The sequence below is a fragment of the Comamonas fluminis genome (assembly GCF_019186805.1).
Lineage (GTDB): Bacteria > Pseudomonadota > Gammaproteobacteria > Burkholderiales > Burkholderiaceae_C > Comamonas > Comamonas fluminis.
Map to the genome: position 1 here is coordinate 2,696,569 of NZ_CP066783.1, position 461,373 is coordinate 3,157,941.

Below are 461,373 nucleotides of genomic sequence, written 5' to 3' on the forward strand. Positions count from 1 at the left end.
GCGAGATTGCGGCCAAGCCGCCCATCGCCATCTGGGGCAGCAAGCAGGCTATCAACTACGCCCGCGACCACAGCGTGCAGGACTCCTTGCAGCAAATGGGCTGGCTGCAAAGCGGCATCTGGAGCAACCGCCATGTGATGGAGGCCGTCAGCGCCATGCAGGCCAGGCGCGCTGGCGACTTTGCGCCGCTGGAGCCACTGCGCGAGTTCGTTCCCGCCCCGGAATCAGACCAGCCCCGCTGATTTCATCGCGGCCAGAGCGCTGCCGCATCCTTTGCTACTTGCCTGCAAACAGGCTGCCAAGATGGAGACCCCCTTCGTTGCAAGTGCGACTGGCAAACCACAGTGGCAACGAAAAAGCCCCGACCGTTTCCGGTCGGGGCTTTGCTAAACCGGGCGCAGCTTACTTCTTGCCAGCGTCTGCGATGGCTTCCTTCAGATCGCCAACCTTCTTTTGCGCAGTGCCTTCAACCTGCTTTGCAATGCCCTTGGCTTCCTGCTCCGGGCTGTCGATCAGCTCGCCAAACTTTTCCTGCACCTTACCGGCTGCGTCCTTGAGAGTGCCCTTGACTTGATCCGTATTCATATTGAACTCCTAGCGTGCTGAACCGCGAAATGCGGCGGTGCAACAACGATAAGCCCGGGCCTCAGGCCAGCTCGTCAGTGTCGATAGCAGTTCATTGTGGTTCGCGCTCTTACACATTAGCAATTGCTAACCCGAAGATACAAAAAATCAAAAGCAGGCGGGAACATGAGCTGCGGCCCTGCACGCCCCATCTGACCCGCTTGCCGGGGCGCCGTTATCATGGTTTCAGTCTCTACCCCAGCCTGTACTGCCATGAGCACTTCCAACACCTCCCTGCCCACATATGACGATGTTGCGGCTGCGGCCCGGCGCCTGCAAGGCGTGGCCCACCGCACGCCCGTGCTGACCAGCCGCACCATGGACGACCAACTGGGCGCGCGCCTGTTTTTCAAGTGCGAAAACCTGCAGCGCATTGGCGCCTTCAAGTTTCGCGGCGCCTATAACGCTCTGTCCCAGTTCAGTGCAGAGCAGCGCCAGGGCGGCGCGCTGGCGTTTTCTTCAGGCAACCACGCGCAGGCCGTGGCACTGGCGGCGCAACTGCTGGATATGCCTGCTCTGATCGTCATGCCCGAAGACGCACCCGCCGCCAAAATGGCCGCCACACGCGGCTACGGCGCGCAAGTGGTGACCTACAACCGCTTTACCGAAGACCGCGAGGCCATTGCCCGCAAACTGGCAGCCGAGCGCGGCATGACGCTGATTCCGCCCTACAACCACCCCGATGTGATTGCCGGTCAGGGCACGGCGGCGATGGAGCTGCTGCAGGACCATCCTGATCTGGACTATCTGTTTGTCTGCGTGGGCGGCGGCGGCCTGCTCTCGGGCAGCCTGCTGGCAGCCCAGACGCTGGCGCCCAGCTGCAAGGTCATTGGCGTGGAGCCCGAGGCTGGCAACGATGTGCAGCTGTCGCTGCGCGCCGGCCATATCGTCAAGATCGACACGCCGCGCACCATTGCCGATGGCGCGCAGACCCAGGCGCCCGGTGATCTGACCTTTGCCATCATTGCGCAGCAGGTGAGCGAAGTAGTCACCGTCAGCGATGAACAATTGGTCAGCGCCATGCGCTTTTATGCCGAGCGTATGAAAATCGTGGTCGAGCCCACTGGCGCGCTGTCCCTGGCGGCTGCCATTGACAGCAACCTGCCCCTCAAAGGCAAGCGCGTGGGAATTGTGATCAGCGGCGGCAATGTGGATTTACAGCGTTTTTCCAGCCTTCTGGCCGAGTGAGGGCGAAAATACGCACTGTTGCGGCTGAATCCGCCGTCGTTTTATTGATTTTTGCAAACAGGCTGCAGCCACAAGCGGGCCTGTTTCTTTCAACACCAAGACCAAGAACATGAGCACTTTGCATCTGATCGACCACCCTCTGGTCCAGCACAAACTCACCCTGATGCGCCGCAAGGAAGCCAGCACCAACAGCTTTCGCCGCATGCTGGGCGAGCTGTCCACACTGATGGCCTATGAGCTGACACGCGACTTCCCGCTGCAGGACATCGAGATCGAAACCCCCATGGAAAAGATGACCGGCAAGGTCATCGACGGCAAGAAGCTGGCGCTGGTCTCCATCCTGCGTGCGGGTAACGGTTTCCTGGACGGCATGCTCAACGTGGTGCCCGGCGCGCGCATCGGCCACATCGGTCTGTTCCGCGACCCCGAGACGCTCAAGCCCGTCGAGTACTACTACAAGATGCCCGAAGACATGGGCGAGCGTGATGTGATCGTCGTGGACCCCATGCTGGCCACCGGCAACTCCGCCGTTGCCGCCGTGCAGCAGCTCAAGCAAAAGAGCAAGCCCAAGTCTATCAAGTTCATGTGCCTGCTGGCCGCCCCCGAAGGCGTGAAGACCATGCAGGCCGCCCACCCCGATGTGGACATCTACACCGCCGCTGTGGACCGCGAACTCAACGACCACGGCTACATCCTGCCCGGTCTGGGTGATGCAGGCGACCGTATCTTCGGCACCAAGTAAGCGCCGCACTCGCTTCCCCAACAAAAAGCCCCGAGGTTTGCACCCCGGGGCTTTTTTATGCATTGAAAATGCCTGCAGCGCTTATCTATCAAGCGCTTACAGCTATCAAACTCATAGAAGCTTGAGCCACTCCACCAGCGCATCAATCTCCTCGGCATTCAGCTCCAGCGGCTTGATGTGCACAGACTTGGTGGGCACATAGGTGTCCGTGGCCGGGTCGCCCGCCACCACGCCCATGCCGGCGTTGTACAAACGCAGAAGGCCCGGCAGATCGGCAAACAGGCCGTTATGCATCCACGGCCCCGCATGGCTTACGCCGCGCAGGCTGGGCGTGCGGAACTTCCCCAGATCGGCCTTGTCGCGCGTGGCTTCAAAACGGCCCAAATCCTGATTGCGGCGGCTGTAGAAAGACAGACCCAGGTCATGGAACTCGTTATCCGTCAGCAGCGGGCCGCTGTGGCAATTCATGCAGCGTGCCTTGGTACGAAACAGATGCAGGCCCAGGCGCTGCTGGTCGCTGAGCTGGACGGCCTCCCCGGCAATCACCGCGTCTGCCTTGGTGGTTGGTGGGCGAATGGTGCGCACAAAGGTCGAGATGGCGGTCACCATGTCCTCCACCGTCAAGCGGCTGTGGCCCCAGGCCTGCTGCGCCAGCTTGCGGTAATGCGGCTGAGAATTCACATGGGCCACTGCGGCGGCCAGCGTGTTGTTCATCTCGAAAGGGTTGGTGATGGAGCCCTTGGCCTGCTCTTCCAGCGAAGCGGCCCGCCCATCCCAGAACAGATGCGAGGCAAACGGCGCGGCGAACAGCGTCTGGGCACGGCGGCGGCCCATGAGCTTGTCTTCGCCCACCGCCTGAGCGCGCCCGTCGCTGAAAGATTTGCCCGATTGGTGACAGCTGGCGCAAGACACCCCGCCCTTGCGCGACAGCCCGGCATCAAAGAACAGGGCCGTGCCCAGTTGCAGCCGGGCCTGCTCCTTCGTTCCCATGGCGGGTTTGGCGGCAGGCACCGCCGACATTTCCACCCACTGCTTGCCCGCATCAATGACCGGGCGCGGCCACTGCGCGGGCAGGCCTTGATAGCGCTGCTGCAGGCAAGCGGCGTCCCAGCCATCGGCTGTGCCGCATTCAAAAGCGCTGTTATTGGCGGGCTGCAGCAGCCGCCCGACGGCACTATCGGGCGCACGGCCCTGTGCCAGCCGGGTGGTGGCGTTGGTTTCAATGAAACTAGAGGTAAGGGCGGCGGGGTTGGTTTGCGCCATGGCGCCAGACAGGCCCAGCAGCATGAAGCCGCTGGCAAGCAGTCTGTTGGCTAGACGTTTTTTCATCGTATAAAGACTTGATTCTTGTAATTTTGATAGCTTCCAGCGCTTACCTAGTAAGCGCTAGCAGCCTATTTGACTTAAAACTCGTAACCGGCGGTCAGCCAGATCTCGCGGCCTGTTTGCCAGCGCGCATTGTTCACGGCGCTCGCCGTTGTTACCGCCAGCGGCACACGCTTGTTCAGCACATTGAGGATGTCCAAGCTCAAGGTCACGCCCTTGGCCCAGCCGGGTTGATAGCTGATGGAGGAATCCCAGGTCAGATACGAAGCCAGCCGCTTGCTGTTGAACTGCTGAACGCCTTTGACGGTTCCCGCATAACCAATACCGGTGCGTGCGCTGTTCCAGTTCAGACGGTTGCCCCAGGTCACGCCCGCCTGTGCCCAGCGGCCATTGAGTGTGGCGCTGAACCGGCGCGGCACATGGAAGCCACTGGCAGGCTTGTCCTTGCGCTGCATCTGCACACCGTTGACGCTGATAATTTCGTCCGGTGCTTCGTCTTCGGTCTCCCAGCCCTCCGTGACATCATGGTTGCGCTTCACACTTTGCCAGCTGAAGTCAACGCGCCCTGTCCACTGTCCGGCCGCTGCCTTCCAGGGGCGCAGAGTGCGCAGGCTGACGGTTGCCGTCTCCGCCTTGGCCGTCGCGCCGTTGGCGTAGTAGTAGCCTGCGGCGGAGCTGCCGTTTCGCGTCAGCCCATCACGGCTGGCACGGCGCACATAGCTAAAGCCGGCCTCCAGATCGGGCGAGAGCTGCTGGCTGGCCGTGAAGGCCCATTCATCCGAATGCGGGGTTTTCAGGCTGTCAAACTGGTTGTATTCGATGGTGCCTGGCTTGTTGACTTCCACGCCCTTTTGAATCTGATAGGTCAGCAGCTCACTTTTGCCCTGACGCAGCGCATAGCCCAGCAAGTCCTGACCAAAGTAGCGCGACCAGCCCAGGCCCAGCTGCGTACGGCCATCACCCAGCACATCCCAGTCTAGGCGGGCACGCGGGGCCAGATTGGTATTTTTCAAAAAGTCATCGCGCTCCAGCCGCGCTGCCGCCGTCAGCGCCCAGTTGCCCCACTGCATGGTGTCAGACAGGAACAAGCCCAGACTGTTGTAGTCCACGCCCACGTTGCCTGCTCTGTACTGATTGCGGGTTGTGATTTTCTGCGTGCCATCGGTCTGCAAGGTTTGCACCAGACTGTAAGCATCCTGTGCACGCACAAAACTGGCATCCGTGCTTTGCAGTTGTGCACCGGCATAAACCTTGTGCTGCACACTGCCCGTGCTGAACGGGTCCCAGTCCATGCGCAGCTTGCCGGTGTACTGGCGCTGCTCCAGCGATTCGATACCAAAACCACCGGAGGTGTAGCTGCTCAGGCTCTTGTCGGCAAACTGCTGAATCACAAACACATTGGAGCTATCTTCACGCGAGGCGTTGAGCTGATCCACCCCAAAGGTCGCAGTCATCTTGCCACTGGCCAGTTGCTGGTTCAGATCGAAGGCCAGACCCATGGCCTTCTGGCGGTTGATCCATGAAGTATCGGCATAGGTATTGGAGGCCAGATTCTCCTGACGGTCTGAATACTTGAGAAGCAGATTCGTCGAGGTGCCGCCACCCCAGTTCGTGTGCAGCTTGGCCATCAGGTTGTCCACCTGGTCTTTGGAGTCGCGCATCTCCAGCGTACTGTTCTTGCCATTGAGAATAGGCGTCGAGTGGTCAAGCACCTTGGCCTGACGCTGAATCTGCGACTCGCGGCGTGAGAGCGAAATCAGCGCCGTGGTGTCTTCGGTCAGGCGAAAGTCGCCATTCATGCTGGTGAAATGCTTTTTCCAGACCGAGGAATAGCCGGGCTCGCCATTGCGCCACTCCTCCTCATCCACATTGGGTACTTGCTGCTGCGTCAGGTTCGAGCTGTTGAAGCTGCGCTTGATGGAAATCTTGTTGCTGCCCGTGGGCGTCTTGATGCGGGCATCCACCACCCCGCCCTGAAACTTGCCAAACTCTACCGGCACGCGGCTGTCGTACACCTGCACCTGGTCAATCAGGTCGGTATCAATGTTGTAGGCCTGCGCAAAACCCGGCACACGCCCCGCCTGCAAGCCTGTTTGAGTCTCCTGAGGGTTGATGGAGTTGGTGCCACTGATGCCGTCGATCAAGTACTGGTTCTGAAACGGGCTCTCTCCATGCACCGAAAACGCCTCGGGCGCGAGGGAGCCACGATTGCCGCTATTGCTCATGCTGGGGTCCAGCCGCACAGCGGGGTGATTGCTGATGAGAGAAGTCAAATCCCGGTTGCCCTCGGGCGTGGCATCCATCTCGGCGCGGTCATAGACGCGGGCTTCGATGCGTTCGCCCTGCACATGCACGGTGGGCATTTCGCTTTCTGGCGCTGCGCCCTCTGCGGGCTGGCTCTGGGCCTGCGCGCCTTGCATGGCCAGCATGCAGGCCACGGCCCATGCCAGGTGATTGCGTGAAAAACGGGGGCTGGCTTGAAAAGCGAGAGTGGGGGCTGGCTGAGCGCAAAACGAGACGGAAGCAGCGGCGGCGCGGAAGCGAGAGTGATGGGAAGCCATGAGCGAGAGCAAAAAGAACAGCTGCCACGAAACAATGATTCGTAACAAGAATTACTCTCATTCTAATTTGTATCGATAGTGATTCTCATTCGTTAATGAAAAAATCCCACTTCAGCGACAGGCCGAAATGGGATCAATGGCGGCAGAAAGCTATCCTATTGATAGCATCAGGCGCTTTATATATCTTGACTTATCTCAGATTTCATCAAAACTCAGTGCAACGCCATATTGTTGAGCTTGTCCAGCCGCACAGGCCAGCTGCCCTGCTCTGCCGACTGCAGCAGAATGCGCGCCCAGGCCATCCAGGCGTCCCACTGCACGCGCTTGTCCCAGGCATTGCCCCAGCAGCTAAAGCACTGCAGCGCGCTCTGAGCCGCAGCGGCGGCTTCCGCATTGCGGCCTGCGCTTAAGTACAGCTGGGCCAGCACCAACTGCGGCTCACCCACCCAGGGGTTGAGGGCGACGGCTTGCTCCAGCGTGGCGGTGGCGGCATCCAGATCAACCAAGGGCTGGTCCAGCTGAATCACCGACCAGTACAGCGCCACCGCAGCGGCTTCGTTGCCTGCGCTGAGCAACTGGCTGCAGCTGGCAAAAACGGGCGGCAGCGGCAGCTGGTTTTTCAGCGCTGCATGCTGCAGCGCATGGCCCAAACCACTGATCTGACTGAGCATGCGGCTGCTGGGGCGCATGGGACCGGGCCACAGCGATGCCGCCCAGTACACGGTTTGCTGGCGGCTGCTGTCCACAGCGGGAAAGCGCGAGTAAATGTCTTCCTGCCAGCTGAACCACTGCTCCATGCTGTCGGCCATGCTGACCACGGCAAACGCGGCCACCTCATAGGCCGTCAGCGTGATGGTCTCGCGTGGCTCGGGGCCGTTGCGTTCGATCTGCATACTGCCGTCAGCGGCGATATCGCCCGCCAGCAGTTTTTGCACGAACTGCGTGCGGCTCATGGTGCAAAACAGATAGACCAGATGCTCGGCCTGCTCTCCCACCAGCGATTTCAGATGCTCGCGCTCATTGCTGGCGTCGAACTTGACCAGATCGACAAAGGCATTGCCATACACGCTGTGCAGCAGGCCCAGCAAGCGCACCTCTTTAGGCTGCTGCCACAGCGCCAGCGAGCGCGCCACGCCCACCAGATGGTGGCGAAACGTGCCCGCCTTGTGCCAGTCCTGGCCCACGCCACGGGCCAGCACCACAGGCAGCAGCGGCGCCAGATCGGCATCGCGGCTCAGCCATTCCTCATCCAGCAAGGCCTTGGCCCGCTCGAACAGGTCGGCCTGCAATGCATTGAAAGGCAAAGTCATGGGCATCACCACGCGGTTGTGTAAGCGCCCTTGAAGGTCTTGTCCACAAAGGCTTTGACCTCGGGCGACTGGTAGGCCTTCACAAAGGCTTGCAGGCCCTTGTCCTGCTCGTGACCGGCACGCGTGACGATGAGCACGGTCACATAAGGCGTGTTCACATCCTCCAGCGCCAGCGAATCGGCCTGGGGCGACAGGCCTGCGGCCACGGCATAGCTGCTGTTCACCGCTGCGGCATCCAGATCATCCAGCGCACGGGCCAGCTGGGCGGCTTCCAGCTCAATGAACTTGAGCTTCTTGGGGTTGGCCGTAATGTCCAGCACCGAAGCGCGTGCGCCAGCATTGGCCTTGAGCGTAATCAGCCCCTGCTTGGCCAGCACCATCAAGGCGCGCGAGCCATTGGTCGGGTCGTTGGGAATACCGACGCGGGCGCCGCTCTTGAGGTCAGCCAGCTTTTTGATCTTTTTGGAATACACGCCCATTTGCTGATTCACCGCCTTGGCCACAGGCACCAGCTTGTAGCCACGGTCCTTGTTCTGGGCATCAAGGAAGGGCTGGTGCTGGTAGATATTGGCGTCGATATCGCCAGTGGCCAGCGCCGCATTGGGCTGGATGAAGTCGCCAAACTCCACCAGCTTGACCTTCAGGCCCTGCTTGGCCACTTCGGCAATCTGAGCGTGGGGGCCAGCGGTCACGCCGATGGTGACTTTCAAATCCTGAGCCTGAACCAGAGAAGCGGCAGGCAACAAAGCCGCAGCGGCGAACGCCGCAATCAAAGAACGCTTGTGCACGATGGGCACCTTTCAAGACATATCCAACAAAAACCGGGGAGCGCCCTCACAAAACAACGAGCGGCGGCCCCAGCCCCCAAAGCATGCGCACACTCTGGGACAGTGCCTTGAAACTTAACGTATAAAACAGGCGGTGATGGGCAAATTCAGACGCCCGGCCCTCACAAAGCATGATGGCCGCCGCCTTGTGTCAGGGGATGTTGAGCGTTGAGTGATGTTACTGAGCGTTCTGGGGTTTACATCAAAATGGTCTCAAGCGCATACCTATCAATTGTTTACCGCTATCAAGTCAGGAGCTTTGCGGTGTACTGAGCTGGGCGTAAACAGCCCCAAATGGCTTGGCTCGGACTGGCAGGTTAATGAAAGTCTCAGAGCGGCCAGGAGCTGCCTTTGATGGAATCAAGAAGCAGACATTCAACACTCCAGTTAGCTGGTGCAGGAGCAAAAAGTGCGGAGGGCACCGCTACAGACCATAAAAATGCCGAAGCCATGGGTTGTAGCGGCGTCCGCGTTGAATGCACAGTTAGGCTGGTGCGTGTGGTCACGGTGTCGTACTCGCACTTTTAAACTGAAATATTGGTGTTGTATTGTTTTTTTGGAGAGTCGTTTTGATCAATGGGCAAGCCGGGTATCGGATTGCATAGCGCCAAGAATGCTTCGCAGGCAATCTTGCCAACCTTGGCCGCAACTCTGTAGAAGTTCACGATGCTGGATGGCGGAATTGCTACTGGTTCCCCCTTTTGGGCCTGATCGCCAGACTGGGAAAGATACTTTTCATCCACAATACCGCGCCTATGAACAATTAGGTGGCGCTGCAAATTTAATAGCCGTATTTCGCGGCTCTCTAGGATGTTGAAGAGATCGCCTTTTCCCCAGATAGCTCCGACCGCAGCTTTCAGTGTAAGCAAGTCGCTGGCATCGCGTTGCCGAACTAGTAGGTCACCCATGCAGTTTTGGAAGTTGAACTTCCGTTCTTCCAGTTCATCGAAAGTCAATTTCGGCAGTTCAAATCTTTTTTTTGCAACTTCATCTGTGATGAGTCGCTTTGCTAGCTCTGGCTTCCAGTTGATGATTTCTATCAGTTGATCTTTGAGTAGCACTTCGATAGAGGACCAAATGGCAACGGCTGTTTGATATCTCAACTCCTTGGCTGCTTGCACAGTGCTCTGCTGGAATGGGTCGAATAGCAGCGCTTCGATAGATTGCCGAAATACACGATTGAACCTTGCTTCCGACTGTGTGATTGTTCGCATCTCTTCGTCGGCTGCGGCGTGCGCTTGTTTAATTACGCGATCAGACGCTTCTTCTTGGCTTTCATTTGGAAGCAAGCCCTTTCCGTTAATTGTGTGGATTGCATGGAGCAGGACTCTTGATCGCTCGTTCTCCCATGCAAGGCCAAAGGAGATGCGATTTGGTAGGCAAGCGGCATCGCTGATGGCCGTGAGGGCAGATAGAAATGACTGAGGCGCCGCCTGCAAGTGCTCTGGCAATCTTTGAATTAGGTCGGAAATCTCTTTAGTGTGTCGTGAACTTAGTTCAAAAGAAACAATAAATTGCTCTTTGACTCGATCCGATAATGCACGTACCTCTGGGGCGATAGTTGTCGTTGATTCAAAGGGATTGGTGACGTCTTCTTGAGTCATTGAGGAATTGTGTAAGCGAACGAAAAGCCTAATATTTGAAATGAGAGGTGGCGACCGGCTTGCCTGGCGACATCCTCTCGATGAATGGATTAGGAACCACTCGGCACTAACTGTGTGAGACCGCAGATGAGAGCGTTGTTTGCATGCTCGAAGTTGCTGCGCTGTCCTTGAATGCCGTAGGCCCACTTCACGCCGTGGAATAGATTGTTTCTCAAACGGTAGATGACGATAAGCAACGCGGCTACGGAATCTGCCGGATCGCTGTTGCTTGCGCTTAGAACCTGCTTCACCAACGCTGGGTTGTCATTGTTCCGAAGGTTTAGGCCATTGAAGTGGTCAGTGAACTGCCCATCAACGAAATATCTCTGCTGAAAATAGGCCAAGCTAGACTGAAAAGCTGCTGCATCAAGACGTCCTTCTGCCTTTCGCTCGTGGACAAGTGCCAAGATGGCTTGCGCTGATGCGCGTGTTTGCAGCCCCTTGGCCTCAAAAAGGCTCCACAGGAGGGCAAAGTGAAGAATCGCCCAACGATCTTCTTCAGGAAGATCTCTGAAACCGGGGACTGTCTGCTCAAGCCACTCAATGGGATTCATCGCGCCCAACGTAATGTAGATGGCTCCACACCGCAGGCCCTGTCTGGCGCTTGCAGTCTAAATTGGCACAAAAAAACGCGGCAAGGGGCTTGTAGCCTAGCTTGAAGATGGATGTGCAGCATGAAAGTACTGTACTAAATTCGGCCATGAACTCCGTCTCCCCTCCTGTATTGCGCGCCACACGGTCGGCTGAACTTGGTCCGTGAGCGAATTCGCTATTAACACTATAGCCAGTCCACCGAGTAAGCCTAAGTGCAATGCGTGTGCTTGCTTGTTAACTGGAACGGTTTATGACATCTGCGAGACAGAGATAGCAGGAAATAGAATTTTTTCTGCCTATGCTGACCAATGAGTGACGGTTTTCGAGCTTCTAACTGGATGGCGGCTCAGGGTCGATAAGCGACAGTCGAAAATTAGCCTGAATGGCTTGTTTCTTACCCAAGTCAAAAAAGCCCTGAAGTCAATTCGGAGTTCAGCGCTTTTTATTTGGCGCCTTACGCTAATCCGCTACCTCACCCATCTTTTTCTCGCGTCCCAACAGCGGAATTTACGCAATCACACGCTGAGCATGGCCCGCTCAGTCAAGACCCTGCGCTTTGGCCTCAATTTCGGCCATCAGCGCCATCAGCGCCAGCAGTTATTGGACTTCAGCCCGTCCAAACACATGCTCCCTCATTGGCCGTCACCCGCTACGCACAAGAGCTGGCATTGATTGCCGAAGAGCCTCAGAAAAATCAATTTCAAGCCCTTATCCAATATACGCTACCAGCTATCAAATAATGAGTATTGAATCGCCCCGGATTCCCTAGACACTTTTAAGCCGTTGGGAATGGCGTTTCTCGAACTCTATCGGAGAAATATCTCCTGCAGTGCCGTGACGCCTTTTTGGGTTGTAGAACATCTCGATGTAGTTGAAGATATCTGCCCTTGCGTCCTCGCGCGACGTGTAGATCTGGCGACGAATTCGCTCGCGCTTGAGCAACTGGAAGAAGCTCTCGGCCACTGCGTTGTCATGACAGTTACCGCGGCGACTCATGCTGGAGACTAGGTTGTGATCTCGTAGGAAGTCCTGCCAGTCATGCCCGGTGAACTGACTTCCCTGATCCGAATGCACCATGACCGCCTGATCAGGTCGACGACGCCACAGAGCCATCAGTAGTGCATCGAGTACCAAGTCGGTATCGATGCGGCTGCCCATGGACCAGCCCACGACCAGACGGGAGAACAGATCAACCACCACTGCCAGGTACAGCCATCCCTCGTGAGTGCGGATGTACGTGATGTCGGTCACCCACGATTGATTGGGCTCATCCACAGCGAAGCGGCGCTGCAGGTGGTTAGGGGCAACTATGGCGGGCTTGCCTCCGCGCATCCCAGGGCGGCGCCGGTATCCCGTTTGCGAACGCAGCCCTTGGAGCTTGAGCAAACGGGCCACGCGGTGTTTACCGCAGCGCTCTCCCAGATCCCGCATGTCCAGTGTGAGCTTGCGGTAGCCGTACACACCACCACTTTCAAGCCAGGCTTGTTTGAGCAAACCTTGCAGTCGCAGATCATCCCGAGCCCGTGGGCTGACGGGTTCAGCTTTCCAAGCGTAATACCCGCTGGGATGTACCACCATGACTTTGCACATGCTACGAATGCTGTATTCGTGCTCATGTTTCTGAATAAATGCGTACTTCACCCGAGCTGCTTGGCAAAGTACGCTGCGGCCTTTTTTAGGATGTCACGCTCCTCGGTCACACGCTTGAGCTCGGACTTTAGTCTGCGCAACTCTTCTGTCTGCGTAAGTTGAGCTTGTCGCTCTGCGGGAGGCCCTGAATGCGTCTTCAGCCACTGATACAGGCTATGTTGACTAACGCCAAGGCGCTGTGACACGTCAGCGACCTTGTGGCCTCGTTGTGTGATCTGCTTGATGGCTTCGATCTTGAATTCGTCTGGATATTTAGGCTTACTCATGGCACCTCCTATTGGGCCTCGGGATTGAGGCTCAGAAGTGTCTAGAAAACCCGGGGCGATTCATATTTCATTCACCAGTTCAACGCCTTGGCCAGTTGTTCCGCCTGGGCTTGTTCGCCTGCTGTCGCTATGGAAGCACGCAATATGGAGCGGGTGCTGGCTTGATCCACGATCCAGAAGATCACCTGCTTGACCAGCTTCACCTCTTTCTTGCCAGTCTTGCTCTGCTGCGCGGTGACTTCAAAGGCCCACTGTCGCCCCACAGGCTTGCGGTCACTGGCCCGGGTCTGGGCTGCGAAGCTGCTTTTTTTCAAAGCTCCCAGCGTCAGGCCAAACTGCTTTTCCACCGCCGTGCGCAGCAGTTTTTCCTGCGCATCGTCGGTCTCGGGAATCTTCAGCCCCGTGGTCAGGCCCATTTGCTGCTCGGTCATCAGGTCGCGGTACAGCATGCGCTGCGAATCCAGCGGCTCCTGCAGATGAAAGCCTGCCGCACGCATGGGCAGCACCATGCCGGTGCGGCGGTTTTCCAGCTCGGCCACCTGCGGGTCTTTGGCCTGTACCCAGATGTTCTGCAGCCCGCCCGCGTTGCGCAGGTACTGGCGCATCAGCGCGGCGGCATCGGCGTTGCGGCCCTGCTGCGCTGCCAGCTCGGCCCCGTATTGCTGGGTTTGATCGACCAGCTCAGACTCCAGCCTGAACAGGCTGACATAGGGCCAGGCTTGCAGGGCCTGATCCAGATAGCGCCCAGCTTCGGCTTGCTGCCCCGCCTTGAAGGCCGAGATGCCCGCCACGGAGTTCAGGCGCGCCAGCTCGGCGGGGTACTGGGCATCTGGCAAGGCGGCACGGGCCAGTTGGCCTGCCTTGGGCCAGTCTTTGTCAACTTGCCAGGCCATTGTCACTTCACGCTCCTGGCGCGGCAGTTGCGGGGGCAGCTCTGGGGCGTTGGGCCATTGCATGGCCTGCCAGAGCTGGGGCAGTTGCTGCAGTGCAGTGTCACGCTCGCTGTCCAGTTGCTCGGCCTGCAGGCTCAGGCTCCAGTTGCCGCGCACCAGCGCCCAGTCCAGATGCAGGATGTCGGGCCGCCCGCCGCTTCGCTTTTCGCGGCTGGCCTGCTGGGTTTGCACACCATCGGTAAAAGGCAGCGCGGGCAGCTTGATGGACGGCTCTGGCGTTTGCTCGCTGGCCAGAGTGCTGCGCTCTTCCTGCAGCCATTTCTGCCGAGCCACGACGTCCATATCTTTCAGACGCTCTTCATAGCTGATCTGCACACGGGCCAGCAGGCGTTTTCCATCCGGTTTCAGATAGACGTACTGCAGACTGGCAGCATCCTTGCGGTCTTTGGCGGGCTCCAGCTGAAACAGCACCCAGCGCCCCTGCACCAGCGGCACGCTGAATTGCGCAGCCTGATAGCCCAGCTGGTTGCGCTGCGCATCCCACTGCCACAGCGGCGCAAAAGGCTTGGCCTCCTGCTTGAGGGCCTGCAGATAGCGGGCCAGCGCGGCCTTGTCATCGGCCATGACCGCTGCCATTAGCCCCCGCTGAACCAGCGCCTGCATCTGGCCGTTGACCGGCCCCATGTCATCCGTCGCTGCCAGTTGCATCATCTGGTCGGTCTGCAAGACAGCCTGCGCATATTGCCCCTGCTGATAGAGCAAGGTGTAGAGCAGTTCTGAAGCATCGAGCTGCTCGTAAGGGTTGCCTTGCGGCTGGGTCATGTCCACCAGCTTGCGCGCCTGGGCAATGGCATCGTCCCAGCGGCTGGCCTTGGCAGCGTCAACCACCGCACGGCGCTGCTTGAAAAAAGGCGAGTTCTGCTCGGCAGACTGCTCGGCGGCTTGCTCAGCCCGCTTGGCAGCAGGCTGGGTGCCCTTTTCTCTGGGTTCTGCCGCATGCAGCACCCCGGGGGCGACCAGCAATGCAGACAAAGCGATGACAGGCAGGCGAGCAAATACCGGAAGGCGGGGCAAACAAGGCATGAGGCGGCAGACAAAAGCAGTTCGATAGCCTTGCAGTATAGAAAGCTGCCACCTCGCGAAGAATCCCCGAAAAATTCAGGCAAAAAAAGAGCGACCATCTGGCCGCCCTCTTCTCTTGGATACCACTGCTGGGGGTTCAGTCCACCAGACCGGCATAGACGTGCTGCACGTCGTCGTCGTTTTCCAGGCCCGCCAGGAAGTCTTGCACTTCTTCCTGCTGCTCGGCAGACAGGCTAGACATGCTGACGGGGTTCTTGGCCTTGTAGCCCAGCTTGACCGACAGTACCTTGATGCCTTGAGCAGGCAGCGCCTTGCTGACAGCATCCAGATCGGCGATCTCAGTAATGAACAGGGTCACGCCCTCTTCGTCGCCGGGCTCGAAATCTTGAGCGCCTGCTTCAATGGCTGCCATTTCCACATCGGCGCCGTTTTCGGGTTCGCCTTCGATCATGCCCACATGGTCAAAGTCCCATGCCACGGCGCTCATCTGGCCCTTGCGGAAGCACACGCGCATATTGGGCGCAGTGCGGTTGGGGTTGTCGGTCAGGCATTCCACCATCACGGGCACGCGATGGGGGGCATAGCCTTCAAACAGCACGCTGGAGTAGTTCACAGCGTCGGCGCCAACGCCAGCGCCCTTCTTGATGGCGCGGTCCAGCGTGTCCTTGGGCATGGATGCCTTGCGGGCCGCTTCCACTGCCATGCGCAGGCGAGAATTGGCGGCAGGGTCGCCGCCGCCCAGACGGGCTGCGACCATGATTTCCTTGACCAGCTTGCCAAACAGCTTGCCCTTGGCATCAGCGACCAGCGCCTTGCCCTTTGCTTTCCATTGCGCGCCCATGGGTGCGATTCCTTGTTGATTGGTGAGGGACAGACGCACAGCGCGCCCATCCGCAGAAAAACTCGAACCGCAATTTATACACCCGCCAAGCCGCCAAGGTCGGAACGCCGCCAATTTCTTGACATGGCTTCGTGCCAAAAGCGGGTGACACCGGCCACCTCATCCGGTCAACGCAGCCAGTGTCTGGAGCGCAGAATGTTCAGATAAAACCAGGGCAGCACAGTCAAAGCCAGACCAACCAGGCCCAATTGCCAGGCATCAGGCTCTGCGAATCTCCAGCCCCGCAGCCAATAGTTTGTCAAAGTGGACGACACCCACAGCAGCACCAAAAAGCCATAAGAATGCACGGCATAGCGGCTGCGCCGTGCGCAAAACCAGGCGCAAAGCAGGAACAAGGGGCCGTAGAGCCCGGCCAGCCCAAACGTCAGCCAGACATCCGGCGACATCTCCAAAACCACAGGGCCCGCCACGCTCCACCCAATGACCGTCTGGTACAGCGAAGCCAGCCCGCACAGGGCAAACAGCGCGGTCAGCCCCCTGATCCCCCAGACATGCCCCGCAGGCGGCTGCGGTGCAGCGCTTTCCCCATCTGCCATTTCTTCCCTTCCCATCATCAAGCGCCCCAGCAGGCTTGTGGCAAAAGCATAATCGACGCCAGTTCAGGACTCAGGTCGATTTTTTATGCTCAATGCCTTGTGGCTGGGTTTCTTTCTGGTGGCAGCCGTGGCCGCGCTGGCGCAATGGCTGATTGGTGGTCAGGCCGAGGTTTTCTCGGCTATGGTGCAGGCCCTGTTTGCCATGGCCAAGCTCTCGGTCGAGGTGATGGTGCTGCTGTTTGGCACGCTCACGCTGTGGCTGGGTTTTTTGCGCATTGCTGAAAAAGCCGGTGTGGTGGAGTGGCTGGCCAGAATGCTAGGCCCGCTGTTTGCCAAGCTGATGCCCGAGGTGCCACGCGGCCACCCTGCGCTTGGCCTGATCACGCTGAACTTTGCTGCCAACGGCCTGGGGCTGGACAATGCGGCCACGCCCATGGGCCTCAAAGCCATGCGTGCGCTGCAGGAGCTGAACCGGCGCCCGGACACTGCGACGAACGCACAGATTCTGTTTCTGGTGCTCAACGCCTCATCGCTGACGCTGCTGCCCGTCACCATCTTCATGTACCGCATGCAACAAGGTGCGGCAGACCCGACGCTGGTGTTCCTGCCCATCTTGCTGGCCACATCGGCCTCTACGCTGGTGGGTTTGCTCAGCGTGGCCATCGTTCAGCGCCTTCCCATCTTCAGCCCCGTGGTGCTGGCCTATCTGCTGCCGGTAGCGCTGGCGCTGGGCGCGTTCATGGCGTTCTTGACCACACTCAGCGCGGCTGCGCTGGCCCATCTGTCATCGCTCATGGGCAATCTCACGCTGTTTGCACTGATCGTGCTGTTCGTGGGTCTGGGGGCCTGGAAAAAGGTCGCCGTGTACGACAGCTTTATTGAAGGCGCCAAGGAAGGCTTTGACGTGGCCAAGGGTCTGCTGCCCTATCTGGTAGCCATGCTTTGCGCCGTGGGCGTGTTCCGCGCCTCGGGGGCGCTGGAATATGTGCTGTCTGCCATTCGCTGGATCGTTGACGCCGTGGGCATGGATGCCCGCTTTGTGGATGCGCTGCCTACCGCACTGGTCAAACCGTTTTCAGGCAGTGCGGCCCGCGCCATGCTGATTGAGACCATGCAAAGCCAGGGCGTGGACAGCTTTGCCGCGCTAACTGCAGCCACGGTTCAGGGCAGCACCGAAACTACTTTTTATGTGCTGGCCGTGTACTTTGGCGCCGTTGGTATTCAGCGTGCCCGCCATGCCGTGCCCTGCGCACTCATCGCAGAGCTGGCCGGTGTGGTCGCGGCTATTGTGGTTTGCTATCAATTTTTTGGATAACTGCATTAATCGGCGCTGACTTCAGGCCGATTTCTTGCAAAAAAATGAAACCGGGTGCTGCCATGAGCTCCAACGATCTCGCACAGTTTCAAGCCTCCTGGCAGCAAGCCTGGGCAGGCCTGCAACTGCGACCGCCCCAAAGTTTGCAGCAGCAACTGCTGACCGCTTACGCCGAGCCGCAGCGCCACTATCACACCCAGCAGCATCTGGCGGAGTGCCTGACACATTTGGCATCGGCACGGCACCTGGCCCAGTACCCCGCCGAAGTAGAACTGGCCCTGTGGTTTCACGACGCTGTCTATGACGTCAAAGGCAAAGACAACGAACTGCGCAGCGCGCAATGGGCCAGCAGCGCCCTGCAGCACGCCGGAGCCAGCGATGCCATGTGCCAGCGGGTGCACGACCTCATCATGGCCACTTGCCACACGGCCAAGCCCGTGGAGGCGGATGCGGATGCGCAATTACTGGTCGATATTGACCTGGCCATTCTGGGCGCCAGCCCCGGGCGCTTTGCCGAATACGACCAGCAAGTGCGCGCCGAATATAGCTGGGTGCCTGCGCTGATCTATGGCTTCAAGCGCAAACAGGTGCTGCAAAGCTTTTTGCAGCGCCCGCAGATTTATGCCACCGCTTTTTTCCAGGAACGGCTGGAGCAGCAAGCCCGAGACAATCTGCGCCAAGTCGCATGAATCAGAACGCAGGGCCGCAGCAAGCCCCGTCATAAGCCTACAGAAACTGTCACCGTCCCGACCCCAAGCGCGACCTGCATGCGCTCACACAATGTGAAACCGGGCCTGAGCGAGTAAGCGCGAATCAGCAATTTGAGCGAGCCCGATACCGCAACGCGCAAGGAGCAACTCCAACGCTCACCGCGCACAACTGCTGGAGGTGGGAGTCATGCAATCATCGGAACGAAATCCCGGGCAGGCAGGGGGCTGGTTTACCACCCTGTTCGCCTTGGTGCTGGCATTGATCGGCCTGGTACTGCTGGGCATGGGCGTGCAACTGGCCATGCTGGGCGGCTCCTGGTACTACGTCGTGGCTGGCGCCTTGCTGCTGGTTTCGGGCGTGCTGCTGTGGCGGCGCAATACAGCGGCATTCAGCGTTTTTGCCGTCGCCTTTGTCGGCACCCTGATCTGGGCCTACTGGGAGGTCGGCGCCGCCTTCTGGCCTCTGATGCCGAGGCTTGCACCCTGGGTGGTGCTGGGCTTTGTGCTGGCACTGATTGCCGCTGCGCTGCACCCCATGCGCCGTGGGCCTGCTTACGGCGCGGCACTGGTGTTGCTGATTGCCATGGTCTGGGGCGGTATTGCCATGTTCCAGGAGCATGGCGTGATCCGCAACGCTGCCAATATGACGGCAGCACCAGCTATGGATACCGCCCAGGCCCAACAGCAGCGCTGGGAATACTACGGCCGTACACCGGGCGGCACGCGCTATGCGCCGTTTCAGCAGATCACGGCCAAAAACGTGGACCAGCTCAAAGTGGCCTGGACTTTCCGCACCGGTGATATTGCGGGCAAAGGCGCCGAAGACCAGAGCACACCCACACAGATTGGCGACACGCTCTACATCTGCACACCCTATGCAAAAGTCATAGCACTTGACGCTGACAGCGGCAAGGAGAAGTGGCGTTTTGACTCCAAGTCTGCCGACAGCAAGCTGTGGAACCGCTGCCGTGGTGTGGCCCATTACGATGCCACGGCCTACAGCCAGCGCCATCCCGAAGACGCCTTGGCCAAAACCTCGGCAGCCACAAGCAGTTGCGCACGCCGCGTTTTCATCGGCACGCCCGATGCGCGCCTGATCGCTGTGGACGCCGACAATGGCCAGCCCTGCGCGGGCTTTGGCAACAACGGCGAGGTGGACCTGAAAGTCGGCATGGGCCTTGTCCAGCCGTTTTATTACATGCCCACCTCCATGCCCACGGTGATGGGCAACCGCATCGTGCTGGGCGGCTGGGTGCAAGATGGCGCCTCCACCGACGAGCCCTCGGGCGTGGTACGCGCCTTCAGTGCCGACACTGGCGAGCTGCTCTGGGCCTGGGACCCTGACAATCCCGAAATCACCAAGCTGCCGCCGCCCGGCCAGACCTATTCGCGCACGACACCCAATGTCTGGGCACCGCCCTCGTTTGACGAAAAGCTGGGCCTGGTCTATCTGCCCACGGGCAACCAGACGCCCGACTTCTGGGGCGGACACCGCAGGCCGCTGAGCGACAAGTACAGCTCCTCCGTCGTAGCACTGGATGTGAACTCCGGCACCGTGAAATGGCATTTCCAGACCACGCGCCATGACCTGTGGGACTACGACGTGCCGTCCCAGCCAGCGCTGGTCGATTTGCCTGATGACAAGGGCGCAACGGTTCCGGCGCTGGTGCAACTGACCAAGCGCGGCCAGATCTTTGTGCTCAACCGCGCTACGGGCGAGCCCATTGCCAAGGTGGAAGACAAGCCCGTGCCGACCAATGTGGCCAAGGGCGACCGCGCATCGCCCACCCAGCCCTATTCCACGGGCATGCCAGCCATTGGCGCCGAGCCTTTGACCGAGGCCTCGATGTGGGGCGCCACCTTCTTTGACCAGCTGGCCTGCCGCATCGCCTTCAAGAAAATGCGCTACGAGGGCGACTTCACCCTGCCCAATGAGGATGGACGCTCGCTGCAGTTCCCCGGCAACTACGGCGGCTTCAACTGGGGCAGCGCAGCGATTGACGAGCACAACGGCATCCTCTACGCCAACAGCATGCGCATGCCGATGTGGATTCAGTTCATCCCCCGCGCTCAGGCCGACGACCCCAATGCCCCCGGCGGCCACGACGGTCTGCATGTGCAGGCAGGCACGCCCTATGGCGCGATCAAGGGCACGTTCATGTCGCCCCTGGGCATTCCCTGCCACGCACCGCCTTATGGGGAAATCTCGGCCATCGACCTGCGCAGCAAGAGCATCGTCTGGAAAAAGCCGCTGGGCACGGTGCAGGACACCGAGCTGCCGCTGGGCGTCAAGGGCACATTGCCCATCCCCATTGGTGTGCCCGTGATGGGCGGCCCCATGGTGACCGCTGGCGGCGTGGTGTTTGTGGGCGGCAGCTATGACTACTATCTGCGTGCGCTGGATGCCACCAGCGGCAAGGAGCTGTGGAAGGCCCGCCTGCCCGTGGGCGGCCAGGCCACGCCCATGACTTTTGTCTCGCCCAAGAGCGGCAAGCAGATGGTGGTTCTGGCCGCAGGTGGCCAGCGCAACTCGCCTGACCGAGGTGACTACATCATTGCTTACGCACTGCCAGACAAGTAAGCAGCAGCTACAAAGAAAGAAGCCCGGTTCAACCGGGCTTCTTTATGGGCAGCGTGGAGCCTCAAACCTCGGGCACGATGCCATCGGCATAGTCATACAGCTCGCCCAGAATTTCCTCGGCGCGCTCGTCGGCGGTTTCAGACAGGGCATCAATCATGGCAAACATCTGCTCTGCCGTGCGGGCGCCGCCAGCGCCTTCAATCAGGCAGGCGGCGCGGTGGTCCTGCCAGCGCTGCTGCTCGTCGGCGCTCAGCGTCATGGGGAAATTGCGCGCGCGGTAGCGCCAGACCAGCTCGGTCAGGCGGGCATCGTCAAAGCCGGTCTTGTCCAGCGCCAGCTCCTGGGGTGAGAGGCGTTTGACGCGCTCCAGGCGGCGGCGGTCTTCGTTGCCGACAAAGCCGCCGTACAGGTCCTGATCGGCATCCAGCGGCGCACCGGCTTCGCGGGTGAACACGGCCTTCCACTGCGCGCTCATATCCGGCAGGTCGCGGGCAATGGCGGCGTGCTGCAGGCATTGCTCCATGTTCACGCCCCATTTTTCGGCCATGGCGGGGCTCAGCGTCTTGAGACTGCCCACCACCATGGGCGATTTGTTGACGTGAATATTCTTGACCGGCAGGCGCGTGACGCCTTCGGGCATATCTGCCTGACGGGTAAACAGGCGCAGGCGCAGGTCTTCGATGCTGATGCCTGCCAGCTCGGACGGGTCTGCCGCCAGATCCCAGCAGATGACTTCGTTCTTGTTGGTCGGGTGCGTGGCCAGCGGCCACATCACGGCCAGGCAGCCACGTGCAGGGTTAATCATGCCGGTGACATGCAGAAACGGGCGCGCATGCTCCTGCGTGGTCGGCAGGCCCATTTCGCGCAGGGCCCCGTCTTTCTTGTGCAGGCCAAAGGCAAAGTCAAACAGCCGGGGCTGCTTGCTGCGAATCAGCCGCGCCAGCCCGATGGTGGCGCGCACGTCGCTGAGGGCATCGTGGGCCTGCTCGTGCAGCAGGCCGTTGGCGCGGGCCAGGTCTTCCAGCTTGAAGCTGGGGGAGCCGTCTTCCTTGACGGGCCAGTTGATGCCATCCGGGCGCAGCGCATAGACCATGCGCACGACATCGAGCAAATCCCAGCGGCCACAGCCGTTCTGCCACTCACGGGCATAGGGGTCAGTGAGGTTGCGCCAGAGCATGAAGCGCGTGACCTCGTCGTCAAAGCGAATGGTGTTGTAGCCCACGCCCACAGTGCCAGCCTGGGCCAGTTCCGCTTCAATCAGGGCTGCGAACTCATGCTCGGGCACGCCTTCCTGCAGCGCACGCTGAGGCGTAATGCCGGTAATCAGGCAGGCCTGCGGGTCAGGCAGGTAGTCATTGGCGGGCTGGCAGTACCACATGACGGGCTCGCCAATCTCGTTGAGCTCGGCATCCGTGCGTATGCCCGCAAACTGCGCCGGGCGGTCATAGCGCGGCTGGGCGCCAAAGGTTTCGTAGTCGTGCCAGAAGAAGGTATGAGCCATGGGCTGGAAGTATGCCTGCGAAGACCGCCCCATCTGAAATAGTCAGCAAATCAGCCTCTACCCCAATGCCAAATTGCGCTTGCAGCTATCAAAACAGGGGCAGCTGGCACATCTATGCTGCTGCAGCCAGCGCCATCAGCGTCTGCCCCACATCGGCTTCGACCTTGAACTCCAGCAGCGCATCGGCCCGCGTCACGCCCTGGTTGATGGCCGCAATGCTTTTGCCCTGCTCTTGTGCCGCCAGCGCAAAGCGGTAGCCCGAGTACACCATCAGCGATGAGCCAACAATCAGCAAAGCTTCAGCACGGCCCATGGCCTCCATGCAGCGCTGCACCCGCTCACGCGGCACAGATTCGCCATAGAACACCACATCGGGCTTGAGCACGCCAGTGCTGCAGTGCGGGCAGCTTGGCACCTGAAACGCGCTGAAATCGCGCCCTTCCAGATCGGCATCGCCATCCGGCGCGGGGGCTGCGTAGAGCTGCGCCCATGCGGGGTTGAGTGCCAGCAGTTGCTGCTGCAGATCAGCCCGCGCCAGGGTGTGGCCGCAAGCCATGCAGCGCACGGTGTCGATGCGGCCATGCAAATCCACCACGCTCTGACTGCCTGCTGCGCTGTGCAGGCCGTCCACGTTCTGGGTTATCAGCAATTCCAGCCAACCGCCCTGCTCCAGCAGCGCCAGCGCCCGGTGGGCCGTGCCGGGCTGGGCCTGACCCATGACCCGCCAACCCAGCATGGAGCGCGCCCAGTAGCGCTGGCGCACCAGCGCGTCACCCATGAAGGCCTGATAGGTGACGGGCTGGGGCCGCTTCCACTGCCCGCTGGCGTCGCGGTAGTCGGGAATGCCGACTTCCGTGCTGCAGCCAGCACCGGTGATGACGACGACCCGCGGGTGTTCGTGCAGCCAGTCCGCGAGGCGCTGGCCCTGAAGTGATTCGGAAAGCTTCATCAAAGCAAGGGGGATGTGAGGCGGGCCGCAGAGTCAAAGACGCGGCGAAAAAAGCGCTTTTCGCTCTTGTAGGGCACGGCCAGGGAGTTTTTCAGATCGGCCAGAAACTGCTGGGCCAGCGCCTGGTTCAGATCAGGCCCATAGCCCATGACGCAGACTTCGTAATTGAGAAAGAAGCTGCGGTAGTCAAAATTGGCTGTGCCGATGATGGCCAGATTGTCATCCACTGCCAGCGTCTTGGAGTGCAGCATGCTGGCCTCGTATTCATAAACGCGCACACCGCAGCGAATCAGCTCATCAAAATAGGAGCGCGCAGCGGCCGTCACCAGTGCGGAATCGGACTTTTTGGGCACCAGAATGCGCACATCCACACCGCGCAGCGAGGCATTGGTGAGCGCGGCCAGCGCAGCCTCGGTGGGCACAAAGTATGGCGTTGTGAGCCAGATGCGCTTTTCCGCCGCGTTGATGGCAGCCAGATAGGCGCGATAAATGGCATCCAGCCGGTTGTCCGGCCCGGACGTCACCACCTGCATCAGCTTGTTGCCGTCATCGCAGTCCGGCAACCATTCCTCCAGCTTTTCTGGCAACTGGCGCGGGTTGTGGTCGTTGGCATAGGCCCAGTCTTCCATGAACACCGTCTGCAGCCAGCCCACAATGGCGCCTTCCATCTGCAGGTGCACATCGTGATAAGCATCCGCGCAGATGCGTTCGTTTTCCTCATCGGTCACATTCACGCCACCGGTAAAGCCCACCTTGCCATCGCAGACCAGAATCTTGCGGTGGGTGCGAAAGTTGATCACGGGGCGCAGGCGGCGGCCAATCTTGGCATCGTGAAAGCGGGCCACCTCGGCCCCGGCATCCAGCAAGGGCTTGAGAAACTTGCGCCCCAGTTTTTTGGAGCCCAGCGCATCCACCAGCAGGCGCACCTGCACGCCCTGTCGGGCTTTCTCGGCCAGCAGGTCGCGCAGCGCCGTGCCGGTCACATCCGGCTCATAGATGTAGTACTCCAGGTGCACATGGTGAGTGGCGGCACGCACAGCCTCGGTGATGGCGTCAAAGGTCGCAGCCCCGCCCACCAGCAGGCGCATGCCGGTGGCGCTGCAGACGGGGAACTCGCTGGCCGCTGCGACGAGTTGCGCCACCTGATGCAGACGCACATAGTCCTGCGGCAGGCGCTCTCTGATGCGCTGGGTGCTGGCACGCAGGCGCGAACGCTTTCTTGAACGCAGGCGCTTGATGCGCTGGCGCTTCATGCGCTGCGGCCCGAAGTAGTAATAGACCACCAGCCCCACCACAGGCAGCGCAGCCATGGACAGCAGCCAGCTCAGGGTAGCCACGGGCTGGCTGCGCTGCAGCAAAATCCAGACGCTGACCACGACGATGTACACCGACCATCCGATGGACAGCCAGAGCTTTACATGCTCCTGATCGAGCTGGCTTGCAATCCAATCCAATTTCCACCTCCTGCGGCATCCGTTCGACGCCACGCCATCATGCCCAAACCGTGTGGATGCTGCATGGCAGAGGCCATCGCGGAACCTATGCGGCACCACAAGGCATAAATGCTAACAAACATACTCATATTGATTAAAAAGAGTATATTTAGAAGCATGGATTCAGATCTCATCAGTACCCTCGCCCAAGCGCGCAAGGCCGCCCGCATCACCCAGGCCGATCTGGCTGCCCGCGCCGGTCTGTCGCGCATGGCCGTGCAGCGCACGGAAACCGGCGATGTGGACCCCCGTTTTTCCACCTTGCAGGAAATGGCACGCGTGCTGGAAATGGACTTGATTGCCGTACCGTCTGCACTGCGTGCCGAGCTACAGGCCTTCATCCAGTCCGGCGGCAAATTTCTGGCCCAGCCCGAGGGCGCGGACGCCCCACCCTCGATTGTTGACAAGCTCTAAGCTTCCACCATGAGCACCGCCATCCGCTACCTGCGCCTTTTCATGCACCGCCCTGCATCGCAAGGCGGCGGGCGGCGGGGCATTGGCTACCTCTCTCAATATGGCGACATTCTGCGGCTGTCTTTTGATCCAGACTACATCGAAGACGCACAGCGCCCCACCCTGTCGCTGAGCTACACGGGCGAAAACGAAGCCGCGACGCGGCAGATTCTGGCTTCCATGCGCGATGCGCGGCTGGTGCGCACCGATGGTCGCTGGCCCACCTACTTTCAAAACCTGCTGCCCGAGGGCCATAACCGTGACCGCCTGGCAGCCGAGCGCGGCTGCGCACCCGATGACGAATTCGAACTGCTGGCCGCCGCTGGCCGCGACCTGATGGGCGCGCTGGAAGTGGAACCCGTGCCACTGCAGCAAGGCATTCCAGACACCGTGCGCCACTGGCACACCACACAAGGGCTGGATGTGCTGGAGCCCGGCTTTGTGGAATATCCGGTCGAAGACGCCGCATCCCTGCCCGGCGTGGTGACCAAGTTCAGCGCCGTGCACAACGGCCGCCGCTACACCATTCACCGCCAGGGCCAGGCAGGCAGCACCATTCTGAAGCTGCCCACCATCGCCCACCCCGATCTGGTGGCCAACGAATTCATGGGCTACCAGCTATGCCAGGCATTGCAGCTGAACTGCGCCAGCGCCCGCATCATCAGCCGCGCCGAGGCAGAGCTGCCCGGGCACATCCCGTTTGAGCAAATCCTGGCCGTGGACCGTTTTGACCACCTTGCAGGCGGCGAACGGGTGCACATGGAAGAGTTCAACCAGGTGCTGGGCTATGCACCCCGGCACAAATACGGCCAGCGCAACCCCGCCCGCCCCCTGCAGGACTGGGCCACCATGCTGCGCGTGCTCAACCGCCTGAGCACCCAGCCCGTGCAGGACACGCGGGAGTTTTTGGCCCGCATGCTGGCCTTCACCCTGATGGGCAACACCGACGCCCACCTCAAGAACTGGGCACTGATCTACCCCGATGGCCGCCACCCGCAACTCGCCCCGGTGTACGACCCGGTGTGCATTGCCGCCTTTTTGCAAAATGCCCCGGCTGGGCAGTACGCCGTCAACCGCGCCATTGATGCCCAGCTCAGCCGCCTGAGCTGGGACGATATGCGCGCCCTGATGCAAGCGGCCGGGCTGCTGCGCATTCCGCGCCACATCAGCCTGCTGCGCGATCTGGTCAAGCAAGCCAAAGCGGCCTGGCCTGCCCTGCTTCAGGATGCGCCGCCTGCCATGCGCAGCGCCATTGAAGGCAGATTGCAGGGCTCGGTGCTGCTGGCGAACTAAGCTAATTCAAAAACACGTTCTTACGGATATTTAATACTCTGACACCTTTTGTTCAGAGACAATCAGGCCAGATTGTTGAAAGGCAGACAGGGGATAGAGCGATGGCAATTCACACTTGGGATTACGAGCCGCAAGCGCTGGAGGTCAATGTCAGCGAACTGCTGCTGGCCACCGCCGATCAGAGCGATGATCTGATTGACGAGAACGTGCGCCAGGTCCTCCATGACCTTCGTGAACATCTGGGCATGGAGGTGATTTTTGTCTCGGAAATCCGTGATGGCCAACGCATGTTCAAGCATGTGGACACGGCACCCGGCAAGGAGCTGATAGCCACGGGTGGCGGCAGCTCGCTGGAAGAGTCTTTTTGCCAGTGTGTGCTTGATGGCCGCCTGCCCCGCCTGGTTCAGGATGCCGCAACCCACCCCGCATTCACCCAGTTGCCAGCTACCCCGTTCAGGGTAGGCGCACACCTGAGCACGCCCATTGTGCTGGCCAATGGCAAGGTCTATGGCACGCTGTGCTGCTTTAGCCAGACCGGCGATGAAAGCCTGACCGAACGTGATCTGCACAAGCTCGAATGCGTGGCCAAAATCACCGCCAAGCGCATCGACATCAAGCAAGCGCGCGAGCTGCAGGAGCAGCTCGCAAAATGGGAACTGCAGCCCATGGACGAGAAAAAACCGCTGCCTGCCGGCTTTTCCTCGCACATCAAACGCTGACACCTACGGCCACGCAGGCCGGGCTCAGACCGCTACACAGACCTGGCGCTGCTCTCCCAGCCCATCGGCGCCAAGGCGCATCACATCACCTGGCTTGAGAAAGATGGGCGCTGGCTTCTGACCCAGGCCAACACCTGCGGGCGTGCCGGTCAGAATCACATCGCCCGGCTCCAGCGTCATGAACTGGCTGATATAGCTGACCACTGTGGGCACGCCAAAGATGAAGTTGCTGGTGTTGCCGCTCTGCATGCGCTGGCCATTGACTTCCAGCCACAGTGCAATGCGGTGCGGATCGGGCACTTCATCGGCCGTCACCAGCCAGGGGCCAAGGGGCGCGAACGTGTCGTGGCTCTTGCCCTTGTCCCAGGTGCCGCCGCGCTCCATCTGCCAGGCACGCTCGCTCACATCATTGGCCAGCACATAGCCCGCCACATGGGCCAGCGCATCGGCTTCGCTCACCCGCGTGGCACGCTCGCCAATGACGATGCCCAGCTCCACTTCCCAATCCACCTTGCTGGAGCCCGGTGGAATCTGCACTGCATCGCAGGGGCCGCTGATGGCAGTGACCGCCTTCATGAACAGCACAGGCTCGGCTGGCGTAGCCGCTCCCGTCTCTGCGGCGTGGTCGGCATAGTTCAGCCCCACACAGACGATCTTGCCCACCGCCGCCAAAGGGCAACCCAGGCGGGGGGCTCCTTCCACCACCGGCAGGCTGTCCAGGTTCTGCTTGCGCAGTTGCTGCAGCTTTTGCGTGCTCAATGCGCGCCCTGTCCAGTCGGGCACCAGTCTTGATGCATCGCGCAGCACGCCCTGCGGGTCCAGCAAACCCGGCTTTTCTTCTCCTGCAACTCCGTAGCGAACCAGCTTCATCCATGTCTCCTTGTGTTTTGAGGAAGGCCCAGCCATCACCGCCACTCATGCAGCTATGAGTTCCAGCGATGGCTGATATGGCGTTTCAGCCATATCCAGCACTTGTTAATCAATTCATAATTTATAGCAGCTTGCGCACCATTCAAGCGCATATCCGCTTATTCGATGCATGAAACCCGCTCCTGACTTGCCGATGCCGCAAACCCGCCCACGCCCACGTCACCTGCGCGAGCTTTTCTGGTCGCTGACTTTTCTGGCGCTGCAGGGCTTTGGCGGTGTGCTGGCCGTGGTTCAAAGAGAGCTGGTGGAAAAACGCCAGTGGCTGAGCAATGAGGAATTCATGGAGGACTGGGCCGTCGCCCAGATCATGCCCGGCCCCAATGTGGTGAACCTGTCCATCATGCTGGGCGAGCGCTATTTCGGCTGGCGCGGCGCCATCGTGGGGCTGTGCGGCATGCTGGCTTTTCCCATGCTGGTGGTCATCAGTCTCACGCTGGTGTATTCGCAGTTTGCCGGCAACCCCGCCGTAGCAGGCGCACTGCGCGGCATGGGCGCCGTGGCGGCAGGGCTGGTCGCCGGCATGGGGCTGAAGCTGGCGCAATCGCTGCGCAAGCACCCGCTGGGCAAGTGGTATTGCGCAGGCCTTGCCATTGCAGCCTTTGTGCTGGTGGCCGTGCTGCGCCTGCCTCTGTTCTGGGCCCTGCTGCTGGTGGGCGGCACAGGCTGCGTGCTGACCTACCGGAGGCTGGCCGCATGAACACGCTGCTGATTGATCTGCAGGCCCTGGACTGGCTGCACCTGTTTGCCTACTTTCTTTCCCTGTCCCTGATGGCCGTGGGCGGCGCCATTGCCACCGCGCCCGATATGCACCGCTTTCTGGTGGACGGCCAGCACTGGCTGACTGATGCCCAGTTCACCAGCTCCATCGCCATTGCTCAGGCTGCGCCCGGCCCGAACGTGCTTTTTATCGCCCTGCTGGGCTGGAATGTGGGCTTGAACGCTGGCGGCGGCAGCGGCCCCATGGCCTGGTCTCTGGGTGCGCTGGGCGTTGCCGCATGCATGGTGGGTATTTTGCTGCCCAGCTCACTGCTGACCTGGCAGGCCGCCCGCTGGGGCCAGCGCAATCGTGACAAACGCGGCGTGCGCGCCTTCAAGCAGGGCATGGCACCGCTGGTCATTGGCCTGCTGCTGGCCACGGGCTGGCTGCTGGGCAGCGCCAGCGGCAATCCGGCCAGGGACTGGCGCCTGTGGCTGCTCAGTCTGATTTGCGCCATGCTGGTGTGGCGCACCCGCATTCATCTGCTGTGGCTGCTGGGCGCTGGCGCTTTGCTGGGAGCACTGGGCTGGGTTTGATCAGGCGTGAGCCTGCCTTGGACAGACATCCATCATTTGGGCCATGGCTTGCGGTATAAAAACGCATCCGTATCAAGGAGAGCAAGATGTCCGAAGCCAGCACCACATCTGCCGCCGTGGGAAGCCATAAGCATGACCTGCTCATCACCCGCTTGATTCCCGTCAACCCCGCAACGCTCTACCGCTGCTGGACGGAGGCCGAGCTGCTCAAGCAATGGTTTGTACCCCGCCCCTGGACAGTGGCACGGGCCGAGCTCGATGTCCGCCCTGGCGGCCAGTGCCTGGTCGTCATGCAAGACCCCGATGGCCAGGAGTTTCCTAACCCCGGCGTCTATCTGGAAGTGGTTGCCAATCGGCGGCTGGTGTTTACCGATGCCTATACCGCCGGGTGGAATCCCGCAGCCAAGCCCTTTATGACGGCCATCATCAGCTTCGAGCCTGAGGCCGGACAGACGCGCTATACCGCTTGCGCCAGACACTGGAGCCAGGAAGCCCGCGAGCAGCATCTGGCCATGGGATTTGAAAGCGGCTGGAACACCTGTGCCGACCAGCTCCAGGCACTGGCTGCCACATTGCCTGCATGACAGCCGTGTGCGAAATCATTGAAAGCCATCAAAAAAGATAGCTTTCAGCGCTTATGCATCAAGGACTACAGGCCATTATTCCTGCAATTCATGCCTGCATAATCTGCGGCAAAGCCAGAGCCGAAGGCTGCTGAATGAGGCAGTCCGCCACTGCATCCAGCTCAGTGGCCTGCGGGTTGATGATGACCACCCGGGCCCCGGCACGACGCGCCAGCTTCGCCAAGCCTGCCGCAGGATAGACGGCCCCCGAGGTTCCCACCACCAGCATCAGGCTGCAATGTTCGGCCGCCTCCTCCGCCTGCGCCCAGACACCCATGGGAAGTGACTCGCCAAACCACACCACCGCCGGACGCAGCAAATTGCCGCAGGCAGGGCAAAAAGGTGGCTCCCCCGCAGAAGGCCGCGCAAGGTCGCAGTCTGCGCAGCGGCGGTTAAGCCAGCGGTTTTTCATCAGCTCGCCATGCAGATTCAGCACGCCTGCGCTACCAGCCCGCTCATGCAGTCCATCCACATTCTGGGTCACCAGGGTCATGCGCTGTGCATGACGGGCTGACCACTGTGCCAGCGCCCTATGCCCGGCGTTGGGATCAACCTGTGCAACACGCTCGCGCCGGTGCTGGTACCAGCGCCAGACATGGGCCGGGTCGCGGCGGTAGCCGGCTTCGCTGGCCATGTCTTCGGGCTTGAATTGCGCCCAGTAGCCCGATGCATCATCACGAAACGTGGGAATGCCGGACTCGGCACTCACCCCGGCGCCCGTCAGCACGCACACACGACTGGCCTGATCCACCCACTGCCTTACTCGTTCCAGCTCTTGTTCCATCTGCTGCATTCAACGCTGCCTGTCTCTTCAATGACTCAATATATTTTTCGGAGAACCCTGCCGACCAATTTTTCACCCGCCCGCAATACCCCTACACTGTTGTCAGCAGCAATGCTTTGACGCAACTCATAACTCTTTTCGACATGACCGTCTCGGACCTGACGCAGAACATGGGGGCCGCCGCACTGCCTTGGGGCCTGATTGGCCTGGAGCAGTGGCAACTGGACTTTGCCAATCCTGCACTGCAAACCTATCTGCGTCAGCAACTGATGCCACACAAGCTGACTTTGCCGCTGCATGAGCCTTTGATGCAGGCCGCCGAGCAATGTCTGAAAAGCCATCAGGAAGTCACAGCCAGCCTGCCCGGCAGCGGTGATGTCTGGCATTTCAGCCCGGTATTGAGCCACGGCACCACCACCGCATTGCAATGCTATGTGCTGCGCGGCAACCCGCCAGCCCCATCCACTGCCGCCGTGAGCCACACGGACCGGTTCGAGGTTTTTCTGGATCACCTGCCCTACCACGTCTGGATTGCCACGCCTCATGGCGAGCTGACATGGCTGAACCGCGCCCTGACCCAATATGCCTACAACCATGCGCAGCACCTGGATCTGAGTGAAGGTGTCTGGATCGATCTGATCCACCCGGATGACATGGGCACGCTCAATGCCAGCCTGACCAAGGCGCTGATTACCGAGCAGCCCACTGGCTACCGATTGCGCATCAAGCAGCATCAGGGCCAGTATCACTGGTTCTTTGCCACCATGGCACCCGTAAAAAGTGCGCAGGGCCAGACGCTGTACTGGGTAGGCTCGAACACGAATATCGATACCGTCAAACAGTCCGAAGACCGGCTGCGTGAAGAAATGAGCCAGCTGCAGCAGGAGCTGCAGCGCAGCCACAACCAGCTGGAACAGGCGCAGAGCCATCTGGCGCAGTTGCAGAAGCTGGACATCGTCACCCAGCTTTCGGCCGGCGTTGCCCACGATATGAACAATCTGCTGTTCATCACGGGCTTGCATGCAGGCCTGCTGGAAAAAAAGCTGGTGGAGCCTGCCCACCGCGAGCATCTGGAAGTCATTCACGACACCATCCGCAAGGCGGGCAAGCTGGCCTCTCAGCTCACCGGGTTCAGCAGCCGCAAGCCCATGGCTCCCAGCACCATCGATCCCGGCCGGCTGATAGGCGAGATGGAGCTGCTGCTGAACAAGGCCGTGGGCAAAGAGGTGGATCTGCAGATTCAGCTGGCCGCCGATCTGTGGCCCATTCATGTGGACCGCATGTATTTCGAGAACTCGCTGCTCAATCTGTGCATCAACGCGCGCGATGCCACAAATGGTCAGGGCCTGATCGTTCTGAGGGCAGAAAACGTCGTGCTGCAGCGCGGCGACCATGTTCTGATCAGCGTGACCGATGACGGCTGCGGCATGGATGACAGCACGCTGGCGCGCATTTTCGAGATGTTCTTTACCACCAAAGCGCCCGGCAAAGGCGCAGGGCTGGGCCTGCCTATGGTGAAAAATTTTCTCAACCATGCTGGCGGCCTGCTGGAAGTGAGCTCCACACCAGGTGAAGGCAGTTGCTTTCGCCTGTACTTTCCCCGCTCAGGCGCAAGCGCTGAAAGCGAGCCTGTCGAGCAGGAACTGGCCACTGGCGCCGCCGACGAGACCATCTTGCTCATCGAGCATGACCTGGAAGTTCGCAACGCCATGGCACAGGTGCTGTATGAGCTGGGCTATCAAGTCACCACCGCCTACCGCCCGGAAGTAGCGCTGCGCTATCTCAGCAGCGGGCTCAAGGCCGACCTCATCATCTCCACTGCGCGCATGCCCGGCGCACTGTCAGTTCAGGAGATGGACCTGCGGCTTCAGGCCGAGGGAAGGCATATCCCCATCCTGCTGACCAGCAGCCAAAGCAGCGACCCGCAAAGTGACCTGGCCCAAAGCCCCTACCCCCTGCTGTTCAAGCCTGTTTCCATGCCCGACCTGGCCCAGGCTGTACGCCGGGTGCTTGATGCAGTGACGCACTAGAGTCTGTTGAGAATTGAGCAAGGTCGCGAAGGATTCTGGCCTAAATCTCAACAGACCCTAGCTCTTCGCAGTCACCGCCGTATTCCATGAACTGGCCCGCTGCTCCCAGGTTTCTGGCGTCTGGGGCTTGACAAACAGCGCCAGCACATCGGGCGCGGTTTTGCGCACTGCCGCCTCAATGCGCTCTATGCACTGCTCAATTTCGGGCACCGTCATGCTGTCATCAAATTCGGCGCTCAATGTGGCCAGCACCTCGTGCGGGCCCAGTTGCGTGGTCAGAACGCCGTTGACGGCCAGAATTCCGGGCTCATCATAGGCCGCCCGCACAATGGCGCGGCGCACCGACAGGGTGGCGGCTTCGCCCATCAGCAGGCCCTTGGTTTCACGGGCCAGCAAAAAGGCGGTGCCCGCCAGTACCAGGCCAATCAGTATCGAGGCCAGCCCATCAAGCTGGGGCATGTCAAAGAACTGGCTTCCAGCCACGCCCAGCAGCGCAATCAGCAGACCGATCAGCGCAGCACTGTCTTCAAACAGCACGACAAAGGTCGTCGGGTCCTTGCTGTCACGCACCGCTTTCATGGTTTCCGTCATGCCCTTGGCGTGTTTGAACTCGCGCCATGCCACCCGCCACGACAGGCCCTCAAACAGCATGGACGCAACCAGCACGATGTAGTTGACCATGGGCTTTTCCATGGGTTCGGGGTGGCGCAAATGGTGCACGCCCTGATAGATGGAAACGCAGGCGCCCAGCGCAAACACCAGCAAGGCCACGATAAAGCACCAGAAGTACAGCTCGCGCCCGTAGCCAAAGGGGTGCGATTCATCACGCGGGCGGCTGGCGCGTTTCATGCCGTAGAGCAGCAGCACTTCGTTGCCGGTATCCACCAGCGAGTGAACGCCTTCGCTGAGCATGGCGGAACTACCCGTGATGAACGCCGCAATGAACTTGACCACGGCCACGGCCAGATTGCCGGCCAGCGCGGCATAGACCACGGTGCGGGATGATTCGATGTTTTTGCTTGCCATAAAAAAAGGCGCCTCCTGCCTTTGCAGTTGCGCCTTCTAGGCTAGGTCAGAAAATCAGGCCTTGACCGAGGCAGTCGCCGCCAAACGCTGACGGAGAGCTTCGTACAAGCACACGCCGCTGGCCACAGACACGTTCAGGCTTTCCACCGCGCCCTGCATGGGGATGCTGACCAGCGCATCGCAGGTCTTGCGGGTGAGCTGGCGCATGCCGTCGCCCTCGGCGCCCAGCACCAGGGCAGTAGGGCCGGTCAAATCCATCTGATAAAGATGCTTGTCGGCGTCGCCGCTGGTACCAATGATCCAGATGCCACGGTCCTTGAGTTCCTTGAGCGTGCGCGCCAGGTTGGTGACCATGAAGTAAGGCACGGTCTCTGCGGCGCCGCTGGCCACCTTGGCCACGGTGGCGTTGATGCCGGCCGCATGGTCCTTGGGGGCGATCACGGCGTGCACGCCAGCGCCATCGGCCACACGCAGACAGGCGCCCAGGTTGTGGGGATCGGTCACACCGTCCAGCACCAGCAGCAGCGGAGACTTGACGCCAGATTCCTCCAGATCGTCCAGCAGCTCATCGAGTGTGCGGGTGTCCTTGACCTCTTCCACACGTGCAGCCACGCCCTGGTGACCGTGAGAGCCCGCCAGCTTGGCGATGCGCATGGCATCGGCTTCAATCAGGCGAACTCCGGCCTCCTTGGCACGCTCAATGAACTGGCGCATGCGCGCATCGCGGCGCGTAGCCTCGAAATAGACTTCGACGATGGATTGGGGGGCGGTCTTCAGACGCACGCCGACGGCGTGAAAGCCGAAAAGAACTTTGGGGGACGACATGGGGCGACATTATCCCGGCCTTTTGCGCCGCCTTGCTGCGCCTGGGGCCATGTCTGGGCTGGCGACTGTGTTTTTACCAAGCCGCTAAACTGCCCGTCCTTCGGGGCGCAGTCATCGTGCCAGTGCTGCCTCGATCAGGCAGCCTTGCGCCCGCCTGGTCGCCCGATGCTGCTGGTGCCCTCCAACTAACCCGGATCCTGCACCTGCAATGAACGCAATGCCTGGCTTACCCAGCCGGGCATCTCATTAGCACTTACCGGTTCCCTGCATGTTCAAAGCCCTGCTTGATTGGTTCAACCGCACCAGCCTGGTGCTGCAGATTATTGTCGCCCTGGTTCTGGGCGGCCTTGTCGCCTGGCTGCTGCCTTCTGCGGCCCCCTCCGTATCCCTGCTGGGCACGCTGTTCATCGCGGCCCTCAAGGCCGTTGCGCCTCTGCTGGTGTTTCTGCTGGTCATGGCGGCCATCGGCAGCCACCGCCCGGGCCAGGAAACCCAGATCAAGCCAGTGCTGGCCCTGTACGTGATCGGCACCCTGGCCGCTGCCTGCGTGGCAGTGGCCGCCAGCGCGCTGTTTCCCTCGGTCATTCACTTCAAGGAAGCGCCCAATGTGCAAAGCGTGCCCGGCGAGATCAGCCAGGTGCTGGTTTCCGTGCTCAAAAGCGCTTTTGACAACCCCGTCAATGCACTGATGAATGCCAACTACATCGGCATTTTGGTCTGGGCGATTGCGCTGGGCGTGGCGCTGCGCCATGCCAGCCCCACCACCCGCACCATGGTGGAAGACTTCGGTCAGGCTATCACCCTGGTCATTCAGTTCGTGATTCGCCTTGCGCCGCTGGGCATTTTTGGCCTGGTGGTAGCCACCTTCTCCACGGGCGGTCTGGATGCCCTCAAGGACTATGCGCACCTGCTGGCCGTGCTGGTAGGCTGCATGGTGTTTGTGGCGCTGGTGGTCAACCCCATCATTGTCTGGACACAGACCCGCCGCAACCCCTACCCGCTGGTACTGACCTGCCTGCGCGAGAGTGCGGTCACGGCCTTCTTCACCCGCAGCTCGGGCGCGAACATTCCCGTGAACCTGGCACTGGCCCAGAAGCTCAAGCTCGACGAGAACACCTACAGCATCTCCATCCCGCTGGGCGCCACCATCAATATGGCAGGCGCGGCCATCACCATCAGCGTGCTGACACTGGCTGCGGCCCACACGCTGAACATCTCGGTGGACATTCCCACCGCCATCCTGCTGTGCGTGGTGTCTTCCGTCTGTGCCTGCGGCGCTTCGGGCGTGCCCGGCGGCTCGCTGCTGCTGATTCCGCTGGCCTGCAGCCTGTTCAACATTCCCAACGATGTCGCCATGCAGGTGGTGGGCGTGGGCTATGTGATTGGCGTGATTCAGGACTCGACCGAAACCGCCCTCAACTCCTCCACCGACGTGCTGTTCACCGCCGCAGCCTGCCGCGCTGCCGAGCGCAAGGCGGGGCTGGAAGTGCCTCGCGTCTGAAGAAACTCTTGTTTTTATAGCTGCAAGCGCTTATTCAATAAGCGCTTGAACCCAAAAAGGCCTGTCATTTTTACAGGCCTTTTTTTATTTCAGATGGCTCGCCCTGCTTCGATGGTGATGCTTCGGTCGCACTGGGCCGCAATGCTGCGGTCATGGGTCACCAGAATCAGGGTGGTGCCGCGCTCGCGGTTCAGGGCGAACATCAAATCCATGATGGTCTGGCCCGTCGCAAAGTCCAGACTGCCCGTGGGCTCGTCGGCCAGCAGCACCGCAGGCTCCACCACAAAGGCACGGGCCAGCGCCACGCGCTGCTGCTCGCCCCCCGACATCAGCTTGGGATAGTGGTTCAGGCGCTGGCCCAGGCCTACGCGCTCCATCATCTGCGTGGCGCGGGCACGTGCATCGCGTGCGCCGGCCAGCTCCAGCGGCAGCATCACGTTCTCCAGTGCTGTGAGGTTGCCCAGCAGCTGAAAGCTCTGGAACACAAAACCCATCTTCTGCGCCCGCAGTGCGGCGCGGTCGTCTTCGCTCAGGGCAAACAAGTCCTGCCCCTGCAATCGCACCGTGCCACGACTGGGCGTATCCAGCCCCGCCAGTATGGACAGCAGCGTGCTTTTGCCAGAGCCAGACGCGCCCACAATCGCCACGGTTTCCCCTTCCCGGAATTGCAAGTCAATATCTCGCAAAATATCCAGCACGCCCGTGGAGTCCTGAACGGATTTGGCGAGGCTCTCAACGGTGATCAAAAAGGGGGTGGAAGTGTCTGGCATGAATCAATCGAGCAACGCAAAGATGGGAAAAGACCGCCGCCACTTTATCGCGCTTGCCCTGGCGCTGGGAATTTCGGGGCCTTGGGGCGCTGTCAATGCGCAGAACAAGACGGGGCCAGTGCTGGTGCTGGGTGACTCGCTGAGCGCCGAATACGGCCTGAACCGTGGCAAAGGCTGGGTCAAGCTGCTGGAGCAACGCCTGCAGGAGCAAAAGAATCCGCGCGCCGTGGTCAATGCCAGCATCAGCGGCGACACCACCTCGGGCGGACGCGCTCGCCTGCCTGCGCTGCTGAGCCAGCACAAGCCATCCATCGTGATTCTGGAGCTGGGCGGCAATGACGCCCTGCGCGGCCTGCCGCTGCAAAGCTCTCAGAGCAATATGGAAGCCATGGTCAAGGCCAGCCGCGATGCAGGCGCCAAAGTGATGCTGGTGGGCATGCAGGTGCCACCCAACTACGGCGCCAGCTATACCGAGCAGTTTGCGCAGATGTTTCAGAGCATCGCCAGCCAGAACAAGCTGCCCCTGCTGCCCTTTTTACTGGCCGGGTTTGGCGACAGCCCCGACGCCATGCAGTGGTTTCAGGCCGATCGCATACACCCCAATGCCCAGGCCCAGCCCAGAATGCTGGAAAACGTCTGGCCCAAACTCAAACCCATGCTGAACTGAGAAAACGGGGCAAGGCGCATCAGTCGCTGCCCCCGTCACCACCGCCTCCGCTGTCTCCGCCACTGTCCCCACTGCTGTCAGAACTGCTGGAGTCGTCCCCGCAGTCTTCGCTAGCCCAGCCAGAATCGCGGCCATCGTCGCCCGGCACGCTACGGGTGTCACGCCAAGACGAGCCGGAATCGGAAGTACGCCCCGCCGCATCCGGGCGCGGAGTCAAAAATTTTTTAAGCCATTCCCACACAGCGTTCCTTTTTACGGGCCTTTTTGAAGGCTTGTCTGCAGGCCCTGTCGATTGTCCGGACGCCTATTTCAGGCCTCTGCTGCATTGTCTTCCACGGTGAAGACACTGGCCCTGTAGGCATGCCAGCTGGCACAACCCAGAACCGGCCCCACCACCACCAGCCCCGCGCCATAGAGCAGCATGGAGGCTGCCACCAGCGCCGTGATGATGACAGCCCACCACAGCATGACGCCCATATTGAGCCCCACCACGCGCATGCTGGTGATGCAGGCGGTCAAAGCGTCCGAATCCCTGTCCAGAATTGTGGGCAGGGCTACGACGGTGAAGCCAAAGACCAGCGCCGCAAACACACCGCCAACCAGAGTGTAGATCAGCAGAAATTCCCAGTTTTCAGGCCGCATTACCGTTTGCAGAATGCTCGCCGTGGTGGGCATGCCTGTATCAAATGAGATAGCAAACACCACCATGGCTGCGCGGCCCCAGAGCATTTCCAGCACCATCAGCACCATGACCAGCATGCCCATGCTTTGCAGATGCCCGCTCCAGCAGTCCAGCGACGCGCCCAGCTGCGGCTGCTGCCCTTGTTCCAGCCTGTGGCTGACTTCATACAAACCCATGGCCAGAAATGGACCGACCAGCAAACAGCCGCTGGCCATGGACATCACATATTCAGGGCTGGCGCGAAACACCCAGCCCAACAGCAGCGCCATGCCCCAGAAACACAGGCCATAAAACAGTGCAATCCACGGTGCCCGCATCACATCACGCGTACCCAGCACCAGCCACTGCCAGGGCTGCGCCCAGCGCAGGTGGCGAACATGCAGTGCCGCAGGGTCTGCGGGGGTGTTGTTGTCGGAAACAGGGGAAGCTTGCATGCGGAGCCCTTCATGTTTGCCGGGCCCCATCCGGGATGGCAGTGCGGGCCTGTGCACACAAGTTACCGCTCAGGCCAAGGCTTGGCATTGCGGAAAGCCCGCAAGTGCCAACCCTGATGCACTATCGATTCATGAGCAGCCTGCGCATGCTATTCATGGACATTCAATAGATATACCCATGAAATTGATGAATATCAATCGCAGCCAGCTATTGAATCAAGAGCGATCTTGCACCCTCAGGCAAACGCTTTTTGCAGCGCCTGCGCCAGATCGGCCTGCAAGTCGGCCGCATCTTCCAGACCAATGGCAAAGCGCACCACCGTGCCTGCTTTGATATGCGGCGTAGCGCGACTGCGCATCTCGGCCAGTTCGTAAGGCACGACCAGACTGACAGGACCGCCCCAGCTGTAGCCAAGCTTGAAGAGCTGCAGGCTGTCGCAGAATCGGTCCACAGCGGCCTGATCAAAGCGCTCATCAATCACCACGCTGAACAGGCCTGCTGCCACACCTTCGCTGTTTCCTCCTTGAGCGCACAGCTGCTTCCAGTGCGCATGGCCGGGGGCATCGGGCATGGCGGGGTGCAGCACCTGCACCACGGCGCTTTGCGTGGCCAGCCACTGCGCCAGCTGGCGCGCAGCCTTGTCCTGTGCGTGGTAGCGCAGGCCAATGCTGGGCAGGCTGCGCAGCACGGCTTCGGCATCATTGCCGCTCACGCCCAGACCCATGCGCATATGCGAGAGCTTGATGCGCATATGCAGCGGCTGATTGCGCGTGATGATGCTGCCCATCAGCACATCGCCGCCACCGCTCGGATATTTGGTCAACGCATGGGCCGTGACATCCACGCCCAGACTGCCGCCATCCCCCAGCAAATCGAAAGGCTTGAATGCCAGCCCCGCACCCCAGGTGTTGTCCAGCACCGTGGTAATGCCTTTTTCGCGGCACAGGCGCACCTGCGCGATCAGATCGGGGAATTCCATGGTGACCGAGCCAGGGGCTTCGAGCCAGACCAGCCGGGTGGCAGGCGTGATCCTGGCGGCCAGATCTTCCACACTGGTGGGGTCGTAATACTGGTGCGTGACGCCGAAGTGGGCCAGCTCGCCCTCGGTAATCGTCTTGTTGGGGCCATAGACGTTATCGGGCACCAGCACCTCATCGCCAGTCTTGAGCAGCGCCAGCGAGGTGGTGGCAATGGCCGCCAGCCCGCTGGGCACCAGCAGGCATTGCAAGCCGCCTTCCAGCGTGGCCAGGCGCTCCTCCAGCGTGTATGTGGTGGGCGTGCCATGCAGTCCGTAGGTGTAGCTGCTTTTGTCCAGCCAGCGGCGATCGCGCATGGCCTGCACGTTCTCGAAGAACACGGTCGATGCCTTGTGCACCGCAGGCACCGGCGCAGCAAAATCGGCAGGCGCCTGATACGGATGGTGAATCAGATGGGTGGAGAGCTTGATTGCGGCTTGGTCTTTGGCTTGGGTCATGGGGGAATATTAGAGCCTGTTGACACTGCCCCCGCCGTTACCGAACGCAAATGGCACTTGGCGCACCACGGCATCCGCACCTGCAGACGTAAAAAAGCCAGAGGGCTTGCGCGCTCTGGCTTTGAGGTGATGGTCGCTGATGAAAAAGAATCAGCTGGCCTTCACGGTCAGGTTGTTGGTCACCGAGGTCACGCCCTTGGCAGCCTTGGCAATGTCGCCAGCCTGGGTCTTGACGGATTCGGAAGGAACCGTGCCGTTCAGAGTGACCACGCCACCCTTGGTGTCCACATCAATTTGCAGAGCACTGATTTCAGGAGCCTTGATCAGCTCGGTCTTCACGCCAGCGGTGATGCCTGCGTCGTCCAGAGCTGCGCCCACGGAAGCAGCGCCTGCTTCAACCTTCTGGCCTGCGGTGTCAGCAGCACCGGCGATCTTGTCGCCAGCCTTGTCCAGTGCGTTGGAAGTTGCGTCGCCAGCCTTGGCTGCGCCATCTTCAATCTTGTTGCCTGCGTTCTGGGCAGCTTGCTCAGTCTGCGAAATGGCGGAATCCAGCTTTTGACCGGCAGTCTTGTTGTCGTCAGACTTGCCGCAGGCGGCCAGACCAAAGGCCAGAGCTGTCACAGCCAGAATGTGGACGGAACGCTTGAATACGATAGATGCCATTTTTGGTTCTCCCTTAATGCCTAAACAAAATTGAAGGCTTAATGTATGCAGTCCCTGCAGACCAACACATGCGAACAGCCCTCAGTTGTTTGTAGGACAAATTTGGAAGCAGGTTCTGTGGCCCTATCACAGTTACGTGCCAAATCATTTCGTTACCCTGACAATATGCCCCATGCATTCCCTGGCTCGCTGGCTTCCTTTCCTCAACTGGCCCAAACCCACTGCATCGCTGCTGCGCGGTGAATTCTGGGCGGGCCTCACCGTCGGGCTGATGCTGCTGCCCCAGGGCGTGGCCTATGCGGCACTGGCCGGCATGCCACTGATTACAGGCATCTACGCCTCCATCATTCCGGCAGCCGTGGCTATTTTGTTCAGCCCATCGCCACGTCTGGGGGTGGGCCCCACGGCGCTGAGTGCCTTGCTGATTGGCGCCTCGCTCACCGGCATGGCCGAGCCGGGCTCGGCGCAGTGGGTGGTGCTGGCAGCGTGGATGGCGATTCTGTCCGGTCTGGTGCAGGCCGTGCTGGGCATGGTGCGGGCGGGCTGGCTGCTCAATCTGGTCACATCGCCTGTGCTGGCAGGCTTTACGCAGGCCGCTGCTGTTCTGATTCTTGCCTCGCAACTGCCTACGCTGCTGGGCATGCGTGCGGACTGGGCCACGGTCTGGCACTCACCGTCCATCTATCTGTTTGACTGGCATTCCATCGCCTACGGGCTGGCCAGCATGGCACTGCTGATGCTGGCCAAAAAGTGGCGTCCCGCCTTCCCCTCGGCCATTTTCATCATCGCGCTGACAGGAATCATCAGCTGGGCTACGGGGTTTGCTGATTCCGGCGGCGCTGTTGTGGGCCACTTGCCTGCGGGACTGCCCTATTTCCAGTGGCCCGGCATGCTGGACTGGGAGCAATTCGGCGCGCTGGTCATGCCAGTGCTGGTGCTGTCCCTGGTGAGCTTTCTGGAGACGGCCTCCAGCGCTCAGGTCGAGCATCAGCAGGCTGGCACGCGCTGGAACGAAAATCAGGATCTGGTGGCACAGGGCCTGTCCAAGGTCAGCGCCGGTCTGTTCGGCAGCTTTGCCACCAGCGCCTCGTTTTCGCGCTCCGCCGTCAACCTGCTGGCCGGTGCCAAGACGGGCTATGCCAATGTGTTCTCCATCCTGCTGGTCGTGGTGGTGGTGCTGTGGTTTATTCCATGGCTCTACCACGTACCTCAGGCAGCGCTTGCGGCGATTGTGATTACCGCGGTGCTCAATCTGATCAAGCCGCAACAGATTCTGGGCCTGTTCAAAGTCTCGCGCGTCGAGGCCTGCATCAGCGTCACCACACTGGCGCTCACAATTTTGACAGCGCCGCGCATGTACTGGGGCGTGCTTGCGGGCATTGCACTGACGCAGGCCTATTTTCTGTACCAGCATCTGCACCCGCGCATCATTGAAGTGGGTCTGCACGCCGATGGCAGTCTGCGCAGCCGCCAGCTATGGCAGCTGCCGCCTCTGGCGCCCAAGGTCATGGCGCTGCGTATGGATGCCGATCTGGACTTTGCCACCGCCTCTGCGCTGGAGCGGTATGCCACCGAGGCCCTGCAGCAAAACCCCGGCTGCACCGACATGGCCCTGCTCATGGAGTCCATCAACAGCATCGACATCACCGGTGTCGAGACTTTTGCTCGCCTGGAACGCATGGTGGCAAAGCGCGGCGGCACACTGCATGTGGTGGGCTTGAAGCTGCCAGCGCAAAAGCGGCTGGAGCGCGCAGGCCTGCTGCAGCGGCAAGGCAGCATCATTGCGCTGTACCGCACCAGCAGCGAGTTTCTGGCCCGCCTGAGCAGCACTGCCCAGAGCGCATCTTTGCCCTGAGACATAAATGGACACCCGCATGCGCAGCCGCTGCTGCGACTGCTACACTTGATTGAAATTTCGTAGCAAGTCGTGACTTCTCCCGCCTCTCATCAATCCGTGTTTCTGCGCGAACTGCGTCTGGCCACCGCTCACAACCTGGTGACACGGGCTGGCGGTCAGGAGATGCGCCTGCCCACGGATACGCCCACGCAATACCTCCAGGCGCTGATTGACGGTCTGTGCGCGCTCTCACTGCGCGACACGCTTACCGGCCTTGCCAACCGCCGCCACTTTCGCACCGTGATCGAGCGTGAAATTGACCGCGTGGCACGCTCTGGTGAAACCGCCTTGCTGCTGATGCTGGACATCGACCACTTCAAGCAGATCAACGACGAGCACGGCCATATTGCTGGCGACATGGTGCTGCAATCCGTCGCCCAGTCGCTGGCATCCGGCATACGCCCCATGGATACGCTGGCCCGCTACGGCGGCGAGGAATTTGCCATCGTGCTGCCTGTGTGCCCTGTGCACTTTGGCCATTCAGTGGCTGAGCGGCTGCGCCAAGCCATCCAGAACACTCCGGTGCAAGTCAACCCCAGCACCACCATCCATGTCACCGTCAGCATCGGTGGCGTCTATGCCCTGCAGTGGATTCGCAGCACGGCGCAGCTGTGGACGGAGCGCGCCGACCGTCAGCTGTATCTGGCCAAATCATCCGGGCGCAACTGCGTGCGCCTTGAAGAGCCGCCCGACAGTACCGTGAGTGCCGAGGAAAAAAGCATGCTTTTCAGCCCTTTAGCCGTCGATGTCATCGTGGAAAATGGCTTGGAAAATAACTCAGCCCAACACGACGTAAGTACCGACGCCCCAAGCCAGGTCATAACGCCTTGAGACGATGGACACCTTGGCCCCACACCCTACCCTGCCCGCCTACATCTCCATGGAAGATGCCCTGCGCGCACCCGGCCGCACCAAGCAGGCCCACATCATTGCCGTCACCAGCGGCAAGGGCGGCGTGGGCAAGACTTTTGTTTCCGCCAACCTGGCCGCTGCACTCACCCGCCACGGCTTCAACGTGCTGGTGCTGGATGCGGACCTGGGCCTGGCCAATCTGGATGTGGTGCTGAACCTCTACCCCAAGGTCACGCTGCACGACGTATTCACCGGCCGCGCCACCCTGGAAGAGGCCATTCTTCCTGCGCCCGGCGGTTACTCCGTGCTGCTGGCAGGCTCAGGCATGATCGAATACTCGCGCCTGACACCCGAGATTCGCAGCCAGTTCATGCAGACCATCGACACGCTGCGCCCGCGCTACGACATCATCCTGCTGGACACCGGCGCGGGCATTTCCGATGTGGTGCTGTTCTCTGTCTCCATGGCAACCGAAGTGCTGGTCGTGGCCACGCCCGAGCCTACTTCGCTGACCGATGCCTACGCCGCCATCAAGGTGCTGGCCACGCAGCAAAAGCGCCAGCAGATTCGCCTGGTCATCAACCAGGCCCTGCGCCCTGGTGACGGCCGCGCCATCACTGGCCAGCTGCAGCAGGTGCTCAACCGTTTTGTCACCACCGAGTCTGGCCAGCCGCTTCAGCTGACCTACTGGGGGGATATTCCGCTCGATTCCTCGGTGCGCGATGCCGTAATGCGCCGCCAGCTGCTGCTGCAATCCATGCCCGGAGCGCCCGCTTCGCTGGCAGTGGCACAGCTGTCCAATAAAATCAAGGCTGCGCTGACGGCCCCGGCCTAAGCTCTGCCACCGTCGGCCGAGCTGCCGAGTGGTCGCCGCCCGGATATCGACGTGGCCGACATACTCAACATCTCCTGCTACAAATTCACGCCCCTGCCCGACGCCGATGAGCTGCGCGAAACCCTGCGGGCGCGCGCTCTGGAACTGGACCTCAAAGGCACAGTGCTGCTGGCCGAAGAAGGCATCAACTTCTTTCTGGCTGGCCCCGGCGAAGCCGTGCACCGCTTTATCGACCTGCTCAAGCAAGACCCGCGCTTTGCCGACCTGAACCCCAAGGAAAGCTGGTCCAGCCATGTGCCGTTTCGCAAGATGCTGGTCAAGGTCAAGCGTGAAATCATCCGCATGGACCACCCCTCCATTCGCCCCGCCAATGGCCGCGCACCCTCCGTCGCGCCAGCCACGCTGCGCCGCTGGCTGGAGCAAGGCCATGACGACGAGGGCCGTGAAGTCGTCACACTGGACACCCGCAACGACTACGAAGTGGACGAAGGCGCATTTGCCGGAACCATTGACTGGCGCCTGACCAAGTTCACCGAATTCCCGCCCGCCCTGCGCGAGCACAAGGCCGAGTTCGAAGGCAAAACCGTGGTCAGCTACTGCACCGGCGGCATACGCTGCGAAAAAGCCGCCATCCTGATGCGGGAAGAAGGCATTGAAAATGTCTACCAGCTTGAAGGCGGCATCCTCAAATACTTTGAGGAAACCGACGGCAAGTTCTATGACGGCGGCTGCTTCGTCTTCGACGGGCGTGACTCGCTGGGAACAGACCTGGAGCGCACACCGCTGGTGCACCCACGGCCTATCAAGAAGCATTTGCTGTAATTGCTCTTAAAAACAAAGCGCCTGGCGCTTTCTGCTCAAAGATTTCAGGCGTTTTTTAGCCCGAATTCAAGAGACAGAGAGCGCCAGGCGCTTCTATTTTCAGAGCCGTTATTAAGCGAGGCGCTTGGCAGTCTGAGCCACGCGCTCGCCAAACTGGCGTGCGGTTTCCAGGTCACCAGCAAACATCTCTGCAGCAGAAGAGTCCGAAGGCGACTGCGCCATGGCACCGCTGAAGCTGCCCATCCAGTTCACATCATTGCGCTGCGCAGCCTTGGTGTTCGAGGGCAGCAGGCCCAGACCCACCCACAGGCCACCGTGCTGCATGGCCAGGTGGTAGAAATAATCCAGCGTCACTTGCTTGTCGCCCTGAACACTGGCGCTGTTGGTGAAGCCTGCAAACAGCTTGTCTTTCCAGCTTTGAGAGAACCAGGCTTTGGAGGAGGCATCCGCAAATTTCTTGAACTGCCAGCTGGGTGCGCCCATGTAGGTAGGGGCACCGAAGATGATGGCATCGGCTGCGGCCAGTTGTTCCCAGCCGCCTTCAGGCACATTGCCGTCTGCATCAATGGCCAGCAACTGTGCGCCCGCGCCCTGGGCAACGGATTGGGCCATGCGCTGGGTGTGACCATAGCCGGAGTGATAGACAACAACGATATTGCTCATGATGGTTTTCCTGAAGGAGCCTGCGCAGACAGCTACTGCCGCTGTGCAGACAAAAAGCCCGCCGAATATTCGCCCGGCGGGCTGGGGTTAAGACTGCGCAAGCCTATCAAATTTATAGCAGCTTGCGCAGTTTGGCATGTGCCCTGGCCTGCTTCAGGCCTTAGTTCTTGCGGGCATCCACGCTCCAGGCGCCCACACCATGTGCGGCGTAGCCCAGCAGACCGCCAACTACGGCGATATTCTTCCAGAACAGCAGCTGCTGCACACCGGCGGCCTCTGCGGGCACACCCCAGAAGTTGTGGAAGAAGAAACTGGCCACCAGGGTGAAGAAGCCCAGGATCAGCGCAGCCCAGCGTGTCTGCCAGCCCAGCAAAATGGCCAGACCACCCACAATTTCAATGACCAGGCCAATCGCCACGGCCACCTGCGGCATGGGCATGCCAGCCCCGGCTGCGTAGCCCACGGTTCCGGCAAAGCCGGTGATTTTCTGAATGCCTGCTGGTAAAAACAGCAGCGCAATCAGTACGCGGCCCAGCAGATCCAGAGGATTTTTCAGTTGATTCAGCATTTTTTACTCCCTTGAGAAGATGAGTTTTCCGCTCGCTTTGTCGAAGCTCAAGGCTCCAGATCGAACACCAGCACTTCGGCGCCCTTGCCCTGGCTCAGATTGAGGCGCGCTTCATTTTCGATAAGCGCAGCATCACCGGCTGTCAGCTTTTGCCCATTCACATCAAGCTCGCCCTTGACCAGATGCACATAGGTCTTGCGACCTGCGGGCAGTGCCATTTCGGCAGCTTCATCGCCGTCAAACAGGCCGGCAAACAGGTGCGCATTGGCATTCATGGTCACCGAGCCCTGGGCACCGTCTGGCGAAGCCACCAGGCGCAGCTTGCCGCGCTTTTCAGCTTCGGGGAACGCCTTCTGGGCGTAGCCAGGCTCGATGCCGGTGCGTGCTGGCAGCAGCCAAATCTGCAGAAAGTGCGTGGTTTCGCCTTCGGCATGGTTGTGCTCGCTGTGCACCACGCCGGAGCCTGCGCTCATGCGCTGCACTTCGCCGGGCACAATCGTTTGCTCGTTGCCCATGCTGTCCTTGTGGGACAAGCCGCCCTCCATCACATAGCTGATGATTTCCATGTCACGGTGGCCGTGGGCGCCAAAGCCGGTGCCGGGGGCAATGCGGTCTTCATTGATCACGCGCAGATTGCCGAAGCCCATGTGGCGGGGGTCGTAATAGCCTGCAAAAGAAAAGCTGTGGAAGGACTTGAGCCAGCCGTGATCGGCATAGCCACGTTCCTGGGATTTGCGCAGAGTCATCATGGTGAGGTCCTTTGGTTCAAAGTTGTCTGTCTCGATGGGTCTACTGTAGAAGCTCCCCCCTCGAAGGTGGCTGAATGCCATTGATGGCATCATTCAAACTGTTTGAATATTCAAAGCCCTCCATCCCATGCCCAGCTCCCGCGACGTGCTTACCCCCGACAGCCTGGCCATGCTGCAGGCCATTGCCGAAACTGGCAGCTTCGCCGCTGCGGCACGCTCTCTGGGTCTGGTGCCCAGCGCGCTGACCTATCGCGTGCGCCAGATTGAGGATGCGCTGGATGTGCTGCTGTTTGACCGCAGCTCGCGCCACGCGCAAGCAACTGAGGCCGGGCAGGCGCTGCTGCACGAAGGCGCGCGCCTGCTGCAGGAAATTGATGCCGTAGCCCACCGCGTCAAACGTGTGGCGACTGGGTGGGAGCCTCAGCTGACCATCGTGGTCGATGGCGCGATTGCCCGCACCCCGATATTCGAACTGATTGAAGCCTTCTACGCACTCAAGCCGCCTACCGCGCTAAAGATCAAGGACGGCATTCTGAGCGGCACGCTGGAGGCGCTGACCAGCGGACAGGCAGATCTGGCCATTGGCATTGCCGTCAACGCCAGCAATGCCGCCGAGCTGCAGACCCGCGAAATTGGCGAGATGGATTTCATCTTTGCCGTGGCACCCCACCACCCGCTGGCCAAGGTCGAAGAACCGATTTCCGACGAAGTGCTGCTGCAGCACCGCCTGATTGCGGTGGCGGACTCGGGCGTGCGCAGCAACATCAGCTTTGGCCTGGTCAGCGGACAGGATGTGCTGACGGTGGACAGCATGCAGGCCAAGGTCGAGGCCCAGATTCGCGGCATTGGCGGCGGCTTTTTGCCCCGTGGCATGGTGCAGGCGCACCTGGATGCAGGCGTTCTGGTCACCCGCCAGGTGCAGCGCGCCGGCCGAAATCTGCGCCTGCACTATGGCTGGCCTGGCCCGGCTCACCGCACGCCAGGCCGGGCGCTGCAATGGTGGCTGGAGCAGCTGGAGAGCCCTGCCACACGCCACGCCCTCATGGAAAACCATCACCGTCAATAACGCTGTGCAGCGCTCCGTCGTCACACGCCGGGTGTAGAGTGATCTGCACAAGAACGGCTTGTCAGCAAATGATGCTTGCTCTCTTTTAGATAGCTGCTACGCTGCGAATCAACGGTGTTGAAAAAGGCTTTTCATGAATGCTTCCCGTGCACGAGTGACTCCGGCAAGCGCCAAGGCTGGCGCTTCTTCCCCCTCCCGTATTGCCGTCATTGGCGCAGGCATTGCAGGCATTGCCTGCGCCCGCACGCTGATGCAGGCTGGCCATGATGTCCATGTCTATGAGCGTCTGACTCAGGCTGGCGGCCGCATGCGATCGGTCAACGGCCCTTACGGCAGCTTTGATATTGGCGCGCAATATTTCACAGTGCGTGACCCGCGCTTTCAGCAGGCGCTGGATACCGTACCCCAGAGCCTGCGGAGCTGGAGCCTCAACAGCATCCAGACCCGCAACGCCCAGGGCCGCAAGACGAGTGACCCCAGCACTCAGCGCGAAACCCACTGGGTGGGCATGCCTGATATGCAGGCCCTGCCACTGGCGTGGGCTGCACCGCTGTGGGAATCGGGCCGCCTGCACCTGGGCCAGTCCGTGCGGGCCATCAATCACCATATCGTTGGTGGCAGCAGCCACAACAGCCATCAGTGGACGCTGATGCTGGACACCGAAGACCATGGCGCCCAGACGGCCAGCGGCTTTGATACCGTCATCCTGGCCCTGCCAGCGCCACTGGCCCTGCAGTTGCTGCAGACAGCCCCTCAGGGCATGGAACTGGCCAAGACACTGTCGTCCGTTGAAATGGCGCCCTGCTGGGCCATGACGCTTTCCTACCCCATGGCGGCGCAGGCGGGCCTGACCACGCTGGGCCCGCAGTGGAATGCCGCACGCACCACCCATGACCGCATTGCCTGGGTGGCCCGCGAGTCCTCCAAACCCGGCCGCGCCCAGACCGAGCGCTGGACAGTGCATGCCAACCCGCTGTGGTCCAACGAGCACCGCAACGACGACCCCACCCGCGTGCTGCCCAAGCTGCAAAAAGCCTTTGGCGAAATCACCGGCATCCGCGTGGCGCCACGCCATGCCAGCGTTTACCTCTGGCAGCATGCACAGACACTGGCGCCGCTCGGCCAGCCCTTCGTGCATGAGCGCTCTTCGGGTCTGGGCCTGTGCGGTGACTGGTGCATTGGTCGCCGGGTAGAAGACGCTTTTGTCTCGGGCCTGGAAATGGCTCTGGCGATTGCCTGAGGCTGAAGCCAGGGCCTGACCTGCACACCGGCCCCAGGCCCGGCACCCAGTAGGCCAGCGGGCCAGCGGGCCAGGTTCTGCCACTTTGCCAGCCAGCGGCGTAAGATGGCGGCCCTCATGACACAGGCCACAGCCGTCCCCCTCTTGCCCGCATCTTGCAGCGCCCGCTATGTCGGGCGCTTTGCCCCTTCCCCTACCGGCCCGCTGCACGCAGGCTCGCTGGTCGCAGCCCTGGCCAGTTGGCTCGATGCCCGTGCCCATGGCGGGCAGTGGCTGGTGCGCATCGAAGATATCGATCCGCCGCGCTGCCAGAATGGTGCCGACCAGGAAATCCTGCGCCAGCTTGCTGCCTGCGGTCTGCACTCGGATGCCCCCGTGGTCTGGCAATCTCAGCGCCACGCGCTGTATGAGGCCGCCTTGCAGCAGCTGCAAAGCCAGCATCTGTGCTACCCCTGCGGCTGCACGCGCAAGGACATCGAAGCCGCCTGGCAGGCCCAGGGGCTGGTGCACGAGCGCCATGTAGAACGCCCCTACCCCGGCACCTGCCGTGAAGGCCTGCATGGAAAACCTGCCCGCGCCTGGCGCTTCGCACTGCAGCAGCAGGTCGAAGATTTACAAAGAAATTGCGCTCAAGCCCCTACCATTCATGTGCAAGCAGCTATTCAAAACATAGCAATTAGCGACAGCCTGCTGGAGTGCGCCACGCCTGTGCTGCACTGGCAGGACAGAATGCTGGGCGCGCAGCAACAGGATTTACTGGCCAGCGTGGGCGACTTTGTGCTGCGCCGCGCTGATGGCCTCTGGGCCTATCAGCTAGCGGTGGTGGTCGATGACGCTGCGCAAGGCATTAGCTATGTGGTGCGCGGAGAAGACCTGGCCGACAACACGCCGCGCCAGATCCTGCTGCAGCAGGCGCTGGGCCTGAGCCAGCCGCACTATCTGCACACGCCGCTGGTGCGCATGGATAGCGGGGAAAAGCTCTCCAAACAGCATGGTGCGCCAGCTATCAACACCAGCACTGCGGCCAGCAGCTTTAAGGCCTTGCAGCAAGCCGCGCAGTTTCTGGGTCTGGGCGAAGCGCAGAGCCTGACGCAGGAAGCGGCACTGGCCCAATGGACAGTCCAATGGGCGCAGCGCCTGCAGGCCACTACATGAAGTTGCGCGTGTGCAGCGACGCCAGCTTCTCAGCATGGGCTTTGTCAAAGCCCAGCCGCACCAGTTTGGTGTAACGGCCATCGGCCATATCCTGCATCAGTTGCTGCACGCGCTGCGTGCCACGCGCCAGTGCAGCGGGACTCAGCTCGCCTGCCGCCACCAGAATCAGCGAATCAAACACCTCTTCGTTCAAACCCGAAGTACCCGCCAGCGCATCGTGGCGGGACTCCACCGCCTGCGCCAGCCGGTGCCTGAAATCAGGCTCCTGCTTCAAGCGATAGAGCAAGTGGGACATGCCCAGCGCCACATGCCGCGCCTCGTCGCGCGCTGCCAGCCGGCAGATCTGGCGCGTCAAGGGGTCGGGGGCATCGGTCTGCAGAAACTGCAGCAGGTTCACAAACGAGCCTTCACCCAGCACGGACAGCAAAAAGCCGGCGACGGAAAAATCCTTTTCCTCCAGCAAGCTCTGCAGCGAAGCCTGACCGCCCGCCGTTGACAGCGCAGGCTCGCGCCCATGGCGCCGAATGCGGCGCGTAAACACATCGATATGCCTGGCCTCGTCCGCCACCTGAATGGCCAGCGCGGCCTGCAGCTCGCGGTAATGCGGATGCAGCTCGCCCAGAAAGCGTGCCGGCACCACCAGCGCGGCGTTCTCGTTCTCGACCATATAGGTCATGATCTGCACGATGGCGTCTTCTATGGGTGCAGGCGGCTCTGGCGCGTCATTCCAGTCGATGTCCTTCTCGGCGCTCCACTGCGCTGCCGCCGCCTGGGCGTACAGATCACCGGCGTTATCGCTCCAGAAATCGGCTTTTTCATTAAGCCGAAACGCAAATGCAGGCGCCCCCTGCTCCACCGAAGCGCCACGCGCAGCCAGCCCCCAGAAGGGCTCGGCGCGCTCTGCAACCGCACCATTGGCACTGGCATCGCTATGGCCCGTCTGGGCTGCACCACGCCAGCGCCCCATGTGTGCATCGCCTTTGCGCACCTGCAACTGGGGCAGCTCCGTCCAGCCTGCCGGCATCTGCAGCTCATGGCCCTGAGCACGGCACCATGCGGCCAGCTGCGCATGCCAGCCGGGTGCCTGCCCCTGTACCTGAACCAAGCCGCCTGCGGGCACACCTGCCAGCGCATGCTTGACCAGCAGATGCGCACCCGCGTCAAAGCCCAGTTGCTGCAGATCCACCAGCGGCAAAGTCACTGGCTCGTTCATGCCAGTGGCATGCCGCACAGCGCACGCCCGATGAAGTCGTACAGCACATCCGAAGTGGGGCCCATCACGGATGCTGCACGCGAATCACGGAACAGGCGCTCCACCCCCAGGTCCTTGCGGAAAGCCGCGCCACCGCAGATGCGCATGGCAGCATCCGTCACTTCCAGCGCCGCCTCACCCGCGCTGGCCTTGACTTCCAGCACACGCAGCATGGCATCGGGACGGCCCGCAGCCAGTGCCGCCAGGGTGTCATCGCGCAGGCAGCGTGCCTGGTCTGCACGGATGCGTGCACGCGCAAGATAGGCGCGGATGGTGGGCAGATCGGCCAGACCGGAGCTGTTCTCAGCAAACTGGGTGGCGGTAATGTGCTGGGTGGCGCGCTCCAGCACGCCGTCCATCAGCCCAAGGGATGCGGTTCCAATCAAGGTGCAGAACACGGGCAGTTCATCACCATTCATGATGTCGCCACCTGCGCCATCCGCACCCAGACGGGCAGTCAGTGGCACCCGAACCTTCTCGGCCTTGACGGGTGCCGACGCATTGCCGCGCAGGCCCATGCCATCGAAAGCCTGAGGTGCAGAAAGGCCGGGCAGCTTGCTGTCCACCAGCCACAGCGTGGATGGGCCCTCAGCCGCCACCGGGCGCGACGACCAGACGTAAGAGTCTGCCTGCTGCGCCGACGTGACCATGCTCTTGCGGGCATCCAGCAGCACATGCTCAGCCCCATCGGCCACTGCCGTGCTGACCGGTGCCCAGAAGTGGCTGCGAGAGCCTGCTTCAGACCAGGCCAGCGTGGTGACATGGCGCCCCGCTGCAATCGCGCGGCGAACGTCTTCCTGCCCGTATTTTTCGATGAGCACCGTGCCCGCATAGTGCATGGTGAGGACCATGGCTGTAGAAGGACAGTCGCGTGCAATGCGCTCAACCACCTGCACAGCCTCGGCCAGCCCCAGGCCCAGCCCCCCGATGTCTTTGCTGCTGACCAGCCCCAGCAGGCCGGCTGCACCCAGCGCATCCAGCGCCTGGCGGGGGTAGCGTGCTTCACGGTCGGTATCGGCAGCCTGCGGTGCAATCGTGCGCGTAACGATGTTTTCCAGCAATTCAAGGTAATTGGACATGGTGACAGTTCTGTTGAAGGGGTTGGATTGGAAAGTTGCGCGTTTCGGCAGTCATCAATACTGATAGCCCTGCACCGTGATGCGGCCTGCGGCGTCATAGAACTGCTCGTCCGTGACTGCGCGCTCCAGCAGTGCATAGCCGGTGGTGCGGCCCGGGTGCCAGACCTTGAGCCCTTCCAGCTCCAGCAGCGGGCGCACATGGGCGTCATCCCAGGACATGCCCAGCAGCAGGTCACGGAAACGATCCGAGTCTTGCTGCGTAATGCTGGGCCCGGCGGTCATATTGCAGTGGTCATACAGGCCCGTGGTGGCCAGCACCCTCGTCTTGCCCACCGGCAGCGTGCCCTCTGCGGCAAAGGCCTGGTAGTTCTGCGCAATCATCCAGGAGGCAGCCACCTCGCCCCCCAGCATGGCCACCGCCGCATCACGCTCGCCACCAATATGGTCGCCATGCTTGCCGCCCAGCACATCAAAGCGGTGCGCCGTGTAGTCCTTGCCGGCTACCAGACCTGCCTGGCGCAGATGATCGAGCGGAATCAAGGTGGCCTGCGGCGAATCAATCGCCCCGAAGCCCACGGTCTTGCCGCGCAGATCGCTCAGGCTCTGAATAGCACTATCGGCAGGTACGACCAGCACCGATTGCAGGTCCAGATCGGTATCGCGCATGGCGATGGAAGCAACCTTCTGGCCTGCCGCATGGGCCATGCGTTCGGCACGCACATAGGCCAGCGGGGAGTTCCATGCCAGTTGAACCTCACCCGACATCAACGCTTCGGTCAGGGTTTCGTAGTTGGAATACAGCACGTAGTCAAAATACATGCCGCGCTGGGTGAAATAGGCTTTGAAGCCTTCCCAGATCGTCACGACCTTGGGGGCGTAGGCCACTGCGCCAAGCTTGAGAACCTGGTAGGGAGCTGTCATGGTTTACCTTTCACGTTGTAGCGAGTTGGAGATAGAGAAGATCAAAGATGTACATACCCAGGCAGATTCGATGCATGAGTCATCAAATGCAGGCAACTGCGGTGTGCGAGATGTGTTGCGGCAGCGCCTTCAGTCAGTGAGGTATCGGTCACTGCCTGCATGCCCCAAGTTCAGTGAAGCAAAGACGTGACAGCATCGCCGGGCAGCAAGCCGGGCTGCAAAGGCGCTGCACACGAAACTGAATAGATCACCAGATGATGGGGAAAGCTGGAAGGCGAAAGCGCCTGAAGATGGGAGCAGCCGCCGACAGACGCAGTCGGCGGATAAGAAGCAGGATCAAAAACGCACCCAAAGTCCATGGAATCTCCAATCGGTGGCGCAGATCAATCCATGAGGGCGGAGACTTTCCGGCGGCTAATGGGCACGGAGCCCTGGCATCTGGTGGCGCTGCTGCCACTGGCCCGGCTTGTCTCCTGACGCACACAGACCTGTGATCGCGGCAGATATACATTGATTGAAAATCATTATAGACAGCGCTTTGTGCATGCTGGCTTTTCCCTGTCTTGTCTTGCAGCAGCGGGAAAAATCTACAATAGCGGCTTTTCATGCGGCCCTGCCCCGTCTTTCGTGGCAACTGCCCGCCGCCCACGCAGCGCCATGGCCTGCCCGGCCCCAACAATGACCATGCAAGAATCTTCCACGCCACAGGCGAACCCCTCCGCCAGCGAGGCTTCCCAGCCCATCATCACCAACGCGGCAGATGCCGGCAGTGCTCCCGGCCATGCGCCCGAGGGTGTTGCCTACCCCAAGACCATCCGCTCCTATGTGCGTCGCGCAGGCCGCACGACCACGGGTCAGGCCAAGGCATTCGAAGAGTTTGGTGACAAATATGTGCTCGAATACACCGGCAAGCCGCTCAATGCCGCTGCCGCCTATGGCCGCGAAGGCAAGCTGATTCTGGAAATCGGCTTTGGCATGGGAGAAGCCACTGCGCATATCGCCCGCGTGCGCCCTGATGACAACTTCCTGTGCTGCGAAGTGCACGAACCCGGCGTGGGTGCGCTGCTCAAGCGCATTGGTGAGCAGGACATCAAGAACATCCGCATCTTCCAGCACGATGCCGTGGAAGTCATTGACAACATGCTGCCCGAAGCCTCGATTGACGGCGTGCACATCTTCTTTCCCGACCCCTGGCACAAGAAAAAGCACAACAAGCGCCGCCTGATTCAGAGCCCGCTGATCGCCAAGCTGGCAGCACGCATCAAGCCCGGTGGCTATATCCACTGCGCCACCGACTGGGAGCCCTATGCCGTGCAGATTCTGGAAGTGCTCAGTGCCGAGCCTAGCCTGCAGAACACAGCCGAGAACTACGCCGAAAAGCCCGAGTACCGCCCGCTGACCAAGTTTGAAAACCGTGGTATTCGCCTGGGTCATGGCGTGTGGGATCTGGTGTTCCAGCGCAAGGCCTGATCCTTACCGGATTTCACAATAGCTAAAAAGCGCTGGCAGCCTGATCGCAGGCTCCAGCGCTTTTTTCATGACTCAAAATCAGAGCGCCGAAACACGTGCGCAATTGCGCCCTGCGGCCTTGGCTTCATAGAGCGCTGCATCGGCTCTGCTCAGCAGCTCGTCCATCGTTTCATTGCCGTGCAGCTGGGCAATGCCAAAGCTGGCAGTCACCGACAGATGCAGCCCGTCCACATCGATGGACTGATCGCGAATGACCCGCCCCAGCCTCTGCGCCAGCTGGCTGGCCTGCGCCACGCCGGACTCTGGCAGCACCACCAGAAACTCTTCACCGCCATAGCGGGCCAGCCAGTCCACCTGCGTGCGCAGCTCGCGCTGGCAGCGCCAGGCAACTTCCCGCAGCACGGCATCGCCTGTGGCATGGCCATGTTCGTCGTTGACGCGCTTGAAGCGGTCCAGGTCCAGGAACACAACACTCAAGGGACGACTATAGCGCTGGCTGCGCTCTACCTCAGCCAGCAGGCGCTCGTCCAGCGCACGGCGGTTCAGGCAGCCCGTCAGTGCGTCCGTCAGCGACAGACGCTTGACCTCGTCCACCATCTGCTGCAACTGGGAAGTGCGCTCTGCCACCAGCAAATCCAGATGTGCAATATGGCTTTGCAGATCGCTTTGCAGTTGCATGAAGCCCTTGGCTACCAGGTCAATTTCATCAACATAGTCCCGGCCCGGGCGGTTCAACACCAGCGTTTGCGGCAATCCGTTCGGTTTGAGGTTTCTGGCAAAAATGGCGATTTGCCGCAGCGGCTCCTGCAATTGCCTGCGCATCACCAGCATGACCGCCACGCAGACCATGACCGTGAACAGCACATAGCCCAGCACCATGCCCAAAATCGCGTTGCGCATTTGCTCTGCGTAATAGCTGCTGCTTTTCCAGACCTCCAGGGTGCCCAGGGGAATCTTCGCCTCACCCAGCACACCCACCGGGGCGGGAATCTCCATCTTGAGCGTCGCTTCCCGGCCTTCGGGTGCCGACAGGCCTTCCTCGAACAGCTCACCAGAAATGGCCGCCTGCACACGGACATAGCCCACTTGCGGCAAGCGACTCAGGCCATGAACCTGCTGGCGCAGCACCTGAGGATCGATATCCCACAGCGCATGCGACAAGGGCAGCAGGCTGGCATTGGCATGCTGCTCCATGATGGTCTTGAAGCTGCTCTTGCCCGACTCATACTCCCAGATGCCCAGCAGCCCCACAAACAGGCTCATGCCCACAATCGCCAGCAGCACGATGCGAGAGATCAGATGAGATGCAATGGAGCGGAAACGGATCTCTTGCATGGCTTTCAGCGCAGCAGCTTGTTGATTTCAAAGCCATAGGTCTTCAGCCTTGGGTTCAGGGCCTTGCTGTAATGGCGAAAATTCAGCGGGCTCTGCGCTGCACTGAACCGCTTTTCAAACCGGTCTATGACAGGTGGATCAAACAGGATGAACATGGGCTGTGTCAGCTCCAGCCCTTCGGAGGCGAAGTCCACGCCATGCGCGTAATCGTAGAGCATGACCAAGGCCCAGGCCCCAGCCATGAAGTGGCCTCCGGCCAGTGCAGACAGCTCCCCCGTGCGCATTGCAGTCAGCGCCGCCGCCGAGGTATTGATGGCGCTGAAAAAACCATCCCGCCCCGGCACACCGCCTTTGGCACGCCAGGCATCCATGGCGCCAAAAGCCATCTCATCATTACCGGCCCAGACCGTGCGTGCCGCGGGATAGCGCTGCATCAGCACCCGCATTTGCTCAGCGGCACGCTCACGGCTCCACTCGCCATACACCTCCTGCAGCACCACCGCGTCCTTTGATTCAGCCACAGCCCTTCGCATACCTGCGTTACGCGCTATGGAACTAGGAGTAGAACGATCCCCTGCTATGGCCAGCAACTGCAGCTTATCGTCCGTCATGGCGACACTGGATGCTTTGGCCGCATCAATCAGTGCTCTGGCCGTCAGATAACCGGCATCTTCTGCACGGGGCTCCAGGCTGCCCAGCCAGTACTTGTACTTCTCTCTGGGGCTACCAAGTGAGCTGCGCGCAGCATCATGCAAGCCACTGAAGGCCATGAAGTTGTCGATCTGTGCGGCTTCCAGCGTTCGCAGCACTTCGGGCGCAATTCCGCTTTCGTTGGCAAACACCACAAAGCGCGGCCGGGCGCTCTTCGGGCGCGCAGCCACTTCACGCGCGATGGTGATCGCCTGCAGCGGGTTTCTCTCTGCATAGCGAACCTCCAGCTGCATTTTCAGGCTGCCCGCCGCCACTTCCATGGCTTCGGCAGCTGTTCGCCAATAGGTCTCGTTGCTGCGGCCTGGATTGATAAACACCACGCTTTGCGCCCGGCAGCACTGAGGCAGCAAAATAGCCAGCGCCAACAGCAAAGCTGCCCATCCTTGCTGGATAAGGCCACGCGCGCTGCGATTGATGGCAGACGCTGCTGATGAAGAAAGCCATGCGTTGAAAATGTGCTCCCGTTTTAGATGCTGCTTTTATTATCGATAACCAGTTATCTGTCACCACCTGTAAATATCAAGCGATATTAACAAAACACCCCGACGCGTCGGGGTGTTTACTGATTATGAGGGGCAGATGCCTGCCCCTTGTCGCAGTCGTTTACAGTCGCTCGGCAACCCAGGCCTGCACAGAGGCCAGTGCTGCTGGCACGCCAGCAGCATCCGTGCCACCGGCCATGGCCATATCGGGCTTGCCGCCGCCCTTGCCGCCCACTTGCTGGGCCACAAAGTTCACCAGCTCACCAGCCTTGACCTTGGCGGTTTCGGCCTTGGTCACGCCCGCAGCCAGTTGTACCTTGTCGCCGTCCACAGCGGCCAGCACGATCACGGCCGCGCCCAGCTTGTCCTTGAGCTTGTCCATGGTGTCGCGCAGGGTCTTGGCATCAGCGCCTTCCAGCTTGGCTGCCAGCACCTTCACGCCCTTGACGTCGGCAGCGGTGGTCGCCAGCTCGTCGCCTTGGCTGGAGGCCAGCTTGCCCTTCAGAGCAGCGATTTCCTTTTCCAGCGCCTTGATCTGGTCCAGCGCACCGCCAATGCGGTTGTTCAGCTCTGCTGTGGGGGCCTTGAAGGCTGCAGCAGCTTCGCCCACGGTGGATTCCAGCGACTGCAGATAGGCCAGCGCGTTCTCGCCAGTGATAGCTTCAATACGGCGCACGCCAGCGGCCACGCCGGATTCACCCACCACCTTGAACAGGCCAATGTCACCCGTGCGGTGCACGTGGGTGCCGCCGCACAGCTCGCGGCTGGTGCCGATGTCCAGCACGCGCACAGTTTCACCGTATTTTTCGCCGAACAGCATCATGGCGCCGGTCTTCTGGGCGCTTTCGATGTCCATCACGCGGGCGTCGGTGGCGGTGTTGGCCAGCACTTCGGCGTTGACGCGGGCTTCGATCTCGCGGATCTGCTCTGCAGTGACAGGTGCGTTGTGCGCAAAGTCAAAACGGGTGCGCTCGGCGTTCACCAGCGAGCCCTTTTGCTGCACGTGGGCGCCCAGCACTTCGCGCAGCGCCTTGTGCATGATGTGGGTGACCGAGTGGTTGCGCATGGTGGCAGCGCGCACAGCAGTGTCCACCTGTGCTTCAACGGCATCGCCTACCTTCAGGCTGCCGGATTCCAGCTGGCCGTGGTGACCGAAAACGTCTGCCTTGATCTTGAGCGTGTCTTCCACCACAAAGCGGTTGCTGCCTGCGGCGATCACGCCCTGGTCGCCCACCTGGCCACCGGATTCGGCGTAGAAAGGCGTGACATCCAGCACCACTACGCCGTTTTGACCGGCTTTTAGCTCGGAAGTCGAGACGCCGTCCACATAGATTGCTACGATTTTTGCAGTCTCGCTCAGCTTTTCGTAGCCCACGAAAGTGTTGCCAGCGCCCGTGTATTCCAGTGCGCGGTCCATCTTGAACTTGCCAGCAGCGCGGGCGGTTTCCTTCTGGTGCTGCATGGCGGCGTTGAAACCTGCTTCATCCACCGTCACGCCACGCTCACGCGCTACGTCGTTGGACAGGTCCAGCGGGAAGCCGTAGGTGTCGTGCAGCTTGAAGGCCACATCGCCGGGCAGAACCTTGACGTCATTGGCCAGGGCGCTGTCCAGAATTTCCATGCCGTGGGCCAGGGTCTCGAAAAAGCGCTCTTCCTCGGCCTTGAGCACGCTGGTGATATGCGCTTCCTGCTCCTTGAGCTTGGGGTAGGCATCGCCCATCTGCACCACCAGATCAGCCACCAGCTTGTGGAAGAAGGGAGTCTTCTGGCCCAGCTTGTAGCCGTGGCGGATGGCGCGGCGGATGATGCGGCGCTGCACGTAGCCACGGCCTTCGTTGGAAGGAATCACGCCGTCCGACACCAGGAAGGATGTGGCACGAATGTGGTCCGCAATCACCTTCAGCGAAGGCGTGTTCAGGTCAGCCGTATGGGTTTCGCGGCCAGCAGCCTTGATCAGCGCCTGGAACAGGTCGATCTCGTAGTTGCTGTGCACATGCTGCAGGATGGCGGCCAGGCGCTCCAGGCCCATGCCGGTATCCACGCAAGGTGCAGGCAGCTTCACCACGGAGCCGTCTTCCTTCATGTCGAACTGCATGAACACGTGGTTCCAGATCTCGATGAAGCGGTCACCGTCTTCATCCGGCGAGCCGGGAGGGCCACCAGCAATGTGTTCGCCGTGGTCGTAGAAAATTTCCGAGCAAGGGCCACAGGGGCCGGTGTCGGCCATCATCCAGAAGTTGTCGCTCTTGTACTTGCCGCCCTTGTTGTCGCCAATGCGGATGATGCGCTCGGCAGGCAGGCCGATGACGTTCTTCCAGATGTCATAGGCTTCGTCGTCTTCGTGATAGACGGTAGCCAGCAGCTTTTCAGCGGGCAGGCCGAAAACCTTGGTCAGCAGCTCCCAGCCCCATTCGATCGACTCCTTCTTGAAGTAATCGCCGAAAGACCAGTTGCCCAGCATTTCAAAGAAGGTGTGGTGGCGCGCGGTGTAACCCACGTTTTCCAGGTCGTTGTGCTTGCCGCCCGCACGCAGGCAGGCCTGCACCGATGTGGCGCGGTTGTAGGGGCGCTTGTCCGTGCCCAGGAACACGTCCTTGAACTGCACCATGCCGGAGTTGGTGAACATCAGCGTGGGGTCGTTGCCGGGAACCAGCGAACTGGATGCGACGACGGTGTGGCCCTTGGAAGCGTAAAAATCCAGGAACGTCTTGCGGATGCCCGCAACGGAAAAAGTGGGTGTACTCATGGTGTTTGATATGAAGACGCCTGCGCGACGCCTGCGATCATTACGGCCAGGCCCGGCTTTGCAGTAAAAACGGGCACCAAGGCAAATCAGTCAAACATTATAGGTTTGCGACCACAGGCCCGCGCGGCGCTGTGGCGTTGATGCCGATCATGCATTTTCATGAGCTTCATTAACTTCGCCTTCATTCGCATCCGGATAATGGCTGCCTGTTATGAAGCCCACACCCTCTTTAGAAGACAGCAGCGCTGCTGTCGCCCCCAAGAAAAGCCGCATTGCCGCATGGCTGATAGCCCTGCCCGTGCTTATCTTTGCCGCACTGATGCTGATCGGCAAGTTCATGGATGACCCGCAGCGCGAACAGCGCTGGGTGGAAAGCGAAACCATCAAAATCTGCTGGAAACAGATTGCCAAGCCCGAGGCCGAGCGCAAAACCCAAGAATTTCACTCGCAGGAAGACTGCGACCGGCTGGAGCTGGCCTTCAAGCAGAAGTACAACGAAAACCCCTGAGCCGCACGCGATGGAGCCAGCCAAGGCAGGCCCTCAGTCTTCCTCTACCTCGCTCTCATCGTCTGCCAGATGGGCAAGCGCCAGCATGCGGTCAAACGTTGCGACCAGCGTGGCGCGGCGCTCACGCTTGTAGTCTGGCGAGGGCTCCAGCTCGTCAATGCTGCCATCCCAGGCCTGCAGAAAAATCTGCTTCCACTGGGCCAGCATTTGCACATCGGGCCAACGGGGCGGCATGCCTTTTTCGGCCATGGCGCACAGCAGCTCAATACGGCAGGGCACCAGGTCGGCGTCCAGCTCGTCGGCTTCCAGCAGCTCTGGCGACTCCATCACCTCGGCAATTTCATCGAGCAATTGCCCCGTGATGTCGTCGAGCCAGTCCAGCGCCGTGTCGTTGTCGAAGTTACCGTGTGCCCAAACTCCCATGGCATGCCTCCTTGAAATTGCTGTCCGCCAACATAGCGGACTTTGACGTCAATTCCGTGACAAAGCCGTGTCCGGGCACACGCAGGTGCCCCGGCGCTCAGCGATTGCGGCTTTTCAGTGCCCGTTCAACCTCACGCTTGCCTTCACGGTCCTTGATGACATCGCGCTTGTCATGCTCAGCCTTGCCCTTGGCCAGGGCAATATCGCACTTCACATAGCCATTTTTCCAGTGCAGGTTGATGGGCACCAGGGTGTAGCCTTTTTGCTCGACCTTGCCGACCAGTCGCTTGATCTCGTCCTTTTTCAGCAGCAGCTTCTTGATGCGCGCCGAATCGGGGCTGACGTGGGTGGAGGCGGTCTTGAGCGGGTTGATCTGGCAGCCCAGCAGGAACAGCTCGCCATCCTTGATGATGACGTAGCCGTCCGTCAGTTGCACCTTGCCACTGCGCAGCGCCTTGACTTCCCAGCCGTGCAGCACCATGCCGGCCTCGTGACGTTCCTCGAAGAAATAATTGAATGCAGCTTTTTTATTGTCGGCAATGCGCGACGAAGTTTCTGGTTTCTTGGCCATGGAGTATTAGTTGCAGCGCAGACCGGAGATAAAAGCTCTCCCTACAATACAAGGTTGCCGTCTCGCCTCTGAGTGGCGATTTTAGTTATGCATGACGGTCAGTGAAAGTTTGGCCTTTGCCAAGATCCCATTGTCGCGCCATGCGGATTGCTCTTTGTCCATGAAAAACGTCAACAAGTCCGTCCTGATCTGGTATAGCCCCGAAGAAATGTTTGCCCTCGTGACGGACGTGGCCCACTATGCCGACTTTCTGCCCTGGTGCGATCATGCCAAGGTGCTGGAGCAGGACGAAACCAGCATGACTGCCGAAGTCGGCATCGCTTTTAGCGGATTGCGCAAATCTTTTGTCACGCGCAATACCAACAGCACCATGGACAACGGTGGCAAGCAAGTCAGCATGCGCCTGGTCAAGGGCCCATTCTCGCGCCTGGAAGGCCACTGGCGCTTTCACCCCGTGGGCGACGGCAAGCAGCGCGCCTGCAAGGTAGAGCTGCAACTGGACTACGGCTTTGAAAGCGGCGCGGTCGGCGCCATCATCGGCCCCGTTTTTGACCGCATTGCAGGCTCCATGGTGGATGCCTTCATCAAGCGCGCCGAGCAGATCTATGGCTGAGCTGACGCTGAGCTTGTGCATCTCGCCCGCTGCTGGCGTGGTTCATGAGGCATCGCTGACACTGCCCTCTGGCAGCACCATCGCGCAGGCCCTGGCTGCGGCAGCCGCTGAACACCCCGACCTAGCAGAGACCCTCCGTAAGGCTACCCCCGACATGATGGGCGTCTGGGGCAAAACCGCACAGCCCGGGCAGGTGCTGGAGAACGGAGACCGGCTTGAAATCTACCGCCCCCTGACCGTGGACCCCAAAATCTCCAGACGCGAGCGCTTTGCCCGCCAGGGTGCTCGCAGCACCGGCCTTTTCAAGCGCCAGCGGCCTGGAGCCAAGGCAGGATATTAGGCAGCAGCTCTCAAAAAAGAAGCACCTCAGGGTGCTTCTCTGCTTTCCAGACTGCCTGAGGCTTACTGCGCCGGCTCCTGCATGGGCCCGCAATCCGAAGCGATCACCGAGTCAGCACGCTTGACTTCTGCCTCTCGTGTTGCCTCGTCCATAAAGCCCCGCTCTCCCTTGGCATTGACGCTGGAGAGCATGCGCCCCGATGCCAGCGTTGTCTTGGCCTGCTTGGCGCGGTTGCAATTTTCCTGGCGCTGCTGTTCGCGGCGGGCCTTGTCTGCCTGCGCTTTTTCGGCCTCCTGCGCTTCCTGCTTGCGCTTTTGTTCCTGCAGGCCTTTATCGACGCCCTGCTCTGCGGATGCCTTCACCGGTGCAGCAACCGGCGCAGGTGCTGCGTCTGGCACTGCTGTCGCACCTTTGCCAGAGCCCGAGCCACCCGGCTGCCTGAGAATATTTTTGTTGGGAATATCCGGCGGCGGCGCACGGTCGCTGAAAACCTTGTGCCCCTGTCCATCAATCCACTGCCACTGCGCCATGGCGGGGATAGAGCAACAGGCAATAGCTGCAATCAGGGCGTACTTGATGGTGTTCATAGGATTCAAGAGTCAGTTTCAGACCGTGGGGGTTCTGGGATGCAAGCCCACATTGTGGTCCAAGTCACAGGTACAATCCTTCTTTTGGAGCCTTCACAATGCGCCTTCTCGGAAAAGCACTGACCTTTGACGACGTTCTGCTCGTTCCCGCCTACTCCGAAGTCCTGCCCAAGGACGTTTCCCTCGCCACCCAATTCACCCGCAATATTCGCCTGAATCTGCCTCTGGTGTCCGCTGCCATGGACACGGTGACAGAAGCTCGCCTGGCCATCGCCATTGCACAAGAAGGCGGTATCGGCGTGATCCACAAGAACATGACAGCCGAGCAACAAGCGGCTGAAGTGTCCAAGGTCAAGCGCCACGAATCCGGTGTGGTGCACGACCCCGTGGTCATCACCCCCGAGCACACCGTGCTGCAAGTGCTGCAGCTGTCGGAAGAGCGCGGCATTTCGGGCTTTCCCGTGTGCGACGGCGGCAAGGTGGTCGGCATTGTGACCAGCCGCGATCTGCGCTTTGAAACGCGCTACGACGTCAAGGTCAGCCAGATCATGACGCCCCGCGAAAAGCTGATTACCGTCAATGAAAAAGACGGCACCAGCCCTGCGGAAGCCAAGGCGCTGCTGAATAAGCACAAGCTCGAACGAATCTTGGTCGTGAACGATGCCTTTGAACTCAAGGGCCTGATTACCGTCAAGGACATCAACAAGCAAACAACGTTCCCCAATGCTGCTCGCGACTCCGCTGGCCGTCTGCGCGTAGCCGCTGCCGTGGGCGTGGGTGCAGGCACCGAGGAACGCGTGGAGCTGCTGGTCAAGGCCGGTGTGGACGCTCTGGTAGTGGACACTGCCCACGGCCACAGCCGCGGCGTGATCGAGCGCGTGCGCTGGGTCAAGCAAAACTACCCTCAAGTGGAGGTCATCGGCGGCAATATCGCCACCGGCGCTGCCGCTCTGGCACTGGTTGAAGCTGGCGCTGATGCTGTCAAGGTCGGCATCGGCCCTGGCTCCATCTGCACCACCCGTATCGTGGCCGGTGTGGGTGTGCCCCAGATCATGGCGATTGACAGCGTGGCCCAGGCCCTGAAGGGCACTGGCGTGCCTCTGATCGCTGACGGCGGCATCCGCTTCTCTGGCGACATCGCCAAGGCTCTGGCCGCTGGCGCATCCACCATCATGATGGGCGGCATGTTTGCGGGCACCGAAGAAGCTCCCGGCGAAGTGATCCTGTACCAGGGCCGCTCGTACAAGAGCTACCGCGGCATGGGCTCCATCGGTGCCATGCAGCAAGGCTCGGCCGACCGTTACTTCCAGGAATCCTCCACCGGCAACCCTAATGCCGACAAGCTGGTTCCCGAAGGCATTGAAGGCCGCGTGCCCTACAAGGGCTCCATGGTTTCCATCGTCTACCAAATGGCTGGCGGCGTGCGTGCCTCCATGGGCTACTGCGGTTGCGCCACGATCAGCGAGATGAACGAGAAGGCCGAGTTTGTGGAAATCACCGCAGCCGGTATCCGTGAGTCTCACGTGCACGACGTGCAGATCACCAAGGAAGCGCCCAACTACCGCGCTGACTGATTGATCGACTGACCGGTCACAAGCAGGGTGGGCGCAATGTCTGCCCTGCTTTTTCTTTTTTCAGGAGCCCCCATGAAACTGGCTGAAGCCCTGCTGCTCAGAGCCGATCTGAAGAAAAAGCTGCTTTCTCTGCGCGAGCGCATTGGCCGCAACGCCATGGTTCAAGAGGGTGAAGCGCCCAAGGAAAAAGTGGAAGACCTGCTGGCCGAAGCCACTTCTGCATTGCAAGAACAGCAAGCGCTGGTGCGCCGTATCAACGCCGCCAACGAAACCGCAAAACTGAGCGATGGCCGCCTGCTGGCCGATGTACTGGCCCAACGCGAAACACTGGTGGCCCAGCATTCTTTGCTGACCAGCACCATCGCCGCCACGCACAAGGATGTGGACCGCTACAGCCAACGTGAAATCAAATGGGTGCCGCAAATTCAGGTATCCAGCCTGCAGAAACAGGCCGATGACCTGTTACGAAAGATTCGTGAGGTGAATGTGACCATTCAGGCTGCCAACTGGCAGATCGATATCTAAGCGACATCCAGGTTTTTCGAGCGCTGCGGGCGAGTGCAAAGACCCCAATGAGCAACGGGGGGTTGAAAACATACTGGGGCTTACTTGGCAGCGCGGCGGGCAGCGCACCGTGTCACAACACACTGACAACGTAGCCCTTCACCCTGAACCACGTACCTTTGAAAACGCACACCGCACTACCTTGCACTGACGCAGCGCTCCCCCTCTTCTCTTCTTCCATACCCATAGACTTCTGACCAGATTTAAAATTTCTAGTCAGAATGATAAAATCCGGTCCGAACTTAAACATTCAGACGGATTGCCCCACACCCCATGCACAGCGTCGGTATCTACGAAGCCAAAAGCCGCTTTTCTGCCCTGGTCGAACTGGTCGAGCAGGGCGAGGAAGTGCGCATCACGCGCCACGGCAAGGAAGTCGTGCGCATGCTGCCGGTGCGCCGCAAGCCTGTGATCACCGACGAGCAGATTGCTCGCGAGTTGGAGCAAATTCAGGCGCTGCAGCAGACAGTGCGCGCTCAAGCACCTACGGATTCCGTAGCAAGCCTGCGCCAGAATGGACGCAGCCAAGCATGACGGCCACTGCTTTTACCGCTTTTGTGCTCGACGCCTCCGTCACGGCCGCCTGGCTGTTGCCCGACGACGCCAGCGAGCACACCCAGCGCCTCTATACCCGCATCCGCCGTGATGAGGTCGACCCCCATGCCCCCAACCTCTGGCAGTGGGAATGCGGCAACCTCATTGCCTCGGGCGTGAATCATGGGCGCATTCCGCACACCAGTGTGGAAGGCCTGTGGGGCGTGCTCGAAGCCATTCGCCACCGTGTGGAACTGCACGATCTGGCGCCCGCACAGCACAAAGCCGTGCTGGATGTGGCGCTGGACACGGGCCTGCCCACCTACGACGCCGCATATCTGTGGCTGGCGCAGTCGCTGCGCTTGCCACTGGCCACATTCGATGCTGCCCAGATCGCCGCCGCCCGCAAAAGCGGCGTCAAGCTCTTGGCACCCGAAGATTTCTAACCCCTGTTTCCTCATCTTCTTTTCTCCACCTTCTAGCCCTTGAAGACCATGCAACACGACAAGATCCTCATTCTGGACTTTGGCTCCCAGGTCACGCAGCTGATCGCCCGCCGCGTGCGCGAAGCCCATGTTTACTGCGAAGTCCACCCCTGCGATGTGAGCAGCGACTGGGTGCGCGAGTTCGCCGCCGACGGCAAGCTCAAGGGCGTGATCCTGTCCGGCAGCCACGCATCCGTCTACGAAGTGGACGACCGCGCCCCTGACGCCGTGTTCGAGCTGAACGTGCCCGTGCTGGGCATCTGCTACGGCATGCAGACCATGGCCACCCAGCTGGGCGGCAAGGTCGAAGGCAGCAACAGCCGCGAATTCGGCTACGCCGAAGTGCGCGCCCATGGCCACACCGAACTGCTCAAGGGCATCGAAGACTTCGTCACGCCCGAAGGCCACGGCATGCTCAAGGTCTGGATGAGCCACGGCGACAAGGTCACCGAGCTGCCCCCAGGCTTCAAGGTCATGGCCTCCACGCCTTCCTGCCCCATCGCCGGCATGGCTGACGAAGCACGCCGCTACTACGCCGTGCAGTTCCACCCCGAAGTCACGCACACCGTACAAGGCCAGGCACTGCTCAACCGCTTTGTGCTGGACATCTGCGGCACGCAAGCCGACTGGATCATGGGCGACTACATCGAAGAAGCCGTGGCCAAGATCCGCGAGCAAGTGGGCGATGAAGAAGTGATTCTGGGCCTGTCCGGCGGCGTGGATTCGTCCGTGGCTGCGGCCCTGATCCACCGCGCCATCGGCGACCAGCTGACCTGCGTGTTCGTCGATCACGGCCTGCTGCGCCTGAACGAAGGCGATATGGTCATGGAGATGTTCGAAGGCAAACTCAACGCCAAGGTCATCCGCGTGGACGCCTCCGATCTGTTCCTAGGCAAGCTGGCCGGCGTGTCCGAACCTGAGGCCAAGCGCAAGATCATCGGCGGCCTGTTCGTCGATGTGTTCAAGTCCGAAGCCTCCAAGCTCAAGGCAGCCAACGCTGGCAGCAAGGGCGCGACCTTCTTGGCCCAAGGCACGATTTACCCCGACGTGATCGAGTCCGGCGGCGCCAAGAGCAAGAAGGCCGTCACCATCAAGAGCCACCACAATGTAGGCGGCTTGCCTGAGCAACTGGGCCTGAAGCTGCTAGAGCCGCTGCGCGACCTGTTCAAGGACGAAGTGCGCGAACTGGGTGTGGCCCTGGGCCTGCCCCGCGGCATGGTGTACCGCCATCCCTTCCCCGGCCCCGGCCTGGGCGTGCGCATTCTGGGTGAAGTGAAGAAGGAATACGCCGACCTGCTGCGCCGCGCCGACGCCATCTTCATCGAAGAGCTGAACAACTGGATCGATGAAGCCACCGGCAAGAGCTGGTACGACCTGACCAGCCAGGCTTTTACCGTCTTCCTGCCCGTCAAGAGCGTGGGCGTGATGGGCGACGGCCGCACCTACGACTACGTCGTAGCCCTACGCGCCGTGATCACCAGCGACTTCATGACTGCCGAGTGGGCCGAGCTGCCTTATGGCCTGTTGAAGAAGGTCTCCAGCCGCATCATCAACGAAGTGCGCGGCATCAACCGCGTGACCTATGACGTGAGCACCAAGCCACCAGCAACCATCGAGTGGGAATAATTTAAAGTTTCCAGCAACGTATGGCAACGTTCTGGAAGCTATTGATTCTATTGAAAGAATCGTGGGTTGTCCGTCCAAGGACAACCCACAGCATGCCACACAAGCCGCAAATTCATGCGGTACACCTGACGGTAAAGCTGTAACATTTCGGAACGTTGCTTTCCCATACCGACACCCCTAATGACGGTATCAACGAAAGCCCACCCTGAAATGATCACTGACACCGAACTGCGCAGACTGCGCCCTCAAGAAAAAGCCTACAAAGTCACGGATCGCGATGGCATGTATGTCATGGTGACAACCGCTGGCACCAAGTCATTTCGCTATGACTATCGCCTCAATGGCAGGCGCGAAACCCTCACCATTGGCAAGTACGACAACACTGCGGGCGCTAAACACCCAAGAAACCCAGAGCAACTTGAATTTGGCATGACGGTATCGTTGGCTGAAGCTAGGTCGCTACTGACGGTAGCGCGACGGTATGTTGAACGTGGACAGTCGCCAGCGAAAACTAAGGCGGTTACAAAGCTAGAAGCCGCAAATGCTTTGACTTTTGGATCATGGGCTGAACGCTATTTCGAGGACAAAGCAGACCCGGAAAACGGCGCGAGACTTGCGGATTCAACGCTCGCAATGCGACGTTCTGTCTACAACCGCTACTTAGCGAGTACGTTCGGCAAGCTGAAGCTCGATGAGATCACTCCTGCGCTGTTGATGCAGTTGTGTGAAAAGATCAAAAAAAATGGCGCACCTGCCCCAGCAGTTCAAGTGCGAGAGATTGTTTTGCTTGTTTATAGATATGCATTATCTAAAGACAAAAATCTTCAATTAAAGAATCCTGCAATCGAAATCAGGCCAAGCGATATAGCAAGCTTTAAACCTCGTGACCGTGCTTTAACCCCCAGTGAGATAAAGATATTTTTTGCAAGCCTCGAGAAAATTGGAACCACGCCAACACTGCGTCTAGCAATTAAGTTTCTTCTTTTGACGATGGTAAGAAAGGGAGAGTTCTTAAATGCCACTTGGGATGAGGTGGATTTTGAGAATGCAACCTGGATAATTCCCAAGGAAAGAATGAAAGCATCGAGGGCACATATAGTTTACTTGAGTAATCAAACCTTGGATATTTTGGTTAGCTTTAAAGCTTGCTTCTCTGCTTCAAAATATTTGCACCCAGGTAGATATGACTCTAACAACCCACTGAGCAATGCCACTTTAAATAGAGTCATTGATGCCGCTGTGAAGAAGGCAAAAGATGATGGCTTTGATTTGGAAAGCTTTACCGTTCATGATTTACGAAGAACGGCCTCATCGCTGCTAAATGAATACGGCTTCAATAGAGACTGGATTGAGAAGTGTTTGGCTCATGAGGAAAATAGTGTGCGTAGCATCTACAACAAAGCAGAATACTCATTTCAACGAAAGGTTATGCTGCAAGCATGGGCGGACATGGTCAATTGCTTTATTGATTCACGTGATCCATGGCTGGTTGTAAAAAACGCAAAACTAAATTTATTGAATATTGTTGAATCAATTTAAAAGCTGATTATTATATATTATGCAAAATGATTTTTCCAACTACGACTCCTCTATTGATGGAATTGAAAATCAAGTGACTGCTGATGCTGATGCTGATGCTGATGCTGATGCTGATGCTGATGCTGATGCTGATGCTGATGCTGATGCTGATGCTGATGCTGATGCTGATGCTGATGCTGAAATTGCCCCAGTTAGATTGGAGAACTTACAGCTAACTGAGGCACAATGGAAGATGTGGAGTGAGGGGCGTAATGCTGAATATTGGCAAGCAGCAATGCTATCCTTGAAGCTACAACCATCACGCTTAAATAAATATAAATTAAGGCGTTATTTTCCAGATTTATATCAAAATTATTTGATGCGTTATGACGTATTAAAACGTAGAGCCAGCACGCGATCTATAATAAAACCAATCAGAAATCTTTTGGGGAAATCATCGGAAAAACTTGTTTCTTTACCAGGAGTAGCGAAAATTGCCGTGGAGTGCGATTGGGAATACTGCGAAGAATTTCAGGTAAAAATATCTCTTCCCAGAAAAATTAAAACCATTGATGGAAGCTACATTAACAGTTTTGATGATGAAGATGAACTGAGTAATGGCGATTTAAATACTAGAGTAAGATATGCAGCACTAGTAGAAATAATTCGCATGTTTCTTTCGAGATCAAATGATTTTAATGAATTTCATAAAAACGTATTCAAAAGATCTACAGTTTCAAATCAAGAGCTAGGTGAAGCTGTAGAGAGAGTCATTGCAAAAATGGCAAAAGACAATAATCTAAAATCAATATATGGATTTGCTAAAGAAAAAAATGCAAAAGAAATTGGTGAAATAGATAAAATTGCAAAAAATTTTTTCACAAGCAAGTAATTTATTTGGTTTTTTTATCTAAGAGCCACCAACTTTCGTATCTGGATTGATACGCATGTTATTGACAAATAAATCTGACACTTTTTCTTCAATTTTTGCATACTTGCATCTGGGCTTCGTGGCCAAGCGCCTATTATGGGCGTTGGTGATTTCACAGTCACGCAAGCCGGTGCAGGTTTTTTTCAAGCCCTAATCGCTGTTGGCGTGATGTGAGCGCAGCACTTGGCTGAGCCTGCTATTGAAACGCTCGACCATGCCGTTCGCTTACGGTACCTTGGGCTTGGTCAAACGGTGCTCCATGCCCAATACCAAGCACAACTGAAAACTCATGCTCGCCCATCGCTGGCAACTCCCAAATAATTTGTTTGTGAACTCTTTGCCATTGCCCGTGAAGGTGGTAAAGGTCTTGAACGGCGCAGCCTTGCGCACGGCTGCGAGGAAGGCTCTAGCAGACGCAGCCGCCTTATGTTGCTTGGTAGCGATGGACACCAGCGTGTCGCCCGCTCGATGGCCACGAACACGTAGCGGCGCTGGGCTTCAGCCTGCATCTGCGGCAGGTACTTCACATCTACGTGCACGTAGCCAGGCTCATACGCCTTGAAGGGTTTGTGCTCGTCGTCTGGCTTGGATGACGCAGGCAATCTGAAGTGGCCACGCATGCGCCGCAACCTGTCGAGCACAGAGCGGCTCATAGCGGGCTCAAGGAACTACCACACTAACTAACACCACAAGCGGCAGCAACAAGTGCTAGCCCCCGGCTCTTCCTGCGCAGCATTGAGGGGGGTGGCGACAGTAGCAGTCTATGACAGGTACACGATATCCATCTCACTGCCGTACTACTGAACCAATTATCGGTCAGTGTCGTTGGCTTGCTGCAGCGCCAAGCATGTAGCTGGTGTAGCTGTTGCGTTCTTGTGCAGAGTGAAAGCACCGCAACTCCTGCGCAAAGGCTCGCCAAAGCGCCTACAGGGCCTCTTGGCCACGGAGCAAGAGGATCTTGTTTTAAGACCCCCCTCGATCCGACCGGTACCGAGCAACGATCGCTGACAACTGGAACTGTTCAGCTCAATTCCTTAGCACGCAGCTCAGTGGCGTTCATAGACTCCGCCATTTTTATGCCAGCAACCTCATGCAGAAGCTGGAAAGCAGACTTCTGTTTCTGGAAACTTTCATACTTTTTTTAGAAAATTTTAGAAAAGCAGGAAAGTTTTTGCACGTCATTTTAATTTGAAGACATAGTTATATCCATCGCGATACAGATGAAAGCAAGCAGGGACGCCTGGCCTTCATCAAAGCTTGGAAAAACTGAATTTGATGGAAAATTTGAATGCAAGAAAATATTGATAACCTGCAGAAGAGCGTTAAATATGAAATTCTGCTGCGTAAACCAGAAGTACTTCGTATGATTGGTTTATCTAATAGTTCTTTCTACCAACTCATTAAGGATGGAAAAGTTCCTCGTGGGGTTCCTATCGGCATTCGCTCTCGTGCTTGGCCCGCCAGTGAAATTAATGCATATATTGAAAAATGCATTGCTCAACGCGATGGAGAAAAAGTATGAAAATAAAATCTCTGGTTACAAGCACAGAAACTTTTTTGTCGATGCAAGCTATTAAATCTGCTAACGGAGATGATAAACAGCACTTTGAGTTTTTTGGTGTAAATAGATATGGACAATTCCGCGTAAAGGTGTTTGGAACAAAATTTTTGGTTGATGGAGCAATCTATATTTGCAAGGAGATGATTGACCATCAGGGAAAGACGAAAGTGGAGAAATTTTTGCTCGAAGTAAGCCCAGGTTTTAAGTTGAGTGCGGACCAAGATCTTTACAAGATGACTTGCTCCGAAACTGGTCAACCAATGTTGGTTACAGGTAATTTCACTCTGATCACGGAAAAAATCAAGCAATAAAGCAAAAACGAGATGCAGGGCGATGGCGATGAAAACGCTTTTGAGCTGCACTTTAATCACCATTTATTGCCTGTTGTAACCACAAGGCTTAGGCAAGCATCCTCAATGCTATTGGCAATACCTGTAAACACTTTGTAGCAAGGGGAAATTTGCAGTTTTTTGTGTGTTCAGAGGGGGCAGGTCATGCTCACTTCCCTAGTAATGCCACTGCCTCTCGCCACAACGTAAACACCACTTGCTCATTGTCCAGGCTTCACTGTCATTCGCAACTGTAGCCAAGCCAATAGCAATCAACACTAATTTAAGACAAACAAAATGGCAGACTCAGTCGTTGTTACCTGCTCTATCGAGCATATTGATTTCGATAACTTTCCAATGGACATCAATCAAAGTACTGATGAAAATGGAGTTATTGGAAAGCGTTCTAGCAGCACTACAAAGTTTAAGTCCCCACTGACTGGTGCTATTTCTGAAATAACACCCTTTTGCAAAGAAGAAAATGGCATTTATAAGGTAAAGGCATATAAGGTTAGTCTTAATGTTCCAGCTAGCGTCGTGAGCTTTAATGGATTATTGCTTAACGATGTTTATCACTCATGCCTTTTTGTCCTCTTCTTTCTTCAGCTGTGGTTTCTGCAACGAGGTGTGCCTGCTGAAGTGGTTAAGCAGATTAGCTTGAAACATGTAAAAATTGAAAGCATTGACCTGACGTACCTAGTTAATAAAAAGGTATGGGAGTTTGCAAACGACGGCATCAAGCAAATCGCTCAGCGCGGATCAGCCTTGTTTAATGGTGATGTGATTAAGCAGAACAAGCGTGTTGCGGCTGTTAATTATTGGGAGTCAGATGGAAATAGCTATACCAAAATTCGTAAAGGAAATAAAACAGATTTGATTGCCTATGTGAAGTCTGGAAAAACAAAAAAGGGATTTTGTGAGTTGCCCAATGATGTCGCTGAGCAGATTTTTGCTATTACCAAAAAACATGTACGCTTTGAGGTTCAGCTCAAAAAATCATGGTTTACGACCGCTGATGCAAATTTTGGTGCTGCAGAAGGTTCGGATCCACCTACTTCCTGGTCATCGCCATTGAGCTGGAAAGGCAAGGCGGGTGAGGCCATGTATGCGCAAGTGTTTGATGAGGCACGAGAGCTTTTGCGCTTAAATGAAAAATTCAATCAACGCCGTCACCGTTCGGACTTCATGGAGACCTTGAGCGATGAGCATCGGAACATTCTTGAACATCACTATGTTGGCACCCCTTTTAATGACTTGCCTTTCAAAAGCGAGGATCCCAAGTACCGCAGTAAAGTGAAGCGTGCTATTCAAATTCGTTGTGGAGTGGACTTGTACATGACGTGGGAGGAGCAGCAAGCGATGCCAACCCTTGATTGGTTGCTGTACCCCGGCATGTTCAAGTTGAAAAAGTCACAGAAGCACTTGGAGCCTTATGCGTTTATTCGTCCGACGATTAAGCAAAAGCTGCAGGCGATGAAGGTGTTGTTGCTCAACTTTGCCACTCAACAGAAGTTAGGGCTTGATCAAGAACTCGACCTTGATCACGAGTCAGACTTGTCTGAGACAGGGGGTACTGAACATGGTGCCCCCTTCCCTAAGGAATCAGACAAGCAAGAGGCAGGGGAGACTGCTGATGGGACGAGCGGCGACTTAACAGCGGGCATGTAAGGAAGGGGGCTAGACGCCCCCTTTTTGCTCTTTATGCAGCCTGAAGTTGCGACCTGATGCCTGTGACTGCAATTACATGATTTCCTTATTGCTGAGTCGCCATATTTTATTGCGTCATTTTTTTGACGCAATTTCCATATTGCGTCATAATCCACATCATGAATAGCGTCAAACCACAGCAAGAACTCGACTTGTTGGCCAACATCATTGAGCGTCACCCTGAAGGGATGAGCGCTGAAGAAGTGCTGCAGGAATCAGGGCTGACATTGCAGCGCCGTAGCCTTCAGCGCCGATTGGCCGTACTGGTTGAACAAGGGCGCATTCGGGTCCAGGGGCAAGCAAGGGCTGTGCGCTACTTCCCAGTTTTGCAAGATGAAAGTGCAAGTGGCGTAGCTTCTTCAGGCACAGCGGCTGAGATCGAGCCATATGTTCCCGTCAGCGCTCAAGGCGAAGCCATCAAGGCGTATGTGCGTCAGCCCCGGCACCTGCGCAAACCTGTGGTCTATCGCACAGAATTTTTAGAACAGTATCACCCCAACCACACCGCGTACCTGCCTTTGAAGCTGCGTGAGCAGCTACATGCCTTGGGGCGCTCACCTGCGGAGCAAACACCCGCAGGCACATTTGCCAGGGACATTCTCAACCGCCTTCTGATCGACCTTTCTTGGGCATCATCACAGTTGGAAGGCAATACCTATAGCCGCCTTGATACCGAGCGACTGATCGAGTTTGGCCAAGCGGCAGAGGGTAAGGATGCCTTTGAGACGCAGATGATCCTGAACCACAAGCAGGCCATCGAATTTTTGGTGCATTCGCCTGAGCAAGCTGTGGTGTCGCAAGACACCATCGTGGCCTTGCATGCTTTGCTTTCCGATGGCTTGATGGCTGACCCCGCCATGTGTGGCCGCATTCGCAGCCGCGCCGTAGAAATTGGTGGCAGCGTTTACCTGCCAGTGGCTTTGCCGCAGCGCCTGGAAGAGCTGTTCGGCATCGTGGTGGGCATGGCCGCAGAAATCGAAGATCCGTTTGAGCAGGCGTTTTTCCTGATGGTGCACTTGCCTTACTTGCAGCCCTTTGAGGATGTAAATAAGCGTGTGTCGCGTCTGGCAGCCAACATTCCCTTCATCCGCCACAACCTGTGCCCGCTGTCATTCATTGATGCGCCCCGGCAAGCCTATGTGGACGCCATGATTGGTTTGTACGAACTCAACCAGGTGGATCTGCTGCGGGATGTCTTTGTGTGGGCTTACGAGCGCTCATGCCAGCAGTACGTGGCTGTGCAGCAAAGTCTAGTGCCGCCTGACATCTTGCGCTTGCGCTACCGGCAAGTGTTAGGTGACGTGATTGCAGCTGTTGTTCGCAGCGGCCAGCCCGTGAATAAGGCGAGCGTCAACGCCATGCTTCCTGGAAGTGTGCAGCCTGAAGACCGTGAGCACTTCACACAGCTCGTGCTCAAGGAATTGGCTGGCTTGCATGCTGGGAATGCCGTGCGGTTTGGGCTGCGGCCGCTCGATTTGCTTGGCTGGAACCATAAATAGCCTTTAGGACGTCGAGTAGTAATTGTCCAAGGCACCCCTTGAATCGACTGAATCGACCTGCATTTCCTAGATAGCTTTCAGCCTCTCGGAATTTGGGGGATTCCCCTTTAACCAAGGTAGAGCCCGCTCAAGTGGCTCTACCCGACGGTTATGCCTTCACTTCAAACCGCAAGAAGTCGGTAAGTCGTTCCGACTCTTTGATTTGATCGTGTGGTACCAGCAAGTAGCGCCATTGCTTACCGCCAACAGTTGCTGCATGGTTGGAAGCGTGTGTGCACCATTTGGCGGCAGCCGCTGCCTTGGCTTTCACTTCGTCCGAATTCAGATCGTCACGCTTCTTGGTTTCCACCATGAAGATCATTGAATCGGTTTCGGCCACAAAGTCAGGGATGTACTCAGGCTGCTCACTGCCCAGCTTGTAGTAAATCTGGAACTGGCCTTTGGCGGGCTTAAACCATTTCAACGCGTCACGCTCCAGGATGACCGAGAAGCGTCGCTCGGTGTCAGAGTCAAACTTTTGCAGTGGGTACAAGCAACGTGAGAAGCCGCCAAAAAGCATTTGCTTAATTTTGCTCAGCTCATTGACCGTATCGCGATAGCTCTGCGGAGTTTGCCCGGCAACCACCGTGTAGTTGCAGGGCTTGAGTTCGGTAAACCCTCGGCTCACCTGAACCTCGTAGTCCGTAGCTTCTTCCCAGAAGTGCTTCATCATTTCCGCATGGATCAAGCGTGCCAGCTCAGCGCCATAGGTGTCGAGCACTTCGTGCAGCTCGTTGTCGGAGTAGTTCTGCGCTTGATAGTGAGCCACTGCTTGACCGGCCAAGTCGTACAGCAACTCGGCCTGTGTGAAGTAATCCACGTCGTCAAAGTCGATCAGCTTTTTGACAATGTAGTCCTCAAAGCGTTGTTCCCTGATGCCCGTTTCGCGGCTCATGGTGAACTGATCGTTGGTGCGCAACTCTTGGCCAACGATTTCGCGTTGTCCAGGCTGGAAGTTAGGCAGCATTCCCAGCTTAAAAGAATGGAAGCCACTGGTGACTTCACCCTTGGGCACCACTGCAATGCGCGGAATGTCAATGGTTTGCTGGACGACGATTTCCGTCGTCTTCGCCACCACTGCAGACACATCAAGAGCAGCTTGGGCATCATCCGCGTTAGCCAGTAAGTTGCCCTGTGCTGGTTTTACTCGTTCCTTCACTTCCGCCACGATGGCAGATTGAACCTCTGGGTTCAGCAGCGCGTTGCTTGTGGGTACAAGTTTACGCTTAGCCTCAAACTGGCGGATCACATCTACGACCACCTGAGCCATTTCTAGTTCGCGCTCCGTAGTGAAAACGGGCGCTGTTGTAGTGGCAGGCGTCGTAGCTGATGCACCAGTCGTGGTGGTAGCTGTGCCGCTTGTATTGACTGCCCCTGCAGGCGTTTGGGCCAGGCCAAGTCGTGTCATGACGCCAGAGCTGACCTGTACGCTCACCTTCTTGTCATCTGCGCTTGGCGCTTCCAAAATGACTTGCTTGAGCCGGATGGGTGAGTCGCCACGGTTTGCTTCGTCAATGATCTCTTGGAACTTGTCGTGCGCAACGATGTTCAGTCGGTCAACGGCTGCCACACCTGTTCGCTTTCCGTAGGGCAAGCGCAAGCCTCGGCCAATTGATTGTTCAATCAGTGTGCGAGCATTGGCTGCCCGCAAGGGCACGATGGTGTAGAGGTTGGTAACGTCCCAGCCTTCTTTGAGCATGTTGACGTGGATGACGACTTCTGTCGGCTCATCCACACTCTCTACGGCCAACAGCTTGGCGATCATCTCTTCTTCTTCAGCACCGGAGCGGCTGGAGTCCACTTGGATGACCTTACCCGCATAGCGACCCTCATAGAAGGCTGAAGATTCAATCAGTGCTTTAAGTTGCGAGGCGTGCGTGGTGTCTCTTGCAATCACCAACATGAATGGCTTGACCACCTTCGCATTGTTTTCTCGTGCATAGGTCAGTAGCTCAACCTTGGTGCTTTCGTGCAGACGGATACCGTCTTCCAGCTTGATCTTTTCCAGGTCCTCAGCAGAGTATGCCTTGGGGTCAAAACCGCGCTGGGTCACGGCGGCAGGCTCTTTGACGAAGCCGTCTTCCATGGCCCGTGCCAATGGGTAGTCCATCACCACGTTCTTGAACGGAACAGGGCCACGCGTTGTTTCCACAAACGGCGTAGCGGTCACTTCCAAGCCAAACAATGGGTTCAACTCATTGATAGCACGTACCCCCGCACTGGCGCGGTAGCGGTGCGATTCGTCCATCAGCAGCACAAGGTCGGGCAAGTTGGCCAAGTGATTGAAGTAGCTGTCGCCCAGCACCTCGCGCATGCGCTTGATGCGCGGCTCCTTACCGCCGCGAACTTCCGAGTTGATCTTGGAGATATTGAAAATATTGATGCGAATCTCACCAAACAATTCTCCGCCAGTGATATTCTGCTGATCGTAGTTATCACCGGTAATAATTCGAGGTAGATTAATTGCTAGCTCACCTATCCCTTTAAAAACATACTTTGCAGTATTAGGCGTGAAGTCATCAATTAGCTTGTTATAGATAGTCAGGTTCGGCGCGAGCACGAAGAAGTTGTTAATGCCATGTGCTAAGTGCAAATAGGCAATGAATGCGCCCATCAAACGTGTCTTACCTACGCCCGTTGCCAAGGCAAAGCACAGCGAAGGAAATTCGCGTTCAAAGTCTTCCAACGTGGGGAACTCTGCTTTTAAGGTGGCAAGGGCTGCGGCTACATCGCGATTCTCGTGCCTTAGAAGCCCCGGTACCGCTTCAATAGCGCGTGTAAGTTTTTCCAGAGATTGAGCTTGCGGCGGGCGCAGAGACAATCGGCCAGTAACAGCGTTCAGGACGCGTGCATTCATTCTTCGTTCTCCCCAAACAGACCGCTTTGCACATCATTGGTGGCTGCGGACTTCTTAGATTTGCGTGTAGCACCGCTAGTAGCGGGCATGGGTTCTTCTATTGGCTCAGCTTTCTCCGCAATCGGCAGGTTGGCAACGTTCAGGCTGTAGTCGTCATGCCCCCATTCACAACGCGACAGCACCATCTTCGGAATTTTCTTGAGCGTCAGATTGGGCCAACGCTCAGATGCTTTGGCTGTAGTCACCCCATGAAAAGCAGCGCAGCAAACCAACAAACTTTGGTCGCTACCGACTTCTTCGGACAGTGCTTGCAACTGTTCTGCAGACAGGTTCTGGGTCGTGACGTAAATGTAATCCCGCTCGCTGGAATTTCCGTGCTGCCACCAAGTCGACTCGGATGGTGCATACGTAAACCCTTCCAGCTTGGCGATAGCTTCGGCCAACTGCGCTGCGTTGTACTCGGGGTTGATGACTGGATTACCCCAGCGGTCGTTAACAATCAGGCTGGGGGCAATTTTGTAATAGCGGAAGCCGCCGCCACCTTGCCAGTTCACGGATTTTGAAATACCGCCCTGATCATTGCCATCAATGACTTTTTGAAGGCGCGGGATGACATGGGTATGGCAATGTTCACCTAGCTCGACCATGATCCAGCGGCGCCTCATTTTTTGCGCTACAGCACCGGTTGTTCCTGAGCCTGCAAAAGAATCGAGCACTAGATCGCCTGGTCGAGTCGCTATTTCTAAAACACGTTTTAGTAGTCGTTCAGGCTTAGGCGTGCTAAAAACATCATCGTTATTAAACGCGCGTACTTCAAGCTTAGCCTCATGGTTATGTCCAACTTCTTCGTTGGGCCAAAATGTCGCTGGAGGACGAGTTGGGCTTTCCTCAAGATACTGCTTTACATAAATTTCCCAACGCCCATCTTTTTGAACAAAGTCTAGCTGGTCAAAATTTAAGATTACGTTTTCTTTTTTCCATCGCCAGCGGCCCTCAGTGCCATCAGGCTTAATAGGGAAGATATCTGTACCGTCAGGAGCCGAGATCGCATACCACATAGATGGTCGATCCTGTCTAAGAGACTCCGAGCCTTCTTTTCTTAGTGAGCGTCGACGGTAGTATTTATTATTTTCTTTATCAAAGAATCCGAACTGAGCTGCATTCTGATCCTTTGGCAACTGAAAAGGGACAAAGGCATTTGTTTTTTGATAGACAAGTAGATGATCATGAGAAACACTGAAACCTCGTGCATCCATTCGCTCGCTATAGACCTTTTGCCATAGACAGTTGGCAACAAAGTTCGCTCTGCCAAAAATTTCATCACAAAGAATTTTCAGATAGTGTGCTTCGTTATCATCAATTGTGATCCACAGAGAGCCATCTTCTGCTAACAAATGTCTAATGATCTCCAGTCGATCACGCATCAGCCCGAGCCAAATCGAGTGCTCTAGTCCATCGTCGTAATGCGTAAATGCGCTACCAGTGTTGTATGGAGGATCAATGAAAACGCATTTAACCTTCCCAGAAAACTCCTGTTCCAGTGCCTTTAACGCGAGCAAGTTATCACCAAAGATCAAACGGTTATCGAAGATATCGTTCTCAGTTTTACGCTGCTTGGCGTGGTATGAATTTGACGGATCTTCCAGCAGGATGCGCGGCTCCAGCTTGGGCCGCTTTTCCTTACCTATCCAAGTCAGTTCCAGTTTTTGTTTGCTCATTGCTTCAATCCCATCGTTGCGGAGCAGCATTCGCTAAGCGCCCCGCCAAATACCAGTGGTGCATTGTCTGTGTAGACATGAAGAATGCACCTGCTGAAAATCAGTACTGTCATCCCCATCATCTCCTTATCGTTCTTGTGGTGCAGATGCCGTGGTGGCTAGCTGTCAGGTCCCGGATGATTACGCACGTTCTTGACGAATAAATCAGGTGCTTTCATCTTCCATTTTTTGAGTGCTTGGACTGGGGCTTCATGCCCCAGTGCCTTTTGTGGCAAGTGGTGGTTGTACAGCCAGACAAACCTGTGCAGTGTCTTCTCCAAATCCTCTGCGCTGTTGAAGTGATGCGAGCGCAGCACCTGGCTCAGGCGGCCATTGAAGCGCTCAACCATGCCGTTGGTTTGCGGCGTCTTTGGCTTGGTCAGCCGATGCTCTATCCCCAATGCTTGGCATAACTGGTCGAATTCGTGCTCGCCTGAGGGCTGACGTGTGCGGCTTCCAAACAATCGGTCTGTGAACTCTTTGCCGTTGTCGGTGAGGATGGTGTGGATCTTGAACGCTGCAGCTTTGCGTACGGCAGCCAAGAAGGCTTTGGCGGATGCTGCCGTCTTGTGCTGCTTGATATCAATGAACACCCAGCGTGTAGCTCGATCGATGGCAACAAAAACATAGCGGCGCTTGTCCTCATCGTGCATCTGGGGCAGGTACTTCACATCTACATGTACATAGCCAGGCTCATACGCCTTGAAGGGTTTGTGCTCGCCCTCAGGCTTGGGCTGTATGGGCAATCTGGAGTGGCCTCGTCTGCGCAGCAAGCGATCCAGCGCAGAACGGCTCATGGCAGGCTCAATAAACTCCCGCACCACTGCCAGCAAATCATCGAGCGGCAGCAGCAGTTGGGTGCGCAGATAGACCACCAATTCTTCCTGTGCCGCATTGAGCGTGGTCTGCAATCGGTGCGGCGTATGACTGGCATCGTGCACCGTAGTGCGATGACGCCACTTGCGCACCGTGTCCAGGCCAATGCCGTATTGCTGGGCCAACTCCCGGTCCGTGCCACTGGCTTGCTGCAATGCACGTCGTGTAGCAGGCGTGGTCGTTGCGTTCTTGTGTAGAGCAATCAACATAGCGGCTCCTTGAAAGACGATTGCCATGTTGCCACAACAGCCTGCAGCACTTGTCTGCTATGGAGCAACGGGCGCTTGGTTGTAAGCAGCCAATCATCCGGGACCTGACAGCTAGCTTAAAGTCCATGAAACGGTGAACAGGGTTTGCTCTTGCACCTTTTGCTGGAGCTGCGATTCCAATTGATCAATCAGCGCATTGCGCTCCGACTCAATTGCGTCTTGGCGCATGAAAAGTTCGCGGCGAAGTTTGGTTCGCTTGGCCTCCAGCTCCCTTTGTTGCTTTTGCAAGGATAGCTTTTCTTCCAGTGTGGGGGCGCTTGCCGCAGTGCGGCGCACGTCTTTGATTTGACGATCAATCTCTTTGATTTCCTGCTCTATGCCTAGCTTCAAGTCATCAGCCCATGCATCAAGTTTTTGGACCTCCTGCTCAAAGTAGCCCATATTGCGCTGGTTGATTTCACGCAGCACCGAAGAGATGCGTGTTGTCACGTCTTCTTGCAGTGCATTGGTTGCCGAATCTTGCTCTTCGGCGGGGTCCATGTGTGCAGGTAACCGCAGCAGTTTTTCAGGATCGTCTTCTGCCAGGATTTGCCCGTCTGCGGTCATCGCTGCAACTACCAGGCGCTGTTCTTCATCGCCCAGAGCTTCAACAGAAACAAGCTTCAGCGTCAGCCACCCAGACTTGCCGCGATAGGGTTTGAGGGTGCTGACCTGGGTGCCATAAGCCTCGTAGTTAAACACAAGACGATTGCCTGCAAGCGCATGGCTTTTTGCCTTCTCAGTGACCCACTCTGCCAGCGGATGGCCGATGCGGTACACGTGGGCATCCTCAGAGTTGCGAGGTAACTCATAGCGGCCAAGTTCAACCCCATGCAGGGTATTAGCAGGAAGTCGTTGAAGCACAAAGCCTGCCTCATCAAACTGTGCACAGTCACCCAGCTCAGCGCGGGTAATGGCCATTAGCATGGCTTGATATTTGTTGCGTGCAGCACGGCTGTCTTCGGCGCGAAGGCGTAACTTTTCCTGTACTTCCTCGTCAAAGTTATCCAGCAAGAGTTGCCGCGTCTTGACCATGGCCTCGTTGATCTCGCCAGACAATTCGCGCTGCAACTGCTCAAAGCAGGCTTTGATCTCTTCAGGGTCGCGGCAGTTTTGGTAGATGTCGGCAATTCGACGCTCAAAGTCTACGCCGGAGCCGATAGCACCAAGCACCTCGTCACTGGCTCCAAAAACGCCTTCAAAGAGCTGGAATTTTTGATCCAGCAATTCATAGACTCGGGCATCGGCTTCATTGCTGCGGTCTACAAAGTTCACGACCACCACATCAAACTTTTGGCCGTAGCGGTGGCAGCGGCCAATGCGCTGCTCGATACGTTGGGGGTTCCATGGCAAGTCATAGTTGATGACCAGCGAGCAGAACTGCAGGTTGATACCTTCAGCACCTGCTTCTGTGGCGATCATCACGGTGCCGCGTTCTTTGAAGTGCTCGACCAGTGCAGCGCGTGTGTCTGCCGTTTTGGAGCCTGTGATGCGGTCGGTACCTGCATGGCGTTTTATCCAATCGGCATACACGGCTTGCGCCCGTGTATCGGTGTTGGTGCCATTGAACAGGACGATACCCTCACCATAGGGCGTATCTGCCAGCAGTGAAAGCAGGTATTCCTGGGTGCGCTTGGACTCCGTGAAGATGATGGCCTTTTTGGCGGCCCCCAGGCGTTCCAGCTCTGCAAATGCCTTGTCCAAGGCGGTCAGCAGTGCCTTGCCCTTGGCGTTCTCACGAATGTTGGTTGCGAGTGTTTTGAAATACTGCAGCTCGGCAATTTCTTCGGCAATTGCATCGCGCTGATCGGGTTCGACTGATGCAGCAGCATTTTCTTGGCCTTCCCACTCTTCCGATGTTTCGTCCAGCGATTCGTAATCGTCGTCGAGCACCTCTGCAAGGTCGGGGATGTCGGATGACTTATCGAGTTCGCCCTGAAGGCGCTTGGCCATGGTATCCAATGCACCTGCGATGGCATGGGTGGATGAAGCCAGTAGCTTCCACAGCACCAACGAAATCAGTTGTCGCTGGCCTTCTGGCAGTGCCTTGAGGTTAGGGCGGCGCAAATAATCAGCAACAAGGTTGGAGAGCTCACGTTCCTCGGGAGAAGGGATGAACTCTTCAACAATGGCGCGACGTGCGGTGTACGGCACGTACTGCTGAACTTGGCGGCGCAGTGTGCGCTTGCAGATCGTGGCGAGACGGTCGCGCAATGCGGTGAATGCCTGCTCACGCGGTTGTGCTGTGAACTGGGCACGAAAGCTGTCGATGTCACCGAACACTCGGTCATCAATCATGCTGACGAGGCCATAAAGCTCTAGCAACGAATTCTGCAGCGGTGTAGCAGTCAGCAACACCTTGGAGTAAACGTGTGCAAGCGCTTCCTTGAGCGTCTTGGCAATGACGTTGCTGGTCTTGTAGACATTGCGCAGGCGGTGGGCTTCATCGAGCACCACCAAATCCCAGTCCATGGCCTTGATGTCAGCAGCCTTCGCTTTGGCGAATTGGTAAGAACAAATGACTGGGCCAGACGAGGCTTGAAATGGATTCTTCAGCCCTTGCTTGCGAATGGCGTTGTAGCTTTTAGCTTCAAGGAGCACGCTTTGCAAGTTGAATTTGTCTTGCAGTTCTTGGTGCCACTGCTTGCGCAAGTTCGCTGGCACGATGATCAGTGTGCGGCGGCGGCGTTCGGCCCAGCGCTGAGAGATAACCAGTCCTGCCTCAATCGTCTTGCCCAGACCTACTTCATCGGCAAGGATGACGCCATGTGACAAGGGATTGGCGCAAGCAAAGAGTGCCGCCTCTACTTGGTGAGGATTGAGGTCTACCTGGGAATCAACGAGTGTTGAGGCCAGGGACTCGATGTTGTCACCGCTGGTGCGTTTAGTCAGTTGCCAAGCGTGGTAGAGACTTTGATGTGGCGTTAGAAGCTGCATTACTTATATTCCCCTAGCTTCAACACATCCACTCCATTCCTTGAAGCCTTAAAAGTTAGAACGACTGACTTTTTCCTAGCATGACGACCAAAAAACTTTCTCACGTTGAAGAAGAAGTGAGTGAGCGCTTTTTAAAAGTCAATATCAACGGAAGGTGGCTACTAAAAATAGCATGTTTAGACAAAAAAGCTTCGATTCTAAGCGACGTCTAAACAGGCAATGCCTGCTACGCAGCTCCGCGCAGAAGTTGCTGAAGTACATAAAGATGCTTAGCTTTTCTAGCGCTGCACTCTACAGAAACTTATGGGGTGAAATAGCTATCAAGACTGGCCAAAGCAGTTTGTACTTGCAAGCGTAGATCGCTGTCAGCCTTACCGTACCTGAACAACAGCTCGGCAATTTCATCGTCCGTGTCGGCGTAAAAAAACGCCATCGGCACCTTCAGCACCTGAGCCAACTTGCGCACAGTCAGCAAGTCTGGCTTGTGGATGCCAAGCTCATAGCGATTGATGCGCGTGCTGGCCACGAACGCATCGATTCCAGCTTCAATCCCCAACATCTTTTGCGACAGCCCCGCAGCCAAGCGGGCCTGCTTGAGCCTCGCGCCCCATTGTTCGTCCGCGTCTGACATCTCGCACCTTCAAAAGGCTACGAGATTCGTAGTTATGCTTTATTCTCGATACTACGAGTTACGTAGTTTTCTGAGGCGCGAACCAGCTGCCCAGCTCAATAAGAAGGACAAAGCATGACGGTGAACGAGGGGATGCGTTGGTGCATAGCGTTGGGGGTGTTGAGTTTGACTATGGGGGCATGGGCGCAGCCAGTAAGTGTTCGCGAAGGTACCCAGCTGGCCCCGAAGGTGCACGATTACTACGCGGAGTGCCGTAACCCAGACACTGAGCTATGTACGGTGCAAAGTCCAGACTCATCGCTGTACATGTACACGGTGCTCACGCCCGATATTCCCTTTGATGACCTGGGTGCTCACTGGGTGTTCGATTTGCGCAAATTCCCAGCCGCTAAGGGTGCCATCAAGGTGCTTCGTGTGGCAACCAGCACAGGCGAAGTGCACGCCATTCGTTTGAAGCTGCTTTACGGGGCCACGCCAGTGCGGAGCAGCGCAGGAACCAAGGTGCTGACTGTGCCGACTGAAGCCAAGCCTGCCGCTGGATCAATGCCACCGACTGCACCTCCCCCGCAGTCCAATGCGTCGATGACTGGCAAGCCGCCTTCCACCGTTATGCCTGTTTCTGCGACACAGCCTTCACCCTCTGGCACAGCGCCCTCCGCTTTGCCACCAAGCCGTGGCACTGAGGCCAAGCAGTCAGAGCGCAGTACTAAGCCTACGCCTTCGACTTCTGATGTGATGGCATCTGCCGAAGTGCTCTGCTTGGATGGCATATGCCTGGGGGCTTCCATTCAGACGCTCAAGGCGCCGTTTGAGCCTGTATTCACCGTCGAGCAACAGTTGCGTGCAGGGCTGCAGGTCAATGCTCATCGGTTTCCAGACTTGGACAAGCGGGTCAAGCAGCTTGGCGCCTTGTTCAAGCAAGGCGATATGGAAGGGTTTGCACAGGCTGGAGAGGAATGGCTCAAGGCCAGCAGCAAGGAACGCCAGCTGCAAACCAACCTGTTTCACCTCAAGCAAGCCTATGAACTGGCTCAGAAGGCTTTGGGCGGCAAGCGCAATGCCGATACAGCAGCTTTGGCGCTGTACTTTATGCCGCAGCCTTCGCCCAAAGCATTGAAGGACGGGACTGGGATTTCAGGTGCGTTGAATGTGGGGGCTGACCCTTTGCTTTTCGCAGTACGCACAGAGCTGCAATTCGATGCTGGCTTCGCTTCTTTGATCAAAAAAAACAAGCCCGTGTTTTGCGGGGTGTACCAGCTGCAAGGGCACTTCACCAGCCCCTCGGGCTATGGCACCACCGTTACCGTGCGCTCTGATGCGGATGGTGATTTCAAGGTAGCCAATGTTCGCAGGGTGTTCACCGCTGATTCTCATGACAGCCTCAAACAGCTGGCACAGCAGTTGACACAGCGCTATGACCTAGCAATCAAGGCACAGGTGGCAAGTATCGATTTGCGGTCGCAGTCGATGTCACTGGAGTTGCGTCACCCCCTGGCCGTGCAGCTTGTGGGCGCACCACAGAAGCTGGTGCTGCAGCGCGATGCTTTATGGCAGCAAGGCTGGGTTGACTTTAAGGGCAAAGAGCTGGGGGTAATCAAAGCCATGCAAGCCCTGGTGAGCCACCAACAAGCCAGCATACCTGTGTGCAAACCAAAAGCCCTGCCGCTGAGTTGAGGAAGGGCTGCTCGTGGTCACAATCAACACTAACTTGCAATCGCTGACAGCACAGCGTCACCTGAGCGCTTCGCAGCTGAGCTTGACTACTACCATGCAGCGCCTGTCTTCGGGCCTGCGTGTCAACAGTGCCAAGGACGACGCTGCAGGCTTGGCCATCAGCGAGCGCATGAACACCCAGGTGCGGGGTATGGCCGTAGCCAGCCGCAACGCCAACGACGGGATCTCTCTGTCCCAAGTGGCCGAAGGTGCGATGCAAAAGCTCACGGACATTTTGCAACGCAGCCGTGAACTGGCCGTGCAAGCGGCCAACGGAACCAATTCCAGCAGCGACCGCCAAGCTTTGGACAGTGAACGTGCGCAGTTGCTGCAGGAGTTTGCGCGAATCGCCAGCACCAGCAATTTCAATGGGCAAAAGTTGATTGACGGCAGCTTTATGGCACAGAGCTTTCAGGTGGGAGCGAATGCTGGGGAAGTGATCGGCGTGAACTTGCCTTCATTGCAAGCACCGAACCTTGGTGCCTATGGCTGGCCGCTACAGCAAAGCCCCAGTACCAACAGCTATGCGATTGCCCGAGGTAATGACGAAATGGTGCCCGCTGGCGACTTGGTGCTGCGCGACAAACCTATTGCTATTGAGCGCAATGAAAGCATGGCATCGATTGCGCAGAAGATCAACGATGCCGGGTTTGATCCCAAAATTTACGCCCAGGCCAGCACCAGTGTTTTGCTGGCAATCAACACGACGCTGCCACCTTCCACTCCACCCGTTACTGTCACGCTGAAGCTGGTAGCGGGTGATGACTTGGCCAAAGCGCAGTCAGTTTCTTTCACCTGGGATCATGCCAACCCTGATGTCGCAGGCATCAAGCAAGCGATTAACGCTGTCAGCGCTCAAACCGGCGTGCGGGCAGAGGATGGGCGGCCTTACACGGATAACGTGCGCCTGGTCAACGACGCAGGGGAAACGATCCGGGTACTCAACGATTCAGCACCTGGCGTAAGCATGTTCATTCGTCACAACCTAGGTGCAGGCAATGGGTGGACCAATGGTGTGACAGTGCCAGGCGCCAATGGTGCGGGCGTCTTAGGCGCAGGTGCCCATGACATTCAAGTGCAGGGCAACTTGGCGATGATGTCCGAAGACCCGTTCGATATGGATGGCGGGGATTACGATTTGGACGGCGATCCCACTGGGCCATTTCCAGCCATGCAGTGGACAGTGCAAAAGTTCAAGCTGACAGATGCTCGCTTGGATACGGCGGAACACGCCAGGCAAGCCCTGACCATCTACGACGCGGCCCTCAGGCAAGTGACCAGCGCTCGTGCTGCCGTGGGGGCGGTGCAGTCGCGCTTTGAATCAGTCATTGCCAATATCGACATCGCTTCAGAAAACATGGCGGCATCGCGAAGCCGCATTGTGGATGCTTACTATGCAGTGGAAACAGCCAAGCTGGCTCAGCAGCAAATCCTGCAGGATGCCGGTACCGCCATGCTAGCCCAGGCGCATTCGGTCGTGGCTGAGCAAGCGTTGGCATTACTCAAAGACGTGTAGGTTTAGATGGTGGCTTGCACTGCATCACAGGTCTGACTGCGGGTTTGATGGTTCATTTGGCGCTGTAGATGGCGCTATTGGCTGCCGGTACTCAACTTCAGCTTCGATGCAATCGAAGGGCATGCTCAAGCGACACATGCTGTCGCTATCGACACCTAAAGTTTGAGCTCCCTTCAGCTTTTTGTATTGGAAGAGCCTCCATGCCAGCTAGCGATACTGAGATACGAGACCTCTACGCACAATTAAAAGGATTGCAGGTGCGTGAGTGCGAACTGGATCTTCACTTGTCCCAAGAAATATCAAAAGCACTTGCGCACTTCGGCCCCAGTATCCTGGCACTTGATGACGCAGATCCTCTGGATGGGGATTTCATCGCTTTGTACTACCAGTTAGCACTGCGTCGCATCGGGCAGTTCAAGCAAAGAATTTCAGAACGTACTTCCTATTTGAATAGCTCCAAGGCTGTGCAAGACACGTTGCGCCTAATGGGTGTGCGTACGGCATTGCAATGCGATTTGGGTGGTGCACTCGACCACGATAACGCTTGCAAAAAAGAGGCGTTGGCGCAGCAGATCAGTATGGCATTGCTTCATTTGATGGTTTGCAGCAACTCGCTGCAGCATCAACTGACTGAGCTAGTTAGCGCCTTAGAGGCATGGATGAATGCCGAAGCTATGAGTGCTGAACAGGTAGTGAGCCACAACCCACTTGATTCACGCAAGCCAGCTTGGCGTATTGCAACTCTAGGTGCGACACAACCTGTCTCAAAAGCCACTTATAGTTACATTCATTGAATTACTTCCCAGCTCTTGAATGTCTGCTTCAACCTCGGCTAGCTCAGCATCAAAAGGCGAAAAACTTGCACAGCGCTTGTCTCAAATTCTTGCGCGCCTGCACCAAGGTGATGCAGTTGACAAGCACCAACTTGCACAAGATTTTCAAGTGGATGTGCGCACCATTGAACGCGACCTTGGCGAGCGCCTATGCGGGATCGTTGAGCGAAGTGCCAATGGTCAATGGCAACTGACGCGCACTGCGCGAAGCAGTATCCCAGCCAAGCACTTGCATGGCTATGCACGTATGTCGGGGACGGAGCACTTGTTCCCGGATAACAGCTTGCGCTATCTGTTGGAGCAACTTCATACCCCTGAACAGCAGCGCACAATGCATGTGCAGGCCATCGCACATGAAGACTTGCGTCCGCGTACCCAAGAGTTTGTGCAACTACAAACTGCTATCGAGCAAAAGCATCCATGCAGTTTTAGTTACAAGGGCAAACAGCGCAACGTTCAGCCGTACAAGCTCATTCACAAAAGCGGTGTGTGGTATCTGGCAGCGGAAGAAGTTGCAAAGCTGAAAAATTTCAGCATTGGCTTGATCGAAAACTTGCTGGTAGATCAAAGCAGTTTCTTTGCACCTAAGCGTAGCCACAAGGAATACATCGATGCCAAGGACGACGTTTGGTTTACTGAAGACGTCACGGAGGTCTTGCTTCGTGTAGCTCCAGAAGCAGCGCACTACTTTATTCGTCGCCCATTGCTACCCCAGCAGCAGCAACGACAAGACAGTGACGGTTCGCTACTCGTCACCACACATATCAATCACATCGACCAACTGCTGCCTGTGGTGCGGTATTGGCTACCGAATGTACGAATCGTTCAGCCTGTTGAGTGGCATCAGGAACTTTTGGTTGGCTTGCGGGGTGCACTCAGTCAATGGGAATCCTGAATACCCCATCAGCCTCACTCAGCGGCATCACTATGCCACGTCAGCCTCTCTAGACCAAGGCTTCGCTTTACTCGTTCAATAACCTCAGATAAACACGTATGTCCAATACTCACAAGATGAGTCAGCTCTATGACCAAGTGACGGCTTTTGTTGATCAGTCGCTTGAAGCAGTTCTTCAGAAAAGTTCATCAAGGACAGGCTACATCGATCTGGAAAGTGCGGTTGCGAGTTCAAGGACACTACTCGAAAAATTCAGAGACAAGACCCATGACGATGTCCGTGAGTTACGCGAGCTCTCTGAATGGGAGACGTTCACCATTGCGTTCTATGGTGAGACAAATGCTGGCAAGTCGACCTTGATTGAGACACTTCGTATCCTCTTGGGCGACAGCGAAAAACTCGCTACGCAGCAAAAATTCCAAACCTTAGTTAAGGAATTGCACATTGATGCTGAAAGCCTCACTGCACTTGAAAAGTCGGTTCAGCAGTTGCAGGCTCAACTTACAGAGAGTCAGCGTCATGCTGACTCGCTCACGAAGCAGCTATTGAATGAAGAGAGCCAGCAGCATGCTCACCTCACCGCGCTGATCGCAAGCATCGCGAACAAGCGAAAAAACCTGAGTATTTGGCAGAAATTGCTGCACTTATTCAAAAAGCTGGATGAGGAAAAGGCACTTCCTGCACAGGAGCAGGCATTGGTGCAACTCAAGATAAGCCAAAAGGCGAAGCTTGAATCGATCGCCTCTGAGCCACTTCAAATTCAGACCAGACTTGACGCTTGTAAGAGCGATCTGGCCAAAGTGGAAAGCACGTTCGAGCAACTGCTTCCCCTACAGGATGGCTGCATCATCGGCAATGGCCGCTCGGACTTCACACTTCAATCACATGCCTACCACTTCACTGCTGGAGGGCAGAAATTCCAACTGGTCGACGTGCCTGGCATCGAAGGCGATGAAAAGCAGGTGATGAGCGCTATCGATGCATCCGTCAAGAAAGCCCACGCAGTGTTCTATGTGACGCGCAATGCCACCCCACCTGGCTCTGGTAGCGATGGGCAAGAAGGCACGATCGACAAGATCAAACGCCAGTTGGGGAGGCAGACTGAAGTGTGGGCTATCTTCAACAAAAGCGCGACGAACCCACAGGTCTTACAAGGCCAGACACTGATAAATCAGAACGATGCTGTCGGCCTTGCCGAAATGGACAAGTCACTGATTGCGTCGCTTGGCACCGAAACCTACAAGGGGCATCTGTGCGTAAGCGGTATGCCTGCGTTTTTGGCTTCGGCTTCATGCTTTGTTCCCAATAATCCACACATCAGAAATCGGGAAAAATTCCTCTTGGCCATGGGCGCCGATGAAATCTTGCAACGCAGTGGCATGAACGCCTTTCTGCAGTTCCTACGTTCAGACCTCTGCCAGAACTTTCAGGTCAAGATCCGCGACGCAAACCTGAAGAAGGTTCGCAGTTGCCTACAGGAAGGCATTGTTCACCTGAACCAGGCCCGCGACAACTTCGCCAATGCAGCGCAAAAGCTTGAAGCTCAGCAGAAATCTGCTTCCTCCCAAATCGATGGATTACTTGCCGGCACATCGCAAAAACTCAAAAGTGAATGCCATGACGAGTTGAACAGCAAGAAGACTTCCATGCGCACGGCAATCTACGATTACATCGATAGCGACCCTAGCAACGATGACTTCAAGGAACATCTAACTGGAGAAATCGAGGAGCTCAAGACGAGCGTGGGAGTAGATCTGGAGGTACGCTTTGCAACGGTGTTCAAGTCCTTCACGAATGAGGCAGAGGCCATCATTCAAAAAAATCAAAAAAACGTCAGCGAAATCCTGCACTACACGATCGATGACCCATTCTCGTCGTTGAAGCTCAGCTTCAACACTGACTTCAAGATGGACAACGGCATCAACGTGATTGCACTCATCTCGTCATTAGGCGGCGCTGCAGCTTTGGTCTGGGCATCGTTTCTTGCCTCGAATCCGGTTGGTTGGAGCACTGCCGCAGTTCTAGGTGCAGTGGGTCTCGTCTTTAGCTTTTACAAGGCCGTCCGCAGCTTCTTCAGCAGTGAATACAAAAAAGAGCAGCAGCGAAAATCCGCTGACGAGAATCTCGACAAGGTGTTTGAAAAACTCACAGAAATGCTCGATAGCAACCTCGACTCAGCAAGTGCCAAGATCAACGAGGCATTGCTGGAGACTAAGACGAAGATGCGCATCCCCTATGAGCAAAGTATCAACACCAAGGTCGCCCTAGAGGACATCGCCAGCAAGATGGCCGTGCTGCGCGAAAAACTCATCCCCAAGCAATCCACTAACGTAGCAGCTCGCACATCGACGCCTGCTACAGCACCAGCTATCGTTTAATTTCTGGAGCGAAATATATGACCAGCGCAATTCAATCGTTTGAGCAGCAGAAGCAGCAAGCACTCGGTATTCTGTCCAGCCTATCTGCTTTCGTTCAGGAAGGCAGCAAACTGGGGATTCATATCCACCCAGATCTGGTAGAGAAGCTCCAAAAATCGGTTCAGAGTGCCAGTGAAGAGAAGCTCAAGGTTGCCTTGATAGGGGGCTTCTCCGAAGGCAAGACATCAATCGCTGCAGCTTGGTTGGAAGAGCTTGACCGGCGTAGCATGAATATTAGCCAAGCAGAATCCTCCAACGAGGTCCAGATTTACGAATACAAGGATCAACTGCAGATCATCGACACGCCCGGTCTATTTGGTTTCAAGGAAAAGACCAACGCAACCAGCCAGGAAATTGAGAGATATAAGGACATCACCAAGCACTATGTGAGCGAGGCTCATCTTGTGCTTTATGTGATGAACTCGGCCAACCCGGTCAAGGAGAGTCACACAGACGATCTGAAATGGTTGTTCCGCACACTTAATCTGTTGCCTCGTACGGTGTTCGTGCTTAGCCGTTTCGACGAGGTCGCAGACGTATCGGAAGACGCAGACTATCAGGATAAATTCTCAGTCAAAAAGAGTTCTGTCCTGAAGCGCCTCAACGACGTGCTTGCACTAACGCCACAGGAACAGAGCGATCTTTCCATCGTCGCGGTTTCTGCCAATCCCTTTGATATGGGCGTGGAACACTGGCTGAGTAATCTTGCTGAATTTCGTAACCTCTCACGCATAGGTCTTCTGCAACGCGCGACTCAGCAGAAAATTAAGCGCAATGGTGGACTGCTCGCCCTTGCGCACGAAACCCAAAAGTCCATCATCTCAGACGTTATCACCCAACAATTGCCTGCAGCCAAAGAGGCCTATGCATTGCTGGCTGATGAAGCGCAACGCCTCACGGAGATCAAGCAAAGCCAAGGACTAGAGTTACAGAAGGCTCATGCCAATATTGGAAATGCGCAGGTGCGCTTGCGCGGTCGTCTTTTGCGCTACTTCGAGGATTTACAACTGCAGACGCGCAACGTCGGCATCTCCACTTTCAACGACTTCATGCACAGGGAAGTTGGTAACGAGGGTTGCTTAGTTCAGCAACGTATTCAGGAAATCTTCAGCGACGAAATTGGCGGCATCAATACCGATCTGTACCGGATTCAGATGAACGTCAACAACGAGTTGATGCACTATGACGATGTCCTGAATGCGATGAGCAAGAAAGGAGTTCAATTCCTGTCTAAGCCAGGCGTGATCACCAATGGCAGCGTGCTCGCGGTACGTGACGGCATCAATACAGCGACCAAATTGGTCGGCCTTGACATCAGCAAGTACCTCAAGTTCAAACCCTGGGGAGCCACCAAATTGGCAAATGGTCTCGGTAGCGCACTGGCAGTGGTAGGTATCGCGCTGGAGGCGTGGGACAGCTACAAGGAGCAGGAGCGCCAGGCTCAATTCGCCGAGACCATCAGAAGCATGATCTCTAACTTCCAGATGCAGTCTAAGGAGGTTATTCAACTGATCGACGCACCAGAATTTGCAGACCGCTTCTTCCCGGCTTTTGCGACTCTCAAACAGCAGCTTTCTGCAATTGATGATGAGATGAACACGTTGCAAGAACGTCAGGTGCGCTTCAAGAAGTGGTACGGCACCGGCACAGCCATCGACGCAGAGTTTCGCGAAATCAACAGTACCAGCGGCAGTTACCAGGAAGCTTGGGAAGAAGTGCCCGATATCGTGCTTGATACCACGCCCATTATCGAGACGGTTGCGCAGAAATCCGCTACGGCCTCACATCAGTCTGCACAGGTACCAGCAAAAACCTCGCTTTGGTCAAAACTATTCTCGTGATTCAGCCAAGAGCTGCTCGGGACATCAGAGTCGGCCAAGAAGGTTTTGAGTTCAAGACCTTCTTGGCTTGTGTATGGCGCGCTGCTTCGCTTCAGTGCTGCAAATAGAGAAGCAATTTGCTGTTCCGGTGACAACGTTCCGGCCAGCGTGCTGAAGATTCACATTGACGGGGTGGGTGCGAATCTGACGGAAGCTGCGAATAAATATCAGCGTGACATGAGGCACACGGGGAGGCCGATAAGCCACCGCAAGCTCATTAGCACAACGCTGTTGGTGAAGGGGTTGGAGTACGACCATGCAGTCATCCTTGACGTTGACGCGCTGGACGCCAAGGATCTGTATGTCGCCATGACCCGTAGCTTTATGGCTGGGCTTTTTTACTACAGTTGAGGCAAGTCACTATGCTCATCTTCAAAAATCAATACAGCCGTTAATGCTGTTACATTTGATCCATCTTTCTCTGTGGCTGTATTAAGAGGGCCTACATGGCGACTGTAGAAGCGGAGCATCAGCGCTTTATAGAACACCTTGCGGCAACAAATTCACCAGCTAACGTGCAGCGGTTTGCTGAGTTGGTTCACCAAAATTTGGATGCGCTAGCTGATGTTGGCATAGCTCGCAGAGCAAGGTCTGTCAAACTCGCCCCGATCGTTATTGACGGTATGCGGCTTCCGCTGCAAGTCAAACCGGTAGTTCGTCCCATAGGGCAAGCGATCCAGCAGACTTTTAAGCTCACGGAACTTCAAGTTGGGCCATTTCGCGGATTCATGGCACAAGAAACGTTTGACCTTAGTCGAGACATCACACTCGTATATGGTCCCAACGGAAGCGGTAAGACCAGCTTTTGCGAAGCGCTTGAGTTCGCCATGCTTGGCAGCGTTGGTGAGGCTAAGGCAAAGCGAATAGACCAGAAGATTTATTGCAATAACGCCCACGTCAGAAATCACCTCCCTCCACAGCTGACTGGTGTGTTGCCCCATGGAGGTGCGTTTCGTATTCAGCCCAACGAAGCTGATTTTCGATTCTGCTTCATCGAGAAAAACCGCCTCGATGACTTTGCTCGAATTGCAGCGAAGACGCCCGGTGACCAAAAGCTTCTTATCGCCACGCTATTCGGGGTTGAGCAATTCGCAAACTTTGTAAAGGGATTCAACACAGAACTGGACGGAAATCTAATGCTCTTGGGTCCAAAGGCTCAAGAACTTGCTCAGAAAAAGCTCGCCCTCACTGCGTCGAATCAAGTCATTGAGCAGTTTGAGTTAAGAAAGGCTGCACTGAATGAGGAAGCGATTCAAGTGGCGGCAGCCTTCGATAAAACAAAATCTTTCGCAGAGCTCCGTGCTTGGCTTCGGGGAACTGCGGAGCAGCCTGGTCGGCTTGCTGAGGTTACGAAGGCTCTAGACAAGCCTAGGGCCAAAATTTTTGATATTACCGAAGCTGCCTTGCAAGCCTTTTTTGGCGCTGTGAGAAGCACAGGAGTTCAATTGGGGCAGATTCGCACTACGTTGCAACAACGCACGGGAGAAGTGTCGTTTAGTCAGCTCTACAAAGCCGTGAGCGAACTAGCCAAAAATGCGGCTGAATGTCCAGCTTGTCGCACTCCGCTTGACCGAGTAACCGTCAATCCGTTTGTGCGTGCCGAGCATGGCATAGCACAGCTAAAGGAGCTCAGTGACCTACAAGATAAAGCGGCAGAGCTAAAAGAACAGCTTGCTGACCATGCTCATAGGTTGTTGAATGCAATGCATGCAGCAGTCATTGCTGCCAAGGATGTGGCACCAGAGGATTTTGCCGCCGCGGCTCTACCAGAGTTGCCAGCCGAAAGTACCGGAAAGTGGATGACTGCTTGGACTAATGACGATAGTCGCGCCTTCAATGCACTCCTTAAGTTGCTTGGTCTCGTTGAAACCTCTAGCCAAGCAGCAAGGGATGAAGAAGCGAAGCGAGCACGTTTAGTTCAAGAGAGAGAGTGCTTACTGGACCTAGAAAGGACAATTGCGAGACTTGAGTGGAGCTTTGAGGGGCTAAAAAAGGACCTTGCAACAGCTCAAGTTTCGATTGCAGCTTTCAATGAACAAAACAAGGAACTCCTTGAAGAAGTCGAGACTGAAAAGCTAGAAGTCAAGCACCATTGGGATGTTAAGACGGCTTATGACGTCTATCTCTCCAAGCTCAAAGAGTATCTCGCCGAGCTACCTGCGCAGCTCGTAATGGGGCTAGGAGCAAAGGCGATGGAGCTTTACAACGCATTTAACCGAGGAGACCACCCGAACGATCAGCTCGTGGCATTGACTCTCCCCTTGACGGAGAACGACAAGATCCTTGTTGAACTCGCTGGCTCTCCAGGTCAAAGGTTTGATGCGCTGCACATCTTCAGTGAAGGGCATATCCGCTGCTTGGGCTTGGCCATACTCTTGGCTAAAAACCTTGAGCAGGGTTGTCAGGTCGTCATATTTGATGACGTAGTAAACGCGATTGACGACGAGCACCGCGATGGCATCTGGCGCACCTTTCTTGGTGAAGGGCGCCTCGACGGCAAGCAAGTCATCCTAACGTCTCATGCCGAGGAATTTCTGATGCGAATCCAGCAGGAGCTGGGTGCAAAAATGGCCTCTGAGATAAGCCGCTATCACTTTCTCCCTCATTTAGGTGAGTATGAGCTTCGAGTCGACACAACCCCTCCCAGCAAGAACTATGTACTGCTTGCGCACGAGGCTGTAGCTAATCATCAAAAGCGAGATGCACTGCGTAACGCCAGAGCTGCACTTGAAAGCTTGACCGACCGCATTTGGAAATGGCTTGGCAAAGCTGGAGATGGTTTGCTTGATTTGAAGATGGACAGGCCAGGTGCTCCTGTTGAGCTTTACAACAAATGCACAAAGCTTGTCGCTGCATTGAAAAAGCAGCAGCTTGCGGCAACACACACGGCAGCGGAAGAAATGATTAACGGCCTGTCCAGGCTGTTGGGCATTAGTGGACAGTCAATTGAATGGTACTACCTAAACGCTGGAACCCATGATTCAACTCGCGACCATGATTTCGACATCGCGACTGTAAGGACCATTGTTGAGTGCTTGAACACTCTAGACGCGTCACTTCAGAGGCCCGCTAAGCCCGACAAACAGGTAACCAAGGTCTAGGTCCTAGAAGTGACTTTAGATCAAGTGCTCGCCCTAAAAAGCTACCAAATCCAGTGACCAGTGGACGCTGCTTCTGATCTAGCTGTTGCAGGGAAGGGGTCTTTCTCCGATAATTCTAATGGGGATGGGTTGTGTGTGGCGGTGTGCTTGCATGCCCTCGCCTAGTACGCTATCTAGCCATGCGACTTCGCATGTGCCGATTTTAGACATTAGCTATGTCATTTCCGGCAGAGCATTGAAGCAAGTGCTAGCAGCCTATCTCCACCTTATATATTTTTTAGATATGCAGAGCGCAAAACGATGCGCCTCGAAACGAGTTGGGAAAGCATCACATTGGATTCCCAATTTGTTGGATATTTTATCTCTTCTATTACCCGAATATGCGCAGTTGCTTGCTCTAGTTCTTTCGTTGGATCGCTTTGGACTTTTACTTTGTCAAATTTCAAAAGGTGGTCGCAAATTCGGTGTGTATAACCATTTGCCTCAAATTTTTTGTGTTCAGTGATTGCATGTGATGAGGGCGATTGTTCGAGAATCCTTTTCAGATAAGGAATAAGATCGAGGCTCGAAGATTTGTTTCCTTTTCCTCGACTTTTTCTGAACATATGACGCCAGCCAAGCCTTGTAAGTTCTATATGCCCTAATGCTGGGCAAAATAGCTTGTTGAAGTCTCTATACGTTTCTTTAACAATTATTCGCCTTGTTTTAATAGCTGAGCTCCGCTTGCGAATAATTACCCCTTTTCCTCCGCTTTTTCCGGTGCGTTTCAATCCAGCGCATCGTGCTAAATCGTAAAGCATTGGGGGAGCTACCTCGTGGTATGCGCCGTACTCTTGAGGGCGCGTAGTCGTTGTTGGGTGCACGTAAGCCCAAAATATGCGATTTTTGTCTCTATCAACCCACGCAACACAGACGCCATGATTAGTTCTAATGGCGGCACCTTTTGCTGCACCCGTTAACTTGAAGCCGCTAGCCAGCGTCGATCCATAGGTTGACCCAGATTTAACCTGCGCCAACACCACTAAACGTTCTCCTTTGTGCCAAGGGTGAGGTGCCGAGAAGAACATATCAACCTTTGAATTGTCCTCTTCTCTTGAGCCCCAGTGTCCCTCACCACGACAGGCCAAGATAATCTTGGCCATTGCATAGGATTCTGAGTCGCTTCCATTTATAGGATTCTGCTGACGCCCTTGAAGTGGCAGCGGCGTTGGCGCTGAGAGTAACGAGAAAAGCATACCCCTTGGATTCCCTTTATAGGTTACATCTTAATTTCAACTTGTTGAAAAAGATGTTTCTTCTGGATCGACGCGGACCACTGGCGTGCAGTACGCCTTTCATAAAGTTGGTGTGTCCAACCGTACAATCCGACTCCCGGTTTTCGATGGTACAGCGGCTGTTCATAACAGGCAGCACTCGACTGCTGGTGTCTGCTGGAGCAACCGTTCAGGCTCATGACCATGAATGAATCAGATCCGAGGGAACGTCGCGGCCTGACGCAGCTATTTATCCTGCCTCCCACTGTACAACAGTTGCTTTTAAGTATCCATTTAAATATATCAAATATATTTGATATGCAAATATTTGCATTGTTTAAAATGGCTGAGCCTTGTGTTGCACAGCGCAATTGGCCGCTCGATCATTGATCAGCTGCTTCTCTCGCTCGACGTCCTGAGCTTCCCTTCCCCACCCGTTTTGTGCGCCTGAATTGATCAGGTAGTTTGCTCGCGCATGCGTTTTGAACGCTTGCGCGGCGTAGCCGTGCCTGTCAATTTGAGGTCGTGAGCCTTGGGGGAAGTGTTGGGCAGCACAGGGCACTTCTTTCCCACTTTTCCCTTTTGGAGTTTTCTATGACTGATACAGGTCAGGCCGCCGCATGCCCGAACGATTCTTCTCCTGCTGCTCATGACAAGGCTGCTGCTGGTACGCCCTTGTTTGCCTTGGGCCAGTTATTAGCGACACCTGGGGCATTGGAACTGCTGCAAACCCATCAACTGACAGCACTGCCGTTTGTGCTGCGCCATGTGTCGGGTGATTGGGGCGATATTTGTGCAGAAGATCGGCAAAGTAATGCTGATGCTTTGCAGTACGGCTACAGGCTGATGTCGGTGTATGTGATTTCCAAGTCAGAACGCTTATGGATCATCACGGAGGCTGACCGTAGCAGCACCACGCTGTTGTTGCCTGAGGAGTACTGATGCTGGGGCGGCACTTTGTGGTGCACTCGCAGCTGAGTGTGGGCCGCTCAGGTGCAATGGCCTATCAAAACAAGCTGCTGCTGCGCCAGGGTGAGAATGACATGGCTTGCGGGCACCACTGTGTGTTGATGGCTTTGATGCTGTTGGGCCAGGTGTCACGCGATGCCCTATATGAAAGCGACCTTGACGCACGCCTGATGGAAGTGAGCGCCATCGGCCAAGCTCTGTACTTCAGCGGCTGTAGCAGCGCAGCCATCAGAGAGCAGTTTGCCCCGTTTTCTGAGCAACTGCAGTGCCGCCAGCTGCGCCGCAATGTTGAGGCCCGCACGGTGGCCGCGCTGGAATCTGACCATGTGTGCCTGGTGCGTTTCACTTCACCCAGCTACAGCCATTGGGTGCTGGCTGTGGGCGTAATGTATGCCGATGGCAAGCCACATTCCCTGCTGGTGCTCGATCCCTTGATGGATGGAGTGCCGCTCACTCCCTGGAATGCTTTGCTGGAGCATTGGGGCAGCAAAAAGCTGCGCAACACCAATGCCCGCTGGTCAGAAAAAGCCACCTTGGACAAGGTGGTGCAAGTCGGTTTGCGCAGCCGCCGTGGCACGGCCATTGAACTGGCTTGAGTTTCAGTTTCTCGCTCTCTTTTTCCTGATTTCCCTTGTGCACGTTGTGCGCCTGGTGCTTGGCTTTTGAGGCTGCACTCAGGTGGCGTTGCGGCGTGCCTGTTTTGAAAGTTTGACCATGCACCCTTATCACTTGAGGTGGTACCGCTACCGGCGTTTGTTGGCGGCGGTGATGACCTTGCCTGCACTGGATACCTCAACGCCTGTTCCGCATGAATTCAGCGGCCAGTGGCCGTGCTGTTTCAATGGCTGCGCTGAAGCTGGCCGCTATGTGCATGCTTCAAAGCCATGCATGGAGCCGCAATCGGCCATGGTGCTCGAATTGGTTGATGCTGCTTTGCAGGCGATTGAGCCAATCAGCCAGCGCACCGCAGCCTGGCAGGCATTTGCGCAGTGTGCGGTGCCCCAGTTGGGCTTGGGCAGCTTGGCACGGCTGGTGGCACTGCTGCAGCAATACGAGTCTGATGACGATGCCGAACTGGCCCTTTTGCTGTGGCAAGGTGAAATCACCCAACCAGTAGCTGCACTCAAGGCCGTGCAGCGTTTACGCCGCCTGGTCGCATTCTTGCAAAGCCAGGGCATCACGGATGCAGCCAACTGGCTGCAGTGGTGGGATTCGGCAGATGCGCAAGCGGTTGTGCACGGTGCACCGCATCAAGCGCCAGACACGATCAACGCTTTGCTGTGGCACTTGGACAGCGGGCGCTGTGATGTACCTTGGGTGCTGACGTTTGCAAGGCGGGTGCTCGGTCAGGCTCCTGCGTATGGTCACGCCATGCTGGCTATTCAAGAAATGGCCGAAGCCATGAACCTGAGTGCCAAGGCTTTAGCCAGGCGCATTGCGTGGCATGAACGGTTGTTTCAAGCATTGGGCGATGTGCCCGAGCTTCGACTGGCGTGGTGGCGGTGCGTGAAGCGCACTCTGCAAGCCCAACTGACCAACGCTACAGCGGTCAAACTGCAAGTGCAGGGAGTCAAAGAGCCTTTGCCGCTGTCGCTGGGCTTGCACCTGCGCCAGGGTCAACCCATGCTGACGATTCAGCTTCCCCGTGCATTTGGCGCAGCACCAGCATGGCCCAACTTGACCATGGTGCAACTGCGGCAAGACGGCTGGGGGCCTGGGCTGAGGCTACGCTTGCTGCTGCAAGGCGAAGGAGTGTTACCAGCTCAGCTGCAGCTGGACATCGCAAAACGCTGGAAAGCGGCACAGCTGCAGCCACCAGTGTTTGAGCGCATCAGTGCCACCAAGTGGGAAATCAGCTGCTGTTGGTGTGATGGACTGTGGAATCCTTCCGGTATGAGTCTGGCTGATGTGGCCGACTGGGCCACGGACACAGCGCTGCAAGTGACGGAATATGTGCAGTTGCTCAAAGGTATGCTCAGGCGTGAAGCCATCAAATAAAGGCTACAGTATTGATGAGCATGCCCACGCCATGAGTGCAGCACCATGCGACTACAGCCAATTCCTTTGACGGTAGAAGTGACGGTACTGCTCTACTCAGTTAGCCCCAGTACCTGTACAGCACCGTGCTGTAGCATTCGAGAAAGGCTCAATTTTTTAGCTATTGACAATTGAGTGGGAATAAAGAAGCGCCTCGGCAACGAGCACTCTTAGGTTCTCTTCATCAAAGCCCGTGATTTCACGGGCTTTTTTGTTTTCTACGACTACCGCCAAGGAACTGATGCCTAGCGCTTCGCCAAGCCAAAGAAACCTGGTCCATCGAGAGCTCAGCCCCCTGTTGCTCAAGCGGTACAAATTTCTCATGAAACTGATTAAATTAACAGTACTGTTTTAATTTACAGTATTATTCACACTATTCACTGCTGGCCGAAGAAGTGCATCAGACCCAAAGTCCACCGACTCGCTCGCACTCTTCAACCGGCTCGCGCAACCTGCCCCCTCATACCAAGGAGCGTCTATGTTCTACCGTGAGATTTCTCAACCCGTTGATGACGACCTCGTGCAGCGACTGCGTGAGAAGGGAGGCCTGTGAAATGGCCGCACATCCCCACGCTGCTTCTGACTCTGTGTCTGGCGCTGTTGCTGCTGCTGGCAAGCACACTGGAACAACGCTTCTAAGCACTGCAGGTGCAAACCGCCAAGCATTCAAAAGTGATAGCTGTATCCGCTTTTCCAACAAGCGTCAGACTGGAAATATGATGAAGAAAACCATTGAGTGCTTAGTCCTCATCTCCGCCATTTTCATGGGAGCACTTTGGCTGGCCACGCCAAGTGCACAAGCCAACGAGCCTGCAACCCTCACCAAGTCCGCACGCGACGAGTTTGCCTGCCCTGGCATGCATGCCCAATGGCTTGATGAGCACACAGTCCAATGTCTGCGCGAGCTTCCCTGAGCCAATGCCGTTCAGCACTCGATTTTCAGCACATGCCATCGAAAACAGACGCTACCCCGGGTTCCCCACATCAAAAGCAGCATGCTTTCAATGACTCAATCGCTTCCCAGGGCCCCAATGGCATCATTTTTTGCAGAAATTGATGCCATTGGGGCCATTGAAGAAATTTTCACCTCAGAACTAGATTATATTTATGGCTTCGGAGCGTAGCGCAGCCTGGTAGCGCATCTGCTTTGGGAGCAGAGGGTCGCGAGTTCGAATCCCGCCGCTCCGACCATATGATTCAAGGGCTTGGCTGAGAAATCGGCTAAGCCCTTTAGTCTTTCTGGGGCCAAGGGGTAAACAGCAAGCAGCCCATTCCCCGCTTTGATACCTTACCCCGTACCGCAGGCTTGCTGCAGTCGCGGCAGAAAAAGCCTCCCTGCCGCCTGCCCATCAGGCAACACTGCCAGCAGCTACCAATGCGGGCACACCAGCACTGGTAGCCGTGCCTCCAATGATTTTCCCTAGCCCTGCCACAGAGCCGAGGAGTTATTCGCCTGTCGAGGTCATCGCATTCTTGGCGTGCAGCAGGCGTGCGGTCTTTGCATTGACCGTGTCTGTTACCACCAGTTGAATGCCTAAGCCAGCAGCCGTCTCGGTCATGGCCTGCAGCAGATAGGATGCACCTGGGCTTTGCCATGCCAGCTCCGTAAATTCACCGCCCAGCTTCACGTAGCGCAAAGGCATTTTGTGCAGTTGCGTCAACGCCTGCGGCTGCTGATCCAGGCGCCGCAACCCAACCCCGACGCCAAAGGTTTGCATCGTCTGGCAGAACTTGAGAACTTCTTCGGGATAGGCGATCAAGCCGTGCGCATCCAGCTCAAGGCAGAGTTTGGATACATGGTCTTCCCATTCCCGATCCTGCAATTGCTCGGTCAGGCGCAGCAGGAATTCGGGCTGAGTCAATGACGGCAAAGAGACGCGCAGCACCAGTTCAGACTCAGGCTGACGCTGCAGCCAGGCCAGCCCCAGGGCCACCGCACGCAAATCAAAGTCGGCCGAGAGCCCCAGCCTCACGGCGACTGGCAGGAACAGCGCGCCACCCAGCATTTCACCAGAGACGGCTCGCAGGTTCAACGAGGCCTCAAACCGCTTTTGCACACCTGTCGCACCATTGAGGAGCATGGGCTGCACGGAAAGCGACAACACACCGGGCGTTTCCAGAGAGGAAATCAGCATCTGGCGCCAAAGTGTCTCCCCCGCCATATTGGAGACAACTTCGTCATCTCCATAGGCCACATATTCCACCTCGGCCTGCCCCGAGCTTTCGGCGCGCATCAGCCCGTAGTCCAGGCGCGAAAGCACGCCTGTTACAGAACTTGAAGGGGAATAGTCTGTCAGGGCGAAGCTCCAGCGGCACCAGTGGCCTCCGGTCAGCGTCACCCGCATGGACAGAAGAACCTGCTGAATCTGCTGCACCAGAGTCATTGCCTGAGGCCCGGCGAGTGCGGGCATGAGCACCACGAAGTCCGAGCCATTGAGGCGCGCCAGTTGCGCCGCCTTGCTGCCGGATTGCGCCTGCAGCACCTCATTGACATGCTGCCCCACCGAGGTCAGCCAGCCATCTGCACTCGCGCGCGACATCTGGGCATTCAATGCCAGCAAGTCACGCTGGCGAAACAGCATGACAAAGCCATGTGCAGCCGCACCATCGCTGCCGGTCAGCGCACGGCGCAGTTCGTTGACGAAGTATTTGCGATTGGGCAACTGGGTCACCGGATCACGATTGACTTCAAGCTCCAGCGACTCAATCCGCGCAATCTGCTCCAGCGACGTGGCCTGTACACGCTCACGTGTGTCTGCAATCGCACTCAGAACCGGCAGCAGTTCCGCCACCATGGCACGATTGCCCAGTACATGGGGCGTGCCAACATCTGCAAGGTCTGTATGGTGACCAATGGCCTGCACCTGCGCGGAAATTTCTTGCTGCAGCAATTTTCTGAACCATTTGATGAGCAGCACCACAAAAAGCGCCCATGCCAGGCCGGCGGCCATGACCAGCGCGGCCATTCGCACGCTGCTGCCCCATAGCGCCTGGCGGGCATAAGCGTCATCGACTTCCAGCGTCAACTGCCCTACCTGCTTCCAGCCGTCACTGATAAAGCGCTGCGCGCTGGGCGCATTCAAGGGCAGCAGGTCGCTGAACCATTGCGGCGCAGCATCACTGCCTGGTCGGACACTTGCCCTTCCATTGACTGCAATGCGATCCTGAGCGCGGCGCTCGAACAAGGTCTGACCTTGTGGCGATGTGAGGCGAATCAGCTTGAACTGGCCACCATCAAACAAGGCCATCATCAAAAGCTCTTGCGTCACCGCATCCTGGTTGGCAGGCTGGGAAAGTGACAGCGCAAGCGAAGACGCCGCATTCTCACTCTCTGACTGCAACTGACCATCAAGGTATTGGCGCGCGGCACCAATGCTGAAAGCCAGGGTGCCCGCCAGAATCGCCAAAATGGCAACTGTCACGCTCAACAAAAGCTGCTTCAGCAAAGACATTGCACCACCCCACTCAAACCATGCAATACGCGATTCATGGCAAAAATCCTTCCTGTTTCATACGCGCCAGCAAGTCCCGCCAACGCGTGATGCGATCTACCGACGCAGGCTGAGCTCCGGCCACATAAACACCTTGCGCATTGAAGCTGAACACGGGTGTCAGGTCCTTACGCTGGCTGGACGGCATGATGTTGTCCAGCATGCTGTCCAGCACCAGAGGCTCGGCCACTGGGGTCTCGTAATAGCCCAGCACCATATGGGCAATGCTCAGATTGCTGCCAGCGCCGCCCATGCGCGCTCGCACATAGATCAGCCGCAGCCTATCGCCCGGCACCCCCAGCCGCAGCAACGAAAAATACTTGCCGATCACATAGTCCTCGCAGTCCCCTGCTCCTTTGCCCAAGGTCTCCAGCGGCGTGGCCCAGTAATCAGGCTGCGACCAAAGCATGCTGTCCTCCGTCTGTACCACAGCACGGTTCCAGAACTCATTGATCGAGGACAACTGCTGCTGAAGCGGCTTGTTCTTTTGCCCATCCAGCATGGCCAGCCAGGCGTTCAAGGCCTTTGCACCCGGCGCACCATAGCGTGACTGCATGCTGGCATGCATGCGACTGGCATCAAAGTCCAATGCCAGCGCATTCAGGCCCGGCCGCAAAGCCGAGGCCGTCAGCACAGCCAGCCCGCCCCAAAGCACAGCTCTACGCGACAGACGCGGCCGTTGCCCCTCATGGACGGGGAAAGACAGATGGGGCTGAGAACTCAAGTGAGTGACAGATCAAAGAAAGCGTCAGAGAAATAAGGCTCTGGCGCTTACTGGTATTACGGGAACAGCTATGTTTTTTGAAGACTGATGCCGCCTGGCACCAAGACTCAAAGCATAACTGTAACCATTTGCACAATTCACGTGAACTGCACTGCCTCATCAGGGGCAGGACTGAGTCCTCCCCCTGATGATTAAAGGCGCCTTAGCTTTGATCGATCTTGAGCTTTCCGTCAGTGATCATTTTCTGGATCATCGCGTTTTGATCATTCCCTGCCCCCAGTAAATCAACCCCTTCGAGCACGATCTTCTGGTTGAAGCCACTACCATCCGCCGCCAACCCACCGGTTGACGAAACCTTGATAACAGTGTCCACCACACCATTGGATTCCGTTTGGGTCTCCAAGTGCAGGAATTTGCTCAGGTCGCCACTTTTCTCTTCGCCCTGCAGCAGATCATTGAGCACCAGCACATCATTTCCGGCCTTACCGAAATTACGGACCACATCCGCTCCCGGAATCTGGCTTGAGCCATGATCGCTGCTGGTCCAGATAAACCAGTCATCCTGCTCAGTACCCAGCAACGTGTCACCAGCAGGTGTGCCATAGACCTCATGCACCGTATCTGCGGTTGCACTTCCTGTAGTCACCGTCGGACCCGAGGCATTAAGAGTCACCGTCAGTTGTGCCTCCGCGTGACTGCCGTCCGCTGCAAGAATCTTGTAGGTGAATACATCCTGCTGTGATTGATAGATGACACCCGCGGAAGGGGTCGACGGCGTATAGACATAGTCACCATTGCTGCTGATATGCAAGCTGCCGTAGTCACCCTGAATGTCGATACCAGCACTGGTAGCGACCTTCCAACTCATCCCGTGATCCACAGACACCGACAGGCTGTTACCGCTTCCCGCATGGTCATTGGTCAGGATATTACCTGTGGCCGTGCCAGGCGTCCAAGCCACAGAGTCTGCTGCGGACACCGTGAAATTATCGAGCGTCACAGCCAGTGTCTTGCTATCTTTCGAATCGCTATCGTACGACTCGTCGTTTGCGCTGATGTGTATTCGGTAGTTTGTATTCGCATCCAATGCTTCGGTCGTAAACGTTCTCATCGCAGTGATGGAATGCGTCTCCGCAACGGACCAGCTTCCATTGGCATTTTGCTTGTAAAGCGTCCAGGTGATGACGTCACTGGATGAGTAGTTCGCCAGCTTGGTCACATCAAAAGACAGAACATTACCGGCTTTGTTACCCGTTAGGTAAACAGGAGTCAGCAATTGTGCGTCTATATCACTGCTTGAACTTGTATCTTTCAATACCAGCGCCGATGAGCTTCTCGTTACGTCATAACTTGTGGACTTTCCGGACTTTGTGGAAGTGGATACCCAGCCAGCCTGATTTAGCGCCGAATTCAGATCAAAACCCTTTGGGCTATTCCCATTCGTTGCGGGCGTGGAAAACGCCCAAGTCTCCGAAGTCGTGAAATTGGCGGCCAGGGGTTTGGTTTCCCCCTTCACCGTCTCGGCACTCAGACTTGCGGTCGCTGCATCATTGGTGGCCAACACAGAACCTGTGGATGCGGATGCGGAGTTTGTGTCCGCTCCATCCACCACTGTACCGGTCACTGTAATGCCGGCAGAAGTCACATTGTCAGGCACCGTCATGCTCAGACCAGTGATGGTCACTGCCTTGGTAACACTATCTATTTGGACCACATAGCTGCCATTGCTCACCAAAGGCAGTTCCCAGTGCGTTGCATCACGCTGCGTACCTGCGGACAGCGTCACCCCCTCGGCAACTTCCACAGTGATACTCTTGACGGATTCCGAATAGTCAATATCCGTTGGAGCAACAGTGATCGTGACAGGATAGGTGATCGCCGTCGTGTAGGTCACCTGGTGAATCAGATAATCGTCGCCAGCCCGTGCAGCATCGAACACAATCTTGCTGATGGTGCTTCCAACAGGAACACTGAGCGAAAATGCCGTCTCTACGGTGTCACCGCCACCCTTCACGAAACCGTATAAGCCACTCACCTTATTTACCGAACCATCAGCATTGAATCCAAGAACCACTGCGTTTCCAGCTTCATCAAACATCTGATAACGCGCCCACTCTGTCGAAGCCAGCCATGCAAACTGCACAGAAATTGTGGTGACCGGGGTATTAAAAGCAATCGTCAACGACTCGCTCTTGCTCCCGTTGCCCGCAATCTCTCCGGTATCGGCAGCCGTATTGCCAGTCACAACACCCGTCACTCCAAAACCATCGTGAAGGCTGCCCTTAAAGGTGCTGATATCAGCGGCATTCCCATTCATATCCTTAGCGGTAACTGTGTATCCGGAGTTCTTGCTCAAGACCGTTGTTGCATCAATCGATGTGGTCACAGGAATTGAGCCAGCCCCAAGAACTACGCTCACGACGGGAATATCGGCAACCGGTGTGACTTTGATATCCAGCGTGCTGGATGTTCCGCTGTTGCTCGTATAGGTGATGGTTGGAACAGATCCGCTCCAGTCTTTGGTCGGAGTGAAAGTGTACTCACCGTTAACCTCCAGCTTAATACTACCTATCACCTTGCCGGAGGTATCGCTCACATTGACTGCCCCACTGCCTGCTACGTAAGAGTGACCGTTCACAGAAAAGCTCGTCACCAGCATGACTCCTGCCTTATAGCCCTCATCATTGCTTAGAACATTGCCGGATACCGATGTGTCCTCCCGTGTTGTTTCTTCGTCTGGCTTGGCGTCGTTGGTACCCTTGATCGAGAAGCTGACAATGTTGCCCTGAGTATCGCCATCCTTGTCCGTCAGGCTGTAGTCGACCTTCACGGTGATGGTTTCACCATCCTTGAGCGCCTGAGTGGCTGACTTGCTGTTGTCCAGGGTAAAGCTCCAGCTGCCGTCGGCATTGGACTTGAAGACGCCGTAGTCGCTGAGGGTGACGCTTTGGCCGCCCAAGGTGGCTGTGACCGTGCCCCAGGTTATGGCGCCCTGGCTAGCTGCACCGTCTGCACCGAAGCTGTTCCCATTGTCGATGGCCACATTGCCACTAAGAGTCTCGACAGCACCATCTTCTGTCAGAGATCCCTTATTAATCGGGGTTGCAGTGGGCATGTCGTCCACGATGCTGACCTTCACTTGCAGCGTCAGGTCGTTGCCCTGGGCATCCTTGACCTGCACGGTGACGGTGTCCGCTGCAGCAGCAGTGCCTGCTCCCTGGCCGTCGCTGTGGCCATAGGCCTTGTCCAGCACGTAGCTCCATTGGCCATCCACCAGCTTGACTTCGCCGTAGCTGCCCTTGCCGCCACCGGTGATGGTGTAGCCCGCAGGGGCGCTGACGCTGGCTTGTTCGCTGTGGTCGACTGGGTTGTTCAGTCCCTTTTCATTCACGGTGACGGTAACGGGCTCACCAGGGTTGGCGGCCGCTGTGATGCTCACGCTCAAGGTCGCATCGACCTTGTCGCCGTCGGCGTCGATGATCTCGAACGTGAAGTTTTCGCTCTTGCCACCCGTGTTGGCATGGGCCTGGTAGCTGTAGCTGCCGTCGGCGTTGACGCTCAGTGTGCCGTAGGTGCCGGTGATGACCGTGGACTGGCCCGCTGTGGGCACGTTAAACGTCTTGCCGTTGACGGTGAAGGTTTGAACGCCATCGGCACCAAACGCATACGACAAGCTGCCTGCTGCTGCGCCTGCGCTGTTGCCCGAGGTGGCGCTGATGGGTTGGCCCACGCTGATGCTGGGCATGTCGTCGACGATGCTGACCTTCACTTGCAGCGTCAGGTCGTTGCCCTGGGCATCCTTGACCTGCACGGTGACGGTGTCCGCTGCAGCAGCAGTGCCTGCTCCCTGGCCATCGCTGTGGCCATAGGCCTTGTCCAGCACGTAGCTCCATTGGCCATCCACCAGCTTGACTTCGCCGTAGCTGCCCTTGCCGCCACCGGTGATGGTGTAGCCCGCAGGGGCGCTGACGCTGGCTTGTTCGCTGTGGTCGACTGGGTTGTTCAGTCCCTTTTCATTCACGGTGACGGTAACGGGCTCACCAGGGTTGGCGGCCGCTGTGATGCTCACGCTCAAGGTCGCATCGACCTTGTCGCCGTCGGCGTCGATGATCTCGAACGTGAAGTTTTCGCTCTTGCCACCCGTGTTGGCATGGGCCTGGTAGCTGTAGCTGCCGTCGGCGTTGACGCTCAGTGTGCCGTAGGTGCCGGTGATGACCGTGGACTGGCCCGCTGTGGGCACGTTAAACGTCTTGCCGTTGACGGTGAAGGTTTGAACGCCATCGGCACCAAACGCATACGACAAGCTGCCTGCTGCTGCGCCTGCGCTGTTGCCCGAGGTGGCGCTGATGGGTTGGCCCACGCTGATGCTGGGCATGTCGTCGACGATGCTGACCTTCACTTGCAGCGTCAGGTCGTTGCCCTGGGCATCCTTGACCTGCACGGTGACGGTGTCCGCTGCAGCAGCAGTGCCTGCTCCCTGGCCGTCGCTGTGGCCATAGGCCTTGTCCAGCACGTAGCTCCATTGGCCATCCACCAGCTTGACTTCGCCGTAGCTGCCCTTGCCGCCACCGGTGATGGTGTAGCCCGCAGGGGCGCTGACGCTGGCTTGTTCGCTGTGGTCGACTGGGTTGTTCAGTCCCTTTTCATTCACGGTGACGGTAACGGGCTCACCAGGGTTGGCGGCCGCTGTGATGCTCACGCTCAAGGTCGCATCGACCTTGTCGCCGTCGGCGTCGATGATCTCGAACGTGAAGTTTTCGCTCTTGCCACCCGTGTTGGCATGGGCCTGGTAGCTGTAGCTGCCGTCGGCGTTGACGCTCAGTGTGCCGTAGGTGCCGGTGATGACCGTGGACTGGCCCGCTGTGGGCACGTTAAACGTCTTGCCGTTGACGGTGAAGGTTTGAACGCCATCGGCACCAAACGCATACGACAAGCTGCCTGCTGCTGCGCCTGCGCTGTTGCCCGAGGTGGCGCTGATGGGTTGGCCCACGCTGATGCTGGGCATGTCGTCGACGATGCTGACCTTCACTTGCAGCGTCAGGTCGTTGCCCTGGGCATCCTTGACCTGCACGGTGACGGTGTCCGCTGCAGCAGCAGTGCCTGCTCCCTGGCCGTCGCTGTGGCCATAGGCCTTGTCCAGCACGTAGCTCCATTGGCCATCCACCAGCTTGACTTCGCCGTAGCTGCCCTTGCCGCCACCGGTGATGGTGTAGCCCGCAGGGGCGCTGACGCTGGCTTGTTCGCTGTGGTCGACTGGGTTGTTCAGTCCCTTTTCATTCACGGTGACGGTAACGGGCTCACCAGGGTTGGCGGCCGCTGTGATGCTCACGCTCAAGGTCGCATCGACCTTGTCGCCGTCAGCGTCGATGATCTCGAACGTGAAGTTTTCGCTCTTGCCACCCGTGTTGGCATGGGCCTGGTAGCTGTAGCTGCCGTCGGCGTTGACGCTCAGTGTGCCGTAGGTGCCGGTGATGACCGTGGACTGGCCCGCTGTGGGCACGTTAAACGTCTTGCCGTTGACGGTGAAGGTTTGAACGCCATCGGCACCAAACGCATACGACAAGCTGCCTGCTGCTGCGCCTGCGCTGTTGCCCGAGGTGGCGCTGATGGGTTGGCCCACGCTGATGCTGGGCATGTCGTCGACGATGCTGACCTTCACTTGCAGCGTCAGGTCGTTGCCCTGGGCATCCTTGACCTGCACGGTGACGGTGTCCGCTGCAGCAGCAGTGCCTGCTCCCTGGCCATCGCTGTGGCCATAGGCCTTGTCCAGCACGTAGCTCCATTGGCCATCCACCAGCTTGACTTCGCCGTAGCTGCCCTTGCCGCCACCGGTGATGGTGTAGCCCGCAGGGGCGCTGACGCTGGCTTGTTCGCTGTGGTCGACTGGGTTGTTCAGTCCCTTTTCATTCACGGTGACGGTAACGGGCTCACCAGGGTTGGCGGCCGCTGTGATGCTCACGCTCAAGGTCGCATCGACCTTGTCGCCGTCGGCGTCGATGATCTCGAACGTGAAGTTTTCGCTCTTGCCACCCGTGTTGGCATGGGCCTGGTAGCTGTAGCTGCCGTCGGCGTTGACGCTCAGTGTGCCGTAGGTGCCGGTGATGACCGTGGACTGGCCCGCTGTGGGCACGTTAAACGTCTTGCCGTTGACGGTGAAGGTTTGAACGCCATCGGCACCAAACGCATACGACAAGCTGCCTGCTGCTGCGCCTGCGCTGTTGCCCGAGGTGGCGCTGATGGGTTGGCCCACGCTGATGCTGGGCATGTCGTCGACGATGCTGACCTTCACTTGCAGCGTCAGGTCGTTGCCCTGGGCATCCTTGACCTGCACGGTGACGGTGTCCGCTGCAGCAGCAGTGCCTGCTCCCTGGCCATCGCTGTGGCCATAGGCCTTGTCCAGCACGTAGCTCCATTGGCCATCCACCAGCTTGACTTCGCCGTAGCTGCCCTTGCCGCCACCGGTGATGGTGTAGCCCGCAGGGGCGCTGACGCTGGCTTGTTCGCTGTGGTCGACTGGGTTGTTCAGTCCCTTTTCATTCACGGTGACGGTAACGGGCTCACCAGGGTTGGCGGCCGCTGTGATGCTCACGCTCAAGGTCGCATCGACCTTGTCGCCGTCGGCGTCGATGATCTCGAACGTGAAGTTTTCGCTCTTGCCACCCGTGTTGGCATGGGCCTGGTAGCTGTAGCTGCCGTCGGCGTTGACGCTCAGTGTGCCGTAGGTGCCGGTGATGACCGTGGACTGGCCCGCTGTGGGCACGTTAAACGTCTTGCCGTTGACGGTGAAGGTTTGAACGCCATCGGCACCAAACGCATACGACAAGCTGCCTGCTGCTGCGCCTGCGCTGTTGCCCGAGGTGGCGCTGATGGGTTGGCCCACGCTGATGCTGGGCATGTCGTCGACGATGCTGACCTTCACTTGCAGCGTCAGGTCGTTGCCCTGGGCATCCTTGACCTGCACGGTGACGGTGTCCGCTGCAGCAGCAGTGCCTGCTCCCTGGCCGTCGCTGTGGCCATAGGCCTTGTCCAGCACGTAGCTCCATTGGCCATCCACCAGCTTGACTTCGCCGTAGCTGCCCTTGCCGCCACCGGTGATGGTGTAGCCCGCAGGGGCGCTGACGCTGGCTTGTTCGCTGTGGTCGACTGGGTTGTTCAGTCCCTTTTCATTCACGGTGACGGTAACGGGCTCACCAGGGTTGGCGGCCGCTGTGATGCTCACGCTCAAGGTCGCATCGACCTTGTCGCCGTCGGCGTCGATGATCTCGAACGTGAAGTTTTCGCTCTTGCCACCCGTGTTGGCATGGGCCTGGTAGCTGTAGCTGCCGTCGGCGTTGACGCTCAGTGTGCCGTAGGTGCCGGTGATGACCGTGGACTGGCCCGCTGTGGGCACGTTAAACGTCTTGCCGTTGACGGTGAAGGTTTGAACGCCATCGGCACCAAACGCATACGACAAGCTGCCTGCTGCTGCGCCTGCGCTGTTGCCCGAGGTGGCGCTGATGGGTTGGCCCACGCTGATGCTGGGCATGTCGTCGACGATGCTGACCTTCACTTGCAGCGTCAGGTCGTTGCCCTGGGCATCCTTGACCTGCACGGTGACGGTGTCCGCTGCAGCAGCAGTGCCTGCTCCCTGGCCATCGCTGTGGCCATAGGCCTTGTCCAGCACGTAGCTCCATTGGCCATCCACCAGCTTGACTTCGCCGTAGCTGCCCTTGCCGCCACCGGTGATGGTGTAGCCCGCAGGGGCGCTGACGCTGGCTTGTTCGCTGTGGTCGACTGGGTTGTTCAGTCCCTTTTCATTCACGGTGACGGTAACGGGCTCACCAGGGTTGGCGGCCGCTGTGATGCTCACGCTCAAGGTCGCATCGACCTTGTCGCCGTCGGCGTCGATGATCTCGAACGTGAAGTTTTCGCTCTTGCCACCCGTGTTGGCATGGGCCTGGTAGCTGTAGCTGCCGTCGGCGTTGACGCTCAGTGTGCCGTAGGTGCCGGTGATGACCGTGGACTGGCCCGCTGTGGGCACGTTAAACGTCTTGCCGTTGACGGTGAAGGTTTGAACGCCATCGGCACCAAACGCATACGACAAGCTGCCTGCTGCTGCGCCTGCGCTGTTGCCCGAGGTGGCGCTGATGGGTTGGCCCACGCTGATGCTGGGCATGTCGTCGACGATGCTGACCTTCACTTGCAGCGTCAGGTCGTTGCCCTGGGCATCCTTGACCTGCACGGTGACGGTGTCCGCTGCAGCAGCAGTGCCTGCTCCCTGGCCATCGCTGTGGCCATAGGCCTTGTCCAGCACGTAGCTCCATTGGCCATCCACCAGCTTGACTTCGCCGTAGCTGCCCTTGCCGCCACCGGTGATGGTGTAGCCCGCAGGGGCGCTGACGCTGGCTTGTTCGCTGTGGTCGACTGGGTTGTTCAGTCCCTTTTCATTCACGGTGACGGTAACGGGCTCACCAGGGTTGGCGGCCGCTGTGATGCTCACGCTCAAGGTCGCATCGACCTTGTCGCCGTCGGCGTCGATGATCTCGAACGTGAAGTTTTCGCTCTTGCCACCCGTGTTGGCATGGGCCTGGTAGCTGTAGCTGCCGTCGGCGTTGACGCTCAGTGTGCCGTAGGTGCCGGTGATGACCGTGGACTGGCCCGCTGTGGGCACGTTAAACGTCTTGCCGTTGACGGTGAAGGTTTGAACGCCATCGGCACCAAACGCATACGACAAGCTGCCTGCTGCTGCGCCTGCGCTGTTGCCCGAGGTGGCGCTGATGGGTTGGCCCACGCTGATGCTGGGCATGTCGTCGACGATGCTGACCTTCACTTGCAGCGTCAGGTCGTTGCCCTGGGCATCCTTGACCTGCACGGTGACGGTGTCCGCTGCAGCAGCAGTGCCTGCTCCCTGGCCGTCGCTGTGGCCATAGGCCTTGTCCAGCACGTAGCTCCATTGGCCATCCACCAGCTTGACTTCGCCGTAGCTGCCCTTGCCGCCACCGGTGATGGTGTAGCCCGCAGGGGCGCTGACGCTGGCTTGTTCGCTGTGGTCGACTGGGTTGTTCAGTCCCTTTTCATTCACGGTGACGGTAACGGGCTCACCAGGGTTGGCGGCCGCTGTGATGCTCACGCTCAAGGTCGCATCGACCTTGTCGCCGTCGGCGTCGATGATCTCGAACGTGAAGTTTTCGCTCTTGCCACCCGTGTTGGCATGGGCCTGGTAGCTGTAGCTGCCGTCGGCGTTGACGCTCAGTGTGCCGTAGGTGCCGGTGATGACCGTGGACTGGCCCGCTGTGGGCACGTTAAACGTCTTGCCGTTGACGGTGAAGGTTTGAACGCCATCGGCACCAAACGCATACGACAAGCTGCCTGCTGCTGCGCCTGCGCTGTTGCCCGAGGTGGCGCTGATGGGTTGGCCCACGCTGATGCTGGGCATGTCGTCGACGATGCTGACCTTCACTTGCAGCGTCAGGTCGTTGCCCTGGGCATCCTTGACCTGCACGGTGACGGTGTCCGCTGCAGCAGCAGTGCCTGCTCCCTGGCCATCGCTGTGGCCATAGGCCTTGTCCAGCACGTAGCTCCATTGGCCATCCACCAGCTTGACTTCGCCGTAGCTGCCCTTGCCGCCACCGGTGATGGTGTAGCCCGCAGGGGCGCTGACGCTGGCTTGTTCGCTGTGGTCGACTGGGTTGTTCAGTCCCTTTTCATTCACGGTGACGGTAACGGGCTCACCAGGGTTGGCGGCCGCTGTGATGCTCACGCTCAAGGTCGCATCGACCTTGTCGCCGTCGGCGTCGATGATCTCGAACGTGAAGTTTTCGCTCTTGCCACCCGTGTTGGCATGGGCCTGGTAGCTGTAGCTGCCGTCGGCGTTGACGCTCAGTGTGCCGTAGGTGCCGGTGATGACCGTGGACTGGCCCGCTGTGGGCACGTTAAACGTCTTGCCGTTGACGGTGAAGGTTTGAACGCCATCGGCACCAAACGCATACGACAAGCTGCCTGCTGCTGCGCCTGCGCTGTTGCCCGAGGTGGCGCTGATGGGTTGGCCCACGCTGATGCTGGGCATGTCGTCGACGATGCTGACCTTCACTTGCAGCGTCAGGTCGTTGCCCTGGGCATCCTTGACCTGCACGGTGACGGTGTCCGCTGCAGCAGCAGTGCCTGCTCCCTGGCCGTCGCTGTGGCCATAGGCCTTGTCCAGCACGTAGCTCCATTGGCCATCCACCAGCTTGACTTCGCCGTAGCTGCCCTTGCCGCCACCGGTGATGGTGTAGCCCGCAGGGGCGCTGACGCTGGCTTGTTCGCTGTGGTCGACTGGGTTGTTCAGTCCCTTTTCATTCACGGTGACGGTAACGGGCTCACCAGGGTTGGCGGCCGCTGTGATGCTCACGCTCAAGGTCGCATCGACCTTGTCGCCGTCGGCGTCGATGATCTCGAACGTGAAGTTTTCGCTCTTGCCACCCGTGTTGGCATGGGCCTGGTAGCTGTAGCTGCCGTCGGCGTTGACGCTCAGTGTGCCGTAGGTGCCGGTGATGACCGTGGACTGGCCCGCTGTGGGCACGTTAAACGTCTTGCCGTTGACGGTGAAGGTTTGAACGCCATCGGCACCAAACGCATACGACAAGCTGCCTGCTGCTGCGCCTGCGCTGTTGCCCGAGGTGGCGCTGATGGGTTGGCCCACGCTGATGCTGGGCATGTCGTCGACGATGCTGACCTTCACTTGCAGCGTCAGGTCGTTGCCCTGGGCATCCTTGACCTGCACGGTGACGGTGTCCGCTGCAGCAGCAGTGCCTGCTCCCTGGCCATCGCTGTGGCCATAGGCCTTGTCCAGCACGTAGCTCCATTGGCCATCCACCAGCTTGACTTCGCCGTAGCTGCCCTTGCCGCCACCGGTGATGGTGTAGCCCGCAGGGGCGCTGACGCTGGCTTGTTCGCTGTGGTCGACTGGGTTGTTCAGTCCCTTTTCATTCACGGTGACGGTAACGGGCTCACCAGGGTTGGCGGCCGCTGTGATGCTCACGCTCAAGGTCGCATCGACCTTGTCGCCGTCGGCGTCGATGATCTCGAACGTGAAGTTTTCGCTCTTGCCACCCGTGTTGGCATGGGCCTGGTAGCTGTAGCTGCCGTCGGCGTTGACGCTCAGTGTGCCGTAGGTGCCGGTGATGACCGTGGACTGGCCCGCTGTGGGCACGTTAAACGTCTTGCCGTTGACGGTGAAGGTTTGAACGCCATCGGCACCAAACGCATACGACAAGCTGCCTGCTGCTGCGCCTGCGCTGTTGCCCGAGGTGGCGCTGATGGGTTGGCCCACGCTGATGCTGGGCATGTCGTCGACGATGCTGACCTTCACTTGCAGCGTCAGGTCGTTGCCCTGGGCATCCTTGACCTGCACGGTGACGGTGTCCGCTGCAGCAGCAGTGCCTGCTCCCTGGCCATCGCTGTGGCCATAGGCCTTGTCCAGCACGTAGCTCCATTGGCCATCCACCAGCTTGACTTCGCCGTAGCTGCCCTTGCCGCCACCGGTGATGGTGTAGCCCGCAGGGGCGCTGACGCTGGCTTGTTCGCTGTGGTCGACTGGGTTGTTCAGTCCCTTTTCATTCACGGTGACGGTAACGGGCTCACCAGGGTTGGCGGCCGCTGTGATGCTCACGCTCAAGGTCGCATCGACCTTGTCGCCGTCGGCGTCGATGATCTCGAACGTGAAGTTTTCGCTCTTGCCACCCGTGTTGGCATGGGCCTGGTAGCTGTAGCTGCCGTCGGCGTTGACGCTCAGTGTGCCGTAGGTGCCGGTGATGACCGTGGACTGGCCCGCTGTGGGCACGTTAAACGTCTTGCCGTTGACGGTGAAGGTTTGAACGCCATCGGCACCAAACGCATACGACAAGCTGCCTGCTGCTGCGCCTGCGCTGTTGCCCGAGGTGGCGCTGATGGGTTGGCCCACGCTGATGCTGGGCATGTCGTCGACGATGCTGACCTTCACTTGCAGCGTCAGGTCGTTGCCCTGGGCATCCTTGACCTGCACGGTGACGGTGTCCGCTGCAGCAGCAGTGCCTGCTCCCTGGCCGTCGCTGTGGCCATAGGCCTTGTCCAGCACGTAGCTCCATTGGCCATCCACCAGCTTGACTTCGCCGTAGCTGCCCTTGCCGCCACCGGTGATGGTGTAGCCCGCAGGGGCGCTGACGCTGGCTTGTTCGCTGTGGTCGACTGGGTTGTTCAGTCCCTTTTCATTCACGGTGACGGTAACGGGCTCACCAGGGTTGGCGGCCGCTGTGATGCTCACGCTCAAGGTCGCATCGACCTTGTCGCCGTCGGCGTCGATGATCTCGAACGTGAAGTTTTCGCTCTTGCCACCCGTGTTGGCATGGGCCTGGTAGCTGTAGCTGCCGTCGGCGTTGACGCTCAGTGTGCCGTAGGTGCCGGTGATGACCGTGGACTGGCCCGCTGTGGGCACGTTAAACGTCTTGCCGTTGACGGTGAAGGTTTGAACGCCATCGGCACCAAACGCATACGACAAGCTGCCTGCTGCTGCGCCTGCGCTGTTGCCCGAGGTGGCGCTGATGGGTTGGCCCACGCTGATGCTGGGCATGTCGTCGACGATGCTGACCTTCACTTGCAGCGTCAGGTCGTTGCCCTGGGCATCCTTGACCTGCACGGTGACGGTGTCCGCTGCAGCAGCAGTGCCTGCTCCCTGGCCATCGCTGTGGCCATAGGCCTTGTCCAGCACGTAGCTCCATTGGCCATCCACCAGCTTGACTTCGCCGTAGCTGCCCTTGCCGCCACCGGTGATGGTGTAGCCCGCAGGGGCGCTGACGCTGGCTTGTTCGCTGTGGTCGACTGGGTTGTTCAGTCCCTTTTCATTCACGGTGACGGTAACGGGCTCACCAGGGTTGGCGGCCGCTGTGATGCTCACGCTCAAGGTCGCATCGACCTTGTCGCCGTCGGCGTCGATGATCTCGAACGTGAAGTTTTCGCTCTTGCCACCCGTGTTGGCATGGGCCTGGTAGCTGTAGCTGCCGTCGGCGTTGACGCTCAGTGTGCCGTAGGTGCCGGTGATGACCGTGGACTGGCCCGCTGTGGGCACGTTAAACGTCTTGCCGTTGACGGTGAAGGTTTGAACGCCATCGGCACCAAACGCATACGACAAGCTGCCTGCTGCTGCGCCTGCGCTGTTGCCCGAGGTGGCGCTGATGGGTTGGCCCACGCTGATGCTGGGCATGTCGTCGACGATGGTGATGACGATGGCACCCTGGCCTGTGCTACCGCCCTGACCTGCAACGCTGACGTCGATGCTGTCTTGCAGGGTATTGTTGCCCTGACCATCGGCATGGGTCTGCGCTGCCTTGAGGGTGTACTCATAGGTGAGTGTGCCGCTCTTGCCGTCCGCCGCTGGGCTGTAGCCGGTGATCTTGAGGCTGCCTTCACCGGTGTCCACGCTGGCGAGTTTGCCGAGGTCGCCCGCTAGCTGGGCCAGGGTGTAGGTCTGGCCGCCGATGGTGACGCTGGCCACGCCGTCGGTGGCACTGACGGTGACCGAGCCGGTGGTGGTTTCTCGGTGATCGGCGGCCGAGTTCAGGGCCGCTTCGTAGACCTTGCCTGCGTCCTCTCCGACTCCTGCACCAGGGGTCACGCTGGCGGTGTCGTTGGCTCCCTGAATCGAGAAGCTGACGGTGCTGCCCACGGTGTCACCGTCCTTGTCCGTGAGGCTGTAGTCGACCTTCACGGTGATGGTTTCACCATCCTTGAGCGCCTGGGTGGCCGGCTTGCTGTTGTCCAGCGTAAAGCTCCAGCTGCCGTCGGCATTGGACTTGAAGACGCCGTAGTCGCTGAGGGTGACGCTTTGGCCGCCCAGGGTGGCTGTGACTGTGCCCCAGGTGATGGCGCCCTGGCTGGCTGCGCCGTCTGCACCGAAGCTGTTGCTGTTGCCTGTCGCTGGTGCCACGCTTCCGTTCAGCTCGCTGACCTGGCCGTCTTCGGTCAGTGTGCCGCCCGTGAAGCTTTGCGCCACGGGGACGTCGTCGACGATGGTGATGACGATGGCGCCCTGGCCTGTGCTGCCGCCCTGGCCCGCAACGCTGACGTCGATGCTGTCTTGCAGGGTGTTGTTGCCCTGACCATCCGCATGGGTCTGCGCTGTCTTTAGGGTGTATTCATAGGTGAGTGTGCCGCTCTTGCCGTCCGCCGCCGGGCTGTAGCCGGTGATCTTAAGGCTGCCTTCACCGGTGTCCACGCTGGCGAGTTTGCCGAGGTCGCCCGCCAACTGGGCCAGGGTGTAGGTCTGGCCGCCGATGGTGACGCTGGCCACGCCGTCGGTGGCACTGACGGTGACCGAGCCGGTGGTAGTTTCTCGGTGATCGGCGGCCGAGTTCAGGGCCGCTTCGTAGACCTTACCTGCGTCCTCTCCTGCTCCTGCACCAGGAGTCACGCTGGCGGTGTCAGCCGAGCCCGTCACAATCACCACCACGGTCTTGGTATCGGTGCCGCCGTGGCCGTCATCCACAGTTACTTCAAAGCGTTCTTCTCGCTGTTCGCCCTCACCAAGTGCTTGCACTTCGGGTTTGGAGTTATCAAGCGTATAAGTCCATTTGCCACTCTGATCGACTTCAAACTTGCCGTACTGCCCCTGACCATTGCCGGTACTCCACGTATGGGTGTCATTGACATCCACATCGGATTTGCTGAGCTGGCCTGTAGCGGTGCTCTGCCCATCTTCCGTGACAGCACCCAGGACTTCGCCTGTCATGACAGGTTTGTCATTCGTGCCATTGATAGTGACCACCACTGTGCTGCTAGATCCGTCTGCCGTGGTCACGGTGAACGTTTCGCTCAAAGACTCACCCACACCCAAAGACTGAACCTTCGGGTCTGCATTGCTAAGTACATACGTCCAATTGCCACTGGCGTCGATGCTGAATTTGCCATGCGCACCGCTCACATCAACCTGTGGGTTGAAGACCGCCTCACCCTTGTCCAGATCAGATACATCCAGCTTGCCGCCGGTGCTCAGAATTTCGTCTTCCTTGACTACTCCAGTGTCATCCCCCGGCTTGCGAGGAGTGATGACGGCCACATCGTTGGTACCTCCAATCGTGACCGTAATGACCTTGGTATCCGTGCCGCCATGCCCGTCATCCACCGTGACCGTGATGGTGTCCTGCAGGCTTTCGCCCTCCTTGAGGCCCTGGACATCGGAATTGCCGTTGTCCAGCACGTAGGTCCACTTGCCATTGTTGTCAACAACGAAGGAGCCAAAGCTGCCTTTGCCACCGTTATCGACAGACCAGGTATGCGTGTCCGATGTGTCCACATCCGAGACGGTCAGTTGCCCCTCTGCGGTCAGAACGGCGTCTTCCTTGACGCTGGCGGTCATATCACCCGCCATGGTGGGAATGTCATTGGTGCCGACCACAGTGATGGTCAGGGTGCTCGAAGAGCTGTTGCCCGCCGCATCCGTCACCGTATAGGTGTATGTTTCAGTCAGCGTCTCACCCACAGCCAGAGACTGCACAGATGGCAGTGCGTTATTCAGCACCTAGGTGTAGCTGCCATCGGTATGAAGCGTAACCACGCCGTACTGCCCCTGACCCGACCCCACCAGCACAGTGCTGTGCTGCGCTGCCACGCCCTGGCCCAGTTGGTCATTCACCAGCACATTGCCTTGCAAGCTGGTGACTTCGTCTTCAGTGACCCGGGCAGCATCGGCATGGGCCAGAGGGCGAGCATCCGAGACACTTTCTTCAGGCAGAGCAACGCCGCTCAGACGTTCCTGCAGCGGCGTTGGCATGGCTGTGCGTGGATATTCCAGCCCCATTGGCGCCACGGTTTCAATGATGCTGGTCAGGCGCACAAAGCTGCTGCCGCCTTCGCTGCCGCCGGTCAGGCCTGCAGCCGTGGGGTCGAGCTCATCAAATGGATCCTTGCCGGAATTGATCGCTGCGATGATCTGGTCAATTTCGGCGCTGGCTGGATTGGCCACCACCGCCTCTTCGGCTTGCGGTGGTTGCAGTAGATCCGCTGTCAGACTGACGTTCTGATTCTCGCCCACGATCAGCGGTGGCTGGCCATCGGCCTGCAACTGCACGCTGCTGCCAGAGGCAGTGACGATCTGTGCATCCGCAGGGATGCGCATGCCTTCATGGATGGCGCTCAGATTGCCATCAGTGCCACGAATCCAGGCCTGGCCGGTGAGCTTGGTAACGAGAACGGTTTGAGCTGCCATGGTGATCTGCCTCAATCAGATAAGAGTCCGAGGGCGTGCACGGACGACCCTCCATAATTTCTGATCAGATCGTAGGATTGAACCTACTTATTCACCATTGGCGCCAAAGCCAATGCGTGCTGCTGTTTACGCCCCATCTTTTGCGCAAGATCAAAAAGACAGAAGGCCCGCATTCACATGCGGGCCTTCTGTCATGCAGCATCAGTCGCTTCAAAATCAATAGCTATCAGCGCTTATCTGAAAAGGGCTACAGCCCTAAAACTTTCAGTTTCATGCCACCTGCTTGCGCCCTATTCCGTGCACTCGCAGAGTCAGCATGAGCCTGTCCTGCACCTGCAGCTTTTCAAAGATGGCGGAAAGGTGGGCGCGCACGGTGCGTTCGCTGATGGACATGCGTTCAGCAATTTCCACATTGCTATCACCCAGAGAAGCGTAGCGAGCCACCTCCTGCTCACGGGGAGACAGGGATTGCGCCCAGTCGGCTTCGGGCTCTGGCAGCCGCGCATCAACATCGCGCAGCAGACGCTGCAGCAGGCTGCGGCCCAGCCAGATATTGCCACTGACCATGCTTTGCAGCATGCGCTCCAGCACTTCCGGGGATGACTGGGCATGGGCGTATCCGCCAGCGCCCTTGGCCAGCAACTGTCGCCCTTCCTCATCACCCGGACGATTGCTGAGTACCAGCACCTGCAGCCCCTGCAACAGGTCCAGCCAGCGCGCATCGCCAGCGGCAGGCAACTGGGGCAGATTGGCATCAAGCACAACCAGGCTGCGGCCCTGCTGTCTCCAGCGCTGCAGGTCTGCCAGGCTCTGGCCGCGTGCCGGCATCCAGTGAGAACCTGCGATTTGCTGCCAGCCGTGCCACAGTGTGGCGTCCTGAGTCAACATCAATACAGGTAATGCATTCATACGGCTCCCTTCTTGTTGAGGACTGTTCATGGACTAACGCTCAATCAGCGCATTGGCCTTGGCTCGCAGAATCGGCTTGAGCAGGTACTGCATCAGCGTGCGCTTGCCGGTGAGGATGTGCACCTCGGCCTGCATGCCAGGGATGATGGGGCGTGAGTCGTCCCCCACATGCGCTTTTTCCGTGCGCACCTTCACCACGTAGAAGGAGTTCCCCTTTTCATCCGTCACGGTGTTGGCGCCAATCTGCTCCAGCTTGCCCTGCAGACCGCCATAGATGGCGAAGTCGTAGGCAGTGAACTTCACCTCGGCCTGCTGACCAAAATGCAGGAAGCCAATATCGCGCGGGTTGACCTGCACTTCCATCAGCAGGGTGTCATCCAGCGGAACAATGTCCAGAATGTCCTTGCCCGGCTGAACCACACCACCCACGGTATTGGCCATCAGCGTGTTGACGGTGCCGCGCACAGGCGAGCGAACCTCAGCCAGCTTGACACGGTCTTCCAGCGCCACCTTGCCCTGCTCCAGCGTGCCCAGCTTGGACTGGGTTTCCGACAACTCGGAGCGCGCCTGGTTACGCATATTCAGCTCAGACTCCTGAATCTTGCGCTCAGCCTCCTGAATGGCAGCCTGAATGCGCCCCATCTGGGCGCCTGCCGCTCTGGCTTCGCCGCAAAAACGGGCCACATCACGCTGCAAGCGCAGCAGATCCACCTCGGAGACCGCACCGCTCTTGAGCAGGGGCTTGGTCACCGCCAACTCCTCCGAGGTCAGGCTGCAGCTGGACGAAGCCTGGTCGCGGTTGGCCTGTGTCTCGCGCAGCTCTTGCTGGCGTTGGCGCAACTGGTCGCGGGCAATATTGACATTGGTACCCAGCTCCTGCGAGCGGGCCTCCCACATGCGGCGCTCCATCTCCACCACCTGCGGTGCTACGGACTGCACATCTTCAGGTGCCTTGAAAGGCTCACCCGAAGCCAGGGCCTGCAGACGTGCGGCCTTGGCCTTGAGCGCCAGCAGCTCGGCCTTGTTTTCGCCCAGCGATGAGCTGTAGCGCGTGGGGTCTATGCGCAGCAGCACCTGGCCTTTTTCAACCTGCTCGCCGGGGTGCACCAGAATTTCCTTGACGATGCCGCCATCCAGACTCTGCACCACCTGCACCTGCCGGGAAGGCACCACCTTGCCCTGCCCACGCACCACTTCGTCGATATGCCCCAAAGCCGCCCAGAGCAGCAAGACCAGCACCGTCAGCAGCGACACCCAGATCAGCAGGCGCGAGCCACGCGCCGTTTGCTGACCTGCGGCCCACTGCGCATCGGCCTTGAGGTCGTCGGGCTGGTGGGTGCTCACAGGCTCGCTGCCCTCCAGCAGCCAGTGCTCCACTTTCTGCCAGCGTTCACGCAGCGCCATCATCAGCCGCGAGGGCTTTTTCTCATTCATTTTTGAGGACTCGCTCATGCCCTGCCTCCTGCGCCGCCAATGCGGCCTTGCTTGAGCGCCTCAATGACCTGATCCTTGGCTCCATCGGCCACGATCTTGCCGCCATCAATGACGATCAGCCTGTCCACCAGCGTCAGCAGCGCTGTGCGATGGGTGACCAGCACCATGGTCTTGCCCTGCGCTGCCTCCTGCAGGCGGCGCTTGAGCTGCGCCTCGCTCTGGTTGTCCAGATTGCTGCTGGGCTCATCCAGCAGCAGCATGGCGGGGTCATGAATCAACGCCCGCGCCACGGCGATGGACTGACGCTGGCCGCCAGAAAGCGACTCCCCACGCTCGCCCACCAGCATGTCGTAACCCTTGGGGTTTTGCGCCGCAAACTCATCCACCCCCGCAATGCGCGCTGCCCGCAGCATGTCTGCCTCAGTCGCGTGAGGAGCGCCCACCAGCAGGTTGTGCTTGAGGCTGCCGTAGAACAGCATGGGGTCCTGCGGCACATGGCCTATGGCACGGCGCAGGTCCACGGGATCGATCTGGCGAGCATCCATGCCATCGATCAACACCGCGCCTTCAGTGGGCTGGTACAGGCCCAGCACCAGCTTTTCCAGCGTCGTCTTGCCCGAACCAATGCGGCCAATAATGCCCACGCGCTCACCGGCACGAACAGAAAAGCTCACACCGGAAAGACTGTTTTGCGCGCTGCCCGGATAGCCAAAGCTGACGTTGCGAAATTCGATGGCGCCACGCAAATCGGGGCGGGCCACATATTCACGCCCGGCTTCATGCTCCACCGGCATCTTCATATAGTTGTCGATGGAGTTCAGCGAGGTGCGGGCATTGTGAAACTGCATCATCAGGCCCGCCACCTGCCCGAAAGGCGCCAGGCAGCGCCCCGCGATCATGGAAGCCGCGATGATGCCACCCATGGACAGCGCCTGCTCCTGCACCTGATACACGCCAATCACCACCACAGCCACCGTCACCAGTTGCTGCAGGGTCTGCACAAAATTGACGGTGCCAGAGGAGATGAACTTGATCTTGCCGCCCATATAGGCGATGTACTGGGTGGAGCTTTCCCACAGACGCTGCACGCCGCCCTGGGCATTGAGCGTTTTGACGGCTTCCAGATTGGTCAGCGACTCCACCAGCATGGCATTGCGCTGCGATGACGCCTGGAAGGTCTTGAGCGTCAGCGCCTCCATGCGCGCCTGCGCCCAGAAGGACACGAGCAGGATCGCACCAATCGCCACCACAGGAGCCAGCACCATCCAGGGCGATATCCAGGCGATAACCACCAAAAACAGGAGCACAAAGGGCAAGTCCACCAATGTGGTGAGACTGGCCGAGGCAATAAAGTCGCGCACCGATTCAAACGATCGCAGATTCGCGGCAAACGACCCCACTGACGCCGGACGGCTTTCCATGCGCAAGTCCAGCACACGCTCCATGATCTGCGCCGAAAGCTGCACATCCACACGCTTGCTGGCCGCATCCACCACATAGGCGCGCGCCGTGGTCAGCACAAAGTTGAAGATCAGCACCAGCGAGATGCCAATGGCCAGCACCCACAGCGTCTCCACCGCATTGTTGGGAACCACGCGGTCGTAGACATTCATGCTGAACAAGGGCATGGCCAGCGCGAACACGTTGATGAGCACCGCGGCCATCAGCGCATCTCGGTACAGACGCTTGTTCTCCAGCACCACGGCCCAGAACCAGTGGCTGCTGCGTGGCTGCACCTCTTTTTGCACCGCACGCTGCTCGAAGTGAAACTGCGGGCGCACAAAGCACATCAGGCCAGCATAGCTTTGCTGCAGGCTCTGGGCGTCCACTTCGACAGGGCTCTCGGACTCCGGATACTGAACGAGGAAGCGCCCCGCCTCCAGCGGCTTGAGCAGCAGGCAAGCCTGATTGCCGTTCAGAATCAGGATGGCTGGCAACAGCCCCTGGGGTACATCCACCAGATCGCGCCGCACAATGCGGGTGCTGAACTGGGCCCGCGCCGCAGCACGGGCCAGCAGCGATGGGGTGAGCCGCTGATCCACCAGTGGCAGGCCATTGCTCAGCGCCTGTGCGGTATAGGGCTTGCCATGCAGACGTGTCAGCTGCACCAGACAATCGAGCAGCGGATCCGCATGGGTGGCATGGGGCGGCAAATGCCAGCCGGCAGCTTGTGAAAAGCCGCCAGAGGATGCGGGAGGGGCAGAAGCAGAAGCAGAAGCGGCAGCAGAGCCAATAGAGCCAGCAGTGGCAGGTCCAGACTCTGACTTCTGACCCGGCGCGGCGTTACCCACCTTGCTTTCTACCGTTTCCTGCACGCTTGCAGCATCGCCCACGGGTGCCAGAGGCGGCGCGAATTCCGATTTAGACATCTTCGGGAATCAATCTATAAAAGCTCTTCGCTGTCATCAATCAGGTCCAGCGAGTTGCGCAGACGCTGACGCGCGCGCTTTCGCTGGCTGAGTTTTTCCAGTGCCTGGGGCGGCAAATCTGTCAGCCGCAATGTTCCGTTGGCTAACAGCGCATCAATCAGGTCTTCCAGAACGCGGATGAAGTCCGCATCCAGTGCGGACAACTCCTGTCTGGAAGACTGCTGCGACGACGGCGAATCGCTTTTATCCATCTCGTTTCAACTCTCTCAAAAAGGGGGAGACCTACTCCCCGCTCATCACTGACGGGCGGCGCTGACGGGTTGCGCGCTCTGGTCAGCCGCGACAGGGCTCAGATTTTGTGTATCCGGCACGGAAGACTGGCAGTTGCGCAGGAGATCGTCAGGCAGCTTCAGCGCCTGCTGCTCTTCTGGACGGCTGTCGTCATGCGGCTGCGCCAGCCCCAGAACCGGCAGAATCTGGCTTGACAAGGTCAGCCATTGGTATTCAGCCTTCTTGAGGTCGTACTGGCCATTGACCAGTGCGCGCTGTGCATCGAAGAGTTCGTTTTCGGTATTGAGCAAATCCAGCAACGAACGCTGACCAATCTTGAACTGCTGCTGGTAGGCCACCCGCACCTTGGAGGTGGACAGCACATGCTCACGCAGGAAAGGCATCTGCTGACGCAGGCGCGCCATATTGTTCCAGGTGATGGACAGCTCCTGCTGCAGATTGCGGCAGGTGTAGTCACGCACATCCTGCGCGGCATATCCCTGGGCAATGGTCTGGCGCAGGCGCGCCTCATCCGCACCGCCGCGATACAGGTTGTAGGTCAGCATCAGCTGAACGCGGGAGCTCTGCACATCCCAGTAGGCCGACGAGTTCTGGTCGCGGTCACGCCCTGTGGATGCCAGGAACTCCAGCTTGGGCATATGCGCACCCTTGGCTGCCTTCTGCCCTGCTTCAGCCGCCTGCAGCAGCGCCTGCTTTGACAGCAGCAGCGGGCTGGCCCGCAGAGAATCACCAAAGTCCTTGTTGGCGCCAGACAGTGGCAGCTTGGCCGTCACCTCGGGCGCCGGGTCCATCACCGCAGCAGGATATTCACCCACCACGCGGCGATAGCGCTGCATCACGTCATTGAGGTTGTTGCTCTCCGTCATCAGATTGGCCTGCGCCAGAGACAGACGACCGCTGGCCTGCTCCAGATCCACACCACGCCCCACGCCAGACTGCTGACGCTCACGCAACTGACCCAGCGTGACCTGGTGCGTGCCAAAGTTCTCACGCGCCAGCTTTTCCATTTCGCGGTAGCGCTGCACATCAAGGTAGGCACCCACCGCATCATTGGCCAGACTTTCCGTCGTGGAGCGCAGATCGTAGAACTTGGCCAGCTTTTCAAAGCCCAGCTGGCGGATGTTGCTGCTGGTGGTGAAACCATCAAAAATCAGCTGACGCAGCTGCAGATTCCAGCCGGGACGATTCCAGTCCTGGTTGGGCGAATCCTGAATGTGGCTGCGCCACTCACGCCCCACCCAGCCCTGAGCCGTAACCTGGGGGCGCCAGCCACCACGCGCCACGTTCTGGCCTTCCATGGAAGAGCTGAAATCCTGAAAGCGCGCCTGCACTTCCGGGTGGGTCATCAGCACTTTTTCAACAACCTGCTGCAAACCTGTGCCCTGGGCATTGGCCTGCTGTGCATTCAGCGTTGCCTGGGCCATTGCGGCGCCCGCAGAAGACACCAAGCCCAAAGACGCTACCACTTGTGCAATCTGGCTGAATTTCATTTCTTATCTCCCTCAATGGTTCGCTTCCACCTGGCAACACTCAACCCACCTGCCGTTCAGAACGCAAGATCTGCTGAGACCACAAAGTTGCTACTCGGATTAGAAGCCGTTGTTAATGACAAGCGCACGTCGCCACGACCGCAGATGCGGCGTACGTTGCTCGTTGAAGTCAAGGCAGGAATCCGGTGATTCCGTCAAACACAGCCGTGCTTGGTTTCATCGCTGGAGATGAGCAGCGAGCGGGACCATGAGTACGAGCACACCCAACCTCTGTTCATGCCTGAAAAAACATGAACCGGGTTGGCCACTCGAAATCGTCCGGCTGGCAGCTACAAGCAGGCTGGCTGTGAAACCCGTTGGCTAGACACAGCTCATTTGGAGATTTCCTTTCCACAGGGGCAAGGCGGAGCCTCTGGCTTCTGGCCAGTGTTCTTTACGCATAACCTTGCATGCAAAACACCAGGGGTGGAGAGATCTCCTACACAACCACCCAACAAAATGTTTCATTTGACAATTTATCACCAAACTTATTTTCAATTGTTTCAGCTTACATGCATAGAAGGTTATTCCTACACAAAGTTCGGAGCTTTACTTTTCTAAGAGGTAACAATTTCTAAGTAGGCGATTCATCATGCCCGCCATTGATGAGCACTTCATGAGCCATGTCAAAGACATGCAATCAATGGTGCGCCCCTTGCGCAGAGCAGATATGCAAGCGCTTCAAACACAGGGTGATATGTGCCTGGCGTGAGACCTACCCTCAAGGAAGCCAAGCAATGGAGGAACACCGCAATCCATGCACCAAAGAGGGTTCGCCTCACGAACAGTGCATAAAACGCATGGGCTTACAGGGTCACGCAGTCTTCGCCCAGAACTGGGTACCCTATTCTGGGTAGACACTCCTGGGGTAGACCGGCCAATACATGCAAGCTGCTGCCCCACAAGCTCACCACGCGCTGACAAGCCAAGCCGTCAGCAGCAGGCTTGCTCAAGAACTGAGGGGAAATTTCGTGTCTTCAAAGCACCGGATACCACACTTGATACCTCGCTCGGTAGTTTTAATGGCGCGGCTTTTTTCAGAGCATCCAACTGAACACCAGAGCTGCGTTCAGCAGCGAATGATGCGGCGGTAGCGTAATGATCGAGGGCAGGTGCCGAATTCCACGCGATGCACAAGCCTGCGCGCCGCAACCCGCCACCTGGATGCCGCCAGGCTTCTGCCGTGCTCACTGCGCCGGATGATCTCTGCGAAACAGCGCCCACTCCTCAATCTCCGCGCCATCGGGCAGCACACAAATGCCATGCTCGCCTGCCGCCGTCTTTTCCATGCGCTGCTTGCCACCGAGCTTGGTGCAGTACACCGATGCCGGATTGGCCATGCCAAGGCTCTGGGGCTGCCGCTGCTCTACAGGCTGGCTGCAGCCGCTGACGGCAATGGCACCCAGAAGACTTACGGAGGCAGTGGTCAGGGTCTTTTTCATGGGCCCAATATAGCAAACGGCTCTGGTCTGACCGGCCCTGCGCATTGCGAAAAACCGTGTGTTCGTGGACAGCGTTTGCAGAAATATCAGCCACGAGAAATCCTCGCACTCCTACACGGCCCGTTCAGACCGAAATGCCAGAATCGCGGCCTTCAATGTTCAAAGGAGTTTGTATGAGTTTGCCTGTGTCCCAACGCCGTATTGCTCTGGCACTCGCCTTTTCTGCCGTAGCAGCTCTGGCTGCTTGCGCCCAGACCAGCAGCAATGCTGATCGCACAGCATCTGTCGCCACCATGAATACCGTGGAAGGCAAAGTGAGCTGGCGCGAGCGCATGGCTCTGCCACCCGATGCAGTGCTGGTGGTGGAAGTACAGGACACCAGCCGCGCCGATGCGCCTGCGCAGACCATTGCACAGCAAGCCATTCGCCTGCAGAACCTGAACCCGCCCTATAGCTACAAGGTGTCGGTTGACCCTGCCAAGCTGAACCCCGCAGCGCAGTACACCATCACCGCACGCGTAAGCAGTGACGGCGATAAAAAGCTGATTTTCATCAACGATGTGGCCAACCCCGTGCTGACACGCGGCGCGGGCAACAAGGTGGATATGATGCTGGTGCGAACCGGCTCTTGATCGCTCAAGGCTAGCCTCAGCCCCACCCAGCCCGCTTCAACGCGGGCTTTTTGCTGCGTGATTGCTTCAAAAAGATGAGCTTGATGCGTCTGTCATTCATGGGTTTCGCTATCAAACAACAGGAAAGCGATTGCTTATCAAGCGCAAGCAGCTCTCAAAACAAAAGCGCGCAGTCTTTGACAAGAACTGCGCGCAGAAGCTGAAAAAGCAGCAAAGAATCAGGATGGCTGGCTTGCCGCCTGCTCCTCACCACCCAGCGCCTTCCACAGGGTCACGCGGTTGAGCTGCTCACTCAGGCGCAGATTGATCAGCGTCTGCTGCGCGGTGTACAGGCTACGCTGCGCATCCAGCACGCTCAGGTAGTTGTCCACGCCAGCCTTGAAGCGGGCATTCGACAGATCAAACGCTTTTTGCGTATTGCTCACCATGCTGGTCTGGGCCGACAGGCGCTCGCCCCACTGGGCGCGGTCTGCCAGCACATCGGCCACTTCCTTGAAGGCAGTCTGCACGGATTTTTCATACTGGCTGATGGCAATGCGCTGGTTGCTCTCGGCCACCTGCACGGCTGCGCGGTTGCGGCCACCGTCAAAAATCGGCAGCTTGACCAAAGGGATGAAGCTCCAGCTCTGGTTGTTGTTGCCAAACAGGCCATCCAGCTCGGTGCTGCCCGTGCCCAGACTGCCCGTGAGGGTGATCGTCGGGAACATGGCTGCGCGGGCCGCACCGATATTGGCGTTCATGGCACGCAGATTGCGCTCTGCCGCCTGCACATCGGGGCGCTTGAGCAATACGCTGGACGGCAGTGGCGTGGGCACAGCCTGCAAGGCTGCGGCGTTCGCATCCCCCATCAAGGCCTGAGAAGCTGGCAGCAAACGAGCTGGCACCGGGCCACCCACCAGCAGCTGCAGCGTGTTGCGGTCGCGATCGACCTGAGAGGTGTAGCTGGCAACATCGCCACGTGCGGTGTCCACCGTGGTCTGGTTCTGGGCCAGCACCAGGCCGGAGGTGGAGCCCAGCTCATACATGCGGCGCGTCAGCTCAAAGGCCTTGATGCGGCTGTCCAGCGTGTCCTGCGCCAGCTTCAGGCGCGCCTGATCGGCGGCCAGCGTGAGCCAGGCATTGACCACATCCGCCACAAGACCGATCTGCACATTGCGCTGGTTGTCCTGGCTTTGCAGAAACTGCTGCAGCGAGGCTTCGCTGAGGTTGCGAATGCGCCCCCACAAATCCAGCTCATAGCTGGCAAAGCCCAGCTGCGCCGTGTATTGCTCGCTGATAGTGCTGCGCCCGGACGATGTGAGGTCCGCAGGCGTGCGCGTTCGATTGCCTTGGGCCTGAGCGGTGATGCCTGGCAGCAGATCGGCGCGGGTGATGCCGTACTGGGCACGCGCTTTTTCAATGCTCTCCACCGCCACGCGCAGATCGCGGTTGTGGGTCAGCGCCAGCGCCACCAGCTCACGCAGTTGCGGAGATTGCAGCCACTGCAAGGCCTGGGCCTGCTGCAGCGCCTGTTCGCTGGCCTGCACGGGGGCACCAGCTGTGGTGCTCACCGTATCGGGCACGGGCAACTCAGGCGCCTTGTAAACCGGCGCCAGATTGCAGCCCGCCAGCAGCATGGCGGTGCAGGCTGCGGCAAGAGAGGAAGTTTTCATCATCAGGCGCCTCATGCTGCGCTCTCCTTGGAAGTGGCCACCTCGTCATTGCGCGAACGGCTCTTGAACCAGCTGCGAATCAGCAAAAAGAACACCGGCACGAGGAAGATGCCCAGCACCGTGGATGCCACCATACCGCCCAGCACGGCAGTGCCGATGGCGTTACGTCCACCCGCACCGGCGCCGGTGCCAATGGCCAGCGGCACCACACCGAAACCGAAGGCCAGCGATGTCATCAGGATAGGACGCAGACGCAGGCGCACGGCCTGCACCGTGGCATCGAACAGCGACTTGCCCTGCTCTTGCAACTGCACCGCAAACTCCACGATCAAAATCGCGTTCTTGGCCGCCAAACCCACGGTGGTCAGCAAGCCCACCTGGAAGTACACGTCGTTGGTCAGTCCACGCGTGTACGTGGCCACCAGTGCGCCCACCACGCCCAGCGGCACGGCCAGCATCACCGACAGCGGCACGGTCCAGCTTTCATACAGTGCGGCAAGGCACAGGAACACGAACAGAATCGAGATCGCATACAGCATGGGCGCTTGGGCACCCGACTGGCGCTCCTGCAGCGAGGCACCGGTCCACTCATAACCTATGCCCTGAGGCAGCTGTTTGAGAATGTCTTCGATCACATTCATGGCCACGCCCGAGCTTACGCCCGGCGCCGAGCTGCCAATGAACTCATAGGCTGGCGAGCCGTTGTAGCGCAGCAGTTGCGGCGATCCATACGCCCAGTAGGTCTTGGAGAAAGCGCCAAACGGTACCATCTCGCCCTTGCTGTTGCGCACCGTCCATTTGGCAATGTCCTGCGGCAGCATGCGGTGCGGCGCATCCGACTGGATATAGACGCGCTTGACGCGGGCGTTGTTCAAGAAGTCATTCACATAGGTGCCGCCCATGGCGCTGGAAAGCACGCTGTTGATGTCCGAGTAGTTCAGGCTCAACGCGGCGGCCTTGCGGTCGTCAATATCCAGGCGCAGCTCGGTGGCGTCATCCAGGTTGGTGGTACGCACTGCTGTCAGCTCGGGATGTTTGCGCGCCTGCTCCGTCACAAAATTGCTGGCGGCCAGCAGGGCTTCGTGGCCCATGCCGTTCACGTCCTTCAGCATGAAGTTGAAGCCCGCATTGGCACCCAGACCACGCACGGCGGGCGGATTCATCACAAAGATCTTGGCGTCGCGGATGCGGCCCAGTTCCTTGGTTGCCTTGTGCGCAATGGCCAGAGAAGACTGCGAAGGCAGCGGGCGCTGCGCCCAGGGCTTGAGACGCACAAAGCCGCGTGCCGAGCTCTGGTCACCATTGAGGCCGGAGACCTGGTTGAAGCTAATCACATCAGGCTGCTTGATCAGATAGTCACGCACCTCGTCCAGCACTTCCTGCAGACGCGCATCTGACGCGCCAGAGGGCAAGTTGACGTTCACATAGACAAAGCCCTGGTCTTCATCGGGCAGGAACGATGTCGGAAGGCGTGCCATCAGCAGCCACACCGCCGCGCAGACGACCAGGAAAATCAGCATCATGCGCTTGGTGCGGCGCAGGATATAGGCCACCGTGCCTTGGTAACGGTTGGCGGTGGCATCAAAGTTGCGGTTGAACCAGTTGAAGAAACGGTCATTCAGCCCGAAGAGGCCAGTGCGCACAGGGCGTGCATGGCCTTCGCCGCCGCCGTGGTGCTCGGGCGCTTTCAGAATGGTGGCGCACAGTGCGGGTGTCAGCGTCAGCGCCACAAACACCGAGAAAGCCATGGCCGCCACGATGGTGATGGAGAACTGGCGGTAGATCACGCCCGTGGAGCCACCAAAGAAAGCCATGGGCACGAACACGGCCGACAGCGTCACGCCGATACCCACCAGCGCAGGCGTGATTTCATGCATGGACTGGCGCGTGGCCTCCTTGGGCGATTTGCCCGTCTCGTGCATCACACGCTCGACGTTTTCCACCACCACAATGGCGTCATCCACCAGCAGGCCAATCGCCAGCACCATGGCAAACATGGTCAGGGTGTTGATCGAATACCCGGCCACCGACAGCACACCGAAAGTGCCCAGCAGCACCACGGGCACGGCAATTGCAGGAATCAGCGTGGCGCGGAAGTTCTGCAGGAAGATGAACATCACGATCACCACCAGCACCATGGCCTCACCCAGGGCGCTGACCACCTCGTGAATCGAAGCGCGCACAAAAGGCGTGGAGTCCGAGCTGACGAAGTAATCAATCTTGTTCGGGAAATACGGCTTGAGCTCGGCCAGCTTGGCGGCCACAGCATCCGAGACGGCCATGGCGTTGGCGCCATCGGCCAAAATAATACCCATGCCCGCGCCAGGCATGCCGTTGAGCTTGGCCTGAATCGACAGGTTATCTGCGCCCAGCTCCACCCGGGCCACGTCCTTCATGGTGACCACGGCGCCGTCGGTGGACGACTTCAGCACAATGTTCTCGAACTGCTGCACCGTCTTGAGCTTGGTGCGCGCCGTAATGGTGGCGTTCAGTTGCTGGTTCTGCACTGCGGGCAAAGAGCCCAGCTGACCCGCCGAGACCTGCGCATTCTGGGCATTCAGAGCCGTGACCAGATCCGAGGGCATCAGCGCATATTTTTCCAGCTTGGCCGGGTCCATCCATATGCGCATGGCATAAGGCGTGCCGAACACGCTGATGTCACCCACGCCCTCAATACGGCCAATGATGTCCACCAGATTGCTGTTGAGATAGTCGCCGATGTCCACATCGGTGACTTCCGTGTCCAGCGAGAAGAAGCTGTAGGTAACCAGAAAGTCCTGACCGCCCTTGTTCACAAACACGCCGCGGGTCTTGACCGCGTCGGGCAGGCGGTTGATGGCGCCCTGAATCTTGTTTTGCACCTGCACCTGGGCCACGTCCACATTGGTGCCGGGCGCAAAGGTCAAGGTGATGCGAGCTTGGCCCGACGCATTGCTGGTCGAGCTCATATAGAGCATGTTGTCGATGCCCTTGATCTGCTGCTCGATGATCTGCGTGACCGAGTTTTCCACGGTCTCCGCCGAAGCACCGGTGTACTGCGCGCCAATGGTCACGCGCGGTGGCGCGATGTCAGGGTACTGCTCCAGCGGAAGCTTGGAGATCGACAAGGCGCCTGCCAGCATGATGATGATGGCAATCACCCAGGCAAAGATAGGCCGATTGATAAAGAACTGTGCCATGTACGCTTCCCCGGCTTACTTTGCAGATGCAGGGGCTGCTGCAGAGGCGGCCGCAGGCTTGGCAGGAGCTGGCGCATCGGCAGCCTCCTGCACGGGCGGCTCGCCACGTACGCTCTTGCGTTCGGCCTTGGCCTTCAGGTCAACCTCGACGGCCTTGACCTTGTCACCGGGCTTGGCGCGCTGAAAACCGTCCACCACCACGCGCTCGCCATTCTTGAGCCCGCTTTTGAGCAGCCAGAAGGCACCCACGGCGCGGTCCAGATCCACTTCACGCTTTTCCACCACATCATCGGCCTTGACCACCATCACGCTGGGGCGGCCAGTCAGGTCGCGGGTCACGGACTGCTGGGGCACCAGCAGGGCATCGGCGGCCAGCGCGGTAGGCAGCTTGGCCTGCACATACATGCCGGGCATCAGCATGCCATCGGGGTTGGGCACTTCGGCGCGGAGTGTCAGCGTGCCAGTGGTGTCGTTGACGATCACACCGGCAAAGGCCAGCTTGCCTTCATGCGGGTAGATGCTGCCATCGTCGAGCTGAATGCGCACAGGCACCTTGTTGCCATCGACCTTCTGATAGCGGCCCGATTCCAGATCACGCTTGAGCTGCAGCAGCTCGGAGCTGGACTGGGTGAAGTCCACATACATGGGGTCCAGCTGCACGATGGTGGTGAGCGCAGTGGCCTGGCTTGCCGTCACCAGCGCGCCAGGGGTCACCGCCGACAGCGCGATGCGGCCGCTGATGGGCGCCTCGATACGGGCGTAGCGCAGATTGATGCGGGCCGTTTCCAGATTGGCCCTGGCCACTGCCACATCGGAAGCCGACTGGGCCGCTGCGGCCTGACTTTCGTCATTGGCCTGCTTGCTGATGGCATCGATCTTGACCAGCTCTGCATTGCGGCGCGCTGTCGCCGTCAGCGTGCGCTGGCTGGCTTCGGCCTTGCTGACGGCGGCGAGGGCACTGGCCTCTGCGGCTTTGAGCGAAGCGGCGTCAATCTGATAGAGCTGCTGACCCTGCTTGACCTGCGCGCCCTCGGTGAACAGGCGCTTTTGAATAATGCCGGAGACCTGGGGGCGCACCTCCGCCGTCAGAAACGCCCGGGTGCGACCCGGCAGGCTGGAGTCCAGCTGCTGATTCTGCGTCTGCAGCGTGACAACACCAAGCTGCGCTTCCTGCTTGGGCGGGGCTTTTTGCTCGCCCTCGGATTTGGAGCAGCCTGCAAGCGCAGTCACCACCAGCGCCGCTCCTAGTGCCATCGCCCAGCGCGGGCGTTTGGCAACCTGCGGGCTTGCGCTGTGCGTATCAGAAAAAAGCGCCTTTCGGCGCGGGATCAGCGAAGCGGACAGGTCAATCTTCATACGATGGAGCGATCAGAAACGAGTAGTTTTTAGATATTGTGCGGCGGCAATATTTCTTAAATGTAAAGCAGCAAGGCGCGCAATTTCCAGCACGCACTCACGCCACATTGGCGAAATCTGGCCCAACACCATGGGCCTTGAGATCACTTTAGCCATGCGGGCGTCCTCCTCACCTCGTCGTAACGGACTAAGCGAGCTCCACAGCAGACTCCAGATTTCATAGCACACAGCGCTTTATTCATAATGACTAAAGCGCAATTCAATGCTTTAAATGCGTTGTCTGACGCACCCGCAAGGTACTGAAGACCCCGGCCAGCGCGGCAAAGCCACCGGCAATCCACAAGGCCAGCACTTCGGCATGGCCACCGTGCCCACCAGAGATAGCAAAAATCGTGCCCAGCACTACTGCACCCAAAGTCTGCCCCGTCATGCGGGCCGAGCTGAGCATGCCGCCCGCCGCGCCGCTGCGCGCCAGAGGTGCCGATGTGACGATGGTGTGGTTATTGGGTGACTGGTACAGCGCAAAGCCGCTGCCCGCCAGCAGCATGCGCCAGACCATGTCCCAGTGCGCTACGTCGGCCGGCATGGCCGCCAGCAGCCAGAGGCCGCAGGCAAACATGGCCATGCCAATGCCGCCCAGCAACCCATCGGGATATTTGCCAATCAGGCGCCCTGCGATAGGCGCAGTCAGCATGGTGGCCACGGGCCAGCTGGTAATCAGCATGCCTGCCTCCATGGGCGAGAGGCCACGCGCATCCAGCAGCAGGAACGGCAGGGCCAGGTAAGACATCATCTGCGCCGTGAACGCCGAGACCGAGCCGCACATGGATAGTGCAAAAACCGGAATGCGCAGCAGATCCACCGGAAACAGTGGTGCCTGCATGGGCCACTGGCGGCGCAGATACACATAGCCCACCAGCACGCCGGCGCCCAGCAGCCACCAGCCCGAAGGCAGCCAGGCCATTGCGCCCGTGGCAGCCGGGCCCTGACCCAGATGCATGCCCAGCTGCTCACCGCCCAGGAAAATCAGCGTGAACATCAAAATATTGAGCAGCACATCCAGCGGAGCAATTTTTTCACGGCTGGCGTTGCTGACAGGGTTCGCTGGCAAAGCCTTGCGCCCCAGCCACAGGGTCAGCACACCCAGCGGCACATTGATGGCAAACAGCCAGGGCCAGCTGCCCACGGACAAAATCGCCGCCGCCACCGATGGCCCGGCCATGGACGATGTCGCCACCGTCAAGGAATTGATGGCCATGCCCCGCCCCAGCATGGCCTTGGGATAGGTCAGGCGCACCAGGGCGGCATTCACACTCATCACGCCCGAAGCGCCAATGCCCTGAAACACCCGCGCCGCAATCAGCGTGGCAAGCGAATCCGCCAGCAGAGCGCCCACCGAGGCCAGCACAAATACCGTCATGCCCACCAGATAGATGCGGCGGTAGCCCAGCCTCTCGCCCAATGCCGCCAGCGGCAACAGCAGCACCAGGCCAGCCAGCTGATAGGCGTTGACCACCCACAGCGTCTGGGCCGAGCTGGCCTGCAGTTCTTTGGCAATGGCAGGCAGGGCCAGGTTGACGATGCTGCTGTCCAGCACAGACAGCGTCAGCCCCAGAATGATGACCAGCATGGCGCGGTTGCGGGCACCGTCCTGCAGGCCATCCATTGGCGGCACTACCGGCCTTGCCTGACTTGCTGGAGTTGGCGCTTCATCATGCATGGTGTGCCCCTTTGGCTGCGCCCAGCGTAATCCAGGTCAGCGCCACACCCACCAGCGCCCCCATCGCCATGCCCACCACCATGGGCAAAGGCTTGCCGTTGGAGAAATGGCCCACGATCTGCATGGCCGCTGCCCCGCTGAGCATTTGCAGCGTGCCCAGCAAGGCCGAAGCCGTGCCTGCAATCTCGCCATGCGCTTCCAGCGCCAGCACCGAAGTGGTGGGAATAACCAGCCCCATCAGCGCGCTGGACACAAAGTACAGCGCAATCAGCACAGCCAGCTGGTCTCCGCCCATCAGGTAATAAGCCATGAGCGAGGCCATGACCACCCCGGATGCCGAAGCCGCCACCTTGACCACCTTCACCAGCCCCCAGCGCTGCCCCAGCTTTGCCGTGAACTGCGCCGCACCAATAAAGGCCACGGAGTTCAGCGCAAACGCAATGCTGTACTGGGTGGAGGAAAGACCGTAGTAATTGATAAGCACAAAGGGCGAGCCCGCCAGATAGACGAAAAAGCCCGCCATGGCGCTGCCGCCAATAAAGACCAGGCCCATGTAGTGCGGGTCACGCAGCAGCGTCAGATAGGCTTTGAGCGCACCGCCCAGACTGCTGTCCAGGCGCTGCTCAGGCGTGCGGGTCTCCTCCACGCCTTTCCAGGTGGCCATCAGGCCCAGCACCGCCGCCACAGCCACCACCCAGAACACTGCGCGCCAGCCCGCCACGGCAATCACGCCGCTGCCTGCCAGCGGCGCCAGAATGGGCGAGACGCTGAACACCAGCATCAGCAGCGACATCATGCGTGCCGCAGCATGGCCGGTGTGCAGATCGCGCACCACCGCGCGCGGCACAGCCATGCCCGCCGCAGCGCCCAGGCCCTGCAAAAAGCGAAACACCACCAGCGTCTCGATATTGGGCGCCAGCGCGCAGCCCACGCTGGACGCGGCAAACAGAATCAGACCAAAGTACAGCGGGGGTTTGCGGCCCATCATGTCTGACACCGGGCCGTACAGCAGTTGCCCCAGCCCCACAGAAAGAAAGAAGGCCGTCAGACTGGCCTGCACCGCCCCTACCTGGGCGTTCAGACTGCTGCCAATCTGCGGCAGCGCGGGCAAATACATATCAATGGCGAACGGCCCAATGGCCGATAACAGGCCCAGAATCAGAACCAGACGCAGGGAAACAGAAGCTTGCATAGATGGGCAATTGTCGTGGTAACTGGATTTGTCTGCTCAGCCGTTACCGCTTTGGGGCCTACACCCTCGCTGCAATCACCAGGGCTTGCGTCTAACAGCACAGTATTCACCGCCGTCATCCGGGCAATGGCTGCCGGGTAAAACCGCACAATGGCCGCCACACTTCATAGCGAGACGCCGTGCATTTGCCCTTTTTCACGCCAGTTCCCAAGCAGGTCATGCGCGCCCTGCTATGCTTTTTTGCGGCCCCAGCCTTCGCACAGAACGCAGCCCCCGCAACTCCTGCAGCCCCTGCCCCCGCCTTTCACGCCTCGGCGGATGGGCTCATGGTGATTGACAGCCGCGCCAAGCTGGCCTGGCCGCGCTGCGCCGAGGGGATGGTCTGGAATGGCAAAACCTGCACGGGCAGCGCCCTGCTCTTCAATCACAAGCAGGCCCTGGAACATGCGGCACAGCGCAGCAAAGCCGAAGGCCTGCGCTGGCGCCTGCCCCGCGTCAACGAGTTCAAACGTCTGCTGGACCGCAGCAGCAAACCGCCAGGACTGAACCCCGAGCTATTCCCCGCAGCCCCGCGCGAGTGGCACTGGACGGGCACCGCCGCCGTCAACACCCAGCGCATGAACACCTATAACTACAGCCAGGTGGACCGGTCGCAAAACCTCACCGCGCTGTCGGCGCAGCAGGCTTGGGCGATCAACACCGAATCCCTGCAGACCACGCCCGATATGGGCAAGGGCAATGCCTTGCTGCTGCGTCTGGTGCGCCCGGCCACCGAGGCAGAGCTGGCCACCGCCCCATGAAAAAAGCCTTGCCGTAAGTGCTCGAACTTCGCGGCAAGGCTTTGTGATCTGGCGGGCCGCTGGGTCAGCCCGCGCGCAGCGCAGCCTTGAGGCTCACGCCCAGCTCGGGCTTGTGCGCAAACGGATCGGTGGGGTTACGGCCCTGCACCACATCTTCCATGCGCACCTGCACCGAACCCAGCGCCTGCGGGTGGCTGTAGATATAGAACTGGCCGGACGCCATGGCGTCAAACACCTTTTGCGCCACTTCGGCCGCCGTGACCTTGCCCGATCCCACAGCCTTGTCCGTCATGGCCTGACCAATCTTCTGGCTGGCCGTCAGCGGCTGGCCTTCCAGCCCTTTGGGGCGATTGCGCTCGCTGTGGCCAATGCCCGTGGGCACAAAGTAGGGGCATAACAGGCTGGCACTGATCTGATCGGACACCAGGGCCAGATCCTGGTACAGCGTCTCCGTCAGCGACACCACCGCATGCTTGCTGACGTTGTAGATGCCCATATTGGGCGGCGCCAGCAGGCCCGCCATGCTGGCGGTGTTGACAATATGACCTTCGTAGGCCGGGTCGGCCTTGGCAGCCTCCAGCATCATGGGCGTAAACAGGCGCACGCCATGAATCACGCCCCAGACGTTGACGCCCAGCACCCATTGCCAGTCGGCCACCGAGTTTTCCCAGACCAGCCCGCCCGCGCCCACACCTGCGTTATTGAAAACAAAGTGCGGTGCACCAAAAGTGGCCTTGACCTCAGCGGCCAGCGCTTGCATCTGCGCCGCATCCGACACATCCACCTTGCGCGCCAGCACCCTGGCGCCGGCAGCGGTCAGCTCGGCCGCAGCCTTGTCCAATGCTTCCTGCTGTACATCCACCAGCACCAGATTCATGCCCCGGGCCGCACCAATACGTGCGCACTCCAGCCCGAAGCCGGAACCAGCCCCCGTCAAAACCGCCGTCTTTCCCGCGAAATTCGTGATCATTCTTGTCTCCGAATATTTTTTGATGCACGGCACTTCAACCAGACACAGCCCAAACCAGAGATGCCGAGCAAGAGCCGCCTAGGCGGGGCCGCCCAGGCGAAGGCATCGTCCCCCTCCCGCATTGCGAAGCAAAGCAAGAGAGGGGGAAGGCGGGGGCCGCCTAGGTCGCAGCGCCTCAGGGGGTGATCTTCACCAGTTGCTTGCCAAAGTTCTTGCCTTTCAGCAGCCCCAGGAATGCAGCCGGAGCCGAAGCCAACCCCTCCGACACCGTCTCGCGGGGTTTGAGCTTTCCAGCGGCGACCAGTCCGCCCAGCTCGGTCAGCGCCTCGCCCCAGACTTCCATATGCTCGCTAACGATAAAGCCTTCAAGCTTGATGCGGTTGACCAGCAGCAGCGCCGGATTGGCCATCGGCAGGGGCTGACCGTCATAGCCAGCAATCATTCCGCACAGCGCAATGCGCGCGAAGGCATTGGTGCGCAGCAGCACGGCGTCGAAGATATAGCCGCCCACGTTTTCAAAATAGCCATCAATGCCATTCGGGCAGGCGTCCTTGAGCGCCTTTGCCATGGTTTTGACGTCGGGATGCTCGCGGTAGTCAATACAGGCGTCAAAACCCAGGTCGTTGACCGCATAGGCGCATTTTTCGGCACCACCGGCAATGCCCACCACACGGCAGCCACGCGCCTTGGCCAGCGCCACAAAAGCGCTGCCCACCGCCCCCGTGGCGGCGCTGACGACGACGGTCTCGCCCGCCTTGGGGTTGATGATCTTGACCAGGCCATACCAGGCCGTCACGCCGGGCATGCCCACCGCGCCCAGGTAATACGACAGCGGCACATAAGTGGTATCCACCTTGCGCAGCGCGCCCGGCACGCTGGGGTTGACCACGGAATACGCCTGCCAGCCGCCCATGCCCACGACCTTGTCACCCAGATGGAACTTGGGGTGACGGCTTTCCACCACCTCGCCCACGGTGCCGCCCTGCATGACTTCACCCAAGGGCTGCGGCTGGGCATAGCTCTTGGAATCATTCATGCGGCCCCGCATATAGGGGTCCAGGCTCAGATAGTGGTGGCGCACCAGCACCTGCCCGTCTTCCAGCGCAGGCAGCTCGGCCTGCACCAGCTTGAAGTTGCTCTCCACCGCTTCACCCGTGGGGCGGTTGTCGAGAAGGATTTGCTGATTGACCGTCATGTTTTGCCTCCTGATTGAATTTCAAATTTCATAGCTTGCAGCGCTTGATTGCTAAGCCACTGCAAGCCAAAATCATCCAAAAACCATACACAGATCACGCAACCAGCTCCTGAAACAAGAGCATCAAGCCAAAGCTCAATCGGTGGCCAGCGGTGGCACTGCGCCGTTGACCTCGGGTTTGCGCTTCATATATTTGAAAGTGCCCGTGGCATGCACACAAAGCCTGCCTTGCGCGTCGTAAATACGGCCTTCGGTGAACGCCATGGTGCCAGTGCGGTGCAGCAGCACGCCCTTGCCCACCAGCGGGCCGTTGGCCGCCTGCATGAACGAGGTCTTCATCTCGATGGTGACCACACCCAGCTCAAAATCCACGCTGCGCGCAGCCACGGCCATGGTCACGTCCAGCAGCGTCATGGAAGCGCCGCCGTGCGTGACGCCAAAAGAGTTCAAATGCTCGGGTCGCGGTGTGTAGTGCAGCTCGGATTCACCGCCTTCAGCCTTGATAAGCGCAAAGCCAAGTTCATGCACAAAGGGAATTTCTGGACCGAATGACAACACCGCAAAACCTTTCTGGATGGCGCGCCGCCCGCACTACAGCAGGCGGCAGCAAAGCTGTGAATGTAAGCGCGCCAAAGCACCCCCGAAAGCGCCGCGCCTCACAAACCTGCTGCTTAGCCCCCCACCAGCGCGCTGACGCCACCATCTACCGCCATCCACTGCCCGGTGATGTGCTTGCCCGCATCACTCGCGTACAGCAGTGTCAGGCCCTTGAGGTCTTCATCGTCGCCCAGGCGGCGCAGCGGTGCGTGGGACTTCATGGTGTCCTCGCCCAGCGTCTCGATCAGCACCGCCGCCATCTTGGTCTTGAAAAAACCGGGGCAGATGGCGTTCACCGTGATGCCGTGCTCGCCCCACTCACCGGCCAGCGCGCGCGTGAAGTTGATGACCGCGCCCTTGGAGGTGTTGTAGGCAATCGTCTTCATGCCCGAGGGGTTACCGCCCAGACCGGCAATCGATGCCAGATTGATGATGCGGCCGCTTTTGCGCTCCAGCATGGACAGGCGGGCAATCTGCTGACTCAGCAGAAAATAGCCGCGCACGTTCAGGTTCATCACCTTGTCCCAGGCCGATGTGGGATGGTCTTCGGCGGGCGAGCCCCAGCTGGCGCCAGCGTTGTTGATGAGAATGTCCACATGCCCCAGGCGCTGCACGGCATCCTTGGCCAACCGTTCAATATCGGCCTCGTCGGCGCAATCAGCCGCTATCCAGTCAGCCTCAATGCCTGCGGCCTTCAGTTCAGCGGCTGCTGCTTCCAGGTCTTTGGCCTTGCGCGATGTCAGCAGAACTCTGGCACCGGCCTCGCCCAGCGCATGTGCCATCTGCAGGCCCAGCCCGCGTGAGCCACCGGTTACCAGGGCCGTCTTGCCCGTCAGGTCGAAAAGTTGCTGCACCGTACGTGTCATTGCCATGTCTCCTGCTTGTTGGTTTTGAAGCCCAAGGCTACGGGCCGTCGCCCAAGCCACTGCCAAAGGATTGTGCGGGGGCCTCTGACATGCCCTTGTCACCTGCGTGTCGACGCTGTCGCACAGGTTCCAATTCTGAAATCAGTCTGCAAACAGCGACAGCGTGCCGCCCCAGGCAGCGCCCTCAATCTCCAGCATCTGCAGCTTGGTGATGGTGCCCTGCCCGCCCGAAAAGCCGCCCGCAGCCCTGCCTGCAGCGAGCACGCGGTGGCAGGGAACAATCGGCGCAAAGGGGTTGGCACTCAGCGCCTGCCCCACGGCCCGGGCAGAACCCGGCTGGCCCAGCGCTGCAGCCACCTCGCCGTAAGTGCTGGTCTGCCCCGCACGCAATGAGCGGGTAAAGGCATAGACCCGCGAATGAAACGCTGGCACCGCAAATTCATCCATCTCAATGCAGTCCAGCGCCGCGCTATCGCTACCGGGCACGCTGTGGCGTAAATCGCCCAGCACCGCTTCACCCACCTGCAGCGCTGTCAGCTGCGTCCAGTTTTCCTCTGCCTGCGTCTTTTTGCCCGCCAGCATGTGCTGCACAGCCGCTATGGCCTGGCGCACAAATGCAGGCAAATCCTGCGCAACAGCCACTTGCGTATAAAGCGCTACCCCACGCTGCGGCTGCAACACATGGCGCTTGTGCAAGCCCAGCAGCATGCGCTCCCGCGTCTCGCCAGGGGTGGCTTCAGGCAACTGGGTGGCCACCACAGCCTGCGCATGCCAGGCAATGGCACAGACGCCAATGCGCGTAACAAACAAGGCGTGACCGGGAAATGGCAGTGATTCAGCACTCATGCCGTCCGAGTCTATGGCTTCATCATGAAAAAACAATGCGCGCCATCAATTTTCAAATAACTGTACAAACAAACAGCAAATTACTGTACATTTACACAGTCTCAACACTGTGAACTACGGACATGCAAGAAGCCACTTTCACCGTTTCCCTCTGCGACTACCCCGAACTGCCTGAAGACAAGCGCCAGCAGGCCGAAGCCCGCTATGCACGCGTGCTGGCACGCCAGTTCGGCGGCCCGGAGCAGGTCAGCGAAGCGCTGCACATCGTTCAAGGGCTGGAGGACACTCCGCCCGAAGAAATCACCGAAGAAGCCAAACTCACCTTCAGCCGCTGGATGAAAGCCGCACGCGCAGCTGCAGAGGCAGGTCTGCAAGGCATTGGCGGCACGGAAAGCTGCTTTTTTGATGTGCGCCGCGCCGCTTACTGAGCACGCATAGAGCTCACTTCTGGCGCTGCGTCGCAGCCTTTGTCTGTGCCAGTTATGTCAAGATACAGCCTCCCGCAGCAGCGGGTGGCATAACAAATCAAGACATAACGAGAGAGACAAAATGCAAGACGCAGCGCAAGCCCGTCTGCTATCGCGCAGGCGATGGCTGGGCCAGAGCATGGGGGCAGCAACGGCGCTGGCCTCCTGGAATACAGCCTCGCTTGCAGCCCCTCCAGCCAGACCAGCACCGGCCAGCTCGGCCAGCGCCAGCCCTGCAGGCGCTGGCGAATTGCCGCTGCGCGTGCTGCTGATCGGCAATGGCGCATACAGCCACAACGCCGTTCTGCGCAACCCGGAGCGCGACACGGCCCTGCTGGCCAGAGCCTTCCAGGCCCGAGGCGCCCAGGTTCAGGTTCTGAGCAACCAAAGTGCCAGCCAGCTGGATGGCGCCATTCGCGCCTTTTTGCAAAACCGCAGTCGAAACGAAGCACTGTGGCTGGGCTACAGCGGCCACGCCGTGCAGATTGCCGGTCGCAACTATCTGCAAGGCGTAGATAGTGACTTTTCCACCCCCCAGCGTGTGCGCGAACGGGGGCTGGACTTGGACCTGATTCTGGGCCTGCTGGAGCGCGCCGCGCCGCCTGCTGCTGTGGTCTCTATTGACGCCTGCCGCAACAACCCCTTTGAGCCAGAGCGCACCCGGGGCCTGTCCATCGGTCTTGCTGCGCAGGAGCCCAAAGGTCTTTGCGTGAGCTTTTCTACCGCGCCCTACACCAAGGCGCTGGACGGCGATGAAGGCCAGAACAGCCCCTACGCGCAGGCGCTGGCCAGTGCCTTGAACGGGCAACAGAACAAGTCGCTGGACCTGGTGCTGCGCGAAACCGCTGACAGCGTCTATCGCAGCACGCGCCAGCGACAGATTCCCGAGTACCGCTCAGCCTTGCGCAGCGAGTGGTGGTTCGGGCCACGCTCCATCTCTTTGCGCGATAGTCGTGGCACCAGCCAGCAACCCGTCAGCAGCAGCGCCAGCCGCGAAGTCAGCTACCGGCCTGACGAGCCACAAGCCCAGACCCGCTACCCGCAAACCAGCGCCAGCCAATGGACGCAGCTGGACAGAGATCTGCAGACTGCGCTGCGCCGCATGGGCGATGCACAGGTTCAGGAAATGCTGCGCACAACAGCGCAGGGCCGTGGCGATGAGCACCTGAAACTGGTCAGCGCCATGGTGCTGGAAGATGGACACCCCGGCGCACGCAAGCAACCCGCCCAGGCACGCAAGCTGCTGCAGCCTCTCGCTCAGCAAGGCAATGTGCTGGCCCAGACGCTGCTGGGCGAGTCCTTCTACATTGCCCGCGACTATGCCGAGGCCTATAAATGGCTGAGTCTGGCCGCACGCAGCGAATTCCCGCGCGCCACCATCGACATGGGACAGATGATTGCCGAAGGGCGCGCCGCAGGAGACCCGACGGCCGGAGCCTTGCAAGCCCTCAAAGGCATGATTCAGCAAGGCCAGGCTGCCATGCCCCAGCCCAACACGGTGCCATCCGCACAAGTTCAGGAGCAAGCTGAACAACTGCGCAGGCTGCTTCAAGGACGTTGAACGCATTCATGAAACTGGAAAAACTGCTTCTCGCCTGCTCTGGCCTGCTATCCCGGCATGCTTTGTTCTGCCTGCTGACGCTGCTTATTCTTCTGGGCCTGACGCTGGGGCTGTGGTGGGTGCACCCCGCAGCAGCTTCGAAAAACAGCGATGGCAGCACCCGGGGCAGCAGCACCAGCACTTTGTGCGCGCATGCCAGCGTGGCGTTCAATCCTTCGCTGAGTGTTTCAGCCCTGAGTCGCCTGCTGCGCGCAGAAGACGCCCATATCCTCTATGGCCCGGACGAATTTGATGAGTACCAGCTGCGCATTTCCAGCGGCACCGCTGTTACGCAGGCCCTGCAATCGCTGCAGACTCGCGCCGAAGTAAGCTCTCTCAGGGCACACCCGCAATGCGAGTAGTCCCTCAGACACTGGCAGGTCTTGGCAATCTCTGGGCCGGGCTTGCCTCCGCCGCCATTTGCTATGCCGAGTATCTGGGCCTGGGCGCCGTTCTCGGGCCCGCGCTGCTCGGTTATGGCGACCAGAGCAAGTCGGCCGGCACCCTGCTGATTGTGCTTTCCGCCTTGATCGCCTCGTTGCTGCTGGGCGTGCGCGGCATTCCCATGCTGGCCGGGCCTCGTGGTGCATCCCTGTCGATTCTGGTGCTGACCCTGCTCTGGCTGCAATCACATTTCGCGGTGACTGCCAGGCAGCAACTGCCTCTGCTTGCAAGCCTAATGCTGGGCTGCACATGCATGCTGTGGCTGGCCGGATCAGATCGCATACAACGGGGTTTCAGAAACCTGCCTTCATGGCTGGTGCCTTCATTTATCTACGCCTCAGCCGTGGGCATTGTCTCTGGCGCAGTCGGCAAATACCTTTATCAGTGCCTGCAGATTGCACCTTTGCAGACCTGGTCCATATTTCTGAGCGCCACCCTGACCGGAATTCTCTGGCCCATCGCCTGCAGAGCCTGCGCGAAAAGGCTGCACCCGCAGTTCCCTCGCCTAGCGTCGCTGGCCACTACCCTGCAAGGCGTGGCACTGATTCTTGCTGCAGGCTGCGCCTGGCTGGCCTATGAGTTCAGCGCCCTGAGCCCCGGCCAAGGAGGCCTGTGCGCCCGCCTGGGCCGCGTCGATCTTGATCTGCAAATGCTGACCGAGCGGGCACAGACCATGCTCCAGTTCTTGAGTTCGGGCATCACCGCACCTGCACTGCTCTGCGCTTTTGTAGCGGGGCTCTTTGTTGGCGGCGTCTGCACCATTGAAACCCTCACCACCACCGACAGCCTGAAGCACTCAGGGGCAGCATTTGGCCTGACTATTGCCCCAGCCAGTTCTCAATTGCGCCTTGGCGCAGCCAGCAACTTGCTGCTGTGCGCCGCCACAACAGTGCCAGCATCCCTGTCGCAATCTCGCACCCAGCTTCTCTGGAGCCTGAGTCCCCCGTCACGGGTGGCAGTGATTCTGCATGCAGCCGCGCTGGCTGCCATTGCCATTCTCGTTTCCCGCTGGCTGGCCTGGCTACCCCAGCTGGCACTGGCCGTTCTGATGACGCTGGTGGCAACCCAGATGGTCAGCCAGAGCACCCTACAAATCTGGAAAAACGCCTATGACCCCAAGGTGGCTGCAGCGCTTGGCCTGCGCGCCGGGCTGGGCCTGTGGCTGGTGCTTGGCATTACGGCGCTGACAGGACAGGTGCTGCTGGCGTTTGTGCTACCAGCCATGCTGTTCGGTGTGCTGCGCTGGCTGCGCATCCGGCGCCTGCAAAAGAAAAGGAAGCGATTGGCGCGCAGCTCTCTCTGAGCGCGCTGTTGCGCGTGGCCCCGAAGGGCCACCGCGATATGACAACACAGACTCTCTGCCAGCAAGAATCTGTGGCGCCACATTGACGCCACAATCTTGACCAGCCTGCGTCAGCACGCGGGCTGCAGTTGCTGCACTGGGGCCTTTTTTCGCTGCAAGAAGTAGATCGCCAACGCTGCCAGCACAAATGCGGCGCCGTAGAGGGAAAACAGCTGATCGGGCGTCCACTTGGCGTCGATCAGACGTCCCGCCACCAGGGGCGAAGCAATAGCACCGATACGCCCCACACCAATGGCCCAGCCCAGACCAGTGACGCGCTGGGTAACGCTGTACAGGCCCGGCGTCAGTGCATAAAGCCCTGCTACACAGCCGTTGACGAAAACGCCAATCAGCAGCGCTGCAGTGAAAGCAACGCTGAGCTTACCGAGCAAGCCCACAAAAGCCATCATCAATGCTGCGTTGACCAGCAAATAGAGCATCAGCACCCGCGATATGCGGAACTTGGCGGCCAGCAAACCAATCAGCGAAGTACCCACAATACCGCCCACATTGAGCAGCACGCCACCAGTAATGCCCTGCTGATTGGACAGCCCCGCATTCACCAGCAGTTTAGGTGTCCAGCTCATCACAAAATAGAAACCGAACATCACCATGAAAAACGCAGCCCAGATGAGCAGAGTCTGAGAGGCAAGTCCCGGCACCAGAAGGCTGGCAACCCGGTTTTTCTCAACCACTGCCGTATTGGCGCTATGACTGGGCAAAACATCAAGAAGCGGCTGATCCATCTTGCTCAGAATCGCATTGGCCTTCTGCAATGCCTTCGCAGGTTTTTTGCCAATCAGAAAATCCAGGGACTCAGGCAACCACAGGTACATCACCGGCAAAGTCAGCAATGTGGCCATGCCTCCATAGAAGAACACGGATTGCCATCCCAGACTTGGAATCAGCTGATTGGCAATCAAGCCGCCAATCGTGGCACCCAGTGCATAAGCCGTGGCCTGCAAGCTAATGGCCAAACCTCTCCAGCGGCTGTTCGCATACTCGCCCGCAATCACATAGCTGCTGGCCAGGATGCCACCGATACCCAGCCCCGTGAACAGACGCAACAGCCCCAGCTGGACAGGAGACTGCGCATAGCTGGAGGCAAACATTCCTGCCCCAGCAATCGCAATGCAGAGCATGATCAATGGGCGACGTCCCATGCGGTCGGCCCATGGTGCAATGATCAGTGAACCCAGAGCCATGCCCACCAGCCCTGCGCTGAGCAAATAGCCCAGCTCCACACCGCTGAGCTTCCACTGGCCCGCCACGGCGGCTGCGGTAAAAGCCATGACCAGCACGTCAAAGCCGTCCAGCATATTGATCAAAAAGCACAACCCGACCACAAACCACTGAAACAAGCTCATGGGCTTGTCGTTAATTTTCTCTACGACTGAAGAATTCATCGCTGTCTCCTTTTTTGTATATATGCCGCCATCAGTTACAGCTCTCCCTTGAGCCTGCACGCGGGCAGTGCAAGGCTGTTTGCGAAAGCTGAAAAGAAATCGAGAAAGAGAAGCCTGCAGAGACAAGCGGCGCTGATTTCTCTGGCACCGCTGCCCGTCTGCATGCGTTTCCACGTGCTACGGGCGCCTTTTGAGTTCAGTGCACCAGATGGTCTGGCAGCACTGCCCCTAGACCTCCTGCGCTGTCACTCCAGAAGTGCTCAGGCGGCGATCAATCGATCAATGATTCGCCGCGCGCGGTTGGCGCCCACATCCACATGGATGTCGATCATGGATTTGGGACCAAAGCGCAGCATGTTCTGGTACTGGGCCTCAATCACCACCTTGTCCTCGTCAAAGGTGCGCTCGGTCTGGTCCAGCACCTTGAGCTTTGTCTCTTCCACATTGCTGGCCGGATTGGTGGCCATGGTCCAGAAATAGTGGCAAGTGTTTTCAGTCTCGGGAGTGATTCCATGAAAACCCCGCATATGGAATCCTCCGCGCTCGGGGTCGTCCAGTGCATCGGTGTTCTTGTCTACCGCACCCGTCCAGATCAGCAGGTGCGAGACGCGAAACTCGATCTCTTGCCAGCGGTCCACATTGCCCTTGAAAGGATATGCGGCGGTATATGTGGGAGGCGGAACGGAATCGGGCATGTAACGCACCACCTTCACCGTATCGCCCTCGCTCTCCACCTTCATCTCGGCATTCATATGCAGCTTGGCATTGCCGCCAATGGTGTGCAGATGGACATAGCCAAGATGGCTGAGGTCCAGCAAATTATCGTGAATCAGCTGATACGGTGCGTTGTAGTGATAGACATCACCGCCATAGACGTACTTGGGTGTGCTGTGCACAAAGTAGGAAGGCGCTTCATGCGTAGGCTCCGGGCTATCCGCCTTGCCAAACCAGATCCAGACCAGCCCGTCTCGCTCCTGCAGATGGTAGGCCGCGACCTTGGCTTTAGAAGGAATTTTTTCCTGTCCTGGAATCTCAATGCACTGCCCCGCCTGGTTGTAGAGCAAGCCGTGATAGCCGCAGCGCAGGCCGCAGCTTTCCACCGTTCCTGATGACAGCGGCAATGCACGGTGGCAGCACCGATCCTCCAGCGCCGCGACGCTGCCGTCTCCCAGACGAAACAGAACAACCGCCTCGCCCAGCAAGGTTCGGCCAACCGGCTTGTCCTTCAACTCCGAAGACAGCGCAGCCACATACCACTGGTTCAGCGGAAACTTGTGCTTCACGGGCTCCGCAGATGGTTGAGCTTGGATAGGAATAATATTCATCGTGGTCTCCCGGGGAAATCTCTGAAGAAATACGGCCTACAGATCCAGCACCAGCAAGGGAGTGCGTGATCGTGAGCAGCAAGGCGTAAAGCAGTCGTTAGCCGCTTTTTCTGCATCGGTCAGGTATTGGTCACGGTGATCTGGCGTGCCTTGCAGCACTCGCGTGACGCAGGTGCCGCAAACACCTTGCTCGCAAGACACCGGCACATTCACTCCTGCGCTGTCCAGAATCTCGAACACCGTTTTGCCAACTGGAATTTCATAGTGCTGTCCCGTGCTGGCCACCTGCACCTGAAAGCTTTGATCGCCCTGCAGCTCAACCACCGCTGCCGCGAAATACTCCTTGTGCAGGTTTTGTGCATTCCAGCCCTGGTTTGCCGCCGTGCCCAGCACGCAGTCCATAAAGCCGGTGGGCCCGCAGACATAGACATGGGTGCCGGCTTCAGGTGTGCTCAGCAACTGCGCAACTTCTGCAGCGGTATCGGTGCCGACATGCAGATGGGCGAACTGGCTGAGCGCCGATGACTTCAATACGCGCTGGAATGCTGCACGCTCCTGACTGCGGCAGAAGTAATGCAGCTCAAACAACTGCCCCTGAGAAGCCAGAGCCTGCGCCATGCAAACAATGGGCGTGATGCCAATGCCGCCAGCAAACAGCAAGTGCTTCTGCGCTGCCGGGGCAAGCTCAAACAGGTTGCGTGGCTCGCTGATCTGCAAAGCCATTCCAGTCTGCAACGCATGTGCGGCCACCGACCCGCCCCGCGACTGAGGCTCGCGCTGCACGGCGATGGTGTATTGGCCCGGCGAAGACTCGCTCCATGGATGGCACAGGGAATACTGGCGGACGATTCCTCCCGGCAGATGCACATCGATATGAGCACCTGGAGTGAACGCTGGCAGGCTTGCATTTTTTGAAGAGACGAAGTCAAAGCTGAGAATGTCCTCAGCCTCCTGTTCACGTCTCTGGACAATGACATCCAACATGTTCTTGATCGCTTATTCAAGGTTGAGGCTCCCCCTGCCAGCCAAGTGCCAGCATTTGCATTGCCTCAATAAGGGGGATTGAAAATCGACTGCGCAGCGCCAGCGCTGGCAAAAGATGCTTGAGTACGAGACTCAGAATCGTGGTGCTGTGTGCACCTGAACGCAGATCACTACAGGTAGCTGCGTCACTTCATCGCCGCATATTTGTTGATATCTCAACCATATAAGTACAGCTATAGTTCGTTATCGATAGATGCATTGTAGAAATATCGGTTGATGTCTCAACTAATATTTACCCTAAGTCAGCCCAAGCAGCATGAAAAGAAAAAAGAAACTGGATCTGGAACGTTACGCACCAGCTTTGCTGGCCTTTATTGCAAACAAACTGTCCGCCGGGGCATCCCAGCTGTACCGCGACACTTTCGACGTGGGCATCGTCGAGTGGCGCGTGCTTTCGATGCTGGCCGTCGAAAGCCATATTCCTGCGCAGCGCATCTGCCAGGTGGTGGGCCTGGACAAAAGCGCCGTCAGCAAATCCGTGCAGGTGCTGCAAAGCCGTGGCTATGTGCAGTCTGAAGTGGATACCGAAGACGCCAGACGCTACACGCTATGCCTGACCCCTGAGGGCCAGGAGCTGCACGACCGCATCTTTGATGTCGCCAAGGAGCGCGAGCGCAGACTGCTGGAAACGCTTTCCCCGCAGGAGGTGGAATCGCTGCTTCACATGCTCAACCGCATTCACAAGCAGATCGACCATGTCAATGCTTACCGCCCCTGAATTGGCGGCGGGCCACACAGACACCGCCTGAACTGCATACACTGGCGCCCTTGAGTGATTGACTGATTCCGACTGATTCCATGCAAGCCCTGCTAGACGCCATTGCCCAGATGCCTTTTTCCACAGATGCCCAGCGTATCTTTCATGGGCGTGGTGGACGCCATCCGGGCTGCGAACAGATCGTGCTGGATGCGTTCCCACCCGTGCTGCTGCTGACCAGTTTTGCTCCCGTGGATGAAGCGCAGCTTGAGGTGATAGCTCTGGCACTTGAACAACGCTGGCAGCAGATTGCCCCCACGGACCAGCCTTTGATCTGGGCGTTCCAGACCCGCGAGTCTGGCGGCAAGGTGGAAACACGCGTCATGGCCGGTGAGTTGCCTGAACCCCATGTGGTGACAGAAAACGGCGCGCAGTACCTGGTGCAGATGGCGCGCGGGCAGAACCATGGTCTGTTTCTGGACATGGCCGCAGGCCGTGAATGGGTACGTCAGCAAGTAGCAGCCCATGCGCGCCCAGAGCGCATGAAAGTGCTCAACCTCTTTGCCTACACCTGTGCCTTCTCGGTTGTTGCCAAGCGGGCCGGGGCTGGTCAGGTGCTGAATATGGACATGAGCAAACCTGCACTATCCACCGGCCAGCACAACCACCAGCTCAACGGCGTCAAAGCCGGGGCCAGCTTTGCGGCCCACGATATTTTCAGCAGCTGGGGCAAGATCAATCGTAGCGGCCCCTACGACCTGATCATCGTGGACCCCCCTAGCTACCAGAAGGGCAGCTTTATCGCTACCAAGGACTACGCACGGTTGATGCGCCGCCTGCCGGATTTGCTGGTGCCCGAAGGTCAGGTGCTGCTGTGCCTGAACGCCCCGGAGCTTGGCACCGATTTCCTGCGCGAGCAGATGACCGAAATCGCCCCCGAGCTGCAGTTTGTCGAACGCCTGGCCAATCCGCCCGTATTTGCCGATGTGGATGAAGAGCGCAGCCTCAAGGTCTTGGTGTACCGCGCTCCGGCACTTGACGCACCAAGCTGATGCGCTGCTAGCGCATCACCATGCCGCCATCCACCAGCAGCACCTGCCCCGTCATAAAGCTGCTGAGGTCAGACGCCAGAAACAGCACCGGCCCGGCCACATCCTCGGGCCGGGCCAGCCGGCGCAGTGGCGTAGCCGCCATCAATGATTCGCGAAACGACTCCTTGCTGGTCTGCGTGCCCTGCGTGGGGTACACCAGCCCCGGCGCCACGCAGTTCACGCGTATGCCCACCGGCCCCAGTTCGCTGGCCAGATTGCGACTAAAGCCAACCAAGGCGGACTTTGCCGTGCTGTAGTCGTGATAGGCCACCACAGGGTGCTCTACCAGATTGCTCACGATAGTGACAATGCTGCCGCGCGCGCGCTGGCGCATCAGCGGCAGCACTGCACGGCACACATTGAAAGTGGCGCCCACCGCACCATCAAACTGGGACTGATAGCGACTCCAGTCCAGCGTCTCAAAATGGCTGCGCTGCTCAGGATCAAAGGTATAGGGACGGAAAGCGTTGTTGACCACAATGTCAATGCCCCCCGCATCCAGCGCAATGCTGTCCACCATGGCCTGCACGGCTTGTGCATCCCCCACATCGGCCTTGATGGCCCAGGCATCGCCACCTGCATCCTTGCCAGCGTCCAGACAGGCGGCCACCGCCTGCTCTGCCGCAGCATCGTTGCTCAGATAGTTGATGACGACGGTCGCGCCTTCGCGGGCAAAAGCGGCTGCAATGGCCGCCCCTATGCCGCGACTGGCACCGGTGACCAGCACCACTTTGCCGTGCAGATTCATGGCCGGTGAAGCAGGCATATCAAGCACCTGGCAAGAGAGATGTGTTGACCACCTCTGACACCTTGATCTGGCGCTGCACCATGCCCAGCGCACGGTAGGTATCCGCGCCCTTTTGCAAGGCTGCCAGATCAAAGCCGCCCAGCCCCTTGCCCTGCACCGCAGGCATGGAAGATGCATTGCGCAGGCGAATCACATCCAGGTTGATGTCGCGCTGCGTGCCGTCAATGGCGCGCTTGCCTGCCAGTGTCGCGGCTTCTTCGGCATTGGCCATCATCCAGGCTGCACTGTCGCGGTAGCCCTTGAGAAAGGCCTTGAGCAAGTCTTTCTTCTCGCGCAGCGTGTCTTCGCGCACCACAAACATATCGCTGGAGATATTGAGGTAGTCACGCACCTGCATGATGTTGACCTCACCAATGCCCTTGCGCAGGCCCACGGCCAGCCCGGTATCGGTGGCAGCCGTGGCATCCACCTGCCCCTGCATCAGCGGCGCAAAGTTCAGCAAGCCGGTAACGACGATGGTCACGTCCGACTCCTTGAGTCCGGCCTGATGCAGCATCACCAGCAGGTTCTGGCGCGTGCCGCTGGAGAGGCTATAGACGCCAATCTTCTTGCCCTTGAGGTCTGCGGGCTTGTGAATACCCGCCGACTTGAGCGAGACGACGTTGAATACGTTTTGCGGATAGATGTCGTAAATGGCAACCAGCTTCTCGCCCTTGTCCAGCGCCATGAAGAACGAGCCGGGGTCGGTAAACGCCACATCGGCCTGACCGCTGAGCATATTGCGGATGGCATCACCGCCACCAGCCCCGGGCAAATAGGCCAGCTCTACGCCTTGCGCCTTGAAAAAGCCTTTGTCCGGCTCCGCAAGAATGTTGGTGATCTCGCTGATGGGCTTGCTCCAGCCTGCAAGGCGAATCTTACCCTGCACAGATGGTGTTGCCTGAGCCATGCCCGTCAATACCAGAGCAACCATACCCGTGCCAGCACCCAGCAGGCTGCGGCGAGAAAGATGCGAAACCAATTTTTCAGCGTACATATCAGTGCTTGCGAGAAGTGAAATCTAAAGAAGAAAAGCCACTGCAATGCCCGCGCAGCAGGCGCTGCTCCAGCAGCAGACATAGCTGGTACAAAAGTAGGCCCAGCACAGCAATCAGCACCAGCGCAGCGAACATCAAGGTGGTGTCCATCATTCCCTGTGCTGCGATGATGACCGCGCCCAGGCCCTGGCTGGCGCCCATGAACTCGGCCACCACCACGCCCACCAGCGCCAGCACCACCGCCACACGCAGGCCCGCCAGAATCGCTGGCAACCCCATGGGCAGCTTCAGCCGCAACAAGGTCTGCAGCCGCGTGGCACCCAGCATGTGAAACAGCTGCAGCCGCTGGGCATCAGCCTGGCGCAGCCCGGTCAATGTGTTTTCCATCAGCGGGAAAAAGCAGATCAGCGCCGTAATCAGCACCGTGGGCAACATGCCAAAGCCAAACCACAGCACAAACAGCGGCGCCAGCGCCAGCTTAGGTACCACCTGGCTGACCACCACATAGGGCTTGAACACCCTTTCCGCCCAGGCTGATTCGGCCAGCACCATGCCTGCCAGCAAACCCACAGCACTGCCTGCCGCCAGACCCAGCAGCAAGGCCTGCAGCGTAGCCATCAGATGCGGCCAGAAGTAGCCTGAGGCCAACCCTTTCCACAGCGCCACCGCCACAGCTGACGGCGCAGGCAGCACCAGGGCCGACAAGCCCCATTGCCGCACAGCCCACTCCCACAAACCCAGCAGAATCAGGAGCAGCGTGGCCGATACCAGGCGCGCTTTGATGGGTGTGATGCTCATGCGCAGGCCTTGTCCATGGCGGCACGCACCTGTGCGCAGTAATCATTGAAAACGGCGCCGTGGCGCAGCCCCTGGCTGCGTGGCTCGGGCAATTCAATGGCCCAGTCCTGCACAATGCGCCCGCCATGCATCAGCGCAATGCGGTCGCCCAGATAAACGGCCTCGTTGATATCGTGGGTTACAAACAGCACCGTGGTACCACGCTCGCGGCAACTGCGCAGCAGGTCGTCCTGCAATTCCGCGCGTGTGATGGCATCCAGCGCGGCAAACGGCTCATCCAGCAGCAACAGCGGCGGCTCCAGCATCAAGGCCCGCGCCAGTGCCACGCGGCTTTGTTGACCGCCGGAAAGCGCTCGCGGATGCTGCCCTGCCATTTCGGCCAGACCCAGCTGCGCCAGCAACTGCCGCGCGCGCTGCTCATCCTGCGCGGTGGGCTTGCGCTGCAGGGAGACCGGCAGCAGCACATTGGCCAGCACGGTCTGCCAGTCCAGCAAAGTTGGCGCCTGAAACATAAAGCCCACTTGCGGCCCCGGCGTGGCCAATGCGCCGCCGTTGAGCGCAATGCGGCCAGCCTGTGGTTTGATAAGGCCTGCCACCAGCTTGAGCAAAGTCGTTTTGCCGCAGCCGCTGCGCCCCAGCAGGCAGTGCACCTCACCCGCCTGTGCCTGCCAGCTCACGCCATCCACCACGGGCGATCGACCGGGGTAGCTGAAGCTGAGCGCCTCTATTGCCAGAAAAGCCATATCCGTCTGCACCCTGTCAATCCGCGTACGCCGCCAGCGGCTGCGCGGCCAGCTCCGCCGATTGTTCGATCTCCACCATGCGTACCAGATCCAGCAGGCTAAAGCGCCCATCGTGGTGCCAGGCGGCTTCGGGCATGCTCATGGAACCAATGGCGGCAATGCGCGTGACACCAGCAGCGCCCAGTTGGCTGGCCAGCGCATACAGCCGCTCCGGGCTGGCCGCCAGCCCGGCCGTCTGCAGAAAATCACGCTGCTGCGCGACCACCGCAATCACAGACTCCAGACTCTGCACAGCCACCACACTGATACTGCGGTGCAGGGCCGTCGGGGTCAGCGGTGGAATGCCATCAGCCCCGGCGTCATCACAATACGCCACGCTCCAGGCCGCATCGGCCGGGCCGATCAAGGAATGGGACGGCTGCGCCCACTCCACACTTTGCTGCCAGCGCGCCACGGCCGCGCCCTCTTCCAGCTCCAGCGCACGGCGTGGAAAGCGCCGCTGCAGATTGGTCAGCTCCGCCGCCAGATAGTCTGCAAACGCACGTGGCGACACTGGCGCGCCACGCTCCACATAGAACACATGGGGTGAATAGCAGCCTTGCTGGTCATAGCGCATCACATCCCAGGCCGCCAGCCGGGCCAGCGCTGGCGCCTTGAGGCTATCCAGCGCCTCTTTGGCCACCATGCCAAAGCCCAGCTTGTGCCCATGGGGCAGAAAGCGCGTAGTCACCGGCAGGCGCTGACGCAGCGCATCCAGCGTGTGGTTGCCGCCATAGGCCAGCACGGTATCAGCCTGGGCATAGAGCGCATCGGCCTCCTCACCACCAGCCCCCCGCCACCAGACCACGGCCAGACAATCGGCCAGCGGCGGGTGCACCTCGGCCAGCAGCCGGGCAAACCAGCCTGCAAACAAGGGCTCGGCACTGGCCAGCTTGCCAATGGCGGGCGCCTTGACCAGCAGGCCGCAGATCAAGCTCCATAGCGACAGCGCAGGCACATTGCCCGCCCAGCTATGCACCAGCAGATTCGGGCCAAAGGCCCGAACTGCACCGCCCTTGGCTGCCGGCTGAAAGCCGTCCAGCACCGCTGGGTTGGCAAAATCTTCTGCCACAAACCGGCGCAGTTGCGGCGCACGAAAAGTCTTGAAAAATCCCGTCAGCCCCAGGCGCACCATGTCTGCGTCATAGCTGCTGACCACAGGCAGCCAGGCCTCTGCCTGCTGACGATAAATGTCGTTTCTATCCAGCAAGCGCGCTATGGCTCGGTCTATTGCATCGATGATTTCCGCCACGGGCATGGTTCGCAGATGCTTGTCTGCAGCAGCGCGCACATGCTGCGCCAGCCGCTGCATCTGCGCGCTGCCGAGCACGGGCACAGACACTTCCAGCCGCACGCGGCCCTGCTCAAAAGGCAGCACCTGCCACTGCACGTCCTCGTCTTTGATGCCCGGCAGATAGCCCGCCCGAATGCGCTCGACTTTCATACCGCTCAAGCTCTGGCAGCCTGAACAAACTCATCCACGGCCAATGAGCAGCCCTTGGCCGCAGCGCCTTCTGCGCGGCCCAGCAGCAAGAAACCGCTGGCTTCATCGGCGCCCGCCCACAGGCCCACGTCTTCGGTCAGGATGGTGGTGACGGCGTTGTAATTGGCCAGATCACAGTGCACCAGAATGCCGCGCTCGCCCGCAGGCACATCGCGGCCGGTAATCGGCTCGACCAGACGCGAGCGAATCCAGTGCGGGCCGGATTTGATGGATGGCAATGCCTCGTTGCCGCTGTCGTAGAACTGCGTGCTCAGTTCCGTCATGCCATACATATTGATGCACAGCGAGCGAGGCACGCCAAACAGGGCCGACAGATCGCTGTAAAACTCTTCAAGCGGAAGCTCACGCGACTGGCCCTTGTAGCCGCCGGTATCCAGAATTCGGCTACCTGCGGGCAACTTGAAGCTGCGGCCCATCTCACGCAGCGCGTCCATCACATGCACAAGGCTAAAACTGGCGCCCAGCAGGGCAAACGGCTGGCCACTGTCTTCTGACGCCTGCAGCGCCGCGCACAGGCCGGGCATATCCAACCCTTCAGGCGTGAGGTAATAGCGGCTGTCAGGCGTACCAAATTCCGATTTGGCCAGCGCCAGATAGTGGGCCAGCGAAGAGTTCGGCATGGCCTGCTCGTCCGGGAAGAGGACACCCATCTCCATGCGCTGCACGCCTTGCATGAAACGCTGCGAAAAATAGCGCTTCATCGACAGGTCATACACCTCCAGCGCCGGGTGAAAATGCCGCCCGCGCGCAGCCCGTCCGGTGGTGCCGCTGGTCATGAAAACACGCTCGGCAGGCGATGCGGGTTCGCTGCGCAACTCCATGGCCTTGAAGGCATCGATGGGCACGGCAGGAATATCACGCCAGGACTTCACATTGCGCAGACTGGCGCCACGGCGCTGGCAAAAGCTGCGAAACGGTGCGTTGTTTTCGTACTGGTGCGCAAACAGTCGCAAAGCCATTGCGTTGAACTGTTCATCCGTACATCCATCCTGCGCAATAAAACCCAGCAGGTCGGCGACCAGGGCAGCAGCCTTGTCCATGAGATTCCTTCGAGAGCTGAAATGTTCTGCTCCGAAGGCTCCTGCCATGCTGCCACAGGGCAGCCATCGAGGAATGCAAGCTCTTCTTCCGCCGGCATGACCCGGGTCAAGTTCACGGGTTTAGATCTCAGCACTGGCGTGCACCCCGGAGCGCGGCCATCATACCCCAGCCATCTCTCGCAATCAGGACATGGCAGCCTTGCTCTGGCCGCAGGAATGCAAGCCTTTACGCACCCTTGCACAATCGTGCCCACGCGCTGTCCTGCTCACGCCCACCACCGACGCAGCAGAGCCTGCCACGGCCATCCGGGTAAAAAAGCTTTGCGCCACAAGCTGCGAGCGCAGCAAACACCTGGGTGTACCCTCCAAGGCCCTCCAAGGCCCAGCAAGCTCACTACAAATACATCCCACAAAATGAGCCTGAAGCGCTTATTCATCAAGCGCATACAGCTATATTTTTCATAGTCATGTCAAGCACACCCCTCTACCAGCAGGCGCTGATGCGTCAAGCCGTCGATCTGGCCCACACCAACCGCCTGCAAGGCGGCCGCCCTTTTGGCGCCGTCCTGGCTCAAGGCGATCAGGTCATTGCCACAGGCGTGAACAACATCATCGCCAGCCACGACCCCAGCGCCCATGCAGAGATGGAGGCCATACGCGCGGGCACACAAAAACGCGCCAATCCCAGTCTGGCGGGCCTGAGCATTTACGCCAGCGGCCACCCTTGCCCCATGTGCCTGGCGGCACTGGTCATGAATGGGGCCGAAGAGGTATTTTTCGCTTTCGACAATGCCGATGCGCAGCCCTACGGCCTGTCCAGCGAAGGCACATACCAGCGCCTGCGTCTGTCGCTCTCGCCTGCACCTCTGCCCATTACCCGTATTGACACGGGCATTACGGCAGAACAGCTTTACGGCAACGCCCCCTGGCATCAGGGTTGAGCGCAGCGCTTGCAAAGCCATAACAACCAGGCATTGAAGCCTGCGCTGTGCAGAACACTGTGCAGCAACGGCCTGTTTTCATGACGATACCCACACTCTCTTCCACAAACCGCATCCCCGCCTGGCTATGGCTATGCGTGGTGGTACTGATCACCATCAACCTGCGCCCTTTTCTCACCGCACCCGGCCCGCTGGGCTATGCCATTCAGCAAGCTACGGGCATGGACTTGCGCAGCTTTTCCTGGCTCACGCTGCTGCCCATGGCGCTGATGGGGATTGGCGGCTGGCTTGCGCCTTCTGCCCTGCTGCGCCTGGGCGCTCGCAATGCCATCTGCGGCTCTTTACTGCTGATTGCACTGGGTTGCGCACTGCGCCTGATGCACGCTGGTGCGGCCACCGGCAGCCTGCTGATTGCCACGGCTGGCCTGTGCGGCGCGGGCGTTGCCCTGGTGCAAAGCATCGTGCCGGGGCTCATCAAACGCCAGTCTCCACATAACATCGCCCCCATGATGGGCCTTTATTCAGCGGCGCTGATGGGGGGCGGCGCACTCAGCGCCCAGCTTTCGCCGCTGTCCATGCAATGGGGGCTGAACTGGCAGCAAGCTCTGGCCATCTGGGCCATTCCAGTGTTGCTGGCACTGCCACTGGCCTGGTATGTGCTGACGCTGATGGGCAGCCCTGCTAGCACACAGCCATCATCCACCACAGCCCCCACATCCACATCCACATCCACATCCGCACCAGTGCCCGTAGCCAGCAGCGACACCGGCTGGCTGCTGCGCCGCCGCCGCACCTGGCTTCTGCTCATCAGCTTTGGCCTGATGAATGGCGGTTACGCATCCACCGTCGCCTGGCTTGCGCCCTTCTACCAGACCCATGGCTGGTCAGCCACGCAAAGTGGCTCGCTGCTGGCGATTTTGTCGATTGCACAAGCTGTATCCGCCCTGGCCATGCCCGCCTTTGCGCGCCGTAATGTGGACCGCCGCCCCTGGGTCATTCTGGCGCTGCTGCTGCAAATCATCGGCTTTACCGGTCTGGCGCTGTGGCCAGATGCCATGCCCAAGCTCAACGCCATCGTTCTGGGCCTGGGCCTGGGTGGCTGCTTTTCCCTGTACATGCTGGTGGCGCTGGACCATCTGCCCATTTCCACCCAAGCCGGTGCGCTCAACTCCCTCATGCAGGGCGGCGGTTTTATTCTTGCGGCGCTGGCTCCGCTGGTCATGGCACAACTGCACCAGATCAGCGGTCACTGGGCTACAGGCTGGCTGTACCAGGCCGGCATCGCCGCACTGGTCTGCGTGCTGGTTACACGCTTCGATCCCAAGGGCTATGCACAAGTGCTGGCGCGATAAGCTCACCTTTGGTTTTCTGATTCTCCTTTTGAATATCCATTCAGATAGTTTCCTTGTATTTTGTAAGATTATTCTTACAAAATACAAGGAAAACGAATGGCTGCACAAGAAAGCTTTACGTTAGCTTTACGAGGCATAGAAAAGATACTGAGTTCCATTGCAACTACACTACCGTATCAAAAGGTTGCTTTTCTTTACCAAACAAATCTAGAATTCAACCAAAATACTCTATCGCATTCCAAATCACTCTCGGAATTGATTTCCGAGGAGGCTCCATGCCAATTCAATCAAGACACCAATCCGGCTTTACATTGATTGAATTAATCACGGTCATCTCACTTATAGCCATTGCCGCTGTGTGGGCGGCTCCCAGCATGGCTTCATTGATCCGCTCCAACCGCGCCAGTGGCGAGATCAATCAAGTTGGCGCCTCCATCCGATATTCAAAATCAGAGGCTATTAAACGAGGCCTGAATGTCATCATATGCCCATCCTCCGATTCTGCGAGCTGCTCAAGCAGCAACAACTGGGGAAATGGATGGATTATCTATGTGGACAGCAATTCAAATGGCTCACTCGATAGCGGCGAGCCAATTTTAAAAACAGAACAAAAATTTCAGACGAATGACCAATTGCTAGCCTCTGGAAATGCATCCAATCTTAAATTCAACAGAGATGGCTTTGCTTTTGATTTACCCAGTTCTGCATCACTGACCCTGACACTCACCACAACCCCACAAGATGCATCAGCACAGCGTTGTTTAGTTATTGGTTTGTCTGGAAGCTTCAATATTCTAAAACAGGGAGCCAGTGGCTGTGCGTAAATCACGAAAATTATCTGCAGGCTTCTCTTTACTGGAGGTATTGATATCTCTGGTCATCATTTCTCTTGGAATACTAGGCATAACCGGCTTGCTCATCAAAGGCATGAGTAATGCGAAATCAGCCAACCAACGCGCTGTTGCAGCCATGGAGGCCAGCAGTCTGGCTGCCTCCATGTACACCAACAGAGCCTTCTGGGCATCAACAACTACGCCCATCTCTTTTTCCACGCAATGGTCTGCCAGCAAACCTACAGTCGCAAGCTCTGTTGGCATCAGCTTCATTGATCCAGCATCCTGTGATGATGTCAGCAGCAAATGCAGCTCAGCACAAATTGCAGGGGCTGATGCACAGGGGTGGGCAAACAGCATCAACAACGCCCTGGCCAATGGTGCAAGCACCATCAGCTGCAACCCTAGAACGGATGGCGCATTCAAAATTAATAGCTGTGACATCACGCTTTCATGGACTGAGAAGTTCGTGGATACCAGCAACGGCAGCACCACAAAATCCTCTTCATCCACCAGTGGCACACGCTCCTACACCTTGCATGTTGAGCCATGAAGAAAAAAATTCACACTCACATCCACAGCCAAAAACAGAATGGATTCACGCTGATTGAATTCATGATTGCAATGGCTATGAGCCTTTTTTGCGTACTGGCCATGACCGGGATATATTTAAGCATCAAAAATGGTTTTTTTGCGCAAGGAAATATATCATCCATGCAAGAGTCCGAGCGTCTTGCATTAACCTCTTTGAACAATACCATTCAGCTTTCTGGTTACTACCTTAATCCACAAAACTCCAATACACAAACAGCAGCCTTCCCTGTGGATTCTGCCAATGGATTTGCAGCAGGCCAGTACATCTCATCAAGCGCAACAGCCGGAAAAAAAAATACAGTCTCTGTAAAATTTCAAACAGCGCCGAATGATGGCCTGCTAACTTGTATAGGAACTGGAAACACTGGCACGGCGAATACGGTTTTCACCAATACATTCACCTTTACCGCAAACAGTGCTCAAACAGGGACTTATCTGCTTCAGTGCACTGTTTATGACGACATTAGCAAAAAATCTGTTCAAGCAACTCTGGCAGAGAATATTTCAAGCTTCAATATTGCCTACGGTGTTGATTCCGATAGCGACGGGAATATCGACTACTACACTACAGCAATTGCCCCTTTGAATGCGCTATGGCTGAATGTTAAGTCTGTGCGCATATCCATTGCATTTGCTGACATGGTTAACACCACCGCTGGAAACACACCAAAATCTGCACCTGCAATCATTCAATACATCAATCTGATGAACAATTACACTGCCAGAAATGATGCAACATCCTGAAAAAAAATCAATGCAGTCTGGCGTGGTAATGATCATCAGCCTGCTAATGCTGATGACGGTAACCATTCTTGGAATTTTCGCTGTCAAAAGCGTTTTATTAAGTGAAAGTGCTGCTGGCAACACCATGGACAAGCAGCGCGCCATACAAGCTGCAGAGGGTGCTGCTCGCTATGGAGAAGCCTGGATTACGCAGGAACTCAATAATCTTGGAAGCCAGGTGGATTGCACCAACAGCACACCATTGAATGTTGACAAAATATCTTCCATGCGGATCTGTAAATCCACATTGACGTCACTCGATCTGCCCTGGACTGGATCCATGTCCTATACACCCAGCAACATGACTATTGCAGCAGGCGGGGGACTCACAAGTGCGACGAACTCCAGCGCACAGGATGTCAATTATGCTGCGGCACCACAGCTGCATATCGGCTATCTGGGCGGTAGTGCAGATACACGCCAAGGAATTTATTACCAAATTTCAGCAATGGCTTCAGGCGGCAACAGCAACACAGTTTCTATTGTTCTGAGCACCTTGCAAGTCACCAAGACCAACTTGAATCTGGGAGGACTATGATGCATAAAAAAGAATTTATACCCAATGCACTGACTCTTTCCATTTTTTCGATATTGGTATTGGCACCTAATATCTCAAGCTCTCTGGTCATTAATGAAAAGCTGACTGGCAAGATCTCCACCTATGACTGGCAGGCCATCAATGGCGCCTGCCTGACAGCAGGCGATGCCACTAGCAGCAGCTCTACCATTCCTGCATGCATAGGACTGAACTATTACAGCGGAAAAAAGCAGGTTGGAGGGAAAACAGGCCAGTTGCTGGATGGGACTCCAGACAACAGCGGTGAAGGTGCACTTCGTCTGACCAATGGTGATACCACAGCCAATGGAAGTAATGGTAATAATCAAAGTGGTGCAGTTTATTCAAACTTTGACTTCCCATCGAATCAAGGTGTCAATATCACTTTCAAAACCGCAACTTATGGTGGAAATGGCTACTCCACTGGGAAAGGTGCAGGTGCCGACGGTCTGGCTTTTTTCCTGGTAGATTCTTCTATTGTTTCCAATATTGCCAAAGGTAACCAGTCAGTAGGCTCATTTGGTGGCAGCCTTGGTTATTCATGCGGCAATTCAAAAAATCCACCAGATGGTATCCTCGGCGGTTATATTGGACTGGGCATTGATGAATATGGAAATTTTGCAAATAAAGGCGACAACACCAACACAGGTGTCAGCACTGGATTCACTCCCAACCTAGTCACCTTACGTGGGGCTGGAAATACAAATTGGAAATGGCTTTCAAGTAATTACCCTAGCACTTTTCCCAGCACAACAACATCTGCCAATCAAATAACTGCAGTCCAACAGACCTGTACAAACGGCCAATTCTATGACATTAATAACAAAAGGTTTGTTACCACTCCAAGTACATTTTTAAATTATCCATGGCTGGTTTCCAAAACACTGGGCTCCAGCAACCCTATTTATTCGCAGGAATCCGTCAGCCGCCCCACCAGAGACGCAGCCAAGCCCATTACCTATAACCTGAAAATCACTCAGGATGGTTTGCTGAGTTTCTCCTACAGCTACAACGGCGGTCAGGAAACCCAGGTTCTTCAATCTCAGAAAATCACTGATAAGAATGGGCCACTGCCATCCAATTTTCGGTTTGGCTTTAGCTCCAGTACCGGTGGCGGTAGCAATGTGCATGAAATCATGTGCTTCAAAGCCGAACAGATCAGTGGTTCTGCAACATCCGCAGCAGGTAATGTGCCGCCTCAAGGACGGGTCCAGCAAGGGACTCAGCTGTATCTGGCCTCCTACCACCCCAAGAACTGGTGGGGCCAGATGACTGCTCAAAACCTGATTGAGCAAACTGATGGTACTGTCTCCATCAATTCTGTCGCAACCTGGGATGCCAGCTGCGTGCTCACCGGGGGCACCTGCACCTCCACCAATACCACCACCTCCGCCCAAAGCAGCCGACGCCTGCTGACCTGGAATGGCAGTGCCGGTGTCACACTGGACTACAGCAATCTGAACAGCAGCCAGCAATCGGCGTTGCTGGGGTCTGCGACAACCTCAACCAATGCGTCGAACTTTCTCAGCTATCTGAAGGGTGACCGCTCTCTGGAAATCACCACGGCTGGCACAGGCAGCTTCCGTGCACGAGACAGCCTGCTGGGTGACATCATCAACTCCAGCCCCAGCTGGGTTGGCGCGCCCAACTCTCCCTATTCATCGCCATGGTCAGACTTGCTCTACCCCACTGCAACAGCCCCCGAAGGGACCAGCTATCAGACATTCGCTCAGGCCAACGCCACGCGAACCAATGTGGTCTATGTTGGCTCCAATGATGGATTTCTGCACGGTTTTCGTGCAGGGGCCAGCAAGACTGATGGCAGCTTCAACAGCACCAACAACGACGGTAACGAACTCATTGGGTACATGCCCTCGCAGGTGCTCAAGACCATCGGTAACCCGAACGCTGACACGCGCCTGAACTACGGCAATACCAACTATTCTCATAACGCCTATGTTGATGCGGCCCCAGGCACCGGAGACCTGTACATCAACGGCAGCTGGAAGACATGGCTGGCTGGAGGTCTGGGCGGAGGCGGCAATCAGGACGCCACCACAAGCCTGCCCACAGGGGTTATTGCCGACAACACCTCCATCGCCACTGGCGCGCTGTACCTGCTGGACATTACCAACCCCGATGGATTCTCAACCCAGCTTCCCTCCAGCACGGTCCTCGGGGAGTGGACATCCAACGACATCGTCTGTGCAAACGACACCAGCAGCAGCAAATGTGGCGATAGCCTGGGCAACACCTTTGGCACCCCTCTGATACGCCGCCTGCACAACGGCGGCTGGGGCATCATTTTCCCGAATGGGCAAAGCAGCAAATCGGGCAAGTCTGGCATCTTTGTTCTGCTGATCGATAGCAGCGGCAAAAAGACGTTCCGCTTTCTGCCCGCTGGCTCCCCCACCACGGATAGCAAAGGCAATATCACCTTCCGCAATGGCATTAGCCAGGTCACATCGGCCGACCTTGATGGTGATCACATCACAGACTATGTATATGCAGGCGACATGAGCGGCAATGTCTGGCGCTTCGATCTGACCGACAGCTCTCCCGCGAACTGGGCCGTGAACTCCACACCGATCTTCAATGCCGGGCAGCCCATCACCACAGCCATCGTAGTCAGCACAACCAACAAGAAGAACAGCTACCGCGTGATGCTGAACTTCGGCACGGGCAAAATCTACCCACAGGTCTTCGATGCAGCCTCCTATGTCACCCCGGGCACCTACTATATGTATGGAATCTGGGATGCCAATATGGATGCATGGAACGGCAAGAGCACAACCCAGTATCTGTCCATCACCAACCAGGGCACCGTCAGCTCCAGCAGCCTGACCACCCAGACCATCACCTCACAAAGCTATACCAGCGACACACTGGGCATCAGCGGCGTGCGCACCGTAAGCAACACCTCGGTGTGCTGGAAAAACTCCACCACCTGCGGCTCATCTAATACCTCCATGGGCTGGATCATGGCTCTGCCCGGCACCAATGAACAGATCGCCTACAACCCAAGCTATCAGGATGGATACTTTGTCGTAAGCACTGTCATTCCAGAAGTGGCCCAGGTGCTCTCGTGCGACGTAACCGCAGCTTCTGGCTTCACCTTCGCCATCCTGCCCGATACCGGCGGCACAGCTTCCTCCAACTACTTTCTGAATTCAGGCTACTCTGGCGGCGTCATTGCTGCGCTGGGCCTCAGCGGGGTTGGCTCGGTCACAGCGGTCAACTCCGGCAACCGCCGCTTCGCCATTACCCAGACCACCTCGGGCATTGGCAAAGCCCTGGAAGTCAGTCCATCAAGCAACAGCGTGGTTCGCCGCGTCAACTGGGTACGCCGCCGCTGAGGATGAAAAGCATGAAAAACACTGTTTCCACCCAGCGAATCCAGCAAGGCTTCACCTTGATCGAAGTCATGATCGTGGTCGTAATGATCGCCATTCTGGCTTCTATCGCCCTGCCCTCCTATGAGAGCTATATGCGCAAAACGCGCAGAATTGACGCCAAAAACTCCCTGCTGGATCTGGCCATGCGCCAGGAAAAGTTCTATAGCATCAACAACAAATACTCTGCCACGGCCAGCGACCTCGGCTACTCCGCCCTGCCATATGCCGTACCCAGCTCGAACAACAACTCCTACTACGACCTCTCCATCACCCTGAGCACCGACACCCAGAGCTACACCGCCACCGCCACGCCCAAGGGTCCGCAGCTCAATGATGCCGAATGCTATGCCTACACCCTGGCCAACACGGGGCAGAGAGGCAATGTGAAAAGCTCCACAGCACTGGCACCCGAAAAGTGCTGGTAGACAAAAAAGCAGACTCTACGGTCTGCTTTTTTCATGCCTGCTATTCGTTGCACAGCAACTGCAAGCCATGCGCTTCGGTGGGCAGCGGCACCTCCCATTTGTGCAACATGCCCAGCAGCGCGGCATTGCTCAGCGTGGTGTCGCGCTTGCTGTTGCGCGCCAGCAGCGTGGGTTTGCTGGCTTCCAGGTGCACCAGTTCTACCTGCGCGCCGTAGGCCAGGCACAGGTCGACAGATTTGCTGCGCATCTGTTTGGACAGATGCGTGGCGTTCCACACAAACGGCGCTTTGGCACGCAGCAGGCTTTTGGCCTTGTCCACGGCGCGGTGGGCTGCTGCGCCTTCGTTGTCACCGTGCTTTAAGCCCAGCTCAGTGCGCGCATCGTCGAAGGACACTACAGGTAGATCGCCATGGTGCTGCGCCACCCAGGTGTTTTTGCCCGACGCGGGCAGACCGCACATGATGATGACGCGCGAGCCCGGCTCCTCATGCAAGGCGTAGTCCGGGTGCAGCTCGGCCCCGCGAAAGTAGCGCACCGCGGTTTCTGCTGAGGCGAACTTTCGCGGTGTGCGCAGGCAGCCCTCTTCACGCGCCAGCTCCTGGAACAGGTCGATATTGACCAGCACATTGCCCACATCGGGGCAAATGCGGCCACGTATATCGGCCCGCGCCAGTTGCACCAGCAGTTGCAGATCGACCTGCCAGGACAGTTCGCGGACGATGAACTCGGGCGAGACACCCCGGCGCGAATCGGCAAAGGCAAAAAACGGCACCTGGTGCACCGCAATCAGGCGGCAAATCGCCTCTCGCTGGGCCACGGGCACGCCCGCTGCCCACAGCATCAGCCGCGCATCCATCGCGCCCCGGCGCGAGTGGCCAGGCTGCGCGATGCGGCCGTCTTCCGCGATCTGCGTGGTAGAGCACTTGGCCACATCGTGCAGCAGCGCAGACAGAAACAGCGTTTCGCGCTCCTCATTCGAGAGCAGCGCATAGTCGCTGTCCTGCAGCAGTTCGCCCACCACCATTTGCGTATGGGTCCACACATCGCCTTCGGCGTGATAGACCGGGTCTTGCGGCGTGGTCTTGGCCAGCTCCAGCTGCGGGAAGGCATCCAGGCAGGCCGCCCAGTCCACGTTGTCGCGGGCAGAATGCGGCACCAAGCCCGCTATTTGTTTCCAGCCCCACATAAACATCTCCTCTCCACAGTCTTATGGACTATGGTTTTGATAGCTGCTAGCGCCTTATAGGTGTGCGCTACCAGCCTTTTTGAATCACATTGGCAAAAATATCGACACCCGCACGCAAGCCATTGGCCACAATGGGCCGCTCGCTGTGGTGCGAGCCTGAATCCAGAATCGTCTGCACAAAGTCCGAGCGCACAAACTTGTAGCGCGCCACGGTCTGGCCGTTGTCTTCGACCTTGATGTAGAGGCCCTCAGCCAGGTCCGAAGCATCGGTCTGCTTCCAGGCCAGGGGCAAATCCAGCTGCTGGCGCAGCACCTGCTCCTCAAACACCGCACGCCACTGCGCGCTGCGCGCCAGCGACGGGGCCAGCAGCGCCAGTAAATCCTGCACACGCTTTGGCGCAATGCCGCTGTAGAGCACGGGCACGGAGACCACGGGCACATCCGCCAGCAGCGCGTGGCGGCGCGGTGTGTCCAGAAACTGCTGGGCCGAGCGGTCCCACACGTCGAACTCGCAAAACCAGTGCGGCAGCGCGTCGTAGTACAGCGAATGTTTGGCGTACAACCACTCGCCATACAGGATGAAGCGGTCATCCAGCAGCGCCATCAGCGCGCTTTCGTGCGCCCTGGTCCATTGCTTGTAGGCGTTGAACTGGCGCTCGCGCCCGCCCATCTGATCGGCTTGCAGATAGTGGCCGCGCGACTGCAGCAGCAAGCAGCCATCGCCGCCAAAGCTGAGCGCGGCATTGGCGCCATCCAGCTTTTCCTCGACCACGATATGGCGGCCCGCCAGCGCTTCATAAGGCACGGCATCGGCCTGGTCGCCCACTTGCAGGCGCGAGCCGCGCAAATGCGGCGTGCGCGGGTATTTGAGAATTTCCAGGTTGAATAAATGTTGTGAAGTCATGTTGTGCTTTCCAAAAAGGGAATAAGCCACGCGCAAAAAAAGCGTGGCAGACCAATCAACGACAACGGCAGCGCTGCAAAAAGGCAAAACTTCTTTGGCCTGGTGAATAGCAGGCCGAAGCTTCAAAAAGTGGAGGGGCGTAAAACCTGGATGCGAACCAGGCCAGAGACGCCAAGCAAGGGCCGCCCCGCAGCAAAGGCGTCGTCCCTCGGGGGAAGGCGCGAAGCACCTCAGGGGGGCGACACATCCACCGCCACGTACACCGCAGCGCACACGCTAAAGAGATCAGCGTGTGACGAAGTCGTTTAGCAGAAACGAATGCGGCGGGACATGGGGCACCTCGAAAATGAGAGCGAATAACGCAGGTGGAGTAAAGGCTGGCGAGTGTATTCGGGCATGCATCAATTTGCCAAGCCATAGCGGCACAAGCTGTGGCAAGAAGAGAACAAATAGCCCTGCCCAATGGGCCTGGCCTGCCCTTGCCACCGATGGGTTTCACAGCAATGAAATATGAATTAGTTACATATGTCAGCTTTTATGCACCTGCCAATTGATCCATGACATCTGCAAAAGCCTTGCGCCAACCTCTTCTGATTTCTCTGATTGCAGCCGCCGCACTGGCCGCCTGTGGTGGTAACGACAACAACACCCAAAGCACCCCACCAGCGCCCACACCAGAAGTTCCTGCGCCGACTCCCGCCCCCGAGCCAGAAAAGACCCCCATCGGCCTGACGCTGGAGAAAATTGGCAGCTACCAGTCGGGCATCTTCTTGCAAAGCGCGGCTGAAATCACCGCCTTTGATGCTGCCTCCAAACGCGGCTTTGTGGTCAATGCCCAGAAAGGCGCGCTGGACGTGCTGGACATGAGCAACCCTGCCGCCCCCCGCATGGTTGCGAGCCTGGACGCCACCAAGCTGTCACTGGGCGCCGGTGCATCCATCAACAGCGTGGCCGTGCATGACGGCCTGGTCGCAGTCGCCATTCAGGCCGCCATTAAGACCAGCAACGGCGCGGTGGCGATTTACAGCGCCGACAAGCTCGAACTTCTGTCGCAAGTTGCCGTGGGCGCCCTGCCCGACATGCTGACCTTCACCCCCGATGGCAAGACGCTTCTGGTCGCCAACGAGGGCGAGCCCAGCGATGACTACCAGATCGACCCCGAAGGCTCCATCAGCGTCATCGATGTGAGCACGCCCGCCAAGCCGGTCGCCCGCACCGCCGATTTCAAGGCCTTCAACAGCCAGAAGGCCGCGCTGCTGGCCAAGGGCGTGCGCATCTTCGGCCCCACGGCCGATGGCAAGGGCACGGCGGCCGTCGCCAATGACCTGGAGCCGGAATACATCGCCGTGGCCCCCGATGGCAAGACCGCCTGGGTGACGCTGCAGGAAAACAATGCGCTGGCCATTGTGGACATTGCCAACGCCACCGTGACCGATGTGGTGGCGCTGGGCTTCAAGGACCACGGCAAGGCCGGCAACGAGCTGGACTTTGCCGACAGCGATGGCAAGAACGCTGTCATCCACATCACCAGCGCCCCCCATGTCTATGGCATGTACCAGCCCGACTCCATTGCCGCATACAAGGCGGCTGACGGCGCAACCTATCTGGTCACCGCCAATGAAGGCGATGCGCGCGCCTGGGGCGAAGGCAACAAGGCCTACTTTGGCACTGCGGCGGACAAGGCCACAGGCGCACTGGCCAGTGCTGGCGATGTGAGCAAGGGCTTTGTCGAAGAGTGGCGCATCAAGCACCTGGTGCACAAAGATGGTTTTCTGCGCCGCGCGGGCGACGATCTGCCCGCCCATCTGGCCCAGTTGGGCAAGGGTGCGTATCTGAATGCCAGCAACTTCGCCTGGTGCGGCGCAGTCAGCGGCGACCCCAAGACCTGCCGTGATGACGACAAGCTTGGCCGCCTCAAGATCACCTGGACCATGGGCTACCAGACCGACGCATCCGGCGCCCCCGTGCAGGATGCCAAGGGCTATCTGACCTACGACAAGCTGTACGCCTATGGTGGCCGCTCCATTTCCATCTGGGATGCCAAGGGCCAGCAGGTCTGGGATTCTGGCGCGGCGATTGAGACATTCATCGCCAGCCCCGAGTGCAAGCTGGGCACCAAGCGCGATGTAGCCTGCGCCACCTATTTCAACACCGGCCATGACGCCACCGCCACGCTGGATGCACGCAGCAGCGCCAAGGGCCCCGAGCCTGAAGGCCTGGCCGTGGGCCAGATCGGTGACAAGACTTTTGTCTTCGTGGGGCTGGAGCGCATGGGCGGCATTCTGGTGTTTGACATCACCAACCCCAAGGCACCCAAGCAGATCGACTATCTGAACACCCGCGAAAACTGGACCGCCAGCTTTGACGACAAAAACCCGCCCAGCGGCGCGGCACTGTCTGCGCTGGGTGATCTGGGCCCTGAAGGCCTGCACTTCATCCCGGCAGCCAAGTCGCCCAATGGCAAGCCTTTGCTGATGGTGGGTAACGAGGTCAGCGGCACCACGGCGGTCTATCAGCTTCAGTTGCAATACTGAAGCAAGGCCGGCACTAGGTGTTTGATCCCAAGCCCCGCCAGTGCGGGGCTTTTTTCATCAGCAGCTATGGAGCTGCGCCAAGGGTTACTCAAATACGTAACAATCTGCCCCCTGCGGTCGATGTACCGCCTATGGTTTTGCATTCGCTGCGCGCCACATGCGCAGCCAACTAAACCGCCGTGTATCCGGACGGCGGTGGCTTTTTGGAACGGAATACATATGACGCACTCTATCGCTCGCCGTACGGCGCTGCGCGGCTTGGCCGTTGCTGCACTGGCTTCTTCCTCGCTGCTGTCCATGGCCCATGCCGACACGCCCAAAGTGCTGCGCGTCTCTGCCATCCCCGACGAAGCCCCCACCGAGCTGCAGCGCAAGTTCAAGCCCCTGGGCGAGTACCTGTCCAAGGCCACAGGCATGAAGGTGGTCTTCACCCCCGTGTCCGACTACGCTGCCGTGGTCGAATCGCTGGCCACCAACAAGCTGGAAATGGCCTGGCTGGGCGGCTTTACCTATGTGCAGGCCAAGATCCGCACCAACGGCACGGCCATTCCCATCGTGCAGCGCGCAGAAGATGCCGTCTTCACCAGCCAGTTTGTGACGGCCGACCCCGCCATCAAGTCGCTGGCCGATTTGAAGGGCAAGACTTTCGCCTTTGGCGCGCCTTCGTCCACATCGGGCAGCCTGATGCCGCGTTACTTCCTGCAGCAAGCGGGTATGAATCCTGAGAAGGACTTCAAGACCGTGGCCTACTCGGGCGCGCACGATGCCACCGTGGCCTTTGTGGCCGCAGGCAAGGCCGATGCCGGCGTACTGAACACCTCCGTGTGGGACAAGCTGGTCGAGTCCAAGAAGGTGGACACCAGCAAGGTGCACGTGTTTGCCACCACCCCCACCTACTTTGACTACAACTGGACCGTGCGCGGCAACCTGGACCCCGCCATCGTCAAAAAGCTGACCGACGCTTTCCTGGCGCTGGACCCGTCCAAGCCCGAGCACAAGGCCATCATGGACCTGCAGCGCGCCAGCAAGTTCATCCCCACCAAGTCGGCCAACTACGACGGGATTGAAGCAGCGGCCAAGTCGGCAGGCCTGCTGAAGTAAGCACTTCAAGCCTTTTTGCCTTCCAGCGTGCTTCTAGTGCGCGCTGGAAGCTATCATTTTCAGAGTATTCGTCTCATGAGCTTCATGCTGGACGATGTGGGCCTGACCCACAGCAACGGCTTTCACGCCCTGTCCCATATTTCCTTGTCCGCCACGCAGGGCGAGTGCATTGCGCTCATCGGCCCTTCAGGCGCAGGCAAAACCAGTTTGCTCAGCACCATAGCCACCGCCTACCTGCCCACCACGGGCAGCATGCAGGTGCTGGGCCAGGCTGCGTCCACCCAATCCACGCCCCGCGCTTTGAAAGCCTTGCGCGCCCGCATTGGCACCGTGCACCAGGCCGCGCCCATTCCGCTGCGCCAGCGCGTGGTTACCGCCGTGCTGGCGGGCAAGCTGGGCCAGTGGCCGCTGTGGAAGGCGCTGGCGTCGCTGGCCTACCCGCAAGACATTCCCGGCGCGCGCGAAGCGCTGGCCCGTGTGCAGCTGGATGACAAGCTGTTCGCCCGCTGCGACCAGCTCTCCGGCGGCCAGCTGCAGCGCGTAGGCATTGCCCGCGTGCTGTACCAGGGGGCAGAGTTGATTCTGGCGGACGAGCCCGTCTCTGCGCTGGACCCAGCCCTGTCGCTGGCCACCGTGCAACTGCTGGTGCAGGAGGCCGCCGCCCGCCAGGCCACGCTGGTGGCCAGCTTGCACGCGGTGGATTTGGCGCTGGCCAACTTCAGCCGCATTGTCGGCATCCGCGATGGTCGCGTGGCATTTGACTTGCCCGCCGCGCAGATCAGCGATGCGCAATTGCAAGCGCTGTATGCCGGTGCTGACGGCGCCCCCGTGCCCCTGCCCACGCTGCACAACATGCCTGCGCCCGATGCGCCCCCCACCAGTACCAGCAGCAACCCCAGCCCGGTGATCGCATGCCGCTAAGTGCTACCACTGCCTCCGCCGCGCGGCGCGACCCGGCAGCGCGCGGGCGGCTGACCTGGCTGGTCATGGCGCTGATCGTGTTGTGGCCCATGCTGCAAACCGCGGGCTTTTCGCTGCAGCCGTTTTTTGACGCAGACAACCTCAAAGTCATCGGCGGCTTTCTGCGCCAGTTTTTGCCGCCCGAGACCAGCGGCGAGTTCCTGGGCTACCTGGGCACCGCCACACTCGAAACATTGGCCATTGCCACGGCCGGCATGGCGCTGGCCTTCGTCATTGCCGTGCCCATGTCGTATTTATCGACTGGCGCAGCACGCGAGAAAGTCACGCTCAACCCCATCGCCCGCGGCGTGCTCACTATCTTGCGCGGCATTCCCGAGCTGGTCTGGGCGCTGGTGTTTGTGCGCGTGTTTGGCCTGGGCCCCGCCGCCGGCGTGCTGGCCCTGGGGCTGACCTATGGCGGCATGCTGGCCAAGGTGTATGCCGAAATTCTGGAATCCACCGCCCCCGCACCCGCCCGTGCCTTGCGGGCCAGCGGCGCCGGGCGCTTGCAGGCCCTGCTCTACGGTCTGCTGCCGCAGGCGGCCAAAGAGCTGACTTCGTACACCGTGTACCGCTGGGAATGCGCCATCCGCGCCTCGGTGGTGATGGGCTTTGTGGGCGCGGGCGGTTTGGGCCAGTTGATGGACCAGGCCATGAAGATGCTCAACGGCGGCGAGGCCGCCAGCATCTTGCTGGCCTTCATGCTGCTGGTGGCGGCTGCCGATGCGCTGTCCTGGGCATTGCGCCGCGCTCTGGACACTGCACCTGCGCCCCGCGCCTTGCCCTTTGGCTGGCGCACTGCTGCATTTTTGGTAGCTGCCGGCGTGGGCCTGTGGGGCAGTTTGCGGTTGTTGGACATTGATTTCTCTGCCCTCTTCACCGCCGATGCAGCAAGCAGCATGGGCGACTTTGTGCGCGGCTTCTTCCCGTCCGATCTGAGCCAGCCCTGGCTTTTGAAAGTGTTGCAAGGCGTGTGGGAGACACTGGCGATTTCCATCGTCGGCACCTTGCTGGCCGCAGCTGTGGGCCTGCTGCTGGCCCTGCCGCGCTGGCGTGGGCCGTGGAATGTGCTGCTCAACGTGCTGCGATCGGTGCCCGAACTGGTCTGGGCAACGATTACCGCGCTGGCCGTGGGCCTGGGGCCGTTTGCCGGCGCACTGGCCCTGGCGCTGCACACCGCTGGCGTGCTGGGCCGCTTGTACGCCGAAGCCCTACAAAACGCCCCCGCAGCACCTGCACAAGCCCTGCGCCTGGCGGGCAGCAACCGCCTGCTGGCGTTTTGCTACGGCACCTTCCCCGGCGCCGCGCCGCAGCTGCTGGCCTACACCTTGTACCGCTGGGAGATGAACATCCGCATGGCGGCCATCCTGGGCTTTGTGGGTGCAGGCGGCCTGGGCCAGCTGCTGTATTTTGAGTTGTCTTTATTCCATTACGCGCAGGCCAGCACAGTGATTATTGCTATGCTTTTATTGAGCATTGCCGTGGACTGGAGCAGCGCGGCACTGCGCCGGGCCATGCGCTAAACCCATCAGCAAACGGCCCGCATACGGGGGTGGCGTGCAAACGCCAGCCCCAGCACTGTGCCCAGCACCATGACAAAGCAGGCAAATGCGGTAACGGCGGCATTGATGCCCCAGTGGTCTGCAATCCAGCCCACCGCCATCATGGGCAGCATGGAGCCCAGCAAACCAATGGCCTGATAGGTGGACAGCATGCCCGCACGGTTATCCGGCTGGGCAATACGCCCCACCATCGTCATGCCCGCCAGCATGCACATACCGTGGCCCAGCGCCGTCAGCGCCACACCAATGACGAACAGTGCGGCCGATGCCATATGAAGGTTCAGCACCAGCAGCGCGTTGCTGACCACCAGCAGCCCCATGCCCAGTCCGCCACAGCGGTGCACACGCAGGCGGGACGCCAGCAGCTGTATGCCCGCAGACACCAGCAAGATGATGGCAATGGCACCACCACTGACCACGGGCCCATTCCACGGAATCATCTGCTTCAAAAACAGGCCCGCCATAGAGGCATATAGCCCGAACACCCCAAAGGCCACAAACGGGTAGCCGCAGGTCAGCACAAAAGCCATGGAATCTGCACGCACAGGCCAGGTCAGGCGCGGCATGCAGTCACGCCATTGCAGGCGGCTGGGGGCCAGTTGCTGTTTGCCGCTTTGCGCCTCGGCAGGCAGTTTCAGCCATGCAATGCCCGCCACGCCAACGGCCCCCAGTGCCAGCGGCAGCACATAGGCACTCATCAAGGGCCGGGGCAGCCACTGCCCTGCAACACCGCCAATCAGCGGCCCCAGACCAAAGCCCAGCACATTCAATGAACTGGCCAGCATGGCCACGCGGTTCACAGGTACACCGGCACTGCCACTGGCCGCCAGTGCCGCCAGCCCTGCTGTTGCGCTGATGGTGATGAGGCTGGACGAGATGCCCACCATGAAGCGCCCCACGATCAGGCTGGGCAGATTCCAGGCAAACATGGAGATCACCGTACCCGCCAGCGTCAGCAGCAAAAAGCACAGCAGCACTTTCTGAAAACCGATGCGGTCTGGCAACCGCCCCAGAAACAGCAGCGCAAACATGCCACCGCACATATACAGCACGTAAATCATCGAAATATCGCTGGCCTGCAACTGCCAGGCCTGCTGGTACAGCGCATACAGCGGGCTAATGAGCGCCGCCCCCATCACCCCCACCACCAGGGCAAAACCCACCCACACTGCGGACGCGGACACCGTGCTGATGCCGCCGCTCCATGCATTGCTTTGCTGCATTGTTGCTGTCTCTTTGAATAGGTCGCGGCTGAGAGCACGCTGACGTTCTGCGGCCCCAAGCGCCGGTCCGGCCCGTGGCAATACACCACTTGCTTGCGATGAAAACATTATCTGCAGCGCAGGCTTGCCACACATAGACCATATGAAGGATATCGACTGCAAGCGCTTATCCATCAAGCGTTGACAGCTATGTTTTCAGAAGTAAAAGCATGGCTGTAGCGGGCTGAAAAAGCGGCGCAAAGCTATACTTTGGCTCCTCATATTGTTAAGACAACAGGATTTCCTGGCATGCGTCCGACTGCTTTTTTGCGCCCTCTGCTATGTATGAGCCTGCTCGGCCTTGCCGCCTGCGGCAGCAACCCACCCGCCCCTTCCACACCTTCTGATTCGACCGGCAGCACCGCGACTGCGCAGCCCATCCGCATCGGTCTGGCACTGGGCGGCGGCGCGGCCAAGGGCTTTGCGCATATCGGTGTCATCAAGATGCTGGAAGCCAATGGCTTCACCCCCAGCGTGGTGGCAGGCACCAGTGCAGGCAGCGTCGTTGGCGCGCTTTATGCCAGCGGCATGAACGCCTTTGAATTGCAGGAAAAGGCCGTGGCGCTGGATGAAGCCAAGATTCGCGACCTGCAACTGTCGTCTGGCGGCCTGGTGCTGGGTCAGAAGCTGGAAGACTATGTGAACGAGCAGGTGCACCGCAAGCCCATGGAGCAGATGGCCAAGCCTTTTGTGGCCGTTTCCACCCGACTGGAAGATGGTGAGCGCACCGTGTTTGCCCGTGGCAATGTCGGCCAGGCCGTGCGTGCCTCCAGCAGCGTTCCCGGGGTGTTCCAGCCCGTGACGATTGGCAAGTACCACTATGTCGATGGCGGCATCGTCAGCCCCGTGCCTGTGGATGCCGCGCGCAATCTGGGTGCCGACATCGTGATCGCGGTCGATATCTCCAACAAGGCCAACGGCAAAACGCCGGGCAATATGCTGGGCGCGCTGAACCAGTCGATTGCCATCATGGGCCAGAAGCTGGGCCAGGCCGAGCTGGCGCGTGCCGACATCATCATCCGCCCCAAGGTGCTGGACATTGGCCCTGCCGATTTCAGCCAGCGTGCCAATGCGATTGTGGAAGGTGAAAAAGCCGCCACGGCGCTGATGCCGCAGATTCGCGAACGCATCGCCCACCTGCGCGCTGAGCGTGCCAAGGCCACGCAAGTCGCTCAGCAAAAAGCGTCTGACGCCAAGCACCAGGAATGCCTGAAGCAGCGCAGCAGCCTGCAAAAGCTCTCGGGCATGGTGGGCATGAACGACAGCTGCGACAAGCCGTAATCCTGCGCTTTCCCCATAACAAAGGCCCGCTGCATGCGGGCCTTTGTCATAGGGCATTCCTGCTCAGAACGCTTCTTCTTCCAGATTCGCGCAAGTCATGTCGCGCGACTTCACCACCTGCAGCCAGCCGCTGATTTTGGGCAGCTCGTAGTGAAAGAAATAGCGCTGCGCTGCCATGCTGCCACGATGCGCGGCAATGGCCAGATCCTTGTCCATGGCCAGCACCGCCAGCGCCACATCCAGCCAGATCCAGGCCAGCACCACATGACCAAAGGCCTGCATATACGGCACGGCATTGGCCAGCGCTTCCTGCGGATTGCCCGTGGCCCAAGCGGATTTGGTGGCTGCACCAATTTCGGCCAGCGCACGCGCCAGCTGGTTGGCGTGGCAGGCGAGCTTTTCCTGCTGCAGCGCCTTCTGAATAGTGCTGTTGATGCGCGCAGCCAGCAGCTGCAGCCCCTTGCCGCCATCCATGATGACCTTGCGCCCCAACAAGTCCATGGCCTGAATGCCGTGCGTGCCCTCGTGAATCATGTTCAGGCGGTTGTCGCGCCAGTACTGCTCCACAGGAAAGTCACGCGTGTAGCCATAGCCACCATGGATCTGAATGGCCAGCGAATTGGCCTCCAGACAGAACTCGCTGGGCCAGCTCTTGGCAATCGGGGTCAGCACCTCCAGCAGCAACTTGGCATCTGCCGCTTCTTGCTCACTGCCGGTGTGCTGCTCGTCCACCAGACGTGCGCAGAACAGATTGAGCGCCAGCGCACCTTCACAATAGGCTTTTTGCGCCAGCAGCATGCGCTTGACGTCCGCATGTTCAATGATGCGCGACTGCGGTTTGCTGGAATCCTTGCCAGAAGCCCCCACAGGCCTGCCCTGCGGACGGTTTTGCGCGTATTCCAGGCTGGCCAGATAACCGGCCATGCCCAGCATGGTGGCGGCCGTGCCGATGGAGATGCGCGCCTCGTTCATCATGTGGAACATGCATTTGAGGCCCTCGCCAGGCTGGCCGACCAGATAGCCGATGGCGCCAGAAGCACCCCGTACCGGGTATCTGCCTTCGCCAAAATTGAGCAACGTATTCGTGGTACCGCGCCAGCCCAGCTTGTGGTTGAGGCCGGCCAGCGCCACATCGTTGCGCTCGCCCGTCAACCTGCCCTCGGTATCCACCAGTTTCTTGGGCACGATAAACAGCGAAATACCTTTGACGCCTGCAATCAGCTTGCCATCCGCCCCAGGAATCTTGGCCAGCACCAGATGCACGATGTTCTCGGTCAGTTCATGGTCGCCCGCGCTGATCCACATTTTGTTGCCCTTGAGGCGATAGCGCGGCCCCAGTGGGTCGCTCTCAAAATCAGCCCCATCTGCCTGCGCCCGGGTGGCAATGTCCGACAGCGACGAGCCCGCCTGCGGCTCGGACAGCGCCATGGTGCCAGCCCAGCGGCCATTGAATTCGTTGGCCGCAAACACCTGCTTTTGCATGTCTGTGCCATGGGCCATGATGGCGTTGGCATTGCCACTGGTCAGCATGTTCGAGCCTATGCTGATCGAGGCCGCAGCAAAAAAGCAGTTGGCCGCAGCCTCCACCGTATAAGGCAGCTGCATGCCGCCTATTTCATAGTCCTGCGCCGCGCTGAGCATGCCGGATTCGGCATAGGCCTCGCGGGCGTCATAGGTGCATTGGGGCAGGATGACTTTTTCGCCATCAAACTGCGGCTCCTGCGTATCTACCGTGCGGTTGAAGGGCGCATATTTCTCGCGTGCAATGCGCTCACAGGTGTCCATCACCGCATCAAAAGTGTTGCGCGAGTGATCGGTAAAACGCGAGCGTGTCGTCAGGCTCTCGGCCTTCAGCCAGTCGTAGAGCAGAAAGTCAATGGTAGAGCGCAGGCGCATATCAAACTCCTTCAAAACCGCATCAAGCCTTTTATTGACAAGCGCTTTCAGCTATCAAAATACTCAATTTCTGACAAACAAAAAGCCGCACCCGCAAGCAGGACTGCGGCTTTTTGCTGGGCGAGCTTACAGAACTTCGAAAATGCCCGCTGCCCCCATGCCGCCACCAATGCACATGGTCACGCACACGCGCTTGGCACCGCGGCGCTTGCCTTCGATCAGCGCGTGGCCCGTCAGGCGCTGGCCCGAAACCCCATAAGGGTGGCCCAGCGCAATCGCACCGCCGTTGACATTGAGCCTGTCGGCTGGAATGCCCAGAAAGTCGCGGCAGTAAATGACCTGCACGGCAAAGGCTTCATTCAGCTCCCACAGGTCAATGTCGTTGATGGACAGGCCCAGCTTCTTGAGCACCTTCGGGATGGCGTAAATGGGGCCGATACCCATTTCATCGGGCTCGCAACCTGCCACGGCAAAGCCCAGGAAGCGGCCCAGTGGCTTGAGCCCCTTGCGCGAGGCATAGTCTTCGCTGACCACGGCGCAGGCACCCGCACCATCAGAGAACTGGCTGGCATTACCTGCGGTAATCACACCGCCGGGCAGCGCGCTGCGCAGGCCGCTGATGCCTTCCTTGGTCGTGCCCTCGCGAATGCCCTCGTCCTTCTCGGCCAGCACTTCCTTGGCAATCAGGCCACGCACCTTGTCAGCCACGCCCATCACCGTTTTCATGGGGGCGATTTCGGCGTCAAACAGGCCTGCAGCCTGTGCCGCCGCCGCTTTTTGCTGGCTGGCCGCGCCGTACTCGTCCTGCGCATCGCGGCTGATGTTGTAGCGCTTGGCCACCTGCTCTGCCGTCTGCAGCATGCTCCAGTACACCTCGGGCTTCATGGCTGTGAGTTCAGGGTCAAAAGCCATGTGCGGGTTCAGGTGCGGCTGCACGCAGGAGATGCTCTCCAGCCCGCCGGCCACCAGTACATCGTTTTCGCCCGCGATGATGCGCTGGGCCGCCAGCGCAATCGCCTGCAGGCCCGAGGAGCAAAAGCGGTTGATGGTCATGCCGGAAGTTGTCACCGGCAGACCGGCGCGTACGGCAATCAGACGGGCCACGTTGCCGCCTGTTGTGCCTTCTGGCAGCGACATGCCCATGATGACGTCTTCGACTTCAGCGCCATCAATGCCTGCGCGCTCCACGGCTGCCTTGACCGCATGGGCGCCCATGGTGGGGCCGTAAGTCATATTGAAAGCGCCCTTCCAGCTCTTGGTCAGCGGGGTGCGCGCGGTAGAAACAATCACTGCGGATGTCATGTTCTGTCCTTTGATTCTGGGTGTTGACTGGCGGGTCGTCGGCGCTCAGCTGAACTGCTTGCCTTCGGCGGCCAGCTTGGCCAGCAGTGGCGCGGGTTGCCAGAACTTGGCATCGTCGTTGGGGTTCTGGGCGAAGCGGCCCATGGCCTGCACCACGTTGAACAGGCCCACTTCCCCTGCGTAATGCATGGGGCCACCGCGCCACAGCGGGAAGCCATAACCGGTCAGATAGACCATGTCGATATCGCCGGACTTGCCCGCAATACCGTCTTCCAGAATGTGCGCACCTTCGTTGACCAGGGCATAGACCAGACGCTGCACGATTTCTTCGTCCGAGATCTTGCGCGGCGTCACGCCAATGGCCTTACGATGCTCGTCAATCATCTTGGCCACGACGTCCGAGGGCACCGCGTCGCGTTTGCCCGGCACATAGTCGTACCAGCCAGCGCCCGTCTTCTGACCGAAGCGGCCCAGCTCGCACAGGCGGTCTGCGCTGGCGCTGTACTTCATGTCAGGCTGCTCGACATAGCGACGCTTGCGAATCGCCCAGCCAATATCGTTGCCAGCCAGGTCCCCCATGCGGAACGGCCCCATGGCAAAGCCAAACTTTTCAATGGCCTTGTCCACCTGCTGCGGCGATGCACCTTCATCCAGCAAAAAGCCTGCCTGGCGCGAGTACTGCTCAATCATGCGGTTGCCGATAAAGCCATCGCAAACGCCCGAAACCACGGCCGTTTTCTTGATCTTCTTGGCAATCTTCATCACCGTGGCCAGCACATCCTTGGCGGTTTCCTTGCCACGCACCACTTCCAGCAGCTTCATCACATTGGCAGGGCTGAAAAAGTGCATGCCAACCACGTCCTGCGGGCGCTTGGTGAAGGCGGCAATCTTGTCCACGTCCAGTGTGGAAGTGTTGGATGCCAGAATCGCGCCGGGCTTGGCCACCGCATCGAGCTGCTTGAAGACCTGCTCCTTCACGCCCAGCTCTTCAAACACCGCTTCGATGATGAGGTCTGCATTGCTCAGGTCCGCATAGTTCAGCGTGGTGCTGAGCAAGGCCATGCGCTGCTCGTATTTTTCAGCGCTCAGCTTGCCCTTCTTGACCTGGGCTTCGTAGTTCTTCCTGATCGTGGCCACACCACGGTCCAGCGCTTCCTGCTTGGTCTCCAGAATTGTGACGGGCACACCTGCGTTGAGGAAGTTCATGGAGATGCCACCGCCCATGGTTCCCGCACCAATCACGCCCACCGCCTTGATATCGCGCACAGGGGTGTCCGAAGGCACATCGGCGATCTTGGACGCAGCACGCTCGGCCAGGAAAAGGTGACGCAGAGAACGCGACTCCGGCGTCATCATCAGCTGCATGAAGGCTTCACGCTCGGCCACCATGCCATCGTCAAACTTCTTGGTGGTGGCGTTCTTTACAACTTCCACACAGCGCAGCGGCGCGGGGAAGTTCTTGGACATGCCTTGCACCATGGTCTGGGCAAACTGGAAGTAGGCCTCGCCCTGAGGGTGCTTGCAGGGCAGATCACGCACACGGGCCAGAGGTCGAACATCTGCCACTTCCAGCGCATAGGCCTTGGCCTCTGCCAGCAAATTCTCGGCTGACGATGCCATTTTGGTAAACAGCTTCTGCCCGGGAATGCTGGCCAGCATCTCGCTTTTAACGGGTTCGCCGGTGACGATCATGTTCAGCGCGGTTTCCACACCCAGCACACGCGGCAGGCGCTGCGTGCCGCCTGCGCCAGGCACCAGGCCCAGCTTGACTTCAGGCAAGGCCACAGCCGTACCAGGCGCAGCAATGCGGTAGTGACAGCCCAGCGACAGCTCCAGACCACCGCCCATGCAGACGGTGTGAATGGCCGCAATCAAAGGCTTGGTGGACAGGTCAAGCTGCTGAATGACCGAGATCAGATTCGGTTCACGGTAGGCATCTTCCTTGCCGAACTCGGTGATATCGGCACCGCCCGAGAAGGCCTTGCCTGCACCGGTAATGACGATGGCCTTCACGGCAGCATCCGCCAGAGCCTTGTTCAGGCCATCGACGATACCCCGGCGTGTGGACAAGCCCAGGCCGTTGACCGGCGGGTTGTTCAATGTAATGACGGCGACTGCGCCATCCACCTTGTATTCAGCAGTCATGCTGTTGTCCCCTGTTCAATAGTTAGAAAAGAACGGTCGTGCGATTTTTATTTTCGAGATTTTGCTGCATTGCGCAACTGCGGTTTGTCCTCAGCGAGACACCCCCTGAGCCGCTGCGCGGCTTCCCCCAAAGGGGGACGACGGCCTCGCTGCAGGGCAGCCTTTGCTCGCCGTCTCTGAGTTGGGCCGCGCCAGTTTTTAAGGCCGCTAAACCTCCAGCCATTCCTTGCGGACTTTTTCGTTGGCTCTGAGTCCATCGGGCGTGCCATCAAAGACGATGCGGCCATGGCCCATGACCAGCGCGCGGTCCGAGATATTCATGGCGATGGTGAGCTTTTGCTCGATCAGCAGCACCGACACGCCGCGATCCTTGATCTTTTTCAGGTACTCGCCCACCAGCTCCACAATCTTGGGCGCCAGCCCTTCCGTGGGCTCATCAATAATGATGAGATCGGGGTCGCCCATCAGCGTGCGGCACAGGGTCAGCATCTGCTGCTCGCCGCCGGACATCACTCCGGCTTCGGTGTGCTGGCGCTCCTTGAGGCGCGGGAACATGGCATACATATCGTCAAAACCCCAGCGGCTGCCTTTGCCCTTGCCTTTCTGGCCCAAAAGCAGGTTCTGGTGCACGGTCAGATTGGGGAAAACATCGCGGCTTTCGGGCACATAGCCAATGCCCAGGTGCGCCACCTCATAGGCCTTTTTGCCACGCAGGTTCTGGTTTTTCCAGTCCAGCCCGCCCTCCCAGTGCACCAGGCCCATGATGGCCTTGGCCGTGGTGGAGCGCCCCGAGCCGTTGCGCCCCAGCAAAGCCACGATTTCGCCCTGATTGACTTCGAAATCCACGCCATGCAGCACATGGCTTTTGCCGTAATAGGCATTCAAATCACTGATCTTCAACATCTCAATGCCCTCCCGCCTGTTGGTCTGCAACGGAAGATCCTAAGTAAGCCTCCTGCACCCGTGCATTGGCGCGCACGGCCTCTGGCGTATCAAAGGCAATCACCTCGCCATAGACCACCACGGCAATCTTGTCGGCCAGGCCGAACACCACGCCCATGTCATGTTCCACCGTCAGCAGCGTCTTGCCTTCGGTGACTTTCTTGATGAGCTGGATGAAGTGCGCGGTCTCGCTGTTGCTCATGCCTGCCGTGGGTTCATCCAGCAAAATGACACTAGCGCCGCCGCCGATGGTGATACCGATCTCCAGCGCGCGCTGCTCGGCATAGGTCAGGTTGACGGCCAGCGTGTCGCGCTTGCGGTGCAGGCCAATCATTTCCATCAGCTCATTGGCCCGCGCATTGGCGTCGTGCAGATTCGAGAGAAAACGCCAGAAGCTGTAGCGGTAACCCAGACTCCAGAGCACGCTGCAGCGCAGGTTTTCAAACACCGACAGCTTGGGAAAGATGTTGGTGATCTGGAAACTGCGTGACAAGCCCATGCGGTTGATCTCGAACGGCTTTTTGCCATCAATGCGCTGGCCGTGCAGCAGCACCTCTCCGCTGGTTGGCGCAAAGCGCCCGCTGATCAGGTTGAACAAGGTGCTCTTGCCCGCGCCGTTGGGGCCGATGATGGCAATGCGCTCGCCCGCATTCACGGCCAGTTGCGCACCGCGAATGATCTCGCTCTTGCCAAAGCTCTTGCGCAGATCACGCAGCTCCAGCGCATAAGCCTGACCCGGCTTTTGCACCGACTGAGGAGCAGATGATGGAATAGCAACACTGCTCATGGCTCAAGCCTCCCCTTTTTTGATCGTCTCTTCAATCGCTTCCTGAATCTGCCCCCAGTGCCGCGCCGTGATGCGGCGAGCCACTTCCAGCAGACCCAGACCCACGACCAGTACCACAATGGCAACTACCCAGGTCGCGGCTGCGCTGGTGTCCAGCTTTGTGCCCATGAAGGACACGTTCGCACCCATTGCAGCGTTCAGCTGCAGGTGGTATATCATCTCGATCAGCGCGGCTGCGCCCACAATCGTCACAATGGCCGCCACCAGCACGCCCAGATAGGGCTTGAGCAGGCGCTTGAAGTGCCCGAACTTGGCCACGCGCAGATTCATCATGATGATGCTGGCCACACCACCGGGTGCATACATCACCATCAGCAGGAAGACCAGGCCCAGATACAGCAGCCAGGCCTTGGTCAGCTCGGACAGCAGCACCGAGGCCAGCACCAGCAGCACGGCACCGATGATGGGACCGAAGAAGAACGTCGCCCCACCCAGGAAGGTGAACAGCAGATAGCCGCCCGAGCGCACCACGCTGACGCTGTCCATGGCCGTGATGATTTCAAAATTGATAGCTGTCAGCCCTCCACCAATACCGGCAAAGAAGCCCGCGATGATGAAAGCGAAGTAGCGCACACGCTGGGTGTTGTAGCCCACGAACTCCACGCGCTCGGGGTTGTCGCGCACGGCGTTCAGCATGCGCCCCAGCGGCGTGCCGGTGAAGGCAAACATGGCGGCCGTGCAGATGAAGCAATACACCGCAATCAGGTAGTACACCTGCAGGCCCGAGCCAAAATCCAGCCCGAAGAACTTGCTGTACACCCGGTCGGTGGTGATGCCACCTTCGCCCCCGAAGAACTCGGGAAACATCAGCGCCATGGAGGCCACCAGCTCACCCAGGCCCATGGTAATCATGGCAAAAGTGGTGCCGGACTTCTTGGTCGTCACATAGCCGAACAGCGCAGCAAAGAACATGCCCGCCAGCCCGCCAATGATGGGAATCAGCACCAGCGGAATGGGCAGCGCACCCGCTGCAGCCTTGTTCATGGCGTGAATGGCCAGAAAAGAGCCCAGCCCGGTGTAGACCGCGTGACCGAAGCTCAGCATGCCGCCCTGCCCCAGCAGCATGTTGTACGACAGGCAGATGATGATGAGATAGCCAATCTGGCTGAGCATGGTCAGCGCCAGCGAACTGGTGAAGATCAGCGGTGCCACGATCAGCGCCAGAGCAAACAGGCCCCAGACCAGAATGCGCCCGATATTCAGCGGCTTGAAGCGATAGTGCGCCTGCTCAGGCTGCTTGGCGGCAGCGGAGTTGATGCTTGTTTTTGTCATGGAATTCATGGCTCAGTCCCCTCGCGTGCCCAGCAAGCCCTTGGGGCGGAAAATCAGAATCAGCACCAGGAACAGGTACGGCAAGATTGGTGCCACCTGCGACACCGTCAGGCGCAGCACGGGCCAGCCAAAGGTGGACTCATTGACCTGATGGCCCATGGAAGTCAGCGCACTGGCCATGGACCAGTCAATGGCCACGGCAAAGGTCTGCACCACGCCAATCAGCAGCGAAGCCACAAAAGCCCCCACCAGCGAGCCCATGCCGCCCACCACCACCACCACAAAGATGATGGAGCCCACCGATGCCGCCATGGCAGGCTCGGTCACATAGGTATTGCCGCCAATCACGCCCGCCAGCCCTGCCAGCGCGCAGCCGCCGCCAAAGACCATCATGAAGACACGCGGCACGTTGTGGCCCAGCGCCTCCACCATCTCGGGGTTCTTGAGTGCGGCCTGAATTACCAGGCCAATGCGTGTGCGTGTCAACAGCAACCACACGGCCACCAGCATCAGCAGCGCCACCAACATCACAAAAGAGCGCGACTTGGGAAACTGCGTGCCGTACAGCGTGAACAGCGGGCCCTGCAGCGAAGGCGGCAGCGCATAAGGCACGGTGCCGCGCCCCCACACCAGTTGCACCACTTCCAGAATCAGGTAAGACAGGCCAAAGGTGATCAGCAATTCCGGCACATGGCCATATTTGTGCACGCGGCGCAGGCTGTAGCGCTCAAACAGCGCCCCCAGCACGCCCACCAGCACGGGACTGATGAACAGTGCGGGCCAGAAGCCGACAATGCCGCTGAGCGTGTAGGCAAAATAGGCGCCCAGCATGTAGAAGCTGGTGTGCGCAAAATTCAGCACGCCCATCATGCTGAAGATCAGCGTCAGCCCCGAGCTGAGCATGAACAGCAGCAGCCCGTAGCTCACGCCGTTGAGCAGCGATATGGTGAAAAATTCAGGCGTCATTGACTGGCCTTGCTTTGAAGAGATCGGAAGAAAACCGCTGCGCCCTGCACCTGGTTGTCGTGGTTCTGGGCTCGCATCTCGCAGCGCTTACGGCAAAGCAGCAGACGTTCAGGACGGCCGCTTCATCTGGCAAGTGGTTGGCGTGCTGGCCACATAGGGCTCGTAATACTTCACAGGCGCGAAGGTATAGCCGGTGTTTTCCGCGTCGTACGGATATTTGCCACCCGCCTTCTGCCACTTGGTGATGTACAGGCCCTGCTGCAGCTGGTGATCGCTCTTGCGCATCTCCACTTCGCCGTTGAAGCTCTTGATCTTCATGCCTTCCAGCGCCGCAGCCACCTTCACGGGATCGGTCGATCCCGTCTTCACAAACGCTGCATCCAGCAGTGCAAACACGTGATAGATGGAGGCCTGCGTCAGGTCGTCGTTGAACTTCTTCTTGAAGCTGGCCATGCTGGCCTGAATGGGCGCGCCCATGTTGTAGTGGCCGTAGCCCACGGTGAACACCTTGCCGTCAGATGCCGCGCCCATGGCTGTGGGCGCCCCCGCACCAAAGGCGTAGTAGGTATAGAACTTGACGTTGTTCAAACCCGCATCGTTGGCCGCCTTGAGCAGTAGCGACAAGTCAGCCCCCCAGTTGCCGGTGATGACTGTATCGGCACCGGACTGCTTGATCTTGGCCACATAGGGGGCAAAGTCGCGCACCTGTGCCAGCGGCGAGAAGTCGTCTCCCACAATTTCTACATCGGGGCGTTTTTTCTTGAGCAGCTCCTTGGCGTATTTGGAAACCTGCTGGCCATGGCCGTAGTTCTGGTTGATCAGATAGACCTTCTTGACCTCTGCATCGTCCTTCATGAAGGTGGTCAGCGCCTCCATCTTCATGGAAGTGTCGGCATCGAGGCGGAAATGCCAGTAACTGCACTTGCTGTTGGTGAGATCGGGGTCCACCGCCGCGTAGTTCAGGAACAGCAGCTCCTTGCCCTTGCTGCGATTGTTGTGCTTTTCCAGCGCATCGATGATGGCCAGCGCCGGGCCTGAGCCATTGCCCTGAGAGACATAGCGCACACCTTGGTCCATGGCCGAGCGCAGTGCCGCCGTGGTCTCCTGCGGGCTGAGCTTGTTATCCATGGGAACAATCTCGAACTTCACGCCTGAGGCATTTTTTTGATTGAACTCTTCGGCCAGCAACTGAAAGGTCTTGAGCTGATTGGTTCCCACCGCAGCCATCAGGCCGGACAAGGGATCAATCCAGCCAATCTTGACGGTCTCGCCCTTTTGCGCCCACGCTGCGCTGACACCAACGGCCATGGCCGAGAGAGCTACCGTACGCATCACCCATCTCATACTTGTCTCCTTTCATAGTTATTGCTAGCACTGCTCGCAAATCTACCGGCGGGTAGACTTTTCTTTGCTGGGGAAAGCCTTAGAAGCTATCGCTCATGCGACTACGAAAGCCTTTTGCCCGACGTCTGCGACACGTGCGAGACAGCAGCCACCCGCTGCACTAGGGTCTGTTGAGATTTAGGCGAGGATCGCGTTGCAGCGACAGGAGGCTGGATGCTAGGCGTATGACCGAAGCAATGCTCATGCCTTGCGAGGGCATGCAACAACGCAGACGGCCTCCTGTCGCTGCAACCTGAAGGGAAGGAATCTGGCCGCCCGCCACTCGTTGTTGCATTCCTTGTGCGGGTGGGCACCCGCACGGCGTCACGCGCCTAGATTGGCAGGCGGCCAGAATCCTTCGCGACCTTGCTCAATTCTCAACAGACCCTAACAAAAAAGGGTGCACAAAGCACCCTTTTTGATCGTCAGAACCGCCTCAGGAAGGTCGCTTCATCTGGCAGCTGGTCGGCGTGCTGGCCACATAGGGCTCGAAGTATTTGACGGGCACAAAGGTGTAGCCGGTGTTCTCGGAATCGGTCGGATACTTGCCCCCCGCCTTTTCCCAGCGGGTGATGTACAGGCCCTGCTGCAACTGGTGATCGCTCTTGCGCATCTCGACGTCACCGTTGTAGTTCTGGAACTTCATGCCTTCCATGGTGGCCGCGACCTTGGCGGGATCGGTGGTCTTGGCGCGTGCAAAGGCCTGATCCAGCATGTTCAGGCCGGTATAGACCGTGCCGGTGTACATATCGTCATTGACCTTGGCCTTGAAGCCCTTGACGATCTTGTCCATGGTGCCGGGCAGATTCAGGTGGCCGTAGCCCACCATGTAAACCTTGCCCGCCGCTGCAGCGCCCATGGCGGTGGGTGCGCCGGTGGCAATGCCGTAATAGGTGTAGAACTTGACGTTGTTCAGGCCTGCATCATTGGCGGCCTTGATAAGCAGCGCCAGGTCCGAGCCCCAGTTGCCGGTAATCACCGAATCGGCACCGGACTGCTTGATCTTGGCCACATAGGGCGCAAAGTCACGCACCTGCGCCAGCGGCGAGAAGTCGTCCCCCACGATTTCCACATCGGGGCGCTTTTTCTTGAGCATGTCCTTGGCAAACTTGGAGACTTGCTGGCCGTGCGCGTAGTTCTGGTTGATCAGATAGACCTTTTTGACGTCTGGCAGGTCTTTCATATAGGTGGTCAGCGCTTCCATCTTCATGGAAGTGTCCGCATCCAGACGGAAATGCCAGTAGCTGCACTTGCTATTGGTGAGATCAGGGTCCACCGCCGCGTAGTTCAGGTAAACCACTTCCTTGCCCTTGTTGCGGGCGTTGTGCTTTTCCAGCGCATCCATGATGGCCAGCGCGGGGCCAGAGCCATTGCCCTGAAACACATAGCGCACGCCCTGGTCCATGGCCGAACGCAGGGCCGCCGTGGTTTCCTGCGGGCTGAGCTTGTTGTCAATGCCGATGATTTCAAACTTCACACCAGAGGCGCTGCTTTTGTTGATCTCCTCGGCCGCATACTGCAGGCTCTTGAGCTGGTTGGAGCCCAGCGCCGCCATCAGGCCAGACAGCGGGTCAATCCACGCCACCTTGACCGTCTCCCCCTTCTGGGCCATTGCACTACCCGCACACGCCAGGATTACCGATGCTGTCAAAGCCTTGATTGCAAACTTCATTGAGCGTCTCCATTGGTGGTTATGAGCGACGCCCAGACTAAAGGGCAAGCAGGCAATCGGCGCTTGGGGCTTGCCCTAGCGTTTATCACCTTGGCGACTGATGCCCGTTAACGCGATCTTTCTACTACCAAAACAATAGCTTGCAGCGCTTTCAAATCAAGCACTGCAAGCCAATTCAGCATAAATATCAACGGGGAAGCGCTGCCTCCTGCAACGGGCGGCCAGCGTCATCCAGCAGCAGCCTGGCGGGCTGCATGTCTTTGTCGTCAATGACCTCGCTCAGCACATCCATGGCCTTGTCAAACCGCAAGGTGCCCGCCTTCACCTGGGCCAGCACCGGCTTGACGCGAGGCAGCTGGTCAAAGCGCGTGCCAGCAACCAGCGCCAGGCACAGGTAGTTCACCAAATCGCGCGGGCCGCGCAAGCCGTAGCGACTGGCAAACGCGATCTGCTGGCGCACAAACCAGTACATGGGCAACGGCGGCAACTTGTCGCGCAACATCGGCTGGTTCAGGCGCAGGTAGTAAATCAGCAAATCGGGCAGATTGGCCGCCAGCATGGCGTCGATCTGTGCCTTGCTCAGGCTGATGGGCAAGGCGCCAGCGGGCTTGATGGTGTCCTTTGCGGCGGCATATTCCACCAGTCGACCAGAGCGGCTCCAGCAAACCCAGCGCGCAATGGGCCCCAGCAGGGCTTGCCGCTGCGCGGGCTCCAGCACCGCCTCAATGCGGCTGCCGGTATCCACATCGGTCTGCCCCATCAGGGCGGCCAGCACGGCCGGGTCCCAGAAAGCCAGATACATAGGCTCCTGCCCCTGCAGCTTCACATCGATTGCACGGCGCAGGTGTGCCAGCAGCACATCCATATCGCAGTCTGTGGTCAGCAAACTGGCGCTGGGCTGGGTCTGCACAATGCTCAGCACATGGTCCAGCAGCTTTTTCTGCGGCTGGCCCAGCTCAGTGCCCACGGTGCCCAGGCGCACCAGCCATGGGCACAGCTGCGCTTCCTTGCTGCCCCGCTCAAAGCCAAACAGGGGCTGGGCATCATTGGCTGGCAGCAATGCCTTCAGCGACGCGCTTTGCGCCAGATCCAGCAGCACATACAGCTGCTGGGCCGGTGCGCTCTGGCGCAGTTGCTTGAAATACTGCCCCCAGACTTCGGCCGCCGGGCGCATGGTCTGCCAGTCGCTCATGCGGCCTCCCGGTTCACAAAAGGCGATCTTTGCTGGGCGCGGCGCTGCAGGCATTCCCAGCACACATCACGCGCAGCCACCACCGATTTTGCGGCCAGCAAAGCCTGCGCATCACAGCTGCCAGCCATGGCCGCCGACCAGGGCAGCAAGCCCGTCAGCATGGCGGCGCCCATCAATTGCCTGCGCCGCAGGCTGGCGCCTTCACGTTCACAGTCACATTGGCATTCGCCTTGGCCCGGCTCGAATTCAGAGGACATACCCGCCATTCAGAAATAAAAAAAACCATCATCGCATGATGATGGTTTGGACCGAGGCAAAAGAAAGCGTCAAATCGTTGGCAGCTTGTAGTCCTTGAGCTCTTCACGCAGCTTGGTCTTGAGCATCTTGCCCGTGGCGCCCAGCGGAATGGCGTCCACAAACACCACATCGTCAGGCACCTGCCATTTGGCGGCCTTGCCCTCAAAGAACTTCAGCAGCTCTTCGCGCGTCACTTCGGCGCCTGGCTTTTTGGCCACGGCCACAATGGGGCGCTCGTCCCACTTGGGGTGCGGCATGCCGATGCAGGCCGCCATAGCCACAGCGGGGTGCGCCATGGCAATGTTTTCAATGTCGATGGAGCTGATCCACTCGCCGCCAGACTTGATCACATCCTTGCTGCGGTCGGTGATCTGCATATAGCCATCGGGGTCAATGGTGGCCACATCGCCCGTGGGGAACCAGCCATAGCCATCTGCGCTGTGCACCAGCGGGTCGCCACTGCCCTTGTAGTAGCTGTTGATGATCCAGGGGCCGCGCACCAGAAGGTCGCCATAGCTCTTGCCATCCCAGGGCTGGTCTTCGCCTGCGTCGTTGACGATCTTCATCTCCACGCCAAAGATGGCACGACCCTGCTTCTGGCGCAGCTTCATCTGCTCTTCCTTGGGCAGACTCAGGTGCTTGTTCTTGAGAGTGGACAGCGTGCCCAGCGGGCTCATTTCCGTCATGCCCCAGGCGTGCAGCACATCCACGCCATAGTCGTCCTGGAAGGCCGAGATCATGGCGGGCGGGCAGGCCGAGCCGCCAATCACCGTGCGGTTGAGTTTGGAAAAGCGCAAGCCATTGGGCTTCATATGGCCCAGCAGCATCTGCCACACCGTGGGCACACCGGCCGCAAAGGTCACGCCTTCGGCTTCAATCAGCTCATAAACCGATTTTCCATCCAGTGCAGGGCCGGGAAACACCAGCTTGCAGCCGGTGAGTGCCGCCGAATATGGAATGCCCCAGGCGTTGACGTGGAACATGGGCACCACGGGCAGCACCGAGTCGCGGGCAGACAGGTTCATCACATCGGGCAAGGCCGCCGCATAAGCGTGCAAGGTGCTGGAGCGGTGGCTGTACAGCGCAGCCTTGGGGTTGCCCGTGGTGCCGCTGGTGTAGCACATGCTGGACGCGGTGTTTTCATCAAACTGCGGCCACTGATAGGTGGTGGGCTGCCCTTCAATCCATGTCTCATAGCTGATCAGACCAGGAATGCCGCTGTCGGCAGGCAGCCGGTCAGCATCGCACAGCACCACCCATTTCTGCACCTGCGGGCACTTGGCGTGCACGGCCTGAATGATGGGCAGAAAGCTCAGATCAAAGCACAGCGCCTTGTCTTCCGCGTGGTTGACGATCCAGGCAATCTGCTCGGGGTGCAGACGCGGGTTGATGGTATGCAGCACCCGGCCCGAGCCGCTGACGCCGAAATACATCTCCATGTGGCGATAGCCATTCCAGGCCAGGCTGGCCACGCGGTCGCCCTGCGCAAGACCCATGCCATCCAGCGCATGGGCCAGTTGACGCGAGCGCGCCGCCAGGTCCTTATAGGTATAGCGGTGAATGTCCCCTTCCACGCGACGCGAGACAATCTCCGCATCGAAATGGTGGCGTGCAGCAAATTCGATCAGGGACGAAATCAGCAGCGGCTGGTTTTGCATCAAACCCAACATTGGCATGTCTCTCTCCTCGGTAGCGTGGTTATTGTTGGAAAGCATCCTAGCGTGCGCAGAACTGCCACCATGAGGGGACTGTCACCAATGCGTAACTGTGGCGACGTTTGCAGGCATCCTCCCTATGGACGATGCAAGCGCACCCCGGGAAAAACCTAGGATTGGCTACTGCGCTGCAAGGCCTTTTCCGCCATTCAACAGCCCTACTCCTGCAGGCTTTGATACCCCTCAAGCACAATGGCCGCATGAGCGAATCCACTGCCCCGCAATGGCACAGCCCCGGCCGCTTTGAAGCCCTGGGCCCGGCATTTTTCACCTATCTGCAGCCCTCACCGGTGTCTGCCCCTTACTGGGTGGCCACCAGTGCCAGCACCGCGCACTGGATGGGACTGAACCCCGACTGGCTGCGCAGCGACGAAGCCCTGCAAGCCCTGTCCGGTAGCGCCATCGCACCGGGCAGCAAGCCGCTGGCCAGCGTTTACAGCGGCCACCAGTTCGGCCACTGGGCGGGCCAGCTCGGTGATGGCCGCGCCATCATGCTGGGCGAGACTGCGCAAGGCTTTGAAGTCCAGCTCAAAGGCGCTGGCCGCACGCCCTATTCCCGCGGCGGCGATGGCCGCGCCGTGCTGCGCTCGTCCATTCGAGAGTTTCTGTGCAGCGAAGCCATGGCCGCCCTAGGCATTCCCACCACGCGCGCACTGGCGCTGACGGGCTCACCCCTGCCCGTGGCACGCGAAAGCATTGAAACCGCTGCCGTCGTCACCCGGGTGGCCGTGAGCTTTGTGCGCTTTGGCCACTTTGAGCATTTCGCCGCACGCGATATGCAGACCGAACTCAAGGCGCTGGCCGATATGGTCATCGACCAGCACTACCCCGAATGCCGCACCGCCACTGCGCTCAACGGCAATGCCTACGCCAACTTCCTGCAGGCCGTGAGCGAGCGCACAGCGCGGCTGCTGGCCCAGTGGCAGGCTGTGGGCTTTTGCCACGGGGTGATGAATACCGACAATATGAGCATTCTGGGCCTGACGATTGACTACGGCCCCTTCCAGTTTCTGGATGCTTTCGACCCCGGCCATATCTGCAACCACAGCGACAACCAGGGCCGCTACGCCTTCAACCGCCAGCCCCAGGTGGCCTACTGGAATCTGTACTGCCTGGGCCAGGCCTTGCTGCCGCTGATTGGCGATGAAGAGCTGACCATTGCCGCACTGGAATCGTACAAAACCGTCTTCCCGGCCGCCTACGCCACGCAGATGCTGCGCAAGCTGGGCCTGCCCGATGACGCCCCCGGCACCGCTGCTGGCGAAGGCCGCTTTGCCCAGATCGTCAACCCGCTGCTGCAGATACTGGCCGACAACAAGGTGGACTACACCATCTTCTTCACGCGCTTGACCGAAGCAGTGACGCAAGCCAAAGACGGCCAACCAGACCTGGAGCCGCTGCGCGACATCATCCTGGACCGCGCCACATTCGATGCCTGGTCGCTCACCTATTCAGAGCAGCTAGCGCAAGTGGATCAAGCACAATCGGCCAATTGGATGCAAAAATCGAATCCCCGCTACGTGCTGCGCAACCACCTGGGCGAAACCGTGATTCGCGCCGCACAGGGTGGCGACTTTGCCCCCGTTCAGCAAATTCTGGCCGTGCTGCAAGCCCCGTATGACTCGCACCCGGACCATGGCGACTGGGCCGGCTTCCCGCCCGACTGGGCCTCCTCCATTGAAATCAGCTGTTCATCATGAGCTTTCCCCTCCAGAAATCCGATGCCGAATGGCAAACCCTGCTGCAGGAAAAAGGCGCCGAGCCTGCCTCCTTCCAGGTCACGCGCCATGCGGCGACTGAGCGGCCTTTTACCGGCAAGTACGAGCAGTTCTGGGCCGATGGCAGCTACCACTGCGTCTGCTGCGGCAACAAGCTGTTTGACTCACACACCAAGTTTGATGCCGGTTGCGGCTGGCCCAGTTTTGATCTGGCCGTGCCCGGCGCCATTACCGAAATCACCGACCGCAGCCACGGCATGGTGCGCGTGGAAACCGTGTGCAGCCAGTGCGGCGCCCACCTGGGCCATGTCTTTCCCGATGGACCCACCGATACCGGACTGCGTTACTGCATGAATTCGGCCTCGCTGGACTTTCAAAACGATCATCAAAAATAAGAGCGCATCGCGCTTGATACATCTGCACTCAAGGCAGATTTCACACAAAACCCGCATCGGCACCACATCAGCTTTGATAGCTGAATCCGTCCTGCACACAAGGCTTTGGCCGAGGTGGGCATGGCGCTTGGTGCATGATGCGCGTTTGCCGACCGTGCGGGAACCATCCGGGCCCTGCGTGATCGGAACATCAGAACCACTGACACACCGCGCATGAAGCTGCTGCTTGATTTTTTCCCCATCATTCTGTTTTTCGTGGTCTTCAAGGTCTGGGGCATCTATGCCGCCACGGCCGTAGCCATTGTTGCCACCATCGTGCAGATTGCCTATCTGCGTTTCAAGAACGGCAAGATCGAGCCCATGCAATGGATGAGCCTGGGCGTCATCGTGCTGTTTGGCGGCGCCACCTTGCTGGCCCACGACGAAAACTTCATCAAATGGAAGCCCACCGTGCTGTACTGGCTGATGGGCGGCGCACTGCTGATTGGCCAGCTGGTCTTCAAGAAAAACCTGCTGCGCTCCGTCATGGGCGCCCAGCTGCAGCTGCCCGACGCCATCTGGCTCAAGCTGAACTGGGCCTGGTCGGCATTTTTCGCCGTCATGGGCGCGCTCAACATCTGGATTGCCTACCACTTCGACACCGACACCTGGGTCAACTTCAAGCTGTTTGGCGGCATGGGCCTGATGGTGGTGTTCGTCATTGCGCAGGCCATCTACATGAGCCGCTACCTGCCCCAGGAAGGCGCTGAAAAAAAGGATCAGCAGCCATGAGCGTGACCATCAGCGCCCCCGCCATGGACGCAGCCCTGCGCCAGCGTCTGGCCCCCACGCAGCTGGAGGTCATTGACGAGAGCTACCAGCACGCAGGCCACGCCGGTGCCAACGACAGCGGCGTGGGCACGCATTTTCGCGTTCGCATCGCCTGTGCAGGCTTTGACGGCAAAAGCCGCGTAGCGCGCCACCGCCTTGTGTATGATGCACTGCAAGATTTCTTTGACCAGGGTGTTCACGCCGTCGCCATCGAAGTTTTATGACCTCAGGCTCCGTTCTACGGAGCCTGTTGCGTATGGGCAGAACCTAATTCAATTTTCTCAATCAAGACTCGAATGAGCATGAATCAAAAGCAATTGGCCCGCCTGGTGGGCGCAGCAGTTCTGGGCTTTGCCGCCCTGTCCGCATCGGCACAAAACGCTGCCATCGTCAATGGCAAGGCCGTGCCCCTGGCCCGTGTGAACGCCCTGAAGGCCCAGATCGAAGCCAGCGGCCAGGCCGTGCCGCCCGAGATGGAAAAGATGATCAAGGATGAGGTCATCTTCCGCGAAATCCTGATGCAGGAAGCCAACCGCCGTGGCGTTGCCGCTTCCGACACCTACAAGCAACAAATGGAACTGGCCCGCCAGACCGTGCTGATCAACGCCCTGCGCGCAGACTTCGAGAAGACCAATCCTGTCACCGACGCAGAAGCCAAGGCCGAGTACGACAAGTTTGCCGGCGCCAACGCAGGCAAGGAAGTCAAGGCCAGCCACATCCTGGTGGAGTCCGAAGACCGTGCCAAGGCCATCATTGCGGAAGTGAAGGCGGGCAAGAAGTTTGAAGACATCGCCAAGAAGGAATCCAAGGACCCCGGATCGGGCGCCCGTGGTGGCGAGCTGGGCTGGGCCAACCCCGAAAACTATGTACCTGAATTCACACAGGCTCTGCTGAAGCTGAAAAAGGGCGAGCTGACTGCAGCCCCCGTCAAGAGCCAGTACGGCTGGCACATCATCCGCATGGATGACGAGCGCCAGGCCGAACTGCCCAAGTTTGAAGACGTCAAGCCTCAGATCGTTGAGCAACTGAAGCAGCAAAAACTGCAGCAATTCCAGGATCAGCTGCGCAAAAACGCAAAAATCCAGTAACATGTTTCTGCGCCAGTGCCCAAAAGCACTGGCCTGACCATCACCCAAGCCCGCTCACGCGGGCTTTTTTTGTGCTCAGCGCTCGCTGTCTGCTCCTTTTTCAGAAGCATCCTGCGCAGGCAGTTCATGGGCCTGCGGCTTTTTTCGCGGGCGGCATGTTGCGGCCTTGTCTGCACCTTGCACTGCACTCTTGCGCCGCGCTTCCTCAATGGCCTGCGGTGTCTGCGGCTCTGGCGGGCACAGCGGCAGCGGTGCCTGCTCCTTTGAAGCCTCTGCAGACTCGGCGCTGATGGCCTTGTTTGCCGCCGCAGAGTGCTGCATTTTTGCCTGCGCCACATGCCCAGGCTGCGTGGGTTCAGCCCCCGGATCAGTCGCGGCCACCTCGGCCTGCTGCGCTCTTGGCGCTGGTGCTGCCGCTGGTGCTGGTGGTACTGGCAGGTGCGGCCTCACACTGGCGGCGGATCTGGATGGAGCAGCAGCGGTAACAGGTGCCGCATCGGCTACGGCATCAGCAGGTACTGCGGCAGTTTCTGCAGAGGCCTCCGCCGCAACCGGCGCAGCAGGCTCGGCAACTGCGTCTGCAGGCACTGCAGCGGGAGCACTTGCAGATGCGTCTGCGGGGGCTTGTGCGGGGGCATCCGCATGCGCAATCACCGCGTGGTCTGCCGCAGCTCCGGCGCCAATGCCGCGGTCAGAGCCATCCCAGCCGGAAAAATGCTGCATCATCAGCCAGCCCACCACCCCCACAGCAGCCAGCCCCCCCAGCGCGTGGCGCAGCCACAGCCGGTCATTGGCGGCAGGTTTGGCTGCGGGTTTGGCAGACTGTGGCGCAGGCTCACGCGCCTTGCGCGCAAGCTCCTGCGCCTGCTGGCGTGCATGGGCCAGAATCGCGGCGCGGCTGGCGGCGCTGGGGCCACGATCATCGGCAACCGCTTCGTGATAGAGATCGCGCAGCGCATCGGGCTTGCGGGCCTGCGGTGAATCTTGCGTCTGGCTCATATCTGCCCTTCCAGCGCCTGGCGCAGCTTGGAGCGCGCATAGCGCAAGCGGCTTTTGGCCGTTTCTTCAGCAACCCCAGTGGCTTGCGCAATATCTGCCACCGTCATATCAGCCTCCACCTGCAGCAAAAAGCATTCACGCTGCTCAACTGGCAATTGGGCCAGCGCATCCAGCAGCAACTGGGCCAGCAAGCGCCGATCAAGGCGATGGTCCGGCTCAAAACCGGACGCGGCAAACAGGCTCTCCGCCAGCCGCTGAGACTCTTCAGAGTCACCACCAAGGCTCAGGCCAGGCCTTCGCCTGCGCCAGTGATCGACCAGCCGGTGATGCGCCATGGTGAACAGCCAGGTGGTGAATTTGCTGCGAATTTCATAGCTGGTAGCGCTTTCCACGACTGAAAACCACAGGTCCTGACTCAGGTCATCGGCCAGCGCCGCATCACCGGTGTTACGAAAAAAGTAGCGCCACAGCCGCTGCTCGTGGCGTTGGTACAGGGTCTCGAATGCCATGGCCTGCCCTGCTGCATAGCTTTGCATCAGGATCTCATCACTCAATACGGCATGGGCCAGTGGCTGTTCGGACATGCCCGCGATTTAAGCAAATTTCGCGGGCCTGTGCGAACAGGCCTGCGACACGGCCCTCAGTTGCGTGGTGGATCGGGCACAAAGCCGCTATCTGCCGGGAATGCGCTGGGGCTGCGTGGCGCGGCCGGGCGAGGACGTGGCTCGCGAATCACGCCCTTGGCAACCAGGTTGGCATAGCTGTCGTAGCGAATGCGCACAACGCGGCGGGGCCTGTCGGTATCGGCCTCAAAATCCACCTGGGTGACTTGCGAGCTTTCTACCGCACCGTGGCCTGTACCCAGCGACGGCGTGGCCGAGGGTGCACGCTTGACAGTGCTGCTCTTGTTGCTGGCACTTGGGGCAGGGGCTGCTGCATCAGCAGCCACAGCCTCAGACTCCTTCATGGAAGGCTCATAGATCGGGCCGTTGTAAACCGGCTCTGGCAGCTTTTCGCGGTACAGCGCCACGCCGATCACGCCCACATCCTTCGGACGGCCGGTGCGACTGGCGTAGGACATATCGCTTTGCGAGAAGTAGAAAGCGGCCACGCTGTCATTGCTCTTGCGCCAGCCGGTGACGTCGTAGCTGTCGCCCGCATCGAATACATAGCCGTCTTCCGCCTTGGCGCTGGCAGTCTTGCCGGTGATGACATTGACGCCATCGACGCTGATGACTGCCATGATGCGGCGCTCCTCCAGACTGCGCACACGCACGGCGTAGTTGGCGCCGGGCCGGCCAGCCACCCACAGCTCACCCTCAAACGCATAAAGCGGCAGCACCTTCCCCGTGGCTCTCTCGACGATGCTGATATCCGCCACCCGGTGGCGCTCATTGCCGCGTATCCATGCACTGGCACTGCCAACGCTGGCGGCCAGCACGGTGCAGATCAAGGACGCACGCAGCAGGCGGCTGCGCGTGATGGAAAGGCCGGGGGTGGCTGGGGCGGTGCGATTAGAGAACATGGTTGTTATCTCCTGATAGTTCCGTTGCGACAGACTTGTCCTGTGCTGAAACGCAGCAGCCGGGCCAATGGGGTTAAATCCGGCGCACTTTAGTTGCAAGTATTTGCAACACAGCTTTGCCCAGCCACACCCTGCCTTGCACGGGGCTTCTCTGGCACAATCGCGCTCGCTGCAGCGGGGTCTGACCTGGCTGCAGCCATGCTGGGGGTGCCCGGACTTGGCGTCCGGACTGAGAGAGTCCCTTTGAACCTGATTGCGCAAAGCCAAGCGGCTTTGCCCGAGATCATCCTCGCGCAGGGAAGCTGTCAACGGTGCCAAGCCACGAAACGCTATTCAATTCATAGCTATCAGCGCACGCCCTGCGGCCCCTGCTTCGTTTTTCTGGCGGAGCATTCATGAATTCATCTTCTTCAACCCCTGCCAACCAGGCACTGGCCCCGGTTGCCGCGCAGGATCGCGTCTTTGCCTGGCACGACCATGCCTCGCTCTGGTTCAGTCTGGGCGTGGGCCTGCTGGTCATGCAGATGGGCGCATACCTGCTGCCAGCACTCAGCCCCGGGCAGGCACTGGCCGCCATCACGCTGGGCTCTTTTGTGGGCGCGGGCCTGCTGGGCTGGGTGGGCAAGCTGGGCTGCGATAGCGGCCTGTCCAGCGCCGGGCTGATGCACAGCGTCTATGGCCGTCACTTTGCGCATCTGCCCATTGTGCTGAACATCATCCAGCTGCTGGGCTGGGGCAGCTTTGAGCTGGTGGTGATGCGCGACGCCACCGTGGCGCTGGGCAAGCAAGGCGGCAGCATGACAGCGGCCTACTGGCCCTGGCTGGCCACGTTGTTCTGGGGCGGCGTGATCCTGCTGCTGATGAGCGGCTCCATGGTCACCCTGGTGCGCCGCATCGTCTCTCGCGTGGCGCTGCCGCTGGTGATTCTCTCGCTGCTGTGGCTGAGCTGGCAGTTTCTGAGCATGGCCAGCGCCGCAGGCTTTGCATCGCTGATGAGCCGCCAGGGCGACGGCAGCATGAGCATGCTCAGCGCCATGGATCTGGTCATCGCCATGCCTATCAGCTGGCTGCCGCTGGTGGCCGACTATGCCCGCCACGGCAAAAGCGGTAAATCAGCCCTGACCGGCGCCTGGACAGGCTTTGCCCTGGCCAATATCTGGTGCTACTCGCTGGGCGTGCTGGTGGCGCTGACCCTGCCCAGCCAGGACCTGGTCACGGCCCTGCTGCTGGCGCAAGGCGGCCTGATTGCGCTGTCGCTGGTGCTGATCGACGAGGTGGACAATGCCTATGGCGACTCATATTCCGCCGCCATGTCGGCCCACAGCATCCTGCCCAGCTGGAGCATTCGCCGCTGGGGCCTGCTGATTGCCGCGCTGTGCACAGCCCTGGCCATGGTGCTGCCCATGCACAGCCTGGAGCCGTTTCTGCTGATTCTGAGCTCCTGCTTTGTGCCGCTGTTTGGCGTGATGCTGGGCCGCCTGGCCTTTCTGCCCCAAGGCGGCGCAGATGCGGTTCAACTGATGCAGAACGCCCCCGCCGTTCGCTGGGATGCCGTAGCCATCTGGGTGCTGGGCATTGCCTTCTATCACCTGCTGCCGTATCTGAGCACCGCCATGGGCTCGGCACTGCCTACGCTGGTGCTGACTTTTGTGGTGGCCGCTGCCACGCGCCAGTTGCAGTTGCGACCGACATCCCGCAGTTAAAACAATGCCTGCCACAATGCCCGTCGCACCTCATTCTGAAATATGAGATGCGATGGCCTTGATGATTTGAAAAATCAAAATACCCAATTTCAGTGATTCCCAATCGAAACAGCAATCGCTCTAATCGGTAAAGAAGCTGTATCGCATGCAGTGCCCCGTCACTACTGGGTAAGAAATTCACTTCTTCTTCTACTAACGACGAGGAGGCTTTGATGACTCAACAACGCATTTGGCACCGTGCCGCACAAATTGGCATCTGCGTTTTATGGCTAGGTCTCACTGGATGCGGGGGCGGTGGGGGGAGGATCCAGCAACACTCCAACACCTCCTGCTCCCCCTACAGTCTCCAAACTCTCAGGGACTGTCACATACGACTCCGTTCCAGCGACACAAAATGGCCTGGACTATGCATCCACCAAGAAACTACCGGTGCGAGGAGCTGTCGTTGAAGCTTACGATGCCTCAGACTCCGTGCTTGCTAGCACCCACACTGACGAAACAGGGGCTTATCAGCTGGAGTTAAAACCAGGGAGCCAGGTAAAGATCCGCGTACAGGCGCGACTGCTACAGACCGGATCTTGGGACGTGGCCGTGCGCGACAACACTGCGCCAGCCTATGCAATAAAGCCAGATACCGCTCCAGTCTATGCATTAGTCAGCTCTTCCCAAAACATGGATGAAGCCAGCAAGGTCCTTAACCTGCACGCAGCCTCCGGCTGGCTGAACGGCAAGTATGCGGCTGCACGCAGTGCAGCCCCATTTTCAATACTGGATCAAGCCTATACAGCAATGCAAAAATTCAGGCAAGAGGTTCCTGATCTTCAATTTCCTGCACTGAATATTTACTGGAGCATTAACAATGGACCAAGCGACGGGAAAAAATCAGATGGAGATATTGAAACCAGTCACTGGAGTTCAGATGCATCTGACGAGGGCCTCTATATTCTCGGCAAGGCCAACTCAGATACGGATGAGTTTGACACAGGGGTGATCGTACATGAATGGGGTCATTATTTTGAAAGCAAGCTTTCTCGTTCCGACCATATAGGCGGGAGTCATGGAGCCCCGGAAGATTCTGTAGACCCTCTGGATATGCGCGTTTCGTGGGGGGAAGGCTGGGGTAACGGCCTAGCCGGCGTCATTCGTAGCGACCCCATTTATATAGACACTATGGGAACGGCGCAAAAAAGCCTTGGAGTTTACATGGATGTCGCCCAGTTCCCGACATCAACTGATGATCGCAGCTGGTATAGCGAACCCTCTGTGCAATATTTCGTCTACCAAATTGCTCAAAATCCTGGTGGGTGGGTTGCAACTGTACGTACCATGCTCAATGAACAACGAGTCACACCCGCCTATACCAGCATCTTCACATTTGCAGCAGGTTTGAAAAACCACCTTCCAACCAGCTCCTTTGCAGCAGTAAATGCCTTGCTGGACAGCATCAACACACCCCGACTTGAAGCTGTAGACCCCTGGGCAAATTCTGCCTTCTACCAAACACCAACCCGAAATGGGCAACAGCCAGTCTATATTTCATTGAATACCAGTCCCGTCGAAGTTTGTGTTTCTAATTCATACTCATATCCAGAGGAAGAAAACAAGCTTGATCAATTCCGTTTCCTGCGCTTGGCAATTGCAGAAAAAGGGAAATATCGTATTGACATGCATCCCTCCGGAATTGCGCTTCCAAATTCTGAGCATGGAATTATTTTCTCCAACGGAGACGTGGACAATAATTTATCGATCACTCGAGATTTTGATAAAGGTGATCATCGAATGGTTTTCTCAGACGGGCTGATTCTCCAGGGAGATTCCAGCAAAAAATTCAATTCCTGCTACATGATTCAAGCGAACAAGGAGTAAATATTATGAAACACTCCATTTCATCCTCCCGCTTTTTCACGATTACCGCCTTCGCCATAGTTTCCACGGCACTTCCAGCCTGCGCACATGAACCTGGCCCTGCGAATGTGGGGGCATCCTCCTCAAAGATCGCCCCTGCACCACGAAGCAAACCTGGAAGCTTGATTTCCATCACGACACCTACCTCACGCCAGACTGTCTCTGTCGGCCCCATGGTGGTGCACTTGAAGCTCCAGGCTGCGCCCAACATAAAGGAAGTGAGCCTGGCTTACGAGGCAGAGGGGCAGGTGCGCATCGATGCAACAGCCCCATCTCGCGTCCAACTTGACGGTATGGGCCAAGCAACCGTTGATGTTCCTGTGACCATCATGTCCAAAGGACTTCACTACGTGAATGTTCTGGCCCAAGCCAACGGGCGTGCCACCGCCTATTCGGTGCGGCTGGACACCGGGGGAAACAGCAGGCTTCAGAAAAGCAGCGCGCCCCTCTCTCACGGCGAGTTTATTGAAATGCCTGCCCAGGAGTCGCAAGGGCAGTAATACCGTACCGGCAATCGTGACAGCTGCATGACCTGAGTAGGTCATGCACTCTCCTGTCAGCTTTCTACAGGAACTATAGCTAACCACGCAAGTCTGACGCGGGGTAGAGCATGTTTTTATGGAAGAAAAGGAGAATCTGCCTCGTGCCTTGTCAACAACGCCGCACAGCCCTCTGGATCAGCGCCGCCGCCGTCGCGCTGACCGTTATCACCAGCAGCCTGCTGCCCGTCGCCGCTCAGGCACAGGAGTACGTCAGCATCAAAGGCAATAGCGTCAACGTACGCGAAAAGCCCACCACCCGCTCATCCACTCTGTGGGAGCTGAGCAAGGGCTATCCGCTACAAATCGTCAAACGCCAAGGCCAGTGGCTGCGCGTCAAGGACTATGAAGCCACGCTGGGCTGGGTTCACGCCCCGCTGACCGCCAAGAACCCGCACATGGTGGTGACAGCGCGCACCGCCAATCTGCGCTCTGGCCCCGGCCAAAAGCATGGCCGCGTGGGCAAGCTGGAGCAGTACGAAATTGTACAGACGCTGAAAAAACAAGGCAGCTGGGCCCAGGTGCAGCGCAGCAGCGGCCAAAGCGGCTGGGTGGCCCAAAGTCTGGTCTGGGGCTGGTAAAGGACCACAACAACGCAAAAGGCCTGCATTGCAGGCCTTTTTGCTGTCAGCGCTGTGCAGATCAGCCCTGCACAATCAGCTGCGCACGCGGAGCATAGCCGTGGTTCAGCGGGCCATGGCCCTGGCCGGTGTACACATCGGCCCCGGCTTCAATCGCACCCAGAATGTACTGACGGGCCTGCGCCACCGCTTCGGGCAGCGCCAGCCCTTGCGCTAGGTAGGACGCAATGGCCGACGAGAGCGTGCAGCCCGTGCCATGGCCGTTGTGCGTGGCAATACGCTGCGATTGCAGGCGCAGATAGTCAGCCGCCGCCTGGCCTTGCTGGCCCAGCACATCCATGACCACATCGCCATTCAGATGCCCGCCCTTGAGCAGCACGGCGGGCGCGCCCATAGCCAGAAGATCGGCCACGGCCGCATCCAGCGCCGGAATGCCATCAATGCCCCGGCCCAGCAGCAAAGCGGCTTCATCCAGGTTGGGCGTAATCACTGTCGCCAGCGGAAACAGCTCATTGACCAGTGCCTGCGCCGTTTCGGGAACAATCAAACGGTCGCCGCTGGTGGCCACCATCACAGGGTCCAGCACCACGTTCTTCAGGCTGTGACGACGAATGGCATCGGCCACCACGCTCACCACCTCCGGCGTGGCCAGCATGCCGATCTTGACGGCGTCCACGCCAATATCTTCCACCACGGCATCAATCTGGCCGCGCACCGTATCGAGGGGAATGCTGTGAATGCCGCTCACGCCCAGCGTGTTCTGCACCGTAATGGCGGTGATGGCCGTCATGCCGTAGCAGCCCAGTGCCGCGCAGGTCTTGAGGTCGGCCTGAATGCCAGCGCCGCCGCCGCTGTCCGAGCCAGCAATGGAGAGAACGCGCGCATAGCGTTTTTTCGCTGCGGCAGAGGTGGGGGAAGAAGCAGTCACTGTCATGGCTAAAAATTATCGCCCATGCGCATAGTCAATACACAGTGTTTGCGGTTGTGCTGTAATGCCTGACGGACGAAACAGGGGTGTCCCGCAGGCAAAACAGCCTGTGCGGACTGAGAAACACCCTGGGGCAATGCCCTTGCACCCGATCCAGGTCATGCTGGCGTGGGGAGTTTCACAAGCTGCAAAGGCATGCCACGTTTTGTCCTGCATATGACCATGGGCCATGTGCACGGCTGAAAAACGATTTGCATATGTCACTGCTACAAGCTTCTTCCAAGATCGCCATTCTGGGCGGCGGCCTCATGGGCCGTCTGCTGTCACTGGCGCTGGCCCAGCGCGGTCACAAGATTGATCTCTACGACGCCCACGGCCCCGAAGGCGATGGCGCTGCCGCACGTGTGGCCGCCGCCATGCTGGCCCCGCTGGCCGAATCCGCCATTACCGAGCCCGGCGTGGTGCGCATGGGGCAGCACGCCCTCACCCGCTGGCCTGAGCTGATTGGCCAGCTCGACCAGCATGTGTTTTTGCAGCAAAACGGCACGCTGATTCTCTGGCACCGCCAGGACCAGCCCGATGCCGCCCGCTTCTTTGGCCTGCTGGAGAAAAACCGCCGCATCAACCCCAGCCTGCCCGCCATGGAAGAAAAGACGGGGGCTGATCTGCACGCCTGTGAGCCCGCGCTGCAAGGCCGCTTCAACCAGGCCGTGTACCTGCCCGGCGAGGGCCAGCTGGACAACCGCCAGTTGCTGGCCGCGCTGGTGGACAAGCTCACCACTTTAGGCGTGAACCTGCACTGGCACAGCCCGCGCGAGATCAGTGATTTCCGCCCCGGCGAGGCTGACCAGCCCGATTTTGTCTTTGACTGCCGTGGTCTGGGTGCGCGCACCCAGTGGAAGGATTTGCGCGGCATTCGCGGAGAAGTGGTGCGCATTCATGCGCCTGAAGTGACGCTGGCTCGCCCCACGCGATTGATTCACCCTCGCTACCCCATCTATATCGCGCCCAAGGAAGATCACCTCTTTGTGATTGGCGCGACCGAGATCGAATCCGACGATATGTCGCCCGCCAGCGTGCGCTCGACACTGGAGCTGCTGTCTGCCGCCTACACCGTGCACTCCGGCTTTGCCGAGGGCCGGATTGTGGAGATTGCCACCCAGTGCCGCCCCACCCTGCCCGATAATCTGCCCGCCGTGCGCCTGCTGGCCCCGCGCGTCATGGAAGTCAACGGTCTGTACCGCCACGGCTTCATGATCTCGCCCGCCATGCTGGATGTGGTGCTGGAGCTGATCGACCACAATGACTCGCCACTGGCCCGCGAGTTTGACGTTGCCATTCACCGCGCCTGATGCACGAGCCTGAACTTTGGCGCACAGCACTTGCACCCGCAGCGCGCACAAGCAGCCCCGCGCGGCGGTTTAAGTTAGCACCAGCCTATTTTTCTGCTTTGAAGCCATGAAGATCACCCTCAACCAGAACGCCACCGAACTGCCAGCCAGCGCCACCGTCGCCGATGCGCTGGCACAGATGCAGGCCAAGCCCCCCTTTGCCGTGGCGGTGAACACCGTGTTTGTGCCCAAAAGCCAGTACACGGCCCATGTGTTGAATGAGGGTGACAAGGTGGAAGTTATCTCGCCCGTAACAGGAGGGTAACCCCCTGTGGCACTGCGTGCCTTCCCCCAAGGGGGACGATGCCTTCGCCGCGAGGCGGCTCTTGCTCGGCATCCTTAGCTTGAATCACGCTCACTAGATAGTCCGTGCACTGCTTCGCTACTTGTGAAGCACACAAAAACATAGACAAGACATGAATACAAAAACTACCGACGACGCCCTGGTTCTCTACGGCCAACGCTTTGAAAGCCGCTTGCTGCTGGGCACTTCGCGCTATCCCTCGCCTGCCATTCTGGAAGCGGCTGTTGGGCGCTCCAAGCCCGCGATGGTGACAGCATCCCTGCGCCGCCAGGGCAGCAATGCCGCCGATGCCGCTGAAAACGGCGCCAGCTTCTGGGAGCTGCTGCGCAAGCTCAACGTGCCCGTGCTGCCCAACACCGCAGGCTGCATGACCATTCAGGAGGCCGTGACCACCGCCCAGATGGCGCGTGAAGTGTTTGACACACCCTGGATCAAGCTGGAGTTGATTGGCGACGACTACACCCTGCAGCCCGACACGCTGAACCTGGTCGAAGCCGCTTCCATCCTTATCAAGGACGGCTTTCAGGTGCTGCCCTACACCACCTATGACCTGGTGCTGTGCCAGAAACTGGTGGACGTGGGCTGCCAGGCCGTCATGCCCTGGGCTGCGCCCATTGGCACAGGCCGTGGCCCCGTCAACCCCTATGCCATGAAGATGCTGCGCGAGCGCCTGAACGTGCCGCTGATTGTGGATGCGGGTCTGGGCCTGCCATCGCACGCCTGCACCGTGATGGAATGGGGCTATGACGCCGTGCTGCTGAACACCGCCGTAGCCCTGTCTGAAGACCCCGTAGCCATGGCCGGTGCGTTCTCTGACGCCGTCAACGCCGGCCACGCCGCCTATCGCGCAGGCGCCATGACCGAGCAGACCGCTGCCCAGCCCAGCACCCCCGTGCTGGGCACCCCTTTCTGGCACCAGGAGTAAAACCACCATGGACACCGCAGAAATTCAGGCACTGGCACAAGCCATTGTTCACCAGCATGGCGCCACCTTTGGCGCGCAGCTGCACCACGATGCCAACTCGGTCGAGCTGACACCCCAGCCCGTGCCGCCCGCCATGCGCCACGAGCCCGCATATCTGGCGGCGCTACAGGCCTGCAGCAGCCTGGGTTTTATTGCGGTGGATGCCGAATGCCTGGCTCAGGCTTGGCAGCGCCAGAGCGAGCACACCAACCAGTTCGACGTCACGCACTGGCCCGATGAGCCCCGCGACTTTGGCCTGAGCGGCGCAGACCCCGCACAAGCCTTTGCCCACTGCCCACGTGACTTGGGCCTGTACGGCGTGCTGCCTACGGCTGAATGGGTGGGCCGCATGGCCCGCGCTGGTGTGCCCACAGTGCAACTGCGCTTCAAGTCGGATGACAAGGCCGCCGTGGCCGTAGAGGTCAAAGCCGCGGTCGAAGCCGTCAAGGGCACGAACGCGCGCCTTTTCATCAACGATCACTGGCAGGCCGCGCTGAATGCGGGCGCCTACGGCATTCACGTCGGTCAGGAAGATCTGGATGTGATCGGCCACCGGGATCTGGAAACGATTCGCACCTCTGGCACACGCTTTGGTGTCTCTACCCACGGCTATGCTGAAATGGTGCGCGCCCATGCGGTGCAACCCAGCTATATCGCGCTGGGTGCGGTCTTCCCCACCACGCTCAAAAAAATGGCCACCGCCCCGCAAGGCCTGTCGCGCCTGGCGGCCTATGTGCGCCTGATGAAGCAATACCCACTGGTGGCTATTGGCGGTATCTCTGCAGACCTCTTCCCTTCCGTGCGTGCCACTGGCGTGGGTTCGGTGGCCGTGGTCCGGGCTCTGGTCAACGCACCAGACCCAGAGGCGGCTGCGCATGCGCTGATTGCCCGTATGAATCAAGCCTGAAGCGCCTCATATCCTTTCAAACATTGCGCAAACTGCTATCAAAAAAGGACTACTTCAGAGTCCTTTTTTGCTTTGCGCCTTTAAGGCCTGCGCAGGTTCAGGCAGAAAGCCCTCTCGGACTCACTCAACGCTAAGCAGGCCCGAGGAAACGGAATCCATCGCTCATGCCGATGCTTCACTTCGGCTGGCTATGAACTGATTGCTATAGGCAGGCTGCACCACTTCTACCCTGTTGCGCCCTGCGGCTTTGCCTTTATACAAAGCGGCATCGGCCTGGCGCATGGCGCTGTCCACAGCGCCTGCGTCTTCAAAGCGGCTGGAAATGCCAATGGTGACCGTGCATTGCAATGCCTTGTCCAGCCCTTTGATGCGTATGCTCTGCGCCTCTACCGCAGCACGCACGCGCTCGGCCAGCTGGGCCACGCCAGCGGCATCGGTCTCCAGGCTGATGACAACAAATTCCTCGCCGCCAATACGGCCCACCAAGTCACCCCGGCGCACAGTACTCTGCAGAACTTCAGCCACCTTGCACAGCACGGCATCACCCGCAAGATGACCGTAGCTGTCGTTGATGCGCTTGAAGTGATCGACGTCGGCAATCAGCAGGTGCACAGGCTCTGCCTTGCGCGAGAGGAAGTAGCGCTGCACGGCTTCGGTCAGCCCGCGGCGGTTGAGCAGCTGGGTCAAGGGGTCGCGGGCGGCGATGTTGCGCAGATCGTCGGTCAGGCGGCGCAGCACCAGCCAGACGATGGAGGGCGGCAGCACCGTGGCCAGAAACGACATATAGATATAGAAGACCAGCTGAAACTGCTGGTCCATCTGCATTGCGTCCAGCCCACCGGTCACCAGCTTGTAGAACTTGATGGCGTTGAGCACGCAGATGCCGCAGATCAGCACGGCAAAGAACACCATCTCGCCATACAAATCCCTGGCGAAGGTGCGCACGCCATACACCACCGTCAGCGCCATCACAAAGAACAGCGCCGCCGCCATGCCCGAGAGCATGGCGTAGCGCGCCACGGGCCCCAGACTCCATTGCACCAGCACCTGCACGGCGCTATAGGCCGCCGCAAAAACCAGCAGCGGGCGCAGCAAGGGCACGGGATGCCCAAAAAACCGCATGGCCCCCAGCCAGTACGCCACGGGCGAGGCCAGCGTGAGTGTGTGGTTGAGCACGCTCATCGCGCTCCAGGCCGGGCCGCCTTCCACCAGTTGCAGCACATAGGCGCTGCCCAGCAGAAAGTTGCCCACAGCAAAGAAGTCCATACCCATTTTTCGGGAGTGCAGACGCTTGCTGATGAGCAAAAACATGACTGAAAAGCACAGCAGATGTGCACACAGCATGCCGACCAGAATTTTGGCAACCATGATGACCTTGGGAAAAGAGCGAAGCCGCCTGTTGGCGCCCTGCATCTGCCATCCGGCATCAGAGGGCGTTGAAAAGGCTGAACCAGCGCATGTAACCACAAGAAACAAAGGCGATGCAGAAGTGTAATTCCTGGCCACCGAAGGCAGCTCAGGCAAGACCCAGCAACGCTCTCAAGTCATATCCCGCTGCAGCGCAGGAATTCGCGCGTCAGCGAACTTGACGCCTCCGTGACAATCCCAGGTCCGACAACTTGGGCAGCCTCGGTCCCACACGCGACAATGGGCCGGTTACCAGTCACGCATAAGACAGAACATGGACGAACCGATTCTTAGTATGGAAGAACGTGAGGCGATCAACTCTGGTCGCTGGTTTTCATCCCTTTCGCCCTCTCTGAGGCACGACATTCTTCGATGCGCTTACGTCAAACGATTCAAAGATGGCATGCTCATCTGCGCCCGGGGGGAACCTCCCGAGGAATGGATCGCCTGTGCGCGCGGCGCCGTACGTGTCAGCTCCACCTCCATCACGGGCAAGCAGATCACGCTGACCTATGTGGAGCCGGGCATCTGGTTTGGCGATGTGGCGATTCTGGACGGCGACAGGCGCACGCACGATGCCTATGCCCATGGCGAGACCACGCTGATGTGCGTCTCCAAGGCGGACTTCAAGCGCATCCTGTCCGAACATTCGGAATTCAGCGACGCCATATTGCGACTGAATGCACGCCGCGTGCGCCAGCTCTACGGCCTGGTGGAAGATCTGAACACCTTGCCGCTGCGCGCCCGTCTGGCCAAGCAGTTGCTGCACCTGACGCGCAGCTATGGCGTGATGAGCCTGTCGGACAGCAACGAGATCCGTATTGGCCTGCATCTGGCACAGGAAGAGCTGGCCCAGTTGCTGGGCGCATCGCGCCAGCGCGTGAACCAGGAACTCAAATCCATGGAACGCGAGGAAGTCATTCGCATCGAGCCCGGTGGGCTGGTGGTGCGGAATCGGGCGGTGTTGCTGCGAATCGCCGACACGGATCATTAACCCCCCCTGAGCCGCTTTGCGGCGTCCCCCCAAGGGGGACGGCAGCTTCGCCGCGAGGCGGCTCTTGCTTGCTGCCACTTGGGTGGGGCCACGCCAGTTTTGGCGCGTGCTTCCCTTTCTCTTGCCGCGTTCTGCGGCAACTCCCTCCCCTTTTCACGCATCGCTCGCTGCGCCCTGGCGCAGCGTGGCGGCTTGCGTGCACCTCTCACAAATCGAACAAAGGACTGAGACTTTATGAGCACTTTTGACCATTTTGTCGGCACCCGCGCTGTTTCCGGTCAGCATGCTTTTGACACCGATGCGCTGACAGGCTGGATGAAGCAGCATGTAGAGGGTTTTGAAGGGCCGCTGCAGGTGGAAATGTTCAAGGGCGGCCAGTCCAACCCGACCTACAAGCTGCTCACGCCCGGCAAAAGCTATGTGATGCGCGCCAAACCCGGGCCGGTGGCCAAGCTGCTGCCCTCAGCCCACGCCATTGAGCGCGAGTACCGCGTGATGAAGGGTCTGGCAGGCACCGATGTGCCTGTGCCTCATATGTATGCGCTGTGCGAGGACGAGTCCATCATCGGCCGCGCCTTCTACATCATGGAGTTCATGGAAGGCCGTGTGCTCTGGGACCAGTCTCTTCCCGGCATGACGCCCGCGCAGCGCGCCGAGATCTATGACGAGATGAACCGCGTGATTGCGGCGCTGCACAAGGTGAAGTTTGCGGAGCGGGGTCTGGCCGACTATGGCAAGAGCGGCAATTACTTCGAGCGCCAGATTGGCCGCTGGAGCAAGCAGTACGTCGCCTCCATTACCCAGCCCATCCCCGAGATGGACAAGCTCATGGCCTGGCTGCCCGCCAATATGCCCGCCAGCGCCAGGGATGAAAGCCGCGTCTCCATCGTGCATGGCGACTACCGCCTGGACAACCTGATGTTCCACCCCACCGAGCCGCGCGTGATTGCCGTGCTGGACTGGGAGTTGTCCACGCTGGGCCACCCGCTGGCTGATTTCAGCTACCACTGCATGAGCTGGCATATCCCCGCCGAGCTAGGCCGAGGCATTGCGGGCCTGGATATTGCGGCACTGGGCATTCCTGCCGAGCACGACTATATCCAGCGCTATTGCGAACGCACTGGCACCCAGGATGTGGATGCGCTCAAGCGCGACTGGAACTTTTATCTGGCCTACAACATGTTCCGCATTGCCGCCATCTTGCAAGGCATTGCCAAGCGTGTGGAGGCTGGCACGGCCTCCAGCGCGCAGGCCAAAGCCTCGGGCGACACCGCCCGCCCCATGGCCGAGCTGGCCTGGTCTTTTGCCCAGCGCAGCTGAATCTCTTCAACCGTCACGTCATTTGCCTGTCCCACAATAAAAGGAGCTTTCATGGACTTCGACTACTCGCCAAAAACCAAGGATCTCCAGCAGCGCCTGCTCAAATTCATGGAAGAGCACATCTACCCGGCAGAAAAAGACTATGCCGACGAGATGCAGGCCAACACCGCCGCTGGCAAGCGCTGGACACCGCTGCAGACCATTGAAAAGCTCAAGGTCAAAGCGCAGGCCGCCGGGCTGTGGAACCTGTTTTTGCCAGTGGACAGCGCCGAGGCCTCGGGCTATCACGGCGCAGGCCTGACAAATCAGGAATATGCACCACTGGCCGAGATCATGGGCCGCGTGCCATGGGCTTCCGAAGTCTTCAACTGCTCTGCCCCCGACACTGGCAATATGGAAACCATTGCCCGCTACGGCAGCGCAGAGCTGAAAGAGCGCTGGCTCAAGCCCCTACTGGAAGGCAAGATTCGCTCCGCCTTCGCCATGACGGAGCCTGAAGTGGCCTCGTCCGACGCCACCAATATCTGCACCCGCATTGAGCGCGATGGCGACGAATACGTGATCAACGGCCACAAGTGGTGGATTTCCGGCGCGGGCGACCCTCGCTGCCAGGTCTTCATCACCATGGGCAAGACTGACCCCGAAGCGGCCAAGCACTCGCAGCAGAGCATGATCATCATCCCAGCCGATGCCAAGGGCATCCGCATCGCACGTCCGCTGAACGTGATGGGCTATGACGATGCGCCCCATGGCCATATGGAGATGTATTTTGAGAACGTTCGCGTGCCCGTTGGCAACATCCTGCTGGGCGAAGGGCGCGGCTTCGAGATCGCCCAGGGTCGCCTTGGCCCGGGCCGCATTCACCACTGCATGCGCCTGATTGGTCTGGCCGAGCGTGCGCTGGAACTGATGTGCAAGCGCGCCTCCTCTCGCACAGCCTTTGGCAAGACCGTGGCCCAGCAAACCGTCACGCAGGAGCGCATTGCCGAAGCCCGCTGCAAGATCGACATGGCCCGACTGCTGACCCTCAAAGCCGCCTGGCTGATGGACGTGGCCGGCAACAAGGTGGCGCGCACCGAAATTGCCATGATCAAGGTTGTTGCCCCCAGCATGGCCTGCGAAGTCATCGACTGGGCCATGCAAGTGCATGGCGGCGGCGGCATGTGTGACGACTTCCCGCTGGCCTATGCCTATGCATCGGCCCGCACGCTGCGCTTTGCTGATGGTCCCGACGAGGTGCACCGCAACGCTATTGCCAAGTGGGAGCTGGGCAAATACGGCAGCTACGGCAGAAACGCCGAAGTGCCGGTGACACGCGGCGGTTGATCAACCCCGAACTTTCCACCCGAGCCTGAGCTAACGGCGCAGGCGATAAAGACAAAACACCCCGAAGCTCTCGCTTACGGGGTGTTTTGCTTTGCTTCTCGCTATCTATTTGAAAGCTGCTTGCGCTTGTCAACAGCCATATTCAGAATCATTTATCTCAAATTTGAGACAGATACAACGCAAGCAGCTTCTCAATTCATAGCGCGCCGAACAAGCTTCGCAGGCCGCTTGCTATAGTGAACCAATGAAGCTTGCCCAACGACTGCTTGTCGCCCTGGTGGCCTGGTGTCTGCTGATGCCCGCTGTGCTCATGGCCCAGAGCCCGCAGGCCGAAGCGCTGCGCGTAGGCTCCAAACGCTTTACCGAGAGCTATATCCTGGCCGAAATCGTGGCACAGACGGCTCAGCAGGCGGGCGTGAGCACGCAGTTGCGTCAGGGCCTGGGCAACACCGCCATCGTTCACGGCGCGCTGCGCTCCGGCCAAATTGATGTCTATGCCGAGTACACAGGCACAATTGCGCAGGAAATCATCAAGGATTCATCGAAAGCCACGCTGGCCGAGCTGAACAGCGCCCTTGCCTCTCAAGGGCTGGCGGTTGGCGTGCCACTGGGCTTCAACAACGGCTATGCTCTGGCCATGCGCCGCGATGTGGCCCAGCGCCTGGGTATTACACGCCTCAGCGATCTGGCGGCTCACCCCGAGCTGCGCTTTGGCCTGTCCAACGAATTTCTGGGCCGTGCCGATGGCTGGCAAGGGCTGGCCCAGCGCTACCAGTTGCAATCCAGGCCGCAGGGCCTGGACCACGGCCTGGCCTACGAAGCCGTGCGCCAGCAGCATGTGGATGTGATGGACATCTACACCACCGATGCCAAGATCAACCAGCTCGGTCTGCTGGTGCTGCAGGACGACCTGAACTACTTCCCGCACTACGATGCTGTGCTGCTGTACCGCGCCGACCTGCCTCAGCGCCAGCCCGCTGCCTGGGCCGCGCTGCAATCGCTGCAAGGTCGCATCAACGAACAGGCCATGATTGCCATGAACGCCCAGGCAGAGCTGCAAGGTATGGGCTTTGCGCAGATTGCACAGGGCTTTCTGCATCCCGAATCACAAAATGCGGCCGCTGCCAACGCTGCGAAAAAAGCCGCAACTCCCCCCAGCTTTGCCGCCCTGCTCTGGCAGCGGCTGGCGGCCAATGATCTGGGCCTGCTCGTGGGCCAGCACCTGCTGCTGGTGCTGCTGTCCGTGGGCATTGCTGCGCTGATCGCCATTCCCGCCGGGATTTTGCTGTTTCCCCACGCGCGCCTGCGGGCACTGGCATTGGGCCTGGCCGGCATCATGCAGACCATTCCCTCGCTGGCGTTACTGGCCGTGCTGATTGCCGCCATGGGCGTCATTGGCCGTGCGCCCGCCCTGGTGGCGCTGACGGCCTATTCCATCTTGCCGATTCTGAGCAACACCTGCGCAGGGCTTGCAGAGGTAGCACCAGGCCTGCGCAATGCAGGACTGGCCCTGGGCATGACCAAGCCCCAGTTGATGCGCTGGGTGGAACTGCCCATTGCTATGCCCACCATCACCGCCGGTTTACGCACGGCCTGTGCCATTGCCATAGGCACAGCCACGATTGCCGCCTTTATCGGAGCAGGAGGCCTGGGCGAGCGCATTGTCACGGGTCTGGCCCTGAACGACAGCGCGTTGATGCTCGCCGGCGCCCTGCCCGCTGCGGGCTTGGCCCTCATCAGCGAGCTGAGTTTTGAACTGTGGGAACGCACGCTACGCCGCAGACGCCAGCATCGCGGCTCCTGACTTCTGAATCCCCAAAAATCGTGGTTTAGCCGGTTCGCAAAAACCATGTCAAAGGCCATTGCATCCCCGAAGGCCCGTGGCATGAGAAAATCGGCAGTTATTTATCAACAAGAACACAACGGATTCACCATGGAAGCAGAACGCGTCAACTCTATCGGCAACAACCTCCAAGATCTGTCCGAGCGCACGGCAGATCTCCGGAGGTATCTTTGACTACGATGCCAAGTACGAACGCCTGCGCACAGTAAACGCCTCGCTGGAAGACCCCGCTGTCTGGAACGACCCCAAGAAGGCACAGGAGCTGGGCAAGGAAAAGAAGTCGCTCGACTCCGTCGTGCTGACGCTGGAAAAGCTCACCACCGAGCTGGCTGACAACGCCGAGCTGTTCGAGATGAGCAAGGAAGAAGGCGATGACGCCGGCCTTGAAACCATCGAAGCCGAAACCGCCAAGCTCAAGCCACTGATTGAAGAGCTGGAATTCCGCCGCATGTTTGGCGGCGAGGCCGATCCGCTGAACTGCTTTATCGACATTCAAGCCGGTGCCGGTGGTACCGAAGCCTGCGACTGGGCCAGCATGCTGCTGCGCCAGTACCTGAAGTACGCCGAGCGCAAGGGCTTCAAGGCCACCGTCGAAGAAGAAACTGCAGGCGACGTGGCAGGTATCAAGAGCGCCACCATCAAGGTGGAAGGCGAATACGCCTTTGGCCTGCTGCGCACCGAAACCGGCGTGCACCGCCTGGTACGCAAGTCGCCATTCGATAGCTCTGGCGGCCGCCACACCAGCTTCTCGTCGCTGTTTGTCTACCCCGAGATTGATGACTCCATCGAGATCAACATCAATCCGTCCGACGTGCGCACCGACACCTACCGTGCCTCTGGCGCGGGTGGTCAGCACATTAACAAGACCGACTCCGCCGTGCGTTTGACCCACATCCCTACGGGTATCGTGGTGCAGTGCCAGGATGGCCGCTCGCAGCACAGCAACCGTGATGTGGCATGGCAGCGCCTGCGCTCGCGTCTGTATGACTTCGAAATGCGCAAGCGCATGGAAGAGCAGCAAAAGCTGGAAGACACCAAGACCGATGTGGGCTGGGGTCACCAGATTCGCTCCTATGTGCTGGACAACAGCCGCATCAAGGACTTGCGCACCAACGTCGAAGTCTCGGCCACCCAGAAGGTGCTAGACGGCGATCTGGACGTGTTTATCGAAGCCTCGCTCAAGCAAGGTCTCTGATCCTAGAAAGGAATCGATATGCTGCAACTGCGTGACGGGCAAGCCCCGGCCACCGCCATCTATCGCGCCGACTACGAGGCTCCCGCCTGGTGGATCGAAACGGTGGATCTGACTTTTGACCTAGACCCGGCCAAGACGCGTGTACTCAACAAGATGCGCGTGCGCCGCAACCCCGACGTGCCCGCACAAGCCCTGCGCCTGGATGGCGACGAGCTGAATCTGGCGCGTGTGATGGTCAACGGCGGTGGTACCTCGTTCAAGATGGACGGCGACCAGCTGGTGCTGGAGAACCTGCCCGAAGGCTCTGATCCTGTCGAGCTGGAGATTTTCACCACCTGCGCGCCCATCAAGAACACCAAGCTCATGGGCTTGTATGTGAGCGAGGACACGTTCTTCACGCAGTGCGAGGCCGAAGGCTTTCGCCGCATCACCTACTTCCTGGACCGTCCGGATGTGATGGCCATGTACACCGTGACACTGCGCGCCGCCAAGGCCCAGTACCCGGTGCTGCTGTCCAACGGCAATCTGGTGGAGTCCGGTGATCTGGAAGATGGCCGCCACTTTGCCAAGTGGGTCGATCCGCACAAAAAGCCCAGCTATTTGTTTGCGCTGGTCGCAGGCAATCTGGTCGCCCGCGAGCAAAAGATCAAGAGCCGCGCGGGCCGCGACCACCTGCTACAGGTGTTTGTGCGCCCCGGCGATCTGGAGAAGACCGAGCACGCCATGAACTCCCTCATGCACTCCGTTGCATGGGATGAGGCCCGCTTTGGCCTGAGCCTGGACCTGGACCGCTTCATGATCGTCGCCACCAGCGACTTCAACATGGGCGCCATGGAAAACAAGGGCCTGAACATCTTCAACACCAAGTATGTTCTGGCCAACCAGGCCACGGCCACCGACACCGACTACTTCAATATTGAGAGCGTGGTCGGCCATGAATACTTCCACAACTGGACCGGCGACCGTGTGACCTGCCGCGACTGGTTCCAGCTGTCGCTGAAAGAAGGCCTCACCGTCTTCCGCGATCAGGAATTTTCCATGGACATGGCGGGCAGCCAGTCGGCCCGCGCCGTCAAGCGCATCGACGATGTGCGCGTGCTGCGCACCGTGCAGTTCCCCGAGGATGCAGGCCCCATGGCCCACCCCGTGCGCCCGGACAGCTATATCGAGATCAACAACTTCTACACGGTCACGATCTACGAAAAGGGTGCGGAAGTCGTGCGCATGCAGCACAACCTGGTGGGCCGCGAAGGCTTTGCCAAGGGCATGAAGCTGTACTTTGAGCGCCACGACGGCCACGCCGTGACCTGCGACGATTTCTCGCAAGCCATTGCCGACGCTAATCCGGACTCGCCCCTCGCCCAAGACCTGCAACAGTTCCGCCGCTGGTACAGCCAGGCCGGTACGCCCGTGCTCAAGGCCGTGGGCCAGTACGACGCTGCCGCCCAGACCTACACGCTGACGCTGTCGCAAAGCTGCGCTGCCACCGTGGGTCAGAGCGAAAAGCTGCCTTTCGTCATTCCCGTGCAGATGGGCCTGCTCACCGCCAGCGGCCAACAAATCGCGCTGCAACTGCAAGGCGAAGAAGCTGCCCAAGGAACCAGCCGCATGCTGGTGTTGACCGAAGCCGAGCAAAGCTTTGTCTTCACCAACGTGGCCGAAGCGCCTGTGCCATCGCTGCTGCGCACCTTTAGCGCCCCTGTGGTGCTGGAGCACGAGTTCAGCGACGCAGATCTGCTGACCCTGCTGGCCCACGACAGCGACCCATTCAACCAATGGGAAGCCAGCCAGCGACTGGGCCTGCGCTACGCTCTCAAAGCAATAGCTGCAAGCGCAGATACACAGAGCGCTAGTGACCAATTGGGCTCCAATATCCTACCCGCAGACTTTATCGGCGCCATGCGCCGCGTGCTGCAGGACGAAAAGCTGGATGCAGCTTTCAAGGATCTGGTGCTCACGCTTCCGTCCGAGAGCTATATCGCCGAGCAACTGGCCGAAGTCGATCCGCAGCGCGTGCACGCCGTGCGCGAAGCCATGATCTTGCAACTGGCCACCAGCCTGCTGCCTCAATGGGAAGCCGCCTGGGAAGCCAACCGCGACACCGGCGCCTATCAGCCTGACCATGTCAGCGCCGGTCGCCGCGCCCTGGCCGGTCGTGCCCTGTCCATGCTGTGCCTGAATGCGGCGCAGACCGGTGACACCGTCTGGCCCGGCAAGGCCTACCAGCGCTGCAAGGACGCCAGCAATATGACGGACCGCATGGCAGCCCTGTCGGCCCTGGTCTACAGCGCCAACCCCTTGTCTGAGCAAGCGCTGCAGCGCTTTCACGCCATGTTCAAGCAAGACGCGCTGGTGCTGGACAAGTGGTTTGCCCTGCAAGGCGGCGCCAGCGACCGCGGCGGCAATGTGCTGCCTGCCGTCAAGGCGCTGATGAAGCATGCCGACTTCCAGATCAAGAACCCCAACCGCGCACGCAGCCTGATCTTCAGCTTCTGCAACAACGCCGGCGCCTTCCACCGCGCCGATGCCGCCGGTTATGTGTTCTGGGCCGATCGCGTGATCGAAATCGATGGCTTCAACCCGCAAGTAGCCGCCCGCCTAGCCCGCGTGATGGACCGCTGGAGCAAGCTGGCCGAGCCCTACCGCACGGCCGCACGCACCGCCATCGAGCGCGTGGCTGCCAAGCCCAATCTGTCCAACGACGTGCGTGAAGTCATCACGCGCGCACTGGCAGACTAAGCCGCATGCCTACAGGCATACTCCGCAAAAGCGCAGCCACCCTGGGTGCTGCGCTGGGACTGAGCGCGCAAGCGGTCAGCCCCAGCGCAGGCTCCGCAACAGGTTTTGAAGCCCGCTTTGCACCGCTGTATGCCACGGTCTTTACCGAAGGTGCCAGCTTCAGCGGCAAGGCCATGAGCGCTGATCTGCAGGCGCTGGAACCCTTGGTGAAAAAGTCGGGAGTTGCTGCAAGCAATGTTTTCCGGCTGTTCTACACCGAAGCCAGCGTCTATGGCCGCCGCGGCATGCCTGCAGAAGCCGCCAAGGCCGCTCAGGCAGCGCTGGTGGCCATGCCGCAGGTCAGCGACCCGCAGTGGGCTTACGCTCATTTCTTTCTGCGCTACTCCAGCATCCGCTGGCTTGCAGACTCAGAGCAATACGAAGCGGCCCTCAAACTGGTACGCAGCTTTCAGTCCCAGTACCCATTGCCGCAGATTGAGCGACTGCCCGTAGAAATGCGCTGGGATGACAGCCACCCCATACCGCAGGCCCGCGACTTTCCCTCGCAATTGCAAATCCTCGGCGTGTACGAAGATGAAGGCTATGTTCTGCATGAGCAAGGAAAGTACCGCGAAGCCCGTCTGGCCAATGAACGCCTGCTGCCTGTTTCACGCCAGCGTCTCAAAGCGCTGGGCAAGATGGAACGGATGCGTGGTTTGCTCACCAATATTGCGCAGAATTGCTATGAGCTGGGCGAGTTCGACCAAGCCAGAGCTTATCTGCAGGAGCGCCTGCAAATTGCCCTGAACGAGCAAGATCACGCTACGGTGTATGACTGCTATTTTCAACTCATGGTGCTTGCCCATGAACAAAAGCAGGCACAGCAAGCCCTCCAATGGCTGACCCGCTATGAGCAATACGCGCTAGCCCAGAACGACAGCCAGCAACAGGCCCGAGCCAAGGAGTTGCTGGCAGAACTGGGCCAGCGAAACACGGGACACCGCTGACACCAGCTGCGCCCTCCCCCTATTTCCTGTCCATCTCGGATTTGTATCGAATACTCAAGGAGTTGAACCATGAAAAAAAATATCAGCCTGACCCGCTATCTGGTCGAGCAGCAACGCGTTGACGGCCTCATCCCCGGCCAGTTGCGTCTGCTGCTGGAAGTCGTCGCCCGCGCCTGCAAGCGCATCAGCTTTGCCGTGAACAAGGGCGAGTTGGGTGATGTCATGGGCACCGCTGGCAGCGAAAACGTGCAAGGCGAAGTGCAGAAGAAGCTGGACATCATCGCCAACGAAACCCTGATCGAAGCCAACGAATGGGGCGGCCACCTGGCAGCCATGGCGTCGGAAGAAATGGAAGGCATCTACGTGGTGCCCAACCGTTACCCCCAGGGCGAATACCTGCTGATGTTCGACCCACTGGACGGCTCCTCCAACATCGACATCAATATGTCGATCGGCACCATCTTCAGCGTGCTCAAGAAGCCCGAGGGTCACCCCGGCGTGCACGATACCGACTTCTTCCAGCCCGGCACCCAGCAAGTGGCCGCCGGCTACTGCATCTACGGCCCCCAGACCACTCTGGTGCTGACCGTGGGCGATGGCGTGGCCATGTTCACTCTGGACCGCGAGCAAGGCTCCTTCCTGTTGGTGGAAGAAAACGTCCGCATTCCTGACGACACCAAGGAATTCGCCATCAATATGTCGAACATGCGTCACTGGGACGAGCCCGTGAAGCGCTATGTGGACGAAGTGCTGGCCGGCAAGGAAGGCCCACGCGGCAAGGACTTCAACATGCGCTGGGTGGCAGCCATGGTGGCCGACGTACACCGCATCCTGTGCCGCGGCGGCATCTTCATGTACCCCTGGGACAAGCGCGAGCCACAAAAGCCCGGCAAGCTGCGTCTGATGTACGAAGCCAACCCCATGAGCTGGCTGGTCGAACAAGCCGGCGGCATGGCCACCAACGGCCGCCAGCGCATTCTGGACATACAGCCCACCCAGCTGCACGAGCGCGTGAGCGTGGTGCTGGGCTCCAAGAACGAAGTGGAACGCGTGACCCAGTACCACCTCGAAGCTGACAAAAAAGCGCTATAATTTCCGCTTACCGCCGGTGTAGCTCAGTCGGTAGAGCAGCTCATTCGTAATGAGAAGGTCGGGTGTTCGATTCATCTCTCCGGCACCAAATAGAAGCCTCAGATTCGCAAGGATCTGAGGCTTTTCTCATTGGTGCGCTGTAGCTATTTCGTAACCGCGAACAAATTATCGAGGCGAGAGGCTGCAATCTGCAAGCCCTCTGGCGCAACGTGCGCGTAACGCTCAACCATCTCAAGCGTTTTCCAACCACCCAAACGCTGTAGCTCGTGGGTAGGCGTACCCGCTTGCCGGTGCCATGTGGCGAAGGTGTGTCTCAGGTCGTGCCACCGAAAGTCCTCAATGCCAGCGCGTTTAAGCGCCGCCCGCCATGCCTTGGTATTCACTTGCACGATGGGATTGCCTTCGTACGTGAAAACATGGGTCGGATGATCCCCTTGGCGCTTTTGCAAAACCTGCATCGCAGCCTCATTCAGTGGCACAGCGTGAGCCCTGCCGTTCTTGTGATCTTCCGCCGCAACCCATAGATGCCGCCGTTCCAAGCTGATCTGCCGCCATTGCAACTTTGTCACGTTGCCTTGGCGTAGACCCGTCGCCACCGAGAACACCGCCATATCGCGCAGATGCTCAGGCAACTGCACCAGCAGCCGCTCAAACTCCTCTTGCGTCAGCGCACGAATACGCCCGCCCTTGTCGCGCAGCATGCCTACCTTGGGCACACGATCCAGCCATTCCCATTCATTACAGGCCCTACGCAAGATGGCGCGCACCAGAGCCATGTAGCGATTGACCGTAGCCGGCGCAACGCCCTTGGATCGCTTGGCCTTCACCTCGTCCAGTAATGCCCGGTTGATCTGGTCCAAGGCTTTCCCCCCTAGATACGGGTGGAACCAACGCAGCATGGATTTGTCCCATGCCTGTGTGCGCTTATGCGTCGTCTCAGCCAGAAAACGCTCGGCAGCTTCGTCCCAAGTTTTGCGCGGCTTAACGCCGAGCTGGTCTTGCTCCCAGCGCTCCGTCTTGAGCTTGTCATGCAGCTTCTGCGCTTGTCGTTTATTAGCCGTTCCAGTGCTGTGATAGAAGGGTTTCAGTTCACCTTTTATCGCAGGCAGTTTGACCCACCAGAAGCCCGAATCCTTGCGTTTGTAGAGGGTCATGCGACACCCCCTCTCAGCTCCCAATCAAGCATGGCCGGATCGCGCTTGACGTGGTAGCTGTATGGGTCGATGCGTGTTGGTATGCCAGGACGAATCAGCTTATCCACCACCGCAGCGTAGTCGCCCTGCATCACTTGCATCATCAGGTTGATCAGCTTGCCGCAATGCTGTTTAGCGTTGTCGCAGGCCGCATCAAATGCGATCTGCGCGGCCTTAGTCACCGTCTTGATAACGGACTGCTCTTCACTCAAGAACGACAGGCAAGGGTAAGAGCCAGCAAGATAGTGGCTAGGACGAGTAAGGATGTCATAGGGAATGAACCGATCTTCTGCACGCCACTCAACCTCAATGCGCGTCCAAGGGCTGCATGCTTCGCCAAGCTGCTTGCCCTTTTCGTAGATGCGTGCGTACTTGCCGCTAGCACGATTGCCAATACCAAGCGTGCGCCCCTTGGCCGATGCATCGCCGTCCAGCCAGTCCCCATAACAGGCATGAATGGGCTTGCGACCACCTGCGTTGAATCCGTCGCTCTGGTACTGCTGGATCGCCCAAGCAATCGAAATCAACTGGCCTTGGAAGTCGTCATAAGCGAGGTCTGTGCGCTTGATGGTGGCCCTGTGCTGCTCAAGCCATGCAGCCAGTTCAGCCCATCGCGTCACCATCGAGCAACCCTTGCCCATAAGGCTGAAATACACCCGGCCACGCTGACTCTCGCCACCCCATGCGATGACCCCAGCACCATCGCCGAAGCGTGCAGAAAAGCGAAAACCGAACAAGCCTTTGCGATGCTCAACAGTGCCCACCTCAATGAAGGCAGACATTTCCTGCATCACCCAAGCGTAGGACTGTTCATCAGGAGGAACGATAGAAAACGCCAGCGCATCAATCAATGCGATGCCTTCACGAGCTGGCTCTACCGGCACCATGTGCCGTGTGACTTCGTAGCCTCGCGAGTTTGCGAGCAACTCAACCGGTTCCCCGGTTTCCAAATCAACCCCCACGTAGTGAGGTTGGCTTGTGCTGTTCTTTCTCCCCGTGGTTACTACACGGGGCGCAGGCGGTGTGTCGCAGGCACGTGCAGCGTGGACGTGCCCGGCCTGCGGCACACCGCCAACGTCGCTCGGCGAATCAGGAATTTCAGAAAAAGACATGCGAACTCCAACGGTTGGGGTTCGCTGTTGACATGGGATATATGCATGCGGCGGCGAACCCTTGTTTGAAAGGACTCGCAAAAGCATCGCTTGCTCATGGTCTTGTCAGGGCATGTTGTGGCACTCGTGGCCGCCCACACGACAGTTAGACCGGGCGTTTTGTGACCAGGACGCCAGACCCGTTATTTGCAAGCGCAATGCTAATGCGAATGCCTCACCAAATGCAATAGCTCAATCGCTAGGTGTTGCGTCCTCGTCGTATGACGGGTCATCAGGGGATCGGAATGAGTAGATCACTCGTCCCGTTTTTGGGTCTTTGCGCTGAATGACTTTGACACCCGGCTCAGCCAGCAATGCTTTCGTCTCCTGCCTAGAAAGCATTGTTTCCAATACGTCGATAACCGATGGCTCATGACGCTGTGGAACCTCCACAATGTTTGGCTTCTTTTTCATGCGCTCACCTCCATTGCAGAGGTTGAGTCATCAGGGGGTTGCACCCCCTCCTTACGCTGCGCTCCAGCCCCCGAGGTGGCTTCGCCCCCTCCACTACGTGGCCCCTCCCCTAAAGGTTTATCAATAAGCGGCGCGACTGACTGAGCCACCTCGTTGACAAGGCCTTCAACCTTATGGACAGCCTCCACAATTCGCTCAATTTGCAATCCAACTGGATAGACCCAATCAGGCGGATCATTGGACTGATTAATGGCGCTCATCCAAAGCTGAGCTTCAAGCACGACACGATTAAGGTCTGACACGGCCTGTACAGCTTGCCATTCGGTTCTAGCAAGTTGATCTTCAACCGTAATGGCCTTCGTCGTCTTGTGCCCACACACACAGTCTGCATGTGAGAAGCCAGCTATTTGATCGAAAACGTCTGCTTGTTCAAGCGCCTTCCCACAGGAGGGACAGGCCGCAAATTTCGATGGATTCATGCGTAACTCCTACGTAGTCAAAAAACCACGGTCAGAGCTACAGTCCCCTATGGACGGAGCCAAAAATCGTCCCAATTGGCCTTCGTAATGAGAAGGTCGGGTGTTCGATTCATCTCTCCGGCACCAAACAGAAGCCCCAGATTCGCAAGAGCCTGGGGCTTTTTTGCAAGCGACTTGACCCAGGTTCTGCCACAGGCAGAGGAGCATTTCGCCATGTCTGCACACATGCAAATTTCATTCCATTTGCACATAAAGCAGCATTGTTTTATAATTAATGAGTTTTACTGCATGAAACTTGCCTCATGCAGTTTTTCGGCAGTTCTCACGTTGCCCACGCTTGACTCCTTGTTGTCTCGCATTTTCTGGCAAGAAGTAGGCATCTCCCGCAAGCGGCAGATGCGTATCGTTCAGGCTTGTACAAGCTGAATGGTTTTCACTTTTTTGGATGGCATGTCCCTTGTACCCCAAGGGATGGCGCCGCCGTTGACTCGATATGCACACAGAAGCTATTACAGAGCGTGTCGGCAACTACATAGTAACTGCCCTCACCCAATTCACACACACCGGCAAGGTGACCGCTTCGGTCTCCATTCGCCGCGGTAAATATGACCGGATCTTCCGGTTCATCCGCCAGTTCGACAACGCTGGTGCTGCCAGCAAATATGCACTCGCCGAGGGGCGTTGCATGGTGCTGGGCAACCAGTTGAACTGACTCTCTCTCGAAAGGATACGTTTTGGCAAAAGAAGAACTGATTGAAATGCAAGGCCGAGTGGATGAAGTTTTGCCTGACGCCCGTTTTCGCGTCACTCTGGATAACGGCCACCAGTTGATCGCTTACTCCGGCGGCAAGATGCGCAAGCACCGCATCCGCGTTCTGGCTGGCGACAAGGTCACTCTGGAAATGTCCCCCTATGACCTGAACAAGGGTCGTCTGACCTTCCGTCACATTGAGCGCTCGGGCTCCGGCGGTGGCCAGCCCCCTCAGCAGCGTCGCCACTAAAAAGAGTGCACTGCAACGGCTGGCCAGCATGTGTCCATGCCGTTTACGTACTCAGACCAATGCCCTGGCAGCCGTTCTGGCACAGGGCTTTGTTCTTTTCTGGGATCGACTGTTGAGATACAGCGCTCAGACAAAACAACGATGAATGCGGCCGCGCTGACACCCTGTGGGCAAGGCATGCAATTCTCATGATTTGATACAGCGCACGCTGCGTATTGCCATTAAGCTTGCCGACTTTGACAGCTTTGGGCTCAACGGCATCTGCCGCTAGCCTTTTTCATCAATGAACAAGATTCTTACCATTCTTTCCGTTTGCCTGCCTGTGGCCTTGGTTGCAGCACCTTCCACCAGCTTTGCGCACGATCATGGGCACCGCCATCATCACAAGCACAACCACAAGGAAGAGCATTGGGACGGTCAGTGCAAGGTAGAGCGCAAATGGAAAAAGAACGGCGAATACAAGGAAAAGCGTAAGTGCAATGACCGTCCTGCGGGCTACTACACTCCACAACCGGTCTATGTGGCACCCCAGCCTCAGGGTCTGGTGATCGACTCGCGCATTGTGATTCGCCCCTGAAGCTGCTCACGCAGATGGCTCTAGGTTTTCAGCCGCTGCAGGGCCTCATTCGCAATCAAATCCCAGACGCCATGCGCCACCGGTGACAGCTCACGCTGCTGGCGGCGCACCAGCATGATGCCGCGCTGCACTTGCGGCACCAACCTGCGACTGACCAGCTCAGCACCTGTTTTGCGCACAGAGCTTGCCGGTCGCGATCGCCAGTCTGCGGGGATCGCCAGTTGCGGCACAACGCTCAAGCCCAGCCCTTGCTCGACCATGCTGTAAATCGTTGTCGTGTGCCCCACATCCTGCACGACTGAGGCAAGGGCTCCATGGGCCTGCAATGCAGCATCGATCAGGCGTCGGCTGCCAGATGCATGGTCAAGCAACACCAGCGGCTGGCCTGCCAGCTCTGCCCAGTGCACTTCTTTCTTACGCGCCAGTTGGTCGCTGGAGAGGCAAACCAGGCAGAAAGGCTCGGTCAGAATCGTCTGCGCATGAAGATCCTGTTTTTCCGAGGGGTCAATGACCACGCCAAAATCCACTTCACCGCTGCGCACACTCAGCAGCACATCGCTTTGAATACGGTCTAGCAACTGGATATTCACGCCCGGTGACTGCTGCTTGGCCCGCGCAATGCACTGCGGCAGCAAGTGGGCCGACAGCGTGGGGCTGCTCGCCACTTTTACACGCCCCCTGCCCTGCGTGGCCAGACCCTGCACCTCCTGCAGGCAGGCATCCAGATCTTCCAGAACGCGCTGGACATTGCCCAGCAGCAGGCGCCCGGCCTCGGTCGGCTCTACCTCACGCGTAGTGCGATAAAGCAGCTGCAGACCCAGCGCCTGTTCCAGCTCAGTCACATTGCGGCTGACGGCAGGCTGGGTCAGCGCCAGTGCATCCGCCGCACGGCTAAAGCTCTGGCTGGTGGCCACGGCCACAAAGGCTCTGAGTTGTCGCAGGCTGACATTCATATCAAAAAATTATAGAACTATCGAATAAATCCATTTCTCTTTTGAATTGAATGCGTATCCAATACGACTCCATCTCCTCAGAGCGCTGCGCAAGATTCGCCACAAGTTCATCAGCCGCAGTTTTGATTTGCCTTGTTGGCCCTCGTTCCTGCCATGTCCCGCCCACGATTTCTTCCCGATAACTTCACTCTTGCGCTGCTTGCCGTCCTGGTACTGGCCAGCGTTCTGCCTGCATCTGGCCAGTTTGCACACTATGTGGAACTGGTGACCACCGGCATCGTCAGCCTGCTGTTTTTCCTGCATGGGGCCAAGCTCTCACGCCAGGCGATCCTGGCGGGCATTGGCCACTGGAAGCTGCACCTGTGGATTTTTATCGCCACCTTTGTAATGTTCCCCATCCTGGGTCTGGCACTGCGCCCTATCCTTTCGCCACTGGTCACGACGGACATGTATATCGGCGTGCTCTTTTTGTGCACACTGCCTGCCACCGTTCAGTCGGCCATTGCCTTTACCTCGATGGCGCGCGGCAACGTGCCGGCGGCCGTGTGCAGCGCATCGGCTTCCACGCTGCTGGGTATTCTGGTCACGCCAATTCTGGTGAGTCTGGTGCTCAACAAGACGGCGGAAGGTGGCGACGCCCTGCAGGCCATTGGCAAGATTTCGGCTCAGCTGCTGCTGCCTTTCATCCTCGGCCACCTGATGCGCCCTTTGATTGGCAGCTTTTTGCAGCGCCGCGCCTCCATCATCAAGCTGGTGGACCAGGGCTCCATTCTGTTCGTGGTCTATGCCGCGTTCAGCGCTGCCGTCATCAGCGGCTTGTGGAAGCAGACGCCGCTGCCCTCGCTACTGGGCCTGATTGTGCTGTGCTGCATTTTGCTGGCCGTGGTGCTGACACTGACAACCTGGGGCGCTCGCCGTCTGGGCTTCAACAAGGAAGACGAGATCACGCTGGTGTTCTGCGGCTCCAAGAAAAGCATGGTCAGCGGCATTCCCATGGCCAATGTGCTGTTCCCTGCTGCATCGGTAGGCGCCATCGTGCTGCCGCTGATGCTGTTCCACCAGATTCAGCTCATGGTCTGCGCCGTGCTGGCCCAGCGCTACGCCCAAAGACAAGAAGCCATCGAGGATGAAACCGCGGCCACCGCTCACTGATTGATAGCTATCACCGCAAACTGGGCGCCCGCAGGCGCCCTTTTTTGTTGGTAAATCACCACCCACCTGCGTTCCGGCCTCCAGCCCATTCAAGAATAAAGCTCAGACATGCTCCAATAAGCGATTCGGCGACCCGCACCCTTTTCTGCTGCAGGCGCCAGGCTGGCTCTTTCAAACATGCTTCGTCACAACGCTTGGATATTCAAAATGGCAGTGCTGCTTATGTTGCTGCTTTGCGGGCTCGCCCTCTGGGTCTGGGGCAGTGGAGCGCTCTGGTTCCAGGGCCCTGCACATCCCACTATCCGCTGGGCGCTGGTAGGCATCTGGACGGCATGGATGATTGGCAGCCTGATCGCCTACTGGACCAGCAGACGCCCAGCCATGCTCATGGCCTGCTGGTTTCTGAGCTTTGTGGCACTGCTGGTGTGGTGGCAACAGATCAAGCCCAGCGACACACGCAACTGGGCAGCAGATGTGGGTGAGCATGTGGAGGTGCAGGCGGTCAAAGGACCGGGCCAGCTGGTCAAACTGAACAATGTGCGCAACTTCCGCTGGCGCAGCGACGAAGACTTTGATGCCCGCTGGGAGCAGCGCAGCTATGACCTGAGCCGACTGGAGCGCGTGGATGTGGCTCTGTCTTACTGGATGGGCCCGGCCATCGCCCACACCCTAGTGTCGTTTGGATTCTCGGACGGCCAGCATCTGGTCTACTCCATCGAAATCCGCAAAGAACGTGGCGAGCAGTTTGATGCACTGGCGGGCTTCTTCAAACAGTACGAAATGGTGCTGGTGGCCGCCGATGAGCGCGACATTCTGGGCGTGCGCACCAATGTTCGCGGGGAAACCGTTCACCTCTATCAGGTGAACATGCCTCAGCAAGCCATGCGTGAACTGTTCATGGCCTACGCCCACCAGGCCGATGAACTGATCGAACAACCACGCTTTTACAACACCTTGACGGCCAACTGCACCACCATCGTCTGGCAACTGGCTCGCAGCATTGGCGCGCAGTTACCCATGGACTGGCGCATGATGGCTTCAGGCTACCTGCCCAGCTACCTCAAAGGCTTTGGCGTGCTGGCTCCTCAAGCCACGCTGGAGTCTCTTGAACAAGCCGGCAATATCACCGAACGCGCCAAGGCATGGGTGCCGCCAGCAGGCAGTTCAGACAGCAAGGCCAGCGTGGACTTCTCCAAAGCCATACGCCTGGGCATGCCGCCCCTGAACTGAGAGCAACTAAAACAGCTTCAACTGCAGGCTGGCAATGAAGACTAAACGCCAGACAACGCTGGCGTGAGTCAGGGGCGGCCCGGGCCGGTCCAGCCCCGTCTGTGCAGTTGCCTGACTGAATTACTTGTTCAGACTCTCGAAGTTCTTGCCTTCCGCCACCAGCTTTTGCAGCAGCGGCGCGGGCTTCCAGAACAGCGCGTCTTCCTTGGCAAAAGCTTCGATATCGGCCAGCACTTTGTCCAGCCCCTGCATATCGGCCCACTTCATGGGGCCACCGCGGTAGCGTGGGAAGCCATAGCCGGAAATAAAGGTCACGTCCACATCCAGCGGGCGCAGCGCAATGCCCTCGCCCACCACCTTGGCGCCTTCGTTGACCATGGCGGCCATGTAGCGGCGCATGATTTCTTCGGCAGTGAATTTGCGCGGCATCACGCCCTTCTTGGCACGCTCGGCATCCACAATGGCCAGCACTTCGGGGTCAGGCTGACCAATGCGCGCACCTTGCGGGTAGAGATAAAAGCCCCGGCCCGTTTTCTGGCCGAACCAGCCGTTTTCACAGATGCGGTCAGCAATTTCCACGTAACGAGCCTTGGGGGCGCCCGATTCCAAAGCCTTTGCAGCGCGGCGTTTGCGTGTAGCCCAGCCAATATCGCCTCCGGCTAGATCGGTGACCTGGAAGGGCCCCATGGCAAAGCCAAAGCCGCGCACGGCTTCGTCGATTTCGTAGGGGCTGGCTCCATCTTCCATCAAGTAGTCGGCTGCCTGCTTGTAGGTGGCCAGGATGCGGTTACCAATAAAGCCATCGCACACGCCTGCGCGCACTGGCACCTTCTTCATCTTCTTGGCCAGCTCAAAGGCCGTGGTCACCACATCGGGCGCGACCTTGGCGGGTACGACGATCTCCAGCAGCTTCATGATGTTGGCCGGGCTGAAGAAGTGCAGGCCGATCACATCCTGCGGGCGACTGGTGACGGCGGCAATCGCATCGATGTCCAGATACGAGGTGTTGGTGGCCAGCACGGCGCCGGGTTTGCAGACGCGGTCCAGCTCCTTGAACACGGCCTTCTTCACTTCCAGTTCTTCGAAAACCGCCTCGATCACCAGATCCACATCAGCAATATCGTCGTACCGAGTGCTGGGTGTGTAGCGCGCCATGATGGCGGCCTTGGCCTCTTCGCTCATGCGGCCCTTGGCGATCAGGCCGTTATAGACCTTCTCCACATTGGCCTGTCCACGGGCGATGGATTCGGCATCGCGCTCAACCATGGTTACCGCCAGACCTGCATCGAGTGCCGAAACGGTGATGCCCGCCCCCATAGTGCCGCCGCCGATGACGGCAATCTTGGCAAAGTGGCGCGGCGCCGCAGCCTTGGCTTCGGGGATCTTGGCAGTTTCTTTTTCCGCAAAGAAGGCGTGAATCAAGCCCTGACGCTGCGGGCTGTCAATACAAGCCAGAAACTGGGTGCGTTCAAACTTCAGTCCTTCCGCAAAAGGCAGCTCTACCGCAGCTTGCACGCAGTCAATGATCTTCATGGGCGAGAACAAACCACGCGATTTCTTGGCCGTATCGGCACGCAAAGCATCAAGATCGGCAAGTGCTGCAGTTTTGTCCAGCAGACGGTTCTGGTCAGCGCTGGTTCGGCGCAGTGGCCCGCCCTGCGCCAGCAACTCACGTGCATAGGCCAACCCTGCCGTCACAGGGTCACTGCCCTCTTCCAGCTTATCCACCAGACCCGCAGCCTGCGCGGCCTTGGCATTCATGGGTTGGCCACTAAGCATCAATTCGGTTGCAGCCTTCACACCCATCAGGCGCGGCGCACGCTGGGTGCCGCCTGCACCGGGAATCAGGCCCAGAGAGACTTCAGGCAGGCCCACCTTGGCACCAGGCAAAGCCAGGCGGTAATGGGCCGACATGGCAATTTCCAGACCACCGCCCAGCGCCGGGCCATGAACCACGGCCACCACCAGCTTGCTGCAGGCCTCAATGCGGTTGCAAACATCCGGCAGAAAAGGCTCGACAGGCGGCTTGCCGAATTCGCGGATATCAGCGCCAGCAATAAAGGCCTTGCCTGCACCCACAATCACCACCGCCTTGACGGACGCCGTTGCATCGGCCTGCTCCATCGCCGCAACCAATCCCTGCCGAACCGCAGCGCCCAGCGCATTGACGGGCGGATTGTTGACGGTAACCAGCAGAACATCTGCGTCCTGCGTGAGTTCGACAACGGAAGCGGCCAATTCAGAAGTCATGCATGTCTCCAACAGCTTTTATGGGATGGCTTCATTTTCACCACGACAATCATTTCCAACAATCCCGTGAATGATTGACAAAACAGTCAAAGAAGGCTGCGCCGCTTGATAGCCTAGCCGCTACACCGGCCCCGGGCTGACAGGGCGCCGACTTCCCTCCAGCAGCCACAGGGCCGCGCGAGCACGGGTCATGGCCACATACAGCATATTGCGCTCCCGGTAAGCCTCTTCCTGGCGCACTGGTGCTGGAAAGCGCCCGCGCTCCACAAACGGCACAGCCACAAACATGAACTCGCGCCCCTTGCTAGCTTCGATGCTGAGAATTCGCAAAGTCACCGGCTCCTTGCGCCTGTGCATCTCGATACTGCGAGTCACGATCAAGGTCAGCCGCCCCAGAAACTCAGCAACCGGAATACCCCGCCCCACCTGACCCAAGCCCTTGAGGCTGGCCTTGCAGGACTGCCGCTCTCGCTGGTTGAGCGGGGCGTCTTCAAAAATACGCTGCAGCAATGGGTGCTCGCAAAATGCACCTGCATCGTCTGGCAGACCACCGGCATGGGTCAGAATGGCTGCACAGGCATCAGCCTGGGGTACGCTTCTGGGGTCCAGCGTTCCGTTCAGGATATAGCGCCTGGTGCGCTCCACATCCCCATGCAGTGATGTAGCCACAGACTGACTCTCCCTTGTCCCCGGCAGCTCCGCCCAGCCAGCCTCATCAAACTGGCTCTGGGCCAGACGAACCGGATCGGCCTCCTGGCTGCCCATGCTGCGCCGGCCAAAGTGCGCCAAGCCCTCCACGGCCGCACTCAATATGCCGGGCGTCAGCTGCCTCTCGCCCGCCTTGCCATTCAAGGCCCACATCAAGGTCAAGACCAGTGCAACTTCACGGCGCAGATAGAACGGGCTGATGCCCTGGCAGCCGTAATGCACGCCTTCATGGCCAAACATCCACTCGATCAAAAGGCTGTCTTTGGGGTCTCGCAAAATGATGTTGAGCGCACTGTGCCTGCCCTGCTCACCGCGCTGGCTGCCCCAGCCATTCACGACCTGGCCATGCAAGTCCACCAGTTGCTGCACACACTGCAGATCAGTGTCATGGGTCAGCGGCACAAACGCATCAGCCACCTTTGCCGAAGGCTGAAATGCCACATTGAACAAGGGATTGAGCGCATTGCAGATCTCTGCCCCAAAACGTCGCGTGGTGTTGATGTGCAGAACTTCGGTGTCTTGCGGCAGATAGTCTTTGATGCGCTGCAGGGACTCGCCAAACACCGAAAAAGCGCCCTCGTGAATATGCTGATTGAAGTCTCCCGCACCCACAAAAAAGCCGTTACCGCCATGCACCAGCTTGCGCAAAACCATCAGCGCGCCTTCATCCAGGTCGTGCAGCTCATCAAATAGCACGGCGTCATAACGCCCCTGCAGCCATTCGTAGGGCTGATTCCAATCCAGCAAATCCAGCTGGCGGCACACTTCGAAGGTGCAATCCCCTTCAGCATAAAAGCCCGGCTCCTCATTGATACCAACGCGCATGCGCTCATATTTTTGATAAAGCCGATAGAGTCCGTAATTCAGATCCATCTCTGCACAGAAGTCGTGCAGACTCATTCCGGATTCCTGCTGCTGTCTGTCCAGCAGCCTTTTTTTAATCAGCGCCTCCTGCGCCAGAAAAGCGTCAATATCCACTTCCTGCGCCAGCCACTCAGCCAGTGCCAGATCATGCTCGTGTGTTAAATCCTGCAGCAGTGCCTGCTGCGCCTGCAAAATCAAACGACGCTGCCGCACCGGGTCGTCAAGCCGCTCCAGAGGATCGCCCTGCTCTTGAAGCAACCGGGCGCATAGCTGCTCAATCGTCAAAACATCCAGACTGTCCGGCACTGCGTTATTGAGCTTGATCATGCGATCACGAATCGCCGTCACACCGGCTCTGGAATAGGCCAGCACCAGAATGCGCGCGCCGCCGCCCAGCCGACCAATCAAGTCACAAGCCTTCATGCACAGCGTGGTCGTTTTACCCGTTCCCGCCAGCGCACTGATGATGACCGCTGTTGCACTGGAGGCCAGCACCTGCTGCTGCTCCCGGGAGGCAGCCATATAGGGATTGAGCCAGTGCTTGGCAGAGGAAAGAGTCATGAGGCGCTCAAAAGAAAAAGCGAAGGCAGCACCCATTGTCCACGAGCCCGTGCCTCAAGAACGCTGTGCTGGGTGCAAGCCTGCCTGCCGGAACACGGACATGGGCGGCATTACCCGCCTCTTCAACAAGGCCTGCTCTTCCTTAGCTTGATGCCTTGCGCCAGCCGTGCAGTGGCAGCAGCAAACCCATCACAAGGCCGACTGCGGCGTGCACCCAGCCCAGCGCTGGCCGGATAGTTTCTGGTGCAAAGTAGTACAGCCAGTAAGCACTCAAAATGCCTGCACCGCCCAGAACACTCAGCGCGATACCGGTTCTGCGCTGGCTGGCCTTGCTATCACGCCAGTGAGGGATGCGCGTAGTCATGCGCCAGCCCTGCGGGATATGAGCCGCCCCCAGAATGCCCGCGACAAAAAGACCGGCGAAACCAGCCGCGCCATGCAGACGCATCATCCAGGCTTCTAGCGGGTGCGGAAGCAGATCAGCGCCAGCGCCCCAGAGGTAATGCACAGCAAGCCATACTGCGCCGCTCGCCAGCAAAATTGCCACCGCAAAATAAAGAAACCAGTACTGCCAGCGCTTGAGAGAGTTCATGTCCATGGCCGCCAAGAAGAGACGAAATTCTAGGCCTCTCGATGAAGCCACGCCTGAGCGCCGTACTGTTTGAGCAAGGGGTGTTGTTCATCCCCACTGGCGGCAACCACTTTGGTCAGGGCATCGGCATGCATGCACTGCGGCGCCGCTACCGTCACATGAGCAAGCAGTGCTGCACCGCTCGGCGCGTAGATCTGGCTGCGCTGCCCGGGCCCCAGATAGCTGGTGGCAACAGCTCCATCGCCCAGCGCCATGAATGGGTGCAAGCCGCCATTGCGTTCATCTCGCAGCATCACGGGGATTTGTACTTCGCCAAAAACACGTAAATCGCCGCCTGCATTGACCCAGCCAGCTGCACAACCTGCATGCTGCAGCGCCTCAACCGCACAGTCCACCGCATAGCCTTTGGCGATTCCACCCAGGTCAAAAGCTGCAGATGGCGACAGTCTGGTCAAGATCAGCCCCTCGCACCGCCAGCCTTCGGGGGCCAGCCCCTGGGTGATGTCAAACAGGCCATTGCTGTCGCGATAGAGCACCTGTGCGGCATGCAGAACATGCGCCGTGGCGGGATCAATCTCCAGGCTCTGGCCCACACCCAGCTGTGCGAAACGCGATATATCACTGTCAGGCTCAAAGCGCGACATGCAAGAGTGCACTTTCTGCACCTGCAAAAACGCCAGCTCGGCAGCGGCCTGCCCCACAGCAGCATGGCTCGGAACCGCAATTTCAACCAGTGTTCCAAGCAAGGGGCGTGCACGCCGATACCAGGCCCAAGCCGCTTGCGTCATGCAAGCTTGCCGCTTCTGCGCAGCGCATCCAGCCAGATCACATTGCGCCGAATGCCTTCGGTGACATGGGTGCAACTCAAGGTAGCACCACTGATATTGGCAATGTCTTCCCCCACTTGCAGCGGGGAACTGGCGGTCTTGCCCACAAACTGCTTGCGCCATGCTGGCAGGCGAATTTCATGGCCATGGCTTTCGCGGTAAGACAGCACTTCAATCTGCCGCACGCTGCCGTCTGGATTGATGCCCACTGCATAGGTAATGCGTTCGAACTTTCCAATCACCTCATCGACCAGAAAATAGCCCAGCAATGCGCCACCTTGCCTGGCAAGGCGCACTTGCAGGCGCGGAGCCTGCGGCTTGACACCTGCCTCCGCCAGTTGCTGAGAAATGGCTGCATCCAGAGGAATTTCACGCACTTCAAAGGCATCCGCCTGCACAAACATCAGCTTTTGTGCCTGCTCAGCATTCATGTAATCCACGGCCAGCGCACCGGCTGGCGCCAGGGCAATGACCGCTGCCGGTGTGTAGAGCGCTATACGCATGGCGTTCGTCATCAAAATGCCCAGCCCAGGCCCACGTTGAAGCGGTTAGCGTCTTTGTTGACCTTGAATCGCTGGTAGTCGGCCTTGATGACGACGGAGCGCGTCAGCCAGAAGTTGGCACCCACCGTGGCCACCTGCTCTGTACGTGCCGCATCAGGGGTAATGCCCGGGCCCAGATTGGCAAAGGCGCGGGCAGTATTGAAGCGCTCCAGTCGAACAAAGGGGCTCAGTGCATAGTCCCCTTGCTGCCAGAGTTTGTAGGCACCCTGCACATACCAGCCATCAAAGGTCTTGGGGATCAGGGTTGGGTTGCCCACCATCGTCGCATTCAGTTGCTCAGTGTTGGAGATATAGCCACGCGCATACAGAGCCGACAAATCCCAGCGACCGGGGGTCCAGCGGGCGTGAACATCGCCCAGCGTCACACGCATGCTGGGGTATCCCGCCTGGCCGTGGGTGGCATTGCCGGTAAACAGCGAGGCACCCACCAGCAAACCGGGCACGCCGCGGTAGTTGGCTGCGCCGAAGACTCCGAAGTTACGCGCCTTGGCCTGCGCAGCTTCCTGGTGAATCGAGGCCAGCGGAGACTCGCGTCCTTCACTAGAAGCGGGATCCCACTTGGTCAGATCAAAACTGGTGCTGATACCGCCCTGCAGCGTCAAGCCATTGTCCAGATTGCCAATCAGCTGCGCACCCGCTTCGCGCCAGGTGGTGGGGATGATGGCAGTCTCAACAAAATTACGCTCTACGCCATAAAAGGCCGTGGGCTCATGCGTTTCGTTGAGCAGACCCACCGGCATCAGGAACAGGCCGCCGCGCGCGGCCAATATGGGCGTCAGCTGATGCTCAACATAGGCTTGCTCGACGGCAACCTCTCCGGGGTCGCTGGCGGATGTCACGGCATGCTCCACTTCAAGCTCGGTGACCAGCTTGGTGCGGTCGTTGATGCGGTGCTGCAGGCCAATCACAAAACGACGCAGATCAAGCTGCGCCTTGTCTGATTGCCGCGTGGGGCGGTTGTAGTTCAGCTCGCCGTAGCCGGAGATCACAGTTGCCGGGCCTTGATCGACAGGCGCCGCTGCAGCCATGACCGGTGCGGGTGACGCGCCAGCAGCAGTGCCGCCAGCCGCACCGCCATACCAGCCGCTACCGGATGCGCCTGCCTGCTGCACAGCCTGTGCATTCTGTGGTGATTGCTGAGCTTGTTGCACTTGCTGGGCTTGCTGGTTCTGCAATTGCGACAGCTGCGTCTTGACCTCGGCCAGTTCAGTTGCAAGTTGCTCAAGCTTGCGGGCCATCTCGGCCTGTGTGGCCGCAGCCGATTTCGCTGCCGCAGATTTTTGCGCCATTGCCGGCAAGGCAGAGAGAGCAACAGAAAGGGCTAACGCCCGTGCGGCCAGTGCGCCGCCGCTGCGCTTGAATGTGGAGTTCATGGATGGAAATTCGGTAAGAGAAAAGGGCTGCTCAGGGCTGGTAGCCGTCGGTCAGGGTCTTGAGGAAAGCGATGACGTCTTCGATTTCTGCGTCATCCAGCGCTGGCGCGTCTCCACGCTTGCGGTTGTAGGGCACTTCCGTCACGTTCACATTGCCGTGAAACTCCTGCGGCAAATCGTCGAACTTGCGAATGCTGCCGTCAGCGTCTGTCGGATACCATTTCTCCGGGTTGGTGTCGCGCTGCACATAAAAATGCAGAACATCGCTGAGCGTCTTGAAGCGACCGTTATGGAAAAACGCCTGACGCAAAGCCACATTGCGCAGCGATGGCACTTTGAACGCGCCGCACAGGTCCTTGCGCTGCGTCAGATCACCGGATTCACGTGTGCACAGCCCCAGATCGAAGTAGTCGGCATCGCTGTTCTTTTTGATCTCTGGATTGCGTGGCACCCCGAGGTTGTCAAAAGTGAAATCCGTAAACAACGGCAAGCTGCCGTCAGAGCCGCGACCAGACGGGTGACAAGCCAGGCAATTACCCTTGGCCGGATTGTTATAGAGCGCCAGCCCGCGCATTTCCTGATCGCTCAGCCTCGTAATTTTTCCCAGCAAAAATGCGTCGTATTTGCTAGAGAAGGGGCGAAAGATGGGATCTTCCAGCTGAAACTGCTGCAAAGCCAGGGTCAGGCGCTGATAGGCCGCATCGGTGCTGGCAAAAATGCCATCGCCAAAAACCTGGCGAAACTCGGCAGCGTATGTGGCGGCGGCCAGACGGCGAATCACCTCATCCTTGCTGCCATTGGCCATCTCTACCGGGTTCAGAAACGGCTGGCCCGCCTGATCCTGCAAAGAAGAAGCCCGGCCATCCCAGAAGAAGCCGCCTGTGGGCGTGCCATCGTTACCAAAGCCAAAAGCTTTGTTGGTGGCCAGATAACGAATGGATGGCGATATCCGGCTGCCTTGCTGATCAAGCAAAGGCCCACCCAGCTGCGCCGCCAGATTATTCGGCTGAGCGTGGCCAAACGAATCGATATGACAGCTTGCACAGGACTGGCGCCCCGAGGCAGAAAGCGAGGTGTCATTGAAGATCTTCTGCCCCAGCTGAGCCGTTGCCGACAGCGCAGGTTCTGCAGAAGGGCCGCCCGGGAGCTTGGACGGATCCCCGTCCGAGCCACCTCCCCCGCATGCCGTCAGGATTGCAGCAACAGACAGCGTCCACGCTAACGCCGAGGCCGTGCGCAACAGCCCCTTCCCCAAAGGAATAAATAGCATCTAAGAATCTTGTTGTAATGATATTGATTCTTGATTCTATTAATAATCAAATAAAGACAGTTACCCCGATTTCGCCGTTTTTCAGAAATGTTGCGCCGCTTCCACAAGCTAGGGAAAACGCGATAAAACACCCATCCCATATTTGCGGCAAATACAGCTTTACGAGCCTCTTGCTGAAAACTGGGCTCTTCAAACATGTCTGCGACCCCCAATGAGCTATGCCCTATGCAGCGACGAAATTTCTTGAATACGGCTCTTGGCCTGGCAGCAGGCTCATCCGCTGGCATGCATGGATTGCCTGCTTTGGCTGCCGACAACTGGCGCATGCCCGACGAAGGCGAGCGCCACGCCTCCACCTGGATGGCCTTTGGCGCAAACGACGATGTGTGGGGTAAACGCCTGAGATCTGGCGCACAGGCCAACCTGGCCCGAATCGCACAGACCATTGCCAGCGTTGAACCCGTTCACATGCTGGTCAACGAGCAAGACTACGAATTGGCTGCACGATTGTGTGGCAGCAGGGTTCAGTTAATCGTTCAGCCTATCGACGACCTCTGGATGCGGGACACAGGGCCAGTCTTTGTCAAAGGTGCTGGCGAAGCCTTAGCGGGCGTGAACTTCAACTTCAACGGCTGGGGTCAAAAGCAGGACTGTGAAGATGATGCGCAAGTGGCCCGCTTCGTAGCCGGGCGCGCAGGTGTTCCTTCTTTGAAGAGTTCTCTGGTGCTGGAAGGCGGTGGCATCGAAGTTGATGGTCGTGGCACAGCCATCATCACGGAAAGCTGTGTACTGAACGCCAACCGCAACCCGGGCTTGAGCAAGGAGGCATGCGAAAAAGAGCTGCGCCGGGTGCTGGGCATTGAGAAAGTCATCTGGCTGCCCGGCATTGCTGGCCAGGACATCACCGATGGCCACACCGACTTTTATGCCCGCTTCTGTGCGCCTGGAGTGGTGGTGGCTGGTTTTGAAAGCGACTCATCCTCGCCCGAGTACGCGGTCACGCGTCGCCACCTTGAAATTCTGCGCAAAGCCACGGACGCGCGCGGTCTTGCGCTAAAAGTGGTGACTATGCCCGGACCCAAGCATGTTCGACCAGAGTACGAAAACAAGGACTTTGCAGCGGGCTACATCAACTTCTATGTGTGCAATGGCGCAGTTCTGTGCCCGGAATTTGGCGATGCGCAGTCCGACCGTAATACCAAGGCCATCTTGCGAGAGCAATTTCCCAATCGAGACATCGTGCAGCTCAACATTGATGCCATCGCAGCCGGTGGCGGAGGTATTCACTGCACTACACAGCAGCAGCCAGCCTGATACGCTCAAGAATTGCTGGAGACTCACGGGATTCAACAGGAGTGAAGTCCTTCCTCCAATCCAGAGGCGTTTGATAACTCTTTCAACGACTTGCCTGAAAGGTAAATGGGTTACGCAAGCCTCAATCTCCCTGCCCTCACCCAAGCTGGCATAGTGCGTAGCTCCCGCTCGCACCCATCTTTCCGCTTCGTATTGCTTGATCTGCCGTGTCCACCAACAACCGCCAAGGCTTTATCCTGACCCGTAACTGGCGGGATACCCCTGCGGGCTGCGAGATTGAATACTGGCTGGCGACAGAGTCTGGCCCCTTGAAGGTGCTGCTGCCCGCGCAGACCTGCGTGGCTTTTGTAGAGCAACAGCACAGAGCGGCGGTGCTGGCCCAGCTCCCCAAGGGCTCGGATATCGAGTTGCGCGACTTGACGCTTAAAAGCTTTCAGCAGCAGCTGGTGCTGGGTGTCTATGCCAAGCGCTTTCGCCAACTGAGCCGGCTGGCACGCACGCTGCAGCCACTCGGTGTACCACTGCTGGAAGCCGATGTTCGCCCCCATGAGCGCTATTTGATGGAGCGCTTTATCACTGCGGGCGTGACATGGGAAGGTGGGCATTTTGAGAAATCGGCATTGCTCGATTGCAAGCTATTGCCCGCTGCGGATTTCCGGCCTGGTCTGAAGGTGGTGTCGCTGGATATCGAGACCAGCCAGCACCAGGACCTTTACTCCATTGCACTCGATGGCATGGCCGAGCGTGTGGTGTTCATGCTGGGTGAGTCGCCCCTGCAGCCACCTCACACACCCGGCTTTGAGCTGGTCTATTGCGCTACACGCAAGACCATGATCGAGCGACTCAACACTTGGTTTGAGCAGCATGATCCTGACGTCATCATCGGCTGGAATGTGATCCAGTTCGACCTGCGTGTGTTGCAGAAAACGGCAGATGATTGCGGAACGCCGCTGCTGCTGGGGCGTGAGCGCACCCCCATTGCATGGCGCACGCACCCAGGCAAGCAAGGTTATCTGTTTGCACCGATGCCAGGCCGGGCCGTGATTGATGGCATTGAAGCACTCAGAGCCGCAGTCTGGAGTTTCTCGTCATTCAGTCTGGAGAACGTGTCCCAGGAGTTGCTGGGCGAAGGCAAGGAGATCGGCAGCGAATACGACAAGATGACCGAGATCGAGCGTCGTTTTCAGGAGGACAAGCCCGCGCTCGCCACTTACAACATTCGCGACTGCGAGCTGGTGCTGCGCATTTTTGAGAAGGCCAAGCTGCTGCAATTTGCGATGGAACGCGCCCACGCCACGGGCTTGCAACTAGACCACTTTGGCGGCTCCATTGCCGCCTTTAGCCACCACTACCTGCCGCGCATGCATCGCATGGGCTATGTGGCACCGAATGTGGGCGATGTGCAAGGCAAATCATCGCCTGGTGGCTATGTGATGGATTCAAAGCCCGGTTTCTACGATTCGGTCGTGGTGCTGGACTACAAAAGTCTCTACCCCTCGATCATCCGTACGTTTCTTGTCGATCCCGTCGGTCTGGCGGAGGGGCAGCGTGCAGGCGATTCAGCGCAGCCCATCCAAGGACCACGCGGCACGCTGTTTTCTCGCGAGAAGCATTGCCTGCCCGAGATAGTGACCGCCCTATGGCAAGCCCGCGATGCGACCAAACGCGCAAAAAATGAACCACTGTCACAAGCGCTCAAGCTGGTGATGAACTCGTTCGCCGGAGTGCTGGGGGCCTCGGAGTGCCGCTTCTTCAACCCCGATCTGATTTCAGCCATCACCTTGCGTGGGCACGAGATGGTGAAACTGACACGCAAGCTGGTGGAAAAGCGTGGTTACGAGGTGATCTACGGCGATACGGATTCCATTTTCATCTGGCTCAAGCGTACCCATACCAACGAAGACGCACATGCTGTCGCCGCTGAACTTGCCCAGGAGATCAACACCTGGTGGAAGCAGACCTTGCGCCAAGAACAAGACTTGGAAAGCTTTCTGGAAATCGAGTTCGACACACACTACAAGAAATTTTTCATGCCAACGATTCGGGGCTCAGACGTCGGCAGCAAGAAGCGCTATGCGGGTCTGAGCGTGGATCGCGACGGCAAGGAAGCCATGGTCTATCGTGGGCTGGAGATGGCCCGCAGTGACTGGACGCCGCTGGCGCGGCAGTTTCAGGAAGGCCTGCTTTCACGCGTATTCCAAGGCACCCCCTACCGCGATTTCGTATCAGACTATGCAAGCGCCACGCTGGCAGGCCACAAAGACGACCTGCTCACCTACCGTAAACGCCTGCGGCACCGTCTGGATGCCTATGTGGCCAACGTGCCCCCACAGGTGCGAGCAGCCCGTATCGCCGACGAATACAACGCCAGCATGGGGCGCCCTACCCAATACCAAAGCGGCGGCTGGATTCAATACGTCATGACCAGAAACGGCCCCGAGCCAATGGAAGTGCGCCGCGCAAACATTGACTACGAGCACTATTTGAACAAGCAAATTCAGCCCATTGCCGACTCGATCCTGCAACCCCTGGGCGAGAGCTTTGCGATGCTGACCTCACCCCAACAGGAATTGTTTTAAGCACAGGACAAAAGCACCATGGCTTTCAGCGAATTTGAAGAGAAGCGTCTTGCCAAAATTGTCGGCAACTTCATAGAAAGACGCAGACCACCGGCTCACATCCGAAATGAGTTCGACTTGATGTATTCGATAGCAGGTCAGTCGGTCACCCTGCTGGAAAAGCGACGCTTGATGGATGGCGAAATAATTGAGCGTCCATTTGCCAAAGCAACCTGGGTCAAGTCACAGGAAGTCTGGAAGCTATACTGGCAGCGAGCGGACCTGAAGTGGCATAGCTACCAGCCCGTGGCCACCGTTTCCACCATCGAGGCGTTCTGCAAGACGGTGGACGAAGACCCCTTCGGTTGTTTTTGGGGCTAGTCCCACACCACCTTGAGCAGGTCCAACAATTGGGGGCTTCGGCTCACCGCAAAAGCGCGGGTTTGCAAGCCTGTTTCCTTGCCTGTTGCCCCAAAAGTTACCCCAGTCATACCTCACGGCGTCAGCAACTCACGCACCATGGTGACATGGATGCGGCGGCATTCATTCAGATCCAGATGCCAGTTCTGGCCCAGCAGCACGTTGGACAGCATCACATGCTGGTTGGGCATCAAAATAAACCACGGGTACTCCATCACCACGCTTTGGCGCAGAGTGCCCTCCTTCATGCCTCGGCGCACCACATGCTCCAAGCTTTGGGCAAAGGGCTCCACGGTACGGGAATGCCATTGCTGCACTTGCTCGCGCATATTGCGGGCATCGGCTAGCAGTAACTGAAACGCCATCATGACCTCGGGGCTGGCCATATGGTCGTAGCCCGGCTTGATGATGCGCTCGATCAGCAAATCCACCGTCACCGGCTCGTCGTCCGAGACCACAACCGGCTCGGCCATGGGTGCCAGCACGCGCTCCAGCAAGGCCAGAAAGATGGATTCCTTGCTTTTGAAGTGCGCATAGATACCGCCTTTGGACATGCCGGCCCGCTGCGCGATGTCGTCAATCCGCGCGCTCACAAAGCCTTTTTCTGTAAACACCAGCAGGGCCGCGTCCAGGATTTGAGGCACGCGCAAGTCCGCCGGCAGGCGTTGGCGGCGGGCTCGCTTGGGTTCGCCTTCATCAGCGACAGGGCCCAACGCAAAAGGAGATGGAGACACAGGGTGCGTCGTGGGAGTCATGTTCTTGCTTTTGATCTCTGATCCTGAGATTATCGCCCACACCGTTAAAAACCGACCGGTCGTTTTTTAACGGTTACTTTTTGATTTAAATCAAACCATAAAACCGGGCAACTTTTTACAGTCTCGCTTGGGTGAGAGCCCTCATCCCAACACGCCTCTGCTTCGCCTGCACCGCCATGCCCAACCGTCCAAGCTTGCCCAGCCCTGCATCCCCCACGCCCTCCGAACAGCTAGACACCTATGCGCATGCACTGCTGGCTCGCAAGTCTGGCTCGCTGTCGCCCATCTCCTCGCTGCTGGCCTTGCAGGACTGGGCTGCGCATCTTGCAGCCTCGCCCGGCAAGCAAATGGACCTAGCCCATCTGGCGACCAGCCAGACGCAAGCATTAGCGGCTTATGTGCAAGAGCGCCTGCTCGCCGCGCCCGACAAAGCACAGGCGCTGGTAGCACCGCCGGTGCAAGACCGCCGCTTTGCCGACGACGGCTGGCGCCAGTGGCCCTTCTGGCTGTGGCAGCAGTCGTTTTTGCTGCAGCAGCAATGGTGGGATGCGGCCACGCACGGCGTGCGCGGTGTGGAGCCGCACCATGAGAAGCTGGTCAGCTTCTGGGCCCGCCAATGGCTGGACATGGGCTCGCCCGGCAACCAGTTCCTCACCAACCCCGTGGTGCTGAGCAAGACCGCTGAGGAAATGGGTGCCAACCTGGTGCGCGGCGCACAGCACCTGGCGGAAGACCTGCGCCAGACCATCAGCGGCAGCGCTGCCGAGACGCCCTTTGTGGTGGGCCGCGACGTGGCCATCACCCCCGGCAAGGTGGTGCTGCACAACCGCGTGATGGAGCTGATCCAGTACCAGCCCACCACCGCCACCGTGCATGCCGAACCCGTGCTGCTGGTGCCCGCGTGGATCATGAAGTACTACATCCTCGATCTGTCGCAGCACAACTCACTGGTCAAGTACCTGGTGGACCAGGGCCACACTGTGTTCTGCATCTCCTGGAAGAACCCGGGCGCAGAAGAGCGCGATCTGGGCATGGACGACTATCTGCGCGACGGCTTCCATGCGGCGCTCGATGCTGTCAACGCCATTGTTCCCCGGCGCAAGGTGCACGCCACGGGCTACTGCCTGGGCGGCACCCTGCTGGCGATTGCCGCTGCGGCCATGGCGCGCGACGGCGACGAACGCCTGGCCAGCCTGAGCTTTTTTGCAGCCCAGACAGATTTCAGCGAACCCGGTGAGCTGGGCCTTTTCATCGACGAAAGCCAGGTCAGCCTGCTGGAAGCCCAGATGGAAGAGACCGGCTACCTCAAGGCCAGCCAGATGGCTGGGGCCTTCCAGATGCTGCGCAGCTACGACCTGCTGTGGTCGCGCCTAGTGCACGACTACCTGCTGGGCGAGCGCAGCGGCGTCAACGACCTGATGGCCTGGAATGCAGACGCCACACGCATGCCCGCCAAAATGCATTCGCAATACCTGCGCCGCCTGTTCCTCAACGACGACTTGAGCGAAGGCCGCTACCCGGTAGACGGCCGCCCTGTATCGCTAGGCAGCCTGACCCTGCCCACCTTCATGGTGGGCACCACCACCGACCATGTGGCGCCCTGGCGCTCGGTACACAAGCTGCACTATCTGTCGCCTGCCGAAATCACCTTCGCGCTCACCACTGGCGGGCACAACGCCGGCATCGTCAACCCGCCCAAGCCGGATTCCAAACGCCGCTACCAGTTGCTCACCCGCGCTGCCGGTGGCAGCTATCTGGCGCCTACGGATTGGGAAGCCAGCGCGCCTTCTTTTGCGGGCTCCTGGTGGCCTGCCTGGCAGCAATGGCTGGCTGCGCATTCCGGTTCTGGCTCGGCGGCCCGCGTCAAGCCGCCCCGCATGGGCAGTGCAGCCTACCCCGCACAAGCCGATGCCCCTGGCCACTATGTTCTGGAGAAATAAGCGTGAACGGTTTTTTATCTGGCAAAAAAGGCCTGATCGTCGGCATTGCCAATGAGCAAAGCATTGCCTGGGGCTGCGCCCGCGCCTTGCGCGATGCGGGTGCCGATCTGGCAGTCACCTGGTTCAACGACAAAGCCCGCCCTTATGTAGAGCCACTGGCCCACCAGTTGCAGGCCGATATTGCCATGCCGCTGGATGTGGAGCAGCCCGGCGAGATGGAGGCGCTGTTTGCAGCCATTACCCAGCGCTGGGGACGGCTTGATTTCGTGCTGCACTCGATTGCTTTCGCCCCCAAGAGCGACCTGCATGGCCGCGTAGCCGACAGCTCGCGCGAAGGCTTTGCGCGCGCCATGGACATCTCATGCCACTCCTTCACCCGCATGGCCCATCTGGCTGAGCCCTTGATGACCGAAGGCGGCAGCCTGATGACCATGAGCTATGTGGGTGCCGAAGAGGTCGTGCCCAACTACGGCGTCATGGGCCCCGTCAAGGCCGCGCTGGAATCCACCACGCGCTACCTGGCTGCCGAGCTGGGCCCCAAGGGCATACGCGTCAACGCCATCTCGCCCGGCCCGCTGGCCACGCGCGCGGCATCGGGCATTCCCAACTTTGATGCACTGATGGATGACGCCGCCCGCCGCGCGCCTTTGCGCCGGTTGGTAGAGCTGCACGAGGTGGGCGCGCTGTGCAGCTTTCTGGCCAGCGACCACGCCAAGGCCATCACCGGCAACACCCTCTATATCGACTCGGGCTACCACATTCTCCGCTGAACGCATGCTGATTCCACGACTTCTCCCCTGGGCCGTCGCCCTGCTGCTGGCCGGTTGTGCCAGCAGCACCATTCCGCTGCAGCAGCCGCAGCAAGCGCTGCCCACCCAATGGCCTGGCGATACGCAAACCCGGGGCAATGCCGACGCCGCCCTGCCACCCTGGCAAGCCATGGTGGTGGACCCTGCGCTCACCCAGTTGCTGCAGCAAGCGGCCAGCTACAACCACGACCTGCGCCAAGCCCTGCTGCGAGCGCAAGAGGCGCGTGCCAGCTATGGCATAGAGAACGCCAGCCGCTTTCCCACTCTGGCAGCAGGCAGCAGCCACGCCCGCGCCCGTGTGCCCGGTGATCTGAATGCCAGCGGCCGCGCTGCCACCGGCAGCGACCATGAAGTGTTTGTGGGCCTGAGCAGCTGGGAGCTGGACCTGTGGGGCCGTGTGCGCAATCTGAGCAATGCCGCGCTGCAGCAGTATCTGGCCACCGAACTGGGCACACAGACCGCCCGCCAGGCCCTGTTTGCCCAGGTGGCGCGCAGTTACCTGACCCTGCGCGAAATGGATGAGCGCCTGACATTGACCCGCCACACACTGGACAGCCGGGCCGAGACGCTGCGCATCTTCACCCGCCGCTATGAAGTGGGCAGCATCTCCAAATACGCGCTGACCCAGGTGGAAAGCCTGCACCACCAGGCCCGCGCCATGGCCGCGCAGCTGGAGCAAGAACGTGCCCAGACCGCCCATGCACTGCATTTGCTGACCGGGGCCGATGTGGCCCAGCTGCCGCCCCTGGTACGAGGCCAGCAGTTTTTTGCCGACGTGCCCGTGGGCCTGCCATCGAGCCTGCTCACAGCCCGGCCCGATGTGGTGGCCGCCGAACACCAGCTGCAAGCCAGCCATGCCCGCGTGGATGCCGCCCGCGCCGCCTTCTTGCCGCGCATTGCACTGTCGGGCAGCTTTGGCACAGCCAGCGCCCAGCTGGACGGCCTGTTTGACAACGGCAGCAAAGCCTGGAACTTTGTGCCCACCATCTCCCTGCCCCTGTGGGATGGCGGGCTGCGCCAGTCGCAGCTCGATCTGGCAGCCGTGCGCCAGAACGCCGCCGTGGTGGACTATGAGCGCACGCTGCAAACCGCCTTCCGGGAGGTAGCCGATGCCCTCAGCGCCCGACAGCTGATGACGCAGCAGCTGCAAATCCAGCGCGACAACCTGCATTCGCTGCAAGAGCGCTCCCGCCTGGCCCAGCTGCGCTATGACAGCGGTGCCTCACCCTATCTCGATGTGCTGGATGCCCAGCGCGACCTGCTCAGCGCCGCGCAGCAAGTGGTGCAGGCCCGCTTTGACCAGCAAACTGCCTCGGTCAGCCTGTACACCGCGCTGGGCGGCGGCACCGGCCTGGGCCTGCCCGCAAGCCCCGCCGAAGCCACGCCTGTCGCCACCTCCCGCACCGCTCACTGAACACCGCAACACCCATGTCCAAGCCCGCCAACAAGCAAAAAACCCTCACCCTTCTTGCCATTGCCGCCATCCTGGTCGCCGGTGGCAGCTATGCCTGGAAGCAGTGGCAAGCCAGCCACACTGACCTGGGCCTGGCCAGCGGCAATGGCCGTATTGAGGCCACCGAAATCGACGTCGCCACCAAGCTCGGCGGCCGTGTAGAAGAAATCCTGGTCAGCGAAGGCAGCTTCGTTCAATCCGGCGAGCCGCTGGCACGCATGCAAATTCTGTCGCTGCAGGCCCAGCAAAAAGAAGCACTCGCCGGCAAGGATCGTGCCGTGCACGCCGTGGCTGCCGCCAAAGCCCAGGTGGCGCTGCGCGAAAGTGACTATGCCGCCGCCCAGGCCCAGGTGGCCCAGCGCGAGTCTGAGCTGGACAACGCCCAGCGCCGCCTGGCCCGCTCGGAGACCCTGACCAAGGAGGGTGCCAGCTCTGCCCAGGAGCTGGACGACGACCGTGCCCGCGTGCGCGGTGCGCAAGCCGCATTGAAGGCCACGCAGGCCCAGGCCGCTGCCGCCAAGGCTGCCATTGCAGCAGCGCAGGCCGAGGTCACGGGTTCCGACTCTTCCGTCGCAGCCGCCATGGCCACGGTGCAGCGCATCGATGTGGAGCTGCAGGACAGCACCCTCACCGCCCCGCGCGACGGGCGCGTGCAGTTTCGCCTGGCACAGCCCGGCGAAGTGCTGGGTGCTGGCGGCAAGGTACTGAACCTGGTTGATCTGTCCGATGTGTATATGAGCTTTTTCCTGCCCGAAACCGTGGCGGGCCGCATCGCCCTGGGCTCGGACGTGCGCATCGTGCTCGATGCCGCGCCCAGCATGGTGATCCCGGCCAAGGTCTCGTTTGTGTCTGCCACCGCCCAATTCACGCCCAAGACGGTGGAAACCGCCAGCGAGCGCCAGAAGCTCATGTTCCGCATCAAGGCCCGTATTGACCCCGATCTGCTGAAAAAGCACCTCAACCAGGTCAAGACTGGCCTGCCCGGCCAGGCCTATGTGCTGGCCGAGCCCGGTGCACAGTGGCCCGCCCACCTGCAAGTGAAGCTGCCGGAGTAAGCGCATGGTCGCTGTCATGGCACAAGGGGCGAGCGCCGTGGTCGCCCAGCTGAAGAACGTGCGCCTGCACTATGGCAAAACCGAGGCACTCCAGGGCTTGACGCTGGACATTCCTGCTGGCGGCATGGTCGGCCTGATCGGGCCGGACGGTGTGGGCAAATCCAGCCTGCTGTCGCTGCTGTCCGGCGCGCGCCGCGTGCAGGAGGGCGAAGTCTGGGCGCTGGGCGGCGACATGCGCAGCAAAGCGCACCGCGACGCGGTCTGCCCGCGCATCGCCTATATGCCGCAAGGCCTGGGCAAAAACCTCTACCCCACGCTATCGGTCGAAGAGAACCTGCAGTTCTTCGCCCGCCTGTTTGGCCACGACGAGGCCGAGCGCCGTGCCCGCATTGATGATCTGACGCAAAGCACGGGGTTGAAGAAATTTCTGAGCCGCCCGGCGGGCAAGCTCTCGGGCGGCATGAAGCAGAAGCTGGGCCTGTGCTGCGCACTCATCCACGACCCCGACCTGCTGATTCTGGACGAGCCCACTACCGGTGTAGACCCGCTGGCCCGCGCCCAGTTCTGGGATTTGATCAACCGCATACGCAGCACCCGCCCGCAGATGAGCGTGTTGGTGGCCACAGCCTATATGGACGAAGCCCAGCGCTTTGACTGGCTGGTGGCCATGGATGACGGCCAGATTCTGGACACGGGCACGCCCAGTGAGCTGCTGGCGCGCACGCACACCACATCGCTGGAAGCCGCCTTTATCGCCCTGCTGCCCGAATCCAAAAAACGCGGCCACGCCGAGGTGGTGATTCCGCCACTGCAAACCCAGGCCGATGACATCGCCATCGAGGCGCAAGACCTGACCATGCGCTTTGGCGATTTTGTGGCGGTGGACCATGTGAACTTTCGCATCCAGCGCGGTGAAATTTTTGGCTTTCTGGGCTCCAACGGTTGCGGCAAATCCACCACCATGAAGATGCTCACCGGCCTGCTGCCTGCGAGCGAGGGCAAGGCCTGGCTGTTTGGCCACGAGATTGACCCCAACGACATCGCCACGCGCCGCCGCGTGGGCTATATGTCGCAGGCTTTCTCGCTGTATGGCGAGTTGACGGTGCTGCAAAACCTGGTGCTGCACGCCCAGCTGTTTGATGTGCCCAAGGCCGAGATCGACGCCCGGGTTGAAGAAATGCTGCAGCGCTTTGGCCTGCAGGATGCACGCCTGGACCTGCCCGACCAGCTGCCGCTGGGCATGCGCCAGCGCCTGTCGCTGGCCGTGGCCATGGTGCACAAGCCCGAGCTGCTGATTCTGGACGAGCCCACCTCGGGCGTAGACCCTGTCGCGCGCGACCAGTTCTGGCGCCTGCTGGTAGAGCTGTCGCGCCGCGACCGGGTGACGATTTTTATCTCCACCCACTTCATGAACGAGGCCGAGCGCTGCGATCGCATGTCCATGATGCACGCAGGCAAGGTGCTGGACAGCGACACGCCCGCCAACCTGGTGAAAAAGCGCGGCGCAGCCACCCTGGAGGAGGCTTTTATCGGCTATCTGGTGGAGGCATCGGGCGAAGCTGCACCTGACCTGGATACTAAAAAAATAGCCTCCAGCGCTCAACCCGTAACGGTTTCCGTATCAAACCACACTGAAAGCCAAGCCGAGCAGGTTCAAGGCGCTATGGTTTCTCATACAGCCAGCACGCCCCGCTTTAGCCTGCAGCGTTTGTGGAGCTATCTGTGGCGCGAAACGCTGGAGCTGCAGCGCGACCCCGTGCGTGCCACCCTGGCTCTGGTCGGTTCGCTGGTGCTGATGATCGTGATCGGCTACGGCATCAACATGGACGTGGAAAAGCTCAAGTTCGCCATCCTCGACCGCGACCAGAGCACACTGAGCCAGAGCTACACGCAAAGCCTGTCGGGCTCGCGCTATTTTCTGGAGCAGGCGCCTATCACCTCCTACGAAGATCTGGACCGCCGCATGCGCGCAGGCGAGATTGCCGTGGCCATTGAAATCCCGCCCGGCTTTGGCCGCGATATTCTGCGCGGCAGCTCTACCGCCGTGGGCGCCTGGTTTGACGGCGCCATGCCCTCGCGCGCCGAAACCGTCAAGGGCTATGTGCAAGGCATTCACCAGTACTGGCTGGGCGAGCAGATGCGAGAGCGCACAGGCCAGGCGCTGACCAGCCAGGTCAGCATAGAAACGCGCTTTCGCTACAACCCCGATGTGAAAAGCCTGCCGGCCATGGTGCCGGCCGTCATTCCGCTGCTGCTGCTGATGTTCCCCGCCATGCTCACCGCGCTGGCCGTGGTGCGCGAGAAAGAGCTGGGCTCCATCGTCAACCTCTACGTCACACCCGTCACCCGGGTGGAGTTTTTGCTGGGCAAGCAGCTGCCCTATGTGGGCCTGGCCATGCTCAACTATTTGCTGATGTGCGCCATGGCCGTTTTTGTGTTTGATGTGCCCATCACCGGCAGCTTTTTCACCTTGACCGTGGCCGCGCTGCTGTTTTGCGTGATTTCCACCGGCATGGGCTTGCTGGCATCGGCCATCACACGCAGCCAGATTGCCGCCATGTTTTTTGCCATGCTGGGCACCTTGATACCGGCCACACAGTTCTCGGGCCTCACCGATCCAGTCTCGTCGCTGGAAGGCGCGGGCCGCTGGATGGGCCAGATCTACCCGGCCAGCCACATGTTCACCATCAGCCGCGGCGTGTTCAGCAAGGCGCTGGGCTGGCAAGACCTGAGCAGCGCCTTTGGGCCCATGCTGATCGCCATTCCGGTGATCATGGGGATTGCCATCTGGGCGCTGCCCAAGCAGGAGCGCTGAGATGCTGCACCACCTGAAAAACATCTGGCGCCTGGGCGTCAAAGAGCTGTGGAGCCTGTGGCGCGACCCGGTCATGCTGGTGCTCATCGTCTACACCTTCACGCTGTCGGTCTACACCTCGGCATCGGCCATGCCCGAGACCTTGCACCACGCGCCGATTGCCATCGTGGACGAAGACCAGTCGCCGCTGTCGGCACGCATCGGCTCGGCCTTCTACCCACCGCATTTCACCGCGCCGCAGTTCATGGGCTTTGCCCAGGTTGACCCGGCCATGGACGCCGGGAAAATCACTTTCTCCCTGACCATTCCACCGGGCTTTCAGCGCGATGTGCTGGCTGGTAAATCGGTAGAGCTGCAGCTGAACGTGGACGCCACGCGCATGAGCCAGGCCTTCTCGGGCAGCGGCTATGTGCAGCAGATTGTGAGTGCCGAGATCAAAGAGTTCACCCAGCGCCACCGGGCAGTGGCCAGTGCGCCGGTCGACTTGGTGGTGCGGGCGCGCTTTAACCCGTCGCTCAACAAAACCTGGTTTGGCGGGGTGATGCAGATCATCAACAACGTGACCATGCTGTCCATCATCCTGACGGGTGCAGCGCTGATCCGCGAGCGCGAGCACGGCACCATCGAGCATTTGCTGGTCATGCCCGTGACGCCGGCCGAGATCATGCTGGCCAAGGTCTGGTCCATGGGCGCGGTGGTGCTGCTGGCCTGCGGGGTGTCGCTCAAGCTCGTCGTGCAAGGTTGGCTGCATGTGCCGATTGAAGGCAGCGTGGCCCTGTTCATGGCGGGCGCAGCGCTGTGCCTGTTTGCCACCACGGCCATGGGTATCTTCATGGCCACGATTGCACGCTCCATGCCCCAGTTTGGCCTGCTGATGGTGTTGACCCTGCTGCCGCTGCAATTGCTCTCGGGCGGTGCCACGCCGCGCGAATCCATGCCGCAGCTGGTGCAAGACGTGATGCTGCTGGCACCCACCACCCACTTTGTCAGCATGGCCCAGGCCATCTTGTACCGGGGTGCGGGCCTGAACGTGGTGTGGCCGCAGTTTCTGGCCATGTTTGCCATTGGCTCCACCGTATTCGCGCTGTCGCTGGCGCGCTTTCGCAAGACCATTTCACAAATGGCTTGATCAATGGCCTGACGCCATCTACCCGCGCCCTGCGGCGCTTTCTCACGCAACTGGAGAACCGAATGAGCCAAGACTTTCCCTCCCTGAAGCTGACCCAGGCCAACGCCGATCTGCAATTGGAGCTGGGCCGCCTGGTGCTGCAAAGCACGCAAGAGCAGCTGGAGTTGCTGCAGCGCCGTGTGGAGCACAACCTGAGCCAGGCCAGGGCCGGCATGGACAGCCTGCAACACTCCGCCAGCGCAGGTCTGCCCACCGGCTTGTCTGCAGACTTCTGGGCTGAATTGGCCCAGCGGCAATGGGCCCAGCGCCAGGAAGAAGTGGAGCAAATCGCGCAGAGCCAGGCCAATTTTGCTGCGGGCGTGCAGCAAGCCATGGTGTGCTGGTGGCAGGCGGCAACGCATAGCCTGACCCCAGCAACAGGAGCTGCACAATGAGCATCGCCCCCGCCATGCTGAGCAACCGCACCTTTGATGAGCTGGCCATTGGCGACAGCGCCAGCATGCAGCGCCAGCTCACCCAGCAGGACATTCATCTCTTCGCCATCATGTCCGGCGACATCAATCCCGCGCATCTGGATGCCGAATACGCCGCAGCCACGCAGTTCCACGGCGTAATCGCGCACGGCATGTGGGGCGGTGCGCTGATCTCAGCCGTACTGGGCACGCGCCTGCCCGGCCCCGGCACGGTGTACCTGAGCCAGACACTGAAGTTCCGCTCCCCTGTGCGCGTGGGCGACCAGGTGAACGTCACCGTCACCGTCAGCGCCAAGGACGAAGCCAAGCGCCGCGTCACCCTGGCCTGCAGCTGTGTCAACCAGCATGGGCAAACCGTGATCGAGGGTGAAGCCAGCGTGCTGGCCCCCACCGAAAAAGTGGAGCGGCCCGCCGCCACCCTGCCAGAAGTACGCCTGCTGGCCGCCAACGGACTGCCCCAGCTGCTGCAGCATGTGCTGCCGCTGGGCCCCATCCGTGTGGCCGTGGTGCACCCCTGTGATGCGCTGAGCCTGGGCGGCGCACTGGATGCACGCAGCGCGGGCCTGATTGATCCCATTCTGGTAGCACCCCGCGCCAAGCTGGAAGCCGTGGCCGCCGCCGCAGGCCTGAGCCTGGAAGGCATTGCCATCGAAGACGTGCCCCACAGCCATGCCGCCGCCGCGCGCGCCGCCGCCATGGGCGGCCAGGGCCAGGTGCAGGCGCTGATGAAAGGCAGCCTGCACACCGACGAGCTGGTCAGCGCCGTGCTGAATGCAGAGGCGGGCCTGCGCACCAAGCGCCGCCTGTCACACTGCTTTGTGATGCAGACACCGGCCTACCCCCGGCCCTTCATCATCACCGACGCGGCCATCAACATCGCCCCCACGCTGGAGCAAAAGGCCGATATCGTGCGCAACGCCATCACCCTGGCCCACGCCATTGGGGTAGAGCAGCCACGCGTAGCCATTTTGGCCGCGGTGGAAACCGTGAACCCCGCCATGCCCGCCACCCTGGATGCGGCCGCGCTGTGCAAGATGGCCGACCGGGGCCAGATCACCGGCGGCCTGCTGGATGGCCCGCTGGCGTTTGACAATGCCGTCTCAGCCGCTGCAGCCCTGACCAAAGGCATCCACTCGCCCGTGGCTGGCCAGGCCGATGTGCTGCTGGTGCCCGACCTGGAAAGCGGCAATATGCTGGCCAAGCAGCTCGAGTACATGGGCGATGCCGCCACCGCTGGCGTCGTGCTGGGTGCCAAGCTGCCCATCGTGCTGACCAGCCGCGCTGACAGCCGCGAAACCCGTATCGCCTCATGCGCCATCGCCGTGCTGCTGGCCCACCACTTCAGGAACAACCCACCATGAGCGAATTCATTCTGGTTCTTAACTGTGGTTCGTCCAGCATCAAGTTCGCCTTGTTTGAAACAGGCGGCGCCGCTCTGCCACGTCAGGCTGCCTGGAACGGCAAGGTACAAGGCATTGGCGGCCCCACGCCCGACTTTGGAGCCCGCACCGTACCCGTGCGTGCTATTAATTTGGATGCTGAGCACCCCTACACAGCTGCGCTGCAGATCATTCGCCATGAAGTGCAGCAATGGCTGAACGGCCGCAGCATCGTGGCCGTGGCACACCGTGTGGTGCATGGCGGCGCCAAATACTTTGAACCCGTGCGCCTGGACGCCGCGACCTTGGCGGAGCTGAAGGAGCTGATCCCTCTGGCCCCCCTGCACCAGCCCTTCGCGCTGGAAGCCATAGATATCCTGCTGCGCGAGCAACCAGAATTGCCCCAGGTCGCCTGCTTTGACACGGCCTTTCACCACACCGTGCCACAGGTCGAACAATTGCTGCCATTGCCGTTCGACGCCTGGCAGCGTGGCATTCGTCGCTATGGTTTCCATGGGCTGTCGTACGAATACATGGCCACCGCCCTGCCCGAGCGCTATGGCGACCGCGCCCGTGGCCGCACCATCGTCGCCCACCTGGGCAGTGGCGCCAGCCTGTGTGCCATGCGCAATCTGCAAAGCGTCGCCACCACCATGGGCTTTTCGGCACTCGACGGCCTGATGATGGGCACCCGCACCGGCGCACTGGACCCTGGCGCCATCCTGTATCTGATGGAAATCGAAAAGCTGACCCTGGAGCAGGTGGGCCAGATCCTCTACCACCGCTCCGGCCTGCTGGGCATCTCCGGCCTGTCGCCCGAGCCACGTGTCATCCTGAAGCATGAAAGTGATGATGGTGAGAACGGCTTGCGCGCCCGCCTGGCGCTGGACCTTTACGTACGCCGCATCGTGCGCGAGATCGGAGCCCTCACCGCCGTTCTCGGCGGTCTGGACATGCTGGTGTTCACCGCAGGCGTCGGCGAGCACAACGCCTTCATCCGCAAGCGCGTGTGCCGGGACTTGGCGTTCTTGGGGATAAAGCTAGACGATGAGGCCAATGCGCGTGATGAATGGCAGATCTCTGCCCCAGATGCGCCAGTCACCGTTGCCGTTGAACCGACCAATGAAGAATGGGTGGCAGCGCGGTACGCTGTGCGGGTGCTGGCGGCCCAAGGGAAATAAAAGTTACCCCTTTGGGGGTAAATCTTCAGCAATAGAAAAAGGGTTCCTAACTTTATAGCTAGGAACCCTTATCTAGTTTGGTCGGAATGGCGGGATTCGAACTCGCGACCCCTTGCACCCCATGCAAGTGCGCTACCAGGCTGCGCTACATTCCGAAGACCTGAATTATACACAGATTTTGGAGCTCAAAGAGAAAGCAGCGATCTGATCTGAAAAAGCTCCTCTTTAACCTCATCAATGCTCAGCGCAGGCACCTCGGCACCAGGCCCTCTGGCCATCAGTTGCTGCAGCTCGCTATTTTTCTCGGCCAGCACTTCCAGCGACAGAATATCTGTTGCAACCGGCGACGCCGACTCCTGCTTGCCCGCATGACCGGACGCCAGTTCCCGCAGACGATTACGCGCACCGCTGATGGTGAAGCCCTGCTCATAGAGCAGCTCACGAATGCGACGCACCATCAGCACTTCATGATGCTGGTAGTAGCGGCGATTGCCACGGCGCTTCATGGGCTTGAGCTGCGCAAACTCCTGCTCCCAATAGCGCAGCACATGGGGCTTGACCTCGCACAGATCCGCTACTTCACCAATGGTGAAGTAACGCTTGGCGGGGATCGCTGGCAAGAATGAAGCCATGGCGTGTGCAGACAGGTGTGACGTTTTGAAAGAAGAGGTGCAGCAATATAGCGCGAAGAGCTGACAAATCATGCAGACCTGCCAGCTCTTTCATTGTGCAGCACCTGATACCTATCGGCATCAGGCCTCATGCCTATGTTTACAGCTCGGGGCTATCGCCCTGAATCAGCTCTTTGAGCTTGCTGCTGGCATGGAATGTCACCACGCGGCGGGCCGCAATGGGAATCAGTTCGCCGGTGCGCGGGTTGCGACCGGGGCGCGGAGCCTTGGTACGGATCTGGAAGTTGCCAAAACCCGAGAGTTTGACGTCTTCGCCGTCCACCAGCTTTTGCGAAATCAGGTCGAAAAACGCGTCCACCATATCTTTGGCTTCGCGCTTGTTCAGGCCGATCTCGTCAAACAGCAGATCGGCCAGCTGCGCCTTGGTCAGCGCGGGGCTGTCGATGCTTTCTACGGCTAGCTCCATGGGTCGATCTCCTTGAGGATTGAACATATCAACGCAGGCGCGCAGCAACGCGTTCGGTCAAGGCAGCAATCGCGCCCTGCATGGCGGCGTCGATTTCGGCATCGGTCAGCGACGCAGTGTCGCTGCCCAGCGTCAGGCGCACGGCCAGGCTCTTTTCGTCCTGGGCCAGGCTGCCGGGCGCAGCTTCTTCGCCGGCCTTGAGCTTCTTGGGGCGGAACACGTCAAACAGTGTGGCCGAGCGCAGAATGCCGCCCTTCACTCCGTTTTGCACGGCGTCCATCACCTGTGCGTGGGTCACGGCTTCCTTGACGACCACGGCAATGTCGCGCTCCACGGCCTGGTGCTTGGCCACGGGCTTGAACACGGGCACTTGGCGGGCCAGCACGGCGTCCAGTTCCAGCTCAAACATCACGGGTGCCTGGGCCAGATCCCATTCCTGGCGCCACTTGGGGTGCAGCTCGCCGACAAAGCCGATGGCCTTACCGTCCAGCAGCACGCGGGCGCAGCGGCCGGGGTGCATGGCGGGATGCTCGGCGGGCTCGAATACGGGCTTGGCCGGGGCCAGCAACGCTTCCACGTCGCCCTTGACGTCATAGAAGTCAACCTTGGCATCCGCCCTGCCCCATTGCAACTGGTCAGCCGCGCCATAGGCCAAGCCGGCCACGCGCATGGGCTGGTAGAAGCCCTTGACGGTGGTGTCGGATTCGACCACGGATTCGTCCTTGAAGAACACGCGCCCCAGTTCAAACACGCGCACGCGCTGGGCCTTGCGGTCCACGTTGAACTTCAAAACTTGCAGCAGCGAGCCCAGCAGCGACGAGCGCATCACGCTCAAATGGCTGGCAATGGGGTTGAGCAGCTTGATGGCATTGTTGTTGCCCGCCAGGTCCTGCTCCCACTTTTCTTCGACAAAGCTGAAGTTGATCGTCTCTTGGTAACCCAGACCTGCCAGCTCGCGGCGCACGCCAAACGGGCTGCGCTCGTTCTCGGCACGCAGCTTGGGCGAGATGGGCGCCAGCGGCTTGGTGGTAGGCAGGTTGTCATAGCCGATCATGCGGGCCACTTCTTCGATCAAATCTTCTTCCAGATTGATGTCGAAGCGGAACGTAGGCGCGGTGACGCTGATGACGCCTTCGCTGGCCACAGTGGCAGGCAGGCCCAGGCCATTCAAGGCGTCCAGCACTTGCTGCTGGCTCACAGGCATGCCAATCACCTTGGCTGCACGCGCCACGCGCAGTTGCACGGTCTTGGGCGCGGGCATATTGGGCTTTTGGTCGTCCATGGCGCCCACTTGGGTCTCGGGCGTACCGCAGATTTCCAGCACCAGTGCGGTGATGCGCTCGATGTGCTCGGTGGTGAACTCAGGGTCCACACCGCGCTCAAAGCGGTGACCGGCGTCGGTCGAGAAGTTGAAGTGGCGCGAGCGGCCGGCCACTGCCTTGGGGAACCAGAACGCGGCTTCGATGTAGATGTTCTTCGTATCGTCCGACACGGCCGTGGCGTCGCCGCCCATGATGCCTGCCAGCGATTCCAGACCCTGGTCATCGGCAATCACGCCCACCTTGATGAAATCATCGACCTTGATGGTGTTGCCGTTGAGCAGCTTGAGCGTTTCGCCCTCTTTGCCCCAGCGCACGTTCAGGCCGCCGTGGATCTTGTCCAGGTCAAAGATGTGGCTGGGGCGGCCCAGCTCGAACATCACGTAGTTGGAGATGTCCACCAAGGGCGACACGCCGCGCTGGCCGCAGCGGGCCAGGCGATCCAGCATCCACTGGGGCGTCTTCACCTGCGTGTTGACATTGCGCACGATGCGGCCGGAGAAGCGGCCGCACAGGTCGGTGGCTTCAATCTTGACGGGCAGCTTGTCTTGCGAGGCCACGGCTGCAGCGGGGAAGCTCAAAGCCTTCAGCGGCGTGCCGGTCAGGGCAGACAGCTCGCGTGCCACGCCGTAAACACTCAGGCAGTGCGCCAGATTGGGCGTCAACTTCAGCGTGAACAGCGTGTCGTCCAGATTCAGGTACTCGCGCACGTTCTGGCCCAGGGGCGCGTCGGCGGGGAACTCCAACAGGCCGCTGGCGTCTTCGTCAATGCCCAGCTCTTTGGCCGAGCACAGCATGCCAAAGCTCTGCACGCCGCGCAGCTTGCCGATCTTGATCTTGAAAGGCTTGCCGTCTTCGCCCGGGGGCAGCTCGGCGCCCACGGTGGCGCAAGGGATGCGGATGCCTACGCGTGCGTTGGGCGCGCCGCAGACGATGTTCAGCAGCTCGGGGCCGCCCACATCGACTTGGCAGATGCGCAGGCGGTCGGCGTCGGGGTGCTGCACGGCTTCCTTGATTTCACCAACCACAATGCCGGTGAAGGGAGGTGCCACGGGGTCGAGTTCTTCGACTTCCAGACCGGCCATGGTCAGGGTATCGGCCAGCTCTTGGGTCGTCAGCTTCGGGTTGCAGTATTCGCGCAACCAGGATTCAGGAAATTGCATAGTCAGACTCTTTGGCGTTCATGCCAGTTGCACCGTAGGCGGTCTGCAACTGGCTGGGCATGCGTACTTTTAAAAGAGGAGCTGTCAGCGCGCGTTGCATAAGGGTTTCAAAATCAAATCGATTTGAAAGGCTTGATGGATGCGCGCAAGCAGCTCACTTTTTTAATTACTGGAACTGCGACAGGAAACGGATGTCGCCGTCGAAGAACAGGCGCAGGTCGTTCACGCCATAACGCAGCATGGTCAGGCGGTCGGGGCCCATGCCAAAGGCAAAGCCGATGTACTTTTCGGGGTCCAGGCCCATGTTGCGCACCACGTTGGGGTGCACCTGGCCGGAGCCCGCCACTTCCAGCCACTTGCCGGCCAGCGGGCCGCTTTGGAACTGGATGTCGATTTCAGCCGAAGGCTCGGTGAATGGGAAGAAGCTGGGGCGGAAACGCAGCACCAGGTCATCCTGCTCAAAGAAGGTCTTGCAGAAGTCGGTGAACACGACCTTCAAGTCCTTGAAGCTCACGTTCTCGCCAATCCACAGGCCTTCGCACTGGTGGAACATGGGCGAGTGGGTGGCATCCGAGTCCACACGGTAGGTGCGGCCGGGGGCAATCACGCGGATTTCGGGCATGGTCTGGCCGGCATCCAGTTGATTGCGGTATTTCTTGACGTGCTGCACGGCGTGGCGCACCTGCATGGGGCTGGTGTGCGTGCGCAGCAAGTTGGGGGCGTGGGCCGTGCCGCCTTCCACATAGAAGGTGTCGTGCATGGAACGCGCGGGGTGGTCTTCGGGCGTGTTCAGCGCCGTGAAATTGAACCAGTCGGATTCGATCTCGGGGCCCTGGGCCACATCAAAGCCCATGGAGCCAAAAATGCCCTCGATGCGCTCCAGCGTCAGCGACACGGGGTGCAGACCACCGGTGCCGCGGCGGCGGCCAGGCAAAGTGACATCCAGCACTTCGGCCTTCAGGTGGGCTTCCAGCTCGGCATCGGCCAGGGCCTTGCGGCGGGCGGTCAAAGCCGCTTCGATCGCCTGCTTGGCCACATTGATGGCAGCGCCGCGCGACTTTTTCTCTTCGACGGAAAGCTGCGCCATGCCCTTCATGAGCTCGGTCATCTTGCCCGACTTGCCCAAAAACTGCGCCTTGGCGTTTTCCAGATCAGCGGGGGTGGCGGCCTGCGCAAACAGTTGTTGCGCGCTCTCGACCAGAGAATCCAACTCGTTCATATCGACTCTTTATCGAATCTTAAAAATAAACAAGGGCTAGCGCCTTTTCAAGCCCTAGCCCTTGCTGTTTGTGCACCAGCAGCTACTGATTTAAGAGTAACTACCGATCGTGACCTTAGGCAGCCAGCTTGGCCTTGACTTGGTTCACGATAGCTGCAAACGCAGCCTTGTCGTGCACAGCGATATCAGACAGCATCTTGCGGTCGATTTCGATGGCAGCCTTCTTCAGGCCGTTAGCGAATTGGCTGTATGTCAGACCCAGTTCACGTGCAGCAGCATTGATACGAGCGATCCACAGTTGGCGGAACACGCGCTTCTTGGTGCGGCGGTCACGGTAGGCATACTGACCAGCCTTCATCACCGCTTGCTTGGCAACGCGGAAGACGTTACCACGGCGACCGCGGAAACCCTTGGCCAGGTTCAGAACTTTTTTATGGCGGGCGCGAGCCGTTACACCACGTTTGACGCGAGGCATGTGTTTTCTCCTAGTTCGTCAGTGAATTACAGGCCTGCGGAAGGCAGCATCTTTGCGATGGAGCCCATATCGCCGGAATGCACGTTAACAATGCCACGCAGGTGACGCTTGTTCTTCGTGGTCTTCTTGGTCAAGATGTGACGCTTGAAGGCTTGACCGCGCTTGACGGTACCACCGGGACGAACGCGAAAACGCTTCTTCGCGCTGCTCTTAGTTTTCATTTTGGGCATGTGAATGCTCCTATTGAATTTGTGCTCGCAAGGCGGCGTGCAACCTGCACACACTTCGCTAGCCTCCGAGGCACTTATTCACCAGCCGGACTTGCATCCCACTGGCGTTTTGCAGGCAAGCCTGCAAATTCTTTATCTGCTTGTACAAAACAAAAGTGGGCCAAGCCCACTTTTGCCTGCAAAGGCAAAACCGCAATTATGCCTTATCTGCGACAGCAGGTGCAGCAGTAGCGTTATCGCCCTGTGCTTTTGCGCCTGGTGCAGCAGGCTTTTTGCCACCAGCACGTGCCGGAGCAATCATCATCACCATCTGGCGGCCTTCCAGCTTGGGGAACTGCTCGACCTGAATGGTGTCTGCCAGATCGTCACGCAGACGGTTCAGCAGATCCAGACCCAGTTGCTGGTGCGTGATTTCACGACCGCGGAAACGCAGTGTGATCTTGCACTTGTCGCCATCTGCCAGAAAACGGCGGATATTGCGCAGCTTGACGTTGTAGTCACCATCATCGGTACCAGGGCGGAATTTCACTTCCTTGATTTCGATGACGGTCTGCTTGGCCTTGGCTTCGGCAGCCTTCTTCTGTTCCTGGTACTTGAACTTGCCGTAATCCATCAAACGGCAGACAGGAGGAACTGCTGTCGCAGCGATTTCCACCAGATCGACGTCCAACTCACCGGCCATGCGCAGCGCTTCTTGCAGCGGCACGATACCCAGTGGTTCGTTGTCAGGACCAGACAGACGCACTTCAGGCGCCATGATTTCTCGGTTCAGTCGATGCTTGCGCTCTTCACGGTGGCGCCGATCGCGAAATTCAGTAGCTATGGTTTTCACCCTTGGATTGAAATGGCTACAACAGCGTAGCCGCTTGCGTGCAGCGCACGCAAACGACCCGCCACGAAGAGATCACTCTCTGTATCAAGCCTTAGCTGCGATGTCCTTGGCCAGCAATTCGACAAATGCATCGACCGACATCACACCGAGGTCTTTATTACCCCGGGCGCGCACTGCAACCGCTCCAGCAGCCTTCTCCTTGTCGCCTGCGACGAGGATGTAGGGCAGCTTTTGCATTGAATGCTCACGTATTTTATACGTAATCTTTTCATTGCGCAGATCTGTGGCTACTCTAACGCCTTGATTCGGCAATGCTTTTTGCAGCTTTTCCGCCACCTCACGGGCATAGTCCGACTGGGCATCAGTGATATTGAGCACCGCCACCTGTACAGGGGCCAGCCAGGCAGGCAAGGCGCCGGCGTGCTGCTCGATCAAAATACCGATGAAACGCTCCAGCGAACCCACGATGGCACGGTGCAGCATGATGGGGCGGTGACGTTCGCCATCTTCGCCTACATATTCCGCATCCAGACGCTCGGGCAGGTTCGGGTCCACCTGGATGGTGCCGCACTGCCATTCGCGGCCCAGCGCGTCCTTCAGGGTGTACTCAATCTTGGGACCATAGAACGCGCCTTCGCCCGGCAGGTATTCAAACTCGCAGCCCGAAGCGCGCAGACCTTCGGCCAGTGCGTTTTCGGCCTTGTCCCATGACTCGTCGGTACCGATGCGCTTTTCAGGGCGTGTGGAGAGGCGATACAGGATGTTGGTAAAGCCGAAATCTGCATAGACCTTTTGCAGCAGCGCAGTGAAGGCAGTCACTTCTGCCTGAATCTGGTCTTCGGTACAGAAGATGTGACCATCATCCTGCGTAAAGGCACGCACGCGCATGATGCCGTGCAGCGAGCCTGTGGGCTCATTGCGGTGGCAGTTACCGAACTCACCAAAGCGCAGTGGCAGATCGCGATAGCTCTTGATGCCCTGCTTGAAGATGATGATGTGGCCCGGGCAGTTCATGGGCTTCAGGGCATATTCACGCTTTTCCGATTCGGTCGTGAACATGTTTTCGCGGTACTTGTCCCAGTGGCCTGTCTTCTCCCACAGGCCCTTGTCCAGAATCTGGGGCGCCTTGACTTCCTGGTAGCCGTTGTCCTGATAGACCTTGCGCATGTACTGCTCGACCTGCTGCCAGACCGACCAGCCCTTGGGGTGCCAGAACACGGTACCGGGGGAGCATTCATCAATGTGGAACAGGTCCAGTTCGCGGCCCAGCTTGCGGTGGTCGCGCTTTTCGGCCTCTTCCAGACGATGCAGATATTGCTGCAGCTCGTCCTTGCTGGCCCAGGCAGTGCCATAAATGCGCTGCAGCATTTCGTTGCGATGGTCACCGCGCCAGTAGGCGCCAGCTACCTTCATCAGCTTGAAGTGCTTGAGCTTGCCTGTGCTGGGCACGTGAGGACCACGGCACAAATCTTCGAATGCGCCTTCACGGTACAGGCTCACATCTTCATTGCTGGGGATGGAGGCAATGATCTCGGCCTTGTAGTTCTCGCCCAGGCCCTTGAAGTAGCTCACCGCTTCATCACGGGGCAGCACACGGCGCACCACTTGCTCATCCTTGCTGGCCAGCTCGCTCATCTTCTTTTCGATGGCAGCCAGATCTTCAGGCGTGAAGGGTCGCTTGTACGAGAAGTCGTAATAGAAGCCGTTTTCGATCACTGGGCCAATGGTGACCTGTGCATCAGGAAACAGTTCCTTGACCGCATAGGCCAGCAAGTGAGCGGTGGAGTGACGAATCACATCCAGACCATCGGCATCCTTGGCAGTGATGATGGACAGGGGCGAATCCTGCTCGATCACAAAGCTGGTGTCCACCACCTTGCCATTGATCTTGCCGGCCAGTGCAGCCTTGGCCAGACCTGCACCAATCGAAGCCGCGACTTCGGCGACCGAAACTGGAGCCGGGTATTCGCGCTTGGAGCCATCGGGGAGCGTGATGTTGATCATGAAATTCCTTGTCAAACCAAATTTGTGTGGGGGTGGGCCAGCGCCAGAGCTTTGGAGTTGCCTGAAAGCAAAAAGCGCGGAACCAGTCCGCGCTTTGATGAAGGGGTCGAGAAATCTCGGGCAGGCGCGAACCGCCAGCTGCCTTTAGCAGCTGAAATACATCTCCGATGTAGTTCGCGGTGTCATAACCGTTGATGCCTTTCTCGCCCTTGTGAATTGAAGTTCTGCCATTTTAACCCGGCAAACAAAAAAGCGCCCGAGACTTTCGCCCCGGGCGCATAACCCACTTTTTTCTTACCTAGACAGAGATACCAACGATCAGTGGAATTGCTCCTCTTCCGTGGAGCCAGTCAGCGCCTTGACGCTGGACGAACCACCCTGAATCACGGTCGTCACGTCGTCGAAGTAACCGGCACCCACTTCCTGCTGGTGCGACACAAAGGTGTAGCCCTTGTCGCGAGCCGCGAATTCGGGCTCTTGCACCATGTTCACATAGTGCTTCATGCCTTCGCCGCGAGCGTACTCGTGGGCGAACTGGAAGCTGTTGAACCAGTTGATGTGAATACCGGCCAGCGTGATGAACTGGAACTTGTAGCCCAGAGCCGACAGGTCTTCCTGGAAGGAAGCGATCTGGCTGTCGTTGAGGTTTTTCTTCCAGTTGAAGGAAGGCGAGCAGTTGTAGCTCAGCAGCTTGCCGGGGCAGGCGGCGTGCACAGCCTGGGCGAATTCACGGGCAAAGCCGATATCAGGCACCCCGGTTTCGCACCACACCAAATCAGCGTAAGGAGCGTAGGCCACGCCACGGCTGATGGACTGCTCCAGACCGTTCTTGACGCGGTAGAAGCCTTCTTGGGTGCGCTCGCCAGTCAGGAAAGGCTTGTCGTTGGCGTCGTGGTCGCTGGTGATCAGGTTGGCCGCTTCTGCATCGGTACGGGCCAGCACAATGGTGGGCACGCCCATCACGTCAGCAGCAAAGCGCGCAGCAATCAGCTTTTCGCAGGCTTCCTGGGTGGGCACCAGCACCTTGCCGCCCATGTGACCGCACTTCTTCACCGCAGCCAGCTGGTCTTCAAAGTGAACGCCGGAAGCGCCTGCGGTAATCATGTTCTTCATCAGCTCGAAAGCGTTGAGCACGCCGCCGAAACCGGCTTCAGCGTCAGCCACGATGGGCAGGAAGTAGTCGATGAATTCCTTGTCGCCGGGGTTGATACCGCGGCTCCACTGGATTTCGTCGGCACGCTTGAAGGTGTTGTTGATGCGGCGCACCATGGTGGGCACCGAGTCATAGGCGTACAGCGACTGGTCGGGGTACATGGTTTCGCTGGTGTTGCCGTCGGCAGCCACTTGCCAGCCCGACAGGTACACCGCTTCCAGACCTGCCTTGGCCTGCTGCATGGCCTGACCGGCGGAGATGGCACCAAAGGCGTTCACATAGCCCTTCTTGGCATCGCCGTTGATCTTTTCCCACAGTTTTTCTGCACCGCGCTGAGCCAGCGTGTATTCAGGCTGCAGGCTGCCACGCAGACGAACCACGTCGGCTGCGGAGTAACCACGCTTCACACCCTTCCAACGGGGGTTTTGTGCCCAGTCCTTTTCGAGGGCGGCGATTTGCTGTTCACGGCTCAGTTGCTGGTTCAGAGATTGGGGCATGTTGCACTCCTTAGCGGTTAAAACGGGATGGGTTGGTGTTCGTCCTTGGGATCCACTGTACGACGCTCAATCGACTTCAATTACTCTTATGTCTTATAAAAGACTATAAATTTACGCCAATAAAAACAACAACTTATTTTTCATTTTCGCAATGCAAAAACCAATTTCTCGTATTGAGAAATATTGCGGCACTGCAACATTTCTATTTTTCGCAATGCGAAATCAAAATCTTGCCTAGTGAAAAATCAGCGCTTCAAAGCGCTGCAATGACCGCTACCCTCCAATGAATTAGTGCATCTGAACGAGAAAAGCAGCTGATTCCCTGCACTGGGCCACTTGCCGCCCCATCAATTGCGAGAAAAACAACAGCCAACAAGACAGGCACACCATGCGCCTTCATCGCGAACCCTGCTGCACTGCAGCAAAGCCCAGAATCTGGCGTATATCAGCAACAGTTCTGTGACAGACCCGCACAGCAGGTGGCAGCCGCTATGCTTTGTGCCCAAGCTCTCTGCCTTTGTCCAGTTCCTTCAGTCATGACCCCTACAAGCCGCCCTGTTGCCTATTTCTGTCTGGGTTTAAGCATGGCGCTGGTGGGCAGCTATGTGGCGCTATCCAAGCCGCTGGCCGCCATATTCCCGGTCATGCTGCTGGCCTGGCTGCGCTTTGGCATTGGCGGCATTGCCATGCTGGGCTGGGTGCGGCGCCCTGCCAATGAGCCCCCTCTTTCGCGCCAGACCCGGCTGCTGCTGTTTTTTGAGTCGTTTTTTGGCAACTTTCTTTTTACGCTCTGCATGATTACCGGGGTGACGCTGACCAGCGCCGTCACCGCCGGTGTGACCATGGCGGCCATTCCCGCCGCCGTCGCCGTGATGAGCTGGTTATTTCTGCGTGAAGCCGTGAGCAGACGCACGTGGGCAGCTATCTTTTTGGCAGTGCTGGGCATCAGCCTCAACGCCCTGAATAAATCCGCAGAAGCCACTGCCAGCGCCACCGGCTCGCAGGCCTGGCTGGGGCAATTGCTGCTGGTGGCCGCTGTGCTTTGCGAGGCCTCATATGCCGTGATCGGCAAAAAGCTCACTGCCAGCGTCAGCCCCAAGCGCATTACGGCGCTGATCAACCTCTGGGGCTTTGCCCTTTCCACACCTGCGGGCCTGTATCTGGCCTGGCAGTTTGACTTTGCCCAGGTCAGCGGGCCGCAGTGGGGGCTGCTGCTGTTCTATGCACTGGCCGCCTGTGTGTGGACGGTCTGGCTGTGGATGACGGGGCTGCGCACTGTGCCCGCCTCACAGGCCGGCATCTTCACCGTGCTGCTGCCCATCAGCGCCGCGCTGACGGGCATGCTGGCCTTGGGCGAGCGCATCAGCGGCATGCAATTGCTGGCCTTTGGCATCGCTCTGGCCAGCGTTTTGATTGCAACATGGCCAGAGCGCTTACAGGATAAGCGCTGACAGCTATCAAAATTGATAGCTCAACCCATCAGACCAGCAAATTGCGGCGGCTGAGAACCACACCGTCCTCATCGGCATACAGCCAGTCGCCGCTGCGCACAGGCACGCCAGCAATCTGCACCGCCACATCACGCAGACCCTGCCCCTGCTTGACCGTGGGCATGGGATTCAGCGCCAGCGCATAAAGGCCCACCTGCGTGGCACTCAGCTCCGCCACATCCCGCACGCAGCCATAAACCAGCACCCCTGCCCAGCCATTGTTCGCAGCAGAGGCCGCCACATTGCCGCCCACCAGCGCGCGGCGCAACGAGCCACCGCCATCCACCACCAGCACGCGGCCCCGGCCTGCCTCGGCCAGCGCAGCGCGTACCAGGCTGTTGTCATCCAGACATTGCACCGTGCTGACCTCTCCAGCAAAACGCGCCAGGCCGCCAAAGCTGCGAAAGACAGGCGGCAGCACACGAAAGTCGCCACTGTCATCGCTGATATGGGCATCGCACAGGTCACAGGTGCTGAAGTGCGCTTGTCGGGATTCCGTCATCGATCTCTCCATTTCGTTGGCGATAAAAACCATCATCTTGACGGGCTGGCAGCCCATCGCAAGCCCAAAGGCGTCAGCAGCCACCTACAGAGAGCGACTTTTTCACAACACTCTCCAGTGAAAACCCCTGCAAAACAGGCCTCCAAAGGCCCATGCGCAACAAATCGAGGCAAAAAAACCGGTCTATAGCTTGGAAGACCGTTTTTTTGCCATTAGCATCAGGTTCAGCCAGTGGATTTCAGGTGTTTTTCGCTGGTGACAAGTCCACTACCAATTAGGAATAAGCAATATGGCAACTGCAAAGAAGGCAACCGCTGCAGCACCCGCAGCAGCTCCCGCTAAGAAGCGCACTCCCAACGCAGCCTTCATGAAGCCTCTGACCCCCAGCGCCGCTCTGGCTGCCGTGGTCGGCAAGGACCCCCTGCCTCGCACTGAAATCATCAGCAAGCTGTGGGTCTACATCAAGGCCAACAACCTGCAAGACGCTGCCAACAAGCGCATGATCAATGCTGATGCCAAGCTCAAGGAAGTCTTCGGCAAGCCCCAAGTCTCCATGTTCGAGATGGCCGGCCTGATCGGCAAGCACGTCAAGTAAGCTGCGGCTTGCAGACAAGAAAAAAGCTGGCATTGCCAGCTTTTTTCGTTTCCGGGCTCTGGGCCCGATGAGGATTGAACGCGTTGCAAAGGACTGCTGGCAGCTGAAGGCTCAGCAAAGCTTCGCCTCCATCCCCCTGAATTCCCCTCAATACACGTCGCGGCGATAGCGGCCGCTGGTCTGCAGCGCATCCAGCGCTGCCTCGCCCAGAATGGCTTGCAGCGCCTGGTGTACGCCCTGACCCATGCCCTGCAGGCTGCCGCAGACGTAAATCGCCGCACCTTGCGCCACCCAGCGCCGCACCTCGTCGGCCTGATTGCGCAGCAAATCCTGCACATACTGCGGCTGCGTGGCGTGGCGCGACCAGGCCTGATCCAGCCGTGCCAGGCTGCCTTGCTCCAGCCAGCTTTGCAATTGATCGCCATACAGCGCGTCGTGCTGCGGGCTGCGCTCGCCAAACAGCAGCCATTGGTCGCTACGCCCTTGCTGAACGCGGGTGCGAATATGACTGAGCAAACCGGCCAGCCCCGAGCCATTGCCCACCAGAATCAAGGGGCGCTGTGCGTTTTCCTGCAGCCGGAATCCCGCATGTTCGCGCACCGTGATTGGCAAAACATCGCCCACGGCCATGCCACGGCACAGCCAGTCAGATGCCAGGCCGGGCGAGCCGTCTTCGCGCGTACTCAGGCGCACCAGCAGTTGCAGGCTACCGTCGGCAGGAGTGGAGGCAATAGAGTAGTCGCGCGCCCGTTCCGGGTCCGCAGGCACGCACAGCGACACCAGATCACCAGACTGCCAGTCGGGAAGCACACCGGACGGTGCACCGGATTGCGCACCAGTTTGCGCCCCCGGCTGCGGCGTCCATTCCAGCCAGTACAGCCCCCCGCCCTGGCTGCCGGGGTTGAGCAGCTTGCGCTGGCTCAGCACCATGGGCACGGCGGCAGGGGCCTGCAGCCAGTTCTGCGACAAGGCCTGCGTTTGCACCGCATCGCCCAGCAGGCTTTGGTGCATCTGCACAAGCAGCGCCTGCCAGTCCTGCAGGTGCTGGCTGTTCATATTGTCAACACAGACCACTTCGCTATGCGCACCGCAGGCCTGCAGCCACTCATGCACCTGAAGGCCAAAGGCGCAGAACTGCTGATATTCACGGTCACCCAGCGCCAGCACGCGGCTCTGGTGGCCTTGCAGACTGGGGGCAGAGGCCATCAGCCCCTGCACAAAGCCCAGCGCCGGGTCGGGCGCATCGCCCTCGCCCGTGGTGGACAGCAGCCACAGGCTTTGCGGGTATTGGCTCAGCAATTCGGCGTTGAGCTTTTGCACGGGCAGCAGGCGCACTTGCAAGCCGCCCTCGCTGAGCATCTTGCCGGTGGCGCGGGCCAGAGCCTCGGCCTGGCCGGTCTGGCTGGCATAGGCCACCAGAACAGCTGGCGCACTGGCATCACCCAGCGCCACATTACCCTCGGCATCATCGGCCAATCGCTGTTTACGTACTTTCTGACCGATACCCCAGCACATACCTGCGTAAGCAGCTACCAAACCCATAGCAGGCCAGATACGCTCAGGCGTCAAAATCCATTCCACTGTCATGCCCCAAATCGTTGAACCCAGGCCGGTGTACTGACCGCCTGGCGTTCCTGTCCGTGCGCCCTCAGCACGGCGGCAATGCCGTGCTTCTGGGCAAATTCCATACCTTGCTGTGGCCCCAGCACCGTCAGCACCGTGGCCAGCGCATCGGCGTGCATGCACTCTTCATGAAACACGGTGACGCTGGCCAGATCGTGCTGTACCGGCCAGCCGGTACGCGGGTCCAGCGTGTGGGAATAGCTTTGCCCCCCGACTGAAAACTGGTGCCAGCAGTCGCCCGAGGTGGCAAAGCTGCCCTCTTCCATGCTCACCACCAATGGGACAGCCTCTTGCCCCCCCGTGCCCAGCTGCACCCGCCACGGGCCTTCATCGGGCCTGCGGCCCCAGCTGCGCAGTTCACCGCCAATTTCAAACAGGCCGCCCTGCCAGCCCTCGGCCTGCAGGCCTTGCACCACCCAGTCCACGGCAAAGCCTTTGGCAATGCCGCACAGGTCCAGCTCCAGCCCGCCGGGTTGCAGCAGCTCGCGCGATGCAGCGTTCCACTGCAGATGGCGATAGCCGCTGGTTTGCAGCAGACGGGCAATGTCCTGCGCTTCGGGAATCTGCGCTGCATGCGGCTGCAGGGGGCTCTGGCGCGGGCCAAAGCCCCAGAGCGACACCAGCGCGCCCATGCTAGGGTCCATGGCTGAGCCAGAGAGTCTGGCCCAGTGCAGGGCCGCTTCCAGAACATGAGCAAACTCCGCAGGCAGTACATGGGCCTGACCGGGTTTTGATGCATTGAACTGGCCAATGACCGAATCTGCTTCCCAGTTGCTCATCTGGGCAATGACCGCATCCAGCACCTGCTGCACCAGCGCCTGCACCGGCTCCATGGGCTGGTAATCGGGGTTGACCAGCCGCAGCGACCAGGTCGTGCCCATGGTGGTGCCGCTCAGGCGGTGAATGCGGCCATCACTTTGCTGCTGCATGCGTGCAGGCTGCCAGTGCGCGCTGCTGAAGTTCACAGCCGTGCTGGGCGCCGCACCATCAGACGCGGCAGACCGTGGCAGCTGCCACAGGCTGGCATCAAAGCGAACGCGAGGGGTGGAGGAAGTCATGAATACGGTCTTGGCCTGAGAGCGGCTGGCGATGCATTTTTGATAGCACGCCTGCCGCACCAAACAACGACGCGCCCAAGGCATGGATTTGCCCAGGGCGCGCAGCTCTCAAGCGGTCATTACCACGCAGAGAATTAAGGCAGCACTTCCAGAGTGGCCGTGTAGCTCAGGCGGCGCTCGGTTGCCTTGGAGATGGTGGTCTTCTTGTCCTTGGCATCGGTGTTCAGCCAGAACATGCCAGCGCGGGGGAACTTGATCTTGACCTGCCCCTTGGCATCGGTCTTGAGCTTCATTGCGTCCGTGCCATCGCGGTAGCGAATGCCGTCCGCCACCAGTTCGATTTCCAGATCGGCAGCGGGCTTGCCGTCGATCAGGAAGTCAAACGTGGCCTCTTCGCTGGCCACCAGATCGTTGGGGTGGGTCACGGGCTTGAGCTCCAGGCCCTTGCCAGTCACGCTCAGAGCCGAGGGTTTGCCCAGCGACACAAAGGTTTCCATGCGGCGCAGGTTCTCGATCACGTTCACTTCCTTGGCATCGGCGGGGATCTCCTTGAGAACTTCCTCCACCGAACCACGCACGCGCTTGGGCTGGCCCTTGGCGTCCTTGTAGCTGCCCATCACGCCAGTCATCAGCATGGTCACGCGGTGCGTGCCCGTCTGCTCGGGCTTGAAGTCAAAAACGCTGCGCAACTCGCCCTTGGCCACATTCTTCATTTCCACCACCGAGCCATCAGGTGCAGTCACCTTGACCGCTTCCAGACCCAGAGGGCGGTGGTTGAAGAAGAACACATCGTTGGACACGGCGGCATCCACCGTCACCCAGTCCGACTTGGACAGCACGGTGCTCGAAGGCTTGAACCAGATGTCATGGGCCTGCGCACCCAGAGCGGCCAGCGCCAGAGTTGCAGCAACGAGAGCACGAGTTTGGAACTTCATATCGGGTCCTTGAAAACAGAAAGGGGACAAATCGAAACAGGGAAGGTGCTGCGCCATCTGCAACACGCTAAAAACCGGCGCAACCCAACGTCAGAGATGCCGAGCAAGAGCCGTCTCGCGGCGGGGCCGCCCAGGCGAAGGCATCGCCCCCCTCCCTAGTGCGCAACGCGTAGAGAGAGGGGGAAGCGGCAAAGCCGCTCAGGGGGTGACGTTCAGCTTAATCACGCCCAGTTCCGTCTTGCCACTGGCGCTCAGGCTGGTGGCAGACTTGACGGGCCACTCAAAGGGAATGCTCACCAGCTCGCGGCCGCCCACTTCACGTGCAGCCTCCACCATCAGCTTGTACTGGCCGGGGGCCAGCTTGGGTAGCGGGTTCTTGCCCTCGGCAAACGACAGGGCATGAGCTCCTGCAGGCTTGGTGGGCTGGGTCACGCCATCAATGGGAAAGCTCAGCTCGCGGCCGGTACGGCGCCACCACTGGCGCATATCCTTGAGCCACTTTGTGCCTTCGGCATCGTGCTTTTTCACGTCATACCAGACAGACAGATTGGCCGCCACGCCGCCATCGGCCTTCTCCAGCCACACGGCCACATAGGGCTTGTGATACTCGGCCACCTGCAACTGGGGCACTGTTACCGTCACATCCAGACCGCCAGCGATTGCTGGCAGGCCCACCACGGCGCTCAAAGCCACCGAGGTCTTGAAAATCCGCTTCGCCATCTATCTTCCTTCACAAAATTCAGCCAACAACCCCACAAAACGGTCACAGCTCAACTAAGAGACAGCCAGCAAGGGCCGCCCCGCAGCAAGGCTGTCGTCCCCCTTCAAGGGGGAAGGCGCGAAGCAACTCAGGGGGGTCATCTCAATGCACCAGCAGCAACACCAGCACTGCTGGCAGCACAAAACCCAGGCCCACCATGGGCCAAGTCATGGGGCGACGCTGCGAATGCATCTTCAAAATCAGCAGCCCAGTGATACAGAACACCAGGCAGCCAATCGCAAACACGTCCAAGAACAGACTCCAGGCACCGCCTGTGTTGCGGCCCTTGTGCAAGTCGTTCAGATAAGAGATCCAGCCCCGGTCGGTACGCTCGTACTCCACCGCGCCCTCCTTGAGATCCACCCGCAGCCATGCATCACCACCGGGGCGCGGCATGGGCACATAGGCCTCGTCCTCGCTCCACTCCACCGCGAAGCCCTTGGCGCTGACCTTGATCTGCTCGGCCAGCCAGCCATTTACATCCGCAGGCAAAGCCACTCCTGCTTTGCTAGCAGCTTGCGCACTCTGTTGCTGGGCTTGCTGCAGTTTTTTCAATAAATCTTCAAGCAGTTGTGCTTCACGCGTCTCGACCTTGGGCTTGGATTCAATCTGCCCCGCGTGATTAAGCGTGAAGCCTGTGACAGCAAACAGCAGCATGCCAATCAGGCAGATGGCAGAGCTGATCCAGTGCCACTCATGCAGTTTTTTAAGCCAGTACGCCCGCTGAGGCGCGTTGGAGGAAGCCGCTGTCATTCAGAACTTTCAGGGATTGCAAGGCCACCAGACCCCGGCGGGTCGCTTGGCGCACTGCTCCAAACCCTCAAAAAGGCTGGCACAGCATGGCGGCATTCTAGTTGCGCGAAATTCTAAATGCATATCACTTCTATTTACTTTACCTAGCGTAAACAAACACACGCTCATCAAGTCCATCCGATCCGGACACAGCCAGCCCACCCGTTTGGCACAAACCAGAGCAAGCCCAAGTGTTGCCATTTGTTGCCGCACTGCAACAAATCAAGCTCCACCTCGCATTTTTTGATAATCGTATCGAGAATTATTATCAATATCACCTAGAATCCGCCTCGCTTTACAAAAAACCGACTCTTCATCCCAAAGCATGTCCAACAACCAACTGACTCCGACCGACTCCAACGGCTTGCGCTGCGAGCTCAAGCAAATCGTGATTGCCGCAGGCCTGTGCCTGATCGGCGCCAGCGCGATGGCTCAGCAGGAAACCACGCTGTCCACTGTGAATGTGGAAGCTGCTGCAGAGAACCCACTCAAAGCAGAAGTTGCCACTCAAGGCAAGTTCACAGCACCGCTGATTGACACCCCCAAGACAGTCAATGTCATTCCTCAGGAAGTCATCCAGCAAACCGGCAGCGTCACACTGACCGATGCACTGCGCTTGAGCCCTGGCATTACTTTTGGTTCTGGTGAAGGCGGCAATCCCACAGGCGATCGCCCCTTTATCCGCGGCAGCGACTCGCAAGGCAGCATTTATGTTGACGGCGTGCGCGACATCGCAGCGGGTTCGCGCGAGATGTTCAATATTGAGTCGGTCGAAGTCATCAAAGGCGCTGATTCCGCCTACGGTGGCCGTGGTGGCGCTGGTGGCTCCATCAATATGACAACCAAGACGGCCAAGAAAGAAAATTTCTTCAACGCCGACCTGTCATTGGGCAATGCCGACTACAAGCGCGGCACCATCGACCTGAACCGCGTCATCAATGAAACAACCGCCGTGCGCCTGAACGCCATGGCCCACGATGCAGATATCCCCGGTCGCGATGGCCCCAAGAACAAGCGTTGGGGTATTGCCCCCACTGTGACATTTGGCCTGGGCACGGCCGATCAGGTGACCTTGAGCTATCAGCACCTGAGCAGCGACAACATGCCGGAAACCGGCGTCCCTTACTACTACGACAAGACCAAGACGCTTGCTTCGACCAGCGATGTCACGCTGCGCCCCACCAATGGCGGCAATCGCAATAACTGGTATGGCCTGAAGGCCCGCGACAAGCAAAAAGAAGACAGCGACCAAGTCAGCGCCACTTATATCCACAAGTTCAGCGACACCAACCAGATTCGCAACACGCTGCGCTGGAGCGGCTCGACCCAGGACTACATCTGGACCCAGCCTGATGACAGCCAAGGCAACACCTCCAGCGACAAGGTCTGGCGTCGTTTCAACTCGCGCTACAGCAAGACCTTCACACTGCAAAATGCCACCGAGCTGACCGGCAAGGCCGAAACCGGCAGCGTCAAGCACAGCTATGCGCTGGGCCTGGAACTGGCTACAGAGCGCTCCAAGGTTGACAGCTACAGCATGGTTGATGCCAGCGGCAAGACTATTGCCAACAGTAACCAATGCGGTGCAGGTGGCTCGCCATACATGTGCACCAGCCTGACCAACCCTAACGGCAATGACCCTTGGACTGGTTCCATGGTGCGCAACAACCTGTGGACCAACTACAAGACGGATACCGCATCGCTGTATGCATTTGACACCGTCACTCTGGCACCCCAGTGGATCTTGAACGGCGGCCTGCGCTTTGATCACTACAGCACCAGCGTCGTCAACACCGGCGGTACCGAATACAGCCGTAATGACAATCTGCTGAACTATCAGCTGGGTCTGGTCTACAAGGTTCAGCCTAACGGCAGCCTCTACGCCAACATCGGCTCCTCGTCCACTCCTGCCAATGCAGGTCTGGGTCAAGGCGCCGATGCCACCCTGGACCCCACCAGCGGCCGTACCCCCATCAAGAATGCTGACCTGCTCAAGCCCGAAAAGACTCGCTCCATCGAGTTCGGCACTAAGTGGGACCTGCTGGACAAGAAGCTGGGCGTGACTGCAGCCATCTTCCGCAACGAAACCACCAACGCCCGCGTCATTGACCCCACAGGCAACACCGCCTCCATGGTGGGCAAAAAGACTGTCGATGGTCTGGAACTGGGCTTGACCGGTCGTGTGACCAAGGAAATCGATGTGTTCGCTGGCTATACCTATATGGATAGCACGCAGAACAACATTGGTACGGTGACTTCTGGTGCCCTTACAGGCAAGCCTGCAGCGGGTACTGGTCTGGCCTTCCCCAACACGCCAAAGCACAACCTGAGCCTGTGGGCCAACTACCGTCCAGACAACAAGCTCACTATCGGCCTGGGTGCCTTTGCTCAGAGCGAAGCTGTGGGCGGCTATGGCTACACCACCGACGGCCACCTGATCACACGCGCCATTCCTGGTTATGTGCGCTTCGACGCAATGGTCAGCTACAAGTTCACACCGAACCTGGCTTTGCAAGTCAACGTGCAAAACCTGACCAACAAGGGCTACTACGCCTCCACCTATAGCACTCACTATGCAACGCCTGGCTATGGCCGCTCTGTGATCGCCACACTGCAAGCACGCTTCTAAACAGCATTTGCTTGTAGCGGATCAAGCCCCGCGCAGTTACTGCGTCGGGGCTTTTTCTTATTCTTTATCCTTGTTGCGCTCTCGCTCCAAAGAACATCAACAACACTCTCACACATGCTGCTGCGAATCCCCGCCCTGCTCACCCCCGATGAAGTCCGCCACTGCCGCCAGGCGCTGGAATCTGCCGCCTGGCAGGATGGCCGCACGACGGCAGGCCATGTCGCGGCGCAGGTCAAAAGCAATCTGCAACTGCCGCTGGACAGCAAGACCGGTCAGCAAATTGGCGATTTACTGCTGGACCGGCTGGGCCGCAACCCGCTGTTCATGTCTGCCGCGCTGCCGCTGAAGGTACTGCCCCCGCGCTTTAACCGATATGAAGGCGGTGGCACCTACGGCAACCATATCGACAACGCTTTTTTCAACATTCCGGGCACGGCCATCAAGGTGCGCTCTGATATCTCCACCACGGTCTTTTTCAGCGACCCCGAGGAATACGAAGGCGGCGAGCTGATCGTGGAAGATACTTTTGGCCAGCAAAGCGTAAAGCTGGCGGCGGGCGATGCCATCGTCTACCCCGGCACCAGCCTGCACCGCGTGAACCCCGTCACCCGAGGCACGCGCTATGCCTCGTTTTTCTGGACGCATAGCCTCATCAAGTCTGCCGAGCAGCGCCGCCTGCTGTTTGATCTGGACCAGAGCATTCAAGAACTCACTGCAGAGCAGCCCGAGCATCCCCGCGTCGCGGCGCTCTCTGGCACTTATCACAATCTTTTGCGCATGTGGAGTGAGGCCTAGCCCTCTGAGCGGCTTCGCCGCTTCCCCCCGAGGGGGACGACGCCATCGCCTGGGCGGCCCCGCCGCGAGGCGGCTCTTGCTCGGCGTCTCTGAGTTGGCTCATGCCTGCTTGCATGCAGCGCCCACACATTGACTTCGCTTTTTGAATGCACCTGCAATGAATTCCACACCTCTTAATACGCTTGGCATGCCGGTGCAGCCGCCTTTGCAAAGCATCCCGGCCAGCATCACCAGTCTTGCCGACTACGTCCGCCTGGCGCGCGAGCATTTGGAAGCTGGGGCCTGGGCGCATATTGAAAGCGGTGCAGACCAATACCTGACACTGGCCCATAACCGCGCCGCTTTCGATCAGATTCGCCTGTGCCCGCAGGCGCTGGCCGACCTGTCGAATGCCCATACCCGACAAGCTTTGCTGAGCGAGCAGTTGCAATGGCCGGTGCTGCTGGCACCAGTGGCCTATCAGCAACTGGCCCACCCAGAGGGCGAACTGGCCACCGCCCGCGCGGCCATGGCCATGCGCACTGGCATGGTGGTCAGCACTTTGTCCAGCCATTCGCTGGAGGACATTGCCCAGACCGCCCAGACTGCCAGCCAGGAACTGGGGCGCAGCGGACCGCTGTGGTTTCAGCTGTATCAGCAAGCCACGCGTGAGTACACGCTGCAACTGGTGCGCCGCGCCGAGGCGGCGGGCTACACAGCGCTGATGTGGACGGTGGATGCGCATATCAAGCGCTCCAGCTATCCGCTGCCACCCGGCGTGGAGGCGGTGAACCTGCGCGGTATGCCGCAGCAGCGCCATAGCGCCGACCTGATGAGTGAGCAGATTCTGTTTGGCACGGATCTGGCCCGCCATGCACCCAGCTGGGATGATCTGATCTGGCTGCGCGCTCAAACCAGGCTGCCGCTGATCGTCAAAGGCGTGCTCTCGCCCCAGATTGCCGCAAGGGCCGTGGATCTGGGGGCAGACGCCATCGTCGTTTCCAACCACGGCGGGCGTGTGCTGGATGGCGCGGTATCGCCGCTGGAAATGCTGCCCGCCATTCGCGCCGCATTGCCTGAAGCTGTTCCCGTGCTGATGGACAGCGGCGTGCGCCAGGGCACGGATGTACTCAAGGCCATTGCCCTGGGGGCCAGCGCCGTGATGGTGGGCCGCCCGCAGATGTATGCGCTGGCGGTGGCAGGCATGCTGGGTGTCGCCCATATGCTGTATCTGCTGCGCGCCGAACTGGAGCTGGCCATGGCCCAGACGGGCTGCGCCACGCTGGCCGACATCCAGCCGCAACTGCTTGTCAGATAAGCGTTTTCAAGGAAAAATCGGCTTTAACCACAGCAGCGATGCAAGTAATTGTGCAGCATGCATTGCAAATGCGATGGATTCTCATTTATACTCCGTCTATCAAATCAATAGCCAGCAACAACTGCCTGTAGCCATGATCGTCTGTGTATGCCGCCGGGTTTCTGACCGAGAGATAGCACGCCACGCGCATGCGGGCATGAGCTTTGACGAAATCCAGTTCGAGCTGGGTGTTGCCATGCAATGCGGGCGCTGCGAAGGCTGCGCACGCGATGTGGTCGCCCAGTGCAGTGCTAGCCATCCGATCGCCGCCATCCACAACGAGTCGCACGCAGGTGCGTCCGTTCAGACGGTTCAGCTTGCCGCCAACATTCGTGAAAGCAAAGCATGGCCCACCTCAACTACTTCGCTCTCTCAGCCCTGCTCGGCAGCCTGATTCTTGTCATGGCTTGTACCTGGTGGATATTGCGTGACTGATTGTGTTGTGCCAGCGTTCCCAGTCTTCCTAGCCGGTTAACCAGCGCTTTTTATCCTGCCCCCAGCCTGCGCTGGTTGCCTTCTCCGTTCCTATGTCCCAGTCTGATCGATTTGCTCCTGCCAGCGGCAAAAGCCGCACGGTGGCAGTAGCTGGTGCTGTAGTTGTTGCACATGCGGCTGCTCTCTGGGCCATGCAGCATGGCCTGGCGCAGCAGCACCCTCCCGAGGTGGTGGTGCCCGCTACCGTGATTGCAGAATTCATTGCGCCACCCGCGCCTGAACCTGCGCCGCCAGCCCCCCCTCCTCCCCCGGCGCCCAAGCCACCGGCACCCGCCCCGAAACCCCAGACCAAGCCGCAGCCCAAGCCTGAGACCAAAAAGGCTCCGCTACCCAAGGCCATCAAGGATTCCACACCCGCGCCCAACGCCCCCAAGGGCTCGACGGACGACAGCGAAAGCAAGCCGGACAAGACTCCGCCGGCGCCGCCCGCTCCTCCCGCCCCACCGGCACCGCCAGCGCCTCCGGCCCCGCCCGCACCTCCGGCCCCGCCCGCACCTCCAGCGCCGCCCAAGATTGAGCAGCCTTCAAGCAATGCGGCCTATCTGAACAACCCTTCGCCCGCCTACCCTTCGGTCAGCAAGCGCATGGGCGAACAGGGCAAAGTGCTGCTGCGCGTGTATATCAGCGAGCAGGGCCTGCCCGAGAAAATCGAAATCAAACAGTCCAGCGGTTTTGACCGCCTTGACGATGCCGCCATGGCAACCGTGCGCCAGTGGAAATTCGTTCCCGGCAAGCGCAACGGCGTGGCAGAGCCCATGTGGCACATTGTCCCCATCAACTTTGTTCTCAAATAAAACAGCAGTTCTCAGGAGTACCCATGGAATCCCAATTCGGCATTGCCCACGTCTGGACACAGGGCGACTTCGTGACCAAAGCCGTGGCCATCATCTTGCTGGTCATGTCGGTGGCCTCGTGGCTGGTCATTGCCATCAAGGCAATGGACATCATCAAGTTCAAAAAGTACGCCAACACCGCACAGGACTTCTGGCACAGCCCAGATCTGGCCAGCGGTCTGGAAAAACTGGGTGACGACAAGCAGAATCCCTTCCGCTTCATGGTGCTGGAAGGCCGTGAAGCCTCTGCCCACCACCGCAAGACCAGCGCTCACCTGCATGACACGCTGGACATCAGCGACTGGGTGACCCGCTGCCTGCGCAACGGCATCAACGAATTCACCGCCCGCCTGCAATCTGGTCTGGCCATTCTGGCCTCCGTGGGTTCCACCGCTCCCTTCATCGGCCTGTTTGGCACGGTCTGGGGCATCTATCACGCACTGGTGGCTATCGGCATGTCGGGCCAGTCTTCCATCGACAAAGTGGCAGGCCCCATCGGCGAAGCGCTGATCATGACCGCCCTGGGTCTGGCTGTGGCCATTCCTGCTGTGCTGGGCTACAACGCTCTGGTGCGCGGCAACAAGGGCATCCTGAATGCGCTCAACAGCTTTGCCCACGACGTGCACGCCTATTTCGTGACCGGCGCCCGCGTCTCCATCGACGGCCAGGCTTCGGGCAATGTGCTGCCCCTGAAGAAAGGCGCCTAAGCCATGTCATTCGGAACCATGGACGATGGGGACAGCGATGAGGTGATGAACGAGATCAATATGACGCCTCTGGTGGACGTCATGCTGGTGCTGCTCATCATCTTCATCATCACCGTGCCCGTGATGAAACACTCGGTCAACGTGGACCTGCCCCGCGCCACGAATCAGCCCGAGGACACCAAGCCTGCCACGGTGCAACTGGGCATCACGGCTGATGGCAAATACTCCTGGAACGGCCAGGAAGTCAGCGACGATCAACTGGAGAGCAATCTAACGGCCGAGGCCGCCAAGGAGCCCCAGCCCGATCTGCACATTCGTGGCGACAAGGAAGTGCGCTACGAACGCGTGGCCCAGGCCATGGCAGCTGCCCAGCGTGCAGGCGTCAAGAAGATTGGCTTTGTGACCGACCCGGCCAAATAAGCCACCAAAGCCACTGCGCTCTCAAGCCACTATCTCGTAGCTTCCCCGAACGGCCCCTTTGAGGGCCGTTTTTCATGGGGAAAATTTAATAAAAACTGCCTCTACTCCTTGATGAATAAGCGCTAGCCGCTATGCATTTGCAAGCAGCGCAATGGCCGGTATCCACTGCAGATGAAGGCTTGCCGCCAGCACAGCGATTCCATCCTGAAAATAAATAGCCTTTTTCTTCAAATGAGACTAAGTATCACTTGCATTTCAATTGAGAATTGTTATCATTACACCAGTTTTTGAAATCAAGGAATTCCCGGCATGTCTGCACCGCACGTTGCGACCTCTCAGCTCCACAGCCATAGCGCACCGTCCACGGCCGCAGCAAACCCCTCCTCAGCAGGTTTGAGCAGCCATGCAGGTCTGGACAGCGCCCAACTGCTCAATGGCCAGAAGGCCGTGACCATCGTGCACAACGGCACGCCCTACCGCCTGCAGGCCACCAAGCTGGGCAAGCTCATCCTGACCAAGTAAAAGCGCCCATCCACCAGACAAACCGTACCGTTTCATCGTGGGGCGACACCGCAAGTGTCGTTATTCGCCAGCCACAGCGGCTGTAGAGCACAAGCCCTCTCTTGTGTTCACGCCTGCCAGTAGCCACGCGTTTTTTCCACATCGCTACAGCCAAAACAAAACCCCTGCCGCTTGCGCGTGCAGGGGTTTTGTTTTGGGCCCCGCAGCATCAGCCACGGGACAAAGCCTCCGTTACAGGCCCAGAGCCGCAATGCCAGCCTTGGCAACCTGCGCATCTTCGTTGGCCTTCACGCCAGACACGCCCACGGCGCCCAGCACCTGGCCGTCCTTGACGATGGCCACGCCACCTTCGAGCAGACCGTCCACAAAAGGCGCGCTCAGGAAAGCAGTGCGGCCGTTGTTGATCATGTCTTCAAAGGCCTTGGTGTCCTTGCGGCCCACAGCAGCAGAGCGCGCCTTGGCAGGGGCGATGTGCGAGGAAATAGGGGCTGCGCCATCCATGCGTTGCAGCAGCAGCAGGTGGCCGCCGTCGTCCACGATGGAAATCGTCACGGGCCAGTTGTTCTTCAGCGCTTCGGCTTCAGCAGCTGCAGCAATGGCTTTCACATCGGCCAGTTCGAGTTCGTGCTTGGTCTTCATACAGGTACAAGGCTCCGTTGGATTTTCAATGTAGAGAGGATATTCTGTACTTAGAAGGCAAAAGTAGATGTCATGTGCAAAACATTTCATCCTAAAACTGCTTGTTTCCGCCGGGGTATTGCAATGCATGGCAAACACCCCCACCTAGAATGACAATGTTTCCACACACAATTCCTGAAGGAGGAATGGCTACATGAACGAACAAGTCACCACACTGGGCTCTGCGGGCTACGGTGTCTCGCAGCAAGAGCGCAACCGTGTTTTGCGCAACACGTACTGGCTGCTGGCACTCAGCCTGATCCCCACCGTGCTGGGCGCTTGGATTGGCGTGGCTACCGGCATCACTGCATCGCTGCGTGGCGGTGTGGGTCTGATCGTGTTCATGGTCGGCGCATTCGGCTTCATGTACGCCATCGAGAAGACCAAGAACAGCGCCGCAGGCGTGCCTGTGCTGCTGGCCTTCACCTTCTTCATGGGCCTGATGCTCTCGCGCCTGATCGGCATGATTCTGGGCTTCTCCAACGGCACCCAGCTGATCATGACCGCCTTTGCCGGCACGGCAGGCGTGTTCTTTGTGATGGCCATGCTGGCCACCGTCATCAAGCGTGACCTGTCGGGCATGGGCAAGTTCCTGTTCGTCGGCGCTCTGGTGCTGATGGTGGGCGCCATCATCAATGTCTTCGTGGGCTCCACCGCAGGCATGATGGCCATTTCCATGCTGGCTATCGGCATCTTCTCGGCCTACATGCTGTATGACCTCAAGCAGATCATCGATGGCGGCGAGACCAACTACATCAGCGCCACCCTGTCGCTGTACCTGGACCTGTTCAACGTGTTCCAGAGCCTGCTGTCCCTGCTGGGCATCATGGGCGGCGACCGCGACTAAGCGATTTTCCCTCCCAAGCCAGAAAGGAGTGCCGCGTGCACTCCTTTTTTATGAGTCCGGGCTAAATTTCAGGCTGCAGTTGCCGATACCCAATCAAGATGAAGCCAAACCACCTTCCCCGTGTACTTGCCATGGCCCTGCTGCCGCTAGTGCTGGCAGGCTGCAAGATTGAAGATATTCCCGGCCTGGGGCCAGACCCGAGAGCCGTGGCGCGAGACTCTGAAGCCAAAGCCATTGGCGGCGCCTGCCGCCATGCCATGCGCGGCCTGGAGGACTGCTACACACTGAACCCCAAGGCTTCCAAGGCTCTGGTGTTTGCGGGCTGGAAGGATATGGACGAATACATGCGCAGCAACAAGATTGAAGGCGTGCCGTCCGTGCTGGGCCAGAACGCCCCTGAAAAGCGCAATAGCTCCGAAACAGATAGCAGCAGCGCCAGCCGCAATCGCAGCTAAGCAAGCTTTCGCACCATGCACCCCAAGGCCGCAGCCACCAACTGCGGCCTTTTTCTTTGCCGGGCCGCTCTCCAATACACGCGCAATCCTCAGGTTCTTTATTGATAATGATTCTCAATTAAAATATCCTTCGGAACACGCAAGACGCCGGAGACCGTCTCCCTACTCTGCCTAGTTCTGAAGGGATATGCCGTGACCGCTGATGAAATTGAGCAACTGCGCCAGGAGCACCTGGCCCTGATGCTGAGCTATTGCGAAGTTCAGCAGCGCTGCAGCGCCCAAATCCAGTCACTGACCAGGCAAGTTGAGACACTGAGCCAGCAACTGATTCGCAGCCGCGCTCAGTTGATTGCACGCGACAGCGCCCTGGCCTGGGAGCGAGAGCTACGCCAGACCCTGGTCATGCAGCAGCTGATCGCCTGGCAGAGCGCGCCGCCGGCACAGGCGCTGCAGCCCTCGCCCCTGCTGCGCAGCCACGCCATGCAGCCCCATGCGCTGGGTGATGAGCAGCAAGCGCAACAACTGCTGGAAAACAGCCTGCAGGCAGCAGATCTGGTGATTTGCCAGACCGGCTGCATCAGCGATGGCGCGTTCTGGCGTGTACAGGACCATTGCAAGCGCACCGGCAAGCCCTGCGTGCTGCTGGATGCATCCAGCAATGCCCTGCACGTGGTGCAACTACACAGCGGGCTGGAAGAAAGCCCCTACCACCCCGGAGTGAACCCGAAAGAAATTGCCTGATGAATACCCATGTTGAATCCCTGCGCAGCGACCCCAAGCCCGGCCTGCGCACCCGCACTGCGCTGGGCCTGTGTATCTGCCTTGCAGGGCTGGTGGTGCTGTTCCTGCGCTGGTGATGGAGGCAACCGCCCTTTGAAGCCGCGCATAGATCAGGCACAAAAAAGCCCAGCGTGAAAGCTGGGCTTCGTTTTTGCCGATCAGAGCGCTATCAATCGCGCTCGAACACAGCCATGGACTCCACGTGGGCCGTGTGCGGGAACATATTGACCACACCGGCGGCCACGCAGCGGTAGCCTGCCTGATGCACCAGCAAACCGGCATCGCGTGCCAGCGTGGCGGGGTTGCAGCTCACATAGACAATGCGCTTGGGGAAGTTCCAGCTTTCCTGGCCTTCGGGCAGCGGTGGCAGCAGGTCGGGCTGCTCTTCCGTGGCCACACCGGTCTGCTTGCCACCCGTGCGAATCTGGTGAATATCGGCCATGGCCTTGGCCAGCGCAAACGCACCTTCGCGGGGAGGATCGACCAGCCACTTGTCGGCATTGCCGTCGGCAATCAGCATGGCAGGCGTCATCTCGAACAGATTGCGCGCCACAAAGCTCGTCGGAGCCAGCTTGTCGTCGTCACGACGGCTGGCATCGTTGCTGGCGTAGTTCTCGTGCGAGCGCTTGACCAGCGTTTCCGAGCCTTCAATGCCCAACACCTCACGCGCCATGGTGGCAATGGGCAGGGTGAAGTTGCCCAGACCGCAGAACCAGTCAATCACACGCTCGTCTTTTTTCGCATCCAGCAGGCGCAGCGAGCGTGTGACCAGCACACGGTTGATATGCGGGTTGACCTGTGTGAAGTCAGTCGGCTTGAAGGGCATGGTGATGCCAAAGTCTGGCAGACCATAAGACAGTTGCGTGCCGCCCTCTTCCATCAGGTGCACGGTGTCCGGCCCCTTGGGCTGCAGCCACCACTGCACATCGTGCTCAGCGGCAAAGTCGCGCAGGCGCTGCTTGTCGGCGTCAGACAGCGGCTCCAGATGGCGCAGCACCAGGGCTGTCACATGGTCGCCGCAGGCCACTTCGATCTGCGGGCAAGTTTCGCGTGCATCCATGCTGGCAATCAGTGCGCGCATGGGCATCAGCATGGCGTCCACATGGGGAGGCAAAATCTTGCAGGTCTCCATGTCGGCGATGTAGCGGCTCTTGCGCTCGTGAAAGCCCACCAGCGCCTTGCCCTTCTTGATCACATAGCGCACCGACAGGCGCGAGCGATAACGGTAGCCCCAGGCCGGGCCTTCGATGGGACGCAGCAGGGTCTCGGGCTTGACCTTGCCCAGATGCCAGAGGTTGTCTTCCAGCACGCGCTGCTTGATGGCCACCTGGGCCGCCACGTGCAGATGCTGCATCTTGCAGCCACCGCAGGCGCCCACATGCAGGCCAAAATTGGGGCAACCGGGCGTCACACGCTGCGATGACTCGCGGTGAATCTGGGTCAGCGTGGCTGCTTCCCAGTTGTTTTTCTTGCGATGGGTGTTGGCGCTGACGATTTCGCCAGTCAGTGCGCCGTCGATGAAGACCACCTTGCCATCGGGCTTGCGGGCCACGCCCTGAGCGTCCATATCCATGGACAGCACTTCCAGCCAGCCCTCGGGCAGCGCCGGGGCATCAGACGGGACTTCGGGCAGATTGTCGGGAATTTTGTTGTCGCGGGATTCACTCATGGTGCCCCGATTGTCTCAGGCTGCCCCATACCCGAGAGCCGACCACGGCAAAAAGCTGCAGCCTGCACCGGCAAGCCGCATCAAAAAACACACTCAAAACAGCGCCAAGTGCTGATCTATCAAGCGCTTTCAGCTATGCAATCAGAAGCGAGAATCTTCACGCAGGCGGCGCTCGCGGCTGTTGCGGGCCTGGGCCAGCATGGCGCGCTCGGCGATCAGATTGACCTCGGTTGCGCAGTTGTACTCATCCAGCGTGAACTGCATGGTTGCGCCGGGCGAGAGCTTGGGCACCGTCAGATGCAAAGGCAAAGACAGATCGACGGGAGAGCGATTGGAGCGATAAATCAGCTCGTTGCTGGGCGAGTAGACAAAGTAGCAGGCCGCCGAAGCAGCCTGAGCCAGCGCGCAGGCCGACAGCAGCAATGTGGCGCGCAATGCGGATGCAGCAGTCATAAAGTCTCCCTTCCTGAACAGGGCATTGCGCCCTTTTGTGCCTCCCATTCTATGGGCAGAGCTTCAAACACCTGTTTTCAGGAAATTTCATTTTTCAAAGAAATAAGAGCTAACCGCTTAAAAAGCATACGGTTACAGCTATCAATTCAGGAATATCTGATAGCTATCAGCGGGCACACTCTCTGAAATTTCTGTATTTACAGAAATTTCAACCTGCATCAAACTGCCCAGCATGCAACTGAGTCCTATCGCCGAACGTTTTGTGCACCACTGGGGAGACATGGGCAATGCCTGGGGCGTGAACCGCACCGTGGCACAAATCCACGCCCTGCTGTTCTTCCATGGCCGCCCGCTCAACGCCGATGAAATCTGCGACACCCTGGGCGCGGCACGCTCCAACGTCAGCAACAGCCTCAAAGAGCTGCTGAACTGGAACCTGGTTCGAGTCAGCCGCAAAAGCGGTGATCGGCGCGAGTATTTCGAAACCTCGGCCGATGTGTGGGAGCTGCTGCGCACCATTGTGCGAGAGCGCAAGCAGCGTGAATTCGACCCCACCAGCGCCCTGCTGCGCGAGCTGATTGCCCAGCCCGAGTTCGAGCAGGAAACACCTGACACGCAAGACCGCGTGCACGAGACCTTGCGCCTGATGGATTCCATGGGCGTGTGGACCGACGAGATGCTGCGCCTGTCGCCCGCCACTCTGGACAAAATTTTGCGCCTGGGCGCCAGCGTGCAAAGGTTTGTGAGAGGCACAGGCAAAGACGGCGACAAAGCCTGAAACCGTTGTTCTGAAATTTCTGCTGAAGCAGAAAAAGGAGGATTTCATGCGCGTTCTGATCTGCGGCGGCACCGGCTTTCTGGGCAAACACATCGTCAGCGCCCTCACCCAGTTGGGGCACGACCCCGTGGTGCGCAGCCGCCACTCCAGCCCTGCACTGGACTTTGGCCAATGCATCACCCCCGAGCCATGGCTTGAGCATTTGCAAGGTATCGGCGCCGTCATCAATGCCGTCGGCGCCTTGCGCGACCGGCCCGATCAGGACTTGCAAACCCTGCACATGAAAGCCCCCGCTGCGCTGTTCGATGCCTGCACGCAGGCAGGCATCCAGCGTGTGGTGCAGGTTTCGGCGCTGGGCGTGGACAAGGGTGACACCCTGTATGCCACCACCAAGCGCGCGGCCGATGACTACCTGCTGGCACTGGGACAACTGGGCCAGCTCAACCCCGTGGTGGTGCGCCCCAGCATCATCTTTGGCGCTGGTGGTGCCAGCAGCAAGCTGTTTTTGATGCTGGCCAACCTGCCCCTGCTGCCATTGCCTGCCGTCATGCGCAGCGCCCATATCCAGCCTGTGGCGGTGCGTGATCTGGCGGAGGTCCTGGCAAAAATGGCGATCTCTGACACGCCCAGCGGCGTGGTCGAAATCGGCGGCCCCCAACCCGTTTCCATCGAACGCTTTATCGCCAGCCTGCGCATGCAGATGCAATACGGCCCGGCCAAAGTTCGCCTGCTTCCTGACTGGGTCAGCAGCGCCAGCGCCAGGCTGGGTGACCGGCTGCCCTGGATGCCCTGGTGCAGCGAAGCCGCTGCGCTGCTGGAAAACGACAACATCACCGACCCGCAAACCCTGGCCACCCTGCTGGGGCGCGAGCCGGTGGATATCAGCCAGATGCTGAACACCTTGCCAAACTGGGGCAGCCGGCATGCCTGACACCCCTCGCAACACCGGCGCGCTGCGCGCCATGCATTTCAGCTTGGTCATCATCTGGCTGGGCACTGCACTGGTCAGCGCGCTGGACTATTTCGGTCTCTCGGGTCTGAACCATGAAGGCGCACGCCTGCTGGCCGATGGTGGAATTTCCAGCACGCAGTGGCAAGCATTGCTGATCTGGTCAGGCCTGCTGGCCGATTTGCTCATTGGCATCGCCCTGCTGCTGCGCCCGGCCCGCGCCAGCTATCTGGCAGCGCTGGTGCTGATGTGCGCCATGACCGTGGTGGGCACCGTGCTGCAGCCCGCGCTGTGGCTGCACCCGCTGGGGCCGCTGCTCAAAAACCTGCCCATTGCCGCCATGCTGTGGTTCTTGCTGCAGGTCAATACTTCCTCATTCAGCGAGCGTGAATCATGAATACCTATCTGCTGCTCAAGATGACCCATATCCTCTCCAGCGTGCTGCTGGTGGGCACCGGGCTGGGGTCGGCTTTTTATATGTTCTTTGCTAACCGCAGCGGCTCGGTACCAGCGCAGGCCGTGGTCAGCCGCCTGGTGGTGCGCGCGGACTGGTGGTTCACCACGCCTTGCATCTTTATCCAGCCCATCACCGGCATTGCCATGGCCCATATGGCGGGCTGGCCACTCACCACGCCCTGGCTGGCGCTGTCGCTGGGGCTGTATGTGCTGGCCGGAATCTGCTGGCTGCCTGTGGTGTGGCTACAGATTCGCATGGCCGCCATCGCAGCGGCTGCCCATACCCAAAATCAACCCCTGCCGCGCCTGTATCAGCATTACCAGTTGCGCTGGGAGGCGCTGGGCTACCCGGCGTTTATTGCCATGGCGGGGACTTATTACTTGATGGTGAATAAGCCGGTGCTGTGGGGGTGAAGATTGGAGGGCAGTTGTCGGCCAATAGATGACACTGCGATAAAGATCCTTATCCGGAGCTGAGGAGCTACTAATCTTCTTGTGCCCGGATCATGCGTTCAAGTCGGCTCGGTAGATATGGCATGTATTCATTTGCGTCATAGAAATCTGCCTGTACTCGCTCAGTACCAAAGAGTCTGCGCGCCTCTTCGTAGAACGGCACCTGCACACGTCTCATGAAATCAACGTACTCATCTAGGTTGGGAAGCTTGCTCACCGGACTTGACTCGGAGTTTTGAGCAATGGGCCCAATGCTCAGCTTTGCTAGAAGGTACGTAAGCCCTTCTAGCCCCAAAAACTCATCTAAAGCTTTCGAAGCGATGTGATCTTTTTGATCACATCGCTTCTGATGAATGATTCTGAATCCATGCCCCTCTACTGGACTCCAGATTACATATCCTTTTTTCGCGTCCTCAATAGGTTCACCGCAGACATCACAGTACCACTTCGTTAACGGCATATCCATCTTCAGCTCCTCCAATTTTTACTACTAAGTGGAGTCATTTTCGATGATCTACGCCAATACGCAGGATTTATCGAGATTTGGATGTCCGGAGTGGGTCGTTCAGCGCCACGCCCCTATAACGGCAACCTCGCATCATCCTTGACCTCCTCCATCACCGCATAGGTCCGCGTCTCGCGCACGCCCGGCAACTGCCACAGCACGCGCCCTGCAAATTCACGGTAGGCGCTCATGTCTGCCATGCGGGTCTTGAGCAGGTAGTCAAAACCGCCCGCCACCATATGGCACTCCATGATGGCCGGGTAGGCCAGCACGGCGGCTTTGAACTCGTCAAAGACATGGGGGGTGGTCCGGTCCAGCAGCACCTCGACAAAAACCGTCATGCCTACGCCCAGCTTGCGCGGGTTGAGCCGCGCTTCGTAGCCGAGGATGTAGCCATCGCGTGTGAGCCGCGTCACACGGGCCTGGACGGCGGTGGGCGACAGCGCGACTTGATCGGCCAGGCGCAGATTGGATATGCGGCCATCGGTTTGCAGAATTGCCAATATCTTGCGGTCAATTCTGTCCAAATCCACTTCCAGAATCTCATTCATTGGTGAAATCCTCTTTTGAATTCACAAAATATAGTGATTCATTCTTTGGTAGACCAGCAATGATTTCCCCTATGTAGACACCACGCCGCAAGCGGCTTGCAATGCAGGTGTGCACATGGTGATGGCAGCGCACCCTCCCGCTGTCTGGCCCGCATTCCTTCGACCGCTATGCAGACAAACTCCTCTGTATTCACCCCGCTGCCAAGCGCCACCCGCCCTGCCGACGCACTGCGCCGCGCCATCACGGCCGCCACGCGCATGAACGAGCCCGAGGCGGTCACGCAGCTGCTGCCTGCGGCCATCCTGCCCGCCGCCCAGGCCGCAGAGATCGCAGCCCATGCCCAGCGGCTGGTGGAGCAATTGCGTGCACAGCCTGCCAGCGTGGGCCGTCAGGGGCTGGTGCAAGGCTTGCTGCAGGAGTTTTCGCTGTCGTCGCAAGAAGGCGTGGCCCTGATGTGCTTGGCCGAAGCGCTGCTGCGCATTCCCGATGCCGATACCCGCGACGCGCTGATTCGCGACAAGTTGCGCGGTGGTGACTGGCAGGCGCATCTGGGCAAAAGCCCCTCGCTGTTTGTCAACGCCGCGGCCTGGGGGCTGGTGATTACCGGCAAGCTGGTGGATACGCACAGCGAATCGGGCCTGCTCTCGGCCCTCAAGCGACTGACGGCCAGAGGTGGCGAGCCACTGGTGCGCAAGGGCGTAGACATGGCCATGCGCCTGATGGGCGAGCAGTTTGTGATGGGCGAGACCATTGCCCAAGCCCTCAAACGCGCCCGCGAACTGCAGGCCAAGGGCTTTCGCTATTCCTACGACATGCTGGGCGAAGCGGCGCTTACCGCCGACGATGCACAACGCTATCTGCAGTCGTATGTGGATGCCATTGACGCCATTGGCAAAGCCAGCAACGGCAGCGGCATTTACGAAGGGCCCGGCATTTCCATCAAGCTCAGCGCCCTGCACCCGCGCTACAGCCGTGCGCAGTGGCAGCGCGTGATGGATGAGCTGCTGCCCCGCGTGCTGCAACTGTGCGAGCAGGCGAAACGCTACAACATCGGCATCAATATCGACGCCGAGGAAGCGGACCGGCTGGAGCTGTCGCTGGACCTGCTGGAGCAGTTGGCCCATGCGCCCAGTCTGGCCGGCTGGAACGGGCTGGGTTTTGTGATTCAGGCCTATCAAAAGCGCTGCCCCTACGTGATCGACTATCTGGTCGATCTGGCCCGGCGCAGCAGCCGCCACCTGATGGTGCGACTGGTCAAAGGCGCGTACTGGGACAGCGAAATCAAGCGTGCCCAGATGGATGGCCTGGCCGACTACCCGGTGTACACCCGCAAGCACCACACAGACGTTGCCTATATCGCCTGCGCCCGCAAGCTGCTGGCCGCGCCAGACGCGATTTACCCGCAATTTGCCACGCACAACGCCCAGACCGTGGCCACCATTGAATCACTCGCCAGCGCACAACCATACAGCGCGGGCCGCTATGAATTTCAATGTCTGCACGGCATGGGCGAGCCGCTGTACCGCAACGTGGTTGAAGCAGCAGACAGCGCCGCACGCCGCCCCTGCCGTATCTATGCGCCTGTGGGCACGCATGAAACGCTGCTGGCCTATCTGGTGCGCCGTTTGCTGGAAAACGGGGCCAACAGCTCTTTTGTGCATCGCATTGCCGACCCCGACTGGCCCATCTCAGATTTGATAGCAGCCCCCGCAGATCAAACCTTGACTGAAGGCCAAAATGGCTCTAACTCTGTCGGCCTGCCCCACCCACACATCGCCCTGCCCCGTGCGCTGCTGGGCGCACAGCGCCAGAACTCTGACGGACTGGATTTGAGCGACGACGGCACGCTGGCCGCCCTGGCCCAGACGCTGCAATCGACAGCGCCTGCCGCCGCAGAAAAGCAAGCCGACGCCATCACCAACCCCGCCAACCACAGCGAGGTGCTGTGCCATGTGCCAGAGACCACGCCCGCACAGCTGCAGCAGGCGCTGGCAATGGCCGATGCAGCCCAGCGCGGCTGGAGTGCCACACCCGCCGCGCAGCGTGCCAGCACACTGGAGGCTGCTGCCCAGCGGTACCAGGACCAGATGCAGCCGCTGATGGCGCTGCTGATGCGCGAGGCGGGCAAAACCGCGGCCAATGCGGTATCCGAAGTGCGCGAAGCCGTTGATTTTTTGCGCTACTACGCCGCGCAATTGCGCAGACAGGATGCCGATGGCTTGCTGGCTGCGGGCATTGGCCCGGTGGTCTGCATCAGCCCCTGGAATTTTCCGCTGGCCATCTTCACCGGCCAGATTGCCGCTGCGCTGGCTGCGGGCAATACGGTGCTGGCCAAGCCTGCCGAGCAAACACCGCTGATCGCCATCGAGGCCGTGCGCCTGCTGCATCAGGCAGGCATTGCGCCCGAAGTGCTGCAACTGCTGCCCGGTCGTGGCGAGACCGTAGGCGCACCGCTGGTAGCCGATGCGCGGGTGGCGGGCGTGCTGTTTACCGGCTCCACCGAAGTGGCGCGTCTTTTGAATCAGCAGACCGCCAAGCGCCTGCGCACCGATGGCGAGCCCGTGGTGCTGGTGGCCGAAACTGGTGGCCAGAACGCAATGATCGTGGACTCATCCGCGCTGGTAGAACAAGCCGTGCTGGACATTGTTTCCTCCGCCTTTGACAGCGCGGGCCAGCGCTGCTCGGCCCTGCGTCTACTGTGTGTGCAAAACGACTGCGCCGACCGCGTCATCGCCATGCTCAAAGGCGCCATGCAAGAGCTGCGCTGTGGCGACCCCGCCCTGCTGGCCACCGATATTGGCCCGGTCATTGATGCCGAAGCCAAGGCAGGCATTGAGCAGCACATCGCCAAACTCAAAGCACAGGGCCTGAAAATTCACCAATCGCCGCTGGCTGAAAGCCTTGCCGCACAAGGCCACTTTGTGCCGCCCACGCTGATTGAACTGAGCGATCTGCAAAGCCTGCAGCGCGAAGTCTTTGGCCCGGTACTGCATGTGTTGCGCTACCAGCGCCGCGAGCTGCCGCAACTGCTGGAGCCCATCAACGCGCTGGGCTATGGCCTGACCATGGGCTTGCACACCCGCATTGATGAAACCGTGCAACAGGTCGCGCAGGCCGCGCATGTGGGCAATCTGTATGTGAACCGCAATATGGTGGGTGCCGTGGTGGGCGTGCAGCCTTTTGGTGGCGAAGGCCTGTCTGGCACCGGGCCCAAGGCGGGCGGGCCGCTGTATCTGCCGCGCCTGCAGCAAGCAGCCAGCACGCCATTACAGTTGCTGGCCAGCGTGCTGCAGCAATGCGGGCCCGCGCAGACCATCGACACAAGCTCTGCCCAACCCTTGCAGGTTTTGGTGGACTGGGCCAACGCCCAGAACAATGCCCAGAGCAATGCACCGGTTGACTCCATCCAGCAATTGCTGACCCAGCTCCCCACTCTGCAAGCCGCACGCCTGTTGCCCGGCCCCACGGGCGAGCGCAACCTCTACACCCTGACCGGCAAGCCCCGCACGCTGTGCCTGGCGCAAAGCAAAGCCACGCTGCTGCAGCAGCTGGCTGGCGCACTGGCCAGCGGCTCTCAGGCCATCTGGGTCAACACCGCCATCAGCACCGACCTGTTTGCCAGCCTGCCGACCGAGCTGCGTGCACATATCGAACTGCTTGCGCATGGACTGCCGCTGCCTGATATCGCCCAGAACACCGCCATGGACAGCGCCTTGCTAGAGTGTGATGACGCGCAGTTTCTGCAATGGTCTCAGGCCTTGGCCCAGCGCAGCGGCCCGCTGGTGCTGCCCGTGCGCTGCCATGCCGATCAGCCCCTGCGGCTGGAGCGGCTGTGGCATGAACGTGCGCTGTCGCACAACACGGCGGCTGCGGGGGGCAACGCGGCACTTATGACTCTCTCCCCCTGAGGCGCTAACGCGCCTTCCCCCTCTCTCTACGCGCTTCGCGCTGCGGGAGGGGGACAGCACCGTCGCTGCGAGGCGGCTCTTGCTCGGCGCTCTGGCTTGCGGTGCGCCAGTTTTTTGCGCTGCGCTTATGCGCCATCAAATAGAGAGCACCCAGCGCAAGCAGTACCTGCGCTGGGTGCTCTTTTGATCGAAGTTGTGCGATTTACAGCTTGGCGATGGACACCTCGGTGGATTTGACCAGCGCCACAACTTCCGAGCCTACATCCAGGCCCAGATCATTGACCGAGCGCGTGGTGATGACCGAGGTGACGATGCCCCAGGGCGTTTCCACATCCACTTCCGACACCACATCACCACGGATGATTTCCTTGACCTTGCCCTTGAACTGGTTGCGCACATTGATGGCCTGAATCGACATAAACACTCTCCTGAAAAGTCTGTTTCTGAAAGCGGTGCGGCGATTGCTGCACCGATGAAATCCATTCTGGATGGCGGATTTCAAAACTCAAACAAATAAGAAATTAAATTTTTATTCCTTAAACATCTTTAGAGCTTTAACGACCATGCCAGGGCAGCAACCATTGCTCCAGCCTGCGCAGCAAGCCGTCCAGCAGCAGCGCAATGGCCCCGATGACAAAAATGCCCATCACCACCACATCGGTGCGCAAAAAGTTCGAGGCGTTGAGCACCATCTGCCCCAGCCCCTGCGTGGCGGCCACCATTTCGGCGGCCACCAGCGTGGTCCAGGCAAAGCCCATGGCAATGCGCAGGCCCACCAGAATGTCGGGCAAGGCCGCCGGAACAATGGCGTGGCGCAATAACTGCCAGCGCGTGGCGCCCAGAGAGCGCAGCGCGTTGATCTGCTCGGCGCTGGCGTTGCGCGTGCCTGCACGTGCGGCCAAGGCCATGGGGGCAAAGCAGGCCAGGTAAATCAGCAGCCATTTCGAGGCCTCGTCAATGCCCAACCAGATCACCACCAGCGGCAGATAGGCCAGCGGCGGCAGCGGGCGGTAGAACTCCAGCACCGGATCCAGCACCACCTGCGCCCAGCGGTTCACGCCCATGGCAATGCCCACGGGCACGGCGGTGATGACGGCCAGTGTGAAGGCGCCCAGCACGCGCAGACTGCTCCACTGCGCATGCACCCACAGCGCGTCGCCGCCCTGAATATCACCGCGCCAGGCCTGGGCAAAGGCTTTGACGACGGCCTCTGGCGGCGGCAGGAACAGCGGCGGCACCCAGCGCTGCTCGGTCGCCAGCCACCACAGCGCCAGCCAGGCGGCCACGCTGAGCAGCGCCCACCAGCGGCGCGGGCTGGGCCGGTGATTGCGAAACGGCGCGACCGCCGGAATATCGGCGACGGCAGGCACCGCTTCTGTGGCTGGCGACCGGGCCTCGGTTTGCGGCGGTCGCTGAGCCGCCAGAGCCGGGCCTGCGGAGGAAAAAGTGCTTGTACTCATATCAGTAGCCCCTGTTCGGGTCTGTCAGCGGCAGCAAATGCCTTGTATGGCTGCAGCGCTTTCAGATAAAGCGCATGAAGCTATTTTTTTGATATCAAACTGGTGCTAGTTCGACGTCTGATGCCTGCGCAATGGCGGCCATCAGGTGCTCCCGCATGGAAATAAATTCGGGCAGAGACTTCACTGATCTGGCGCTTTCCCCCGTCAGATAGCGACGGCCAAAATCCACGTTCAGACTTTCGGTAATGCGGCCCGGGCGCGGTGCCATCACGATGATGCGCGTGGCCAGAAACAGCGCTTCCTCCACATCGTGGGTGATGAAAAACACGGTGCGGCGCGTGGCACGCGCCTCGGCCCACAGCTTCAGGATCAGCTCTTGCAAAGCCTCGCGCGTGAAAACATCCAGCGCGCCCAGTGGCTCATCCATCAGCAGCAGATCGGCGCTGCCCGCCAGCGCCCGCGCAATGCCCACGCGCTGCTGCATGCCGCCCGACAGTTGCCAGGGATAGTCGCGCGCACGCTGCGCCAGCCCCACATGGGCCAGCTGCTGCAGCGCAATGCGGTGGCGTTCCTCACGCCCCACGCCCTGCAGACGCAGGCCCAGCGCCACGTTGTCAATCACATTGAGCCAGGGCAGCAGCGCATGCTTTTGAAACACCACACCCCGGTCAGCCCCTGCATCCACCACAGCCTGACCGCACCAGGCAATGCGGCCCGCGGACGGAGCGGTAAAGCCCGCGATGCAGTTGAGCAGCGTGGTCTTGCCGCAGCCCGATGCGCCCACGGCCACCACAAATTCGCCGGGCTCGATATTCAGATCCAGCTGATGCAGGGCCAGGGCCTGCACATCACCCGCCGCTGCACCTTCATAGCGCACCGACAAGCCTTGTACAGCCAGACCCTGCACCGACAAAGCCTGATCCATCAGGCCCGAGGCTTGCAGCAATGAATCACTGCGCTGCACGGCGCACCCAGCTGTCGTTCACGCCTACCGAGTAGTCAGGCAGCAACTGCTGCACCGAGCCCTGGGTCTGCAAAAACTGCGCGGTGGCGGCCAGTGATTTGGCCACGACCGAGCTCTTGCCGCCACCCAGCCACTGGCTGCTGGCCTGCTCTGCAGGCGGAATAAAGGCGTAAAGCTTGAGGCTGTCCGGCACGCTGGCGGCTTCAGCACCCGACCACTTGGCCACGGCTTTGACCTCGGGCGAATCTGGTGTCCATGCCGATGGCTTGGCGGTGTAGCGCTGATCGGCCTCGGCCAGTACCTTGACGAATTGGGCCAGGAACTCGTCATTGGCCTTGGCAAAATCCGTGCGCACAGCCAGCGCATCAAACGTGGCCTTTCCCGTCTGCGCGGCAATCTGGCCCGAGGTGGTCAGCACCTGGCCGCTTTGCCTGATCTTGGCCAGCACCGGGTCCCACACAAAAGCGGCATCAATATCGCCGCGCTCCCAGGCCGCCAGAATCTCTGGCGGGCGCAGATTGAGAATCTTCACATCCTTGGGGTTCACGCCCGCAGCCTGCAGCGCCACCAGCGCGTGGAAGTGGCTGGTGGAGACATAAGGAATACCGATCTTCTTGCCCTTGAGATCAGCCAGCGTCCTGGCATTGCTGCCATTGCGGGCCACCAGTGCCTCGGCGTTGTGGATGTTGTCTGCCACCCAGAAAATCTGAATGGGCACGCCCTGCGACAGCGCGGCGGCAAACGGCGAAGAGCCAGCTTCGCCAATCTGAATGGCACCGCTGGCCAGCGCCCGCGTGACCTCGGCACCGCTGGCCAGTTTGCGGTAGCTGATCTTGTAGCCCGTGGCTTTTTCCACGGCCTGGGTTTCCTGCGCAAAGCGCCAAGGCAACACCATGTCCTGGTAGCCAATCACCACTTCACGCGTTTGAGATTGCGCGGGCAATGCCACCGCACCCAGTGCAGAGGCGATCAGGAGCAGAGAAAAAAGACGACGGTTTTTTTGTGACATGCGGATGACTCGGTAACGCTTGGTTGGAATGCGCCCAGTCTAGAAATTCCGCCCCCACCTGCATGCGCGTAATTCGCATGTGCTAATGCAAAAACCGCGCAAGGCAAAAGCCTGACCGCAGGCCACACTGCCAGGCGTCACAGGGCAGCACAAACCGCTGCCCCACTCTTTCCTTTCTCCTGCATTGCTCTCTTGTTCACCATGGATATCCAGCCTCTGGGCCCCGCCTTGGGCGCCACCATTACCGGCGTTGACCTTACCCAGCCTTTGCGCACCGACCTGCGCGACGCACTGCATGCCGCGCTGCTGAAGCACCAGGTGCTGTTCTTTGAAAACCAGCCCGTCACGCCACAGCAGCAGCGCGATCTGGCTGCGCAGTTCGGTTCGCTGCACATTCACCCCGTGTACCGCAACATCCCCGAAGTGCCCGAAATCATCGTGCTGGACACCGATGACAACAACCCGCCCGACAACGACAACTGGCACACCGACATCACCTTTACCGAAGCGCCCGCACAGGCCGCCCTGCTCTCGGCCCGGCTGCTGCCGCCCAGCGGCGGAGACACCCTGTGGGCCAGCAACACCGCTGCATTCAACGCCCTGTCCGCACCATGGCAAAAGCTGCTGTCCGGCCTGCATGCCGAGCATGATTTTGTGAAGTCCTTCCCCGCCTGGCGCTTTGCCCGCACGCCCGAAGAACGCGTGCAATGGGAGGCCGCCAAGGCCAAGCACCCGCCGCTGCTGCACCCCGTCATTCGTACCCACCCCGAAACCGGCCAGCAGGGCCTGTTTGTCAACGAAGGCTTCACCACCCGCATTGCAGAACTCAGCACCACCGAAAGCGACGCCGTGCTGCGCCAGTTGTTTGCCCATGTGAGCAAGCCCGAGTTCACCGTGCGCTGGCGCTGGAAGGTGGGCGACCTCGCTTTCTGGGACAACCGCTGCACCCAGCACTACGCCTGCGCCAATTACCTGCCACACCGCCGCGTGATGCACCGCGCAACCGTGCTGGGGGACAGGCCTTTTTATCGGGGGGATTGAGGGAGTGGGCCAGCTACTGAGACTGCGTTCTACGGCCCCATGAAACAAGCCCGGGGTTCGGATGAATTTCCGGGCTTTTTTGGCAGCTATCGACCCATTTCGGACATTGACTCAAGTCGGACAAATAGCATTGGTGTGCAATAAAAATAACTAGATTGGACAAATTGGTCCCTGCTGTGTACCATATGGTTCCGATTGGTTCTTTTGTGAGGTGATTTATGGCGGATGGCGATTTTGATAAGGGCGTTGCCGTTAAAGTATCTTTGCCAAGCAGTATTGTTGATGGCTTGCAAGCAGTTTGTGATGCATCGGGCATCAGCAAAAGTGACGCCACGAAGATGGCCCTCGAAGCTTTTTTGAATGCAAACCCTTTGTGGGCAAGTCGCCGATACTTCTTTCCCGACGTATCTTTAGATTTGGCAAAAAATGCCAAAGAGGTTCTCAAAAAGTTCCGCTCTGGTACTTTTGTGAAGCTGGCTGGAGGTGTTTCTCACTTCCCAAGCAGTGCTCAGTTTTTTGTCGGGGTTGTTCATCGTGTTCAGGGTGAGAACTTGTACGTTGAACTCCCGATGTATCTGAGTCGCCCCTCCGCGTTGCTGAACAACGCATTTACCATCCAAAGCCAGATGTCAATTGCTGCCGAAGCAAAGATGGTTGTTCCTCGCTTTGAGAACATACCTAACTTGTCTGCATGGGGTGGCACCACAGCTACGCTGATTTACGAAGTACATGCAAGCTTCATCTGGGGGATTGAAATGGACCCCAGCACGGAAACAGCCTAGGCTTACCGTTATCGGGATACGACCGCTCATGGCCGATCAAAGACATTCCCGATCAAGTCAGCACAAGTCACAGCCACTTGGGCCGATAGCGGGATTGTTCGATGGCACAACTACTCTATGCCAATAAAAACAGCGGCTAGCACCTGTCATACAAGCGCTAGCCGCTATCTTTTAAAAAGCAAGCTTCAGCGCACTGTTCGGCGCTGCGACGCCAGCTTGCGCACCTCATTCACCAGCAGGTCAATCTCCTCAAAGGTGTTGTAGAAGGCAACCGATGGGCGCACGGCGGTCTCCACCCCAAAGCGCCGCAAGATGGGCTGCGCGCAGTGGTGGCCGGTGCGCACGGCAATGCCCTCGGCATTCAGCGCCTTGCCCACTTCGTCCGTCGTATAGCCCTCCAGGGTGAACGACAGCACGCTGGCCTTGCCCGGCACGGTGCCGATCAGGCGCAGGCCGGGGATGGTGGCCAGTTGCTGCATGCCATAGTCCACCAGTGCGTGCTCGTAGCGGCTGATGTTTTCAATGCCAATGCGCTCCACATACTCCAGCGCCGCGCCCAGGCCCACGGCGTCGGCGATGTTGCCGGTACCCGCTTCAAAGGTGTTGGGCAGGGGCTGGAACACGGTTTTCTCGAACGTCACGTCGGCAATCATGTTGCCGCCGCCTTGCCAGGGTGGCATGGCTTCGAGCACCTCGCGGCGGCCCCAGAGCGCGCCGATGCCGGTGGGGGCAAAGATTTTGTGCCCCGAGAAGACGAAAAAATCCGCCCCCAGATCCTGCACATCCACCGACGTGTGGGCGATGGACTGCGCGCCGTCGATCAGCGTGGTGATGCCACACGCCTTGGCACGGGCCACCACTTCCTTGACCGGCACCACGGTGCCCAGCACGTTGGACACATGGCCGATGGCGACCAGTTTTGTGCGGTCGTTCAGCAGTTTCTCGTATTCGTCCAGGCGAATCTGGCCCTGGTCGTCCACCGGGATCACGCGCAGCTTGGCGCCCTTGGCCTGTGCCAGTTGCTGCCAGGGCACGATGTTGGCGTGGTGCTCCAGGTGGCTGACGATGATTTCGTCGCCTTCGCCCACGTTCTGGCCGCCCCAGCTTTTGGCCACCAGGTTGATGGCCTCGGTGGTGCCGCGCACAAAGATCACCTCGCGCGCATCGGGCGCATTGATAAAGCGGCGCACCACTTCGCGGGCATGCTCGTAGGCATCGGTGGCGCGTGCCGCCAGCGTGTGTGCGGCGCGGTGGATGTTGGAGTTTTCGTGTTCGTAGAAATGTGCGATGCGCTCAATCACCTGGCGCGGCTTGTGCGTAGTGGCGGCGTTGTCCAGCCATACCAGTTGCTTGCCATTGATGCGCTCCTGCAGGATGGGGAAATCGCGGCGCACGGCGTTCACGTCAAAACCGGGGTGGCGGTCGGCCTGCGATTGCGGCGTGGCGGCTTGCGCCCCATGCACCCCATTCGCGGCATACGGATGCGGCTTGGCCGGAGTGACAAATCCGCTGGGCAGCGTAACAGCATCGACAAAATAGAACTGCGGTGCCGTGCCAACAGCCGCAGCACTGGCGGGTGCAGCGGGCTGAGATGCGCCCAAGTCCAGATGCGGCACATCCACAAAGCTGGGGCGAGCGCCACCTGAAGACAAAGCCTGCACGGCTTGCTGGCTCAAGGCGTCCAGACCCGCTGGGGCACTGAAGGTGTTTGCTGCAAGGGCTTGCGAAGGATTCGCGCCATCTGTCGCCCCCGCCAGTCGCGGCTCATAAGCGGGCAACGCGGCAAAGGCTTTGTCGGGCAGGCCATTGCCCGCCTGCGCTTGCGGCAGAGCAGAAGGAGCGCGATTGACCAGCGACAGCGATGTGCCGGGGCTGGACGGCAGCAGATTGCTGCCCGGCACCTGCCCCTGCGGGATGGGTGTGCCCGGCACATTGGGCGAAAAGCCCGAGGGCGCAGCCAGTGGTGAGCCGCCCGGTGCCCATGTGGCAGGCGGCTGCGCGCCCTGCACGGGCAAGGCCGGTGCGTTGCCCGGAAGGCTGCGAAACAGGCTGTTGGCCAGCTGGGCCAGCACGGCCGGGTCAAGGGGAGGATGAAGAGGTGGACTGATGTGCGGCTGGGCACCGGCAGGGGCGATGCCTGCTGGGGTGACCGGCGCGATGTTTGCAATATCGGAACTCAAGACCGTTTCTCCTGAATGGATGGAGAGCTCGCTGACAGCTATCGAAATTGATAGCTATCAGCGCCTTAAATCACTAGACTTTGGCCGCTTTTTACTTATAGGTGTCCAGCGCCGAGTAGTCGTGATAGCGGTCAATGCGCACATCGTCCAGCACGGCCAGCGCATCGGGCGTCAGCACAGCCAGAGAGCAGTACAGCGAGATCAAATACGAGCTGATGGCCTGATCGTTGATACCCATGAAGCGCACCGACAGGCCGGGGCTTTGCTCGCCCGCCAGACCCGGCTGGAACAGACCGACCACGCCCTGGCGACGGTCGCCCACGCGCAGCAGGATGATGCTGCTTTTGCCATCGGCCACGGGAATCTTGTCCGACGGAATCAGTGGCACGCCGCGCCAGGTGATGAACTGGCTGCCAAACAGGCTGACCGTGGGCGGCGGCGTGCCACGGCGCGTGGCTTCGCGGCCAAAGGCGGCAATGGTCAGCGGGTGAGCCAGAAAGAAGGCCGGTTCCTTCCAGACCTTGGTCAGCAGCTCGTCCAGATCGTCTGGGGTGGGCCCACCGTCATCGCTCAGGGGGAAGATGCGCTGCTCATCCGTCACCTGCGCCAGCAGGCCGTAGGCGGCGTTGTTGATGAGCTCGCTTTCCTGATTCTCCTTGATGGTTTCGATGGTCAGGCGCAGCTGCTCCTTGATCTGGTCATGCGGGCTGCTGTACAGATCCGAGATGCGGGTGTGCACATCCAGCACGGTGGAGACCGCGTTCAGAAAATACTCGCGCGGCGCTTCGTCGTAATCCACAAAAGTGCGCGGCAGCTGGTTTTCAAACTGCTTGGCGGTGCAGGTGACTTTGATGTCCTCGGGGTTCTTGACCTGATTGACGCGGTAGATGCCCGCCTCTACCGGCACCCATTGCAGCAGATGGGTAAGCCAGCGCGGCGTGATGGTGGCCAGCTGGGGCGCGGTCTTGGTGGCGTTAGCAAGCTGGCGGGCGGCGTTGTCGCCCAGAGTGTGCAAAGTAGTCATGAGGCTTGGTTACAGCGGTTGGGGGAACGGATTGGGGGAGCGGGTTGAGGAAAAACTGAAAAGCTCAGGCGGCAGCGGGCAGCGGATGCACTTTTTCCACCGGGCTGGACTGGGAGACATGGGTTTGCGGCGGCACATCCTGCGTGACCCAGACATTGCCGCCAATGACGGCGCCGCGCCCGATGGTGATGCGGCCCAGAATCGTAGCGCCGGCGTAGATCACCACGTCGTCCTGCACCACGGGGTGGCGCGGCCAGCCTTTTTGCAGATGGCCCTGGGCGTCGCGCGGAAAGCGCTTGGCCCCCAGCGTGACAGCCTGATAGATGCGCACATTGCGGCCAATCACGGCTGTTTCACCCACCACCACGCCGGTGCCGTGGTCGATAAAGCAGCCAGCGCCAATGCGTGCGCCGGGGTGAATGTCTATGCCCGTCTGGCCGTGGGCCAGCTCAGCCACCATGCGCGCCAGCAGGGGCAGCTCCAGCCGGTACAGCACATGGGCAATGCGGTGGTGAATGAGCGCCAGCACGCCGGGGTAGCTGAGCACGACTTCATCCACGCTCTGCGCCGCAGGGTCGCCATGAAAAGCGGCCAGCACATCCACATCCAGCAGCTTGCGCAAACCGGGCAGTTCCAGCGCAAATTCATGCACTGCCTTGGCGGCGCGCAGCTCATGGGCGCGTTCGCTGTGCTCGCTGTACTCGGCATCACGCTCGCCGTCCTGGCGGGCGCGGTAGCGCAGTTCGATGCGGGCCTGGTCCTGCAGCGTCTGCAAGGCGGTGTCCAGCGTGTGGCCGATGAAGAAATCTTCGCTGGACTGGCGCAGCTCCGTGGGGCCCAGGCGCAGCGGATAGAGCACGCCCTTGAGCGACTCTATGGCCTGCGTTACCGCGTCCCGCGAGGGAAACTCGCGCTGCGCAATATCGGTGCGGCCCTGCGATTCGCGCCAGCTCTCGCGCACCAGACGCAGTTCAGCCACGATGTCGGAAATGGGAAAGTCACTCATGATGTTTTCCTTTTTTGAGGCAAAAGAGTCCCCACAACGCTTTATTCAAAAGCGCTGATAGCTATCGTTTTTGAAATTCAATAAGCCGTTACGGCTCGGCAAGCTGCATGCGGCATGCCCAAGGCCAGAGACGGCCAGCCGCTCAGTGGGTCAATCCTGCTGCCACGGCAGGCCATGAAAGCGCCAGCCGTCAGCCCGGCCCCGGTGCTGCGCTTCATCCAGCTCGCCTTCAAAGCCTTCGCTGATATTGAAGACATGGGGCAGACCGGCCTTGGCCGCTTCCTGTGCCGCCAGCGTGGAGCGTTTGCCGCTGCGACACAGCAGCAGGGCAATGGCGGGCTGTGGCTGCCTGGCCAGCAGCGCCGTCAGCTCACGCACAAAGCGCGGGTTGCGCGACAGCGCCGTGCCCGTGGCCCAGGGCACATGGGCGCTGCCGGGCACATGGCCCACAAATTTGCGCTCTTCAGCGGTGCGCACATCCACCAGCAAGGCCAGGCCCTGCTCTACCAGTTGCCAGGCCTCCTGCGGAGGGATAGAGCCCGCAAATGACAAGCCCTGCGCCGCAGCCTGGGCGGCGGCTTCTTTCAGTGCGGGAAGGTTGGAGATATCTGTCATGACTGATTCATCTAAAGAATTCAATGCACTCATGCTGCGCCTGCTAAGACATTCCACCAACGAACAAAAATCAGATTGCTTATGCGAAAAACGAGGATCAGGCCGCCTCTGATTGCAAGGCCTTGCGCACCACCTCTGCCGTGAGCGTGGGCACAAAGCTTTCGATAAAGGCATAGGCGTAGCCACGCAGCCACGCGCCACGGCGCAGGGCCAGCCGCGTGAGGTTGACCTCGAACAGATGGCGCCCGTCAATGGCACGCAGATGGCGGTCACGCTCGGCATCAAAGGCAATCGAGGCGATGATGCCCACGCCCATGCCCAGTTCCACATAGGTCTTGACCACATCGGCATCCATGGCCGTCAGCACCACATCCGGGGCCAGACCGGCTGCAGCAAAAGCCTTGTCGATATGGGCGCGGCCCGTGTAGCCCTGCTCGTAGGTGATGATGGGAAAACGCGCCAGCGCCTCAAGCGACACAGGGCCGGCTTCCTCCAGCAAAGGGTGCCCGGGCGGCACCACAATGCTGTGCGACCAGCGGTAGCAAGGCAGGGTCACCAGTGGCTCATAGCTGCCCAGCGCTTCGGTGGCCACGCCGATATCGGCCTCGCCCGAGAGCAGCATTTCCGCCACCTGGCGCGGCGAGCCCTGGTGCAGATGCAAGGACACCTGCGGATACAGCGCACGAAAGTCCCGCACCACCTGCGGCAGCGCATAACGGGCCTGGGAATGGGTGGCGGCAATCGACAGACCGCCCTGCTCGCTGGCGCGAAAATCCTCGCCAGCGCGGCGCAGATTGTCGGCTTCCAGCAGCATGCGCTCCACAATGGGCAGCAGGCTGGTGCCCGGCGGCGTCAGCCCCGTCAGGCGCTTGCCTGCACGCACAAAAATGTCGATACCCAGCTCATCCTCCAGCTCCCGAATCTGCCGGCTCACGCCGGGCTGGGAGGTGTGGAGCATGGTCGCCACTTCGGTGAGATTGAAGCCACGGCGCACAGCCTCTCTTACGGATCGCAGTTGCTGAAAATTCATGATTTTGATAGCTGCAAGACCGTATATCTACTGGACTTGCAGCCCTTTTCTTTCTAGTTTTATCAAATCGCCCAACGCAAACCGCTGGCGGATACTCCGGGCCAGCTGTTTTGCGGGGGCTCACCCAGCTCATCGGCAATATCGGCCTCTGGCTTTTGCAGAACGCGGTCCAGAATGCGGGTTTCCAGCGCGGCAAAACGGGCATCGCCATGCACACGCGGGCGCGGCAGGTCGATGCGTTCATCCAGCGCAATGCGCCCGTCTTCGATCAGCACCACACGGTCGGCCAGGGCCACGGCTTCCTGCACATCGTGGGTGACCAGCAAGGCGGTAAAGCCGTGGCTGCGCCACAGGCCTTCGATCAGGCGGTGCATCTCAATGCGTGTGAGCGCATCCAGCGCTCCCAGCGGCTCGTCCAGCAGCAGCAAACGCGGCTGGTGCACCAGGGCGCGGGCCAGTGCCACACGCTGGCGCTGGCCACCCGACAAACGCGCAGGCCATTCGTTCTCACGATCTGCCAGCCCCACCTGCGCCAGCACCTTGCGGCCCTGCTCACGCGCCGATTCGGGCAGGCCCAGAATCACGTTGTCCAGCACCCGCTTCCAGGGCAGCAGACGCGCGTCCTGAAACATGATGCGCGTGTCCTTTTTTGCTTCTTTGGCTGCCGTTTCGTCAATCAGCAACTGGCCTGCACTAGCGCCCTCCAGCCCCGCCACCAGCCGCAGCAGCGTGGACTTGCCGCAGCCGCTGCGCCCCACGATGGCAATGAACTCGCCGGGCTGCACATCCAGCTGCACCTGCTTGAGCACTTCCCGATCGCCATAGCACTTGGTCAGCTGCTGGGTCTGCAAATGCACGCCCTTGGGCACGCTGCGCCCGGCCTGCGCTGCATCAGCGGCCTGAGCCTTGTCCCCCAGCTTGCCGCTGGCCAGCAGCGCCTCGGCCTCGTCCCAGGAAGCCTCCCAGGCCACCAGCGGCTGGCGCGCATTGAAAGCACCGGCGCTGACCAGCGACTGCGTCAAACGATTCCATAAACTGCTCATCACCCACTCCAATCTTGTCTGTTCAAAACCGCCACACCCCCAAGCCAGAGACAGCGAGCAAGGGCCGCCCCGCAGCGAGGCTGTCGTCCCCCTCCCGAAGAGAGAGGGGGAAGCGGCGCAGCCGCTCAGGGGGTGTCACCGATAACTCGGATGCCACCGCAACCACCAGCGCTCCAGCCCCCGGGCAAAAAAGTCGGCCAGCTTGCCCAGAATGGCGTAGAGCAGGATGCCCACCAGCACCACATCGGTCTGCAGAAATTCGCGGGCGTTCATGGTCAGGTAGCCAATGCCCGCCTGCGCCGAGATGGTTTCGGCCACGATCAGAATCACCCACATCAGCCCCAGCGAAAAACGCAGGCCCACCAGAATGGAAGACAGCGCGCCGGGCAGCACGATGTCGCGGTACAGCTGCCAGCGCGTGAGGCCGTAGCTTTTGCCCATCTCGATCAGCCCCGGGTCCACATTGCGAATGCCGTGAAAGGTATTGAGGTAAATGGGAAAGAACACCGAGATGCTGATGAGAAACAGCTTGGCCGATTCATCAATGCCAAACCACAGAATGACCAGCGGAATCAGCGCCAGCGCGGGGATGTTGCGCACCATCTGAATGGTGGAATCGAGCAGCGTTTCGGCCCAGCGCAGTGAACCTGTGAGCAGGCCCAGTGCCAGCCCCGCGCTGCCACCAATGGCCAGCCCCGCCAGTGCACGCCCGGCGCTGACCTTGACATGGGTCCACAGCTCGCCTGATTCGGCCAGTGTCCACGCGGCACGCAGCACATCCAGCGGCGCAGGAAGAACCCGCGTGGACAGCCAGCCATAGGCCGATGCGGCCTGCCACACGGCAATCAGCGCCAGAGGCACCAGCCATGGCAGCAGCCGCTGGCCCACCTGGCGGGCAAACGGCCCCCATCGCAGCGGCGCATCGCTCGCAGACTTCAGCGCAAGGGTTGGAACATCGCTCATGACAGATCCTTCAGCTTTGCGACACGCGAACGTTTTCGCGTTCAGGCGTATAGAGGTTGGCCACGGTTTCACCAAAAGGCCCGCCGGGGTTGCCACCGCCCAGCTTTTCCTGCACGTTGACGGGCAGCAGCGGGAAGACCAGCTCGGCAAAGCGGTAGGCCTCTTCCAAGTGCGGATAGCCCGAGAGCACAAAGGTGTCTATCCCCAGGTCGGCGTATTCCTTGATGCGATCTGCCACCGTTTGCGCACTGCCCACCAGCGCCGTGCCAGCCCCGCCGCGCACCAGACCCACACCGGCCCACAGATTGGGGCTGATCTCCAGGTCCTTGCGGGTACGCTTGCTGCCACCGGCGTGGAGAGCAGCCATACGCCGCTGCCCTTCGGAATCCATGCGTGCAAAAGCGGCCTGGGCCTGCACCACGGTCTCGTCCTTCAAGCGGCTGATGAGGCGCTCCGCATCGGCCCAGGCTTCTTCATCGGTTTCGCGCACGATGACGTGCAGGCGAATGCCGAACTTCACGGTACGGCCATGGCGGGCGGCTTTCTCGCGCACATCGGTAATCTTTTTGGCGACCTCTTCCGGGGGCTCGCCCCAGGTCAGATAGGCATCGACCTGCTCTGCCGCCAGCTCATGGGCTGCCGCCGATGAGCCGCCGAAATACACGGGCGGGTACGGCTTTTGCAGCGGCGGGAACAACAGCTTGGCACCCTTGACCTGCAGGTGCTCTCCCTCAAAATCCAGCGATTCACCACGGTGGCTGCGCTCCAGAATTTCGCGCCAGATCTGGATGAACTCTGCCGACTGCTCGTAGCGCGTGGCGTGGTCGAGGAACACGCCATCGCCCTCCAGCTCGGCCTGATCGCCACCTGTGACCAGATTGATCAGCAGACGGCCACCGGAGAGGCGGTCAAAGCTGGCCGCCATGCGCGCTGCCAGACTGGGCTGGTGCAGGCCGGGGCGCACGGCCACCAAAAACTTCAGCCGCTGGGTCACAGGCAGCAGGCTGGAGGCCACCACCCAGGGGTCTTCGCAAGAGCGGCCTGTAGGAATCAGCACCCCTTCATAGCCCAGACTGTCAGCAGCAATAGCGACCTGTTTGACATAGTCATAACTGAGCTGGCGTGCCCCTTCGCTGGTGCCCAGATAGCGGGCGTCACCGTGGGTGGGAATGAACCAGAAAACTTTCATGAAAATCTCCTTGTCTGATCTGAATCAGCGGCCCGCCACCAGGTCCACGGGCGCGGCGTGCAGCAGGTTGAGCTTCTTGGGGATGAGCTTCAGCTCGAAGAAGGTGTCGGCAATCTTTTGCTGCTCGGCCAGAATGCTGGCGTCCACCACCTTCGTGCCGTATTCAGCGCGGCTCAGGTACAGCTCGGTCACGGCGGGGTCCAGCCCCAGAATCTGCGACAGCTCGGTCGCCGCAGCGCCCTTGTTCTTGCTGGCCCAGGTGTCGATGGCGGCAATTTCTTCAATGGCAATGCGCAGCACATCGGCGTTGCGGCTGGCAAAGTCACGCGAGGTGAAGTAGTAGGTGCGGTTGTTGACCACGCCCTTGGCATCGACCAGCAGGCGGGCGTCCAGCGACTTCTGGGCAGCGGCCAGGAAGGGGTCCCAGATCACCCAGGCATCGACCGAGCCTTTTTCAAACGCCGCACGCGCATCGGCGGGAGCGAGAAAGACGGACTGCACATCGCCGTATTTCAGGCCATGCTTTTCCAACAGCTTGACCAGAAAGTAATGGACGTTGGAGCCTTTGTTATAGGCAATGCGTTTGCCCTTGAGGTCGGCCACGCTGCGAATGGCCGAACCCTTGGGCACGATCACCGCCTCAAGCCCTGGCCGCGCCACGGTGGCACCAGCATAGACCAGCGGCGCACCAGCGGCCTGGGCAAAAATGGGCGGCGCTTCGCCCACATCGCCAAAGTCGATGGAGCCGACGTTCAGCGCCTCCAGCTGCACCGGCCCGGCGTTGAATTCCACCCAGCGCACGGAAACGCCCAGTGGCGTCAGCCGCTTTTCCAGCGTGCCGCGATTTTTGAGAATGGACAGCCAGCCTTTTTGATGGCCCACCCGCAGCACGCGCTGGCCGGTGCCCGTACCCGTACCGCTGCCGGTCTGTGCCAGCAGATTGCCCGAGGCCAGCGCCAGGGCCGAGGCCGCTGTGCCTGCCAGCCACTGACGGCGTGTGGCGCTTGGCAATGACGATGACGATGGCGACGAAATAAGGGCAGAAGTGTGGTTTCGTTCGGTCATGAGAATCAATCCTTGGAGTTCTCAGTCCCCACGCACAGACCACCTTCTGGGCCTTATTTCAGGCGCAACTCGGCCTTCACAGTGCGGGGACTGCTATCAAAAACAGAGACATAGGAATATGGGCACCGCCCCATCAAGGGACAGCAAGCAAGGGCCGCCCCGCAGCGAGGCTGTCGTCCCCCTCGGGGGAAGCCGCGTAGCGGCTCAGGGGGGCGTTAGTTCAAACGCTACATCGCACGTCAGAGAACGCGATGCTTTCAAAATCATTGACAGCAGCCCACTGCGCGCTGCGGCGCAGATCGGTGGCCAGCAGTTGAGCGGCGTCATCCACGCGCTCGGCAATTTCGGGCGACAGGCCATAGCCGCCTTCGGGCAGCAGGGGAACGCCCTGGTCGGTGGCATAGATGCCGGGCAGGATATGGCGCGCGCCCAGCGACTGCAGCACGGGCCGCAGCGCATAGTCCAGCGCCAGCATGTGGTGGGGGCTACCGCCCGTGGCCAGGGGCAGAACCAGCTTGCCCTTGAGCGCGGTCTGCGGCAGCACATCAAGAAAAACTTTCAGCAAACCGGCGTAGGCCGCCTTGTACACCGGGGTGGCCACCACCACGGCATCCGCTTTGGCAACGCGATCGGTGATGGCGCGAATTTCAGGGTGGTCAAACCTGGCATGCAGCAAGGCCGCAGGGTCCAGCTGGTTGAGCTGCAGCACGGGCTCGGTGCTCAGGCCCTGCGCCTGCAGGCGGGTGGCCACAGCACTGAGCAAGGCGCTGGAGCGCGAGGGCTGCGAGGGACTACCGGCAATCAGCAAAATCGACATGGCTTGGCTTTATCTTTGGGGGTGTTTCAGGAGCGTGTTTCCAAGCTCTGCGCTGCCAGCCCGGGGTGGCTGCGGCTCAGACCAGAGCTTGCCGCTGGCAAGCAAGGCCTCGGCCTCATCCCAGGCAGCCTCCCACGCCAGCAGTGGCTGGCGGGCATTCATCGCTCCTGCGCTGATAAAGAACTGCCCCAGACGGCTCCAGAAATTGCTCATGACCCGCTCCTGTTTTTGCTGTGATCTGGTGTGCGGCGGGCCAGCCCGCCGCGCCTTGCTTATTTTTTGGTGTAGATCTGGTCGAAGCTGCCACCGTCGGCAAAGTGAGCCTTGTCCGCAGCCGTCCAGCCGCCAAAGGCCTTGTCGATGGTGAACAGTTCCAGCTTGGGGAACTGCTTGGCGAATTCAGCCGCCACCTTGGCATCTGTGGGGCGGTAGAAGTTCTGACCGGCAATGCGCTGGCCTTCTTCGCTGTACAGATACTTCAGATAGGCCTCAGCCACGGTGCGTGTGCCTTTTTTATCGACCACCTTGTCCACAATCGCTACCGATGGCTCAGCCAGAATGGACAGCGAAGGCACGACGATCTGGAACTTCTCGGCGCCAAACTCCTTGAGCGCCAGATAGGCTTCGTTTTCCCAGGCCAGCAGCACATCGCCTTGGTTGCGCTGCACAAAAGTCACGGTGGAGCCGCGTGCACCGGTATCCAGCACAGGCACGTTCTTGTAGAGCTTGGAGATGAAGTCCTTGGCACCGGCATCACCGCCGTACTTGCGCTTGGCAAATTCCCAGGCCGCCAGATAGTTCCAGCGTGCGCCGCCGGAAGTCTTGGGGTTGGGTGTGATCACCTGGGTGCCGGGCTTGATCAGGTCATCCCAGTCCTTGATGGCCTTGGGGTTGCCCTTGCGCACCAGAAACACGATGGTCGAGTTGTACGGAGCGCTGTTGTGCGGCAGGCGCTTTTGCCAGTCGGGCTTGACGCTGCCGTTCTTGACCAGCGCATCAATATCGCCAGCCAGCGCCAGCGTGGCCACATCGGCCTCGATGCCGTCAATGATGGAGCGCGCCTGCTTGCCCGAGCCGCCATGCGACTGCTTGATGGTCACATCCTGGTTCTGCGTGGCCTTCCAGTGCTTGGCAAAAGCCTGGTTGTAGTTCACGTACAGCTCACGGGTGGGGTCATAAGAGACGTTGAGCAACTGCACGCCTGTTTGCGCAAATGCAGGCAATGTGGGCAGAGCGGAGAGGGTCAAGCCAGCGATCAGACCGGCGGCCAGAGGAAACTTGATAAAGTTGCGACGATTTTTCATTGGACTGTGTTCTTGGAGTGAATGGTCAACGGGCTTCTCCCCCGTTGCTGTGCATTCTTGAACCACAGACTTAAAACTCAAACTACTAAGATTTCAGTTTGTTATTACCCAAACATCTGAGACAACCAGAGGACTCGACAAATGGCACGTACCGTTCATTGCATCAAGCTGGATCAAGACGCTGAAGGCCTGGACTTCCCCCCCGCACCCGGTGAACTGGGCAAGCGCATTTATGAAAGCGTGAGCAAGCAAGCCTGGGCCGACTGGCTCAAGCACCAGACCATGCTGATCAATGAAAACCGCCTGAACTTGGCCGACGCCCGCGCCCGCCAGTACCTGGCCCGCCAGATGGAAAACCATTTCTTCGGCGGTGGAGCCGACGCGGCACAAGGCTATGTGCCTCCCAGCGAGCAATGAAATAAAGCACAGGCCCCCAGTGCTGAATAAGCGCTGCGCCTGAAATCCCAAAGCCCCGGGCTTAGTTCATTCTGAGCCCGGGGCTTTTTTGTGGCTTCGCAACAAGCCATTCCAATCATGAAATGCGGCTCTACCCTATACAGATAAAGCGTAGAAAGCTATCAATTTTGCTATTCAAGCATTGACAGCCTCCGTCAGCACCTGAGCCGGTTACGGCTCTCGGGTCCAGACCACCTCAAGGTCTCCATCCACAAAGCCAAGGCCCACCGCCTCACCGGACTGCAGCCACCGGCCAGACGGGCTGGCCAGGTAGTCCAGCACCAGCGCTTTCGCCTTTTCCAGACAAACCTCCCAGTCGCTGCCGGAGAACTCTTCGGGAATGTCAATGCCTCGCGGGTCTGGCGACCAGATTTCATCGCACGGCCAGTCCGGATCGTCTGCAGAAAAGGCCCTGGCACCAATCAGCTCTATGCCGAACTTGACGCCTGGCACCAGCGCCGGCTCGTACAGATTGAAAGAGAAAGCGGCAATGTCAGCGCTTGTTTGCGACGCGGCAGCGTCCAGCCAGCGGCGAAACTGAAGTGAAAAATCCATAGCAGCCCCGGGAAAAACGATGCTGGGAATCTTAAAACCTGTTTAGCACAGGTCATTCCATGCGGTACAAACTGTCCATGCCCACACCCTGCGCTGGCACGCTGTCGGGGCAAGCAGGCATTGGCAGGCCCTGCCCCCATCCAGCGGCCAGGGCCTGCACATCACTCACTGGGTCGGACGACTTGGCCCGCTCATTGCGGATGCGGCAGGTTTCAGCATCGGTGGCGAGCAGCGCGCGGGCGAAGACTCGGCCTTGCTCCGACAGCCTTGCGGTTTTGGGGCCGCGAATCCTCGTGAACGCCTGAAAGACTTCATCCAAGCCGCCACTTGCACCCTCCAGGCACCGCGCCAGATGCCAGGCATCTTCCAGCGCCTGGCAAGCACCTTGGCCCGACGTTGGCAACGGCGCATGGGCAGCATCCCCCACCAGCAGCACATTCGCCCGGCTCCATGTCTGCAGCGGCTCCAGATCATGCACCGCAATCAGCCGCATGGCATTTGCTGGCGTGGCCCGAATGATGCGCGCCACCGGCTCGGGCCAGCGTGCGAAAACATCCTCAACCTCCTGGCGCATATCCGGGCGCAAACCAGCCTCAGCCAAGGGTCTTGCCTGCGCTGCGGCCCAATACACCAGGTCGGGGCGAATTGGCACGCAGCCAAAGCGCTCGCCCACGCCCCAGAAGTCCTGAATCGCCATATCGCCCACCAGCGCCTGCGGTGCTTGCGTCATCTGTGCCACGCCGATCCAGTTCACAAAGCCCTGATAAACAGGCCGGTTGTCACCCGCAACAAATTGGCGCGCCACCGAATCCATGCGGCCGTCGGCGCCAATAAGTAGATCCGGGCGGATGCTGGCGCCATTCTCGAAATGGGCGACAGCCTTGCCATGGACATCGAGCTCAATGCCCACCGCCCGGTGCCCAAACTCCACGGGTATCCCGGCCCGGTCTGCGTGGTCCAGCAACACCTGCTGCAAATCCCGGCGCAGCACCGTGTAGCTGGGGTAGCCCATCGTGCTGTTCAGCAAGGCAATATCGAGGCCGCCCAGTGCATTGCCCGCAGCATCCTGGCGGCGCGTGCTCAATGGCTGGCCCGCAATGGCCTCCACGTCTTGCAGCAGCCCCAGCTCTTTCAGCACAAAGCTGGCATTGGGCCACAGCGTCACGCCCGCCCCCATGGTGGCTGGCCCCGCCCGGCGCTCATAAACCCGAGGGTTGTAGCCCTGCTGGCGCAAAGCCAGTGCCACGCTCAGGCCTGCAATGCCACCGCCCAATATTCCGATTTCCACGTTGAATCTCTCCTGTCCATACGATGCCCGGCGCCACTTCCATCGATTGCACCGGGCAAAAGCGGCATCTTAAATTTCGCCACTAGAGAGCACTAGCGGTCAAAATCAGGACGTTTTCATACCTCAAACGGGATAATCCATGCGTGATGCACTCGATCTGAATACCGTCCGTGTCTATGTGGCCGTGGTGGATGAGCAGAGCTTTGCGGGTGCATCGCGTCTTTTGGCTATGCCTTCGTCCAATGTCAGCCGCCACGTTGCCGCGCTGGAGCGCAGACTGGGCACACGTCTGCTGGAGCGCAGCACCCGCCACCTGCGCATGACGGAAGCGGGCCGGCTGCTCTACGAACGCGCCAAACCTTTGCTCGACACCTTGCTCGGCACGGAGGAAGAGCTGGGCGCGGTGCAGCGCGAGCTGCGCGGCCCTTTGAAGATGTGCATGCCGGGCGAGGCGCCCAGGCTGCTGGCGCCCATCCTTGCCGAGTTCTGCAGTCTCCACCCCGGGATTGAGCTTGAATGCGACACCCGCATGACCGGTCTGGAAGTGCTGCGAGAAGACGTGGATCTGTCCATCGTCTTCCACCGGGGCCCTCAGGAGGACAGCACTTTCATTACCCGCGAACTGGCCACCCTGCCCAGCATCGTGGTGGCCGTTCCCTCCTTGCTGGCTAAGACTGGTATGCCACGCCATGTGCGCGAGCTGAAATCGCTGCCCTGCATCACCACCCTCAGTGCGCTCAAGGGCCAACCTTGGCAGTTTCAGAACGCTGCGGGCGACATCGTCAAGGTGCCGGTGCGCAGCCGCTACCGCGTCAACAGCGGAGAGCTGGCCGTGGCAGGCGCACGGCAAGGCATAGGCTTTGCGATTGTGGCGGCCAACCCCTGCCAGGAAGACCTTGCTGCGGGCCGATTGCAGGAGGTGCCACTGGACTTGTGCCCCGCCCCCCTGAAATTGCTGGGGGCATATAGCCACCGCCACTCGGTGACTGCGCGTGTGCGGGCACTGCTGGAGTTGATACAGCTGCGGCTGGCGGGATTGGCAAGCTCTCCCGACAAGCAGGCGAAGGCCTGAAAAGAAACCGCCTCCACCGTTGCCACGAAACGAACCAGCCCGACAGCCACACCACATCAACGGTGACCGCTATCAAAACAGATGTTTTCTGCTCCAGCCCTTGGCCAGTTGCATGACTCAGGCCGCTTCAGGCCACGGACTAACCCGAATACCTGTCTGAAACTGGCTAAAATCGCGCTCATCCTGCGGGAGAGCGGAACCCGGCAACGGTTCCCGCCGAAGGCGCAAACTCCCATAATCGCTCAGGCAATAAGTACCGCAGGTGGGCCAGGCAATGGCCCGGATATCGCCAACTGGAGAGCAGTCCGCAATCACAAGTTTGCAGGACTCACCGAAGGGGCAAGCACGCCAGACGCCTTGGCGCACGTGCGCAACTCTCAGGTACAAAGGACAGCGGGAGAGGCAAACCAGACATTCCCGCCGATGTGAGTGGCGGGTCTATTTTCAAAAGCCTCCAAGCGCCGTCATGCTGCCTTCCGTCTCTTTGCTGGATTCGTTCCAGACCTCCAATTTCACCGTCATGCTGGTCATCTATCTGGTGGCCATCACGGCAGAAGCCATGTCTGGCGCGCTGGCGGCTGGCCGTCGCAATATGGACATTTTTGGCGTGGTGGTCATCGCCTTTGTCACCGCCCTGGGCGGCGGCACCATTCGCGACATGGTGCTGGGCCACTACCCGATTGGCTGGACGCAACACCCCGAATATGTGTATCTGGTCATCAGCTTTGGCCTGCTGACCACGGTGATTGCGCGCCATATGGTCAAGCTCAAGCAGGTGTTTTTGCTGCTGGACGCCATGGGCCTGATTGCTTTCTCGCTGATCGGCTGCAACACCGCGCTGGAGCTGGGCTACCCGACCATCGTCGTCATCATGGCGGGCATGATTACCGGCATCAGCGGCGGCATCCTGCGCGATGTGCTGTGCAACCAGGTGCCCGTGGTCTTCCGTCGCGAGCTATATGCCAGCGTCTCGCTCACCGTCTGCCTGATGTTCCTGGGCCTGCGCTATCTGGATGTAAGCTCGAACATCAGCACCGCGATCTGCTTTGCGGGCGGTCTGGCCTTCCGTCTGGCGGCGATTCGCTTTAAATGGCGGCTGCCGGTCTTCTCTTATCAACAACGTTGGGAGTAGACGGCTCCCCCCCTGTGGCGCTGCGCGCCTTCCCCCTGAGGGGGACGGCACCTTCGCCGCGAGCCGGCTCTTGCTCGGTGCCACTGACTTTGGAGTGCGCCAGTTTTTGTGCCACGCCCTCTTTGATGTCGTTTTTTCATGTCTGAAGCTCTTGATCGCCTGCTTGAAGGTATGACCCCGAACGCCCAGCAGTGGCGCGTGCTGGAGACCGACTTTGCTTGCGGCCTGGGCTTTTTGCAGACCTGGGCTGCATGGCAGGCCCGTGCTCAGCGCCCTCGCATGCTGCATTTTGTGGCTTTGCTGGGTCATGCCCCCACTCACGCTGAACTGCAGCAAGCCCTGCCCACCAGTGGCCCACTGCAGCCACTGGGCGAACAATTGGCTGCGCAATGGTGGGGGCTGCTGCCCGGCATTCACCGCCTGTCGTTTGAGCAGGGCCAGGTGCTGCTGACGCTGTATGTGGGTGATACGCAAAACCTGCTGCGCAGGCAGCCACCACTGGCGGCAGATGGCATCCACATGCGCAATGCCGATGACGCCTGCTGGAGCCCCGATGCCCTCAAAAACCTGGCCCGCCACTGCCGCCGGGGCACGCTGCTGACGGCGCCCACGGCAAGCATGGCGCCCGCATTGCGCAAGCTGGGCTTTGAGCTGCAAGGCGATGCAATCCACGCACAACAGCCGCAGGCGCTGCAAGCCCGCTACAACCCCGCCTGGGAGCCGCGCCACCGCGCGGATGGCCTGCCCGCCCCGGTCAATCAGCCCGGCCACTGTCTGGTGCTGGGCGCAGGTCTGGCCGGTGCGGCAGCGGCCGCCAGTCTGGCCCGGCGCGGCTGGCAGGTGACCGTGCTGGACAAGGCGGCCCAGCCCGCAGCCGGTGCGTCCGGCCTGCCTGCGGGTCTGTTTTGCCCCCATGTTTCGCCCGACGACAGTGTTTTATCGCGCCTGTCCAGAAGCGGCGTGCGCACCACGCTACAAACTTTGCAGCACCTCAGCAGCCATGCCAAGCTGCCGACAGCTCAGGACTGGGCGCATATTGGCGTGCTGGAGCATGACCTGAACGAGCCCGCCCATCTGCCCCCGCAATGGCTGGATGTAGGCAATGCAGAGCACAGCATGGGACTGCAATGGAGCAGCCCCGCCAACCCCGAGCATCTGAGCGCCGCCCATCTGCCACCGGATAGCCACGCCATCTGGCACACACAGGCAGGCTGGGTCAGGCCTGCGCAACTGGTGCACGCCCTGCTGCAGTCACCCGGCATTCACTGGCAAGGCAATGCCCATGTGGCAAAGCTGCAGCGCGACTCCATCAGTGGCCAATGGCAGGTGCTGAACGAGCAAGGCCAGGTTCTGGCCCAGGCCTCCATGCTGGTGCTGGCGCTGGGGCCGGACAGCAAGGCCCTGCTGCAAGCCAGCGGCCTGCCCGCAGGCGAGTGGGAACTGCAGGCCATTCGCGGCCAGGTCAGCATGGCCGAGCATGATGCCGGGACGCAGGCCGCCATGCCGCCCTTCCCCGTCAATGGGCACGGCAATCTGGTGCCAGACTTTCCGGGGGCTGCGCCAGCCGATGCGCATCAGTGGATCATGGGTTCGACCTTCGAGCGCGATGTGACCGAGCTGCCACCCTCGCCCGCCGACCAGCAAGCCGCACATGCCAGCAATGGCGAAAAGCTGGCCGCGCTGCTGCCCGCGTGCAGACAGGCGCTGCAGTCTTTCTTTGATGCACCGCAGCAGCCCGCCACCTGGGCGCGCGTGCGCTGCGCGGCCTATGACCGTCTGCCGCTGGCCGGGCCTGTGGGGCAGAGCGCTGACGACCTGCCCGGCCTGTGGGTGCTGACGGGCCTAGGCTCACGGGGGCTGACGCTGTCCATGCTGTGCGGCGAGCTGCTGGCCGCACGCCTGCATGGCGAGCCGCTGCCGCTGGATGCCAGACTGGCGCAAGCGCTGGGCACACAGCGGCTGTGGAGCCGCGGCGCGGTTTCAGCGCCATAAAAAACTCTCAAAAAAATAGCAGGTAGCGCTTGATAGGTAAGCGCTACCTGCCGTTTTTATGCATTTTTTACTTAAATATTTAAGCGTGCTTATTCGCTGCCAAGCGATGCCACGCTTACCAGCGGCTCCAGCCTCGTGGCCAGCACCTTGTCCAGCGTTTTGCCATCCATGTCCACGATTTCAAAACGCCAGAACTCCCACTCCACCACATCGGCTTCCTTGGGCACGCGGCCCAGCAGCAGCATGATCATGCCGCTGAGGGTGTGATAGCGGCCGCGCTCTTCTTCAGGCACGGTGTTCAGGGCCAGGCGGTCCTTGAGTTCGGGCACGGGAATATGTCCGTCCAGCAGCCAGCTGCCGTCTTCACGCTGCACAGCCCAGCTCTCTTCAGGGTCGTCGGGCAGGAATTCGCCGGTGATGGCCTCGATCAAATCCTGCAGCGTGACAATGCCCTGCACCTCGCCGTATTCGTCAATCACAAAGGCCATCTGCAGGTCAGACGTGCGGAAATTGTCCAGCAGCTCCATGCCCGTAATCGTCTCGGGCACATAGAGCGCGGCCTGCAGCGGCTGATCCTTGAGCTTTTGCTCGCCCTTGTTGCGCACGGTCTGCGCCAGCCACTGGCGGGCATTGAGCACGCCCACAATATTGTTCATATCGCCGCGCACCACGGGAAAGCGTGCGTGGTCAGCCTGCTCCACACAGGCCAGATTCACTTCCAGGCTGTCTTCAATGTCCAGGCAGATCACATCGCTGCGCGGCACCATCAGCGAGCCAATCTGGCGCTCGTCCAGACGAAACACATTGCGCACCATGGTGTGCTCTTGCGACTCGATCACGCCTGCGGTGTGACCTTCAACCAGAATGGCCTGAATTTCTTCTTCAGTCACCACGCTGCCATTGTTTTCCTTGACGCCCAGCAGCTTGAGCAAGCCGCGTGTGGACGCCGACAACAGCCACACGAAAGGCTTGGTCGCCAGCGCCAAGAAGTTGATGGGGCGCGAAATCAGGCGTGCCAGTGCTTCGGGGTTGCTCTGCCCCATGCGCTTGGGAACCAGCTCACCCACAACAATCGAGAAGTAAGTAATCAGCACCACCACTAGGCCGGTGGCCAGGTAGTCCGCGTACTTCTGGGTCATGCCCACCGCGACCAGCCAGTTCTCCAGCGGGCCCGCCAGCGCGGCCTCGCCCACGATACCGTTGAGCACGCCAATCGAGGTGATACCGATCTGGATGGTGGAGAGAAAACGGGTGGGATCTTCTCCCAGTTTGATAGCAGCCGCCGCGCCGCTGTCGCCCTCATCTGCCAGTTTTTGCATGCGGCTCTTGCGGGCGGTGACCAGCGCAATTTCCGACATGGCGAATACGCCGTTCAAACAGATAAGAGCGAAAAGTATGGCTATTTCCATAGTCAGGCACCCGCTTTCAATCCAGGCGCCTCAATCGTTAAACAAGCCCCGATTCTAGGGAATCCCGCATCTAGTCTGGTTTGAAGAATGCCAGCGCAGCCCAAGGACATCCAGCGCCAGCCCTATTACATATTCATTCAGATATATATGAAGCACGAAATAATCGTTTGTTTTTATATAAAGCCTCTCTACAGTTCGGGCCAACGATCAAGGTGAATCTGCACCCGCAGGCCTTGAGCGGCCCCACGCCAGAACTGTAGACACATGTACCAATACACAGCCTTCGACAAAGCCTTCGTCCAGCAACGCGCCGACCAGTTTCGTGACCAGCTAGAGCGCTGGCAGGCAGGCAAGCTCGCGGAAGACGATTTCCGCCCGCTGCGCCTGCAAAACGGCTGGTATGTGCAGCGCTACGCCCCCATGCTGCGCGTGGCCGTGCCCTATGGTGAAATCAACTCCGCCCAGATCCGCGTACTGGCCAAGGTGGCCCGCGAGTATGACGAGCCGGAAGCCGAAGTTTTCAAGGCCGCCATGGAAGGCCAGGGCAAGCTGGGCACTACGTTCTTGCCCAAGAACTGCGCCCACTTCACCACCCGCACCAATGTGCAGTTCAACTGGATTCCGCTGGCCAAGGCCGCCGATGTGATGGATTTGCTGGCCACCGTGAACCTGCACGGCATTCAGACCAGTGGTAACTGCATTCGCAACACCACCACCGATGCGCTGGCGGGCATTGCCCCCGACGAAGCGGTTGATCCCCGTCCCTACGCCGAAATCCTGCGCCAGTGGACCACGCTGCACCCGGAATTCGCCTTCCTGCCACGCAAGTTCAAGATCGCCATCACCGGCGCCACCGAAGACCGCGCCGCCACCGGCTGGCACGACGTGGGCCTGCACCTGCTCAAGAACGAAGCAGGCGAGATCGGCTTCAAGGTCTTCGTGGGCGGCGGCATGGGCCGCACGCCGGTCATCGGCACCGTAATCCGTGAGTTCCTGCCCTGGAACCAGATCATGAATTACATCGAAGCCATTGTTCGTGTCTACAACGAACTGGGCCGCCGCGACAACAAGTACAAGGCGCGCATCAAGATTTTGGTCAAGGCCGAAGGTCAGGCTTATATCGACGCCGTGGAAGAGGAATACCGCCAGATCGTTGAAGTGGACGGCGGCCCCCACACCGTGCCTCAGGCCGAGTTTGACCGCGTGGCCGCCATGTTCACCACGCCCGATCTGTCCAGCCACCCCGCTGTGGCCGCAGAGCAGGCCAACGCCGAGTTGCAGCAGCAAACTGCTTCCAACCCCGCTTTTGCCCGCTGGGTGCAGCGCAATGTGCATGCCCATGCCAACCCCGCCCTGCGCGCCGTGACCCTGTCCTTCAAGCGCGTGGGCCAGGCCCCGGGCGATGCCACAGGCGATCAGCTGGATGCGCTGGCCGATCTGGTCGATGTGTTCTCCGCCGGTGAAGCCCGCGTGACCCACGACCAGAACGTGATGCTGCCCTGGGTGCACGCCAGCGAGCTGTTTGCCCTGTGGCAAAAGGCCAAGGAACTGGGTCTGGCCAGCACCAATGTGGCGCTGCTGACCGACATGATCGCCTGCCCCGGCGGCGACTTCTGCGCGCTGGCCAATGCCCGCAGCCTGCCCATTGCCGACGCCATCACCGCCCGCTACCAGGATCTGGACGAGCTGGACGACATTGGCGAGATTGACTTGCACATCAGCGGCTGCATCAACAGCTGCGGTCACCACCACAGCGGTCACATCGGCATTCTGGGCGTGGATAAGGACGGCAAGGAGTGGTACCAGGTCACGCTGGGCGGCTCGGACGGCGCCACGCTCTCCGGCCCCGCAGTGGCGGGCAAGGTCATCGGCCCATCGTTCTCCGCAGCCGAAGTGCCCGATGTGCTGGAAGCCGTGCTGACCACCTACCGCGACCTGCGCCAGCCCGGCGAGCACTTTATCGACGCCGTGCGCCGCATTGGTCTGGACCCCTTCAAGGAAGCCGGCAAGGCTGCCCGCCACCCCGCCGCCGCTGAAGAAGAAGTGCTGGCCTGAACGATAAGAACAAGACAGGAACAAGGACCAAGTCATGAAAATTCTGGCAAACAACGAATACCAGGCCCCCGCTGAAAGCACCGGCAGCACGCTGGTGCTGGCCAACGATGTAAATGCACTGGAAGCCAACCTGGACGGCATCACCCAGGTGGACCTGCAGTTTCCTAACTTCACCGACGGCCGCGCCTTTAGCCAGGCCTATTTGCTGCGCCGCCGCCTGAAGTTTGCAGGCGACATCCGCGCCACCGGGGATGTGCTGATCGACCAACTGGTGCAAATGGAGCGCACGGGCTTTAGCAGCGCCGTGCTGCGCGAAGGCGTGGACGCTGCGGATGCCCAGCGCCAGTTTGAGCGCTTTGGCGGCTACTACCAGGCCGATGCTGTGCACACCAAACCCCATTTCGCCGAGGAGCAAGCATGAGCCAGACCACTGCCGCAACCGCACCCGCGCTGGATCTGGCGCAGATCAATGCCGAGCTGGGCCGCGACGCCCAGGCGCTGGTGAACTGGGCCGTGGGCCTGGGCCAAGCCACCATCGTCACCACCAACTTCCGCCCGTTTGAGGCCGTGATCCTGCACATGGTGACCCGCGCCAACCCCGACGTGCCCGTGGTGTGGATGGACAACGGCTACAACACGCCAGCGACCTACCAGTTTGCCGATGCCGTCACCAAGCAACTGGGCCTGAACCTGAAGATTTACCTGCCGCTGCGCAGCCGCGCCCACCGCGAAGCCGTGGAAGGCGAGACACCTGCACTGGACGACCCGCGCCACGCGGCGTTCACCGAAGAGGTGAAGCTGGAGCCTTTTGCCCGCGCCTTGCGCGAGACCGCGCCCAAGGTCTGGTTCACCGCCCTGCGCGCCACCGACACCGCCGTGCGTGCGGCCATGGACCCGGTCAGCATCAACCCCGACGGGCTGATCAAGGTGGCGCCGCTGCTGCACTGGTCGTCCAAGGATTTGTACGAGTACTGCGAAAAGCACGGTCTGCCCAACAACTTTGACTACGTGGACCCGACCAAGGGCGAAGACAACCGCGAGTGTGGGTTGCATCTGTCGCACTGAAAGTGGGACACCCCCTGAGGCGCTTCGCGCCTTCCCCCTCTCTCTACGTGCTTCGCACTACGGGAGGGGGACGGCACCAGCGCGGCGGGGCGGCCCTTGCGCGGTGCCCCTGAGATGGGGTTGGTCAGTTTTGTAGGTTGTGTATTTAAAAAAGATAGCTGCTTGCGCAATACCGATGCGCGCTACAGCATGATTGGATTGGATAAACAATGAACGCCCGTGTGGATACCTCTGTGTTGAACCAGCTCAGCAATCGCCACCTGGATGCGCTGGAAGAAGAAACCATCTTCATCCTGCGCGAAGTGGCTGCCGCTTTTGAGCGCCCTGCGCTGCTGTTTTCGGGCGGCAAGGATTCGCTGGTCATGCTGCGCTGCGCGGAAAAAGCGTTTGGCGTGGGCCGCATTCCCTACCCGCTCTTGATGATCGACACCGGCCACAACTTCCCGGAAGTGACGGACTTCCGCGATCTGCGCGCCAAGGAGCTGGGTGCCGAGCTGATTGTGCGCAGCGTGGAAGACTCCATGGCACGCGGCACGGTGCGCCTGGCCCACGCCGAAGAGCCCCGCAATGCGCACCAGTCGGTCACGCTGCTGGAAGCGATTGAAGAATTCCGCTTTGATGCGCTGATCGGCGGTGCCCGCCGCGACGAAGAAAAGGCCCGCGCCAAGGAGCGCATCTTCAGCCACCGCGACAGCTTTGGTCAGTGGCAGCCCAAGGCCCAGCGCCCCGAGCTGTGGACGCTGTTCAACACCCGCATTGCCCCGGGCGAGCATTTCCGCGTGTTCCCCATCAGCAACTGGACCGAGCTGGACGTGTGGCAGTACATCGAGCGCGAACAGATCGCCCTGCCCAGTCTGTACTACAGCCACAAGCGCGACATCGTCGAGCGCAAAGGCCTGCTGGTGCCCGTGACCGAGCTGACACCGCCCAAGGATGGCGAGCAAGTCGTGGTGCGCGATGTGCGTTTTCGCACCCTGGGCGACATCACCTGCACCTGCCCGGTGGAGAGCACGGCCGCTACGGCCGCCGACATCGTGATCGAAACGCTGGCCGCCGATGTGAGCGAGCGCGGCGCGACGCGCATGGATGACAAGACCAGCGAGGCTTCGATGGAGAAGCGCAAAAAGGATGGGTATTTCTAAGGCACCCCCTGAGCGGCTACGCCGCTTCCCCCTCTCTGGCGCTGCGCGCCGGAGGGGGACGACACCAGCGCGGCGGGGCGGCCCTTGCGCGGTGTCTCTGAGTTGGGGTATGCCTGTTCAAAGAGATTGGGCGTGCTTGCACGCTGAAAGAATGCGATGACTGAAACTACTAATTCCATAGCTGCTAGCGCAAACCCTTCAAGCGCTACAGGCCAGTTTGATCAAAATACTGATGCCGCTTCCGCGCTGCGCTTTATCACCTGCGGCTCGGTCGATGACGGCAAATCCACGCTGATTGGCCGTTTGCTGGTCGATACCCGCGCCGTGCTGCAGGACCAGCTGGCGGGCGTGACCAAGTCGGGCGAGACCGATCTGGCGCTGCTGACCGACGGCCTGGCCGCCGAGCGCGAGCAAGGCATCACCATCGATGTGGCCTACCGCTACTTCGCCACCGAATCGCGCAAGTTCATCATTGGCGATGCGCCCGGCCACGAGCAGTACACCCGCAATATGGTCACCGCGGCCTCCAGTGCCGACGCTGCCGTGGTGCTGGTCGATGCCACCAAGCTTGACTGGAAGAACCCCTCGCTGGAGCTGCTGGCCCAGACTCGCCGCCACAGCCTGCTGGTGCACCTGCTGCGCGTGAACTCGCTGATTTTTGCGGTCAACAAGCTCGACGCCGTGGCAGACCCGGCTCTGGCCTTTGCACACATCAGCGCTGCACTGCAGAAGTTCACCAGCTCTGCAGGCATCAAGGTCACAGCCACCGTGCCTGTGTCTGCGCTCAAGGGCTTCAACGTGGTCAACGCCACGGGTGACGGCTGGGCAGGCTATCAAGGCCCCAGCCTGCTGCAGCTGCTGGAGCAATTGCCCAACACCCCCACCGACAGCAACCTGGCTCTGGCCTTCCCTGTGCAGTGGGTGGAGAAGTTCTCGTCGTCTGCCGACACCAGCCAGGGCCGCCGCGTCTTCTGGGGCCGTGTGGCCACCGGCGTGGCGCAAGTGGGTGCACAAGTGCAGATTCTGCCCAGCGGCCAGCTGGCAACCGTGGCCGCCGTCATTGACCATGTCCGCGCCCCCCATGCCGTGAGTGCAGGTCTGTCGGCCGGCATCACACTGGACCGCGAGGTCGATGTGTCGCGCGGCGACTGGATTGTTGCCGCGCCCGTGGCAGCGCAAGTAGCCGATGACGACTTCGGTGACACAGCCGCCGTCAGCCCCTGGCCCGCGCAGCGCGAAATTACCGCCACCGTGGCGTGGATGGACAACGAACCCCTGGTTCCCGGTCGCGTGTACTGGGCGCTGCATGGCCACCGCTGGGTCAAGGCCAAGGTGCGCCGCCTCGTTCACCGCCTGAACATCAACACCCTGGCCCAGGAAGAAGCCCAGCAGCTTGATGCCAATGCCATTGGTCAGGTCGAACTGACGCTGCAGGAAGCCATTCCCGCCGCCCCCTTTGTTCAGGCCCGTCAACTGGGATCGCTGATTCTGGTAGATACCGCCAGCCACGCCACAGCAGGCGCTGTGCTGGTGCAGTAAAAAAACCGCTTTCGAGCCGGCCGTAAAGTGCGATCTGCGCATCAAACCAGATCGCACTGCGGCCTTATACGTGCCGGGTTCTGGCGCAGTTCAGGAAAAAACCTAAAATCACGGGGTTTTACCAATCCCCATCCAGAAGAAGAATCACCATGACTCACGTCGTCACCGAAAACTGCATCAAGTGCAAATACACCGATTGCGTGGATGTTTGCCCCGTGGACTGCTTCCGCGAAGGTCCAAACTTCCTGGTGATCGATCCCGACGAGTGCATTGACTGCGCCGTCTGCATCCCCGAATGCCCCGCCAACGCCATCTTTGCCGAAGAAGATGTGCCCGCCGATCAACTGGCTTTCATCAAGCTCAACGTCGATCTGTCCCAGCTCAAGACCTGGAAGAGCATCACCAAGCGCAAGGCTTCGCTGCCCGACGCTGATGACTGGAATGGCAAGCCAAACAAAGTGGATTTGCTCGAACGCTAAGCCATTCAGGGCGCGGACTGCGCTACGCTTGGCTGCATGAGCCTGTCCAACGCAACGCCCGACGCATCCCATCCCCAACAACCCGCCGTGGAAACCGACGCCATCATCATTGGCGCAGGTCCGGCGGGTTTGTTTCAGGCCTTTCAGCTGGGCCTGCAAGGCATTCAATGCCATCTGATCGACTCCCTGCCCCATGTCGGCGGCCAGTGCAGCCAGCTCTACGCGCACAAACCCATCTACGACATTCCAGGCATCCCGGTCTGTACAGGCCTGGAGCTGGTGCAGTTGCTGGAAAAGCAGATTGCGCCCATGGCCGTGCCTCGTCACCTGTCTCAGCAGGTACAGACGCTGGAGTCCATGCCCGATGGCCGCTGGCAGGTAGGAACCACCGCTGGCACGGTGTTTCATGCCCGCACGGTCTTTATCGCTGCAGGTGTAGGTGCTTTTGTGCCCAAGGCATTGAAAGCCACAGGCGTGGACGCCTTGGCTGATGGGCAGCTCTTTTATCACCCCAATCAACTGACTATGGTGCAAGGCCGCACTGTACTGGTCTATGGGGGCGATGAAGAGGCCGTGAATGCAGCGCTGCAATGCGCCGCTCAAGATGGCGCCCAAGCTAGCAAAACCTATCTGATGCACCGCCGCGACGCCTTCAATGCCGAGCCTGCACAGCTCGAAAAACTGCAGCAACTGCGAGACAGCGGCGCCATCGAGGTGGTGATCGGGCAAATCACCGAGGTACAGCACGAGGGCGGCCTGCTCAAAGCGGTGCAGTGGATGGATGGCGAGGGCAATGAGCACCCGCTGGCCACCGACCTGCTGCTGGTCTATCAAGGCATTTCCCCGCGCCTGGGCCCTTTGACCGACTGGGGCCTTGCGCTGGAGCGCAAGCAACTGGTGGTGGACCCCGCCACGCTGGCCACCAGCGCCGCTGGCATTTACGCGATTGGCGACATCGTGAACTACCCCGGCAAAAAGCGCCTGATTCTGTGCGGCTTTCACGAGGCCACCATGGCCGCATTTGCCGCTGCAGAGTACCTGCAAGGCAGCAAGCCGCTGCTGGAATACACCACCACCAGCGCACGCCTGCATGCCATTCTGGGCGTATCGCACTGAACAAGTCAGCGAGTGGGCCAACTGCATCATTTACTTGATATACCGGTGGCCCAGCACAGCCCCCAGAGCCAAAAGCACGGTGGATAAAGCCATTGCGCAATGCATGCCCCACATGAATTGCGCTGAATCTTCGCCTTGCGCAAGAAAGCCAAACACTGCGACGCCGAGCACGCCGCCAACCTGGCGAGCCGAGTTAAGCAAACCCGATCCAATACCCGCCTGACTGCGCGCAACACTGCTCAACGTGGCGTTGGTAATGACCGGAATGGTCAGCGAGATACCGACTCCTGAAAGCAACATGGGCACGATCATCAGTGCATAGGGGCTGGAGGAATTGGTTGGTAACAGCAGCAGATAGCCCAGAGCCCCCAGCATCAGCCCTGCAACAGTCAGTTGGCGTGCGCCTATGCGATTTGACAAAGGGCCCGCCAGCAAGTTGGTCAGCACCAGCACACCCATCATGGGGAGAAAGGAAAAGCCCGTTTGCTGCGCATCAAAGTGGCGAATACGTGAGAAAAATAGGCTGAGAATGAAAACCATGCCGTAGAAGGCAAAGTTGATGAGCAGCCCGATCACCGCGCTTGCGCTGACCGTGGAGTTTTGAAATAGCGAGAGAGGCAGCATAGGGGAGGCGCTTTGTCGCTCAATGCGTATAAACAGCGCAGCGCAGGCGACGAAGATGGCGAGGCAGGCAATAACGGGAGCGGCACTCCAGCCCTGACGACTGGCCTCTGTGAGTGCAAAAGTCAGACTGCCCAGAGCCGCAATGGCGGTGACTTGCCCTGCAATGTCGAAAGACCGCCCCTTTAGAGCAGACGAGAGGGTCGATGAGGGTGCATGGCGATATGTAAGCCATAGCCCGAGTAAGCCAATGGGTAGATTCACCAGAAAAATTCCACGCCAGCTTGTCCAGGTAACCAGCAAACCGCCCAGTACAGGGCCTGCAGCCAATGCAGCACCCCCTGCAGCCCCCCACCAACCTACAGCGCGGCTACGCTGAGCACTGTCTGGGAAGACTTGTTGCAGCAACGCCAGTGAGTTGGGCACCAGCAAAGCGGCCCCCAGTCCTTGCAATGCACGTGCAGCGATCAGCACAGGCATACCAGTTGCCAAGCCGCACAAAAGAGACGCTACGGTAAAACATGAAAAACCAAGCATGAACACCCGCTTTGCGCCAAGCCTGTCTCCCAGTGAACCGGCACTGAGCAACAAGGCTGCAAACACCAGCGCGTAGGCATTGACGACCCATTGCAAGCCAGTCATGCCGGAGTGAAAGGCTGTACTGAGGCTGTCAAGCGCCACATTAACGACGCTGACATCCAGCAGCACCAGAGCAAAACCCAGACAGGCGGCAAACTGCACATACCTCTGCTGAAGGATACTGGTTGCGGCCTGTGCAGGCGGTGTTGTCGCTGAAGAAATAGTTGGCATTGGCTGACCACGCTTTCGAAAGGGGGTAATAAGAGGCAAGCGTAGGCAGCGGCCATCTATGCGTAAATTCCATAAATCTGCACACCATCTGTGAAATAACGCACAGAGAATCTCTCATGATGGATTGGGAAAATCTGCGCCACTTTGTGGCCCTGGGTCAGACAGGCAGCCTGTCTGCGGCTGCGCGGCTGCTGAAGGTCGACCATGCAACGGTGAGCCGTCGTTTGCAGGCGCTAGAAGGTGAGTTGAAAACCCGATTGGTAGAGCGCTTGCCGCGCTCCACCCCGCTCACCGAGGTGGGACAGCAGGTGCTGGCGCTGGCTCTACAAATGCAAGCTAGCGCCTATGGGATTGAACGACTAGCGCTGGGCCAGAGTTCACAAATGAGCGGAAAAGTCACGCTGAGTGCACCGCCCATTCTAGCCAGCCAGTTTTTTGCAGGCCTGATGCAGACTTTTCACGCCCTGCATCCGGGCATTCGCCTGGCGGTATCCAGCCAGGCACAGCAAATTTCCTTATCCCGACGCGAAGCGGATATTGCGGTTCGCCTGTCTCGCCCCAAGGATGCTGCCAATGTAGCGCGCAAGCTTGGCACCATGCCGTTTGGTCTGTATGCCAGCAAAGACTATGTACATGCGAGGTCACCATCGCAGTGGCAATTCATCACTTACGAAGAAAGCCTGGCAGAAACTGCGCTGCAGCGCTGGATGCTTGCCGCTGCCAATGGTCGACCCGTGGTGTGCGAAGTCAGCGACATTGTCAGCCAGCACATGGCTGCTCGTACCGGCGTCGGTGTCACGGCGTTACCCAGATTTTTAGCCGATAAGGATGCCACTTTGCAGCGCCTCCCCTTTGAAGACGCTGAGTTTGAGCCCGAGATCTGGCTGGTGCTTCATGCCGATCTGCAGAATTCGCGTGTGATACGCGCCGTGATTGATTTTGTAGTGAATGCCACAGAACCGTTTCGGGAACAGCTGCCTTAAAACGTGTGGATGATCTTTGCGCAGTGAATCTGCACCGGCTTACCTCTGAGCCACGGAGGCTCTGCCCACCTTCGGTCCGCGCACAACAGCAAACAGCAGGCATAAAAAAACCGCTATCCCATTTAGAGGGATAGCGGTATCAATCACGACGGGGTCTGGCCCCACCGCGCGCACTTCGCAAATTCTTTAGTGACTGTGTACCGGCTTGGCAGGAATGATGGGCACTTCCTTGCCATCCTTATCAAAGACCTTGCCGCCTTCCACGCGGTCACCGTCTGCCAGCATTTCCAGCACATGCTCACTCAGAGCACGGCCATAACCCGCTTCGAACACGGAAGGCTGATCCGAATTGCCTTGCTTGAAGTGGTTGAAGAGCAGATTCAGACCCACTGCCACCAGAGCTGTCGCGCTGATACCGGAGTGGAAGATGGTGGCAAACCATTCAGGGAACTGGTCGTAGAACTTGGGAGCCACCACTGGCAGCAGACCTGCGCTCACCGAAGTAGCCACAATGATCAGGTTCATATTGTTGTGGTATTCCACCTTGGCCAGAGTGCGGATGCCGCTGGCAGCCACCGTGCCGAACAGCACCAGACCTGCACCACCCAGAACCGAGGGAGGCACGCAGGCCACGATGCGGCCCATCACAGGCAACACGCCAAACACGATCAGGATCAGACCGGAGAACGCCACCACAAAGCGGCTCTTCACACCCGTCACTGCGACCAGACCCACGTTCTGGGCAAAAGCGCTCTGTGTAAAGCCACCAAAGATGGGAGCCACGATGCTGGACAGCATGTCGGCACGCAGACCATCGCCCAGACGGCGACCGTCCACGGGGCTGTCCACGATTTCGCCCACAGCCAGCACGTCGGCAGAGGTTTCCACCAGGATCACCAGAATCACGATGAACATGGAAATGGTGGCCGCCATGTCAAACGTAGGCCAGCCAAAGTGCAAAGGCGTAGGCACGGCAAAGATAGCGCCGTTGAAGACTTGCGAGAAGTCAGCCTTGCCTAAAAACACCGCCGCCACCGTGCCACCGACGATCGCAATCAGAATGGACAGACGCGACAGCATGGCGTTGCCCAGCTTGCTGAACAGCAGAACCAGGAACAGCGACAGACCCGCCAGACCGATATTGCCCATGCTGCCGTAATCCGCAGACTTGGCATTACCGCCCATGGCCCAGTGTGCAGCCACGGGCATCAGCGACATGCCGATCACCGTAATCACGCAGCCATTGACCAGTGGAGGGAAGAACTTGGTGATGCGCGAGAACACGGGCGCAATGATCAGACCCAGCACCGAGGAATACATCACGGCGCCGAGCACGCCTTGCATGCCGCCCCCCGTATGCAAGATGCTGACCATGGTGGCCACACCGGCAAAGGAAACGCCTTGCACCAGCGGCAGGCGACAACCAAAAAATGGAATTCCCAGAGTCTGCAGCAAGGTTGCCACGCCGCCCATGAACAGGCAGGCAGTCACCAGCAGGGGCGTGTCCGAATTTTTGTGTAAACGGTTCGGACTTCAATTGATGGAAATGCGGTCTCCGAACTGAATGGTAAAGCGGGTCAGCGCAGCCTTCCAATCCCGGATGGGCATGGTCCACTTCTGGCTGATGTTGCGCAGGGCCAGGTAGAACAGCTTGGTCAGCGCCTCGTCGCTGGGGAACGAGCCCCGGTTCTTGGTCAGCTTCCTCAGGCCCATGTTCACCGACTCGATGGCATTGGTGGTGTAGATGACCTTGCGGATTTCCGGCGGGTAGTCAAAGAACGGGGTCAAGCGGCTCCAGTTCCTGCGCCAGGACTGGCCGATGGGCAGGTACTCGGCATCCCAGCGCTGCTCGAATTCACCGAGCATCAGCTCGGCCTCCTCGGCGGTGGCGGCCGTGTAGATGCGTCTCAGGTCTGCGGCCACTTCTTTGCGACGCTTCCACGAGACGTAGTTCAGGCTGTGGCGCACCATGTGCACGATGCACAACTGAACCACTGTCCTGGGAAACACGGCCTCAATGGCTTCAGGGAAGCCCTTGAGGCCATCGACGCAGGCGATGAAGATGTCATGCACGCCCCGGTTGCGCAGCTCGGTCACGACCTGCAGCCAGAATTTGGCCCCCTCGGTCTGCGCCAGCCACAGGCCCAGCACCTCCTTCTCGCCCGTCATGGTGATGCCGATGGCCAGGTACACCGCCTTGACCCGCACAGCGCCCTCGCGCACCTTCACATGGATGCAGTCCAGATAGACGATGGGGTAGATTGCATCGAGCGGGCGGGCTTGCCAGGTCTTGACCTCATCGGCCACGGCGTCGGTCACCGAGGAAATCAGGCTGGGCGAGACCTCGGTGCCGTACATCTCCTCTAGGTGGGCCTGTATCTCGCGCACCGTCATGCCGCGGGCGTACAGCGAGATGATTTTGTCGTCGAAGCCGGCCCAGCGGGTCTGGTGCTTGGGGATGAGTTGGGGCTCGAAGCTGCCATGGCGGTCACGTGGCACCTCGATGGGCAACTCGCCGAAATCGCCCTTGAGGGTCTTCTTGCTCTTGCCATTGCGGGTGTTGCCAGTGGTGTTGGCTACCGCTTCGTTGCGTTCGTGGCCCAGATGCTCGGTCAGTTCGGCGTCCAGGGCTCGCTCCACCAGCAGCTTGGTCAACTGTTTGAGCAGGCCGTTCTCGCCGATGAGGTCTTCGGGTTTCTTGTAGTTGGCCAGCAGGCCAGACAGCAGTTCTTCGGGTACGTCGTGTTTCTTGGTGCTCATTGTGCTTACGGATAGGCCGGCTTGCGCCGGCGGTGGATTGTCCGTTTACACAAAATTCTGCACACCCTCACCAGCAGACCTGCATCCGCCGCCGACATGCCGGCAGCCTCCGCCACAATCAGTGGCACAGCCACAATGCCGCCATACATGGTGAGCACGTGCTGCAGGCCATACATCAAGTTGGCCGCGAAACCAAGGTTCTCGTCCTCAGGACGCTGAACACCTGCGTTGTTTGATGATCCGGATTGCTCGTTCATCGCTGTCTCCTAATACTCTTCCTGCTGACCAAGGCTCTGGTGGCCTTTTCTTTCAGTGACTTATCGTTTTCATTTACACGCGAAATCGCTGCCACCCAGACAGATGGCAGCCAAAGCGGCGCTATTTCATGCCAGCCCAATGCAGTCACACCTTCAGAACTGCTGGTGAGAGCTGACAACTCTTCACCATCTGGGACAAACAAGACTCAACCAGTGACAGCCCATGAAGCGGTTCTATGCGGCGAACCATTCCACTTTGCTATCAAAGCCATGCCGGTTAGGACATGATGTTGAGACTGTACGATCTCGGCACACCAAAATTGTCTACCGTTTTGTATACAAAGTCCTGACAAGAACTGTCCGAAGCAAAACGCCAGCTTTGGAGTCAGACCACAAAACGACCGCAAAACTCACCAAAAAATCACAAATCTATAGCAAGAGATCACCGGACAACGGCACATTCGCTTCAATCGTCTTCTGCGGCAGCAATCCCGGGAAACAGCACATCGGTAAAGCCAAATTGACTAAAGTCACGCATGCGCATGGGGTAGAGTTTTCCCCAGAGGTGGTCGCACTCATGCTGCACCACGCGCGCATGGAACCCCTCTACCGTGCGATCAATGGCGTCGCCATAAATATCAAAGCCCGTGTAACGCACCTTGCTCCAGCGCGGCACCATGCCCCGCATACCTGGCACTGACAGGCAGCCCTCCCAGTCAAGCTGCTCTTCTTCCCCTATTGGTGTAATGACTGGGTTAATCAATACCGTGCGCGGCACCACTGGCGCCTCTGGATAGCGCGGATTGGAAAGGCCTGAGCCAAAAACCACCATCTGCAGGTCTTCTCCAATCTGAGGGGCCGCCAGCCCTGCGCCATTGGCCGCATGCATGGTGTCCAGCAGATCCTTGAGCAAGAAGTGCAGCGCATCGGTATCAAACTCCGTCACCGGCTTGGCTGTGCGCAGCAAACGTGGGTCACCCATTTTCAAGATTGTGCGAATCGTCATGGCATTGAATTTCAGCCCACCCTGCCAATCAGAGTGCAAGCCGATCACTTTATGGTTTAGAACAAGCCCAAGCAGGGAACGCTGAACGAATCCAAAGGCTTTGGCATCTTCCAAAAGCATAGCGCGATGCCAACAGCCAATGCCACAGCCAAGGATTCAGAGCTTCTCCAGACATTTTTTGATGAAATTCTGGCGATCTTCTTCAGAGCCAAGTTTTACGTTCTATAATCCAAGTCTTCTTCCTCAATAGCTCAGTCGGTAGAGCGCCGGACTGTTAATCCGTAGGTCCCTGGTTCGAGCCCAGGTTGAGGAGCCAAGATTTCGATGCTTTGCGGATTTTCAAAGCATCACACCGACACATTCCTCAATAGCTCAGTCGGTAGAGCGCCGGACTGTTAATCCGTAGGTCCCTGGTTCGAGCCCAGGTTGAGGAGCCAAAAATTTAGACGCTTTGCAATCGTTCAAAGCACTGTCACACCGACACATTCCTCAATAGCTCAGTCGGTAGAGCGCCGGACTGTTAATCCGTAGGTCCCTGGTTCGAGCCCAGGTTGAGGAGCCAAAATTTAGACGCCTTGCAATCGATCAAGGCACTGTCACACCGACACATTCCTCAATAGCTCAGTCGGTAGAGCGCCGGACTGTTAATCCGTAGGTCCCTGGTTCGAGCCCAGGTTGAGGAGCCAAAATTTAGACGCTTTGCAATCGTTCAAAGCACTGTCACACCGACATATTCCTCAATAGCTCAGTCGGTAGAGCGCCGGACTGTTAATCCGTAGGTCCCTGGTTCGAGCCCAGGTTGAGGAGCCAAATAAAAAGCCCACATGTTCGCATGTGGGCTTTTTTCTTTGTCATTTCAGGCTGCCCGCACCACCCCGACTGCAGGGGAAACCTGAGGTGCATCCATCACCACAGGCTTGGCGGTCGAAATATGGGCCGCCGCACCGTAATGATGGGCCACCTCGGGCATGTGATGCGGGTCACCAGACTCCCACAGCCGCAACTCCTCCTCCAGACGCGCCGCGCGTTCGGCATACATCTGAGCCGAAGACTGGTAGTACTCGGCAGCAATGGAGTGCTCAAGCATGGCCATGCGAGCCTCTTGCAGATAGGCTCGGGTACGGCGGATGTAACGCGGCTCAGAGAAGCCAAAGCTGAAGAATTTTCCAAAAGCCATTTCCGCCTCCTCCTGTCTGCGGTGCACACATCCATTGCATGCATCCGGCAGCCAACAAATTCAGAGTAACTCAGCCCATCTTAAGCCCTTGTCCCATGAAAAGAGTTCAATTCGTAGGAACGCGGCTTACCTCCATGACCCATTGGTGAAACACCCCAGGCTGCAACCCACAGCACCCCGTAAAGCTGTGCAAAACTGCAAGCAATCCATCCCTTGACCGCACGATGACACACCACCTCCCATGGCTGCAACCCACCCAGGAATTTCCCCCGATTGATACCACCTGGGGAGACCAGGATCCGATTCCTGGATTGCTGGCAGCGGGCAGCACACTGGATGCCGCACATCTGCGCCTGGCCTACAGCAAGGGAATTTTTCCGTGGTTCAGCGAGGGGCAGCCCGTTCTGTGGTGGTCGCCCAACCCGCGCATGGTGCTGCACCCGCCCGAGTTCCGCCTGCGCCGCAGCTTGCGCAAGACACTGCAGAAGTTCAGCAGCAGCCCCGAATGCGAGATCCGCATCGATAGCGCCTTCAGCACCGTGATGCAGCACTGCGCGCAGACGCCACGCGAAGGCCAGCATGGCACCTGGATTGTGCAAAGCATCATTGACGCCTACAGCGAACTGCATCAGCAAGGCGCTGCACACAGTGTGGAGACATGGGTCGATGGCAGGCTGGTCGGCGGCCTGTACTGCGTGGCATTAGGCCGCGCCGTATTTGGCGAATCCATGTTTTCGCTGCAAAGCGATGCCTCCAAGATTGCACTTTCAGCCCTGGTTGCGCTGTGCCGGGCGCATGATGTGCCGCAAATCGACTGCCAGCAAGCTACTGCACACCTATCCTTCATGGGCGGACGCGAGGTCGCCCGCGCCGACTTTGCGCGGGTCGTCGAACAGCAGCGCCAGCGCCCCGATATGCAATGGAAGTTTGCCCCCGTATACTGGAATCAGTTGCTGAGCCAATCACCTGACAGCCCTCCCCAAACCGCTCCACCGCCAGCAGCTTCGGCCTGAACATGACGCACCCGAACGACCTCCCCCTGCAGGCTTTGCAGTTCTATGCCACAGCCGCCTACCCCTGCAGCTATCTGCCCGGGAGAATGGCTCGTTCACAGGTCGCCACCCCCAGCCATTTGATTCAAAACCCCGCCTATTCCGAACTGGTCAATCTGGGTTTCCGGCGCAGCGGCATGTTCACCTACCGCCCCTATTGCGATGGCTGCCAAGCCTGCATTCCCCTGCGCATTCTGACCGCAGAGTTTCAGCCCAATCGCAGCCAGCGCCGCGCCGCAGCGCGACACGCCAACCTGACCCCCTCCATCAAGCGCCTGCACTACTCCGACGAGCACTATCAGCTTTACCTGCGCTATCAGCAGCATCGCCACAGCGGCGGCGGCATGGATCAAGACAGCGTGGATCAATACACGCAGTTTCTGCTGCAAAGCCGCGTCAACTCGCGCTTGGTGGAATTTCGGGAAAGCACGCCAGACGGCCAGCCCGGCGCATTGAAGATGCTCTCGATTCTTGATGTACTTGAAGATGGCCTGTCTGCGGTCTACACCTTCTACGAGCCACAGGACCACGCCAGCTATGGCACCTACAACGTGCTGTGGCAAATCCAGCAGGCCCGCGCCATGAACCTGCCCTATGTGTTCCTGGGCTACTGGATCGCAGAGAGCCCGAAGATGAACTACAAAGCCAGCTTTCTGCCGCACGAAATTCGCGAAGGCGAACGCTGGCAGCGCGTAGACCAGCAAAGCGGCAGACGCTAGGGTCTGTTGAGATTTAGACGAGGATCGCGTTGCAGCGACAGAAGGCTGGATGCTAGGCGCATGACCGAAGCAATGCTCATGCCTTGCAAGGGCATGCAACAACGCAGACGGCCTCCTGTCGCTGCAACCCGAAGGGAAGAACTCTGGCCACTTGCCACTCGTTGTTGCGTTCCTTGTGCGGGTGGGCACCCGCACGGCGTCACGCGCCTAGATTGGCAAGCGGCCAGAATCCTTCGCGACCTCGCTCAATTCTCAACAGACCCTAGCGATATCGCAGCAAGCCTGCGGCAGTCTCGCTGCATACAGATATGAGCAGATGACATGTCTGCACGGTGATTGCACCGCTAGAATGCCCTCATCCCGAAACGCACCTCCAACGCATGAAAAAAGACGATCTCTCGGCCTCCGCAAAGCCTAGCGTCCAGGTTCTGGAACGCATGTTCACGTTGATTGACGTGCTGGCATCGCGTGAGGAAGCGGTCTCTTTGAAGGAGATCAGCGAACGCACCGGCCTGCACCCCTCCACCACGCACCGCATCCTCAATGATCTGGCGCTGGGCCGCTTTGTGGACCGCCCAGAATCTGGCAGCTACCGCCTGGGCATGCGCTTTCTGGAGCTGGGCAACCTAGTCAAGGCACGCCTGAACGTACGCGAAGTGGCTCTGACGCCCATGCGCCAGCTCTACAAGCAGATTCAGCAGCCCATCAGCCTGTCCGTGCGCCAAGGCGATGAAATTGTCTATGTCGAGCGCGCATACAGCGAACGCTCCGGCATGCAGGTGGTGCGGGCGATTGGCGGGCATGCGCCGCTGCACCTGACGTCCAACGGCAAACTTTTTCTGGCAGCCGACGACCCTCAGCAGGTGCGCGCCTATGCCACCCGTACAGGTCTGCCCGGCAAAACCCATTTCAGCATCACCCAGCAAAGCGATCTGGAGCATGAGCTGGAAAAAGTGCGCCAGTACGGCATTGCCCGCGACAATGAAGAGCTGGAACTGGGCGTGCGTTGCATGGCTGCCGGTATTTACGACGACCAGAGCAAGCTGATTGCGGGCCTGTCCATCTCTGCCCCCGCAGATCGCCTGGACGAAAGCTGGGCCCCCAAGCTGCAAGCCACGGTGCAGGAAATTTCTGAAGCGCTGGGATACAACCGCCAGCGCCCCGCACCTCAGGCAGCCTCCCCTTACAGCCGCAGCCATCACCACGGCTGAAAATCAAATTTCATAGCGCATTGCGCGCGTAAAACAAGCGCCTCAGACGCATACCCAATAAAAAAGCCACCTTTCAGGTGGCTTTTTTTGACAGGCGAAAGAAGATCAGCCGCGAATACGCTGCGCAATCACATTGCTGGCAGTGGGACCCATACCTTCGACCCAGTGGCGCACGCGCTCTGCATCGGCAATACGGCTGAACTTGCCTGCGGAATCCAGGAAGACCATGATGAGCTTGCGACCCGAAACCTGAGCCTGCATCACCAGGCAGCGGCCAGCTTCCGAGATATATCCCGTCTTTTGCAGACCGATATCCCAGTTGTCGCTCTTGACCAGACGGTTGGTATTGTTGAACTGTAGTGTGCGGCGGCCCACAGCCACTTCGTAACCGGGCGATGTGGAGTATTCGCGCATCAATGGCTCACCATGCGCCACACCCACCAGCAAAGCCAGATCGCGTGCGCTGGACTGATTGCTGCTGGACAGGCCCGTGGGCTCCACATAACGTGTGTCTTTCATGCCCAGCTGACGCGCCTTGGCATTCATCATCTGCACAAACTGCGACAGACCGCCAGGATAGGTACGACCCAGAGCATGGGCTGCACGGTTTTCGCTGGACATCAGCGCCAGGTGCATCATCTCTGAGCGACTCAGCGTGGTGCCCACACGCAGACGCGAACTGCTGTGCTTTTCGGTGTCCACATCATCCTGGGTGATGGTGATCATCTCATCCATGGGCAAATGCGCCTGCGCAATCAGCAGACCGGTCATCAGCTTGGTCAGCGACGCAATCGGCAGCACGGCCTGATCATTCTTGCGCAGCAGCACTTCATGCGTATCCTGGTCAACCACATAGGCTACGCTGGACTGCAGATCGAGAGGGTCGGTGACGGCATGCAGGCCAGCCATCTGACCGTAGGACTGACGGGCGGGCTCAATGGGTGCAGCAACCGCTGCTGCAGCCAGTGCGGCACCGCCTGCGGCAGTACCCGCCTTGGCCAGATGTTTTCTGGAGGACGAGCGTTCGGCTCGCTCGGCGCGCTCAGCCTTGGCCACTGTCGTCTTGCCGCCATGCTTGCCTGCAGCAACGGCCTTGTCCGCCTTGCCGCCCTTGGCTGTTTTCTCTGCCTTGTCGGCCTTGCCAGCTTTTTCAGACTTGCCAGCTTTGCCGCCCTTGGCCTCGGCCACCACCTTTGTTTTCCCTGCAGATTCCTTTGCCCCCGCCTTTTTGGCAGATGCCGCAGCAACCGGCTTCTTGTCGTCTTTTTTCCCTGCGGCATGGGCAGCAGGCACGACCAGTGCGCAACTCAAAAGAGCTACGGACATCAATTGAGGAAGCTTGGCAAGGCGAAAGGGACTAAGCAGCGGCATGCGATACCCCAGACAACAAGGTGTAAGGATTTAATTCAATCAAAAAAGTTGTGAAGTGACAGGCACTTGCACAACCTTCTCGATAATCTGAGTGAAATTATAAATCCTGCGTTCAACCTTGTGCAGCTACAACTTCCATATTGCTATGCAATTTGTTCAATGCACCCAGATAAGCCTTGGCCGATGCGACCACGATATCGGGGTCAGCACCCACTCCGTTGACGATACGGCCATTGCGCTGCAGGCGCACTGTCACCTCGCCCTGACTCTCTGTAGAGCCACTAATGGCATTGACGGAATACAGCACCATTTCGGCGCCACTTTTCACCTCGGATTCAATGGCCTTGAATGAGGCATCCACCGGACCATTGCCTTCGGAAGTCGCCTTGATTTCACGCCCCTCGTTGCTGAAGACCACGGTGGCATGTGGGCGCTCGCCAGTTTCGCTTTGCTGAGCCAGAGAGATGAACTGAAACTGGTTTTCATGGTGCTGCGCACCATCCACATTGACCAGCGCCAGAATGTCTTCGTCGAAGATTTCGCTCTTGCGGTCAGCCAGTTCCTTAAAGCGCGTGAACGCCTGGTTGATGGCGGCTTCGCTATCGAGTTCCACGCCCAGTTCCTGCAAGCGCTGCTTGAAAGCGTTACGACCACTGAGCTTGCCCAGCACGATCTTGTTGGCAGTCCAGCCCACATCTTCAGCGCGCATGATTTCGTAGGTATCACGTGCCTTGAGCACGCCATCCTGGTGAATGCCGGAAGCATGGGCAAAAGCATTGGCACCCACCACGGCCTTGTTAGGCTGCACCACAAAGCCCGTGGTCTGGCTGACCATGCGACTGGCCGCCACGATGTGCTGGGTGTCGATATTCACATTCAGGCCAAAGTAGTCCTTGCGTGTCTTGATCGCCATGACCACTTCTTCCAGCGAGCAGTTGCCTGCACGCTCGCCCAGACCATTGATGGTGCACTCAATCTGACGAGCGCCGCCAATCTTCACACCTGCCAGCGAGTTGGCCACAGCCATGCCCAGGTCGTTGTGGCAGTGCACGGACCAGATGGCCTTGTCGCTGTTGGGCACACGCTCGCGCAGGTTGCGAATGAACTCGCCATACAGCTCAGGCACGGCGTAGCCCACGGTATCGGGCACGTTGATGGTGGTCGCACCTTCGTTGATGACCGCCTCAATCACACGGGCCAGAAAGTCGGGTTCGCTGCGATAGCCATCTTCAGCGCTGAACTCAATGTCTTCGATCAGGTTGCGGCCAAAGCGCACCGCCTGCTTAGCCTGCTCCAGCACCTGCTCAGGTGTCATGCGCAGCTTCTTTTCCATGTGCAGCGGGCTGGTGGCAATGAATGTGTGAATGCGCCCACGGTTAGCGTCTTTCAAGGCCTCTGCGGCGCGGGCAATGTCGCGGTCGTTTGCACGAGACAGCGAGCAAACGGTGGAGTCCTTGATGGCACGGGCAATACCCTGAATGGATTCAAAGTCCCCATTCGATGCCGCCGCGAAACCCGCCTCGATCACGTCCACCTTCAGGCGCTCCAGCTGGCGCGCAATGCGCAGCTTTTCGTCACGCGTCATGGACGCGCCGGGCGACTGCTCGCCGTCACGCAAGGTGGTGTCAAAAATAATGAGCTGATCGGACATGGTGGGTCTCACTTTGTGAAGTTATGGCGCATTGCTTATACGCCGTTTCTATTCAGGGTCTGGCAATTAAAAAGCCGGAACGCTTTTGGCGACTCCGGCTTGGAACACTTCTATCAGGCAGCAACCGCTTCTACGGTTGCCGGGGCGCGCTGCACACCCGAGATGATGGCGCGAAGCGAGGCAGAGACGATATTGGCATCCACCCCAACACCGTAGCAGACCTGCGCGTCATCCACACGCAACTCCACATAGGCAATGGCCTTGGCATTTGCACCTTCGCCAATGGCATGCTCTGCATAGTTGAGCACGCGCACATTGCGGCCCACGGCCGCCGAGAGCGACTGTACAAAGGCATCAATGGGGCCCGTACCTTCTCCGTCCAAAAAATACTTCTCGCCCTCCACTTCGATTTCGGCAGTCATGCTGACCACGCCATCGGCTTCCTGCAAGCGGTACTGAGGCGCCTTGACGGTGTTCACCGCGTATTCACGCTGGAACAGCTCCCACAGGTCGGCAGCCGACAATTCCTTGCCGCTGGCGTCCATCTCGCGCTGCACAACCTGGCTGAATTCGATCTGCAGACGACGGGGCAACTGCAAGCCAAACTCGCTCTCAAGCAAATAGGCGATACCGCCCTTGCCCGACTGGCTGTTGACACGAATCACGGCCTCATAGCTACGTCCCAGATCCTTGGGGTCGATAGGCAGATAAGGCATATCCCAGATATCGCCATCCTTGTGAGCGGCGAAGGCCTTCTTGATGGCGTCCTGGTGGGAGCCCGAGAAGGAGGTGTAGACCAGCTCGCCCACGTAAGGGTGGCGAGGGTGCACGGGCAACTGGTTGCAGTGCTCAACCGTTGCGCGGATATCGTCGATATTCGAGAAATCAAGGCCGGGGTTCACACCCTGGATATACATATTCAGAGCCACATTGACCACATCGAGGTTGCCGGTGCGCTCGCCATTGCCGAACAAGCAGCCTTCAAGGCGATCAGCACCCGCCATCAGCGACAGCTCGGCGGCGGCCGTGCCTGTGCCGCGGTCGTTATGCGGGTGCACCGAGATCACCACGCTGTCGCGGCGCTCGATATTGCGGTGCGTCCACTCCACCATGTCGGCAAAGATATTGGGGGTGGAATGCTCCACCGTGGTGGGCAGATTGATGATGCACTTGTTCTCAGGCGTAGGCTGCCACACGGCAGTCACCGCGTCGATCACGCGCTTGGAGAATTCCAGCTCGGTATCCGAATACATTTCGGGCGAGTACTGGAAAGTCCATTGGGTTTGCGGGTAGTTGGCTGCAATGTCCTTGAACATCTGTGCATTGGTCGTGGCCAGTTCCACAATCTCGTCTTCGCTCATATTCAGCACCACGCGGCGCATGACGGGAGCCGTTGCGTTGTAGAGGTGAACAATGGCGCGGGGCACGCCCTCCAGCGCTTCAAAAGTGCGGCGAATCAGGTGCTCACGCGCCTGGGTCAGCACCTGCACCGTCACATCATCGGGAATGCGGTTTTCATCAATGAGCTTGCGCATGAAGTCGAACTCCACTTGCGAAGCCGAGGGAAAGCCCACTTCAATTTCCTTGAAGCCAATCTTCACCAACTGCTCGAACATGCGCACTTTGCGCTCGATGTCCATGGGCTCAATCAAGGCCTGATTGCCATCACGCAGATCCACACTGCACCAGACCGGAGGCTTGGTAATCACCGCATCGGGCCAGGTGCGATTGGTCAGGCGCACAGGAGCGAAAGCACGGTATTTGGTGGAAGGGTTTTGCAACATGGTCAGTCTCTTGAGTGGAATTGGTAAAAGGTGAAAACCCATTCAGCGACGCCCAAACGCAAAAACGGCCCGTCGCTGGTGCTACGGGCCGTCAAGAAGGTGTGTGTTTGTACGTTTGTACGCGCGCGCTACTTCCTCTGCCCGTTGGACATTAGTAGTAGAGCTAGCGACAGGTTTTGCATGCGGATCACTTTAACACAAGAAAAGTTGATAAGGACAAGATTTTTTGCAGCGCATCAATCGTCGTGCAGACCGCGCTCGTCTGGCTCGTCCTTGCTGGTCGCAACAATGCTCACATGCTCGCCCTTGGCACGGCGCCACACATAAATCACATAGCCAGAGATGGAATAACCCACAAACACCAAGAACAGCATGGTGGCAGGCTCGATGCTGACCACTGCCATCAGCAGGGCCACCACCACCAGCGAGACAAAGGGCATGCTCTTGGCGCCACCAATGTCCTTGAAGCTGTAATAAGGAATATTGGTCACCATGGTCAGGCCTGCGAACAGTGTGACGGCAAACATGATCCAGGACAAATCCGCACGGTCTGTGGGGTAGCCACCAAACCAGGAAATCACATCACCGAAGATGGGCACATCGCGGTGCGAGACCATCAGTGCGCTGGTCAGCCAGATAAAGCCCGCCACCAGTGCCGCCGCCGCAGGCGAAGGCATGCCCTGGAAGTAGCGCTTGTCCACCACGCCGGTATTGACGTTAAAGCGCGCCAGGCGCAGTGCGGCGCAGGCGCAGTACACAAATGCGGCAATCCAGCCCCAGCGACCCAGCGGGCGCAGCGCCCATTCATAGGCAATCAGCGCAGGGGCCGCGCCAAAGGACACCATGTCGGACAGCGAATCCATCTGCTCGCCAAAGGCGCTTTGCGTGTGCGTCATACGCGCCACACGGCCGTCCAGGCTGTCGAGCACCATGGCGCAGAACACGCCCACGGCAGCCAGTTCAAACTTGTTGTTCATCGCCATGACGATGGCGTAGAAGCCGCCAAACAGCGCTGCCAGGGTGAACAGATTGGGCAGCACATAAATGCCTTTGCGCATCTTGCGCGAGGTGGCACCGATATCGCCAGACTCATTGCTGTTTTGCATTCAACAGACCTCCAGTGCTTGCATGTCAAGCGCATGCAGCTATTAAAACCATAGTATTTTAAGCAATGCCACAAGGACAATGCCACTGGTTCCAGTGTACCCGCCACGCATGCTGCACTTTGCATGAAAAAGGCCACCGTGAAGGTGGCCTCTGACTGACACGCATTGACCGGGCGCAAACCCGGCCAATCACATCATTAGTTGCGGCTTTGGTCAACCAGCTTGTTCTTGGCGATCCAGGGCATCATGGAACGCAGCTGGCCACCGACTTGCTCGATAGCGTGGTCAGCGTTCTGACGACGACGGGCAGTCATCGAAGGATAGTTCAGACGGCCTTCGCTGATGAACATCTTGGCGTATTCGCCGCTCTGGATGCGCTTCAGAGCGTTGCGCATGGCCTTGCGGGATTCTTCGTTGATGACTTCAGGGCCCGTCACGTACTCACCATACTCGGCGTTGTTCGAGATGGAGTAGTTCATGTTGGCGATACCGCCTTCGTACATCAGGTCGACGATCAGCTTGAGCTCGTGCAGGCACTCGAAGTAAGCCATTTCAGGAGCGTAACCAGCTTCGGTCAGGGTTTCGAAGCCCATCTTCACCAGTTCCACCGCACCGCCGCACAGAACGGCTTGCTCGCCGAACAGGTCGGTCTCGGTTTCTTCCTTGAAGTTGGTTTCGATGATGCCGCCCTTGCCGCCGCCATTGGCAGAAGCGTAGGACAGCGCCACATCACGGGCCTTGCCAGACTTGTCTTGGTAAATGGCGATCAGGGAAGGCACGCCGCCGCCCTTGAGGTATTCGGAGCGCACGGTGTGGCCTGGGCCCTTGGGGGCAACCATGATCACGTCCAGGTCAGCGCGGGGCACGACCTGGTTGTAGTGCACGTTGAAGCCGTGAGCGAAAGCCAGGGTTGCGCCTTGCTTGATGTTGGGCTCAACGTTGTTCTTGTACACCTCAGGGATGTTTTCGTCGGGCAGCAAAATCATGACGACGTCAGCAGCCTTCACTGCCTCGTCCACTTCCATCACGGTCAGGCCAGCCTTGCCAACCTTATCCCAGGAAGCGCCGCCCTTGCGCAGACCGACCACCACCTTCACGCCGGATTCGTTCAGGTTCTGAGCGTGTGCGTGGCCTTGGCTGCCGTAACCGATGATGGCAACAGTCTTGCCCTTGATCAGGCTCAGGTCACAGTCCTTGTCGTAGAAAACTTTCATGTTGGCTCCAGGTCTCTTATCTTGAGGGGGTTAAAAAGGTTGATTCGATTTCAAAAATGGCGCAAACCCGCCATTAGACACGCAGAATGCGCTCGCCACGGCCAATACCCGAGGCGCCTGTACGCACTGTCTCCAAAATGGCAGTGCGATCAATGGCTTGCAGGAAGGCGTCGTTCTTGGACTGGTCACCGGTCAGCTCTACGGTGTAGCTCTTTTCGGTGACGTCAATGATGCGGCCACGGAAGATATCCGCCATGCGCTTCATCTCTTCGCGCTCCTTGCCCACGGCGCGCACCTTGACCATCATCAATTCGCGTTCGGTATAGGCGCCTTCGGTCAGGTCCACCACCTTCACCACTTCAATCAGGCGGTTCAGGTGCTTGGTGATCTGCTCGATGACGTCGTCCGAACCGGTGGTCAGGATGGTCATGCGCGACAGCGACGGGTCTTCCGTCGGCGCCACAGTCAGGGATTCAATGTTGTAGCCACGGGCCGAGAACAGGCCCACGACGCGCGACAGTGCTCCAGGCTCGTTTTCGAGCAGCACGGCGATGATGTGTTTCATGAGATGAGATTCCTCTTTTCGCCGCCCTCCCCTGACACCGGTAAGTGCCAGGCTCGGCGGACAATAGATTCGTCAAAAAAGATCGCTATAAAGAATATAGCTGCTAGCGCTTACTTTACTTTGGCTGCATGCCGATTTCATTCACAAATCGGCACATCAGTCATCACAAATCGTCAGCACCCAGCAGCATTTCGGTGATGCCGCGGCCCGCCTGAACCATGGGGAACACGTTCTCCGTGGGGTCAGTGCGGAAGTCCAGGAACACCGTCTTGCTTTCTTCGCGCACGATGCGGCGAGCCTCACGCAGGGCACCTTCCACATCAGCAGGGTTTTCGATCAGCAGACCACGGTGACCATAGGCCTCGGCCAGCTTCACGAAGTCGGGCAGCGAATCCATATAGCTGCTGGAGTAACGGCCCGAGTATTCAATTTCCTGCCACTGGCGCACCATGCCCAAGAAGCGGTTGTTCAAGGCGCAGATCACCACAGGCGTGTTGTACTGCTTGCAGGTGGCCAGTTCCTGAATGTTCATCTGAATCGAGCCTTCGCCCGTGATACAGAAAACTTCAGAATCCGGCTTGGCTAGCTTGATACCCATGGCATAGGGCAGACCCACACCCATGGTGCCCAGGCCGCCGGAGTTGATCCAGCGACGGGGTTCATCAAAGCGGTAGTACTGCGCAGCCCACATCTGGTGCTGGCCCACGTCCGAAGTGATGTAGGTGTCCGTACCCTTAGTCATGTTCCACAGGGTATCGACCACGTACTGAGGCTTGATGACTTCGCCATTGCCCTTGTCATAGCTCAGGCAGTCGCGGCTGCGCCAGCCTTCAATGGTGTTCCACCACTGGCCCAGAGCCCCTTCATCAGGGCGCTGTGTGGATTCGCGGATCATGGAGATCAGCTCGGCCAGCACATCCTTGACATCACCCACGATAGGCACATCCACCTTCACTCGCTTGGAAATGGAGGATGGATCAATGTCGATATGGATGATCTTGCGTTCCACCGACATGAAGTGCTTGGGGTTGCCAATCACGCGATCATCGAAGCGCGCACCCACGGCCAGCAGCACATCGCAGTTCTGCATGGCGTTGTTGGCTTCGATGGTGCCGTGCATGCCCAGCATGCCTAGGAACTTCTTGTCGCTGGCAGGATAGGCACCCAGACCCATCAGGGTGTTGGTGACAGGGTAGCCCAGCATGTCCACCAGCGTACGCAACTCGTTGCAGGCATTGCCCAGCAACACGCCACCGCCGGTATAGATATAGGGGCGCTTGGCGCTCAGCAGCAACTGCAAAGCCTTGCGAATCTGGCCTGCGTGCCCCTTCTTGACGGGGTTGTACGAGCGCATTTCCACTTTTTCGGGATAGCCGGTGTACAGCGCCTTCTTGAAAGACACGTCCTTCGGAATATCCACCACCACAGGACCGGGGCGACCGGTGCGGGCAATGTGGAATGCCTTTTTCATGGTCTCGGCCAAGTCGCGCACATCCTTGACCAGGAAGTTGTGCTTGACGATGGGGCGAGTGATACCCACGGTATCGCATTCCTGGAACGCGTCAGTACCAATGTAATTGGTCGATGTCTGGCCCGACACCACCACCATAGGAATGGAATCTGTGTAGGCGGTAGCAATACCGGTCACGGCATTGGTCAGGCCTGGGCCGGAAGTCACCAGCGCGACGCCCACTTCGCCTGTGGCACGAGCAAAACCATCGGCAGCGTGCACGGCAGCCTGCTCATGGCGCACCAGCACATGCTGAATAGTGTCTTGCTTGTAGAGCGCGTCGTAGATATAGAGAACAGCCCCGCCCGGATAGCCCCACAGATGCTTGACGCCTTCTGCCTGCAGAGACTTGACGAGGATTTCAGCGCCCATCAATTCCTGAGCGCCCTTGGGGGAAGATGCGGCTGCCGCGGAGGCCAGCTCGGCTTTGGAGATTTCCATGATCAACCTTTGTGAATTTCTCTAACGAAAAACCTTCGGTGCCCTTAGCCTGAAGCCCTTTTGAGGCCGGTTTAGGACTTAAGACCACAAGCCATGGGCGTTTGTGTGTACGCCGGACCGTGATCCGTTTGCTTCTATTTAAGTTGAGAACATTATCGCACTGCAACAAGACCTTCAATTGCATTACGGTAAAAAACATCAAGCGATGCGATAATCGCTCACTTTTTCGCCGGCCCACGACCGGCTTCTCCAGGGTTTTTCTCTCTTGGCTACAGAACAAGAACTGTCTTCATTCCTCAAGGGCGTCGAAAAGCGCGCATTCAAGCGCAGCCTTTTTCACGTTCGCGATGAAGAGGCCGCCCTGGATATCGTGCAGGACAGCATGCTCAAGCTGGCCCAGCACTATGGAGACAAGCCGATCCAGGAACTGCCCATGCTGTTCCAGCGCATTCTCTCCAACTGCACCCTGGACTGGTTTCGCCGCCAGAAGACCCAGAAAGCCGTCTTCACGCACTTCAGCGACCTGGAGTCCTCCGACGAAGACGGCGATTTCGACTGGCTGGAAACCTATGCCACCAACCAGGACGAAGCCGAAGCCCACAATGCGGAAACCCTTACCGAACGCAAGCAGGTGCTACAAAGCATAGAAAAAGAAATACAAGAGTTACCAGCGCGTCAACGGGAAGCATTCCTCATGCGTTACTGGGAGGAGATGGATGTCGCTGAGACCGCTGCCGCCATGGGTTGTTCCGAGGGTAGTGTAAAAACGCATTGTTTCCGCGCCATACAGACATTGAGCAAGGCACTCAAGGCCAAAGGAATCGAGTTATGAAATCCGCGCCCACTTTCCGGCAAGAACAGGCTGCCGATCGTATCGCCCGTCAAATCACCGTTCGCTTGACGGAAGGCGAAGCCTTGCTCCCTTACGAAGTGACCGAGCGACTGCGCGCCTCACGCGAGCGCGCTGTTTCCGAGCGTCGCCGTGAAATCTCGGTTCTGCACACCCAGACCAGCACCGCCGCTTCGGCTCACGGTCACACCATGACCATGGGCACGCCTGAAAATGAAGGCAGTGGCTGGTGGCGCACCCTGGTTTCGGCCATTCCAGTTTTCGCCCTGATTGCCGGCCTAGTGGTTTATAACTCTCAGTCCGACCAGAGCCTGCTGAGCGAAGTCACCGAAGTGGATACCGCCTTGCTCACAGACGATCTGCCGCCTGCCGCCTATGCGGACCCCGGCTTTGTGCAATACCTCAAGACCTCTGCAGCCAGCTCAGAGCACTGATTCGCCCTTCACCCTCTGAATGCCTTCTGAAAATCGCACTCTTTTGCAACCAGGCAACACCGCCGCCATCATGGCGGCGGTGTTGTTGATGGCTCTGTGCTACACAGGCTGGAATGTGGTTCAGCAGGTGCGTCTTGCCCCAAGCTCCGTGCCACCGGCTACGGTTGCGGCGTCCAAGTCAGTCCACTCAGACCCCGGCGCCCGTCAGCGCGCCACCACCATTGCCGCCGGACCGCGCTGGGCGGAACTGAGCCAGCACCAGCGCGCCATTCTGACCCCGCTGGAAGACCGCTGGGCCATGATTGGCGCAGGCCAGAAGCGCCGCTGGATGGCACTGGCCGATGGTTTTGACAAACTCAGCGAGCGCGAGCAAGAAAAACTGCGTGACCGCATGGAGTCTTGGTCCAGCCTGAGCGCAGCGCAGCGCAACCAGGCGCGGCTGAACTTTGCCATTACCAATAAGCTGGCTACGGACAAGCAAGCCCAGTGGGAGGCCTACCAGGCCCTGAGCGACGAAGAAAAGCGTTTGCTGGCCGCACGCGCAGCGCCCAAGGTCGTGACGGCAGCCCCTGCCATCAAGCCCGTGGCGCCAAAGAAGCTGGCACGTATCCCCGCAGCGAATGCCACCCCCGGCAATGTGCCGAATCTGCCCAAGATTCCGCCCACAACGATTCACCACCCTCCACCCCCTGTGCCCGCCACGCCAGCCATGGTGGAAACCTCGCCGGTGCGCACGCCTTCCATCATTGTGGAAACAGCGCCTGTCGATATTCCTCGCGCAACGCCCACCACTTTGCCGCCGCTGGATGCGCCAGCGCAAGATTCCGGCAACAGCCACGGCAGCAGTCATCTGGGCAACTGACACGGCCTCTACAATGACCCCATGCAGCAACAAGTACCGGCTCATGAGGGCAGTTCAGCTCCCACCGACACCCCTGTTTTAATAGCGCCCAGCCTGCGCCGCAGAATGGCTTGCTGGCTTTATGAGGGCATGCTGCTCTTTGGCGTAGTCTTCATTGCAGGCTATCTGTTCAGCACCTTGTCGCAAACGCGCAACGCACTCGATAACCGTCACCTGCTTCAAGCCTTCATGCTGGTTGTGCTGGGTATTTATTTCGCCTGGTTCTGGAGCAAAGGCCAGACGCTGGCCATGAAGACCTGGCATATTCGCGTGGTTGATGCACAGGGCCGCCCCCTGACACAGAGCCGCGCCCTGCTGCGCTATGCTTTTAGCTGGATGTGGTGGCTGCCGCCTTTAGCCGTACTCTACCCTCTGGGACTGCCGCCTCTGGAAGTGCTGGTGCTGCTCATGGGCTGGGTACTGGTCTGGGCACTGCTCAGCCGCTTTCATCCCCAGCGCCAGTTCTGGCACGATGCCTGGGCAGGCACACGTCTGGTTCATCAGGCACCCGCTCCCAAACGCATTCGCTGAATTTTCATCACCTCATGACTTCGCCCCAGCAAGACCCCGTCAACCCGCAAAAAGGCCGCACCGGGCTATCCCGCTTTCTGCATGCAGGCAAATACTCACTGGAAGGCCTGCAAGCGGCCTGGTTTGAGCCCGCGTTCCGCCAGGAAGCCATCTGCGCCTTCATCATGGTGCCCGCGGCTTTCTGGCTGGGCCAAAGCTGGGAACAGACGGCGCTGCTAGCTGCCACCGCCATTCTTGTGCTGATTGTGGAGCTGCTCAACACCGGCATTGAAGCGGCCATAGACCGCATTGGCCCTGAGTGGCATGAGCTGTCCAAAAAGGCCAAGGACATGGGTACGGCTGCTGTCTTTCTCTCTCTGTGGCTATGCGGCGCCGTCTGGGCCGCAGCGCTTTACCACCGTTTCATCGCATGACAAATCCTGCTTTCTCCATCTGCGTGTACTGCGGCTCACGCCCCGGCACCAACCCTCAATTCACAGAAGTCGCCAAGGCTGTAGGCCAATGGATTGGCGAGCGCGGCGGCCAGCTTGTCTATGGCGGCGGGCGCGCCGGCCTGATGGGCACTGTTGCTGAAGCCACCCGCCAGGCGGGCGGCCGCGTCGTCGGCATCATTCCCCAGGCCCTGGTGGACAAGGAACTGGCCAACCAAGCTTGCGACGAACTGCACATCGTCAAGAACATGCATGAGCGCAAAGCCATGATGGCCGAGCGCAGCGATGCCTTTGTGACACTGCCCGGCGGCATCGGCACATTTGAAGAGCTGTTTGAGATCTGGACCTGGCGCCAGCTGGGCTATCACGACAAGCCCATTGGCCTGATCAATGTCGATGGCTACTACGACACCATGATGCAATTCCTGCAGTCCTGCGTCACCAACGGCCTGATGGGTGAATGGCAGATGGGTCTGATCGAAAGCAGCAACGATGCCCCAGCCCTGCTGCAGAACCTGGTTCAAAACTCTGGCACGCGAATGGAAACACCGTCGCTGCGGGACGTCATCTAAGCCTGCCCGGTAAGCCTTCGTCTGCACGGCCATGTGGCCAGCAGACGAGGCCAGCAGCCAGCCTGTCGCCCTCTTGGCAACTGGGCACCGCTCATTCATGGCGCCCTGCACTCACTCGATCTGCTAAAGAGGGATACCGCCACCTTCGTGCCTTCCCGGCATGATTGGCTCATCAGGTGCAACCGCCCAGCACTCTTGCGGCTATCTGTCTGACAGCACAGGCTCTTGGGCGCTTGTCATACTGAGGCGGCTGCTATGCATTTCTTTCCCCTCTTCTCAGAAATGCACGCCACATCGCCCTGACCAGACCATATTTCCAATCATTCAACGCTGGACGACTCCGTCTTGTCCGCCTGCGAATCGTGAAGACCTACCCTCAGCTCATCATTTGCGAACACTGCGACAGCGTTCATCAGCGGCTTGCCATCGCCGCTGGCACCACCGCACGCTGCACGCGCTGCGATGCGGTGCTGTACCGCGCCAATCGCATGTCTGTGGATCGCTGGCTGGCCCTGACAGTAACAGCGGCCATCGTTTTCGTGATTGCCAATGTGTGCCCGGTCGTGCACATCAGCCTTCAGGGTTTGCACAACGAGGCCACCATGTGGCAGGCAGCCGCCGCACTGGCGCATGGCGCAGCCTCCCCCATTGCCGTGCCTACCGCTTTGGCCATTGTGCTGGTGCCACTGATGCAGATTGCGCTGCTGCTCTGGGTCCTGACATACGCCAGCCTGGGCCGCCGCGCCCCGGGCTTTGCGGCCGCCATGCGCAGTCTGCAAGCCTTGAAGCCGTGGAGCATGGTGGAAGTGGGCATGCTGGGCCTGCTGGTGGCCATTATCAAACTCACCAGTTTTGTGCAGGTTGCACCCGGCCCTGGCATCTGGGCCACGGCGGTGCTGATGGTGCTCATCACTGTGATTGCAAAGAATGACCTGCACTGGCTCTGGGAACTGACAGAAGACCATCAGGGCACACAGGCGGCTGCAGCATGAGCCAGGCCACGCCACCGCACCAGAGCGAACAAGCCCCCCGGGCAGATCAGCTTGCCATGATTGGCTGCCACAGCTGCGGCATGGTCTGCGAAGACACGCTGAACACCAGCCCCCATGCACATTGCCCGCGCTGCGATGCCGATCTGCACCGCAGACGCCCCAATAGCATCATGCGCGCCTGGGCCTTGCTGCTGGCAGGCGTCATTTTCTACATCCCCGCCAATGTGCTGCCCGTCATGTACACCAGCCTGCTGAGCAGCGGCATGGACAACACGATCATGGAAGGCGTGGTCGAGTTCTGGAAATCCGGCTCTTACGGTATTGCCCTGGTCATCTTCATTGCCAGCGTGGCTGTGCCGTGCGCCAAATTTCTTACGCTGGCCCTGCTGCTCATCACATCACAGCGGCGCAGCGTCTGGAAGATGCGCGAACGCGCCCGCCTGTACCGCATGGTGGAATTCATTGGCTACTGGTCCATGCTGGACGTGCTGGTGGTGGCCATTGTGGCGGCGCTGGTCAAATTTCAGGGGCTCAGCGACATCGAGCCCCGCGTCGGCATTCTTTTCTTTGGCATGGTGGTGATTTTCACCATGCTCGCCGCCATGTCCTTCGACCCCAGACTGATCTGGGATGCAGAGACCGGCAGCAGACACGATGGTGAAACGGCATGAATGAAACCCCTCCCACCCGCCCGACACCCGGCAACCCTTCAGTGACTGCACCGCACAAATGGCGGGTATCGCTGATCTGGCTGGTCCCTGCCCTGGCTGCACTGATCGGCATTTCCATGCTGATCCACGCATGGACTTCGGCGGGCCCCAGAATCACCATCTCTTTTCGCTCAGCCGCCGGGCTTGAAGCTGGCAAGACCCAGCTGAAATACAAGGAAGTGACGGTAGGCCTGGTCAAGGCCATCACCCTCAGCAAAGACGGCTCTCAGGTGCTGGCCCATGTGGACATTGACAAAAGCGCGGCTGGCCTTGCGCTGAAAGACTCTCGCTTCTGGGTTGTGCGGCCCCGCATCGGAGCCAGTGGCGTCTCGGGCGTAGATACCCTGCTGTCCGGCGCATACATTGGCGTCGATAAAGGCCAGTCGACCGAAACCGCCCATGAGTTCACCGGGCTGGAAACCCCGCCCACGGTGATCGGCGATATGCCCGGCACCTCTTTTGTGCTGCGCACCAGCGACCTGGGCTCGCTGGACGTGGGCTCGCCCATCTACTACCGCCGCATCCCCGTGGGCCGCGTGGCCTCCTATCAGCTCAGTGATGATGGCCGCTCGGTCAATATGCAGGTGTTTGTGGATGCGCCTTACGACAAGTTTGTCACCCCCGACACGCGCTTCTGGAACGCCAGCGGCATTGATGTCTCCATCGGTGCCGACGGCCTGAAGATGCAGACCCAGTCTGTCGCCACCATTCTGTCCGGCGGCATTGCCTTCGGAAATTCCCCGCTCAGCAGCGCCCAGCCTGCCCCCAAGGACACACAGTTTTCGCTGGCCAAAGACCAGCAGTCCGCTCTGGCCCCGCCGGATGGCCCTTCTCAGTTCATTCGCCTGCGCTTTGAGCAATCACTGCGCGGCCTGTCCGTTGGCGCCCCCGTGCAATTCATCGGCATGGACCTGGGACGGGTGCTGTTCATCAAGCCGGACTACGACGCCTCCAAAGAGCGTTTTCCTACGGTAGTGGGCATCGAGATCTACCCCGAGCGGCTGGGAGACGTTCTCAGCAAACTCCCCAAAACCGAAGGCAACGATGAGGACAATGCCGCACAACTCATGGCCCGCATGGTGGAGCAAGGTCTGCGCGCCCAGGCCCGCTCGGCCAATTTGCTGACCGGCCAGCTCTATATCGCGCTCGACTTCATTCCCAAGACACCCAAGGTAGTCTTCGACCCCAAGGCCCGCCCACTGACGCTGCCCACCGTCAACGGCAGCTTTGACCAGTTGCAGGAGCAGATGGCCAGCATTGTCAGCAAGATCGACCGGATTCCGCTGGACTCGATCGGGCGCAACCTCGACAGCTCCATCGCCAATCTGAACAAGACACTGGCACAGGTCAATGGCCAGGTGCTGCCGCAGACCACCCAGACCCTGCAGGAAGCGCAAAAAGCCATCGGCAGCGCGCAGCAGACCTTTGTGGGCGTGCAGCAAACGCTGGGCGATGTGCAAAGCCTGATTGCCGCCGATGCACCGCTGCAGCAGGACCTGGGCGAGACACTGGTAGAAGTGCGCCGCACAGCCCGGTCGCTGCGCACGCTGACGGATTTGCTGGGCCGCCACCCCGAATCGGTGATTCGCGGCCGCCCCGCTGATGCAACGACCGAGCCAGCCTCGAACACGACCAAGGAATCCCGATGATGAACCGACTGGCAGCCCTTGCCCTGCTATGCGCAGCACTGGGCCTTACCGCCTGCAGCAGCCCTGCGCCGATTCACCACTACACCCTGCTGCCACCGCCAGCAGCTGACGGCCATCCAGCAGCAGCCCCTGTTCCATTTCTGATTGATATGCTGCCCGTGGGCCTGCCCGAGCACCTGGACCAGCAGCCGCTGGTGGTGCGCCAGGGCCGTGGTGGCACCGTGGCCGTGCTGGATGAGGAGCGCTGGGTGGGGCCTTTGGGCGATGAGCTGCGCAACGCCTTGTCCGTGCACCTGTCAGAGCGACTGGGAACGCAGGATGTCTCAGGGCTTGCCAGCTCTGCAGAACAGCAAGTGCTGCGGGTGAAAGTACAAGTTCGCCGTCTGGATGCCTGGCCGGGCAATCAAGTCCAGCTGGAGGCGGGCTGGAGCCTCGGGTTTGCGAACAACAGCAGCAAAGCCCGCCTGGTCTGCCAGGGCCGCTTCAATGAGGCAGCGGCAGATGGATACCCCGCCCTGGTTCAGGCGCAGCAGCGAGCAGTCAGCGCGCTGGCTGCCCGCATTGCCAGCGATGCCCGTGCATGGGGATCATCGCAACAGGCCAAGTGCACGGTGCAATAAGCAAACCGGGCCTTGGGCTTGTTGATCTACAGGCGTTACACGCCTGACTGGCTCAGGCGCCCTACCTTGCTCTAAAAAACTAAAACACGGGGCTCAGGCCGGAGCCCCCGGCGTTTACACCGCGCCGTCGTCCAGCTCGCCGGTACGAATGCGTACCACGCGTTCCACGGGGGTAATGAAGATCTTGCCGTCGCCAATCTTGCCGGTGCGGGCCACGTTGACAATGGCGTCAACACAGCGGTCCACGTCCTCGTCCTTCACCACCACTTCAATTTTGACCTTGGGCAGAAAGTCCACCACATATTCCGCGCCGCGATACAGCTCGGTATGGCCTTTCTGACGGCCAAAGCCCTTGACTTCCGTCACGGTCAGGCCGTTCACCCCACACTCGGCCAAGGCTTCGCGCACTTCTTCGAGCTTGAATGGCTTGATGACGGCTGTGATCATTTTCATGGGGCTTACTCCTGACTAGATTGAATCGGCAATGTGCATGAGACAAGCGCCTCAGGCACGAAATTTATTGGTGATGGGATAGCGCCAGTCCTTGCCAAAACTGCGAACAGTCAGGCGCGGGCCGATGGGAGCCTGGCGGCGCTTGTATTCATTGATTTGTATCAGACGAGTGACCCGTTCGACATCCGCCGCCGCAAAACCCTCGGCAATGATGGAGCTTATGCTCTCATTATTTTCCATGTAGCGCGAGACGATGGCGTCCAGCACCTCATAGGCGGGCAGACTGTCCTGGTCTTTCTGGTCGGGGCGCAGCTCTGCACTGGGCGGGCGGGTGATGATGCGCTCGGGGATGGGGTCCAGGCCTGTGCCAAATGGATCATTGGCATTGCGCCAGCGCGCCAGCGCAAACACCTCGGTCTTGAACACGTCCTTGATGACGGCAAAGCCACCCGCCATATCGCCATACAGCGTGCAGTAGCCGGTGGACATCTCGCTCTTGTTGCCCGTGGTCAGCACAATGGAGCCGAACTTGTTGCTCATACCCATCAGCAAGGTGCCGCGAATGCGCGCCTGCAGGTTTTCCTCGGTCGTATCCTCGGCGCGGCCCGCAAAAGCGGGGGCCAGCGCAGCCTTGAAGGCTTCAAACTGCGGGGCGATATTGATTTCTTCATGCTGCACGCCCACGCGCTCAGCCATCTCACGGGCATCCAGCCAGCTGATGTCTGCGGTATAGGGCGAGGGCATCATTACCGTGCGCACCTTGTCTGCGCCCAGCGCATCCACGGCAATCGACAGCACCAGCGCCGAATCCATACCCCCCGACAAACCAATGATGGCGCCCGGAAAACGGTTCTTGCCCACATAGTCACGCACTGACAGCACCAGCGCCGACCACAGCGCCTGATAGTGACTGGGCGCGGGCTGGACTTCACCCGCCACAGCGACGCGGCCATCCGCCAGGTGGGCCGTCAGCACTGGCAAATCCTCCGCAAACGCCGCAGCACGTGCAGCGATCTGGCCATTGGCCTGAATGGCGAACGAGCCACCGTCAAACACGATTTCGTCCTGACCGCCCACCAGATGGGCATAGACCAGCGGCACACCTGTTTCTGTAGCACGCTGCGCAAGCACTGCTTCGCGTTCAGCCTGTTTTCCTGCATGAAATGGCGATGCATTGATGACCGCCAGCAGCTGTGCGCCAGCATTCACCGCCGCCTTGGCGGGGCCGGGGTGCCATGCGTCTTCGCAAATCAGCAGGCCGATGCTCACGCCATCAATTTCCACCACACAGGGCTTGTCACCCGCTGCGAAATACCGCTGCTCATCAAAAACACCAAAATTGGGCAGCAGTTGCTTGGCATACGTTGCCACCCGTGCGCCATCGCGCAGCACGCTGGCGGCATTGAATAGCTGCGAACCAGAGGTATCTTGCTCGGGGTGACCAATAACCAGCGCCATACCGGGCCACTGGGCGCTGGCAGCTTTCAGCTGCTCCATGGCCTCTTCGCAGGCCGCGATAAACGCCGGGCGCAAATACAGGTCTTCCGCGGCATAGCCGCACAGAGCCAGCTCGGGCGTCAGCAGCAAGCGTGCGCCTTGGGCATAGGCCTGGGTTGCGGAATCAATGATTTTCTGGACATTGCCAGAGAGATCGCCCACGACAAAATTGCGTTGGGCACAGCAGATGGAGAGCGTCATGAAAAGCAAGCTGGGTGCGAGGACGAGCTGTCACCAGCACAATCAGGGCATGGCCGAAAACACGATTATCACTCGCGTGCTTACCAGCGTGCAGCAGCTGGACGCACAAATCTGGAACGCCCTGCTGGCCCAGCAGCCCACGCCCACACCATTCATGCGCCACGAATATCTGGCGGCCATGGAGCAAAGCGGCAGCGCCACGGCCCAAACAGGCTGGGTCTGCCGCGTCATCACCGTGTGGGATGGGGGCGAACTGCTGGCCGCCTGCCCGCTGTATCTGAAGACGCATTCCTATGGCGAATACGTGTTTGACTGGGCCTGGGCCCGAGCCTATCAGCAGCACGGCCTGCCCTACTACCCCAAGGCCATTGCCGCCGTGCCCTTCACCCCCGTGCCCGGCACCCGGCTGATGGCGCGCAGCCAGGCACTTCGCCAAGCACTGGTGCAAGCCGTGCAGCAGTGGTGCGAAGCGGAGCAACTGTCTTCCGTTCACCTGCTGTTTGGCGATGCCCAAGACCTGAGCGCCTGCGGGGCAGCGGGCTGGATGCAGCGCAGCACGGTGCAGTTTCACTGGAAGAATATGGCCCCCACGCTCCCCACTGCGTGTGGATCGCTGCCCCCCGAGGGGGCCCAATCCGCCTTGGGGCGGCCCGGCGGCGGATTGGTAGCCCCAACGCCCCCCACGGCAAGTGCATCACTGCCCCTAACGCCAGTCCTGTGGCGTGATTTCGACGATTTCCTGGCATCTCTGCAGCAGGAAAAACGCAAGAAGATTCGCCAGGAACGGCGCAAGGTGCACGATGCCGGCGTGCGCTTCAGAACGCTGCAGGGCCGCGCAATCAGCACCGCCGACTGGGATTTCTTTTACCGCTGCTATGAGCGCACATATCTGGAGCATGGCAACCCGCCCTATCTGACACCCGAGTTCTTTGCTGCCATGCGCGAAACCATGCCCGAGAACTGGGTGATGTTCATTGCCGAGCATGAGCAGCGTCCAATTGCCTGCAGTTTGATAGCTGTCACCGCTGATTGCACGGACATTTCAGCATCAAATATTAATCAATCCAATCAGGAGCAAGCGCTAGCAGCTATCAAAAACAAAGTGGCCTACGGGCGCTACTGGGGGGCGCTGGAGCGGGTGGACAGTCTGCACTTCGAGGCCTGCTACTACCAGCCTATTGAATGGTGCATTGCCAACGGCTACCACCGCTTTGAAGGCGGTGCGCAGGGGGAGCACAAAATGGCCCGCGCCCTGCTGCCCGTGGAAACGCCCAGCGCGCACTGGGTGGCGCACCCGGCGTTTGCCGATGCCATTGCCCGCTTTCTGCAGCGCGAAGGCGAAGGCATGGCCGACTATTTCGAGGCGCTACAAAGCCACAGCCCCTTGCGCCAGCAGCCTGTGCAGCGCCCATAAAAAAGGCCGCTTTGCAGCGGCCAAAGGAAGAGACTGAACAGCCTCACACACAAAATCAGAAAGTTTCCCAGTCATCCTCATGCGATGACGACTTGCGCTGGGCATTGCCCATCAGCGCCTGTGGCGCTGGCTGGGGCATGGTCTTGGGCGCCAGCGGGCGGCGCGCAGCAGGTGCACGCACGCTGCCCACGGAGCTGGCTGCAGGGGCTGCTACACGCACAGCGGCAGCAGATGCGTTGTTGCGAGCCGCATGGTCGTACATGGCATTGGCGGGCAGCTGGAACACGGCCACGGCCTGCACCAGATCCTGTGCCTGCTTGCGCAAAGAGCCTGCAGCCGCCGCACTTTCCTCAACCAGCGCCGCATTTTGCTGCGTGGTCTGGTCCATCTGCGTAACTGCCTCGCCCACCTGCGCCACGCCCTGGCTTTGTTCCTGACTGGCAGCGCTGATCTCGGCCATGATGTCCGTCACACGACGGATGGCCGCCACGATATCGGCCATGGTGGTGCCCGCCTTGTCCACCAGTTGAGTGCCTTGCTCGACACGCTCCACACTGGTGGTAATCAGGGCCTTGATTTCCTTGGCCGCTTCGGCGCTGCGCTGAGCCAGCGTGCGCACTTCACCCGCCACCACTGCAAAGCCACGGCCTTGCTCGCCTGCACGGGCGGCTTCGACTGCTGCATTCAGGGCCAGGATATTGGTCTGGAAGGCGATGGAGTCAATCACGGAGATGATGTCCGCAATCTGGTGGCTGCTGTTGTTGATGCCCTTCATGGTTTCCACCACTTCAGCCACCACAGCACCACCCTGCTCTGCCACCTGAGAGGCATTCACCGCCATCTGATTGGCAGCGCGGGCGTTGTCTGCATTCTGGCGCACAGTGGAGCCCAGTTGCTCCATCGAAGCAGCCGTTTCCTCCAGCGCACTGGCCTGCTCTTCGGTGCGGCTGGACAGATCCGCATTGCCCGAAGCGATTTGCGAGCTGGCCGAAGCCACGCCTTCCGCATTGAGACGCACCGTACGCACAGTCTGCACCAGGCTGGTCTGCATGCGCTCAAGGGCCGTCAGCAACTGGCCGGTTTCGTCATGGCGCTCCACATGAATGTTGCCGCTCAAGTCGCCATTGGCCACACGGTCCGCAGCCTTCACGGCCTGATCCAGTGGCGCACGAATGGAGCGCACCAGCCAGATGCCAGCGATCACCGCCAGCACCAGCGCCACCACCGTGGCCAGAACCAGCATCATGATTGCGCCGTCATACACCTCGCCCGAAGCCTTGGTCTCGGAGCGCGCCATGTCGCTGTTGTATTTGATGAGCTTGTCCAGCGTGGCAGAAGACTGGTTGTAGAGCTTGAGCGACTCGCCCGCCATGAACTCCTTGGCCTTGTCCTTTTCGCCATCATGAGAGAGCTTGAACAGCTGAGCATTCAGCTCCACGTAGCGCTCGCGCTCCTTGATGAACTGGTCATAAAGGTCACGCTCTTCCTTGGAGATGATCAGCGGCTCATACAGCTTCTTGTCTTGTGCCAGACGGCCCTGAAGCTCGGCGAACTGCTTTTCCACCTGATCTAGGTAGGCTGGCTCGGTGTTGTTGACGTGACGCAGCTCCAGCAGGCGCGCGCGCACCAGCTCCGTGCTCATGGTGTTGATGACTTCCACACTGGGCAGTGCATTGCCTGTGATGGCTTCGGCGTTGCCACGCATGGAGCGCAGCTGCATCAAGGCGATGCTCACGACAATAACCAGCAGCAGCACCAAAATACTGATGGTTCCCAATATGCGTGTGGAGATTTTGATGTTCTTCATAAATCAAGCGCCCCCCTGTATTTCCTTAAGTTCTCTCGAATGTTTTGTTTGAAACAAAAAACATTCATGGTTTTGACATTTTGATAAGGTAAGCAAGCGTGCCAGGCACCCATTGCATACCTTCTTTCTCAGAGGAGGAAGCTGCCAATTCCAGATTTGTATTCAATTGTTTCCAAATTAATCAAATTTGGATATCTTTAAATTCCTACAACAAAGTAGGATGAATCCTACTTTTTATGTAACAAGCTTTGATTATTCAAAAGAAAACCATAACTCAAGTATTTCGACGATCTCCATCGCCAGAATATTGAACATTTATTAACATTTGAAGGATGAGGCCGCGCCAAAGCGCTGGCACACCAGCCAGCGCCCGCCCCCCGAACAACGGCATTCCAGTTTTGCGCCCAGCGGGTGGAGGCTATTCTGTGAACAGTTTGTAGATGCCACGCGCAGTGAACAGCTGCCCCGGATGGGCTGTTTCATTGAGCACGCCGCTCATCCTTTGCACCAGGCGCCTGCTTTTTTGCGCCCGCCAGATCAGCAGATCCACCAACCAGGGGTGTGCATTGACCTGATTGGCTCTCTCATAAGGCTTAAAGCGCGGCAGCAACGCGGCCAGTTGTGCCTGATAGCGCTGGCAGACTGCTTCATCAGCCAGCGACTGCTCATCGCCTTGCAGCAAGGCACGAGCTGCCAGCATGCCTGTTTCCAGGGCCTTGCCTATGCCCTCCCCGGTAAATGCATAGGTGCTGCCAGCCGCCTCCCCGGCCACCAGCAAGCCATGGCGTGCAAACCGGGCCCCGCTCAGAGTGCATCGCAGCGGCGCCCCCTTCAGGCCGCCTTGCAGCGCACCACCGGCCATCAGTTCACGCGCAGGCTCGTAAATGCTGCAGAAGTCCTGAAACAGCTGACGCAGGTTCACGTCCTCCATCACATGCCGGCCATCGGCAGCCGTCTTGTGCATGTCAAACACACCAACACCAATATTGAAGACTCCATCACCGCAGGGAAAAATCCAGCCATAACCGGGCCTGAGATGACGGTGCCAGACGATCTCCAGCTCGGTCAGGCGTTCACGCATGCTGTCATTTTTGACGTAGCCGCGCAGGGCAATGCCTGAAGGCGTCTGGCGCTCGCACATTTCGGCGGCCATCAGTGCTTTGGGCACCGCTCCGCTGGCCAGAATCACCCACCGGGCCTGCAATACACAGGTTTCACCCGCCTGCGACAAATGCGCACCGATGACTCTGCCATCGGCATCCTGCAAAGGCTTGTCAAAATGCACCGGGGCATGCATGCGTGCACCCGCGCTTACGGCATTGCGGCACAGAATTTCATCCAGCTCCCGACGCGGCAGCACGGCCAGCGTGGCAGGCACATCCACCTGACCGCCGCGCGGCCCAGTGCAGCGCACATGCTCCACACGCTGTGCGCGAGCCATGACCTCATCAAGAACACCCAGCGCCTTCAAGGCCGCATGCGTGTCGGGAATCAAGCCGTCACCACACACTTTTTCTCTGGGAAAGCTGCGCTGATCCACCAGCACCACGCTCCAGCCCGCACGGGCCAGCAGTGTCGCAGCAGCGCTTCCGGCAGGGCCAGCTCCTACGATCAGGACATCACAGGATGAGGGCAGCTCAGAGATGGAAAGGTTCATGATGAAGACTTGGAAATGGCACTGGCGCAACCGTCAGGATTGTGGCCCATGAACAGACGCGGCAATGCCGAAAGCCTCAGAACCTCTCCCAGCTGTTCTCATCCGCCAAGGCGGGCATGGCAGCCACTTTGGCAATTTCAGGTGCTTTGGCAACTGAGTGAGGTCTTGATATCTGCCTCGCAGCCCGAACCGCAGCCACGGGCCTAGCGGTCAATGCAGCCTGCGCAAAACCCTTATCCGCGCCCCCCAGCTGAAAAATCGCCACAGAATCCACCAATGCCCGTGCCTGGCGCTGCAGCGCATCGGCGGCGGCCGCACTTTCCTCCACCAGGGCCGCATTTTGCTGAGTGGCCTGATCCATCTGTGTGACCGCCTCGCCCACCTGGGCAACACCCTGACTTTGCTCGCGGCTGGCCGCGCTGATCTCGCCCATGATGTCGGTGACGCGGCTGATGGCGGTAACGATTTCTTCCATGGTTGCGCCAGCCTTGTCCACCAAGTCAGAGCCCTGCTCCACCCGCTCTACGCTGGCACCTATCAGTTGCTTGATTTCCTTGGCAGCTTCGGCGCTGCGCTGGGCCAGCGTGCGCACCTCGCCCGCGACCACGGCAAAGCCCCGGCCCTGCTCACCGGCCCGGGCCGCTTCCACGGCAGCATTCAGCGCCAGGATATTGGTCTGAAAGGCGATGGAGTCGATCACGCCAATGATGTCGGCAATCTGGCGACTGCTTTCGTTGATGCCCTTCATGGTGTCCACAACCTGGGCCACCACGGCGCCGCCACGGCCAGCGACATCAGATGCGCTTTTTGCCAGCTGATTGGCCGTCTGGGCGTTGTCGGCATTCTGGCGCACGGTGGAGCCCAGTTGCTCCATCGAGGCAGCCGTCTGCTCCAGCGCACTGGCCTGGCTTTCGGTGCGAGAAGACAAGTCTGCATTGCCCTGGGCAATCTCTCCTGATGCCAGGGCCACGCCCTGCGCGTTGCTGCGCACGTCCTGCACCACGCTGGCAAGCTGGCGGCGCATGTCTTCCAGCGCATTGAGCAGCAGCCCCATTTCATCGCGACGCTGGTTGTGGATGACGGATGTCAGCCTGCCAGCCGCCACGTCCTGCGCCAGCTTGACCGCTGTTGCCACGGGCGCGGTGATGGCGCGCGTCATGGTCAAGCCCACACCGGCAGCAATCAGCACCACCAGCGCCAGCGTGCCCAGCAGCCAGTAACGTGCCAATGCAAATGCGGATTTTTCGGCGTGCTGCGCAGCGGACGCCGCTTCCAGTTGCAGGTTCATGAACTTGCCTGTGCTTTCGGCCAGCTTGCTGAAAGCTTGTTCGGACTCACCCGCAAAGAACAGGCCCATGGCATCGACCATGGCGGCTTGCTCTTCCACGCTGCCATAGTTGCCGTCCTTGGTGCGGTTCAGCAGTTGCTGGTGCAGTTCGAGGAACGCCGCCTTGTATTTCAGATAGTCATCAAAGGCTGCGCGCAGCGCATCCCCTTCGATCAGGTCGTGCATCACCTTTTCCTGATCGGCAATGGTCTTGAGCCGCTGCTGAATCTGCTGCTCAAAGCCATCAACTTCCTGCAGCGAGCGAGCGGTGGCAATACCTGCCTCATGGCGGCGCAGGCGGTTGTATTCGGAGCGCATGGAGGCTGCGTTGTACACACTGGGCAGCGCCACCTCGGACACCGCCGTGCCTGCCGCATGAATCTGCGTCAGTTGCAGCCAGGCCACCAGCCCCAGCAAGGCCGAGAAAAACACCATCAGCAAAAAGCTGATGCCCAGCTTGGTGCCTACGCGCCAGTTTGATATTTGCCAGTCCATGCTCCGCCTCCCCGATACTTTTTGTTCTGTCCTTGCCTGCGCTCAGACAATAAAAAACGCACCAGGCGCAAAACCGGGTGCGTTTCAAATTGTATCCAGCCAGTATGCACAGCAGCGCTGCGCATCTGGGTTAGAGACTCTTTACTGTTCTGGATCAGCCTTGGCTCAGCCCTTGTAGGCTGCGATACCGTCGGTGATTTCCTTGTGTGCCACGTCCAGGCCCTTCCAGCCCAGAACCTTGACCCACTTGCCCTTTTCCAGATCCTTGTAGTGCTCGAAGAAGTGAGCGATCTGCTGCAGCGTCAGGTCATGAATGTCGGCCAGCGTGTTGATACGGTCATACGATGGCAGCAGCTTCTGTGTGGGCACAGCCAGCACCTTGCCGTCCACGCCGCCTTCGTCTTCCATCTGCAGGATACCGATGGCGCGGCAAGGCACGACCACACCGGCAGGCAGGGGGAAGGGAGTCATCACCAGCACGTCCACGGGGTCACCGTCGCCAGCCAGCGTCTTGGGTACATAGCCGTAGTTCACGGGGTAGTGCATGGCAGTGCCCATGAAACGGTCCACGAACAGGCAGCCAGTTTCCTTGTCCACTTCGTACTTCACGGGAGCGGAGTTGGCCGAGATTTCGATGACGACGTTGAAGACTTCAGGCGCCTTGGAGCCGGGGGTCACATTGTTCAGAGACATGATGTTTGGAAGTGATAAAACAAAAAAGCCCCCGCTAGGGGTCACCCCGTAATTCTAGGCGCATGACCCTAACGCTGGCATTACATGTATGAAAGATGCGCCACCTTTGCACGCACCCCACAGGGCTTGAACTGAAAAATTTCAGCCAAAACAGGCTCCAGCCCCTTATACAAATGCGCTTACAGCTATCTAAAATATAGCAAATTAGAGCAACACAGGTCTGACAGTCAGGCGCTGGCCATTTCCCTTCGGCGCACCGGGCCGCTGCGCTGCTCCACCTCAGCCTGCACTTCCTTGCGCAGACCAAGCGCAAAACCCAGCTCAGCGGCCACAAACAGCGGGCCGATGATCAAGCCCATCACATCATCAAAGAATGCAGGCTTACGCCCCTCGTAATAGTGGCCAATGAACTGGATGACCCAGCCCACGCCAAACAGGCCCAGCCCCCAGCCCAGCCAGATGGCCGTGGTCTGCCCAGCCAGCGGCGCGGCCACCGCCAGCATGGCGGCAAGCAGCCCCGTCATGAATAGGCCGTAGCGGGCATCCAGCCGCCAGTAATAAAGCGCGGCCGCCACAGCGCCTGCCAGGGCCAGCGAAAGCGGCACACCGAAAAGCACGCCCCACTGGGCACGCGCCAGCAAAACGACCACGGCCAGCATGATCATGGGCACGCCAATGTAATGCGTCACGATATTGCGCGGGTCCCGGTGGTAATCCGCATAGCTGGAGAGCTGATCGACTAGGGTTTTCATCGCTGTCACTCCTGATGTCATGCACCAGCATGTTGATGCAGCCTCAACCGCCATGTCTGTCATGCAACCGACACAAGCTCCTATTCAGCAGCCTGCGCTGGCCCCCACACGCAGACGTAGCCCGCCCGCACCCTCGGCCCATGATCTGTGGGCCATTGTTCAGGCCGGGCGCTGGTTTCGCGGCCTGCCCGCAGAACTGGCGCAGGAGCTGCAGCGCGCCGCCAGAACCCGCATGCTGGCGCCTGGCGAATGGCTGTTTCGCCGGGGTGACGCCCCCTGCGGCATTTACGCCGTGGCACGCGGCTCGCTCAATATCTCGGGCACAGCCAGCCTGCAGGAACAAACCCGCACCGCGCTGCTGACGCTGGTGGAGCCGCCCATGTGGCTAGGCGAGATCGCCCTCTTTGACGGTGAGCCTCGCACCCACGATGCCTATGCCAACACCGCCTGCGCCCTGCTTCACGTCCCCATTGCGCCGCTGCGCGAGTGGCTCAACACCCACCCCGAACACTGGCGCCACATGGCGCTGCTGCTGACAGACAAGCTGCGCACCAGCCTGACGGCGCTGGAAGAGCAGACCGTGCTGCCCGCACACCAGCGCCTGATGTGCAGACTGGTGCAGATGGCGCATGGCCATGAGCAGTGGGCCGACCGCCAGCGCACGCACCGCGAACTGGCCGTATCCCAGGAACAGCTGGCGCGCATGCTGGGCCTGTCGCGCCAGACCACCAACCAGATCTTGCAGGAGCTGCAGCAAGCTGGCTGGCTGCAGGTCAGGCGTGGCCGGCTGGAAGTGATGGACCTCGGCGCCCTCAAAACCGCCGCAGCGACGGGGCGTATTGGCAACACGACAAGCTGACGGCGCGGACAGCGCTGTCCTTTTGGCACTGGACAGCCGCGCCCGAGCTTTGATAATGGACCATGTGCCGGATTGCTGCGGCGCAGCATCCACGATTACAAAAGCCAGCGAACCCACGGTTCGCCACAACAAGACCCACCCATGCCCCTGCCCCCCAGCGCCAGCCGCACCCCCTTGCCCATTCACATGCGCGATGTCAAATACCGAGGCTATGCCCGTGATGACGGCATGTGGGATGTGGAAGCCGAACTCATCGACCAGAAGACTTATGACATCGAGCTGCACGGCCACCGCGAAGTGCCCGCTGGCAAGCCAATTCACCATATGTGGATTCGCCTGACCATAGATGCCGACATGGTGGTGCATGGCATCGAATCCGCCATGGACGACCACCCGCTGAACCACTGCCCCGAGGCTACACGCGCCATGCAGAAAATGGTGGGCAGCTGCATCGCCCGGGGCTGGCGCCGCGCCATTCAGGAAAAGCTGGGCGGCGTGGTGGGCTGCACCCATTTGCGCGAGCTGCTCTTCAATATGGCCACGCCCGCCTTCCACACGGTGCTCAATCAGTTTGATACCGATGACTCTGGCCTGCCGCCGCGCCACCTGGGCCAATGCCTGGGCTGGGACTTCGATGGCCCGGGTGTGGCCCAGTTCTATCCGCAGTTCCAGGGCTGGAAGCCGCTGACCCAGCAGCCCCGTGCTGACACAGAAAGCCACAGCGCCGAAAAAGCCTGAAGCGCAATACCAATAAGCGCGAGCAGCTATCAACTTTGAGAGCCAGCAACAAGCCCGCACCCCACCCGGACTTAGGGCTTGCGGCACAATCGGGCCATGGCAGAACGTGTGATCCCTCTGGTCGATGAACGTGTGGCATCGCGCCCCGCAGTCGTCCCCTCAAGCTTGCAAGCCCCCAGCGGGCTGCTGCAGGACCAATGGGGGCGCCCGCTGCACGACCTGCGCATCAGCGTCACCGATCGCTGCAACTTCCGCTGCAATTACTGCATGCCCAAGGAAGTTTTCGACAAAAACTACCAGTACCTGCCCCACAGCTCGCTGCTGAGTTTTGAAGAAATCACGCGCCTGGCGCGGATGTTTGTCGCCCACGGCGTGCGCAAGCTGCGCCTGACGGGCGGCGAGCCACTGCTGCGCAAAAACATCGAAACCCTGATTGAACAGCTTGCAGCACTGCGCACGCCGGATGGCCAGCCGCTGGAGCTGACGCTGACGACCAACGCCACGCTGCTGGCCCGCAAGGCAAAAGCGCTCAAGGCCGCGGGCCTGAACCGCGTCACTGTCAGCCTTGATGGCCTGGACGACGCGGTGTTTCGCCGCATGAACGATGTGGACTTCCCCGTGGCCGATGTACTGGCCGGTATTCAGGCTGCGCAGGATGCGGGGCTGACGGGCCTGAAGGTAAACATGGTGGTCAAGCGCGGCACCAATGATGACCAGATCCTGCCCATGGCGCGCTACTTTCACGGCACGGGCATCACGCTGCGTTTCATCGAATACATGGACGTGGGTGCCACCAATGGCTGGCGCATGGACGAGGTTCTGCCTTCAGATGAAGTCATTGCCCGCCTGCGTGCCGAGCTACCCCTGGTGCCGCTGGCCGCCCGCACCGTGGGCGAAACCGCCGTGCGCTGGGGCTACGCGGGGGCTGATGGCCTGCACGACCCTGCGCTGGGCGAAGTGGGCGTCATCAGCAGCGTGACCCACGCTTTCTGTGGCGACTGCAACCGTGCCCGCCTGTCCACCGAAGGCCAGCTTTATCTGTGCCTGTTCGCCAGCCAGGGCTGGGATTTGCGCAGCCTGCTGCGCAGCGGTGCCAGCGATGAAGAAATCGCCGCGGCCATCGCTCCCATCTGGCAGCAGCGCGACGACCGCTATTCCCAGCTGCGCAGCGAAATGCCGCCCGATGCTGCACCGGCCCATGGCGGGCGCCGTATCGAGATGAGCTATATCGGGGGCTGAGTGGCGCTTAGCCCGCTGCTGAACCATGTCACGGCCTCGCAAGATATGACTGAGTCTTCCATCCACTCCTCACAGATCACCGGCTGCGTGCTTGCCGGTGGGCGCGGCACGCGCATGGGCGGGGTGGACAAAGGGCTTCAGCTGTTTCGCGGCCAGCCGCTGGCGCTGCAGGCCTTGCAGCGCCTGGCGCCGCAGGTCGGCCCGCTGCTCATCAATGCCAACCGCCATGCCGATGTCTATGCCCGGCTGGCAGGCCCGCTGGGCGCGCAGATCTGCGCAGACGCCCTGCCCGACTACCCCGGGCCACTGGCGGGCTTTCTGGCAGGCCTGACGCACTGCCAAACCGAGTGGCTGCTGTGCGTGCCCTGCGACACGCCGCTATTTCCCGCAGACCTTGTCGCCCGTATGACTCAGGCCTACCAGCAAGAGCAAGGCCAGGCCGACATCATCATTGCCCACGGCCGCGATACCGAACGCGCTGCCCCCGGCCAGATGCCGGAACTGCGCGCACAGCCTGTGTTCTGCCTGATACGAGCCTCGCTCAGGGACAGTCTGCACAGCTTCATCACCGCAGGTGGCCGCAAGATTGATGCCTGGACCAGCCAGCACCGCAGCATCGCCGCCGTCTTTGATGACCCCGAAGATGCTCAGGCCTTCAGCAACGCCAACACACTGGCCCAGCTCCATGATCTGGAGCAAGCAAGCCCTGCCGCAAAGCCCTGAACCCCGGCCACGCCGTGCCAAAAGCGTAAAGTTGGCCCCACACCCCATGCGCACATCCAGCCATGCGGTTTTTTCTTTTCTGCCATGACTGCGATTTTTCATCCTGCTGCCGCCGCTTCTGCCCAAAACCTGACCACTGCACAGGTGCAGGAGCAACTGCATGCCCTGCTGCAACCGCTGGGCGCTGTGACCGAGACAGAAACCCTGAGCCTGCCCGAGGCGCTGGACCGCGTGCTGGCCGAGGCCGTGATCTGCCCCGTCAATGTGCCGCCCCATGACAACAGCGCCATGGATGGCTATGCCTTCTCCAGCGCCGACCTGGTCGCCGTGCAAGGCGGCTGGCTGCGCCTTCGGGTGGTGGGCACCGTGCTGGCTGGCGCCCCCTGGTCGCAGCCCGTCAGTGCAGGCCAGTGCGTCAAGATCATGACCGGCGCCGTCATGCCCGAGGGGCTGGACACCGTGGTGCCGCATGAGCAAGTCAGCGCCAGCGACGACCATATTTCCGTTGAAGCCGCCAGCCTGAAACCGGGCGCCAACCGCCGCCTGCGCGGGGAAGACCTGCGCCAGGGCGAAGTGGCGCTGCCAGCCGGGCAAAAGCTCACACCCGCTGCACTGGGCCTGCTGGCCAGCCTGGGCCTGGGTCAGGCCACCGTGCGCCGCCGCCTGCGCGTGGCCTACTTCTCCACTGGCGATGAACTGCTGAGCCCCGGCACAGCACCCCGCGAAGGCGCTATTTACGACAGCAACCGCTTCAGCCTGCAAGGCCTGCTGCGCCGCCTGGGCGCGCATGTACTGGATCTGGGTTCTGTGCCTGATGAGCCCGATGCGCTGGAAGAGCGCCTGCGCGAAGCGGCAACGCTGGCCGATGTGGTGCTGACCAGCGGCGGCATCAGCGCGGGCGAGGCCGATCACACCCGCGCCATGCTGCAGCGCCTGGGTACAGTGCAGTTCTGGCGTGTGGCCATGCGCCCTGGCCGCCCCCTGGCCGTGGGCCTGCTGGCACCCGCAGCCATGGCTCTCAACCCCATTGCCGAGAAATTCACAGAAAAAACCGCCATTGGCGCAATACCAGAAAGCGCTTCAAGCTCTCAAAAGCAGAGCATTCCACTCTCCACCAAGCGCCCCGCCGTCCTGCTGGGACTGCCCGGCAATCCCGTCGCGGCCATGGTGAGCTTTCTGATATTTGTGCGCCCGGCGCTGGGCTTGCTTGCAGGCGAATTGGCCGCCCCCACGCCCATGCTGCAGGCCGTGGCCACCGAGCGCCTGCGCAAGCGCGCTGGCCGCACCGAATATCTGCGCGGCGTGCTGGCGCTCAATGCGCAAGGCCAGGCCACAGTGCGCACCACCGGCCCGCAGGGCTCTGCCCTGCTCAGCTCCATGGTGCAGGCCAACTGCATCATCGTGCTCGATGACGCGCGTGGCGATGTGCAAGCAGGCGAAGCCGTGCACATCCTGCCCCTGCAAGGACTGATTTAAGACTTACCCCACATCAGACACTTTAGGAACCACCATGCCTTACCAAGCCACCCACTGGGCGACAGAACCCGCAAGGCAGGCCATTGATGCGCTGCAAGGCGCCAATGTGCTGGAGTTCGGCACGCCCTGGTGCGGCCACTGCCAACGCGCCCAGCCCCTGTTGCAATCGGCACTGGCCGCGCACCCTGATCTACCGCACATCAAGGTCGAAGACGGGCCGGGCCGCCCTCTGGGCCGCAGCTACCGCGTCAAGCTCTGGCCTACCCTGATTTTTCTGCGTGATGGCAAGGAAGTTGCACGACTGGTGCGCCCCGAGAGCGAGCAGCAGATCGCTGAAGCGCTGTCCAGCATCGCCGCCTGAGTCAGGCTGCCAGCAGCAGACAGTGGCAGACAGCGGCGGCTTGGCGAAGGCTGATTGAATACGCGGTGGTGTTCAATCAGCCTGCCGCTGCACTATCGCCCGGTTTTCAACCCTTTTTCAGCGCCTGCTCCACGCCCTTGTTAGCCAGTGCATCAGCGCGCTCATTGCCGGGGTCGCCCGCGTGGCCCTTGACCCAGCGCCAGTCAATGCGGTGGCCACTGCCTTGCACCAGCGCATCCAGCTGCTTCCACAGCTCGGCATTTTTGACGGGCTCTTTGGACGCCGTGACCCAGCCCTTGGCCTTCCAGCCATGAATCCACTCGGTAATGCCTTTGCGCACGTACTGGCTGTCCAGATACAGCACCACATCGCAGGGGCGTTTCAGTGCCGACAGCGCCTGAATCACCGCCATCAGCTCCATGCGGTTATTGGTAGTGCCCAGCTCGCCGCCAAACAATTCTTTCTGCGCCGCACCGGCTTGCAGCAATGCGCCCCAGCCACCTGGGCCGGGATTGCCTTTGCAGGCGCCGTCGGTATAGATCACAACTTGATTCAATTTTTTTCCTTGTTCGCCCGGTGGCGCAGTGCGTCTTGCCAGACCGTATCTGGCGGCTGCTTGTTCGCAACCGGCACCTGCATGCCAGAGGCCGCATTGCGCCCGCGCCAGCTTGGTGTGACCATGCGCATGCCCCGCACACGCTTGACGGCCACCACACAGTAAACACCGCCCAGCACAGGCCAGCAGCGGTGCCCCAGCCTGTCCATGAAGGCAAACCGGTCCAGCCACTGCGCACTCCGGGTAGCAGGACGATAACAGCCAAATTGCACGGCCTCGATCTCAAAGCTCAGCAATCTGAGCCAATCACGCAGCCGCCAGTAGCCCACCCCCAGGCTCAGATCGGGCAAATGGCCTGCACTGCGCTCCACGCCGCGCTGCAGGCCCAGCAGGCTGGCAGGGTTCAGGCCACAGATCACCAGCCGCCCCTCGGGCACCAGTGCCCGCGCCGCCTCACGCAGGGCCGCGTGCGGGTCTGGCGAGGCTTCCAGCGTGTGCGGCATCAGCAGCAAGTCCAGACTGGCTTCGGAAAAAGGCAAAGCCGTGGCATCGGCGACCAAAGCAGGCAGCACAGCCCCATCCTCTGATTTAGGTAAGCTCTGCTCTGACAGCCCAGGCCGCCCTGCTTGCGCTACAGTGCTTGTTTTTGCATCCGAGACAGACTCGCCCGCCTGCAGCGCCAGCCAGCGATGCGGCATGCGATTGCTGCGCAGCCCCTGAAGCTGCGGCAAGCCCAGCTGGACGGCGTGATAGCCAAAGATATCGGCCACCGCCTCGTCACAGCGCTGCTGCTCCCATTCCAGGAGGTAGTGCCCTAGGGCTGATTCCGTCCAGTGATGCATCTCTATAATTTTGCAGCCCATGAACCTGTTGCCTATCCCTGCCTTTTCCGACAACTACATCTGGCTGCTGCATGACGGCAAGCAGGCCATCGTGGTTGACCCAGGGCAGGCCGAGCCAGTGCTGAAGGTACTGGCCCGGTTGCAATTGCAACTGCAGGGCATTTTAGTCACCCATCATCACGCCGATCATGTGGGCGGCGTCGAGGCACTGCGCCAGGCCACCGGCGCCCCGGCCTGGGGCCCCGCCTATGAGACCCTGCCCGAGCCCATCACCCGCGTGCAAGGCGGCGACACGGTTGACCTGCTGGGCGGCCCCTGGCAGGTCATTGATGTGCCCGGTCATACCAGCGGCCATATTGCGTTTTTCAGCACCGGGGCACTGCCCCAGCCCGTGCTGTTCTGTGGCGACACCTTGTTCTCAGGCGGCTGCGGCCGCCTGTTTGAAGGCACGCCTGCGCAGATGCAGGCATCGCTGGACGCTCTGGCGGCCCTGCCCGCCAGCACACAGGTCTGCTGCGCCCACGAATACACACTTTCCAACCTGCGTTTTGCGCAGGCTGTGGAACCAAACAACCAGGATCTGGCTCAGTACCTGGAACATTGCCAGTCTTTGCGCTCGCAAGGGCAGCCCACGCTGCCCTCCACGCTGCAGACCGAGCTGGCTATCAACCCTTTCATGCGCAGCCGCGCCGCCGATGTCATTTCGGCAGCCGTAAAGCATGACTCTCAGACTCAGCCTCAGAACCCAGCCAGTGTGCTGGCAACTTTGCGCCAATGGAAAAACGTTTTTTGATGAAGCTGATCCACACCCTGCTGCTCTCCAGCGTACTGGTCATTACCGGTTGCGCCACCACTGGCAGCGTTGACCCCATGTATCCCGATGGCCCCCTCAAACCCCTGGGCCAGGGCAAGATAGGCAACTCCGAAGTTGTCGCCCTTGAAGCCACGGGCGATCTGTGGATGCGCATTCGCGGCGGCTTTGGCATGCCCGATCTGGATCAGGACCTGGTTCGCGATCAGGAGCAGTGGTACTCTTCCCGCCCCGACTACATCCAGCGCATGACGGAGCGCTCCAGCAAATACCTGTTCCACGTTGTCGAGGAACTGGAGCGCCGTGGCATGCCGACCGAGCTGGCGCTGCTGCCCTTCATCGAAAGCGCGTTCAACCCGCAGGCTGTATCCAGCGCCAAGGCCGCAGGCATGTGGCAGTTCATGCCTGCCACGGGCACCTACTTCGACCTCAAGCAAAACGCCTTCCGTGATGACCGCCGCGACGTGCTGGCCTCCACCCGCGCCGCGCTGGACTATCTGCAAAAGCTCTACGGCATGTTTGGCGACTGGCACCTGGCTCTGGCCGCCTACAACTGGGGCGAAGGCAGCGTGGGCCGCGCCATCAAGCGCAATGAAAAGCTGGGCCTGCCTACCGGCTACACCGATCTGCAGATGCCGGCCGAAACCCGCAACTACGTGCCCAAGCTGCAGGCCGTGAAGAACATCGTGGCCCACCCCGAGCGCTTCAACGCCGAGCTGCCCGTCATTGAAAACCACCCCTACTTCCAGGCAGTGAGCCTGCCCCACGATATTGACGTGGAACTGGTGGCCAGACTGGCAGACGTCAGTATCAAGGACTTCAAGGCTCTGAACCCCAGCTTTCACAAGCCAGTGATCTTCGCGCGCGCCACGCCCCAGGTGCTGCTGCCCTGGGAGAACGCCAAGGTCTTCCGTCGCAATCTGCAGGCCTACACCGATGGCCAGTTCGCCAGCTGGACCGTGTGGACCGTCCCCACCACCATCACCGTGACCGAAGCCGCCCAGCGAGCTGGCCTGAGTGAAGCCGATCTGCGCAGCATCAACAACATCCCCCCGCGCATGCTCATCAAGGCAGGCTCGGCGCTGATGGTGCCGCGTGACCCCAACGTCAAGACCGACGTGCCTGGCCACGTGGCAGACAACGGCCAGATCTCCTTTGCCCCGGAAATCGTTACCGTGCGCACCACCGTGCGTGCCCGCAAGCGCGACACGCTGGTCAGCGTTGCCAGCCGCTACGGCATCAGTGTCTCCAACCTCGCAGACTGGAACGACCTGAAATCCACTGCGTCGCTGCATGCAGGCCAGTCACTGGTTGCCTATCTGCCTGCCCGCGCGGCCCGCGCAGCCCGGGCAGAAGCCAGCGAGTCCAGCTCGCACAACGGTCACAACAGCCGAGCCGAACGCAGCGAACGCGGCAACAGCAAGGCTGCAGCCCGCGGCAAGTCCAGCAGCAATAGCAAGGCGGCCCCTCAGGCACGCGGCGGCAAGAGTGAGCCCAAGCCACGCGGCGGCACACCGGCCAAGAAGCGCAAGTAACTTCACCAGCCGACCAAAAAGCCCGCTGACCGTTTCCGGCAGCGGGCTTTTTCTATGCTTTTCATAGCTTCCAGCGCTTGATAGACAAGCGCTACAGCCTGTTTTTCACCCAATCAGCGCCGGTCCACCAGCGCATGGGCAATCGTGCCCAGATCGACATATTCCAGCTCGCTGCCAATCGGCACACCACGCGCCAGCCGCGTCACCAGCAAGCCACGGGCCTTGAGCGCCTCTTGAATCGCATGGGCCGTGGCCTCGCCTTCCGCCGTAAAGCTGGTGGCCAGAATCACCTCCTGCACCACACCATCGCAGGCGCGCTCCAGCAACTGCTTCATGCCAATCTCTTTGGGCCCCACGCCATCCAGCGGCGACAAGCGCCCCATCAGCACATAGTAAAAGCCTTGATAGGCGCCCGTGCGCTCCATGGCGGCCAGATCGGCCGGCGCCTCCACCACGCACAGACGAGCGCCATCACGGCCCGCATCGTCACAGATGCTGCAGATACGCCCTTCGGTAAAAGTGTGGCAGCGCTCGCAGTGATGTACCGAATTCACCGCCGAATCCAGTGCCCGCGCCAGCTGCAGCGCCCCCGCCTGATCGCGCTGCAGCAAATGAAACGCCATGCGCTGGGCCGACTTGATGCCCACGCCCGGCAGCTTGCGCAGCGCCTCGATCAAGGCATCCAGAGATTGCACATCCGACACAGCGCCCGTCCTTTCATTCACCAAGAAAAAAGCGATCTGCAAGCCGCAGATCGCCATTCGTATTCTGCCCAACTCTGCCCGGAGAAACACACCCTGGAACGAGCATGCCCCAACTCAGAGGCAACGAGCAAGGGCCGCCCCGCAGCAAAGTTGCCGTCCCCCTCAGGGGGAAGCGGCAAAGCCGCTCAGGGGGGTATCCATTTAAAACGGGAACTTCATCCCACCAGGCAGACCAGGCATACCGGCCGTGATCTTGCCCATCTTCTCGTTGGAAGTTTCTTCCGCCTTGCGCACCGCAGCATTGAAAGCCGCAGCCACCAGGTCTTCCAGCATGTCCTTGTCTTCGGCCAGCAGGCTGGGGTCGATGGTGATGCGCTTGACGTCGTGCTTGCAGGTCATCACAACCTTGACCAGACCGGCGCCAGACTCGCCTTCCACTTCGATGTTGCCCAGCTCTTCCTGAGCTTTCTTCAGGTTGTCCTGCATGGACTGGGCTTGTTTCATCAAACCGGCGAGTTGTCCTTTGTTGAACATATGAATTCCTTCTTTTGTTGAAACGCCTTATTCAGGCTGAATGGAGATTGGCTTGATGCTGCCCGGCACGATCTTCGCGCCAAAGTCCCGCTTCAAGGTTTGCACCAGAGCGTTGCTGTTCACAATGTCTTCAGCAATACCCTGACGCAGATAGGTTTCCACGGCCAGACGGCGCGCCGGACTATCCGTGACCGCACCCTGTTCGATCTGCAATTGTCGCGCATGACCGGCTGTTTCCAGCGCAGCGCGTAAACGCTCGCGTGCGCCAGCCTGATTGAGTGAGTTGGATTCGACCCGCAAAGTCCACTGATCGCCCTCGCGCGCCACCAGTTGCGCCTGCAAAGCCAGTTGCCGCGCCAGGGCGACGATGGCATCGCTTTGCAGCAGCTCCTGCACCACGGTTTGCCAGAGATCGCCCTCGGCGGTGCGCTCTACCGTAGGGGCATCCAGTGCAGAGCCGGAGCTGCCAGACGGGGCATCCACCTCGTCCTGAGGCTGCGGCTGCGGCTGCGGATATGCCGCTGGCGCAGGCAAGCCTGCATCCACGTCCGCATCGTCGCCCCAGCGCCCGTCATCGGCCCAGCCTTCATCAGGCATTCCGGCCCAGGCCCCCTCATCAGGGCCGCCTTCATCACTGGCATCAGCACCCGCATCATCGCTATCCGGGCCATCTGCGGCCTCCTGAACTGGCGCAGATACAGGTAGAGACTCCGGTTGCGAATCAGGCTTCGCTTCTACAGTCTCTGCCACTTTTGCTGCAGGCTGATTTTGCGCAGCGGCCTCATCCACAGCCAAATTGACAGGCGCGACATCAGCTATGTTTTCAGGAGCTACCAGCGCTTTATCAACCTGGACTTCAGCCGATTTTTCCTGATTCCCCTCAGCCACAGGCTCAGGCACTGCGGGCGCAGCAGCGTGGGGCACGGCAGGCGCTGAAGCCGAAGCGACGGGTGCAGCCGCCACAACCGGCGCGGTTGCCGGAGCCACTGCAGGCACGGCGGCTGGCAGCGCTGCGGGTGCCACCGGTGCTGCAGCCGCGCGGCTAGGCCTCAGCGCTGGAGTTTTTTTTTCAGCCGCGCCGGTTTCGGCGTTTTCTGGCTTGAAGGCCAGCAGCCGCAGCAAAGCCATGGTCAGCGCCGCATATTCATCGGGGGCCAGACCCAGCTCGGCACGGCCATGCAGGCCAATGCTGTAGAGCAACTGCGTCTCGTCACGCGGCATCAAATCAGCCAGACGGGCCACTTCTGCCGCCTCCGGGTCGCTGGCATCCAGTGCCATGTCGGGCACGGCCTGCAGCACCGCCATGCGCTGCAGCACATTGCACATTTCTTCCAGCGTGGAAGCGGCAGACAGGCCGTTGTGGCGCAGCTCTTCCGAAGTCTCGACCACCGTGCGGCCATCGCCCTGCGCCAGCGCATCAATCAGGCGAAACACATGGCTACGGTCCACGCTGCCCAGCATCTGGCGCACCGTGGCTTCCTGCAGCTGGCCGCTGCCAAAGGCAATGGCCTGATCGGTCAGGCTCAGCGCATCGCGCATGGAGCCACGCGCTGCACGCGAGAGCAGGCGCAGGGCCTGCGGCTCGGCAGGCACGCTTTCCTTGGCCAGCACATCGGTCAAATGTTCCAGCACCGTATCAGGGGCCATGGGACGCAGATTGAACTGCAGGCAGCGCGAGAGCACGGTCACCGGGACTTTTTGCGGGTCCGTCGTGGCCAGCACAAACTTCAGATATTCGGGCGGCTCTTCCAGCGTCTTGAGCATGGCGTTGAACGCCGTGTTCGTCAGCATGTGCACCTCGTCGATCATGAAGACCTTGAAGCGCCCCTGCACCGGCTTGTACACGGCCTGCTCCAGCAGGCTCTGCACCTCGTCCACGCCACGGTTGGAGGCGGCGTCCAGCTCGGTGTAATCGGGGAAGCGTCCGCTATCAATTTCAGTGCATGCTGCGCAAACTCCGCAAGGGGTTGCGGTAATTCCACCATTGCCGTCCACCCCCTGGCAATTGAGGGACTTGGCCAGAATGCGCGATACCGTGGTCTTGCCCACGCCTCGCGTGCCTGTGAACAGATAGGCATGGTGCAGACGCTGCTGCGTCAGCGCATTGGTCAGAGCCTGGACCACGTGCTCCTGCCCCACCATTTCGGAGAAGGTTCGGGGCCGGTATTTGCGAGCAAGCACTAGATAAGACATAGCCCGCAATTCTACGGGGCCAGCGCATGCCAACAAGGCTGCACCAGGAATCCCGTGGCAAGTCAGCGAGGAGTGTGTCTTTTACCCCTATAATCGCCGGTGACGGGCCTCCTCGCATGGGGAAGCAGCCAACCGGGTCAGGTGGGGAACCAAGCAGCCCTAACTGTGAAACCAGTGCCGAGATCAGGCTCGTCACCTTTAGCTGGAAAGCTCTTTCGACAAGAGCCATGTCTTCCACCAAAGGCTCCCCCAAAAGAAATCATTCCAATCGCTCAGGCTGGCACAGGCCGCTTTCGCGACCCTGTTGCACATCAGCCCAGGCGACTGCGCAATTGCATCAGCAGCTCTGCTGCCTGCTCGATCTCCAGATCATCAAACGCATCCAGCGCCTGCTGCGCCAGCTGGCTATGGTCGGTATTTGCCGTGTCACGCACCAGCGCTTCCAGCAAGGCCTTGGCTTCAAAGTCGCCACTTTTCACCAGCGGCAAAGCACGCTGAAGCAGATCTTGCAATAGCTCAGCCTGCGCCGGGCCAGGTTCAGGCGCAGCAGTCTGGCTGACCAGCATCCGCAGCCCCTGGTCAACACGGTCCAGACAATCTTTCACCAAACGCAAAAACTCTTCGGACAGGTCTTGCACCACTTCGATATTTGCATTGCGGGCAGCACGCTCAATCACATCGGCCACGCGGCATAGCTGTTCGGAATCCAGGTACCCTGCGCTACCTTTGATGCGGTGCACCAGCTCTCCCAGCTCCGGCAAAGCGCCCCGACGCAGCAAATCCCGATAGTCTTGCGGCAGGTTGTTGAAATCATCCAGAAAACCGCGCAGCAAATTCGCCTTGCGCTGGGGAGATGAAGACAGGCGGGAGAAGATGGCGGCGTCTGTGGGTGCTTCGTCAACCGTGCGCCTTGGGCTTTCATCTGCGACCACCTTGCTCTTGTCCACGCACCACTGCATCAGGGTGGAGTAGAGAGCCACTTCCTCAATCGGCTTGGTCAGGTGGCCGTTCATGCCCGCCTCACGGCTGAGCAACTGGTCTTCGCTGCGGGTCTGGGCAGTCAGCGCAATGATGGGCAGCTGCAGCCAGCGGGCATGCCGACGTATTTCACGCGTGGCTTCCAGGCCGTTCATCTCGGGCATGTGAATGTCCATGAGCACGGCATCGACTTCGTGGTTTTGCAGCTGGCGGATGGCATCACGGCCATCAACCGCGGTGACCACCTGCACCCCCACGTACTCCAGAAAGTCCGTGGCCACCTCGCGGTTCAGCGCGTTGTCATCGGCCACCAATACCCGCTTGCCTTGCAGCGCGGCATAGGCGGTTAAATCGCTGGGCACATAGGCCGACGATGACTTGACGGGAAGATCCCCTGCCGATACGGGGCGGCAGAACACATTGAGCAAGGTATTGAACAGCACCGACTGGGTGACGGGCTTGAGCAGCACCCCCTGCAGACCGATATCCGAAGAGGCCTGCATCATCGCCTCCTGCCCGTAGGCGGTGACCATGAGGACGGCGGGCATATGTTCCAGCTGCGCATCCGACTTGATGTGGCGCGCGGTTTCCACCCCGTCCATGACGGGCATGCGCCAGTCCAGCAGCACCACATCGAACGGGCGGCCACGGCTGGTTTCAATACGCAGCACGCGCAAGGCATCCTGGCCGCTGGCAACCACCGTGGTCTGCATGCCAAAGCCTTCCACCATATCGGTCAGCGCCTGTCTTGCGCTGGCGCTGTCGTCGCAGATCAGAATGCGCCTGCCGCGCAAATTGACGGCAACCTGATTGCGAACATGGTGCTCCGCCGATTCAACCGCAACCTCTTCGATGAGGATGGTGAAGAAAAACGTGCTGCCCAGCCCCACTTCGCTCTCCACCCAGATCTCGCCCCCCATCAGCTCAACCAGCCGCTTGGAGATAGCCAGCCCCAGGCCCGTGCCGCCATAGCGGCGCGAAATATCGGTCTGCGCCTGTGCAAATGGGCTGAACAGGCTCTGAATCTGGTCCGCGCTCATGCCAATGCCTGTGTCGCGAATGGAGAACAGCAGCTTGCGGCTCAGCCCCTGCTCATCCCAGACAGGGCTGACGGAAACCACCACATCACCATGCTCCGTGAACTTGATGGCATTGCCCAGCAAATTGGTAATGACCTGCCCCAGCCGCAGCGAGTCGCCCTTGATAACCGCTGGCGTTTCTGGCGCCACGGCGTAGGTAATCTCAAGCCCTTTTTCTTCGGCCCGCAAAGCGGTCACGGAAGACACGGTCTCCAGCACAGATTCCAGCCGGAACGGAATCCCCTCCAGCGTCAGCCCGCCAGCTTCGATCTTCGAGAAATCCAGAATGTCATTGATGATGCCCAGCAGCACATTGGCAGATTCATTGATCTTTTCCAGATAGTTGCGCTGCCTAGGGTCCAGATTCGTTCGCATCGCCAGCCGCGCCATGCCAATGACGGAATTCATGGGCGTGCGAATTTCATGGCTCATGGTGGCCAGAAAATCGCTCTTGGCACGCTCTGCTGATTCGGCCGAATCCTTGGCGGCACGCAAGGCGTCTGCCACCTCGCGCTCTGTCGTCACATCGCGGGCAATGCCATCCCACACAACGCCGCCACCGCGCATATAGCGCAGCGCAGCGCGGCAGTGAATCCAGATGACCGCCCCCGAGGTGATGTGCAAGGGGAAAACTTCGTCCAGCACTTCCCCTGGGCGATCCGCATAGCGCAGCAACTGCATCAGATGCTGCACGCTTTCTGCAGGCAACGCCGCAATCAGCTTGCGCGGATTGAGCAGGACTTCGCTGGCCGAAAGTCCGGTCAATTTTTCCAGCCCCGCGCTCAGAAAGGTCAGACTCAGGTAGCGCCGTGAATCCCGCTCCATTCTGAAGATCACACCGGATGGCAGATTGTCGGCCAGCGCAATCAGGCGATCACGCTGCTCCTTGCGCTCACTGATGTCCTGCAGCACACCAATGATCTTGACAACTTCCCCATGATCATCAAACACAGGGTTGGCGCGCACATAGGCAGAAAAAGTGCTGCCATCTACGCGCAAGTGCTCAACCTCCATGGCGTAAGGCACGCCGGTCGCCACACAGTTTTCGACGGCTGCTTCGATTCTCTGGGCGCTTTCCGGCAGCAGCCGGGTGCCCAGCGTGTGCAAAGGAATGCCGTCAGGTTCGGCTTCAATGCCATACAAGGTGGACAGCATTTCAGAAGAAGTCAGAACACCCGTCTTGACATCCAGCGACCAGTGCCCCAGCTTGGCCTGACGCTCTGCCGCACGCAGCACCTCGTTGTTTTCCTGCGCCAGTCGCGCCGCACTGCGGCTTTCTTCCAGGCTCTTGTGAAGCACCTTGTCAGCCTTGTCGAGGCTGACGCGCAATGCCTCAAACTCCGCAATGAATGACGGAGGAACATCGTCATCAATGCTCTGCTCTGCAGCGGCGTGCCCGGTGGCAATGCGCTGCGCTCTGTCGGCCAGGTGCCGAATGGGGCGCAGCGCCCGCTGCACCAGCCAAATAGCCAGCAGCAGCGCACAAAGAATGGTCGCAGTCGATGTAATCAGCATGACCATCATGGGCTGGCGCCAGCGCTGATCGAAACTGGAGGCGCTTTCCCCAACCACTGCTACCCAGCCTGGTGTTCCAGCAATCGCCTGAAACGCAAACATGATCTGCTTGCCCTCCAGAGTCTGCGCCTTGAAAGAGCCGCTCTCGCTGCCCAGTTGCTTGAGCGCCTTCCAGTCCGGCACGGGCTTGCCAATGAAGCGCTGACCATCCACAGAGCGCCCCATGATCCGGCCGCTTCCATCAGTCACAGCCAGGATCACCGAAAGATTGTTTTCGCTGTGCTTGGACAGAGAATGAATCAGGTCTGCAGGCGAAGTGATCAACGTGGCCACCCGCACCCGAGCGCTGCCACTGATCTCGGGCACCGCAAGCACGACTTGCAGCCCGCCAGCCTTGCCTGCGCTTTCAATAATATTGGACACCTGAGGCCGCCCGCTCTGCGCAGCAGCAATCGTCAGATCTTTGACGACCTGCTCTTCAGGGCCGCCGCCCACAAACTGCCAGCTTCCCTGCTTGCCACTGACTTCATACAGCTCATAACGCCCATTGGCAAAACTGGACGCGCCTCTGTGCTCCAGCTGCTCGCCAGCGGAGTGCAGTTCCGCAAGGTTGAGCAGGACGCTGGAGGTCAGTTCCAGCTCATTAGCCGTAGAGCGTGCCACCGTGCGCGCCGTCTCCAGCAACTGACGGGTGCTGGCTTCGTTGAAGGACTTGCTGGTGTTGAACAGCGTCGCCATGACCACGCCCAGCGTCGGCACCAGCACCAGCAAGACGATGCCAATGATGGTCAGTCTGAGCGATGGCTGTCTCAACAAATCAAGCATGCGCTTGGGCATGAAGGCGTCCCTCTGATATGGGCAGCGGCGGCACTGCCTGTTATGTACTGACTCCAATCAAGAATACCCGTTCTGGGTGCAGGTGCACCCAGGGAGTCAATGCAGATTCACTATCAGAAAACCCACTTCAATACACAAACCATCAACCACGCAGATAGCGGTGAACGCCTTGCGCCGCATGTACCCCCGAGGACAGGCAGGCCGTGAGCAGATAGCCACCGGTCGGTGCCTCCCAGTCCAGCATCTCGCCGGCGCAAAACACGCCGGGCAAGGCGGTGCACATACCATTGGCGTCCAGCGCTTCAAAGCGCACGCCGCCAGCAGTGCTGATGGCCTCATCCATGGGGCGCGGCGCAGTCACCGTAACGGGAACAGCCTTGATGGTGCGCGCCAGACGTGGCAAATCCGCCATGCCATCCTTGCCCAGCACCTCATACAAAAGCCCCGCCTTGATGCCATCAAGACCCAGGCGCCCCTTCAAATGACTGCTTAGGCTGCGCGAGCCGCGGGGGCGCAACACTTCCTGCTCCACACGCTCGGCACTCCACTGCGGCAGCAAGTCCAGCTCAAACTGCGCACTGCCCGCCTTGGCAATACGCTCACGCAGCAAGGCCGAGACTGCATAGATCAGGCTACCTTCAACCCCTGTTTCGGTGGCCACGAATTCGCCTTGGCGTTCAAACACCGTGCCAGATTCATCGGCATGGCGCAGCACGACTGACTTGAACGGCTGCCCGGCAAAGCGCTGGCTGAACACCGCACTCCAGCCTGCTTCTCGCCCATCGGCCCAGCCCACATCAAAGCCGCAGTTAGACGGCTGAAGCGCCGCCATATCCACACCGCGCTGCTGCAGCCAGGGGAACCAGGCTCCATCCGAGCCCAGCCTGGCCCAGCTGCCGCCGCCCGTGGCCAGCACCAGCACCCTGCACTGCACTTTCAACTGCGACTGCTCACGCTGAAAAACAGGCAACGAATCATCACCCCAACCCAGCCAGCGGTGGCGCATATGAAATACAACACCTTGCGCCTTGATACGGGCCAGCCATCCGCGCAGCAAGGGAGCCGCCTTCATATCAGCAGGGAACACACGCCCCGAGGTTCCCACAAAGGTATCGAACCCCAGGCCCTTGACCCACTCGCGCAAGGCATCACTGCCCCAGTGGCGCAGCAAAGGCTCCAGCTGGGCGCTGCGTGCCCCATACCGGGTCACAAAATGGGCAAAGTCTTCCGAGTGGGTGAGGTTGAGCCCGCCCTTGCCAGCCATCAGGAACTTGCGCGCTGGCGAAGCCTTGGCCTCAAACACATGCACAGACAGACCCGATTGCGCCAGTTGCTCGGCCACCATCAAACCGGCGGGACCTGCACCCACCACCGCCACATCACAGCTCAGCACCTCATCGGTCGCCACAGGCTCCGAAACATTCATAGTTCTCTATATCCATTCAACATGCGGCGGCCGATATTCAACTTCCTGCCGCCAAAGGCTGCGCAGAATACCACCGCCCCTATTTCGGCGATAAGACTGGCACTATTGCCGCCATAGCAGCAAACAACCGCCCACACAGCACAGCGGGAGATGAGTTTCTGTCACAATGAAATTCACAAGGCGGATATTTCACCGCTCTTTTGATTTTTGACTCAAGAAAATCCAGGACTACAAATGGCTAGCGAATTGATCAAGCACATCACTGATGCAAGCTTTGAATCTGACGTACTGCAACCCGGCACCACGGTTCTCGTGGACTACTGGGCTGAATGGTGCGGCCCCTGCAAGATGATTGCCCCCATCCTGGACGAGACTGCCGAAAGCTACAAAGGCAAGGTGCAGATCGCCAAGATGAACGTGGACGAAAACCGTGAAATCCCTGCCAAGTTCGGCATTCGCGGCATTCCTACACTGATGCTGTTCAAGGATGGTCAACTGGCCGCCACCAAGGTGGGTGCGCTGAACAAGACCCAGCTGTCCGCTTTCCTGGACCAGCACATCTAAAGCACATGCTTCATGACAAGGCCTCTTTCAGGCCTTGTTCTTTTTGAGCCGCAAGCACACATTGCGCTCTGTTTTCTCAGGCGTTCGCAGAACACGGTGAACACCGAGGGCTCGCCCTCAAAAAATCCTTGCAGTCCGCACTGATTTTCCTGTCATAATGTACAAATCGCCGGCTGCCGCAGTAGCCGCGCTGAATTTTCTTCAGGCAAGCCTGCCCACTTTCACAGTGTTTCGTTAGGCCCTACGCCTCCCCCTCTGGTTATTCCTCACTCCACACTTGGAGTTATTTCATGCACCTTAATGAACTCAAGGCACTGCACGTGTCTGAAGTCTTGAAGCAGGCCGAAGCGCTTGAGATCGAAAACGTCGGTCGCATGCGCAAGCAGGAACTGATGTTCGCCATCATCAAAAAGCGTGCAAAGGCCGGTGAACAGGTCTTTGCCGATGGCGTGCTCGAAATCCTGCCCGATGGTTTTGGCTTTCTGCGTAGCCCCGACACCAGCTACACCGCCAGCACGGACGACATCTACATCTCCCCCAGCCAGGTTCGTCGCTTCAATCTGCACACCGGCGACATGATCGAAGGCGAAGTGCGCATCCCCAAGGATGGCGAGCGCTACTTTGCCCTGACCAAGCTCGACAAAGTCAACGGCAACCCACCCGAGCAGAACAAGCACAAGGTGCTGTTCGAAAACCTGACCCCGCTGTTCCCCAAGCAGCAGATGCGCCTAGAACGCGACATCAAGGGTGAAGAGAACATCACCGGCCGCATCATCGACATCATCGCCCCCATTGGCCGCGGCCAGCGCGCGCTGATTGTTGCCCCTCCCAAGAGCGGCAAGACCATGATGATGCAAAGCATTGCCCACGCCATCACGGCCAACTACCCCGATGTGCACCTGATGGTGCTGCTGGTGGACGAGCGCCCTGAAGAAGTGACGGAAATGCAGCGCTCCGTGAAGGGCGAAATCATTGCCTCCACCTTCGACGAGCCAGCCACCCGCCACGTTCACGTGGCCGAAATGGTGATCGAGCGCGCCAAGCGTCTGGTCGAACTGGGCAAGGACGTGGTCATCCTGCTGGACTCCATTACCCGTCTGGCCCGCGCCTACAACAACGTCGTGCCTTCGTCGGGCAAGGTGCTGTCTGGCGGTGTGGACTCCAACGCTCTGCAACGCCCCAAGCGCTTCTTTGGCGCAGCCCGCAATGTGGAAGAAGGCGGCTCGCTGACCATCATTGCCACAGCACTGGTCGATACCGGTAGCCGCATGGACGAAGTGATCTTTGAAGAATTCAAGGGCACAGGCAACAGCGAACTGCACCTGAACCGTCGCCTCTATGAAAAGCGCGTGTTCCCTGCCATCGAACTCAACAAGAGTGGCACCCGTCGTGAAGAATTGCTGCTCTCGCCAGAGATTCTGCAAAAGACCCGCATCCTGCGCCAGTTCATGTACAACATGGACGAGATCGAGACCATGGAACTCATGATCAAGAACATGAAGGCCACCAAGAACAATGTCGAATTCTTCGACATGATGCGTCGCGGCGGCTAAGCCACTGCAGCTCTCCCAGCAAAGCCCCGTTCAGGGGCTTTGTTGTTTCTGGCCCTGGCACTTTGATTGATTAAGAGCGGCCAACAGAACCGGATCGCTGCATCGGAGAACTTCAGGCTTCGCACGCGTTGGCCGCTAGCAGCCGCCAACCACGTCATGCGCTTGTCTAGCCAAATGGACAACGAGCCGCGAGCTGGAAGCACTGCCTTGTACTGCTTCCCGTTGGTGGTGCGGTAACGGGCTTGCAGAGCTGACTCATGTTCCAAGCCCACCGCTGGCTGAACAACGATTTAGCAGCAACGCCCGTAGCCTTGAAACCGTCTGGAAGCCATTTCTGTGGCTGGCCATCATCGGCGCCCTGCTGTTCTGGCTCTCTGGCACGTTTTCGCAAGACACTGGGCAGCATGGCCTGACGGAAAAACACATGCACCTCCATCTATGCAATAATGGAGGGCTTTTTCTATTGCGGAAAGTACGCTTGGTTCACGACTGCTACAAGGGTTGTAGCAGGCCCGGCACGGCTACCGCACTTGACCAAAAAGGAAGATCATGAAAGAAGGCATTCACCCTAACTACCGCGAAGTTCTGTTCGTGGACATGTCCAACGGCTTCAAGTTCGTGACACGTTCTTGCGTTTCCACCAAGGAAACCGAAAACTTCGAAGGCAAGGACTACCCTCTGTTCAAGCTGGATACCACTTCTGAATCGCACCCCTTCTACACTGGCACACAAAAGTCGGTGGACAACATGGGCGGCCGCGTGGAGAAGTTCCGCAATCGCTTCGGCAAGAAGTAATTCCTGCTTTTTGCGAACAAGGGCAGCCGGGCGACCGTGCTGCCTTTTTTTTGCCCGTCGTTTTATCCCTGGATATGAGCGGGCTTAGAGCATCAAGAGCACGGGCCAGCCGCAGACTCTCTGCATGCCCTCTCCCTTTTGCCTCCCAATGCTCCTATCATCGGAGCATCTTGCGCTTGCACAGAAAGCGCTACCGCTTGATCTGGCTGCGACTGGCCAGCGAAGCCCCTCAGGATTGTTTGCGTGAATCAACCCACCCCCGCCATCGTTGCCCAGAGTGCCGTGCGCCGACTGCCGCGCTGGGCATTGCTTTTACTTTGCCTGGCCTATGTGGTGCCGGGCTTTGTCATGCGCGGCCCCTGGCGGGCCAACGACATGGAGGCATTTGGCTATATGCGCGAAATGGTGCTGGGCCATACCTCCTGGCTGGCACCGCAGCTGTCAGGGTTGGCCCCCAGCATGGATGGCCTGCTGCCTTACTGGCTGGGCGCTATTTCACTGCAGGCGCTGGGCTGGCTGATCGGCCCGGAAATGGCTGCGCGCATTCCCTTCATCGCACTGCTGGTGCTGACGCTGGCCGCCACCTGGTGGGGCGCCTATTACCTGGCTCGCACACCGGGCGCCCAGCCTGTGGCCTTCGCCTTTGGCGGTGAAGCCCATCTGGTGGACTATTCCCGCGCCATGGCAGACGCTGCCCTGCTGGCACTGGTCGCCTGTCTGGGTCTGGCCCAGCCCTCTCATGAAATCACCAGCTATGTCACCCAGCTAGGCTGCACGGCGCTGCTGTTTTTTGCGGCGGCCGCCATGGCCTACCACCCCTACAAGGCCGCCACAGCCATGGTCTTCGGCCTGCTGGGCATGAGCCTGAGTGGCGCGCCCACCATGTCGGTGATGTTTGGCGTTGCCACAAGCCTGATCGTCTTTACCCAGCGCAACTGGGGCGACAACGCAGGCCGCGTGCACCAGCAAGCTCGCATGTGGGCTGGCGCGTGGCTGATAGCGACAATCATTGGCGCTGCACTGACCACCGCTCTGGATCAGTGGAGCTGGCATCTGGTGGACTCCACCAAGGACAGCGGCGAGCTGCTGCAGATGCTGCTGTGGTTTTGCTGGCCCGCATGGCCGCTGGCACTTTGGACTGTCTGGGTCTGGCGCCGCCAGATCGCCGCACCCACCCACTATCCGCATCTGAGCATTGCCCTGCTCTTTGCCTTGCTGCCTGTCATTGCCTGCCTGAGCAGCCTGCCAGCAGACCGCGCCCTGCTGCTGGGCCTGCCAGCCATTGCAACACTGGCCGCTTTTGCGCTGCCCACCTTCCGCCGCAGCATCAGCGCGCTGATTGACTGGTTCACCCTGCTCTTCTTCACCGCCGGGGCAATCGTCATCTGGGTGGTATGGCTGGCATTTCAGACAGGATATCCGCCCAAAATCGCTGCCAATATTGCGCGACTTGCTCCTCAATTTGAAGCAAGCGTTTCCTGGCCAGTTGTCATCGTGGCACTGCTTGCCACTGCAGGGTGGTTTGTGCTGGTGGCCTGGCGCACCTCGCGCAACCGCGCAGCCATCTGGAAAAGCCTGGTGCTGCCCGCAAGCGGTGCAACCCTGGGCTGGGTGCTGCTGTCCACCCTCTGGATGGCGCCGCTGGACCATGCCCGCAGCTATGAATTTCAGATGCAGCAGCTGGCTCAGAACATGCAGCAAAACCACGCCAGCGGTTGCATGCTGACCTACGGCTTGGGCCGCGCTCAGATCGCCGCTGTGCGCTACTACACAAATACAGACACCGCCCTGCTGCGCCACAGCCCGCCTGGCCGCTGCAACTGGGCACTGGTCGATGCAGACCGCTGGGCTGGCGACCACAATCAGAAGCTGCGCCAGGGCTGGCGTGAGGTCTCGCGCATCACCCGTCTGTCGGGCAAAAAGGAAGTGCTGATCCTGCTGCAGCGCAGCGGCGCAACTGACAAGCCATGAAGGCCGAGCTACAGCACATAGGCCGCCATGCCGTCACGGTACTGGCCGGCCAGCTGGCGGTCATGGCCTTTGGCACGACCGACACCATCGTGGCCAGCCGCTATTCGCAGGATGCCGTGGCTGCACTCTCCGTGGGCTCTGCCATCTTCGTTAGCGTCTATGCCTCGCTGATGGGTATTTTCCAGGCCCTGCTGCCGCTGTGGTCCGAGCAGCGCGGTGCCGGCCAGCCACAGGCCATCGGCTACTCCCTGCGCCAGTCCATGTATCTGTGCCTGCTGGCCTGCGCACTGGGCATGTCCGTGCTGATGATGCCCGACGCCTTACTGCGCTGGACAGACGTGCCCCCCGAGATGCAGCAGGAAGTCAAACGCTATCTGTATGTGCTGGCCTGGGCGCTGCCGCCCTCGCTGCTGTTTCGCATCTACAGCGCACTCAATCAGGCTCTGGGCCATCCCAAGCTGGTCACCTGGCTGCAGGTCATATCGCTGCTCATCAAGATACCGCTGTCCATCTGGTTCACCTTTGGTGGCCTGGGCCTGAACCCCATGGGCGCCGTGGGCTGCGCGCTGGCAACGCTGGTTGTCAACTACACCATGTTTGGCGTGGCGCTGTGGCTGGTGCGCCATCAGGACCTTTACGCGCCACTGGCGCTGTGGACGCGCATGGAGCGGCCAGATACCGCCATGCTGGCCCGCTTCTGCAAACTGGGCATTCCTGCCGGTCTGGCGATTCTGGTGGAAGTCACCTCCTTCACGCTGATGGCGCTGTATGTGGCACGCCAGGGCTCGCTGTCCTCGGCCAGCCACCAGATTGCCGCCAATCTCGCCGCCATTGCCTATATGTTTCCACTGTCTCTGGCCATTGCGGCCAGCGCCCGCGTCAGTTACTGGCGCGGCGCGGGTGACGAAGCACAGGCACGGCAGTTGATTTTTCAGTGTTTCAAGCTCTCAGCGCTAATGGGATGTGCGGTAGCAGCTACGCTTTTCATAGCGCGCAAACTGATTGTCGATATCTACACCGACTCGCCCCGGGTCATGGCAATGGGTTCATGGCTGCTGATCTGCGTGGCCACCTACCATGTGGCCGACTCTGTGCAGACCTACTGCATCTTTGTGCTGCGCAGCTACCGCATCACCGTCGCGCCGCTGATCATCTACAGCGTGCTGCTGTGGGGCGGCGGGCTGGGCCTGGGCTATGCGCTGGCTTATGTGTGGCAAGCCCCTGCCAGCTGGCATGACTGGCAGGCCACGCCCATGCCTTTCTGGGTCTGCAGCACTGCAGCCCTGTTTGTGACGGCTCTGGCCTTCAGCGCCATTTTGTTCAAGGTCATCAGGCCCGCTTCTGAGCAGGCCTGAACCGCCCCATCACACCACTTCAAGGCTGCGCTGCCGTAGACTGCAGCGCAGGCACTGCAGCGGCGGCACGAACACGGTTTGCGGGCAGCGTCACTGCAAACTCCGAGCCCTGACCCTGCTCGCTTTGAATGCTGAGCACCGCACCATGGCGCTGCAGCACATGCTTGACGATGGCCAGCCCCAGCCCGGTACCACCGGTATCGCGAGAGCGGCTGCGGTCCACGCGGTAAAAGCGTTCCGTCAGTCGCGCCACATGCTTGGGGTCAATGCCCAGGCCTGAATCCTTGACGGCAAAGCGGGCCGAGCCATCTGGCAGGCGCTGCCAGCTCACATCAATGCGCCCACCCGCCGGGGTGTAGCGCATGGCATTGGCCAGCAGATTCGAAAATGCACTGTGCAGCTCGGCACTAGCACCAGCCACTTCACCCGCCTGGGCCAGAGATGCCTCATCCGGAAAATGCAAGGCATGTGGCTTGCCCTGCTTGCGCGTCAGCGTCACCGACAGGCCACGCGCCTCGTTCTCGCAGCGCTTGAGCAGTTGCGCCACCGACATCCAGTCCGTATTGCTGGGGGGTGGACTGCCCTCCAGACGGGACAGTGTGAGCAAGTCCTCCACCAGATGCTGCATGCGCTCGGCCTGCTGTGACATCAGCTCCAGATAGCGTTTGCGCTCATCCACCTCCAGAGGCAGGGTCTGCAGCGTTTCCACAAAGCCCGCCAGCACCGTCAAAGGCGTGCGAATTTCGTGCGAAACATTGGCCACAAAGTCGCGGCGCATGGCCTCGGCCTGCTCCACCGCCGTCACATCGCGGGCCAGCAGCAGCTTGCGTCCTTCGCCATAACCGTACAGCTGCACCGACAGTTTGACGGGACGCGAGGCCGTGCTTTCACGGCCAGCCATGACCAGGTCATGCGTGAAATCCTGCGCCGCAAAATAGGCACTGAACTGCGGGTCGCGCACCAGATTGCCAATGCTTTGCAGAACATCGCGCTCCGCATCAAAACCGAACTGCCGCGCAGAGATCTGGTTGCACCACTCGATACGGCCTTGCGCATCCAGCAGCACCACACCATTCGGGCTGGCCTGCAGTGCCGACAAGATATCGTTGAGCCGCTGATCGCCCTGCTGGGCTTGCTGGACGGTCTGACGAATCCAGCGGCGCATGCGCACGCTGGCTTCACCCCAGATGCCGGACAGATCAGGGGCACCATCCAGACTGGACTGACGCAGCCAGCTCAGCAAACGTGCGCCATTCCAGCTATCAACCAGCCACCAGATCCAGCCGCCAAGCAAGGCCCCCAGCGCCGCGGCCAAGCACTGCGGCGCAGCACCTGCCTCCGGATGGATCGCATAGCTCCACACCGCCCACACCACCAGCGCTGCTGCTATCTGAGAGGCCAGCAAACGAAATCCACGCCACCCCATATCGAACTTTCTTGTGATTTTTATGCAACCCCGGCATGTGCAGGCCGGGACATGGCAGGAGCTGCGCTGACTGGCCGATCAGGCCAGCGCCTGGGCGCTGAAGCGATAGCCTGCACCGCGCACGGTTTCAATCAGCGTGCCAGCGACGCCCAGAGATTCCCGCAAACGCTTGACGTGCACATCGACAGTGCGCTCTTCGATGAACACATGGTCGCCCCAGACCTTGTCCAGCAACTGGGCACGGCTGTGCACACGCTCGGGGTGCTTCATCAGATAGTTAAGCAGCTTGAACTCGGTGGGGCCGATCTTGAGCAGATCACCCTGCCAGCTCACGCGGTGGGCTGCTGCGTCCAGCACCAGCTCGCCAATGCTGACCTTGTCCTGCACCTGCTCGGGTGCGCGGCGACGCAGCACGGCGCGAATGCGCGCCAGCAGCTCCTGCGTGGAAAACGGCTTGGTGATGTAGTCGTCAGCACCCGCATCCAAGCCAGCCACCTTATCGGGTTCATCACCGCGTGCTGTCAGCATCAGAATGGGAACCGCCTTGGTGCGGCTGTCTGCGCGCCATTTGCGCGCCAGAGTCAGGCCACTGGCGCCCGGCAGCATCCAGTCCAGCAAAATCACCTCGGGCAAGACTGCATCCAGCTCACGCTGCGCAGAAACACCGTCCTCTGCCCAGACGGGCTGAAAACCGTTATGCCTCAGATTGACCGCAATCAACTCTGCAATCGCGGGTTCGTCCTCCACGATGAGGACCATGGGCATCTTCTTCATCCCTGGAATGCCTCCTCTGCTTACAGCACGGCAGATTCAATATCTGCCATGGTCTGGTGACGCACATCCTTGCCTTCAACCAGATAGATGATCAGCTCGGCCACGTTCTTGGAATGGTCGCCAATACGCTCGATGGCCTTGGCCAAGAATAGCAAGTCCAGGCTGGCCGAGATGGTGCGCGGGTCTTCCATCATGTAGGTGATGAGCTTGCGTACAAAGCCGTCAAACTCGTCATCGATCAGATCGTCTTCCTTGAGGATGGCAACAGCCGCCTTGGTGTCCAGGCGGGCAAATGCATCCAGCGTCTTGCGCAGCAGCTCGGAGGCCATTTGCGCAGCCACGCGCAGCTCACCGCTGGGCAGAGAGCGGGCTGCGCCGCTTTCAATGATGGACTTGACCATGCGGGCCATCTTGCAGGCCTCGTCGCCCATGCGCTCTAGGTTGGCCGTTGCCTTGGAGAAGGCGATCAGCAAGCGCAGGTCACGCGCTGTGGGCTGACGACGGGCGATGATGGAGGAAAGCTCGTGGTCAATCTCCACTTCCATGGCATTGACACGATTTTCCGTCGCCACCACCTCATCCACAGCCTCGCGGCTGAAGCTGGTGAGCGAGTAAACGGCATTGCGAATCTGCGACTCGACCAGGCCACCCAGCTCCATCACGCGGGCAGAAACACGGTTGAGTTCAGTATCGAACTGGCTGGAGAGATGTTTTTCTGTCATTGCTTTTTCTTTCTCGATGATTCAGGACCTGACACTTGCCCCACACAACCTGGGTGCGAGACAGCCAGCAAGGGCCGCCCGCAGCAAAGGCTGTCGCCCCCTTTCAGGGGAAGCCGCGCAGCGGCTCAGGGAGGTTTAGCCAAACCTGCCTGTGATGTAGTCCTCGGTTTCCTTGCGCTCGGGCTTGAAGAACATTTTTTCAGTTTCACCGAATTCCATCAGATCGCCCAGATACATGTAAGCGGTGTAATCGCTGCAACGCGCGGCCTGCTGCATGTTGTGGGTCACGATGACCACGGTGTATTCGTCCTTGAGTTCAGCAATCAGCTCTTCGATCTTGGAAGTCGAGATCGGATCCAGTGCCGAGCAAGGCTCGTCCAGCAGCAGAACTTCAGGCTTGATGGCAATGCCGCGCGCAATGCACAGACGCTGCTGCTGGCCGCCGGACAGGCCGGAGCCCGTCTGGTTGAGCTTGTCCTTGACTTCATTCCACAGAGCCGCCTTGCGCAGCGCCCACTCCACGCGGTCGTCCATATCGGAAGAGTTCAGGTTCTCGAACAGCTTCACGCCAAAGGCGATGTTGTCGTAGATGGACATGGGGAATGGCGTGGGCTTCTGAAACACCATGCCCACCTTGGCACGGATCAGCGCCACATCCTGCTTGCTGGTCAGCAGGTTTTCGCCGTCCAGCAGAATCTGGCCTTCAGCGCGCTGCTCGGGATAGAGCTCGAACATGCGGTTGAAAGTGCGCAGCAGCGTGGACTTGCCACAGCCCGATGGGCCGATAAAGGCCGTAACCTTTTTTTCGGGAATGTCGAGGTTGATGTTCTTGAGTGCGTGGAACTTGCCGTAATAGAAGTTCAGGTCACGCACGGACAACTTGGAGTTGGCAGAAACAGTGGTTGCAGTCATGGTCTTGAACTCTCGAATTACTTTTGGCGAGTGATGAAGCGAGCCAGAATATTCAGGCCCAGCACAGCCACGGTGATCAGGAACACACCGGCCCAGGCCAGTTGCTGCCAGTTCTCATATGGGCTCATTGCAAATTTGAAGATGGTCACGGGCAGACTTGCCATGGGCTTGGTCATGTCCGCATTCCAGAACTGATTGTTCAGCGCAGTAAACAGCAGCGGAGCAGTTTCACCGGCGATACGGGCCACCGCCAGCAGCACACCGGTAATCACACCAGCGCGTGCAGCGCGCAAGGTCACCATGGTGATGACTTTCCACTTGGGCGTGCCCAGTGCGTAAGCCGCTTCACGCAGGCTGGCAGGCACCAGCACCAGCATGTTTTCCGTGGTGCGAATGACCACGGGAATCACGATCAGCGCCAGTGCAATCACGCCAGCCATGCCCGAAAAGCTTTTGAAGCGCACCACCACCACGGTGTAGACAAACAGGCCGATGACGATGGATGGCGCCGACAGCAGAATGTCGTTGACAAAGCGGGTGACGGAAGCCAGCCAGCCGCGCTTGTCATATTCGGCCAGATACACGCCAGCCATGATGCCGATGGGCGTGCCGACAAACGTGGCCAGTGCCACCATCATCAGCGAGCCCCAGATCGCATTGGCAATACCGCCCTCTTCGTTGGGCGGCGGAGTCATCTGCGAGAACAGCGCGAAGTTCAGTCCACCCACGCCCTGGCGAATGGTTTCCCACAGAATCCACACCAGCCAGAACACGCCAAACACCATGGCGGCCATGGACAGGGTCAGGGCAACCTGGTTGAGGCGCTTGCGCTTGTTGTATTTAGCCTGGCGCACAGCCGCCAGATCCGCAGCATTGAGCATCTTGGTAGAAGTAGAGGTCGAGTTCACGAACGTGCTCCCTCGTTCTTTTGCAGGCGGTTGAGCAATACCTTGGACATTGCCAGCACCACAAAGGTGATGAAGAACAGAACCAGGCCCAGGTAAATCAGCGATGCCTGGTGCAGGCCTTCGCCCGCTTCGGCAAATTCGTTCGCCAGCGCAGATGTGATGCTGTTGGCAGCCTCGAACACGGACAGCGAATTGAGCTGGTTCATATTGCCGATCACAAAGGTCACCGCCATGGTTTCACCCAGCGCGCGGCCCAGACCCAGCATGACCCCACCCAGCACACCCGTCTTGGTATAAGGCAGAACCACTTTCCAGACGACTTCCCAGGTGGTGGAACCCAGACCGTAGGCCGATTCCTTGAGCAGCGCCGGGGTCACTTCAAACACATCGCGCATCACCGAAGCAATGAACGGGATGATCATGATGGCCAGGATGATGCCGGCAGACAGGATACCGATACCCACGGGAGGACCGGAGACAAACGCCCCCAGGTAAGGCACGCCCGTCAGCAGGTTCTGCAAAGGCTGCTGAACATAGGTGGCCAGCACAGGGCCGAACACCATCAGGCCCCACATGCCATAAACAATGGAAGGAACGGCGGCCAGCAATTCAATGGCAGTGCCCAGAGGGCGCTTGAGCCAGGCTGGCGAGAGTTCCGTCAGAAACAGGGCAATGCCAAAGCTCACAGGCACTGCAATGATGAGCGCGATGGCCGATGTAGCCAGCGTGCCGTAAATCATGACCAGACCGCCGTACTGATCCTGCACAGGATCCCAGACGCTGCTGGTCAGAAAGCCCAGACCGTACTCAGTGATGGCAGGCCAGGCACCAAAAATCAGCGAGACCATGATGGCCACGAGCAGCGCCAGCGTCAAAACCGCTGCACTGCGAGCCAGGCCACCAAACAAACGATCCGCCAGACGGCCCGAGATCATCGGGGCACGTGGCGGAGAAGGAGAGCGTCGCTTGGCGGCATCGTTGGAGGCTGCCAGCGAACTGGAGGGCGACGTAGTGGACACGTGAGCGCCTTTATTCGCAAAGGGTTGAACGAAGTGACCAGGGTGCCGTCCGGCACGGCACCCTGTTACTTACCAATTAGTGGGAAACAGCTTTGCCAGCGGTGTCCTTGATTTCACCCCAGGACTTGTAGATCACGTTCTTGACAGCGTCAGGCATGGGCACGTAGTCCAGATCTGCAGCAGTCTTGTCGCCTTGCTTGTAAGCCCAGTCAAAGAACTTCAGCGAAGCAGTGGCCTGAGCAGGCTTGTCCTGGCTCTTGTGCATCAGGATGAAGGTTGCCGAGGTGATGGGCCAGGCGTTCTTGCCAGGCTGGTTGGTCAGGATCTGATAGAAGCTCTTGGCCCAGTCAGCACCAGCAGCAGCGGCCTTGAAGGTTTCGTCATCAGGAGAGACGTAAGCGCCATCCTTGTTCTGCAGCTGTGCGAATGTCAGCTTGTTTTGCTTGACATAGGCGTACTCCACATAACCGATGGAGTTAGGCAGACGGCCCACGAAAGCGGCCACGCCTTCGTTACCCTTGCCGCCGGCGCCTGTGGGCCAGTTCACAGCCTTGCCCTCACCCACTTTTTCCTTCCACTCGGCATTCACCTTGGAGAGGTAGTTGGTGAAACCAAAAGTGGTGCCAGAGCCATCAGCGCGGCGCACGGGAGCGATTGTTGCGTCAGGCAGTGCCACACCGGGGTTCAGCGCTGTGATGGCTGCATCATTCCACTTGGTGATCTTGCCCAGATAGATGTCACCCAGAACCTGGCCTGACAGCTTCAGCTGACCAGGAGCCACGCCCTTGATGTTGACCACGGGCACAATGCCGCCGATCACGGTGGGGAACTGCACCAGGCCCTTCTTGGCCAGTTCGTCGTCTTTCAGAGGCTCATCGGAAGCACCGAAGTCCACGGTCTTGGCTTCAATCTGCTTGACGCCAGCGCTGGAGCCCACGGATTGGTAGTTGATTTTGACGCCGGTAGCCTTGTGGTAGTCAGCGGCCCACTTGGAGTACAAAGGGGCGGGGAAGCTCGCACCAGCGCCAGTGGCTTCCTGGCTTGCGTGTGCCATACCGGCAGCAGACAGAGCGGTAGCCACCAGAACGTGAATCAGAGACAACTTCATGAAACGACCTTTAAGGGTTGGAAGATTCGATGGGTGGACTGTAAAAACCATTTATGACAGCGTTGTGACACAAACATTTCCGTCATTTAATTTGTCATCTCGCCTATTTTTTCTCGTCATACTGCTGACATATAACGACTACAGACTGACCGCCCACTGTGTGCTGCAGCCTTGCTGCACTACAGAAAACGGCTCAAATACCCGAGCGCCATGAGGTTTCAAGCAGACGCTCACAACTGCCTCAGCCCAGCTGTTGCATATTTTCAAAAATACTCCTCCCCGAAAAGCTTTTTGAATGGCTCCCGAATCTTTGCTTGCTGCCGTTGATCTTGGCTCCAACAGCTTCCGTCTGGAAATCGGCCGTGTCGGCTCACATCAGCGCATAGAGCGCGTGGAATACCTCAAGGAAACCGTGCGCCAGGGCAATGGGCTCAACCACCGCCACGAGCTCTCTCTGGAAGCCATGCAGCGCGGCTGGGAATGCCTGGCCCGCTTTGGCGAGCGCCTCACCGGCTTTGCACCGGCCCATGTGCGCGCCGTGGCAACACAGACACTGCGTGAAGCCTGCAATGCCGATGAATTTGTGCGCCGCGGCAGCGAACTGCTGGGCTTTCCCATCGAAGTCATTGCTGGCGAAGAAGAAGCGCGGCTGATCTATCGCGGCGTTTCCAGCTCTTTGCCACCCAGCCAGCAACGTCGCCTGGTGATCGACATTGGCGGACGCTCTACCGAAATCATCATTGGCCAGCAAAGTCACACCCAGCAATTGGCCTCATTTGCCCTGGGCAGCGTTTCCTGGAGCAGCCAGTTCTTTGCCGATGGCGCACTGAGCAAATCCAACTTCGCCCAGGCCATCGCCGCAGCCAAGCAGGCATTGGCGCAGGCCCAGTTTGCCTACCCGGGCACAGCCTGGGACTGCGCCTATGCCTCTTCGGGCACCGCCAACGCAGTGGGGGATGCGCTAAGCGCACAGGGCATGGATGGCAAGGTCATCACACTGGCCAAACTGCGCCACCTGCAGGCACAGTTGCTGGAAATCGGTCATGTAGACAAGCTTCGCATTCCCGGCCTCAAGGAAGACCGCCGCCCTGTGGTGGCCGGCGGTATCAGCGTCATGCTGGCCGTGGTGGAGCTGCTGGGCATCAACGAGCTGGAAGTGGCGCAAGGCGCCTTGCGCCAGGGCGTGCTGCATGACCTGCTGGACCATGAACCGCCTGCCGACAAAGAGCTGGCCGAAATCGAGGCCCTGCAGCAGGACTTTGGTGTGGACACATCCCATGCGCTGCGCGTATCGCGCATTGCCAGCGAGCTGTGGCAGAGGATTCGCCCGGACATTGCCCCTGAAAGCTGCAGCCAGTCACTGAACATTGCAGCCCAGCTGCATGAAATTGGCATGCGCGTGGCACTGAGCAATTACCACCGTCACGGCGCCTATATCACCGAGCACTGTGGCATGGCCACCTGGGACCCTGCCCTGCGCCAGCGCATCACGCAGCTGGTGCTGGGTCATCAGGGCAAGCTGCGCAAGCTGGAAGACGCCATTGAAGAGCCTGATCTGGCCCTGCCGCTGATGGCACTGCGCATTGCTGTGCAGCTGTGCCACACACGGCGCGAGCCTGATGTGGCAGATTTGCAGCTCAAGCGCGCAGGCATGGAATGCAAACTGAGCACGCCACAAGGCTGGATGCAGAACTACCCCCAGTCAGCGCGGCTGCTGGAAGAAGAAGCGCTGGCCTGGAGCAAAACCCCCTGGAGCTTGAAGCTGCAATTGCGCTGAAACAGCAGCAGCCACGCTGACCTGCCAACGCGGGTCGCTCAAATCTCAGCAAAAAGGGACTGCCATGCAGTCCCTTTTCATTTGAGCTTATTGATATTGCTATGCAACTGATAGCTGCCAGCGCGTAGCTGCAGGCAGCTTTTCATGCTTTTCTTTCAGATATCCACCCAGAACATACGCAAGCAGCTCACCCAAAATAAGCAGTAAGGCACGTCCTGAGTGCCCCATCAGCGCCCGCGGCCGTAGCGGTCCATCAAGGCTCGCTGGGCGCCTGTGCCATCCGCCACACGCTTGGGCTTCTGATAGGTGCCTGACGCTTCCAGCGTCCATGCATCACGCTCATCGCCCAGGTAGGCGACCAGACATTCGTCAATCACACGCTGGCGCAGCTTTTTGTCAATCACCGGCCAGGCCAGCTCCACACGGCGCACCATATTGCGGCTCATCCAGTCAGCACTGGACAGCAGCAACTCTTCCTCCTTGCCCCAGGCAAAGTAGAAGACGCGGGAGTGCTCCAGAAAGCGCCCGATGATGGAGCGCACGCGAATGTTGTCCGTCAAGCCCGGGCGCTGCGCGGGCAACATGCAGGCGCCACGCACGATCAGATCGATCTCCGCGCCCTTGCGCCCAGCATCCACCAGAGCGCGAATCAGTGGCTCATCAGTCAGCGCATTCATCTTGATGACCATGCGTGCACGCTCGCCCCTGGCCGCCGCATCACCCACCTGAGCAATCAGCTCCAGCATGCGGTTTTGCAGATGAAAGGGGGCCATCACCAGCTTTTCCAGCTTGGGCATGGCGTTGTGGCTGGAAAGGTGACGGAACACCGCATCCATATCCGCCGTGATTTCGGCATCGCAAGTGAGCTGGCTAATGTCCGTGTACAGACGTGCGCTGCGCACGTTGTAGTTGCCAGTGGACAGGTGCGCATAACGCTTGAGCTGGTTGGTGCGCTTCTCGCGGCGCGTTATCAGCAGCATCTTGGCATGGGTTTTGAGCCCCACCACACCGTACACCACCTGCACGCCCAGAGACTCCAGCTTCTCGGCCCAGTTGATATTGGCTTCTTCGTCAAAGCGCGCCTTGAGCTCCAGCACTGCCAGCACTTCCTTGCCCCGCCCTACCGCTTCGGCCAGCAGCCGCATGATTTCAGAGTCGGAGCCCGTGCGATAAATCGTCTGCTTGATGGCCAGAACCTGCGGGTCATTCACCGCTTCGCGCAGCAACTCCAGCACCGCATCAAAGCTCTCGAAGGGCTGATGGATGATGATGTCGTTCTTGCGCATCTGCGCCATGATGGAGCGCCCCGGCGTGAGCTGCGCAGGCCATGCGGGCTTCCACTTGGGAAACAGCAAAGCCGGGTCATCCACCAGATCAATCAGCTGCATCTGGCGCACCAGATTCACCGGCCCTTTAACCCGGAAAAGCGCTTCTGGCGGCAGGCCATATTGCTCCAGCAGCAGGTCCGACAGCATGGGCGAGCACGAGGAGGAAACCTCCAGTCGCACGGCCTGACCGTAATGGCGATGGTTGAGTCCCTGGCGCAGCGCCATGCGCAAATCGACCAGATCATCTTCGTCAACCGCCAGATCGGAATTGCGCGTCACGCGAAACTGCGAGAACTCAGCCACTTCACGCTCTGGGAACAGCTCTGCCAGATGGGCTCGCACCACGCTGGAGATACTGACAAACAGGCGCTGCTTGCCGGAGATTTTCTCTGGCAATCGAATCAGCCGCGGCAGCGCACGTGGCACTTTGACAATTGCCACTTCGTTGGAGCGGCCAAACGCATCTACGCCATTGAGGCGAACGATGAAATTCAGCGCCTTGTTGGCAACCTGCGGGAATGGATGAGAGGGATCCAGCCCCACGGGCATCAGCAGTGGCTGAACCTCGCGCAGAAAGAACTCACGCACCCATTTGCGCTGGGTGGCATTGCGCTCACCGTGCGAAACCAGCCGGATCGCATGCTTGGTGAATGCCGGAATGATGGAGTGGTTGTAGAGCTGATACTGATGAGCCACCAGCGCGTGGGCCGTGGTCATCAGCGACTCATAGCTGCTGCGGGTGTAGATGCCTTTTTCATCCCCCGCAATCGCCGCTGAGACATGGGGGGCGCTGCGCACCTCAAACCATTCATCCAGGTTGGACGAGACAATGCAGAGGTAGCGCAAGCGCTCCAGCAAAGGAACATCCTCGCGCTCTGCCCAGCTCAGCACCCGTTCGTTGAACGCAAGAATGCTGTTGTCACGGTCCAGCAACTCCAGCTCTGATGCTGGTGGCGCAGGCGGAGCAGCTTTAGCCACAGGGGCTTTGGCCGCAGCCCTGCGCCGTGGTGCAGCTTTGGCAACTGGTGCTTTGCGACTGGCAGGCTCCATGGCTTGAGGCAGTTGTGGGTTTAACGATGGTGTGACAGCGGCCTCCGCTTCCACTGGCGCTTCGCCGCTTTTGTCACGAGCCAACCCCAGTGAAGCGGGGCCAGCCTCTACCGAGGCAGACTTTGAACTAACAGAAAGCTCTGATGAAGATGAGGCGTCAGGCGCCTCAGAAACACGAAGAGACGTAACCGAACCCGAAACAGATTGAGACATGTCATCAAAGGCATGAGAGCCTAGAAGCGCCCTTTAAGGGCTTTCCTACAGTCTGCCCGTCATTTATGACGTTCTCATGACTGTTTAATGACTTGCCCGCGTCGAATAAATACCTATCAGCCTGCCTTGACCACTTGGGCCAGGCGCTCTGCGCAGTTGCTGGCAGTGGCTTCGTCACGAGCTTCCACCATCACTCGCAACAATGGCTCTGTACCACTGGCACGAATGAGTACACGCCCACTGTCGCCCAGCTCTTGTTCTACCTGCTTCTGCATCAGGGGCAGCTGAGTGTTCTGCTTCCAGTCCTGCCCCGGCTGAAGACGCACATTAATCATGACCTGGGGAAACAACTTGACCTGTTCCAGCCACTCGGCCACAGATTTGCCTGAGCGCACGCAAGCCTGCAAAACCTGCAACGCACTGACCAGACCATCTCCAGTGGTGTGCTTATCCAGGGCCAGCAGGTGTCCCGAGCTTTCTCCGCCCAGTTGCCAGCCATTGGCAGCCAAGGCCTCCAGCACATAGCGATCACCAACTTTCGCACGCACAAAGCCCACGCCCTGTGCTTTGAGAGCCTGCTCGACAGCCATATTGGTCATCAGGGTACCTGCAATACCAGGCACAGGCTCATTGCGGGCCAATCGATCAGCCGCCATCAGATACAGCAGTTCATCGCCGTTGAACAAACGCCCCTTGGAATCCACCAGTTGCAGGCGGTCGGCATCACCATCAAGCGCCACGCCGAAATCTGCACTGTTGGCACGTACTGCACGTACCAATGCATCAGGATGCGTGGCCCCCACACCTTCATTGATGTTCAAGCCATCTGGTGTGCAGCCAATGGCGATGACGCTGGCACCCAGTTCATGAAACACCTTAGGCGCAATCTGATAGGCCGCGCCGTGCGCCGCGTCCACCACAATCTTCAACCCACGCAGCGAGAGCTTGTGGTCAAACGTGCTCTTGCAGAACTCGATGTAGCGCCCCGCTGCATCTTCCAAGCGGCTGGCTTTACCAAGACCTGCGGAGTCCACCCAGGACGGCTCTTCCAGCAAAGCGGCTTCAACTTCCTCTTCCCAGGAGTCTGGCAACTTCGTGCCCTGGGCACTGAAGAATTTGATGCCATTGTCATAAAAAGGATTGTGACTGGCACTGATCACCACACCCAGGCTAGCCCGCTGTGCACGCGTCAGATAAGCCACGCCAGGAGTAGGCAGCGGCCCCAGCAGCATGACATCAACGCCAGCAGACGCAAAGCCCGACTCCAGCGCGCTCTCCAGCATATAGCCAGAAATACGGGTGTCCTTGCCAATCAGCACCAGCGGACGCTCCTGCGTGCGGCGCAGCACGCGCCCCACCGCATGGGCCAGACGCAATGCGAAATCAGGTGTAATCGGCGACTTGCCTACTGTTCCGCGAATACCGTCGGTACCAAAATATTGACGAGCCATGGCTTCTGTATCCTTTTCTTCTCAATCAAACACAGTCGGGCAATGCCCTGACTTAGAGGGAGGCGTCATGCATGGCCTGCCAAACTGACAAAGCCTGCACCGTCTCTTTGACGTCATGCACCCGCACAATACGGGCACCCCGCTCTACAGCAAGCAAAGCTGCAGCAACGCTAGGAATCATTCGCTGATCCACAGGAAGGCCCGAGACCTGCCCTAAAGAGCCTTTACGGGACCAGCCTGCCAAAAGTGGGAAGTCTAGTTCCAGCAAGCCCTGCTGGTGTGCAAGCAAGGCAAAATTTTGTGCAACGCTTTTGCCAAAGCCAATGCCGTAGTCCCAGACAATGCGCTGACGCTCAACACCAGAGGCCAGCAAGGGCCGTGTTACCTGCATCAAAAAATCGTGGACTTCAGCCACCGCATTGCCTTGCATGTGATTCAAGTGCATGTTCTGCGGCGTGGCATGCATGTGCATCAGGCAAACGCCGCAGCTTGCGTGCGCTGCTACAACTTCATGTGCACCTGGCTGCCGTAATGCCCATATGTCATTGATGATGTCGGCCCCCAGGTCCAGAGCTGCACGCATCACCTCAGGCTTGTAGGTGTCGACTGAAACCGGCACCTGCAGCTTCACAGCTTCGGCAAGCACAGGCATCACACGATCCAGCTCTTCCTGCAAGGGAACTGCCGGAGAGCCCGGGCGCGTGGACTCCCCCCCAATATCTAGGATATGAGCACCGTCTTTCAAAAGCTGCTCTGCATGCGCCATGGCACCTGAGAGTCCTCCAGGCCTTCCACCGTCGGAAAAAGAATCTGGTGTCACATTCACAATGCCCATGACCAGAGGCTTTTCCAGACTCAATAAAAAACGTGATGTTTGCCACTGCGGTGCCATAGCGACTCCAGCTTTCCAGAAAAGACAAAAAGGTCCCGAAGGACCTTTTGTAACCGGCTTGTCAATCAAGCGGTAGTAGGTGAAGGCTCGGCATTCGAGGCCGGAGTACCTCCGGAAGAATTACCGCCATCCGACGAAGGAGGATTGCGTGGAGTCCAGTCCTTGGGCGGACGTGGCTCCTTGCCTGCCATGATGTCGTTGAGTTGCTCGGCATCGATGGTTTCCCAGTCCAGCATGGCTTTGGCCATGGCGTGCATCTTGTCGCTATTGTCTTCGATCAGCTTGCGCGCCAGCGTGTACTGCTCATCAATGATGCGACGCACTTCAGCATCCACCTTTTGCATGGTTTCTTCGCTGATGTTGCTGGACTTGCTCATGGAGCGGCCCAGGAAAGGCTCACCTTCCTGCTCTGCATAAACCATAGGGCCCAGTGCATCGGTCATGCCATAGCGGGTCACCATATCGCGAGCGATTGCGGTAGCACGCTCAAAGTCATTCGACGCACCAGTGGTCATCTGGTTCATGAAGACTTCTTCTGCAATACGGCCGCCGAACAGCATGGCGATCTGGTTGAGCATGTACTCCTTATCGTAGGAGTAGCGATCCTTCTCAGGCAGGCTCATTGTCACACCCAGCGCACGGCCACGAGGGATGATGGTGACCTTGTGCACAGGGTCGCACTTGGGCAGCAGCTTGCCGATCAGTGCGTGACCTGCTTCGTGGTACGCAGTATTGCGACGCTCTTCCTCGGGCATGACCATGGTCTTGCGCTCGGGGCCCATGATGATCTTGTCCTTAGCCTTTTCGAAGTCCTGCATCTCTACAGTACGTGCATTGCGGCGAGCAGCCATCAGGGCAGCTTCATTGCACAGGTTCGCCAGATCGGCACCCGACATGCCAGGCGTGCCACGCGCGATGATCGCGGGGTTCACATCCTGACCAACAGGAATCTTGCGCATGTGCACGTTCAGGATCTGCTCACGGCCACGGATATCGGGCAATGTCACATACACCTGACGGTCAAAACGGCCTGGGCGCAGCAAGGCGGCATCCAGAATGTCGGGGCGGTTGGTGGCTGCGACCACGATCACGCCGAGGTTGGTCTCGAAACCATCCATCTCCACCAGCATCTGGTTCAGAGTCTGCTCGCGCTCGTCGTTACCGCCACCCATGCCAGCACCACGCTGACGGCCAACGGCGTCGATTTCGTCGATGAAGATGATGCAAGGTGCATTCTTCTTGGCGTTTTCGAACATGTCGCGCACGCGAGCCGCGCCCACGCCAACAAACATTTCCACAAAGTCGGAGCCCGAGATCGAGAAGAAAGGCACCTTGGCTTCGCCCGCAATGGACTTGGCCAGCAGCGTCTTACCAGTACCAGGAGGGCCCACCAGCAGCAGACCACGGGGAATACGACCACCCAGCTTCTGGAACTTGTTGGGGTCCTTCAAGAAGTCAACAACTTCCTTGACTTCTTCCTTGGCCTCATCGCAACCTGCCACATCCGCGAAAGTAACAGTGTTGTTGTTCTCGTCAAGCATGCGCGCCTTGGACTTGCCAAAGCTGAAAGCGCCGCCCTTGCCGCCACCCTGCATCTGGCGCATGAAGTACACCCACACGCCAATCAGCAGCAGCATGGGGCCCCAGCTGACGAGCAGAGTCATCAGCAGCGAGCCTTCTTCACGGGGCTTGACGTCAAACTTGACGTTGTTGTTGATCAAATCGCCCACAAGGCCGCGATCCAGATAAGTCGCGGTGGTGCGGATCTTGCGATCATCCGTCGTGGTTGCCACGACTTCAGTGCCGCCAGAGCCTTCCTGAATCGTGGCGCTCTTGATGCGATTGCTGCGCACCTGCTCCAGGAATTCGGAGTAGCCAACATGGGAGGCACCGCCAGCGCCACGGGTGTCAAATTGCTTGAACACCGTAAACAGCACCATGGCGATGACCAGCCAGACGGCAATTTTTGAAAACCACTGATTGTTCAAACGGGGCTCCAAAGGAATATTCAGATGTAGAGGTCGAAAGCGAACTTCCAGACCTAGTTGAGGTTCATTTTAGGTGTTTCAAGCGCCAAAGCAGCCTATTCCCCGCTATAGCGGCCATAGGCAGAATGCGGTCTTGCACCCAACTAGCCCTAAGCCAATGTTTTATCAAGGCTTTGCGCTATCAGTTTCGCCAATTTGCTGCAGCAGAGCATAAGGTCATATACCCCTAAGCCTGCGCATCAAGCCATCAGGCGGGGTTCTTGAGCTGCGTGCCGACAAGGAAAATTTCTGCCGACCTGTCACGCGATGCCTTTGGCTTGATGGGCTTGACGACCTTGAAGGTTTGCTTGAACAGATCCACCAGCTCGTTGTAGCCACTGCCATGGAACAGCTTGACGACCAGCGAGCCCTCAGGCTTCATGTTGTTGACCGCAAAATCCACCGCCATCTCGATCAGCACCGCAACACGTGCGGCGTCCGTCGAGCCATGTCCGGACAGATTGGGAGCCATGTCGGAGACCACCACATCGGCCTTGCCGCCGCCCATGGCTTCTTCCAACTGCGCCAGCACGGACTCTTCGCGGAAATCCCCCTGGATGTAATGCACACCCTCGATAGGCTCCATGGGCAGCAAATCCAGCGAGATGATGCGGCCATTGAGTGCGCCCACCGCCGCACCATTGGGCGACAGACGGCGGCGTACATACTGGCTCCACGCGCCGGGTGCACAGCCCAAGTCCACCACAGTGTGACCGGGGTGAATGAGCTTGAGCGACTCGTCAATTTCCTTGAGCTTGTAGGCCGCACGGGCCCGATAGCCGTCTTTTTGTGCGGCTTTTACATACGGGTCATTGATGTGGTCGTACAGCCAATTCTTATTGACCTTCTTGCTTTTAGTTTTGGTATTCATGCCTGAATTCTCGCAGCCTTGATAATACGGGTATGCCCCAAATTGAATTAACTCCCGCAGAGCGCCGGGAACACCGCGCCGAAGCCCACCATCTGGACCCTGTGGTCCTCATCGGTGGCGATGGCCTGACCACTGCCGTACAGAAGGAAGTGGACGCCGCACTCAATGCCCATGGTCTGATCAAGGTCCGCGTTTTCAGCGATGACCGCGCTGGCCGTGAGCAAATCTACCAACAACTTTGCGACGAGCTGAACGCCGCTCCCATCCAGCACATTGGCAAGTTGCTGGTGCTGTGGCGCCCCATGCCCGAAAAAGAACGCCACCATGACGACGACCGCATGCCCGGCCCTCGTGATGTGAAGGTGCTCAAGTTCGGCCGCGCCGGTCAGAAGCCTGAAGTCAAGCAAATCCGCGTGCTGGGCAATCAACGCCTGACAGCAGGTGGCACCATCAAGCGCGCCAAGCCCAAGCAAAAATCGGTCAAAAAAGGCCGTCTGGACTAATCGCAGATTCGTCCGCCATCGCCCATTTGCCCACTTTTTTGCTGAGACCGCTTATCCATGGTTCAGACCACACAGCAGCAACGCCATATTCTTTGCATGAAATGGGGCACCAAGTACGGCCCGGAGTACGTCAACCGACTCTATGCCATGGTGCGCCGCCATCTCAGCGGAGATTTTCGCTTTGTCTGCCTGACCGATAGTTCCGAAGGGGTACGCCCCGAAGTGGAATGCCTGCCCATTCCAGACCTGAATATTCATCTGGCGCCCGGCCAGCGTGATGGAGCCTGGAAGAAGCTCACCACCTTTGAGCGCGATCTGCATGGACTCAAGGGTCAGGCCCTGTTTCTGGACCTGGATGTGGTGATCGTGGGCAGCATGGATGAGTTTTTCACGCTGCCTGGCGACTTCCGCATCATTCACGACTACCCGCGCTTTTGGCGTTTTGGCGAGCGCATTGTCGGCAATTCCTCGGTCTATCGCTTTGAGCTGGGCGCGCACGCCGATGTGCTGGATTATTTCCGCGCACACACCGAAGAAATGCGCGCCAAGTACCGCAACGAGCAGGAATACCTGTCGCACTTTCTGCACAAGCAGGGCAAGCTGGACTACTGGCCTGCCGCATGGTGCCCCAGCTTCAAGTACTACTGCATTCCGACCTGGCCTACCAATTATTGGAAAGAGCCTGTGCCGCCCGTTGATGCGCGCATCGTAATCTTCCACGGCGAGGTGAACCCGCCTGATGCACTGGAAGGCCGCCGCAACAAGCGCTTCCGCCACATCGAGCCCGCCAAGTGGATTGAAAAGGCCTGGGGCTGATCACACAGTCTCTGCGCACAAAAACAAAGGCGTTGACCACAAGGTTCAACGCCTTTTTTGTTGTCCGACGGCGGTGAGCTATCGGTGCTTGACATCCACCAGCGCATGGCCCTTCATGCGCGTGAGGATGGACAGCGGGCTGGCCTCCGGGTTGTATTCGCTGCCTGGCGGCAAAAACAAGGTCTGCTCCAGCATGTACTGCCCTGCCATCACGGCATGCACGGCCTGATCGGAAAAACACACCCAGGTAGAGCCCGCAGCAAACGGCACCGTTTCCTGCGGCGCGTTTTGCTGGTAGTCCATATCACCCTTCATGCCGTCGTGCAGCTGCAGCATCAGGTGGTCATACTCGCTGCGATAGGACTTGGTCACATGCAGCAACTCCAGCGCCTTGGCCTGCCAGGCGCTATAGGGCTTGGCGCGTGGCACAAACTTCTTGGCGACATCGGTGAAGGGCTCGCCCACACGCCAAACACGTGGCTGCCCATCGGGGTTCACATTGGTGAACACGCGCAAAATGCGCTCGCCGTAATTGGGGCGCGAGGGAAATGCATCCACATGCATGCGCTTGTCATCGGCGCGCCAGGACTGGGCACGCGTTTCAACCTGTGAAGGACGGTAGCTGGTGGGCGCCATGCGCACCACAGGCATGTAGGCGGGAAACAAGCCCGCAATCAACGCTGTGGCCTGATCGCGAAAGCGGGTCACCATGGCAGCAACCTGCTGCTGGGTGCCTTCATCGCCTACGACGCCTTTGATCGAGCCATCGACATTGAGGCTGATATTGCGCGTCTTGGGGTCACGCACATCGGGGCGCAGCAGCGTTTTTTCCTGCTCGGTCAGCTGAAAAGTCAGCTGCGGGAAATACAGGACCTTGCCAGCTTCAACAGCCGCAGTCCATTCATCGCGACCCGAAACATTGTTCCAGTCTGTCGCGTCGATTTTTACGATTTGAGATTCCATGGCCCGGCCAGTTTACTCCGGCCGCATTGACCGGGCTTGGCATGGATCAAGCCTGCTTGCGAGTCCCTGCAACTCGCCACAAAACAATGGCCGCACACAGCCACTGCAGCGCATACATGCCAGTGCCCACGCTGTGCCAGAGCTTGAGATTCTCTCGCGCCACGATTTTGGGCGAGACACCATACTGCACCAGCAGGGCCAGCAGCATGCCAGCAATCACAAAACCAATAGCTGCCTGCGCCCACGACTCCATCTTTTCAACATGTTTTCGCTTGGAAAACACCAGCAGCAGCGCGCAGCATGCTATCGAAATCCATGTCTGCGTCGCAAACAGCTTAGCCGCCATAAAGCCAGCCATGGCAGGCTGGGGCAAATTGGCAAACAACATGGGCACAGCCACAAAGCCTATGGCCGACAGACTGCCCCACCAAAGAGCCGCAAAGAAAACAGGCAAGCGATCAAACATGACGATGAACTTTCAGCATGGCAGAGCGCAAACCAGAGATGCCGAGCAAGAGCCGCCTCGCGGCGACGGCATCGTCCCCTCCCTTAGCGCGAAAGCGCGTAGAGAGAGGGGAAGGCGCGCAGCGCCTCAGGGGTGATCAGAGATACTTCACGCCCACGATCTCATACCGACGCTCACCACCCGGCGCCTGCACCACGGCGGTATCGCCCTCTTCCTTGCCGATCAGAGCACGGGCAATGGGGCTGGAAACATTGATCAGGCCGTGCTTCAGATCGGCCTCGTCTTCACCGACAATCTGGTAGGTCACAGCGGCGCCGCTGTCTTCGTCTTCCAGATCCACGGTGGCGCCAAACACCACACGGCCACCGGCGTCCAAGGCCGAGGGGTCGATGATCTGCGCTGCAGACATCTTGCTTTCGATTTCAGCGATACGGCCTTCGATAAAGCCTTGCTGTTCCTTGGCAGATTCGTATTCAGCGTTTTCGCTCAGGTCGCCCTGTGCACGGGCTTCGGCAATCGCCTGAATCACAGCTGGACGCTCCACCGTCTTCAGACGTTGCAATTCAATCTTGAGCTTTTCTGCTCCGCGCTTGGTAATTGGGATGGTGGCCATGGTCAAGTCTCCAGATTCAGCAAACGCCGCGGCGGGCGCGGCACTTCTTGCACAGACCGCTGGGAAAGCCCAACAGGGGCCTGTGCCCCAAAAGCAAACCGCCGCACGTTGCCGCGCGGCGGTTGAAATTCATTACCGAGTATTATGCCGCGTTTGCCACGGCATAAATCCGGTAAAAACCCGGTCGCCCTCTCGGGCTGTCACGGGTTGTGATGCACATCAGTGCGGCAAATCAATGTTGCCGATCAATGCTGCAGCTGTGCATGCATTTCCTGCACCGAGATCACATCCAGACTGCCGCGCATGGCCTTCATGCCTTCCACGGCGGCTTCCGCGCCGAAGATGGTGGTGAAGGTGGTCACGCGGGCCAGCAATGCGCTGGTACGGATCTGGCGCGAGTCAGCGATGGCGTTGCGACGGTCTTCCACGGTGTTGATGACCAGGGCGATTTCGCCGTTCTTGATCATGTCCACGATGTGCGGACGGCCTTCGGCCACCTTGTTGACGGTCTGCGCTTGCAGGCCGGCTTCGGTCAGCGCGGCAGCGGTGCCTCGGGTGGCGCACAGGCTGAAGCCCATGGCAACCAGTTCCTTGGCCACGGCCACGGCGCGCACCTTGTCTGCGTTCTTCACGGACAGGAAGACCTTGCCTTCGGTCGGCAGCTTGACGCCGGCGCCCATCTGGCTCTTCACAAAGGCTTCGCCAAAGGTCTTGCCCACGCCCATGACTTCACCGGTGGACTTCATCTCGGGGCCGAGGATGGTGTCCACACCGGGGAACTTCACGAACGGGAACACGGCTTCCTTGACGCTGAAGTAAGGCGGCGTCACTTCCTTGGTGATGCCCTGCTCTGCCAGCGTATCGCCCACCATGCAGCGTGCTGCCACCTTGGCCAGCTGGATGCCCGTGGCCTTGGAGACGAACGGCACCGTGCGCGAGGCGCGGGGGTTCACTTCCAGCACGTAGATCACGTCCTTGCCGTCGCGCTCTTGAATGGCGAACTGCACGTTCATCAGACCCACCACGTTCAGGCCATGGGCCATTTCAGCGGTCTGGCGCTTGATCTCGGCCACGGTCTCGGGCTTGAGGTAGTACGGAGGCAGCGAGCAGGCAGAGTCACCGGAGTGCACGCCAGCTTGCTCGATGTGTTCCATCACGCCGCCGATGAAGACCTTGCCTTCGCGGTCACGCACGCAGTCCACGTCGCACTCGATGGCGTTGGACAGGAAGTGGTCCAGCAGCACGGGCGAGTCGTTGGAGACCTTGACGGCTTCGCGCATGTAGCGCTCCAGATCACGCTGCTCGTGCACGATTTCCATCGCACGGCCACCCAGCACATAGGAAGGGCGCACCACCAGCGGGTAGCCGATGGAAGTGGCGTGTTGCAGCGCTTCTTCTTCGGTACGGGCGGTGGCGTTGGGCGGCTGCAGCAGGTTCAGTTGCTGCAGCATGTGCTGGAAGCGCTCGCGGTCTTCGGCCGCGTCGATCATGTCGGGCGAGGTACCGATGATGGGCACGCCTTCTTTTTCCAGGCCCAGAGCCAGCTTCAAAGGCGTTTGGCCGCCGTACTGCACGATCACGCCAGCAGGCTGCTCGACGGCCACGATTTCCAGCACGTCTTCCAGCGTCAGCGGCTCGAAGTACAGACGGTCCGACGTGTCGTAGTCGGTGGACACGGTTTCGGGGTTGCAGTTAACCATGATGGTTTCATAACCATCTTCGCGCATGGCCATGGCGGCGTGCACGCAGCAGTAGTCAAACTCGATACCCTGGCCGATACGGTTCGGGCCACCGCCCAGCACCATGATCTTCTTCTTGTCCGTGGGCTGTGCTTCGCACTCTTCGTCGTACGTGGAGTACATGTACGCGGTGTTGGAGGCGAACTCGGCCGCGCAGGTGTCCACGCGCTTGAACACGGGGCGCACCTTCAGGGCCTTGCGTGCTTCACGCACGGCCTTGTCGGTGGTGTGCAACAGCTTGGCCAGACGGCGGTCGGAGAAGCCCTTTTGCTTCAGGGTGCGCAGCGTAGCGGCATCCAGCAGCGACAAGGCCTTGTCGCCATGCGCTTCAAAGTGCTTGTCCAGGTCGAGTTCGATCTTCACGATCTCTTCGATCTGCACCAGGAACCACTTGTCGATCTTGGTGATGTTGTGCACTTCATCCAGCGTCCAACCGGCAGCGAAAGCGTCACCCACATACCAGATGCGGTCGGGACCGGGCTCGCCCAGTTCCTTTTCCAGGATTTCGCGGTCCTGGGTCTTTTCGTTCATGCCGTCCACGCCCACTTCCAGACCGCGCAGGGCCTTCTGGAAGGATTCCTGGAAGGTACGGCCGATGGCCATCACTTCACCAACCGACTTCATCTGTGTGGTCAGGCGGTTGTCGGCAGCGGGGAACTTCTCGAACGCAAAACGTGGGATCTTGGTGACCACGTAGTCGATCGAAGGCTCGAACGACGCGGGGGTCTTGCCACCGGTGATTTCGTTCTTGAGCTCATCGAGCGTAAAGCCCACAGCCAGCTTGGCCGCGATCTTGGCGATGGGGAAGCCCGTGGCCTTGGAAGCCAGTGCCGAGGAACGTGAGACGCGGGGGTTCATCTCAATGACGATCATGCGACCGTCTTTGGGGTTCACCGAGAACTGCACGTTGGAGCCGCCAGTGTCCACACCGATTTCGCGCAGAACGGCCAGAGATGCGTTACGCATGATCTGGTATTCCTTGTCGGTGAGGGTCTGGGCAGGGGCCACGGTGATGGAGTCACCGGTGTGCACGCCCATGGGGTCCAGGTTTTCGATCGAGCAGACGATGATGCAGTTGTCCGCGGTGTCGCGCACCACTTCCATCTCGTACTCTTTCCAGCCCAGCAGAGATTCTTCAATCAGCAGCTCGTTGGTGGGCGATGCCTCCAGACCGCGCTTGCAGATCGTCTCGAACTCTTCCGAGTTGTAGGCAATACCGCCACCCGTGCCGCCCAGCGTGAAGCTGGGGCGGATGACGGTGGGGAAGCCCATCTGCTTTTGCACGGCCCAGGCTTCGTCCATCGAGTGGGCGATGCCGGAGCGTGCGGAGCCCAGACCAATCTTGGTCATGGCGTCCTTGAACTTCAGACGGTCTTCAGCCTTGTCGATGGCTTCGGGCTTGGCGCCGATCAGCTCCACCTTGTACTTGTCCAGCACGCCGTGCTTCCACAGGTCCAGCGCGCAGTTCAGCGCGGTCTGGCCACCCATGGTGGGCAAGATGGCATCGGGACGTTCCTTGGCGATGATCTTCTCGACCGTCTGCCAGGTGATGGGCTCGATGTAGGTGACGTCGGCCGTGGCCGGGTCGGTCATGATCGTGGCGGGGTTGCTGTTGATCAGAATGACCTTGTAACCCTCTTCGCGCAGGGCCTTGCAGGCCTGCACGCCGGAGTAGTCAAACTCGCAGGCCTGACCGATCACGATAGGACCGGCGCCAATGATCAGAATGCTTTTAAGGTCGTTGCGCTTAGGCATTGTTGTGTTTCTCCATCAGCGCTGTGAAGCGGTCAAACAGATAGCCGATATCGTTCGGGCCGGGCGATGCTTCGGGGTGACCCTGGAAGCAGAAGGCGGGCACATCGGTGCGCTCCAGGCCTTGCAGCGTGCCGTCGAACAGGCTGATGTGCGTGGCACGTGCGTTGGCGGGCAGCGAATCAATTTCCACCGCAAAACCGTGGTTCTGGCTGGTGATGCTGACGCGGCCCGATGCCAGCTCCTTCACGGGGTGGTTGGCACCGTGGTGGCTGTTTTGCATCTTGAAGGTCTTGGCACCCGAGGCCAGCGCCATGATCTGGTGGCCCAGGCAGATGCCGAACAAAGGCATCTTGGCGGCCATGATCTCTTGCGCGGCAGCAATGGCGTAGTCGCAAGGTGCGGGGTCGCCAGGGCCATTGGACAGGAACACGCCATCGGGGTTCATCGCCAGCACGTCCTTGGCAGGCGTCTGGGCAGGCACCACGGTCACGTCGCAGCCGCGTTCGGCCAGCATGCGCAGAATGTTCTTCTTCACGCCAAAGTCATAAGCCACGACCTTGAACTTGGGCGATTCGAGCTTGCCGTAGCCTTCGCCCAGCTTCCACTCGGTCTCGGTCCAGGCGTAGGACTTGTCGGTGGTCACCACCTTGGCCAGGTCCAGGCCCTTCATGCTGGGCGCAGCCTTGGCAGCGGCAATGGCTTCGTCAATCTTGGCCTGGGTGACTTCTTCACCCGCAGCCAGACCCACGATGGCGCCGTTTTGCGCACCATGGTCACGCAGCAGGCGCGTGAGCTTGCGGGTATCGATGTTGGCGATGGCGACGGTCTTGCCTGCCGTCAGGTACTCAGACAGTGTCTGGGTGCTGCGGAAGTTGCTGGCCAGCAAAGGCAGGTTCTTAATGATGAGACCTGCGGCATGGATCTTGTCAGCTTCAACGTCTTCAGGATTGACACCGTAGTTGCCGATGTGCGGATACGTGAGCGTCACGATCTGCTGGCAATAGCTGGGGTCGGTAAGGATTTCCTGGTAGCCGGTCAGCGAAGTGTTGAAAACGACTTCACCAACGGTGGTGCCTTGCGCACCAATCGAGTTGCCAATAAAGACCGTGCCGTCTGCGAGCGCCAGGATGGCGGGGGGGAAGGCTCCCTTGAGAGACAAAAGCACTGGGTTCTCCGGTTTTTTAATTACGGTACGCCCAACGATGCCCAGGCGGTGCGCTGGGACAGTTTTGTCTGCAGGGGATGGCGAGGTAGCGTCGCTAGGCGTAGAAGGAATGCTTGAAAGCCGCCCATTATAGGCGCGGTCGGCGACAGCCCCTCGGATTGCCTCGGGATTACCCTCTACGCTTGAGCATGCTTACGCTGCTGGCATGCAGGCAAATCGCAGCAGCCGCCCCCACATTGAGTGATTCCTCACCTCCGGGCTGGGCAATGCTGATGCGGTGCTGCGCCATGTCCATCAGCGCATCACCCACACCCTGCCCTTCGTGCCCCATGGCCCAGGCACAGGGCCAGGGCAGATCGGCTTCGTGAATCAATGTCCCCTGGTGGGAGCTGGTCACTATCAGCGGTACTTGCAAAGACTGCACGTCTTCGACCGAAGCGGCTTCCACCAGATGCAGGCCAAAGTGCGCGCCCATGCCAGCGCGCAGCACTTTCTGGCTCCACAGTGCGGCCGTGCCCTTGAGTGCCACGATTTGCTTGAAACCAAAGGCCGAGGCGCTGCGCAAGATGCTGCCCACATTGCCGGCATCCTGCACCCGGTCCAGCACCACGGTGGCTACGCCCGCCTGGGCCTGCACGCTGGCGTCCCAGTCCATCACATAGCCCATACGGGCGGGAGACTCCAGACTGCTGATTTCATCGAACAGCACATCGGCCAGCACTATGACTTTGCTAGCTGCTTGCGCCCACTCATCAGGCGCCTTAGGCCAAAAAGACTCTGCAAACACCGCCACTTTGGGCGCCAACCCACGCGCCAGCGCGGCGCGGCACAGGTGGTCACCCTCCAGCCAGACCTGGCCCTGCTTGCGGTAGGCCGTGCTGTCTTGCGACAGGCGGCGCAGCTCTTTGACGAAAGCGTTGTCGCGCGAATGAATGTCTGTGACCTGGGGGCGTGCAGCCATGTCAACCTCTGGGTAAAAAAGCAAAAACCCGGCAAGCGCCAGCCTGCCGAGCCTGAATCAAGAAGATTAAACGCCCGAGCCAGCCTTGCGCCGCGCTCGGGAATGCATCAGTTGTACAGCGATGCCTGCGACATCATCACCATGGAGGTAACGCCGGACACGCCGGTTTCGCACACCACGGGCTGGGCCGCAACCCCTTCACACACTTGCCCGGCTTGCAACACCTGGGCCACGGGCGAGAAAGAGCGGCGGTGTTCGGCCGTTGCACCATGGGTGCGCAAAGCAGCAAGGTGCGCTGCCGTACCGTAGCCTTTGTGGCCAGCAAAGCCGTATTGCGGGTACTGGGCATCCAGACGCTCGCACCAGCGGTCCCGCGTGACCTTGGCCAGAATGGAAGCCGCTGAAATCGCCTGCACCAGCGCATCACCTTTGACAATGGCCTCGGCCTGCACATCAATCTGCGGCAGCTGGTTGCCATCGACCAGCACCAGCACGGGCTTGAGGCGCAAGCCCATCACCGCACGGCGCATGGCCAGCAAAGTGGCTTGGAGGATATTGATCTCGTCAATTTCCTGCACCGATGCCTGCGCTATGCAAAAGCACAAGGCCTTGGCGCGAATCTCGTCGTACAGCACTTCGCGGCGGTTGGCCGTGAGTTTCTTGGAATCGTTCAGGCCCGCGATGGGCTTCATGTCATCCAGGATGACAGCCGCCGCCACGACAGGACCCGCCAGCGGGCCGCGCCCTGCCTCATCCACCCCTGCAACCAGCCCGGGCGGATGCCAGGGCAGGCAGTCTTGCTCAAGCAGAGGGGGTGGCAATGATTTTTTCGATCGCATGGGCAGCCAGTTCGGCAGTATCTCGGCGCAGTTCGTGGTGTAGCGCGGTGAAGCGCTCAACCAGCGCTTCAATGGTGGCAGGAGAATCCTGGCTGGCCCGCAGCCAACCCAGTGCGGCTTGCGCCAGTGCCTCGGGGGTCGCGGCATCCTGCAGCAGCTCGGGCACGACAAAGTCGCCGCACAAAATATTGGGCAGCCCCACCCAGGGCTGCAGTTGCTTGCGCTGCATCAGGCGCCAGCTCCAGGGGTGCATGCTGTAGCTGATGACCATCGGGCGCTTGTACAGCGCGGCCTCCAGCGTGGCGGTGCCACTGGCAATAAGCGTGCAGTCGCAGGCGGCCAGCACATCGTGCGACTGGCCTTTGACGATCAAGCAGCGGTCCTGCATGCCGGCCTCTGCCGCAATGCGCTGCACTTCTTCGAACAGCGAGGGCACGGCTGGCACTACGATTTTGGTAGCTGGAAGCGCTTTAAGCACCAAGGCTGCAGCCTTGAAAAAGCCTGAAGCGATATAGCGCACTTCCGAGCGGCGGCTGCCAGGCAGCAAGGCCAGAACCAGGCCCTCTTCGGGCAGGCCCAGCCGCGCGCGGGCCGCCGCGCGGTCGGGGTGCAGCGGAATCACCTGGGCCAGCGGATGGCCAACGTAAGTCGCTTCAATGCCGTGCTGGGCCAGCAGTTCTGGCTCAAACGGAAAGATGCACAGCACATGGTCGGCCGCCTTGCGGATTTTTTCCACACGATCGGCACGCCAAGCCCAGATGGACGGGCAGACAAAGTGCACCGTCTTGACACCGGCCTCACGCAGCGAAGTCTCCAGGCCCAAATTGAAGTCCGGTGCATCCACACCCACAAAAACCGATGGCGGATGCGCAATCAGGCGCTGGCGCAGCTTTTTGCGAATGCCCAGCAACTCGGCCACGCGGGCCAGCACTTCCCAGCTGTAGCCGTGCACGGCCAGACGCTCGGATTGCCACCACGCGTCAAAGCCGCGCTGCTGCATCTTCTCGCCGCCAATGCCCATCGATGTGGCATCGGGCCAGCGCTGGCGCAGGCCATCCAGCAGCAGGGAAGCCAGCAGATCGCCCGAGGCCTCGCCCGCCACCATGGCGATGCGGGGCGCTACTAAATCTGCAGCTGCTTGCGCACGCTGTTTGAGCATATCAGAGGGATTCACGTCTCAAACCTAAAAAGGATCAGCGCAAGCTGCTATCAACGTGTAATGCCGTTGGTGGCAGACGCCAGGAAAGCCTGCATGAAGTCCACGTCCTGCATGGCTTCTGGCGTATCGGCCTTGATGGCATCCATGGCGGCAATGGCCTGCTCCAGCGTCAAACCCTGGCGGTACATCAGCTTGTGCATTTCCCGCACGGCGGCGATGCGCGCGTCCGAGAAGCCACGGCGCTTGAGGCCAATCAGATTCACGCTGCGGGCAGCCAGCGGGTTGCCATCCACCGTCATGAAAGGCGGCACATCCTTGTTCACGTGGGCCTGAAAGCCCACCATGGCGTGCGCGCCGATGCGCATGCGCTGCAGCACACCGGTCAGACCACCAATCGTTACCCAGTCGCCCACATGCACATGGCCCGCCAGCGTGGTGTTGTTGGCCAGCGTGGTGTTGTTAGCCACCACACAGTCGTGCGCAATGTGCACATATGCCATGATCCAGTTGTCATGGCCAATGGTGGTCTCGCCACGATCCTGGGCGGTGCCGGTGTTGAAGGTGCAGAACTCGCGCACCGTGTTGCGGTCACCCATCACCAGACGCGTGGGCTCGCCCGCGTACTTCTTGTCCTGAGGCTGAGCACCCAGCGACGCAAACTGGAAAATATGATTATCGCGGCCGATGGTGGTGTCACCCTCGATCACGCAATGCGGGCCCACCTTGGTGCCCGCACCGATGCGGACCTTGGGGCCAACGACGGCATACGGCCCAACGGACACCGTGGTGTCCAGTTGGGCCGCAGGGTCCACCACGGCGGTGGGATGAATCAAGCTCTCAGCCGCCATCAATGCTTATCCCACGTGGCGCATGGTGCACATCAGCTGGGCTTCGGCCGCCACTTCGCCGTCCACGCTGGCCACGGCATTGAACTTCCAGATGCCACCGCGCACGCGGTCGATGGTGATTTCCAGAGCCAGCTGGTCTCCTGGCACCACGGGACGCTTGAAACGTGCCGAATCGATACCCACGAAGTAGTAGATATTGTTTTCATCAGGCACCTGGCCCATGGCATCAAAAGCCAGCAGGCCTGCGGCCTGTGCCAGAGCTTCAAGAATCAGCACGCCAGGCATAACGGGGCGACCGGGGAAGTGACCGGTGAAGAACGGCTCGTTGAACGTGACGTTCTTGATCGCCTTGATGCGTGTGTTGCGCTCAAGCTCCAGCACACGATCCACTAAAAGGAAGGGATAGCGGTGAGGCAGTTGCTTGAGAATTTCTTGAATATCCATCATCAATTTCCGTTGTTGCTTTGCCGGCCCTCAGCCAGCGCTTGTTCAAGCTTTTTGACCCGCTCTCTCAGCGTGTACAACTGCCTGAAGGTTGCAGCGTTCTTTTCCCATTGCTCGTTTTCTTGCAACGGAAAGATGCCTGTATAAAAACCTGCCTTGGGCAAGGAGCGAGTGACCATGGAGGTCGGCGAGATCACCGTGCCATCCGCAATTGTCAAATGCCCCAGAATATTGGCAGCTCCGCCAATCTGGCAGTGCTTTCCAATGCGCGCACTGCCCGCAATGCCGGTATTGCCAGCAATCACTGTATGCGCACCAATGTGCACATTGTGAGCAATCTGCACGAGATTATCGATCTTGACGCCATCTTCAATGATGGTGTCGTCGAGTGCCCCGCGATCCACACAGGTGTTGGCGCCGATTTCCACGTCATCACCAATGCGCACAGCCCCCAGCTGCTCAATCTTTTCCCACTGCCCTGCCGATGGTGCAAAACCAAAGCCATCAGCGCCAATCACCACACCCGAATGAATGATGCAGCGCGCACCCACCACGCAGCCCTGGCTGATGGTGACACGCGACTTGAGCACCGTATCAGCACCAATGACAGCACCAGCATCCACCACGCATTGCGGGCCGATATAGGCGCTCTCATGGACCTGGGCAGATGCGTCTACTACCGCACTGGCATGAATGCCACGGGGTCGGCCACCTTGCTGATGCGCCTTCCACCACTGCGTTGCTCGCGCAAAATAGGCATAAGGATCTGCGGTGACAATGCAGGCACCGCGCTGCGCAGCCTCGTCACGCATGGCAGGCGCCACAATGACACAGGCCGCCTGTGAGGCGGCCAGTTGCTGGCGATAACGGGGATTGCTGAGAAAGCTCAGATCACCATGGCCCGCGGAGTCCAGCGGGGCGATACGCGAGATAACCATCTCGCGACCACCACCGACAAGTTCACCGCCGAGCGCATCGAGAATCTGTCCCAATGAAACGCTCACGTTGTGTAACCCTCAGGTTTACTTGGCGCCGTTCAGCGCCTTGATCACCTTGTCTGTGATATCAAACTTGGGGTTGATATACACAGCTTCCTGCAGGATCACGTCGTACTTTTCGGTCTCAGCCACTTGCTTGACCACCTTGTTGGCGCGATCGAGCACTGCAGCCAGTTCTTCGTTCTTGCGGGCGTTCAGGTCTTCCTGGAATTCGCGGCGCTTGCGCTGGAATTCACGATCCTGATCCACCAACTGACGCTGGCGCGAAGCGCGCTGGCTCTCAGCCATGGTGGGCGCTTCACGCTCGAACTTGTCCGAAGCATTCTTCAAGGAATTGCCCTGGTCGACCAAATCCTTTTCACGCTTGGAGAACTCCTGCTCAAGCTTGGACTGAGCAGCCTTGGCAGCGGATGCCTCACGGAAGATACGATCCGTGTTGACAAAGCCTGCCTTGAATTCCTGTGCATGCGCAGAGACGGCCATAGCGCCCAGCAGCACAGCCAGAGAAAGATGGCTAGAAAGAGACTTCATTAGAAAGATGTTCCGATTTGGAATTGCAGTTTTTGGATTCTATCGCCGGTTTCCTTGCGAATAGGCTGAGCATAAGCCAAACGCAGCGGACCCAGTGGAGAAATCCAGCTAATACCGATACCTGTGGAGGCGCGCAGGGAGTTCAGCTCCATGCTTTCACCTTCTGCCCACACATTACCCACGTCCACAAAACCGAACAAACGCAGAGTTCTGTCATTTCCTGCGCCGGGGAATGGAACCATGAATTCGCCATTCAGCGTCAGCTTGCGTGTACCGCCCAAGGCCAGATTGGCATTAACGCTATCGCGACGACCCAATGAGCCTTGCTCAAAGCCGCGAACCGAACCCAGACCACCCGAATAGAAATTCTTGAAAATGGGATAAGGATTGCTGCCAATGGCCTTGCCCCAGCCCAATTCGCCGTTCAGGGCAATGGTGTACTTCTTGTTCAGCGGAATATATTGCTGAATCTGGTAATTAGCCTTCCAGTAGCGCATATCGCTCAAGAAGGAGGTTTCCAGATTCAGACGCTGGTAGCGACCTGCATTGGGAGCCAGTGCGCTGTCGCGGTTATCACGCGACCAGCCCAGGGTAAAAGGAATGCCGGTCTTGGAGCAACCTGTATTGGAGTCCGCTGTACCGCCGCAATACTCGCTGTAAACAGCGGGCATATAGGTGCCAGGCTTGATTTCATTGCCTTCAACGCCTGCACCGAAGAAGATCGTATCCACTTCACTGAAGGGCACACCAAAGCGCACACTCGCGCCCTTGGTGACGATCTTGTAAGCGCCATCGTCGTAGTACGGACGTGTTGTACGGTAGTACACATCGTAAGTGCGCGAAATACCGGTATCCGTGAAATACGGATCGGTTGTCGACACCACCATGGTGCGGTTGTACTTGCTGGTATTGACGTCCAGACCCAGGTAGTTACCGGAGCCAAAGACGTTCTCCTGCTTGATACCAAAGGACAGCGACACCTTCTCCGCGCTGGAGAAACCAGCACCCAGCTGAATCGAGCCCGTGGGCTTTTCAACTACGTTGATCAGCAAATCCACCTGATCGGGAGAACCGGGCACTTCCTGAGTTTCGATTTCCACTTGGGTGAAGAAGCCCAGACGGTCCACGCGGTCGCGCGAGAGCTTGATCTTCTGGCCGTCGTACCAGGAGGCTTCAAACTGGCGGAATTCCCGGCGAATCACTTCATCACGGGTCTTGTTATTGCCGCTCACATTGATACGGCGAATATAGGCGCGGCGTGAAGGCTGGGCTTGCAGAACGACCTGCACACGGTTGTTCGTGCGGTCCACTTCCGGCACTGCTTCGACCTTGGCAAAGGCAAAACCGAAGTTACTGTAATAGTCCGTAAAAGCCTTGATGGTTTCAGAAACCTGGTCGGCGTTATAGGGCTCACCGGGCTTGATCTTGACCAGCGACTTGAATTCGTCGTCACGGTCCAGGAAGTTGCCTTCCATCTTCACGCCAGACACCACGTACTGGTTACCTTCGTGAATATTGACGGTCAGGCCGATGTTTTGCTTGTCTGGTGAGATGGCAACCTGTGTGGAGTCCACCCGAAACTCCAGATAGCCACGCTGCAGATAGTAAGAGCGCAGCGCTTCCAAGTCCGCATTGAGCTTGTTGCGCGCATAGCGGTCAGACTTGGTGTACCAGCTCATCCAGTTGCCAGTGTCCTGGTCAAACAGATCCTTGAGCGTAGATTCCTTGAATGCCTTGTTGCCAACGATATGGATTTCGTTGATCTTGGCCGGGTCACCTTCGGACACCGTGAAAGTCAGATTCACTCGGTTGCGCTCAATAGGCGTCACCGTCGTCACCACCTCAGCGCCATACAGGCTGCGGTTGATGTACTGACGCTTGAGTTCCTGCTCCGCGCGGTCTGCCAGCGCCTTGTCAAAAGGACGACCTTCGGCCAGACCCACATCACGCATGGCCTTGGTCAGCGTGTCCTTGTCAAATTCCTTGGTGCCCGCAAAAGTCACTTCAGCAATGGTGGGGCGCTCTTCCACCACCACGACCAGCACATTGCCATTGGCCTCCAGGCGCACGTCCTTGAACAGGCCCAGCGCAAACAGCGAGCGAATGGCGGCTGCGCCCTTTTCGTCGTTGTACTCGTCACCCACGCGCACGGGCATGGATGCAAAAACGGTACCCGGCTCCACACGCTGCAGACCTTCGACACGAATATCCTGGACTTTAAAAGGCTCCAGCGCCCACGCGGCCTGCGCAGCCAAAACCATAGCAGCTAAGGCAATAGCTGTGCGCTTGCCAAAGCGATTGAAATGTTTTTTCATGTGTGGAATTGCCGCCAGCGCGGCTTACCGAAAGCGGTAAAAAATCAGCCCCAAAGCCGGTTGATATCGTTGAAAAAGGCGACTGACATCATCAGCAAGATCACAGCCACGCCAGCGCGCTGCAGTCTCTCGGCCCAGACATCAGAGACATTTCGCCCCGTCACGCCCTCCCAAAGATAATACATCAGGTGCCCACCATCGAGAACGGGCAATGGTAGCAGGTTGAGCACGCCCAGACTGATGCTGATGAGTGCCAGAAACGATAAATACTGCACCAGTCCCATGCTGGCCGATTTGCCAGCGTAGTCAGCAATCGTCAGTGGCCCGCTGATATTTTTGAGCGATGCCTGCCCGATCAGCATGCGCCCCATCATGCGCAGCGTCATGGAAGACAGCTCCCAGGTTTTCTGCACACCAGCCTGCAAGCCACCCCACAAGCCCAGGCGCACAGTCACCATATCTGGCTGACCACCAAGGTAAGCATTCACGCGGGCACTGGCTGGCTGACCATTCTTGCCCTCCAACACATCCGGCGTGATTTGCAGCTCTGTCGCCTGGCCTGCTCGCAGCACTTTCCAGACCTGCACTTGCCCGCCACCAGACTCCCCCAGTTGGCGCACCAAGCCCAATAGTTGCACTCCGTCATACGCGGGCTGGCCATTGACGCTCTGAACCAAATCGCCTTTGCGCAAGCCACCGCGATCAGCCGGGCCACCCTCAACCACATCGTCCACTACAGGACGGGTCCAGGCACCCAGCAAGCCCACCTGCTTCATGAAAGCTGCATCAGGCTCGCTTTGCCCCAGAGCCCCCAGCTCAAGACTCAAGGTTCGGGGAGCGGCATCTTTGCCAGATGCCACTTCCAGCCTGACTTTTTCACCCTCAATCGCCGCCGTGGTGATGGCCCAGCGCAAATTGCTCAGCGATGTGACCGGCTGCCAGTCCTGCCCATCTTTGGAGATGCGCTGCACCCAGTCGCCGCTTTGAACACCCGCCAACTGCAGCACCGAGCCTTGAGGGGGGGCTGCCAGACGCGCAGCGGGCTCACTCATGCCCATCCAGTTCACCGCAGCCAGCAAAGCCACTGCAAGCACCAGATTTGCAACAGGCCCGGCAGCCACTATGGCGGCACGCGAGCGCAGCGGCTGATTGTTGAACGCAAGGTGTTTTTCTTCTGGCTTGACCTCGCCTTCACGCTCATCCAGCATGCGCACATAGCCACCCAACGGCAGCATGGCAATAACGTATTCGGTGCCGGATTTCTTGCTGGTCCAGCGCAGCAGCGGCTTGCCAAAGCCAATGGAATAACGCAGCACTTTGACACCGCAGGCCACAGCCACGCGGTAGTGGCCCCATTCATGCACTGCAATCAGAATGCCAAGCGCGACGACGAAAGAAACAACAGTCAGCAACACCTGATACTCCTTGTTTGCAATTTGATTTGGAGATGTGCCGACGGCAATCAGTTCCCTTGCCGCCAGCTACATGGCATCAAAACGCTATCAAAAAGCCGTCACAAAGCCCATTGCTGAGCAATGGCAGCTGCACGCTCACGGGTACGTGCATCAAGTGCCATCAGGTCTTCCAGAGAGTTGATGACACTAGGCTGTACCGACTCAAGCGCCTGCAGATTGACCGCATGAATGCGATCAAACGAGAGCCTGCGCTCCAGAAAAGCCGCCACAGCAATTTCATTGGCCGCATTGAGCACTGTGGTTGTGCCTTCAGGCGCACGCAGCGCCTGCCAGGACAGATGCAAGCCCGGGAAACGCTTGGCATCTGCCTCTTCGAAGGTCAGTGCCGCCAGTTGGGCAAAGTCCAGCAGAGGCGCTCCGCTGGCAATGCGTTCAGGCCAGGCCAGACCGCAGGCGATGGGCACGCGCATATCGGGCGTGCCGAGCTGAGCCAGCACGGATGAATCGTTGAACTGCACCATGGAGTGCACGATTTGCTGCGGGTGAATGACGACCTTGATCTTCTCAGGCGCCATATCGAAGAGCCAGCGCGCCTCGATCACTTCCAGCGCCTTGTTCATCATGGTGGCCGAGTCCACCGAGATCTTGCGCCCCATGGAGAAGTTGGGGTGAGTGCAAGCCTGCTCTGGCGTGATTTCAGACAGGGTTGCAGGATCACGCTGGCGGAACGGGCCACCCGATGCAGTCAGCAGCAGGGAATCCACACGTTGCGCCCAGGTGCTGCTGTCTTCAGGCAGGCACTGAAAGATGGCCGAGTGCTCGCTGTCGATAGGCAGCAAAGTCGCACCATGGCGCTTGACGGTGTCCATGAACAGCGCACCGCCAACCACCAGAGCTTCCTTGTTGGCCAGCAGCAAGCGCTTGCCGGCCTTGGCGGCCGCCAGGCAAGGCGACAGACCGGCCGCGCCCACGATTGCGCCCATGACGGCATCGACATCAGGGTGAGAAGCTATGGTTTCCAGAGCATCCTGCGCTTGCAGCACCTGGGTTTGAAGCCCATTTTGCTTCAATTTTTCTGCCAGTTGCTGTGCATGCGGCGCGCTGGCCATCACCGCAAACTTTGGCGTGAACTGGGCGCACTGCTTGAGCATCAGGTCCACTTGCGTGGCAGCGCTCAGCGCAAAGATTTCGTATTGATCGGGGTGGCGCGCCACCACATCCAGGGTATTGGTTCCGATGGAACCGGTTGAACCCAGAACCGTGATTTTTTGTTTCATGGATGCACAAAGGATGAGAGCATCATTGCCAACGGCAGTGTGGGCAGGAGGGCATCAATGCGATCCAGGACACCACCATGGCCGGGCAGCAAGCCGCTGCTGTCCTTGACACCAACGCTGCGCTTGATGAGGGATTCGACCAAGTCGCCCACCACACTCATCGCAGCCATAAACACTGCGGCCAGCAACAGAAACCATGTTCCGCGCGACTGCAGCACCGTATAGAAACTTGGTACGGCGGCGCCATAGTGGCGATCCGCCCAGCTCCAGACCAGAGCCAGAACCACCACACCCGCCATGCCGCCCCAGACACCTTCCCAGCTCTTGCCCGGGCTGATGGAAGGAGCCAGCTTGTTTTTGGTGAATTTCAGGCCAAAAGTGCGACCTGCGAAATAGGCAAAAATATCAGCCACCCAGACCAGAACCAGCATGGACAGCAGGTAGTTGATGCCAACATTGCGCGCCTGCACCACCGCCATCCAGGCCAGCCAGAGGACCAGAACACCGCCCACCAGTCGCACAGCCGAAGGAATATGGGGCCAGCCTGCCACACCCGCGCGCAGCAGCAATACACCGCCAAGAACCCAGCAGGCACCAGCAATGATCCAGACTGTCGTCAGAGGCTGCTGCAGCCAGCCAGCCCACCAGGAACCCGCGCACATGGCTGTGCAGATCGCGCCCAGCGCCAAAGAGCCCGCCTGACCAAAGCCATTGAGCCGCCCCCATTCCCAGGCACCAGCGGCCATGAAAATCAGCATCAGTAAAGCAAAAGGCACTGTGCTGGCGGAATAGAACAGCGCTGGCAACAGGATGGCCAGCAAAATCAAGGCGGTAATGACGCGCTGTTTGAGCATGGCACCTCTTTGTTGTTAGGAATGAGCCGCAGGACTTTCTGGCGAAACGACTTGCTCGGAAGTCTGACCGAAGCGACGCTCCCGGCCAAAGTAAGCGCCAATCGCCAGATCCAGCTCAGCCTCATCAAACTCAGGCCACAGGCTTGCGCTGAAAAACATTTCTGAATAGGCAGCCTGCCACAGCAGGAAGTTGCTGATGCGCATCTCGCCGCCAGTGCGAATCAGCAGGTCAGGATCGGGCACATGCGCCAGAGCCATATTCCTGTCCAGATTTTCAGGTGTCAGCGGAAGCCCTTGCGCCACCACTTTCTGAGCTGCCTGCGCAATATCCCAGCGACCACCGTAATTGAAGCAGACGTTCAGCACGATCTTATCGTTCTGCGCTGTCAGCGTCTCAGCCTCCAGCAAGCTCTCCATCAGCTTGTCACCGAGAGCGGAGCGATCACCCACGAAGCACAGGCGTGCACCGTCTTTGTGAAGCTCCATCAGGTTCTTGGCCAGCGCCGACACAAACAGGCTCATCAAGCCAGTGACTTCCTCCTGCGGGCGATTCCAGTTCTCCGAAGAGAAGGCAAAAACCGTCAACACCTTCACGCCTCGATCCAGGCAGGCCTGGGTACAACGACGCAGTGACGTTACCCCTTGCTTATGCCCCGCAAGACGAGGAAGCAGACGGCGCTTTGCCCAGCGCCCATTGCCGTCCATGATGATGGCGATGTGGTGCGGCACGGAGCCGCTATGCAGTTTGGAAGTCAAATCAAATCCTGTGTTGGTCTTGCGCTCAGCCTCAGACTGCCATGATGTCCTGTTCTTTGGCCGCTACCAGCGCATCAATCTCAGTGATGTGCTTGTCAGTGATCTTCTGGATTTCGGCTTCGGAGCGCTTTTGATCGTCTTCAGACGCTTCCTTGTCCTTGACCAGCTTCTTCACGCCTTCGTTGGCATCACGGCGCAGATTGCGGATGGCAATCTTGGAGTTTTCGCCTTCTGTGCGAGCCAGCTTGGTCATTTCCTTGCGGCGCTCTTCGCTCATGGGGGGCATGGGCACGCGAATCAGGTCGCCCATGGAAGCGGGGTTCAAGCCCAGATCGCTTTCACGAATCGCCTTTTCCACCTTGGCAGCCATGCTCTTTTCCCAGGGCTGCACGCTGATAGTGCGCGAATCCAGCAGGGACACGTTGGCCACCTGGGACAGAGGCACCATGGAGCCGTAGTAGTCCACGTGAATGGCATCCAGCAAAGCGGGGCTGGGACGACCCGTACGCACGCGGGACAGGTTGTGCTTCAGAGCCTCGATGGATTGACCCATCTTGGTTTCGATATTCTTTTTGATTTCTGCAATCGTCATGTTCTTCTTCCTTGGAGGGATATCAGCAGGAGAGCGAAACCCTCAAGCGTACACCAGTGTGCCTTCGTTCTCACCCATCACCACACGCTTGAGTGCGCCGGGCTTGACGATGGAAAACACACGGATAGGCAGCTTCTGGTCACGGCACAGCGCAAAAGCCGTGGCATCCATGATGCCCAGATTGCGCGAGATAGCCTCGTCAAAAGTCAGCTTGTCATAACGGGTGGCAGATGGATCCTTGACAGGATCGGCTGTGTACACGCCATCCACCTTGGTGGCCTTGAGCACGACTTCGGCGCCGATTTCTGCACCACGCAGCGCAGCAGCGGTATCGGTCGTAAAGAAAGGGTTGCCCGTACCGGCAGCAAACACCACCACTTTGCCTTCTTCGAGGTACTGCAGAGCTTTGGGACGCACATAGGGCTCAACCACCTGCTCAATACCAATGGCGGACATCACGCGGGCCGTCAGGCCTTGCTTGTCCATGGCGTCAGCCAGAGCCAGGGAATTCATCACCGTGGCCAGCATGCCCATGTAGTCGGCGGTTGCACGGTCCATACCGACCGAGCCACCCGCAACGCCGCGGAAAATATTGCCGCCACCGATCACCACGGCAACCTGCACACCCACTTTGGTCACTTCCACGATTTCAGCCACCATGCGCTCAATGGTTGCGCGGTTGATGCCGAACTGGTCATCCCCCATTAACGCCTCGCCCGACAGCTTGAGCAGGATGCGCTTATGGGCAGGAATGGCGTTGGACATGGTGTTTCTCCGGAGGAAGTTAAAGTGAGAATAAAAAATGGGAGGGAGATAAATCAATCGCGGCACCAGGCCGCGATTGTTTGCTAAGGCTTAGGTTTAAGCACCAGCCTTGGCTGCTGCGACCTGGGCAGCCACTTCAGCGGCGAAGTCGTCAGTCTTCTTCTCAATGCCTTCGCCCACAACATACATCGTGAAACCCTTCACGGTGGTGTTGGCAGCCTTGAGCATCTGAGCCACGGTTTGCTTGCCGTCAGCAGCCTTCACGAAGACCTGGTCAGCCAGGGAAACTTCCTTCAGGAACTTCTGCACGGAGCCTTCCACCATCTTGGCGACGATGTCAGCAGGCTTGCCGGATTCAGCAGCCTTGGCTTCAGCCACGGAGCGTTCCTTGGCGATCAGCTCGGCAGGCACGTCAGCGGAAGTCACAGCCACGGGCTTCATGGCAGCAACGTGCATGGCCACATCCTTGGCAGCAGCAGCGTCACCGTCGAATTCAACAACCACACCAATGCGGCTGCCGTGCACATAGGCGGCCAGGCCAGCATTGCTGAAAGCCTTGAAGCGGCGGAAAGACATGTTTTCGCCGATCTTGCCGATCAGGCCCTTGCGCACGTCTTCCAGAGTGGGGCCGTAGCCGTCTTGTTCGTAAGCCAGGGCGCCCAGAGCGTCCAGGTCAGCGGGGTTGTTCAGAGCCACCAGCTTGGCTGCGGCGTTAGCCATGGCCATGAAGCTGTCATTCTTGGACACGAAGTCGGTTTCGCTGTTGACTTCCACCAGGCCACCCTTGTCGCCTTCGATGAAAGCAGCCACAACGCCTTCAGCAGTCACGCGGGAAGCGGCCTTACCAGCCTTGGTGCCCAGCTTGACGCGCAGCAGCTCTTCCGCCTTGGCCATATCGCCATCAGCTTCGGTCAGAGCCTTCTTGCACTCCATCATGGGAGCGTCGGTCTTGGCGCGCAGTTCGGCCACCATGCTTGCAGTAATTGCCATCGTATTTCTCCAGTATCAGTTCGATTCGTTACAGGAACGACTTACGCAAACTTCAAAAGGCAAGGGCCCCGTCTTGGAGGCTCATTGCCGGAGCATTCTTTCTTGCGTAAGCCCAGTCAGGATTCCGGCTAAAAAAACGGGGCTACTCAGAGCCCCGCTTTTTCTCGCGATGCGGTCGCGCAGCCGGACTTCGCTTAGGCGGCGGATTCTTCCACTTCCACGAACTCGTCGCCGTCTTCACCAGCGGCAGCCTTGACCACGTCGTTCAGACGGGCTTCACGGCCTTCCAGGATGGCGTCGGCAATGCCTTGGGCGTACAGTTGCACAGCCTTGGCGGAGTCGTCGTTACCAGGAATCACGTAGTCAATGCCTTCGGGGTTGTGGTTGGTGTCAACCACGCCGATCAGAGGAATACCCAGCTTCTTGGCTTCAGCGATAGCGATCTTGTGGAAGCCCACGTCGATCACGAAGATGGCGTCAGGCAGGCCGTTCATGTCCTGGATACCGCCGATGTCCTTTTCCAGCTTTTCCAGTTCGCGAACGAACATCAGCTGTTCCTTCTTGGACATGGATTCCAGACCAGTTTCTTGCTGAGCCTTCATGTCCTTCAGACGCTTGATGGAGGTCTTGACGGTCTTGAAGTTGGTCAGCATGCCGCCCAACCAGCGTTGGTCAACATAAGGAACACCAGCGCGCTGAGCTTGCTCAGCCACCAGCTCACGAGCTTGGCGCTTTGTACCCACCATCAGCACAGTGCCGCCGTTAGCAGTCAGCTGCTTGGCAAACTTCTGGGCTTCCTGGAACATCGGCAGGGACTTTTCCAGGTTGATGATGTGAATCTTGTTGCGGTGACCGAAGATGAACGGAGCCATCTTGGGGTTCCAGAAGCGAGTTTGGTGACCGAAGTGGACGCCAGCTTCCAGCATCTCGCGCATTGTTACTGCCATGTGAATTACCTCTAAGGTTAGGTCTAAAATTCGGCCCAACGATTGCCGCCCGCTTATGTGGCGCCAACACCTTGAATAGGCCGATTTGCTATTTGCCTTGCCGGCCTGAAGGCGCTGCAGCATCACGCAAAACGTGCCGCCACAACCCCTACAGCGCTTTCCGGGCTAGCCCATTACGGACCAACCCTTAGCAAAGCCGCAAAATTTTAGCACATTGCCATGCAACACGACCTCAGTCACGCAGCTCTTGAGATTCGAGAGGACCGCGAACGCGCTTCCAGCCTCATGGAATTGAGCATTGCAGCCGCGCAAAGCCCTCTGTGCGCACATGTTTTCAGCCAGACTTTTTTTGACAAAGCCCGCTGGGCTGCGGCAGAAACACCGCGCACCGCCCCCCTCGCCGGGCTTGCCATCTCCATCAAGGACTTGTTTGACCTTGAAGGCTCACGCAGCGCAGCCAGCTCCCGAGTTCTGCAGGATGCGCCACTGGCTGAAAGCACAGGCACGGCCGTGGCAAGACTTCAAGCAGCGGGTGCCGCCATCATTGGCCGCACACATATGGTGGAGTTTGCTTTCTCGGGCGTGGGCGTGAACCCGCACTTTGGCACGCCAGCCGCTCTGGATGCGCGCCACCCCGCCAATCCACAGCTCGCCCCCATGCGCCCTGCCCGCATCCCCGGCGGCTCATCCTCCGGCGCAGCCGTCTCGGTTGCCAGTGGCGCCGCCTGGGCTGCGCTGGGTTCAGACACCGGGGGCTCCATTCGTATTCCTGCGGCTCTCAATGGTCTGGTTGGCTTCAAAAGCACTGCCCGCCTGGTGCCTGTCGATGGCACCGTGCCGCTATCCCCCACTCTGGACACCGCCTGCGCCATTACCCGCAGCGTGCGCGACGCCGTGCTGCTGCATGAAATTCTGGCCGACCGGAAAACGAGCAGGTCAGAGCGCACACCCCAGCAATGGCGTCTGGCCGTGCCGCGCCAGATTTTCTTCGAGCAAATTGAGCCCGCTGTACGCCACGCCTTCGAGCGCAGCATTTCCCAATTGCAGGCAGCAGGCTTGCAGATTGAATGGATAGACCTGCCAGAACTGGAAGCGCTGGACGCCGTCAACATCATTGGCGGCTTCTCCCCCACCGAAAGCTATGCATGGCACCGCCACCTGTTGCAAGACCCCAGCAAAGCCGCACTCTACGACCCCCGAGTGCGCTCGCGCATTGAGCGTGGCGCCTCCATGAGTGCCGCCGACTATCTGGATCTGCTGGCGGCCCGCAAACAGTGGATTGCAAAAATGGAAGCCGCCATAGCGCCCTACGACGCCCTGCTCTCTCCAACCACACCACTGACGGCGCCAACCATCAGCTCCGTCGCCCCCGCCAATGGCCTCGACCCTGAAACCGATGCCAAGCGCGATGCGGAGTTTGTGCGCATCAATGCCTTGCTGCTGCGCAACACCAGCGTGGTCAACATGCTTGACGGCTGCGCACTCTCACTGCCTTGCCACCAGGCCGATGAGCTGCCCATGGGCCTGATGATCTGGCATGCCGCGCTGCATGACGATGCCGTGCTGCAGATCAGCGCTGACATTGAAGCTGTGCTCAACGCCAGCGAATAACATCACATTTGATAGCTGCCTGCGCTTTATCGATAAGCGCTGCGGCATCAAAAACAACGTATTCGCCTCACCACAGCGGCAGTTTTCATAACTCTATGAATAGCTGCCGCCACCAGTGCTGGCGCTATGCTTGATGCATGCTGCGCATCACCTCTCACGCGACTTTCTCTACAGACTCTGACTCTGGCTGGCCGCTTTTTGACACGCCCACCACCCGGCAGATGGAGCAGCTCTACGCCAGCCATCTGCCAGCCCATTGCCTGATGCAGCGCGCAGGCCTTGCCGTGGCGCAACTGGCCATGGCTATTGCCCCCCATGCTCAGCGCATCTGGATTGCCTGCGGCCCCGGCAACAACGGCGGCGATGGGTTTGAAGCCGCCGCACAACTCAAAGCCCTGCGACCCCAGACAGAAATTCTGGTCAGCCAAGTCAGAGAAAGCACCAGACTGCCCGCAGATGCCCAGGCCTCCTGGCTACGCGCTCAGGCTGCAGGCGTTCTCTGGGTCGATGAATGCCCCGCCATCATGGGCCATCAAGATCTGTGCATAGATGCCTTGCTGGGCATAGGCGTCAAGAGTCAAAATGCGGGAACCCCTAATGCAGATCAGCGCAAACTGCTTCAATTATTGAAGCAAGTTCAACGCAGCAGCTGCCCGGTTCTTTGCGTCGATATCGCATCCGGACTGGATGCCGACACCGGCCAGTACCACGCAGACTTCGCCCCCGAGGCCGCCCCCATCAGCACACGCCACACACTGGCGCTGCTGACACTGCACCCCGGCCTGTTCACCGCACAGGGACGAGACGCCTGCGGCCAGGTGTGGAGTGATGACTTGAGCTGCCCACCTCTGGCGCAGCACCACCCCGTTGCGCGCCTGAGCACGCAAGCACCATCCTCTGGCCACACCGACCACCACACACGCCCTCACGCCAGCCACAAAGGCAGCTTTGGTGACGTTGCCATTCTGGGCGGCGAAGGACTGGGGCATCGAGGCCTCTCCATGACAGGTGCCGCATGGCTGGCCGCGCTGGCAGCGCTGCACACCGGCGCGGGACGTGTGATGCTGGCCCTGCTGGATGCTGAAAGCAGCACCACGCAGGCCATTGCCCCCTGGCCAGAAATCATGCTGCGCCAACCGCAGGCGCAAGACTGGCAACAGGCCACAGTGGTCTGCGGCTGCGGTGGCGGGCAAGCCATCATGGCCTGGCTACCCGCCGTTTTGCAGCAAGCTCCCAGACTGGTTCTGGATGCCGATGCCCTCAATGCCGTAGCTGCCGCCCCTGCTCTGGCAACCTTGCTCAAAGAGCGCGCCACTCGCCAGCAGGCCACCGTGCTGACGCCCCACCCTCTGGAAGCCGCACGCCTGCTGCAAACCAGCACGCAAAGCGTTCAGGCCAACCGTCTGCACGCAGCCACCGCACTGGCCCAGCAATTTCAATGCACTGTGCTGCTCAAAGGCTCAGGCACCATCATCGCCAGCCCGCACAGCACGCCGTGGATCAACAGCACAGGCAACGCGCTGCTGGCCCGCGGCGGAACCGGTGATGTACTGGCCGGGCTGATTGGCGCCCTCTGGGCATCCGGCTGCAGTGCCGAACAGGCTGCTGTGCGCGGTGCTTTCAGGCATGGGCAAGTGGCAGACGACTGGCCTTGCGGCACGCCATTCAGCGCCAGTGCACTGGCATTGCATCTGGGCGACTGAAAAGCAGAGTAAAGCGCCCCCACAAAAGAAAAAGGCCTTGTCGTTACCAACAAGGCCTTTTTTCGTGAGTGCAGACTCAGCGCATCATGGCATCAGCGCGCCGTCTTGCGCTTTGTGTTTTTGGCTGCAGCACTGCTTGCAGGCGCCTTGACGCGCTTGACAGCCTTGCTTGTTTTCGCCGTCTTGGCGGGCACAGCCTCTTGCGCCACTGGCTTGGCGGCAGAAGCATCCGCACTCAACAAAGCTGCCACCTTTTTCTTGACTGCACCCTTGGCGCCAGCCTTGCGGGGCGTAGCAACTGCCGGCACCACTTCTGCCGCAACAGGCGCTGCCGGGGCAGTTGCAGCCTTCTGAGCCGCAGCCCCACGCGCTTGCGCCTGTGCGTATTCAGCTTCCAGCGCAGCCAGATTCACACCCTTGAGCATGGCTTTCTTGGCGGCTTTCCGGCTTTGCTTGCTGCCAGCGCTTTCAGAGCCGCCCGCTGCATTGCGCTGCGCACGGCTGGCCTTGGCATCCCTGCGATTCCACTTTTCGGCATAGCCCGCATCAGATCGCACTTCGCGCTGCTCCCGTGGCTCACGGCCTTCCCGGCGCCCGCGCTGATCGTCACGCCCGTCCTTCGCGTTCGAGCGCGCATTGCGCGGCGACATGATGGCGTCCTCGCCATCACGCACCAGACGGAAGTCAATACGGCGACCATCCAGATCCACGCGACTGACCTGCACCCGCACACGGGTGCCGATGCCGTAGCGAACACCGGAGCGCTCGCCACGCAGTTCCTGACGCGCTTCATCAAAGCGGAAGTAGTCGCCACCCAGCTCGGTGATGTGCACCAGACCTTCCACATACATGGCGTCCAGCGTCACAAAGACACCAAACGTCGTGACGGACGAGACCATGCCCGCAAACTCCTCGCCCAGGTGCTCGCGCATGTATTTGCACTTGAGCCAGGCTTCCACATCGCGGCTGGCCTCATCGGCTCGGCGCTCGTTGGCGCTGCAATGCAGGCCCGCTGCTTCCCAGGCCTGAAACTCCTTGGCCGGTGCACGCTTGCGCGGCTTTTGATTGGGCTCCACCACCCGCGAAGCCAAGCGCTTGGCCATCTTGGCTTCAGCCTCGCCCGGTGTGGGCAGCGCGGGCAGCTTGTAGTGGGTGCCGCCCAGTTCAGCCTTGATGACCCGGTGCACCAGCAAGTCGGGGTAGCGGCGAATCGGGCTGGTGAAGTGGGTATAGGCCTCAAACGCCAGACCAAAGTGGCCGTTGTTATCAGGCGTGTAGAAAGCCTGCATCATCGAGCGCAGCAGCATGGTGTGAATCTGCTGCGCATCAGGCCGGTCCTTGGTTGCCGCAGCAATCTGCTGGAACTCCTTGGTCGTGGGGTTCTCGCTGATGCTCATGCCCACACCCATGGCCTTGAGGTAGTTACGCAGAATGTCCTGCTTTTCCATCGAAGGCTTGTCGTGCACGCGGAACAGACCCAGCTGGCCGCTTTGCTCAATAAAGTCGGCGCTGCAGACGTTGGCCGCCAGCATGGCTTCTTCAATCAGCTTGTGCGCCTCATTGCGGGTGCGCGGCACAATTTTCTCGATACGGCCGTTGTCATCGCACACGATCTGCGTTTCGGTGGTTTCGAAGTCCACCGCACCGCGCTCCTCGCGGGCCTTGAGCAGCGCCTGATAGACACCGTGCAGATTCAGCAGATCCTGCACACGGTCCTTGCGCTTGGCTGCTTCCGGGCCACGCGTGTTGGCCAGAATCGCCGCCACTTCCGTATAAGTGAAGCGCGCATGGCTGTGCATGACCGCGGGATAGAACTGATAGGCCTGCACCTCACCCTTGGCCGTCACCAGCATGTCGCAGACCATGCACAGACGATCCACATCGGGGTTCAGCGAGCACAGACCATTGCTGAGCTTTTCCGGCAGCATGGGAATCACACGGCGCGGGAAATAGACGCTGGTGGCGCGGTCATAGGCGTCCACATCGATGGCACTGCCCGTCGTCACATAGTGGCTCACATCGGCAATGGCCACCAGCAGACGCCAGCCCTTGCTGCGGCCCACCTTGGCAGGCTCGCAATACACGGCATCGTCAAAGTCACGGGCGTCTTCGCCGTCAATCGTGACCAGTGGAATATCCGTCAGGTCAATGCGCTGCTTGCAATCGGCAGCACGCACCACTTCTGGCAAGGCCTTGGCCTGGTTGAGGCAGGCATCCGAAAAGATATGCGGCACACCATATTTGCGCACCGCAATTTCGATTTCCATGCCGGGGTCATCCACCTCACCCAGCACTTCGGTGATGCGGCCAACCGGTTGACCAAACAGGGCAGGCGCTTCGGTGAGTTTGACCACCACCACCTGCCCCGGCTCGGCTGAGCCTGTGGCATTGGAGGGGATCAGGATGTCCTGACCATAGCGCTTGTCTTCGGGGGCCACGAGCCACACACCGCTTTCCTGCAGAAAACGGCCAATGATGGGCTGATCTGGACGCTCCACGATCTCGACCACGCGCCCTTCGGGGCGACCACGGTGGTCATTGCGGGCAATGCGCACCTGGACACGGTCCTTGTGCAGCACGGCTCTCATTTCATTGGGAGGGAGGTAGATATCACGCTCACCATCGTCACGGACCACGAAGCCGTGTCCGTCGCGGTGGCCCTGCACAGTGCCCAAGATTTCTTCATTCATATCGGCAGCTTTTGCGCGAGGGTTCATTTTTTTGATATACAATCTATGTCTTTCCTGAGATGCCCAGGTGGCGGAATTGGTAGACGCACTAGTTTCAGGTACTAGCGGGTAACTCCGTGGAGGTTCGAGTCCTCTCCTGGGCACCAAGTTTAACGACAACCTAACAAGGTTTCGATGAACTGGGGAAACATTCTGACAATTGAATGTTTTCAGCCCCATCGGCATCTCTTGAAAAAATTGAAGTCAGGTTTAAACGCAGAAAACTGCGCTATAATCCAAAGCTTCCCTGAAAGCCCAGGTGGCGGAATTGGTAGACGCACTAGTTTCAGGTACTAGCGGGTAACTCCGTGGAGGTTCGAGTCCTCTCCTGGGCACCAAATACGACAAGCCGTTGCATGCAAATGCAACGGCTTTTTCGTTTTTCACATCACCCCACCCTCTTTTCGCATCTTTGCGAAAAATGTTCGCAAACTCGCCAGAGCGCTGCGTTTGCCGCTATATAATTCACTCACTCTGAAATGCCCAGGTGGCGGAATTGGTAGACGCACTAGTTTCAGGTACTAGCGGGTAACTCCGTGGAGGTTCGAGTCCTCTCCTGGGCACCAAACACGACAAGCCGTTGCATGCAAATGCAGCGGCTTTTTCGTTGGCCGATTGGCTTTTCTGCCTTGGCAAAAAACTTTGCAAAAACCACGCAAACTCGCCAGAGCACTGCGTTTGCCGCTATATAATTCACTCACTCTGAAATGCCCAGGTGGCGGAATTGGTAGACGCACTAGTTTCAGGTACTAGCGGGTAACTCCGTGGAGGTTCGAGTCCTCTCCTGGGCACCAAATACGACAAGCCGTTGCATGCAAATGCAGCGGCTTTTTCGTTGGCCGATTGGCTTTTCTGCCTTGGCAAAAAACTTTGCAAAAACCACGCAAACTCGCCAGAACACTGCGTTTGCCGCTATATAATTCACTCACTCTGAAATGCCCAGGTGGCGGAATTGGTAGACGCACTAGTTTCAGGTACTAGCGGGTAACTCCGTGGAGGTTCGAGTCCTCTCCTGGGCACCAAATACGACAAGCCGTTGCATGCAAATGCAGCGGCTTTTTCGTTGGCGCTCTGCCCTCCGCTCACAATCCGAAGCAGGAAATAAGCAGGCACAAAAAAGGGAGTCCTCAGACTCCCTTTTTGATAGCTACAAGCGTTTGATTTACTTGCGCAGCAGCTGCTTCAGTGCCGTTTGCAAACGGCGTGCAGTCGCTTCATCGCTACCGCTGGCCAGCACTGCAGCCACGTCCTGACCCCATGTCTGCTGGGGCGAAGGATCGTTGCGACGTGTCAGCATCTGCAGCTGCAGCGCACGGCGCGCAGCCAGCTGGTCTGCCGGTGTGTGCACATCGGCGGCCATTTCCAGGCGCAGCAGCGCTTCTGCGGCATTGCCCTTGGGCGCTGCGGCAATGGCGGTGGACCAGGAGGAGCGCACAGGCGCCGTCACCTTGCCACCCAGTTGCTGTGCCGAAGGCATTTGCTCGGCATCACGCGACTGCCATGCACCCATCAGCTGGGTCAGGGCTTCACCGTGGGCCTGAGCGGCCAGCTTGCGCAGAGCTTCCTGAGCATGCTCCACCGCATCACGCTGGGCGCGGAAAGCAGGATCTGCCAGACGTGGACCACGTTCTTCGCGCGTGAATTCACGACGGCCACGGCCCATGTCGCCACGGCTGCCATCACGACCAGGGCGATCACCGCCACGGCCTGCATCGCGGCCACGGCCTCCGTCCTTGCGGTCGCCTGGGCGACCAGCGGGTGCAGCCGCAGCTTCTTTCTTCATGCCTGGGCGGTCATCACCGCGCACAGCCAGCACAGGGCGAGCAGGCTTTGCGACGACGGGGGCATCAGCAGCTTCCGTTGCTTGCGCTTCTGTTTCAGTAGCTACAGGCGCTTGACCGTCTTGGACTTGAGCCGGGTTTGCATCAGATTTCTCTGCAGCAGGCTGGGCCTTGATAGCGGCTTCCAGCTCAGCCAGAGCAGTGCGAATCTTCTGCGCATCACCGCTGGCATTGGCAGCTTCCACCGCCTTGGAGGCTTCCAGCACGCGGCGGTCATGTTCGGACAGTTCGACCGCAGGTGCACGCGAGCCACGCTCTACGCTCTTGCGATTGAAGGCGTCATCCAGCGGCTTGCGGAACGCGTCCCAGAGCTTTTGCTCATGCTTGCGATCCAGAGGCACGCCTTGCGCTTCAACCTGCCAGCGCTGCTGCAGCGCCTTAACAGCATCGATACGCAGGCTAGCAGCAGCGCCCAGAGCCACGGCTTCGTCAATCATGGCGTGACGGCGATCCAGGCTGGCCTTTTGTGCAGCCTGCAAAGGTGCCTCAGCAGCAGCCATGGCTTGCTTGAACAGCGGCTGCAGCTCAGCAAACAGCTTTTCGCCGATGTGGCCGCTTTCGCGCCAGCGCTCACCAAACTGGCGCAGTGCGCGCAGCATGTTCTTCCAGTCCTGGCTGGCAGAGTGCTCTGCAGCCCAGGCCTTGATTTCTTCAATCAGCGTCAAGCGCTGGGCCTTGGCCTGTGTGCTGTCCTGACGGATCTTGTCGTGCCAAGACTCAACCACCTTGTAGGCAGCGTTGCAGGCTTCGTCAAACTTCTTCCACAGCGCGTGGTTGGCAGCAGCGCCCTGGTCGGCGTTCTTCCACTGCTCGCGCAGGGCGCGCAGGGTTTCCTGAATCTTGCGACCACCCAGAGCCTGCCCTTCGGGGCGGTTCAGCAGGGCTTCGGCCTTGGCCACCAGCTCTTCACGCAGCTTGTCTGCGTTCTGACGCTGCCAGCCATCGGCTTCACCAGCGGCTACCAGTGCTTGGTGCACTTCGCCAACCAGCGCTTCGTCCACAAAGCGGCCATGCGCCTTGATGGCAGCGCGCATGGCTTGCACAGCGGCAGAGCCCGCCTTGCTGTTGCCAGCGGCGGTTTCTTCCTTGAGGGCTTGCAGTGCCTGTGTCAGGCCCGCCTTGGCAGCTTCGACCTGCTCGGGTGTGGGCTTGCCACGGCCAGGAGCGGCAGCACGGGCAGCGGGCTTGGCAGCCTCGGCAGGAGCGGCTTCAGGAGGCAGACCACGGGCCACGCGAATTTCATCGGCCCACACGGGCACGGTGGGCAGAGGCGATGTTTCGTCAGCGGCCGCAGTTTCGGTTTGTGCCAGTGCAGACTGGAAAGCGTCCCAAACCAGCGCCAGCTGTGCGGATGCTGCTTCCAATTGAGGAGGGAAACGGCCATCCACGCTGCTCCAGCTGGCGTCGCTGGTCAACTCCTTGGCCTGCTCTTGCCAGCGTGCCACGTCAGCGCCCAGCGCTTCCAGCACAGCCTTGGCATCCTTCCAGGACTTGGTGGACAGCACTTCAATGCGCTGCGCCAGCAGCAGCGCCACTTCGCGCTGCACCTGGGTGCGGTGTTGCAGGTCTTCCACGGCCTTTACGCGCTCAACCAACTGAGCCTTGAACTGCGACAGCGGCTCGCGCGACAGTGCAGCGCCGGCCTTGGCGGCGTCACGCTGCCAGGCGGCGGCGGCGGCGGCGTCAAAAGGCGCAGCAGCCAGCAGGGCCTGGGCCTTGTCAGCCCACTCCACGGAAATTTTTTCCTGGTTTTCAGTGCGACGGATTTCGTCCAGGCGCTCACGCACGGCGCGGGCTGCGCTCTTGTCGCGGCCATTGAGTTCCTTGTGGACTTCCTGGAGTTGCTCAACCGAGGGTTGAGTGGTCAGCCAGTCACGGATGCGCGCGGCGCGATCACCCGAGGTTTCGGCAGAAAAAGCACCACCCGTCAGCGCATCCAGCGGATGTTGCTCAGAATTCTTGGCAGAGGCCGGGCTTACTTCAGATGCATCAGACATGGTGCTGCTAGGAGAGATAGATGTCATGTAGGGGTCAGAAAATGCTTGTTGCCCTTGCAGCCACTGCTGCAACAGGCCCATATACCAGCCCACATGAGGGCTGATATCCCAAGCTCAAGCCCGGGCGCCTATGCACCTGGGCAAACCGGTATTTTCGCCTTTATTTGAAGACAAGCCAAAAAATGCGAGATCACGGTGGATTTCGCATGATTTGGCTTACTGCGTGGACAGGCTCAACTGGGCGCGTGGCGACCAGTCTTTGTCCTTCATATCCAGCCTGGGCGCGCCCAGAAACAGGCGCTCCAGCGGCAGGTTTTGAGTGGAGAGATAGTCCCGCACGGCCACGCCACGGGCCAGCGCCAGCTCACGCATGGCGTCGTCAGGCACCTTGATGCTGGCCACCAGCAGCTCCTTCATCTGGTCGGCTGGCAGGTCTTTGGCCATTCCGACCATGTTGCGGGGCTTTTTGATGTCAGCACGGCCATAAACCGCCTTGAGCAGCGCTGGGCGCTCAGCCTCGCTGAACTCCGTAATGTCTTCAGCGCTCTTGCCATCACGCAGACCCTTGCGGCGCTTTTCGGCCAGCATCAGGCGATCAAGCTCCACCGACTTCCAGGCTTCCTTGTCCTCGGCCTCACGCGATTCACCGGCAACCGTCATCTTGAGTGCAGGTCGGTCATTGAGTGACTTGACGATCTTGCTCAGTTGCTCCTTGGCCTTGGCATCGAGCTGGGCACTGCCCGGCGCAAAATTCACCGCACCCGATTCATCACCGCCCGAGAACGCCCCCGACAGCAGCGCAAACGGCGCAGTCACAGCCTTCATGATGATGTTGCCAATGACCTTGAAGACGATGGGGGCCAGACGGAACTGCGGATCGTTGAGCGAGCCGCTGAGCGGCACATCCAGATCAATCACGCCATTGCGGTCAGACAGCAAAGCCACCGCCAGCTTGACCGGCAGAGATGCGGGAGCGCCCTCAACCTTGTCGCCAAAGGTGAGCTGACGCAGCACCAGCTTGTTCGACGCGGTGAGCTGCCCATCGGGCTGCACCTTGTAGTTGACGTCCATATACAGCTTGCCGCGCTCAATGCCGTAGCCCGCGTATTTGATGGAGTAAGGCGACAGCGGAGACAGCTCCAGGTCATTCATCTGGGCACGCACATCCAGCGCCAGCGGCTTGGCCAGCGGGTTCACCTTGCCGCTGATATCCAGCGTCGCCGTGCCTTGCGCCCTGCCCTTGATTTCCAGATCCGCCATCTGCGGCTCGGTCTGGCCTTGCGGCGTCTGCGATGAAAACGCACTCAAGCGACCGTTGAGCTGGCTCAGGTCTGCCGAGTAGTTGGGCTGAATAAAGTAGTCAGAGAACTGCACCTTGCCGCCCGTCAGCACAATGGGGCCGACGTTGATGATGGGCGCCGGGCCACTGTCCTCGGGTTTTGCGGTCTCAGCCGCTTTTTCCACCGTAGGCTTTTCACCAGCCGCCACCTGTGCATTGGCCTGCTCGTTCTGCGCGACCGATTGCTCGGACTTTTCGGTCTTCACAATGTCCTGCAGATTGATACGGCCGTTGCGCTGCACGATGACGCGTGCAAAAAAGTCGCTCAACGCCGTCTCGCGCACGCTGATATGCAGCGGCTGCGCGGGGCGCATGTTCAGATCAAGTCCGCGCACTGCCAGCGTCTTCCAGGCCAGCAGATCATCGCCAAGCCCCAAGCCTGTGCGGGCAGACAGCGCCTTGGCACGGTCTGCGGTGGAGTCATTGAGCACCGCCGTCAGCGCGCCCTTGGCGGTTGTGGGCTTGTCTTTTTCTTCCTGCACGGGGGCTGCCAGCGTGGAGCGCACGCGCAAATCGGTCAGCTCCACATCGCCCTGCACGCTCACTTGCGGGCCTTTGGGCTGAGCCAGATAGTTGAGCCTGCCGCGGAAGTTGCCGTCGGCACGCACCAAGTCCACATTGAGCTTGTGCCCGAAATAAGGCTCGAACGCATGCAGCGGCAAGGCCTGAACCTGCAACTGGCCCTGTGCGGACACAGGCGTCAGGCCTAGTTGCCCACGGAAATGAAGGCTACCAGCCTGCACGCGGCGGCCCGTGCCCAGCTTGGCCGAGACTTCCAGTGGGCTGGGTGCAGCCTTGGTTGCCAGGGGCTCAAATGCACCCAGGCGCACGCGCAGCGCGCTCACATCCAGCTCCACCGGTTCTGCTGCCTGCCCCTGCACTGGCGCCGCATCATGCAGGCGCACAGCACCACCATCCACCGCCAGCGCCGCCAGCTTCACATTCCATGGCTTTTCAGCAGCAGACTTGCCGGGTTTACCTGGCTTTACAGCCTTGGCAGGCCTGGCCTGAGGCAGCCAGCGCTCATACATCCAGTGGCCTTGCGCATCGCGCAGCGCCGCCAGCTGGGGCTTTTGCACTTCAACCGCTTCAAGCTGCACCTGCTGCTGAGCCACATCGACATGCACGCCCTTGAGCTTGATCTGCTCGACCTGAACGGGCGCCTGCTTGTCCTGCAGCAGCAGCTTGTCTGCGGTGAATTCCTTGACCTGCGCCACCACACCGGCCTCGCTCCATGCCAGTTCGGCATCGGCATTCAGCGTGGCACTGAGCTGGGGCTTGAAATGCGCCTCTATATAAGACTGCACCCACTGCAAAGGCAGCTGCTGCAGCTCGATCGCCAGCTTGCCATCCTGCGTGGTGGCCTGACCTTGCACCGACAGCGTTGCGCCGCCCTCTTCCTTGGCCGCCTCACCTGCATGCAGCTGCGTTTTCAGCGCCAGTTCCAGCGGCTCTTTCATGGGCCAGTGCACATTCTTGACCTGCACGGCCAGCGGTGCCAGCGTCAGCGCCGCTGGCGCGCCGCCCGTGGCCGCATCACGCCAGTGCACCACGCCACCTTCCAGCTCAAACTGCTTCACATGGGCCGCCAGCGCCTGTGCGTTCTTTTTTTCTTCCAGGCTTGCATCCGCGGGCTTGGCTTCCTCAGCAACTGCAGCGCTTTGCTGCGCAGGTGCACTCAAACCCAGCCAGTTGATAAGCCCCTGCGCATTGCGACTGGCATAAACCTCCGGCTTGACCCAGCGCACCGACTCCAGCGTGATCTGGCTTTGCAAAGGCCGCACATTGGCCAATTGCAGCTGCAAGGCTTCAAACTTCAGCAAGGGCGCATCGTGCCTATCCTGCAGCTCCACTCCGGACAGAGCCAGCTTGCCGCTGATACCCACCACCGCCTGCTCTTTTTGCTCGAAGCTGATTTGCAGGTCCGTATCTAGCACACCCGAGAGCGGCTTGACAGGCACGCTGGCAGGCACATAGCCCAGATAGGGCGTGAGATCGATCTGATCCCACTTCAAAGTCATTGCCGTCTGGCGACCATCTGCAAATGGCGTGCTCTCGCCCCTGGATTCGAACTTGCTGCCATTGAGATCAAACGCCAGGTGCGGCAGCACCTTGATCTCGCGCTTGGATTCCAGATTGCTGATGAATGGAATGCCCAGCTGCAAATCCTTGAGCTCATGCTTGCGCTGCACCGACTCGTCATTGAGTTCCACGCGCCCATCACGCAATGCGATGTTGTAGAGCGCAAAGTTCACCGGCTTGGAAGGCTCCTCGTCCTTAGGCTCGGAGAGTTTGGCGATCACATCATCAATGTCGAGCTTGCCCAGCGAATACTGGGTCAGGCGCACCACAGGCGCATCGACCTCAATGGCATCCAGAACGGGCGCCAGACGGAAGATGGACTGCGCGCTGGCGTTGACAAAAATACGCTTGATCTCCAGCTGCGGCTGCGCTGCAGAGGCCAGGTCTTTTTGCCCTTCAGCGCTTTGAGAATCAGCGCTATCAGCTACTTTTTTGATAGCTTTATCAATCACCAGATCGTGAATGGTGACCGCCAGGGACCATGGCGCAAACTCCACCTTGCCCACATGCACACCGCGCCCCAGCTTGTCGGAGGCCTGCTTTTCCAGCTGACTTTTGGCCACCCAGGGCACCAGCGCCCAGAGCAGCAGCCACAGCAGCAAAACGGCAGAAACAAACCAGATCAACCGGCGCAGCCAGCGGTTCGATGTGAGTAATGACATGAGTATTTTTCTAAAGCGGAATCTGAGGACCTCCCCCGGCCAACAGATGCTTGAACTGACGATGAGCAGGGCGTCACTTTACTCTGTACAGCACACTGGCGCTTCACAGAAACTGCTCTATATATAGAGGGGGTCGTGTTCCCCAAGGGAAACCCATGGAAAAGTGCTTCCATCGGGCGCCCTGTGCAGGCTGCAAAAGCAGGTTGAGCACACCCAAAAATTGCAAACAATCCACAAAATGCTGCTGGCGCAAACAGCGAAGCTGTTTTCAGCGTTTTCAGGTAATGCCACTGCAGAAATACAAAGCCCGGAAGTGGCCGAACCAGCTTCCGGGCTTTACGGCTGGTACCAGACCAGTCCGTTTTTTGCGGATCAAGGAGGGTGTGGTCCTTGCCGCTGGAAGCAAGAGATTGCTCCCGTAAGTGCCTCAGCGAAGATAACGCGCAAATGCCATCAACCAAAAAACCCGGCTGCGGCAAATGTTTGCTTTTCCTTTCCTTTGGCGAACACCTGCGACTTGCAGGCAGATTCACTATAACTGTGCAAGCGAAGGGTTACCAACTTTTTTTGCACTTTATTTCGGCTTGATGACAAAACTAACGAAGTTAGTGTGTACACCGCGAAAACACTCGGGTTTGCGCTAGATCAACACCTTCAATCTGTACATCCATACAGTTTTTATATTATTTTAAAGTCTATTGATTTTATTTAATAGTATTGACTGTTTATTTAGCGCACTTCTAGAATCCGCCACCGCTCAAAAAGAGCCCATTCTTTGTTTCCGCTGCCTCACGACTGAGCAGACCGAGAGCGCCTGACCACCTCAAGGCAGGCGCTTTAAATCGGCCCGCAGCAACACCTCATTGAGGCTGTTGCCCTCGCTGCAGCAACCTGACCGGTTGCACTGCCGCACACGGGTAACCCCTCCAGAAAGGACTAGCTATGTCAGCGTCAGGAAAATTCATCGCCACCGTGCGAACGCTGGGCCATAAAACAGCCCACGGTTTTCTTGCTCTTACCCACAACGGTTTCGCCCTCCTGGGCTTGGCCGTGGCCATTTCGGCCTTGATTTTGATTTCGCGCCCCGACCTGCGTCTGGCTGGCGAGTCCCAGCTGCGCCAGTGGCTGGATGCCCGCCATGCGCCTGCGGTTGCCGAAGCTGATGACAATGAAGAGTCGCCAGACTCCACAATGGTCATCGCCGCCAGCGACCGGGCCACGGCTGTGAACCCCAGCAACCTTCCCAAGGAGCAGGCAGCTGTTGCCTACTGGCTGAGCAAGAAGTACCGCGTGGCGCCCGAGCCCATCGCCGCACTGGTTCGCGAAGCCTATGCCCAGGGCAAGGCCAACAAGCTGGACCCCACGCTGATCCTGGCCATCATGGCCATCGAATCCAGCTTCAACCCGTTTGCGCAAAGCTCCGTCGGCGCGCAAGGCCTGATGCAGGTCATGACCAAGGTGCACACCGACAAGTACGAGACCTTTGGCGGTCAGCATGCTGCGTTTGATCCGGTCACCAACCTCAAGGTGGGTGTCAAGGTGCTCAAGGAATGCATTGCCCGTGCAGGCTCCGTTGAAGGTGGCCTGAAGTACTACGTGGGCGCCGCCAACCTGGAAACCGATGGTGGCTATGCCGCCAAGGTGCTGGCTGAGCACCAGCGACTGCGCCTTGGCGTGGGCCTGCGCGGCAGCTCGCTGATGACGGCCAAGGCCCCGGCTCCTGCCGCCAAGCCTGCGGCCCCTGAAGCCAGCAATGTGGCCGAGGCCACCACGGTGTCTCACGCCGAGCAAGTGGCTCTGGCCGACCCCAAGCTCTGAGAGAGACTGGATTTCCATGTTTTTGAAGCTGGCCATGGCCAGCTTTTTTCATGGCGCGATGTTTCAGGGTGCGAAGAAAGCGGGAAAAGCCTTCAGCGCCTTCGGCAGGCTGCCTGCTCAGCTACACTAGCGGGTGTACGCAACTGGCGATAGGCGCAGAAATCTCTGCCGCTGACGTGGAAACCAGCAGACTGCAAGGTCTGTGAACCACCGGGGAGCGTACCGCCCAAGGTCGACGTTTGAGACCTGCAAGCGTTTCAGCCGTTCGCCTGGGCAGCCCTTGGCCTCAAGGGAATTTCTAGTTCACAGGACTGCCATGTTTCAACGCACCGATACCGTCGCGAAAGTCGACCCCGAACTGTTTGCAGCTATTGAAGCTGAAAATACCCGTCAACAAGAGCACATCGAGCTGATCGCCAGCGAGAACTACTGCTCGCCCGCAGTGATGGAGGCCCAGGGCTCCCAGCTGACCAACAAGTACGCCGAAGGCTACCCCGGCAAGCGCTACTACGGCGGTTGCGAGCATGTGGACGTCGTTGAGCAGCTGGCCATCGACCGCATCAAGCAAATCTTTGGCGCTGAAGCCGCCAACGTGCAACCCAATTCCGGCTCCCAAGCCAACCAGGCGGTGCTGATGGCTTTTGCCAAGCCCGGCGACACCATTCTGGGCATGAGCCTGGCCGAAGGCGGTCACCTGACCCACGGCATGGCACTGAACATGTCCGGCAAGTGGTTCAAGGCTGTTTCCTACGGCCTGAACGCTGATGAAGCCATCGACTACGACAAGCTGGAAGAGCTGGCCCGCGAGCACAAGCCCCGCATCATCGTGGCTGGTGCTTCTGCCTACGCTCTGCGCATCGATTTCGAGCGCTTTGCCAAGATCGCCAAGGAAGTCGGCGCCATCCTGTGGGTGGACATGGCCCACTACGCAGGTCTGATCGCTGCTGGCGTGTACCCCAACCCCGTGCCTCACGCTGACGTGGTCACCACCACCACCCACAAGAGCCTGCGCGGCCCCCGTGGCGGTGTGATTCTGATGAAGGCTGAGCACGAGAAGGCCATCAACAGCGCCATCTTCCCCGGCCTGCAAGGCGGCCCTCTGATGCACGTGATCGCCGGTAAGGCTGTCGCATTCAAGGAAGCCCTGACTCCCGAGTTCAAGGCTTACCAGGAACAAGTCGTGAAGAACGCCAAGGTGTTCGCCGAGACCCTGACCGAGCGTGGTCTGCGCATCGTCTCCGGCCGCACCGAAAGCCACGTCATGCTGGTGGACCTGCGCGCCAAGGGCATCACAGGCAAGGCTGCTGAAGCGGCTCTGGGTCTGGCTCACATCACTGTGAACAAGAACGCCATCCCCAACGACCCCGAAAAGCCTTTCGTGACCAGCGGCATCCGCATCGGCACCCCCGCCATGACCACCCGTGGTTTCGGCGAGGAAGAAGCCCGTCTGACCGCCAATCTGGTGGCTGACGTGCTGGACAAGCCCGAAGACGAAGCCAACCTGGCCGCTGTGCGCGCCAAGGTGCAGGCTCTGACGGCCAAGTTCCCCGTTTACAGCAAGTAAGCAGGCAAGTTCGACAGGCTACGCGGATCGACCATGAAGTGCCCCTTTTGCAGCAACCCGGACACGCAAGTGGTCGAAACCCGCGAGTCCGAGGATGGGGGCTTCATCCGCCGCCGCCGCCGCTGCGGCGGCTGCGACAAGCGCTTCACCACCTATGAGCGCCCCGAGGTCAGCCTGCCGACCATTGTCAAAAAGGACGGCAGGCGCATCGAATACGAGCGCGCCAAGCTGCAAGGCTCTTTCCAGATTGCGCTGCGCAAGCGTCCTGTGAGCACGGCGCTGATCGACGAGGCGATTGACCGCATCGAAGACCGCCTGCTCAATTCAGGCCAGCGCGAAATCGATTCCAGCCGCTTGGGCGAGTTGGTGATGGATGAGCTCAAGGGCCTGGACAAGGTGGGCTATATCCGCTTTGCGAGCGTGTACCGCAGCTTTGAGGATGTGGACGACTTCAAAAGCATCATGGATGAGGTGCGCAGCCCCAAGGGCAGAGCCAAGGCCAAGACCGAGCCGCACTGATATGCAACAAAGCCACCTTCAAGGTGGCTTTGTTTTTTGGGGCGCTGTGTGCAAGAAACGCTCTCATTTAATGAGCATTGACCGCATGCAATCTCCTCTCTTCAGAAGAAATTTCTTCTGAAAGCATTAACGAGCACGCGCAATACGCTCCTGTAATGGAAGCAGCATGGGCTGCTGCTGGCTTTGCGCTCGCACATACTCCACCAGCGCATCCACATCGAGTGCACCACCCACCAGCACAGTGCCCTGCGTGAAGAGGCTGAAGTTGTCGCCGCCTGTACCCAGATAGCTTTGCAAGCCCACGCGGTAGCTGTGCTCAGGCTCAAGCAACTGGCCATTCAGGCGCATCTCGCTCACCCGCTGGTCCGGAGGCTGGCTGAGATCAAAGCGATACGTAAAGCCTTGCGAGACCTGCAGAATGCGCGGCGAATCGACTGTGTTGGTGCCGCTGTTGAACTGCTGCTCCAGCACCTGGCGAATCTGCTCGCCGCTCAGGCTCATCACCATCAAGGTATTGCCAAAGGGCTGCACGCTGAATAGCTGCCCATAGGTCACGCTGCCATCGTCTGCAGGCTGCAGATCGGCGCGCACGCCGCCAGAGTTCATAAAGGCCAGCTGCGCACCGCCGCCTGCCGCGCTTTGCGTGGCGGCCAGCATGGCATCGGCAATGATGCGCCCCATCACGCTCTCGCCATTGGCCTGCGGCGCACGGCTGGCCACACCCGCCAGGCGCCCCACTGTGGCGGCGGCCAGCGGCTGCGCAGCAGCCTTGTAGCGCGCCACCAGTTCAGCCACCACTGCATCGGGCGGGTACACCGGGAACCCGGGTTGCAGGGCCACCGTGGCCGTGCCGCTGGTAAAGGCCTCGCCCTGCACAATGTTCTGGCGCGCAGACTTCTGGCTGACGCGGCGGGTGCGGGCATCCACCTTGAGCTTTATCTCGGTCAGCAAGGTGCCATACAAGCCTGCGCTGGTCAGCAAGAACGGCTTTTTCGCATTGACCTTGGCATAGTCGCAAATATAGGAGCGATGGGTGTGGCCGGAGACCACCACGTCCACCTCGGGCGAGAGCTGCTCCAGAATCGGCACGATATCGCCAGACAGGCCCTTGCAGCTGTCTTCCTGCAGGGCGGATGTGGCGGCGCCCCCCTCGTGCACCAGCACCACGATCACATCTGCGCCTTGGGCGCGCAGCTCTGGAATCAGCGCATTGGCCGTCAGCGCTTCGCTGGTAAACGTCAAGCCCTTGACTCCGCTGGGCCGCACCATGAACGGAGTGTTCCTGAGCGTCATTCCGATAAAGCCCACGCCGATGCGCAAACCGTCCTGCTCAAAGAACTTCACGCCCGTGGCGGGAAACAGCGGTTTGCCATCATCGCGAATCGTGTTGGCCGCCAGATACTGAAAACTTGCGCCCTTGAAGGGCTTGCTCAGCTGGCATGGCTCTTTGACGGTGAACTTCTCGCAGCCGCCGTTCTGCATGCGCAGCAGCTCGGCAAAGCCCTGGTCATATTCGTGGTTGCCGGTGGCGGCAAAGTCCACCTTCATCAGGTTCAGCGCCTCAATGGTGGGCTCATCCAGAAACAGAGACGACACGATGGGCGACGCCCCAATCATGTCACCCGCCGTAACCAGTGCCACATGGCGGCTGGCGGCCCGGCGCTCGGCAATTACCTGGGCCATATACGCCGCGCCACCTGCGGGCACGGCCACATTCTTGCCCTGCGCATCCTGCGCTATCACTGCCTGTCTGGGCGGCTCCAGATTGCCGTGAAAGTCATTGAAGCCCAGCAGGGTGATATCCATGCTGGCGGGACGCACCGTGCCACCGCCACCGCAGGCCGTCAAACCTGCCATCAGCAATGCCGCACCCAGCCCGCGCAAAGCACAACGCCAGCCCTGCGACATGGCGCGGTGCTGGCGTTGGGTATTTTGAGAAATTGCTACAACCATCGAACTCTCCTGAGTCGTGGTTGTACCGCACAAAGCGGATATTTTGATGTCAGGCAGCCGACGCAGCGATGGGCTTGAGGCCCGAGTCCACATCACCGCACTGGGCACGATGGCGCAGCGCGTGGTCCATCACCACCAGCGCCAGCAGCGCCTCAGCAATGGGTGCGGCGCGAATGCCCACGCAAGGGTCATGACGGCCCTTGGTGATGACTTCGGTGCTGTTGCCATGCACATCAATCGACTCGCGCGGCGTGATGATGGAGCTGGTGGGCTTGATGCCGATGCGCACTTCCAGATCCTGCCCCGTGCTGATGCCGCCCACAATGCCGCCTGCGTTGTTGCTGCGGAAACCCTCGGGGCTGAGCGAATCACCATGCGTGGTGCCGCGCTGGGCCACGCTGTCAAAGCCTGCGCCAATTTCCACGGCCTTGACGGCGTTCAGACCCATCATGACGTAGGCGATATCGGCGTCAAGGCGGTCGTACAGGGGCTGACCCAGACCCACAGGCATGCCGCTGGCGCTCACACGCAGCGCCGCGCCGCAGGAGTCACCGCTCTTGCGCAACTGCTCCATGTATTCCTCGTAGCGGCTCACATCAGCCACAGGCGCAAAGAAGGGGTTGTTGGGCACATGTTCCCAGCTCTCGAAAGGCAGAGACAGCTCTCCCACCTGCGTCATGCAGGCGCGGAACTCGGTGCCAAATTTTTGCTTGAGCCACTTCTTGGCGACGGCACCGGCAGCCACCGTGGGTGCCGTCAGGCGTGCCGAAGAACGGCCACCACCACGCGGGTCGCGAATGCCGTATTTCTGGAAGTAGGCATAGTCGGCATGGCCGGGGCGGAAGCTCTGCGCAATATTGGAGTAGTCCTTGCTGCGCTGGTCGGTGTTGCGAATCAGCAGCGCAATCGGCGTGCCCGTGGTCTTGCCTTCGTACACCCCGGACAGGATTTCGACCTGGTCAGGCTCGTTGCGCTGGGTCACAAACTTACTGGTGCCGGGGCGGCGGCGGTCCAGATCGAACTGGATATCTGCCTCGCTCAGCGCCATGCCCGGGGGGCAGCCGTCAATCACACAGCCAATGGCCGGACCGTGGGATTCACCAAAGTTGGTAACCGTGAAAATTGTGCCGAAGGTATTGCCGCTCATAGGCTGGTGATTATGCCTGTGACCCTGCACGATACGTGCAGCCAGAGGACTAGCCGACGGTTATGGCTGCCTTCACGGATGGAACAGGAATTCCGTACGGCGCAATGCAAATGGCACTACACCTCAGCTTTATTGAGCAACCCTGAATAATTTCAAAATTAATAGCGGCAACCGTACTATTTATAAAGACTACCGCTACTTTTCACCCTAAAACAACAAACCCCGCAATGCGGGGCTTGAAGCTCAGTGAAGCGGCAATTCAATCAGCGCCCTGGCGCTCGCCCTCGGGCCAGTCGCGGATATAGGCCTTGAGCATGCGGTTTTCGAAGTTCTGGCTGTCCACCACGGCCTTGGCCACGTCGTACAGCGAAATCACGCCCATCAGCATGCGCTTGTCCATCACGGGCATATAGCGCGCATGGCGGTCCAGCATCATGCGGCGCACTTCGTCCATATCGGTTTCCATGGTGCAGGTCATGGGCGCATCGTCCATGGCGCCGCGCACAGAGATGCTCTGCATGCCGCCCGTCTTCACAAAGCCCTGAATCACCTCGCGGAAGGTGAGCATGCCCACCACATCGCCATGGTCCATCACCACCAGTGAGCCGATGTCCTTGTCCGACATCACCTGCACCGCCGCGGCCAGGCTTTCGTCGGGCGACACCGTATAGAGGGTATTGCCTTTGACGCGCAGGATGTCACTTACTTTCATTGCTGTTCTCCGAGGTCTGTTTTGCACTCTGGCCGTTTTTGTCCTGCACGTGTCAGCACGTGCGCCATCGCGGTGCGCAGAATGCGAGTGCGTGCACAAATATAGCCCACAATGGGCCATACCCAGAAGAACGAAAGCAATGACGAAACAGATGATTTTTCACACAAGTAATCGTCTATTCGTCATCCGCAAGATTTAGCAGCAATCGCAGCGGCGACAAGCGCCCGACAAAACCGTTGATGGAGACACAAGATGCCCGGTTACTCAGACCCCGGTTTTGACACCCTGAGCCTGCACGCAGGCGCACAGCCCGACCCCGCCACCGGCGCGCGCGCCGTACCCATCCATTTGACGACCTCTTTCGTCTTTGAATCCAGCGACCACGCTGCCAGCCTGTTCAATCTGGAACGCCCCGGCCACGTCTACAGCCGCATCAGCAACCCCACCAATGCGGTGCTGGAGCAGCGCGTATCGGCCCTGGAAGGCGGCGTGGGCGCAATTGCCGTGGCCAGCGGCCAGGCGGCGCTGCACCTGAGCATTGCCACGCTGATGGGCGCGGGCAGCCATATCGTGGCCAGCACGGCGCTGTATGGCGGATCACAAAACCTGCTGCACTACACGCTGGCGCGCTTTGGCATTGAGACCACGTTTGTGAAGCCCGGCGACATCGACGGTTGGAAAGCCGCCGTGCGCCCCAACACCAAGCTGTTCTTTGGCGAAACCGTGGGCAACCCTGGCCTGGATGTGCTGGACATCCCCACCGTCAGCGCGATTGCCCACGAGGCCGGCGTGCCGCTGCTAGTGGATTCCACTCTCACCTCGCCCTGGCTGATGCAGCCGCTCAAGCATGGCGCGGACATCGTCTACCACTCTGCGACCAAGTTCCTGTCCGGTCACGGCACGGTGATTGGCGGCATCGTGGTGGATGGCGGTAGTTTTGACTGGGAAAAGAGCGGCAAATTCCCCGAGCTGACCCAGCCCTACGACGGCTTTCACAACATGGTGTTCAGCGAGGAATCCACCACCGGCGCCTTTTTGCTGCGTGCCCGCCGCGAAGGCCTGCGCGACTTTGGCGCCTGCATGAGCCCGCACAGCGCCTGGCTGATCCTGCAAGGCATCGAGACGCTGCCGCTGCGCATGGAGCGCCACATGAAGAACACCGAACGCGTGGTGCAGTTCCTGTCCAGCCACCCGCTGGTCAGCCGCGTCGGCCACCCCATGCTGGAGACGCATTCTTCTTATGCATTGGCCAAGAAACTGCTGCCGCGCGGCGCAGGTTCGGTGTTCAGCTTTGACATTGCTGGCAACCGCAACCAGGGCAAGAAGTTCATCGAAACATTGAAGGTCTTCAGCCACTTGGCTAATGTGGGCGATTGCCGCTCACTGGTGATCCACCCCGCCAGCACCACACACTTCCGCATGACGGACGAGGCACTGGCCCAGGCCGGCATTGGCCAAGGCACGATCCGCCTGTCGATTGGCCTGGAAGACGCTGACGACCTGATTGACGACCTCAAGCGCGCGCTGAAGGCCGCAGAAAAAGCGGCTTGAACATTGCGAGCCGCCATGCCAGCAATATCCCCCACCACACTGGACTGGAAACAGTTTGAACAGTCTCTGTTCGACATCTACTGGCGGGACGTGCAGGCTTTTCTGGCCGCACACCCTGATGACACCTTCTACGCCTTCGCGCTGAGCGGCTTGTACCGCGAGGAAGATGGCCCTATCTATCTGCCCACGCTGGCCGCCAATAGCGAACAGGCTTATGCCGAAGTACTGGCCTCGTACCAGAAAAAAGGCATTTCCGAATTTTCGGCGGACGCAGGCCAGCTCGGCAGTCTGCGCTGGAACCCCGCCGACTGGAGCTGGGAAGAGCTTGATATCAATTCGGAGGGTTCCGCCTTCCAGCAGCTCAACGATGCCTTGATTGCAGAAGCCAACAGCAGCACACCTGCCCACTGGCTGCGCGCCGAGGCGCGCCTGCTCAAGGTGCTGATCAGCATTTGCAAGGCACTGACCAAGGCCTGCAAAAAATCCGCTTCGGCCAGTCAGTTGAGTCCTCAGTTTGCTGTGCTGTTGATCACACTCGACGACGAGGAAAGCGAGCAACTGGCACGCCAGAGCCTGGGCGAACCCCTGTTTCTGAAACTGTTCCCCAGTCACGATAAAGACGCGCAAAGGCGTTACCGGATTGCCGCCCTGCCCATTGCGCAGCAGCTGCAATATCACCTGGCCTGCCTGCAAGGCGTGGCGCTTGAGGAGCTGGGCCTGAGCGCACAAGACACATCGCTGCTGGGCGAGGAAGCCGAGACCGCGCTGCTGAGCATGGACCACGCCCTGGTGGCCCATGCACTGCTGCCAGTGCTGTCCAGGCCCCAAGCGCAATGGCGCGCCGCCATGATGCTGGCCCAGATGGCCTGGCATGACGAAGCGGTGCTGGCCGCGCTGCGCCAGCAGGTGCAGCAGCCGCTGAAGCAGCGTTCTGAAGAAAGTGGCCGCAACTGGTGCGCCAGTGCATTGGGGGCCATCGGCGATCAGGACTGGCTGCTGCAGCAAGTCAGCACAGTGGCCCTGCCTGCCGAGCGAATTGCGCAAGGCATTGCCCACCCCTACCGCGCCTGGAACAGCAAGCCGGGCACCACCGCCCTGCACTTGAACTATGCGCCGCTGGAACAGGCCTTGAGCCTGAACCATCAGGCACTGACAGCAGCGCTGGGCGAAGAGCTGGCGCCCGGCACAGGCTTTTGCAGCTTGCGCAGTGCCGATCTGGATGAAGCCATTCTCGGCCTGCAGTCACCACATCTGCTGGTGCGTGTGCATGCGGCCTGCATCATGGGCGAGCGCAGCCTGGGTGCTGCCGCAGGCAAACGCATCATTGCCGCACTGGCACAGGCCTTGAGGCGGGACGATAACGAGGATGTGCGCTACCAGGCCATGCTGGGCTTGCAGGACTGGAAAAAAGCCAGCATCAGCCAACTGGCCGAAATTCAGCATGCCGCCAAGCATGACGCGAGCGAAAACGTTCGTGAACTGGCACAGGAATGGCTGGACGAATACTGCTGAACACACGAAAAACAGAATCGGAGACAGACATGCAAATCAATGTGCAAGGCGCTGACATCTACGCCTACTCCGGCGGCAAGCCGTTCGACGCGGCCAAGCCCACCGCCATCTTTATCCACGGCGTGCTGTGCGACCACAGTGTGTGGGCGCTGCAAAGCCGCTACATGGCCAACCACGGCTGGAACGTGCTGGCCATTGACCTGCCCGGCCATTGCAAAAGCGGCGGCGCAGCCCCCAAAACCGTGGAAGACGCTGCCGCCTTTATCGGCCAGTTGATGGATGCAGCAGGCGTGAAAAAAGCCGCGCTGATAGGCCACAGCTGGGGCAGCCTCATTGCCATGGAAGCCGCCGCCACATTGAAAGAACGCATCAGCCATCTGGTGCTGGTGGGCACGGCTTTTCCGATGAAGGTATCGCCGGCCTTGCTGGAATCGGCACTCGCCACGCCCGAAAAAGCCATCGCCATGGTCAACACCTTCTCGCGCGCCACGCTGTCGCCGCCCAATGGCGCCGGCAGCTGGGTGTTTGGCGCCGGCATGGCCCTGGGCCGTCGCGTGCTGGCCAGCAACAGCACCGTGAACCTGCTGCACGCAGGCTTTACCGCCTGCGACAGCTACGCCGGTGGCGAGGCGGCCATGGCTTCCATCACCTGCCCCGTGCTGTTTGTGATTGGCGAGCAGGACCAGATGACGCCGCCCAAGGCCGCCAAGGGTTTGATCAATGCCGCCAAGGCCGCTGGCAAGTCGGTCAAGGTGCAGATGATTCCGAATGGTCACAATCAGATGTCAGAGTCGCCCGATGCCACCTTGTTTGCCATTCGTGATTTTTTGAAGACGCCATGACCCAAACCTTCCAGCACCGCGGCCAACTGGCCGCAGCCACCGCCGAGTGGGCCAAGATCCCGCTCACAGGTCTAACACCCAGACGTACTCTCAATCTCGCCGATAAAAAAGCCGACTGGAAAGAGGCGTTGGGCATGCTCAGGCGCTTTGCCAATAGCTATGAGTACAAAGAGCCGCTGGATGATTCTGATGCCTACATCGCACTCACCAACTACGAAAAATGGAAAGAAATGGGCGAGGAAGCCTGCTCGCTGCTGATGTATGGCATTGACCTGGGTCTGAGCGGCGATGTGCTGCGCCCCATTTATCAAGAAATCGCAGCGCTGTATTGCGATATGGGGGCCTTGCATCAGCAAGCCATCACCGGCATGACACAGGAGACAGGCGAGGACTATGGTGTCGCAGCCCCCATCGAGACCCGCACCAATGAATATCGCATTGCCGTGACCTTGCTGTCGCTGGCTAACTTGCTGGATGCGCAGGACGATGTGCCAGCCATTGATGAACATGTGCTGGCCTTCGATACCGACCAGTTGCTGGACTATCTGTGCGTGGGCGGCTTGCAGTTGCAAGAGTTCAGCGAGGAGCTGTTTCACAAACGCCCTTACGGTGCCATGAAGCCATTTTTTGAGCAGCTCGAAGCGCTACCTGACCCACTTGTGCCCTATCTGCAAAACCAGTACACCGAGTTTTTCAAGCTCTCGCCCAAGCAGCAGAAAAAAGGCGGCGAGTGGCTGGGCACAGGCCCCTGGGCGCTGGAAGTGGGTGCGCTGTCCGTGCTCTATGGCTGGGATGACACGGCGCTGCGCAGCTGCGCCCGCTACCCCGCCGACCTGGTGGACTATGCGCGATCACGCATTGCACAGACTGCTGATTCAGGCGACGCCTGAAAGAAAGCGTGCAATACGGCCTGTGATGCGCTCGGGCAACTCGCGGTGCGGCACATGACCTCCACCGGCGATGATTTCCACTTCGCCAGGGCCTTGCGCCCATTCGCAGATGTTTTCGGGGTGCACCAGAGAGCCGAATTCATCCAACTCGCCATGAATGGCCAGCACCGGGCAGTGCACCTGCTTCAAGGCTGCATCCAGCCGGTAATGCGCAAAAGGCGCGCTCAGCCAGGTATCAACCCAGGCTGACAGCACCCAGGCCGCTTTATCGCCGTGATAGCGCCCCAGCCGTTCCACCTGCCCAGGCTGGGCAAAGTTGTCGCGCGCTGCGCGAATACCTTGCAGCGTGCGGTCTTCCACAAAGCTCTGGGCCGATTCGGTAATCAAGGCCTTGCACTGCTGCGGATAGGCCGCTGCCACCATGCAGGCCATGCCACCGCCCACGCTGTGCCCCAGCATGACAAAAGCATCCAGCCCCAGCGCCTGGTGAATGGGCGCAAAACCCGCATGCACCTCGTTTTCCACAAACTGGGGCTGCAGCTGATGCGGGTTGGCATCAGACTGACCAAAGCCCAAGCGGTCATAGGCGATGACTTCGCGGCCTGTGGCGGCGGCCAGCTGTTCGGGAAATTCACGCCACAGCGCCACGCTGCCCAGCGAGTCATGCATCAGCACAATCGGCGCCTTGGCGCCCGCATCGGGCTGCCAGCGCTTGACATAAAGCGCGCCGTCTGGCGTTGCGACCTGGGTCTCGCTGATGTGAATCGACGTAGCTGATGGAGAGTCGTGATCGGACATGGGCGGCAATCCGGTAAAAGTGGGCATTGAGCAAAAGCTTCAGCAACAAAAGTAGCACCCCACGCTGAACCAGTGCGGGCTGCATGCCAATCTGGCTGTATCTGCATCGAGGTTGGCAGATTCTGTAGCCTGCACTGCCGCAGCCACTGTCCTGCAAGTGACCACGGCAGGCCTGAGGGAGCACTTACCCGCTAGCTCCACACCAGCGCCAGCTGTATAAAAAAGCCTTGCCAAACAACGAGGTGCTGCCATGTCCCAGACTACGACCTCCGCGATGGACGCCAGCGCAGCTGTCGATCCGCGTGCGTTCAAGAGCTTTGCCGAGTTCTACCCTTTCTACCTGGGTGAGCACAGCAACACCACCTGCCGACGCCTGCATTTCGTGGGCACCAGCCTGTCGCTGCTGTTTTTGCTGGCGCTGTTTGTGACGGGCAACTGGTGGTATTTGCTGGCCGGGCTGGTATGTGGTTATGCCTTTGCCTGGGTGGGGCACTTTGGCTTTGAAAAAAATCGGCCCGCCAGTTTCAAGCGCCCGCTCTACAGCTTCATGGGTGACTGGATGATGTGGCGCGATATTTTGCTGGGCCGCATCAAGATGTAGAGCCTGTGCAGCCACAAAAAACAAACGGGCTTGAACACAATCAAGCCCGTTTGCATTGGTGAAACAGCAGCTCAGCCTATGCGGCGATTGCCATAGATGCTCTCAATTTCAGAGACATAGCGCTCCACAATCGGCTGGCGCTTGACCTTGAGCGTGGGGGTGAGCAGCTGGTTTTCCACACTCCATGGCTCCAGCGTCAGCAGCAGCGCACGCGGCTGGGCGTAGCTGGGGAAATCTGCGCTCAGGGCTTGCAGGCGTTTGAGCAGGGTCTGCACCACCACCGGCTGGCGCAGCGTCTCGGGGTTGTGTGCTTCCCAGCCTTGCTCCTTGGCAAACAAGGCCCAGGTTTCGGCATTGAGCACGGCAATGGCGCTGATGTATGGGCGATGATCGCCCAGCACCATGATCTGCTCGATCAGCGGATCGGCCAGCAGCGCAAGCTCCAGATCGGCAGGGGAAATTTTCTCGCCAGTCGAGGTGACGATGATTTCCTTGATGCGCCCCATCAGGCGAATCCGCCCCTTGACGATCTCTGCCTGGTCACC

The 461,373-nt window shown here is 59.5% G+C and carries 391 protein-coding genes, 13 tRNA genes, 1 other RNA gene, 3 pseudogenes and 3 riboswitches (2 of these 411 cut by a window edge); of the genes and pseudogenes, 195 read left to right on the plus strand and 213 right to left on the minus strand.

The features are described from left to right. Nucleotides 1–242: the 3' portion of an enoyl-CoA hydratase-related protein gene (locus JDW18_RS12715; protein WP_425514803.1), read on the plus strand. It extends 673 nt beyond the left edge of the window; the window shows 242 of its 915 coding nt (coding positions 674–915); its start codon lies beyond the left edge, outside the window; its stop codon occupies nt 240–242. Between the two features lie 160 nt (nt 243–402). Here the strand turns inward: JDW18_RS12715 and JDW18_RS12720 are convergent, their stop codons facing one another. Beyond that, nucleotides 403–585 carry a CsbD family protein gene (locus tag JDW18_RS12720; RefSeq protein WP_218239817.1) on the minus strand — a complete coding sequence of 61 codons (183 nt, stop codon included), beginning with the start codon at nt 583–585 and terminating at the stop codon, nt 403–405. A gap of 252 nt (nt 586–837) precedes the next feature. Here JDW18_RS12720 and JDW18_RS12725 point away from each other — a divergent pair, with 252 nt between their 5' ends. Together JDW18_RS12725 and upp are read left to right on the plus strand one after the other, a co-directional pair. Further along, nucleotides 838–1,812 (plus strand): threo-3-hydroxy-L-aspartate ammonia-lyase, encoded by a 975-nt coding sequence (locus JDW18_RS12725; protein ID WP_218239818.1) that lies wholly within the window; start codon nt 838–840, stop codon nt 1,810–1,812. 109 nt (nt 1,813–1,921) lie between these two features. Further along, on the plus strand, nt 1,922–2,554 hold the full coding sequence (gene upp, locus JDW18_RS12730; protein ID WP_218239819.1) for a uracil phosphoribosyltransferase: 633 nt from the start codon (nt 1,922–1,924) through the stop codon (nt 2,552–2,554). A 111-nt stretch (nt 2,555–2,665) separates the two neighbouring features. On the opposite strand, the gene JDW18_RS12735 is transcribed toward upp, so the two are convergent. The 10 genes from JDW18_RS12735 to JDW18_RS12780 form a co-directional block, all read right to left on the minus strand. Then, a complete protein-coding gene (locus JDW18_RS12735) occupies nt 2,666–3,883 on the minus strand; it encodes a cytochrome-c peroxidase (protein ID WP_246609884.1) in 1,218 nt (405 codons plus the stop codon). A 74-nt stretch (nt 3,884–3,957) separates the two neighbouring features. Further along, a complete protein-coding gene (locus tag JDW18_RS12740; RefSeq protein ID WP_218239820.1) occupies nt 3,958–6,441 on the minus strand; it encodes a TonB-dependent receptor plug domain-containing protein in 2,484 nt (827 codons plus the stop codon). A gap of 212 nt (nt 6,442–6,653) precedes the next feature. Next, complete coding sequence (locus JDW18_RS12745) at nt 6,654–7,751, minus strand: DUF6817 domain-containing protein (RefSeq protein ID WP_218239821.1); 1,098 nt, start codon at nt 7,749–7,751, stop codon at nt 6,654–6,656. A 5-nt stretch (nt 7,752–7,756) separates the two neighbouring features. Continuing rightward, nucleotides 7,757–8,542 (minus strand): MetQ/NlpA family ABC transporter substrate-binding protein, encoded by a 786-nt coding sequence (locus tag JDW18_RS12750; protein WP_218243890.1) that lies wholly within the window; start codon nt 8,540–8,542, stop codon nt 7,757–7,759. Nucleotides 8,543–9,102: 560 nt separating this feature from the next. Next, the gene (locus tag JDW18_RS12755; protein WP_218239822.1) at nt 9,103–10,182 is read right to left on the minus strand and encodes a hypothetical protein; all 1,080 of its coding nucleotides are present in this window, start codon (nt 10,180–10,182) and stop codon (nt 9,103–9,105) included. A gap of 89 nt (nt 10,183–10,271) precedes the next feature. After that, nucleotides 10,272–10,775 (minus strand): nuclear hormone receptor family protein, encoded by a 504-nt coding sequence (locus tag JDW18_RS12760; RefSeq protein WP_218239823.1) that lies wholly within the window; start codon nt 10,773–10,775, stop codon nt 10,272–10,274. 805 nt (nt 10,776–11,580) lie between these two features. Then, a protein-coding gene (locus JDW18_RS12765) for an IS3 family transposase (protein ID WP_218239616.1) occupies nt 11,581–12,731 on the minus strand; the annotation gives its coding sequence in 2 pieces (ribosomal slippage) (nt 11,581–12,485 and nt 12,485–12,731; 1,152 coding nt in all). 71 nt (nt 12,732–12,802) lie between these two features. Then, nucleotides 12,803–14,707 carry a hypothetical protein gene (locus JDW18_RS12770; RefSeq protein WP_246609886.1) on the minus strand — a complete coding sequence of 635 codons (1,905 nt, stop codon included), beginning with the start codon at nt 14,705–14,707 and terminating at the stop codon, nt 12,803–12,805. 136 nt (nt 14,708–14,843) lie between these two features. Continuing rightward, nucleotides 14,844–15,548, minus strand: coding sequence for a YebC/PmpR family DNA-binding transcriptional regulator (locus JDW18_RS12775; RefSeq protein WP_218239824.1), 705 nt, complete (start codon nt 15,546–15,548; stop codon nt 14,844–14,846). Between the two features lie 167 nt (nt 15,549–15,715). Continuing rightward, on the minus strand, nt 15,716–16,144 hold the full coding sequence (locus JDW18_RS12780) for a hypothetical protein (RefSeq protein WP_218239825.1): 429 nt from the start codon (nt 16,142–16,144) through the stop codon (nt 15,716–15,718). Nucleotides 16,145–16,229: 85 nt separating this feature from the next. On the opposite strand from JDW18_RS12780, the gene JDW18_RS12785 reads away from it, so the two are divergent. The 3 genes from JDW18_RS12785 (at nt 16,230) to JDW18_RS12795 (ending at nt 20,750) form a co-directional block, all read left to right on the plus strand. Further along, on the plus strand, nt 16,230–17,459 hold the full coding sequence (locus tag JDW18_RS12785; protein WP_218239826.1) for a nucleoside recognition domain-containing protein: 1,230 nt from the start codon (nt 16,230–16,232) through the stop codon (nt 17,457–17,459). Between the two features lie 62 nt (nt 17,460–17,521). Further along, entirely contained in the window at nt 17,522–18,148 is a 627-nt protein-coding gene (locus JDW18_RS12790; RefSeq protein ID WP_218239827.1) for an HD domain-containing protein, read from the plus strand. 208 nt (nt 18,149–18,356) lie between these two features. Next, complete coding sequence (locus JDW18_RS12795; protein ID WP_218239828.1) at nt 18,357–20,750, plus strand: membrane-bound PQQ-dependent dehydrogenase, glucose/quinate/shikimate family; 2,394 nt, start codon at nt 18,357–18,359, stop codon at nt 20,748–20,750. Nucleotides 20,751–20,811: 61 nt separating this feature from the next. Here the strand turns inward: JDW18_RS12795 and sbcB are convergent, their stop codons facing one another. From sbcB to cls, 3 genes are all read right to left on the minus strand, one after another. Then, nucleotides 20,812–22,251 (minus strand): exodeoxyribonuclease I, encoded by a 1,440-nt coding sequence (sbcB, locus tag JDW18_RS12800; protein WP_218239829.1) that lies wholly within the window; start codon nt 22,249–22,251, stop codon nt 20,812–20,814. 112 nt (nt 22,252–22,363) lie between these two features. Further along, the gene (locus JDW18_RS12805) at nt 22,364–23,200 is read right to left on the minus strand and encodes an NAD-dependent protein deacetylase (protein ID WP_218239830.1); all 837 of its coding nucleotides are present in this window, start codon (nt 23,198–23,200) and stop codon (nt 22,364–22,366) included. Then, complete coding sequence (gene cls, locus JDW18_RS12810; protein WP_218239831.1) at nt 23,200–24,654, minus strand: cardiolipin synthase; 1,455 nt, start codon at nt 24,652–24,654, stop codon at nt 23,200–23,202. Before cls ends, JDW18_RS12805 begins: the two co-directional genes overlap by 1 nt. A 156-nt stretch (nt 24,655–24,810) precedes the next feature. Between cls and JDW18_RS12815 the strand changes: the two genes are divergently transcribed. From JDW18_RS12815 to JDW18_RS12825, 3 genes are all read left to right on the plus strand, one after another. Next, entirely contained in the window at nt 24,811–25,107 is a 297-nt protein-coding gene (locus JDW18_RS12815; RefSeq protein ID WP_218239832.1) for a helix-turn-helix transcriptional regulator, read from the plus strand. Nucleotides 25,108–25,116: 9 nt separating this feature from the next. Then, a complete protein-coding gene (locus JDW18_RS12820; RefSeq protein ID WP_218239833.1) occupies nt 25,117–26,439 on the plus strand; it encodes a type II toxin-antitoxin system HipA family toxin in 1,323 nt (440 codons plus the stop codon). A gap of 101 nt (nt 26,440–26,540) precedes the next feature. Continuing rightward, on the plus strand, nt 26,541–27,158 hold the full coding sequence (locus JDW18_RS12825) for a GAF domain-containing protein (RefSeq protein ID WP_218239834.1): 618 nt from the start codon (nt 26,541–26,543) through the stop codon (nt 27,156–27,158). A 24-nt stretch (nt 27,159–27,182) separates the two neighbouring features. On the opposite strand, the gene JDW18_RS12830 is transcribed toward JDW18_RS12825, so the two are convergent. Continuing rightward, the gene (locus JDW18_RS12830; protein WP_218239835.1) at nt 27,183–28,028 is read right to left on the minus strand and encodes a fumarylacetoacetate hydrolase family protein; all 846 of its coding nucleotides are present in this window, start codon (nt 28,026–28,028) and stop codon (nt 27,183–27,185) included. Between the two features lie 169 nt (nt 28,029–28,197). On the opposite strand from JDW18_RS12830, the gene JDW18_RS12835 reads away from it, so the two are divergent. The 3 genes from JDW18_RS12835 (at nt 28,198) to JDW18_RS12845 (ending at nt 29,965) form a co-directional block, all read left to right on the plus strand. Continuing rightward, nucleotides 28,198–28,785 (plus strand): chromate transporter, encoded by a 588-nt coding sequence (locus tag JDW18_RS12835; RefSeq protein WP_218239836.1) that lies wholly within the window; start codon nt 28,198–28,200, stop codon nt 28,783–28,785. Next, nucleotides 28,782–29,381: a chromate transporter gene (locus JDW18_RS12840; RefSeq protein ID WP_218239837.1), complete on the plus strand. Its 600-nt coding sequence runs from the start codon at nt 28,782–28,784 to the stop codon at nt 29,379–29,381. The genes JDW18_RS12835 and JDW18_RS12840 overlap by 4 nt, the downstream gene beginning before the upstream one ends. 86 nt (nt 29,382–29,467) lie before the next feature. Beyond that, complete coding sequence (locus JDW18_RS12845; RefSeq protein WP_218239838.1) at nt 29,468–29,965, plus strand: SRPBCC family protein; 498 nt, start codon at nt 29,468–29,470, stop codon at nt 29,963–29,965. A gap of 88 nt (nt 29,966–30,053) precedes the next feature. Here JDW18_RS12845 and JDW18_RS12850 read toward each other — a convergent pair whose 3' ends face one another. After that, complete coding sequence (locus JDW18_RS12850) at nt 30,054–30,797, minus strand: SIR2 family NAD-dependent protein deacylase (RefSeq protein WP_246609888.1); 744 nt, start codon at nt 30,795–30,797, stop codon at nt 30,054–30,056. A 107-nt stretch (nt 30,798–30,904) separates the two neighbouring features. Between JDW18_RS12850 and JDW18_RS12855 the strand changes: the two genes are divergently transcribed. After that, complete coding sequence (locus JDW18_RS12855) at nt 30,905–32,818, plus strand: ATP-binding protein (RefSeq protein ID WP_246609890.1); 1,914 nt, start codon at nt 30,905–30,907, stop codon at nt 32,816–32,818. Between the two features lie 57 nt (nt 32,819–32,875). On the opposite strand, the gene JDW18_RS12860 is transcribed toward JDW18_RS12855, so the two are convergent. Together JDW18_RS12860 and rlmB are read right to left on the minus strand one after the other, a co-directional pair. Further along, nucleotides 32,876–33,844: a cation diffusion facilitator family transporter gene (locus tag JDW18_RS12860; RefSeq protein ID WP_218239839.1), complete on the minus strand. Its 969-nt coding sequence runs from the start codon at nt 33,842–33,844 to the stop codon at nt 32,876–32,878. Nucleotides 33,845–33,898: 54 nt separating this feature from the next. Then, nucleotides 33,899–34,669: a 23S rRNA (guanosine(2251)-2'-O)-methyltransferase RlmB gene (rlmB, locus tag JDW18_RS12865; protein WP_218239840.1), complete on the minus strand. Its 771-nt coding sequence runs from the start codon at nt 34,667–34,669 to the stop codon at nt 33,899–33,901. A gap of 268 nt (nt 34,670–34,937) precedes the next feature. Here rlmB and sstT point away from each other — a divergent pair, with 268 nt between their 5' ends. Then, nucleotides 34,938–36,170 carry a serine/threonine transporter SstT gene (sstT, locus tag JDW18_RS12870; RefSeq protein ID WP_218239841.1) on the plus strand — a complete coding sequence of 411 codons (1,233 nt, stop codon included), beginning with the start codon at nt 34,938–34,940 and terminating at the stop codon, nt 36,168–36,170. A gap of 89 nt (nt 36,171–36,259) precedes the next feature. Here the strand turns inward: sstT and JDW18_RS12875 are convergent, their stop codons facing one another. Beyond that, nucleotides 36,260–36,940: an ABC transporter ATP-binding protein gene (locus JDW18_RS12875; RefSeq protein ID WP_218239842.1), complete on the minus strand. Its 681-nt coding sequence runs from the start codon at nt 36,938–36,940 to the stop codon at nt 36,260–36,262. On the opposite strand from JDW18_RS12875, the gene JDW18_RS12880 reads away from it, so the two are divergent. Next, a complete protein-coding gene (locus tag JDW18_RS12880; protein WP_246609891.1) occupies nt 36,939–37,607 on the plus strand; it encodes an arylesterase in 669 nt (222 codons plus the stop codon). The genes JDW18_RS12875 and JDW18_RS12880 overlap by 2 nt on opposite strands. A 309-nt stretch (nt 37,608–37,916) precedes the next feature. On the opposite strand, the gene JDW18_RS12885 is transcribed toward JDW18_RS12880, so the two are convergent. The 3 genes from JDW18_RS12885 to JDW18_RS12895 all read right to left on the minus strand — a co-directional run bounded on the left by JDW18_RS12885 (nt 37,917) and on the right by JDW18_RS12895 (nt 40,861). After that, complete coding sequence (locus tag JDW18_RS12885) at nt 37,917–38,723, minus strand: DUF2189 domain-containing protein (RefSeq protein ID WP_218239843.1); 807 nt, start codon at nt 38,721–38,723, stop codon at nt 37,917–37,919. Between the two features lie 236 nt (nt 38,724–38,959). Further along, the gene (locus JDW18_RS12890; protein WP_218239844.1) at nt 38,960–40,198 is read right to left on the minus strand and encodes a PLP-dependent transferase; all 1,239 of its coding nucleotides are present in this window, start codon (nt 40,196–40,198) and stop codon (nt 38,960–38,962) included. A gap of 150 nt (nt 40,199–40,348) precedes the next feature. After that, on the minus strand, nt 40,349–40,861 hold the full coding sequence (locus tag JDW18_RS12895) for a BON domain-containing protein (RefSeq protein WP_218239845.1): 513 nt from the start codon (nt 40,859–40,861) through the stop codon (nt 40,349–40,351). Between the two features lie 172 nt (nt 40,862–41,033). On the opposite strand from JDW18_RS12895, the gene JDW18_RS12900 reads away from it, so the two are divergent. The 4 genes from JDW18_RS12900 to JDW18_RS12915 all read left to right on the plus strand — a co-directional run bounded on the left by JDW18_RS12900 (nt 41,034) and on the right by JDW18_RS12915 (nt 45,267). After that, complete coding sequence (locus JDW18_RS12900) at nt 41,034–42,716, plus strand: SulP family inorganic anion transporter (RefSeq protein ID WP_218239846.1); 1,683 nt, start codon at nt 41,034–41,036, stop codon at nt 42,714–42,716. A 72-nt stretch (nt 42,717–42,788) separates the two neighbouring features. After that, entirely contained in the window at nt 42,789–43,589 is an 801-nt protein-coding gene (locus JDW18_RS12905) for a GGDEF domain-containing protein (protein ID WP_218239847.1), read from the plus strand. A gap of 4 nt (nt 43,590–43,593) precedes the next feature. Beyond that, entirely contained in the window at nt 43,594–44,445 is an 852-nt protein-coding gene (locus JDW18_RS12910; RefSeq protein ID WP_218239848.1) for a MinD/ParA family protein, read from the plus strand. 51 nt (nt 44,446–44,496) lie between these two features. Continuing rightward, nucleotides 44,497–45,267 carry a sulfurtransferase gene (locus JDW18_RS12915; RefSeq protein WP_218239849.1) on the plus strand — a complete coding sequence of 257 codons (771 nt, stop codon included), beginning with the start codon at nt 44,497–44,499 and terminating at the stop codon, nt 45,265–45,267. A gap of 111 nt (nt 45,268–45,378) precedes the next feature. On the opposite strand, the gene JDW18_RS12920 is transcribed toward JDW18_RS12915, so the two are convergent. The 3 genes from JDW18_RS12920 to JDW18_RS12930 form a co-directional block, all read right to left on the minus strand. Beyond that, nucleotides 45,379–45,930: a flavodoxin family protein gene (locus tag JDW18_RS12920; protein WP_218239850.1), complete on the minus strand. Its 552-nt coding sequence runs from the start codon at nt 45,928–45,930 to the stop codon at nt 45,379–45,381. A gap of 160 nt (nt 45,931–46,090) precedes the next feature. Next, nucleotides 46,091–46,498 (minus strand): DoxX family protein, encoded by a 408-nt coding sequence (locus JDW18_RS12925; RefSeq protein ID WP_218239851.1) that lies wholly within the window; start codon nt 46,496–46,498, stop codon nt 46,091–46,093. A 47-nt stretch (nt 46,499–46,545) separates the two neighbouring features. After that, nucleotides 46,546–47,247, minus strand: coding sequence for a pirin family protein (locus tag JDW18_RS12930; protein WP_218239852.1), 702 nt, complete (start codon nt 47,245–47,247; stop codon nt 46,546–46,548). A gap of 127 nt (nt 47,248–47,374) precedes the next feature. Between JDW18_RS12930 and JDW18_RS12935 the strand changes: the two genes are divergently transcribed. From JDW18_RS12935 to gluQRS, 3 genes are all read left to right on the plus strand, one after another. Next, nucleotides 47,375–48,313, plus strand: a complete 939-nt coding sequence (locus tag JDW18_RS12935) for a LysR family transcriptional regulator (RefSeq protein WP_218239853.1) — start codon at nt 47,375–47,377, stop codon at nt 48,311–48,313. Nucleotides 48,314–48,446: 133 nt separating this feature from the next. Then, a complete protein-coding gene (locus JDW18_RS12940) occupies nt 48,447–49,553 on the plus strand; it encodes an NAD(P)/FAD-dependent oxidoreductase (protein WP_218239854.1) in 1,107 nt (368 codons plus the stop codon). A 117-nt stretch (nt 49,554–49,670) separates the two neighbouring features. Beyond that, on the plus strand, nt 49,671–50,708 hold the full coding sequence (gene gluQRS / locus JDW18_RS12945; protein WP_246609893.1) for a tRNA glutamyl-Q(34) synthetase GluQRS: 1,038 nt from the start codon (nt 49,671–49,673) through the stop codon (nt 50,706–50,708). Here gluQRS and JDW18_RS12950 read toward each other — a convergent pair. The 3 genes from JDW18_RS12950 to JDW18_RS12960 are packed head-to-tail and all read right to left on the minus strand — an operon-like array spanning nt 50,701 to nt 53,960. Beyond that, entirely contained in the window at nt 50,701–51,921 is a 1,221-nt protein-coding gene (locus JDW18_RS12950; RefSeq protein ID WP_218239856.1) for a ferritin-like domain-containing protein, read from the minus strand. The two genes, gluQRS and JDW18_RS12950, sit on opposite strands and share 8 nt — an antisense overlap. Continuing rightward, the gene (locus JDW18_RS12955; RefSeq protein WP_218239857.1) at nt 51,918–53,039 is read right to left on the minus strand and encodes an acyl-CoA dehydrogenase family protein; all 1,122 of its coding nucleotides are present in this window, start codon (nt 53,037–53,039) and stop codon (nt 51,918–51,920) included. Before JDW18_RS12955 ends, JDW18_RS12950 begins: the two co-directional genes overlap by 4 nt. A 54-nt stretch (nt 53,040–53,093) precedes the next feature. Continuing rightward, complete coding sequence (locus JDW18_RS12960) at nt 53,094–53,960, minus strand: phosphate/phosphite/phosphonate ABC transporter substrate-binding protein (RefSeq protein ID WP_218239858.1); 867 nt, start codon at nt 53,958–53,960, stop codon at nt 53,094–53,096. A gap of 678 nt (nt 53,961–54,638) precedes the next feature. On the opposite strand from JDW18_RS12960, the gene trmB reads away from it, so the two are divergent. Then, a complete protein-coding gene (gene trmB, locus JDW18_RS12965; protein WP_425514734.1) occupies nt 54,639–55,430 on the plus strand; it encodes a tRNA (guanosine(46)-N7)-methyltransferase TrmB in 792 nt (263 codons plus the stop codon). 78 nt (nt 55,431–55,508) lie between these two features. Here trmB and JDW18_RS12970 read toward each other — a convergent pair whose 3' ends face one another. The 3 genes from JDW18_RS12970 to alaS all read right to left on the minus strand — a co-directional run bounded on the left by JDW18_RS12970 (nt 55,509) and on the right by alaS (nt 60,704). After that, nucleotides 55,509–56,765, minus strand: a complete 1,257-nt coding sequence (locus tag JDW18_RS12970) for a sensor domain-containing diguanylate cyclase (RefSeq protein WP_218239860.1) — start codon at nt 56,763–56,765, stop codon at nt 55,509–55,511. A 5-nt stretch (nt 56,766–56,770) separates the two neighbouring features. Then, entirely contained in the window at nt 56,771–57,793 is a 1,023-nt protein-coding gene (locus JDW18_RS12975) for an ABC transporter substrate-binding protein (RefSeq protein WP_246609895.1), read from the minus strand. A gap of 286 nt (nt 57,794–58,079) precedes the next feature. Next, a complete protein-coding gene (gene alaS, locus JDW18_RS12980; protein WP_218239862.1) occupies nt 58,080–60,704 on the minus strand; it encodes an alanine--tRNA ligase in 2,625 nt (874 codons plus the stop codon). 211 nt (nt 60,705–60,915) lie between these two features. On the opposite strand from alaS, the gene JDW18_RS12985 reads away from it, so the two are divergent. Further along, nucleotides 60,916–61,212 (plus strand): hypothetical protein, encoded by a 297-nt coding sequence (locus JDW18_RS12985; protein ID WP_218239863.1) that lies wholly within the window; start codon nt 60,916–60,918, stop codon nt 61,210–61,212. 33 nt (nt 61,213–61,245) lie between these two features. Here JDW18_RS12985 and JDW18_RS12990 read toward each other — a convergent pair whose 3' ends face one another. Together JDW18_RS12990 and smpB are read right to left on the minus strand one after the other, a co-directional pair. Beyond that, a complete protein-coding gene (locus JDW18_RS12990) occupies nt 61,246–61,635 on the minus strand; it encodes a DUF4259 domain-containing protein (RefSeq protein WP_218239864.1) in 390 nt (129 codons plus the stop codon). Between the two features lie 97 nt (nt 61,636–61,732). Beyond that, a complete protein-coding gene (smpB, locus tag JDW18_RS12995) occupies nt 61,733–62,206 on the minus strand; it encodes an SsrA-binding protein SmpB (RefSeq protein WP_218239865.1) in 474 nt (157 codons plus the stop codon). Between the two features lie 160 nt (nt 62,207–62,366). Here smpB and JDW18_RS13000 point away from each other — a divergent pair, with 160 nt between their 5' ends. Beyond that, complete coding sequence (locus tag JDW18_RS13000) at nt 62,367–62,819, plus strand: type II toxin-antitoxin system RatA family toxin (RefSeq protein ID WP_218239866.1); 453 nt, start codon at nt 62,367–62,369, stop codon at nt 62,817–62,819. After that, the gene (locus JDW18_RS13005) at nt 62,812–63,159 is read left to right on the plus strand and encodes an RnfH family protein (protein ID WP_218239867.1); all 348 of its coding nucleotides are present in this window, start codon (nt 62,812–62,814) and stop codon (nt 63,157–63,159) included. Before JDW18_RS13000 ends, JDW18_RS13005 begins: the two co-directional genes overlap by 8 nt. Nucleotides 63,160–63,221: 62 nt before the next feature. Here the strand turns inward: JDW18_RS13005 and JDW18_RS13010 are convergent, their stop codons facing one another. Beyond that, nucleotides 63,222–63,746: a DUF4124 domain-containing protein gene (locus tag JDW18_RS13010; RefSeq protein ID WP_218239868.1), complete on the minus strand. Its 525-nt coding sequence runs from the start codon at nt 63,744–63,746 to the stop codon at nt 63,222–63,224. 98 nt (nt 63,747–63,844) lie between these two features. On the opposite strand from JDW18_RS13010, the gene guaB reads away from it, so the two are divergent. The 11 genes from guaB to JDW18_RS13065 all read left to right on the plus strand — a co-directional run bounded on the left by guaB (nt 63,845) and on the right by JDW18_RS13065 (nt 76,074). Next, nucleotides 63,845–65,320 carry an IMP dehydrogenase gene (gene guaB, locus JDW18_RS13015; protein ID WP_218239869.1) on the plus strand — a complete coding sequence of 492 codons (1,476 nt, stop codon included), beginning with the start codon at nt 63,845–63,847 and terminating at the stop codon, nt 65,318–65,320. Nucleotides 65,321–65,392: 72 nt separating this feature from the next. After that, nucleotides 65,393–65,845, plus strand: coding sequence for a DIP1984 family protein (locus JDW18_RS13020; RefSeq protein WP_218239870.1), 453 nt, complete (start codon nt 65,393–65,395; stop codon nt 65,843–65,845). Nucleotides 65,846–66,157: 312 nt separating this feature from the next. Continuing rightward, nucleotides 66,158–66,418 carry a type II toxin-antitoxin system Phd/YefM family antitoxin gene (locus tag JDW18_RS13025; RefSeq protein WP_218239871.1) on the plus strand — a complete coding sequence of 87 codons (261 nt, stop codon included), beginning with the start codon at nt 66,158–66,160 and terminating at the stop codon, nt 66,416–66,418. Beyond that, nucleotides 66,415–66,864: a type II toxin-antitoxin system VapC family toxin gene (locus tag JDW18_RS13030; protein WP_218239872.1), complete on the plus strand. Its 450-nt coding sequence runs from the start codon at nt 66,415–66,417 to the stop codon at nt 66,862–66,864. The genes JDW18_RS13025 and JDW18_RS13030 overlap by 4 nt, the downstream gene beginning before the upstream one ends. Before the next feature lie 48 nt (nt 66,865–66,912). Beyond that, the gene (guaA, locus tag JDW18_RS13035; protein ID WP_218239873.1) at nt 66,913–68,529 is read left to right on the plus strand and encodes a glutamine-hydrolyzing GMP synthase; all 1,617 of its coding nucleotides are present in this window, start codon (nt 66,913–66,915) and stop codon (nt 68,527–68,529) included. A 210-nt stretch (nt 68,530–68,739) separates the two neighbouring features. Further along, a complete protein-coding gene (locus tag JDW18_RS13040) occupies nt 68,740–70,068 on the plus strand; it encodes a tyrosine-type recombinase/integrase (RefSeq protein WP_218239874.1) in 1,329 nt (442 codons plus the stop codon). Nucleotides 70,069–70,087: 19 nt separating this feature from the next. Next, nucleotides 70,088–70,939, plus strand: a complete 852-nt coding sequence (locus tag JDW18_RS13045) for a hypothetical protein (RefSeq protein WP_218239875.1) — start codon at nt 70,088–70,090, stop codon at nt 70,937–70,939. A gap of 1,327 nt (nt 70,940–72,266) precedes the next feature. Further along, nucleotides 72,267–72,500: a helix-turn-helix transcriptional regulator gene (locus JDW18_RS13050; protein ID WP_080747131.1), complete on the plus strand. Its 234-nt coding sequence runs from the start codon at nt 72,267–72,269 to the stop codon at nt 72,498–72,500. Beyond that, complete coding sequence (locus JDW18_RS13055; RefSeq protein ID WP_218239876.1) at nt 72,497–72,850, plus strand: hypothetical protein; 354 nt, start codon at nt 72,497–72,499, stop codon at nt 72,848–72,850. The genes JDW18_RS13050 and JDW18_RS13055 overlap by 4 nt, the downstream gene beginning before the upstream one ends. 315 nt (nt 72,851–73,165) lie before the next feature. Then, nucleotides 73,166–74,536, plus strand: coding sequence for a hypothetical protein (locus tag JDW18_RS13060; RefSeq protein WP_034379425.1), 1,371 nt, complete (start codon nt 73,166–73,168; stop codon nt 74,534–74,536). Nucleotides 74,537–74,694: 158 nt separating this feature from the next. Beyond that, nucleotides 74,695–76,074 carry a Fic family protein gene (locus JDW18_RS13065; protein WP_218239877.1) on the plus strand — a complete coding sequence of 460 codons (1,380 nt, stop codon included), beginning with the start codon at nt 74,695–74,697 and terminating at the stop codon, nt 76,072–76,074. 148 nt (nt 76,075–76,222) lie between these two features. On the opposite strand, the gene JDW18_RS13070 is transcribed toward JDW18_RS13065, so the two are convergent. The 5 genes from JDW18_RS13070 to JDW18_RS13090 form a co-directional block, all read right to left on the minus strand. Continuing rightward, nucleotides 76,223–78,970 carry a DEAD/DEAH box helicase gene (locus JDW18_RS13070; protein WP_218239878.1) on the minus strand — a complete coding sequence of 916 codons (2,748 nt, stop codon included), beginning with the start codon at nt 78,968–78,970 and terminating at the stop codon, nt 76,223–76,225. Further along, nucleotides 78,967–80,688 carry a site-specific DNA-methyltransferase gene (locus tag JDW18_RS13075; RefSeq protein WP_218239879.1) on the minus strand — a complete coding sequence of 574 codons (1,722 nt, stop codon included), beginning with the start codon at nt 80,686–80,688 and terminating at the stop codon, nt 78,967–78,969. Before JDW18_RS13075 ends, JDW18_RS13070 begins: the two co-directional genes overlap by 4 nt. Before the next feature lie 158 nt (nt 80,689–80,846). Beyond that, a complete protein-coding gene (locus JDW18_RS13080) occupies nt 80,847–81,812 on the minus strand; it encodes an IS481 family transposase (RefSeq protein ID WP_218239880.1) in 966 nt (321 codons plus the stop codon). A 111-nt stretch (nt 81,813–81,923) separates the two neighbouring features. Next, nucleotides 81,924–84,788, minus strand: a complete 2,865-nt coding sequence (locus tag JDW18_RS13085; protein ID WP_218239881.1) for an SNF2-related protein — start codon at nt 84,786–84,788, stop codon at nt 81,924–81,926. Nucleotides 84,789–85,089: 301 nt separating this feature from the next. Continuing rightward, nucleotides 85,090–85,419 carry a helix-turn-helix domain-containing protein gene (locus JDW18_RS13090; RefSeq protein ID WP_218239882.1) on the minus strand — a complete coding sequence of 110 codons (330 nt, stop codon included), beginning with the start codon at nt 85,417–85,419 and terminating at the stop codon, nt 85,090–85,092. A 279-nt stretch (nt 85,420–85,698) separates the two neighbouring features. On the opposite strand from JDW18_RS13090, the gene JDW18_RS13095 reads away from it, so the two are divergent. The 8 genes from JDW18_RS13095 (at nt 85,699) to JDW18_RS13130 (ending at nt 97,774) form a co-directional block, all read left to right on the plus strand. Continuing rightward, nucleotides 85,699–87,093: a hypothetical protein gene (locus tag JDW18_RS13095; RefSeq protein ID WP_218239883.1), complete on the plus strand. Its 1,395-nt coding sequence runs from the start codon at nt 85,699–85,701 to the stop codon at nt 87,091–87,093. 82 nt (nt 87,094–87,175) lie between these two features. After that, nucleotides 87,176–88,648 carry a flagellin N-terminal helical domain-containing protein gene (locus JDW18_RS13100; RefSeq protein ID WP_246609897.1) on the plus strand — a complete coding sequence of 491 codons (1,473 nt, stop codon included), beginning with the start codon at nt 87,176–87,178 and terminating at the stop codon, nt 88,646–88,648. Nucleotides 88,649–88,848: 200 nt separating this feature from the next. Continuing rightward, nucleotides 88,849–89,442: a hypothetical protein gene (locus JDW18_RS13105; RefSeq protein WP_218239885.1), complete on the plus strand. Its 594-nt coding sequence runs from the start codon at nt 88,849–88,851 to the stop codon at nt 89,440–89,442. A 19-nt stretch (nt 89,443–89,461) separates the two neighbouring features. Continuing rightward, the gene (locus tag JDW18_RS13110) at nt 89,462–90,376 is read left to right on the plus strand and encodes a helix-turn-helix transcriptional regulator (RefSeq protein WP_218239886.1); all 915 of its coding nucleotides are present in this window, start codon (nt 89,462–89,464) and stop codon (nt 90,374–90,376) included. A gap of 98 nt (nt 90,377–90,474) precedes the next feature. After that, the gene (locus JDW18_RS13115) at nt 90,475–92,754 is read left to right on the plus strand and encodes a hypothetical protein (RefSeq protein ID WP_218239887.1); all 2,280 of its coding nucleotides are present in this window, start codon (nt 90,475–90,477) and stop codon (nt 92,752–92,754) included. 17 nt (nt 92,755–92,771) lie between these two features. Beyond that, nucleotides 92,772–94,634 (plus strand): LeoA/HP0731 family dynamin-like GTPase, encoded by a 1,863-nt coding sequence (locus tag JDW18_RS13120; protein ID WP_218239888.1) that lies wholly within the window; start codon nt 92,772–92,774, stop codon nt 94,632–94,634. 45 nt (nt 94,635–94,679) lie between these two features. After that, complete coding sequence (locus JDW18_RS13125) at nt 94,680–95,024, plus strand: hypothetical protein (protein ID WP_246609899.1); 345 nt, start codon at nt 94,680–94,682, stop codon at nt 95,022–95,024. A gap of 95 nt (nt 95,025–95,119) precedes the next feature. Beyond that, the gene (locus JDW18_RS13130) at nt 95,120–97,774 is read left to right on the plus strand and encodes an AAA family ATPase (RefSeq protein WP_218239889.1); all 2,655 of its coding nucleotides are present in this window, start codon (nt 95,120–95,122) and stop codon (nt 97,772–97,774) included. A 266-nt stretch (nt 97,775–98,040) separates the two neighbouring features. Here the strand turns inward: JDW18_RS13130 and JDW18_RS13135 are convergent, their stop codons facing one another. Continuing rightward, nucleotides 98,041–98,916 carry a hypothetical protein gene (locus JDW18_RS13135; RefSeq protein WP_246609901.1) on the minus strand — a complete coding sequence of 292 codons (876 nt, stop codon included), beginning with the start codon at nt 98,914–98,916 and terminating at the stop codon, nt 98,041–98,043. Nucleotides 98,917–99,231: 315 nt separating this feature from the next. Between JDW18_RS13135 and JDW18_RS13140 the strand changes: the two genes are divergently transcribed. The 6 genes from JDW18_RS13140 (at nt 99,232) to JDW18_RS13165 (ending at nt 103,224) form a co-directional block, all read left to right on the plus strand. Continuing rightward, nucleotides 99,232–99,417: a hypothetical protein gene (locus JDW18_RS13140; RefSeq protein WP_218239891.1), complete on the plus strand. Its 186-nt coding sequence runs from the start codon at nt 99,232–99,234 to the stop codon at nt 99,415–99,417. A gap of 204 nt (nt 99,418–99,621) precedes the next feature. After that, nucleotides 99,622–99,969, plus strand: a complete 348-nt coding sequence (locus JDW18_RS13145) for a type I restriction endonuclease subunit M (RefSeq protein ID WP_218239892.1) — start codon at nt 99,622–99,624, stop codon at nt 99,967–99,969. Beyond that, nucleotides 99,969–100,592 (plus strand): hypothetical protein, encoded by a 624-nt coding sequence (locus tag JDW18_RS13150; protein WP_218239893.1) that lies wholly within the window; start codon nt 99,969–99,971, stop codon nt 100,590–100,592. Before JDW18_RS13145 ends, JDW18_RS13150 begins: the two co-directional genes overlap by 1 nt. 172 nt (nt 100,593–100,764) lie before the next feature. Continuing rightward, entirely contained in the window at nt 100,765–101,994 is a 1,230-nt protein-coding gene (locus JDW18_RS13155; RefSeq protein WP_246609903.1) for a hypothetical protein, read from the plus strand. Nucleotides 101,995–102,752: 758 nt separating this feature from the next. Next, nucleotides 102,753–102,947 (plus strand): hypothetical protein, encoded by a 195-nt coding sequence (locus JDW18_RS13160; RefSeq protein WP_218243896.1) that lies wholly within the window; start codon nt 102,753–102,755, stop codon nt 102,945–102,947. A gap of 200 nt (nt 102,948–103,147) precedes the next feature. Beyond that, nucleotides 103,148–103,224: transfer RNA gene (locus tag JDW18_RS13165), tRNA-Pro, on the plus strand. 254 nt (nt 103,225–103,478) lie between these two features. On the opposite strand, the gene JDW18_RS13170 is transcribed toward JDW18_RS13165, so the two are convergent. The 10 genes from JDW18_RS13170 to JDW18_RS13215 form a co-directional block, all read right to left on the minus strand. Continuing rightward, a complete protein-coding gene (locus JDW18_RS13170) occupies nt 103,479–105,455 on the minus strand; it encodes a bifunctional diguanylate cyclase/phosphodiesterase (protein ID WP_246610546.1) in 1,977 nt (658 codons plus the stop codon). A 64-nt stretch (nt 105,456–105,519) separates the two neighbouring features. After that, nucleotides 105,520–106,248: a transglutaminase-like cysteine peptidase gene (locus tag JDW18_RS13175; protein ID WP_218239895.1), complete on the minus strand. Its 729-nt coding sequence runs from the start codon at nt 106,246–106,248 to the stop codon at nt 105,520–105,522. 202 nt (nt 106,249–106,450) lie between these two features. Next, nucleotides 106,451–121,756, minus strand: coding sequence for a VCBS domain-containing protein (locus JDW18_RS13180; protein ID WP_218239896.1), 15,306 nt, complete (start codon nt 121,754–121,756; stop codon nt 106,451–106,453). Next, complete coding sequence (locus JDW18_RS13185) at nt 121,757–122,443, minus strand: retention module-containing protein (protein WP_218239897.1); 687 nt, start codon at nt 122,441–122,443, stop codon at nt 121,757–121,759. It lies immediately after the preceding gene. A gap of 270 nt (nt 122,444–122,713) precedes the next feature. Continuing rightward, complete coding sequence (locus JDW18_RS13190; protein ID WP_218239898.1) at nt 122,714–123,352, minus strand: helix-turn-helix transcriptional regulator; 639 nt, start codon at nt 123,350–123,352, stop codon at nt 122,714–122,716. 33 nt (nt 123,353–123,385) lie between these two features. Then, complete coding sequence (locus tag JDW18_RS13195) at nt 123,386–124,804, minus strand: HlyD family type I secretion periplasmic adaptor subunit (RefSeq protein WP_218239899.1); 1,419 nt, start codon at nt 124,802–124,804, stop codon at nt 123,386–123,388. After that, nucleotides 124,801–127,155 (minus strand): type I secretion system permease/ATPase, encoded by a 2,355-nt coding sequence (locus JDW18_RS13200; protein WP_246609905.1) that lies wholly within the window; start codon nt 127,153–127,155, stop codon nt 124,801–124,803. Before JDW18_RS13200 ends, JDW18_RS13195 begins: the two co-directional genes overlap by 4 nt. A gap of 14 nt (nt 127,156–127,169) precedes the next feature. Next, a complete protein-coding gene (locus JDW18_RS13205) occupies nt 127,170–127,406 on the minus strand; it encodes a hypothetical protein (RefSeq protein ID WP_218239900.1) in 237 nt (78 codons plus the stop codon). A gap of 45 nt (nt 127,407–127,451) precedes the next feature. Next, nucleotides 127,452–128,936, minus strand: a complete 1,485-nt coding sequence (locus JDW18_RS13210; RefSeq protein WP_218239901.1) for a TolC family outer membrane protein — start codon at nt 128,934–128,936, stop codon at nt 127,452–127,454. A gap of 1,226 nt (nt 128,937–130,162) precedes the next feature. After that, entirely contained in the window at nt 130,163–130,417 is a 255-nt protein-coding gene (locus JDW18_RS13215) for a putative hemolysin (RefSeq protein WP_218239902.1), read from the minus strand. A gap of 173 nt (nt 130,418–130,590) precedes the next feature. Between JDW18_RS13215 and JDW18_RS13220 the strand changes: the two genes are divergently transcribed. Beyond that, complete coding sequence (locus JDW18_RS13220) at nt 130,591–131,049, plus strand: YbaY family lipoprotein (protein ID WP_218239903.1); 459 nt, start codon at nt 130,591–130,593, stop codon at nt 131,047–131,049. Nucleotides 131,050–131,267: 218 nt separating this feature from the next. Here the strand turns inward: JDW18_RS13220 and JDW18_RS13225 are convergent, their stop codons facing one another. The 6 genes from JDW18_RS13225 to JDW18_RS13250 all read right to left on the minus strand — a co-directional run bounded on the left by JDW18_RS13225 (nt 131,268) and on the right by JDW18_RS13250 (nt 140,148). Continuing rightward, a complete protein-coding gene (locus tag JDW18_RS13225; RefSeq protein WP_218239904.1) occupies nt 131,268–132,716 on the minus strand; it encodes an efflux transporter outer membrane subunit in 1,449 nt (482 codons plus the stop codon). Then, nucleotides 132,713–135,880: an efflux RND transporter permease subunit gene (locus tag JDW18_RS13230; RefSeq protein WP_218239905.1), complete on the minus strand. Its 3,168-nt coding sequence runs from the start codon at nt 135,878–135,880 to the stop codon at nt 132,713–132,715. Before JDW18_RS13230 ends, JDW18_RS13225 begins: the two co-directional genes overlap by 4 nt. Before the next feature lie 15 nt (nt 135,881–135,895). Then, nucleotides 135,896–137,236, minus strand: coding sequence for an efflux RND transporter periplasmic adaptor subunit (locus JDW18_RS13235; protein ID WP_218239906.1), 1,341 nt, complete (start codon nt 137,234–137,236; stop codon nt 135,896–135,898). A 12-nt stretch (nt 137,237–137,248) separates the two neighbouring features. Further along, on the minus strand, nt 137,249–137,392 hold the full coding sequence (locus JDW18_RS13240) for a hypothetical protein (RefSeq protein WP_218239907.1): 144 nt from the start codon (nt 137,390–137,392) through the stop codon (nt 137,249–137,251). A 103-nt stretch (nt 137,393–137,495) separates the two neighbouring features. Continuing rightward, nucleotides 137,496–138,956, minus strand: a complete 1,461-nt coding sequence (locus tag JDW18_RS13245) for an MFS transporter (RefSeq protein ID WP_218239908.1) — start codon at nt 138,954–138,956, stop codon at nt 137,496–137,498. Then, complete coding sequence (locus JDW18_RS13250; protein WP_218239909.1) at nt 138,949–140,148, minus strand: multidrug effflux MFS transporter; 1,200 nt, start codon at nt 140,146–140,148, stop codon at nt 138,949–138,951. Before JDW18_RS13250 ends, JDW18_RS13245 begins: the two co-directional genes overlap by 8 nt. A gap of 218 nt (nt 140,149–140,366) precedes the next feature. Here JDW18_RS13250 and JDW18_RS13255 point away from each other — a divergent pair, with 218 nt between their 5' ends. Further along, nucleotides 140,367–140,948: an Lcl C-terminal domain-containing protein gene (locus JDW18_RS13255; protein ID WP_425514804.1), complete on the plus strand. Its 582-nt coding sequence runs from the start codon at nt 140,367–140,369 to the stop codon at nt 140,946–140,948. 64 nt (nt 140,949–141,012) lie between these two features. On the opposite strand, the gene JDW18_RS13260 is transcribed toward JDW18_RS13255, so the two are convergent. The 5 genes from JDW18_RS13260 to JDW18_RS13280 form a co-directional block, all read right to left on the minus strand. Beyond that, nucleotides 141,013–141,918, minus strand: a complete 906-nt coding sequence (locus JDW18_RS13260; RefSeq protein WP_218239910.1) for an SDR family oxidoreductase — start codon at nt 141,916–141,918, stop codon at nt 141,013–141,015. Between the two features lie 175 nt (nt 141,919–142,093). Beyond that, nucleotides 142,094–143,113, minus strand: a complete 1,020-nt coding sequence (locus JDW18_RS13265) for an NADP-dependent oxidoreductase (protein ID WP_218239911.1) — start codon at nt 143,111–143,113, stop codon at nt 142,094–142,096. Between the two features lie 135 nt (nt 143,114–143,248). Continuing rightward, the gene (locus JDW18_RS13270; protein WP_218239912.1) at nt 143,249–143,671 is read right to left on the minus strand and encodes a PaaI family thioesterase; all 423 of its coding nucleotides are present in this window, start codon (nt 143,669–143,671) and stop codon (nt 143,249–143,251) included. Between the two features lie 113 nt (nt 143,672–143,784). Then, complete coding sequence (locus JDW18_RS13275) at nt 143,785–144,576, minus strand: SDR family oxidoreductase (protein WP_218243899.1); 792 nt, start codon at nt 144,574–144,576, stop codon at nt 143,785–143,787. 141 nt (nt 144,577–144,717) lie between these two features. Next, the gene (locus JDW18_RS13280; RefSeq protein ID WP_218239913.1) at nt 144,718–145,422 is read right to left on the minus strand and encodes a methylated-DNA--[protein]-cysteine S-methyltransferase; all 705 of its coding nucleotides are present in this window, start codon (nt 145,420–145,422) and stop codon (nt 144,718–144,720) included. A gap of 122 nt (nt 145,423–145,544) precedes the next feature. Between JDW18_RS13280 and JDW18_RS13285 the strand changes: the two genes are divergently transcribed. The 4 genes from JDW18_RS13285 (at nt 145,545) to JDW18_RS13300 (ending at nt 149,236) form a co-directional block, all read left to right on the plus strand. Further along, a complete protein-coding gene (locus JDW18_RS13285) occupies nt 145,545–145,850 on the plus strand; it encodes a hypothetical protein (RefSeq protein ID WP_218239914.1) in 306 nt (101 codons plus the stop codon). A 121-nt stretch (nt 145,851–145,971) separates the two neighbouring features. Continuing rightward, nucleotides 145,972–147,450, plus strand: a complete 1,479-nt coding sequence (locus JDW18_RS13290; RefSeq protein WP_218239915.1) for a caspase family protein — start codon at nt 145,972–145,974, stop codon at nt 147,448–147,450. An 8-nt stretch (nt 147,451–147,458) separates the two neighbouring features. After that, on the plus strand, nt 147,459–147,851 hold the full coding sequence (locus JDW18_RS13295) for a hypothetical protein (protein ID WP_218239916.1): 393 nt from the start codon (nt 147,459–147,461) through the stop codon (nt 147,849–147,851). Continuing rightward, complete coding sequence (locus JDW18_RS13300) at nt 147,842–149,236, plus strand: hypothetical protein (RefSeq protein WP_218239917.1); 1,395 nt, start codon at nt 147,842–147,844, stop codon at nt 149,234–149,236. Before JDW18_RS13295 ends, JDW18_RS13300 begins: the two co-directional genes overlap by 10 nt. A gap of 110 nt (nt 149,237–149,346) precedes the next feature. Here the strand turns inward: JDW18_RS13300 and JDW18_RS13305 are convergent, their stop codons facing one another. The 3 genes from JDW18_RS13305 to JDW18_RS13315 all read right to left on the minus strand — a co-directional run bounded on the left by JDW18_RS13305 (nt 149,347) and on the right by JDW18_RS13315 (nt 152,990). Next, nucleotides 149,347–150,681 (minus strand): MFS transporter, encoded by a 1,335-nt coding sequence (locus tag JDW18_RS13305; RefSeq protein WP_218239918.1) that lies wholly within the window; start codon nt 150,679–150,681, stop codon nt 149,347–149,349. A 260-nt stretch (nt 150,682–150,941) separates the two neighbouring features. Further along, nucleotides 150,942–152,006, minus strand: a complete 1,065-nt coding sequence (locus JDW18_RS13310) for an aromatic ring-hydroxylating oxygenase subunit alpha (RefSeq protein ID WP_218239919.1) — start codon at nt 152,004–152,006, stop codon at nt 150,942–150,944. A gap of 36 nt (nt 152,007–152,042) precedes the next feature. Then, the gene (locus JDW18_RS13315; RefSeq protein ID WP_218239920.1) at nt 152,043–152,990 is read right to left on the minus strand and encodes a PDR/VanB family oxidoreductase; all 948 of its coding nucleotides are present in this window, start codon (nt 152,988–152,990) and stop codon (nt 152,043–152,045) included. A 316-nt stretch (nt 152,991–153,306) separates the two neighbouring features. Here JDW18_RS13315 and JDW18_RS13320 point away from each other — a divergent pair, with 316 nt between their 5' ends. Continuing rightward, the gene (locus JDW18_RS13320; RefSeq protein WP_218239921.1) at nt 153,307–153,768 is read left to right on the plus strand and encodes a MarR family winged helix-turn-helix transcriptional regulator; all 462 of its coding nucleotides are present in this window, start codon (nt 153,307–153,309) and stop codon (nt 153,766–153,768) included. 80 nt (nt 153,769–153,848) lie between these two features. Next, on the plus strand, nt 153,849–154,799 hold the full coding sequence (locus JDW18_RS13325; protein ID WP_218239922.1) for a class I SAM-dependent methyltransferase: 951 nt from the start codon (nt 153,849–153,851) through the stop codon (nt 154,797–154,799). Nucleotides 154,800–154,806: 7 nt separating this feature from the next. On the opposite strand, the gene JDW18_RS13330 is transcribed toward JDW18_RS13325, so the two are convergent. The 6 genes from JDW18_RS13330 to JDW18_RS13355 are packed head-to-tail and all read right to left on the minus strand — an operon-like array spanning nt 154,807 to nt 160,747. Further along, nucleotides 154,807–155,586, minus strand: a complete 780-nt coding sequence (locus tag JDW18_RS13330; RefSeq protein WP_425514805.1) for an SDR family oxidoreductase — start codon at nt 155,584–155,586, stop codon at nt 154,807–154,809. A 19-nt stretch (nt 155,587–155,605) separates the two neighbouring features. Further along, nucleotides 155,606–156,622, minus strand: a complete 1,017-nt coding sequence (locus JDW18_RS13335) for an ABC transporter substrate-binding protein (protein WP_218239924.1) — start codon at nt 156,620–156,622, stop codon at nt 155,606–155,608. Between the two features lies 1 nt (nt 156,623). Further along, a complete protein-coding gene (locus tag JDW18_RS13340) occupies nt 156,624–157,421 on the minus strand; it encodes an ABC transporter permease (RefSeq protein WP_218239925.1) in 798 nt (265 codons plus the stop codon). Further along, nucleotides 157,418–158,164 (minus strand): ABC transporter ATP-binding protein, encoded by a 747-nt coding sequence (locus tag JDW18_RS13345; protein ID WP_218239926.1) that lies wholly within the window; start codon nt 158,162–158,164, stop codon nt 157,418–157,420. The genes JDW18_RS13340 and JDW18_RS13345 overlap by 4 nt, the downstream gene beginning before the upstream one ends. A 16-nt stretch (nt 158,165–158,180) precedes the next feature. After that, the gene (locus tag JDW18_RS13350; protein ID WP_218243900.1) at nt 158,181–159,647 is read right to left on the minus strand and encodes an acyl-CoA reductase; all 1,467 of its coding nucleotides are present in this window, start codon (nt 159,645–159,647) and stop codon (nt 158,181–158,183) included. 5 nt (nt 159,648–159,652) lie between these two features. Then, nucleotides 159,653–160,747, minus strand: a complete 1,095-nt coding sequence (locus tag JDW18_RS13355) for a LuxE/PaaK family acyltransferase (protein WP_218239927.1) — start codon at nt 160,745–160,747, stop codon at nt 159,653–159,655. Nucleotides 160,748–161,247: 500 nt separating this feature from the next. Between JDW18_RS13355 and JDW18_RS13360 the strand changes: the two genes are divergently transcribed. The 6 genes from JDW18_RS13360 (at nt 161,248) to JDW18_RS13385 (ending at nt 165,788) form a co-directional block, all read left to right on the plus strand. Next, nucleotides 161,248–161,688 (plus strand): nucleoside deaminase, encoded by a 441-nt coding sequence (locus tag JDW18_RS13360; protein ID WP_218243901.1) that lies wholly within the window; start codon nt 161,248–161,250, stop codon nt 161,686–161,688. An 80-nt stretch (nt 161,689–161,768) separates the two neighbouring features. Then, the gene (locus JDW18_RS13365) at nt 161,769–163,040 is read left to right on the plus strand and encodes an MFS transporter (protein WP_218239928.1); all 1,272 of its coding nucleotides are present in this window, start codon (nt 161,769–161,771) and stop codon (nt 163,038–163,040) included. A gap of 275 nt (nt 163,041–163,315) precedes the next feature. Beyond that, nucleotides 163,316–163,864, plus strand: a complete 549-nt coding sequence (locus JDW18_RS13370) for a GspH/FimT family pseudopilin (RefSeq protein ID WP_218239929.1) — start codon at nt 163,316–163,318, stop codon at nt 163,862–163,864. Further along, nucleotides 163,857–164,426: a type IV pilus modification protein PilV gene (pilV, locus tag JDW18_RS22845; RefSeq protein WP_218239930.1), complete on the plus strand. Its 570-nt coding sequence runs from the start codon at nt 163,857–163,859 to the stop codon at nt 164,424–164,426. Before JDW18_RS13370 ends, pilV begins: the two co-directional genes overlap by 8 nt. Beyond that, complete coding sequence (locus JDW18_RS13380; protein WP_218239931.1) at nt 164,423–165,211, plus strand: PilW family protein; 789 nt, start codon at nt 164,423–164,425, stop codon at nt 165,209–165,211. Before pilV ends, JDW18_RS13380 begins: the two co-directional genes overlap by 4 nt. After that, nucleotides 165,195–165,788, plus strand: coding sequence for a pilus assembly PilX family protein (locus JDW18_RS13385; RefSeq protein ID WP_218239932.1), 594 nt, complete (start codon nt 165,195–165,197; stop codon nt 165,786–165,788). Before JDW18_RS13380 ends, JDW18_RS13385 begins: the two co-directional genes overlap by 17 nt. Nucleotides 165,789–166,660: 872 nt before the next feature. Here JDW18_RS13385 and JDW18_RS22615 read toward each other — a convergent pair. Beyond that, entirely contained in the window at nt 166,661–166,936 is a 276-nt protein-coding gene (locus JDW18_RS22615; RefSeq protein WP_246609911.1) for a hypothetical protein, read from the minus strand. Between the two features lie 6 nt (nt 166,937–166,942). Between JDW18_RS22615 and JDW18_RS13390 the strand changes: the two genes are divergently transcribed. Together JDW18_RS13390 and JDW18_RS13395 are read left to right on the plus strand one after the other, a co-directional pair. Continuing rightward, on the plus strand, nt 166,943–169,162 hold the full coding sequence (locus JDW18_RS13390) for a pilus assembly protein (protein ID WP_246609913.1): 2,220 nt from the start codon (nt 166,943–166,945) through the stop codon (nt 169,160–169,162). Nucleotides 169,163–169,173: 11 nt separating this feature from the next. Further along, nucleotides 169,174–169,626, plus strand: a complete 453-nt coding sequence (locus JDW18_RS13395) for a type IV pilin protein (RefSeq protein ID WP_218239934.1) — start codon at nt 169,174–169,176, stop codon at nt 169,624–169,626. Nucleotides 169,627–169,666: 40 nt separating this feature from the next. Here JDW18_RS13395 and JDW18_RS13400 read toward each other — a convergent pair whose 3' ends face one another. Next, complete coding sequence (locus JDW18_RS13400) at nt 169,667–170,812, minus strand: AAA family ATPase (protein WP_218239935.1); 1,146 nt, start codon at nt 170,810–170,812, stop codon at nt 169,667–169,669. 67 nt (nt 170,813–170,879) lie between these two features. Then, complete coding sequence (locus JDW18_RS13405; protein WP_218239936.1) at nt 170,880–171,716, minus strand: RNA ligase family protein; 837 nt, start codon at nt 171,714–171,716, stop codon at nt 170,880–170,882. Between the two features lie 557 nt (nt 171,717–172,273). Between JDW18_RS13405 and JDW18_RS13410 the strand changes: the two genes are divergently transcribed. The 4 genes from JDW18_RS13410 (at nt 172,274) to phnE (ending at nt 177,834) form a co-directional block, all read left to right on the plus strand. Next, a complete protein-coding gene (locus tag JDW18_RS13410) occupies nt 172,274–174,250 on the plus strand; it encodes a choice-of-anchor I family protein (RefSeq protein ID WP_218239937.1) in 1,977 nt (658 codons plus the stop codon). 219 nt (nt 174,251–174,469) lie between these two features. Then, nucleotides 174,470–175,351, plus strand: a complete 882-nt coding sequence (locus tag JDW18_RS13415) for a putative selenate ABC transporter substrate-binding protein (RefSeq protein WP_218239938.1) — start codon at nt 174,470–174,472, stop codon at nt 175,349–175,351. Between the two features lie 75 nt (nt 175,352–175,426). Beyond that, nucleotides 175,427–176,272, plus strand: coding sequence for a phosphonate ABC transporter ATP-binding protein (locus JDW18_RS13420; protein WP_218239939.1), 846 nt, complete (start codon nt 175,427–175,429; stop codon nt 176,270–176,272). Beyond that, nucleotides 176,263–177,834 (plus strand): phosphonate ABC transporter, permease protein PhnE, encoded by a 1,572-nt coding sequence (phnE, locus tag JDW18_RS13425; RefSeq protein ID WP_218239940.1) that lies wholly within the window; start codon nt 176,263–176,265, stop codon nt 177,832–177,834. Before JDW18_RS13420 ends, phnE begins: the two co-directional genes overlap by 10 nt. A 5-nt stretch (nt 177,835–177,839) precedes the next feature. Here the strand turns inward: phnE and JDW18_RS13430 are convergent, their stop codons facing one another. Further along, complete coding sequence (locus JDW18_RS13430) at nt 177,840–179,096, minus strand: MFS transporter (protein ID WP_218239941.1); 1,257 nt, start codon at nt 179,094–179,096, stop codon at nt 177,840–177,842. Nucleotides 179,097–179,384: 288 nt separating this feature from the next. On the opposite strand from JDW18_RS13430, the gene JDW18_RS13435 reads away from it, so the two are divergent. Then, complete coding sequence (locus JDW18_RS13435; protein WP_218239942.1) at nt 179,385–180,416, plus strand: patatin-like phospholipase family protein; 1,032 nt, start codon at nt 179,385–179,387, stop codon at nt 180,414–180,416. Between the two features lie 63 nt (nt 180,417–180,479). Here JDW18_RS13435 and JDW18_RS13440 read toward each other — a convergent pair whose 3' ends face one another. From JDW18_RS13440 to JDW18_RS13495, 12 genes are all read right to left on the minus strand, one after another. Further along, nucleotides 180,480–182,312: an acyl-CoA dehydrogenase gene (locus JDW18_RS13440; protein ID WP_218239943.1), complete on the minus strand. Its 1,833-nt coding sequence runs from the start codon at nt 182,310–182,312 to the stop codon at nt 180,480–180,482. Between the two features lie 126 nt (nt 182,313–182,438). Beyond that, nucleotides 182,439–183,614 carry an acetyl-CoA C-acyltransferase gene (locus JDW18_RS13445; RefSeq protein ID WP_218239944.1) on the minus strand — a complete coding sequence of 392 codons (1,176 nt, stop codon included), beginning with the start codon at nt 183,612–183,614 and terminating at the stop codon, nt 182,439–182,441. Nucleotides 183,615–183,659: 45 nt separating this feature from the next. Beyond that, nucleotides 183,660–185,759: a 3-hydroxyacyl-CoA dehydrogenase NAD-binding domain-containing protein gene (locus JDW18_RS13450; RefSeq protein ID WP_218239945.1), complete on the minus strand. Its 2,100-nt coding sequence runs from the start codon at nt 185,757–185,759 to the stop codon at nt 183,660–183,662. A gap of 207 nt (nt 185,760–185,966) precedes the next feature. Then, nucleotides 185,967–186,662, minus strand: a complete 696-nt coding sequence (locus JDW18_RS13455) for an ABC transporter ATP-binding protein (protein ID WP_218239946.1) — start codon at nt 186,660–186,662, stop codon at nt 185,967–185,969. 1 nt (nt 186,663) lies between these two features. Then, nucleotides 186,664–187,488: an ABC transporter ATP-binding protein gene (locus JDW18_RS13460; RefSeq protein WP_218239947.1), complete on the minus strand. Its 825-nt coding sequence runs from the start codon at nt 187,486–187,488 to the stop codon at nt 186,664–186,666. 3 nt (nt 187,489–187,491) lie between these two features. After that, nucleotides 187,492–188,829: a branched-chain amino acid ABC transporter permease gene (locus tag JDW18_RS13465; protein WP_218239948.1), complete on the minus strand. Its 1,338-nt coding sequence runs from the start codon at nt 188,827–188,829 to the stop codon at nt 187,492–187,494. 3 nt (nt 188,830–188,832) lie between these two features. Next, the gene (locus JDW18_RS13470) at nt 188,833–189,786 is read right to left on the minus strand and encodes a branched-chain amino acid ABC transporter permease (RefSeq protein WP_218239949.1); all 954 of its coding nucleotides are present in this window, start codon (nt 189,784–189,786) and stop codon (nt 188,833–188,835) included. Between the two features lie 108 nt (nt 189,787–189,894). Then, nucleotides 189,895–191,130: a branched-chain amino acid ABC transporter substrate-binding protein gene (locus JDW18_RS13475; protein ID WP_218239950.1), complete on the minus strand. Its 1,236-nt coding sequence runs from the start codon at nt 191,128–191,130 to the stop codon at nt 189,895–189,897. Between the two features lie 475 nt (nt 191,131–191,605). Continuing rightward, on the minus strand, nt 191,606–192,841 hold the full coding sequence (locus JDW18_RS13480; RefSeq protein WP_218239951.1) for a branched-chain amino acid ABC transporter substrate-binding protein: 1,236 nt from the start codon (nt 192,839–192,841) through the stop codon (nt 191,606–191,608). A 187-nt stretch (nt 192,842–193,028) separates the two neighbouring features. Beyond that, on the minus strand, nt 193,029–194,033 hold the full coding sequence (locus tag JDW18_RS13485) for a DUF4123 domain-containing protein (protein ID WP_218239952.1): 1,005 nt from the start codon (nt 194,031–194,033) through the stop codon (nt 193,029–193,031). Then, on the minus strand, nt 194,030–194,290 hold the full coding sequence (locus JDW18_RS13490) for a hypothetical protein (protein ID WP_218239953.1): 261 nt from the start codon (nt 194,288–194,290) through the stop codon (nt 194,030–194,032). The genes JDW18_RS13485 and JDW18_RS13490 overlap by 4 nt, the downstream gene beginning before the upstream one ends. 69 nt (nt 194,291–194,359) lie before the next feature. Next, complete coding sequence (locus JDW18_RS13495) at nt 194,360–196,000, minus strand: 3-(methylthio)propionyl-CoA ligase (RefSeq protein ID WP_218243902.1); 1,641 nt, start codon at nt 195,998–196,000, stop codon at nt 194,360–194,362. Nucleotides 196,001–196,245: 245 nt separating this feature from the next. On the opposite strand from JDW18_RS13495, the gene JDW18_RS13500 reads away from it, so the two are divergent. The 5 genes from JDW18_RS13500 to JDW18_RS13520 all read left to right on the plus strand — a co-directional run bounded on the left by JDW18_RS13500 (nt 196,246) and on the right by JDW18_RS13520 (nt 200,056). Continuing rightward, nucleotides 196,246–197,745: a protein adenylyltransferase SelO gene (locus tag JDW18_RS13500; RefSeq protein WP_218239954.1), complete on the plus strand. Its 1,500-nt coding sequence runs from the start codon at nt 196,246–196,248 to the stop codon at nt 197,743–197,745. Then, nucleotides 197,742–198,158 carry a peptide-methionine (R)-S-oxide reductase MsrB gene (gene msrB / locus JDW18_RS13505; protein WP_218239955.1) on the plus strand — a complete coding sequence of 139 codons (417 nt, stop codon included), beginning with the start codon at nt 197,742–197,744 and terminating at the stop codon, nt 198,156–198,158. Before JDW18_RS13500 ends, msrB begins: the two co-directional genes overlap by 4 nt. A 213-nt stretch (nt 198,159–198,371) precedes the next feature. Further along, a complete protein-coding gene (locus tag JDW18_RS13510; RefSeq protein ID WP_218239956.1) occupies nt 198,372–198,929 on the plus strand; it encodes a septation protein A in 558 nt (185 codons plus the stop codon). Next, entirely contained in the window at nt 198,926–199,192 is a 267-nt protein-coding gene (locus JDW18_RS13515; protein WP_218239957.1) for a BolA family protein, read from the plus strand. The genes JDW18_RS13510 and JDW18_RS13515 overlap by 4 nt, the downstream gene beginning before the upstream one ends. Nucleotides 199,193–199,264: 72 nt before the next feature. Then, entirely contained in the window at nt 199,265–200,056 is a 792-nt protein-coding gene (locus JDW18_RS13520) for a peptidylprolyl isomerase (protein WP_425514737.1), read from the plus strand. A gap of 75 nt (nt 200,057–200,131) precedes the next feature. Here the strand turns inward: JDW18_RS13520 and JDW18_RS13525 are convergent, their stop codons facing one another. From JDW18_RS13525 to JDW18_RS13535, 3 genes are read right to left on the minus strand one after another with little or no spacing between them, the layout of a single operon-like run. Further along, nucleotides 200,132–201,055, minus strand: coding sequence for a hypothetical protein (locus tag JDW18_RS13525; RefSeq protein ID WP_218239959.1), 924 nt, complete (start codon nt 201,053–201,055; stop codon nt 200,132–200,134). Continuing rightward, complete coding sequence (locus JDW18_RS13530) at nt 201,052–201,639, minus strand: sigma-70 family RNA polymerase sigma factor (RefSeq protein ID WP_246609915.1); 588 nt, start codon at nt 201,637–201,639, stop codon at nt 201,052–201,054. Before JDW18_RS13530 ends, JDW18_RS13525 begins: the two co-directional genes overlap by 4 nt. 56 nt (nt 201,640–201,695) lie before the next feature. Further along, the gene (locus JDW18_RS13535; RefSeq protein ID WP_218239960.1) at nt 201,696–202,580 is read right to left on the minus strand and encodes a hypothetical protein; all 885 of its coding nucleotides are present in this window, start codon (nt 202,578–202,580) and stop codon (nt 201,696–201,698) included. 395 nt (nt 202,581–202,975) lie between these two features. Here JDW18_RS13535 and JDW18_RS13540 point away from each other — a divergent pair, with 395 nt between their 5' ends. From JDW18_RS13540 to JDW18_RS13555, 4 genes are all read left to right on the plus strand, one after another. Further along, on the plus strand, nt 202,976–204,283 hold the full coding sequence (locus JDW18_RS13540; RefSeq protein ID WP_218239961.1) for a purine-cytosine permease family protein: 1,308 nt from the start codon (nt 202,976–202,978) through the stop codon (nt 204,281–204,283). A 471-nt stretch (nt 204,284–204,754) separates the two neighbouring features. After that, complete coding sequence (locus tag JDW18_RS13545; protein WP_218239962.1) at nt 204,755–206,149, plus strand: hypothetical protein; 1,395 nt, start codon at nt 204,755–204,757, stop codon at nt 206,147–206,149. A gap of 5 nt (nt 206,150–206,154) precedes the next feature. Beyond that, nucleotides 206,155–206,688 (plus strand): hypothetical protein, encoded by a 534-nt coding sequence (locus tag JDW18_RS13550; RefSeq protein WP_218239963.1) that lies wholly within the window; start codon nt 206,155–206,157, stop codon nt 206,686–206,688. A 143-nt stretch (nt 206,689–206,831) separates the two neighbouring features. After that, on the plus strand, nt 206,832–207,308 hold the full coding sequence (locus tag JDW18_RS13555) for an SH3 domain-containing protein (RefSeq protein WP_246609918.1): 477 nt from the start codon (nt 206,832–206,834) through the stop codon (nt 207,306–207,308). Between the two features lie 61 nt (nt 207,309–207,369). Here JDW18_RS13555 and thiD read toward each other — a convergent pair whose 3' ends face one another. Continuing rightward, the gene (thiD, locus tag JDW18_RS13560) at nt 207,370–208,242 is read right to left on the minus strand and encodes a bifunctional hydroxymethylpyrimidine kinase/phosphomethylpyrimidine kinase (protein ID WP_218239965.1); all 873 of its coding nucleotides are present in this window, start codon (nt 208,240–208,242) and stop codon (nt 207,370–207,372) included. 251 nt (nt 208,243–208,493) lie between these two features. On the opposite strand from thiD, the gene JDW18_RS13565 reads away from it, so the two are divergent. The 4 genes from JDW18_RS13565 (at nt 208,494) to JDW18_RS13580 (ending at nt 211,802) form a co-directional block, all read left to right on the plus strand. Further along, nucleotides 208,494–209,588 carry an FAD-dependent oxidoreductase gene (locus tag JDW18_RS13565; protein WP_218239966.1) on the plus strand — a complete coding sequence of 365 codons (1,095 nt, stop codon included), beginning with the start codon at nt 208,494–208,496 and terminating at the stop codon, nt 209,586–209,588. A 106-nt stretch (nt 209,589–209,694) separates the two neighbouring features. After that, nucleotides 209,695–209,892: a sulfur carrier protein ThiS gene (thiS, locus tag JDW18_RS13570; RefSeq protein ID WP_218239967.1), complete on the plus strand. Its 198-nt coding sequence runs from the start codon at nt 209,695–209,697 to the stop codon at nt 209,890–209,892. Between the two features lie 151 nt (nt 209,893–210,043). Next, complete coding sequence (locus JDW18_RS13575; protein WP_218239968.1) at nt 210,044–210,856, plus strand: thiazole synthase; 813 nt, start codon at nt 210,044–210,046, stop codon at nt 210,854–210,856. A gap of 7 nt (nt 210,857–210,863) precedes the next feature. Further along, nucleotides 210,864–211,802, plus strand: coding sequence for a thiamine phosphate synthase (locus JDW18_RS13580; RefSeq protein ID WP_218239969.1), 939 nt, complete (start codon nt 210,864–210,866; stop codon nt 211,800–211,802). 162 nt (nt 211,803–211,964) lie between these two features. Here the strand turns inward: JDW18_RS13580 and JDW18_RS13585 are convergent, their stop codons facing one another. After that, entirely contained in the window at nt 211,965–213,170 is a 1,206-nt protein-coding gene (locus JDW18_RS13585) for a GGDEF domain-containing protein (protein WP_218239970.1), read from the minus strand. A gap of 313 nt (nt 213,171–213,483) precedes the next feature. Between JDW18_RS13585 and JDW18_RS13590 the strand changes: the two genes are divergently transcribed. The 9 genes from JDW18_RS13590 to JDW18_RS13630 all read left to right on the plus strand — a co-directional run bounded on the left by JDW18_RS13590 (nt 213,484) and on the right by JDW18_RS13630 (nt 224,792). Continuing rightward, nucleotides 213,484–214,203 carry a Crp/Fnr family transcriptional regulator gene (locus JDW18_RS13590; protein ID WP_218239971.1) on the plus strand — a complete coding sequence of 240 codons (720 nt, stop codon included), beginning with the start codon at nt 213,484–213,486 and terminating at the stop codon, nt 214,201–214,203. A 234-nt stretch (nt 214,204–214,437) separates the two neighbouring features. Further along, nucleotides 214,438–215,523 carry a phosphotransferase gene (locus JDW18_RS13595; protein WP_218239972.1) on the plus strand — a complete coding sequence of 362 codons (1,086 nt, stop codon included), beginning with the start codon at nt 214,438–214,440 and terminating at the stop codon, nt 215,521–215,523. A gap of 51 nt (nt 215,524–215,574) precedes the next feature. Next, on the plus strand, nt 215,575–216,849 hold the full coding sequence (locus JDW18_RS13600) for an acyl-CoA dehydrogenase family protein (RefSeq protein WP_218239973.1): 1,275 nt from the start codon (nt 215,575–215,577) through the stop codon (nt 216,847–216,849). A gap of 244 nt (nt 216,850–217,093) precedes the next feature. Then, nucleotides 217,094–218,653, plus strand: coding sequence for an ABC transporter permease/substrate-binding protein (locus tag JDW18_RS13605; RefSeq protein WP_343216752.1), 1,560 nt, complete (start codon nt 217,094–217,096; stop codon nt 218,651–218,653). Nucleotides 218,654–218,782: 129 nt separating this feature from the next. After that, nucleotides 218,783–219,887, plus strand: a protein-coding gene (gene prfB / locus JDW18_RS13610) for a peptide chain release factor 2 (RefSeq protein ID WP_218239974.1) whose coding sequence is annotated in 2 segments (ribosomal slippage) — nt 218,783–218,863 and nt 218,865–219,887 — 1,104 coding nt in all. Because the reading frame shifts where the segments join, the coding sequence is not laid out codon by codon here. A gap of 18 nt (nt 219,888–219,905) precedes the next feature. Then, nucleotides 219,906–222,626: an aminopeptidase N gene (pepN, locus tag JDW18_RS13615; protein WP_218239975.1), complete on the plus strand. Its 2,721-nt coding sequence runs from the start codon at nt 219,906–219,908 to the stop codon at nt 222,624–222,626. A gap of 5 nt (nt 222,627–222,631) precedes the next feature. Beyond that, nucleotides 222,632–223,612 carry a tetratricopeptide repeat protein gene (locus JDW18_RS13620; protein ID WP_218239976.1) on the plus strand — a complete coding sequence of 327 codons (981 nt, stop codon included), beginning with the start codon at nt 222,632–222,634 and terminating at the stop codon, nt 223,610–223,612. 69 nt (nt 223,613–223,681) lie between these two features. After that, the gene (locus JDW18_RS13625) at nt 223,682–224,704 is read left to right on the plus strand and encodes a class 1 fructose-bisphosphatase (protein ID WP_218239977.1); all 1,023 of its coding nucleotides are present in this window, start codon (nt 223,682–223,684) and stop codon (nt 224,702–224,704) included. Between the two features lie 12 nt (nt 224,705–224,716). Next, nucleotides 224,717–224,792 (plus strand) — tRNA-Thr (locus JDW18_RS13630). A gap of 55 nt (nt 224,793–224,847) precedes the next feature. Here the strand turns inward: JDW18_RS13630 and JDW18_RS13635 are convergent. The 4 genes from JDW18_RS13635 to JDW18_RS13650 all read right to left on the minus strand — a co-directional run bounded on the left by JDW18_RS13635 (nt 224,848) and on the right by JDW18_RS13650 (nt 227,941). Then, complete coding sequence (locus JDW18_RS13635) at nt 224,848–225,858, minus strand: tyrosine-type recombinase/integrase (RefSeq protein WP_218239978.1); 1,011 nt, start codon at nt 225,856–225,858, stop codon at nt 224,848–224,850. Next, nucleotides 225,855–227,009, minus strand: coding sequence for a replication initiation factor domain-containing protein (locus JDW18_RS13640; RefSeq protein WP_218239979.1), 1,155 nt, complete (start codon nt 227,007–227,009; stop codon nt 225,855–225,857). The genes JDW18_RS13635 and JDW18_RS13640 overlap by 4 nt, the downstream gene beginning before the upstream one ends. Before the next feature lie 231 nt (nt 227,010–227,240). Next, nucleotides 227,241–227,462: a hypothetical protein gene (locus JDW18_RS13645; RefSeq protein ID WP_218239980.1), complete on the minus strand. Its 222-nt coding sequence runs from the start codon at nt 227,460–227,462 to the stop codon at nt 227,241–227,243. Beyond that, nucleotides 227,459–227,941 carry a hypothetical protein gene (locus JDW18_RS13650; protein ID WP_218239981.1) on the minus strand — a complete coding sequence of 161 codons (483 nt, stop codon included), beginning with the start codon at nt 227,939–227,941 and terminating at the stop codon, nt 227,459–227,461. The genes JDW18_RS13645 and JDW18_RS13650 overlap by 4 nt, the downstream gene beginning before the upstream one ends. Nucleotides 227,942–228,434: 493 nt before the next feature. On the opposite strand from JDW18_RS13650, the gene JDW18_RS13655 reads away from it, so the two are divergent. From JDW18_RS13655 to JDW18_RS13665, 3 genes are all read left to right on the plus strand, one after another. Beyond that, nucleotides 228,435–228,653, plus strand: coding sequence for a hypothetical protein (locus JDW18_RS13655; protein WP_218239982.1), 219 nt, complete (start codon nt 228,435–228,437; stop codon nt 228,651–228,653). A gap of 22 nt (nt 228,654–228,675) precedes the next feature. Beyond that, nucleotides 228,676–228,942 carry a translation initiation factor IF-1 gene (infA, locus tag JDW18_RS13660; protein ID WP_218239983.1) on the plus strand — a complete coding sequence of 89 codons (267 nt, stop codon included), beginning with the start codon at nt 228,676–228,678 and terminating at the stop codon, nt 228,940–228,942. A 283-nt stretch (nt 228,943–229,225) separates the two neighbouring features. Next, complete coding sequence (locus JDW18_RS13665) at nt 229,226–229,519, plus strand: hypothetical protein (protein WP_218239984.1); 294 nt, start codon at nt 229,226–229,228, stop codon at nt 229,517–229,519. Nucleotides 229,520–229,539: 20 nt separating this feature from the next. Here JDW18_RS13665 and JDW18_RS13670 read toward each other — a convergent pair whose 3' ends face one another. Further along, nucleotides 229,540–230,472 carry a LysR family transcriptional regulator gene (locus tag JDW18_RS13670; RefSeq protein ID WP_218239985.1) on the minus strand — a complete coding sequence of 311 codons (933 nt, stop codon included), beginning with the start codon at nt 230,470–230,472 and terminating at the stop codon, nt 229,540–229,542. A gap of 153 nt (nt 230,473–230,625) precedes the next feature. Between JDW18_RS13670 and JDW18_RS13675 the strand changes: the two genes are divergently transcribed. After that, complete coding sequence (locus tag JDW18_RS13675) at nt 230,626–231,624, plus strand: bile acid:sodium symporter family protein (RefSeq protein ID WP_218239986.1); 999 nt, start codon at nt 230,626–230,628, stop codon at nt 231,622–231,624. Nucleotides 231,625–231,831: 207 nt separating this feature from the next. Continuing rightward, on the plus strand, nt 231,832–232,854 hold the full coding sequence (locus tag JDW18_RS13680) for an Lnb N-terminal periplasmic domain-containing protein (protein WP_246609920.1): 1,023 nt from the start codon (nt 231,832–231,834) through the stop codon (nt 232,852–232,854). 120 nt (nt 232,855–232,974) lie between these two features. On the opposite strand, the gene JDW18_RS13685 is transcribed toward JDW18_RS13680, so the two are convergent. From JDW18_RS13685 to JDW18_RS13715, 7 genes are all read right to left on the minus strand, one after another. After that, nucleotides 232,975–235,104: a 3-hydroxyacyl-CoA dehydrogenase NAD-binding domain-containing protein gene (locus JDW18_RS13685; protein ID WP_218239988.1), complete on the minus strand. Its 2,130-nt coding sequence runs from the start codon at nt 235,102–235,104 to the stop codon at nt 232,975–232,977. Between the two features lie 120 nt (nt 235,105–235,224). After that, a complete protein-coding gene (locus JDW18_RS13690) occupies nt 235,225–237,237 on the minus strand; it encodes a UvrD-helicase domain-containing protein (protein ID WP_218239989.1) in 2,013 nt (670 codons plus the stop codon). Between the two features lie 142 nt (nt 237,238–237,379). Further along, a complete protein-coding gene (locus tag JDW18_RS13695) occupies nt 237,380–237,829 on the minus strand; it encodes a hypothetical protein (RefSeq protein WP_218239990.1) in 450 nt (149 codons plus the stop codon). A gap of 29 nt (nt 237,830–237,858) precedes the next feature. Then, nucleotides 237,859–238,617 (minus strand): FAD:protein FMN transferase, encoded by a 759-nt coding sequence (locus JDW18_RS13700; protein ID WP_218239991.1) that lies wholly within the window; start codon nt 238,615–238,617, stop codon nt 237,859–237,861. Next, a complete protein-coding gene (locus tag JDW18_RS13705; protein ID WP_218239992.1) occupies nt 238,614–239,159 on the minus strand; it encodes an FMN-binding protein in 546 nt (181 codons plus the stop codon). Before JDW18_RS13705 ends, JDW18_RS13700 begins: the two co-directional genes overlap by 4 nt. An 11-nt stretch (nt 239,160–239,170) precedes the next feature. After that, nucleotides 239,171–240,592 (minus strand): OprO/OprP family phosphate-selective porin, encoded by a 1,422-nt coding sequence (locus tag JDW18_RS13710; protein WP_246609922.1) that lies wholly within the window; start codon nt 240,590–240,592, stop codon nt 239,171–239,173. Between the two features lie 31 nt (nt 240,593–240,623). Continuing rightward, a complete protein-coding gene (locus JDW18_RS13715) occupies nt 240,624–241,862 on the minus strand; it encodes a cytochrome-c peroxidase (protein ID WP_218239993.1) in 1,239 nt (412 codons plus the stop codon). A 225-nt stretch (nt 241,863–242,087) separates the two neighbouring features. Here JDW18_RS13715 and JDW18_RS13720 point away from each other — a divergent pair, with 225 nt between their 5' ends. The 3 genes from JDW18_RS13720 to JDW18_RS13730 all read left to right on the plus strand — a co-directional run bounded on the left by JDW18_RS13720 (nt 242,088) and on the right by JDW18_RS13730 (nt 246,115). Further along, on the plus strand, nt 242,088–243,176 hold the full coding sequence (locus JDW18_RS13720) for an agmatine deiminase family protein (protein WP_218239994.1): 1,089 nt from the start codon (nt 242,088–242,090) through the stop codon (nt 243,174–243,176). A 206-nt stretch (nt 243,177–243,382) separates the two neighbouring features. Beyond that, nucleotides 243,383–245,755: a DNA polymerase II gene (locus JDW18_RS13725; RefSeq protein WP_218239995.1), complete on the plus strand. Its 2,373-nt coding sequence runs from the start codon at nt 243,383–243,385 to the stop codon at nt 245,753–245,755. Nucleotides 245,756–245,773: 18 nt separating this feature from the next. Beyond that, nucleotides 245,774–246,115: a DUF3024 domain-containing protein gene (locus tag JDW18_RS13730; RefSeq protein WP_218239996.1), complete on the plus strand. Its 342-nt coding sequence runs from the start codon at nt 245,774–245,776 to the stop codon at nt 246,113–246,115. 113 nt (nt 246,116–246,228) lie between these two features. Here the strand turns inward: JDW18_RS13730 and JDW18_RS13735 are convergent, their stop codons facing one another. After that, nucleotides 246,229–246,909, minus strand: a complete 681-nt coding sequence (locus JDW18_RS13735) for a TetR/AcrR family transcriptional regulator (RefSeq protein ID WP_218239997.1) — start codon at nt 246,907–246,909, stop codon at nt 246,229–246,231. 176 nt (nt 246,910–247,085) lie between these two features. On the opposite strand from JDW18_RS13735, the gene JDW18_RS13740 reads away from it, so the two are divergent. The 9 genes from JDW18_RS13740 (at nt 247,086) to JDW18_RS13780 (ending at nt 259,143) form a co-directional block, all read left to right on the plus strand. Beyond that, nucleotides 247,086–248,849, plus strand: coding sequence for a PHA/PHB synthase family protein (locus JDW18_RS13740; RefSeq protein ID WP_218239998.1), 1,764 nt, complete (start codon nt 247,086–247,088; stop codon nt 248,847–248,849). Nucleotides 248,850–248,851: 2 nt separating this feature from the next. After that, on the plus strand, nt 248,852–249,619 hold the full coding sequence (gene fabI, locus JDW18_RS13745) for an enoyl-ACP reductase FabI (RefSeq protein ID WP_246609926.1): 768 nt from the start codon (nt 248,852–248,854) through the stop codon (nt 249,617–249,619). A gap of 4 nt (nt 249,620–249,623) precedes the next feature. Beyond that, a complete protein-coding gene (locus JDW18_RS13750) occupies nt 249,624–251,072 on the plus strand; it encodes an efflux transporter outer membrane subunit (protein ID WP_218240000.1) in 1,449 nt (482 codons plus the stop codon). A 14-nt stretch (nt 251,073–251,086) separates the two neighbouring features. Beyond that, complete coding sequence (locus JDW18_RS13755) at nt 251,087–252,166, plus strand: HlyD family secretion protein (RefSeq protein WP_218240001.1); 1,080 nt, start codon at nt 251,087–251,089, stop codon at nt 252,164–252,166. A 4-nt stretch (nt 252,167–252,170) separates the two neighbouring features. Further along, nucleotides 252,171–254,981, plus strand: coding sequence for a ribosome-associated ATPase/putative transporter RbbA (gene rbbA / locus JDW18_RS13760; protein WP_425514738.1), 2,811 nt, complete (start codon nt 252,171–252,173; stop codon nt 254,979–254,981). 1 nt (nt 254,982) lies between these two features. Continuing rightward, on the plus strand, nt 254,983–256,110 hold the full coding sequence (locus JDW18_RS13765; RefSeq protein WP_158387755.1) for an ABC transporter permease: 1,128 nt from the start codon (nt 254,983–254,985) through the stop codon (nt 256,108–256,110). A 62-nt stretch (nt 256,111–256,172) separates the two neighbouring features. After that, nucleotides 256,173–256,544 carry a hypothetical protein gene (locus JDW18_RS13770; RefSeq protein ID WP_218240002.1) on the plus strand — a complete coding sequence of 124 codons (372 nt, stop codon included), beginning with the start codon at nt 256,173–256,175 and terminating at the stop codon, nt 256,542–256,544. Beyond that, nucleotides 256,541–257,944: a bifunctional enoyl-CoA hydratase/phosphate acetyltransferase gene (locus tag JDW18_RS13775; protein ID WP_218240003.1), complete on the plus strand. Its 1,404-nt coding sequence runs from the start codon at nt 256,541–256,543 to the stop codon at nt 257,942–257,944. Before JDW18_RS13770 ends, JDW18_RS13775 begins: the two co-directional genes overlap by 4 nt. Beyond that, nucleotides 257,941–259,143 (plus strand): acetate/propionate family kinase, encoded by a 1,203-nt coding sequence (locus JDW18_RS13780; protein ID WP_218240004.1) that lies wholly within the window; start codon nt 257,941–257,943, stop codon nt 259,141–259,143. The genes JDW18_RS13775 and JDW18_RS13780 overlap by 4 nt, the downstream gene beginning before the upstream one ends. A 78-nt stretch (nt 259,144–259,221) precedes the next feature. Here JDW18_RS13780 and JDW18_RS13785 read toward each other — a convergent pair. From JDW18_RS13785 to aceA, 10 genes are all read right to left on the minus strand, one after another. Beyond that, nucleotides 259,222–259,298: transfer RNA gene (locus tag JDW18_RS13785), tRNA-Pro, on the minus strand. A gap of 30 nt (nt 259,299–259,328) precedes the next feature. After that, nucleotides 259,329–259,775, minus strand: a complete 447-nt coding sequence (locus tag JDW18_RS13790) for a MerR family transcriptional regulator (RefSeq protein ID WP_218240005.1) — start codon at nt 259,773–259,775, stop codon at nt 259,329–259,331. A 139-nt stretch (nt 259,776–259,914) separates the two neighbouring features. Then, nucleotides 259,915–260,241, minus strand: a complete 327-nt coding sequence (locus JDW18_RS13795) for an integration host factor subunit alpha (RefSeq protein ID WP_218240006.1) — start codon at nt 260,239–260,241, stop codon at nt 259,915–259,917. Between the two features lie 28 nt (nt 260,242–260,269). Beyond that, nucleotides 260,270–262,723, minus strand: a complete 2,454-nt coding sequence (pheT, locus tag JDW18_RS13800; protein WP_218240007.1) for a phenylalanine--tRNA ligase subunit beta — start codon at nt 262,721–262,723, stop codon at nt 260,270–260,272. Between the two features lie 166 nt (nt 262,724–262,889). Next, entirely contained in the window at nt 262,890–263,942 is a 1,053-nt protein-coding gene (gene pheS, locus JDW18_RS13805) for a phenylalanine--tRNA ligase subunit alpha (protein ID WP_218240008.1), read from the minus strand. A 115-nt stretch (nt 263,943–264,057) separates the two neighbouring features. After that, nucleotides 264,058–264,417 (minus strand): 50S ribosomal protein L20, encoded by a 360-nt coding sequence (gene rplT, locus JDW18_RS13810; protein WP_218240009.1) that lies wholly within the window; start codon nt 264,415–264,417, stop codon nt 264,058–264,060. 26 nt (nt 264,418–264,443) lie between these two features. After that, on the minus strand, nt 264,444–264,647 hold the full coding sequence (gene rpmI, locus JDW18_RS13815; RefSeq protein WP_003053571.1) for a 50S ribosomal protein L35: 204 nt from the start codon (nt 264,645–264,647) through the stop codon (nt 264,444–264,446). A gap of 196 nt (nt 264,648–264,843) precedes the next feature. Then, on the minus strand, nt 264,844–265,479 hold the full coding sequence (gene infC / locus JDW18_RS13820; protein ID WP_218240010.1) for a translation initiation factor IF-3: 636 nt from the start codon (nt 265,477–265,479) through the stop codon (nt 264,844–264,846). An 84-nt stretch (nt 265,480–265,563) separates the two neighbouring features. Then, the gene (gene thrS / locus JDW18_RS13825) at nt 265,564–267,483 is read right to left on the minus strand and encodes a threonine--tRNA ligase (protein ID WP_218240011.1); all 1,920 of its coding nucleotides are present in this window, start codon (nt 267,481–267,483) and stop codon (nt 265,564–265,566) included. Nucleotides 267,484–267,801: 318 nt separating this feature from the next. Further along, nucleotides 267,802–269,133: an isocitrate lyase gene (gene aceA / locus JDW18_RS13830; RefSeq protein WP_218240012.1), complete on the minus strand. Its 1,332-nt coding sequence runs from the start codon at nt 269,131–269,133 to the stop codon at nt 267,802–267,804. Between the two features lie 536 nt (nt 269,134–269,669). Between aceA and JDW18_RS13835 the strand changes: the two genes are divergently transcribed. Continuing rightward, entirely contained in the window at nt 269,670–270,584 is a 915-nt protein-coding gene (locus JDW18_RS13835; protein ID WP_218240013.1) for a DMT family transporter, read from the plus strand. A 28-nt stretch (nt 270,585–270,612) separates the two neighbouring features. Here JDW18_RS13835 and rraA read toward each other — a convergent pair whose 3' ends face one another. Further along, nucleotides 270,613–271,125 carry a ribonuclease E activity regulator RraA gene (rraA, locus tag JDW18_RS13840; protein ID WP_218240014.1) on the minus strand — a complete coding sequence of 171 codons (513 nt, stop codon included), beginning with the start codon at nt 271,123–271,125 and terminating at the stop codon, nt 270,613–270,615. 289 nt (nt 271,126–271,414) lie between these two features. Here rraA and JDW18_RS13845 point away from each other — a divergent pair, with 289 nt between their 5' ends. Beyond that, nucleotides 271,415–271,720, plus strand: a complete 306-nt coding sequence (locus JDW18_RS13845; protein ID WP_218240015.1) for an SWIB/MDM2 domain-containing protein — start codon at nt 271,415–271,417, stop codon at nt 271,718–271,720. Between the two features lie 147 nt (nt 271,721–271,867). Here the strand turns inward: JDW18_RS13845 and JDW18_RS13850 are convergent, their stop codons facing one another. The 5 genes from JDW18_RS13850 to JDW18_RS13870 all read right to left on the minus strand — a co-directional run bounded on the left by JDW18_RS13850 (nt 271,868) and on the right by JDW18_RS13870 (nt 276,849). Beyond that, on the minus strand, nt 271,868–273,307 hold the full coding sequence (locus JDW18_RS13850; RefSeq protein WP_218240016.1) for a sulfite reductase subunit alpha: 1,440 nt from the start codon (nt 273,305–273,307) through the stop codon (nt 271,868–271,870). Further along, nucleotides 273,304–274,401, minus strand: coding sequence for an FAD:protein FMN transferase (locus JDW18_RS13855; protein ID WP_218240017.1), 1,098 nt, complete (start codon nt 274,399–274,401; stop codon nt 273,304–273,306). The genes JDW18_RS13850 and JDW18_RS13855 overlap by 4 nt, the downstream gene beginning before the upstream one ends. Before the next feature lie 134 nt (nt 274,402–274,535). Beyond that, nucleotides 274,536–275,336 carry a DUF4198 domain-containing protein gene (locus JDW18_RS13860; RefSeq protein ID WP_218240018.1) on the minus strand — a complete coding sequence of 267 codons (801 nt, stop codon included), beginning with the start codon at nt 275,334–275,336 and terminating at the stop codon, nt 274,536–274,538. A 198-nt stretch (nt 275,337–275,534) separates the two neighbouring features. Then, the gene (locus JDW18_RS13865; RefSeq protein ID WP_218240019.1) at nt 275,535–276,056 is read right to left on the minus strand and encodes a DUF2271 domain-containing protein; all 522 of its coding nucleotides are present in this window, start codon (nt 276,054–276,056) and stop codon (nt 275,535–275,537) included. Between the two features lie 142 nt (nt 276,057–276,198). Further along, a complete protein-coding gene (locus JDW18_RS13870; protein WP_218240020.1) occupies nt 276,199–276,849 on the minus strand; it encodes a PepSY-associated TM helix domain-containing protein in 651 nt (216 codons plus the stop codon). Between the two features lie 364 nt (nt 276,850–277,213). On the opposite strand from JDW18_RS13870, the gene JDW18_RS13875 reads away from it, so the two are divergent. From JDW18_RS13875 to hemP, 8 genes are all read left to right on the plus strand, one after another. Continuing rightward, the gene (locus JDW18_RS13875) at nt 277,214–279,517 is read left to right on the plus strand and encodes a TonB-dependent receptor (RefSeq protein ID WP_218240021.1); all 2,304 of its coding nucleotides are present in this window, start codon (nt 277,214–277,216) and stop codon (nt 279,515–279,517) included. Between the two features lie 114 nt (nt 279,518–279,631). Next, nucleotides 279,632–280,312 carry a Fe2+-dependent dioxygenase gene (locus JDW18_RS13880; protein ID WP_218240022.1) on the plus strand — a complete coding sequence of 227 codons (681 nt, stop codon included), beginning with the start codon at nt 279,632–279,634 and terminating at the stop codon, nt 280,310–280,312. 157 nt (nt 280,313–280,469) lie between these two features. Then, a complete protein-coding gene (locus JDW18_RS13885) occupies nt 280,470–281,609 on the plus strand; it encodes an alpha-hydroxy acid oxidase (RefSeq protein WP_218240023.1) in 1,140 nt (379 codons plus the stop codon). Nucleotides 281,610–281,742: 133 nt separating this feature from the next. Beyond that, a complete protein-coding gene (locus tag JDW18_RS13890; RefSeq protein WP_218243907.1) occupies nt 281,743–282,042 on the plus strand; it encodes a (2Fe-2S)-binding protein in 300 nt (99 codons plus the stop codon). A 133-nt stretch (nt 282,043–282,175) separates the two neighbouring features. Beyond that, nucleotides 282,176–282,937, plus strand: a complete 762-nt coding sequence (locus JDW18_RS13895; RefSeq protein ID WP_218240024.1) for an energy transducer TonB — start codon at nt 282,176–282,178, stop codon at nt 282,935–282,937. A gap of 23 nt (nt 282,938–282,960) precedes the next feature. Next, nucleotides 282,961–283,683 (plus strand): MotA/TolQ/ExbB proton channel family protein, encoded by a 723-nt coding sequence (locus JDW18_RS13900; protein ID WP_218240025.1) that lies wholly within the window; start codon nt 282,961–282,963, stop codon nt 283,681–283,683. A gap of 3 nt (nt 283,684–283,686) precedes the next feature. After that, nucleotides 283,687–284,103, plus strand: a complete 417-nt coding sequence (locus tag JDW18_RS13905) for an ExbD/TolR family protein (protein ID WP_218240026.1) — start codon at nt 283,687–283,689, stop codon at nt 284,101–284,103. A gap of 309 nt (nt 284,104–284,412) precedes the next feature. Beyond that, on the plus strand, nt 284,413–284,625 hold the full coding sequence (gene hemP / locus JDW18_RS13910) for a hemin uptake protein HemP (RefSeq protein ID WP_218240027.1): 213 nt from the start codon (nt 284,413–284,415) through the stop codon (nt 284,623–284,625). A 231-nt stretch (nt 284,626–284,856) separates the two neighbouring features. On the opposite strand, the gene JDW18_RS13915 is transcribed toward hemP, so the two are convergent. After that, on the minus strand, nt 284,857–285,264 hold the full coding sequence (locus JDW18_RS13915) for a GlcG/HbpS family heme-binding protein (RefSeq protein WP_003053536.1): 408 nt from the start codon (nt 285,262–285,264) through the stop codon (nt 284,857–284,859). Nucleotides 285,265–285,457: 193 nt separating this feature from the next. Here JDW18_RS13915 and JDW18_RS13920 point away from each other — a divergent pair, with 193 nt between their 5' ends. From JDW18_RS13920 to JDW18_RS13930, 3 genes are all read left to right on the plus strand, one after another. Next, nucleotides 285,458–286,150, plus strand: coding sequence for a Bax inhibitor-1/YccA family protein (locus JDW18_RS13920; protein ID WP_218240028.1), 693 nt, complete (start codon nt 285,458–285,460; stop codon nt 286,148–286,150). Nucleotides 286,151–286,248: 98 nt separating this feature from the next. After that, entirely contained in the window at nt 286,249–286,605 is a 357-nt protein-coding gene (locus tag JDW18_RS13925) for a hypothetical protein (protein WP_218240029.1), read from the plus strand. Between the two features lie 240 nt (nt 286,606–286,845). Then, nucleotides 286,846–287,346 carry a DUF2325 domain-containing protein gene (locus JDW18_RS13930; protein ID WP_218243908.1) on the plus strand — a complete coding sequence of 167 codons (501 nt, stop codon included), beginning with the start codon at nt 286,846–286,848 and terminating at the stop codon, nt 287,344–287,346. Between the two features lie 208 nt (nt 287,347–287,554). Here JDW18_RS13930 and rlmD read toward each other — a convergent pair whose 3' ends face one another. Both rlmD and JDW18_RS13940 read right to left on the minus strand, forming a co-directional pair. Next, nucleotides 287,555–289,054 carry a 23S rRNA (uracil(1939)-C(5))-methyltransferase RlmD gene (gene rlmD, locus JDW18_RS13935; RefSeq protein ID WP_218240030.1) on the minus strand — a complete coding sequence of 500 codons (1,500 nt, stop codon included), beginning with the start codon at nt 289,052–289,054 and terminating at the stop codon, nt 287,555–287,557. A 141-nt stretch (nt 289,055–289,195) separates the two neighbouring features. Next, nucleotides 289,196–289,507 carry a hypothetical protein gene (locus JDW18_RS13940; RefSeq protein WP_218240031.1) on the minus strand — a complete coding sequence of 104 codons (312 nt, stop codon included), beginning with the start codon at nt 289,505–289,507 and terminating at the stop codon, nt 289,196–289,198. Between the two features lie 232 nt (nt 289,508–289,739). Here JDW18_RS13940 and JDW18_RS13945 point away from each other — a divergent pair, with 232 nt between their 5' ends. From JDW18_RS13945 to JDW18_RS13960, 4 genes are read left to right on the plus strand one after another with little or no spacing between them, the layout of a single operon-like run. Next, complete coding sequence (locus JDW18_RS13945; protein WP_218240032.1) at nt 289,740–290,285, plus strand: GbsR/MarR family transcriptional regulator; 546 nt, start codon at nt 289,740–289,742, stop codon at nt 290,283–290,285. Nucleotides 290,286–290,331: 46 nt separating this feature from the next. Further along, nucleotides 290,332–291,216 carry an NAD-dependent epimerase/dehydratase family protein gene (locus JDW18_RS13950; RefSeq protein ID WP_218240033.1) on the plus strand — a complete coding sequence of 295 codons (885 nt, stop codon included), beginning with the start codon at nt 290,332–290,334 and terminating at the stop codon, nt 291,214–291,216. Further along, nucleotides 291,209–291,631, plus strand: a complete 423-nt coding sequence (locus tag JDW18_RS13955; protein WP_218240034.1) for a DoxX-like family protein — start codon at nt 291,209–291,211, stop codon at nt 291,629–291,631. Before JDW18_RS13950 ends, JDW18_RS13955 begins: the two co-directional genes overlap by 8 nt. Continuing rightward, on the plus strand, nt 291,628–292,104 hold the full coding sequence (locus tag JDW18_RS13960; protein ID WP_218240035.1) for a DUF2269 family protein: 477 nt from the start codon (nt 291,628–291,630) through the stop codon (nt 292,102–292,104). The genes JDW18_RS13955 and JDW18_RS13960 overlap by 4 nt, the downstream gene beginning before the upstream one ends. A gap of 70 nt (nt 292,105–292,174) precedes the next feature. Here JDW18_RS13960 and JDW18_RS13965 read toward each other — a convergent pair whose 3' ends face one another. Both JDW18_RS13965 and JDW18_RS13970 read right to left on the minus strand, forming a co-directional pair. Further along, nucleotides 292,175–292,609 carry a hypothetical protein gene (locus tag JDW18_RS13965; RefSeq protein ID WP_218240036.1) on the minus strand — a complete coding sequence of 145 codons (435 nt, stop codon included), beginning with the start codon at nt 292,607–292,609 and terminating at the stop codon, nt 292,175–292,177. 113 nt (nt 292,610–292,722) lie between these two features. After that, nucleotides 292,723–293,199 carry an Lrp/AsnC ligand binding domain-containing protein gene (locus JDW18_RS13970; RefSeq protein ID WP_218240037.1) on the minus strand — a complete coding sequence of 159 codons (477 nt, stop codon included), beginning with the start codon at nt 293,197–293,199 and terminating at the stop codon, nt 292,723–292,725. Between the two features lie 168 nt (nt 293,200–293,367). Here JDW18_RS13970 and putA point away from each other — a divergent pair, with 168 nt between their 5' ends. Continuing rightward, nucleotides 293,368–297,108, plus strand: a complete 3,741-nt coding sequence (putA, locus tag JDW18_RS13975; protein ID WP_218240038.1) for a trifunctional transcriptional regulator/proline dehydrogenase/L-glutamate gamma-semialdehyde dehydrogenase — start codon at nt 293,368–293,370, stop codon at nt 297,106–297,108. 202 nt (nt 297,109–297,310) lie between these two features. Here the strand turns inward: putA and JDW18_RS13980 are convergent, their stop codons facing one another. The 4 genes from JDW18_RS13980 to tauA all read right to left on the minus strand — a co-directional run bounded on the left by JDW18_RS13980 (nt 297,311) and on the right by tauA (nt 300,541). Beyond that, complete coding sequence (locus tag JDW18_RS13980; RefSeq protein WP_218240039.1) at nt 297,311–297,526, minus strand: TOBE domain-containing protein; 216 nt, start codon at nt 297,524–297,526, stop codon at nt 297,311–297,313. 136 nt (nt 297,527–297,662) lie between these two features. Continuing rightward, nucleotides 297,663–298,568, minus strand: a complete 906-nt coding sequence (locus tag JDW18_RS13985; protein ID WP_218240040.1) for an ABC transporter permease subunit — start codon at nt 298,566–298,568, stop codon at nt 297,663–297,665. Between the two features lie 94 nt (nt 298,569–298,662). Next, nucleotides 298,663–299,475, minus strand: a complete 813-nt coding sequence (locus JDW18_RS13990) for a taurine ABC transporter ATP-binding protein (protein ID WP_246610552.1) — start codon at nt 299,473–299,475, stop codon at nt 298,663–298,665. A gap of 43 nt (nt 299,476–299,518) precedes the next feature. After that, a complete protein-coding gene (gene tauA, locus JDW18_RS13995; RefSeq protein WP_218240041.1) occupies nt 299,519–300,541 on the minus strand; it encodes a taurine ABC transporter substrate-binding protein in 1,023 nt (340 codons plus the stop codon). 201 nt (nt 300,542–300,742) lie between these two features. Between tauA and tauD the strand changes: the two genes are divergently transcribed. Next, entirely contained in the window at nt 300,743–301,582 is an 840-nt protein-coding gene (tauD, locus tag JDW18_RS14000; protein WP_218243910.1) for a taurine dioxygenase, read from the plus strand. Between the two features lie 218 nt (nt 301,583–301,800). Further along, entirely contained in the window at nt 301,801–302,364 is a 564-nt protein-coding gene (locus tag JDW18_RS14005) for a hypothetical protein (protein WP_218240042.1), read from the plus strand. A 185-nt stretch (nt 302,365–302,549) separates the two neighbouring features. Here JDW18_RS14005 and JDW18_RS14010 read toward each other — a convergent pair whose 3' ends face one another. From JDW18_RS14010 to JDW18_RS14065, 12 genes are all read right to left on the minus strand, one after another. After that, nucleotides 302,550–304,499 (minus strand): family 2A encapsulin nanocompartment cargo protein cysteine desulfurase, encoded by a 1,950-nt coding sequence (locus tag JDW18_RS14010; protein ID WP_218243911.1) that lies wholly within the window; start codon nt 304,497–304,499, stop codon nt 302,550–302,552. 136 nt (nt 304,500–304,635) lie between these two features. Further along, entirely contained in the window at nt 304,636–305,568 is a 933-nt protein-coding gene (locus JDW18_RS14015; RefSeq protein ID WP_218240043.1) for a family 2A encapsulin nanocompartment shell protein, read from the minus strand. A 64-nt stretch (nt 305,569–305,632) separates the two neighbouring features. Beyond that, the gene (gene epsC / locus JDW18_RS14020) at nt 305,633–306,574 is read right to left on the minus strand and encodes a serine O-acetyltransferase EpsC (protein ID WP_218240044.1); all 942 of its coding nucleotides are present in this window, start codon (nt 306,572–306,574) and stop codon (nt 305,633–305,635) included. Nucleotides 306,575–306,724: 150 nt separating this feature from the next. Next, nucleotides 306,725–307,189 (minus strand): rhodanese-like domain-containing protein, encoded by a 465-nt coding sequence (locus tag JDW18_RS14025; RefSeq protein WP_218240045.1) that lies wholly within the window; start codon nt 307,187–307,189, stop codon nt 306,725–306,727. Between the two features lie 97 nt (nt 307,190–307,286). After that, on the minus strand, nt 307,287–308,219 hold the full coding sequence (locus JDW18_RS14030) for a CysB family HTH-type transcriptional regulator (protein ID WP_218240046.1): 933 nt from the start codon (nt 308,217–308,219) through the stop codon (nt 307,287–307,289). Nucleotides 308,220–308,281: 62 nt separating this feature from the next. Further along, nucleotides 308,282–309,262, minus strand: a complete 981-nt coding sequence (locus JDW18_RS14035; RefSeq protein ID WP_218240047.1) for an ATP-binding cassette domain-containing protein — start codon at nt 309,260–309,262, stop codon at nt 308,282–308,284. A 135-nt stretch (nt 309,263–309,397) separates the two neighbouring features. Then, nucleotides 309,398–310,225: an aliphatic sulfonate ABC transporter permease SsuC gene (gene ssuC / locus JDW18_RS14040; RefSeq protein WP_218240048.1), complete on the minus strand. Its 828-nt coding sequence runs from the start codon at nt 310,223–310,225 to the stop codon at nt 309,398–309,400. A gap of 10 nt (nt 310,226–310,235) precedes the next feature. Continuing rightward, on the minus strand, nt 310,236–311,414 hold the full coding sequence (ssuD, locus tag JDW18_RS14045; protein WP_218240049.1) for an FMNH2-dependent alkanesulfonate monooxygenase: 1,179 nt from the start codon (nt 311,412–311,414) through the stop codon (nt 310,236–310,238). 24 nt (nt 311,415–311,438) lie between these two features. Then, the gene (locus JDW18_RS14050) at nt 311,439–312,479 is read right to left on the minus strand and encodes a sulfonate ABC transporter substrate-binding protein (protein WP_218240050.1); all 1,041 of its coding nucleotides are present in this window, start codon (nt 312,477–312,479) and stop codon (nt 311,439–311,441) included. A 220-nt stretch (nt 312,480–312,699) separates the two neighbouring features. Beyond that, on the minus strand, nt 312,700–313,296 hold the full coding sequence (ssuE, locus tag JDW18_RS14055; protein WP_218240051.1) for an NADPH-dependent FMN reductase: 597 nt from the start codon (nt 313,294–313,296) through the stop codon (nt 312,700–312,702). 9 nt (nt 313,297–313,305) lie between these two features. Continuing rightward, nucleotides 313,306–313,509, minus strand: a complete 204-nt coding sequence (locus tag JDW18_RS22625) for a hypothetical protein (protein ID WP_246609930.1) — start codon at nt 313,507–313,509, stop codon at nt 313,306–313,308. A 59-nt stretch (nt 313,510–313,568) separates the two neighbouring features. Next, on the minus strand, nt 313,569–314,600 hold the full coding sequence (locus JDW18_RS14065) for a sulfate ABC transporter substrate-binding protein (RefSeq protein ID WP_218240052.1): 1,032 nt from the start codon (nt 314,598–314,600) through the stop codon (nt 313,569–313,571). 141 nt (nt 314,601–314,741) lie between these two features. Between JDW18_RS14065 and JDW18_RS14070 the strand changes: the two genes are divergently transcribed. After that, complete coding sequence (locus JDW18_RS14070) at nt 314,742–315,017, plus strand: oxidative damage protection protein (protein WP_218240053.1); 276 nt, start codon at nt 314,742–314,744, stop codon at nt 315,015–315,017. 210 nt (nt 315,018–315,227) lie between these two features. Here JDW18_RS14070 and JDW18_RS14075 read toward each other — a convergent pair whose 3' ends face one another. Further along, nucleotides 315,228–315,611, minus strand: a complete 384-nt coding sequence (locus tag JDW18_RS14075; protein WP_218240054.1) for a hypothetical protein — start codon at nt 315,609–315,611, stop codon at nt 315,228–315,230. A gap of 52 nt (nt 315,612–315,663) precedes the next feature. Beyond that, the gene (locus tag JDW18_RS14080; protein ID WP_218240055.1) at nt 315,664–316,899 is read right to left on the minus strand and encodes an FAD-dependent monooxygenase; all 1,236 of its coding nucleotides are present in this window, start codon (nt 316,897–316,899) and stop codon (nt 315,664–315,666) included. 139 nt (nt 316,900–317,038) lie between these two features. On the opposite strand from JDW18_RS14080, the gene JDW18_RS14085 reads away from it, so the two are divergent. The 3 genes from JDW18_RS14085 (at nt 317,039) to mnmC1 (ending at nt 321,095) form a co-directional block, all read left to right on the plus strand. Continuing rightward, nucleotides 317,039–317,971, plus strand: a complete 933-nt coding sequence (locus JDW18_RS14085; RefSeq protein ID WP_218240056.1) for a LysR family transcriptional regulator — start codon at nt 317,039–317,041, stop codon at nt 317,969–317,971. A gap of 176 nt (nt 317,972–318,147) precedes the next feature. After that, nucleotides 318,148–318,240, plus strand: a riboswitch (glycine riboswitch). Between the two features lie 14 nt (nt 318,241–318,254). Continuing rightward, a riboswitch (glycine riboswitch) is annotated at nt 318,255–318,375 on the plus strand. Nucleotides 318,376–318,437: 62 nt separating this feature from the next. After that, nucleotides 318,438–319,103: a trimeric intracellular cation channel family protein gene (locus JDW18_RS14090; RefSeq protein ID WP_218240057.1), complete on the plus strand. Its 666-nt coding sequence runs from the start codon at nt 318,438–318,440 to the stop codon at nt 319,101–319,103. A gap of 138 nt (nt 319,104–319,241) precedes the next feature. Then, entirely contained in the window at nt 319,242–321,095 is a 1,854-nt protein-coding gene (gene mnmC1 / locus JDW18_RS14095) for an FAD-dependent 5-carboxymethylaminomethyl-2-thiouridine(34) oxidoreductase MnmC1 (RefSeq protein WP_218240058.1), read from the plus strand. Nucleotides 321,096–321,184: 89 nt separating this feature from the next. On the opposite strand, the gene JDW18_RS14100 is transcribed toward mnmC1, so the two are convergent. Beyond that, the gene (locus tag JDW18_RS14100) at nt 321,185–322,504 is read right to left on the minus strand and encodes a hemolysin family protein (RefSeq protein WP_218240059.1); all 1,320 of its coding nucleotides are present in this window, start codon (nt 322,502–322,504) and stop codon (nt 321,185–321,187) included. 264 nt (nt 322,505–322,768) lie between these two features. On the opposite strand from JDW18_RS14100, the gene JDW18_RS14105 reads away from it, so the two are divergent. The 7 genes from JDW18_RS14105 (at nt 322,769) to JDW18_RS14135 (ending at nt 329,900) form a co-directional block, all read left to right on the plus strand. Continuing rightward, nucleotides 322,769–324,559, plus strand: a complete 1,791-nt coding sequence (locus JDW18_RS14105; RefSeq protein ID WP_218240060.1) for a nitrite/sulfite reductase — start codon at nt 322,769–322,771, stop codon at nt 324,557–324,559. A 34-nt stretch (nt 324,560–324,593) separates the two neighbouring features. Continuing rightward, nucleotides 324,594–324,980, plus strand: a complete 387-nt coding sequence (locus tag JDW18_RS14110; RefSeq protein WP_218240061.1) for a DUF934 domain-containing protein — start codon at nt 324,594–324,596, stop codon at nt 324,978–324,980. Then, complete coding sequence (locus tag JDW18_RS14115; RefSeq protein WP_218240062.1) at nt 324,977–325,624, plus strand: phosphoadenosine phosphosulfate reductase domain-containing protein; 648 nt, start codon at nt 324,977–324,979, stop codon at nt 325,622–325,624. Before JDW18_RS14110 ends, JDW18_RS14115 begins: the two co-directional genes overlap by 4 nt. A gap of 209 nt (nt 325,625–325,833) precedes the next feature. Next, on the plus strand, nt 325,834–326,766 hold the full coding sequence (cysD, locus tag JDW18_RS14120) for a sulfate adenylyltransferase subunit CysD (protein WP_218240063.1): 933 nt from the start codon (nt 325,834–325,836) through the stop codon (nt 326,764–326,766). A gap of 156 nt (nt 326,767–326,922) precedes the next feature. Continuing rightward, on the plus strand, nt 326,923–328,305 hold the full coding sequence (locus JDW18_RS14125) for a sulfate adenylyltransferase subunit 1 (RefSeq protein ID WP_218240064.1): 1,383 nt from the start codon (nt 326,923–326,925) through the stop codon (nt 328,303–328,305). Nucleotides 328,306–328,454: 149 nt separating this feature from the next. Continuing rightward, nucleotides 328,455–328,784 (plus strand): ferredoxin FdxA, encoded by a 330-nt coding sequence (fdxA, locus tag JDW18_RS14130; protein WP_218240065.1) that lies wholly within the window; start codon nt 328,455–328,457, stop codon nt 328,782–328,784. Nucleotides 328,785–328,820: 36 nt separating this feature from the next. Further along, a complete protein-coding gene (locus JDW18_RS14135; protein WP_218240066.1) occupies nt 328,821–329,900 on the plus strand; it encodes an NAD(P)/FAD-dependent oxidoreductase in 1,080 nt (359 codons plus the stop codon). A 30-nt stretch (nt 329,901–329,930) separates the two neighbouring features. Here JDW18_RS14135 and JDW18_RS14140 read toward each other — a convergent pair whose 3' ends face one another. Then, the gene (locus JDW18_RS14140; RefSeq protein WP_218240067.1) at nt 329,931–331,370 is read right to left on the minus strand and encodes an MFS transporter; all 1,440 of its coding nucleotides are present in this window, start codon (nt 331,368–331,370) and stop codon (nt 329,931–329,933) included. A 77-nt stretch (nt 331,371–331,447) separates the two neighbouring features. Here JDW18_RS14140 and JDW18_RS14145 point away from each other — a divergent pair, with 77 nt between their 5' ends. Then, nucleotides 331,448–332,314: a LysR family transcriptional regulator gene (locus JDW18_RS14145; protein WP_218240068.1), complete on the plus strand. Its 867-nt coding sequence runs from the start codon at nt 331,448–331,450 to the stop codon at nt 332,312–332,314. Between the two features lie 186 nt (nt 332,315–332,500). Here the strand turns inward: JDW18_RS14145 and JDW18_RS14150 are convergent. From JDW18_RS14150 to def, 4 genes and pseudogenes are all read right to left on the minus strand, one after another. Continuing rightward, a pseudogene (locus JDW18_RS14150) lies at nt 332,501–333,823 on the minus strand (nucleobase:cation symporter-2 family protein); the annotation flags it as partial. 24 nt (nt 333,824–333,847) lie between these two features. Then, entirely contained in the window at nt 333,848–335,074 is a 1,227-nt protein-coding gene (locus JDW18_RS14155; protein WP_218239608.1) for an IS256 family transposase, read from the minus strand. Between the two features lie 59 nt (nt 335,075–335,133). Next, nucleotides 335,134–335,331 (minus strand): annotated as a pseudogene (locus JDW18_RS14160) (purine permease); the annotation flags it as partial. A 466-nt stretch (nt 335,332–335,797) separates the two neighbouring features. After that, nucleotides 335,798–336,337, minus strand: a complete 540-nt coding sequence (gene def / locus JDW18_RS14165) for a peptide deformylase (RefSeq protein ID WP_218243912.1) — start codon at nt 336,335–336,337, stop codon at nt 335,798–335,800. Nucleotides 336,338–336,577: 240 nt separating this feature from the next. Between def and JDW18_RS14170 the strand changes: the two genes are divergently transcribed. The 5 genes from JDW18_RS14170 (at nt 336,578) to JDW18_RS14190 (ending at nt 337,147) form a co-directional block, all read left to right on the plus strand. Further along, nucleotides 336,578–336,653 (plus strand) — tRNA-Asn (locus JDW18_RS14170). A 45-nt stretch (nt 336,654–336,698) separates the two neighbouring features. Further along, a tRNA-Asn gene (locus tag JDW18_RS14175) sits at nt 336,699–336,774 on the plus strand. A 49-nt stretch (nt 336,775–336,823) separates the two neighbouring features. Continuing rightward, nucleotides 336,824–336,899, plus strand: a tRNA-Asn gene (locus JDW18_RS14180). A gap of 48 nt (nt 336,900–336,947) precedes the next feature. Beyond that, nucleotides 336,948–337,023, plus strand: a tRNA-Asn gene (locus tag JDW18_RS14185). A 48-nt stretch (nt 337,024–337,071) separates the two neighbouring features. Next, nucleotides 337,072–337,147 (plus strand) — tRNA-Asn (locus JDW18_RS14190). 46 nt (nt 337,148–337,193) lie between these two features. On the opposite strand, the gene JDW18_RS14195 is transcribed toward JDW18_RS14190, so the two are convergent. Further along, nucleotides 337,194–337,514 (minus strand): hypothetical protein, encoded by a 321-nt coding sequence (locus tag JDW18_RS14195; RefSeq protein WP_218240069.1) that lies wholly within the window; start codon nt 337,512–337,514, stop codon nt 337,194–337,196. Nucleotides 337,515–337,738: 224 nt separating this feature from the next. Here JDW18_RS14195 and aat point away from each other — a divergent pair, with 224 nt between their 5' ends. The 3 genes from aat to JDW18_RS14210 all read left to right on the plus strand — a co-directional run bounded on the left by aat (nt 337,739) and on the right by JDW18_RS14210 (nt 340,496). After that, nucleotides 337,739–338,527, plus strand: a complete 789-nt coding sequence (gene aat, locus JDW18_RS14200) for a leucyl/phenylalanyl-tRNA--protein transferase (RefSeq protein WP_218240070.1) — start codon at nt 337,739–337,741, stop codon at nt 338,525–338,527. Nucleotides 338,528–338,529: 2 nt separating this feature from the next. Beyond that, a complete protein-coding gene (locus JDW18_RS14205) occupies nt 338,530–339,285 on the plus strand; it encodes an arginyltransferase (RefSeq protein ID WP_218240071.1) in 756 nt (251 codons plus the stop codon). Nucleotides 339,286–339,665: 380 nt separating this feature from the next. Next, a complete protein-coding gene (locus tag JDW18_RS14210; protein ID WP_218240072.1) occupies nt 339,666–340,496 on the plus strand; it encodes an IclR family transcriptional regulator in 831 nt (276 codons plus the stop codon). 105 nt (nt 340,497–340,601) lie between these two features. Here JDW18_RS14210 and pbpG read toward each other — a convergent pair whose 3' ends face one another. The 7 genes from pbpG to JDW18_RS14245 form a co-directional block, all read right to left on the minus strand. Next, nucleotides 340,602–341,867 carry a D-alanyl-D-alanine endopeptidase gene (gene pbpG, locus JDW18_RS14215; RefSeq protein ID WP_218240073.1) on the minus strand — a complete coding sequence of 422 codons (1,266 nt, stop codon included), beginning with the start codon at nt 341,865–341,867 and terminating at the stop codon, nt 340,602–340,604. Between the two features lie 112 nt (nt 341,868–341,979). Beyond that, nucleotides 341,980–343,518 carry a 2-isopropylmalate synthase gene (locus JDW18_RS14220; protein ID WP_218240074.1) on the minus strand — a complete coding sequence of 513 codons (1,539 nt, stop codon included), beginning with the start codon at nt 343,516–343,518 and terminating at the stop codon, nt 341,980–341,982. A 113-nt stretch (nt 343,519–343,631) separates the two neighbouring features. Further along, a complete protein-coding gene (gene leuA, locus JDW18_RS14225; RefSeq protein ID WP_218240075.1) occupies nt 343,632–345,302 on the minus strand; it encodes a 2-isopropylmalate synthase in 1,671 nt (556 codons plus the stop codon). Between the two features lie 236 nt (nt 345,303–345,538). Further along, nucleotides 345,539–346,408: a CDP-diacylglycerol--serine O-phosphatidyltransferase gene (gene pssA / locus JDW18_RS14230; protein WP_218240076.1), complete on the minus strand. Its 870-nt coding sequence runs from the start codon at nt 346,406–346,408 to the stop codon at nt 345,539–345,541. A gap of 197 nt (nt 346,409–346,605) precedes the next feature. Continuing rightward, the gene (gene ilvC / locus JDW18_RS14235; RefSeq protein WP_218240077.1) at nt 346,606–347,622 is read right to left on the minus strand and encodes a ketol-acid reductoisomerase; all 1,017 of its coding nucleotides are present in this window, start codon (nt 347,620–347,622) and stop codon (nt 346,606–346,608) included. Between the two features lie 73 nt (nt 347,623–347,695). Continuing rightward, a complete protein-coding gene (ilvN, locus tag JDW18_RS14240; RefSeq protein ID WP_003056638.1) occupies nt 347,696–348,187 on the minus strand; it encodes an acetolactate synthase small subunit in 492 nt (163 codons plus the stop codon). 163 nt (nt 348,188–348,350) lie between these two features. After that, nucleotides 348,351–350,138 carry an acetolactate synthase 3 catalytic subunit gene (locus JDW18_RS14245; RefSeq protein ID WP_218240078.1) on the minus strand — a complete coding sequence of 596 codons (1,788 nt, stop codon included), beginning with the start codon at nt 350,136–350,138 and terminating at the stop codon, nt 348,351–348,353. Between the two features lie 265 nt (nt 350,139–350,403). Between JDW18_RS14245 and JDW18_RS14250 the strand changes: the two genes are divergently transcribed. The 10 genes from JDW18_RS14250 (at nt 350,404) to JDW18_RS14295 (ending at nt 357,828) form a co-directional block, all read left to right on the plus strand. Further along, nucleotides 350,404–350,970, plus strand: coding sequence for an RNA polymerase sigma factor (locus JDW18_RS14250; RefSeq protein ID WP_218240079.1), 567 nt, complete (start codon nt 350,404–350,406; stop codon nt 350,968–350,970). Further along, nucleotides 350,967–351,422: a DUF3619 family protein gene (locus JDW18_RS14255; protein ID WP_218240080.1), complete on the plus strand. Its 456-nt coding sequence runs from the start codon at nt 350,967–350,969 to the stop codon at nt 351,420–351,422. The genes JDW18_RS14250 and JDW18_RS14255 overlap by 4 nt, the downstream gene beginning before the upstream one ends. 19 nt (nt 351,423–351,441) lie before the next feature. After that, on the plus strand, nt 351,442–352,284 hold the full coding sequence (locus tag JDW18_RS14260; RefSeq protein WP_218240081.1) for a DUF3106 domain-containing protein: 843 nt from the start codon (nt 351,442–351,444) through the stop codon (nt 352,282–352,284). Nucleotides 352,285–352,389: 105 nt separating this feature from the next. Beyond that, a complete protein-coding gene (locus tag JDW18_RS14265; RefSeq protein ID WP_246609936.1) occupies nt 352,390–352,854 on the plus strand; it encodes an RDD family protein in 465 nt (154 codons plus the stop codon). A 14-nt stretch (nt 352,855–352,868) separates the two neighbouring features. Next, complete coding sequence (locus JDW18_RS14270; protein ID WP_218240083.1) at nt 352,869–353,267, plus strand: diacylglycerol kinase; 399 nt, start codon at nt 352,869–352,871, stop codon at nt 353,265–353,267. Next, entirely contained in the window at nt 353,264–353,857 is a 594-nt protein-coding gene (locus JDW18_RS14275) for an LOG family protein (RefSeq protein ID WP_218240084.1), read from the plus strand. Before JDW18_RS14270 ends, JDW18_RS14275 begins: the two co-directional genes overlap by 4 nt. Before the next feature lie 362 nt (nt 353,858–354,219). Then, nucleotides 354,220–354,849, plus strand: a complete 630-nt coding sequence (locus JDW18_RS14280) for a paraquat-inducible protein A (protein WP_218240085.1) — start codon at nt 354,220–354,222, stop codon at nt 354,847–354,849. Then, nucleotides 354,846–355,520 carry a paraquat-inducible protein A gene (locus JDW18_RS14285; protein WP_246609938.1) on the plus strand — a complete coding sequence of 225 codons (675 nt, stop codon included), beginning with the start codon at nt 354,846–354,848 and terminating at the stop codon, nt 355,518–355,520. The genes JDW18_RS14280 and JDW18_RS14285 overlap by 4 nt, the downstream gene beginning before the upstream one ends. Continuing rightward, entirely contained in the window at nt 355,517–357,208 is a 1,692-nt protein-coding gene (locus JDW18_RS14290; RefSeq protein ID WP_218240086.1) for a PqiB family protein, read from the plus strand. The genes JDW18_RS14285 and JDW18_RS14290 overlap by 4 nt, the downstream gene beginning before the upstream one ends. After that, nucleotides 357,205–357,828, plus strand: a complete 624-nt coding sequence (locus JDW18_RS14295) for a PqiC family protein (RefSeq protein WP_246609940.1) — start codon at nt 357,205–357,207, stop codon at nt 357,826–357,828. The genes JDW18_RS14290 and JDW18_RS14295 overlap by 4 nt, the downstream gene beginning before the upstream one ends. 114 nt (nt 357,829–357,942) lie before the next feature. Here JDW18_RS14295 and JDW18_RS14300 read toward each other — a convergent pair whose 3' ends face one another. Beyond that, nucleotides 357,943–358,281 (minus strand): P-II family nitrogen regulator, encoded by a 339-nt coding sequence (locus JDW18_RS14300; protein WP_218240087.1) that lies wholly within the window; start codon nt 358,279–358,281, stop codon nt 357,943–357,945. A gap of 51 nt (nt 358,282–358,332) precedes the next feature. After that, complete coding sequence (locus JDW18_RS14305; RefSeq protein WP_218240088.1) at nt 358,333–359,979, minus strand: NAD+ synthase; 1,647 nt, start codon at nt 359,977–359,979, stop codon at nt 358,333–358,335. Here JDW18_RS14305 and JDW18_RS14310 point away from each other — a divergent pair. Next, nucleotides 359,978–361,393, plus strand: coding sequence for a GNAT family N-acetyltransferase (locus JDW18_RS14310; RefSeq protein ID WP_246609942.1), 1,416 nt, complete (start codon nt 359,978–359,980; stop codon nt 361,391–361,393). The two genes, JDW18_RS14305 and JDW18_RS14310, sit on opposite strands and share 2 nt — an antisense overlap. Nucleotides 361,394–361,448: 55 nt before the next feature. Here the strand turns inward: JDW18_RS14310 and JDW18_RS14315 are convergent, their stop codons facing one another. The 5 genes from JDW18_RS14315 to JDW18_RS14335 all read right to left on the minus strand — a co-directional run bounded on the left by JDW18_RS14315 (nt 361,449) and on the right by JDW18_RS14335 (nt 368,124). Next, nucleotides 361,449–363,200, minus strand: a complete 1,752-nt coding sequence (locus JDW18_RS14315; RefSeq protein WP_218240089.1) for a methyl-accepting chemotaxis protein — start codon at nt 363,198–363,200, stop codon at nt 361,449–361,451. A 418-nt stretch (nt 363,201–363,618) separates the two neighbouring features. Further along, nucleotides 363,619–364,857 carry an NAD(P)/FAD-dependent oxidoreductase gene (locus JDW18_RS14320; protein ID WP_218240090.1) on the minus strand — a complete coding sequence of 413 codons (1,239 nt, stop codon included), beginning with the start codon at nt 364,855–364,857 and terminating at the stop codon, nt 363,619–363,621. A gap of 76 nt (nt 364,858–364,933) precedes the next feature. Further along, complete coding sequence (locus JDW18_RS14325) at nt 364,934–366,679, minus strand: methyl-accepting chemotaxis protein (RefSeq protein WP_218240091.1); 1,746 nt, start codon at nt 366,677–366,679, stop codon at nt 364,934–364,936. A gap of 165 nt (nt 366,680–366,844) precedes the next feature. Next, the gene (ppa, locus tag JDW18_RS14330; RefSeq protein ID WP_218240092.1) at nt 366,845–367,372 is read right to left on the minus strand and encodes an inorganic diphosphatase; all 528 of its coding nucleotides are present in this window, start codon (nt 367,370–367,372) and stop codon (nt 366,845–366,847) included. 227 nt (nt 367,373–367,599) lie between these two features. Beyond that, nucleotides 367,600–368,124: an Mpo1 family 2-hydroxy fatty acid dioxygenase gene (locus tag JDW18_RS14335; RefSeq protein WP_218240093.1), complete on the minus strand. Its 525-nt coding sequence runs from the start codon at nt 368,122–368,124 to the stop codon at nt 367,600–367,602. Between the two features lie 61 nt (nt 368,125–368,185). Between JDW18_RS14335 and JDW18_RS14340 the strand changes: the two genes are divergently transcribed. The 6 genes from JDW18_RS14340 (at nt 368,186) to JDW18_RS14365 (ending at nt 373,520) form a co-directional block, all read left to right on the plus strand. Next, nucleotides 368,186–368,983: a Crp/Fnr family transcriptional regulator gene (locus tag JDW18_RS14340; protein WP_218243916.1), complete on the plus strand. Its 798-nt coding sequence runs from the start codon at nt 368,186–368,188 to the stop codon at nt 368,981–368,983. Nucleotides 368,984–369,124: 141 nt separating this feature from the next. Next, complete coding sequence (locus tag JDW18_RS14345) at nt 369,125–369,721, plus strand: DUF2889 domain-containing protein (protein WP_218240094.1); 597 nt, start codon at nt 369,125–369,127, stop codon at nt 369,719–369,721. 96 nt (nt 369,722–369,817) lie between these two features. Next, complete coding sequence (gene moaA / locus JDW18_RS14350) at nt 369,818–370,960, plus strand: GTP 3',8-cyclase MoaA (RefSeq protein WP_218240095.1); 1,143 nt, start codon at nt 369,818–369,820, stop codon at nt 370,958–370,960. A 45-nt stretch (nt 370,961–371,005) separates the two neighbouring features. After that, nucleotides 371,006–371,683, plus strand: a complete 678-nt coding sequence (gene mobA / locus JDW18_RS14355) for a molybdenum cofactor guanylyltransferase MobA (protein WP_218240096.1) — start codon at nt 371,006–371,008, stop codon at nt 371,681–371,683. A gap of 84 nt (nt 371,684–371,767) precedes the next feature. Next, a complete protein-coding gene (moeA, locus tag JDW18_RS14360; RefSeq protein ID WP_218240097.1) occupies nt 371,768–373,159 on the plus strand; it encodes a molybdopterin molybdotransferase MoeA in 1,392 nt (463 codons plus the stop codon). 34 nt (nt 373,160–373,193) lie between these two features. Further along, nucleotides 373,194–373,520: a thioredoxin family protein gene (locus tag JDW18_RS14365; protein WP_218240098.1), complete on the plus strand. Its 327-nt coding sequence runs from the start codon at nt 373,194–373,196 to the stop codon at nt 373,518–373,520. A gap of 106 nt (nt 373,521–373,626) precedes the next feature. Here the strand turns inward: JDW18_RS14365 and rnhA are convergent, their stop codons facing one another. Beyond that, nucleotides 373,627–374,076 (minus strand): ribonuclease HI, encoded by a 450-nt coding sequence (gene rnhA / locus JDW18_RS14370; protein WP_218240099.1) that lies wholly within the window; start codon nt 374,074–374,076, stop codon nt 373,627–373,629. After that, nucleotides 374,073–374,918 carry a methyltransferase domain-containing protein gene (locus JDW18_RS14375; RefSeq protein ID WP_218243917.1) on the minus strand — a complete coding sequence of 282 codons (846 nt, stop codon included), beginning with the start codon at nt 374,916–374,918 and terminating at the stop codon, nt 374,073–374,075. Before JDW18_RS14375 ends, rnhA begins: the two co-directional genes overlap by 4 nt. A gap of 19 nt (nt 374,919–374,937) precedes the next feature. Here JDW18_RS14375 and gloB point away from each other — a divergent pair, with 19 nt between their 5' ends. Further along, nucleotides 374,938–375,711 carry a hydroxyacylglutathione hydrolase gene (gloB, locus tag JDW18_RS14380; protein WP_218240100.1) on the plus strand — a complete coding sequence of 258 codons (774 nt, stop codon included), beginning with the start codon at nt 374,938–374,940 and terminating at the stop codon, nt 375,709–375,711. Further along, nucleotides 375,711–377,264, plus strand: a complete 1,554-nt coding sequence (locus JDW18_RS14385; protein WP_218240101.1) for a transglycosylase SLT domain-containing protein — start codon at nt 375,711–375,713, stop codon at nt 377,262–377,264. The genes gloB and JDW18_RS14385 overlap by 1 nt, the downstream gene beginning before the upstream one ends. A 113-nt stretch (nt 377,265–377,377) precedes the next feature. Here JDW18_RS14385 and recR read toward each other — a convergent pair whose 3' ends face one another. The 3 genes from recR to dnaX all read right to left on the minus strand — a co-directional run bounded on the left by recR (nt 377,378) and on the right by dnaX (nt 380,695). Continuing rightward, entirely contained in the window at nt 377,378–377,968 is a 591-nt protein-coding gene (gene recR, locus JDW18_RS14390; protein ID WP_218240102.1) for a recombination mediator RecR, read from the minus strand. A 201-nt stretch (nt 377,969–378,169) separates the two neighbouring features. Next, entirely contained in the window at nt 378,170–378,502 is a 333-nt protein-coding gene (locus JDW18_RS14395) for a YbaB/EbfC family nucleoid-associated protein (protein ID WP_218240103.1), read from the minus strand. A 27-nt stretch (nt 378,503–378,529) separates the two neighbouring features. Next, on the minus strand, nt 378,530–380,695 hold the full coding sequence (gene dnaX / locus JDW18_RS14400) for a DNA polymerase III subunit gamma/tau (RefSeq protein ID WP_218240104.1): 2,166 nt from the start codon (nt 380,693–380,695) through the stop codon (nt 378,530–378,532). 101 nt (nt 380,696–380,796) lie between these two features. Between dnaX and ffs the strand changes: the two genes are divergently transcribed. Beyond that, an RNA gene (gene ffs / locus JDW18_RS14405) (signal recognition particle sRNA small type) lies at nt 380,797–380,892 on the plus strand. Nucleotides 380,893–381,006: 114 nt separating this feature from the next. Here the strand turns inward: ffs and JDW18_RS14410 are convergent. Together JDW18_RS14410 and JDW18_RS14415 are read right to left on the minus strand one after the other, a co-directional pair. Then, nucleotides 381,007–385,104, minus strand: coding sequence for a response regulator (locus JDW18_RS14410; protein ID WP_218240105.1), 4,098 nt, complete (start codon nt 385,102–385,104; stop codon nt 381,007–381,009). Between the two features lie 142 nt (nt 385,105–385,246). Next, a complete protein-coding gene (locus JDW18_RS14415) occupies nt 385,247–386,530 on the minus strand; it encodes a TIGR03862 family flavoprotein (protein ID WP_218240106.1) in 1,284 nt (427 codons plus the stop codon). Nucleotides 386,531–386,764: 234 nt separating this feature from the next. Between JDW18_RS14415 and trxA the strand changes: the two genes are divergently transcribed. Together trxA and rho are read left to right on the plus strand one after the other, a co-directional pair. Beyond that, nucleotides 386,765–387,094 carry a thioredoxin TrxA gene (trxA, locus tag JDW18_RS14420; RefSeq protein ID WP_158385286.1) on the plus strand — a complete coding sequence of 110 codons (330 nt, stop codon included), beginning with the start codon at nt 386,765–386,767 and terminating at the stop codon, nt 387,092–387,094. A gap of 290 nt (nt 387,095–387,384) precedes the next feature. Then, nucleotides 387,385–388,647, plus strand: coding sequence for a transcription termination factor Rho (gene rho, locus JDW18_RS14425; RefSeq protein WP_218240107.1), 1,263 nt, complete (start codon nt 387,385–387,387; stop codon nt 388,645–388,647). Between the two features lie 83 nt (nt 388,648–388,730). Here the strand turns inward: rho and JDW18_RS14430 are convergent. Next, nucleotides 388,731–388,913: pseudogene (locus JDW18_RS14430) on the minus strand (IS5/IS1182 family transposase); the annotation flags it as partial. 283 nt (nt 388,914–389,196) lie between these two features. On the opposite strand from JDW18_RS14430, the gene JDW18_RS14435 reads away from it, so the two are divergent. From JDW18_RS14435 to JDW18_RS14445, 3 genes are all read left to right on the plus strand, one after another. Continuing rightward, nucleotides 389,197–389,442: a type B 50S ribosomal protein L31 gene (locus tag JDW18_RS14435; RefSeq protein WP_218240108.1), complete on the plus strand. Its 246-nt coding sequence runs from the start codon at nt 389,197–389,199 to the stop codon at nt 389,440–389,442. A gap of 243 nt (nt 389,443–389,685) precedes the next feature. Further along, entirely contained in the window at nt 389,686–391,413 is a 1,728-nt protein-coding gene (locus JDW18_RS14440; RefSeq protein ID WP_218240109.1) for a hypothetical protein, read from the plus strand. Further along, a complete protein-coding gene (locus tag JDW18_RS14445) occupies nt 391,410–392,768 on the plus strand; it encodes an MATE family efflux transporter (protein WP_218240110.1) in 1,359 nt (452 codons plus the stop codon). Before JDW18_RS14440 ends, JDW18_RS14445 begins: the two co-directional genes overlap by 4 nt. Nucleotides 392,769–392,787: 19 nt before the next feature. Here the strand turns inward: JDW18_RS14445 and phoR are convergent, their stop codons facing one another. The 7 genes from phoR to pstS all read right to left on the minus strand — a co-directional run bounded on the left by phoR (nt 392,788) and on the right by pstS (nt 399,637). After that, nucleotides 392,788–394,173, minus strand: a complete 1,386-nt coding sequence (gene phoR, locus JDW18_RS14450; RefSeq protein ID WP_218243918.1) for a phosphate regulon sensor histidine kinase PhoR — start codon at nt 394,171–394,173, stop codon at nt 392,788–392,790. 99 nt (nt 394,174–394,272) lie between these two features. Further along, nucleotides 394,273–394,968: a phosphate regulon transcriptional regulator PhoB gene (gene phoB / locus JDW18_RS14455; protein ID WP_218240111.1), complete on the minus strand. Its 696-nt coding sequence runs from the start codon at nt 394,966–394,968 to the stop codon at nt 394,273–394,275. 20 nt (nt 394,969–394,988) lie between these two features. Continuing rightward, complete coding sequence (phoU, locus tag JDW18_RS14460) at nt 394,989–395,690, minus strand: phosphate signaling complex protein PhoU (RefSeq protein WP_218240112.1); 702 nt, start codon at nt 395,688–395,690, stop codon at nt 394,989–394,991. A 135-nt stretch (nt 395,691–395,825) separates the two neighbouring features. Next, nucleotides 395,826–396,602: a phosphate ABC transporter ATP-binding protein PstB gene (gene pstB, locus JDW18_RS14465; RefSeq protein ID WP_218240113.1), complete on the minus strand. Its 777-nt coding sequence runs from the start codon at nt 396,600–396,602 to the stop codon at nt 395,826–395,828. 17 nt (nt 396,603–396,619) lie between these two features. Next, complete coding sequence (gene pstA / locus JDW18_RS14470) at nt 396,620–397,483, minus strand: phosphate ABC transporter permease PstA (RefSeq protein ID WP_218243919.1); 864 nt, start codon at nt 397,481–397,483, stop codon at nt 396,620–396,622. 23 nt (nt 397,484–397,506) lie between these two features. After that, entirely contained in the window at nt 397,507–398,445 is a 939-nt protein-coding gene (gene pstC, locus JDW18_RS14475; protein ID WP_218243920.1) for a phosphate ABC transporter permease PstC, read from the minus strand. 160 nt (nt 398,446–398,605) lie between these two features. Continuing rightward, nucleotides 398,606–399,637 (minus strand): phosphate ABC transporter substrate-binding protein PstS, encoded by a 1,032-nt coding sequence (gene pstS, locus JDW18_RS14480; protein ID WP_218240114.1) that lies wholly within the window; start codon nt 399,635–399,637, stop codon nt 398,606–398,608. A 295-nt stretch (nt 399,638–399,932) separates the two neighbouring features. Here pstS and JDW18_RS14485 point away from each other — a divergent pair, with 295 nt between their 5' ends. Next, nucleotides 399,933–401,414 carry a Ppx/GppA phosphatase family protein gene (locus tag JDW18_RS14485; RefSeq protein WP_218240115.1) on the plus strand — a complete coding sequence of 494 codons (1,482 nt, stop codon included), beginning with the start codon at nt 399,933–399,935 and terminating at the stop codon, nt 401,412–401,414. Between the two features lie 227 nt (nt 401,415–401,641). Here the strand turns inward: JDW18_RS14485 and ppk1 are convergent, their stop codons facing one another. The 5 genes from ppk1 to JDW18_RS14510 all read right to left on the minus strand — a co-directional run bounded on the left by ppk1 (nt 401,642) and on the right by JDW18_RS14510 (nt 409,246). Beyond that, nucleotides 401,642–403,792: a polyphosphate kinase 1 gene (gene ppk1, locus JDW18_RS14490; RefSeq protein ID WP_218240116.1), complete on the minus strand. Its 2,151-nt coding sequence runs from the start codon at nt 403,790–403,792 to the stop codon at nt 401,642–401,644. Between the two features lie 329 nt (nt 403,793–404,121). Continuing rightward, a complete protein-coding gene (gene glmM, locus JDW18_RS14495; protein ID WP_218240117.1) occupies nt 404,122–405,456 on the minus strand; it encodes a phosphoglucosamine mutase in 1,335 nt (444 codons plus the stop codon). Nucleotides 405,457–405,508: 52 nt separating this feature from the next. Further along, on the minus strand, nt 405,509–406,348 hold the full coding sequence (gene folP / locus JDW18_RS14500; RefSeq protein WP_218240118.1) for a dihydropteroate synthase: 840 nt from the start codon (nt 406,346–406,348) through the stop codon (nt 405,509–405,511). 65 nt (nt 406,349–406,413) lie between these two features. Further along, nucleotides 406,414–408,336: an ATP-dependent zinc metalloprotease FtsH gene (gene ftsH / locus JDW18_RS14505; protein WP_218240119.1), complete on the minus strand. Its 1,923-nt coding sequence runs from the start codon at nt 408,334–408,336 to the stop codon at nt 406,414–406,416. Between the two features lie 247 nt (nt 408,337–408,583). Beyond that, on the minus strand, nt 408,584–409,246 hold the full coding sequence (locus JDW18_RS14510) for an RlmE family RNA methyltransferase (RefSeq protein WP_218240120.1): 663 nt from the start codon (nt 409,244–409,246) through the stop codon (nt 408,584–408,586). Nucleotides 409,247–409,278: 32 nt separating this feature from the next. On the opposite strand from JDW18_RS14510, the gene JDW18_RS14515 reads away from it, so the two are divergent. Together JDW18_RS14515 and JDW18_RS14520 are read left to right on the plus strand one after the other, a co-directional pair. After that, on the plus strand, nt 409,279–409,749 hold the full coding sequence (locus JDW18_RS14515; protein WP_218240121.1) for a YhbY family RNA-binding protein: 471 nt from the start codon (nt 409,279–409,281) through the stop codon (nt 409,747–409,749). Nucleotides 409,750–409,806: 57 nt separating this feature from the next. Beyond that, a complete protein-coding gene (locus JDW18_RS14520) occupies nt 409,807–410,565 on the plus strand; it encodes a glycosyltransferase (protein ID WP_218240122.1) in 759 nt (252 codons plus the stop codon). 78 nt (nt 410,566–410,643) lie between these two features. Here JDW18_RS14520 and kdoO read toward each other — a convergent pair whose 3' ends face one another. From kdoO to rpsB, 21 genes are all read right to left on the minus strand, one after another. Continuing rightward, nucleotides 410,644–411,528 carry a Kdo hydroxylase KdoO gene (kdoO, locus tag JDW18_RS14525; RefSeq protein WP_218240123.1) on the minus strand — a complete coding sequence of 295 codons (885 nt, stop codon included), beginning with the start codon at nt 411,526–411,528 and terminating at the stop codon, nt 410,644–410,646. A 46-nt stretch (nt 411,529–411,574) separates the two neighbouring features. Continuing rightward, nucleotides 411,575–411,994, minus strand: a complete 420-nt coding sequence (locus tag JDW18_RS14530) for a DUF4149 domain-containing protein (RefSeq protein ID WP_218240124.1) — start codon at nt 411,992–411,994, stop codon at nt 411,575–411,577. 136 nt (nt 411,995–412,130) lie between these two features. Continuing rightward, complete coding sequence (gene greA / locus JDW18_RS14535; RefSeq protein WP_218240125.1) at nt 412,131–412,607, minus strand: transcription elongation factor GreA; 477 nt, start codon at nt 412,605–412,607, stop codon at nt 412,131–412,133. 245 nt (nt 412,608–412,852) lie between these two features. Further along, nucleotides 412,853–416,101 (minus strand): carbamoyl-phosphate synthase large subunit, encoded by a 3,249-nt coding sequence (carB, locus tag JDW18_RS14540; RefSeq protein WP_218240126.1) that lies wholly within the window; start codon nt 416,099–416,101, stop codon nt 412,853–412,855. Continuing rightward, a complete protein-coding gene (gene carA / locus JDW18_RS14545) occupies nt 416,094–417,266 on the minus strand; it encodes a glutamine-hydrolyzing carbamoyl-phosphate synthase small subunit (protein ID WP_218240127.1) in 1,173 nt (390 codons plus the stop codon). The genes carB and carA overlap by 8 nt, the downstream gene beginning before the upstream one ends. A gap of 169 nt (nt 417,267–417,435) precedes the next feature. Continuing rightward, nucleotides 417,436–418,227: a TrmH family RNA methyltransferase gene (locus JDW18_RS14550; RefSeq protein ID WP_218240128.1), complete on the minus strand. Its 792-nt coding sequence runs from the start codon at nt 418,225–418,227 to the stop codon at nt 417,436–417,438. Nucleotides 418,228–418,334: 107 nt separating this feature from the next. After that, nucleotides 418,335–419,066 (minus strand): ribonuclease HII, encoded by a 732-nt coding sequence (rnhB, locus tag JDW18_RS14555; protein WP_218240129.1) that lies wholly within the window; start codon nt 419,064–419,066, stop codon nt 418,335–418,337. Continuing rightward, nucleotides 419,029–420,225 (minus strand): lipid-A-disaccharide synthase, encoded by a 1,197-nt coding sequence (lpxB, locus tag JDW18_RS14560; protein ID WP_218243921.1) that lies wholly within the window; start codon nt 420,223–420,225, stop codon nt 419,029–419,031. The genes rnhB and lpxB overlap by 38 nt, the downstream gene beginning before the upstream one ends. A 50-nt stretch (nt 420,226–420,275) precedes the next feature. Next, nucleotides 420,276–421,073 carry an acyl-ACP--UDP-N-acetylglucosamine O-acyltransferase gene (gene lpxA, locus JDW18_RS14565; protein ID WP_218240130.1) on the minus strand — a complete coding sequence of 266 codons (798 nt, stop codon included), beginning with the start codon at nt 421,071–421,073 and terminating at the stop codon, nt 420,276–420,278. A 6-nt stretch (nt 421,074–421,079) separates the two neighbouring features. Then, the gene (fabZ, locus tag JDW18_RS14570; RefSeq protein ID WP_003053425.1) at nt 421,080–421,520 is read right to left on the minus strand and encodes a 3-hydroxyacyl-ACP dehydratase FabZ; all 441 of its coding nucleotides are present in this window, start codon (nt 421,518–421,520) and stop codon (nt 421,080–421,082) included. Continuing rightward, nucleotides 421,520–422,521, minus strand: coding sequence for a UDP-3-O-(3-hydroxymyristoyl)glucosamine N-acyltransferase (gene lpxD / locus JDW18_RS14575; protein ID WP_218240131.1), 1,002 nt, complete (start codon nt 422,519–422,521; stop codon nt 421,520–421,522). Before lpxD ends, fabZ begins: the two co-directional genes overlap by 1 nt. A gap of 18 nt (nt 422,522–422,539) precedes the next feature. Beyond that, nucleotides 422,540–423,046, minus strand: coding sequence for an OmpH/Skp family outer membrane protein (locus JDW18_RS14580; RefSeq protein WP_218240132.1), 507 nt, complete (start codon nt 423,044–423,046; stop codon nt 422,540–422,542). After that, nucleotides 423,046–425,361, minus strand: coding sequence for an outer membrane protein assembly factor BamA (bamA, locus tag JDW18_RS14585; protein WP_218240133.1), 2,316 nt, complete (start codon nt 425,359–425,361; stop codon nt 423,046–423,048). Before bamA ends, JDW18_RS14580 begins: the two co-directional genes overlap by 1 nt. Nucleotides 425,362–425,405: 44 nt before the next feature. After that, nucleotides 425,406–426,776 carry an RIP metalloprotease RseP gene (rseP, locus tag JDW18_RS14590; RefSeq protein WP_218240134.1) on the minus strand — a complete coding sequence of 457 codons (1,371 nt, stop codon included), beginning with the start codon at nt 426,774–426,776 and terminating at the stop codon, nt 425,406–425,408. Between the two features lie 98 nt (nt 426,777–426,874). Further along, nucleotides 426,875–428,053: a 1-deoxy-D-xylulose-5-phosphate reductoisomerase gene (ispC, locus tag JDW18_RS14595; protein ID WP_218240135.1), complete on the minus strand. Its 1,179-nt coding sequence runs from the start codon at nt 428,051–428,053 to the stop codon at nt 426,875–426,877. Further along, nucleotides 428,050–428,907, minus strand: coding sequence for a phosphatidate cytidylyltransferase (locus tag JDW18_RS14600; protein WP_218240136.1), 858 nt, complete (start codon nt 428,905–428,907; stop codon nt 428,050–428,052). The genes ispC and JDW18_RS14600 overlap by 4 nt, the downstream gene beginning before the upstream one ends. A 15-nt stretch (nt 428,908–428,922) precedes the next feature. Beyond that, nucleotides 428,923–429,612 (minus strand): polyprenyl diphosphate synthase, encoded by a 690-nt coding sequence (uppS, locus tag JDW18_RS14605; protein WP_246610554.1) that lies wholly within the window; start codon nt 429,610–429,612, stop codon nt 428,923–428,925. An 82-nt stretch (nt 429,613–429,694) separates the two neighbouring features. Then, on the minus strand, nt 429,695–430,255 hold the full coding sequence (gene frr / locus JDW18_RS14610; protein ID WP_218240138.1) for a ribosome recycling factor: 561 nt from the start codon (nt 430,253–430,255) through the stop codon (nt 429,695–429,697). Between the two features lie 42 nt (nt 430,256–430,297). After that, nucleotides 430,298–431,020, minus strand: coding sequence for a UMP kinase (gene pyrH, locus JDW18_RS14615; RefSeq protein ID WP_218240139.1), 723 nt, complete (start codon nt 431,018–431,020; stop codon nt 430,298–430,300). Between the two features lie 96 nt (nt 431,021–431,116). Further along, nucleotides 431,117–432,010 (minus strand): translation elongation factor Ts, encoded by an 894-nt coding sequence (gene tsf, locus JDW18_RS14620; RefSeq protein ID WP_218240140.1) that lies wholly within the window; start codon nt 432,008–432,010, stop codon nt 431,117–431,119. A gap of 194 nt (nt 432,011–432,204) precedes the next feature. Next, nucleotides 432,205–432,957, minus strand: a complete 753-nt coding sequence (gene rpsB / locus JDW18_RS14625) for a 30S ribosomal protein S2 (RefSeq protein ID WP_218240141.1) — start codon at nt 432,955–432,957, stop codon at nt 432,205–432,207. Nucleotides 432,958–433,176: 219 nt separating this feature from the next. On the opposite strand from rpsB, the gene JDW18_RS14630 reads away from it, so the two are divergent. Next, entirely contained in the window at nt 433,177–434,568 is a 1,392-nt protein-coding gene (locus JDW18_RS14630) for an amidase (protein ID WP_218240142.1), read from the plus strand. Between the two features lie 137 nt (nt 434,569–434,705). Then, a complete protein-coding gene (locus JDW18_RS14635) occupies nt 434,706–436,271 on the plus strand; it encodes an NAD(P)H-hydrate dehydratase (RefSeq protein WP_218240143.1) in 1,566 nt (521 codons plus the stop codon). Nucleotides 436,272–436,363: 92 nt separating this feature from the next. Here JDW18_RS14635 and rnr read toward each other — a convergent pair whose 3' ends face one another. Further along, entirely contained in the window at nt 436,364–438,988 is a 2,625-nt protein-coding gene (rnr, locus tag JDW18_RS14640; RefSeq protein ID WP_218240144.1) for a ribonuclease R, read from the minus strand. A gap of 34 nt (nt 438,989–439,022) precedes the next feature. Between rnr and JDW18_RS14645 the strand changes: the two genes are divergently transcribed. The 5 genes from JDW18_RS14645 (at nt 439,023) to JDW18_RS14665 (ending at nt 440,022) form a co-directional block, all read left to right on the plus strand. Then, nucleotides 439,023–439,107, plus strand: a tRNA-Leu gene (locus JDW18_RS14645). A 146-nt stretch (nt 439,108–439,253) separates the two neighbouring features. Next, a tRNA-Leu gene (locus tag JDW18_RS14650) sits at nt 439,254–439,338 on the plus strand. 143 nt (nt 439,339–439,481) lie between these two features. Beyond that, nucleotides 439,482–439,566 (plus strand) — tRNA-Leu (locus tag JDW18_RS14655). Nucleotides 439,567–439,709: 143 nt separating this feature from the next. After that, nucleotides 439,710–439,794: transfer RNA gene (locus JDW18_RS14660), tRNA-Leu, on the plus strand. A 143-nt stretch (nt 439,795–439,937) separates the two neighbouring features. After that, a tRNA-Leu gene (locus tag JDW18_RS14665) sits at nt 439,938–440,022 on the plus strand. A 140-nt stretch (nt 440,023–440,162) separates the two neighbouring features. Here the strand turns inward: JDW18_RS14665 and JDW18_RS14670 are convergent. Both JDW18_RS14670 and JDW18_RS14675 read right to left on the minus strand, forming a co-directional pair. Next, complete coding sequence (locus JDW18_RS14670) at nt 440,163–442,838, minus strand: DUF349 domain-containing protein (RefSeq protein ID WP_218240145.1); 2,676 nt, start codon at nt 442,836–442,838, stop codon at nt 440,163–440,165. Nucleotides 442,839–443,054: 216 nt separating this feature from the next. Continuing rightward, nucleotides 443,055–446,921: a DUF748 domain-containing protein gene (locus tag JDW18_RS14675; protein WP_218240146.1), complete on the minus strand. Its 3,867-nt coding sequence runs from the start codon at nt 446,919–446,921 to the stop codon at nt 443,055–443,057. A gap of 220 nt (nt 446,922–447,141) precedes the next feature. Here JDW18_RS14675 and JDW18_RS14680 point away from each other — a divergent pair, with 220 nt between their 5' ends. The 4 genes from JDW18_RS14680 (at nt 447,142) to nrdR (ending at nt 450,822) form a co-directional block, all read left to right on the plus strand. Beyond that, complete coding sequence (locus JDW18_RS14680; protein WP_218240147.1) at nt 447,142–447,459, plus strand: hypothetical protein; 318 nt, start codon at nt 447,142–447,144, stop codon at nt 447,457–447,459. A 404-nt stretch (nt 447,460–447,863) separates the two neighbouring features. Further along, nucleotides 447,864–448,739, plus strand: a complete 876-nt coding sequence (locus JDW18_RS14685; RefSeq protein ID WP_218240148.1) for a lytic transglycosylase domain-containing protein — start codon at nt 447,864–447,866, stop codon at nt 448,737–448,739. A 129-nt stretch (nt 448,740–448,868) separates the two neighbouring features. After that, nucleotides 448,869–449,021: riboswitch (ZMP/ZTP riboswitch) on the plus strand. A gap of 34 nt (nt 449,022–449,055) precedes the next feature. Continuing rightward, a complete protein-coding gene (glyA, locus tag JDW18_RS14690; RefSeq protein ID WP_218240149.1) occupies nt 449,056–450,303 on the plus strand; it encodes a serine hydroxymethyltransferase in 1,248 nt (415 codons plus the stop codon). A gap of 33 nt (nt 450,304–450,336) precedes the next feature. Further along, nucleotides 450,337–450,822, plus strand: coding sequence for a transcriptional regulator NrdR (nrdR, locus tag JDW18_RS14695; protein WP_218240150.1), 486 nt, complete (start codon nt 450,337–450,339; stop codon nt 450,820–450,822). A gap of 126 nt (nt 450,823–450,948) precedes the next feature. Here the strand turns inward: nrdR and JDW18_RS14700 are convergent, their stop codons facing one another. The 3 genes from JDW18_RS14700 to JDW18_RS14710 form a co-directional block, all read right to left on the minus strand. After that, nucleotides 450,949–452,730, minus strand: a complete 1,782-nt coding sequence (locus tag JDW18_RS14700; protein WP_484793089.1) for a bifunctional metallophosphatase/5'-nucleotidase — start codon at nt 452,728–452,730, stop codon at nt 450,949–450,951. A 94-nt stretch (nt 452,731–452,824) separates the two neighbouring features. Next, on the minus strand, nt 452,825–453,922 hold the full coding sequence (gene aroC, locus JDW18_RS14705; protein WP_218240152.1) for a chorismate synthase: 1,098 nt from the start codon (nt 453,920–453,922) through the stop codon (nt 452,825–452,827). Between the two features lie 259 nt (nt 453,923–454,181). Then, a complete protein-coding gene (locus tag JDW18_RS14710) occupies nt 454,182–454,634 on the minus strand; it encodes a CBS domain-containing protein (RefSeq protein ID WP_218240153.1) in 453 nt (150 codons plus the stop codon). A 252-nt stretch (nt 454,635–454,886) separates the two neighbouring features. Here JDW18_RS14710 and JDW18_RS14715 point away from each other — a divergent pair, with 252 nt between their 5' ends. The 4 genes from JDW18_RS14715 to JDW18_RS14730 are packed head-to-tail and all read left to right on the plus strand — an operon-like array spanning nt 454,887 to nt 459,429. Next, nucleotides 454,887–456,185 carry an O-acetylhomoserine aminocarboxypropyltransferase gene (locus tag JDW18_RS14715; protein WP_218240154.1) on the plus strand — a complete coding sequence of 433 codons (1,299 nt, stop codon included), beginning with the start codon at nt 454,887–454,889 and terminating at the stop codon, nt 456,183–456,185. Nucleotides 456,186–456,200: 15 nt separating this feature from the next. After that, complete coding sequence (locus tag JDW18_RS14720) at nt 456,201–457,697, plus strand: DUF4303 domain-containing protein (protein WP_218240155.1); 1,497 nt, start codon at nt 456,201–456,203, stop codon at nt 457,695–457,697. A gap of 29 nt (nt 457,698–457,726) precedes the next feature. Further along, entirely contained in the window at nt 457,727–458,539 is an 813-nt protein-coding gene (locus tag JDW18_RS14725) for an alpha/beta fold hydrolase (protein WP_218240156.1), read from the plus strand. After that, nucleotides 458,536–459,429 carry a PoNe immunity protein domain-containing protein gene (locus JDW18_RS14730; RefSeq protein ID WP_218240157.1) on the plus strand — a complete coding sequence of 298 codons (894 nt, stop codon included), beginning with the start codon at nt 458,536–458,538 and terminating at the stop codon, nt 459,427–459,429. Before JDW18_RS14725 ends, JDW18_RS14730 begins: the two co-directional genes overlap by 4 nt. Here the strand turns inward: JDW18_RS14730 and JDW18_RS14735 are convergent. Then, nucleotides 459,415–460,227, minus strand: coding sequence for an alpha/beta fold hydrolase (locus tag JDW18_RS14735; protein WP_218240158.1), 813 nt, complete (start codon nt 460,225–460,227; stop codon nt 459,415–459,417). The two genes, JDW18_RS14730 and JDW18_RS14735, sit on opposite strands and share 15 nt — an antisense overlap. 250 nt (nt 460,228–460,477) lie before the next feature. On the opposite strand from JDW18_RS14735, the gene JDW18_RS14740 reads away from it, so the two are divergent. After that, nucleotides 460,478–460,828, plus strand: coding sequence for an Mpo1-like protein (locus tag JDW18_RS14740; RefSeq protein WP_218240159.1), 351 nt, complete (start codon nt 460,478–460,480; stop codon nt 460,826–460,828). Between the two features lie 71 nt (nt 460,829–460,899). On the opposite strand, the gene JDW18_RS14745 is transcribed toward JDW18_RS14740, so the two are convergent. Continuing rightward, nucleotides 460,900–461,373, minus strand: the end of a protein-coding gene (locus JDW18_RS14745) for an AMP-dependent synthetase/ligase (protein WP_218240160.1). Its footprint extends 1,365 nt past the window's final position; the window shows 474 of its 1,839 coding nt (coding positions 1,366–1,839); its start codon lies off the right edge, out of view — the gene reads right to left on this strand; it ends in the stop codon at nt 460,900–460,902.

Bases quoted from the DNA above. Each gene is read 5' to 3' on its own strand.
- ppk1 (WP_218240116.1), bottom strand. From the start codon at position 403,792: ATGGAGCCTGCCAGTCGCAAAGCACCAGTTGCCAAAGCTGCACCACGG.
- JDW18_RS12950 (WP_218239856.1), bottom strand. From the start codon at position 51,921: ATGAACGAGCCAGTGACTTTGCCGCTGGTGGATCTGCAGCAACTGGGC.
- JDW18_RS14435 (WP_218240108.1), top strand. From the start codon at position 389,197: ATGAAAGAAGGCATTCACCCTAACTACCGCGAAGTTCTGTTCGTGGAC.
- JDW18_RS13070 (WP_218239878.1), bottom strand. From the start codon at position 78,970: ATGAATGCACGCGTCCTGAACGCTGTTACTGGCCGATTGTCTCTGCGC.
- JDW18_RS13565 (WP_218239966.1), top strand. From the start codon at position 208,494: ATGTCACTGCTACAAGCTTCTTCCAAGATCGCCATTCTGGGCGGCGGC.
- JDW18_RS13640 (WP_218239979.1), bottom strand. From the start codon at position 227,009: ATGTCTTTTTCTGAAATTCCTGATTCGCCGAGCGACGTTGGCGGTGTG.
- JDW18_RS12920 (WP_218239850.1), bottom strand. From the start codon at position 45,930: ATGAGCAATATCGTTGTTGTCTATCACTCCGGCTATGGTCACACCCAG.
- JDW18_RS13025 (WP_218239871.1), top strand. From the start codon at position 66,158: ATGCACAGCGTCGGTATCTACGAAGCCAAAAGCCGCTTTTCTGCCCTG.
- JDW18_RS12720 (WP_218239817.1), bottom strand. From the start codon at position 585: ATGAATACGGATCAAGTCAAGGGCACTCTCAAGGACGCAGCCGGTAAG.
- JDW18_RS13685 (WP_218239988.1), bottom strand. From the start codon at position 235,104: ATGACTTCTGAATTGGCCGCTTCCGTTGTCGAACTCACGCAGGACGCA.
- JDW18_RS13705 (WP_218239992.1), bottom strand. From the start codon at position 239,159: ATGCGTATAGCGCTCTACACACCGGCAGCGGTCATTGCCCTGGCGCCA.
- rplT (WP_218240009.1), bottom strand. From the start codon at position 264,417: ATGCCTCGCGTCAAACGTGGTGTAACGGCTCGCGCCCGCCATAAAAAA.
- JDW18_RS13360 (WP_218243901.1), top strand. From the start codon at position 161,248: ATGCGTCAAGCCGTCGATCTGGCCCACACCAACCGCCTGCAAGGCGGC.
- JDW18_RS14670 (WP_218240145.1), bottom strand. From the start codon at position 442,838: ATGTCTGATGCATCTGAAGTAAGCCCGGCCTCTGCCAAGAATTCTGAG.
- JDW18_RS13210 (WP_218239901.1), bottom strand. From the start codon at position 128,936: ATGAAATTCAGCCAGATTGCACAAGTGGTAGCGTCTTTGGGCTTGGTG.
- JDW18_RS13530 (WP_246609915.1), bottom strand. From the start codon at position 201,639: ATGTCCGAACAGCCACTGGCCCATGCCGTATTGAGTGATGAGATCCTG.
- JDW18_RS13855 (WP_218240017.1), bottom strand. From the start codon at position 274,401: ATGACTTCCTCCACCCCTCGCGTTCGCTTTGATGCCAGCCTGTGGCAG.
- ssuD (WP_218240049.1), bottom strand. From the start codon at position 311,414: ATGAAAGTTTTCTGGTTCATTCCCACCCACGGTGACGCCCGCTATCTG.
- gluQRS (WP_246609893.1), top strand. From the start codon at position 49,671: ATGACACAGGCCACAGCCGTCCCCCTCTTGCCCGCATCTTGCAGCGCC.
- JDW18_RS14135 (WP_218240066.1), top strand. From the start codon at position 328,821: ATGAGCCTGTCCAACGCAACGCCCGACGCATCCCATCCCCAACAACCC.
- JDW18_RS13590 (WP_218239971.1), top strand. From the start codon at position 213,484: ATGGACGAACCGATTCTTAGTATGGAAGAACGTGAGGCGATCAACTCT.
- JDW18_RS12835 (WP_218239836.1), top strand. From the start codon at position 28,198: ATGAAACCCGCTCCTGACTTGCCGATGCCGCAAACCCGCCCACGCCCA.
- JDW18_RS13145 (WP_218239892.1), top strand. From the start codon at position 99,622: ATGACTGATACAGGTCAGGCCGCCGCATGCCCGAACGATTCTTCTCCT.
- JDW18_RS13140 (WP_218239891.1), top strand. From the start codon at position 99,232: ATGAATGAATCAGATCCGAGGGAACGTCGCGGCCTGACGCAGCTATTT.
- msrB (WP_218239955.1), top strand. From the start codon at position 197,742: ATGAGCTTTCCCCTCCAGAAATCCGATGCCGAATGGCAAACCCTGCTG.
- JDW18_RS13650 (WP_218239981.1), bottom strand. From the start codon at position 227,941: ATGAATCCATCGAAATTTGCGGCCTGTCCCTCCTGTGGGAAGGCGCTT.
- tsf (WP_218240140.1), bottom strand. From the start codon at position 432,010: ATGGCAATTACTGCAAGCATGGTGGCCGAACTGCGCGCCAAGACCGAC.
- phoB (WP_218240111.1), bottom strand. From the start codon at position 394,968: ATGAAGAAGATGCCCATGGTCCTCATCGTGGAGGACGAACCCGCGATT.
- JDW18_RS13255 (WP_425514804.1), top strand. From the start codon at position 140,367: ATGCGCGCCCTGCTATGCTTTTTTGCGGCCCCAGCCTTCGCACAGAAC.
- thrS (WP_218240011.1), bottom strand. From the start codon at position 267,483: ATGATCAACATCACGCTCCCCGATGGCTCCAAGCGCGAATACCCGGCT.
- JDW18_RS12955 (WP_218239857.1), bottom strand. From the start codon at position 53,039: ATGTCCAATTACCTTGAATTGCTGGAAAACATCGTTACGCGCACGATT.
- upp (WP_218239819.1), top strand. From the start codon at position 1,922: ATGAGCACTTTGCATCTGATCGACCACCCTCTGGTCCAGCACAAACTC.
- JDW18_RS13780 (WP_218240004.1), top strand. From the start codon at position 257,941: ATGAGCGAATTCATTCTGGTTCTTAACTGTGGTTCGTCCAGCATCAAG.
- JDW18_RS14735 (WP_218240158.1), bottom strand. From the start codon at position 460,227: ATGTCCGATCACGACTCTCCATCAGCTACGTCGATTCACATCAGCGAG.
- JDW18_RS13390 (WP_246609913.1), top strand. From the start codon at position 166,943: ATGTGCTTCAAAGCCGAACAGATCAGTGGTTCTGCAACATCCGCAGCA.
- JDW18_RS13400 (WP_218239935.1), bottom strand. From the start codon at position 170,812: ATGTGGGGCTGGAAACAAATAGCGGGCTTGGTGCCGCATTCTGCCCGC.
- JDW18_RS13470 (WP_218239949.1), bottom strand. From the start codon at position 189,786: ATGACGCCTGAATTTTTCACCATATCGCTGCTCAACGGCGTGAGCTAC.
- JDW18_RS14270 (WP_218240083.1), top strand. From the start codon at position 352,869: ATGACTTCGCCCCAGCAAGACCCCGTCAACCCGCAAAAAGGCCGCACC.
- JDW18_RS12990 (WP_218239864.1), bottom strand. From the start codon at position 61,635: ATGGGAGTTTGGGCACACGGTAACTTCGACAACGACACGGCGCTGGAC.
- JDW18_RS14510 (WP_218240120.1), bottom strand. From the start codon at position 409,246: ATGAATACCAAAACTAAAAGCAAGAAGGTCAATAAGAATTGGCTGTAC.
- JDW18_RS14305 (WP_218240088.1), bottom strand. From the start codon at position 359,979: ATGACGCTCTCCATCTGCTGTGCCCAACGCAATTTTGTCGTGGGCGAT.
- JDW18_RS14725 (WP_218240156.1), top strand. From the start codon at position 457,727: ATGCAAATCAATGTGCAAGGCGCTGACATCTACGCCTACTCCGGCGGC.
- JDW18_RS13080 (WP_218239880.1), bottom strand. From the start codon at position 81,812: ATGTTGATTGCTCTACACAAGAACGCAACGACCACGCCTGCTACACGA.
- JDW18_RS13700 (WP_218239991.1), bottom strand. From the start codon at position 238,617: ATGACGCAAGCGGCTTGGGCCTGGTATCGGCGTGCACGCCCCTTGCTT.
- JDW18_RS13120 (WP_218239888.1), top strand. From the start codon at position 92,772: ATGACCAGCGCAATTCAATCGTTTGAGCAGCAGAAGCAGCAAGCACTC.
- JDW18_RS14600 (WP_218240136.1), bottom strand. From the start codon at position 428,907: ATGCTCAAACAGCGCGTCATTACCGCCTTGATTTTGCTGGCCATCCTG.
- JDW18_RS13835 (WP_218240013.1), top strand. From the start codon at position 269,670: ATGACCCCTACAAGCCGCCCTGTTGCCTATTTCTGTCTGGGTTTAAGC.
- JDW18_RS14205 (WP_218240071.1), top strand. From the start codon at position 338,530: ATGACGCACCCGAACGACCTCCCCCTGCAGGCTTTGCAGTTCTATGCC.
- JDW18_RS13010 (WP_218239868.1), bottom strand. From the start codon at position 63,746: ATGAACACCATCAAGTACGCCCTGATTGCAGCTATTGCCTGTTGCTCT.
- JDW18_RS22615 (WP_246609911.1), bottom strand. From the start codon at position 166,936: ATGCACATTGCTACCGCCACCGGTACTGGAGCTAAAGCCAAACCGAAA.
- JDW18_RS13790 (WP_218240005.1), bottom strand. From the start codon at position 259,775: ATGGCTTCATTCTTGCCAGCGATCCCCGCCAAGCGTTACTTCACCATT.
- JDW18_RS13415 (WP_218239938.1), top strand. From the start codon at position 174,470: ATGACGCACTCTATCGCTCGCCGTACGGCGCTGCGCGGCTTGGCCGTT.
- pheT (WP_218240007.1), bottom strand. From the start codon at position 262,723: ATGCAATTTCCTGAATCCTGGTTGCGCGAATACTGCAACCCGAAGCTG.
- JDW18_RS13240 (WP_218239907.1), bottom strand. From the start codon at position 137,392: ATGGCTAAAGTGATCTCAAGGCCCATGGTGTTGGGCCAGATTTCGCCA.
- JDW18_RS13110 (WP_218239886.1), top strand. From the start codon at position 89,462: ATGTCTGCTTCAACCTCGGCTAGCTCAGCATCAAAAGGCGAAAAACTT.
- JDW18_RS14485 (WP_218240115.1), top strand. From the start codon at position 399,933: ATGGCTCCCGAATCTTTGCTTGCTGCCGTTGATCTTGGCTCCAACAGC.
- JDW18_RS13735 (WP_218239997.1), bottom strand. From the start codon at position 246,909: ATGACTCCCACGACGCACCCTGTGTCTCCATCTCCTTTTGCGTTGGGC.
- trxA (WP_158385286.1), top strand. From the start codon at position 386,765: ATGGCTAGCGAATTGATCAAGCACATCACTGATGCAAGCTTTGAATCT.
- JDW18_RS13440 (WP_218239943.1), bottom strand. From the start codon at position 182,312: ATGCGCCTGCGCTCTACCATTGACTTTCTGCTCTACGACTGGCTGAAG.
- JDW18_RS13485 (WP_218239952.1), bottom strand. From the start codon at position 194,033: ATGAGCGACTGGCAGACCATGCGCCCGGCGGCCGAAGTCTGGGGGCAG.
- JDW18_RS13885 (WP_218240023.1), top strand. From the start codon at position 280,470: ATGAATTCCACACCTCTTAATACGCTTGGCATGCCGGTGCAGCCGCCT.
- JDW18_RS13940 (WP_218240031.1), bottom strand. From the start codon at position 289,507: ATGACTGCTGCATCCGCATTGCGCGCCACATTGCTGCTGTCGGCCTGC.
- JDW18_RS13315 (WP_218239920.1), bottom strand. From the start codon at position 152,990: ATGTTGGATGTCATTGTCCAGAGACGTGAACAGGAGGCTGAGGACATT.
- JDW18_RS13690 (WP_218239989.1), bottom strand. From the start codon at position 237,237: ATGACTCTTTCCTCTGCCAAGCACTGGCTCAATCCCTATATGGCTGCC.
- JDW18_RS13595 (WP_218239972.1), top strand. From the start codon at position 214,438: ATGAGCACTTTTGACCATTTTGTCGGCACCCGCGCTGTTTCCGGTCAG.
- fdxA (WP_218240065.1), top strand. From the start codon at position 328,455: ATGACTCACGTCGTCACCGAAAACTGCATCAAGTGCAAATACACCGAT.
- JDW18_RS13625 (WP_218239977.1), top strand. From the start codon at position 223,682: ATGAAAAAAAATATCAGCCTGACCCGCTATCTGGTCGAGCAGCAACGC.
- rraA (WP_218240014.1), bottom strand. From the start codon at position 271,125: ATGACGGAATCCCGACAAGCGCACTTCAGCACCTGTGACCTGTGCGAT.
- smpB (WP_218239865.1), bottom strand. From the start codon at position 62,206: ATGGCCAAGAAACCAGAAACTTCGTCGCGCATTGCCGACAATAAAAAA.
- rbbA (WP_425514738.1), top strand. From the start codon at position 252,171: ATGGTCGCTGTCATGGCACAAGGGGCGAGCGCCGTGGTCGCCCAGCTG.
- JDW18_RS13515 (WP_218239957.1), top strand. From the start codon at position 198,926: ATGAGCGTGACCATCAGCGCCCCCGCCATGGACGCAGCCCTGCGCCAG.
- guaA (WP_218239873.1), top strand. From the start codon at position 66,913: ATGCAACACGACAAGATCCTCATTCTGGACTTTGGCTCCCAGGTCACG.
- JDW18_RS13675 (WP_218239986.1), top strand. From the start codon at position 230,626: ATGTCCCGCCCACGATTTCTTCCCGATAACTTCACTCTTGCGCTGCTT.
- JDW18_RS13605 (WP_343216752.1), top strand. From the start codon at position 217,094: ATGAAGCTTGCCCAACGACTGCTTGTCGCCCTGGTGGCCTGGTGTCTG.
- ssuE (WP_218240051.1), bottom strand. From the start codon at position 313,296: ATGTCGATTTTGCTGATTGCCGGTAGTCCCTCGCAGCCCTCGCGCTCC.
- JDW18_RS13550 (WP_218239963.1), top strand. From the start codon at position 206,155: ATGAAACACTCCATTTCATCCTCCCGCTTTTTCACGATTACCGCCTTC.
- JDW18_RS13325 (WP_218239922.1), top strand. From the start codon at position 153,849: ATGCAAGCCCTGCTAGACGCCATTGCCCAGATGCCTTTTTCCACAGAT.
- JDW18_RS14340 (WP_218243916.1), top strand. From the start codon at position 368,186: ATGCAACCGACACAAGCTCCTATTCAGCAGCCTGCGCTGGCCCCCACA.
- JDW18_RS13860 (WP_218240018.1), bottom strand. From the start codon at position 275,336: ATGAAGTTCCAAACTCGTGCTCTCGTTGCTGCAACTCTGGCGCTGGCC.
- JDW18_RS13920 (WP_218240028.1), top strand. From the start codon at position 285,458: ATGAACGAACAAGTCACCACACTGGGCTCTGCGGGCTACGGTGTCTCG.
- JDW18_RS13215 (WP_218239902.1), bottom strand. From the start codon at position 130,417: ATGAAAAAGACCCTGACCACTGCCTCCGTAAGTCTTCTGGGTGCCATT.
- uppS (WP_246610554.1), bottom strand. From the start codon at position 429,612: ATGGACGGCAATGGGCGCTGGGCAAAGCGCCGTCTGCTTCCTCGTCTT.
- JDW18_RS14320 (WP_218240090.1), bottom strand. From the start codon at position 364,857: ATGAACCTTTCCATCTCTGAGCTGCCCTCATCCTGTGATGTCCTGATC.
- JDW18_RS13435 (WP_218239942.1), top strand. From the start codon at position 179,385: ATGCGTCCGACTGCTTTTTTGCGCCCTCTGCTATGTATGAGCCTGCTC.
- JDW18_RS14125 (WP_218240064.1), top strand. From the start codon at position 326,923: ATGACTGAAACTACTAATTCCATAGCTGCTAGCGCAAACCCTTCAAGC.
- JDW18_RS13420 (WP_218239939.1), top strand. From the start codon at position 175,427: ATGAGCTTCATGCTGGACGATGTGGGCCTGACCCACAGCAACGGCTTT.
- JDW18_RS13775 (WP_218240003.1), top strand. From the start codon at position 256,541: ATGAGCATCGCCCCCGCCATGCTGAGCAACCGCACCTTTGATGAGCTG.
- trmB (WP_425514734.1), top strand. From the start codon at position 54,639: ATGACCATGCAAGAATCTTCCACGCCACAGGCGAACCCCTCCGCCAGC.
- JDW18_RS13405 (WP_218239936.1), bottom strand. From the start codon at position 171,716: ATGACTTCACAACATTTATTCAACCTGGAAATTCTCAAATACCCGCGC.
- JDW18_RS12745 (WP_218239821.1), bottom strand. From the start codon at position 7,751: ATGACTTTGCCTTTCAATGCATTGCAGGCCGACCTGTTCGAGCGGGCC.
- JDW18_RS13720 (WP_218239994.1), top strand. From the start codon at position 242,088: ATGCAGCGACGAAATTTCTTGAATACGGCTCTTGGCCTGGCAGCAGGC.
- carB (WP_218240126.1), bottom strand. From the start codon at position 416,101: ATGCCTAAGCGCAACGACCTTAAAAGCATTCTGATCATTGGCGCCGGT.
- JDW18_RS13000 (WP_218239866.1), top strand. From the start codon at position 62,367: ATGAAAAACGTCAACAAGTCCGTCCTGATCTGGTATAGCCCCGAAGAA.
- JDW18_RS13385 (WP_218239932.1), top strand. From the start codon at position 165,195: ATGATGCAACATCCTGAAAAAAAATCAATGCAGTCTGGCGTGGTAATG.
- JDW18_RS13135 (WP_246609901.1), bottom strand. From the start codon at position 98,916: ATGGCCAAGATTATCTTGGCCTGTCGTGGTGAGGGACACTGGGGCTCA.
- glyA (WP_218240149.1), top strand. From the start codon at position 449,056: ATGTTTCAACGCACCGATACCGTCGCGAAAGTCGACCCCGAACTGTTT.
- JDW18_RS14410 (WP_218240105.1), bottom strand. From the start codon at position 385,104: ATGCCCAAGCGCATGCTTGATTTGTTGAGACAGCCATCGCTCAGACTG.
- JDW18_RS13190 (WP_218239898.1), bottom strand. From the start codon at position 123,352: ATGAATGCATTACCTGTATTGATGTTGACTCAGGACGCCACACTGTGG.
- JDW18_RS14265 (WP_246609936.1), top strand. From the start codon at position 352,390: ATGGCTTGCTGGCTTTATGAGGGCATGCTGCTCTTTGGCGTAGTCTTC.
- JDW18_RS14700 (WP_484793089.1), bottom strand. From the start codon at position 452,730: ATGTCGCAGGGCTGGCGTTGTGCTTTGCGCGGGCTGGGTGCGGCATTG.
- moaA (WP_218240095.1), top strand. From the start codon at position 369,818: ATGGCAGAACGTGTGATCCCTCTGGTCGATGAACGTGTGGCATCGCGC.
- JDW18_RS13795 (WP_218240006.1), bottom strand. From the start codon at position 260,241: ATGGAGCTAGCCGTAGAAAGCATCGACAGCCCCGCGCTGACCAAGGCG.
- JDW18_RS14530 (WP_218240124.1), bottom strand. From the start codon at position 411,994: ATGTTTGATCGCTTGCCTGTTTTCTTTGCGGCTCTTTGGTGGGGCAGT.
- sstT (WP_218239841.1), top strand. From the start codon at position 34,938: ATGTTCAAAGCCCTGCTTGATTGGTTCAACCGCACCAGCCTGGTGCTG.
- JDW18_RS13755 (WP_218240001.1), top strand. From the start codon at position 251,087: ATGTCCAAGCCCGCCAACAAGCAAAAAACCCTCACCCTTCTTGCCATT.
- JDW18_RS12830 (WP_218239835.1), bottom strand. From the start codon at position 28,028: ATGAAGCTGGTTCGCTACGGAGTTGCAGGAGAAGAAAAGCCGGGTTTG.
- pssA (WP_218240076.1), bottom strand. From the start codon at position 346,408: ATGCAAAACAGCAATGAGTCTGGCGATATCGGTGCCACCTCGCGCAAG.
- aroC (WP_218240152.1), bottom strand. From the start codon at position 453,922: ATGAGCGGCAATACCTTCGGCACAATTTTCACGGTTACCAACTTTGGT.
- JDW18_RS13160 (WP_218243896.1), top strand. From the start codon at position 102,753: ATGAAGAAAACCATTGAGTGCTTAGTCCTCATCTCCGCCATTTTCATG.
- JDW18_RS12930 (WP_218239852.1), bottom strand. From the start codon at position 47,247: ATGATGACTCTGCGCAAATCCCAGGAACGTGGCTATGCCGATCACGGC.
- JDW18_RS13185 (WP_218239897.1), bottom strand. From the start codon at position 122,443: ATGGCAGCTCAAACCGTTCTCGTTACCAAGCTCACCGGCCAGGCCTGG.
- JDW18_RS14035 (WP_218240047.1), bottom strand. From the start codon at position 309,262: ATGAGCAGTTTATGGAATCGTTTGACGCAGTCGCTGGTCAGCGCCGGT.
- JDW18_RS13430 (WP_218239941.1), bottom strand. From the start codon at position 179,096: ATGCAGCAAAGCAATGCATGGAGCGGCGGCATCAGCACGGTGTCCGCG.
- ilvN (WP_003056638.1), bottom strand. From the start codon at position 348,187: ATGAAACACATCATCGCCGTGCTGCTCGAAAACGAGCCTGGAGCACTG.
- JDW18_RS13980 (WP_218240039.1), bottom strand. From the start codon at position 297,526: ATGTCGATTCAGGCCATCAATGTGCGCAACCAGTTCAAGGGCAAGGTC.
- JDW18_RS13845 (WP_218240015.1), top strand. From the start codon at position 271,415: ATGGCAACTGCAAAGAAGGCAACCGCTGCAGCACCCGCAGCAGCTCCC.
- JDW18_RS13950 (WP_218240033.1), top strand. From the start codon at position 290,332: ATGCGCGTTCTGATCTGCGGCGGCACCGGCTTTCTGGGCAAACACATC.
- guaB (WP_218239869.1), top strand. From the start codon at position 63,845: ATGCGCCTTCTCGGAAAAGCACTGACCTTTGACGACGTTCTGCTCGTT.
- pbpG (WP_218240073.1), bottom strand. From the start codon at position 341,867: ATGCCGCTGCTTAGTCCCTTTCGCCTTGCCAAGCTTCCTCAATTGATG.
- leuA (WP_218240075.1), bottom strand. From the start codon at position 345,302: ATGTTGCAAAACCCTTCCACCAAATACCGTGCTTTCGCTCCTGTGCGC.
- JDW18_RS13955 (WP_218240034.1), top strand. From the start codon at position 291,209: ATGCCTGACACCCCTCGCAACACCGGCGCGCTGCGCGCCATGCATTTC.
- JDW18_RS13330 (WP_425514805.1), bottom strand. From the start codon at position 155,586: ATGAATCTGCACGGCAAAGTGGTGCTGGTCACCGGTGCCAGTCGCGGC.
- JDW18_RS12935 (WP_218239853.1), top strand. From the start codon at position 47,375: ATGCCCAGCTCCCGCGACGTGCTTACCCCCGACAGCCTGGCCATGCTG.
- JDW18_RS14740 (WP_218240159.1), top strand. From the start codon at position 460,478: ATGTCCCAGACTACGACCTCCGCGATGGACGCCAGCGCAGCTGTCGAT.
- JDW18_RS13510 (WP_218239956.1), top strand. From the start codon at position 198,372: ATGAAGCTGCTGCTTGATTTTTTCCCCATCATTCTGTTTTTCGTGGTC.
- thiD (WP_218239965.1), bottom strand. From the start codon at position 208,242: ATGACAGTGACTGCTTCTTCCCCCACCTCTGCCGCAGCGAAAAAACGC.
- JDW18_RS12785 (WP_218239826.1), top strand. From the start codon at position 16,230: ATGCTCAATGCCTTGTGGCTGGGTTTCTTTCTGGTGGCAGCCGTGGCC.
- JDW18_RS13710 (WP_246609922.1), bottom strand. From the start codon at position 240,592: ATGAACTCCACATTCAAGCGCAGCGGCGGCGCACTGGCCGCACGGGCG.
- JDW18_RS13370 (WP_218239929.1), top strand. From the start codon at position 163,316: ATGCCAATTCAATCAAGACACCAATCCGGCTTTACATTGATTGAATTA.
- JDW18_RS14375 (WP_218243917.1), bottom strand. From the start codon at position 374,918: ATGCATCACTGGACGGAATCAGCCCTAGGGCACTACCTCCTGGAATGG.
- JDW18_RS12860 (WP_218239839.1), bottom strand. From the start codon at position 33,844: ATGGCAAGCAAAAACATCGAATCATCCCGCACCGTGGTCTATGCCGCG.
- JDW18_RS14145 (WP_218240068.1), top strand. From the start codon at position 331,448: ATGATGGATTGGGAAAATCTGCGCCACTTTGTGGCCCTGGGTCAGACA.
- JDW18_RS13280 (WP_218239913.1), bottom strand. From the start codon at position 145,422: ATGAGTGCTGAATCACTGCCATTTCCCGGTCACGCCTTGTTTGTTACG.
- JDW18_RS12775 (WP_218239824.1), bottom strand. From the start codon at position 15,548: ATGGGCGCGCAATGGAAAGCAAAGGGCAAGGCGCTGGTCGCTGATGCC.
- JDW18_RS13290 (WP_218239915.1), top strand. From the start codon at position 145,972: ATGCAAGACGCAGCGCAAGCCCGTCTGCTATCGCGCAGGCGATGGCTG.
- JDW18_RS13395 (WP_218239934.1), top strand. From the start codon at position 169,174: ATGAAAAACACTGTTTCCACCCAGCGAATCCAGCAAGGCTTCACCTTG.
- ilvC (WP_218240077.1), bottom strand. From the start codon at position 347,622: ATGAAAGTTTTCTACGACAAGGACTGTGACCTGAGCCTGATCAAGGGC.
- JDW18_RS12875 (WP_218239842.1), bottom strand. From the start codon at position 36,940: ATGCCAGACACTTCCACCCCCTTTTTGATCACCGTTGAGAGCCTCGCC.
- lpxB (WP_218243921.1), bottom strand. From the start codon at position 420,225: ATGCTCAAACAGCGTGCGCAAGCAGCTGCAGATTTAGTAGCGCCCCGC.
- JDW18_RS12780 (WP_218239825.1), bottom strand. From the start codon at position 16,144: ATGGCAGATGGGGAAAGCGCTGCACCGCAGCCGCCTGCGGGGCATGTC.
- JDW18_RS12890 (WP_218239844.1), bottom strand. From the start codon at position 40,198: ATGACCCAAGCCAAAGACCAAGCCGCAATCAAGCTCTCCACCCATCTG.
- tauA (WP_218240041.1), bottom strand. From the start codon at position 300,541: ATGTCACAAAAAAACCGTCGTCTTTTTTCTCTGCTCCTGATCGCCTCT.
- JDW18_RS13285 (WP_218239914.1), top strand. From the start codon at position 145,545: ATGCAAGAAGCCACTTTCACCGTTTCCCTCTGCGACTACCCCGAACTG.
- pstC (WP_218243920.1), bottom strand. From the start codon at position 398,445: ATGATCTCGGGCCGTCTGGCGGATCGTTTGTTTGGTGGCCTGGCTCGC.
- pepN (WP_218239975.1), top strand. From the start codon at position 219,906: ATGCTGCAACTGCGTGACGGGCAAGCCCCGGCCACCGCCATCTATCGC.
- dnaX (WP_218240104.1), bottom strand. From the start codon at position 380,695: ATGTCTTATCTAGTGCTTGCTCGCAAATACCGGCCCCGAACCTTCTCC.
- hemP (WP_218240027.1), top strand. From the start codon at position 284,413: ATGTCTGCACCGCACGTTGCGACCTCTCAGCTCCACAGCCATAGCGCA.
- JDW18_RS13520 (WP_425514737.1), top strand. From the start codon at position 199,265: ATGAGCATGAATCAAAAGCAATTGGCCCGCCTGGTGGGCGCAGCAGTT.
- JDW18_RS14075 (WP_218240054.1), bottom strand. From the start codon at position 315,611: ATGGATTTTTCACTTCAGTTTCGCCGCTGGCTGGACGCTGCCGCGTCG.
- JDW18_RS12840 (WP_218239837.1), top strand. From the start codon at position 28,782: ATGAACACGCTGCTGATTGATCTGCAGGCCCTGGACTGGCTGCACCTG.
- thiS (WP_218239967.1), top strand. From the start codon at position 209,695: ATGAAGATCACCCTCAACCAGAACGCCACCGAACTGCCAGCCAGCGCC.
- JDW18_RS14085 (WP_218240056.1), top strand. From the start codon at position 317,039: ATGCGTGATGCACTCGATCTGAATACCGTCCGTGTCTATGTGGCCGTG.
- mnmC1 (WP_218240058.1), top strand. From the start codon at position 319,242: ATGTCTGAAGCTCTTGATCGCCTGCTTGAAGGTATGACCCCGAACGCC.
- JDW18_RS14295 (WP_246609940.1), top strand. From the start codon at position 357,205: ATGATGAACCGACTGGCAGCCCTTGCCCTGCTATGCGCAGCACTGGGC.
- frr (WP_218240138.1), bottom strand. From the start codon at position 430,255: ATGACGATTGCAGAAATCAAAAAGAATATCGAAACCAAGATGGGTCAA.
- JDW18_RS13345 (WP_218239926.1), bottom strand. From the start codon at position 158,164: ATGGCTTTTCTGGCAATAGAGGCGCTCAGCTTCAGCTACCCCGGTCGA.
- JDW18_RS13050 (WP_080747131.1), top strand. From the start codon at position 72,267: ATGCAAGAAAATATTGATAACCTGCAGAAGAGCGTTAAATATGAAATT.
- gloB (WP_218240100.1), top strand. From the start codon at position 374,938: ATGAACCTGTTGCCTATCCCTGCCTTTTCCGACAACTACATCTGGCTG.
- JDW18_RS13945 (WP_218240032.1), top strand. From the start codon at position 289,740: ATGCAACTGAGTCCTATCGCCGAACGTTTTGTGCACCACTGGGGAGAC.
- JDW18_RS12850 (WP_246609888.1), bottom strand. From the start codon at position 30,797: ATGCAGCAGATGGAACAAGAGCTGGAACGAGTAAGGCAGTGGGTGGAT.
- JDW18_RS13260 (WP_218239910.1), bottom strand. From the start codon at position 141,918: ATGATCACGAATTTCGCGGGAAAGACGGCGGTTTTGACGGGGGCTGGT.
- JDW18_RS13895 (WP_218240024.1), top strand. From the start codon at position 282,176: ATGTCCCAGTCTGATCGATTTGCTCCTGCCAGCGGCAAAAGCCGCACG.
- JDW18_RS14100 (WP_218240059.1), bottom strand. From the start codon at position 322,504: ATGGAAATAGCCATACTTTTCGCTCTTATCTGTTTGAACGGCGTATTC.
- JDW18_RS13055 (WP_218239876.1), top strand. From the start codon at position 72,497: ATGAAAATAAAATCTCTGGTTACAAGCACAGAAACTTTTTTGTCGATG.
- JDW18_RS13350 (WP_218243900.1), bottom strand. From the start codon at position 159,647: ATGAAAGTCGAGCGCATTCGGGCGGGCTATCTGCCGGGCATCAAAGAC.
- JDW18_RS14365 (WP_218240098.1), top strand. From the start codon at position 373,194: ATGCCTTACCAAGCCACCCACTGGGCGACAGAACCCGCAAGGCAGGCC.
- JDW18_RS13300 (WP_218239917.1), top strand. From the start codon at position 147,842: ATGCGAGTAGTCCCTCAGACACTGGCAGGTCTTGGCAATCTCTGGGCC.
- JDW18_RS13380 (WP_218239931.1), top strand. From the start codon at position 164,423: ATGAAGAAAAAAATTCACACTCACATCCACAGCCAAAAACAGAATGGA.
- JDW18_RS12970 (WP_218239860.1), bottom strand. From the start codon at position 56,765: ATGCAAGAGATCCGTTTCCGCTCCATTGCATCTCATCTGATCTCTCGC.
- JDW18_RS13075 (WP_218239879.1), bottom strand. From the start codon at position 80,688: ATGAGCAAACAAAAACTGGAACTGACTTGGATAGGTAAGGAAAAGCGG.
- JDW18_RS12805 (WP_218239830.1), bottom strand. From the start codon at position 23,200: ATGAAGCTTTCCGAATCACTTCAGGGCCAGCGCCTCGCGGACTGGCTG.
- JDW18_RS13465 (WP_218239948.1), bottom strand. From the start codon at position 188,829: ATGAATTCCATGACAAAAACAAGCATCAACTCCGCTGCCGCCAAGCAG.
- JDW18_RS14255 (WP_218240080.1), top strand. From the start codon at position 350,967: ATGAAATCCGCGCCCACTTTCCGGCAAGAACAGGCTGCCGATCGTATC.
- pyrH (WP_218240139.1), bottom strand. From the start codon at position 431,020: ATGTCCAACGCCATTCCTGCCCATAAGCGCATCCTGCTCAAGCTGTCG.
- JDW18_RS13205 (WP_218239900.1), bottom strand. From the start codon at position 127,406: ATGGATAAAAGCGATTCGCCGTCGTCGCAGCAGTCTTCCAGACAGGAG.
- JDW18_RS12820 (WP_218239833.1), top strand. From the start codon at position 25,117: ATGAGCACCGCCATCCGCTACCTGCGCCTTTTCATGCACCGCCCTGCA.
- JDW18_RS13340 (WP_218239925.1), bottom strand. From the start codon at position 157,421: ATGAGCATCACACCCATCAAAGCGCGCCTGGTATCGGCCACGCTGCTC.
- JDW18_RS13585 (WP_218239970.1), bottom strand. From the start codon at position 213,170: ATGGTTGCCAAAATTCTGGTCGGCATGCTGTGTGCACATCTGCTGTGC.
- JDW18_RS13905 (WP_218240026.1), top strand. From the start codon at position 283,687: ATGTCATTCGGAACCATGGACGATGGGGACAGCGATGAGGTGATGAAC.
- JDW18_RS13525 (WP_218239959.1), bottom strand. From the start codon at position 201,055: ATGAGCCAGACGCAAGATTCACCGCAGGCCCGCAAGCCCGATGCGCTG.
- JDW18_RS12725 (WP_218239818.1), top strand. From the start codon at position 838: ATGAGCACTTCCAACACCTCCCTGCCCACATATGACGATGTTGCGGCT.
- JDW18_RS12815 (WP_218239832.1), top strand. From the start codon at position 24,811: ATGGATTCAGATCTCATCAGTACCCTCGCCCAAGCGCGCAAGGCCGCC.
- JDW18_RS13960 (WP_218240035.1), top strand. From the start codon at position 291,628: ATGAATACCTATCTGCTGCTCAAGATGACCCATATCCTCTCCAGCGTG.
- rho (WP_218240107.1), top strand. From the start codon at position 387,385: ATGCACCTTAATGAACTCAAGGCACTGCACGTGTCTGAAGTCTTGAAG.
- greA (WP_218240125.1), bottom strand. From the start codon at position 412,607: ATGGCCACCATCCCAATTACCAAGCGCGGAGCAGAAAAGCTCAAGATT.
- JDW18_RS12880 (WP_246609891.1), top strand. From the start codon at position 36,939: ATGAATCAATCGAGCAACGCAAAGATGGGAAAAGACCGCCGCCACTTT.
- alaS (WP_218239862.1), bottom strand. From the start codon at position 60,704: ATGAGTACACCCACTTTTTCCGTTGCGGGCATCCGCAAGACGTTCCTG.
- JDW18_RS12790 (WP_218239827.1), top strand. From the start codon at position 17,522: ATGAGCTCCAACGATCTCGCACAGTTTCAAGCCTCCTGGCAGCAAGCC.
- JDW18_RS14275 (WP_218240084.1), top strand. From the start codon at position 353,264: ATGACAAATCCTGCTTTCTCCATCTGCGTGTACTGCGGCTCACGCCCC.
- JDW18_RS13335 (WP_218239924.1), bottom strand. From the start codon at position 156,622: ATGTACGCTGAAAAATTGGTTTCGCATCTTTCTCGCCGCAGCCTGCTG.
- JDW18_RS12885 (WP_218239843.1), bottom strand. From the start codon at position 38,723: ATGCAAGCTTCCCCTGTTTCCGACAACAACACCCCCGCAGACCCTGCG.
- JDW18_RS14090 (WP_218240057.1), top strand. From the start codon at position 318,438: ATGCTGCCTTCCGTCTCTTTGCTGGATTCGTTCCAGACCTCCAATTTC.
- JDW18_RS12755 (WP_218239822.1), bottom strand. From the start codon at position 10,182: ATGACTCAAGAAGACGTCACCAATCCCTTTGAATCAACGACAACTATC.
- sbcB (WP_218239829.1), bottom strand. From the start codon at position 22,251: ATGGCTCATACCTTCTTCTGGCACGACTACGAAACCTTTGGCGCCCAG.
- mobA (WP_218240096.1), top strand. From the start codon at position 371,006: ATGACTGAGTCTTCCATCCACTCCTCACAGATCACCGGCTGCGTGCTT.
- JDW18_RS13740 (WP_218239998.1), top strand. From the start codon at position 247,086: ATGCCCAACCGTCCAAGCTTGCCCAGCCCTGCATCCCCCACGCCCTCC.
- JDW18_RS13875 (WP_218240021.1), top strand. From the start codon at position 277,214: ATGTCCAACAACCAACTGACTCCGACCGACTCCAACGGCTTGCGCTGC.
- JDW18_RS13195 (WP_218239899.1), bottom strand. From the start codon at position 124,804: ATGAGCGAGTCCTCAAAAATGAATGAGAAAAAGCCCTCGCGGCTGATG.
- JDW18_RS12960 (WP_218239858.1), bottom strand. From the start codon at position 53,960: ATGACAGCTCCCTACCAGGTTCTCAAGCTTGGCGCAGTGGCCTACGCC.
- epsC (WP_218240044.1), bottom strand. From the start codon at position 306,574: ATGAGTGACTTTCCCATTTCCGACATCGTGGCTGAACTGCGTCTGGTG.
- lpxA (WP_218240130.1), bottom strand. From the start codon at position 421,073: ATGGCGGCTGAGAGCTTGATTCATCCCACCGCCGTGGTGGACCCTGCG.
- def (WP_218243912.1), bottom strand. From the start codon at position 336,337: ATGACGATTCGCACAATCTTGAAAATGGGTGACCCACGTTTGCTGCGC.
- ssuC (WP_218240048.1), bottom strand. From the start codon at position 310,225: ATGAGCGATGTTCCAACCCTTGCGCTGAAGTCTGCGAGCGATGCGCCG.
- JDW18_RS14290 (WP_218240086.1), top strand. From the start codon at position 355,517: ATGAATGAAACCCCTCCCACCCGCCCGACACCCGGCAACCCTTCAGTG.
- JDW18_RS14515 (WP_218240121.1), top strand. From the start codon at position 409,279: ATGCCCCAAATTGAATTAACTCCCGCAGAGCGCCGGGAACACCGCGCC.
- JDW18_RS14070 (WP_218240053.1), top strand. From the start codon at position 314,742: ATGGCACGTACCGTTCATTGCATCAAGCTGGATCAAGACGCTGAAGGC.
- JDW18_RS13930 (WP_218243908.1), top strand. From the start codon at position 286,846: ATGCTGAGCTATTGCGAAGTTCAGCAGCGCTGCAGCGCCCAAATCCAG.
- JDW18_RS12740 (WP_218239820.1), bottom strand. From the start codon at position 6,441: ATGGCTTCCCATCACTCTCGCTTCCGCGCCGCCGCTGCTTCCGTCTCG.
- JDW18_RS13355 (WP_218239927.1), bottom strand. From the start codon at position 160,747: ATGGACAAGGCTGCTGCCCTGGTCGCCGACCTGCTGGGTTTTATTGCG.
- JDW18_RS14155 (WP_218239608.1), bottom strand. From the start codon at position 335,074: ATGAGCACCAAGAAACACGACGTACCCGAAGAACTGCTGTCTGGCCTG.
- JDW18_RS13890 (WP_218243907.1), top strand. From the start codon at position 281,743: ATGATCGTCTGTGTATGCCGCCGGGTTTCTGACCGAGAGATAGCACGC.
- JDW18_RS13870 (WP_218240020.1), bottom strand. From the start codon at position 276,849: ATGACAGCGGCTTCCTCCAACGCGCCTCAGCGGGCGTACTGGCTTAAA.
- JDW18_RS13305 (WP_218239918.1), bottom strand. From the start codon at position 150,681: ATGAATTCTTCAGTCGTAGAGAAAATTAACGACAAGCCCATGAGCTTG.
- cysD (WP_218240063.1), top strand. From the start codon at position 325,834: ATGAACGCCCGTGTGGATACCTCTGTGTTGAACCAGCTCAGCAATCGC.
- JDW18_RS13235 (WP_218239906.1), bottom strand. From the start codon at position 137,236: ATGAAGATTGACCTGTCCGCTTCGCTGATCCCGCGCCGAAAGGCGCTT.
- JDW18_RS12825 (WP_218239834.1), top strand. From the start codon at position 26,541: ATGGCAATTCACACTTGGGATTACGAGCCGCAAGCGCTGGAGGTCAAT.
- JDW18_RS13460 (WP_218239947.1), bottom strand. From the start codon at position 187,488: ATGAGCAGTGTTGCTATTCCATCATCTGCTCCTCAGTCGGTGCAAAAG.
- JDW18_RS14385 (WP_218240101.1), top strand. From the start codon at position 375,711: ATGAAGCTGATCCACACCCTGCTGCTCTCCAGCGTACTGGTCATTACC.
- JDW18_RS14195 (WP_218240069.1), bottom strand. From the start codon at position 337,514: ATGGCTTTTGGAAAATTCTTCAGCTTTGGCTTCTCTGAGCCGCGTTAC.
- JDW18_RS14300 (WP_218240087.1), bottom strand. From the start codon at position 358,281: ATGAAAATGATCACAGCCGTCATCAAGCCATTCAAGCTCGAAGAAGTG.
- JDW18_RS13105 (WP_218239885.1), top strand. From the start codon at position 88,849: ATGCCAGCTAGCGATACTGAGATACGAGACCTCTACGCACAATTAAAA.
- JDW18_RS13915 (WP_003053536.1), bottom strand. From the start codon at position 285,264: ATGAAGACCAAGCACGAACTCGAACTGGCCGATGTGAAAGCCATTGCT.
- pstA (WP_218243919.1), bottom strand. From the start codon at position 397,483: ATGCTCAATGCTGCGGATCTGGCGGCTGTGCGCCAGGCTAAATACAAC.
- rnr (WP_218240144.1), bottom strand. From the start codon at position 438,988: ATGAACCCTCGCGCAAAAGCTGCCGATATGAATGAAGAAATCTTGGGC.
- JDW18_RS13635 (WP_218239978.1), bottom strand. From the start codon at position 225,858: ATGACCCTCTACAAACGCAAGGATTCGGGCTTCTGGTGGGTCAAACTG.
- JDW18_RS13475 (WP_218239950.1), bottom strand. From the start codon at position 191,130: ATGAGATGGGTGATGCGTACGGTAGCTCTCTCGGCCATGGCCGTTGGT.
- phnE (WP_218239940.1), top strand. From the start codon at position 176,263: ATGCCGCTAAGTGCTACCACTGCCTCCGCCGCGCGGCGCGACCCGGCA.
- JDW18_RS13970 (WP_218240037.1), bottom strand. From the start codon at position 293,199: ATGAATGAGATTCTGGAAGTGGATTTGGACAGAATTGACCGCAAGATA.
- JDW18_RS14315 (WP_218240089.1), bottom strand. From the start codon at position 363,200: ATGAAGAACATCAAAATCTCCACACGCATATTGGGAACCATCAGTATT.
- JDW18_RS13655 (WP_218239982.1), top strand. From the start codon at position 228,435: ATGCACACAGAAGCTATTACAGAGCGTGTCGGCAACTACATAGTAACT.
- JDW18_RS13965 (WP_218240036.1), bottom strand. From the start codon at position 292,609: ATGGATATGCCGTTAACGAAGTGGTACTGTGATGTCTGCGGTGAACCT.
- JDW18_RS14630 (WP_218240142.1), top strand. From the start codon at position 433,177: ATGCAACACGACCTCAGTCACGCAGCTCTTGAGATTCGAGAGGACCGC.
- JDW18_RS12770 (WP_246609886.1), bottom strand. From the start codon at position 14,707: ATGCCTTGTTTGCCCCGCCTTCCGGTATTTGCTCGCCTGCCTGTCATC.
- JDW18_RS14105 (WP_218240060.1), top strand. From the start codon at position 322,769: ATGTACCAATACACAGCCTTCGACAAAGCCTTCGTCCAGCAACGCGCC.
- JDW18_RS13575 (WP_218239968.1), top strand. From the start codon at position 210,044: ATGAATACAAAAACTACCGACGACGCCCTGGTTCTCTACGGCCAACGC.
- JDW18_RS13600 (WP_218239973.1), top strand. From the start codon at position 215,575: ATGGACTTCGACTACTCGCCAAAAACCAAGGATCTCCAGCAGCGCCTG.
- JDW18_RS14730 (WP_218240157.1), top strand. From the start codon at position 458,536: ATGACCCAAACCTTCCAGCACCGCGGCCAACTGGCCGCAGCCACCGCC.
- JDW18_RS13065 (WP_218239877.1), top strand. From the start codon at position 74,695: ATGAATAGCGTCAAACCACAGCAAGAACTCGACTTGTTGGCCAACATC.
- JDW18_RS14025 (WP_218240045.1), bottom strand. From the start codon at position 307,189: ATGACAGATATCTCCAACCTTCCCGCACTGAAAGAAGCCGCCGCCCAG.
- JDW18_RS13580 (WP_218239969.1), top strand. From the start codon at position 210,864: ATGGACACCGCAGAAATTCAGGCACTGGCACAAGCCATTGTTCACCAG.
- JDW18_RS13115 (WP_218239887.1), top strand. From the start codon at position 90,475: ATGTCCAATACTCACAAGATGAGTCAGCTCTATGACCAAGTGACGGCT.
- JDW18_RS13645 (WP_218239980.1), bottom strand. From the start codon at position 227,462: ATGAAAAAGAAGCCAAACATTGTGGAGGTTCCACAGCGTCATGAGCCA.
- JDW18_RS13250 (WP_218239909.1), bottom strand. From the start codon at position 140,148: ATGCAAGCTTCTGTTTCCCTGCGTCTGGTTCTGATTCTGGGCCTGTTA.
- putA (WP_218240038.1), top strand. From the start codon at position 293,368: ATGCAGACAAACTCCTCTGTATTCACCCCGCTGCCAAGCGCCACCCGC.
- JDW18_RS14550 (WP_218240128.1), bottom strand. From the start codon at position 418,227: ATGGCTGCACGCCCCCAGGTCACAGACATTCATTCGCGCGACAACGCT.
- JDW18_RS14520 (WP_218240122.1), top strand. From the start codon at position 409,807: ATGGTTCAGACCACACAGCAGCAACGCCATATTCTTTGCATGAAATGG.
- JDW18_RS13245 (WP_218239908.1), bottom strand. From the start codon at position 138,956: ATGCATGATGAAGCGCCAACTCCAGCAAGTCAGGCAAGGCCGGTAGTG.
- JDW18_RS13130 (WP_218239889.1), top strand. From the start codon at position 95,120: ATGGCGACTGTAGAAGCGGAGCATCAGCGCTTTATAGAACACCTTGCG.
- JDW18_RS14395 (WP_218240103.1), bottom strand. From the start codon at position 378,502: ATGTTCAACAAAGGACAACTCGCCGGTTTGATGAAACAAGCCCAGTCC.
- JDW18_RS12795 (WP_218239828.1), top strand. From the start codon at position 18,357: ATGCAATCATCGGAACGAAATCCCGGGCAGGCAGGGGGCTGGTTTACC.
- JDW18_RS13310 (WP_218239919.1), bottom strand. From the start codon at position 152,006: ATGAATATTATTCCTATCCAAGCTCAACCATCTGCGGAGCCCGTGAAG.
- tauD (WP_218243910.1), top strand. From the start codon at position 300,743: ATGGATATCCAGCCTCTGGGCCCCGCCTTGGGCGCCACCATTACCGGC.
- JDW18_RS13680 (WP_246609920.1), top strand. From the start codon at position 231,832: ATGGCAGTGCTGCTTATGTTGCTGCTTTGCGGGCTCGCCCTCTGGGTC.
- JDW18_RS14720 (WP_218240155.1), top strand. From the start codon at position 456,201: ATGCCAGCAATATCCCCCACCACACTGGACTGGAAACAGTTTGAACAG.
- JDW18_RS13750 (WP_218240000.1), top strand. From the start codon at position 249,624: ATGCTGATTCCACGACTTCTCCCCTGGGCCGTCGCCCTGCTGCTGGCC.
- JDW18_RS14345 (WP_218240094.1), top strand. From the start codon at position 369,125: ATGCCCCTGCCCCCCAGCGCCAGCCGCACCCCCTTGCCCATTCACATG.
- JDW18_RS13320 (WP_218239921.1), top strand. From the start codon at position 153,307: ATGAAAAGAAAAAAGAAACTGGATCTGGAACGTTACGCACCAGCTTTG.
- JDW18_RS13295 (WP_218239916.1), top strand. From the start codon at position 147,459: ATGAAACTGGAAAAACTGCTTCTCGCCTGCTCTGGCCTGCTATCCCGG.
- JDW18_RS14065 (WP_218240052.1), bottom strand. From the start codon at position 314,600: ATGAAAAATCGTCGCAACTTTATCAAGTTTCCTCTGGCCGCCGGTCTG.
- JDW18_RS13275 (WP_218243899.1), bottom strand. From the start codon at position 144,576: ATGACACGTACGGTGCAGCAACTTTTCGACCTGACGGGCAAGACGGCC.
- glmM (WP_218240117.1), bottom strand. From the start codon at position 405,456: ATGGCTCGTCAATATTTTGGTACCGACGGTATTCGCGGAACAGTAGGC.
- JDW18_RS12985 (WP_218239863.1), top strand. From the start codon at position 60,916: ATGAAGCCCACACCCTCTTTAGAAGACAGCAGCGCTGCTGTCGCCCCC.
- JDW18_RS13445 (WP_218239944.1), bottom strand. From the start codon at position 183,614: ATGACATCCGCAGTGATTGTTTCTACCGCGCGCACCCCGCTGACCAAG.
- JDW18_RS14710 (WP_218240153.1), bottom strand. From the start codon at position 454,634: ATGAAAGTAAGTGACATCCTGCGCGTCAAAGGCAATACCCTCTATACG.
- JDW18_RS13850 (WP_218240016.1), bottom strand. From the start codon at position 273,307: ATGACAGTGGAATGGATTTTGACGCCTGAGCGTATCTGGCCTGCTATG.
- pstS (WP_218240114.1), bottom strand. From the start codon at position 399,637: ATGAAGTTGTCTCTGATTCACGTTCTGGTGGCTACCGCTCTGTCTGCT.
- folP (WP_218240118.1), bottom strand. From the start codon at position 406,348: ATGGCACCGCAGTGGCAAACATCACGTTTTTTATTGAGTCTGGAAAAG.
- JDW18_RS14005 (WP_218240042.1), top strand. From the start codon at position 301,801: ATGGCGGATGGCGATTTTGATAAGGGCGTTGCCGTTAAAGTATCTTTG.
- moeA (WP_218240097.1), top strand. From the start codon at position 371,768: ATGACTGCGATTTTTCATCCTGCTGCCGCCGCTTCTGCCCAAAACCTG.
- aceA (WP_218240012.1), bottom strand. From the start codon at position 269,133: ATGCCCCAATCTCTGAACCAGCAACTGAGCCGTGAACAGCAAATCGCC.
- pheS (WP_218240008.1), bottom strand. From the start codon at position 263,942: ATGAACGAGTTGGATTCTCTGGTCGAGAGCGCGCAACAACTGTTTGCG.
- rnhB (WP_218240129.1), bottom strand. From the start codon at position 419,066: ATGCGATCGAAAAAATCATTGCCACCCCCTCTGCTTGAGCAAGACTGC.
- rlmB (WP_218239840.1), bottom strand. From the start codon at position 34,669: ATGTCGTCCCCCAAAGTTCTTTTCGGCTTTCACGCCGTCGGCGTGCGT.
- JDW18_RS14310 (WP_246609942.1), top strand. From the start codon at position 359,978: ATGAAAAGCAAGCTGGGTGCGAGGACGAGCTGTCACCAGCACAATCAG.
- fabZ (WP_003053425.1), bottom strand. From the start codon at position 421,520: ATGATGGATATTCAAGAAATTCTCAAGCAACTGCCTCACCGCTATCCC.
- JDW18_RS13230 (WP_218239905.1), bottom strand. From the start codon at position 135,880: ATGGCACAGTTCTTTATCAATCGGCCTATCTTTGCCTGGGTGATTGCC.
- JDW18_RS14220 (WP_218240074.1), bottom strand. From the start codon at position 343,518: ATGTCCGATCAGCTCATTATTTTTGACACCACCTTGCGTGACGGCGAG.
- JDW18_RS22625 (WP_246609930.1), bottom strand. From the start codon at position 313,509: ATGAGCAATTTCTGGAGCCGTCTGGGGCAGTTCTTTATCAGCGCAGGA.
- phoU (WP_218240112.1), bottom strand. From the start codon at position 395,690: ATGACAGAAAAACATCTCTCCAGCCAGTTCGATACTGAACTCAACCGT.
- JDW18_RS14260 (WP_218240081.1), top strand. From the start codon at position 351,442: ATGCCTTCTGAAAATCGCACTCTTTTGCAACCAGGCAACACCGCCGCC.
- JDW18_RS13450 (WP_218239945.1), bottom strand. From the start codon at position 185,759: ATGACTGCTGAATACAAGGTGGATGGCGCAGTCGCCGTCATTACATTG.
- JDW18_RS13085 (WP_218239881.1), bottom strand. From the start codon at position 84,788: ATGCAGCTTCTAACGCCACATCAAAGTCTCTACCACGCTTGGCAACTG.
- JDW18_RS14685 (WP_218240148.1), top strand. From the start codon at position 447,864: ATGTCAGCGTCAGGAAAATTCATCGCCACCGTGCGAACGCTGGGCCAT.
- JDW18_RS14415 (WP_218240106.1), bottom strand. From the start codon at position 386,530: ATGAATGTTTCGGAGCCTGTGGCGACCGATGAGGTGCTGAGCTGTGAT.
- JDW18_RS14115 (WP_218240062.1), top strand. From the start codon at position 324,977: ATGAGCCAGACCACTGCCGCAACCGCACCCGCGCTGGATCTGGCGCAG.
- nrdR (WP_218240150.1), top strand. From the start codon at position 450,337: ATGAAGTGCCCCTTTTGCAGCAACCCGGACACGCAAGTGGTCGAAACC.
- bamA (WP_218240133.1), bottom strand. From the start codon at position 425,361: ATGAAAAAACATTTCAATCGCTTTGGCAAGCGCACAGCTATTGCCTTA.
- JDW18_RS13200 (WP_246609905.1), bottom strand. From the start codon at position 127,155: ATGTCTAAATCGGAATTCGCGCCGCCTCTGGCACCCGTGGGCGATGCT.
- JDW18_RS13155 (WP_246609903.1), top strand. From the start codon at position 100,765: ATGACCTTGCCTGCACTGGATACCTCAACGCCTGTTCCGCATGAATTC.
- JDW18_RS12925 (WP_218239851.1), bottom strand. From the start codon at position 46,498: ATGCTGAATCAACTGAAAAATCCTCTGGATCTGCTGGGCCGCGTACTG.
- JDW18_RS13865 (WP_218240019.1), bottom strand. From the start codon at position 276,056: ATGGCGAAGCGGATTTTCAAGACCTCGGTGGCTTTGAGCGCCGTGGTG.
- JDW18_RS13225 (WP_218239904.1), bottom strand. From the start codon at position 132,716: ATGAGGCGCCTGATGATGAAAACTTCCTCTCTTGCCGCAGCCTGCACC.
- JDW18_RS13715 (WP_218239993.1), bottom strand. From the start codon at position 241,862: ATGCTATTTATTCCTTTGGGGAAGGGGCTGTTGCGCACGGCCTCGGCG.
- JDW18_RS14635 (WP_218240143.1), top strand. From the start codon at position 434,706: ATGCTGCGCATCACCTCTCACGCGACTTTCTCTACAGACTCTGACTCT.
- JDW18_RS14335 (WP_218240093.1), bottom strand. From the start codon at position 368,124: ATGAAAACCCTAGTCGATCAGCTCTCCAGCTATGCGGATTACCACCGG.
- JDW18_RS13060 (WP_034379425.1), top strand. From the start codon at position 73,166: ATGGCAGACTCAGTCGTTGTTACCTGCTCTATCGAGCATATTGATTTC.
- JDW18_RS14245 (WP_218240078.1), bottom strand. From the start codon at position 350,138: ATGGAAATCTCCAAAGCCGAGCTGGCCTCCGCGGCAGCCGCATCTTCC.
- JDW18_RS14580 (WP_218240132.1), bottom strand. From the start codon at position 423,046: ATGAAGTCTCTTTCTAGCCATCTTTCTCTGGCTGTGCTGCTGGGCGCT.
- ppa (WP_218240092.1), bottom strand. From the start codon at position 367,372: ATGTCTCTGAACAATGTGACCCCCGGCTCCAAGGCGCCTGAAGTCTTC.
- JDW18_RS12910 (WP_218239848.1), top strand. From the start codon at position 43,594: ATGGACACCTTGGCCCCACACCCTACCCTGCCCGCCTACATCTCCATG.
- JDW18_RS13770 (WP_218240002.1), top strand. From the start codon at position 256,173: ATGAGCCAAGACTTTCCCTCCCTGAAGCTGACCCAGGCCAACGCCGAT.
- JDW18_RS12940 (WP_218239854.1), top strand. From the start codon at position 48,447: ATGAATGCTTCCCGTGCACGAGTGACTCCGGCAAGCGCCAAGGCTGGC.
- JDW18_RS14715 (WP_218240154.1), top strand. From the start codon at position 454,887: ATGCCCGGTTACTCAGACCCCGGTTTTGACACCCTGAGCCTGCACGCA.
- JDW18_RS13925 (WP_218240029.1), top strand. From the start codon at position 286,249: ATGAAGCCAAACCACCTTCCCCGTGTACTTGCCATGGCCCTGCTGCCG.
- JDW18_RS13670 (WP_218239985.1), bottom strand. From the start codon at position 230,472: ATGAATGTCAGCCTGCGACAACTCAGAGCCTTTGTGGCCGTGGCCACC.
- JDW18_RS13005 (WP_218239867.1), top strand. From the start codon at position 62,812: ATGGCTGAGCTGACGCTGAGCTTGTGCATCTCGCCCGCTGCTGGCGTG.
- JDW18_RS13695 (WP_218239990.1), bottom strand. From the start codon at position 237,829: ATGAACTCTCTCAAGCGCTGGCAGTACTGGTTTCTTTATTTTGCGGTG.
- JDW18_RS13500 (WP_218239954.1), top strand. From the start codon at position 196,246: ATGAGCGAATCCACTGCCCCGCAATGGCACAGCCCCGGCCGCTTTGAA.
- JDW18_RS14325 (WP_218240091.1), bottom strand. From the start codon at position 366,679: ATGGACTGGCAAATATCAAACTGGCGCGTAGGCACCAAGCTGGGCATC.
- rpsB (WP_218240141.1), bottom strand. From the start codon at position 432,957: ATGGCAGTAACAATGCGCGAGATGCTGGAAGCTGGCGTCCACTTCGGT.
- JDW18_RS12900 (WP_218239846.1), top strand. From the start codon at position 41,034: ATGCATTCCCTGGCTCGCTGGCTTCCTTTCCTCAACTGGCCCAAACCC.
- JDW18_RS13045 (WP_218239875.1), top strand. From the start codon at position 70,088: ATGCAAAATGATTTTTCCAACTACGACTCCTCTATTGATGGAATTGAA.
- rpmI (WP_003053571.1), bottom strand. From the start codon at position 264,647: ATGCCCAAAATGAAAACTAAGAGCAGCGCGAAGAAGCGTTTTCGCGTT.
- JDW18_RS14210 (WP_218240072.1), top strand. From the start codon at position 339,666: ATGAAAAAAGACGATCTCTCGGCCTCCGCAAAGCCTAGCGTCCAGGTT.
- JDW18_RS14015 (WP_218240043.1), bottom strand. From the start codon at position 305,568: ATGACTACTTTGCACACTCTGGGCGACAACGCCGCCCGCCAGCTTGCT.
- aat (WP_218240070.1), top strand. From the start codon at position 337,739: ATGACACACCACCTCCCATGGCTGCAACCCACCCAGGAATTTCCCCCG.
- rlmD (WP_218240030.1), bottom strand. From the start codon at position 289,054: ATGAGTGAATCCCGCGACAACAAAATTCCCGACAATCTGCCCGAAGTC.
- JDW18_RS14110 (WP_218240061.1), top strand. From the start codon at position 324,594: ATGAAAATTCTGGCAAACAACGAATACCAGGCCCCCGCTGAAAGCACC.
- JDW18_RS13410 (WP_218239937.1), top strand. From the start codon at position 172,274: ATGACATCTGCAAAAGCCTTGCGCCAACCTCTTCTGATTTCTCTGATT.
- JDW18_RS14050 (WP_218240050.1), bottom strand. From the start codon at position 312,479: ATGACCGAACGAAACCACACTTCTGCCCTTATTTCGTCGCCATCGTCA.
- JDW18_RS13880 (WP_218240022.1), top strand. From the start codon at position 279,632: ATGCTGCTGCGAATCCCCGCCCTGCTCACCCCCGATGAAGTCCGCCAC.
- JDW18_RS12895 (WP_218239845.1), bottom strand. From the start codon at position 40,861: ATGGCATCTATCGTATTCAAGCGTTCCGTCCACATTCTGGCTGTGACA.
- JDW18_RS13535 (WP_218239960.1), bottom strand. From the start codon at position 202,580: ATGTTCTCTAATCGCACCGCCCCAGCCACCCCCGGCCTTTCCATCACG.
- JDW18_RS13365 (WP_218239928.1), top strand. From the start codon at position 161,769: ATGACGATACCCACACTCTCTTCCACAAACCGCATCCCCGCCTGGCTA.
- JDW18_RS13265 (WP_218239911.1), bottom strand. From the start codon at position 143,113: ATGACGGTCAATCAGCAAATCCTTCTCGACAACCGCCCCACGGGTGAA.
- JDW18_RS14675 (WP_218240146.1), bottom strand. From the start codon at position 446,921: ATGTCATTACTCACATCGAACCGCTGGCTGCGCCGGTTGATCTGGTTT.
- JDW18_RS13620 (WP_218239976.1), top strand. From the start codon at position 222,632: ATGCCTACAGGCATACTCCGCAAAAGCGCAGCCACCCTGGGTGCTGCG.
- JDW18_RS12735 (WP_246609884.1), bottom strand. From the start codon at position 3,883: ATGAAAAAACGTCTAGCCAACAGACTGCTTGCCAGCGGCTTCATGCTG.
- JDW18_RS14030 (WP_218240046.1), bottom strand. From the start codon at position 308,219: ATGAATTTTCAGCAACTGCGATCCGTAAGAGAGGCTGTGCGCCGTGGC.
- JDW18_RS13455 (WP_218239946.1), bottom strand. From the start codon at position 186,662: ATGTTGAAGATCAGTGATTTGAATGCCTATTACGGCAAAAGCCATGTG.
- JDW18_RS14445 (WP_218240110.1), top strand. From the start codon at position 391,410: ATGAAGGCCGAGCTACAGCACATAGGCCGCCATGCCGTCACGGTACTG.
- JDW18_RS14285 (WP_246609938.1), top strand. From the start codon at position 354,846: ATGAGCCAGGCCACGCCACCGCACCAGAGCGAACAAGCCCCCCGGGCA.
- JDW18_RS13765 (WP_158387755.1), top strand. From the start codon at position 254,983: ATGCTGCACCACCTGAAAAACATCTGGCGCCTGGGCGTCAAAGAGCTG.
- JDW18_RS13090 (WP_218239882.1), bottom strand. From the start codon at position 85,419: ATGTCAGACGCGGACGAACAATGGGGCGCGAGGCTCAAGCAGGCCCGC.
- ispC (WP_218240135.1), bottom strand. From the start codon at position 428,053: ATGAAACAAAAAATCACGGTTCTGGGTTCAACCGGTTCCATCGGAACC.
- JDW18_RS13040 (WP_218239874.1), top strand. From the start codon at position 68,740: ATGATCACTGACACCGAACTGCGCAGACTGCGCCCTCAAGAAAAAGCC.
- JDW18_RS13150 (WP_218239893.1), top strand. From the start codon at position 99,969: ATGCTGGGGCGGCACTTTGTGGTGCACTCGCAGCTGAGTGTGGGCCGC.
- JDW18_RS13020 (WP_218239870.1), top strand. From the start codon at position 65,393: ATGAAACTGGCTGAAGCCCTGCTGCTCAGAGCCGATCTGAAGAAAAAG.
- JDW18_RS12760 (WP_218239823.1), bottom strand. From the start codon at position 10,775: ATGAATCCCATTGAGTGGCTTGAGCAGACAGTCCCCGGTTTCAGAGAT.
- JDW18_RS13900 (WP_218240025.1), top strand. From the start codon at position 282,961: ATGGAATCCCAATTCGGCATTGCCCACGTCTGGACACAGGGCGACTTC.
- JDW18_RS13480 (WP_218239951.1), bottom strand. From the start codon at position 192,841: ATGAAGTTTGCAATCAAGGCTTTGACAGCATCGGTAATCCTGGCGTGT.
- JDW18_RS13495 (WP_218243902.1), bottom strand. From the start codon at position 196,000: ATGTTGGGTTTGATGCAAAACCAGCCGCTGCTGATTTCGTCCCTGATC.
- kdoO (WP_218240123.1), bottom strand. From the start codon at position 411,528: ATGGAATCTCAAATCGTAAAAATCGACGCGACAGACTGGAACAATGTT.
- JDW18_RS13730 (WP_218239996.1), top strand. From the start codon at position 245,774: ATGGCTTTCAGCGAATTTGAAGAGAAGCGTCTTGCCAAAATTGTCGGC.
- JDW18_RS13490 (WP_218239953.1), bottom strand. From the start codon at position 194,290: ATGTCCTCTGAATTCGAGCCGGGCCAAGGCGAATGCCAATGTGACTGT.
- JDW18_RS13030 (WP_218239872.1), top strand. From the start codon at position 66,415: ATGACGGCCACTGCTTTTACCGCTTTTGTGCTCGACGCCTCCGTCACG.
- JDW18_RS13665 (WP_218239984.1), top strand. From the start codon at position 229,226: ATGAACAAGATTCTTACCATTCTTTCCGTTTGCCTGCCTGTGGCCTTG.
- JDW18_RS13540 (WP_218239961.1), top strand. From the start codon at position 202,976: ATGAATTCATCTTCTTCAACCCCTGCCAACCAGGCACTGGCCCCGGTT.
- JDW18_RS13220 (WP_218239903.1), top strand. From the start codon at position 130,591: ATGAGTTTGCCTGTGTCCCAACGCCGTATTGCTCTGGCACTCGCCTTT.
- JDW18_RS13985 (WP_218240040.1), bottom strand. From the start codon at position 298,568: ATGAGTACAAGCACTTTTTCCTCCGCAGGCCCGGCTCTGGCGGCTCAG.
- pstB (WP_218240113.1), bottom strand. From the start codon at position 396,602: ATGACTGCAACCACTGTTTCTGCCAACTCCAAGTTGTCCGTGCGTGAC.
- JDW18_RS12845 (WP_218239838.1), top strand. From the start codon at position 29,468: ATGTCCGAAGCCAGCACCACATCTGCCGCCGTGGGAAGCCATAAGCAT.